Here is a 461,373-nt window from a genome sequence, read left to right on the forward strand (position 1 = left end):
TTTGTACAAGATACAAGATCCGTAAATGAGAGTTTTTCACAAACATACACTCCAGAAATTAGAACTAATTTTAGAGAAGCACCAAACGTAACATTTAGATACAGATATAGTATTTCACAAAACGATCAAGGTTCTAATACAACTAAATTTACGACTAATGCTCCTTCTGTAGAGTTTGATGCTTACATCTGGAATTCGGTATCCTTCTTAACCGATTTTTCTTATACCGAACAAAATAACGGTCAAGGACAAAAAGACGCCTTTAGAACTTGGAATGCTTCTTTAAGATACAGAAAAGATAAAGATGCGAAATGGGAATATTCTTTAATTGCCGCAAACTTGTTGGATATAGATTCAAATATAAGTAATGGAGCAAATAATATTTCAGTTTACAGTTCAGAAACCTTTGTACAACCTCGGTTTGTTACGTTTAGGTTGACTTATACTTTATAGAATAAAAAAAGCCTTCTCTGGTTACTGAGCTTGTCAAAGTAGAGAAGGCTTTTTTATTCTTAAGAACCTGGTTTATTCATTTCTTAACGTATGAATTACACCTACTACTGAATGTAAATTACCATCTAAACCCATAAAATTGCCACTAAAATTAACATCAATATATTCTCCCACATCCCCAAAATTAGTGATGTAACTTGTAACATCATTATTAGGGTCATCACCAAAAAAAGGCAACTCCTGACTTTCAGAACCAAAACCTATAGCATCATTAAAGCCTGTTACAGTATATTCACCTGTGTAAGGTGGGTTATCATTTAGCCTAAATTGAAAATAAAAGCCGAATTGCTGGTTATTAGAATACGATGAAATACTCAATCTAGGAATCATATCTCCATTAATATAGAAACTGGTACTAATATTATCTGTAAAAAGTACTGAATCACCATCATCAATAGTATATTGTATAAACTCTGTAATTGTGTTACATGCTGTAATAGTTCCAATATTAGTAATTGGCGAAGAGAATGTATAACTGATACTATCTGTGCTCTGTAAGTTGACAAAATCACTAGCTTCTACAGAGAACGTAACATTATCTGAACATCTTAACAAATTGATTTCAAAATTCCCATTTGTTACGGCATCAGTAAAAACTTGAGTTCCATAACCTATTTGAACATAACCATCTGTAACAGCATCACCACTACACGTGTTAAATGTACCAACTACCGTTTCCTGAATAACATCTGGATTGTCAGGTACAATAATCGTAATACTTGAATCCATTGTAAAAGGTCCAACCGTTTCTGTATACAAAGGTGCGTCACCACACAAGTCGTAACTGTAAACATTAAGCACTAAACTTTCATTACTTGGCACATAACCACAAACTTCGCCATTCTCATTGGTGTAGCCATATGTAGTACCAAAAGTTGTACTAGTAATAGATACAGCCATGTTTGCTAACGCCGTATTATCCTCATCTGTAGCTGTAAGACACAGTGTAATAGCTTCTGCAGGAATATCACAGTTCCAAAAACTAAAATGAGATACTGTACCAACATACATGTTACCTTCAAGTGTTGCTTGTCCTTCTTCTTTCCAATAGCCATTAGCTTCATCAAAATACCAAAGTGGAATAGTTGCAGGAGCTATGCTCATTAAACTAGCATCTACAGGAATTTTAATTTCAGAAGTTGAGCCTTCTGCTAAATTTAAATCTTCACCACCAGAACCTCTAAGTTCTACAGCCAACATTCCTAAAGTTTGTAACATACGTTCCGCTCCACCCTCGTTTTCGGCATATAGCATACCTGGCATTTGCATTGGCATATCTTCATCTGCTGGATCTAAATGGTGCATAATAACATCTACAGAACCTGAATAAGCAGTACCATCTTCTTTTATAAAGTTGCCATCAAAACTTACTGAACTACCATCTGCTGAAGTCACCGTTTCACTAGATCCGCTAATAACGGTTCCAACTACAGTTTCTTCAAGAAGCATAATAGTAACTTTGTTGGTTCCGTTTGAAGGTACTATACTTCTAGAACCATGAATATATCCAGCTTTTTCAGCTTTAACATATCCGAAACGCTGATTAACAGTAGCATCATTTATGATAAAAACACCATTACTATCAGTCATGGCCGTTTCGCCACCAATAGTTATTGTTGCTCCTTCAATAGGATTATGATTTTTATCGATAACTGTTCCTAAAAAGTTTCTAGATATTTCTGAACCAAAATATTCTGAAAATGTATCTGGAATATTTTCTTGTGGATCATTAATTGTAGAATTACCATCATCTTTTTCACAGGATGTTAAAGCACTTAATAGGATTAGTAGGGTTAAGATAAGATTTGGAAGCTTTTTTAAGTTTTTCATAATAATTGATTGTTTTGATTTTTTGTTCATCTAAGAACTTTTGCTCTTTTTAATAAAACAGTCAATACACTGAAAACCCTACCCTTAAAAATAAAAAAGCCTCATAAATCATATGAGGCTTTTAAATACTAATAATTATAGTTGCAAACTATTTTGTCTTTTCAACTTTCTCAATTACTTTTTTAACCTTTACTTCTGCATGACCATTCTCTTCATTTAAAGCATCTATTTGAGATTTCACTTCATCAAGTGTACCTTCAACTTTTCTTTCTTCAATAGTTGTAACACCATTTTTGGTAGTCGAACTTTTAATAATACCAACAGCACTTTCTGCTTCACTGTTATCATTAATCTCTACAGTAACTTCTTTAGTAATTTTAGCATCTGTCATAGCCAAACCTTCTTCAGCATCATGATTTCCTAAAATAGGAGCAATAACTAAACCTACTAAACATGTTAACTTAATTAAAATATTCATAGAAGGTCCTGAAGTATCCTTAAATGGATCACCAACAGTATCACCTGTTACGGCTGCTTGATGAGGAGGTGAAGGATTATCATCTTTATGCTTGTAATACGTTTTTCCATTAATTTCCACACCTGCTTCAAATGATTTTTTAGCATTATCCCATGCACCACCAGCATTATTTTGGAAGATTGCCCACATTACACCACTCACACAAACTCCTGCCATATATCCACCTAGTACTTCTGCACCAAGTAAAAAATTATCGTTCACGATTGCTGTTCCAATTCCCATTACTACAGGAGTTACTATAGTGATAAGACCTGGTATAATCATTTCTTTTAAAGCTGCCTTTGTTGAAATATCAACACATTTACCATATTCTGGAATACCTGTACCTTCCATAATTCCTGGTATTTCTCTAAACTGTCTTCTTACTTCTTCAACCATTTGTCCTGCTGCTTTACCAACAGATTCCATAGCTAAAGCTGAAAAGATTACAGGAATCATACCACCAATAAATAGTGCTGCTAACACAGGAGCTTTGAATATGTTTATACCATCAATACCTGTAAATGTAACATAAGCCGCAAATAAAGCTAATGCTGTTAATGCTGCAGAAGCAATTGCAAAACCTTTACCTACTGCCGCAGTTGTGTTACCAACTGAATCTAAAATATCTGTACGTTCACGAACATGTGGTTCTAATTCACTCATTTCAGCCACACCACCAGCATTATCTGCAATAGGACCAAATGCATCAATAGCCAACTGCATTGCTGTTGTTGCCATCATTGCTGAAGCCGCTAAAGCTACACCATAGAATCCTGCTAAAACATAAGCACTCCAAATTGCTACTGCAAAAAGAATTACAGATAAGAATGTCGATTTCATACCAACAGCCAAACCAGATATAATATTTGTAGCAGCACCTGTAGATGAATTCTTAACGATTTTTAAAACAGGTGTTTTACCTAAACTTGTGTAGTAAGCCGTAACCATAGAAATTAAAGCACCAACAGCCAAGCCTATGGTGGCAGCATAAAATACATGTCTAGAAGGAATTGTTTTTAATCCCTCACCGAAAAAGTTCATTTCCATAGTCATTGGTAACATCCAACGAATTAGAAACCATGAAGCTACCCAAGTGATTCCTATTGAAACCCAGTTACCAGTATCCAAAGCTCTCTGAACTACTGATTCCTTAGCATCATTACTAGAAATACGCACTAAGAACGTTCCTAAAATCGAAGCTAAAACTCCTACACCAGCTATTACTAGTGGCAAAAGAATTGGCCCCATATTATTAAATGCATCAGTAAAAGGTGCACCTGTAGACATGTCTCTTATAACATAGTTACCAAGTACCATAGCTGCTAATACTGTAGCTACATAAGACCCGAATAAATCTGCTCCCATACCTGCAACATCACCAACATTATCTCCAACATTATCAGCAATAGTTGCTGGGTTACGTGGATCATCTTCTGGTATACCAGCTTCTACCTTACCTACCAAATCAGCGCCTACATCAGCCGCTTTTGTGTAGATTCCACCTCCAACTCTGGCAAATAATGCTATACATTCAGCACCTAATGAAAAACCTGCTAAGGCTTCAAGAGCAATAGTCATTTCTTCATAAAAAGAACTTTCCCCAGTTACAAACATTTTAAGAAAAACAAAAAAGAATAAGCTAATACCCAAAACTGCTAATCCTGCTACACCAAGTCCCATAACAGTACCACCACCAAAAGACACTTTTAAAGCGTGAGGCAAACTTGTTTTAGCCGCCTCTGCGGTTCTGGCATTGGCATCAGTTGCTATTCGCATACCTATATTTCCTGCCAAACCAGAAAAAACTGCTCCAAAGACAAAAGCCACGATGATTATCCAGTGTGTGGTCGGCACCAAATACGACACTATTCCTAAAGCTACAGCTGCCATTATAACAAATATTAGAAGTAGTCGGTATTCAGCAGCCAGAAATGCTAACGCTCCTTCTTTAATAGATTTAGAAATACCTTGCATTTTCTCATCACCTGCAGGTTGTTTTTTTACCCAAGACATTTTAACGAACATAAACACTAGTCCTACAATCGCTAATACCATTGGTACATAAATTATGTTTGATTCCATAATAGATTATTTATTTGATAAGTTTTTAGTTGGGTAAATGTAGTAAAACCAATTATATTTTACGAAAAAAGCAATATCAATTGCTTGATATTGCTTTTGTGTTAATTTTTAAGCTAAAAAATTTAGATATCTAAATCGTAAATGTACGCTTCTTTTTATGATCACTTTCATCATAACGTTGCACACACTCATGGTAGATTTTTCTTGCTTCAGCAGCATCTCCCCATCCACCTGTATCAACTTTCTTTTTCTCTAAATCTTTATATACCTGAAAGAAATGTTCTATCTCCTTCAATCTATGAGGATTTAAATCACTTATATCTTTATTATTACTCCAAATTGGGTCTGAAACCGGTACACAAATAATCTTTTCATCTGGTCCTTTTTCATCTGTCATATGGAAAACACCAATAGGTCTTACTTCCATAACTACCATAGGATAAGTTGGTTGATGACCTAAAACCAAAACATCTAAAGGGTCACTATCTAAAGCTAATGTTTCTGGTATGAATCCGTAATCCCCAGGGTACATCATTGAAGAAAACAACATACGATCAAATCTGATTTTATTTAGAGTAAAATCATACTCATATTTATTACGACTTCCTTTAGGTATTTCAATTAGGACATCAAAGGTCAATTCTTGTGTTTCTGACATATTTAATTTTATTTTTATTGCTATAAATATCGAATTTATAAGCGTTTGCAAAGATAGTTTATTGTTTCTTTTATTACAATGTAATCTCCATATAAGTGTGCAAATTTGATATATTTATTTTATTACACTAAAATTGTTTTGGTTTCATTAATACCTGCTTTAAATTTTTAGTGTTCTTAAAATTTCATTGTAATCATTTTGATTTAATCTCGACAAAAGCCTTATATTGATTTTTCGTACAAAAATAAAATACTATTATGTCTAAAACATATTATGATCCTGCAGATTTAAGAAAATTTGGAAAAATCTCTGATTGGAACGAAGAGCTCGGCAGCAAATTTTTTGATTATTATAATTCTGTTTTTAAAGAAGGTGCACTTTCTGAAAGAGAAAAATCATTAATCGCTCTTGCAGTTGCACATACTATTCAATGTCCCTATTGTATTGACGCTTATACTGGAGATGGACTACAAAGAGGTATTACTAAAGAAGAAATGATGGAAGCCCTTCATGTTGCCGGAGCAATACGAGGTGGAGCATCTTTGGTTCATGGTGTGCAGATGATGAATAAAGTGAATAAATTAGATGGATAAAATTTCCTTTTGATTTATCCTAACGGAAACCATCCATATTAATCTGAATTGTAACGCAAGAGAGCAAAACATTATTAATGATTACCAAATCTTTACATAAACGCAATAGCGATTTAGCAAAAAGTAACAGACAGCTAGAAATTCTTTCTAACGGAATATTTCAAAATGGTGAACTTCCTAAGTTCAAAGATAAAATTGCTGAGACCAATCAATTTCCGTTAAAAACCAAAAAACTTGAAATCCTTCAAATTAATGTTGGATACATGTGTAATCAAGTATGCGATCATTGCCATGTCGATGCTGGTCCTGACAGAACAGAAATAATGACAAAAGAGACCATGCTACAATGTTTGGATGTTATAAAAAATACTGGAGCACATACTTTAGACTTAACAGGCGGAGCTCCTGAAATGAACCCTAATTTTAGATGGTTTGTTGAGGAAGCTGCTAAAGCAGGCATTAAGGATTTTATTGTTCGTTCTAATCTTACCATCATTAGAGCCAACAAAAAATATCTTGATTTACCTGAGTTCTTCAAAAAACATAATGTCCATGTAGTAAGCTCTATGCCACATTGGACACGCGGAAAAACTGACAAACAACGTGGTGATGGTGTTTTTGATAAATCCATTCAAGCTTTACAAGAACTCAATGCTGTTGGTTATGGCATGCCAGAAAGTTCATTAAAATTAGATTTAGTTTACAATCCATCTGGTGCATTTTTACCAAGTAACCAAGCTTCTATGGAAAAGGATTTCAAAAAAGCATTGCTAGAAGATTTTGGTATTCATTTTCAAAACTTATTTGCCATTACTAACCTTCCTATTAGTCGATTTTTAGATTATTTAATTGCTTCTGAAAATTACGAAGACTATATGTATCAGTTAGTAGAGGCTTATAACCCAGTTGCTGTTGCCAATGTGATGTGTACCAACACACTTTCCGTAAGTTGGAATGGCTATTTATACGATTGCGATTTTAATCAAATGTTAGAACTTCCTGTAAATAGTAAAATTAAGCACATTTCGGAATACAACGAAGAGATTTTAGAAGGCAGAGATATTGTGATTTCCCAGCACTGTTATGGTTGTACGGCTGGTGCAGGTAGCAGTTGCCAAGGAACAGTTGCTTAGGCTCAAAAAAGGAATATGATGACAGAAGCACTCGTAATCGTTTTTGTAAAGAATATAAAATTAGGTAAAGTAAAAACCCGATTAGCCAAAACCATTGGAGATCATGGTGCCTTTGAAGTTTATAAAGAACTAGTAAAGATTACCAAAAATGCTACAGAAACTCTAGGTTATGATAAACACATCTATTTTTCAGATACTGTTATAGATAACAAATGGAAAAATGATTTTAAAACAACTCAAAAAGGTGAAGATTTAGGCGAACGCATGCTCAATGCTTTTAAAAATGGTTTTGAAGCTGGATATAAAAAAATCGTTTTGATTGGTTCAGATTTACCAGAAATCAATGCAGATCATATTAAAATAGGCATAGAAACTTTAGATAATAATGAGGTTGTTTTCGGTCCGGCTGAAGATGGTGGGTATTATTTGGTGGGTATGTCTAGTTTGATTGAAGACATTTTCCTTAACAAGCCATGGAGCCAACCTTCACTTTTAAAGACAACGTTACAAGAGTTACACAATCTTAATATTTCAGTTGGTATTTTAGACGTTTTGAACGATATTGATACTTACGAAGACTTAATAGCTTCAGACTTTTATAAAAACAACAAAAAACTACAAGAAAAAATTCAACAACTCAATGATTAAATTTATAGAAGAGAGTACAGAATATTTAAAACATAAGGGGTTTGATAAACCCGAAGTCGGTATTATTTTAGGAACTGGCTTAGGACAACTCATCAATGAGATAGAAATAGAAGCTGAGGCGAGCTATAACCACATACCTAATTTCCCAACGGCAACCGTAGAGTTTCACAAAGGCAAGCTTATTTATGGCACCCTTAGCGGAAAAAAAGTCGTAGTAATGCAAGGCCGTTTTCATATTTATGAAGGTTACACGTTTCAGGATGTCACTTTTCCTGTGAGAATAATGGAAAAACTAGGTATTAAAACACTCTTAGTTTCTAATGCTGCTGGTGCTGTTAATCTAGATTTCAAAAAAGGCGAATTAATGCTTATTGATGATCATATTAATCTACAAGGAGGTTCACCTTTGGCGTTTAAGGGAGTTTCTGAATTAGGAGAGCGTTTTGCAGATATGAGTGCTCCTTATGATGCAGAAATTATTTCAAAATTTGAAAATATAGCTTCAGAACACAACATTACATTACACAAAGGTGTGTATGCTTCGGTTGTTGGGCCTCAACTTGAAACACGTGCCGAATACAGAATGCTAAAAATTATTGGAGCAGATGCCGTTGGAATGAGTACTGTACCAGAAATTATTGTAGCTAATCATCTCAACCTAAAAGCTGCTGCCGTTTCGGTATTAACAGACGAATGTGACCCTGACAACTTAGAACCTGTGAATATTTCGGACATCATTGCGATGGCAAACAAAGCAGAACCTGATATGATTACGTTATTTAAGGAATTAATTAAAACACTTTAATAAATAAGTTAACAGTCCTTAGTAAGCAGTTTCCAGTCTTACTTTTACTGTTTTCTGATGACTTTTTACCGCAGACTAAAATATGAGTTACCTAGAAACCACAAAAGACATATATAAAGAAGCAGCATTAACACCAGATGTTGGGCTATGTTGTACAACAAATCCTATTTGGGAGTTACCTGGTTTGAAGATTCCAAGGATTATGCAAGAGATGAACTACGGTTGTGGCTCAACGGTGCATGCCCGTGATTTAACCAACAATCCAAAAACACTTTATGTTGGTGTTGGTGGTGGCATGGAGCTACTTCAGTTTGCTTATTTCAGCAGACAAAAAGGAGGAGTTATTGGTGTGGATGTTGTAGATGAAATGTTAGAGGCTTCTCGTAAAAATTTCAAAATTGCAGAAGAGCAAAATGATTGGTTTAAATCAGAATTTGTTGATCTTAAAAAAGGTGATGCAATGCATCTTCCGGTTGAAGATAATAGCATTGATGTCGCAGCTCAAAATTGTTTGTTCAATATCTTTAAAGCTGACGATTTAAAGAAAGCCATTGCAGAAATGTATCGTGTGTTAAAACCTCATGGACGTTTAGTTATGAGTGATCCTACTTGCGAGCAGCCTATGAACGATGACTTACGAAACGACGAACGCTTAAGAGCACTTTGCTTAAGTGGCAGTTTACCAATTGCTGACTATGTAAAAACTCTAACAGATGCTGGATTTGGAACTATTGAAATTAGAGCACGTAAACCCTACCGAATTTTAGATCCGAAGCATTACCCAACAGATGAATTAATCTACATAGAATCTATTGAAGTAGCAGCCATAAAAGATCCTATGCCTGCTGACGGACCTTGTATTTTTACAGGAAAAGCAGCCATTTATTACGGAGAAGATGATTATTTTGATGATAAAGCAGGACATGTATTATTAAAAAATCAGCCTTTAGCTGTTTGCGACAAAACTGCTGGTGCACTTGCTGGTTTGGGTAGAGATGATATTTTTATTAGTGAATCTACCTTTCATTATGATGGTGGAGGTTGTTGTTAGAAACCAACTTTTATTCGACAATTAAATGTTGACATTTTGGAAAAGTATTTAGACATTATTAAAAATTCGTATTCTGGATATTGGAACTATCTAAAATTTGAACTCATAGATATTAATCATTGGGATAATTATTTCTATGGTTTAATTGCAATTTCATTACTAGTTTGGATACTGGAATTGATTTTCCCTTGGCGAAAAAACCAACCTATTTTTAGAAAAGACTTTTGGTTAGACACTTTCTATATGTTCTTCAATTTCTTTTTGCTGAACTTAATTGTTTTCATCGCGCTTTCTAATACTGTATCCGAATTTTTTAATGATATTCTGGCCACAATAGGCTTATCTGTTAAAGATTTTGAACTCTTTGATGTTGACAATCTACCGAAATGGCTGGGCTTATTTATCTTCTTTTTAGTGGCTGATTTTGTACAATGGAATACACATCGCTTGTTACACCGCGTAGATTGGCTTTGGAATTTCCACAAAGTGCATCATAGTGTAAAACAAATGGGATTTGCTGCCCACCTACGTTACCATTGGATGGAACCTGTGATGTATAAATCTTTACTTTATATTCCAATCGCTATCATTGGCGGTTTTGATGCTCAAGATGTGGCTATCGTTCATTTTTTTAATATTACAATTGGTCACTTAAACCATGCTAACTTAGGTTGGGATTATGGTATACTAAAATATATTTTTAACAATCCTAAAATGCATATTTGGCATCATGCCAAAGAACTTCCTAAACATGCTAGGTATGGTGTAAACTACGGAATTACTTTAAGCCTTTGGGATTACATCTTTAAAACCGATTATATTCCATATAGTGGTAGAGATATTGAACTAGGTTTTGAAGGTGATGAAAATTTTCCAAAGGATTTTGTGAGTCAGGAATTGTATCCTGCTTTTCATAAAAAGAACAACACCTAACGCACTAGGATTGTTAATTACAACTTTACTCGATTTCTAATGTCTTGTAACGTATCATTTATCAACAGCTTACCACCTTTAAAGACTTCCTTAAGTTCACCTTGCTGTTCTTCTTCCCAAGATACTTGATCTTTCATGATGTAGCGACCTTCAGTTTTTTCAATTTTAATTAAGCCTTTAGCAGATTTTTTGGTACCGTCATCTGTTATAGGATCTTTGTAAATTTCTCTTCCAACTCCATTAACTTCACCGTAAGTTGCTTTCATGGCAAAACCAAACGTATCTCTGGTGTTATATTGATACGTAAATGAACCAATACCCAACACCACGTTAGTAGACGCAAAACCCTTTTGTTTTAGACGTTCACAAATATCCTTGGCTCTTTCTAGAGTGATACTATCTCCGTAAATAGCTCCAATATGACTATCTAATTCTTTGTACCCTTTCTGGTTGGTTTTACCACCAAAAATTTCCCAAAGTAGTTGAATAACTCCTTTCTGTTCAGCTTCTGTTTTTCCGTTTGGATTACCACAAATGATATCAGCTGGATCTCCAGAGTCTGGTCTGATGACGACTTTTCCTTCTCGACTTAGGACTTCATTCTTTAGATTTGGAAGATACTCTGTCAAGACTTTCCATAAATCCCAAGTATCTGAAACTATCGACACAATACCGTTAGGATAAATATCTGTAATTAAACGCTTGAAGGTTTCTTCCTCACCTTCATTGGTTCCCATACACATAACAGAATGTTCTGTTGCTGCAACAGATCCACCAATTAATTCTGTATCGGAATTCGCATTGTAATAGTCTTCAAAAAAATCAATTGATGGAATTGTGTCCGTTCCCGTAAAACTCAATAAATGTCCTGCTGAAGATATGATAGCAGCTTCCAAACCTCCCATACCTCGCATTGAAAAGTCATGACCTTGCCAATCTACAAATTCTGGTATTGTTGACGTTTCTTCTGCATAGGTATCTAAAATTTTACGATACTGTTTTGCGATAGTAGCCGAGTTACATGGCAACCAAAGTGTTGTAGATAATAAAGTTTCAAAATAATTAGTTAGCCAAAAAAACTCTGGTTTTGTATTGTACATGGTAAGCATTGGTACTCGAATTGGTACAGAAACACCTTCTGGCAATGCTTTTACAACCATAGGTAAATATCCTAAGTCGTGTAGGTCCTCGATATGTTTTATACCTACTTTATTTTCGTCTAAATAATTATTGATACGTCTTTGATATTTCTGACAAACTATATCTTTTGGTTGACTGAAAAAATCTTTAGTAAACGCTTCAATCATATATTTTTTGATGAAGTATTGCAACCCAAAAAATACGACCTCTTCTATTCCTTCTATTCTACTTTTGCGAGGTGTCCAATTAGAATACACTAAAGTTGTTTGCTCTGGATATTGTCTGCGATGGTCTACTTTATAACCGTCTGTGAATAATAATGGGTTCATAATATATTAATTTGCGTAATTATTACACAAATATAAAATGAATTATACTAGAAAACAATTATTTTGTGTAAAAAATACACAAAATTAAAATTTAACTTGCTCGAGCTTTTGAAATAGAGGTATATCATACTTCTCGCAAAGAGTTTCTACATACCTATATTGATAAAAATCGTACGGACAAATTACTACAAGTTTACCTGATTTTGAGTATAACCCTAGTTCAACCAAAGAGATTGGTGATTTTGCTTCTGATAAAAAATTTAATAAAATTTTATCCGCCAGTTCTAAAGCATCTAACTCCCAATTGATATGCTGCTTCATTTCTTTATCTTTTAAAAGATTATGATCTGGTCTTGTTGGATCAAAAAAATGAATGAATTCATTTGAGTTTTTGCACAAACTTTCTCTCCAAGGATTTGACTCTTTAAAGTCAATACTTCCCGCTAAAAAGTAATATGAATTTTCTTTTTCTTTTGACGGTAAGGGACTGAAAGCTGTATAAACCATTATTTAAGAAATTAACAAATCTCGTACCTCCATTAAAGCAAACCCCAATAAGTTATCTCCTCTCCAAAGATTTGGATTCTGTGCTTTCTCATCATTTTTAGCCAATCCTATTCCCCAAATACGATCGACTGGACTTGCCTCTACTAAAACTCTATTTGAAGTTGTAAGTAGATACTCTTTTAATTTTTTATTTTGAGAAAACTTATGATAATTACCTTGCTTTACGAACTCATACTTAAACTTTTCCCAAAGTTCATTATCAAAATTGGCTACTTTTCTTCCTAACATTTTAGCTTCATGTGGATTATTTGATAGTAGAATCTCTTTTAATGTTTTTTCGTCCTCAAATAATCTCGCTTTCTCAGCCATCATATAATGTTCTGCTGTTTTATATGTTATATCAGAAACATTGAAGTCGGATTCCCACCATTGACTAAAACAACTACTTATAATTGAGCCATCTTTACTAGGTTGGTGTCCCCAGAAAAACAAAAACTTTAAATTCTCACCTGAGTTATACCTTTGAATTGTATTTTCTCTTGTGTACTTCATTTCTATAATCGTCGTTTAAAATTGATTATTCGGTTTTTATAAGATATGTTGTTTCTACCTGTTTCCTCAGGATAAAAAGTCATTACCTCATCACTCTGAAAGACTTCCTTTGTATCAATATTTATAGCTGACAATTTCCCTGTAAATGCTGCACCTGTATCTACATTCCAAACGTTTATGGCATTCATAGGTTGATTTTCTTTAAAGTTTATTGTTGGTGTATGACCTATATAAATTTCGTTGTAATGCTTTAATCTATTTGGATATAAGACGGAATCTTTATGAATACGTTTATCCATGGTTAAAGCCATTTCCCAAAGTGTACGATCATAATAAAAAGTCTCTTGATTAACTTCTTTTAAAACGCCATGCATAGAGGTAAAACCAGCATGAAGAAAGAGTCTGTTTTCTTCATCGATATGAAACATTTTCATGGTTTCGAAAAAATTGAGATGTTCTAATTTTTCGTCTTCAGTAAAGTTCTTATAGCTTTCCATGGTTTCTTTTCCGCCATGCAAATACCAAACCTGATTTACATCTCCAGTTCTTAACCATTGTTCTGCCCAAGCATCATGATTACCTTTAATAAAAATACAATCATAGGAATTAGAAAACTCAATTAAATACTGAATAACCTGAGCAGATTCGCTCCAACCATCGACATAATCTCCTAAAAAAATAAATGAATCCTTATCGGAATAGTCTAAACGCTCTAACAATTGTTGTAAGGCTTTTAAGCCTCCGTGTATGTCGCCTATAGCAAATGTTGATGTATTTAATGATGCCATATTAAACTATTCTCATTTAATTTTATTTGAAATCTTTGTGCGTCCCCAAACTCTTTGAAATCTCTTTTTTTACCTAAAACAACTTCTTCATATGCCAAAAACATTTGTTCTGCAGCAATATGATAAGGCATTCTGCCACAACCTGTACATAGTCCTGGAATACTAACAGAATTAATATCATCGTGGTTTTTGCACGCGATTAAAATTGCTTTCATAGCCAAATACGCATTGATTGATGTCGCAATATTAAAGTTCATAGGAACTCTCATAGTTGGTGCAGATATTAAATATGGAATTTCAGAATTTCCAGTTTCTAGCACCATAGATGTACCAACCAGCAATTCGCCAAGATCAGAATTTTTAATTTTCTCTTGTAGCTTCTCTTGTATATGCCAACCAAAATGTTCGGATAGCACATAATCTAAGCTACCATCCATAAAGCCAAATGAATTAGCTGGACTTACAATAGCATCAGATTTTACCTTTGTAATATCTTCATTTATTATATAAACATTGTCTATTCCTGAAAATGCCTTTTCCCAAGCTTCTCCTAAGAAATTATCTATGTAAACTAATTTTATTTCCATAATCATTTCTCTAACTTATACATAATATCTGTTCTTAACACATACTTTGTTCCTGATATTATTTCTTTTCCTTCGTGTCGCAAAGGATGATGAAACACTAATGCCATTCCTGTTTTTGGTTTTATGGTGATTATTTTTCTGAATTCTGTTTCACCACCTTCATAATCATCATTCAAATAAATTAAAAATGACAAAATACTAAATTCGGTTTCATTACGCTCATAGCTACCATCTCTATGCATTTTGAAACGTTGGCCTGCATTATATCTATAAATTCTAAACATTTCATTAAGACCAATAGCTTCACTAGAGCCTATTTTACTCGGTACAAATGGTTCTATTTTTGACCATAAGGTTTCTGCTAAGTTTTCATCAAAAAACAATAGTCTGTCATTATTACGAACTCCTTTTAGCATTACTTGAGTACCTCCCATATTTACTTTAGCCTCTTCGAAACTTTGTAACTCAGATTTTTCTATATAATCTGAACATTCTTTTAACGTTAGAAAGTCTTCAATTATAAATATTTGTGCATCTAATTGTATTTTATTCATCTTAATCAAAAATTATAAATTTAACAAGAACACCTAAAGCATCCCCTACCGCTAAACCAAATAATGCTGAGTGTATTTTTGTTTTCATTGTAATCTTAAATTTTTATTCAACACTTCATCATTAAATACAAGAGGATACTCCTCTGGAATCATTAATTGATCCAATTGCTTATTTAAAACAAATTGGTATTGCTCTTTTACAAAAGGTGTGATGTCTTCTATTTCTAAAATATCATCTTTTGCATAGTTTACAGCTTCCTTTCCTCTTATGCCAATTTGGATCGCTCGACGTTCTAGTTTGGCTCCATAGGGATTGTGATCTGGATCCCATTGTAAGCGAATCGATGAACTCTTTACCTTTTTTTGCCATTCTTCTCTAGACACATACAAATCAGATTGATAACTCGAATAAACCGCTTGCTTGAGATAGCGCTCAAAGGCTTCTCGTTTTAAGTGAATAGCTAAAACGACTTCTTGCCCAACTTTTGTTGCCCAGCCGTTACGGTACACCATCCAAAGAAAATTTGGTTTAATCCAAGTCATTCTATCCTGGCTAAAAGCCCCGCCAAAATATTGGTTTTGCACCGCAAAATCACCTATTTCTGGTCTGTATGATTGGTATACAATAATCTTCTGATTATCATATTGCGCCATGATATGATGACCTTGTTGTGGCCACTTTTCTATTTGTTTGTTATATAATTTTATTTTAAGTTTCATTTTAATTTTTCTTTATAAAGCTGATAGTTTTCATCATCAAAACACACAAAAATCACTTCTTCAATTGTTTCTCTTTTATAATTTAAGACCGACTTAATCGCAATGTCTGCTGCAACTGATTTTGGAAACCTATAAATCCCTGTACTTATGTTTGGAAAAGCTATTGTCTTTAATTCATTAGTTTCTGCAAGTTTTAAACTATTAATATAACAATCTGCCAAAAGCTGTTTTTCCTTTTCAAGACGATTGCCTCCATTGTATACAGGACCTACAGTATGAATTACTTTTTTAGCTTGTAAATTTCCAGCAGTAGTAATTACAGCTTCACCTGTTTTACATTTACCTTGACGATTTCTAATATCTCGACATTCTTCTAATATCATTGTTCCTCCAGCACGATGAATAGCTCCATCCACTCCACCACCACCTAACAAGGAAGAGTTAGCCGCATTGACTACTGCATCTACTTTTATTTTAGTGATATCTCCTTTGATAAGACTAATTTTCATTTTATCAATTCCTTTAATCTTATTTGTTCTACACCTTCATCTATTGTTTTAAAACTATCGGCAGTAAAAATCTTTGTGAAATATTGATTAAGTTCCTCAAGACCTTTACTAAAAATACCATGACTTACAGCTAAATACAAATTGCCAGCATTATGCTTTTTCAGTTCTTTAGCCAAGCCGATAAAAGTGCCACCTCCATCACATATATCATCTACAATTAAACAATCTTTGCCTTGTAGATCATCTTCATAAACTCTAAAACCTTCCAATTGTCCGTTTTTGACATTTCGCTTTTTTGAACATTCTATTACTGATATTCCTCCTAAAAATTCAGATACTTTATAAATCTTTTTTAACGCTCCTCCATCTGGTGAGATTAACAAAATATCCTTGTCCAAATTAGACACGACTTTCTGGATAAAGGAATGGTTAGTAATTACCTCACAGTTATTTAGAACGGCTGGCGTAACTTCAGAATGTGGATCATAAATTGTAATTTTATTTAAATTCAATTGGTTTAATAAATCAGCATAAACTTTTACCGATAACGGTTCTCCTTTTACCATAACTCGATCTTGCCTTGCTGCCGGAAAATAAGGTATGAATACATTTAGTTTTTCAACACCATACCGTCTTAATGCATCTACACATAAGAGTAACAATCCAAAATCATTAAAGGATTGAATTCTTGTTGTGATGGTAACTTCTGCTTGATTAGAAACGTCAGTTAAAATCTTAATATGAGGCTCACCTCCAGAAAAGGTAAAAACCTCAAATTGAATATTATTTTCTGGTTGAAAAGGCTGAAATTGAGTATCTAAATTTAAATACATTTTGTGTTATTTTTACACAAATTTAGATTAAATTTATTCAGTTACAAAATTATTTGTGTTTTTTTTACACAAACTTAATTTCGAAATGGAAACCTTCTTTTAAAAGTGCGTTGTATTTCTTTTGATTAAATTTGAAAAGTTTAGCTGGTCTACCACTTCCCTTTTGGCTTATTTTATCTGTTTCTTCTAGAATATCGAAGCTTAAGATTTTCTTTCTGAAGTTACGTCTATCAATGTCTTTTTCTAAAATGGAAGTATATAAATGTTCAAGATCTGAAAACGGAAATTCTTTGTTTAACAAATCAAACCCAATAGGTTGATAGGTTAGCTTAGCTTTTAGACGCTCTTTAGCCATCTCTAAAATTTTCTTGTGGTCGAATGCTAATTTTGGTAATTTATCTAAGGTGAACCATTGTGCTTCAACAGCATCTGTACTAGCCTCAATTTTAAAATGATGTGGTTTTACCAAAGCAAAATAGCTTACGGCTACTACTCGATTTCTAGGGTCTCGTTTAGGCTCACCAAAAGTGTACAGCTGTTCCAAATAATCAATGGTGACACCTGTTTCTTCCTTGAGCTCTCTTTTAACTGCTGCTTCCAAAGACTCCTCTTCTAAAACCAATCCTCCTGGTAAAGCCCAAGTATCTTTAAAGGGTTCTACTCCTCTTTTAATCAATAAAACGGATAAGGATTTTTTGGATTCGTAACCAAAAACCACTGCATCTACTGCAATTTTTATATTTTGTATGAGTGCCATTTTTGTGTAGTTAATACACAAAAATACTAATTCTTATAATATTCTCTCAGAACTTCTTCTACAGGTTTATTCTGCGGTGTAAACATAGGATTGTCATGTCCACCAACTTCGTCGTGCATAATAAACCATTTCCAGACAAAACCACCTGCAAACCAATCCTCGTGCCAAAAAGTATCAAATAAGGCTTTTGTGGTATTTACTTGTGCTTCAAGATTTACATCTCTCATGGTATGATCTGACACCCAAGGTTGTCTACCAGAATAATCTACACTTCTATAACCATATTCTGTAAACAAAATTGGTCGGTCTTGTTGCTTAGAAAGTTTTTCAATAATGGGTTTATGAGACTTCCAGCCTTCTAAACAATCTTCATAGCTTGGTGTTTTTTTATCGCTAAGTGGAAAATAAGCGTCAATACCTATATAATCTAGTTGGTCCCAAAACGGTGTTTTAGCAAACTCATTCCAATTGGCAGCATAGGTTAGTTTTCCTTTATAGACTGTCTTAATTTTTTCAATGAGTTGAGACCAATACTCTGGTCTAAATTTCACAAATAACTCTAATTCGGTTCCAATACAGAAAATTTCAGCATTCACCTTTTCTGCCATATCTGCATATTCTAAAATGAAGCTTGAGTAAGCATCCTCTAAAGCTTTCCAATCTTCTTCGGTTGTCATCATAATCTCACCAGTAAATTCGCCTCCCCAAACCCAAATCTGAGGTTTAATCATTACCTTAATGTCTGCTTTTCGTAATTCAGAAATGTATTGCTCTGCTCCTGCTCTGGTTTCACCAAACCATTGTCTGTCTGTGTTGTGAATAATTTCTGGGTGTTCAAGATTTTTAATAAACCCAAACGGCATAATAGCAGCATAATTCGCATTCACTTTGACTACTGGTTCTACATGTGAGCTATCCACAACTTCCCTTGCTGCCACAAAACTTACACCGTTTATTTTCTCACTTTTGGGTGAGGTCATACTACAACTACAACACAAAAGCAATATAGAAATCCTAAGAACAAATCGCATAAGTCTTATTTTATCTATAAATTTAAACAAACTTGAAAAAAGGATTAAGGTTTTAACAAAACCTTCGACTTAAAGCCTAACTAAAACCAAAATATGGAGCACGTTGTTATTATTGGTAACGGGATTTCGGGAGTTACCTTAGCACGACATATTAGAAAATTATCGGATAAAAAAATCACAATCATTTCTGCTGAAAGTGATTATTTTTTTTCGCGCACTGCGCTAATGTATGTCTACATGGGACACATGAAGTTTGAGCACACGCAACCTTACGAAAATTGGTTTTGGAAGAAAAATAATATCGACTTAAAAAAAGGTTACGTCAACAGTATTGATACTGATAATAAAACGCTTCATTTTGCAGAAGGCGACCAAATGAGTTATGACAAATTAGTGATCGCAACAGGTAGTAAACCTAACAAATTTGGTTGGCCAGGTGAAGACCTAAAAGGCGTGCAAGGCTTATACAGCAAACAAGATTTAGAAAACCTTGAAATCTATGCACCGAACAACAAAGTCTGTAAACGCGCCGTCATTGTTGGTGGCGGATTGATTGGTATTGAATTGGCAGAAATGTTTAATTCTAGAAATATTCCGGTAACATTTTTGGTACGAGAAAGTAGTTTTTGGAATAGCGTTTTACCAGAAGGCGAAAGCCAAATGATAAATAGACACATTAAAAATCATCATATCGATTTAAGACTTTCAACTAATTTGAAAGAAATCATTTCTGATGACAACGGAAAAGTAAAATCTGTTGTAATTGAAGATACTGGTGAAGAAATTCCTTGTGATTTTGTAGGCTTAACTGCAGGTGTTTCGCCTAATATTTCATTTTTAAAAGAAAGTAAAATTGAAACCAATAAAGGTGTTTTGGTAAATCATTTTTTAGAAACCAACATTAAAGATGTGTATGCAATTGGTGATTGTGCCGAACAGCGTGAAGCGATCGGTAATCGCAGACCAATTGAAGCGGTTTGGTATACAGGTCGCATGATGGGCGAAACTTTAGCGCAAACCATTTGTGGCAATAAAACGGAATACAAACCAGGACATTGGTTTAACAGCGCAAAATTTTTAGATATCGAATATCAAACTTACGGTTGGGTTCATGGCAAAAAAGACAAACCAGAATACGAAGCTCATTTTCATTGGAAACATCAAGACGACACCAAATGTATGACTATAGCTTATCACAGAGACACAAATCAATTTTTAGGCATCAATACCTTTGGTATTAGACTACGTCACGACGTTTTTGATAAATGGCTCACCGAAAAACGTGATCTAGACTATGTGATTAATCATTTGGAAGCAGCCAATTTTGATCCAGAATTCTACAAGCGATTTGAAAACGAGATAAAAGCAAGCTATAATAACATCTTACAAACTAACTAACATGAGCTTAAAATTAAATTACAGCATGTCTTTGGCTAATTCTTATGGATTAACAAAAACTCAAAAAATAGCTTCAGCAGTTGGTATACTTGGTTTGTTTATTTTGACGTTGGCTCTTTTTAATGTTGAATTTCCTAATAAAACAATTACTCTAACTATCGCTTTAAGCCTAATGTTTATTGGCGCTATTTGGTTTTCTAATAGTTTGTATTTAGATAAATCTAAAGGCATAAAAAATGATGGTGTTTGGTTTAAATCTTTATCCGCTAGAGGATTAATTGGTTGGCTAATTGGTGTTGTTTTAACCTTATTTTACATTGTACTTTATTTTTATCCTGAATATTTAGGTTTAGCTCAAAAAGGTGAAGAAAACACTGGTTTAGTTGCGCTATTTGATCCTTTAAGTCAAATTTTAAGCGGAAGAAACGCCAGCCAATGGTTTGTTTACGGTACGCTTTACACGGTCGCGATTTTAGTTTTTGGCTACAAATTCATTTTAAAATATAGACACAATCGCTATGAACAAATTAGGACTATATCGGTCATGTTTTTTCAATTGGCTTTTGCGTTTTTAATTCCAGAATTCATGTACGTAATGAACAGCGATTTACCGTACTACGATTTAAAAAATATTTGGCCTCTTAATTATTATAACTTCGAAAGTTATCGCATTAAAGCTTTTATCAGTGCTGGAAATATCGGTTTAGCCATGCTAATTTTTGGTATCGTTTCAATATTTATTATCACGCCTATTTTAACCTACAAATATGGTAAACGCTGGTACTGTTCTTGGGTTTGTGGTTGTGGCGCTTTAGCCGAAACTGCTGGAGATTCTTTTAGGCAATTAAGCGATAAATCTCAATTTGCTTGGAAAGTTGAGCGTTGGGTAATTCACTCGGTTTTAGTATTCGTTGTGTTAATGACTACAGCTGTAATACATAGTTATTTGGGCAATGATACCAGCAAATATTGGCTTACAAAATCGTCGTTTTTAATTTTTGTTGCTTCTTTTTTGACCTTGATTTTTGTTGGAATATTTCTCTTTAAGCGTAAGGAATTAGCTAAAGACGCCAAATACGGCGCTATTGGTTATTTTGTGATTATCATGTCCTTATTTGCTTTACATTATTTCAGCAAAGACAATTCGTTGTTTTTATTTAAATCAGAAAGCTTAAGAAAAAGCTACGGATTTTTAATCGGTTCTATCTTTTCTGGTGTTATTGGCACTGGCTTCTACCCTATTTTTGGCAGTCGTGTTTGGTGCAGATTTGGTTGTCCTATGGCGGCAATTTTAGGATTTCAGCAACGCTTATTTTCAAAGTTTAGAATTACAACTAATGGTGGGCAATGTATTTCTTGCGGAAATTGCTCAACCTATTGCGAAATGGGAATTGATGTTCGTGCCTATGCTCAAAAAGGCGAAAACATTGTACGATCAAGCTGTGTTGGATGTGGTATTTGCAGTGCTGTTTGCCCAAGAGGCGTTTTAAAATTAGAAAACGACAGCATGAAAGGTCGCATAAACCCTAACGAAATCCTTCTTGGAAACGATGTTGACTTAATGGATTTGGTAAATCAGAAATAAGACATTTATTTTGCGTTTTCAAACTAACTAAATGCCTAACATAAAAGTTATCATTCCTGCTTACAATGAGGAGGAATCCATTCCCTTAGTGATTAACGATATTCCTTCAATCGTTAATGAAATCATTGTAGTTAGTAATAATTCTACCGATAATACGGAAATAAATGCCAAAAAAGCGGGAGCTACGGTTTTAGTTGAAAAACAAAAAGGATATGGTTATGCTTGTTTAAAAGGTATGACTTATATTGCAGAACAAGAAACCCAACCAGACATTGTAGTTTTTTTAGATGGAGACTACAGTGATTATCCTGAAGAACTAACTAAATTGGTCGCACCAATTATTAATAAAAATATTGATTTTGTCCTTGGATCTCGCGTAAAAGAATTACGAGAGCAAGGCTCTATGACCACACCACAAATATTCGGTAATTGGCTAGCAACAAACTTAATGCGACTATTTTTTAGTTCTACTTTCACAGATTTAGGACCATTTAGAGCCATTAAATACGATAAACTTTTAGGTTTAAAAATGGAAGATAAAACCTATGGTTGGACGGTAGAAATGCAACTGAAAGTTTTAAAACAAAAATTACGTTATAAAGAAATTCCTGTTAATTATAGAAATAGAATTGGTGTCTCAAAAGTTTCAGGAACCGTAAAAGGTGCTATCTTTGCAGGCGTAAAAATTCTTACGTGGATTTTTAAATATAGTTTTAAGTGATTTACCTACAATATTTTATAATAGTTGTCTATACCATTGCCATAGTACTAATCTTTATGTACGCTTTGGCTCAATTAAATTTACTTTACAACTATCTTTCATCTAAAAAAAGAAGAGAAGAATGTGAAAAATTCAACCTTTCTAATCCAGATGAAATACCATACGTTACTATTCAACTTCCCGTTTTTAACGAGATGTATGTAATGGATCGTTTATTGGAAAACATTTCACTTTTAGATTATCCGAAAGATAAACTTGAAATACAAGTACTTGATGATTCTACGGATGAAACTGTAGAAACCACCAGAGCTCATATCGAAAAATTAGCTGCTACAGGAATAGATATAAAGCACATTACCAGAACTGACAGAACTGGTTTTAAAGCTGGTGCTTTAAAAGAAGGTCTAAAAATTGCTAAAGGTGAATTTATTGCCATTTTTGATGCAGACTTCTTACCGAATCCAAACTGGTTAAAACGTACAATCCCATATTTCAAGAATGAAAAAATTGGAGTTGTTCAAACTCGTTGGGGACATATAAACCGAAACTATTCTTTACTAACCAAAATCCAGGCTTTTGCTTTAGATGCACATTTTACTTTAGAGCAAGTAGGAAGAAACTGTAAAGGTCATTTCATTAACTTTAATGGTACAGCTGGTGTGTGGCGAAAAGACTGTATTATTGATGCAGGAAACTGGGAAGGAGACACGTTGACTGAAGATTTAGATTTAAGTTATAGAGCTCAGCTTAAAAACTGGGAATTTAAATATCTTGAAGATGTAGAAACTCCTGCTGAACTTCCTGTGGTAATCAGTGCTGCACGTTCACAACAATTCCGATGGAATAAAGGTGGTGCAGAAAACTTTAGAAAAATGCTTTGGCGCGTTTTAAAGTCTGATAATATTTCGACCAAAACAAAAGTTCACGGCTTACTTCATTTATTGAATAGCACCATGTTTTTGAATATTTTCATAGTTGCTGTTTTGAGCATTCCAATGCTATACATAAAAAATGAATATGCTCACTTACGTGATTATTTTTATGTGATGAGTTTCTTTGTAATGAGTACCATTATATTCTTTGTTTGCTACTGGTTTATGTACCGAAATATTTACGGTAGTGGCTTCAAAAAGTTCTTTGGATATATTGGTATGTTCTTTACGTTCTTTTCAATAGCCATGGGCTTTTCGCTTCACAATTCTATAGCGGTTATTGAAGGACATATTGGTAAGCGCAGTGAATTTGTGCGTACACCGAAGTTTAATATCAGTACCATAAGAGATTCTTGGAAAGGTAACAAATACTTAAAAAAGAAATTATCACCTCATGTACTTCTTGAAGGCCTATTGATGATTTATTTCGGATTCGGACTTTATAGTGCGTTCATCGTTGGAGACCAAGGTGGCGATTTTGGGTTATTTCCATTTCACCTAATGCTTTGTATTGGTTTTGGCTATGTTTTCTTTAAGTCTCTAAGCTCTAAAGTTTAGTTACTCGCGTTCCTCAAAAGGAACAATTATGCCTTTTTCTAAATAGTTTTTCAATCCGTTGAGCAATAATGCCCAACAAAATGATGAATGTTTAAAATGTGCATTACATTCTGGCCAATTAATGTGGGAAAATCTAGCTTTGTTCCATTGTTTACAGTAGCCAAATCAAAACCAAATGTTGTAGGATTCCAATCGTCATCAGACTCGGTCATTTTAAAATGAATGCTTTCATTATCTTTACAACGTTCAACTTTTGCATACCAATCATATTTATCGGTAAAATTGAAATTATACAACTCTCCTACTTTTGGATTTCCCGAACATTTTAAAGGCCACCAATTGATAAGATGATTAGGATCAGAAACAGCTTTAAAGACTTCTGACTTCTCTGCTTTTATGGTAAAACTATGGAAAATTGAATAACTCATAATTTCAAAATTGTATGCTTAAAGGTATTAATAATTTTTCCGACTATAATAGCTTTAAATAATTCTATATTTGGATTATGCTAGGGTTAACCAATCTTGTTAGATACAATAAAACATTCTTCCTTGTTATCATATCAAGTATTGCCTTGTACAGTTCTTTTGCCTTTGATTTGGCTAGAACCGACTTTACTAAATTGATTTTGCTCTACATTGCACTGTTTGTTTTTGCATATCAACTGGTTGAAAAATCAGGTTTAAACTTTAAGTTTTTAGTTGGTCTTGGCCTTCTATTTAGACTTATTTTTTTATTGGCTACACCAAACTTATCACAAGATTTTTATCGTTTTATTTGGGATGGACAAATGCTTCTGGAAGGTTTTAATCCTTATTTGTATACACCAGATCAAATTATGAATCAGGCTGGCACCAAAATTCCGTTAGCTCAAGAATTATATACCGGAATGGGTGCTTTAAGCGCTTCGCATTTCACCAATTATCCTCCATTAAATCAATTGTTTTTTGCTTTAGCTGCTTTATTTTCGAGTAAAAGTATTTTAGGTTCTGTCATTGTTATGCGACTGATTATTATTGCTGCAGATTTTGGTATACTTTACTTTGGCAAAAAATTATTAGAAGCTTTAAAACTACCCTCAGAACGTATACTTTGGTATTTTTTAAATCCGTTTATCGTTATTGAGCTCACTGGTAACCTTCACTTTGAAGGTGTGATGTTGTGCTTTCTAATTTGGGGTCTGTACCTATTACATTCTGGAAAATGGCAATGGTCAGCTGTTGTTTTTGCCTGTTCTATCTCAACAAAACTTATTCCTCTGATGTTTTTACCATTATTTTTTAGATGGTTTAATTCTGATAAAACAAAAAAGACTCCTGAGTTTGAAGGAATGACAACGCTAATTTTATTTTATGCCATCATTGGAATAATAACACTCTTGTCTTTTCTTCCGTTTTTTTCAATGGAGTTTATTGTCAACTACTCTAAAACCGTCGGACTTTGGTTTAACGATTTTGAATTTAATGCTAGTATATATTATATCGCCAGAGCAATAGGTTATTTTATTAGTGGTTATAATGAAATAGCTATTATTGGTAAAATTATACCTGTAGTAGTACTATTAATAATTCTTGGACTAACATTTTTGAGACAAAACAATACTCTACAAAAACTAATAACATCTATGCTTTTAGCTTTGGCTTGCTACTTGTTTTTAAGCACAACGGTTCACCCTTGGTATGTTGTAACTCTTGTTGGTCTTAGTTTATTTACTCACTATAGATTTCCTTTGGTTTGGTCTTTGGTTATTGTATTAAGCTACTGCGCCTATTCAGATCCTATTTATAAAGAAAATCTCTGGATCATTGCATTAGAATACAGTATTGTGTTTAGTGCTTTTGCTTGGGAGGTTATTCTAAAAAGAAAGCTGCCAGTTTCCTAGCAGCTTCTTTATTTCAATTACACCTTTTTTACTTTTGTGATGATGTAAGTTTCAAAAACTTCAATGTAACCATTTTCATCTTCTTCTTCGTACTCAGTAATTTCATAAGTAATCTCAAAACGCTTACCTACAAACTCATCTAATTTTAGATTAACTGACTGTAAGGCTGCATCAGTAATTTCCGTAAAATACATAACTTCTTCATCGCCTTCCTCTTCATCTTCTACCAAAAAGGAATACCCGTTATCCTCATCATAACCATCAAACGTTGCAACTATAGTTACTACTTGTTTACCTTGACCTTTTTTCTTTATTTCTGAATTGGCATTAACACTTAAAACAGCAGTGAAAAGTGCTAAAACCAATACTATTTGTTTTGCTTTCATGTTCAATTTATTTAAAATTAATATTGACTGAAATTCATCTATGCGCAATGCATACAAATGAATTTTAAGTATTGAAAATTCTTTTAATGGGATTTTACCACGTCAAGCCCAATGCTTTTAGATTATAATGCTCTGACTATAAATTACTGTGGATGGCTATTTGCGAAGAATTTGCTTGAATTATATCAATTTTAAGATGAACAAGTCTACAACCTCAACTAAAATTAGAATGATAATAATCCACTCTAATCGGCTACTTTCTCTGTGATCCATAATATCCTTGAAAAGCTCTAGGTTTTCCTTTATAATTTCAATTCTATCATGAATAACGTGATAACGGTCTTTTAAATCGAACGTTTGCTTTAGTTCTAAATTAAGCTTATTTAACAACTCATCTTCCCAAGTAATATCTGGTGAATCAAAGATGTATAGGTTTTCAGAAATTTTATTCTTTATATTTAAAATCTTTCCAATAAAGCGCTTTAGCTTATTACCAGAAATATCTAGTTTTCCTTTGTTTTCAAGATATTTTGTATGCTTATTGGTTTCTATGAGTAACTCTTCGGTAATTTCAGAATACTGGTTTAATGCTACGGATTGTGATGCATTAAGCATTACCAAGCGTATCATTTCACTATTAAAATCTGGCAATACCACACTTTCAAAATTCACTTGAAGGGTATGTTGTTTGATTTCAACTGTAACTTCTTCCGAAATTTTGTCTGAAAAATAAGTGTCGCAGTAAGGCTTTATTTGCTGTAAAGCTTCCTCTATTTCTTGTTTTGAATAGTTAAAAAAACTAACCATTCCGTACTGAAATAAATAAACGTATTTATCCTTAGCGCTTGAATAAAACAGCTCATCACTATCTTGAAACAACAGCTGCCACGACAACTGTTGTTTGCTTGTTTTAATACTAATAGTGTTTGCTATTTGGTAGGCAACAACTGTAAACATTATATTTTAAACATATCCTTAGGATCCTTAAAGCTTTTAAACTCTAACATATAATCATTAGGGTCATTTATAAAGAATGACAAGTGTTCTCCTGTTTTATCTTTTAAAAATGTGGTTTGCGTAACAACCTCTAACTTTTGCTTTGTAAGCTTAGTATAGATTTTACCCCAATTATCAACATCTACAATAACACCAAAGTGAAATGACGGTAAAATTTTACCTTCAAAAACATAATTTGGACTATTAAAGTTGAATTTTTCTGCCTGAATAAATGTTAACTGATGTCCAAATAAATTTATATCTACCCAATTTTCATTTGTTCTTCCCAAGAACGCACCAATGTTATTAATGTAAAAGTCTTTGGTTTCTTCTACATTAAGACACGGTAATGACATGTGAAATGAAGTTTCCATAATTTATTCTAATAAGAATTTAGTTATTAGTAAATTACAAAAAATTACGAAATATTTTACACTAAATTTTTAGTCTATATCTTCGATATCGTCGTCTGGTTGGATATCTGGATCTTGTACTGCATCTGGATCATCATCATCAAAATCTTCATAATCATCCTCGTCATAATTTTCCATAGTTACGGCAAGTTTAGTACTTACTTTAACCAAGTATTTAGTATCTTCTGTAGTTACCTCAACAGCTTCAACAGTTTCGTTTTTAGCATTTCTGAATGAAATTATTTGGTCATCATCATATCCATCAGGATATTTTTCTACCAAAAGTGCCAAAATCTCTGGTGTAAGCTTTTTAAAGTCTACGATTACGCGTTTTAGGTGTTGGTCTTTTTTGTTCATATTTACATGTCTAATAGATAGGCAAAAATAAGCGGTGCAACGATAGTAGCATCACTTTCTATGATATATTTTGGTGTATTTATGTCTAATTTTCCCCAAGTAATTTTTTCGTTTGGTACAGCTCCTGAATACGACCCGTAACTTGTAGTACTATCACTTATCTGACAGAAGTAGCTCCAAAATGGTGTATCTGTACGCTCCATATCTTGGTAAAGCATTGGCACTACACAGATTGGAAAGTCACCTGCAATTCCACCGCCTATTTGAAAAAATCCAATTCCATTTTCTGAATTTTCAGTATACCAATCTGCTAAGAACGTCATATATTCTATTCCAGATTTCATAGTACTCGCTTTTAACTCACCTTTTAGCACATAGCTTGCAAAAATATTACCCATAGTACTGTCTTCCCACCCTGGGCAAACAATTGGTAAGTTTTTTTCTGCTGCTGCATACATCCAAGAGTCTTTAAGGTCTATCTCGTAGTACTCTTCTAAAACACCAGATAGCAATAACTTGTACATATACTCATGCGGAAGGTAACGTTCTCCTTTAGCTTCAGCATCTTTCCAGATTTTTACAATATGCTCTTGTATACGTCTAAAAGCTTCCTCCTCTGGAATACAAGTGTCTGTTACTCGGTTTAACCCTTTTTCTAACAAATCCCATTCATCTTGAGGAGTTAGATCACGATAGTTTGGCACGCGCTTATAGTGACTGTGCGCCACCAAATTCATAATGTCTTCTTCTAAGTTAGCTCCTGTACAAGATACTATCTGAACCTTATCTTGGCGAATCATCTCAGCAAAAATCTTACCTAATTCTGCAGTACTCATAGCACCTGCTAAGGACACTAACATTTTAGCACCAGAATTTAACTGATCTTCATAACCTTTTGCGGCATCAACTAAAGCTGCAGCATTAAAGTGTAAATAGTACTTTTCTATAAATTGGGATATGTTTCCTTTAGTAGTCATCTTCGTCATTAAATTTAGAAAATTTATTTGCTCCATTTGATGAATCATTGAAATTACTTTCAAAATCATCATCTATGTCTTCTCCTTCAAATTTATAACTCAACATCTTATAGTACAACTTTGCGGCTAAAAAATCTGAAGACTTATCAACAGTATTAGGACATAACTCAACAATGTCGAATCCTACCACATTTTTTTCTTCAAAAACTTGCTTTAAAAACTCTAAGGTTTCGTACCAAAATAAACCTCCAGGTTCCGGAGTACCAGTGCTTGGCATTATTGAAGGATCTAAAGCGTCTAAATCGAAAGTGATAAAAACATTATCTGTCATTTGATCTATTGCTGAATCCATCCAGTTGTCATCTTGCGCCATTTCATGAGCAAAATAAGTCTTGTCTTCATCCATCACTGTTTTTTCAATGATGTCCATAGAACGTATACCAACTTGAATTAAGTTAGTAGTCTGACTTGCTTCATAAACAGCACATGCATGGTTACATTTAGAACCTTCGTAACTTTCGCGTAAATCAGCATGAGCATCGATATGAAGTACTGTTATGTCTTCAAACATTTCATTGAAAGCTCTAATTGTACCAATAGAAATAGAGTGCTCTCCACCAAAAATGGTTACGAATTTATTCTTTTTAATATACTTTTTAGTTGCTTGATGTACAGCATCTACCATAGCTTCTGGTGATGAATTTTCTGTAATCGCATCTGCTAAAAATACACCTTGCTGATATACTTCAGAATTGGTTTCAATATCATAGAGCTCCATATTTGCAGAAGCATCTAAAAAAGCATCTGGTCCCTTATCGGCACCTTTTTGCCAAGTACTTGTACCATCGTAAGGTACAGGAATCAAAACAATCTTTGATTGATCTAATTTTGCATATTGCTCTGGTATACCAGCATAAGTTTTAGTTTTCATTGTAACCTAAAATATTAAGTAAGTCTTCACTCTTTTGTTGTTCTTTAAAAATCTTTGTTGTTAGCTTTCCTTCTTCATCTCGTTGAATCAAAATATGTTTTGGAGATGGAATTAAACAGTGTTGTAAACCTCCAAAACCACCAATGGTTTCTTGGTAAGCTCCTGTATTGAAAAACCCTATATATAATGGTTTATCCTTATTGTATTTTGGCAAATAGATAGCATTAACATGTTGCTCGCTATTGTAATAATCATCACTATCACAAGTTAAACCACCTAATAAAACACGCTCATAACCATCGCTCCACCTATTAATTGGCAACATTATAAAACGTTTGTTTATGGCCCAAGTATCTGGTAAAGTTGTAATAAAAGATGAATTGATCATGTTCCATTTTTCTCTATCATTTTGTTGTTTTTGATACAACACTTTGTAGATAGCACCTCCACTTTCACCAACAGTAAAACTTCCAAATTCAGTAAAAATGTTTGGAGTTGCAACACCTTCTAGGTCACAAACTGTTTTTATTTGATTTACGATTTCATCTACCATATAAGCGTAATCAAAATCGAAAGCCAATGAATTTTTTATTGGAAAACCACCACCAATATTCAAGCTATCCAACGATGGACAAATTTTCTTAAGCGCAGTGTAAACTTTAAGACACTTTGTTAATTCATTCCAATAATAAGCATTGTCTCTGATACCAGTATTTATGAAAAAATGTAACATTTTTAGCTCCACCTGATCATTCTCCTGAATCTGATTTTTGTAAAAAGGTACAATGTTTTTGTAACCTATTCCTAATCTAGAAGTATAAAACTCAAATTTTGGTTCTTCTTCGGATGCAATTCTAATACCTACTTTAAACTTTCCATCAATGTCTTGTGACAACAAATCCAACTCCTCATAATTATCTATAATAGGAATACAGTTTTCATGACCAGAGTTTATCAGTTCTGCAATATTAGTAATGTATTGCTCACGCTTAAAGCCATTGCTTAATACAAATGTTTTATCGGTTATTTTACCTTCTGCTTTTAACTTTTTCACAATATCTAGATCAAAAGCCGAAGAAGTTTCTATATGAATATCATTACTCAAAGCTTCATCTAAAACATGCTTAAAGTGAGAACTCTTAGTACAATAGCAGTAGTTATACTTACCTTTATAATCATGCTTTTTAAAAGCATCAGCAAACCAAGATTTTGCACGTTGAATATTATTTGATATTTGAGGCAAATAGGTAAACTTTAAAGGTGCTCCGTATTGTTCTACCAATTCCATTAAATCAATATCATGAAATTGAAGTGTGTTTTCCTTTAGGTTGAATTCGTCCTGAGGAAAATAAAAGGATTGATCTATAAGATCAATATATTTTGTGTTCATTATAATTTTTTAAAAAATTCAAGTGTAAATTAATAAAATATAAACTTAGTTCAAGTAAAGTTTATGTTATATCAAATTTGAATTTGATTTTGTGTAGTAGGTACAAAACCGTAGTTATGCTGACTATCAGCAATTGAAGTAGCGGAAGTTAGCTTTAAATTTCGGTTACTTATCTTATAAGCAGTTTTTGAATATGACTTCCTAATTTTCAAAAACCCGAACGTAAAAACAGTTTTCAATGTGTTCAGCTAAATTTAGAATCCGTTGTGTTAGTAGTTCTAAATTTCGTGACAAATGTATACTATTTTTTAATACGCAAAACTTTTTTAATTTATTTTTTAAAAAAAATTAGTGTCTGATTTTCAGTGTATTAAAAATATAATTTGAAACTAAAATTCTGTAATTAATGTTATTCTGACTGTTTTTAGCTAAATTTCATCTCATTTATTTATGATATGAATTTGAATACTAAAAGAAGTTTTAAGCTTGCTGTTATTGGATTAGTACTACTATTATTTTCAATAATAATTACTGCCTTAAACCTTAATCAAGGTACACTTTCTATAATAGTTGGCATTTTAATAATTTCATCTTTTGTTATTGCAGTTACAGGACTTATAAGTTCTCTAAAAAGCTTAAAAGAGCCTAATACCTTTCAAAAGATTTTTGGCTTTATAATAAATCTATCAATAACTATTGTAATAATATTAATAATCATAGCCAATGTTATTGATATTTCTAATGCCTTATCATAAAAGTCTTGATTTAATAAATTAGTGTTAAGCACTTCTCTTTAAAATATACTTTCACTAATTTAGTAATTGATTGTGTTTATCCAAACAATCTAAATAGACCGATTCGCTAAATGAACGCACACTTACTAAACATCATTAAAGAACAAAAGGAAGCTATTAAGGTTTCTATGACTCTAAAGGAAGAGTCGCAACGTTTTACCAAATTACTTTTTAAAGCCTTCTTTGACAGTGAAACCAATACTGAAGAAGCCTTTCAAAATTTAGAAACTGTTTTTTTATCTATCAGAGACATTGCTTGTCCAGAAATAAAAGGCAAACCATGTAAACGTTGGGATGATTTTATGGAAAGTATTCCTGATTTGTATTGTAGCTTAAAGAAAGATGCTGAAGCTATTTTTAATAACGATCCTGCGTCTCGTTCTGTTGAAGAAATATATTTAGCTTATCCTGGTTTTTTTGCTATTGCAACTTACCGAATGGCTAGAGTATTTCATAAACTTGGATTACCATTAATCCCAAGGTTAATGACCGAATATGCACATCATGTTACAGGAATAGATATTCATCCTGGAGCTACAATCGGCGAGTCCTTTTTCATAGATCACGGCACAGGAGTCGTCATTGGTGAAACTACCGAAATTCATAATAATGTAAAGGTCTATCAAGGTGTTACCTTAGGCGCTTTAACTGTAAAAAAGCAAGACCAAAATATAAAACGCCATCCTACCATAGAAAATAATGTTACTATCTATGCTAACGCAACCATTCTAGGCGGAGAAACTGTTGTTGGAGAAAACAGCATTATAGGAGGCAACACTTGGCTTACGGCTTCAGTTCCAAAAAACTCAATTGTAACACACAATCATAAGGTAGAAGTATACACTAAAAGAAGTAAATCCCATGAACAAAACCTTAATAGATAGAATAGGCAATACACCTTTGGTAAAATCTATAGCTCTGAATACTAACCCAAACGTCAGCCTTTATTTTAAACTTGAAGGTAACAATCCAGGCGGAAGTGTAAAAGATAGAGCTGCTCATAACATGATAAAAAGCGCTCTGGATTCTAAAAAGATAGATAAATCTTCAAAATTAATTGAAGCAACAAGTGGAAATACTGGTATAGCTCTAGCCATGATAGCAGCTATTTACGGCTTGGATATTGAACTTGTAATGCCTGAAACAGCAACCAAAGAGCGGGTTCAAACTATGCGAGCTTATGGTGCTAAAGTAACTTTACATCCTGATGGTATTGAAGGAGCTCGCGATTATGCTATTGATAAAGTTGAAAATGAAGGTTATTTTTCATTTAATCAATTTTCAAATAACGATAACTGGAAAGCTCATTACAAAACTACTGGACCAGAAATTTGGCGTGATACCGAAGGACAAATTACTCACTTTGTCTCTGCTATGGGAACCACAGGAACCATTATGGGAACTTCAACCTTTTTAAAAGAGCAAAATAAAGCTATCAAAATTGTAGGTGTACAACCTACTGATGATTCTAAAATTCCAGGAATTAGAAAGTGGCCAAAAGCCTATTTACCTGAAATATTTGATGCTAAAAAAGTTGATAAAACTATAGAAGTAAGCACAGATGAAGCTATTGCTATGACAAAAAGACTAGCTAAGGAAGAAGGTATTTTAGCAGGTATGAGTAGCGGAGGCGCAACAGCAGCAGCCTTAAAACTTGCAAGCGAATTAGATAGTGGTGTAATAGTAAGTATAATATGTGATCGTGGTGATCGCTACCTTTCTTCTGATTTATTTGAATAACGTTTACTAACCCAAAACGCTATTTTACTGACTTAACAGTTGTTATTACTCAAAACTATTTTTAAATTGTAGACATAGCATCTAATTTCGATGTAAATAAAAATAGATTTATTATGAAAACACAACTAACATTAACTCAAAGACAAAGCTTTAAAGCACTAAGTTTTGTGTTATTTATGATGCTAACCTCATTGACTTTTAGCTCAGTGTACGGACAAACCACTAACGAAGTTGCCTCTAGTGAACGCACTATAAAAGGCGTTGTAACTGATAGCAAAACACCCCTTGAAAGTGTCAATGTAATTCAGAAAGGTACTAGAAATGGTACGGTTACTAATAAAGCTGGTGAATTTACGTTTCCAAAGAAATTAAAAACAGGAGATGTTTTAATCTTTAGTTACTTGGGCTATGTAGATCAAGAAGTAGAAATAAAGGAAGATACTACATTTATTACGCTTGAATTATCTGAAGATTTAATAGAAATGATTGGAGCTTTAGATACTGGAAAGCCATATAAATCGAAGCGTAAAAATTAATTTTATTCTTGTTGAAACGCTTACTTTACCTTTTACTTCTATGTTTCACCTATCAATCTTATGCGCAGATATCAGATTTTGCGCATATAGATTTTAAAAAGGCTGATAGTATAGCTCAAGCATATAAAGATGAAGGACTACAAAATCTAACCGAACTTTCACGTAAATTAACTTCAAACCTTGATACAGATGTAGAACGTTTTAGAGCTATTTATAAGTGGGTTTGTAATAACATTTCCAATGATTACAATCTTTACCTTAGAAATAAGCATAAACGTGAACGCTTTAAAGATGACAGCCTCAAATTAAAAAATTGGAACGATGAGTTTAGAAAAAAGCTCTTCAAAAAATTACTAAAACAGCAGAAAACCATTTGTACAGGTTATGCCTATTTAGTTTCTGAACTTTCACGATTAGCCGACATAAAATGTAACATTGTACAAGGTTATGGCAGAGTGAGCACAACAGACATTGAGAAGTTAACCTTACCAAACCATTCTTGGAATGCTGTATGGCTAAATAACAAATGGTATTTGTGCGATCCAACTTGGGCTAGTGGTATTCCAGATCCTGAAACTAATCGTTTTACATTTTATTATAATGATGGTTTTTTTCTAGCCAACCCTGAACTATTTGCTGTTAATCATTTCCCTCTTGAAAACAAATACTGGTTGATAGATGAAAGTAAAATTCCAACTTTTGAAAACTTTAAAGCTGCTCCAATAATTTATGGAAATGCTTACAAAAACTTGGAGCTTCATATATTACCGAAGCAAATGCATCAGGATATAAGAAAGTTTGAAAATATAACTTTTGAATACAAACTGAAAGACAACATTAAAACTGAGAATGTTCGTTTTTTAATAGACAACGGTTCAAGTCAATTAAAAGTAAAACCGAACTCCATCTCTATTAAAGACAAACTACTTAAAATAGAGTTTCAATTTAAATATTCTGGATTTTATGATGTTCATCTTTACATCGCTGATGAACTAATTTCTACCTACACCTTTGATGTTAAAGGTTAAAAATTTATAGCATTTTCAGAGTGTTTAGCTCTTGCTCTGTAAGATGTTTCCAGTGACCTCTAGGAATGTCTTTTTTAGTTAGGTGACCTATAGCCACACAATCTATTTTTACAATATCGTATTTAAATGTATCGAAGATTGTTCTTAAAATTGTATTTCCTGTATTTTTAATCTTAATACCAACTTGGTTTTTAGATTCACCTTCTATGTAACTGATTTCTTCAACTGTAATTAAATCTTCCCCAACTTTAAATCCCTCTTGAATTTTCTTAAGGTCTTCAAACTTCAAGTTTTTATCTAATTCAACATGAAACAAACGTGCTACACCTGTCTTAGAATTGGTGAACTTCTGAACTATTTTATCATCATTGGTAAACAATAATAAACCAAGAGAATTTCTACCTAAACGTCCTATCGGTTTTACATTGGCATTTGTTGCATTAGCTATCAAATCCATCACTGTTCTTCCTTTTCCTTCTGCCGTAGTAGTGGCAAAACCTTTAGGTTTATTCAATAGCACATAAACTTTCGGCTCAGGGTTTATACGTCTGCCATCAAACTTCACCTCATCATTTAACTTTACTTTATAACCCATTTCAGTAACCACCTTGCCGTTAACCGTAACTAAACCAATAGCTATATTCTCATCAGCTTCTCTTCGCGAACAAATACCTGAATTGGCAATATATTTGTTCAAACGGATTTCATCGGAAGTTGTAGATGCTTTTTTAGGATTTCCCTTTTTCTTGAATGGAGCATTACCTCTAGCGTAACTTTTTGTTTTGCTGTTAGCATTTCCTCTTCCTGAAAATTTCCCTTTTCCCTTGCTACCTTGATGTCTGCTCATAATTATTTTTTTTGCAAAGGTATAACATTAGTTAACATCTTCTACTTAAATCTTAATGATCCTATTTTACACCTAATTTTTTAGCGTTTAAATTCTATTTAAAACTACGGAAACATCAATTAAAATGATAGAAAATACCCCTAAAACAATTATAAACTTAAGCAAATTATGAAGTAACAAATAATAGGTTTTACTGTTGGCTCTCCATAGCAACATTAAGAATACAATTAGAAAACCGATTGACAAATAGAAAAAATAGACCATGTAACCTACCTTAAAAAAAAGGATTAACACTATAGCTGCGATAATAGTTAAGCTTGCAATAATAGACAACATAACCTTCGAAGTTTTTTCTCCTAAAACCACAGGTACCGTTCTATAATTTAATGCTAAATCGCCTTTAATATTCTCTAAATCCTTTATTAATTCGCGCATAGACACCAATAGAAATAAAAATATAGCGTGCGCAAAAACAACAAGTTCGAAATTTTGGTAGTAAATAAAAATAGCAAAAAATGGTGTTACAGCCAGTATTGCTGAAACAATATTACCTATTATGGGTTGCTTTTTTAAGCGATGCGAATAAAACCAAATTCCGAAAATATAACACGAAAAGAAGACAACAGCTTTAAAAGAGACATAACTTGCAAAAACCACTGCTAAAAAGTTGAGCACAAAATAGAAGGATAACTTGGTGTTTTGACTCACCAACCTATCTAGCATCGTTTTTCTTGGTCTATTGATTAAATCTTTTTCTGAATCGTAAAAGTTATTGATGATATAACCTGCTGCAATTGTAGCTGATGATGCCAGAACCAACATTAAAAGATTAACATCTAACAATACAGATTTTAGAGGTTTATCATGAGCAAAAATGTAAACAGATGCTAAATATTGCGCTATAACAACAACCAATATATTATATCCTCTAACAACAGAAAAAAGGCTGAAAAATTTGATAAGAATATGTTTCTGCCGTCTAGATAGCATGCCTTTTAGTTTTTAGGGACACTTCGACAAGCTCAGTGTAAAAATTAAGAATCTAGAAGTTGTAAACTACTTCCAATTTGTGAGCTTTGAGAGCTTCTTTAGCTTTATCAAAGTTTTCTGTGAAACCTAAAATATAACCTCCTCCACCAGAGCCACAAAGTTTTAAGTAGTAATCATTAGTTTCAAGCCCATTCTTCCACAATTCGTGAAATTGTGCAGGAATCATAGGTTTAAAATTATTCAAAACAATCTTAGACAATTGCTTTGTGTTTTTGAAAAGTGATTTTATATCACCTTTTAGGAAATCATCTACACAAGCATCCGTATGTTTTATAAATTGGTCTTTTAACATGCTTCGGAAACCTTCATTCTTCATATTTTCCATGAAAATGCTCACCATAGGTGCTGTTTCTCCGACGCTACCACTATCTAGTAAAAATACAGCTCCTTTTCCATCCGTTTTTTGGGAAGGAATTCCTGTAGCTTCAATATTATCTTTTGAATTTATTAAGATAGGAAGGCTTAGATAACTATTTAATGGGTCTAAACCAGAAGATTTTCCATGAAAAAAAGATTCCATAGCCGAAAAAATCTCTTTAAGTCTTAGTAGTTTTTCGCGTGTTAAATTCTCTAAAACTGTAATTTTATCCGTTGCGTATTTATCGTAAATCGCTGCAACCAAAGCTCCACTACTACCAACACCATAACCTTGTGGTATAGAAGAATCGAAGTACATACCAGACTCCACATCTTTCTCTAATTCAGAGAAGTTAAACGTTACTAAATCCTTGTCTAAATCTTTAAGGTAAGTTACAAATCGCTTTAAGCTATCATTAGATTTTATAGCTTCAGTTGATGGATTTTCATCAACCTTTAAAGCACCGTTATAAAAATTGTAAGGAATAGATAAACCTTTAGAATCTTTAATGATTCCGTATTCTCCAAAAAGAAGAATTTTAGAATAAAATAGTGGTCCTTTCATGTATTTAAAGCAATTTCTTTAACAAATATACGTATTAAATTTCTATTTGGTTCGCCCCGAAACCTATTTGATCACAAATATAATGGCCATTTTCACAATAGCTAACCAATTCATTATTAATAAACTCTAATATATTTTCTTTTTCGACCTCAGGATACAACACATGAACATTTGCTCCCGCATCTAGTGTGAAGCAAATTTTTGAATTTGTTTTTTCTCTGTAAGCCCAAATTTTATTTATAATCTGAAGTGTGTTTGGCTTCATTAAAATGAAATACGGCATACTGGTCATCATCATAGCATGCAGCGTTAATGCTTCACTTTCTACAATCTTGATAAACTCATCTAAATTACCAGAAGCTAATATAGTTTTCAGTTTCCCTAAGTTATCATGAGCTTGAGTAAAACGTTGTTTTGCAAACGGATGACCATACATGAGCTTATGACCAACAGTGCTACTCACCTGCTTTTCACCTTTATCTACTAACAAGATAGTGTCTTGATAATTTTTGAAATTTGGATGAATGTCATCGGTATATTTTACACCATACAAATCTGAACCGTCAGGAAAGCTTTCATTTTCTCCCCAAATCACTAGTTCTCCTTCAATACTACGACAAGCAGAACCCGATCCTAGACGTGCTAAAAAAGAGGCTTTTTGATTGAACACTTCATCTGAAACTTTTTCTTCGCTAAGTAAACGCTCTATACTCATTAAGCATAGAGACAAAGCACTCATACCGGAAGCAGAAGAAGCAATACCTGAACTATGCGGAAAGGTGTTAGAGGTCTCTATCTTAAAATGATAATCTCTTAAAAAGGGCATATATGCTTCAATACGGTCAAAAAACGTTTGAATTTTTGGCTTAAAAGCTTCGTTTTTATCACCTTCAAAATAAACATCAAAGCTAAATTCCTTATTCTGTTTTTTAGTAAAGGTAAGTTCCGTGATAGTCTTACAGTTAGATAATGTAAAACTTATAGAAGGATTTTCTGGAATTTGATTTTCCTTTTTTCCCCAGTATTTTACTAAGGCTATGTTGCTAGGAGACTCCCATTTTACTAAGCCACTTTCTATACCTGAATTATAGTTCTTTAGAATAAAATCTTCCACTCTCATTGTCTAAGGTTCTGTCGACAAAGATAGCAACTTTACCATGGTTTTATAGTTTCTGGCAGTTGCATTTATTTTTAGTTTTCGTTCAAAAAAATTGAGACTGAATTTTGCATTGCCATAACCTTTTTCTGAATAGAAGTAAATGCAATTTTTCAGAATACTATATTCTTCATTTTCATAAACTTTTTGTGACGCTTCTTCAACTAAACTTTTCTCTGGTATTTCGCTTAGCATCGCAAAATAGCTATTGATTTTCTTCTCTTTAGAAAAAGGGCAATCATTAAAAATCGTTTTTAATTCTTCTCTTGTTTTAACCAAAACCGAAACATCAAACCCAAAATGATTCAGAATATTATCCTTTATTAAACATTCGAGTTCAGCTTTACTCTGTATTTTGGATTGAAATATAACGTTCCCACTCTGTATATACGTTTTTACATTTTCCAAACCTGATTTTGTGAGTAGCTCTCTGAGTTCCGCCATCGGAACTTTCTTATGACCACCTACATTAATCCCTCTAATTAGAGCGACATAGTGATAAGTATTTTCTTCCATGAGTTATAAGACTGAGAATAATTAATATAGTTAAATATATAAGTATTTGATTTTGATATCATAAAAAAGTTTAGATTTGCCCACATATACAATATTGTTATGCGTTGCCCCAAAACTAACATAGCTCTTGTAATAATATCCTTCTTTGCCCTTAAATCTGTAGTTGCACAAAGCTATTCTACAAACAAAGAAGTTGATTCTGTTTATTTCTTAAATCAGCCAAAGGTAGAATCTTTGGTAAGAAACGACAGCCTTTATGAAGCTACGACCTTATTAAATGAGACCATTACTTATTCTAAGAAGAATAATTTAAATGCTCAACTTGCCGATTCTTATTTTGCCTTAGGCAAGATTTTAACCAAAATGTCTAACTATAAAAATGCTGAGACCTATTACCTAAAGGCGTTGCACATTTATGATTCTTTAGGAAGCAACAAAGGTAAAGACATTGCGTTTTCCGGATTGGTAAGCACTTATCTATTAGATAAAAACTATACGCGGTTTGATAGTATATATCCAATAGCACAAAGACAATCTAAATCTATTAATAGTGAACTCTATTTTAAAAATTTAGATAGTGAAGTTAAACGGTATTACTATGCTTATGAAAACCAAAAGCTTTATGAAACTTCGAAGTTTGCTTTAGAACAACTAGATTCAACCGATTTTAGCAAGATTACAATTTCAGGTACTTATGAAGATATAAGTAGTTTAAAAAACCGATTCAGGTTATCCTATACCTACCATAATGCCATAGCAAAGATTAAACTTCCAAACAACAAAACGTATGGTTACAAGGAACTTTTTGCTATTGACGAAAATGACTTAAAAGTGGCTTTTGACAATGAAGATCATGATGATGCTTATCGTAAATTAGGTACATTTAACTATTATAAATACCTATACTACAACCAGATAAATAAGAATTTAGATTCTGCCAATAAATACCTATTAAAATCTGACACTTACAAATACAGAGCACTTATTGATTTTGAAAATAGAAATGCCAAAAATGGTGAGTTAATTTACAAAATCATAAATACCGAACAGCAACTAAATCTTGCAAATGAACTTCAAAAACAAGACGCTAAGACTTCTAAAATACTAATATGGATTACTACATTAATAGGTATAGTCCTATTAGGAACTTTAGTTGTGTTTTTCTTCTACTTTAAAGCCCGAAAGAATGTTACTAAAATCAACCGAGAGCTTAAAGAAAGTAACAAAAAACTCATTGATATTGACAAGAACCGTTTAGAGTTCTTCTCAATACTTAGTCATGAATTACGCACACCAATCTATGGCATTACTGGTTTGGCGACACTTGTTAATCAAGAAAAAGATGAAGAAAAACGACAATCTTACCTCGACTCTTTAATTTCATCAAGTAGTTATTTATCGGTATTGATTGACAATATTCTTCAAGCTAATAAACTAAAGTTTGACAAGAAGGAACTAAGGCAAAAGCCAAATAACATCAATAACATTGTACAAAACGTAATTGGCACTGTTAAGGTCGCTGCAAAAGACAAAGGCATTGAACTAAAAACCAATATTGAAACTTTTGATGATTCCGAACAACTTCTAATAGACAAGGTGGCTTTTAGCCAAATCTTAATCAATTTGGCTTACAACGCTATTAGATATACAAAAGAAGGTCATGTTTGCATCAATGTAAAAGAGAAAAAGCGTACTTCTGATACATTAAGATTAAGATTTGAAATTAAAGATACCGGAATTGGCATTAAAGAAGAACACAGATCCGTTGTATTTAATGCTTTTGAAAACAGAACATTCTTAGAGAAAAACAGTAGTGGTTCTGGTTTAGGGCTATACATTGTAAAAACGCTACTTAAAAGTCATAACTCTGATATTGATTTTACATCCCAACCTAATGTTGGCACAACATTCTTTTTTGAAATAGACTTTGATATTGCGCCCACTGCAGAAGACAACATCAAAACGCTTTCAGCATATAAAAAAGAAATGCATGTTTTAGTTGTAGATGACAATAAAGTAAACTTACTTATCACCAAAAAGAACCTAGAAAAAATTGAAGGTTATCATGCTGAAATAGTTACAAACGGAAGAGAAGCTATTTCTATGATTAAAAACAAGGCTTACGATTTAATTCTAATGGATATTAATATGCCAGATATGGATGGTTATGAAGCTAGTAAACACATTAGAATGTTTAATCCTAAAATACCGATTCTGGCTCTTACCGCTTTAAATTCTTCTGAAATATTGATGAAAGCACAAGAAGCTGGTATAAATCAAATCATTACTAAACCTTATAATTTTGAAGATTTTAAGGCAATTGTACTAAATCATTCCAATGCCAGCGATCTTTATTTTAATTGTATAGCTTTTGAAACAATGTAAGCTCCTGTCCATGCATTTTGAAAATTAAAACCTCCTGTTATAGCATCAACATTGATGACTTCGCCTGCAAAATACAGATGAGGAACCAACTTGCTTTCGTAGGTTTTAAAATTTATGTCTTTAAGATCTACACCACCTGCAGTTACAAACTCTTCTTTGAATGTACTTTTTCCTGTAACTTCAAAAACAGCTTGGGTAAGTTGAGAAGCTAACGCTTCTAATTGATCCTTATTGATATCTGACCATCGTTCGTTATCATTTATATGAGAAGCAATAACCAACTGTTTCCAAAGTCGTTTTGGCAATTCAAATTGTGCTGAATTAAAAACCGTTTTCTTAGCCAATTCTTGCTTCAAGATTTTCAACTGCTCTAGACAGCTTTCAAAATCTAGCCGAATAAAGTTTACTTCAATTTTAAAATTATAATCCAATTCTGCTAACTCAACAGCACCGAATGCGGAAAGTTTCAAAATTGCTGGTGCACTCATTCCTACATGTGTAATTAACAAAGGTCCTTCGGAGTACAAGTTGGTATTTACAACCTTAACCTCAACATCTTTAGCTACAACACCTGGTATATCTTTAATTCTACTATCCTTAATATCAAACGTAAATAGTGATGGTACTGGTTCTATAATTTTATGCCCTAAAGTTTTTAAAACTTGCCACATTTTAGGATTACTTCCTGTTGCAATAATAACTTTGTCACTCTTTAATTTACCTTCGGAAGTTTCTATAATAAAAATACCATCATTATTAGATAATGACTTCACATTGTAGTTATATAATATGTCAACATTGTGCTTTTTTGCTTCGTACAAAAAACAATCAATTATGGTTTGAGAAGAATTTGATATCGGAAACATCCTTCCGTCATCTTCTATTTTAAGTTCAACACCTCGTTCTTCAAACCACGCAATAGTGTCACCTGTCATAAATGTATGAAAGGGTCCTAACAACTCTTTTTCTCCTCTTGGGTAATTTTTAACCAATTCTGAAGGTATAAATTCGGCATGGGTTACATTGCAACGCCCACCACCTGAGATCTTTACTTTTTGAAGTCCTGTTTTGCCTTTTTCTAAAATGGCTACAGATAAATCTGGATTTTGTTCAGCAATATTTATTGCCGCAAAAAAACCAGCTGCTCCTCCACCAATAACTATAATGTTGTATGTATTATTCAAATTTAATTTTTAAGAAGATTTTGTGAGTATTTTCTTTGAGCTAAGCGTTATCACTATTACCTTGAAATAAAAAACATAAAATTACAATGATATTCTTCAATAGACTAATATTAGTATTACTTATAGCAACTTCATGCAAATCTTTAGGGCAATTAAAAATAGAAGGCTCAATAAACAATAGCTTAGAAGAAGTCTCAGCAGCAGAAAAAGACTTGAAAGAAAATTTACTTTGGGTGATTCAAGACAGAGGAAATGACAATGACCTAATTGCTCTAGAAATGGATGGTTCTATTGCCAGATCCATAAAAATTGAAAATGCTGAAAATGAAGATTGGGAAGATTTAACTGCTGATGATGAAGGCAATATTTATATCGGTGATTTTGGCAACAATAGTGAAAAACGTGAAAAATTCACTATTTACAAAGTAAAGTATGAGGACTTAAACAAAAAAAGTGCTAATGCTGAAATTATTGAGTTCACTCTACCTAAAAAACAAGATTCTAAGGATTTTGAATCCTTTTTTCTGTTGAATAATCATTTCTATATAATTAGTAAAGAGAAAAATAAGTTTGTTGTCTTAAAAGTGAAAAATGAAGCTGGAAAACAAGAAGCTAAAGTTCATACCAAACACGATTTAAAAGGTAAAAACAATAAAATAACCTCAGCTGACATAAGCGATGATGGAAAAATTATTGTTTTACTAAATCATGATAAACTCTGGAAAATAGACAACTTTAAAGATGATGACTTTTTTGAAGGAGACCTTAAAGAATTAGAATTTGATCACAACTCTCAAAAAGAAGGTATTTGTTTTGACTCTAATAATAAAGTCATAATTACTGATGAGCGTAATGGTGATGAAGGTGGAAACATTTACACCTTCTCAATTGACTAAGCGTTTTCTATTTGGTAATTTTTAGATTGTAGATATTCCTTAAAGTCTAGCTGAGAATTTATCTTGGATTTACCTGTTGTTTGGTAAATGTTCTTCTGCTTTGCATCAATGATTCGCCCTTTGGTATTATCATGCCATTGTAAATCTATACAGGTTTCAATGGTTTTCTTAATATCACCATCTTGAATTGGAACAATAACCTCTACTCTTCGGTCTAAATTACGCTCCATACAATCAGCAGAACCAATGAACATCTCATTTTTTCCTTTATTTTCAAAAACATAAACTCTGGCATGTTCTAAATACTTCCCTACAATGCTGATAACTTCAATATTTTCACTAATACCTTTTAATCCTGGAACCAAACAACAAATACCTCTAACCAGTAGTTTTATTTTAACACCAAATTGAGATGCTTTACAAAGACGATCAATAATATCTTTATCTTCCAAACTATTCATTTTGAAGAACAAGTAGCCATTACCTCCATTTTTTGCAATGTCTATTTCGTTATCAATACGATTATTAAGTTCTTTACGTGTTGTGAATGGTGACATCCAAATTTTAGAAATAGATGGTTTATAGGAGGTATCTAAAAGAAATTTGAAGACTTCTTTTAGGTCTGTAGCAATAGCTTTATCTGAAGTTAACAATCCAAAATCTGCATACATTTTGGCACTGTTTTCATTAAAATTCCCTGTCCCTATATAGCCAATATTTTTTGTTTTGGTTTCTATTAGTAAAATTTTAGAATGCACTTTAATATCTGGCATACTATAAAGTACACGAGCTCCTGCCTTATCTAATTTTTCTCCCCATTCTATATTATTTTCTTCATCAAATCGTGCTTTGGCTTCAACAAAAACAGTTACTTTTTTTCCTTTCGCCAAGCAATTCATTAAACCAATAGCAACCGAAGAATCTTTGGAAATTCGGTATAATGTAATATAGATATGGTTTACATCCTTTCGCTCAGAAGCCTCATTAATCAAGTTTAAAATTGAGTCATATTTCTGATATGGGAAGGATAATAATTCATTTTTCTCACTAATATGATCAATAATACTATCAACCAATTCTAAACTGTGATGATCCAATTGCCCATTGTTAGATTCACTAATTCTACTTTCAATTTCAGGAAAATGAAAAAAGTCACTAAAATTATGAAAGCGTCCACCTGGCATTAAATCCGTTTTCTTAAGGCTTAAGCATTTTCGAAGAATTTTAACGTCTTCCTTTCCAATACTAGAATCGTATAAAACCCGTGTTGGTATACCATAATCCCTATGTTTTAAACTTTGTTTTATCAGTTCTATTAATTCCCCATCTTCCTCTTCATAGTACAACTCACCATCTCTAGTAATCTTAACACTAAATAAGTCTTCTCCACTTAATTCTGGTAGAACTTTTGAAATATTATCTCTAATAATTTCATCTAAAAAAGTAATATGCTTTTTCTCTCCTATTCCTGGAAATGTTATAAAACGACCACATTTTTTAGTAGGAATAGAAATTAATAAAGGTTGAGAGACATTAGCAAAAAAGAATAATTCTTTATCTTTAATAAAGGACAAATCTAAATCTGAATTTAGCTCATAAATCTTCAACGGCTTTTTTACTGAAGCTTCAAAAAACTCTGATGAAAATTCTTGCTGAATATCATTAAAATCTGATGCCTCAATAAGATTAACACCTTCAATATTTAGTTCTTTAAGTAGTTTTTCTTTATAGATAAAACCGAATCTTTCCTGAAGCTTATCAACCCTTTTCTGAATAGCCTTAATTATTTTTTTGGGCTTTTCCTTTAAACGAAGTGGTGAGTCTTTTTGAAGTCTTCTAAACTGTCGAAGTTTAGATACTCTTACACGATAGAATTCATCAAGATTAGAGGAAAATATCGCTAAAAACTTTAAGCGATCATTAAGACTGTTAGTCTTATCTTCAGCTTCTTGCAATACTCTTTCGTTAAACGAAAGCCAACTTAAATCTCTATGGTAATATTTCTTTTCAGACATTGAACAAAATTAGCAGTAAGAATTCAGAAAAAAGTTAAGCCAATATTATTTTGTAGTGTTATGACTTTATGGTTTTGTAATAGGATTCAATAACTTTTAAATCGGCTTCATTGTTGTTATTTACCTTGGCATCCTCGTAAAGATTTTTACCTTCATTTTTAATAGCTTCAATATAATCTTCAGAAAATACATCTTCTGTTTTAGCTAAGAACGACAACATTTTAAACAGTTTTATAACAATAACTGCATCATGTTTACAATAGGTTCTAAATGCAGACATTACATAGTACAGCAGCTCGTTAAAATCAACCGTATTGACATAAATCAAAGGTTTATTATCAGCATCAAAATAGAAACTCTTGTCATTTTTTCTAAGTCGGATTGAAAACAATTCAGTGAGATAATCTATAGCATTCACTGCTGTACCAGGATCATTAATACCTGGAGACATAGCCTTAATAGCAATCTCAGTAATCTGCTTAAATGCTAAAACATAATTATCTTCTACTAATTCACTTTTGTCGTAACGAAACGTTTCTCTAATTTTCTCTATCTGATCATCACTCAAATCTTTATCCGAAGAAATTAGAGGTAAATCCTTTAGAATATAATCGCCTTTAACAGGAATGACTTTGAATTTGATATTTTCGGTTGTTGCTATTTCAGCTAAAGTTTCAAGTCCTATATCTTGAAAATATCCAGAATCAGTTGATTTAACAGAGGTCCATTCGCTAGTATCAGGAAAATCTGTATTACAATCTTTTTCGGTATCAATTTCTTTATTGAGTCTTAATTTTGCTTTTCTGTAGATTCTATCCATGATATTATTTACCTGAATCTCTTGCGAAATAGAGTGTATAAAATAGATAAATGCACCAAGACATAGCGTCATAATCACAATAGCCAAAAGCACCGAAAAGCCTGGTAATTGATATTTATTACCATTAGGTTCTATGGCAACAAGGGTAAAAATACAATACAGTAAAGATGCATTGTAAATTCCTAATATTACCTGATGCTTTCTGTTGGATATTAAACCTGGCAAAACTCTGGGTGAAAAGTTACTCGAGGCTTGATTTAGAAGAACCATAACCATAGAAAAACTAAACACCATGATGGAGATGAGACCTGCTATGAAAGTGGTGAGTAAATTCCTGGCTGTATCAGTGTCATTAACTACTAAAATAGGAGCATGCTCTACCAAATACTCAGAGACTCCTTTATTTTCAAAATAAAACATTGCGAAAGCAAAGAATACACCTACCAAACTAATTAATGTTGGGTAAAAAGCAATTCTACTCTCTAACTTGTATATGTAGTTAAAATACTTGTTGAAAAAGGATGTCATTTTTGTTTAGAAGTTTAAACCAAAACCAAAGGTGAGTCTAAGTCCTTCAACGCTATGAAATAAATTAAATGTTCCTGAAACACTCTCTGCGGCTGTAACCCAAAAACCACCACCATAATCGTTGTGCCATTTATCTGAAAAATCTCCTGTAAGCCAAACTCTACCAACATCAAATCCACCAAAAACACCTATTTGTAATGGTAACGTTCCTGTCTTAAACTGGTTAAAACTATAACGTAAATCGGTACTTCCTACTAATGAATTTCTACCTGTAAAACGATCTCTTCTAAATCCTCTTAAACTATTGAGTCCACCAATATTTGCCGCTTGATAAAATTGAAAACCATTACCAAACCTTAACTGTGTTCTTAAGTCTGTTTTTAGAACTAGCTTTCTATTTCTTGAAAGTGAATTATAGAACCCTAAGTTAGAATTTAGATAGCCATAAGTATTATCTGTTTCGTTTAATTCTGTTTTAGCACCTAGATTAAGCAAAAAGTTCATACCTCTTGAAGGGTTTAACTTCTTATCATAACTCTCGTAATTATATTCTGCTTCAAGCGCACCAAAAACCCTTCTTTCATAAAACTCTTCATCTGTAGCTGGCACAAAATCCGTGATAAATCTACCTGCGGTATTATCTACTTCAATCGCCTCAAAAATGGCTCTAAAACCATAGTCACTACCAAAACTACCTCTTTTGAGGATTCCTGCTTTTGCCATGTAAATACTTGTTTTTACACGGTTGTAATCAAAATCTAAATCATCATCTAGATTAACAGTTTCGTTACCAAACCCAAAGAAGTTATTTACAAAGTTTTCTGATGTAAACCTACCTCCAATATGCAGATTCCAATCGTTCATGATATTAGCAAATTCCCCATCATACTCTAAAGAAAAACCACTTGTTGCAAAAAAGTATCCTCCTTTAAATCTGTGTTGCTGTGAGAAAGGATTTCTTTGAAAACCTTTTTTTGTTCTTACATAAGATATACCTAATGACACTCCGTCATCTGGATTGAAACCAACAGCTGGTGTTGTTACAAAATCTTTCTTAATATTCTTTTTAAAGTCGAATAAATTAAGCTTATAAACATCCGTAAATCTTACAGTTGCACCATTATTTTCTTCAATGGTATTTTTCTTGCTTTCATGATCATAAATCTTAACCCTTCTACCATTTTTAATGATATAAGTGTCATTTTCTAAACCACCAATAAGTCTTGTGAAAATAGGTTTTTTTCCTTCGCCTTTAACTTCGAAGATATCTTTGTCATCTAGACCGTAGATCCATATTTCTTTAGTAATGTCTCTATTAAACGTTTTATCTACAAGTACATCTGCTTTTTCACCACCTTTTATTCTCCAAATCTTTACGCTTGTTTCGTTATCCCTAATTCGGTTAACTTCTATATAATCATCTTTATCCGTACCAGTGAGAATAACTAATTCATTAAGGTGATTATAATAGCGCTCAGCAATGTCTGTAAGATTTTGTCGTCTACCTTTTAAATTTTTCTTAATTACTCTCAGTGTAGAATCTTGAACTGTTTCAGGAACTTTAGTAAACGCTTTATCGATGACATCATCTGTAACGTTCTCTTGTAAAAACTTGGCTTGTTCCATCCATTGTTCTCTTGTAGATTGCTGAACAAGTACTCGATCTAAACGAATTCCTGCTGCATTCATCCATTCAATATCTTTTAACTCGCTATCATAAACTTGAAGCTGATTTGATGCCCCAGAAATAAGTCTCATAACATCTAGTAAAGTACCATCGAAATTTGAAAACACTTGATCTCTATCCCTTGGAATAGGTTTGAAGACCTTATCTCCATTTTCTTGATCGAACTGTGCCCACCTCCATTGATCTTGGTGGCGATCCCAATCACCAATTAGCATATCAAACAATCGAGCTCGTACAAACGCATTTTGGTCTATTTTATATTTTTCATCATCTCTTACTTTTTCTATGATATCGTGCGTACTTTCAATGTCATCTGCATAACCAAAGTTTCTTTCGTGACTGTAGTTTTCTTCTGGTCGCTCTTCTATCATATATAGCTCACCTCCATATTCCTTGTTGAACTTCCCTAAATGTTTATGCTTTGGAATAAAAAACAATCTTGGATTTGTATGATAAACCTGCGCTGCATCTGATAAGTCTGGAACAGTTAGAAATGCATAAGGATGAGCTGCTGTGTAAAAATCTAAAATTAATTCCTCAACAGCAGTTTTTTCAAATTCATCTTGTATATAAGTATCCTTAAATAAAACCGTTTGTAAATATTGTGTCGCACTCTTTTTGAGCGCTCTCATGTTTAACTCTCTACCATCTTTGGTCTTAAGACGCAATGAGCGTGTTTGGTGTCCACCACCAGCTCTTACGACCTCAAGACCTCCGTAAAGTGTATCTAAAGTAGCAACCTTTGCTGTAATTTTTTTACTGTAAACATCGCGATAATGATTTCCCCAAATAGATTTGAAAAAATCTGACTTATCAGTTTGTTCTGCTGTGTAAACAGAGACTTCTATTTCTTGAGGAAATGTATCTGGTAAATCAGACACATCATACTCTTCTGTAGGTTTAAAAACTTCTGTGGTAAATAACTGTTTTGCTTTACCGTTTTCCTCTCCAAAATAAGTTACCCAAGCACTACCATCTTTAAATATTTTAAGCTCTGCAAAACCTTGTTTTCCATAAGAAAAAACACCATGATCACCCAGCTCTACTGCAGATTCTTTAGCACCAGAACCCGAAACAATTTGTTTAATTTTTTCATTGACATTGTACTGCAATGTATGTTCGTGACCTGAAACAAAAACCAGTTTATCTTCGTCTAAAGCCATGGTTTCTATACGATTCATTAAGTTGTTATAACTCTCATTATAACGATCTTGAATAGATACACCTCCTTGAGTTCTAATCTGCGTTGCTAACGACGCAAGAATTGGCACTGGAATTTTTTTCTGTCCTGGAAACAAGTGTTTTTCTAAAGCATATTGACCACCGTGAGTTCCGTTGGTATACATTGGATGATGCATAGCTAAGATTACCGTTTTATTTTGTGCTTTCTTAAGCTCACCCTCTAATTCCAAAAAGAATCTATCTCTTGTTTTTATTTCACACTTATCATTTATACTTGGATGATCATTCCAATTTTCAAGATACCATTGTGTATCTATAATTATCAATTTAATGTTCTCACCAACATCAAAATCTTCCAAGGGACATCCATTTTCTGGCTGAAAAGTATTATCACCTAAAGCATCTTCAATATATTTTTCTTCTCGCTTTAAACCTTTTACACCATCAGCATACCAATCGTGGTTTCCAGGGATAAACAGAACCTCACCTTCAAAATCCTTGAGTGCTCGTATTTGCCCATCCAAACCATTCTCAGCATCTTTTCTTCCTTTTTCATCTTTTGCTGGTAATCCTGCAGGATAAATATTGTCTCCTAAAAAAAGTGCATAGTCACCTTTTGTCTCTTTATCCGAAGTATAATCTTTAAAAGCCGTTAAGGCATTAGACATTCCGCCTTGTGGTGATAAGCCTGCGTCTCCAATAAGATAGAAGGTTCTTTCCACTTCCTTATCTGGAACAATATTAGTTTTGTCCTCTTCATTTTTGTACTGCGCATTGTAAGTAGCACAAGCTTGAAATAAAAATATGATTACTATTAACCTGGTTGATTTGTATAAGTTTTTCATAGGTGATTTTAAGATTGTAAAAATATTTAGATTGAAAACTAAACTTTAACTCTACTAATAAATATCTTAATGCTAATAATTAGTGTTTCTTGCTGCTTTATGGTATTGAAGCAATAAATACGAACTCTCTAATTTACGCAATTCGTACATTATTTTTGATAAAAGTATATTAGGAACTACAGGACAACATAGAGCAACCGACTTTATGTCTTGCCCAATCTGGTCGCTTTGCATACCAGTTTTCATACTTTGGTTGTTCGTCATAAGGCTTTTTCAGCATTTCAAATAGTTCATCTACTAAAGTGTAATCTGCTTCGTTAGCTTTATCTATTGCTAATTGCGCCATATAGTTTCTTAAGACATACTTAGGGTTAACAGAATTCATGTGTGATTGTCTTTCTTCGTCCGACAAGTTCTCTGATTTCAACCTATTGTTATAGTCTTGAAACCATTCATTCCACTGACTCTTTTTTTCATTAGATATATCATCTGGGAAATAGAATGCTTTTTTAACGACAGCAACACCTTCATTGGCTTTATCTTTTTTGAAATTTGACAATTCTCTGTAAAATATAGTCATATCCGTTTCGGACAGCAGTAAACACTCTTCTAAATTTTGAATGAGTTTAGCATCTTCATCATTGCTATTTTTCAAACCTAATTTTGCTCGCATCATATCAAGAAATTGTGCTTCAAATTCTTTTTGATAAGTGTTTAAAATATCTTCAAAAGGTTTTGGTTCTTCAACTAAAGGATAGAGAGCATTGGCCAATTGTAACAAATTCCATAATGCAATATTTGGCTGATTTCCATAATAGTAACGTTTATTTTGACTATCGGTAGTATTTGGTGTCCAACCAAAATCAAAATCCTCTAGCCAACCATATGGACCATAATCTATAGTCAACCCTAAAATAGACATATTATCTGTATTCATAACTCCATGAACAAACCCTACACGTTGCCAATGGATAATCATCTCTAATGTTCTATCGGTAACAGCCTTAAAAAATTTGATATAGGTTTCTTTAGAAGGTTTTCCTAGTTCTGGATAAAAATATTTTATGGTATAATCTGTAAGATTTTTAAGATTTTCAATCTCATTTCTGGCTGTGAAAAGTTCAAAATTTCCAAAACGAATAAAGCTTGGTGCCACTCTACAAACTATTGCGCCTTTTTCATACTCTGCATTTCCATTATAAAGCATGTCTCTCAAAACCTCATCACCAGATAACATAAGACTCAGCGCTCTGGTAGTTGGCACACCTAAATGATGCATCGCTTCGCTACAAAGATATTCTCGGATGGATGATCTTAAAACTGCTAAGCCATCTCCTTGGCGAGAATACGGTGTTTCACCAGACCCTTTGAGTTGCACAGCCCATCGCTTTGAGTCATGCACTACTTCAAATAAATTTATGGCTCTGCCATCACCAAGTTGTCCTGCCCAATTTCCAAACTGATGACCTGCATAAGCCATAGCATAAGGGTTAGTGTTAGGGTAAACTTTAGAACCTGAGAAAACATCTAGAAACTGACGCGTGTTTATATCTTTTTTTTGTAAACCCAAAGCTTTAACCATAGCTTCTGAAGCATGAATCAGTTTAGGTTTTGATGGAACTTTTGGTACTACAAACGAAAAAGCAGTATTAGAGACTTGCCTCCTTTTATTCTCTAAAACTGAATCAGCAGGCAGTTCTTTATTAAATGTATCCTCAATATTTATTTGCATCAATAAAAATCGCTTTTGTAATCATTTGAAATAAAACAAGACTATACTTTTGACATATACCCTTAAATTATTTATAAAAATACAACATCGCTATATGTGAAAGACAAAATAAAACGTTAAGTCTTGTAAATTTTGTAAATTCACATTGTTATAAAACCATAAAAAACCATGGCTAAATCCCTTACGGAAGAAACTAATGATTTTGTTTTTGATTACTTAAAGCAAAATCTCCCAGATACATACATTTATCACAACTATACACATACAGAACGTGTTTTTAATAGTGTAAATGAAATTATTGAAAATTCTGAATTTAGTGAGGAAGATATTCTTGTTTTAGAACTTACAGCTTTGTTACATGATGTAGGTTATGTAAAGGGACACGACAGTCATGAAGAGGATAGTGTAAAGATTGCTTCAGAATATCTGAAAGAAAAAGGAGTTGATGAGGAAATTATTAAGAAGGTTTCTGACTGTATTATGGCTACTAAATTTGATAATGAGCCAAAAAATGAATTAGAAAAAGTTATTAGAGATGCTGATGCCTCTCACTTTGGTAAAAAATATTTTGATGATGCTACCGAATTCTTGCGCAAAGAACTAGAACTACAAGACCGAAAAGTATATACTCCTGCAGAATGGAGAAATGAGAATATAAAAGTACTAACTAAACACCAGTTTTATACCGACTACGCTTTAAAAAACTGGCAAAGTAGAAAAGAAAAAAACCTTGCCAAATTAATGGGCAAGAAGAAAAAGCGTAAAAAGAAACTTGATGTAGAAAAACTTAAAGCCAAATACAAAACACAATATAAAAATCAAAGTCCTGAACGAGGTGTACAGACATTCTACAGAACGGCTTTGAGAAACCATATAAAGCTGAGTGATATAGCTGATACTAAAGCCAATATTCTTTTATCTGTAAATGCTATTATAATCTCTGTAGTATTAGCTAACTTAATCTCTAAATTAGACACAAACCCTTATCTAACTTGGCCTGTTGTCATTTTTACTTTGTTTTGTGTAGTTTCAATGATACTTTCGATCATTGCTACACGTCCAAATGTAACCAGTGGTGAGTTTACCAAAGAAGATGTTGCTAACCAAGAAGTAAACCTCAGTTTCTTCGGGAATTTCCACAAAATGAATCTTGAAGAATATGAATGGGCTATCAGCGAAATGGTAAAGGATAAAGATTATATTTATAAGGCACTAACCAAGGATTTATACTTTTTAGGAAAAGTACTAGAGCGAAAATATAGATTACTACGCATAACTTATACGGTTTTTATGGTTGGTATTATTGTCTCTCTTATAGCATTTGGAATTGCTGTAAAAAACAATCCTGGTGTAGATATTGATGATATGATTCCTGAAAATCAAAAAACTTCGATGATTATAAATGTTGATGACAATGAGGTTTTAAACGCTTAAGAAATTGATAAAGCCTTAAAGATCTATCCCTTAATCGTTTCCATTAAGTCATTATAAGTGTAGAAATTCTTATCATCTTTATCGTTATGATAAAGTATGCTTATTCTTAAAGCTTTAAGACCTGTTACACCTTGAAGATCTTCAAGTTCTAAATATTCTAAATCGGTATCTAGAACATGTTTAGACTGCAGAAATTTAATATAACCCACATATTCTTCTTCGTCCTCTTTTTGTGAATAGACAATGGTTAGCTTTCCTTTTTGTGTAGCGCGTTCTTCAGTTCCTTTTATAAATGCTTTGTCTACACGTTTTTTCACTACTTCGTATCTAGCATTGTAAGTTCCGTCCACATCAAAACGCTTTTCATCCATTCTAAATCTAATCGATAAAGGCTGATTAAATACTAGTACCATAGATGCTACATCTAATGCTATCGGATATTCATGCTGGTTTTGATAGTATTCATTTTCCATCTCGCACATCACCTGAAGCTGCCACAGCCTTAGGTTGTACAAATAAATCATGTTAAAACTATCTAGCTTCGTTATAGATTCACCGATGTACATGTTATGCTCTACACCATCTGTCTTAAAACGTTCAAAAAAGTGAGGGTACATTTCTTGTGCTTCAATTTGCTTTTCATCAAGCAATGAAGACATATTGGTATTAATGAGCTTAACGGTATCGTCATAATGCTTACGATAGAAGTAAATAACGTTAAGATCTGGATCTATCTTACTAAAATAATCTTCTATTTCTTCTTTAAGAAATTCTTGTGTTTGAGCTACAAGCTGAAAAACAGGCTTAATGTCTTCTTTTAAGAATACCGTAATGGCATGCTCACTATCTACTTTAAAACTATCTTTCAACTCATTATTGAAAGCCTCTATTTGAAATTTTATTTTCTCATAGATTGGCAAGTGTTTTTCTTTAAGACTCTTATCTAATATCTTTCCTGCAAGATTAAGCTGCATCATCAAGTCTTTCTTAGTAGCCTCATTTCTTGCATCCGAGGAACCTTTTACATCTATTTGTCCAAATAATGGATAAACATTATTAAAAGCAATTTTTCTAAAAGTTGGAGATTCATCTTTACTATATTCAGCTCTTATATAATTTCTAGCTTCTTGCACAAACTTCCAATGTACACTAGAGTGAATAGATGTACACTCTTTTTGTATTACAGCTTCGATTAAATTTTCTTCCTCAGATTTAGAACGCTCAACAGCTGACACAATAAAAGGCATTACGTCTACAAGTTTGTTAGCATTTACACTATTTAAGGCTTTTGGTCTTTCTGAGACAATTTCTAATATTCCCATTAAACCTTTATCGTTAGCTATTGGCGCAAAAATAGCACTCTGAATACCCTGTTCATACAGTACTTTAATATGTGGCAAATCACAATTGGAGCTTTCATACATTTCCTTCACATTAGATATTGTGAAGTATTTTTTCTCATGAAGTAATCTATTATAAGACCAATTACATAAGGCGTCTGTACAATAAGATGCTTCAAGTTCGTTAAGAAGATAACTTGTCATACCTGCACCATAAACTCTAACAAATGAATCATCATCCTTGTTATATATAGAAAAGCCTACATGAATATCTTTCAAACCAAGAAGTGAACGAAAGATTTCATGAAAATCTTTCATAAAGGCTTCATCCTTGCGCTTCCCTTTACCTAGTAGAGAAGATTTTATATTAGATATGGATTGATCGTCTGTGACATCTACAATATTAGAAATTACAAAACCTTTAAAATCGTAACTATTTGGTGGAAATTTTGTTTTCCACAATTCTAAATCATCAAAATTATCTATAAGCTGATCGTAATCTGCTGCTGTTATTTTTGGCGCATTCTTATTTGGCGTAATCTCTATAAAATCTGCATTATACAAGATTTTATAATAACGCATTACTCCCTTTTTATCTGGTATTTCGTAAAAAAATGGTCTTTTAAAATTAAGATCATATCCATAGCAATATCTCAAAATAATAGAACATGCAATAATGTAATTATGATCTTCAGGAAGGTTTTTAATTTCTAATTTAAAGTTATCTCCCGCATCATTTAGAATTTTCTTAAAACGCTCTGATTTATTAAATATAATGTCCTGAAGAGGTATTGACGCCGTTTTAATCTCATTGTGCGTTAAAATCGGGCTAAACGAATCTTGAAGAATACCGGAAATCTCTTTCTTATATTTCTCAATGAATGAAAAGTCGCTAAAGCCTTCCCTTAGAACAGGGTAGTCTTTTGCAATCTTCAAAACACGCTCAGCATTAGAAACTACTAAATCATTATCTGAATGAAGAAGTGCTTCGTAGCTTTTTAATAATTTATTAAAACTAACCTTTACGCTTAAAGGCGACTCTATGTGCTTATTAATATCCAATGAAAGAAAGTAGTTTTATTCCTAAGTTACAAAATTTTAATTGTAGTCGTGTATTAGTAGACGAACTTACACTAATATTTGTTACATATGAGCAAAAAAAACTATACTTTCTTTATACTAATTGCAAAACCACCGCCTTCTGCTAGTTTTACACTTAACTTAGAATCTTTAGAAATATCTATTTTTTCAATAGTAATATCAAGAGGATTGTTATCCCAGTGAGCGTTTTCACCATCTTTGTAAATAATAGCTTCGTATTTTTGATTTTCATCTAAAAAGTCGAAAGTTAAATCTAAAGTTCTCGCATTTTCATCTGTAATACCACCAACAAACCAATCACCTGTTTCACGCTCTTGTCTTGCTATGGTTACATAATCACCAACTTCTCCATTTAACACTTTGGTTTGTTGCCAATCTACACCAACAGCTTTTATAAATTGAAGTGGCTCTGGATTAGCTTCATAATGCTCTACTAAATCCGCTGCCATTTGTATTGGACTATAAATTACCACATACAATGCCAATTGCTGAGCAATAGTAGTGTTTACTTGATTATCTGGTTTATATTCATCAAACTTAATATTGAAAATACCAGGTGTAAAATCTATAGGACCAGATAACATTCTTGTAAAAGCTACAATCGGTAAATGCTCTGGCGGATTACCACCATCACTAGCCCACGCATTAAATTCTTGACCTCTTAAACCTTCACGCGAAATAATATTTGGATAAGTTCTACGTAAACCTGTTGCTTTAATTGGCTCATGAGCATTAACTGCAACTTCATAATCTGCTGCTTTTATAGCTGCATTGTTATAGTGATTTACCATATATTGTCCATGATGGTATTCACCCTTTGGAAGAATCTTACCAACGTAACCCGATTTCACAGAGTGCATACCGTATTTCTGCATTAGAGCATAAGCCGTATCTTGTTGTTTTGTGTACGTTTCGGTTGCTGCAGAAGTTTCGTGGTGCATTATAATTTCAACACCTTTTTCTTTAGCATAGCTTGTTACCTCCTCAATATCGTAATCTGGATATGGTGTTACAAAATCGAATACTCCTTCTCTATCCTCAAAACCGATCCAGTGTTCCCATCCTGTATTCCAACCTTCAACTAAAACACCTTTCATATTGTTTTTAGCTGAAAAATCAATAAACCGTTTTACATTTTCAGTATTTGCACCATGTGTTCCGTTAGATTTCCCTCCTTCAGTCCAAGTGCTCATATCTTGCGTCATACCATAATCCCAAGAAGATTTACCCAAATGCATTTCCCACCAAACACCTGTATATTTCATTGGTGTAAACCACGACACATCTCCTAACTTGTTTGGTTCATTCAAATTCACAATAAGTTTTGACTCTATTAATTCTGGTGCATTATCAGTAATTTGAATGGTTCTCCAAGGAGTATGAAAAGGCACTGTTTTTTTAACTTTGTAGTCTGTGTTTCTAGAACCAACTAGGTTACTTCTTAAATCAAAATTTTTAGTATCAACCTTCAAAGTCATTCCTGAATAATCTAATAAAGCGGCTTCATGAAAACTTAAATGCGTGCCATCTGCACCAACCATTGTCACAGGTGTGTTAACCGCATTTTCAGGTATATACGTTTGCGCTAAATCATTGTGGTTAGCGTATTGCAATGCATCTAACTCTGATAGTTTTGTTGTTTTATATAAATGTTCATAGATATCCCAATCTCCAGGAATCCAAAATGTTTTGTAATCTTCGGTTAGATTGAATTCTGTATGCTCGTCATTAATATAAACTTCACCTTTAAAATTGTCTTGCTCAGGGAACTCATATCTAAAACCAATACCATCATCATACACTTTAAACACAATGTTCATTGAGCGTGCTGCTTCATTATTTTCTTGAAGTTCTACTTTTAACTCGTTGTATTTGTTTACAACATCCAATTGTTCTCCCCAAGGCATTTGCCAAGTTTCGTTAAAAGATGAAGTTGCTGTATTTTTAATTTTGAAGTTTTCACTAAAATCTTCAACATCCTTAAAATCGAAACCTAAATACGATGTGTCTACAACTGTTTTATTGTTAAACATAACAGTATAAAATGGTTTTCCTTTTGCATTAACATTGAAGTTAACTGCTATTTCAGAATTAGGCGATTTAACCTCTAAAACCTGCTCCTTTTCTGTTGAACAAGCATAAAACGCTAAAACAAATAGAGGTAAAATATATTTAAATTTCATAGTTATTCTTTTTCGATGAGTACGATATTAAAATCTGAATTAATAGTAATTTTTCCATTTTCTACAGTTGCTGTTTCACCTGAATAAGCATCTCTCAACACAGTGCCTTCCTCAAAAATTTTGGATACATCAATATTTTTTTCTCCTTTATTTAAATCTAAACCTATAACAACCAAATCTTTGAAATCCCCTTGATAATAGCTTCGGTAAAACAAATAAGGCTCTTGAGTTATCATTTGATGAGCACCAGCACCTATGGCTGGATGACGCTCTCTAAATTTACCCAATTTTTGCCAGTGCTCTAGGACTTCTTTTGTTTTTATATCTGATTTTACAGCATCCCAATTCATAAACGAACGTAAGGTTGCATCACCTTGAGTGCCTTCAATCACTAAAGATCTTGCAGATTCATCACCATAATATACTTGCGATGTTCCTGGAGATAACAATAATTTATTAGCTGTCTCAAATGGTTTTTCCCTTTTAGGATCGAATGGACCACCATCATCATGAGAGCTTAAATAATTTAATACACCAAACCCTTTCAACTCGTTATTTAAAATACCTGAATAACGTTTGAATAAATCTTCGTAACCATTCTCTTTAGCATTCCATTTGAATTCGAAATTAATTTGCGCATTGAACATATCATCATAATAGTTCACTTTTTTATCACCATAATCAAACATTTTTCCTCCACTGATGCCGTAGTTATAAACTTCTCCTACCAAATAGAAATTATTATCATCCATTATTTTTTCTGGATTGTTCTTTTTGAATTCCGCAAAAGCATAATCACACTCTTTTTTGAATTCTTCCCACACATAGGCTTCGGTATGCTTTACCGTGTCGCATCTATAGCCATCCACACCAAATTCGGTAATGTAATCTGTAAGCCACTTCATGATATAAAAACGTGGTGCTCTTGGGTGACCCGTTCTTTCAAAGAACTCGTCTAACTCTTTTACTTCTTGCTCATAACGCCCTTCAGCTTTCCATTTTTCAACCAGTTGAGGAGGTAACTCTACATTTTCATTGCTTTCAGTTCTGATGTCTGGTAGGTTTTTTACCAAAGTACAACTTACAGTGTGTTCATAATTATCATAAGAACATTGTACATCTGTACGTACCAAATCTTCTGGCCAAACAGGATCCTTTTCTGTAACAGGACCTGTGTGATTAATCACTGCATCCAACACAATACGAATGCCTCTCGAATGCGCTTCTTTTACTAATTCATGCAAATCTTCTTTAGTACCATAATTTGGATCTATACTTGTCCAGTCCTTTGCCCAATACCCATGAAAACCATACGTTACACCTGTACCTTCATCTGTTCCTCCATGAATTTGTTCAACAATTGGAGTCATCCAAATAGCATTGATGCCTAAATCGGTGAAGTAGCCTTCTTTTACTTTTTGGGTAATGCCTTTGATATCTCCACCTTCAAAACCTCTAAGTTTTCCTGTTTCTTTGGTTCTATCAAAATTAACATCGTTGGATGTGTCTCCGTTGTTGAATCTGTCGGTTAACAGAAAATAGAGATTTGCCCCTTCCCAAACAAAAGGAGTTTCTTGTTTTGGTTTTTCTTCGAATACAGTTTTATTTTCTCTACAGCTAAGCATTGAAAAAGCTATAATGGTTACTAAAAAATATTTGTACATTATTGTTTAATTAAGATTTTATATTCCCAAGCTTCAATAGGCTGGGCATCTGTTGTAATTGTTTCAATCTCGCCAGTTAAGTAATTTTTATATTGTCCCTTCGGAATTACAACTCTGTTACCACTATCTGTGATATTTCCAACAAAAATCAATGATTCTTCTCCTTTACTTCTTTCAAACATTAAGATACTATCTGAGTATGGCATCGGTTTATATGAAGCCGCATCCTTCCCGCCGTTCAAAGCTACATTAGTGCTTTTAAGCTCTCCGAGTTTTTTCAGTAAGTCAAAATATTTACCTTTTTCTTTTGGAATAGAATCCTTTTCAAAAAACTTAAGGCGATGTTCCATATCATACTCCTGTCCACTATATATTAATGGCATTCCTGGCATCATATATTCTAATGTAGTAAATATGTCTTTTTTATCTCCCATACGCTCTTTTATGGTTCCGCTCCACGAATTTTCATCATGATTAGTAACAAAATTCATAAGAATATCATCCGCTTCATAATCCGTAGAAACTTTAGTCATATACTCATAAAAATCTTCAGGTGATTTTTCATCTTTTGCCATTCCATTCATTAAATGGTGACCATTCCAAGCATAAGCCATATCAAACAATTCGCCTTTTAGCAATTCTGGCTCCCAAGCTTCGGCTAACATAAAAATAGCTTTTTCACTTCTTAACTTAGAAATAGCCGTTTCCCAAAAATCGACAGGCACAGAACCAGCAACATCGCATCTAAAGCCGTCTACACCCTCATCTTTTACCCAATACAACATATCCTCAATCATTTCCTTGCGCATATCTTGATTGTCGTAGTTTAAATCTGCAACATCTGTCCAATCTGTACCTTCTGGATGAACAACTTCGCCATCTTCGTTTTGTGTGTAATAATCTGGATGATTTTTTAGCCACTCATGATCCCAACCTGTATGGTTTGGTACCCAATCTAAAATGACATAGATTCCGTTTTCATGAGCAGTGTTTACCAATTCTCTAAAGTCTTCTTTAGTTCCAAACTCAGGATTGATCTTTGTGAAATCGGTTACCGCATAGTAACTACCTAAGTATTTAGCTTGTTCTTCTTCTGGAAAATCAGAAGCGAATTTGCTATTTTCTCCACCTGTAGCTTTTCGTTTAGTTTCAGAAATAGGAAAGACTGGCATTAACCAAATGACTTTTACTCCCAATTCTTTTAAAGTTGGAATATCCTTGGTGAATTGATCAAAAGTACCTTCCGGAGAATATTGACGAATATTTGCTTCATAGATTACTGCTGTTTCCAAAATCTCATCTGAAATCGGTTCAATTTCAACACTGGTTTTTGACTCGTCTTCTACTATTTTAGTTTCCTTTTTTTCTTCTTTGCAACTTGCAAACAGAGCAATTGCAAAAAAGGTAAATATTAGTTTTTTCATGATTACTTTATTTTAAGTATGAATGATTCTAAAGGTTTTATATCAATACGAACTTGGGCTTTACCGTCTTCAACTTTTAAAGTTGAAGTATAATTCTTGTACAACTGGTCTTCAACTTCATAATTCCCATCTTTCAACTCTAATTTTGAGACCAAATCTTCTGGTAATTGCAATTCAAAACCATAATTGTTTTCGGTATTAAAGTTTGAAATTATGATTAGTTTTTCATCTTCACTCCAACGTGCAAAACTCAATACTTTATCATTATACCATTCTGTATGTTGTTGGTTGTAATGTTGTAAATCTTGATAGTCTCCCATTAAAGCATCACTGGTAATCGTGAAGTTTAATAAGCGCTTGTAAAAGTCTCTCAAGTTTTTTTCTTCTTCGGTAGATTGGCCACCATCAAACTGTTTGTTGTTTACCCAACGCACAACGCTTGGCACGCTTCCATAATCGAAAATTGAGGTTCTTGTTGGGTCGCCAAAACCTAAATCTTCCTCAGCTTTTTCACCAAATTCCTGACCAAAATATACCATTGTTGGCGATGTGCTTATAGTTGCTGAAATGACCATTGCTGGCTTTCCTTTTTCGGCATTACCAGCAAAATCTGGACTCGCAATACGCTGCTCATCGTGATTTTCTAAAAAGTGAAGCATGTGGTGCTCAATATCTTTTAAATCTTCTTGAATTGGAGGAATGTTATACGTACTGCCGTGACCTTGCATTATGTGTTTTAAGGTATCGTACAATTGCACCTTATCGTACAGATAATCCATTTTTCCTTTTTTGATGTAATCTCTGTACAAATGTGGTTGATAAACCTCAGCTAATAGAAATGCATCAGGATTCTGCATCTTGATGTGCGAATTCATATAACTCCAAAATTCCACAGGTACCATTTCTGCCATATCAAATCGGAAACCATCCACGCCTTTGGCTGTCCAATACAAGGCTATATCTTTGAACTTTACCCAAGAACTTGGTACTGTTTTGTCTTTCCAGAAGTTATAATGTGCTTTGTAATCTTCGTTATCGAAACCTTCTGGTAACTCATCAAAATCCTTTTTACCTTCTGGATTGATTCCGTAGTTAACCTTAACGGTTTCGTACCAATCATTCATATTTGGCTTTGATGCTCTTGAGCCATTACCTGTCCATTTTGCTGGAACTTCTTCAAACTTACCATCGGCTTCTGGATGATTTTCTCCTCCTAAAGGTTGGTAACCATTCTCCCAACTAGGCACTTCAAAAGTTTCACCTGGATTGTAATAAAAGTTATTATTAACTGCGTAAGTCAAGGTTTTATCATCTTCTGCACCAAAATCTGTTGTACCTTCAGGATTGGTTAGACTTTGATAATTACGCGCCACATGATTTGGTACAATATCAATTATGACTTTTAAACCTGCATTGTGCGAACGCTCAATTAAGGCTTCAAACTCTTGTAATCTGTTCTCTACATTTTCTGCCAAATCAGGATTTACGTTATAATAATCCTTAACTGCATAAGGCGAACCTGCACGACCTTTAACTACATCAGGATCATCATTTGAAATGCCATATTTTGTGTAATCTGTAATAACATCATGATGTGGCACACCTGTGTACCAAATATGTGTCACTCCTAAATCCTTGATTTCAGAAAGAGCTTTCTCTGTAAAGTCGTTGAATTTACCAACTCCATTTTCTTCTAAAGTTCCCCAAGGTTTGTTGTTGGTATTGGTATTTCCGAATAAACGTGTAAACACTTGATATACTACTTCTTTCTTTTTCATTACTGATTTAGTTTCTTCAGTTTTTAAAGTTTGTTTTGGTTCGTTTTTGCAACTAAAAACAAGCGATACAAGTAAAATTAAAGCAATTATATATTTTGGTCGCATTTTATTTACCAAGTTTTATTTTGATTTTTCTATCCTCTGTAACCTCAAGTTTAGAGTCACGTCTATTCAAAGTTATGGTTAGTGTTTTGTTTTTATCATTAAAATAAAATCCTCTTCTTTTACCATTAACTCTCACCCTTTTCGGATTGCTATTTATATTATGAACCAGTATAATAATTCTGGTTGTTTGTGTTTTATAATTTTCCCCAAAATCTGTTTTAAAATCAATGTGTAACCAATCCCCTTTGAACTGACTAGAAAACTCCATAATTTCATATTCTTCTTCATCAAAAGCATTTCTTGTTTTGCCATCATCAAAGTAAAATGTGCTCTTATTTTCAAGAACACTTTTATCGTGGTAATAATTCACTAAAATCCAATCAGATGTATTCTTTGATGTATTTAAAGGCTCAGTGGTAGGTATGAATGCACCTGCTCGCACATAAGTAGGGATAGACTTCTCTTTTAAAGAAACTTTACTTTTTTGACCTCCTTCAATTCTTTCTCCTGTGTAAAAGTCAAACCAAATATTGTCCTTTGGAAAGTAGACTTCTTGCTCTTTTTTACCTGCTTCTAAAACTGGTGAGACTAGAATATCTTTTCCCCATAAATAGGTTTTTGTATAATTGAATAACTCAGGATTGTTTGGTTCTTCAAATAAAAGTGGTCGCATTAAAGGCTTGCCTGTTGTATGATTCTCATACATTAAGTTATAATTGTATGACAACAATTTGTAACGTAATTCAATAGCTTCTTTGGCCAAAGCCTTGGCTTTTTCACTTCTAAAAACAGGTTCACTTGGCACATCTTCTTGTGCGTGTGGTCTAAAAATGGGATTGAAAACTCCATACTGCAACCAACGCACATACAATTCGTCATCTAAATTTGCACCTGCAAAACCACCTAAATCACTATGCATATAGGCCAATCCTTGCATTCCCATTTGAAGCGCAATTTCTGGCTGACTTTGCAATCCTCCCCAAGTTCGGTTAACATCACCAGACCATGGTACCATTCCATAGCGTTGGCTACCAGAATAACCAGCGCGCATTAAAATAAATGGTCTTGTATTTGGAAAATCGCGTTGGTAACCTTCGTGGATTAAACGTGCCCAATCGTGACCGTAAATATTATGCACTTCGGAAGCCGAACCTGTATGATGTTGTACCCAATCTGGATGCACTTCTGGCTCACCTAAATCTCCCCAAACACCAGCCACACCTTTGTTGGCTAAATCTTTATAAATGTTCCAAAACCATTGTTCCCCTTCTGGCTTATAGATATCGATAAGTCCTGTGTTTCCAAAGTAAAAATCATACCTAGCATTATTGCCTACAGAATCTTTCGCTAATACGTTTTTGGCAACTGCTTCATCCCATTTTTTTGACGTAGTCAACACAAAAGGCTCTGTAATTGTTATGGTTTTTACACCTTTATCATTGAGACGCTTTACCATGCCTTCAAAATCTGGAAATGAATCTCTAAAGACTTCCAAATTTCCCATGGTACCTTGTATATCTTTTCCGAACCAGTACAAGTCTAAAATAATAGCATCTACAGGAATTTTTTCTTCTTTGAATTTTGAAATCGTGTTTTCAACTTCTTCTTGTGAGTGATACCCAAATCGGCTTGAAAAATTACCCAAAGCCCAACGTGGTAACATGGGTTGCTTTCCTGTGAGGTTTGTATAATTATTCAGCATATCGTACCACGATTCTCCTACGATAATTTGATAAGTTTTACGTCCTGAAACGGTTTCGTAAGTTAAGGTGTTATCGCCTTTGCTATCTAAATCCAAGTATCCTATTGGTGCATTATCGAAGTGAATCATATATTGATTAGACGACAATACAATTGGCATTGTGAAATTCATTAATTCGCTATGCGTTTCGTAACCATAATGCGCTCTATTGAATAACGGCAAACGATATCCTCTGCGATTCATACCCAAAGCTCTTGCTCCACCTCCGTATAATACTTCATCTTTAGCAAGATTGAATTCTATTTTTTCGGTGGAATCGGCAACAATGTTGCCTTTTACCATATCCATTGGCTCGTGCTTACTTTTGTAGTAACCGCGTTTTTCTGAAGTGATGAATTTGTCTTTGTAGTAATATGAGATTTGGAAAGGGGATTTTGTAACCGTAACATATAATCCGCTTGTTTTTAGTAAAACATCGTTTGTACGTTCGTTAAATTCAACATGTATTTTTTCAGGATTAGAAATAACCACATGTGACTTTAAATCAATATTTTCTTCTGAAGGAACAAATGTAGTTTCTATAATTTCAGAAGAATATGGTATGATGCTGTAGTAACCATCGTTGACATTTATGTTTAACTGACCTCCATCAAATGAAGCACTTTGAAAGATTCTACCTGTGTTTTGTGCAGTAATTGAAACAGTGACTAATAAAATTGATATATATAAAATTATGTGTTTCATGTTATTTAATACCTTACCGTGTTGGATTTATGACTTCAATTAAAAAACTCATAGTTATATTAAACATATGAGATTCACACTTTCTTAAATTTTAATAGAATCATTGCTTTCTTTTTCCATTAAAAAAAGAATAGGAACGTAAACTCTTAGATTCCAAGAATTTTCTGAATGATCCGCATAATCAAAAAATTTGTTCAAAGAATCAAAATCACTATATCCTTTCATTTTTAAAATTTCATCAACTCTTGGTGCGTATTGTGGATAATGTTCATCCAAAGTTTTGTTACCGTAATCAAAATACAATTTGTGCTGTCCTGCTTGTGGTAAATTGGCTTCCATATACTTAAAAATCGCATCTGGATACGGATTATTGTCCATTGGCATTGCACCAACCCAATGCGTGGATATACAGGCTGCACCACCAAACACTTCTGGATATTCACTAATGGCATACATAGACATTAAACCTCCCATACTAGAACCCATTACAAAAGTGTGTTCTTGGTCTGTATACACTGAATACGTGCTATCTATTACAGGTTTTAATTCTTCAACAAGAAATTTTAAATAATCATCCCCATTTAAATCCAATACATTGATAAAATTCTTTTTTGCTCTTATAATCAACTCCTCTTTCCTATCTATCGGTAAATTTTCAAAAGCTTTTTCTGGAAATAAATCCTGCCAACGAATGTCAGCAATGTTGTAAATACCAACTACTATAAAATCCTCAACTCTGTCATCTTCTTTTAACTGTGTTGCCCATTCATCTACCTTCCATTCTTGCTTATTCCAAGTCGTGGTACTATCAAACAACATTTGTCCATCGTGCATATACAAAACGTTGTATTTTTTATCTTTGGAATAGTCTTCTGGCAACCAAACATCAACTGATCTTGGTTTAATGTATTCTGATGGAAAATCTTCTACTCGCAACAATTTCCCTGCTGCTAGTTTGGCATCTTCAACTGTTTTGAATTCAATTATTGACTTCTCAATAGTTTCTGATTCTGAAGTTTCTTGTTTTGTATTTTCATTTTTACAGGAAAACACTAACAAACAAATAAAACCTAATGTGAATATTCTTTTCATATCTCAGTTTAAACACCCCTAAAGTCCCCTCAAGGGGACAATAATGACTGATTATTTAATTTTAGTTGTATAGATGTAACTTCCTTTCTTGTTAAGCTTTATACTATCTTCCCAAGATAAAGTCTCTCCTGTGATGATGTTTTTTAAGGTTTTGCCTTTCAATCCCATTTCTTCGTGATACTTTAAATCAATTTCAATAGGCTCATCATTTTTATTCATAATATGAACCACTGTCTCGTCTCCATTGGTACGGTATAAAAAGTAAGTCCCTTGAAAAGGTGCAAAATGCTTTGTCTTGCCTTTGTGAATAGCTTCACTAGTTTTTCTGTAATTTAAAACGGTCTTTAAAAAGGATTGCATTTCTTTTTGGTCTGATGTCAAACCTTCACCTGTAAATGCATTTACAGTATCGCCTTGCCAACCTCCTGGGAAATCTGTACGGATTAATCCATGGTCTCCAGGCTTATCAAAATCGTCCATTAAGATTTCTGTTCCGTAATAAATTTGAGGAATTCTAGGCAACATCAACAGGTAGCTTAATGCCATTTTGGTATTTGTAGCATCACCTTTGAGCTGTGTAAAAATTCGACTCATATCATGATTATCTGGAAAAGCCATAATTTTATCAGGTGCTGTATAAGCAAAATCATTTGATAAACCTTCATATATCTTTACCAAACCATTGTTCCAACTTTCATCTTCATTTAAAGCCTCAACTAATTTTGCTTGCATTGCAAAATCCATTGACGATGTTAAATTAGAATCATAGCCATCTTTGTTGACATGTCCTTCTTGCCAATACGCAATTAGCAACGGATTTAAACTCCACTCTTCACCAACGATACTGAAGTTTGGATATTCGGTCATAATGGCGCCTGCCCAATCGCTCATGAAACCCTTGTCTGGATATGGATAAGTATCTTGTCTAATGCCGTCCAAACCTAAAACTTCTACCCACCAAATACTATTCTGAATTATGTACTTGGCCATAAATGGGTTTTTCTGATTTAAATCTGGCATACTTGGCACAAACCAACCTTGTGACATGCCTTCGTAATCTGCTTCGGAAGCATAAGGATCTTGATTTGTAGTACGTCTATGATTAGACATTAAAGTTGTCTCTCTGTTCCAATTATCTTTATTTTCCTCGTAATGCTCTTGGTAATTTATCCAATCTTTAAATGGTAAATCCTTCATCCACCAATGTTCTAATCCACAGTGGTTAGCCACTTGGTCCATAATAAGTTTCATATCTCTATTATGAAGTTGGTTGGCTAATTCCTTGTACTCATTTAAAGTTCCGAAACGAGGGTCTACTTTATAAAAATCGGTCATTGCATAACCGTGATATGAACCACTTGGCATATCGTTGATTAAAACTGGACAAGGCCAAACAGCAGTAAAGCCCATCTCATCAATATAATCTAAATGCTCTGTAATGCCCTGAATGTCGCCTCCGTGACGCTTATAACCATCTGTTCTATTAATCCCTTGTTGCAGCAAACCTTCAACCTCATCGTTATCTGGATTGGCATTTGCAAAACGATCTGGTGTAATAAGATAAATAGCATCAGAACTATTGAAACCTACATAATCTTCAGCAGATTTTTCTCTGGCTTTTAACTCGTAGGTTTGCGTTAATTCGGTGCCACCTTCCTCTTTAAAAACAATATTGAATTTACCTGGCTTTACACCTTCAGCGATTTCTAAATCTAAAAATAGATAGTTTGGACTATCGGCTTTATGAACTTCTTTAAGTGTGATTCCAGATTTTGAAATTTCGACTTTTGTATTTCCAATATTTGGATGTTTAACCAAAAGTTGAAGCGATTTGTTTTTGAAGCCTGTCCACCAAAATGGCGGTTCAATCTTATCAATGTCATTCGCTTCAACTATTGCTTTGTCTTCAGTTTCAGTCGTGGTAGAATCTGCCTTTTCTTTACAAGACCACATTAAAACGATTGAAAAAAATGTTATAACTAATGATAGTTTCTTCATAATTAATGGATTTAATGTTCTTGTAAAACTCAGGAACTTAAACTGTCACTAAGTTGTTTGGTGAAATGGTTACGTTTTCACCATTAACTATTATTTGTAAATCTTGGTCTCCATCAACTTCAAAGTGTGTTTTACCTTGATTAACGATAACTCTTAAGATTTGATGTCTAAAATTCACTTTGAATGAATAACCTTCCCATTGCTCAGGAATGCGAGGTTCAAAGGTTAGCATATTATCCTTAATACGCATACCACCAAAACCTTCTACAATACTCATCCAGGTACCAGCCATTGAGGTAATATGAAGTCCTTCGTGTACTTCGTGGTTGTAGTCGTCTAAGTCTAAACGCGATGTTCTTAAATAGAACGTGTACGCTTGTTCCATTCGGTCTAACTTCGCTGCTTGGATACTGTGTACACAAGGTGACAACGAACTTTCGTGAACCGTAAATGGTTCATAAAAATCGAAATGACGTTCTAATTCTTCAGTTGTAAAATGGTCTTCAAAGAAATAGAACCCTTGTAATGTATCTGCTTGTTTGATATATGGCGAACGTAAGATTCTATCCCAAGACCACTTTTGGTTAATTGGTCGTTGTGATTTGTCTAAATCTGCCACAGTGATTAATTCCTTATCCAAGAAACCATCTTGCTGCAAGTAAACATTGTGTTCTTCAGAATGTGGAAAGTACATATTATTTGCTACTTCTAACCACTCCGAAACCTCAGCTTTAGATAATTTAGCCTTATTCATAATACGTGTATAATCTGTATTATAATCCGCTTCAACCTTATCTATACATTCTGCAGCATACTTAATACACCACTGCGCAATGTAGTTGGTGTACCAGTTATTATTGATGTTGTTTTCGTACTCGTTTGGACCCGTTACACCAAGGATTACATACTTATTTCTGTATGTTGAGAATGTAGCACGTTGGTGCCAGAATCTTGCGATACCAATCAATACTTCAAGTCCCATTTCTGGAACATAACTAAAGTCGCCTGTATAACGGAAATAGTTGTAAATAGCAAACGCTATAGCACCATTTCTGTGGATTTCTTCAAAAGTGATTTCCCACTCGTTATGGCATTCTTCACCATTCATTGTTACCATTGGATATAAAGCTGCACCATTTTTGAAGCCTAATTTTTCGGCATTTTCAATGGCTTTTTCCAAGTGCTTATATCTGTAGGTTAATAACATTCTTGCAACGCTTTGATCTTTGGTTGCCATATAGAATGGAATACAATACGCTTCAGTATCCCAATAGGTACTACCACCATATTTTTCGCCTGTAAATCCTTTTGGACCTATGTTTAATTGTGGGTCTGTTCCTAAATAAGTTTGGTTTAAATGATAGATATTGAATCGAATACCTTGCTGTGCTTTTAAATCACCATCTATAGTGATATCTGCCATATCCCAAATTTTAGCCCAAGCTTCTTTTTGAGATTCTAACAAGTTTGAAAATCCAGCTTTGACAGCTGTGTCTAAAACTGAACTTGCTGCATTGATTAATTGGTCTTTATCGTGATTTCTATCAACTGTGTAACCACCAAATTTATGGATAGCAACGGTCTCGCCTTGCTTCGCTTCTTGTGTATACGTAAAAGCTATTTTGTTTGAAGATTTATCAACTGTTGCATTTGCATCAACTGAAGTTCCATTAAGAAAAATTCGAGATTCCATAAACGTACAGGTATGGAATTCTGTTTTCATTGTTTTGGCTTTGATGAATGCTTTTTCACCTTCTTGAACCACATCTTGAGTATCCCAAAACTGATCGTCCCAGTTGGTATCTTCATTTGTAATGCCACTATCTAAATACGGTTGAAATGTTACCTTAACATGTGCATTTAGTGGTTTTACCTCATAATTTATTGCACCAACTTCATCTTCTGTAAGACTTAAAAAACGCTTCACATTAACTTCAACTTCTACATCATTTGGGAGTGTTGCTGTAAAACTTCTAGATAGCCAACCTTCTTTCATATTAAGTTCACGCTTAAAGTTTTCAACCCTTTTACATGTATGAAGGTCTAAGGTTTCGTTATTAATCATAACGTTAATGCCTATCCAGCTTGGCGCATTTAACACCTTAGCAAAATACTCTGGATAGCCATTTTTCCACCAACCAACTCTGGTTTTGTCTGGATAATAAACACCAGCAATATAACTCCCTTGAAATGTTGGACCTGAATATCTTTCTTCAAAATTGGCACGCTGTCCCATTGCACCATTTCCTAAGCTAAAGATACTTTCTGAAGCTTTAACTTTATTTGGGTCAAATCCTTCTTCGATGATTGACCAAGCGTTAGGTACGATATAATCTAAGTTCATTTATTTCTTATTTTGAGCCAAGAACAAAGGCTTATTTTTTATTCGTTTATCAATTTTTCTATGAATTCTTCTGAGATCTCAGTAAAATCCTTGAATACATAATCGGCATGTCCCAATACGTCTTCACTTCCGATACCAATAGAAATCATATTGGCTACATTAGCCGCTTCTACACCAGCCACTGAATCTTCAAAAACGATGCAGTTTTTAGGATCTATCTCTAATAGTTTTGCTGCTATCAAAAACACTTCTGGATCTGGCTTTGCTTTTGTAACATCGTTGCCGTCTACAATAGCATCAAACTGTTCCTTAAGATGGACTCGTTCTAAAATAGTTCTGGCGTTTTTACTCGCTGAACCTAGAGATATAGGTTGATTATTTTCACTTAAGAAATTGAGTACTTTTGGTACATCTGGAAGAATTTCGGATTCATCCATTTTAGCAATATGGCTTAAGTAATCTTCATTTTTCTTAGCCATTTGCTGATTAAAATCTTTTTCTGAAAGGGTTTTATTTCCCCAAGCTAAAATCTTTTCGAGCGATTTTACTCGGCTAACTCCTTTTAGTTGTTCGTTTTCTTCTTCTGTGAAATCTATACCTAAATCGTTAGCGAGTTTTTTCCAAGCTAGGAAATGGTATTTTGCAGTGTCTACAATGACACCATCTAGATCGAATATGAATCCTTTTTTATTCATTTAATTATATTGAATTAATCTCTAGTTTATCATCTATTCTTAAGGACAGTAATGCCGCCACTATAAAACCTACTCCACTAACAACTATTGCAAATATTGCCTGGTCATTATAGGCGTACTTAACTAAAGGACCACCAATTATTCCATTAATTATTTGAGGTATTACAATAAAGAAGTTAAATATACCTATATACACACCCATCTTTTTAGGAGGTATTGAACCTGCCAACATTGCATAAGGCATAGAAAGAATACTAGCCCAAGCTACACCTATCAATATCATAGGAAGAATTAATCCATACTCAGTAGATGTGAAATAAATCATTAACAAACCTATTCCGCCTACAAATAAGCAGAAAGCATGAGTTTTTTTTCTTGTAATCTTTTTAGCGATACTTGGCAACAAGAAAGCTACTATGGCAGAAATACCATTATATATTCCAAATAAGATACCTACCCAGTTACCAGCTTCTTGATATTGCTCACTACTAGAATCGCTAGCAGGAAGCCCATAAACATGTTGAGCAATAGCCGGAACGGCAAAAACCCACATACCAAAAAGTGCAAACCAAGAAAAAAACTGAACCCAGCTCAATTGACGCATGGTTTTAGGCATTTTTCTGAAGTCTTCAAAAATATCTGTAAGCTTTGCTTTAGGCTGCTCACCCTCAATTTTTACAGACTCTCCTTCCAAATTTTCACTTTTTTCAAATTCAGCCAATTCCTCAGGCGAATACTCTTTAGTTGTAAAAATTGTTACTAAAATAGAACCTATAAGTACAACTGCACCTATAATAAATGACCACAATAAACTTTCTGGAACTGTTCCCTCTGACGAAGTCTTTTCAAAACCAAACCAATTGGTAAGCATCCAAGGTAACCAAGACCCAATTACAGCTCCAATACCTATTAGCGCTGTTTGAATACTAAAACCTTTTGTGGTTTGCTCATCTGAAAGATTATCTGCCACTAAAGCTCTAAAAGGCTCCATAGCAATGTTAAATGATGCATCCATTATCATTAGCATACCTGCACCAACCCATAAAGCTGGTAGTATTGCAATCATAAAGTCTGCTTGAGGAATAAGAATCATCCCGATAGATGCTAAAACAGCACCTAAAAGAAAAAATGGTTTTCTGCGACCAAACTTAGTCCAAGTATTATCACTATAGTGACCAATTATTGGCTGTACAATTAACCCCATAATGGGAGCTATTAGCCAAAACCATGACAACTCATGGACATCGGCACCAAAAATCTGTAAAATTCTACTTGCATTTGCATTTTGCAGAGCAAAACCCATTTGAATTCCAAGAAACCCGAAACTCATGTTCCAAATTTCCCAGAAACCGAGAATGCGCTTTTTCATAATAGTATGTTATTAATTTATACTATTCTGACAAGCTATGCTTATCAAAACTTATAAGAGAAGTGAAAATATAAGTTTTGAATTATCGGTTCAAAGATACGTATTATTTTAAATTGGCAATGTTAAATTGTTATTTAGTAGATTCTCGTTCAATTAAATCAGTAGCAATCACCACGGTTTGAAACTGCTCTTCCTCTTCATTAAAATCATTTTCAATTTTATCAATAAGAAGATGAGCTGCTTTTTCTCCCATCTGCTGTGCATGTTGGCTAACTGTAGTTAAACTAGGTGTAGAATGTTTAGAAAGCACACCATCTGTAAAGCCAATCACCTGAACATCATTAGGTACATTAAGCCCCATTTTTCTGGCAACTTTCATAGCTGATAAAGCGTAGAGTTCATTCACCGCAAAAACACCATCTATTTTTTCATTTGATTTGAATAATTGCTCTATTTCAGATTCCAACTTTTCAAGATGCACTTCATAATCCATGGTATCATCCATCTTTAAAATCAACTCGGCTTCAGGTGTTATTTTATGTTCTTGCAGCGCTTCCAAATAACCTTGAGTCCTTAATTTACCGACACTTACGTAATCTCTAGTTGTTATCAGCGCAATAGACTTGCAATTGTTTTCTATTAATTTTTCAACAGCATTTTTAGCACCATTAAAATCATCTACAATAACTTTATCACATTTTATATCCGAAACCACCCTATCAAACATTACAATTGGCATACCTTGACTCATGGTTTCATTAAAATGGTGGTAATCTTGTTGCTGTAATGTTTCTTTGGACATGGAAAGAATAAATCCATCTATACTACCATTTGCCAGCATTTCCATATTAATAACCTCTTTAGAAAACGACTCGTTAGACAAACCAATAATTACATTATAACCTCTACTATTAGCCACTAACTCCACACCTCTAATCACCTTAGAAAAAAAGTGATGCACTATTTCAGGGATGATAATGCCTATGGTATTGGTCTTTCTGTTTTTGAGACTTAACGCAATGTTGTTAGGCCTATAATTGTAGAGCTTTGCAAAAGCTTGAACTTTTTGCTTTGTATCTAAACTGATTTCCTCACTATTTCGCAACGCTTTGGATACTGTAGAGATAGAAACATCTAATTCTTTAGCTATTTGTTTTAGGGTTATTTTTCTTTTCATTTACGAAAAATTGTAGTGTATTTAAGTAACGAAGATACGGCAAAAATGATTTTCTCATATTTTCAACTTCATAATTTTAGTGCAGTATAATTGACAATATCCTATTTTTTCGCTATTTTATGCTAAATGTCAATATTTTAAGAAAAGTTTTTAACACGAAAACGTTTTCGTGACTTCTGTCATATTTTTTAACGCTCGTATCACACTAATTTTACATAGATTTAACCCGAGAAGTGAAAATATAACACAATTAAACTAAGCAATTTTAACTAAAACATTGTATGAAAACATTCTTAAATGCTTTATTATTCTGTCTAATTATGGTACCGGCAACGCTGTTTGCTCAGACGACCGTTACTGGTACAGTTACAGATAAAGCAAACGCTATGCCTTTGCCAGGCGTTAATGTCATTGTTAAAGGAACTGCCAGAGGAACCTCAACGGATTTTGATGGTAATTTTTCTTTAGAAGTCAGTGACGGTGAGACAATAGTTATTTCGTATTTGGGCTATACGACACAAGAAATTGTGTTTAACGGTCAATCTACGATAAATGTAGAACTATCTGAAGATGCAGCTCAACTAGACGAGGTTGTATTAATTGGATATGGTTCTGTTAAAAAAGAAGATGCAACAGGATCTGTTGATGTCGTATCTTCAAAAGACTTTAACAAGGGAGCTATAGTATCAACTGATCAGTTGTTAAATGGTAAAGCAGCAGGTGTAAGAATAACCACAGATGGTGGTTCGCCTGACGCAGCTCCTAATATTAGAATTAGAGGAGGTTCTTCTTTAAGTGCAAACAGTAATCCATTAATAGTAATTGATGGAGTGCCAATTGCCAACAATAATCCTGCTGGTGTAAGTAACCCACTTACATTAGTAAACCCTAATGATGTTGAAAGCTTCTCTATATTGAAAGATGCTTCTGCTACTGCTATTTATGGGTCTCGTGCTTCTAATGGTGTAATCATAATTACTACAAAAAAAGGTACTTACGGTGATGAAGTAAGATTCAATTTTTCAAGCAACATCTCTGTGAGTTCTGCAGGAGAAGGTTTGGACATGATGAATAGTGAAGAATACGTTAGGTTTATACAAGAGTATCACCCTAATTATATAGATTATTTGGGTGTTCCTGTTGGCTCAGTTAGTACTCCTGAAAATGTATCTCAAGTTGTAAATGGAAGAGCAATATATGATACAGATTGGAGAGATCATATCTATAGAACTGCAATTTCAACTAACACTAACTTTAGTGCTAGGGCTAATATTTTAGGAGGAATCCCTTTTAGAGCATCTGTTGGATATACTAATAGTGAAGGTGTTGTAAAAACTGATGACTATGAAAGATATACTGCAGCTTTTAAACTGACACCTCAATTTTTAGATGATAATTTAAAAATTGATATCAATGCTAAAGCAACCTATGCAGACAAAAATGCAGCTGATTCTGGTGGTGCAATAGGAAATGCAATAGCTTTTGATCCAACTAAACCAGTGTACGATAGTTCAAGTGTATTTGGTGGCTATTATATGAACATGAATGGTAATTTAATAGATGGAAGATGGAATCCTGTAGCACAGTTATTACAGCGTGAGCGACCTGAGCGAGTTTTTAGATTTTTAGGAAATACTCAATTCGATTACAAAATGCCATTCTTACCTGAACTTAAAGCAGTAGTAAACCTTGGTTTAGATGCTTCTAGAGCTAAGATTAAAGAACGTTTTTCAAATAATGCAATTGCTACTTATAGTGTAATTGATGAAGGAAATGATTTTGTTTTCAATCCTGGTGTAAATTACATAGAAAACCAACATATTACTAATGCTACATTTGATGCTTACCTTCAATATAATAAAAGCTTTGATGATAAGTTCATTAACAAATATGATGTACAAGCTGGATACTCTTATCAGAATTTTAAGAATGATGGAAACCAAGAAAGATATCAATACAATACTGTTACAGGTCTAAGAGAATTAGTAGTCAATGTAAACAACCCTAATAATAGATATTATAACGTTTTAAACTTACAGTCTTTCTTTGGCCGTGCTAATATTGATCTAGCTAACAAGTATTTATTAACGCTATCATTTAGAGCAGATGGTTCTTCTTTATTCCAAGAAGATGATCGTTGGGGCTATTTCCCATCAGCAGCATTAGCTTGGAAAATCAAAAAAGAAACATTTTTAAATAATATATCTTTCTTTAATGATTTAAAATTAAGGTTAGGTTGGGGTCAGACAGGACAACAAGACATTACTGGTGTTGCTGGTTATTATCCTTCAATTCCATTATTCCAAGCTGGTGATAGTAATAGTCAATATCTACCAAATTCTTCATTATACTCAGCATTACCATTTAACCCTGATTTAACATGGGAGAAAACAACAACCTATAACATAGGTTTAGATTTTGATATCTTAAAGAACAACTTAATATCTGGTTCTTTTGACGTTTATTATAGAGAAACAACAGATCTACTTGCAGATGTACCTGTTCCTCCTGGGCAAGCTTTTTCTAGTAGTTTTATTGATAACGTAGGTGAAACAGAAAGCAAAGGTTTTGAACTAAACTTAAATATTAGTCCAATCAGTACTGAAAACTTTACGTTTGATATATCATCTAACCTATCATATAATCATACTAAAGTTACAGATTTAGAAGGTCTTGCTAGTATTCCTACTGGTGGAACAGTTACAGGAACAGGAACATTTTTACAAAGACACTCAGTTGGGCAACAAGCAGGTAGTGCTTACGTATTTAAACAATTATATGATGCCGATGGGCAGCCTATTGCTGGAGCTTTTGCTGACAGAAACGGTGACAACATAATAAATGATGATGACCGTTATTATCAGCCAATAGCACCAAACTGGACTTATGGATTTGGATTAAATTTCACTTACAAAAACTGGGACTTAACAACTAGTTTTAGAGGTCAGTTTGGAGGAAATGTATTTAACCTTAATAAGCTTAATTACGGTACTTTGGAAAGTGCTATTCCTAACAACAATAATAGTCTAACAAACGTTTTGAATTTTTATGATGGAGCTTCAACAAGTTCTATATACGAGGCTTTAGGAAATACTATTTATTCTGACTATTACTTAGAAGATGCTACTTTCTTAAGATGTGATAATATTGTATTAGGCTACAGTTTTGATAACATTATAAAAGATGGTGTTGTACGCTTTTATGGAAGTGTAACTAATCCATTTATAATTACCGATTATTCTGGACAAGATCCAGAAAATTTTGGAGGAATTGATGGAAGCTTCTATCCTAGACCAACAGTTGTAACTCTAGGGTTTAACTTTGATTTTTAAAAAAAAGACTATGAAAAATTTAATAAAACTATTTGTTATTTTAGTAGTTGCTGCTACAGCATTCTACTCTTGTACAGACGATCTAAATACAGAGCCTAAAGTTGAGCTCTCATTAGAAGAATTATTATCTGAGGACCCAAATGCAATTGAAGGTATTGTATCTAGACTCTATGCTTCTTTTGCTTTATCTGGCCCTTCCGGACCTGGTAGCTCTGATGTTGATGACGATCCAGGTGAATCACCTTTTTTGAGAGGTATTATAAATTTACAAGATTTTACTGCCGATGGTATGAAAAACCGCTGGGGAGATGATGGATTGGATCAATTGACAACCACATCAAGCTGGGATGGGAATAACAAATTCTTCAGATATTTATACAACCGTATATACTATACTATACCTCAGTGTAATAACTTGATATCTGTATTAAACTCTATATCTGTAGAAGATTCAGATTTAGCAAGAAATGAAGCCCGTTTTTTACGTTCTCTAGCTTATTACTATTTGATCGACACTTTTGGAAAAGGTGTATTAGCTACTGAGAACAACCTTGGCGAAAGCCAACCTCTTCCTGAGGTTGGAAGAATAGAACTTTTCAACTATGTTGAAGGTGAGTTACTAGAAATTGAACCTCTTATGCCTGAGAGTAATGGATACGGTAGAGCAAATAAGTACGTAGTAGATATGCTTTTGGCAAAATTATATATCAATGCAGAGGTGTACACAGGCGAACAGAGATATGACGATGCTTTCACATATATAAATAAAGTAATAACTGAAGGTGGTTACCAATTAACTGATAGTTTTGTAGAAAACTTTTCTGCAGATAACTTTAACTCTACTGAAATCATCTATCCTCTTATTGCTGATGCTGATAACAGTAGAAGTTATGGAAACACCACATACATTGTTAATGGTAGCTTAAGCTCGGATACAATGCCTATTGCTCAATTTGGAGCATTAGAAGGTTGGCAGGGACATAAAGCTTCACCAGCATGGTATGGCTTATTTGGTAATAGCGCTTCTGATCTAGCAAATAGTAATGATGAAAGAGCATCATTATTTTGGACAGATGGACATACTTTTGAAATGACCGACTATAGAGAATGGACAAATGGCTATCCATCAATAAAATTTAGAAATACTAATTTTGAAGGTTCATCAACAGCTACTGCGTTTTCTAGCACAGATTTTCCTATGTACAGACTAGCTGATGCATATCTTATGTATGCGGAGCTTGCCTTAAGGGGAGCTGCTGGATCAGATATGGGTTTAGCTCTAGATTATGTAAACAACGTTAGAATTAGATCAGGAGCTAGCACAATTTCTTCGGGAAGTTTAACCTTAGATTTTATTTTAGACGAAAGAGCTAGAGAACTTAATTTAGAAGGACACAGAAGAACAGACTTAATAAGGTTTAACCGATTTACTGGTGGTAATTATATTTGGCCATGGAAAGGAAATACCCTAGAAGGAACTTCTATTCCAGATTATTATAATCTATTCCCTATACCTGAGCAAGCAAGAGGTGCAAACCCTAATTTGACTCAAAACCCAGGATATTAAAAACTATGAAAATGAAAACTATATTTAAACTAAGCTTATTAGCACTTACGCTTCTTTCATTCTCCTGTAGTGAAGATGATCAATTTCAAGTAAGTGAGGATAGTATAGGTGGTATATTAACACCATCTACTGGAGATTCATTTGTGCTTAATCCTTTTGAAGTACAAACAAATACAGCTATGACAATTAGCTGGGAGGATGCAATTTATAGTGTCCCAACACAAGCTAATTATACAGTTGAAGTTGCTCAAAGTGGCACAAATTTCGAAAATGCAATTGTTGTTGGTAATACTATTGAAAACGCATTAACTGTCAATATTTCTAATTTAAACAACTATGCAATACTTGCTGGTCTATTTCCTTTTGTTGAAGGACAATTGGATATTAGAGTTAAATCTGCTATAGGTGACGAGGCTGTTTTGCCTCAATATTCTGATGCTATCACTGTTTCTATAACACCTTTTACAACAGATTTACCTAAACTATCAGTTCCAGGTAACCACCAAGGTTGGGATCCTCCAACAGCACCTTTATTAGCCTCATCTGCTTTTGGTGAAACAGACTACGAGGGTTATGTATGGCTAGATGGAGAATATAAATTTTTAGCTCCTGACGAAACAGGTGTAGTTTTTGAATGGGGAAATACTGATTGGGGAGATGATGGAAATTTTAATGGAGTTTTAGTTGAGACTGATGAAGTAAATTGTACCGAATCAACAGCAGGATATTATCTTGTAAAAGCAAATACAGATGAGTTAACCTACTCAACAGAAATTATGAACTGGGGAATTATTGGTAATGCTACACCTACTGGTTGGGATAGCGATACAGATTTAATCTATGACCCTGCAACAAGAACTTTATCAATAACCTTAGATTTAACTGCTCAAGAAGCACCTGATAACGGAATTAAATTTAGAGCTAATGATGATTGGGGTGTAAATCTAGGTGATACAGGCGCAGATGGAACTATGGAATATAGTGGAGATAACATAGGTATTCCTGTGTCTGGAAACTACACAATAGTTTTAGACTTAAGTAACCCTAGAGAATATACTTACTCTTTAACACTTAACTAATATACCAATGAAAAATATAATAAAATTTTTACCCTTATTACTTATTACATTGGTAAGTTGTGAGGATACAGAAGAATTTGAATTTTTGCCAACTGAAGAGAGTTTTGAAATTATTTCTCCTACAGATGGGTCAAGTCTTATACTAGACGAAACAAATGGACAAAACAATGCTTTGACTATTGTTTGGAGTGATAATGTTTCTAGTAGTGAAAACTATGTAATAGATATGTCTACTGACGAGGCATTTACATCACCTATAAATATTGGCAGTACAACTGCTAACTCTTATTCATTTACTGTAGAAGATTTAAATACATATCTATTACAAGCTGGACTTTATGCCTATGAAGACTCTAATGTTTATTTCAGAGTTACAGGAGGTGAATACTCTGATTTATTTAGATTATCTGTTACATCATTTCCTGATTCTAACCCAATAATAAACAATCCTAATGATTCAAGTGACATTAGTTTATCAGTAGATACACCTGAAGATGTTGCTATGAGTATAGAATGGGAAGATCCTGATTTTTCTCCTAGTTCTACAACAATTGTAAACTATAATGTACAAGTTGCATTAGCCGATACTGAATTTGCTGAGTTTGAATCTCTAGGTGAAACACAAGAATTAATGCTAGACGTAACTCATTCTGGGTTGAACAATAAAGCTCTTAGTCTAGGTTTGATAGAAGAAACACCTGGATCACTTGAAGTAAGAATTTTTTCTTCTCTAGAAACAACTTCTGGTGTTATTGAAAGATATTCAGATCCTATAACTATAAATGTTACTCCTTATGCTTCTACTATAGAAATATCAACATGGGGAATTGTGGGTGGAGCGTACAATAATTGGGGAGCTTTTGCAGATGCACCATTTTACACAACAGAAGTTCCTAATATATTGGTTTCATATGTCAGCTTACTTGATGGTGAGATTAAATTTAGAGAAAATAATGATTGGACAAATAATTATGGTGATGTTGGAGCTGATGGCACTCTAGATAATGGAGGTGATAATATACTTGTTACTGCCGGAAATTACAAAATAACATTAGACTTTAATGAAAACACATATACAATTGAGCCATTTTCTTGGGGTATAGTTGGCTCTGGTTATAATGATTGGGGCGCTACACCTGATGCTAAATTTTATTATGATTACACAACAAACACTTTCAAAGTGAATGTTCAATTATTAGACGGAGAAATTAAGTTCAGACAAAACAACGAATGGTTAACAGATTTTGGCGATAATGGATCCGACGGCACCTTAGACGCTGGCGGTACTAATATTGCTGTTACTGCTGGTTACTATGCTGTAACTTTAGACTTCAACAATAACACTTATACTATTCAATCTACTGATGTTTGGGGTATTGTTGGTTCAGGCTACAATGATTGGGGTGGTGCAGGACCAGATTTTGCTCTTACACAAATTCAGCCCGGAGTTTACTATGGAGACATAGCAACTTTAGTTGATGGTGAGATAAAGTTTAGACCCAATAATGATTGGTCAACAGATTTTGGTGATAATGGTGCTGATGGCACTTTAGACGCTGGCGGTACTAATATTGCTGTTACTGCTGGTCTGTATAGAGTGAAAATGGATGTTAACACCGGAACATATGAACTAAACCAAATTCAATAAAAAACAAATTGAATATTAACCCAAAAAGGGCTGATTATTGTCAGCCCTTTTTTTAAATAAAGCTTTATGAGAAAGATTTATACATTATTATTACTCACTATATTTTCATTATTGGGATATGGTCAAGTAACAATATCACCTAATCCATTTGAGGTAGATGAATCCATAACAATTACATTAGACATTAATAGTAATGCTACAAACTGTAACGGATTTAATAGCCCATCAAAAGTATATATGCATTCTGGTGTAGGAGATGGTTCTAATGCCTTTGGTATTAGTGTTGTTGGAAACTGGGGACAGGATGATGGAGTTGGGGAAATGACCAACCAAGGTGGTGGTATTTATAGTATCACACTTACCCCTCAAACTTATTATGGATTATCAACTGCACAAGCTGCTAATGTTATTCAAATGGGAATGGTTTTTAGAAACGAAGATGGTAGTCAAGAATTAAAAGCAACTGGTTGTAACGATTTTATCTATGATGTCGGAACTTTTCAAGTGAGTCTATCTTCTCCAACAAACGAAACTACAATTTTAACATCTGGAAGCAACTTTAGCATAAATGCTACAAACATAGGGGGAAATGCAAGCTATACGCTTTATGCTAATGGAGCTATAATAAATACTAATGCATCTACAAGTAATTATTCTTTTACAGATGTTGCAGTTACATCTAATAAAAATTATGAGTTGGTAGCTGAATTGAATGGCACAATAATAACGCATTCATTTAGTGTTCTTGTTGATCCTGGAAACATCTTTGATGTGATGCCTGTAACTTATGAAGATGGCATTACTTACATAGATGACAATACTGCTGTATTAGTACTCTATGCTACTGGCAAAGACTTTGTTTATTTAGCAGGAAGCTTTAACAATTATCAGCCTGATACAAGCTATGCAATGAAAAAGGATCCAACCCGAAACAATAAGTTTTGGATTGAACTTACAGGACTAACTCCTGGTCAAATAGAAACCTATCAATATTGGGTAGTAGATAAAACACCTCTTGCTAACTCACCAGCACTTGTTAAGACAGCTGACCCTTATTCAACTTTAGTTTTATCACCTTATGATGATCCATATATTCCTGCTACAACTTATCCTAACTTACCAACTTATCCAGCTGGTCAAGAAAGAGAGGTAACAGTTTTACAGACTGGACAAACTCCTTATAACTGGCAGGTTACAAACTTTCAAAAACCAAAGAAAGAAGACCTTATAATCTATGAACTTTTAGTTAGAGATTTTGATGCTGATAGGAACTATCAAGATGTAATTGATAAAATTGACTACTTTAAAAGTTTAAACATTAACGCTATTGAGTTAATGCCTGTGATGGAATTTGAAGGTAACGAAAGTTGGGGATACAATACATCTTTCCATATGGCATTAGACAAATTCTATGGTACAGAAGACAAGCTAAGAGAATTAATAGACGTTTGTCATCAAAATGGTATTGCTGTAATTTTAGACTTAGCCTTAAACCATGCTTTTGGGCGTAACCCGATGGTGCGTATGTGGATGGATGATCCTGATGGTGATGGTTGGGGAGGACCAAGTTCTGAAAACCCTTATTTTAATGTAACAGCTACACATACTTATAGTGTAGGTAACGACTTCGACCACTCTAATCCAAGAACAAAAGACTACACAAAACGTGTTATTAAACATTGGGTTGAAGAATTTCATATCGATGGATTCCGTTGGGATTTAACAAAAGGTTTTACTCAAAATTGTACTTCAGGAAACGAAACCTGTACAAATGGTTACCAACAAGACCGTGTAGATGTATTAAGAGAGTATGTTGACTATTCTTGGTCTTTAGATCCTTATCACTATGCTATTTTTGAGCACTTAGGGTCTGATTCAGAAGAACAACAATGGGCTAACTATCGTATTAACGAGACTATACCTAAAGGTGTTATGATGTGGAAAGAAATGTGGAACGATTACAAAAACTTAGGTAATGGAAGTACTGGTAATATTAGTGGTATGGGCAGTAATGAACACGGATTTACTATGAAAAGAGCTTTGGGGTATCCTGAAAGTCATGATAAAGACCGTGTAATGTACGAAATGGTAACATTTGGTGCCAGCAATGGTAGCTATGATATTACCAACTTGAATACTGCTTTAACGAGAATGTCTACCATTGGTGCAACTTCAATTATGATTCCTGGCCCAAAAATGTTATGGCACTTTGCTGAATTAGGTATGGATATTTCTATTTGGACTTGTGACAACGGAGTGGTGAATAGTGATTACGATGGAAATAATGATGGCGATTGTAAATTATCTACTAAACCACAACCGCAATGGGTTAATAACTGGACAAGTGATCCAAACAGAAGCCAAGTCTTTAGTGATTGGGCTAGATTAAATAACTTAAAGATTCATGAAGATGTTTTTGAAGGAGATTACTCCATAGATTCAGGAGATTTAACTCCTCGAATATTTGTTTGGAATGATGCTTTACCTTCAACAGAACTAAAAAATGTTGTCATCCTAGCTAACTTCGATTTAACAGCTCAAAATATCGTCCCAGATTTTCCTTATACAGGAACATGGTATGATTTAATGGATGAAACAAATTCAACATCTATTAACGTAACAAACACAACAGCAACGATTAATATTCCAGCTGGTGAGTTTAGAATTTTTGGAAATGCACAACCAGATGCTTTAAGTATTGATGAAGAAACTTTGTTAGGCTTCTCAATTTATCCAAACCCTGCTAATACAAGCTTTAATATAAGCACAAATGTTTCAAATGTTGAAATCTATGATTTGTCAGGAAAACTTATAAAGTCCTACAAAGGTTCTTTTGACAGAACAGATTCTTTTGATATCTCAAATATTACTACAGGAATGTATATCGTAAAAGCTGAAAACAGTAATAAACAAATAAATACAACCAAGTTAGTCAAGCTCTAAAAAAATTAAGCGTTAATTGAGCAAAAAGAGCTTCTTAAAATAAGAAGCTCTTTTATTTTTATCTTAACTCCATGAAGATTAAATGCATTTTACTACTAATATTAATTATCACGTATTCATGTAGTGATAAGTCAGATAGTATTTCTATTAATCCTGAAAACACTATCAACTTTTATTATGGTGCAGACCTTTCTTATGTTAATGAGATGGAAGATTGTGGTGCTATTTATAAAAACTTAAACGGGGAAATTCAAGATCCTTATACTATTTTTAAAAATGAGGGGGCGAACCTAGTTAGATTAAGATTATGGCATAACCCTAACTGGACGAATTACTCAAACTTACAAGATGTAAAACAATCTATTCTACGTGCAAAAAATGAGGGCATTCAGGTTTTATTAGACTTTCATTATTCTGATACTTGGGCGGACCTTCAACAACAACAAATTCCTGCAGAATGGCTAACTTATATTGATGACGTTGAAATATTAGGAGATTTACTTTACAATTATACATACAATACGCTTTTAGAACTCTCAGACGAAAATTTGTTACCGAATATTGTTCAAATCGGAAACGAAATCAATCCAATGATTCTTCAAGATGGAGAACTTGAATGGCCTATTGATTGGGCAAGAAACTCAGCATTAATTAATAAAGGTATTAAAGCCGTTAGAGATGTTTCTGAAGTAAGAAATGAAACTTTAGAAGTTATGCTTCATATAGCTCAACCAGAAAATGGACTCTGGTGGTTTGAACAAGCTACTGCCAACGGCATAACGGATTTTGATTGGATAGGTTTATCCTACTACCCTATTTGGTCAGATTATGATTTAGATGAAGTTCAAACACCGCTTTCAACTTTAGTAGACACTTATAATAAGAAATTAATGATTGTTGAAACTGCCTATCCTTTCACTTTAGATAATGCAGATAGTGCTAATAATATTTTAGGCTCAGATGCTCTAACATCTGGTTATCCAGCTACACAACAAGGACAATTAGACTACCTTAATCAACTCAAGCAAATAGTTGAAAATTCTGGTGGACTGGGTTTAGTTTATTGGGAACCTGCTTGGGTCTCCACAAACTGTACTACACAGTGGGCACAAGGATCACATTGGGATAATGCCACACTTTTTGATCATGAAAATAAAGCTACGCTTGGTATTAAATTCTATAATGGATCTCAAGACTAATATGAATTCTATCAAATCAACTTGAACAATAACTCACCGAAGATTTATTCTTTGCTTTTACTTTTTGTTTTCTGTAGATTAAAATAGTTACCGCTATTATTCCTCCTGCGAGCGCCAAACCAGCACCAACAAAACTTGATGAAGCTGCACTAAAACCATAAGCAATTGGCAATCCTGCAAGGTAAGCACCTAATGCATTTCCCATATTAAAAGCACTCTGATTCATAGAAGATCCCAACATTTCGGAACCTTTAGCTGAATTGATAATAGCCATTTGTATTGGTGTGGAAATTGTAAAAGCTATCATACCTACAATAAAAGTAAAAATCAGTGCCATTACAGCATTAGAAGCTACTAAAGCGTTACAGATTAATACTAAAACAATAGCAAACATACTTATAGCAACGGAACGTAATGGTGAGAAAGTCTCAGTCATTTTAGCTCCAACAAAATTTCCAACAAACATACCTAAACCTGCAAGAATCATGGCGTAACTTACCATGTCTTCTGAGAGATGAGATACATTAGTTAATAGTGGAGCTATATAACTATACCATGCAAAAAATCCTCCTGTACCAATTGTGGTTAATAATATCAAAGCCCACATTTCTGGGTTTTTTAATCCTTTTGCCTCTTCTTCACTTGAAGAATCATTTTCATGTTTAAAATGTGGCATCCAGTAAAAGATACTTATCATAGCTAAAATACCAACAATTCCAACCATAATAAACGAAGCACTCCAATGGTATTGATTTCCTATATACGTTCCAATGGGTACACCTATAATATTTGCTACAGTAAGACCTGTAAACATCACTGCAATAGCTTGTGCAGATTTGCCTTCTTTAGCCAATTTTCCTGCTACAACAGCACCTATTCCAAAAAATGCGCCATGAGGTAAAGCTGATAAAAATCGCATAACCAACATCATTCCATACCCAGTAGAAAAAGCAGAAAGTGTATTGAACACCGTAAACCACAGCATTAAAAACAATAACATCTTATTTGATGACAGTTTATGGCTTATACTAGTTAAAAGTGGTGCTCCTACAACAACTCCCAAGGCATATGCAGAAATGAAATGTCCAGCTTCTGGGATGGTAATTTGTAAAGCTTCGGCGACATTTGGTAGAATACCCATTATTACAAATTCGGTTAATCCAATACCAAAGCCGCCAACAGCTAAAGCTAACAAAGCTTTTTTGTTAGAATTTTTCTCTTTCATAGCAATTATTTACAATGTGCTTTTATGTTTGCAAAGTTCTAAACAATACAGGTATTTATTTAATAGTGACTTACCTTATATCTATGCCATTTTATCTCTGTTAAAATTATATTAAAAGATAAAGAGTTAATATAGAACACAAAAAAAGGTGCTCAAAATGAACACCTTTCACTATTAATCAATCATATTTCAATTAACTTTCAAAACTTCTAGCTAATTTATTAGGGTAAATTCTGTACTTATTAAGAAACATTTTTAAAGGATTAAAGTTACTCAAGAAAGAATATGGATTAAGATCAAATCTTAAAACAACTTCGCAAGATTCATTTTTTTGGATTTTCAATCCTTCTTCAATTTCAAAGTCTAAACAGTTAACATTATATAAGTCTTCCGTAGTTCTTTCTAAAGTTTTATAACTATTATTCGATGTATCTAAGTAAAACCTAACTTGTCTATATTCACCTTCACTAAGCCCTAAACCACTATTCGATTTAATAAAAACACCTGTATGAAGCCCTTTTAAAAGTAACAACTGATTCTTAAAATCAGAAACTACATGTTCGTTACCATTAATATCAATAACCGATAATTTAATAGTATTCAAACTCATTTCAGACACACCTTTTTCTAAAACCTCTTTATTTCTTAAAACAATATCTTTAGTAGTTTTTCTACCAAAACCGTTTGTCTTTTCCTCCATATAAAATGAATAAGGTAGTGTTTGCCAAATTGTTGGATAAACTGTTATATTTTTCATAGTGCTTTGTTTTTTAATATTTTAAAAACAGATATCATACATATCTTCGGTGCAAATTTCAGCAGAAAAACAAAGTTAAAAGTAGACGCCTTTATCGCATATATATGCTATTTTAACAACATATAAGACACAATAGTTTATACCAGTTAATATAGAATACTTTTAAGGTAAAAATGTAAATAACGTTCATTTGGAAAGAAAATTATAACTGCAGAAAGCTATCATAAGTTTTATAAAACAAAAAAGCCAACTCGTTAGAGTTAGCTTTCTTTGAAAGTACAGGCGGAGAGACTCGAACTCTCACACCTCGCGGCACTAGATCCTAAGTCTAGCGTATATTGCACCAAAGAAACACAAAAACACTCATTATCAATTACTTATGTGTTTTGTCATTTTCTTTAAAGTCAATTAATATCAGTTAACATCAACATTTGTTGTACCTATGTTGTACCTAAAAAGACCAATAAATATGTATCTTTATAGAAAGACTACAACAGAAATTGTGCAAAAAACAAAATGTTGTACCTATGTTGTACCTGATTTGACTTTCGTACTCAAAAAAGGTCAATTATGTCATCAAATGCAAAAATAGTTCTTCGTAAAAAACCGAACGTTAAAGGTCAATATCCATTAGCTATTCGAATCACAAAAAACCGTCGCTCTACCTATCAGTATGTTGGTCATTATATCGATTTAGAGGAATGGGACGAAAAAAATCTTCGAGTAAAAAAAACAAATCCAAATGCTGATAACCTAAACAAGTTGCTATCACAACAACTTTCTGATGCCAATAAGGCTCTTATCGATTTACAGTCTGAGTATAAAGATGCCTCAGCAAACCAAATTAAAAAAGAAATATATGCGTCAGGGAATTCCTCAACTTTCTTTGAGCTGGCACAAGAACATCTGGACGAACTGAAAGTTGCAGAAAAGTTAAACCGTCTATCTACGGACAGCGCATTGATTAGTTATATTGTAAAATATCACAAATCTAAACAACTTTCATTTCAAGAAATTGATGAACGATTTCTTAAAAAATTGATGATATACCTCAAAGTTAAGCACCACCTTGCTGAGACTTCAATAATGAATATACTTGTCCTAATCCGCTTATTATTCAACAGAGCTATAAAGCTAAAAATAGTCAGTAGGGAACTATATCCTTTCGGTGGTGACAAAATTAAAATCAAGTTTCCTGAGACGACAAAAATAGGGTTGAATATTATTGAGGTAAGAGCTATTGAAGCTTTAGATAATCTAACCTACAATGAAATTCATACAAGAAACGTTTGGCTATTTAGCTTCAATTTTGCAGGAATGCGCGTTACAGATGTGCTTTGGACAAAATGGTCGGACATATATGATGACCGGTTACATTATAGAATGAATAAAAATTCAAAATTATTGTCCTTAAAAATTCCAGATAAGGTCCAAAGTATTTTGAATTACTATAGAAATGATAAGAGATTTGACACTGATTTTGTTTTTCCCGAATTAAAAAAGGCTAATCTCAATGACGCTAAGGATATCTATAATAAAAGAAAAACGGCGACAAAAAAATTCAATGATAACTTAAAATCAATTGGCAAAAAAGCAAAAATAGATAAGAAGATAACAATGCACATTGCTAGACATACTTTTGGCAATATTGCAGGTGATACCATTCATCCATTAATGCTGCAAAAACTTTATAGACATAGTGATTTAAAAACAACTTTGAATTATCAAGCAAATTTTATCCATAAGGAAGCTGATGATGCTCTAGACAGTGTAGTTAATTTTTAATTAATCTAAAGCAATAACAGCTACTTTTAACGTGGGATATATTTGATTTAATTAAGATAATTTTTGATTGAAACACTCCACCAACATTTTGTAGAGTTCTGGGTGCTTTCTCTTAAGTAAATCTGGACGTTCAAAAAAGTATTCAGAAGCTACTGCAAAGAATTCGGCTTGGTTAGTTCCTCCATATTTACGGATGTCGGATTGGTTACCATTTATGGCTTCCATTTCTCTATGAATCAAATTCAACCACGGGATGGTATATTGATGCTGTAATAGCCGTTCTGGAATCCCGTCCGTATGGTCATCGAGCTTATCAATAAGATGTACAAATTCGTGAATGCCCGTGTTGTTTTTATCGCTTTTGTTTTTGAAACCGTGGTAAAGGGCTTTTTTAGAAAGAATCATTTGTCTTTCAAAACGTCCGTTACCAACAATTCCACCTATATAACGGGATTTTTCCTTAGACCCAAATTGCATATCCTCATTGAAATTGTCTGGATACAGTAGGATTCCGCTTAAATTGGTGTAATGCCATTCTTTGAACCCAAATACGGGTATTACCGCACTTGCAGCGATTAGAATTTTGTCAAGTTCTTGCAATTCCAACTGTACACCATCAATATAAACTTCACTCAAAAATTGCATCATTCGCTGCTGAAATACCTCTTGCCTTTCTTTTGAAAGATTTCGATAGTAAAGTACGTTATCCAGCAACAAACTATGCCAATACTCTGGAAAAGGCTGTACCTTTTGCCGTTGTGCTTTTCTGTAAAAGTGAACAACCAAAAGAAGAATGACACCTAAGAGGATAGCGTAACCCATATCAAATTGAGTATGTTATGCTACAGACTCTGCCTTAAACCCTACTTTTTGCAAAGTAGTCTTAATAGCTTCTTCTGAAGCACCATCACTTTCTATTGTCAATATTTTGTCAGGATTGGCGGTATCTACTTCCCAACTTTCTACACCTTCCTGCTTGTTTAAAAAAGGGGTTACTTTTGATACGCACCCACCACAATTGATATTTGTTTTAAATTTTAAAGTTTTCATAGTTTCTGAATTTATGATTGTTAAAGTTTTACTTGTTTTAAGCGCAGACTATTGGCTACGACCGATACACTACTGAATGCCATTGCAGCTCCTGCTATCATTGGGTCCAACAAAAAGCCATTGATGGGATATAGCACACCTGCAGCTATCGGGATGCCAATGATGTTGTATATAAATGCCCAAAACAGATTTTGGCGAATACCCATAACGGTTTTCTTTGATAGTTTCAATGCTTTGGAAATTGACTGTAAATCTGAAGTTATCAAGGTCATTTTTGCAACGTCCATCGCGATGTCGGAACCTTTTCCCATTGCAATGCTGACATCGGCCTGTGCCAAGGCGTGTGAATCGTTGATACCATCGCCCACCATAGCCACCACTTTTCCATCGGCTTGTAATTTTTCCACAAAAGCGGCTTTATCCGAGGGCAATACCTCTCCTTGGTAGTTGGTTATCCCAACTTGTTGGGCCACCGCTGACGCAGTGTTGTTGTTATCGCCGGTAAGCATATAGACCTCAATTCCTTTTTCCTGCAATGTAGTTATGGCTTTTTTGGATGTTTCCTTTATTTTGTCCGCAATGGCGAGTATTGCCAACACTCGTTTATCATTGCTAAAGAATATGACGGTTTTTGCCTGGTCTTCAAGATTTTCAGATACTTCTATTAAAGCAGTATCGATTTGAATAGCATTTTCGACCATTAGCTTGTGGTTGCCTACAAAGTACGGTCTGCTATTTTCCAATTCTGCCTTGACACCCATTCCGGTGATACTTTCGAAAGAGGCAATTTCAGCGGGCTGAACACCTTGTTCCTTAAAATGGTTGACTACGGCTTCGGCTAGTGGATGTTCCGACTGAGCTTCAATCGCTAATAGAATTTGTTCGCATTTTTCCACTCCTTTAGTGTCCTCAGCCCAATGAATATCTGTTACCAAAGGTTTTCCTTGGGTAATAGTGCCCGTTTTATCGAGAATTACAGCATTGACCTTATGACCGAGCTCTAAACTTTCAGCATCCTTTATTAGGATATTGTTTTCTGCGCCTTTTCCTATGCCCACCATAATCGCTGTTGGTGTCGCCAATCCCAAAGCGCAAGGGCAAGCAATGACCAATACCGCTACCGAGGTTAGTAAGGCTTGGGAAAATGCGTTGTCGCCACCGACAAACATCCAAACAATAAATGTGATGATGGATATACCCAATACGATGGGAACAAATATTCCCGCTATTTTATCGACCAATTTTTGTACAGGTGCCTTACTTCCCTGAGCTTCCTGTACCATTTTGATGATTTGAGACAACAAAGTTTCACCACCCACTTTTTCGGCAGTGAATTGAAAACTCCCCTTTTGGTTGACGGTTCCTGCAAAAACTTTCTCTTCTGTAGATTTTTGCACTGGGACAGGTTCCCCTGTAATCATACTTTCATCTACATATGAACTTCCTTTTGACACTTGACCATCTACGGGAATTTTCTCGCCTGGGCGTACCAAAATGGTTTGCCCTACTTGAACTTGTGATATTGGAATTTCCTTTTCTTCACCATTCTCAATAATCTTTAGCGTTTTAGGCTGTAATCCCATTAATTTTTTAATAGCGGAAGAGGTATTCGATTTTGCTCTTTCTTCCAATAATTTTCCAAGGGAAATGAACGTAATGATGACCGTGGCAGCTTCGTAATACACGTGGGGGTCAATACCACGGCTCAACCAAAATTCAGGAAAGAGCGTATTAAAAACACTGAACAGAAAGGCGATACCTGTACTCAGGGCCACCAAGGTATCCATATTGGCCTTTCCGTACTTTGCCTGTTTAAAGGCATTGCCAAAAAAACTACGTCCAAACCAGAACAGTACCGGAATCGTAAGTACCAACGAAATCCATTTTCCCGGCTCCCATTCCATAAAGAACATCCCAAGGATAAAAATGGGCAGCGTCAAAATTGCGGACCAAATGGTACGGTTTTTTATATCTTGGTAATGTTGTTGCTGAAGTTCTTGTTGTACTTGCGAGGGGTCTTCGGTATCAATAATGATATCATAACCCACTTGACGCAAAGCGTTTTGTAATTTTTCTTCTGAAATGCTCTCATCATAATCAACCAATACGGAATTGCTAGCAAAATTTACGGTGGCCTTGTTGACACCGTCCGTATGGGAAAGAATTGACTCCACACTGCTTGCACAAGCAGCACAGGTCATACCCGTTACCGGAAAGGATTTTGTTATTCCTTGTTTACTGTTCTTTTCTTTGGTTTCGAATATGTTAATTGATTCCATAACTACTCCTTATTTTATAACACAAATTTCGGAATAGAATATGGCAATATTGTTACGTTATTCACTGAAAAAGTTGTAGAATGTTCAGCAAAACCAGCATACTATTCCATTTCAAGAAATTTTCTAAACTGATGATTTACTATTAAATTTCTAGCCATTCTTAAAAAAAGCTTTCCAAAGAAATCACCTAGTGATAGCAAGTGATTTTATTGGAAAACTTTTCTCCAAATAATTGATGCTGCCTTTATTTTCTCTTAGTCGTTTAGATTTTTTGTTTCCTCGGTAAGCGAACCTTCAAATTTGGGAATTGGGCGATTCTTTCTCTCCTCTTCTGTTTCCACTATTCCATTTTCCTTAATGTCATTGATTAACCATTGCATTTCCATTATTTCCCTACGTTGCGCCTTGATGATTTCATCGGCAATTTTCCTTACCCTGACATCTTTTATTTTAGAACGTTCGCTAGTTAAAATAGCTATAGAGTGATGGGGTATCATTCCTTCCATATAGTCAACACCGGAAACCGTGACCTGACTTCTGACCAGCCATATACCACCTACAATCAACAGAATACCCAAGGCAAATATTGAAATGTTCTTATTTCGGTCTTTGTACATTTGCAACATATACAGTAGCATAATAATGACCATCGACCCACCCATGATCAGGGTCATAAAAAAACGGGTCTCACTGTACCAGAAATGGTCAATAATCTGATACGAGTGTGTGTACATCAAAAAGAACATCGCAACCATTGAGGTGCCAATCATTGCGAAAAATTTTAAATAATTATTTGGCTTTTTTTCGTTGTTTTCCATAGTTTATATTTTTGGTTATTTTAATTAATTTAATTCATTAAAATTAAGATTTATACAAAACAAGTATTTGCTACAATAGGTAATACTTTAACTCATTTAAAACACTAATCGATTTTACCACATAAAAGTGGCATTGAACTCTCAATATCCTAAAATTCATCAAGCGATTTTCTGTTCTTATCTCTATTATTTTTAAACTGTGTAGGTGTCATTCCCGTAACTTTTTTAAACTGATTACTTAAGTAAGCAACGCTACTATAGTTTAACTTAAAAGCTATTTCGCTTAAGGTTAACTCGTCATAAACGATGAGTTCTTTAACACGCTCAATTTTTTGGTTAATGATATATTGTTCAAAAGTGATACTCTCTACTGATGAAAAAAGTGAGCTTAAATATTTATAGTCCAGGCGCAATTTTTCACTAATAAAGTCTGTCCATTTAATGTTCAAATCTTCTGATGAGTAATAAATTTTGTCTACCACCAAGGTTTTCATCTGTTCTATAAGCTGACTTCTACGGTCGTTGATTAAACTGAATCCAATATCTTGAAGTGCTTTGGAAAACTTGTTTTTATTTTCCACGCTTAAAGATTTTGTTAATTCAACTTCTCCCAATTTTATTGAGCTATATGGTATCTTCAGTTCTTGCAAAATATTAGATACCGCAGAGATACATCGCGGACATACCATATTTTTTATGTGAACTTTATAACTCATTTTTTTTAAAACAACTTTATCCCAGCTTTTGAAAGTGAATAGAAATACGCTGCAATAGCGGCTATAATAAATATGATGATTAGGGCCAATATTCCAATAATTCTATCTTTTTTAGTGATATTGTTCTTAGTTCGGCGCTTATTTCTTTCAGCTTTTCTCCTATTTCTTCTACTCTCACTCATCATCGCTCTTCTTACCATTGCATATATTTCTTTATGGAACTCTTATTTAAGGCTGACCTATTCTAAAGTCTCCCTTACTTCACCACATTTTAGCATTGCTTCTCCGTAATACGGATTACGAATTTCTTCTTCGAGACTTAACCAAAAGGCACCTTTATTGTTATCTGCCATAGGGCAAAAATCACGGTATACTTTTTGGTTAACTCCAAAAAGCTTTATACCACTTGTTATATGAGCAGAAAGATGCTTAAAATGGTCTCTCTGTACTGCTATATCTGAATTGTTTTCAATGGCATTTGCAGAGTTTTTCAGTTCTTTTTGAATCGTCATCCAATGGTTATGTGCTTCCTCATTAGTCAATAATTTCATATCTACCTTTGCTAGATTCTGACCTATTTTTTTTGCTGCAGTCTGTGCTTCTGTGGCATTGTCATTAACAAGGGCATCCTTCAGAAGAATATAGCCTTCTAAAACGCTTTTTAATTGATTTTGAAATTTGCCGGCAACTTTTATTCTTTTATTCATCTCTGAATGATTTGTGTTGTTCATTTTATCTCCCGAACCATCATTTTGCATCCCCAAGTGCCCTTCGTGTCCTGTCATTGTTTTGCCCCCTTCAGTATTCATCATAGATTTCTTTCCTTGCAATTGAGCAGCAGCGTCAACCGTAAACGTTCCGTTTGTTACGATTTCATCACCATTTTGCAATCCTTCGATAATGGTATAGGTGTCTCCACTAGCATTACCAAGTAATACCTCACGCATTTCAAAAACTGGCTCATTAGGGTTAGTCTTAACGTAAACCACAGAACGTTCTCCTGTCCACATTACTGCACTTGCTGGTACATTGATGGCTTCGTTCATCTGCATTTCAGCTCCTTCAACCTTTCCTTCTACAAACATCCCTGGTTTAAATTTGTCTTTTCTATTATTTAATACAGCACGAACAACTATGGTTCTTGTAGCTGAATTAAGAATTGGGTCTATAAATGAAATTTTAGCATCAAACTCTTGATTTGGATATGCGTTAGTGACAATTTTTATACTTTGACCTTCTTTTAGTGAAGCTATTTGGTTTTCATACGCATCGAACTCTGCCCAAACAGTATTTAAATTTGCTATTTTGTAAAGCGGTTGACCCAGTTTTACATAATCACCTTCTTCCACCATTTTATGGGTAACAGTTCCTGAAACAGTGGCATATACAGGAAAGTATTCCTGCACTTTTCCTGCCTGCTCAATAGCATTAATTTGCTTTTCTGAAAGTTTCCATAATTTGAGTTTGTTTCGGACAGCCGAATATAGTTCAGGTTGAGATTCCTTTAGGGAAGCAGCTGTTAAGAGTTCTTGCTGGGCGGACACTAATTCTGGCGAATAAATAGTGGCCAAACGCTGCCCTTTACCAACTCTTTCTCCTGTAGAGTTCACATAAAGCTTTTCAATCCTACCTGCAAAATAAGTTACTTGAACAGCATTGGACTCTTCATTTTCCCTTATTTTTCCCGATAGTTTAAGTGTACCTGCTTCAATGGCTCCTGACCCTACTACTGTTGTTTGAATATTAGCTAATGCCATTGCGTTTTCAGTCATTTTAAACTGGTCTGCCAATAATCCATCGGCACCTGTTTCCGCAGGTATTAAATCCATACCACATATAGGGCAATCACCCGGTTCGGGTTGCATTATCTGTGGGTGCATTGAGCAGGTCCACATTTGACCTGATGCAATTTCCTCTGAATGATTGTGGTCGTCTTTAACCTTGTTTGTTGCAGTATCAGCAGAACCTCCACCAAATATTAGATAGCCACCTAGTAGGCCAACAATTAATGCAACACCTATGTATATGATGTTTTTATTCATAATATTATTTATTTTTCTTTTTTATTATCTTTCTGATTGTAGGTGATGATGTATACCATAGTAAAAACCCACTCAATACTGTTATTAATCCCAATAATGAGAATGCCCTTAAAACGGTGGTGTTAAAATTATCTCGACCTTCATAATCCATTGTATGTGTCATCCATAGAAAATCGAACCAACGCCAACGGCGATGCCTAACAGTTTGGAATTTCCCATCATTTACTGACACATAGACTTTTAAAGCTTCATTATCTGCATAGGATATCACATAAGCCGGCAATAGCCTTTCTCGATACTCGTGCTGTTTGCCTACTTCTGTGATACGCTCCACATTAATAATTTCTAATTCTTTCTTCATATACTGTTTTGCTACATAAACTGCCTCGTCTTTGCTTATTTCTGATTTTAGTTCTCCATTTAAGGCATTGAAAAGCTGTTGTTCATTTATCCAGTAATAGGGTATTTTATTTATATCTCTTAGTTCTATTGTGCGTATGCCTTTTGGCACGTCTAATTGAGCAGGACTTAAAAGGTTTTGAAATGCCTTTGGCTGATACTGTAAATTCTTAAACTGGTCACCGTGTATATCATCTATATCGGTCCAACTAAAATATAAACCACTGATAGTCCACATTAGGAATTGGATGCCAATGAAAAGACCTAAGTATCTATGAGTCTTTCTAATTTTTAGTGCCGTTTTTCTACCTATCATTAGCCGCTATTTTTTATTTCTTGATGATGAATGTGTTTTAATAATTTTCCATTTTCCTTCCACCTTCTTTAAAATTGATGTTGCAACTCCTTTTTTCTTTATGGTACGGGAATTACCCTTATCGTCTGGGATTAAAACAATGGTATAGATGTAGGTTTCTGTAGTAAAGGCATATGGCGCATCTACTTGCACATCAATTTCGTAATCTGAGAATACAAAACTTTTAAAGTGCCCTAATTCTGGTCCCAAATGATGTTCTATATAGTGAGTATAGCTCCCTTCTACACCTCCAGATTCATATACCTCAGAATCTTTAGCAAACAACTCGAATGTGCCTTCAGTTGTAAGATTCTGTAATGCATCTTTGTATGATTTCATTACTTCGATAACATCTTGCTTATCTATTGTATCCTCACTATTCTGTGCATTTGTAAAATTGACTGTTGTAATGAGAACAGTCATTAGTGTAATTAATTTAAGTACTTTCATAATTATAGTTATTAAACGGGTTATTTGTCAACGTGTATTCTATTAATATTGGCAATACCAAAAACCAAAACAAAAAAGCTCAAGAAAACTTCCATAATTACCAAGAGTTTACCAGAAATAGTTAAAGGCACTATATCACCAAAGCCAACGGATGAAAAAGTGATTAGACTGAAATATGTAAATTCAAAAAATTCTAGAAGGAATGAACCATTAATTGATGTTGCTGACTTAAAATTTTCTGAATTCAATACGTACAATGCTAAATAATCTGCTGAAAATGATAGGATTATCAAAACAATTAACACTGCAAATAATGTTAGAACGTGTGTAAGCTGATGGCTTTCTCCTATTATTTTACTTAACTGTAGAAAAGTGAGCCTAACAATAAAAATCGTTTTGACAAAGGCCAACCCAACTACCAACACTGGTAGAAACAAGCTGTCGGGGTTTTCATTAACCCATAATACATAGCTTAATGACAAAACAACAACTACGCTTGTGGTGAACAATACTTTTTTAAAGAGCTGCTCATAAAAACTAGTACTTTCAGGTGTTTTTGCCATATCTTCCTTATTCACTTTTATTAATCCTTTAATCAAATAATTGAAGTACTAATGCACCACCAATTATTATTAACAGTATTACATAGATTAAATAGTTGAACCATTTTTTAATAATAGATTTTTCTGCTTTTTGATGGCATCCGTCTTTGCAACAATCTTTCATAGTTTTAAAACCTTATGTTGTACTTAAATCCACACGGTTAACACGTGATTATGAGAGTCAAACTCTATCCATCAATCAAAAAAACAGGCATTACTTCCATAATCCAGTACTTTTCTATGAGTTCTCTTTTTCACTTTTTATTTTGCCTGACATAGGAAGAGAGATACTAGTAATCTAGGGGGATTTATTCCCTCTCCCTTATGCAGGCTGCTATTAACCAAATCAACCTTTCTTTTTCAAAAATCTTGTGCCTGACACGGGAAGGAACTAACACTAACCATCAACATTTTCCTTCCCACGACAGGACTTTTGCTATTCCGAAGTCTAATAATACCTTCCTATCTACTGTTAACTAACAAACCAGTATGATAGAATGGTCCCTATAGAGTTTCTATTGAATAGTCTTTTGTACTTTACCACATTTTAGCATTCGGCTTCCATAGTATGGGTTTCTAACTTCTTCATTTGCACTCAACCAAGCACTGCCTTTATCATACATTGGGCAAAACTGCTGGTAAAGCATATTCTTTGAACCTGTGATAGCCACCATATCCGTTATATCCTTACTTAATGTTTTAAAATGCTCTCTTTGATGACCAATATCGCTTTTTGCAATATGCTCTGCGTGCTCCATAGCATCGTCAATAATATCAGTCAATTCTTTTTGCTCCTCTTCGGTATAATTTGACGTATCAAATGCTTTTAGTGAAGCCGCCAATTTAGTACCTGTCGCAGCTGCTTTCTTTGAATCATCCGCTACCAATGCGTCTTTTAGATTGAAATAATCACTTAAAATCGCTTCGGACTTTAAATCACTCTTCATATTCATCATTTTATCGTGATGATGTTTGTGACCCATTTTTTCTTTTTCCTGTGCGTTGGTAAAAGAAACTGCTAACAATAGCATCACTGCTATATTCATTTTTAAATTTTTCATCTTATCTGTTTTTTTTATTTATAAACTATCTTTTAAATTTTCCATATACTTAACAACCTGCTTAGTTTCTTCTTCTGAAAAAATGGCATCCTTGTGAATTAAGGTGTAAGAAGCTAAAGGCATCTCACCACTTTCAATTTGTTTAATGATGGACCTTAGCTTACTGGCTTTTCTACGGTTTGATAGAGCATCCCACTCGTTAAAATTTAGCTCTGATTTTCCTTCTTTTATATGTCCTTCAAGAAACCAAGCCACAGGTTGCACCTTGTTGTACCAAGGGTATTGTGTATTGTTACTATGGCAATCATAACAAGAGACCCGCAACTTGTCCTTGATATCACTTGGGACATCATTCACCAACATAAAGTCGGTTTTTGGGACACTGTCGCTTTGATTGCGGTCTACAGGAATAAACTGTATGACCACAAAGGCAACCAACAATACTATTGCTATGATTTTTACAGCCTTCATTTAATTGATTTCTTTTTGAACTTTTCCGCAGGTTAACATTTTGCTTCCGTAGTATGGATTTTTGATATCCTCACTCATACTCAACCAAGCGCTACCCCCATCGTACATTGGACAGAATTGTTGATATAGTGTGTTCTCAGTTCCTGTGATTGCCACCATATCGGTCATATCCTTACTCAATATTTTGAAATGCTCTCGCTGGTGTGCGATATCACTTTCTGATATATGCTCTGCGTGTTCTACCGCATCCTCAACAATGTCCCTTAAATCTGATTGCTGGGCACCCGTATATTTTGAAATATCAAGCTTGCCTAAGGATGTTGCAAGGATTGCTCCCAGCTCTTTGGCTTTGGCATTATCATCTCCTACCAAGGCATCTTTTAAGTTGAAGTAGTCATTTAAGACTGCTTGTGGATTGCCATCTCCACTCATTGCCATTTCCTTTTTCTCTCCATCGTGGTGACCATCACTATTGTCGTGATTCATTTTTGAATGGTCACCATTAGCATTCATTTCTGAATGATGGTCAGTAGAATTATTTTTCTCTGTTTTGGCATCTTTACAAGACGCTGCTGTTAGGGTTACAAATGCTATTGCAACTACTCCTATTACTAATTTTAATTTGCTCATTTTGTTTTTGATTTATGTTTGTATTTATTTTTAGTGTTCTATAGCTTTTCAATGACGTTTTCCAACATTGCCGAAATCTCGTCCGCAATTTTCTCTAAATCTTCATTCTCTACAGCCTGCATAGATGCCATAGGATTTACTGCAGCAACTTCAAAAACTCCTGCTTCAATTTCCTGAACTATAACATTACAGGGTAGCATCGTTCCAATCTTATCCTCAGCTTGTAACGCTTTATGGGCATAGGGTGGATTGCACGCTCCCAAAATCTTATACTTCTTAAAGTTCACGTCTAATTTATTCTTCAGGGTTTCTGATACGTCAATTTCTGTGAGTATTCCAAAACCTTCTTCTTTTAATTTTTGTGTAACTTTATCAATAATCCCTTCAAAGGTTCCATTGATTGTCTTATTAAAGTAGTAGCTCATATTTCTATTTATTTTTGAATTAATTATTACTTCATTTTTTTTGCTATCATTAGGTAGTATTAGTTTTTAAAAACAATTTCTCGCCGAAATAGATTAACACCATCAATATTGCTGCAACAACCACAACTAAAATGTCACTACTCGCTTTTATCCATAAAAAAGCTCCGAGAACGACTACATCGAGAAAAATTGCAGTTATCAATATTGCCGGTTTAGCATCTACATCTTGCCTTAAGTTTCTTAGTACGCCCCAATGAATTCCGATATCCATTATTAAGTAAAATATTGCTCCCAATGAGGCAATTCTTGTTAGGTCAAATAAAATGGTAAGTGCTAATGCTAAGACAACCGTATACACCAGCATATGCTTTTGTAACCGACCTGGCATCCCGAAATGCTTATGAGGTATCAGTTCTTTTTCGGTCAACATTGCCGTCATTCTCGAAACAGCAAAAATACTGGCAATAACCCCTGAAATTGTTGACACGATAGCGATACCGACTGTAAACCAGAGTCCATACTTTCCAAAAGCAGGTCTAGATGCTTCCGCCAAGGAATAGTCTTTAGCTTTTATTATTTCATCAATAGAAAGGTTAGATGAGACTGCAAAGGCCACCAACATATATACGACCGTACAAATAAGCAATGAAATAATGATAGCTCGACCTACATTTTTATTAGGATTGATAATTTCACCACCACTATTGGTAATTGTGGTAAAACCTTTATAAGCTAAAATTGATAATGCCAGAGCACCTAAGTAGTTGGTTAACGGATATTCAGTTAGGTTTTCTGAAGGAACAATTTCTGAAAACGAGAATCCTGCTGCCCAAAGTCCACCAATGGCAAATATGGCTATACCACCAATTTTAAGGATTGCCATTACCAAAGAAGACTTTCCTATGATATTATTACCAGAGATATTAATTAGAAAAGCAATTACCAATAGTATTACCCCTAAAATGGGCACCCATACACTATTTTCCCCTACATCAAATAACTGCAATGTGTACGAACCAAAGGTTCGGGCTACCAAACTTTCATTGATTATCATTGAAAGAGCCATTAATAAAGCTCCTGAGGCAGTCAATGCACTTTTACCATATATCTTTTTTAAATACATAGCAATTCCTCCCGCTGAAGGGTAGGCATTGGACATCTTAACATACGTGTAGGCACTGAATCCTGAAATAATGGCTCCTATCAAAAATGCATATGGGAACCATTGCCCAGATAATTCGGCTACCTGACCCAATAATGCAAATATTCCGGCACCTATCATCACACCTGTACCTAACGATACCGCACCTGTTAAACTGAGACTATTTTTTTTATACTCTGCCATTTTTAAAATCGTGCTAATAGACCGCCACCCCAGCCGTATCGATTGTTATAGTTTCCTTGTATTGAAAAATTTCTAGAGAGGATGTACGAAAGACCTACCAACCATTGTGTTTCGCTCTCATAAGAGCTATCTCCTAAATCATTGACCCATCCAAAGTCTGCTCTGTATTCGTATTCGCCTTCCAGAAAAATCCTAGGAAAAATCAATAGCTCCCTATCCAGGCGTACCCTTGGGCGTAGTTGATGGTCCATACTCACATCTACATTGAACCTGTAGGGCGTAAAGTATTTTACCCCAATAAGACCAACAGTATTTAACTCATCAAAGGAATCAGGTATTTCCGTTTCGGTGTTTACACCTACATAGAGACGTACCCAGTCATTTAGGTACCTATTGTAATTTACTTCCGCCTCAAGGTTTTTGTCATAATCGAATTCTGCTCTCAATCCAAATTCATTGCGGATGTTGCTGGATGTTAAAAAGAGTTCGTTAAAGTTTGAGCCTGCACGAACCAATCCCCAAGAATAATAATGGTCTGTTTCATCGATGAGTTTTTGAACGGGAAAATCTTCCATTCTTTTATCCCTTGGGGTATCATAACTAAACACCCTTGCCATACCACCCATCATATGATATAGGACGTGACAATGAAAGAACCAATCACCGTACTCTTCATTGTAGAACTCTATAACCACTTTCTGCATTGGCGGTACATTGACGGTATGCTTTAATGGTGAACGTTCCCCATTTTCATTGATGACCCTAAAATAATGACCGTGCAAATGCATTGGGTGGTGCATCATCGTTAAGTTGTTGAGTGTTATTCGGGTTACTTCTCCACTTTTGATTTTTATTTTATCGGTCTCTGAAAGTGGTACACCGTTCATACTCCATACGTAACGTTGCATATTTCCGGTAAGGTTCAACAGAATATCGTTTACAGGCAAATCAGCTTTGAATGTGGTATTTTTCTTTGCCTTTAAAAAGTCGTAGTTGAAGTAGGTTTTCCGTGCGCTATAATCAAAAGAGGCCGTATCCTTCTGCATCATTTGCATATCGTGACCCATATGGTCATTTGCTTTCATATCTTTTTGATTACCCATTTTACCATCGTTCATTGACATTTTATCGTGCATTCCAGTTTTCATCTGGCCATCTTTCATATCCATCTTCATTCCATACTTCTGCATTAAAACTTCAGGTGTATTCTTCTTTTTGTTACCTACCATTGCAGGGGCTCCCATTTTCATATCCATTTTTCCCATTTGTTTCATCATCTCTACTTTATCAGGTCTGTCTATTCTTTTGGCTGGATAAAGGGTGCCACTACCTAATTGTACAGAGGTATGACCAGAGCCATCTTGGGCTGTTGCGGTAATTTCTAATGTGCCTTTGGGAATTGTTACAATAACATCATATGTTTCAGCTATACCAAATAGAAACCGGCTTTTAGATACGGGCTGTACATCAATGCCGTCACTAGATACCACCATTGGGTTTCCTTCCCCAAAATCCAGCCAATAATAAGTTGAGGCCGATGCGTTAATAAAGCGAAGACGCACTTTTTCGCCTGCTTTAAATTCTGGATACTCCGCCAATTTTTTACCGTTGGACAAGAATGCGGGGTAATAAATATCGGCAATATCAGCGCCCTCCATACGGTCTCTCCAAAATTTAAGCTGGGCACCAAGAGCACCTTCTGAAATAACCCTGCTCAATGGTACCGCAGTTCCTTTTTTAACTTGATACCACTCGTTACCTCTTTTAAGGTTTCGCAGAACGTTCATTGGCTTTTCATTCGTCCAATCTGATAATACCACGACCAAATCTTTATCATATTCCAAGTTTTTCTCTTTTGGGTGAATGATGATAGACCCGTAAACACCTTTCTGCTCTTGTAGCATTGTATGGGAATGATACCAATATGTACCCGATTGGTTGATTGGGATTCTATATTGGAAAGTTGTTCCTGGTTCAATAGGCGGTGTGGTTAAATAGGGTACGCCATCGTAAAAATTGGGAAGTATCAATCCGTGCCAATGCACAGAGGTTTCTTCGTCCATTTTGTTGGTGACGTTAATAATGGCAAGGTCTCCCTCATTAAATTCTAAAACAGGACCAGGAATACCACCGTTTAAGGTCATTGCATTGGCAGTAACACCACCAAGTGTCATTTTATTTTCTTCAATGGTAAGGTTATATTCCTTTATAATTCGTCCTTCTTCTTTTCTATCTTGCCCGTTTGTTCCTACCTGAGCGAAAACTGAAGTGGTAATTAATAATAATGTGAATGTTTTTAATATCTTCATAATTAATTGCTTAAATAATTGATTATTGTGGATTGGATATAATAGTTTTTGATAGATTCAATCTGATTGATTTGAAACTTCAATTGCAACTCTTGTATATCCAGCACATCGTTAAAATCGATAGTTCCGGTTTCATAACTTTTGATTAAAATTTCTTCACCATCATTAGCTTTCTTTATATTCTTTGTTTGTGTATTGAAACTAATCCTAGATGAAACACGGTTATTTACTGCCTGTTCAAGTAAGGTTTCCAACCTATTTCTGCGCTCATCTTTCTGTGCAGTGATTTCCTGTTGCTTTAATTTATTCTGCCGGGTTCTTGATTTATATTTATTATTAAAGATGGGTATGGATAAGGATACCATTGGCATTACTATATCCTTACCATTATCACTGAAATCCATATTGGGCCTTTCGGCAACGGTTACATAGTCCAATCCAAAACCGAGGTTCGGTGCTGATTCTTTTTGATTTAAAATCTCGGATTTATCGACGGATTCATATAGCTTATCATATTTGATGAGCTCCGGATGTAATTCCAATTTACCTCTTTCCAAAATTGGGTCTTGCTCTGGTAATGAAAGGGTATCAAAGACCTCCACAGCAATAGTCTCATCTCTGTTCAACAGATTATTGAAGAGTGATTGTTCCGCCAGATAATCCTGTTCCAGTACTTCTTTGCGTTGTTCCAACTCGTTTTGCCTTATTTGCAAACGAAGCACATCTACCGCAGATGCATTACCTACTTCTACAGATGTTAAAGCCAACCGTTCATAGGTTTCCAAAAGCTCAATATTCTCATCTAAAACGCGTTGTTTTGCCCTTATTGCGTATAACTTGTAATAGGATTGGGAAACTGATAATGCCAGCCTTCGTTTAGCTATAACTAAATCTTCATATTGTGCATCGGCAAGAGAGCCTGCGTAGTTTTCTCTTGCTGTTATGGTACCAAACCAGGGTAACATTTGTTTTACCGATAATCGTACCTCTTGTGCTCCAGTTCTGGTTTCAGGTTCGCTTACAAAGTAGCCGGCACTCACTTCGGTGTTTGGAAGAAAGTTTACCTCATTCACCTTTTCAGAAGCAATGTTGTACTTGAGCTCAAAAGCCTGAATTTCTGGATTGTTCTTTTCGGCTTCTAGAATATAAGTCTCTAATTGCTGTGCTTTGGTAACACCTACAACTAACAATCCTAATATTAAAAAGATTACTTTTTTCATCTACTTATTCTTTAATTCTTTTTACTAGAAATTCTTCCTTCCAACTGTACAGTACAGGTACTACAAACAGTGTAATTAATGCTATTAACATTCCGCCAAAACTTGGTATAGCCATCGGTATCATAATATCACTACCACGACCAGTGGAAGTAAGTACTGGTAACAATGCCAGAATTGTAGTAGCCGTAGTCATCAAACAAGGACGAATACGTTTTTGCCCAGCTTCTACCACTGAGGCCCTAACGGATTCTAGTGTTTTTGGCTTGTTTCTATCAAAAGTTTGGGTCAAATAGGTAGCCATTACCACACCATCGTCAGTTGCAATACCAAACAAGGCTATAAACCCGACCCATACGGCAACACTCAGGTTAATGGTATGCATTTGGAAAAGGTCACGTAGATTCTCACCAAAGAAGCTAAAGTTCAAGAACCAGTCCTGTCCATAAAACCAAATCATCAGAAATCCTCCTGCAAAAGCCACGGCGATTCCAGTAAATACCATCAGTGATGTTGCTACAGAGCGGAATTGGAAATACAAAATCAGGAATATGATGACCAAGGCTAAAGGCACTACAACGCCCAACGTCTTTTCAGCCCGCAACTGATTCTCATAAGTACCTGTGAACAGGTAGTTAATACCTTTAGGAACGATGAGTTCGCCACTATCAATTTTTTCTTGAATTAAGGCTTGTGCATTTTCAACAACATCAACTTCGGCATAACCATCTAACTTGTCGAAAAGCACGTAGCCTACCAAAAAGGTATCTTCACTTTTGATAACCTGTGGCCCTTTTTCATACCTGATAGTAACTAATTCGCTAAGAGGAACAGGTTTTCCTTTTTCGACCGGAACATAGATATTCTTCAAATCATTTGGATTTGCCCTAAGTTCTCTTGGGTAACGCACCCGAACTCCGTATCGCTCTCTTCCTTCAACCGTTTGAGAAAGTACCATACCTCCAACAGATACCTGCAGTACTTGCTGTACCTGTTCTATAGATATTCCATAGCGGGCGAGTCTTTCCCTGTCTATATCAATCAATAAATATGGTTTACCCACGATTCTATCAGCAAATACTGCTTCATCTTTAACACCATCTGCCTGTTTAAGTATATCTTCAAGCTGTATTCCAAACGCTTCAATCTCTTTAAGGTCTTGACCTTTTACTTTGATTCCCATTGGCGCTCTCATTCCGGTTTGAAGCATTACCAGGCGAGTTTCAATGGGCTGTAGTTTTGGTGCTGATGTAACTCCTGGAAGTTTTGTAACCTTTACGATTTCCTTCCAGATATCATCTGGTGATTCAATATCTGGTCTCCAATTTCTAAAATATTCTCCATCTTCATCTGGAATCAACAATTTAGAATTAACCTGATAAAATTCCTTTTTTATTTGGCTTTGATGTTTAGAATGGTCATTAATATCATCGTTAGGGTTAATGACCAGAGAACCATCTTTGAGCATAAACAGGCCATCATCATTAACTTTAAATTTTTGTCGCTCTCTATCTTCATCTAAAATATATTCTGGCTTATAAAGAATAACATTTTCATACATAGACAGTGGTGCAGGATCCAAAGCAGATTCTGTACGTCCGGATTTACCTACTACGGTTTCAATCTCAGGAATACTAGCAACAGCCATATCCAACTGTTGTAAAACTCGCTTGTTTTCTTCTACCCCTGCGTGAGGCATTGAGGTCGGCATTAAAAGAAAGGATCCCTCGTTAAGTGATGGCATAAACTCCTTGCCGGTATTACGCATTATCATAACCCCGAAAACAACGATTGCAGTTGGTATAGAGAGAAACAAGAGTTTATTACGAAGTGCCCAGTTTAGTATCCGAACATACTGCTTTCTGAATAAGGTGAATACTCCTAATAACCCAAAGCAAATAAGCCCTACAAATATGAGATTCCAAAAGATACTTTTATCAACGCCCAGTGGTCTCCAATATTCAGCTAGAAGAAAAACAATGGCAAAGGCAGAAATAAAGATGTTGATAATATTTCCTTTTTCAGAAGAAATTTTTCCTTTTAATAGAAGTACTCCTGTTACCGCAAATGCTATAAGAATTAATCCGAGAAGATGGCCATACACAATGGCAATCAAGCCTAAAATAGCCAGTACACTATTAAGCACATAGCTAAACGTAGTTTTTAGGTTCCGCTTCTTGAAAATAAATGCGGCAAAGGGAGGAATCAGGAATAGTGCAACAATTAATGATGCCGCCAAGGCCATAGTTTTGGTAAACGCCAATGGACGGAATAACTTTCCTTCTGCCCCTATCATTGTAAATACAGGAATGAAACTGATAATAGTCGTCATCACAGCAGTTAGGATGGCTCCAGAAACTTCTGCCGTGGCTTTATACACTACTTCATTCATAGACAAGCCTTCATCATTTTCATCTATATGCCTAATTACATTTTCCGATAGAATAACTCCCACATCTACCATCGTTCCTATGGCAATTGCAATACCAGATAAGGCTACAATATTGGCATCTACACCAAACATCTTCATCGATATAAAAACCATCAAAACAGCAACTGGTAATAACCCTGAGATTAAGGCCGAAGCCCTTAGGTTAAACACCATTATGATAATTACAAAAACGGTAATGAGGATTTCTAGCGTTAGTGCTTCATTAAGTGTTCCTAATGTTTCTTGTATCAACTCAGTTCTATCATAAAAAGGAACTATAGTTACCTGAGAGGTTCGCCCATCACTTAATGTTTTGGTAGGTAACCCAGCACTTAATTCATTTATTTTTTCTTTTACATTATTGATGACTTCCATTGGGTTGGCGCCATAACGTGCTACTACTACACCTCCAACAACTTCTGCTCCTTCTTTATCCAAAAGCCCTCTTCTGGTTGCAGGTCCGTGGGTTACTCTAGCTATATCCTTAATACGGATTGAGGTATAATCTTCGGAGGTGACTACTGCATTTTCTAGATCTGCTAAGGATTCGATATAACCCAAACCCCGAATCAGATATTCCGCCTGATTTATCTCCAATGTTTGGGCACCAATATCTCTATTACTCTGTTTGACCGCTTTGACGACTTGATTCAGACCAATATTGTATTGTTTCATCAGTTCTGGGTTCACATCAACTTGATACTCCAATACATACCCTCCAATAGAAGATACCTCTGAAACACCACTCGCTGATGACAAAGCATATTTAACATAAAAATCCTGAATGCTTCTCAATTCCTGAAGGTCCCATCCACCAGTCACATTACCATCTTCGTCACGTCCTTCAAGGGTATACCAATAGATTTGACCAAGCCCCGTTGCATCAGGACCTAAAGCAGGATTTACACCATCAGGAAGTAAACCTGCAGGAAGCGAATTCAGCTTTTCGAGAATACGACTACGGCTCCAGTAGAATTCTATCTCTTCTTCGAAAATGATATAGATACTTGAAAATCCGAACATAGAATTGCTACGTATCGTTTTTACTCCTGGAATTCCAAGAAGGGAAGTTGTAAGCGGGTAGGTAATTTGATCTTCAATATCTTGAGGAGAGCGACCATCCCATTTAGTAAATACTATTTGTTGGTTTTCTCCTATATCTGGAATAGCATCTACCGCTACTGGGTCTCTTGGCAAGAAGCCGGTTTCCCATTCAAAAGGCGCATTAACAATACCCCAACCAATGAAAAGCGCTAGTAGCAAAACCGCTACTAACTTATTTTCTATTAAAAATTTGATGCTTTTATTTAGCATAAAAAAGAGTTTTAAGTAATTAAAATTTTGTTATCAAAAACAAAAACAAGCAGTTTAGTCCATACAATTTAATGTTGGACTACAGTACTAATTACTTAAAAATCAAATAAGGAAAGTCTGGTCTAAAACTTGAACATCCCTGACCAATGGGGGCGGAGAATAATCTCTAAAAGAAGTATTATCTGTTTCCTGTTCTGTAAACAGATTTATATATGAGTAAATGAATGTAGCAACTAATATCTGTTGCTCTTTATTTAACTTATCGAAGGAAAGCTTTAAATTATCTTGACCATCTACAACTAATTGCTCATTACTACAGCAATCTTTTTTAGTCAAACTACATTCTGAAGAAGCCGGTTTCTGCTTAGCTTCCATACCACAGGTTTTCACAGAACCAAACACGGAGGTATCCACTAGAGCATCCCCACAATAATGGCTTTCAATTGTGAAAGACAACGTGGATAGGAACACTAAAAGTGCCATACAAAAGGATACTATTTTATAAAATACCTTCTTCATTTGTTCTGCAAAGCTACAAAAATTTTAACATTTTAATTTTGTTTAACAAAATTTTTAGAACAAAGACGAGATTTGAATACGAAATATTTAGTGTTTCCAATTTCACAATCTTACATTTTGATTGTAATGAATTAAGTTAAATAAAAAATATTTAGATTAATTCTAAATAACATTGGTGTTTTAAAAACAGTGTGCTACATTTGCCCTCTATTTAAAATCATTCTAAATAATTTACTGCAAATGAGAACTCTAATTTTTCTATTATTTGTTTTGCAATCAGCCACAATGTTGGCTCAGACAGACCCTCAAAAAAAGGACACCATCCAACAAAAGACAGAACGCTTAAATGAAGTAATTGTGACGGCCAATACGATACTGGGCAGTAAATTTGAGGTTAAAAACAAAACGGGCTCAGCGAGCTATATCTCTGAAGAAGATTTAAAAAAGTTTTCATACACAAATATCAATAGGGTTTTACAAACCGTTCCAGGGATTAATATTTATGAAGAGGATGGTTTTGGACTACGACCAAATATAAGTTTACGAGGTACATCGCCTGAACGCAGCGCAAAAATAAACTTGATGGAAGATGGAATTTTAATTGCACCCGCACCGTATAGTGCACCGGCTGCCTATTATTTCCCTACCATTGGTCGTATGCAGGCCATAGAGGTTTTAAAGGGAAGTAGCCAAATTCAATATGGACCAAATACCACAGGTGGTGCCATTAATATGATATCTTCCCAAATTCCAAATAGGTTTTCTGGAAGAGCTTCTATTGCTTCAGGAAATTATGGCTCAAGAAACACGCAATTAGTTATTGGCGACAGTTTTAAAAATTTTGGATTTGTAACGGATTATTTTAATTATAATTCTGATGGTTTTAAAAATCTCGATGGCGGTGGCAATACAGGATTTGATAAATCTGATTATTTGGCCAAATTTAGGGTCAACTCAAATTTAGATGCAAAAACGTATCAGTCACTAACATTTAAAATCCAATATTCTGAAGAAGAAGCGAACGAAACTTACTTGGGATTGACCGATGAAGATTTTGAAGAAAACCCTTATAGAAGATACAGGGCATCGTCAAAAGATGTAATGAACGCCGAACATCAACAATACCAACTTACCCATTTTATACGATTATCATCATCATTAGACATAAGCACTACCGGTTACTTGAATAAATTCAAACGTAATTGGTACAAATTGGATGATGTAAATTTAGGCGAAAGAGTAAGCATTAGTAATATCCTTTCATCGCCACAGAATTTCCCATTAGAATACCAGACCATTTTAGGTAATGAAAACACCCAAGACGATGTTATGGGCGTAAAGGCAAACAATAGAACATACACGTCAAATGGTGTTCAATCCATTGCCAAACTAAGATGGGGTTCTGATTGGTTACAAACTTTAGAAGCCGGAATACGCTACCACGAGGATGATGAGGACAGATTTCAATGGGTGGACAGATATGCATTCTTGAACAATGAATTAATACGTACGACAGTAGGCGAAAAAGGGTCTGACGCTAACCGCATAAGTAGTGCAAAAGCTCTTGCTGCACACCTCTTATACACCCTAAAAGTTGAGAACCTAACCCTAACACCTGGTCTACGCTATGAGAATATAGCCCTAACCCGAATGGACTATGGTACTAATGACCCTTCAAGGACTGGTCAAGATTTATCCGTTCGCGAAAACAAAGTAAACGTTTGGATTCCTGGTATAGGCGCAAATTATAGATTTAACAACGATTTTTCGGTTTTTGGTGGTGTGCACAAAGGGTTTTCCCCACCAAGTAATACACCGGGGCAAAATGCCGAAGAAAGTATTAACTATGAAGTAGGTACTCGATTTAGCGTTAAAGGGCTTCAAGGGGAACTTGTTGGGTTTTACAATGACTATCAAAACCTACTGGGAAGTGATTTGGCTGCTACAGGTGGTACAGGAAGCCTTGACCAGTTTAATGCAGGTGAAGTACGTGTAAGCGGAATTGAATTTTTACTGAATTACAACCTATTATATAATACCTCAGGAAAGTTTAAATTTCCTGTTTCGGTTTCCTATACCCTCACGGACACCGAATTTCTGACCAGTTTCGATAGCAACGAAGATATTTATGGGGTGGTGACCAAAGGGGACGAAATACCATACATTGCAAAAAATCAATTGAATGCAACGTTAGGGCTACAGCATAAGAAATTTGAAGTAAACCTAAATTCACGATATACAGGTGCATTTAGAACTAGAGCAGGTTCTGGACCGATTCCTGAAAATTTCAAAGTGGATTCTAACTTTATAGTTGACCTATCTACTCGCTATTTTCTTAATGAAAATTTTACATTATCAGCAAATGTAATTAACCTATTTAATACAAAATATGCTGTATCTCGAGTGCCAGCAGGTTTACGTCCAGGACACCCTTTTGGGGTTAATTTTTCTATTACCTATGAATTTTAGCAAAAACCAATTAAATGATAAATATCATATTTCTGTGAAATCTTTAAGCTTATATTTGTGTAATCGGATTATTGATTTAAACCTCTAAATATTTCATATTAAACATATTAAAATAATTTTGTTTGATTTTATAAGTTTTAAGAGGTTAAACAATAATTGTTATCTTTATAATGTGAAATCTTTTTTTACTAAAATATTATCCTTCTTTCTAGCAGTTTTTATACTGTTTTCCACCTCTTCATTTGCGGTGAATATGCACTTTTGCTGTAACAAATTGGTAGATATGGCCATTCTTAGCAAAGCAGAAGCATGTAAAGACAAAGTTCAAAAGAAAGATGTCTCGACCAAGAAATGCACAACATTTCAAGAAAAAGATTGTTGTAGCAGTAGGTCATTTTTAAAAACAGGAGATGATATTGTCAAAAAAGCCAACAATGAACTTCAGGCTGAAGATATAGTTTTCCTTAATACTTTTTTTTACGTTTATGTAAATTTATTTGAAGGGCTTGAAAAAAATATAGTTCCTTTTAAACAATATAGGCCGCCCTTGATATCCAAGGACATACAAACTCTTTACGAGACTTACTTAATTTGATTTTCTACATAGCAGTAAAAGCCCTTTTACTGCACAATTGGTTATAGCCAGCGCTTAGTCTTTGGCTGTAAACTGTTGTACCCTATTCCCTACAGTTTTATTTGCAAATTACCCTGTAAACATTCAATTACAGGATTGGCTATTGAGCAAAAGCCCAATAACAATACCCTATTAGATATGACACAACCAAAAGAATTTTGGGTTAAAAATATGGTGTGTAGTCGTTGCTTAAAAGTAATAAAGCAAGAACTACAAGAACTAGGAATAATCGTCCTTTCCTTAGAACTAGGAAAGCTTTTAGTAGAAGCACCCGGGATAAGCGATGCGCAAATTAACCAAGACGTAACCAAAGTGCTGCACGCAAATGGCTTTGAGATTGTACAAAGTGAAGAAGATATGCTCGTTGAAAGAATAAAAATTATTCTAATTGAACAACTTAATGAACTGCCTTTAACCTTAAAGGTTAAGACTTCAGAACATTTGTCATCCACCCTTCACAAAGATTACAAAGCGCTGAGCAAACTGTTCTCATCTAAGGAAAAGACCACTATTGAAAAGTACTTTATAAGATTAAAAATTGAAAAAGTAAAGGAACTCATTCAGCTTAAACAACATTCTTTTTCTGACATAGGCTACTTATTGGATTACAGCAGTGTAAATCACTTATCCAGACAGTTTAAGGATGTAGTTGGAATGAGTATGACAGATTATAAAAATACAGAAAATTGGAAGCGTAATTATTACGATGAAATTATATAGATAAGAACGAAAGTTATGCAGATAAAGGCTAATGTCATTCGCTATTTTCATCAAACTAAAATGAATAAAAAATGAAAACAATCTTCCTAACATTATTAATTATCCCAATACTGGGAATTGGACAGACCATAGAAAACATTGACTTTGTGTCCCCTTTTCACGACGGTCTTTCAGCTGTAAAAAAAGGAAATAGCTGGGCATTTATTGACCAAAACGGCTCTATAATCATTGATTTTAGAGAAGACTTGGTAAAGACCAAAACCGACGGGGGCTACTATCCTCTGTTCAGTAATGGAAAATGTATTATAGCCCGCAAAAAAGATGATATACTCTATTATGGGTTCATTGACAAAAAAGGAAACATAAGTATCGAACCACAGTTTCTAAATGTCTTAAACTTTCAAAGTGACAAAGCCTTAGCATTAATAGTACATAAAGAGACCATAGGCTATAATGATATTTTTAAAAAAGATGTTGTTAACTACCATTATTTTGAAGTGGTCATCGATGAGAACGGAAATTCTCTAGACCACCTTACCCAATTGGCTTTACATATTTCCCCAAAATACTCTAAAAGCAAAGAACCACCTGTTATCACATCTAAATTTATTTCTGATAATCTGATAGCAGTAAAAAGCGATGAAAATAAATGGAACTTAAGAAAAATCAAGTAGTAAGATGTATTCACTTAAAGAAAAAATAAAAAAGTAATAAAACTAAAGATTATGAAAAACAATCACTGGATATGGATGATTATAGGCTGTGGTTTACCGCTTCTGTTCATCTTTTTAGCACCTTCTTTTGGTATAGGAGGAGGCTCTTCCCTTTTCATCTTCATATTATTTATGTTCGCTATTCACCTATTTATACCACACGGGTCTCACGGCCACGGAGGTCACAGACATAACAAAGAGAACCATAACGCTCACAAGCATAATCAAAAGAAGTCTGATGATGGTTCAACAAATAAAAGTAAAGAACATCAACACCATTAATATCAAACGCAATGAAACAAAAATTTCAAATAAGCGGAATCAGTTGTGGCGGATGTGTTGCTAGGGTCAAGAAGACATTGGAAGACCATCCCAATATTGAAAAAGTAGAGATTTTTTTAGCACCAAAAGGTGCCACAATTATTTCTATGAACGAAACGCTCTCGCTTCAAGACATACAAAAGCAACTTGATGAGCTTAACGGATATACAATTTCAAAAATAAATCAATAACAATTTAAAACTAACAATTATGCATTTATACGACGGACACTTTGGAGGTATGCACCTTATATGGTGGATAATATGGATTATTTTCTTGGCTTGGGTATTCTTTATCCCAACAGACATTCCATATCAAAAAACAAAGAATGACAACCCACTTGATATTTTAAAAAAGCGCTTTGCAAAAGGCGAAATATCAAAGGAAGAATTTGAAGAATCAAAAAAGATTTTAAAATCAGATAACTAATCTTAAATCATAAAAATATGTACCTATTAAACATAAAAAAACTTGGTTTTGCCTTCGGACTTACCGGAGCGTTAATTTACTTAGGCTGTATGATAGTGATGTCAACAGCAGGAAGGGAAGCAACGATAGATTTTTTCAATAGCCTTTTACACGGCTTAGACACAACAAGTATAATTAGGATGGATGTGCCCTTGTGGGAAGCTGGTTTAGGAATTGTACAAACCTTCATTCTCGGATGGCTTATTGGCGCTTGCATAGGAGCTTTTTACAACGCTCAATTAAAAGTTAAAAAATAGGAGGTGTAACCTTATGCAATTTGTCTGGTTTATATGGTCATTAATAATTCTTGCTCTTTGGGCGGGCATCTTTCTTTATAAAAAACAATCAAGAAAAGAAATGCTCAAAATGAGCTTGATTACTATGCCTTTTGGCTTGACAGAACCATTATTTGTACCAGAATACTGGATGCCACCGTCACTTTTTGATTTAGCAGAAAAAACAGGTTTTGATATTGAAAGTCTCATTTTTTCTTTTGCTATCGGTGGTATTGGCGTGGTGCTTTACAATCTAATTTTCAAGCAAAGCCTTGTTAAAGTAAACCAAACAGAAAGAAATCAAAGAAGACATCGCTTGCATAAATATATCTTATTTATACCTGCTGTAGTCTTCCTTTTCCTAGCACTATTTACAACGCTCAATCACATTTATTGTGGCATTATAGCCTTATTTATTGGGGGTTTATCCACGCTATACTGTCGTCCAGATTTAAAAAGAAAGATTTGGGTTGGGGGCATCTTGTTTACCATTCTATACTTCATTTATTTCGGAAGTATACTTCCGTTCTATCCTCAATATGTGGAGCTGTATTGGAATCTCGACAACCTAACCCATATTCTTATTCTGGGAATTCCCATTGAAGAATTATTGTTCGCCTTCACCTTTGGGATGTATTGGTCTGGTCTATACGAACATTTGTATTGGCATAAACTAATAAGCTTAAATAAAACTAAAAATCAATAAAAATTTAAAAATGAAATCAAGACATTTTAAACAACAGAAAAAGGAACCTGTAGTAGTAACAGCAGTAAATCCAAATATAAGAATTTACAAGCTATTATTAAGTATTCTATTTTTGATTCTGGCCTCAATTGTATTGCTCTCGTGTTCCAACGAAAAGAAGGAAAAGGCCGAAACAGCAACGCTAACAGTCACAAAAACAAATCCCGTTCAAACTAATCCTGTTACTACGTTTCAAATACCTTATGAAGTTGTACCCAACGATAAAGTCTGTATGGTTAATGACAGATTTATGGGGGTAAAGCAAATACCAATAGATGTAGATGGCACAACTTACTATGGGTGCTGTCAAGGCTGTGTTGAAAAACTTCAGAAAAACATAGATAATGTCCGGTTTGGAAGTAATCCAATCGATGATACAAAAGTAGACAAGGCAACCGCTGTAATCGTTCAGGATAAAAATAAGGGGAGTGTCTTTTATTTCGCAACAAAACAAGATGCCCAAAACTTTATAAATAAAAACAAAGCTTAGGATATTTCTATTAATAAAACATAAAAATATGAAGATAGTATTGGCTATAGACGGTTCAGATTTCAGCAAAATAGCCGTTAAGGAACTTAACAGAATAACCTTGCCAGCAAGTACCGAGATTTGCATTATAAATGTTTATGAATTTCCCACAGCTATAGGTCCAGAACTGATGGCTACCGGCGGTAGCTTGAACAATTATTTTGAAGAATTTATAAGTGGTGCTAAAAAATTGGGTGACAAAATTGTTTCGGATGCTAGTGATACTCTTAAGAGTATGAACAAAACACTTACTATAACTACTAATGTTGTTAGTGGAGCACCCAAAAATGTGATTCTTGAAAAGGCTGAAGAATGGGATGCCGATTTAATAGTAGTCGGCTCTCAAGGTCAGGGTGCGCTTTCACGCCTGTTATTAGGTTCAGTTTCCCAATACTTGGCAACTCACGCTAAATGTTCGGTTATGATAGCAAGGGATAAAAGTGAAAGGTAAAACTCTTTGGTTATAGCTAGAGAATCTAGAATGAATATGGAAAATAAACACGTTCATAATAAAATGCCAAAATCCGTTTGTAGCGTTGCAGATGATATATGTCTTCCGGACACCGATTATCCACGCGTGGTTATTGTTGGTGGTGGCTTTGCAGGTTTGGCCTTGGTAGAAAAGTTAAAGAACAAAAAGGTACAAGTAGTTTTGTTTGACAAAAACAACTTTCATCAGTTTCAGCCATTGCTCTACCAAGTGGCAACGAGTGCCTTAGAGCCAGACAGCATCGTCTTTCCATTTAGAAAGCAATTTAAAGGCTATAATAATGTAATATTCCGCTTGGCCGAAGTTGAGGAAATTCAACCCTCATCAAATATACTTATAACTTCCAAAGGAAAGGTTCAATATGATTATCTGGTACTTGCTACGGGCACGACTACCAATTTCTTTGGTATGGATTCCGTAGCCCAGAACAGTTTAGGAATGAAGGATATTCGAGATTCATTGAACATTCGCCATATGATGTTGCAAAACTTAGAACAGGCTGCTATTACCTGTGATGACAAGGAACGTGATGCGCTGACCAATTTTGTAATTGTTGGAGGTGGTCCTGCAGGAGTAGAAATGGCTGGTGCTTTGGCAGAGTTTTGCAAGTACATTCTTCCTAAAGATTACCCAGAATACCCTTCTTCTATAATGAATATTTATTTGGTGGAAGCAGCTGGAGAATTACTTGGTACAATGTCAGACAAAGCGTCCTCGAAAACATTAAAATATCTAAAGAGTCTCAATGTAAAAGTACTTTTTAATGAAGTGGTTACTAATTATGATGGCACAATAGTTTCTACAAAAAGTGGTAAGACCATTTTAGCCAAAAACTTAATCTGGACCGCAGGTGTCAAAGGTCAGTTTCCAAATGGTATCGACAAAAAATATGTTGTTAAAGGCAACCGCTTAAAAACAGACTCATTTTTAATGGTAGAAGGTTATAAGAATATTTTTGCCATAGGTGATATAGCTGCTGTAATTACCAAAAATACACCAAAAGGACATCCACAGGTCGCACAAACGGCTATCCAACAAGGGAAATATTTAGGTACTTCAATCCTAAATATCATAAAAGACAAACCTATTAAGCCTTTCGAATATCACGATAAAGGTTCATTGGCCACAGTAGGCAAGCGAAAAGCAGTAGCCGATTTAGGCAAATTCAAATTTGGAGGTTATTTCGCTTGGTTATTATGGTCTATCGTACACTTAATGTCCATAAGTGGCTTTAGAAATAGATTGATGGTTGGTTTTAATTGGGCGGTTAGCTATTTCACCTATGAAAAGAGCAACCGCCTGATTATTAGAAATTTCAACAAACCATCAGAATCAAAATCCACGACCAGTGTGCTAACTGCAGTTAAAAACTCAACTGTCAATGATTAAAGGAACTGTACATAATAGCGTCTGGAATATAACTAATAAAGTATTTAGTAACACAGGTATTGTACTATTAATAGCAGTAATAATAGCTATGCTTTGGGCAAATTCACCTTGGCAGAGCATCTATCAAAACATTCTAAACACCACTATTTCATTTAGTATTGGCGATTTGCAATTGACCGAGCCATTACTACTTTGGATTAACGACGGATTAATGGCTTTGTTCTTTCTTCAAGTAGGCTTAGAATTAAAAAGAGAAATATTAGGCGGTAAACTATCAACACCTCAAAATGCTATATTGCCCATTGGTGCCGCTATAGGAGGAATGGTGTTTCCAGCTCTTATATATTTTATCTTAAATCCTAGTGGCGAAGCATCACAGGGTTGGGGAATACCTATGGCTACCGATATTGCTTTCTCTTTGGGCGTACTAGCACTTTTCGGAAAACGCTTACCCATTGCATTACGTGTATTCCTAGTAACACTTGCCGTGGTGGACGATTTGGGAGGCGTGTTGGTAATTGCACTTTTTTACACTTCTGGCATCTCTACAATGGATTTGTTTCACGCTTTTCTTTTCTTTGGATTATTAATTATTGGAAATTATGCAGGTGTTAGAAAAACTTGGTTCTACGCCATCATAGGTATTGGCGGTGTTTGGCTAGCTTTCTTCTTCTCAGGAGTACACCCTACCATTGCTGGAATACTAACAGCCCTAGCCATACCAGGTCGTGTAAAAATAAACGAGGCTACATTTTCGCAACGCCTTGCTGCATTACACAAAAAGTTCAAACAAGAAAAGCCCGTAAAAGGGTCGCTGATTTCTCATTCTCAATTAGAAATACTCGAAGAAATTAAAGTTACAAGTTCTGAAGCCGAAACACCACTTCAAAAGCTCGAAAATGCCTTAAATCCATTTGTGAATTTTATCGTATTGCCCTTATTCGCTTTTGCTAATGCAGGTATCCATCTTCACGGCAAAGTTTTAGAAGTACTTACTCACCCTGTAAGTTTAGGAATAGGTTTTGGTCTCATATTCGGAAAGTTCATTGGTGTGGTCTTATTTTCAAGAATTTTGGTCATTCTAAAATTAGCGAAACTTCCTAAGAACATCACTTGGTATCATATATACGGAATTGCCTTTTTAGCAGGTATTGGGTTTACAATGTCACTTTTTATAAACGAATTGGCTTTTGCCAATGAGAAATTTATATATACCGCTAAAGTCAGCATTTTATTTTCTTCACTAATTGCGGGCATTATCGGTTCCATCATATTAATAAAAAATAAAACACCTAAAATAATATAAAAATGAAAAATATAGCAGTAATAGGATATGGAGTTATCGGAAAGAGAGTGGCAGATGCCATCAACCTACAAGATGATATGAAACTCATAGGAGTATGTGATATAATAAGTGATTGGCGCATTCAAAATGCAGTAAGGAAAGAGTATGACATCTACGCCGCAACTCAAGAAGCCGCTAATAAAATGAAATCTGAAGGTATTATCGTAAAAGGAAATATGCAGGAACTTTTAAATAAATCAGACCTTGTTGTGGATTGCACACCTAAAAAGGTTGCGGCCCAAAATGTGGCAATCTATAAGGAACAGCGCATCAAATTTATATTGCACGGTGGTGAAAAACACGAAACTACAGGGCATTCATTTAGTGCCGAAAATAATTATGAATCAGCTCTTTATCGGGATGCGACTAGAGTAGTCTCTTGTAATACAACTTCCATACTGAGAACGTTAACCGCATTAAAAAGAGCTGACTTGTTGGATTATGCAAGGGGAACACTTTTAAGAAGAGCTACTGACCCTTGGGAAAGCCATTTAGGTGGCATTATGAATACAATGGTGCCTGAAAAGGATATTCCAAGCCATCAAGGGCCAGATGCTAAAAGCGTCGACCCAGAATTAAATGTAATTACCTCTGCGGTAAAAGTACCCCAAACCTTAAGTCATATGCACTATTGGAACGTGAAATTAAAAAAACAGACAACTAAGGAAGAAGTGCTAAAAGCGTTTAAGACTTCCACCCGAATCAAACTAATTCGTTATGACCAGGGTTTGGTTTCAAACAACACCATTAAAGAAATGTTTTTAGATATGGGGCGACCTTGGGGCGATATGTACGAAGTAGCCCTTTGGGAAGATATGCTCAAAGTACAGGGCGATGAGCTGTTTTATGCCTACATCGTCGATAACCAGGCTATTGTAATCCCAGAAACCATAGATGCCATTAGAGCATTAACAGGCATAGAAAAAAATGCTTCAAAATCCATTCTAAAAACAAACAAAAGCTTATCAATCAACTAAGAAAAAATAGCAATGGATAATACCAATAAAATAAGAAAACGCTATGATAGGATTGCCGGCTATTTTGACCTTTTGGAAAAACCTATGGGTACAAGCGGATTTGATAAATGGCGCAAAGAACTTGTTAATCAGGCTAAGGGAAAAACTCTTGAAGTTGGCGTGGGTACAGGTAAAAACCTACGGTATTATAGCACTGAAATGGATTTAACTGCTATTGATTTTAGTAAAAAAATGCTTGATAAAGCGAAAGCAAAATATAAGGATGACCTACCAAGAACAAGTTTCTTGGAAATGGATGTGGAAAATATGGACTTCAAAGATGAATCCTTTGATACAATCCTAACAAGCTGTGTGTTTTGCTCGGTACCAAACCCTGTAAAAGGTTTAGAAGAAATTAAAAGAGTCCTCAAACCTAACGGACAGCTGATTATGCTTGAACACGTCCGGAGCGGCAACAAGATGTTGGGCACTCTTATGGATTGGTTCAATTTTATTCCCCTCTATATAATCGGTGATAATATTAACCGAAGAACAGATGAAAATCTTAAAAAAGCAGGATTCGAAAACATCAAAGAAACTAGGCTATGGAGTGACATTGTAAAATTTTTCATCGTGAAGAAATAAATTCTATGAAACCTTAAAATCATAACAAATGGATACTTATGAAAATATTAAAGAATACCTAGGCGATAAAGCTTCTTTTTATCTAGAACACGTTTGTGAAAAAATCACAAAAGATGAAATATATACCCCTAATGGTAACAGCACAGAAGAAATATTTAGCAATAGCAACCGCCACCCGCAAGCACTAAGAAGTCTTGCTCAATTATACAATCACGGAAACTTGGCAAATACAGGTTATCTAAGCATTTTGCCTATAGACCAAGGTATAGAGCATAGTGCTGCTTTTTCATTCTATAAAAACCCTGATTATTTTGACCCTGAAAACATTATAAAACTGGCCATAGAGGCAGGTTGCAATGGTGTGGCATCAACCTTTGGTGTATTGGGTCTATATTCTAGAAAATACGCCCACAAAATACCCTTCATAGTAAAGGTTAACCATAATGAACTGCTAACCTACCCTAATAAATATGACCAAACTTTATTTGGCAAGGTAAAGGACGCTTGGAATATGGGTGCAATTGGTATAGGTGCAACCATCTATTTTGGTTCTAAAGAAAGCAATAGGCAGATTAAAGAAATATCAGAAGCTTTTGAAGAAGCCCATAACTTGGGAATGGCAACCATCTTGTGGTGCTACACCCGAAACGAAGCATTCAAAACAGAAAAGGAAGATTATCACACAGCTGCCGATGTAACCGGTCAGGCTAACCATATAGGTGTTACTATACAAGCCGATATCATCAAACAAAAATTACCTACAAATAATTATGGATTTAAAAATATTGATTTCGGTAAATATAATGATGAAATGTATGAAACGCTCACCACTAAACACCCCATTGATTTATGTAGGCTACAAGTGGCAAATTGTTATATGGGCAGAATAGGATTAATTAGTTCCGGAGGTGGCTCTAAAGGAGAGTCTGATTTGGTCGAGGCAATTACCACAGCCGTAATCAATAAAAGAGCTGGTGGTTCTGGGCTGATAATGGGTAGGAAAGCATTTCAAAAACCTTTTGGTGAGGGTGTAAATATTTTACAATCGGTTCAACAGGTATATCTGGAGGATAAAATTGACATCGCATAACAAAAAAGAATGTTTGACACAGAGATAAAATCGCTTAAATCGCTTAACGATTATTTAGTAAAGCTAGTAGAAAACCGACTATGGCTCAAAGTCATTATCGCCCTGTTACTTGGTGTTGGTTTTGGGTTGCTCTTAAGCCCACAAAATGGCTGGGTATCCAAAGAAACTGCTGATGTGGTAGGTAATTGGCTTGCACTTCCAGGAGTGCTATTTCTTAAACTAGTACAGATGATAATGATTCCATTAATTGTAGCATCCATCATAACAGGTATCGCAAGCAATGATAAAGATAGCCTCAAAAAACTTGGTGGTGGCGTGCTGCTTTATTTTCTCGGTACCACTATAGTCTCAGTAAGTATAGGCACGATTATATCTCAACTCTTTAAACCAGGACGCTTTTTACATCAACAATCGCTATCAGAGCACAACGATATATCCGTGGTGAATTCAGAGGGTTCTGAACTGTCTTTCGGACTTGAAAACATACCCGATGCCATATCAAATTTGCTTCCTGAAAATCCATTGGCATCAATGGTAAGCGGTGAGATGTTAAGTATCGTGATTTTCACAATCATTATTGGTGTAGCTGTGCTATCGCTTGAGGATTCTTTACTGCGCCCAGTAAAGCTTCTTTTAAGCGCCATACAGGAAGTCTGTATGACGGTAGTAAAATGGTCAATGCTTCTAGTACCTATTGCCGTATTTGGGCTTATGGCGCAGCTTACCTCTAGTGTTGGCTTAAGTTCATTATCGGGTTTAACTTACTATGCGGGAGTGGTCCTGCTTGGTCTGTTACTACTTGTGATTTTCTACGTTTGTTTAGTAGCCTTTCTTGGAAAGTCTAACCCGCTTCAATTCCTTAAAAAGATTAGAGATGTCCAACTATTGGCCTTTTCTACCACTAGTTCTGCAGCCGTAATGCCGTTGTCGCTTCAAACAGCAGAGGAAGAATTAAATGTAGATAAGACCGTCAGTAATTTTATTATTCCTATTGGTGCAACCGTTAATATGGATGGCACAGCACTCTATCAAACCATAACAACCCTTTTTATAGCTCAAGCCTATGGCTTAGAAATGAGTTTGCTTAACATCATTGTTGTCATTGTAACCATTGTAGCAGCGTCCATTGGCACCCCAGCCATACCAGGTGGTGGTGTGGTGATTCTCGCTTCTGTTTTAGGAAGTGTTGGTATACCTGCTGAGGGTATCATCATTATCATCGGTGTGGAACGTCTCTTAGGAATGTTTAGAACAGCAGTAAATGTTACGGGCGACCTTACGGCTTGTATGGTATTCAACACCTTGTATGGAAAAAGACTGTCATTAGCCAATATCAAAACAGATAATAAACCAAATTTAGAATGATAAATTAATGAATACTGATAAAATTAAACATATTGGCGTATTTACTTCTGGTGGCGACAGTCCCGGGATGAATGCTGCGTTGTACGCCATCGCAAAATCTGCTGAAATAAATAATATCAAATTAAGTGGGTTTCGAAAAGGATATGAAGGACTAATAGACGGTGATTTAGTTACATTAAAATCACACGAATTACAAAAAATAACACACAGAGGCGGCACTATTCTAAAAACAGCACGAAGTGAACGTTTTATGACTCTAGAAGGTCGAAAAAAAGCATTACGGACACTACAGGCCAACCATATTGACGCGCTAATAGCTATTGGTGGTGACGGTACTTTTAAAGGTTTACTTGTTTTTTCAAAAATATGCGACATCCCGTTTATAGGTATTCCTGGCACTATAGACAATGATATTTCAGGAACAGATTATACCCTTGGTTTTGATTCAGCAGTAAATACTGCCATTGAAAACATTGATAAAATACGTGATACAGCCGAATCCCACGACCGCGTCTTCATTGTAGAAGTTATGGGAAGGGATTCAGGATATATAGGTATCCATTCTGGCTTGGTTGTCGGTGCCAATGGAATTCTAATTCCTGAAAGCACACAAGACTTGACATTTTTATTAGAAAAAGTAAAAAACTATGATAGTGAGGATGCATTCTTAATAATAGTATCCGAAGGTGATGAAGTAGGTACAGACGTAGTGGCATCTAAAATTAAAGAAGTCAACCCAAAGGCCGATTTGCGAATTACAAGGTTAGGACACGTGCAACGTGGCGGCAACCCGTCTGCTTTTGACAGAATGTTGGGAATCAGGCTTGGTGCTGCTTCTGTAGATGTGCTTTTAAGAGGCTCTAAAAACGTAATGGTTGGGCTCTACAACAATATGATTTGCACAACCTCATTTCAAAGTGTCGTAAAACAGCACCATATAGATGAAGAACTGCAGGACCTTTTAGAACTTTTTGGTTCATAAAATCTTAAATTATGAGAACAACAATATTTAGTACACATAAATTCGATAAGCCTTCACTTATCAAGGCAAACGACGGAAAGCACGAGTTATATTTTTTGGAATATAGGCTTACGAAAGAAACAGCAAGATTAGCGAGAGGCTCTAAAGCCATTGCACTATTCTCTAACGATGATGCCTCTGCTGATGTCTTAGATGAGCTGTATCAACAAGGAATTGAGTATATCGCATTACGTTCAGCAGGATTCAATCACGTTGACCTTAAAAAAGCTGACAAACTAGGACTAAAAATAGCTCGTGTACCAGCCTACTCACCATATGCTATTGCAGAACATACTCTAGCACTCATCTTAGCACTTAACCGAAAAATAATCAGAGCACACAACAGAGTTCGGGAACAAAATTTTTCACTGAACGGACTTACAGGGTTTGACCTAAACGGTAAAACAGTAGGTGTTATAGGGACAGGAAAAATAGGTGCAGTTCTCGTAAAAATACTTCACGGTTTGGGCTGTAAGATATTGGCCCAAGATGTCGCTGAGGATAAAAACCTGATAGACTCTTATGACGTCATTTACACCAACTGTACTACTATCTGTAAACAAGCAGATATAATCAGCCTGCACGTCCCATTGACCCCATCAACGCAACACCTAATTGACACGGAACACATAGGCTTAATGAAAAAAGGTGTTATGCTCATTAACACGAGTCGAGGTGGTTTAGTTGACACCAAGGCCGTTATAGAAGGATTAAAATCTGGCAAAATTGGGTATTTCGGGATGGATGTGTATGAAGAGGAAGAAGGACTATTTTTTGAAGACCACTCTGATACAATTTTGCAAGATGAAGTCATTGCAAGATTGATGACTTTCAACAATGTTCTTATCACAAGTCATCAAGCATTTTTAACCGAAACCGCATTAAAAAATATCGCAGACACGACCATATACAATTTAGACTGTTTTGAAGACAAAGTACCTTCTGGAAATGAAATTATACTGAACTAAAATTATACGAACCTATAAATCATCCAAAATGAGAAACATATTAGTACCAACCGATTTTTCAAAGAACTGCAACAAAGCTGAACTACTAGGTATAGAAATGGCAAAGCTATACAATTCCGAAATTCACTTTTTACATCTTATGCAAACCCCTGTGGATTGGGTAAAGCTGGACAAAGAAAAGGAAAAGCGATATCCTGAAACATTAAAGCAAATAGGTAAGACCAAAGCGGCATTACGGGAATTAGAAAAAATAGCAGAACGCAACGGACTAAAATGCCGAACGTTTTTACAATTTGATGCAGGTCAAGGTGATATTTTAGACCATTCAGGTCATTATCAACACGACTTTATCATTACTGGAAGTAGTGGAACCAAAGGTGTCATTAGGGAAATAACAGGAAGTAATGTTGAGCAAATTGTACGAAAAGCTAATGCACCCGTAATTGTTGTAAAAGATGAAGAAGTCAACTTTCCATTCAAGAATATTGCATTTGTTTCAAATTTCGATGAGGACATTACCGATGCTTTTAAGCAGGTAATATCCATTGCGAATAAATGTGATGCTCGCATCCACTTATTACGTATTAATACCGAGACAGATTTCAATAATATTAATCTTGGTTTAGACCCCATTGAAAAAACATTGCAAAATTTTCCAGAGTTGAAGAACTACTCAATGGCTGTATATAATGAACCTTCTGTGGAAACAGGCATTAATACGTTCATAAAACAACATCCCATAGATTTAATAGCGATGGTGACACACGGCAAAACAGGATTTTTAAGTCTATTTTCTAAGAGTATCGCCGAAGGTGTTACTAACCATTCCACCTTACCTGTAATGACTATACATATATAGATAATGAACGATTCCATAAACATAATAAAACATTCTGGAGAGATAGAGCCCTTCAAAAGTGAAAAACTCATCAACTCATTACGGCGCGCGCACGCAAGTGAAGTACTTATCCAAGAGATAGTTGAACATATTGAAGCTACTATATACGAGGGTATATCAACCAAGAAAATCTACCAAATGGCCTTTAGGATGCTTAAACGAAAATCGCGAGTAAGTGCTTCAAAATACAAACTCAAAAAAGCTATTATGGAATTAGGACCTTCTGGTTTCCCTTTTGAAAAATTAATAGGTAAGATAATGGAACAGGAAGGGTTTGAAACGAAAGTTGGAGTTATAGTGCAAGGCAATTGTGTTAAGCACGAAGTAGATGTCATTGCGCAAAAAGACAATAAGCATTATATGATTGAATGCAAATACCATAGTGACCAAGGACGCTTTTGCAATGTAAAGATTCCATTATACATCAATTCGAGATTTTTAGATGTAGAAAAGCAATGGGAACGTCAAAAAGGTCACCAAACAAAAATTCATCAAGGTGGCGTTTACACGAATACCCGCTTTACTACAGATGCTATACAATATGGTAAATGTACTGGATTAATAATGACTAGTTGGGATTACCCTAAGGGAAATGGTCTTAAAGATAGAATTGACCAATCTGGTCTACATCCACTCACAGCGTTAACAACAATTACAAAACGGGAGAAAACATTGCTACTCGAAACTGGAACCGTGCTCTGTAAGGAAGTACACAATAATCCAGATTTATTAAATCAAGTAGGAATTGAAAAATCCAGGCACAAAAAGATTTTACAAGACTCTGAAGAACTATGTAGAACAAAATGAAATTAAAGAATAAATAAACAATATTATAATGCATATACACTTTTTAGGAGCAGCTGGTACCGTAACAGGTTCAAAATATCTGGTAGATACTGGTGTTAGAAAAATACTGATAGACTGCGGCCTTTTTCAGGGATTGAAAGAACTACGCGCAAAAAACTGGGAGTACCCGCCAGTTAATGTTGTTGATATTGATGCGGTTTTACTCACTCACGGCCATATGGACCACACAGGCTATTTGCCAAGATTGGTAAAGCAAGGCTTTAAAGGCCCCATCTATGGTACTAATCCCACTTTGGATATTGCAAAAATTATATTGAACGATAGTGCCAAAATACAAGAACAAGAAGCCGAACGCGCTAACAAAGAAGGCTATTCTAAACACAACCCGGCTAAACCATTGTACGATTTAAAGGATGTAGAAAAAACCGTTCCTTACTTCAAAGGGGTGCCGCCATCGCAATGGCTACCCATTCTCAAAAATGTGAAGGTTCGATTTCAATACAACGGACACATTCTTGGTGCAACCTACATTGAATTGGATATAAACGGAAAACGTTTTGTGTTTTCGGGAGACATAGGAAGAACTAACGACTTACTATTGTATCCACCTTTAAAGCCAAAAAAGGCAGATGTATTATTAATAGAGTCAACCTACGGAGGTAGGTTTCATCCAGACGAAGTGGAAGCAATTCCACAGATAGAAAAATTGGTCAACGATACCATCAATAGAGGTGGCAGTTTATTTATACCTAGCTTTTCGGTAGAACGAGCCCAATTGATGATGCTGATTTTTTGGAGATTACTCAAGAAAGACAAAATCCCTAAAGTGCAAATGATAATGGACAGCCCTATGGGTGCTAATGTACTAGAATTATTCCACCGCACAAGAGATTGGCACAAATTAGAAGAATATGAATGTGAAGAAATGTGTTCACACTTCACTGTCGTTAGTAGCTATCGCGAAACAATGGAACTAAGAACGGACAACAATCCAAAAATCGTAATTGCAGGTAGTGGAATGCTCACGGGTGGCAGAATGCTCAACTATCTCGAAACCCAAGCCCAAAACCCAAATAACACCTTGCTTTTTGTTGGATATCAAGCTGAAGGAACCCGTGGTAGAAAACTGTTGGAAGGTGACAAGGAACTCAAAGTTTATGGAAAATGGGTGCCATTTCATATGCAAGTTGCAGAAATTGAGGGACTGTCTGCACACGCAGACCATAAAGAACTTTTGGATTGGATGGACGAGATAGAAAACAAACCAGAACAAATTTTTATTGTTCACGGTGAGAAAGAAAGTGCAGAAGCCCTACAAAAAGGAATCAAAGACACTTACGCTTGGGATGCTGAGATTCCACAACTATATACCATTAAAGAAATAAAATAAGCTATGGAACAACCATCAAATATTTTAAAATACAAACATCTTGGTATCTATACCCAAAATGAGAACGTGGTCTATATGCGTGAAGATTGCCACGTATGTATTTCAGAAGGGTTCGAAGCCTTGACCAGAATTAGGGTATCAACTACAACCACGACAATAGTTGCAAGTCTTAATGTTATAAATTCAGATATTCTAAGTCACAATGAAATAGGTTTATCTGATGCTGCTGCAAAAAAACTGAAAGCTTCCGAAAATCAAACGCTTTATGTTTCTCATTTAGAGCCTATTGAATCGCTAAGCTACGTTAGGGCTAAAATCTATAATCAAAAATTGGATTATAAAGCCTACAACGACATCATAACAGACATCGTAGAAGGCGACTATTCCAATATCCACCTTTCTGCATTTATAACAGCTTGTGCAGGTGACAGAATGGACATAAATGAAATATCAGACCTTACCCAAGCGATGATAGCTTCAGGAAAACAATTAAATTGGAACAAGGATATTGTAGTCGATAAGCATTGTATTGGTGGATTGCCTGGAAACCGAACCACACCCTTGGTAGTGGCTATTGTAGCCGCATATGGACTTACAATGCCAAAAACGTCTTCCCGAGCCATTACTTCACCAGCCGGTACAGCCGACACAATGGAAGTCCTAACCAACGTAAAACTTTCTGCAGACGAGATTGAGGGCGTGGTGAATCAGGAAGGTGGTTGTTTTGTTTGGGGTGGTACCGCTCAATTAAGTCCAGCGGATGACCTTCTTATAAAGGTAGAAAAAGCACTAGATATCGATAGTGAAGGACAGCTCATTGCTTCCGTACTTTCAAAAAAAGCTGCTGCAGGTTCAACTCACGTTGTTATTGATATCCCAGTAGGAAAAACAGCCAAGGTAAGAAGTATGGAAATGGCTCAAAAATTAAAAGACCATATGGAGGCCGTAGGAACTGCCGTTGGATTGAATGTAAAAGTTGTAGTTACGGATGGCACGCAGCCTGTTGGTAGAGGTATCGGTCCAACTCTAGAAGCCATAGATATACTAAGAGTTTTGCAAAATGAGCCAGACGCACCCAAAGACTTAACAGAGAGAGCATTGCTTTTAGCCGCTGAACTATTAGAACTTTCTGGAAAAGTAGGAAAAGGAATGGGATTGGAAACCGCACATAAAATTCTCAAATCTGGAAAAGCATATGAAAAATTCCTTGCCATTTGTAACGCCCAAGGACGTTTTACACAACCCGTTTTAGCGCCTTATAAAATAGAAATCAAAGCAGAAACTACAGGTATTTTGAAGAATATTGACAACCGGAAAATAGCGAAGCTTGCAAAACTATCAGGCGCACCTCAATCCAAGTCTGCTGGAATTCTATTAAATGTTCATTTAAATGAAAAAATTGAAAAAAACCAATTACTGTACACCCTGTATGCTGAATCACAGGGCGAACTAAACTATGCATTAGATTATAGAAGTAACCATAACGATATAATAACCATTAAATAAGACACTATATATGAAAACAATATTATTTAGTCTTCCTGGAAATGAAGACCTCACAGAATTGATGGCCACAAAAATGGGTGCCGAAGTGGGCGAGGCCACTCTACGAAAATTCCCTGATGGAGAATCCTATACACGTATACTTTCTGATGTTAAAGATAAATGTGTGGTGCTGATATGCACCTTGCACAACCCTGATGAAAAATTGTTACCCTTGTATTTTTTAAGCCACACGGCCAAATCAATGGGAGCAATGTGCACCTGTTTGGTAGCACCGTATTTGGCTTATATGCGGCAAGATAAAATTTTCAATCAAGGCGAGGGTGTTACTTCTACGTTCTTCGGAAAGTTGATTTCCGGTTTTGCAGATAGCCTTACCACAGTTGACCCTCACTTGCACAGGATTAGTTCTTTGAGCGAAGTCTACCACATCCCAAACAAAGTTATCCACGCAGCCGATGCTATTTCAGATTGGATTAAAGAAAATATCGAGAATCCGGTACTTATAGGTCCAGATTCAGAAAGCGAACAATGGGTTTCCGAAGTTGCTAAAAATGCAGGCGCACCTTTTACGGTATTACAGAAAATACGTCACGGCGACCGTGACGTGGAAGTTTCAGTTCCAGATGTAGATAAATATAAAGATGCCACACCAATCTTAGTTGATGATATTATTTCCACCGCACGTACAATGATTGAAACCGTAGAACATTTGAAAAAAGCTGGTATGAAACCACCAATTTGCATAGGCATACACGCTGTTTTTTCAGGCAATGCCTATCAAGACTTATTGGATTCAGGCACAGAAAAAATAGTGACCTGCAATACCATTCCACATCCTTCAAATGCAATTGACCTGAGTGATGTAATGGCAAAAGAAGTAAAGAAATTAATGCATCACATATGATAAAACAAAGCTTCATACTGTTTCTTATCCTATTTAACCTCTATGTGTATGGACAAACCGAAATGCTCATTGGGCAGATTTCAGACAGGACTGTAGCTCGTGAAAATTTTGACGAAGATGGTGTATTCCTTAATAAGCAAACATTTAAGGCAGGTAAAATTATAGAGGATGATGGGTATTATCAAATTGAAGTCATAACAGAGTTATTTGATAAAGAGAAAAAGTCAACAGAAAAATACACTACCACCTATCGCTGTAAGCCCGACGAGGCCAATATTTTGGTAATGGCATTCCCGTTTGCAAAACCAAACTCTAAAGAAACCGAAATCAATAGCTCAACTACAAACTTTACTGAGCTATATGATTTAGATAATTTAAAGGATATTGAACTTGAAATGAGTTTTGATTCTGGCTTACTGAACTTTTTTGGCTCAAAAAGCTTCATAAAGATTTACGACCGAAAATTAAACGACCACAAGAACAGTATTAGCTCGAAGATAAATATAAAAGCCTATGCTTTGGGAATTCGCATTAAGCAATTGAACTATATCGTCAAGGAAAAATTAAACGCTAATGGCTTGTTGACCTTTCAGAAATTTATAGAAGAAGACGATAGCTATTTTACAATGACTTATAAAAAAACTCAATGAAGAATTACGATACACTTTCAGAAGCAATAAACGATTTACAGGCGAATGGTTATACATATGATTTTAACCTTAAACCTGAATGTCTGGAGTGTGCTTCACTAAAAATTGAAATACAGCCAGAAGATTTTGACGTTGATGAAACCCATCGCTTTGAAGGGATGAGCAGTACCGACGATAATAGTGTACTGTACGCCATTTCATCTAAAGATGGCATTAAGGGCATCTTGGTGGATGCCTATGGTGTCTATGCCGAAAACATATCTGATGCAATGAGAAAAAAATTACGATAACACTTAAACAATACAATAATGGAAAACCACGAACATCACAATCACAAAGAAATGGACCATTCTAAAATGGATCATTCAAAGATGAAGCACAAAAAAGAAGACCACTCTAAAATGAACCACGGAAGCGGTGGTCATTCTGGTCACAATCCTGGTCACGGACAAATGGGTCACGACCATCACAAAATGATGATTGCCGATTTTCGAAAACGGTTTTGGTTAACTTTAATACTTACCATTCCAATTCTATTCTTATCCCCTATGATTCAGGAATTTTTTGGATATGAATTTCTCTTACCTGGAAACCCATATATCCTATTTGCACTTTCAACCGTAGTGTATTTTTATGGTGGCTGGCCATTTTTAAAGGGGTTTTGGTCAGAAATAAAGAAGGGTTCACCAGGGATGATGACCCTAATTTCTATGGCTATTAGCGTTGCCTATTTTTACAGTACTGCAACTGTTTTCGGTTTACGTGGTGAAGATTTTTTCTGGGAACTTTCAACACTAATCGCAATTATGCTTTTAGGCCATTGGATAGAAATGAAAAGTGTATTAGGAGCATCAAAAGCTTTACAACTTTTAGTAAGTATGATGCCCGCTGAAGCCCATAGAGTAAAGGGCGATACCATAGAAGATATTCCTTTAGAAGATTTGCTAAAAGACGATGTGATTTTAGTAAAGCCTGGTGAAAAAGTTCCTGCAGATGGCATCATAGTAGATGGTTCCAGTTATTTGAATGAGTCGATGCTTACTGGCGAATCCAAACCAGTAAAAAAAGAAGTGAATGATAAAGTAATTGGGGGTTCAGTAAATGGTAATAGCACCTTAAAGGTCAAGGTAGAACATACAGGTAAAGACAGCTATCTCAACAAAGTAATTACTATGGTTGAAGAGGCTCAGAAAACAAAATCTAAAATGCAAAACCTTTCTGATAGGGCTGCAAAATGGCTAACCTATATTGCTTTGGTCATTGGTTTTGGAACACTAGCCGTTTGGCTCATATTGGGTTTTCCTTTTGTATATGCCTTAGAAAGGATGGTTACTGTTATGGTTATTGCTTGCCCACACGCATTAGGACTTGCCATTCCATTAGTAGTTGCTATATCTACAGCAGTATCTGCGCAAAATGGATTATTGATTAGGAATCGAACAGCTTTTGAAGAATCCCGAAAAATATCAGCCCTGTTATTTGATAAGACTGGAACACTTACAAAAGGTGATTTTGGTGTCACAAGAATTGAATCGGTTAATCAAGAATATTCAACAGAAGAAATCTTAAGGCTTTCAAGTGCCTTGGAACAGAGCTCGGAACATCCTATTGCAGTAGGTATTATCAAAAAAGTCAAAGAAGACAACATCACCATTCCAAAGCCAGAAAATTTCAATGCCATTACTGGTAAAGGTGTAGAGGCCAATGTGGAGGGCAAACAGGTAAAAGTGGTGAGTCCAGGATATTTAAGAGATGAAAAAATAGACATTCCAAAAGATGCCTATAGTGATGCTGCGGAGACTGTTGTTTTTGTTTTGATTGATGGTGAATTAGCAGGTTATATTGCGCTTGCCGATGAAATAAGGCCAGAATCTGCAGATGCCATTAAAGTATTCAAAAAGAATAATATTAAAGTCTTAATGGCCACTGGTGATAATGAAAAAACAGCTAAAGCCGTTAGTGAAAAGCTTGGCTTAGATGGATACTATGCCGAAGTATTACCACATCAAAAAGTGGAAATTGTAGAAGAACTTCAAGCAAAGGATGAATTTGTCGCAATGACTGGAGATGGTGTAAATGATGCACCCGCTTTGGCAAGGGCTGATGTCGGTATAGCGGTCGGCTCTGGTACTGATGTAGCGGCCGAAACTGCAGACATTATTTTGGTAAACAGTAACCCAAAAGATATCGCTAATCTAATTCTCTTTGGAAAAGCTACCTATAATAAAATGATTCAGAATCTGATTTGGGCAACGGGATATAACGTAGTAGCCATTCCATTAGCTGCCGGAGTATTGTATTCTTCAGGGTTCGTTTTGGGACCAGCTGTAGGAGCGGTTTTTATGAGTCTTAGTACAATCATTGTTGCTATAAATGCTCAATTGTTAAAACGAAAAATCGGTAAAAAATAATGGAGAAGAAAGAGAAACTCAATAGGATTTTTTTAGTCCTCTTGAGTTTATTCGTGGTAATGTTAGGGTATGGTATTTTATTACCTACCCTACCATACTACACGGAGAGATTGGCTCTCAAAGCCAATCTAGATACTGACTTGATTAATTTTCATATTGGCCTCTTAACAAGTATATATCCATTATTTCAGCTCATATTTGTAGTTGTTTGGGGAAAACTTTCAGACAGATATGGGCGTAAGCCTATTATCATAATTGGTCTTATAGGTTTTGTTATAATGCAATTATTTACTGGTTTGGCCACTTCGCTTACAATGCTCTATATAGCACGTATTTTTGGTGGTATTTTTACTTCTTCTGTAATTCCAGTAAGCAACGCCTATTTGAGTGATATTACCTCGAAAAAACGCAGAACCAAGATAATGGCTTGGTCTGGTGTAGCGGTAAGTTCTGGTGTTATCTTTGGGCCTGTTTTGGGTGGATTCCTCTCGCAAACCAACCTTCACTTAGATTACGAAATTGGGCAGTTACACTTAGATCGTTTTTCAGTCCCGTTTCTATTTGCAGCCGTATTAGGGTTTATTGTTTTTATTATAGTATTAAAACGACTTAAAAACACAACTAGGGTTAGCAAGTTTACTACTCAAAAACTGACATTTGGTTTTACTCTTAGCAAATATTTTATGGTGCTGTTACTACTCTCTTTTATAATGCAGTTTGTAGTGACACTATTTGAAACGGTATTTTCTATTTATGGTAAAGATGAATTAGCCTTTAACAGTAGTCAAGTAGGTATAGGGTTTATGTTGTGCGGCCTGGTAATGGCAGTATTACAACCCATTTTCGCCAGTTATGGCGAAATATTTTTGTCAACAAAAAAACAGATTGCAGTAGGCCTATTAATATCAGGAACAGCCTTAATAATTTTCCCATTTTTTAATAATGAATTGGTAGTATATGGCCTCATTGTCATTTTTGCAGCTGGTGGAGCTATGATTACCCCTAACCTACTATCTGCTGTTTCTTTGATATCAAAGGAGAATACCGGTAGGAATATATCTATACAAAGTTCAACAAATAGCATTGGCCAAATATTAGGTCCAGTATTGGGAACTTGGCTAGTCGCTGGCGGCTTTTTTTATCCGTTTATTATTGCTGGAAGCATTGTTCTGGGTGCTATTGGGATTCTAGTCTTTCTTAAGCCCCCAAATAAAAACGTAGAAGATCTTAACCATACTTTAATGATGGAGAATTAAACCACAAACCTTAAAGCCCCAAATATTTTGCATAAATTAATTAATAAAATTTTAAATGACTATAAGGAAGAAATCCAAATAATCGAAGAGTCCAACCTTAATGACTTCAGTAATATTGAGAAAGGAATTTCCATTTCTAGGATGTATCTTCAAAAATTACGAATATGTGTAAGGGAAAATGACTTCAAGAACCCTCAAGAAGAAATAACATTTTTTAAAAAGCAGAAACCTTATGTATATAGTCGTCTTAAATTTTATGCAAAACTTCATAGTTTTATGACTCACAGGCCTGCTGGGACTATTAAATCTCAACAAGAGTTTATAGACTCTGAAATAAAAAAACTTCAAGAAAGTAACAGACGCAATCTAGACTTTATAAAATACTACAGAGAGGAATCTACAGTTTTAGACGAGTTCTATTTTCTTCGAGGGAACGATAAAATCAACTTAGTGTCAGATACTTCCCATTTCTATACTGACGCAGAGTTTTCTACAAGCCACGACAATGCTGTAGCTAAAATTGTTGCGTACGATCTACTAATAAATCATTATGTGCAAGAGTTAAGTAATTTAAGGGATATTTGCTTAGACAGAACTAATAATCTTAATACACTATCCAATGGTGAGCGTCTTGGATGGACTGCTTCTAAAACGGATTTGATAGAATTAATCTATGCGTTACAAGCATCTGGTGCTATAAAGAGTGGAACAGCTGGAATTAAAGAAATGGCATCAGCTTGTGAAGAGATTTTCGACCTTAACCTTGGAAACGTGTATAGAACCTTTCTTGAAATAAGAGAACGAAAGATTGACCAAACCAAGTTTATCGATAGATTAAAAACAACATTATTAAGACGTATGGAAGAAACTGACGGATAGTTATTGTGGATTCCATAAATGTTAAATTTTCACCCAAGTTGGGTATAACTTGGGAAAAAATTAATTTAATTTTTATTAACATTATTTAGCACCGATGATTTTAATAACAAACACTAATTTAAGCCAAATTAAGTCATTGATAATGAGATAATAAAATCACCCAACTTGGGTGTTCCTTGGGGTTAAAATCGAACAAAACAGTCCATTTTTGTAGAACGAAAGTCAAATCAGGTCAGAGGTTATCAAATTAGTTGACAGCGATGAGATAGCCTCTTTCCATTAAAACCGTTCTATTATGCCGACGTCTATTATAACCACTGAAGATCTTCGAGAATTTAAAATGGAATTGCTCGATGACATTAAAAAATTGCTAACAAAACAAGCTACCGGGAAACTCAAAAGGTACCTCAAATCTTCCGAGGTTATGGATTTACTACAGGTAAGTCCTGGCACATTACAAAACCTTCGTATCAATGGTACTTTACCTTACACTAAAGTTGGTGGTATTATCTACTACGATGCCGAGGAAATACAAAATATAATGACTGCTAATCGTGTACAGCACGGTTCAAATTCTAAATAATGAACTACATAAAGCTACTTAATGCGGCTTTTGAAAAGTTCTATTTTGATGACCGCCTAAACCCTACCCATATCAGTCTGTATATGGCATTGTTCCAAGAATGGAACAGTTGCCGCTTTATGGATGAATTCTTCGTGAACCGTAGGGAACTAATGCGCTGTGCAAAAATCGGTTCAAAATCTACTTACCATAGATGCATTGTGGATTTAGATACTTGGCAATATCTTTCTTATTATCCTTCCAATAATCCCTATAAAGGCAGTAAAATTAGGATGTCCATTATTGGTACAAGTAGCGAACCAGTTATGGGACAGTACAATCCCGAATTAGAACTGCTTGCAGAACAGTACTATCCCAGAGGTGTACCATTAGAGGGACACCACCATCCCAAAAATGGACAAGTTGTGTATCAACACCGTCCCACCAATGGACAAGCATTGGTATCTGAAACAAACAATATCAAACAAGAAAACTATATAAAACAGCCAAAAGACTGTCAGGCCGTTATTAATTTTTTTGAAGAAAAGAATTTTGATGTAGCGGAAGCTAAAAAGTTTTACCAGCACTACGCCGAACGAGATTGGCATACTGGCGATGACGAAGTAATTCGTGATTGGCGAGCAGTAGCCATCAATTGGATGGATAGGACTGAGTTGTTTGAAACTCAAAACAAAAATCAAGCGTCCCAAATCAAGGACAACTTGCGAACTACTAAAGCCAAAGATTATGGACAACCCCTCTAAAATTACCGAAGGTGGTGTGGAATATTCGCTGGGAAAGTTCGATGGAAAAAGCGTAATCTACGACTTCCCAAAAATCTTGATTTATCTGAATGCCAAGGGCAAGCTATTGTTTGGCAAAAAATTCAGAATCTATGACGAGGATAAAGACATACTACTAAAACTCTGTTCCTACTTCATCAAGGACAAGAGCAATTGTGAAGCATACGGCATCGACATCGACAAAGGGATTTTACTTTCTGGTCCTGTTGGGTGCGGTAAGACCAGTTTGATGAAATTGCTACGACATATTGTCCCAATGCAACGGCCTTATGAAATGATTCCCTGTAGAAACGTGACATTTAGCTTTAACCATTTGGGCTTTAAAACGGTTGAAGAATATGGCAACACCAAATTCTATTGCTTTGATGATTTGGGTGTTGAACCAGTTGGCAGGTTTTATGGCAAAGATTTGAATGTAATGGGTGAAGTGCTACTCTCGCGTTATGAACTGTACTTAGATACCAAACACAAAATTAAAACACACGCTACTACAAACTTAAATGCTGAAGAGTTGGAAGAGCGTTATGGCAATCGCGTTCGTAGCCGAATGCGGGAATTGTTCAATTTAATTGCTTTTGACACAAAGGCTGGGGATAAGCGGAAGTGAATTTATATCAAAAACAGGACCTAATCCTCAATTAGACTACTTTAAAAATAACTAAAAACTGTTTTTGTGGGTATTCGATTTTACTATATTAGGGGTTATATTATTTCTATTACATTTATGGCTAACCTATTTAATCAAACTTCATCAATAATTGACAATCAAGAGCTCTTTTTTAAACTGTATAACGCTAAAGACGAAGAGGATTTGTTAAACATAATTGACCTTAACCCTACCATATTTGATGATTCAAACTGGAAACCATTGGGTGGGAATTTCAGTAATTATGGTGTAGTAAAAAATCAACAATCGAGTCCCATAGCAGCTTTAATAGAAAAAGTCACCAATGCCATTGATGCTCTACTAACCAAAGAGTGCATTCTTTCAGGAATTGACCCAAAATCAGATACTGCGCCGAAATCGATGGATGAAGCCATTCAAAAATTTTATCCAGAAAATAATTGGGATTTATCTTCATTTCGGAAAGAGCAAGCCGAGAATATTCAAATTATCGCCAACGGAAAAGGGCCAAGAAACCAAAAAAAACCAATATCCAACATCAGTCGTAGTTTATGATAATGGCGAAGGGCAGCACCCCGAAAAGTTTGAGGACACCTTTCTCTCGCTACTTCGTGGTAATAAGAACGACATTCATTTCGTACAGGGTAAATACAATATGGGTGGAAGTGGCGCCATTGTTTTCTGCGGAAAGAAAAGATATCAACTCATTGCTTCTAAGCGGTACACAAATGATGGTAATTTTGGTTTTACCTTGGTGCGTGAGCATCCTAAAAAAGAATCGGACCAAGCAAAAGAAACCTGGTATGAGTACTTGCTTATTGAAGAGAAAATCCCTTCGTTTACAGCTTCAAAACTAGACCTTGGTCTTAACAATCGTCAATTTGAAACAGGAACCATTTTAAAACTGTATTCGTATCAGTTTCCCAAAGGCTATTCTGGTTTTGCCCAAGATTTGAACCAAAGTATCAATGAGTTTTTATTTCAACCCGCCTTACCAATTTTAACGGTCGATACCGCTGAACGTTATCCAAATAATAAGGTTTTAGAAAATGATTTGTTCGGTTTAAAGAGACGTTTGGCAGCTGAAGAATCCGAATATTTAGACGAAAGCTTTTCCGAGAATTTCTCTGATGATGTCTTTGGAAAAATGAAAGTATCCTGCTACGTTTTCAAAACCAAGGTAAAGGATTATGACCTCAAGAAAACCAAAAAAATCATACAAGATAGATACTTTAAAAATTCAATGGCGGTGATGTTCTCACTCAATGGACAAACCCACGGGCATTACACCTCTGAATTTATCACGCGTTCTTTAAAGCTAAATCTGTTAAAAAGCCATTTATTGATTCACGTGGATTGTACCGAAATGAAATATAACTTTAGGAAAGAACTATTTATGGCTTCTAGAGATAGGCTCAAGGATGGTGATGAAACTCAATTTCTAAGAAGTTACCTGGCCAAAAAACTAAGTGCAAAAGATGGAAGGTTGGCAGAAATAGAAAAGCGCAGAAAACAAGCTGTAGATATTGATACGTCTTCAAATACTAGCGAATTACTCAAAACCTTCACGAAAAATCTACCCATTGATTCTGAGTTGGCAAAATTGCTGAACCAAACATTCAAGCTGGATATTAAAAAAGAAAAGAAAACTGAGGGACGAAAGAATCGTACTTCAAATGAAAAAGAGCCAACACCTTTTGAGCCCAAAAGATTTCCTTCATTTTTTAGAATCGACACTAACAATAATGACAAAAAGGAAGTTGCTACAATACCGCTCAATGGCGAAAAATCGATTCGTTTTTCCACAGATGTAGCCAATGATTATTTTGATAGAATAGAAGAGCCCGGGGATTTAAAGATTAGCGTACTTAATATAAAACCTAATAACTCTGATGGCGGAACTAAGCCTGGTGAGCCAAAAGAAATAGATGAAGTTTTCAACGTTGTAAAAAGTAGTCCGAACAAAGGAAAAATACGAATTTCTCTAAACCCAAAAAATGAATTGAAAGTTGGTGATGGCATTCAAATAAAAGCAAGTCTGTCATCACCAAATGGCGACATAGAGGAATTGTTCTGGGTGAAAATAGCCGATAATAACAAGCCAAAAAGCGAGATACCGAAAAAGGAAAGCGATAATGATTTGTTGGGACTGCCAAAACTTGTTTTTATGTATAAGAAGACAGATGATGATTCTGATACGGACGTAACTTGGGAAGCGGTTGAAGAAGCTACAAGCCTCGATGTAGATTATTCCACCGTTATGATTCCAGATGCTGAAGGTGATTTACTCAACCGTATATTTATCAATATGGACAGCACTGTACTGAAAAACTTCAAATCAAAAGAAAAGAACATCAACCAAGAACAATTAGAACTTGCTAACCGAAAATATTACACCTCGGTATATTTTCACACCTTGTTTCTCTACACTATCAGTAAAAACAGAGGGTATGAGATAAGGCAAAAAGTAGAGGGTAAAAATGAATTGGAACACGTTGATTTAGGCCAATACCTAAAGGATTTATTTGACCATTACTACTCAACCTTTATATTAAACTTTGGCGGTATGGAAGCTATGATGCAGGGAATTGGCGACTAAAACCAAGTGATTTCCTACCCTATAACCATAGCTCAAAAATAAAGTCATTATATCCCATCCCAAAAGTTGTTAATGGCTTAAATAATCCTATTTTTGTAAGGACAAAATTTGTCTCTAAAATAAAATTCAACAACGATGGAAACATTGGGTGAATATCTCAGAACACTAAGGGAATTGCAAAACTTGCCTATAAGAAAAGTTGCTGCGGCACTAGATATAGACCAGTCTACACTTGGCAAATACGAGAGAAATGAGAGGCTTCCCAAAAGAGAACTTCTGTCAGACTTCGCATCATTCTACAATGTTGCCGTTTCTGATTTGGAAAAAAAATACTTAACCGATAAGGTAGTATTCACCCTTTTAGAGGAAGAAAATCCAGAGAGTATTTTAGTTGAATGTAAAGACAAATTGAATTATTTAAAAAATAAAAACGGCGAATCGAAAATAAATGAATAAACTAACGTTTACAGGACACGAAACATTTCACTGTCGCCATTTTTGGTTGAAGAAAGGCTACGATTATCTTTCTATGGGACAGTCTTTCAAAAATCCAGATGCGGTAACAGCTTTAGGTGTGGGAAAGAATATGGTGATGTCTATTAATTTCTGGCTAAAGGCTTTCAATATAAATGACCAAAACGACCAAACTACTGTATTCGCCAATAAAATCTTTGATAGCAATACAGGTTACGACCCTTTTTTAGAATACGAAGGTACGCTGTGGTTGTTGCACTACAAATTGTTAGACACCAACCTAGCATCTATTTACCCTTTAGTTTTTAAAGAATTCCGAAAAGTTAGGGTTAATTCACAATTTACAATCCAGCAACTGCTAAGGTATTTGATAAGGACAGCTAATAACAATGAAACTTCGATAGCTGAAAACTCGCTGAAAAATGACATCAAGGTATTTATAAAAACATATTACCTAGCCGATAAGAACATCAAGGATATGGAAGACGATTTGTCGTCCATCTTCATCGACCTCAATCTTATTACTAAAATTACCGATACCGAGGAAGGTTCAGTTTTTCAATTAAAGGTAAGTGAAAGACCAGAGATACCTATAGAAATATTTTATTTCCTAATCTTAGATAAATTCCCGGAGCTTACGTCTATAAGTTTTGATGATATACAAAATAAGATAGGTGATGCATTTGCTTGCTCTACCGAAGGTACGGAACTCAAAATCCAGGAAATATCGGAAACTTTTAAAGATGTTGTTTATAAGAAGGATGCCGGAAGAAAAGAATTACAAATTAAAAATATCCCTAACAAATGGGATACATTAGAACGCTACTATAATGCATAAGTTTACAACATCCACAAATATTGAGCGCGATGCCGTAAACGACATCAATTACGTAGTTACACCCAACGCAAAAAATGTTTTTGAAAGAATAGTTTCTGGTTTTCAACAGGGACATCATTCATTTAATATAATTGGCTCTTATGGCACAGGAAAGTCCAGTTTCCTATGGGCTTTTGAAAAAAACCTTAATGATAGAAAACCTTATTTTGCTAATCTTAATGGCCAGTTTAAAGGATTTCAAAAATTTTCATTCTTAAAAATTATTGGGGAAGCCGCACCGTTAACAACAGTACTAAAGAAATCCTTTAAAGTTAAGGAAGATACAGCCAATACTAGTCTTATTGATACGATAGGCAGGCGTGCTGCATCGCTTAAAGATAAGGGTGAAATACTGGTCATCTTAATCGATGAGTTTGGTAAATTTCTTGAATATGCAGCCAAACACAATCCGGATAGCGAATTATACTTTATACAACAGTTAGCTGAGCTAGTAAATGATTCCAACAGGAATATTATTTTAATTACAACGCTACATCAAAATTTTGGTTCTTACGCCATTGACCTATCTCAAAACCAAAAGAATGAATGGGATAAGGTAAAAGGGAGGTTAATTGACATTTCGTTTGATGAACCCATTGAGCAACTACTTTATTTAGCGTCAGAAAGAATAGAGGATTTGAAAATTAAAAAACCAAAGGATATTGGTTTTGATGATTTATTCAATAAAATAAACGAAAGCAAGCTCGTCAGCAATTCGGAAACTCTGAATTACGATTTAGCCAATAAACTTTATCCTTTTGATATTCTATCGGCAAATATCTTGGCTCAAGCTTTGCAAAAGTATGGTCAGAATGAAAGGTCCTTATTCTCTTTTTTAGCTAATAGTAAAGTTTTCTTTGACAAAATAGATAAAGACAACCATACATTTTTTAATGTAGCCGATGTGTTTGATTATTTAACGATTCATTTAACCAGTGAATTAGAAGATAGATATTCAAACCCACACAAGCCTCAATGGAATACCATTGTAAAAGCATTGGATAAGGCAGAAGCGATTAATAATAAAGGATATGAGCATTTAGCAAAAATCATAAAGACCATCGGTCTGGTAAACTTATTCGCAAAATCTTTTGGTAGGCTAGATAAAACTTTCTTAGAAAATTATGCAAAGTATGCCTTAAACATTCCTGATTCCGAAACATATATTGAAAAACTCATAAGTCAAAAAATAATTAAATTCTATAATTATCGCAATAAGTTTTTCTTCATTGACGGAACGGACGTTGACATAGAGCAAGAATTGATTGATGCAGGTTCACATATAGACACCGCTATAAATATTGCTTCAAAAACCAAACACTATTTTAAAGAAAAATACCATTTTGCTAAGGAAGCATATTTTGAAATTGGTACGCCAAGGTTCTTTAAGGTAAATATATCTGATTACATTGAGAATACTACGCCTCAAGGGGAAATTGACGGCTACATACATATAATTCTCAATAAGGATGTAAAACTTAAGGATTTAAAAACTAACGATGCCCGACAACCTGCACAACTATATGTACTTCTCAAAGATTTTGAATTTGTAAAGTCCTGCATCTATGAAATCGAAAAGATAGATTTTGTATTGCAAAAGTATGCCGAGGACAATGTTGTAAAAAAAATTCTAACAGAAGAGAAGGCCCACGAAGTACAAAAACTACAAAAACTTCTAGAACACGGCATCTATGACAATGTTAATGCGGATTGGTTCTACCATGGTAAAAAGCTTAAGATTGATTCTAAGGTTTCCTTAAACCGAAATCTCTCTCTGATAGTAAAAGATGAATATTCTGAGACGCCTCGTTTTTTAAATGAGATGGTCAACAAAGAGTATTTAAGCACACCTATCTTAACTGCTCGTAAAAATTTGCTCAAAGATTTACTGCAGTATGCTGAGGAAGAAAACTTAAATTATGAAGATAGCAAGTTCCCACCTCAAAAATCGATTTATTTAGGATTGTTAAAAGCAACAGGAATACATCGGGAACAAAACAATGCATATTCCCTCAATGAACCTACAGATTCTACTTTTAGTCCGCTCTGGAATTATTGCAGCAATTTCTTGGAGGATTCAAAACATATTAAAAAGAACTTATCTGAATTATACGAATCGTTAACCAAACCACCATTTAAACTTAAAAAAGGGTTCATCGATTTTTGGGTTCCCATATTCCTTATTGTAAAAAATCAAGACTATGCTTTATTTCATAAAGGTTCTGGGTATGTGCCTTACCTAACTAGCGAAGTGCTTGACCTCGTGCATAAGAAGCCTTCAGATTATCAATTAAAATCATACAAAATTGAAGGTGTAAGACTGAATCTTTTCAATAAATACAAAGAGATTACAGGTGTAGATACATCTAGTAAAAAACCAGAAAGTTCGCTGATTTCTATTTTCAGTAGTTTCATAGCTTTTTACAATGCCCTACCGGAATACGTAAAAAAAACTAATCGATTAAGTCCACCAGCTAAAGGCTTAAGGGATGCTATAGCATCTGCTAAGGATCCAGAAAATGCGCTACTAGCAGAAATACCTAAAGGATTAGGATATAAAAATATTAACCTCGAAGAAAATGATAGTGAAATCCTGAATGATTTCATTGAGCGCCTAAATAGTGCTATCAGTGAAATAAGGGTTGCCTATGAAGGTTTGCTCAATAGGTATGAAGAAAATATATGTGACGCTCTGAACCTGAAAAGTAAAGATTTTATAGCTTACAAGAGTAAAATTCAAGCGCGTTACAGGTCGTTGAAACCACATTTGTTGATTCAAAATGAAAAAGTCTTTCTTAACCGCATAATGTCCAAATTAGACGAACGTGATTCTTGGCTAAAATCCATTGCTGATGTGATTCTTGGAAAGTCTATTGAGAAAATGAATGATGAGGATGAGGCACTTTTGATGGATAATACAAGAAAGATATTCTCAAATTTAGACAATTTATTGGAGTTACACTCTTTAGCAAATGAAAACGTAAATAATGAAATAGTACAGTTTCAACTAACAGATGTCTCAGGTAAAACCATAAAACAAAATATTGTTCTAAACTCTTCTGAAGAAAAGAAAGTTTCAGAATTACAAAAGGATTTGGCCAAAGTATTATCCAAAAATGACAAATTGAGTGCAGCTGCTGTAATTAGATATTTAAAAACTTTGCACGATGAAAGTTAAACACGTACTGGGAATTTCTGGAGGAAAAGATAGTGCTGCATTAGCACTTTATCTCAAAAACCTATACCCCGATTTGGATGTAGAGTATTATTCTTGTGATACAGGTAAAGAGTTAAAAGAAACTTATGAGCTTATAGAAGCACTAAACAGTAGGTTGGGAAAAGACATTAAAACAATTTTCGCAGTCGAACCAGAAAAAGAGACCCCTTACAAAACCACTTTTGACCATTTTTTGGCCGAGTATGGTGGTTATCTGCCCTCATCAACAGCAAGGTGGTGTACCAAGAAGCTGAAGCTAGAACCCTTTGAGAAATACATTGGTGATGAGCCTACAATATCTTATGTAGGAATACGTGGGGACGAAAATAGAGAGGGCTATATATCCAAAAAAACCAATGTACAGTCTATTTTTCCGTTTAGAAAAAACATTTGGAGTGAAGACGTTATAAAAGAAGTTCTAGCCAATAATAATATTCCCAAAATTACAAGTCTTTACGAAAGTCATAGCCCTAGTCATTTAAAAGAAGATATTCTCAATAAGGTCAAACTGCCTATTTCGCCAAGTTTTAGGCAAGGGCAAAAATTAGATTTTCTCTTAAACAGTGATATTAAATTATTCAATCGTGTGGTATTTCAATATTTAAAAGAAAATACTGATTACCCTGTTGCTTTTTTAGATGATTTCCCTTTGGTAGAAAACGATGAAAATTTAGTATTGGATGATATTTTTAAGATACTTGATGAGAGTGGTGTTGGAATACCCGCTTACTATCTAAAAAAGAAATACCAAGTAGAAATTGATGGTAAAATGGAAACCGGAACGTACTCACGTAGTAGGTCGGGTTGTTTTTTTTGTTTCTATCAGCAAAAAATTGAGTGGGTTTGGTTACTGGAAAACCATCCATCTTTATTTCAAAAAGCTATGGTATATGAAAAAGACGGGTACAATTGGATGGACAGCGAAACTTTAGAAGAATTATCTAAACCAGAGCGTGTTAAAGCCATAAAGAAAGAACATTTCACAAGAATGAAAAGACAGCTGAATAAAAGAACCACTAACAGTTGGAAAGATGAAATTATAGAAGCGGAAGGCCTAGGTTGCGCCAGCTGTTTCATTTAAAATATTAATATATGAGTGATAAAATCGATTTATCAATAGATGCCGGAAGGCTTTTGTTCGGGTTAAGTAGAATTGGCTACACAACGTCTGCCGCTATTTGCGATATTATAGATAACTCGGTAAGAGCAAATGCAAATAATATAAATCTCTTAATCAAGAAAGAACGTGAAGACTTTTCTGATAATAAGAGAAACAATGTCAAGGAATACATTATCATAGACGATGGTGATGGTATGGATGAAAATGCCATCAAAGAAGCACTCAAACTTGGCTCAACAGATGACCATTATGATGATAAATCGCTATCCAAATTTGGTTTGGGCTTAAAATCGGCCTCATTTTCACAAGGGGATGTACTAAAGGTTATTTCTTCAGATGGTACAGGATTCAACAAATACGAAGTCTCTCTTCCAAAAGTGATGGAAGCCAAAGAATATTTTGCAGAAAAAACTGAAATTGAAGAGAATGAATCTGAGCTCATTGAAACCTACCTAAAAGAAGGCAAAGGTACCATCATTATAATTTCTGCTATCCGACTCAACAACCATCCAAGTGTTAGAAATACCATTAAGGAACTTAAAACAAAAGTTGGTGTAATCTATTTCTATTTCCTATCAGAAAATGGTGTACACATAACCATTGGTGATAAGGAAATAAACGCCATTGACCCATTGTTTGTCTCAGAAGCCGACGAAAATGGAAACTTGAACGAAAATGAATGGGACGGGACAGAAGTACGATGGATAGAGAAACCAAAAGAGCTTACACTTGATGATGAACTACAAATTAATGTTACCATTGAGATAACCCAGCTTCCCTACCCACCTATCTATAGAATTAAGAATATTGGCGAATCAAGAGATAAGGAAGTACGTGAGAGATATTTAATTGAGGCGGGCAACTATGGCTTTTATGTTTATAGAAACAAGAGGCTTATATCTTGGGCTTCTAACCTTCAAGGTATTATCCCTTATGACCAAGATTTTTATGCTTTTAGGGGACGAATACTTATTAATGACGAGGCAGACGATTTCTTTAATATTGATGTGAAAAAATCATCGTTAACCCTCTCTGAAGAAGCATTTAGAAATATCAGTGATTTTACCAAGGAAGCTAAAAGTAAAAGCAAGGCAGCTTGGAAAAATGCGGGTAAGATAAGCCGCGACATTATAAATAAAGCACCTAATGAAATTGCTAACAAACTCTTAGAAGAATTTGAACAGATTGAAATTTTGCCAGGTGATGACCTACCTGACGAGGAAGTAGCTTTAGAACGATTAAAAGCTATTACTGATGATATGACCTCAAAAATCAAGTGGATAATCAAGATGATGAAAGAGGATAAAGGTGAAGAAGTGGACGATGTGGATGATGACTACACCGATGATGAAAAAGAAGAGGCAGTAAAAGGTGAAAAGAACCCTAACCTTACAAAAATATTCAGGGTATCATCCGTTGAAGACAACCTACTTTGGGAACCTTATTATGATACCGATTTGGGCAATTGTGTTAGGATTAATAAAATTCACCGCTTTGCAAGGTTAATCTATGAAGACAATGCCGAAAATAGAGATTTACAGATTCTTTTCGATTTAATGATGCTTCAATTTGCCGATTCCGAGCTGTATGCCTATAAGAATATTGAAAAATATGAGTACGACGACCTTAAAGTCATTTTAAGAGAGTCAAGAAGGATTGTATCTGAATTTTTGGCGAATATGTGCAGGAAACTAGAGAACGATTTGCCACCAAATTACAGTGACGAAAAGTATGCTTGAGACTAGTATCCTAGGCGCCTTTAATGGCGCCGACCAAGCTTATATTTACATCTGGCTTTCTAAAAAACATAAATTTGTTTATGTAGGGATGACCAATAGTTATACCGGCACAATTGGAAGGGCAGGTGCCCATTTTAACAGAAAGGGAACCTTACGAAAACGGTTTATTGAAACCCGAGGTTATGAAGTCAATGATGTTGACGATATTTTACTCTTATCCTTTCCTCTGCCAAAACCAAGGGAATTTACCTCAGTAGAAAAATCATATAGAGAGGCTGTAGAATATCTTGTACAAAAAGAACTGATATTGTTACGCGGTAAGCTCAATCCCACTTTTGATGTTATTTCGTGGGTAAGACTTAGTCCAAGAACAGGAAATTCAAAAATCAAGAAATTAGCAGCTTCTATTGTGAATTCCTTTGAGACTAATTATTCCCGTTTTTAATTGTATATATCAATGTGTCCAACTGAGCTTGAGTTGTAGTAGCACCAAAACTAATGCGAATGCTTCTATCGGCTATTTCTTTACTCAGTCCCATACTTTTTAGCACGTGCGATTCTTCTATTATTCTAGAGTTACAAGCAGAACCCATTGACACCGAAATTAAGTTCTTGTTCTTAAGGATAAATGACTCGGCATCCTGATGTAAGAGTTGAACATTAAGAATATAAGGGCTTTTAGTTGCCGAAACCGCATTAACTTTACCTAATTCTAACTGATGTAATTCTTGCTGAAAACGAGTATTCAACTTTTGAATTCTTTCATAATTAGTCTTCATCTCAGACATCGCTAGCTCACTTGACTTTCCTAACCCTACAATTCCTGGAACATTTTGAGTCCCTAGATTTACGGATTCGATAAGTTGCTTAACCATTATGCCCGATTTAGTCTTAGCTGTTGATTTGATTAATAAACCACCAATACCTTTTGGCCCATAAATTTTATGAGCGTTGAAACATAATATATCTATATGTTCCTCTTGGAAGTTTAGCGGAAGTTTCCCGTAGGACTGTGTTGCATCTGTAAAAAATAGAATATTCTTCTTTTTACATAAAGTCCCAATATCTCTAATATCTGTAACAACACCGGTTTCATTATTCACGTGCATTAAAACTACAAGTACCGTGTTCTTACCAATGCTTTGTTCCAATGCCTGCATATCGATTTTTCCATTCTCATCGACATCAAGATAGGTTACCTGAGCACCAATTTTTTCTAAATCCTTACACGTATCCAGAACTGCTTTATGCTCTGCTTTAGAAGTGACTATATGGTTTCCCGTACCCAGACTATTATAAAATACTTGACTTATAGCCAATTTGATGGACTCAGTTGAACCACTTGTAAAAAAGACCTCGTCCTCTTTACAATTTACAAGTTTGGATATCTGACTTTTTGCATTTACAACTGCTTTGGAAGCTAGTTCACCTTGCATATGAGTGCTACTGGATGCATTCCCAAAATAACTGAGAAAGTATGGTGCCATCGCCTCATAAACTTGTTCATTCACTGGTGTGGATGATGCAAAATCAAAATAAATAGGTCCTTTTATCACTTCTTTATAAAAATCAAATGCAAAGTTAAAAATATTAAACCAATCTCTATTTTAAGCCGGGAATAATAAATGATAACGATAAATAGTATAATTACATAAAGCCAAATAGTTTCTAAGTAATTGTTTAATTTGATTGCTTTCGATGAAATTTTGAGGATAAATGAAAGTAGAATAAGGCTACTTACCTAGTTTTAAAATCCGAAATGCACCTTGAATTACCAAGATGAATACGATTGTTCCGATAATCAAATCAGGTCTATTGGAATTTAACCAATTGACTAAAACTCCTGCGGTTATAACTCCCAAGTTGATAATTACATCGTTAGATGTGAAAATCATACTTGCCTTCATATGTGCCTCATCTTTGCTTTTTGATTTTTGTAAAATGTAAAGACAAATTCCATTTGCCGCAAGTGCGAAAATCGAAACGATAATCATAGTGGAAAAATCAGGAAGTTTTTCTGTACCAAAAAACCGTCTTAAGACTTCTGCAAATCCAACTATTGCAAGTGCTATTTGAAAATATCCTGCAAGTTTCGCAATTCGTTTCTTTTTTATCAAAGTTCCACCAACCGCAAACAAGCTAATTCCATAAACGAAACTGTCCGCAAGCATATCCAGACTGTCCGCAACTAATCCCATTGATTTTGAAATCAGTCCCGTCGTCATTTCTATTAAAAAGAAAAGAAAGTTAATGGCAAGGACTGACCAAAGCAGCTTTTTTTGGTTTGTGCTTTCATCAAAATCAGTTTGGTCGGTATGTTGTGTCGAAATCTTCTTTCCACCTAAATTCAATTCAATAATAGACTTTTCAATTTGGTCATTTTTCCCATTATGAAAAACAGCTAGCATTCTATTGGGGATGTCGAAATCTAAATATTTAATCTCTGAAATACCATCCAGTTTCATTCGGATTAGATTCTCTTCCGATGGACAATCCATTTTTTGAATCTCAAATAGGGTCTTTTGCATATCTATCCTCAGTTGCTATTATTAGTGGAAAAAATAATACAAATGTAATTAACTACTAGTGCAACCCGATTGCAAAGATTATCTGTTACAGTTGTCGCACAAGCCTTTTACAACCATATTGGCTTGTTGTAATTTGAAATTAGCAGGTAGTTCAATATTGGGAATAGGGACATCAAAAAGACAAAAGGTTCTATCGCAATTTGTACAATAAAAGTGATAATGCAGGTCTTTTGGGTCGCAGTTACAGCCTTCCGCACAAACTGCATATTTGGTCATTCCAGAGCCATCTTCAATGCTGTGGATAACTTTGTTTTCCTCAAATGTTTTTAGTGTTCTGAAAATAGAACTTCTATCCGTATAGGGCAGCGCATTTTCAATATCCTTTAATGATTGAGCTTTTTCTAGGCTTAAAAGATGGCGCAGAACAACCGTTCGTACTGCGGTGTTTTTTACTTTTTTTATTTTTAGGATTTCTTCTTCCGTTTGCATTTTCCTAATATATCATTTTTTAGAGTATTGTCTTTTCAGCAACAACTTTTGTTTTCTTGAATCGGCGGACAAGGCACAGTTCCGTAAGAACAATAAACACAACAATCTCCTTCATTTGGTTTTAGAACCGTTTTGCAACTCTCACATTCATAAAAGAATTGACAGGATTCCGTTGGCATTTCTTCTACTTTTTTATGTCCGCAGTTTGGGCAAGTTATTTCAGATGTCAATATAGTTTCCATTATTTTTCTTTTTTGTCGGTCACGTTATAACCTGTAGAATTAATTGCTTTCTCAATTTCCGCTTCATTGGTCTTGGTTTTATCAAATTCAATGATTGCATTTCCACTTTCGTATGATGCTTTTGAGCTCACGATTCCGCTGAGTTTATTTACTTCGTGGTTTACGTGTTCCTCACAACCCGAACAGGTCATTCCACTAATTTTAAATTCAGTTGTTTTAATATCCGATTTATCTACTACGATAATGTGTTTTGCCGTGTCTGGGTAAAAAATTCCTGAATAGTATGGAAATGCCAACATTACTATTGCAAATACAGTTATAATTCCTAAAAAAGTTTTGGACTGTGTGAATTTTGGTTTTTCGTCTGTCTCACATTCACAATCGATTTCCTTTTTAGGCTTTAGCATTTGATACCAGGCAAAACAAAGAACTAAAATTGTAAGCCCGATTAGGTAAGGTCTAAAAGGTTCTATCCAAGAGAATGTTGAAGCAATCCCACTTGTTCCTGCGATAAGAGCCAAAACAGGCGTAATACAGCATAAGGAAGCTGTAATTGCAGTTAGCAAGCCTGCTCCAATTAATTTATTTTCACTTTTCATATTGCTTCTAAAACTTTGTTCTTATCAAGTATTGCGAAAAACGGATTGAGTAGTTTTTCATATTCAGCGGTCAATGAGTAATAAATCGTTTGGGCTTCTCTATCGGTTTCTAATAGATTTCGGTCTTTCATTTTTCTCAAATGCTGGGAAATGGCCGAAATATTCATTCCAAGAATATCACTTAAATCACAAACGCAAAACCTATCTTCTTCAAAGAGTAGGTATAGTATTTTAAGTCTTACGCTATTCCCAACTAATGAAAGTCCATTCGCCAAATAGTCGAACGATTCGTTTAATTCCGAAACCGTGTCTTTGCAACGATTAATTTGTTCTAAATCGGCTTGTTGTCTTATGCAAGAATTATTGTCCATAAAGCAAAGTTACATTATTTTATTATTTAAGCAAACACTTAAATATATAATATTTAATATAGCAATTATTTGATTAATAGAACTGCTAGAAACAAATGGCAGTAGTCTAGTTTCTAAATGACTTATATAACAAAACTACTTCTGCAATAAATTGTAGTACAATAGCTTTTAAACTTTTTGTCAACTCTAAAAATATATCTTTCATAATAGTATTAGTTTTTAATAGATAATAAAATGGCTAAGGCAATTAATTTGATATTCTTAGAAGCAGAAATATAACTGCTTTCATCCCTATTACTCAAAAAACCCAGTTCCAAAAGAACCGAAGTACAATAGTCAATAGTTTCACGTAGTACCTGAAAATTTGCAAACTTCACTCCTCTACTTTTATATCCTATGGCTTTGCAAAGTGCTTTTTCAATTTGATAACCTGTATAAATAGATTCTTTGGAATTATTTGTTCCCTTTTGTGAAGCATAAACTTCTATCCCTCTTGCATCTGGATTATCTGAATGATTGCAATGCAGCGACACAAACAAATCTGCTTTTAGAGCTTTGGCCAGCTCCGTTCTATCCGATAACGAAATGAGGGTATCACTGTACCTGGTCAGATAAATATCCAAAGGCTTTTCCAATTCATTATTTAGCCTCAAAATGGCGGTTGCAATATCCATTACAACATCCTTTTCTTTGATGCCATTTACACCTATGGCGCCAGCATCTTTTCCACCGTGACCAACGTCAATTACAATTCGTTTTTGAGAACTCTTTTCTTGTCCAAAAACGATACACATTTTTAAAAGCAAAAAGGCAAAACTGACGTTTTTGAGTACTTTTTTCATTTTCAATTTTCAGATTATCAACAAATTTCTTTCAAAAACCCATAGAATTTGATGCCAAATAATGGCAAATAAATTCAATTGGTTTTAAATAATATTTTATTCACAAATATTTTATTTTCAGTTATTTATAAACAAATATATGTAAATTTCTAACAACAAAAACAACGCGAAAATCTAAACAATTTTATTATGAAAAAATCACACTTTTTAGCATCAGTTCTTTCGCTCTTATCCACTTCGCTTTTTGCTCAAATTGGTGGAATTGAAGATTCGGTCAACGATGTAGGTGATACCATCAGAGCCATCTTCCCGATTTTACTTGGTGTCATTTTCCTAGTAGGTTTCCTATTTAACGCAGGGCATTTCTTTGGGGAAAAGGCAGACCTCAAAAAAGGGATAACAAGGGTACTTGTGTTTGTATTGATTGCTGGTGCAGTTGTCGGCATCTTCACTTACCTAATCGGAATCGTAGTATAGATGAAACGCTTCGAAGTCTATAAAAACATCAGGAAACGGGCGGTCATTTTTGGACTGCCTATTTCCCTATTTGCCTTAATGATGGTTTCAATACTCGCGTCTTTGTTAATCATTATTTTTTCGTTCAGCTTCTTAGTGATTATTGGTGTTATGGTTTTTAACGCTGCTTTATATGTTGCTTTGACAAGAATAGCCCATAACCCACAACTTTTTCAGATGGCTAAAGCCTTCCCAAGAATCATAAGTAACAAAAGAAACTCAGGCTTAGACTATGAACAAGATTAACCTTTCGGCATATCAACCTATTACGGATATTCAAGACAATATCATATTTGCCAACAATGGTAATGTGGTCTTATGCTACGAAGGGAATCTACCTGAAATTTATTCCCTGTCTGAAAAAGACTTTGAAGACATTCACAGTGCCTGGTTTCAGGCTTTGAAATCCTTACCTGTCGGCACAGTAGTCCATAAACAGGATATCTACCTAAAGCAAACTTATTCTTCAGAAAAACTTCCCAATACAACGTTTTTAGAAAAAGCAACACACGACCATTTCAAAGGACGTGATTATATGGAACATCGTTGTTTTTTGTTCTTTACACTCACTAAGAACAAGGCTCTAAATAATTCAAAATATGTCAACCCTTTCCGCAAAGTTTCCAAAGGAATTGTCCAACAGTTAGATGACAACGTCAAGAGTTTCATTGGGTCTGTTAGTGATTCTGTTTCCTTCATAAACAATAGCCGAAAAATGACTTTTGTTCCGCTTAAAGCGGGCGACATTCAACGACTCACAAATGGTTATTTCAATGGTTTTAATGACGGGTTTGACACCGATATCATATTAGATAAAAAAAGCGTCAATATTGGCGAAAACCATTTTGATGCCCTAGCCATTAATAGCGAACTGTGCTTTGGCGAAAGTGTGCAGAGTAGCAAAACCAATGAGAGATTCACTTCTGACGATTTTGTATTTCATCAGGGGTTTATTGATGGCTTAGGGCTTACGCTTAATGAAAATCATATCGTCAATCAAATCCTATATTTGGATGACAAACAGAAGTGGCGCAAGCTGCTAGATAAGAAAATTGAGGAACTAAACAAAAGTTCCAACTTCGGTTCACAGAACAAAGTAGTTCTAGGCAAAATTCAACACATTCTGGACCAAATCAATGCCGATGACAATGCTCGTATTATTCGTGGTCATTTAAACATCATCTATTGGGCTCGGGAAGACCGAGAGCTAGACAGAATTGGTTCTAAAATAAAAACTGAGTTTAAGGAATTGGATATCATTCCATATTATCCTAGAGGTGAAGAACGCAAAAATTATATACTAAACAGTTACTGCTGTTTTTCTTCTAATTTCTCTAATAACGATTTATATGTTACCGATTTAAAACACGCTTTATGCCTATTCATCAACAACACCAATTACAAGACTGATGAAACCGGAATCATCTTTAATGATAGGGAACACAATGTTCCTGTTCTAAAAGATGTTTGGGACGAGCGTAAGAAGCGTATTAAGGCAAGAAACTTTGCCATTTTTGCCCCTACTGGTGAAGGCAAATCTTTTTTGGCAAATAACATTCTACGCCAATATTTTGAAAGTGGTGTCCGCCTAGTCATAATTGACCTCGGTGGATCCTACACCAAATTTGCCAAACTATATCCTGAGAAATATACAGTGCTTCGCTACGAAAGTGGAAAAAACTTAGGCATCAATCCTTTTTATATAAGTGATGCAAATGACCTGACACCAGAACGTTTGGAAGACTTGTCTGTTTTCTTGTTTGAACTATTTGCTTCAGACTTAAAAGTTACCAAAGCACAATCGGTTTCCGTTAAAAAGATATTACGCCATTATTATAACAACACTTCAGAAAATCATTCTTTAGATGGTTTCTACAACTTTATAGAAAGGAATCAGAAAGGCCTTCTGAATACCTTAAAAATCCATCCCGACTACTTCAATATTACAAGCTTCTTGCACGTAATGTCAGAATATGTCGGCGATGGTCTATATAGCTTTCTTTTCGAAGTTAGCGAAGATCAGACCTATAAAATTGAAGACAAACGATTAATAGTTTTTGAACTGGATGAAGTGAAGGACAATAAAGAAATCTTGTCCGTAATGTTGAAGCTGATAAAGTCTGCCATTCAAAGAACCATTTGGAAAAATAGAGCTGAAAAAGGCATCATCCTTTTCGATGAGTTTGCCAAACAATTGAAGTTTGATAACGTGCTGGAAAGTGTAGAATTCTACTATCAAGCCATTCGTAAACAGAATGGTGCCATCGGGATTATTCTACAATCCATCAATCAGCTACCCAACAATTCAACATCAGCTAGTATTCTAGAGAACACACAAGTCATTTATAGCTTGAATAATGAAAAAGGTTATGACGAATTGGTGAAACGGCTCAACCTTTCGAGTCACGATTTAAACCAATTAAAGTCTATTAAAAATAATCTTTCCGGACCACGAAAGTATACCGAAATGTTCATCAAAATAGGAAAGGAAAGCAACATTTTTAGGCTTGAAGTTCCTAAAGAAGTGTATGCAGCTTACCTAACCGATGGACAGGAAAATGAGGCCATAATGGCCATTTATGAAAAGACCAATGATATGGAATTGGCAATTAAAGAATTCACATCTAAAACATAATATTATGAACACAAAAATCAAAACAATCCTATTCGGGCTATTCTTAACGGTTAGCCTTTTATTGCCTAGCAGTGCTTCCGCTCAAGGAATGCCAGTTTATGACAACACCAACTTTGTCAGCCTAGTAAAACAGCTTATAGAATCAGGTAAGCAGACGGCTGAAATGATTAAGTCTGTAAAATTCCTGAAAGATGCTAAAGAGGCTATTGAGAAAGTATCCAGCGTCGTCCAACAGTTAAGAGCAGTCGAGGAAATTGCACAGAACAACCAACGCCTTATCAATGTAATGCAAAACGATTTACAGGATATTCTGAACTCGCCTTACATCAAACCAGAAGAAGTCACTCGGGTTGCGGAATCATTTGATGCCATCGTACAAAATTCATTGGATACAGTGGATTTTATTGATGAAGTTTTATCCAGCGATAATCTAAAAATGTCTGATGCCGAACGCGCCGAAGTCTTGAAACAGAAAGAACGAGAATCCAAAGAAATGGTGTCCAACATTACTACCAAAACGAAACGCTATAAGGACATTATTTCATTCAGAAAAATGCAGGATAAAGTGAATAACCGTGATACTACTTATTAGAAAAAGCAATGTCAATTGGACTAGAATATATCGATACCGTTTTTCAAACGATACAAAATAGTAGCTTCTCGCAATATACCATTGCCGGGATGAAGACACTTGCCGTCCTGTTTTTTCTGGTCAATATTCTCAAAAAGTATAACGAAGGTGTTGCCGATAAGGATGGTTATACTTGGGGATTAAGCCCGGGGGAACTAGCAAAGAACTTCGCCGTGGTTCTTCTAGTTATATTTTCAACCCAAGTGCTTGGGTTCTTTGATGGTATTCTAGTTTCGATAGAGTCTCAATATCGTGGAACTGCACCTGCTTTATTGCCTTTACAGATGCAAGACATCCCCATAGAAGAAGATATAAATCTTATGGATGCAGCAAAAAATGCTATGACACTGTTGTATGAGGCTTTAGTCACACCCCTATATGGATTCAAAATATTTGCATTTATCATCAGTCTTATTCTATGGATATTGGACTTGTTCATCTATCCCTTATTCCTAGCAGAGCGCTACTTTCTATTGGGTATAATGCAAGCGTTTTTTCCACTCGTCATTAGTTTGGCGGTTTTTGAGAAATTCCGCTCGCTTGCCTATACATTTTTCAAATTGTACGCAGCCGTTTATATGTTGGTGCCTGCGTTCTTTTTAGTCAACGTTTTTGTAAATGCACTCTATACTGAAATCAATACGAACTTCTGGACAAATCTATTTGGGACAGATGTTGGCCAAGGCTTTTTTGCACCTGTGGTACAACTCGGGTCGGTAATTTTTATTGTTTTTCTAAAATTCAAACTATACAGACGTGCCACAACTTTTACCCTCAGATTATTTACTGCCTAAGGCAGATAAAAAAATAAAAATATGAAAACACCATACAAGAACATATACAAGGTCTTAAAATTGAATAGGTTTATCATCTTGGCAGTTGTCATTTTTGCGATGCTATCGAGCACCTTTTCCTTATGGATGGCGTTTAAAACTAAAAAGGACGCACTCAATAGTGCTTTTGCCATCAATACAGACGGAAGTATCATTCCTCTCAAGCTTGTTACCCAAAAAGAAAATTTCAGGGTAGAGGCTTTAGCCCATTTAGACCTGTTCCACAACTATTTCTATAATATCGATGCCAGTAATTACGAGCGTAATCTGGAAAAGGCACTTTGGTTAGGCAATAGCTCTGTGGACAATCTCTATCGACAGAAAAAAGCGGATGGTGTCTATAACCGATTGCTGCAATACTCGCTTGTTCAAAAAGTGTTGAGTATTGATTCCCAAGTCGAAGAACAAAATGGTACATACCGCTTTAGAACGGTAACCATATTCAAAATCAATAGAGGTTCTATAATAGATACCTACGAATTGGTTTCTAGTGGAAACTTAATTCCAGTTGATAGAAACTTTCCAAACAACCCTCACGGCTTGTTGATTACCAACTATTTTGAGAACACCTTAAAAAAACTGAGCGATGAAAATTAAGCCGATAATTGCCACTTAAAAAACCAAGATTATGAAAGTAGAAAAAAACAAAATTGTCTTTGCAGCTGTATTGGCCGTGATTTTCTTATTTCTTATTTCCTATTCTGTAATGATTATGGGTGATGATGAAAATGAAACTGAAAATCTTGAACAGACCTTGGTTCCGGACTTGGAAGAAAATCAAAAAGAATATGATTCCAAGCTCGATGCCATTAACGATTTAAAAGAAGTCCGCGAAACCAATGCACCAAGCATCTACGATGAAAAATTGATTGATTCCTTGGGCTTTTATGACCCAGATTTACCAGAACGCGAAAAAAAACGTATTGTGGATAGTATTTATGAAGCAGGTAAGATTCAATATTCAGAAAAGAAGTATCGAAACTTAGGGCGAAAGAAAGTTGCTCAAAAGAACGTACAACAAATCGATTCAGCCGAAATAATAAGAGAACAAAAAATTCAAGCTAAAGTATTAGGGCTTGAACATCAGTTATTTTTTGCCGCTTCGCCTAAACCCAATGATGCTTTGATTATAGGCAATACCGATGAAACCATCTATGTAGTTGTGGATGGCGAACAGCTCGTACAGGCAAACAGTAGATTACGAATGCGCCTAACAAAAGCAGCTACTATCAATGGTAAATTGATACCAAAGAATACCCCTGTCTTTGGGTTTATCAGTTTTCAACCTAATCGTGCCTTGATTGAGATTGAAAATATAAATCACCATCCCACAAGACTCAAAGCATTTGATTTGCAAGACGGAAGTGAAGGCATTTATGTCGAGAATAACTTTAGGGCTGAAGCAACGAGAGAGGTACTCGATGATGTCATCGGTGATATCAATATCCCAAGTGTTCCGCAAGTGGGCGGAATTACCCAAGTGTTCCGACGCTCTAATCGAAGAGTTAAAGTAACCGTGCTTAATAATTACAGATTAATACTAAAGGCCGACAATCGGCAATAATTAAAAGATACTATTATGAAAACTTACCTTATCGCCATAATGGTTTTTTGTATAAACCATATGATAGCTCAACAGCCACTTGACACCATTTACGCTAACGACACCAAAAATGTAGCCTTGTTTTTTCCAGAACCTATCAGACAAGGCATAACTGGTTCAGATAATTTTGTTTTTACTTACAATCGTGAGAAAGAACAATATTTTGGACTACTTCAGGCAAAGCCTGGTAAGGAAAGTAATCTATTGGTAATCAATAGAAATGGTTCAATTTTTTCGTATATTGTAAGGTATAAAAAACAGCTGTCAAAGCTCAATTATTTCATTCCGCTATCTAACAGTATCGGGAATGAAAAGCCTACTGTAACAGATTCGACTAAGGTTGTAACTTCTGAAAAACGTATAGATAACAGCACTTATTATTATCAAAAATTCTGCTCATATCTTCTTAACAGAAACCAGCGTATTGGTCGAATCAAGAAGCGAAATGAAGGCATTACATTAAGTGTTGAGAATATTGTTTTTGATAAAGAAGAGCTCTACTTCGTTATCCAGGTTGAAAACAATTCTACGTTGGATTACGATTTAAATTTTCTAAATCTTTTTGTCGAGACTCGACAGAAAGGTAAAAAGAAATCTTTGCAACGTTTGTATCAAAAACCTATTTACAAGTACCAATTGCCATCAAAAGTTGTAGAAGGTAAAAAGGTGCGATTGGTTTATGTAATATCAAAATTTTCATTATCCAGTGAACGTAGGGTAATTTTAGAATTGAACGAGAAAGACGGCGAACGAAATATTGAACTGAAAGTATCACATAGATTTATCAATAACCCAAATTAATAGTATTATGAAAAATTTAGTCATTTGCTCACTTGTGCTTCTCTTTATATCCTGTACTGGAAGTAGTAATATGTCACCTTCTGAAACTGCTAAAGTTGTCGCCGAAAGCTTTTATCACGGTGATAAAGTAACGCTTAAAAAACACACTACTGCAGAAGGCTTTACCAATCTTTCCAGTATTCAAGAACTATTTGTTCAGGATAAAAATTCAGAATCTAACTTTAAGATTGTTGATGAAGCTATGGAAGGTGAAGTTGCTTGGATAAAATATTCCACAGTCTATGACCCTAAGCCTGGCGTTTTTAAATTGGTTAAAAAAGATGGGCAATGGAAAGTAACACACAATGGACCGAGGGATAAAGGGCCTTTTTAAAAGTTTAATTTCTTAAAATTTACCGAACTAACTTTCAGTGTACAAAAGATACTGAATAGCCACATTTATGCCTTAATTGTAAAGAAATCAATCGGACTAAAAAGTAAAAAATATTAAGTATAGATAGAAAAGTCAGCAATTAATCTATTTTACAACTATACTTACACCACCTATTACACCACCTATTACACTACCTTTTTGACGATTAATTGAATATAAACTCTGGACGAAAACAATCTAGTGTTCTGATTTTAAGAAATCGTATAGAATTACTATATCACTAATCTTCTCTATCTACAAATTTGATGTGGTCTTTAGATGTTAGTACGTTTGGAAACATTGGGATTAAATCTTGATTTTTAGACAGTCTCATTTCAATATCATCCCTATTCCACCAAAAAGTCCAAATTCCTTTAGACTGCAACGATTCAAGTTTTTCGGTTAATGGTGCAGATATTTGTGTATTAACCGCTAAGAAAAACCCTTGTGAATCGTGAGTCTCTACGGTATCTCTAATATCCATAACTTTTCCTTTTCCAATTGTAGATTTTCCCGATTTGCATTGACCTACAACTTTAATCAACTTTTTTGGCGGTGTGATATCTGACATATATTCATTTATTACATTCCACTCAATAATTAAATCTCTACCCTTATCCCCTTGATTAACAGGTGCAGGTCTTCTTACACTTTTCACGCTTGGCTCACGCTCCAATAGTGCTTTAACTAATAATTCGAATTGCTCCGGACAGACCTTTTCTTTCCATTTAAACTGTGATATTGGAAATAATAGTTCTGATTCTCTATTATGACGCTGTCTAATAAGCTCTTTTTCTTTTTTATATTCTTCAAATCCACATATTCTACCTAATGCAATAATATAATCTTCCATTACAGTAACAACCATATTTTCCATAGGAATAACCGGGTATCCTTTTAGTTTTCCATCTTTATTGATAATATTGAAATATTCGTCCAGCTCAAATCTTGTGTCATCGTGAACAAAGTTTTTTATGTTATCGCTTAGCACAAATGTACCATTCTGTCCTTTCAACTGTTCAGTTTTATCTGCACACAAGTCTAATGTTGCACTGAGAAATTTTGCGAGACTACTTGATTTTATCATCGTCACTTCAACTTCTATGTCATAGAAATACACCCATTCAGGTCGTTCTCGGTCTCCATAATTGTTACGGCTGGATATACTATGTAAATCTGAGAATAAAGCTTCTACGTCTTCAAGGGAATACTTGTAATTTGAATTATCAATATTTTCAGCTTTTAAACATTTATCACAAGGACAACCTGAAAAATACCATAAGCTTTCTCGCCAAAATGCAACCATTTCTATAATTTCCGTGATAACTTCAATAAGTTGTTTAGCAGTCGATATTCCGTGTAAAATTGGGACTTGAACTGGCACCAAATACCTTCCCCAAATCTCATCAGGCACAACAGGGTGCGCAATGTCAAATTGCTCGCAAGAAATCCCTGTTTTATAAAACCTTAAAAAGGATGTAAACATTAGACTTAAAATAACGTGCGCATCGGATCTGTCACCTGTGTAAAAGACATCGTACGTTCTTTGAAGGAAGTAAAATGATAAATTCTGGTTTTCATCTAATTGAAGAAAAAGTGTTATTCCAGAGGATTGGTCAGTAAATATCTTGAAATAATTATCTTCAGCGATTTCAATTGTTAAGCGATATTTTTCACATAATTCTTCAACAATTTCTTTTAGTTTATGTATTTCTTCAGTGTCTTCTATTTTCATTTATAGCATTGATGTATATGTATTAGTTAAAAATATTTTACTGTACATAAATATAACATTATCCTATCAGAGTAATAATTGTGATTTAAGACAACGATTTTTAGCTACTTAAATATCGATTTCACATCGCTATATATTTTCTCAAAATTAGCTTCTAAATCTGATTTGGAAAACTGCTTCGATACGTTTGGTAGTTCTCGTTGAATTTGAGCTAATTTAAATTGAATTTTCTTGTCCTTACCATCGGCATAGGTAATAAACTCACCCTGTTTCAATCTGAAGAATACATCCGCCCTTATTTTTGGGATTTCCTTTTCGCCTGTCGTTACGCGCGTGTCAAAATCGAGATTATACCCACGACTAATACTTTTCGTTGGATTTTTAATAATTTCAAAAAAGCGTTCATAATATTTTGCAGTATCTGGGTCGTTGACCTTACCGAAAAACTGATAGGACAAATTGCTTAAAATTGCTTTGCTTGCCTTGTCTCCATACATCATATCATTTTGAATTTTGTCTTGCATCACATAGATGGTAGCAATGTCATAGCTTCTTAACGTTGCAGGAATACGGTGCATATTTAGCAACCTTATGGTTGGTGCTTCTTCCATCAATAAAAATGAAGGTCGCGAATTGCGTATGCTCATTTGTTTGGTAATAGTGTGAATTATGGTCGCAATTACAGGTGAATAAGACGTCTCATATTTAGGGTTATTGACTACCGAAATGATGGCAGGGTTTTTCTCATTATTAATATCCAATGGCACTTCATCAGCGGATAATGTCATAAAAATGCGTTGTGTGCTAATTCGTTTCAGCGCATTGGCCAGGGTGCTTTTGACACCAGCAGTCTGTCTATCCGAATCTTTTCCACTAATAAAGGCATCAGCCATTGCTCGCGATGTCGTGTTGGTTTCCAAAAACTGAATAAGGCTATCCGTATCCAATAACTGATAAATAGCTATTAAATGTGGTAGTGTGCAGTATTTGGGGTAATCCGTCTTAAGTTTCCAAATTAAACCACCTATCAAACCTTCAGCGGCATCGTTAAAAAATTTTGTTGTACCAGTTGTTCCAGATTCTCGCTGTTCCAAAAGATTTTCAATCAACACCCTCGACACCTCATTTACGCTTTCCTCGTTCTCTAAATAATGAGGTGCAATAGGATTTACCCTATGGATAATTTTATCGAAGGAAAAGACCTTAAACGGAATATCACTATCCTTAAACAATGGATATGCCATTTCGGTCAGCTCAAAGTCTTTGTAGTCGTGAATAATTCCGCAAAAACCCTCTTTCTGGAAATGTTTTAGAAATCCATAAACCACACTTTCAGTTTTTCCGCTTCCGGCGGATCCGATGACGGATGCGCCACGTTTAATATTATCTAGTTTGAAGTTTCCTTTATTCGTAGAAAAACTGACTTGGTGTTTTGTATTTCCATTATGTGTGTCTTCAGTTTTATGCAGAAAAACATACAATCCTATGTTAATTAGCATTAGAGGACACAACAAATACAATACTATCGAAACCAATCCATTTGCTTCAGAAAGATAGAATACGAGAAATGAAAGCAGTACGATATTCAAAATAAACGCATACTTGTTTACTCGAAATAGCACATATAAAACAGTACTGGCCAAACCAATAATTGAAAGTATTGTTATAAGATTGTCTATTTGCATATCCACTATATTCCTATTGAACTTGATTTTATGGCCACTTCAGCGCCACGTCTTAACCGTTTGAAAACTCGAAGCGCAATTTGTGCTTGACTAACTGGAATACTAGGAACAATTGGCAGACCCGTTTTCGTCATCATTTTGAAAGCCAATGCTTTTTCGTTGGCGGGTAATTTCATCAAGGCAGCAAAGTAGAGCTGGGGATTTTTCACAAAATCCTTTCGTGCTTTGTAGGTCTCGGCAAAGTTGCGTTTATAGCCAAATGTTTTGTCAAATGTTTTTTCTGCTTTTTCGAAGAATTTATCCCTGTCAAAACCACGCTTTACATTCTTACCGTGCATTTCAACTTCTGAAGCTTTGTGCTTACTGCCTGGGGAAAGGCTAACCGAGTTAGAAGCGTCTTTTCTGCTCACGATAATATGGATATGACTTTGGTTTCCGTCTTTTTGCATTCCCTGGACTATCCGTTTTCCATTTTGCTGATGTGGTACCTGGCGTTCCAATCTGGCAATTTCCTTCTTTATTTTTTTGATATTCCCTTCAGCTCGTCCTTCCTGAATATTTCGAATTTCCGTTTTGAGTTGCAATATTTTTGTAGCAAAAGGTTGGTTTTCTCTTATCTGTTTGTCCGTTCCCTTAAAGATGCGCTGGTGTTCAATTTTGGCGAAGTATTTTATATCATCAATGGTGATAGCTCGTCCATTAATTTCCCGATAGAAGCTAGCAACATAATCTTTCATAAGCTCACGAGTGTAGGTTTTTAAATCTTGGCTGTTGTTCTGAAGTTTTCGCAATTCATATTTTGAAGGACTGACAGTAATCGAATAAAACTTGGGTTCTTTCTTTTTCAACTTTGCGGTGTTTCCATCAATTTCTTTTACGACTTCTTCAGCGGAAATCTCATCGCCATATTGATTGAAAAAATGTTCTATATCCTGTTGTTCCAAACCTTCATTTTCCTTCTCTAAATACCCGACAAAATCGGCCGAACTTTGTGAATAATTGTTACCCAGTTTTTGAGGGGTTATTGTAATATACATAGCTTACAAAATTAGAGTTGATTACTTGGATTTTGTTTTTCACGAAAGCGCACTTCCTTCTTTTCTTCAGCATATTTCTTTTCGACAATCAGCGGTTTTTTTGTTGGTTCTTCCGTTTCAAACAGCGATTGAATCATAGCCACCGTAGGTTTGGTTTGTGTCTTTTCTACGTCTCGCATTATGGCAATGACCGCATTGATTCTTTTGAGTAATTTAGCTTCAATAGTACGACCAGTTGGTCCTAATTTTTCCTTTGGGGAAATTTCATTGTAGAAGAAAAAATCGAGCATCGTGGACATTGCCTCGGTGTGCGATTTGAAGTAAGTACGTGAGAAAGTTTGGAATCGTTTTGCGGTTTCCTTTTTAAATCTAATTCCAGTAAATGAGTCCATATTTCGCCGATTTGTCGCAAAATCTTCCCTAAAAATGGGCGTTCTCAGCCCGTTTGTCGCAAATCGTTGATTGTCAAGAAATTGTAATAAATTTAATTAGCTGATTATCAGTTAATTAAAAACGAAAAGGAATCCGAAACATCGCGAAGCGTGTTACCCTCTTGCTATTCCCTTTCGTCCCGCGAGCGGGACAAAAATCCATACAATCCGGCTAAAAAGCCGATTGCCATTTTTCAGGAAAATGATTTTCCAGTATGTTTAATTTCGATGTGTAAGGGTATCGGCGAAAGTCAAAAATTGGATAACCTTACTTTAATTTGTATGCTGAATTTCAGCAAGGTAAAGATACATTTTTTTTATTGAACCTGATTTGAATTGTATAAAAAAACACCTCTAAAAATGCAGAGGTGTTGGGTTTTAAAATCGACTCAATTATATATTGAATACAAATTTATAGGTATATAGATTACGCATTGCTTCTTGCTCAATCATAGTTTCAAAACATCCATAATTTTCCTTTACGTATTTGCGAATACTATCCCCAAATTGTCGTTCCACATCTTTTTTAGAAATTTCTAAAAGTCGGTTCTGAGCCTCTTCGCTCAAGTCTGTAAAATTGAGATGTACCATAGCTCTTTTTTATAAAATACCGTTATCAGAAAAACTATAGTAATTGCCATCTGGTGCAATTATTAAATGGTCAAGAATGGTAATATCAAACAATCTTGATGCATTTTTAATCTTGTTTGTAAGCGTTTTATCCGCTTCACTCGGCATTAATTTGCCACTAGGATGATTGTGTGTTAAAATAATGGCTACAGATAAAGATTTTAAAATGACCGCAAACAAAATCCGTAGGTCTATTAAGGTACCTGTAATTCCACCTTGCGACAATTGATATACGCCTTTTACCTTATTACTGTTATTCAACAAAACAACCTTAAAAGTTTCCTGTATGCCAATAGTATCTTTATCCCAATCTTCAAAAAGCAGTTCAGCGGCATCTTGTGAATTACCTATTTTCTGCCAATTAGAAGATTTTAAACCTCCTTTGTAACTAATCTTTATTTCGTTAACTTGTGCTTTCATTGTTTTAAGTATTAATTTTTAATAATGAAAAGAGGGCGCATCTTTAGACGGTTACGCCCTCTTTAATTCTAGGTTTACTTATCGCCTTTACTACCAAGTAAAAGGATTTCATCGGCTATGACTTCCGTAACATAGCGTTGTTCATTATCATCAGTTGTGTAACTTCGGGTTTTTAGTTTTCCCGATATTCCAACTTCTTTTCCTTTAGAAACATATTTTTCTACTATTTCAGCAGTTTTGCCCCAGGCAACGATTGTATGCCAATTGGTATCAGTTTGCTTCTCGCCTTTGCTGTCTTTGTAATACTCATTTGTGGCTAGTGAAAAACGGGCTACTTTCTTACCGCTTTCAAGGTTTGTAATGGTTGGTTCCTGTCCAACGTTTCCAATTAACTGTACGTGATTTTTAATAGTACTCATAATAAAAAATTTAAGTGATTTATATTTCCCCTATTGATTTAAAACAGATTAAATTTTAAGGGGTGTTTGTTCTTTTCTTTCGTGCACCGCACAATGGATAGAGTGGGTTTTGTCAAGACTTTTAGGGAATAAATCAGGTGTGTTTGCGACGTAGCAAAATCCTTGGATTTTCAAGGAAGTAGATACCTTATTTTTCACTAAAACTTGTGTAGTCTTGACAAGTTCCATAAGGGCATTAGCAATTCTTTTAAACGCAGTTGCGTTTGAGCGTACCGGCAGTTAAGCGAAATAAGTAGCTGTGGTTAAGTTAGAATTGGTTATGCCGTGCCTGTTTTTCGACGACCCGAAAAACAACACAGGCTTTATCCATTATAAACCCCTTAAAATGTGTAAGGCATCCGTTCGGTTTTTAAGAATTTTCGAGGAAGCACCCAAGAAGGGCTTACCGTAAATTCTGTTAAGAAAACCGAAATGATGGCTTTCCGATGAGAAGCGGACTCTATTCACAATTTTGGCTCAGGAATGTAGTGTTCCTTCCCAGAACATCGGGAAGGGTTAACGAAATGGATAGCTGAAATTGGGGATTGTGTCCAAGATATTTGTAGCGAAGCTCTTTTTCCGGAATGAAGAGCAACGGAATGTAGGGGAATGTGCTGAGTGGGTAACAACACTAAATCCTGCATTTCCAGTTGCATTCATTGGTATGGATTTCTAATCTTAATTTTTATCTTCTTTTTTTGGTATCAGTTCTTCTATATCTGATAGTTCGTTTACGATTCCCTGTTCCCTTAATGAGTTTTCAATATTAATTTGAACCACATTGGCGTTGGCTTTCCAAACAACCTCGGTAATAAAAGCGATGGAAAGCTGCACTTTTAAATCGGTAGCAAAATCAATATTCGAATTTTTCCATTTGTCTCTGTGTTTAGAATTAGCATCTTGTGTTAAATCGATTAAAGAGCCGTAGATTTTTCTATCTTCATCTAATATCCCAAGTTGGTGTTCTTTTTGTTCATCAACATCAAGGTCATTATGTTTTAGAATAGGCAAATCAGCTTTTGGTAAAACGAACAGTACATTTTTGAGTCCAGTAGATGGAATCCTAATAATATTATTTTCAATTTTATTAAAGTTATCTATCCCGTAGATATTTAGATTCATTGCCACCATAACATCTCTATCCGCATCAAAACCCAATTTTTCTACCCCCTTTATTAAATCCTCTTTACGTAGAAGATAGCGTTTTTTCTTAGTAGATAAAAATGCGTTGGGAATGTAATAATTAATGTTTTGATACACTATCTGCTGCGATAGAATAGTGTCTGCATTAAGATGTGGAATGTCTCCAGTGGTAAATGCAGATTTTTGAAATAAGTTCATTATACCATTTACACCGAAGGAAATAGTAGGTTGCCCATCAAAATTCTCAGCAGAATTTTGGATACAATCAAATCTTGCCAGTGCTTTGACAATAGCATCTTTAGAATTTACAAGAAAACCCCATTCTTTATCATAGTCAATATCTGCATTTAATCTGGCTTCTTCAATAGCTTTTTCAATGGATGTTTCGAGAACATCAATAAATTCTGATGATTTCGCCTTTAGCTTTTTCATCTCTTTCTTCTTCATATTAAATTGTATTTAAGAGATTTTTATCTTTCATTACTTTTTTCAAACAGAACCTGAAATAATTTATGGATTCTTGCCAGCGTAATAACTCTAACACTTCGGCTTGAGGTAATGTAGGTTGTCTTGTGAAGTTATCGTAGGTATTGTGTTCTGGCAGTTTAAACTGTCTTAAAAAAAGCAATGTCAAATACTGACAGATGTAGAATGTAACACGCCTTCTGTTCCCTAAATTATCCAATCCTGGGAAAGGGTATGATAAATCAATAGGATAATAACCTCTCCCAAACTCGTCTTTAAAGCTACTGAACCACGTAAAAATCTCGGTCATATTATTAGGCAGCAGAACATATTTTGGTGGCTGGTGTTGTGTATATGTAAACAGCGTTTTAAGGGCTTCATAGTTTTTCTGATATATCAATAAGCCTCCTAATGCCAAGTGAAACTCAAAAAAACGTTTTCTTTCGTTGTCTCTTTTATCTATTAACGACTGGTTATCATATTTTTTAGTCTCAAAATTGTAATCTGTGCCATAGACTCGTTGCAATCCAAAATTAAAATATTGATGTGCCGTACCCCAATAGTTACCTACAAATTTGGGATTGTTTGATATGAGTACAACATTGCGCCAAAGTTCTTTATAGGTGTCATTTGAGATGGGTGTTTCAAAAATACCTTGTCCCATTAACCATACGCCACTTACAACAAAATATTCGAGACTTTGCAAGTCTTCATTTCTACCCTTGGCAACTTCTCTTATAATTTCCCTAATACCATAATGAAACTCGTGATTAAACTCAACTTTAAAGTTTTCAAATCCATCTGGTTTTTCTTCCTCTCTTGGTCTAATGAAGTTAGCACGGTAATTATTGAATTCTTCCGTGTAGAAATTAACTAATGTTTCTTCTAAACCTTTATCTTGTGTCCTAATGGCAAATATTGCAAGTTCATTGATAATCTTAAAATGGTATTTATCATCTTGATCTTTTTTTAGCTTTCGGTATTCGGAAATTATATAGGTAAGCAAACGTGTGGACTTGCCATTGTACAGCGAAACCTTATCTAACCAAATAATAAAAATAACAACCAATAATACTGTTAAGAATAGCGTTAGAAGTTTTGCTGAGTTTTGCATCATCCAACTATCCTTCCAAAAAAAAGGTTCACGGTCTAATATTAAGAATATAAAAGAGCCGATTGTAAAGAACAAAACCCATTCAAATACTGTTATTCTTCTTGACCTTCCGGGAAATATCCCAAAAAGTTTTGTCTGCGGAAATTCATTTTCAAAAGCATTAGCCAGATAGTTTGATGAAAACTTGTGGCCTATATTGGATATTTTATCCACGATAATAGGATATGCTATACCCAAAATTGCGATGTCGATAGCGACACAGATTTCTATAATATACTTTAATTCCATTCACATTAATTTACAATAGTTCTACCACCTTGTACCAATAATAAAATATAGATTTATCGGGTTGGCGTTTTAATCTGTTCAAAAAGGCCCAATCCAGATTTTTAATAACCAATTCCTTTGTATCCTGATTCTCATAATATTCTATTTCAACATCCTCTTTTTGTAGAATAATAGCATTCAAATAGGCTACTTTGGCCGAAGCTGCCAATGCTTCTTCAATCCTAAAATGTCCTGTCATTAAAAATGCGCTACCAAAGCTTCGTATGCCAGAGCTTAAATCTGCAAATTTCTTTTTCTTTTCAGCGGTTGGGTTACGTTCTCGTCTTGCCATAATAGCACAGGTATTTATGGAATCCCATAGCACATCCTTTTCATTGAGTTTCCTTTTACTAAAATCCTTGTCCGTACTTCGATAGGATAGTTCTGCTTTCGCGAAAGCTGAAAAACTTTTCTTTACCATTGCTACATCAGTAATATTTTCAAAAAGTTTTCCCAAGTCGAACAATTGCTTGCAGATTTCCATTGCAAATAACTGGTCGCCTTTGTAGAATGGTATGCCTATGGTATCTGGTGCAAAAGCTGTTAGCTTATCGCCACAAATAGCGTTTACCGAAGGCGTAGTAATTGTTGTAGCAGTTCCATCAATGGAAAGCCAAGGTGTTTCAATGGGCGATTCTATAAGTTCTGGATAGTGCGGACTGTCAAAAAGGATATCCAATAGAATGGTTCCAGGAACGTTTGGATTATATACCGACTCGAACTCAAAGGTGTAATGTGCCTTTGGAACACCTTCCTTATAGCTTCTATGCTCATTAAGCACGTGCTTTTTGAAATGTGAATTGGCTACAACTGCATCCAAAATTTCTTCTAATTTATCACGCTCAACGCTCGAAATAATATCGATATCAATAGAAAATCGGTTCCCTTCTTTTAGCAAAAGCACAAGTGATGTTCCCCCTTTGAAAACAAAATCGAGTCCTGAAACTTTTAAATGTTCGAGTAATGATAGTGCGTGAACCATTTTTTCCAGAATGGTTACATCGATTCCCTTATGTTCCTTTTTTGCACGGAAGCCATTCAGCCATTCCTTTTCAAAACTTTTGTTGTTAATCATAATGAATATCTTCTAAAAAATTTGGAATGTTGTTGCCTATAAACTGCTTTATTTCCTGTTCTTTTTTGCGTCGCTTGGCATAGCTGAACAACTTTGTAAAATTGATGCTATATCTATCAATTATTTTCTCGTAGATGTTTACCATTTCAGAACCTTGGTAAAAATGTAGCAGATTTTCATCTGCAAACAGGTCCACCATAATCTTTTCAAGAGTTGCAATGGGCACTACCGTTTTTTTATTTTTTATTTTTTGAATGGGTGCCCTTGTCACCAAACGTTTAATGATAACTGGCACGTTACTTTCTGAAATATAGAATTGAATTTCCTTTTCATCTGGATTTAGGAAAAAATCCATTCTTAGATTATCATTTAGGTAGTAATAGAGTGAGTCTACAAATTCTTTTTCTACTTCAACAACAATCATTTGATTTGACGTCTGGTGCTGAGAAAACTCATTGAGCCATTGGGTTTCCCAAATGGCATATTTTATGTCTTCAAAACGCTCATTGGTTTTACGGGCTATCTTGAACACACTATCTGATAGAAGAGGTTTATATTTAGGTTTATAGGAAATAACATAAAGTCCACGACCAATGGTTTTGATGATATCTTTTTTCTTTAGGTCATAGATTCGCCAACTAAAGGTGCTTTCCTTTAGGTCCGGTTCAAAATCCAGATAGAAGTTATATAGCGCATCCCTATCAAAAGAACTACGGTCTTTGAAAGCTTGTATCAGTTTATTTTCAATAATCTTTGGCATAGTTAAAAATCAAAACTTTGCCAAAAATACAAAAAAGTGGCGAATATTTGAAAACAAATTTTTGCCACTATATAGATTAAGTGGTAATAATTGGAAATTAAACCTATCTAAATTCAGACAAACTTAGAATATGATAATAGCAAATACATATATTACTGTTTTGGGTTCAATATGGAAAGGAATTGCAACGATTTCAATTTTATCTCTTCAATCACAACACTATTCTTTTCAGTCTCAAGTAATGCCCAATATTTGGATTCGTTCCAAACAAATTCTCTTGTTAGACCAGAACCGCGTTGATTTATAAATCCCCAGAACCAAAGGTCGTCCCAAACTTCCATTTCTTCAGAAGAATAATTATGCTGTAGCAGTTTATTAATTTTATGGAAATTCCATTTAATTGTTGGGTCAATACGATGGAAAATTGCTTCAATTACAGCATCGACAGGTAAGAAGATTTTTTCTTCTTTGTCAATGATTTTCGGCGCATCGTCCCATATTGAATTTTGAAATCCATACTTACCATTATGTAAATGATAAATGGTTTTGGTAAATAAGGCAGATGTTTTGTTGCCCCATCCTTTTTGTCTCAACATACCATAGTAAATAGATTCATAATTATAGGCACCATTTTCTTTATCTGTTAGAAAATCGATGAATGTCTTAAAACTATGAAGCTGTAATTTATTCGAATATACTTTCTGAAAAAAAGGTGCAAGTAAGTCAATTTTAGGTTGGCTTTGTGTATTCGCTACGTGATGAAGAATTGAATACAATTTATCTTCGAGTGAATCGAACGGCGCTAAAAACCGGTTATAAGAATTTGACTGAACCCTTTTATTATAATATCTGTTCTCATTCAAGAAATGCAATAAAGAAGATAATTTGGAATTCATTGTTGTATTCAAAATCAACTATTTTTCAAGGGTTACCGTTCCCTTAGCATTAACCCAATAATGTTGTATACCTATCTTATTGAGCTCTGGAATAATACTGGCTATTGCTTTTCTTATTTGTTCGTCTTCGGGATGCGCAATGGCAATTTTTGCATTTGGGAACGCAACTTTGGTTTCCAAGCATTTAATAATTGCTTTACCAAAATGAGTTTTAATCTGTCCAGAGTTGAAATAATCTCGTCGCTTTGTTGGCGAATCCTTATGTGCTTTTGCACCTTTTACCTCAATTAATAATTTTTTGTCATTCTTAACAGCTACAATATCATATCCTCTCGTTTGGCCCAAGCAATAACTCTCTATCTCATAGCCTTGTTGAACCAAATGAGGCATCAGTAATTCAATGGTTTTATTTTCCGTTAGTTTTTCCATTTAAGCTAAAATTTCTCACAATATAACTGAATTAAAAAACAAATAGACTTTGTGAAAAATAAGACGGGTTTCAAGCGAACTTAATTCACGATTTTGGCACGGGAATATAGCCCTTCGATTACACTCAAGATAAATGTTCCTTCCCAGAGCCATCGGGAAGGGTTAACGGAATGAGAAGCTGAAATTGGGAATTGTGTTCAAGATTTGTGTGGTGAAGCTCATTTCACGAAATGAAGTGGTCGTCTACTTTTTTCAGCAGGCGAGCGTGGAATGTAGGGGAATGTGCTGAGTGGGTTTTAAACAGTTTACAAGAATGGATATTCAAATTATAGATTAAAAATTAAATACTAAGGATAGGGTTTTTCCCGTTATGTTTGTTTTATATATGATAACCAAATCTTAATGAATTATGAGAATTACGAAATTCTATTTTATGCTTTTAACCATTGTCGCTACCACGGTCTTTGTAGGCTGTAGTGACGATGATGATAGTGACACGATGGCTCAGGTGAGTGTCGACGGAACTGTATTGTTTGATGATGGTGACGATTTTAATGGTGATGTGGACGGTGACTTCACAGGTAACGGTGGAAGCGCCACAAGGACGTTCCTCTGGATGAACAATTTGACCACAGCGGACTATAATTCGGATATAACCGCCTCAGCCGAAGGCACTTTTAATATGCTGGTTTTGGATGCTGACGGAAATACTGTATTGAACAGGTCTCTTGATGGTGCTTCAGAACCGGATTCCTTTTCTGGGGTGACTGATGCAGGTGCGTCTGGCATATGGTCGGTTACAATCAGCCTCAGCTCTTTTAATGGTGACGGAAGCTTCTCGTTGAGCGAGGGCAACTAACAAAATTGGAATGTCCAGCAGCCTCTATAGAATTTTGTAGGGGCTTTTCTAAGAATGAAGCGGCAATATGCTGAGTGGTTTACGTACACTAAATGTTTTTGTTTAATTGCTGTCCCGTAAATAATTATATCATTTTTAATCCCATTTCATCTTCTGCAATCGAACAGCATTGAGAATAGCAAGGAAAGCAACGCCCACATCAGCAAAAACAGCTTCCCACATTGTCGCTAATCCACCTGCCCCGAGAATGAGTACAATAACCTTTACACCAAAGGCAAGTCCAATATTTTGCCAGACAATTCGTCGCGTTGAACGACCAATTTTAATCGCTCGTGCAATCTTGCTCGGTTGGTCTGTCTGGATGATAACATCGGCTGTTTCGATGGCGACATCGCTTCCTAAACCACCCATCGCAATACCTACACCACTTGCTGCCAAAACGGGTGCATCGTTAATACCATCGCCAATAAATGCTACTTTGGTTTCGGGTTGTTTTTTGAGCTCTTCAACTTCATTGAGTTTATCTTCAGGCAACAATCCACCTTTCGCCCAATCAATATTTAACTCTTTTGCAACTTGCTGTGTAATAGAGTCCTTGTCGCCTGATAGCATTATAATTTTTGAAATTCCGGAATCTCGAATTTGTTTAATGGCCTGGTGCGCATCATCCTTTAGTTCATCTGCAATGGTTACATAACCTGCAAAATTTCCATCAATGGATACCATTACGATGGATTCTACAATACCATCTGTTTCCGAGGGGACTTCTATGCCATTTGAGGTCATCAAAGCTTTATTACCTACCAATACCGTTTTACCATTGACCGTTCCTTTTAAACCTTTTCCTGCAACTTCTGAAACATCGGTCGCCTCGTAATCCGAACCGTCTGCTTTGTATTCGAGAATCGCTTTTGCAATAGGATGGGTAGATTGCTCTTCCATTGCCATCAGGTATTTCATAAATTCGGCTTCCTCAAATGTGATGGAATTGATTTCTTTGATTTTAAAAACCCCTTTGGTAACGGTTCCTGTTTTGTCCATTACGACCGTGTTTACTTGGGTCATTGCATCTAAAAAGGATGCACCTTTAAAAAGAATACCATTGCGCGATGCCGCACCCAAACCGCCAAAATAGCCGAGAGGAATAGAGATGACCAACGCACAAGGACACGAAATCACGAGGAATATCAATGCTCGATAGAGCCAATCCCTAAACACATAATCATCTACAAAAAAGTAAGGTAGAAACGTCAGTCCGATGGCAAGGAATACAACGATAGGCGTATAAATCCTTGCAAATTTTCTAATGAACAGTTCGGTCTTTGATTTTTTGGCGGTTGCATTCTGCACCATATCCAGAATTCGTGCAATGGAACTATCCTTGAATTCCTTGGTCGTCTCGATTTCGATTACGCCATCAAGATTAATGCTTCCGGCAAAAACAGTATTGCCTTTAGCAATCGTATCAGGTTTGCTTTCGCCTGTCAAGGCAGCAGTATTAAAAGAACCCTTTTCAGAAAGCAGAATACCATCAAGCGGAACTTTTTCGCCTACACGTACCTGTATCTTTTCGCCAATTTCAACAGTCTCGGGATTTACTGAAACAAAGTCGCCATCACGATAAACCAAAGCTTCATTGGGTCTTACATCGAGTAAGGCTTTTATATTTCCTTTCGCACGGTTAACGGCCGCATTTTGGAAGAGTTCGCCCACAGCATAAAACAGCATTACGGCAACACCTTCGGGATATTCGCCAATGGCAAATGCACCTAAAGTGGCTATGGACATTAAGAAGAATTCCGTAAAAAAATCACCATTTTTAATACTTTTCCAGCCTTCTCTTATCACCGGAAAACCTACAGGGATATAGGCTACCGTGTACCATACTACGCGAATCCATCCTTTGAAGAAAGGAAACGCATCAAAGTAATCAATAGCGATTCCGGCTATCAACATCACAAAGCTGAAAATAGCCGGTAGATAGGTTCTAAAATTTGAAATTTCTTCAGGGCTGCTATGGTTATGGCCATCGTCGTGACTGTGCTCGCCTTGTTGTTTTTTTGGTTCTAAGTCACGTAAGTTTATTTTTTTCTTTTTCATATGTTCTAATCAAGTTTGATATCATTTTAAAAACTACTTCGATAATTTCAATATTCTTAATGCACCGCGCATTACAAAAGTGAAAACGATGCCGCCAATCACTAAATCGGGCCATTTACTATTCAGAAAATAAACCAGCACCCCAGCTACTATAACACCACCATTAACAATAATATCATTGGATGTAAAAATGGCACTTGCCTGCATATGAGCCTCTTGACTCTTTGCCTTGTTGATGAGCCAGAGCGATATCAAATTACCTGCCAATGCGAAAATTGAAACGATAATCATCCATTGAAACAAGGGTGTTTCGGTATTGCTAAAAAACCTTCTCAAGACCTCTGCAAACCCAAGTGTTGCCAATGCCATCTGAAAGTATCCGCTGTATTTCGCAACCTTCTTTTTTCTTGAAATGGCACCGCCTACCGCAAATAGGCTTAATGCATATACGATGGAATCTGCCAGCATATCTAATGAGTCTGCCACAAGTCCCATAGAAGAGGAAATCCAACCTGTGGTCATTTCGATAACGAAAAAACCAAAGTTGATGCCCAAGACCCACCAAAGGATTCTTTTTTGTTTGGATTGGTCTTCCATTACGGGTGGTTCGGCTTCTGTGGTTCCCTCTAAAGAATCCCCAAGGTTTAAACCGGCTATTGATGTTTGTATATCTTCAATGCCATCCACATGATATACTTCCAATTTCCTGTTGGGAATATCAAAATCCAAATATTTCACTTGAGCATAAGATTCCAACTTCATCCGGATCATCTGCTCTTCCGAAGGGCAATCCATTTTGGTTATCTTAAATGTTGTTTTCTCCATTATCTCTTTTTTTATTTTTAATATTCGTTATAATAGTTGTCCTTTATCCGGATACAATTGTTACAAAATCCTTTTAGCAGCAGGTTTACTTCTTCTGCCTGAAACCACTCCGGCAAAGGCACTTTTGCTCTTCATCTTTCTCCCATTTACCAATGTATGTTTCCCAGTAGCTCTTTTGAATTTTTAGGAACCCCCGCAGGCTATCCGGTTTCATCAAAGACATAGACATTTCATTTCTTTGCCTGTATGCTGAATTATTCAGTGTCTGGACACCCTTCTGGAGGAATAATGTTTTTTGCACTCTTTTAGGAGCAGCGTCTTTTCGCTGAAACTTTTCAGTGTCATAGAAAACCTCCGCGGCTTCTTTTCCACTCATGCAGATCGTTTCCTTTAACATCAAACGGGTTCTAAAAATATCGGACCAAAGCTTTTGACGCTTTTTCTGAATAAATTCATAGCCGTCACGAAGTAGCGTCAAACTACTATCGATGTTTTTGTCTTTCGGAATAGTTCTCATGCTCTTTACATTTTTAAAATATTTATTTTATTTTTTAGACCATAAACTTAAACTTAATACAAACTGATTTAAGTCTTATGAAATGATTAAAAACTGCCTAATCCGATTTTACAATTAAATTAAGGCCGTTAAATATGCAACGCTCTGTCTTCGGTGGCTGCCAGACAGGCCTCTTTAAAGGTTTCTGAAAAAGTTGGGTGCCCGTGGGACATCCTTGCAACATCTTCGGCAGATGCCCTGAATTCCATCGCTACCACCGCTTCGGTATAGCTGTCTGCAATGCGTGGCCCTATCATATGCACTCCCAATATCTCATCAGTTTCTTTATCTGCGATTACTTTTATGAAGCCGTCGGTGTCCATACTTATTTTCGCCCTTGCGTTGGCCTTAAAAGGAAAAGAGCCTGTTTTAATACTTCTTCCTGCTTCTTTCAATTCTTCTTCGGTTAAGCCTACCCCGGCCACTTCGGGCTGGGTATAAACAATATTAGGAATAAGCGAATAATTGATATGTGGCTTTTGATCTGCTATCCTTTCGGCTACAAAAACGCCCTCTTCACTGGCTTTATGGGCAAGCATTGCCCCTCGGATTACATCCCCAATGGCATATACACCCTTGACATTGGTTTCAAGGTTCTCATTTACCGTTACCTGTCCTTTCTCATTGGTTTCCACGCCAATGTTTTCAAGGCCTAAATTGGCGGTGTACGGTTTCCGGCCAATGGCCATAAGGCAATAGTCGCCTTCTAAATTCATTTCTTTTTTATCGGACAGGTTTTCCGCTTTCAATTCAACTTTGTTGTCCGTTGCTGTTGCATTGGTCACTTTATGTTCCAAATAAAACTCAATTCCCTGTTTTCTTAGGGAACGATGCAATTGATGTCCCAGTGCGCCATCCATAGTGGCGATGAGGCTATCAAAATATTCCACAATAGACACCTTAGAGCCCAGGCGGGCGAAAACAGAACCTATCTCAACCCCGATAACGCCTCCACCAACGACCAATAAATGGTCGGGAATTTCCTGTAGCGCAAGGGCCTCGGTAGAAGAGATTATCCTTTTTTTATCGATTTTAATATTGGGCAAGGAAGCGGGTTTGGACCCTGTGGCAATGATAATTTTATCGGTTTCTATAGTTTCCGTTTTAGCTTCGGCCTTAATCTCAATCGTGTTTTTGTCCTTGATGGTGCCGTGGCCTTCATAGACGGTAACTTTGTTCTTTTTCATCAGATACCCAACGCCATTGATGATTTCCTGTACCACATCCTGAACCCTTTGGTTCATTTTTTTGATATCGACATTGGCTTCTTTTACATCAATCCCAAAATTTTCGAATTGATGTTTGAGTTTGTAATAATGCTCAGAGGCTTCAAGCCAGGCTTTTGACGGGATACAGCCCACGTTAAGGCAGGTGCCGCCAAGCGTGCTGTACCTTTCAATAATGGCTACTTTTAATCCTAATTGGGCGCAACGTATAGCGCTTACATACCCGCCAGGGCCAGAGCCTATAATTGTTACATCATATTTTTCCATATTCGTAAATTTTTTAATTAAATAAGGTGGGGGAAACCTTAAGCTGACCAGGGGCGCAAGGGTTCAGTTTTAAGGTACTCCCACCTATTATTTTTTACTACAATTTTTACATACCCCTTTTAATACCAGGTTCAAATCGTTTATTTCATAATCGTCCGGCAAGTTTTGTTTCGATATTCTATCCGGCAAGCAAATAGTTTTTCCGCAAACGGTACAATGAAAATGCATATGTAAATCTGTACCGTATTTACCTTTGGCCTTTTTATCGGAAATTGCAAATTTTGCCACTCCTGTCCCATCATTAATCTGATGAATTAGCCCTTTATCTTCAAAAGTTTTTAGGTTTCGATAAAAGGTAGTTCTGTTTGCCGTTTTGTTTTTTTCGCTTTTAGCGATAAAGACTTTTTGCATTTCGTTTAAACTTACTGCATAGGTCTTCCTATTGAGGTATTTGTGAATTTTCAACCTCATTTCAGTGGGACGTATCCCTTTTGACGATAATTTTTTTTCCGTTTTTGTCATTTTATATTCTTTCGAAAAACAGTCTAAGTCCGGATCTAATCTTTTTTATAAGCCAAAAGCCTTAACGCATTAAAAACCACCAGAAGCGTCGAACCTTCATGGATTACTACAGCCACTCCAATATTTGCCAAGCCGAATATGGTTGAAGGTATAAGCAGGGCCACAATACCAAGGCTAACCCAAAGGTTTTGCCTGATAATCGCCTTTGCCTTCCTGCTTAAGCCTATGGCAAAGGGCAGGGTTTCCAACTTATCGGCCATTAGCGCAATATCCGCCGTTTCCAAGGCTACATCACTTCCCGCAGCACCCATAGCTATGCCTACAGTGCTGTTTGCCATGGCAGGGGCATCATTAACGCCATCGCCCACCATTGCCACCTTGGATTCCTTTTCTTTTAATTCTTTTATAGCATCCACTTTTTCTTCCGGCAATAGGCTCCCCCAGGCATCGGTCAATCCTATTTCTTCTGCTACAGCGTCTGCTACCTTCTGGTTATCTCCGGTAAGCATGATCATTCGTTTAATGCCGATTTCTTTTAATTTTTTGAGGGTTCCCTTGGCGGCTTCACGAGGGGTATCCATTAATGCAATGATGCCTATATATTCTTCATTTTTTCGTATAAGCATTGTTGTATTTCCACCACCTTCAAGACCACGCACTTTCGTAGCTATTTTTTCGGAAGGTGTACTCTCATCAAGCCCTTCGTACAGGTCGAGGTTACCTATATAGATTTTATCATTGCCAAACGATGCTTTAATCCCTTTACCCAGAACTGCCTCCAAATTAGAGGCATTTGGGATTTCCTCGCCTTCCAGACGCTCTTTTCCATCACGAACTACAGCTTTGGCCAGGGGGTGATCACTCAAACTTTCCACAGCTACTGCTATTTTGAGAAGTTCGTTTTCAGATATATTTCCAAGTGGCACCACTTGGGTAAGTTTTGGCTTTCCTTCCGTTAGAGTTCCGGTTTTATCAAAGGCGAGGGCGGTAATAACCCCCAGGTCCTCCAGAGGGCGCCCTCCTTTAATTAATACCCCGCCACGGGCAGCTCTGGCCACTCCACTCAATACAGCACTTGGGGTCGAGATTGCCAACGCACAGGGACTTGCAGCTACCAGTACCGCCATTGCCCGGTAAAAGCTCGCGCTAAAGGGTTCGTCAATAACTAAAAAAGCGAACAAAAGAATCCCGACCAAAATAAGGACGGACGGCACAAAATATTTTTCAAATTTATCGGTGAGCAACTGGGTAGGTGATTTTTGGGTCTGGGCCTCGTTAACCAGTTTCACCAATCGGGAAAGCGTTGAATCTTTGGCTGCTTTGATCACTTTAATTTCCAAAGTATTGTTCCCATTGATCGTTCCGGCAAAAACGCGGTTTTCATCCTTGATATCATCTTGCGCCGAATAATCCTTGTCAACATCTTCTACGGGAACTTTATCTACCGGTACACTTTCCCCGGTAATCGGAGCTTGGTTGACACTGCTTTTTCCGTTGACCACAACGCCATCGGCAGATATTTTACTGTTCGGCTTGACCACGATAATATCGCCTATACCCAATTTTTCGATACCCACCTCTTCGGTTTTGCCATCTTTTTTGAGCAAAGCTGTTTTTGGTGCGAGATCGGCAAGGGCCGCTATGGACTTTCGGGCCTTGTTCATTGCATAGTGTTCCAGGGCGTGGCCAAGGCTGAACAGGAACAGCAAGAGTGCACCTTCGGCCCATTCTCCCAGAACAGCGGCACCTATGGCGGCCACCAACATTAAAAAATCGATTTCAAAACCACCTTTGGCAACGGTCTGTATGGCCTCTTTTGCCGTAAAGTAACCCCCAAAAAAGTAAGCACCTATGTATAAAGTAAGACTGACCCAATCTGGGATGGATGCAACATAGGAAAGTCCGAAACCTATCCCGAGAAGGGCGCCGCAGATAATAGAAAAAATAAGCTCCGTATTTTTACCGAAAATCCCACCGTGGGCGTGCCCTTCTCCTTCCTCGTGGGTCTCGCCCTCTTTGTGCTCGTGCCCCTCTGTGGAAGTTTGTTCTTTAGTATCTTCCTTCTTTGAACGCTCCTGTTTTTTGGATGCTTTGGTGTAATCATTTTCGTTTGAAGAACTCCGCTGAATCTGAAGGTATTCTTTTTCAATTTGTTTACTTATTTCATCAAAATTCGTTTGCTTTTTATCAAATTCAAGTCGTACCATTCCAGAGCCTGAAACGGAAACTTCCAAAACTCCATTGATTGCCAAAAGGCTTTTCTCGATGGAACGAGCGTGCCTTGTATGTCTAATCCCCTCAACCTCTAAAAGAAGATGACCATATTTTTCTGTAATTTCTGCCCCGGCATTTTCCGCCAAAGATTGAATTCGGTCAATAGAGATAATGTCCGGATCATAATGAAAGCACAGTTGCGGCACCGTATCTTCCTGATCATCTACTATATGTACTTTTTCAAGACCCTCTTTGGCCTCTAATTCAGCAATGAGCCTTTGCACACAAGTGTCTTTTTCATTTGGCACCTGAGGTAGCAATACCGGAATTTTTAGTTGTAGCTTTTTCATATCCCTATTGGTTTAATATCCATCTTTTAGCTTCTTCCTTTTCGGTAAAGTCGAAATATTTAACTTCCGAGCTTGTAAAAAAATCAGTGGCTTTAGCAGCCCATTCCTGCCATTCTTTTTCACCCACAAAGGCCATCTTTCCATAATCTGAAATATGGGCGGTATCAACTTTTAAATCTTCCCATAAGCCTTTGAGATCGTAGCCCTTAAAGTTAACTAGTTCAAAAAAGAAATTCACCTTATTTCCATTTTTGACAATATTATGTATCAAAGGATGGATTTTCTCTATATCCTCTTTAGTAATCTTACCGCTTATTGAAGCGGATATCAAATTGCTTTTTTCGACATTTTTGATTCGTATCATTGTTTTAAGTTTTTATGAGCAGATTGGTCTATGTTATATTTTAGCTTCTTTGCTTTTTGGCATTTTACACATGCCCCCTTCAAAACTAAATTTACTTCGGTTATTTCGTATTTGTCAGGTAAATTTTCCTGTGGAACTTTATTGGGCAAACAGAAGGTTTTGCTGCAATTCATACAGTGAAGGTGTAAGTGTAGATCCAGCGAATTCTTATCAGAATATGCATATTTTGCGGTAGCCGTACCGTCATCAATTTGATGTATAATCCCTTTCTTTTGAAATAATTTTATACTCCGATAAATTGTTGTTCTATCTCGTGTATGTTTACTTTTTTTAACGAAAGCCGTTTCTATTTCCCTTAATGTTACAGCATAAAACTTTCTTTTGAGATATTTATAAATAAATAATCTCATTTTGGTAGGTCTAATCCCGTTGTTTCTAAGTGTTTCTTCGGCTTTGGTCATCTCATAAAATTAAACGCCACTACATTTCTCACATATTCCCTTTACTACCAGATTGATATCCTCTGCCACATAGCCTTCGGGCAGGTTTATCTGAGGGATTTTGTGCTCTGTAAGGCACACGGTTTCCCCGCAACTATTGCAATGAAAATGTAAGTGAAGGTCGTTTCCCACCTCACATTCACAATTGTCTTCGCACAGGGCATATTTAATGATGCCGGTGCCATCCTCAATTTGATGCACGATTCCTTTTTCTTCAAATGTCTTCATAGTACGGAAAAGCGTACTCCTTTCCGAGCTTTCGAAATCCTTTCCAAGGTCGCCTAAGCTAACGGCCACATTCAGTTGTGCCAGCCGTCTATAGGTCATCAAGCGCATTGCCGTAGGGCGGATGCCTTTGCTTTCCAACTTTTTTACTATTTTTTCCATTTGCTATAAAAGTATTTAGGGGTCGTAACGCTTTATGGATTCCCCGGTTTTTATCTGGAAGGCATCTTCAATATCGGAAAGATAAATTATTCCGTCACCGGGTTCAGTTGTTTTTGCATTCTCAAGGATAATATCTATTGCTGATTGTGCTTCTTCGTTTTGACATACCAGTTCTAACTTTACAACCGGACTGTCTGTTACACGGAAATCTAAAGAAGGTGATGCGCCTTTTGCTTTAAAAGCCCCGGTACCTTCCCCCTGGGAAAGCGTCATACTTTTGAATCCACTTTCACTAAGGGATTCTATCACTTTTTGAACTCGTTTCGGTTTTATAAATGCTTTTATTTCTTTCATTGCTGTAATATTAATTTTAGTATTAAGGATGAACCCTCTGGAATTTTAATTAAGACAAACATTTAACAGAGAGTCCATCCATCTAATTTTTTTAATTTAATGACCATGGGAAGTCTGGCTTTTCTGCATTTCAGAAACCAGATAATAGGCATTATTATAGGCAACCAACGTACCTTCAGGCAGAGGCTCCAGCAGTTTAATTTCAACCCAACCATCTTCATTTATTCCCGTTCTAACCTGCACTGGTTTCAATTCCCATTCGGTTTCACCATCTTCCTGGTGTTTTTGGGCCGTAAAGATGTAGGGATTTCCTTCTTCTTCAATTATTGCTTCTTCCGGTAAGGCAGGAACAGCTTCTTCACCGGTCCTGATTTTTCCGTTTATATACATCCCCGGAATTAGAAAATCTTCTTTATTATCGATTTCTGCATGCACATGTACCGCTTTGGGGTTTTGTTCAAATTGTTTCCCCACTGAATAAATTTCCCCGGTTAAATTACTGCCTGGAACCGATTCCAGTGTAAACGCAATCTTTTGGCCTTCTTTCACCTTATAAATATCTTTTTCAAAAACCATTAGATCGGCATGCACATGTTCATTATCAACTACCATAAACATACTGGTTTGTGGTTCTACATATTGGCCAATTTGCACCTTTACTTTTTCTATATAACCTCCAATTGGGCTTACTACCGGAATATATTCATATAATTCACCGTCTCTAACCTGGGAAGCATTTAGGTTTAACTGCCGTAACTGTGATTCATACCCCCGCACTTCACCTTGTACAGACTGGTAATCTGATTGGGTTTGTTGAAAAGATTTTCCAGATCCTACCTCTGCTTCATATAAACGTTTCTGTCTTTCAAATTCCTTTTCCAAAAATTGCATCCTACTATATGCATTAATATAATCAGACTGCATTCTGGTTAAATTTGGGTGAGAAAGATAAGCCAACACCTGACCTTTATTTACCTTATCCCCCTCAATAACCTTTATAGAAGTTATATTACCGCCTAAAATTGCCGTAACGGTAGCTTCATATTGTGGCGGCACTTCTAACTGGCCATTGGCTTCCACAATACCGGACAAAGCTTTTTTAGGCAAGGTATCTACTTTAATCCCCAGACTATTGAATTTCATTTCTGAAAGATGTACCGAACGCATCCCTCCTTCTTCTTCATCTCCTTCCTCACCGTGATTTTCACCTTCTTCGGTATTAGTAGTTGCAGTTTCACTGGAAGCATCTTCCCCTGCCGCAGGATTTTCTTTACATCCAAAGAATATGCTGAGCGTTAAGGCAAGCATTAGAATATTTATTGATCTTGTATTCATATCGATTTTCTTATTTTAATTTTTAATTTGAATTCTTAAGGTAATATTCCAGTTGGTAACGGCTGTCGAGATAATCGTTAAAAGCACTCCAGGCATTTACCTCGATTCTAATGGCATCTCTTATATTTTGAAGGAAAGTTATATAATCTATAGCTCCCTCTTTAAATGCTAATACTGACCCTTCCTGTTGTTCCTGTGCTAAAGGAAGTGCTTCATCCCTATAATAATTCCATGAGTTTCTCCATTTGATATAGTCTTCACGCATATTTTTATAGGCGGTTTCCAGTTCGATTTTATCCTGATAAAAGTTTTGCTCTGCAATCTGTCTATTTACTTGTGCTTCCTGTGTACGGCCTAATTCCGGCCCAAAAAACAGCGGAATTTGAATTCCTATTTGATATTGGAAGAAACCCGATTGCCCGGCTATTTCCTGCCTACCGTACTGACCCTGAAATTTGGGCAAAAATTCAGATTTTCGTTCTCTGGTAACCGCTTTGGCAACATCTATCCTTTGTTCCGAAACCTGTAGCAACGGATGATTTTCAAGCGACTCTACCAGAAAGTTTAAAGGTTCGTCTAAAGTTTCAACAGGCAAATCTGGTACATCATAGATTGTGTCACTAACGAACCATAGGTTTAAACGCTGTATTGATTTCAGGTAATCTCGGTACGATTGTTCCAGCTGTATTTTAACCTCGTTCGCCTGGTTGGAGGTAGCAAGATATTCCAATTTGGAGGTGGCCTCTGTTTCATACCTGATTCTTGCAGCCCTTTCAATATCTTCAAAAATTGAATCCATTTTTCTATAAACCTGGAATGTCCTTTTAGTTGTATAAACCGAGGCCCAGGCCCTGCTTACTTCACGTTCAATTTCAATAGTAGATAACTCTAAGGCACTTTCAGCAAGGGCAACCCTTTCTTTCTGCAATTTTAACCGGGGGGCAATTCCAAAAATATCAATGCCTTGCTGTTGGACGCCAATTTGAGTATAGACCCCATCAGAGCCATTTCCTACTTCTTCTTTTCCTGTAAAGATTTGGGTATTTCCAAAATCATAGGCGGTTTTACGCAATACTTCCTCACTTTCAATTTCAAGTTGAGCAGCTTTTAATTGCGGAAAGTTTTGGATTGCCATTTCTTTAGCCTCTTGCAAACTAATAGTTTGTAAAGAATCCTGTTGTGAATATTCAGATGACATTGCATCAGATTGTGCATTTACAGAAAAGGTTCCGCCTAAAACAAAGCCAATTATCAAAATCGTAGCTAAAGATCGTGAATTGGAAGAACCAAGCTTGTTCTGTTCCTTTTTCTCCCGTCTCTTCTCTACAAATGTATAAAGGACAGGAAGAACCACCAGCGTAAGCAAGGTAGCCGTAAGCATACCACCTATAACAACTGTAGCAAGTGGTTGTTGAACTTCTGCACCGGCAGATGTGGAAAATGCCATTGGTAAAAAACCGAAAATATCTGTTGTTGCTGTTAACATAATAGGTCGTATTCGTTCTTTGGTTCCTGTAAAAATTCTATCTCTTATACTGGTTACTCCTTCTTCTTTTAAAGAATTGAATCTATTTATTAGTACCAGTCCGTTTAAAACTGCAACACCAAACAGAACAATGAAGCCTACACCTGCGGAAATGCTAAATGGCATACCTCTTAACCAAAGGGCAAAAACACCTCCGATAGCAGCCAATGGTATCGCCATATAGATCATGATAGATTGGGAAAAAGATTTTAAGGCAAAATATAGAAGCACGAAAATCAGGAATAAGGCTATCGGTACCACAATCACTAATCGGTCTTTGGCACTCTGAAGGTTTTCGAACTCCCCTCCATAAGTAATATAATAACCTGGTGGCAATTCTAATTCCTCATCTAATTTTTGCTGAATGTCGTTCACCACAGACTCTACATCTCTTCCCCGGGCGTTTACACCCACATAGGTTCTTCTGTAGGTATCATCTCTTGAAATTTGCATAGGCCCCGGAACATACTCAATATCTGCTATTTCTTTTATAGGCACCTGAGTTCCGTCTGGAAGATCGATATACATACCACGCAAATCATCAATATTCTTTCTATGATCTTCATCAAATCTTACTACCAGATCAAATCGTTTTTCTCCTTCAAAAATGACTCCGGCTGTTCCTCCTGCAAAAGCTGTACTTATGTAATCATTGGCTTTTTGGATATCCAGTCCATATTGCGCAATTTTATCACGGTTAAATTTAACGGTCATTTGTGGGAGGCCTGATGTTCGCTCCGCGTTTACGTCTCCTGCACCAGGCACGGTTTGGATAATACTGGCCATTTCCTGTACCTTTTCCGACAACACCCCCAGGTCCTCTCCATATAGTTTAACCGCAATATCTTCTCTAACCCCCTCTAATAATTCGTTGAACCTTAATTCTACAGGTTGCGTAAACACAAGGTTTACCCCAGTAAGTTCTTTATTGAGTTTTTCCTTGATTTGCGCTATAAGTCCTTCTTTAGTTTCAGCGGTTGTCCAATTATCCTTATCTTTTTCAAGAATCAGGTACATATCTGCTATATCCATCGGCATTGGATCTGTTGGGATGTCCGCTACTCCAATTCTTGCTGTTGCTGTTTTAATTTCAGGAAAATTTTCTAGAAGGATATTTTCTATTTTTTTGGAAACTTCAATAGACTCTGTTAATGAACTTCCTGGTCTGATTAAAGCCTGCATTGCAATATCCCCTTCATCCAGTTGAGGCACAAATTCTCCTCCCATTCTGGAAAAAAGGAAACCGGCTAATACAAGTAGAACAGCAGCAGCACCTACAACAATGAGCTTCAGTTTTAATGCCCCTTTCAGTAAAGGCATATATACCCTTTGTATTCCACCAATTATCTTATCACTTATCCTTTCCAGCCAGCGTTCAAACCTTCCAAACCAGTTCTTTTTATTCTGAATGGGTTTCATAAATAGGGCAGACATCATAGGGACATAGGTAAGGCATAAGAAAATAGCACCTATCATGGCAAAACCGAAAGTGTACGCCATCGGCTTAAACATTTTACCTTCTACCCCCGTAAGAAAAAGTATAGGCGTGAATACAATAAGAATTATAATCTGTCCAAAAAATGCGGAACCCATCATCGTGGTTCCGGCATCATAGGCTACTTTATCCATTACGCCTTGATTGAATTTTAGCTTTCCAGACCTAATCCGTTTTTGGATCTCATACACCGTTCCTTCTATAATAATCACGGCACCATCTATAATAATCCCAAAGTCTATAGCTCCCAAGCTCATTAAGTTTGCCCATACATTAAATTGCTTCATTAATATAAAGGCAAAAAGCAAGGACAACGGTATGGTCGTGGCCGTTATGATGCCACCTCTTAAACTACCCAACAATAAAACAAGGGCAAATATCACGATTAGGGCGCCTTCCAGTAAATTGGTTTTAACGGTATCGGTCGTTCTGGCAATTAGCTCACTACGATCAATGATAGGGGCGATAGTGAGACCTTCTGGCAGGGATTTTTCAATTTCTGCCATACGATTCTTAACATTTTGAATAACCGCATTAGGGTTTGAACCTTTTAGCATCATTATTATTCCTCCCACGGCTTCCTTACCGTCTTGCGTAAAAGCACCATAACGTACCTGATTCCCAAAATGGACGCGTGTTGCAACATCTCCAATAGTTACGGGAATGTTGCCCTCGTTAATAATCGAAATATCTTTAATGTCTTCCAAAGAGCGAATAAGACCTTCACCTCTTATGAAATTTGACATTTTATTTTTTTCTATGTAAGCACCGCCTGTATTCACATTGTTCCGAGCGAGAGCCTCATACACTTGTGAAATACTAATACCCAAACTATTCAACTTATCTGGGTTGACAGTGACCTCGTACTGTTTAATACTGCCTCCATAAGAGTTGACCTCTACCACGCCTTCCAGTAATGTGAGTTGTCGTTTGATAACCCAATCTTGCACGGTGCGCAGTTCCATAGGCGAATACTTGTTTTCAAAACCCTCCTCTGGCTTTATAGTGTATTCATAGATTTGACCTAAACCAGTAGAGATGGGACCCATAGATGGACTTCCAAATTTTTCAGGGATAGATTCGCCCAGTTCGTTTAGTTTTTCCTGTACCAGCTGTCGAGGAAGATAGGTTCCCATATCGTCTTCAAAAACGATAGTAACTACGGAAAGGCCAAAGCGTGAGATAGATCTTATTTCTGTAACGCCTGGTAAATTACCCATAGATAGTTCTACGGGATAGGTTACGAACTGTTCAATATCTTCCGTTCCCAGATTGGGCGATTGGGTAATTACTTGAACCTGATTATTGGTAATATCTGGTACCGAACCAAGGTTTACGGTTGCCATTGACCAAATACCAACTCCTATAAGAGTCAAGGTTAATAGGCCAATAATGAATTTGTTATTGATTGAAAAATCAATGATTTTGTTAATCATAGATAAGGATGTTAATTCAGTTGAAATTCTTGTTTTGTACTTTGAATAAAATGCAATGCACAATATTGACGAATCCAATAGATGGACACGTCAAAACAGGATATAGTTATCCTATCAAAACTGAATTATGCCCGAGGGGGCTGAAAAAGGGAATGGGGAATATCTTTGCCAAGGTCATCAAAATGGACAAAGAATTCTTGAGGAATAGCAGGCTGTAGCGGTTGAAATGCAACAAGCCCAAAATTTATCGTGTGAACGTGACAACAATGGCATTGGCAAAAAGGCGAGCATAACTCACAGTTTTGGTCGTGGTCGCCATCAATATCTATTACCGTAACAACTTGGGTGTCATCGGCACTATTTGCCGCATCGCTACAAGGCACTACATTGAGTGCCAAGAAATAAAACGATAATATGATTGCTACAACTTTCACAATGCAAAGATAAAAATATTTTGGTGCAACTGTGTTGCAAAATGGTAAGGCAGAAAAAATCCAGTTTGAGGTACTGGACAAACCTATATTAACTTTATGCCATAGCATAGACTTCATCAAATAGCTTTTTATCCAACCGTTCCTGTTGGCCAAAGCTCTTCTTCAATGTATTGTGTAAAACTGCATTAAAGGCATTGTAGCCCAACCACAAATTCGGTTCTTCATTGAGCAACAAAGCCTCATAATTCAAAATCTCAATGACCTCACGGGATTTTTTTGAGGGGTCACTGTTCTTATCGCTACATTCATACCGAAACAGTTTTGTTCTGTCCAGCACTGCTTTTACGAATTCTCGTGTATCGATGATTTTAAATTCCTTCATCTTATCAAATTTCTTAGTGATGGTATAGAACTCATTGTCTAAAAATTTGTCGAACAGGTTGTTCAGCCTAGGCATTATGAGGTTCGTATTATTCTTACTATGCTTAATGGAAAAATCGATTTCAGCCTGAGAAACGTGTAAGCCATTGGAACAGATTTTGCGATAAAACCCAAAATGACCAGAGGTCTTTTCACTACCGTCATACGAGTTCTTAAACCGAAGCATTGGCAGAATCAAATCCTGATGGTTCTTGACCGTAAACTGGCTTTTATCGTCTATGATGAAGTCGGTAATAAATGACCTGTCATTTTTGTTGATGGTGCGTTTGTGATAATTCAACTGCGCATCGATAAGCATTTCTTCAGCTTTTTTGAAGAACAATTGGTTCGGAATGTGTCCGTAGCTGTTGGATACCACATTGACAATCTTACCATTTGATATAATGGCATTTTCCAATCCACGACGGGATTCCATTTGGGTAAGACTTTTCAAGGATTTCATTTCTGATGATACGAAGATTTCATCCTGTTGTAAATTTTGTAAATACATAACTATTAAATTTTAATTAGACATTTTGTGATAATACCGCGAAGTACTTTGGGTATTTTTCTCTGTAGTAAGCCAAATGGCTTTCGGCACTTTCAATCGTGTAATTTTCTTTACTTGATTGATAATGTTCTTCGGCTTCTTTCACCGAAATCTTTGATTCACTAAATACTTGTTCCATAATACTAAAGGTTTTGATTAAACAATATTTGAGCATTGCCCAAACGGAAGCTAAAATCTCAGCTCAAAAGGAAACGGAATAAATAAGCGATGGATGGTGAGTAGGCTTTATGCCGTAGTCTTTTGATAGGTGTATTTTACGAGTTTACCTTTGCACCGATATTGATTGATTATTTTTCCCTGCACCGACCGTATTTTGAATTAAAAGAAAAAGGGCCGACACGAATGCCGACCCTTCTTCAAACAACAAAAGCTAATCGTTGAGTTCCTGAATTTTCTTTTCGAGAACTGCAATCCGCTCTTTCAAACGTGCTTCACGCTTGTTTCTCTTTTCCTCATATTCTTTCTCGATACTAGAAATCTTGGATTTGTAATATCCTTGCATCGCATTGTAGAATGAAATATTCGTTAAATTATTGACGTGGTTACTTTCGCCAAAATGAACCTGTTTGGTCAAGATATAGCGTATCAGCCTATAAAAAATTTCTTTTTTGAAATTCTTTCTGAAATGTTCTACCATTTCGACCCGTGTCATTTTTGATGTATAATTCAGAAGTCCTGAAAAGTATTTCTGCTGACCAGTATAATCTACATTATTCTCAAAAAGTGATATTGAAAATGCGACCATCTCATCAGTCGAAAGCGCATTCTTTTTATCGACATATTTGGTCTCTCTTATCATTTCGACAATTTCTTCAAATTGCTTATTGTTTTCTATCTGCTTCTTCCGGATTTCCCTTTCGTTGATTTTGATGATTTGTTCCTTGGGCGTACAATCTACCATCTTTCTACTGGTCAATGGTTCAGAATATTCAGTAGAATCATTCTCTGATTTCTCAACCACTTTTACGAAAATCTCTTTATGCTGGTAGGTCTCGGGATGGAATACGGCGCCATTCACGAAGCCATTGTCCTTGGCTGAATTAAACTTTTTTAGGTCTTCCTTGTAACTCTGTATTGCTTCTTCTAGCTCTGCTTTCAGTTCAGCTTCAGAATAATCATAATGCTGATATTCAGCCTTAATGGCATCCATTGTTGGCTTGATTGGGCTTTCAATGATTTCAACATCATCCAGCAAATAGACATTCAACCCATTATTTTCAAACTGGGAAATAATAAGCTGATTCTTTTCTTCATTTGCCCAATACTGTCGTATTTCTGGAATTAACAGTATGTTTTCTTTCTTGGATTTTTCAATCAGGTTCAGGAACGACTTGGTTTTTTTCGTCTCAAAACAAGCCGATTTGGTACAAACCATTTTACCTTCGCCGAAAAGATTTCCTTGATTGGCTGCATTGAATGGACATTCTACACAGGAACCAGCTTTTGAGACTAACTTTTTATCCGCAACATCAAAAGGTGCTTTTTCCAAATCGTAGGTCTGGTCGTTAATCATTCTGTTGATTTGATGTGCCTTAAAATTATCACCCATCGTTTCCAGCATCATCTGTTGTTCTTCTGGTGTAAAGAGAGCCACACCAACACCCAATGAAATCGTCATTTCGCCATTGCGCACAAAATGTTTGAAGCCGTCAATCAGTCCAGCCAACTTCAATCGTTGTCTAATAAAGTTATCCGTTCTTCCTAAGCGCTTCGCAATTTCTAAAGGTGAATACTTATCGCTCAGATAAGAAATCGCCTCGGCTTCTTCGGTGGGTTCAACATCCTGTCGTTGTAAGTTCTCGATAATTTGTACTTCAAGGACGTCATTGTTCTCATAAGTCCTTACGATACAGGGAATTGTTTTCTTTCCGGCTAATTTACTAGCACGATACCTACGTTCACCCATTACAATAGTAAAATTCTTTCCAGATTTTCTAACGGTTATCGGTTGTAAGACACCGAACTCTTTGATACTATCAGAAAGTTGTTGTAACTGTTTCTCATCAAAGGTTTTTCTTGGTTGTTTAGGGTCAGGCTTGATTTTACCAATGGGTAAGTTCTCAATTTGAAGTGCTGTAGTTGGTTTTCCGTTCACTTCGACTTTGGCAGCAACTCTTGTTCGACTGCGCTTTCTCTTGGTACTCGCTTTTGTTGTCATAATACTCAAATTTTAGATTAAACAATATTTGAGCAGAAACACAAACGGAAGCTAAAATCTTGGCTCAAAAGGAAACGGAATAAATGAGTAAAGGAAGAAGCGTCGGCTTTATGCCGTAGTCTTTTGATGGAAGTATTTTACGAGTTTAACTTGCGGTTATATTGTATGATAAAAAAACTTCTATCCAACGCGCTTAATTGCAATACTTTTTCTCTGATGAAAATAGAAGCTTGAGAGCAAGAACTTGTACTATATTTATACTTTTCTGTGGCAAAAATTAAGCGACTTGGAAACTATAATTCCTTAAGTAAAATGATAAAAATCGCTAGACTTTTTTTAACAAAGGACTATTTCATAGCAATCAATATCGAAAAATCACAAATGATACTATTTGAAATTTACACCCTAAAAAAGACAAAATGTTGTACCTATGTTGTACCTGTATAATTTTTAGTGCCAATTTTTAAATAAGAAAAGCCGAAGATTTCTCTTCGGCTTTTGTGCGGGTGAAGGGACTCGAACCCCCACACCTTGCGGCATCAGATCCTAAGTCTGACGTGTCTACCAATTCCACCACACCCGCATAAAGTGCAATTTAACACTTTTTATTTGGTTTAATCCTAAGTCTAGCGTGTCTACCAATTCCACCACGCCTGCAATTTTGGACTGCAAATATAAACAATAGTTTGAATATACAAATAGGTTTTGAATAAGAAAATATTCGATTTTGTTTTTCTTATTTTTGTTTAAAACCAAAAAACAATATGCAAAACATACAATCCTACGTTGAAGAGCACAAGCAACGCTTTATCGACGAACTAATAGAATTACTAAAAATCCCTTCTATAAGTGCAGATTCGGCTTATAAAAAAGATGTTTTAAACACTGCTGATGCTATTAAAGTTAGTTTAGAAAAAGCGGGATGCGATAAGGTTGAAATCTGCCAAACCGATGGTTACCCTATCGTTTATGGAGAAAAGATAATTGATAACAATCTACCAACTGTTTTAGTTTACGGTCATTATGATGTACAACCACCAGATCCTTTAGATTTATGGCACTCACCTCCTTTTGATCCTGTGATTCAAAAAACAGAACTCCATCCTGATGGTGCTATTTTTGCAAGAGGTGCATGTGATGACAAAGGCCAAATGTATATGCACGTTAAGGCTTTAGAATACATGACTTCCAATAATGAGCTACCTTGTAATGTAAAGTTTATGATAGAAGGTGAAGAAGAAGTTGGTAGTGCTAACCTTGGAAAATTCGTTGCTGCTAATCGTGAAAAATTAGCAAATGATGTTATTTTAATTTCCGATACTGGCATGATTGCTAAAGATGTGCCTTCCATTACAACCGGACTTCGTGGTCTTAGCTATGTTGAAGTTGAAGTTACAGGACCAAATAGAGATTTACATTCTGGACTTTATGGTGGAGCTGTGGCAAATCCAATAAATGTGTTGACTAAAATGATTGCTTCATTACATGATGAAAACAACCATATCACAATTCCAGGTTTTTATGACAAAGTTGAAAATCTTTCAGACGAAGAACGTGCTGAAATGGCTAAAGCTCCTTTTTCATTAGACAATTATAAAAAAGCCTTAGATATTGATGCCGTTTACGGTGAAGAAGGCTACACTACTAACGAACGTAATTCCATTAGACCAACTCTAGATGTTAATGGTATTTGGGGAGGTTACACTGGTGAAGGAGCCAAAACCGTTATTGCGAGTAAAGCCTATGCTAAAATCTCGATGCGTTTAGTGCCAAACCAAGATTGGGAAGAGATTACACAACTATTTAAAACGCATTTTGAAAGAATCGCTCCAGAAGCAGTAAAAGTGAAAGTGAAACCTCATCATGGTGGCCAAGGTTATGTAACTCCTATTGATAGTGTCGGTTACCAAGCAGCTTCTAAAGCATATGAGCAGACTTTTGAAAAGACGCCAATACCGCAACGCAGTGGTGGAAGTATTCCTATCGTTTCGCTTTTTGAGCAAGAGTTACAAAGCAAAACCATCCTTATGGGCTTTGGCTTAGATAGTGATGCTATACATTCACCAAACGAACATTTTGGTGTTTGGAATTACTTAAAAGGTATTGAAACTATTCCTTGGTTTTATAAGTATTTTACAGAATTGAAAGGATAAGTTTTAATTACCAATGTTTTACGGAGCCTGTCGAAATATTAATTATTAGATACTGAAACAAGTTCAGTATGACAATTCAAATTGGTAAGAATTGTTATTCTTTTACAAATTTATAAATAGAAGATTTTGCTTCAGATGTGAGCTTTAAAAAGTAAATACCTGAAGCATTATTTTTTATATCAATTTGAATTGTAGAATTTCCAGAATGGGATTTAAAAATTGTTTTCCCATTGATATCAAAAATTGAAATTTCTAATTCAGAATGACTATTATTCTCAATGTTTAAAATAGAACGTATAGGATTAGGATGAATTTGTATATCTTCATCTGAAAACTCTTCGAAAGACAATAAAGAAAATGCTACACAAGGACTAAGCTCTGTACAAGATCCGTTTGTAACTTCAACAGCATAATTGCCACTAGATGTTGGCACAAAGGTTTGATTTGTTTCACCTGATATCGGTGTGTTAGTATCACAATTATACCACTGGTAAGATGCTGATGTATCATTAGACATTAGCGAGTTCTCTGTTACTGAAATCGTATTATCTATGGTCACCAATTGCGCCTTAGTCGTCATATACACCAAAACCAATTTGGTCAACTCGGCCATATACTGAAAATCAATATCTACTACCCTATCATTAGACGTATGGTAATTTGGTGTTTCATCATTAGTTTCCCAAGATTCACCAACCAAAACGGCTGAGTAATTCTGATTCCAAAAACGAGAATGGTCGCTTGCTGTGGTCCCTGGATTTACAACGATCGGATTTAAATCAAACGTGTATGTATTTAAAATGTTCAATAAATCATCTTTAATAGCTATGGAATTGGCAATATTTCTAACGTCAATATCAAAATCATTATCTCCTGCTGTTCCTGGAGCATCACCATCGTAACCAATCATATCCATGTTAAGAACTCCAAGAATATTATCTCTTGTATTTCCATTAGTTTCATCTGCTGCTTGCTGAGCATAATAATTTGCACCTAGCAACCCTATTTCTTCTTCATCCCAAAGGGCATAAACAATGGTTTTGTCTAAACATTGAGACGATAAAATTCTGGCAATTTCAATTACAGCCGATACACCTGTGGCATTATCATCTGCACAATATGTAGTTACTGAATCGTAATGCGCACAAACCAAATAAATATCATCCGGATTGGTTTGTCCTAATTGTGTGGCAATAATATTTTTTCCTTGTGTATTAAAATCTTGAAATTCTACGGATAAATTTGGTAACTCTTCAAGCTGTTCCTTAATAAATTCTGCCGCCAAATCATTATTACTCTGCACTCGAGAAACGATAGTCTGTGTACTTCCATTGATGGTTGCTGACTGCTCACCAGACAAAATAGAAACATTGGTTTGAAGATTTGCAGTACTAACCTCGTTCATTAAATCTTCAATAGTTTGCGACTGTATTTTACAAACCATTGCAGCACAAAAGAGTAAAAACAAAAATACTTTTTTCATTTAAAATATCACCTCTAAAAAACACTGCAAAGATAGTGATTTGTAAAATTTTGATTATCAATAATTTTGGAATTCAATTTTTTATTCTACATTTGTAGAGTTAATTCTAATTTTGTAGAACAATGGAACTTTCCAAAACCGAAGAACAGTTAATGCAACACCTCTGGAAACTTGAAAAAGCATTTATGAAAGATTTATTAGATGCTTATCCAGAACCTAAACCAGCAACTACAACAATTGCAACCTTACTAAAACGCATGATAGGAAAAGGCTTTGTGAATTATAAAACATTTGGAAAGTCTAGAGAATACTATCCTTTGGTAAAGAAGGAAGATTATTTTTCTAAACATGTGAATGGCATTATTAAAACATTTTTTAATGATAGTGCATCTCAATTTGCGTCGTTCTTCACTAGAAAAACGGACTTAACTAAATCAGAATTAGAAGCTCTGAAAGCCATCATAGATAAAGAAATTGAAAAGAAATAAGCTATGGAAACCTATATCTTTAAATTCTCTGCATGTTTAGTGGTTTTTTGGCTCCTTTACGCGCTGCTTTTAGAACGCCAAACCATGCATCATTTCAAACGGTTTTATCTGCTTGGAGCATTTGCATTATCATTAGCCATTCCTGCACTTACCATTACAGAGTATGTTGAACCTGTGGCTATGGATTATGATGTTTCAGACATGTATATACCTTTTGAAGCAGAATTTGTAGAGCTACCTGCAGAAAAGATTCCAGAATTCACCTTAGAAACTATCTTATGGGCTGTTTATACTTTAGGTGTTATATTGCTTTCTATTCGCTTTTTAGTGAATTTAATTCGTCTTTATAAGCGAATTTCAGATCATCCAAAACACAAAAAACAGAGTTTAATATATGTGTTATTATCCGAATATCGCATTCCACATTCCTTCTTTAAATACATTTTTGTAAACCAAAAACGCTTTGAAGAAGATCAAATTCCCAATGAAGTCATCCTTCATGAAGAAGCCCATGCTAAGCAATTGCACAGTGTAGATATTCTTTTGGTTGAGTTTCTTCAAATTATCTTTTGGTTTAATCCTTTGGTGTATGTTTTAAAACATCATATTAAGCTTAATCATGAGTTTTTAGCCGACGACGCTGTACTGCAACAAGGTGCAAACACTAAGGTTTATCAAAATATATTATTACAATTTTCATCAAGCACTGGTAGTCATCAACTCTCTAGTGCCATCAATTATTCATCATTCAAAAAACGATTTACAGTTATGAAAACACAAACCTCAAAAACCCGAATCTGGTTAAGCACTTTACTGCTTCTGCCAATTACAGCTTTGCTATTTTACAGCTTTGCTGAACGTGAGTATGTTGAAAAAGACCAAGATCTTTTAGATTCAATTAAACAAGAATTAGAGAAAGCCGATAAACTGAACATGGTTTATATTGATAGTGCTTCGGAAGCTTTAATGCAGGAGTATCGTGACTTTATTGTAAAGTACAAAGCAACCAATGTTATTATAGGAGACACATATAATCGTGCTGTTATCATTTATGAAGATATAATGAATGATACTCAGCGTGCTTCGGTAGAGAAATACCCAAATCGCATGGTTCCTGAAATGAACTTGTCTAAAGTGAAAGCAAGAAAACCGAGTAGTTCGCAATTTGAAGCTTTTAAGAACGCTGAAGAATATGCTATATGGATAGATGGTAAACATGTGCCCAATTCAGCTTTAAATAATTATAGCGTTGACGACTTTGTTCATTTTACTGGATCTATAGTTCATAAAAATGCACGTAGTAAAAAGTTTCCGCAACCTAACCAATATCAATTATACACTAAAAAAGGATTTAAGGAAACTTATCAAGATTCTCAGGTAAACAAATACAAACAAATCACTAAGAATTATTCTAATGCTATTTCTAAATATTTAAAAGGATCTCGTTCTGACAATTCCGAATTAAAAATTTTGAAAGCTAAAGCAGATAAAATCTATAATTCATTTACAAAAGAAGAATTAAAGAAACACAATATTTTACCTGCGCCTCCTGTTCCTGCTGAAGATAGTGAATGGCAAAAAGTTGAAGATATTTTAAGTCAACAAGAAGCAACAAAAAAACAAGTAGCAGAATACAATGCTTGGGCTAAAAAGATTAATATGGCTATGAAAAAGGCTGAATCTACAAATAACAAAAGCCCATATCCTATAATCAAGAAAAAGGAATATGATAAATACGACAACTTATACAGGAATATAATGTCTGAAAAACAGCGAAACAATGCTGAGCCTTGGCCTAATTCCCCACCTCCACCACCTCCACCACCTGCTCCAAAAGTTAAAAAAGGTGATGGTGAAATCCCTCCTCCACCTCCGCCACCAAAACCTAATAAAACAAAAGGTGGACCAATGGAAGTGAATGGTAATACTTATTACTATTACCAAGAAAATGGAAAAACCACCTATTACGATAGTTATGGTAATAAAGTAGACATTGATAAAGTTCCACCTCCACCTCCTACTACTCCATCAGCCCCTAAAAAACTTGCTGATTTTGAAACAACAAAAGAGGGCACTTCAGGTTATACAGTCGTAAACGGTGAAAAGATTTATTATAGCTCTAAAAATGGAGAAACAACATATTATGATCGCTTTGGAAATAAAGTTGAAATGGATAATCTTCCTCCTCCACCTCCTAAATCTGAATCTGCATACAACTTTGTAAAAAGCTTAAAAAATGATGATATCACTTATTACTTTAATGACAAAGAAGTGTCTTATGATGATATTTTAAAAATCACTAAAGCTAACCCAAAAATTAGTGTTAGTACCAACATTAAAAACAACAAAGGCACTGCTAAGTTTTGGATTGAAAAAGAGACTTATAAAGACCAACTACCAATTGTAAACGGAAAAACACCAAAGTCTCCAAAGCTAGAAATGACTATTGCAGAATTTAAAAAATTAGAGTTGACTCTAAAATCTGGTAAAATATCAGAATTCAAAGTAAAGATACCAGGTATTAAAACCGATTACACGAAAGGGAACACTTTATCAAAAACAACAATAGCCAATCTTAAAAGTATTAAAGTTGATGACGTCGTTGTAATATTTGATATTAAGGATGACAAAGACAATAAGCTATCTCCTTTACAAATAACAATAACTGAATAGGGAAATAACAAAGCCTGTCTAAGAAATTGCTGTTTTGTCAATCTGAACTCGTTTCAGATTCTAAAACAGACAGAAAATCTATTTTAAAAGATTCTGAAATAAATTCAGAATGACAGATTTTCTATTTCTCAGACAGGCTTTATTGCTTTAAGGCAGAAATGACAATCCATTTCTTGTTTTCCAAAGAAAATACTTTTCAAATAGTACTTTATTAAAATCATATAAAACATTAGGAATCATTATCGCGAATGTTCGAGGCTTAAACAAGTGATTACTCACAATAATCACTTCTTTTTTTCCTGCATCCATGACACATAAACCAGGTATTTTTCCCCAAGGCTTTTCTTTAAGTTTTTTACCTTTTTGAACTCTTAAAATATTCTCAGCAACCACTTTACCAGTTTCATCTGATGGATATCCTGTTTTTGGTCCAGAGAAAGGTACTTTACCTGGTTTAAAAGGTAGTTTTACATCTACCGCAATACCTGCAGCCCAAATATTTTTATGTGTTACATGTTGGTAAGTATCATCAACTGGTATATATCCTGAAGCATTCGCCTGTAGACCTTCTGACTTCACAACAAAATCTACACCTACAAAAGGAGGCATTAACATTGTAAAACTACTTTCAATGACCTCACCTGTCGTTAACTTCACACTATTAGCGGTTACTTCTTCTACACCTACTTCTGTTCTGTACTTAATATTAAACATTTTCATGAAAGACTTAAGCATAGTTTCGCCTAATGGCATACCATCTATTCCGAAGTGGCCTAAATAGACTTCAGGAGTAATCCAGTATAAATCTACTTTTTTACGAATTTTTTGTTCTCTCAACCATTTTTCTACATTAAATAAAAATTCATAAGCTGCTCCCATACAACCTGCATTCTGTGTAGCTCCTATTACAATTGGTCCAGGGTTTTCCTTAAACGCTTTCAACGCTTTTCTAGTTTTCATAGCACCATCTGGCGTTCCAATATAGTACGCATAATCTTTCACGCCTTTAGCTACATCATATTTTACTTTTGGTCCTGTGGCTATGACCAAATCATCATATTCGTAATCACCTTTAGTAGTTTCAATCTTATTTTCCTCTGGTAGAACTTTCAAAGCTTCAGCATGCACAAATTCAACACCTTTCTTTTTGAGGATATTATTTTTTCTGAAAGAAATATCTTTGATATCACGTCTTCCAAAAGGCACCCAAATTAATGATGGTATAAATAAAAATAAAGGAGATTTATCTATAAGAATAACTCTTTGATTTTTAGGATCTTTTCTTTTCAACTCCAATGCAGCTGTCATACCTGCAAAGTTTCCGCCAATTACTACTGTTGTTCTCATGACCTAATAAATTTTGGTTACATTCAAAGTTACCCCTAACAGTCAATTTTTGATATGACAAAAATCATATTGGTCTCAAACACCACATTTATAGGCTAGTTATGTAACATTTGTTACTATTTTACGTTCTAATAGTCAATCAATCAAAAAACGAATAGTTATGTTAAAACAATTCTTTATCCTATGTTCTGGAGCTGATACCGATATTTTAGACGGTTGCTCTAACGGAGAACAAAACAAATACGCAGGCATTGGTGCCACAGTTTTCTTTACAGCTCTTATGGCAACTATTGCTGCTAGCTATGCACTTTACACCGTTTTTGACAACCTATACACATCAATATTTTTCGGGTTCGTTTGGGGCTTATTGATTTTTAATTTGGATCGCTATATTGTTTCCACCATAAAAAAACGAAACAATTTTATAGACGAACTTTTACAAGCCACTCCACGAATTTTATTAGCAGTAATTATTGCTGTCGTTATCTCGAAACCTTTAGAATTAAAAATTTTTGAAAAGGAAATTAATCAGGTGTTATTAGAACAAAAAAATAATCTAACCTTAGCTAATCAAAATCAAATTGCGCAACAGTATAAACCTAAAATTTCAGAATTAGAAAGTGAAATTTTAGGTTTAAAATCTCAAGTGGATTTAAAAGAACAAGAAGTAAATGCCTTATATGACACTTATATCACTGAAGCCGAAGGTACTTCGGGAAGTATGAAACTTGGCAAAGGTCCTGTCTACAAAGAAAAACGTGAAAAACATGATGCTGCTTTAGCCGAATTACAACAACTAAAAACAGATAACAACGCTAAAATTGAAGCTATTGAGAATGAAATTATAGCTTTACAATCCGACTACAATGCCAACGTTACAGAATCTCAACCAATCATTGATAATTTTGATGGTTTAATGGCTCGTGTTACCGCTCTAGGGACTTTACCATGGTTACCTTCGTTTTTTATTTTTCTTTTGTTTTTAGCTATTGAAACGTCGCCAATCATTGCAAAATTATTATCACCAAAAGGTGAATACGATTTTAAATTGGAAGATCAGGAAACTGTTATAAAATCGTGGGTAGATCAACAAGTTGCCGAACGTAAATTGTTAGTGCAAACTGATAATGACATAAATAATAAAGTCTACACCGAAATAGCTGACGAGGAAGACGTAATGAACTACAAACGTAAAAAAGCGAGAGAGCTGATGCAGCACCAAGCCGATGCGTTTTTGAAGAAGCAAAAAGGTATTCTTTAAAATATGTTATTAACTTTAGAAAAATTCTAAAGCTAATTATCATGAAGCCTTTCTTCTATTTTCTATGTTTTATTCTTTTAATCAACTGTGAAAATCAACAAAAGTCAGAAAACACTTTTAAAACTGACAAAGCTGCGATTTTAGAGGTAATGCATAATCAAGAAGTAGCATGGAACAATTATGACTTAGAAGGTTTTATGGATGGCTATTGGAAAAACGATTCTTTGAAATTTTACGGTAGTCGTGGCTTGACCTACGGATGGAAAAACACCTTAGCCAACTACAAAAAAGGCTATCCTACAAAAGCTGAGAGTGGCTCTTTAAATTTTGTAATTAATGACGTTTCTAAAATTGAAGGAGATAATTATTGGGTAATGGGAGAATACCATCTTAAAAGAGAGGTTGGTAATGCTGATGGTGTCTTTATCATCATCTTTAAAAAGATAAACGGAGTCTGGAAAATTGTAGCTGATATGTCTTGTTAATATTGCAAAAAAGAAAGTGTACAATAATATCTATCTGTCACCATAGACATTTAAAGTACACTTAAATATGTATAAAGGAAAATTTTATGCGGCTACTATAGGACCTGTAGGAAGCATTCTCTCTTCTACTTCTTGTACAGGTTCTTCAGATTTAAAATGCTGGTAAAGTTCTTTACAGCCTAATCCAATTATTGAAAGCTTCTTTGACTTAATAATAGATTCATTATGTAATCTTGCTAATGCCATTACACCTTCTCTGTCTATACTTTCTACACGCTCTATATCTAAAAGTACATTGTCTAGCTTTTCGAAAATATTAGCAAAGTGCGCATTAAAGGTTTTTAAATTCAACTTGTTTAAGTTACCTTTAATTTGGTACCGATTGTTGTAGCTTGTAATTTCTAAATCCATAATAAATATCGTTAATTCATTAATACTAATTTGGGCTATTAATCAGTATAAATTGGTGTTCTTAGTAACAGGGACAAGCTCAATATCTGACTTATTTCTAGAGCATTAACACAAAAATCGATAAATGGCAAAATGACTAGATTATTAGGCTTTTAGGGTCGATTTTTTCGACAAACAACACCCTATTTACAAAAGGTTTTGTAAGAAAATTTACGGATTAGAAATAAGAATTTTACTTTTACAATATGAAGTATAAATACAAAATAATACTCATGGTAATTTTGGCAGGAATAACCCTTTATGGATTAATATCTGGACAATATTTATTCATGGTATTTATGATTCCGCTAAGCTTTGATTTCTTTAATAAAAAAGATAAGGATTAGATCTTCTTAACGTATTGAGTTATGATTACAATTTGCTGACCATCTACTTTTCCTTCTATGTACTCAGCATTTTCATGATCTAATCTAATATTTCTTACGGCTGTTCCTTGTTTTGCTACCATACTAGAGCCTTTTACTTTAAGATCTTTGATTAAAACCACGGAATCTCCATGTTCTAGAACAACACCATTAACATCTCTATGAACAATTTTGTTTTCATCTGAAACACCATCACCTGCTGCTTTAGCTAATTCTAAGACATCATCTTCAATGTACATCATACCTAAAAGATCTTGGGTCCAATCGGCTTCAATTCTATTGAGCATTCTCCACGCCATTATTTTAACAGCATTGTGCTCACTCCACATACTATCATTTAAACATCTCCAATGATTAGAATCTATTTTATCTGAATCGTCCATTTGTTCAACACAAGTTGAACAGGCATAGATTGCCAAATCATTTGTTTCTGGAACATTATAAACGGCTAAATTTTCTTCGTTGCCACATAACTCACACTTGGAGTTACTTCGCTGTTGTAATTCTTTTTCTGATAACATATTGAAAAATTATGGCGCAAAAATAATATTAATTAAGTGTTTCCCTCAACTTTTTTGGTAAACCTTTGACGACCATCTCATAGGAATGATCTATTAACTCTTTTATAAGTTTTTGAGATAATTCGCCTGTAAGAACATAAACACTATTCCATTGTTGTTTGTGCATGTGATAACCTGGTTTTATACTTTCATACGCTGCACGCAATTCTTGCGCATAGTCAGGATCACACTTTAAATTTATAAAAGCCTCACCTTCCTCCCAACGTTTTAAAGATGCTAGAGCAAACATTTTATTACAAACTTTAAAAACCAACGTATCATTATCAAAAGGAAAATGCTCTGTTACTTGTTTTTTAGACATGCAATAATTTCTGTAGTCTTCTATATTCATTTTAAAAGTTTCTTATCACTTTCTTCAATTTTTAAAGCAGAATAATCTAATGTCCAACCTATAGTTTCAACAAGATTTTCAATGAGGTGAATAGCTTCTAAGGCTTCTTGTTTTGCTATATTGTACAAGCCACTTTCAGGAATCTTATCCATAATATGTTCTTTAGCCTTAGTATGCAAATCGGTTAAATCAGAAGCTTCAAACCTATTAAACATACCATCTCTCTTATCATAGTAATTAATATTGCTTTCTATGGATAAGACTTCTGGTTGAGGAAAATGAGATAAGGTTACGGTTTTAGTTTTTGAATTTGAATGTAACTGAATTTTACTTAAATCGAAACCCACATGAGCCTTAGCATTAATTACCACCAATGCTTTTTTTCTGCTTGAAATTAACTTCAGAAATTTCTCCTTAACGTCTTCATAATGGTAAATCTCAGCAAAATCACCTTCAACGGTTATAAACTTACAAACGCGTTTAATTTTATCTAAAAGAATAATGGATTGCTCATTAGTCTTCTTTTTTATTTTCCATTGTCTAAAAACGGTAACCAAACCTAAGGTTACCAATATGCTGATAATAATTATAAAAAATGTTTCCATAATTAGTTATTTCCTATCTGGCCGAGATGTGTACTTTTAAAATTGTCTTTATACTTTAATCCGTAGCCAAAAATTCTATCTAATGATGCATGTGAGAATAATACAACACCCACAAGCTGCAAAAGTTCTATTTCAAAATATATGCCAACGAAATAAGTTGCTATTGCCAAACCTTTATGATGAAAAATATTATAGGTTAAAGCTCCTATTTTTGTACTTACTAAATAACCTAACATCCCAATGTCAGGAAGAAGTATTAATGCCAAAAACCACCACCAAGCATAGCTTAACTGATTAAATAGGAAAATACCCAAAATAAACATTCCTAGTTCCTCGAGCTTTAATGTTGTTTTCATGTTATTCTATAATTTTATACAATATAGGCTTACTAGGCGAAGCATCGTTTTCAAAAGATGCAATCTGAAGATTCAGCATATACTTTCCATCTTTCACCTTATTTGGTACATAAATGAACTCGGTAATCGTAGCATCTAAACGTAATTTTCCTTTGGTATTCCAAAAGGCATTATGAGACAAAAGCTCTCCACCATCTTTCTCTTTATCTACACTCGGCAAATCTATTAATAAGTGCTTTACACCTTTAGCTTTCAAATAATTGGCTGCATCCTCTAAAAGATAAGTCGGATTAGTATTAGAGTATTGCTTAGATTTTTTCTCACTCATATTAGGCAATGTTCTAATAACTATAGCCTCACGCTTTTTATTCCCAAGTGCAAATTTTAATTGCTTTTTTGAAATGACATAATCTTCATCCAATTTCTCAGGTGCTACTGTGACTACCTCAGCTAGGAAGAAAAACTGTTTTAAGTACTTATTTATAGAATATACTTTTTCCGTAATATGACCTACAGTTTCCGTATGTGTGCCATGTGCATGAGGGTTGAAGGTAATAGTATTAAAATTGACTACAGCACCATCAGCTACACTAATTGGCTCGCCATCCATAACTTGAGGTTCAATTTTTGGTGGCTCTATATACCAAGCATTAACATTAGTTTCATCACCTCTTAAAGGCACTGAAATATCTAACGGCTTTGTTAAATCTATTTTTAATTTTCTTGAATTGTATTGTATGGTTGCTATCAATGTAAGTTTATTTTAAAAAGTTCTGATGCTATACCATCACTTAAAAACTGACCTTTTTTAGTGACACGTATATGCTCATCATCAATATACAATAAATGTTGATTTATAAAAGTTTTAGACTGCTCTTTTAGGTATTCTTTGTAGCTCAAACCAAAATCGCTTTCCACCTTATCTAGAGACACTCCCCAAATGGTTCTTAAACCTGTCATAACGTACTCATTGTAACGATCTGTCAATGACAATGTTTCTTTTTCTATTGGTAATTGGTCTTGTTGAATAGACTTAATATATTTTGAATTATTACTGACATTCCAACCACGTTGTTTACCGTTAAAAGAATGCGCTGAAGGTCCTATACCTATATATGATTTTCCTTGCCAATAGGCGGAATTATTTTTACTAAAGAAACCTTCTTTACCAAAGTTAGACAGCTCATAATGAACAAAACCTGAAGCTTCTAATTTGTCTTTTAAAATATGAAACTGCTCATGGGCTTGCTCATCATCAACATCGTCAATAACACCTTTTTTAATGAACGATGCTAAAGCTGTTTTTGGTTCAACCGTTAGTGCATAACTAGAAACATGAGGTACACCATAACCCAGAGCTAATTCTATATTTTCAATCCATTGCTGATTTGATGCTCCTGGAATACCATAAATTAAATCTAACGTAATGTTATCAAAATACTTTATTGCTTCTTCAATACAAGCTTTTGCTTCTTCGGCATTATGAGCGCGATTCATAAGCTTTAAATCGGCTTCAAAAAAAGATTGCACACCAATAGACAACCGATTTATAGGACTTTGGGATAACTCAACTATTCGGTCTTTTGACAAATCATCTGGATTGGCTTCTAGCGTAATTTCAGGATGTTCAATAACCTCATAATTTTTATAAACTGAGTCTATCAATAGCTGTAACTCTTCATTCGTCAATAATGACGGAGTGCCACCACCAAAATAAATAGTTTGAACTTTGGTGTTATTGAATTCGGCTTTGCGCAATTCAATTTCCTTAACCAAAGCTTTAACCAAATCATCTTTCTTTTTTAAAGATGTAGAAAAATGAAAATCGCAATAATGACAAGCTTGCTTGCAAAATGGAATATGGATGTAGATGCCTGCCATTTAGTTTTTACGTTTTGAACCTTTAACGTACTTACGTGTATCTTCTCTGATTACTCTTAATTCTGGATTTATAGCTTTAATGGCTTCTATATTGTCATCAGTTATAATTTCGTGATCTACCAACAGATGAGTTAATGATTTCATCTTTCCAACCTCTTCTGGTATGGATGGAAAAGAGTTATTGTGCATCCATAAATTATAGCAACTATCTAAACCGAGAACTTCCTTTGGGAATATCTTAAACCTATTAAACTCTAAGGAGATAAATTGTACTTTTTTTAGTCTTGAAATCCCATCAGGTAGACTCTCTAAATCATTAGAAGCTAAGCTTAAGTCTTGTAAGTTTTGTAATTCACCTATCGATTCTGGCAATTCTCTTAGTCTATTGGACGCTACATTAAGAGTAACCAATTTTTTTAAGTTTCCTATGTTTTTAGGTAAGGTTTCCAATTTAGAAGCATTAGCGTTGATAATTACCAATTCAGTATTTTCAGATATTTCTTCTCTTAACCTTTTTAAACCGGTTCCTGAAACGTCTAAGAGCTGAAGACATTTTAAATTTTTAATTGATTCTGGTAATTCCTTTAGAGTTCTATTATTACTTAAACTTAATAATTTCAACTTAGTCAATTTCCCTAAATCTTCATCTATAAGCTTAATATTATTACTCGCTAATGACAACACCTCTAAATTTGATAATAGTTCTATATTTTCTGGAAGCTTGGTAAGCTTAGACCATATAAATTTCAAAACTTTTAGATTAGGTAATTTACTTAAATCTTCTATTAATTTCTCTTTGTCAGTAAAGTCATTACCTGAAATATCAAGAAGAACTAAGTTTTTAAACTGAAATATCTCTTTTGGTAATTCTTTTAGACCTTCATTATTTAATTTTAAATGAAAAACTTCATCCTTATTCTTCAACAAAGAATCTATTTTTTCTTCTAAAGGCAATTTGTTAATTGGGTTTAAAAAATCTTCTCTAGCAAACAATTCCATTAATTCAGACCTATGATAAGTGGCTTCTAGTTTTAAATCAACACCTTCACATTCGTCTGTATTAATTTTTTCATTTAAAACTTTATTTTCTTCAATAGGATGTATAGTGTTTTTATGATTGTCTTTACACCCAATCATAACTAAAAAAATAAACACATAAAATAGATTCCGCATGATAAAATAGATTCCGCATTAAGTACGGAATGAAAATAACTATTAAACTATTTTTTTACCCTATCCTCATTTTGTTTCACAAAAGCAGCCCAGCCTGTATAACTTTTACCAACTTCTACTCGACCTTGGTTATAAAAATGACAAACCGCTGCCGCTAAACCATCTGTAGAATCGAGATTTTTTGGCAATTCTTTTAATTTCAATGTACTTTGTAACATCTTAGCGACTTGCTCCTTACTAGCATTACCATTGCCTGTAATGGCCATTTTTATTTTTTTTGGGGAATATTCGGTTATAGGAACTTCACGAGATAAACCTGCTGCCATTGCAACTCCCTGAGCTCTTCCTAACTTAAGCATACTTTGAACGTTCTTTCCAAAGAATGGTGCCTCAATGGCAATTTCATCAGGGTGATAGGTATCAATAAGTTCTATTGTACGCTCAAAAATGAGTTTCAGTTTTAGGTAGTGATCGTCGTATTTTTTGAGATGCAACTCATTTAATTGCATAAACTGCATCTGTTTGCCCACGACTTTTATTAACCCAAAACCCATAATTGTTGTTCCAGGATCAATACCTAATATAATTTTTTCTTTACTCATTCTATCAATCACAAAATTGGCAACCACTAAGTGACACAGCAATACCAAACGTTAGGTTAATCACACTACCATTAAAAGCTCCAAGTCCGCTTATCTCAGGATTGTAATCATCCAAGGAAGTTAAACCATAGATATAAGCCAAATCAGTATAAATTGCCACTTTATCATTAATGGCATAATGCAACTCTAAACCACCCAAAAGATTCATATAGGTTTGTTTGTTATCTCCTAAATTACCCAATGGTTTTACAAAACTAATTCCAGGACCAGCATGTAAAACAGTACTCATTCTAGTCGGCAAGAAATTTATATACGCAGTAGGATCAAAAACAAACTGAGCATTAATACGCGAATAGTTTACTTTAAATTCAGGAGAATCACTTTCATTTTTAAATCGGTTAAAACCATAATCTAACTTTACTCCATAAAGACTCTTAAACATGTGCTGAATACCTAAATTCACAGTAGGAAAATTTACAGTTTGCGCTGCTGCATTTTCTACAAAACCACTTGAAGAAGGGCTATTGAGACCAACAGCAAAAAGTGCTTTCCATTTACTTGTAGCTTTAAATTGGGCATTACCAAGGTTAACCATAACCACAACCATTAAAAGAAAAAGGTATTGTTTTAAATTTTGCTGCATCTCTGAGTTTTTGGTTTTATTTGTACTATGCGTTACGCTATGTCTTACAAAACTAAACAATTCTTCTTTGTACTTATTAAGTTAAGTATAGTTGTTGGCGCATTTTATTTTATTTATTACAAATTAATTAAAAATGAAAATCTTCATTTCAATGATTTTATAACATTTTTAAAAGAAAACGACTCTTTTTCAGTCAAAAACATCATTTTTTTACTCATTTTAACCAGTTTTAATTGGTTTTTTGAAATTTTGAAATGGCAATACTTAGTGATTCCTATTAAGAAAATCTCTTTTAAATCGGCATTAGAACAATCTCTTGGTGGCTTAACTGCGTCATTTATTACCCCAAACCGATTAGGCGATTATGGAGCAAAAGCAATGTATTATACCAAACCTTTTAGAAAACGTATAGTACTGATGAATCTTCTTGGCAACATGGCTCAAATGGCTACCACATCTGTTTTTGGAATTGTTGGACTTATTTATTTTGTGAAAATTTATAAAATTGAAGTTGGTTATGACATAGCGTTGAAACTCGGTATTATTCTTTTGATATTGGTTATTTTAACCATATTCATAATGAAGCATAAACGCTTTAATATAAAAGGTTATTCGCTATACAAAATCACGAAGTTTATTAAAAACACACCTTCAAAGATTCATCTTTTAAACCTTAGTTTTTCTGTACTTCGATATCTCATTTTCTCTTTTCAGTTTTGCTATTTGCTTACCTTATTTGGAGCCAGCATGAGCTACATTGAAGCAATGATTATAATTACAAGCATGTATTTACTAGCATCAGTTGTCCCTTCAATCTCAATTTTTGATGTTGTTATAAAAGGAAGTGTTGCTGTATTTTTATTCAGTTATGCCGAAGTCAATGAGCTTATTGTATTATCTGTATCAACCATAATGTGGCTCCTAAATTTTGTTCTACCAAGTCTATTTGGTAGCTATTTTGTGCTTAATTTTAAACTACCTCAACCAGAAACTTCATGATTACAATAATCGCTATAACAATTATAATTAGCTACCTAATATTGATAGGAACGTTAACTTATGGTTTTGATAAAGTTGAAGATTTCAAACTAAAAGACTTACCCTCAAAAACAAAGTTTTCGATAGTTATACCTTTTAGAAATGAAGCCGAAAATTTATCACAATTATTACATTCTATTTTAGAATTGAATTATCCGAGATCTTTATTTGAAGTGATTTTAGTAGATGATGATTCTGAAGATAATTCGGTTGAGGTCATAAAAAATTTCATTAAAAAGAAAACTTTCCCCAACAATCATGTTAATATAAAAGTTATTCAGAATAAGAGAACATCGAACTCACCAAAAAAAGACGCTATAACGGCTGCTATAAAAACCGCACAATATGAGTGGATTCTTACTACAGATACCGATTGTGTTTTGCCCAAATATTGGTTAGATAGTTTTGATGAATTTATTCAAACCAATAACCCTAATTGTATTGTTGCACCAGTAACATATTTAAATAGAAATTCATACTTCAACCGATTTCAAACTTTAGACTTTCTGAGCTTACAAGGGGCAACTATAGGCGGTTTTGGTATCAACAAACCTTTTATGGGTAACGGAGCCAACTTGGCCTATAAGAAATCTGTTTTTAATACTGTTGAAGGTTTTAAGGGTAACACTAATATTTCAAGTGGTGATGATATTTTCATTTTGGAAAAAATGGTAACATATGATGCTAAAAAAGTAAACTATCTTAAATGTGAAAATGCCATAGTAAAAACACTTCCTGTTAAGACGATTGCTGATTTAATTCATCAACGTTTAAGATGGGCTTCAAAAACCAGTAAATACAATAACACTTTTGCTAAAGCAGTTGGGCTAATTGTATTGTTGAGCAACTACACTTGCTTAATCTTTATTCCTGCTGACTTTATGGACTATATGGCTTTAAAAACTGCTATGGCTTTATTTGTTATAAAATTCAGTATTGATTTTCTGTTGCTTTTTAAAACTATACGATTTTTTAAACAAGAACACCTTTTGTTTTCATACCTATTTTCTAGTATAGTTTATCCTTTTTTTAATGTAGCTATAGCCATATTATCATTCTTTAAATCATACCGTTGGAAAGGTAGAATATCGAAGAAATAATGTAAAATCAGCTATTTTTCATAGTTTTACTTAAAAAGCCCTGTAAAATGAAAAAAACTTTAGTATTCATTCTTCTTTGCTTAGTCTTTCAAGCAAATTATAGTCAAGAACAGTATTCAATAGAAAACGAAGAGCTCACTTTAACCACAGAAATAGAAGGAACTTTAGATTTACTTTGGACTGTAGACAATAAAACTTATCGCTATTTTGTTAGAACCGAAGATGGTACTATAACAGAATTAAAAAACACAGAGGCTTCTAAAGGTAATTACCTAGCTGAATACAAAACCACACTGAGCAATCTTACCGATGGAAAATCTACAGAAAATTTAAGGTTTACATTATACGGTTTGAAACGTTATATCAGTGACTATAATAGCTCTCAAAACCAGTCGTATGTTTCAACTGTTGCTGATCCTAAATTAGGTTTTAGATTAGGCATTTTTGGTGGTTTTACCAATCATCCTTTTATTAAAAATCCTGATAATACTATCGTTCCCTTGATAGCTGGAGAGCTCGAAATTTTTGAAGGTAGTGCATTACCTAGACATTCTGGTTTTCTGCAAGCTAGACATACTTTTGATGCTGATGATTTTAATTACAGCACCAATGAACTTGCTCTTGGTTATCGCTACCGCATAATCAATAAGTCTGCGTTTTCTATTTTTGGACAAGTTAAATTGGCTACGCTTAATTTTTCAAGTTTAACTTACACGAACGAAAACGACAGAGAAGTTAATAATAAAAACACTTCTTTTGAAGCTCCATTAATTTTTGGGATTGGCTCAGATATTAAAGTTGGAAACAACAGTTATATCTCTATTATTTACGGGGAATTATTTGCTGTATTTTTGAATAATCAAGGTGATTTCTCATCAGACATAATGCTTGGTTACAAGTTCAATTTATAGCCAACTAGTTTATCTTAACAATTACGGGTAATTCAAAAGCTGTAGTAACTTGTTGCCCACGTTTTATCGCTGGATAAATTTCAGGAACACTTTTTAAACTTTGTCTAAGCAAACTATCTATTTCAGGAATTTGCTCCACTGTTTCAGGATTTCTTTCTATAGATTCTAACTGTAAACCCCCTTTATTATTTATAATAATTTTCAGCCTAATAGTATCATTTACATCTTCTGAAACTATAATATTCTGTCCTTCTAAAAAAGAATTAACACTGTTTGTTATAGTATTTTGAAAGCATTGCTTGCTTTGTTCTTTTCCTGTTACAGAATCACAACTTGAAAAGGTTGGATAAGTATCTACTTCGTTCCAATTAAATGTTCGAAGTTCTTCCTCAAGCAAATCTTCAGGATAGACTTTTTTCTTTTCAAAATAGTCACAGGAAATGACCAATAGAAAAACAAAAAGGAAAACGATTCGATTCATTTATTGTGTTATGATACCGAAAAGTACAATATTTTATTTAAAACATGAGCGACCTTTTACTCTTCTGTTTTTAGGAATTTTTCTTCTTTGAGATCTTTGAGCCTCACTTTAGCAAAATCCGCATAAGGGGTACCAACGTCTTTATATTTTTTTATATAGTTTTCGTACAGATTTATTTTAGTATCAAGGTCTGCATAATACTCTTCTTTTGTTCTAATAAGAAAGAATTCAGTTGCTAAATTTGATGGATTTTCTTTCAGTGCTTTCTGAAACGCTTCGATAGCCAATTTATATTTTTTTTGACTATTATAAACTCTGGCTAACATAGCATACTCATTATCCAGAGGCTGGTCTTGTAACGAGAGTGATTTCTCCATGTATTCTGCAGCTTTATCAAAATCACTTAACTTTTCATAATAAGAACCTATAACAAAAAGTGTATTGGCATCATTAGGGTTAAATCTTAAAACCTGCTTTCTATGATAAATAGCGTTTTCATACTCATAATTTTCAGCATAACTAATACTCAATTTTTCATGAATGAATTCTGACTCCTCCCCTAAGTCTATTAGTTTTTTAAACCAGACTACAGAATGCGTATAATATTCTTGATAATAGTAAGCTTGCGCTTTGAGACTTATTAATTCTATATTTTCAGAATAACTATCTAAACCAATATCTATTATTTGATGAGCCAACTCAAATTTGCGCTTAAAAATATAGTGTTTAGCTATTTTAAATATGGCTTTTTGATGTGTTGGATCTAAATTAAATGTTGTTTTAAATTTTTCTAGAGCAACGGGATTTTTCTCCTTTTCTAAAACTATGCCTAATTCATAATGATAATTTGGGTTGAGACTATCCTTTAAAATCAATGCATTAAATAAATCTTTAGCTTCATTGTATTTTTTTACTTTAGAAAGTAGTTTAGCTAACTCATACTGTATAAGCTTACTCTCTGGATTTGCTTCAGTACTTTTTTTATAAAATTTTAAAGCTTCACCATAATTACCTAAAGCCATATAAGCTTTTGCTATTTTATCATAAATCTGGTCTTTATTTTCTAAATTTTTATAAGCCTCAATAGCTTTGGTATAATTTCCACTAGAATATAAATCGTCTGCCTGATCTATATGACTATTTTGGGCATGAAAACTTAAAAAACAAAATAATACTGAAAAAACACAGGTACTAAACTTCATAGACTATACTAATTCTCGTTAGGGTTTTCATTCTTCTGCATTTCTTTCTTTAAAGAGTTTATCTGTTCATTTAACTGTATAACTACTGGATTTTTTTCGCTAGAATTTTGCAAAACCCTATCTCTTTGTGTAATTAACTCTTTCAATCGCTCTTCTAAAGAAATTGAACTTTTATCAGCCACCTGAAAAACAATAGGTAACGAATAAGGCACTGTGACCACCTTACCCTTTTGTTTTCCTGGAACAAATTGAGGCAAAGTATTTACAACTCTTATAGCTTCTTCTTCTAAAATTTTACTTGGTCCTCTAGCTTTAACATCTTTAACATAACCTATTGTATCAATTTTAAACTGTACAAAGATTCTTTTCTTACCAGGTGCCATACCTTCTGTAACATTAAGGTTGAAATTAGTATTAACATGCTTGTTTACAAAACTTGTCATACACTCTTTTCTTTCAGCACTACTTAATAGATCTTTACATTTTTTTGTTGTTGGAACTTCTTCAATGACTGAAAAAGGAACTTCTATATTTTTATCGACTTCCTCAATTTCAACGACCTCAACTTTAGACAATAAAATCTTTATTTCTTCCACTGAAAAAAACCGCACTAATGCATTGTAATTATTTTTTGTTATTTCTTCAGATTCATTGTCATCACTAATTATCAGTTTTCGGTACAAACTTCCCTTTAAAACATCTTTAGTTTTTTCGTAGGCATCTGTGTGCTCTGCTTCAGTTAGATTATCTATATCTTTTGAAATCACACGTAATGTTCTGTTATAATCTGCATTATCTCTGTATTTTTTTGCTTCATCACTTTTTAAGTAAGCTAAATATTCATCATAAGATTGATTGAACGAAATCATTTCATTAAACATTTTTTTTTGTCTTTCAGTGGTATTACCATGATTTTCAGACATCCTTTTGAAATGCTCACCCATTTGTCTTCTAAAAGCAACATATTTTAGATATTCGTCTTTAGTTGGAATGTACTTCTCTTGCGTGTAATCATATTTGCTTGAGATTTCCTTATCAAATATTGACAGTTTATCATCACTTAAAAGCTTTGATATTTGCTCATAATAATATGCTATTAATTCTTCATCCGTCAATTCTTGTTCTTCCACATCACTAGTTAACACAATCTTTTGCTGTGCACTCACTTCTATTGAAGAATAAATTAACATCCCAAATACCAATGGAATTAAAAAGGCATACTTAAAGAGATTCACCTGTTTTGATTTTGATTTCTGTAACATCGCTATTCGTTTTTTGATTAATGATTTTTTAAAAAATGTATTAGTAAACGACACATTATTGACATCGAATATTTGATTAAGCAAACTTTGGTAATAATTAGCTTTACCATGTTGTTTTACAGCTTTAGCATCTGCAATGTATTCATGCAATTCCTTTACTCTACTTTGATAGATATAAATTAATGGATTGAACCAAAATACAATTCGCATAAGTTCAAAAACCATTAAATCCAAAGTATGTAGTTGTTTTATATGCACTAACTCGTGCTCATAAATAGTTTGCCTTTCATTTTCTGGGATTTTTTCACCAAGAAAGACAGTATTAAAAAATGAAAAAGCAGCAGAGCTTTTTATTAGCCTAACGATAAGCACATTGCCATTCCATCGTTTTGGGTTTTTATGTTTTAACCAATATAATTTTGAGATTTTAAAAACAAACAACAAAGTTGCTAAGCCTACACCAATCCAAAATACGTATGACCAAATTGGTGTTTGTGGCTGTTCTAAAGCTATTCCTGTATACTCGGCGATTTTAACGTCGTTAACTGATGGAGTTTTTGTACCGATGAAGACTTCTGGTAAATGAATCACAACATCTTCACTGGTTATTTTCTTTAATTCAGGAAACTTTAGAAACGGTAAAGTAAAAGACAATAACGCTGTAATTAACAAATAAATCCTGTTGCAGTTAAAAAAAGTTTCTCGTTTTAAAAACAAATCATAAACCAATAAAAACAGAGCTTGAAATGCTATTATTTGTAAAATTGTGTAAAGCATAACTATTTGTTTTTATTGATTTCCTCTAGTAGGTTTTCAATGTCTTTAACATCAACATCATTTTTCTGAACGAAGAAAGAGACCATACTCTTAAAAGAACCTTGAAAATAATTATCAACCAACTTATTAATAGATTGATTACTGTAGGATTCCTTTGCAACTACAGGAAAATAAACATGTCCTTTACCTTTCTTCTCATAATCTACAAACCCTTTACTTTCTAAAATCCTAACAATTGTAGACACAGTATTATAAGCGGGTTTCGGCTCAGGAAGCATATTAATTATCGCTTTAACATTGGCTCTTTTTAATTCCCATAAAGCTTGCATTATCTCTTCCTCTGCCTTGGTTAACTGTTTCATGTTTCAAAAAAATTAAAATTACGAACACTGTAAATATAACTAAAAAATTAGTTTAAACTAATTTTTTAGTTGAAAATGTAACTTTAAATCTAGTATGACGTCTTATAGGTGAATTAAATTTTACGAATGGATATTTTTTTAGTTATACTCTCCTTAGCCTTTATGATATTAGGTATTGTTGGTAGTTTTTTACCAATTTTACCAGGACCTCTGACGAGTTGGGTTGGATTATTGATTTTACATTTTGCAGATGGTATAGAACTTAGTCAAACATTTTTAATTGGTACACTTCTATTCGCTATTTTTATTTACATACTAGATTACATAATTCCAGCAATTGGCACTAAACGATTTGGAGGTAGTAGAGCAGGAATGATTGGAACTACCCTCGGACTTATTGTAGGATTATTAACACCAATACCTTTTGGGATTATTGTTGGGCCTTTTTTTGGTGCTTTGATTGGAGAGATGATCCACCGAAATGATATGAATAAGGCATTAAAAGCAGCCTTTGGTTCGTTTTTAGGATTTATAGCTTCAACATTTTTAAAATTTATTGTAGCTGTAATTTACTTTGGCTTTTTTGTTGTAAAATTATCAAACTATAATGGTCATTGGTATTAACAAAAACCTATAAAATACAAAACCTAGTTATCTCCATAACTAGGTTTCGTTTTCTTGCTATTAACTCAACAATTACTTAAAAAAGGGATTAATTAATTCTTGTTGACTGTGGTAAATATATATTTCTGAATTAAGAATCTGTTGCGGTAAAACCGCAAAATTGATGTGGAAAAACCGTAATTCTTAGCAATAGCAAAGGTTTCAAGCTCATTTTTACCACTACAAAAATGTAAGATTTAACATAATATTTTATAAATACCCCTTTTCTCTAGCTTCTTGAAGTAAAGTTTCGTCCTTTCCGTCCGAAACAGAAAACAATAATTTAAGCTGTTTTTTTCTTTTTTCTAACGCGCTTGTAGACAACGGAATATACTCATTAAGACTTTTAGTTTTTATCCCTTGAGATAATAAATGGAGTATTTTTCTATTGATGTCATCGACGTAGATTTCACTTGTAAATGTCTTCTTTACATAATTATTCACCGTACTACTATAATATGGAGGTGATTTCAGTATATGCTGAAAAGCATCTGCTAATTCCATAGACGTCAAATCGCTTTTAATCAAAAAGCCATCTGGATCTATTTCTTTAATAATGTTATGAATTCTGAAAGACTCATTAAACATCGTTAAAATAATAATCTTTGCGTTTGGCATTGTTTTTTTGGCCAATAAAGCCAAATCCTCACCAGAAGTATACCTTCCGTCTTCAGATGCAGGCAAGCTTATATCAAAAAAACATACATCATAGTGCGTATTTTTTGAAGCTCTGTTTATCATTATTGCAGCTGTGTCGCAGTTATTTGCCGTATCTATAAGTAGGGTTTGGTCGTCTTCTTTTGTTGCCATTAAAACATTTTGGTAGCCTTCTATGATTATTGGGTGGTCGTCTACCATTAAAATGTTAATATGTTTCATGTTGATTGGTTTGTGTAGGGAATCTTAACATTAACAATTGTACCATTTCCTGATTGAGAATTAAAGGTGATATTTCCGTTAATATCCTCTGCTCGAGAGGTCATATTTTTGAGACCTATACCTTTTTTATTTTTTGAGGCATCAAATCCTTCTCCGTCATCAATGATATCCAAGCAAATTACATCATTTTCTAATGATATACTAATTTTAATAGATTTAGCATTGGCATGTTTATAGATATTTTGCATGGATTCTTGTATAATCCTATAAATGTTGATTTTAGTTTTATTTGGTACAACATCCCAATTTATATCGTCGCAATAATTGAATTCTTGTTCTAAACTATAAGCTTGGGCTTGATTTTCTACAAGTTCTGTAACAATATCCATAAACCCAGAACCCGAAACAAAATCTGTATTAAGCTCATGTGATATTTTACGAATATCGTCTTCAATAGTTTTTAATTGGCTTATATAGTTAGCTCTTGTCATCATAGCTTCTTTACCGTCCTTAAAATTGATACTATCTAAACTAAGTCTAGTACCAAAAAGACGACCTAGTACACCATCATGCAGTTCTTTAGAAACTCTTATCTTTTCTTTTGCTCTTGCCTCATCTACTTTATCTTGCTGACCTAGCATAAGATTATAAATATCTTCATTGGCTTTTTGCTGAACCTGTATTAGTTTAAGCTTTCTATTTTTAGCTCTTTGAGATATAACAATATAAACGAGAATAGCCGTTAAAAGCAATCCTATGGATAAAATCAGCAGATAAAGATTCTCTTTAGATATTTGCTCGTTCTCAGCTTCAAGCTGATCGGTTTCAAATTCTATTCTCGCAAATTTATTTCTAACATTGCGTTCTTTTTTGAGAAGACTATCACTAAGTTTTATATGCTCTTCTAAATACGTATTACTTTCTTCACCTGATGTCAAATCGGCTAGAAGAAGCATAGACTCTAGATACAAATCATTAATAGGTATTTCCTTTGATATTTTATAACTTGTCTTTGCATATTTTAATGAAGAATCAATTTTATTATTTTCCTTATAAAATTTTGCAAGGTCTATGCTTGAGGCTAACTTAATATAAGGGTCCTGAATACTATCTGATATATTTAAAGCTTTCTTAAAATCTTTTTCTAAACTTTCAAAATCATAATTACCTTGAAGAAACTTTGTAAATGCATTGTTATCAACAATTAAAGAATATAAGACTATATCGTTCTTTTTTAACCTTGGCTCATTTAGTAATTCGTCATATATTTTTAGGGCTGTAGAATAATCTCCTTTTCCTCTATAAGGTAAGGCTAAATTATTCATAGACCCTAAATAGCGACTATAATCATCTTTTAATTCCTTTGATATTTTTAATGCTTCTTTATGATATTCAATTGATTTGTCAAAATTCTCTAATTGATTTGACACACTACCTAAAAGATTTAATACCAAATATTTATCAAGAGTATTTTCATTTTCATAAATTCTATTGAAGATCCTCAACGCTTCTACTGCATTTTGTTCACTCCCTAAATAATCTTTTTCATTATCTTGAATAACAGCAATACTATAAAGGATCTCAGCTTTTTCTTTTATAATTTTTAAATCATCAAAATACTGTAATGCTTTTAAAAAATGAGGATAAGCACTTATATTGTCATCTTCTATTTGATAATAATACCATCCTAAGTTTTTATTCGTAAACGCAATCGCAGATGAATCTTCTAATTTGTTCGCCAGTTCTAGATTAACTAAACTAACATTTTTAAAAGTTTCAAAATCACCATTAATCAAATACGAATAAGCAAGATCCCTACTAGTTGCAAGAGAGATAGAGTCATCTTTAATTTTTATTGCTAAATCGTTAGCTCTCTTGGCATAATCGAGTCTTCTATCAGAAGATAAAGATTTGTTAGAAAACAAATCTCTATAATAGCTTACAGAATCATATAATCCTTTAATAGATTGCCCATTCAGATTAGCGAAAAGAAAAACAAAAAAAACAAACAATAAATTCTTCAAGAAGAGTGTATTTAAAAGATCTATCAAATTTAGAATAAATTTTATTAAAAAATCAAGGCTCATATCTATAGATATGAGCCTTGATTTTTATTTTTATTTTTTTAATTCTAACCTTGTCCTGGTAGTTTAATTTCTTTCTTTCCCTCATGGGCTAACAAATCTATTTTTGTAGGTTGCTTTATTTCATTTTCATCTGAAACTACAAGCGTATCTTCAGATTGAACTCCAGAAACAGTAAGTAATAAAACAGCGATTAAGCTTAAAGTAATTTTTAGGGTTTTCATAAGTATTAATTTAGGATTTAATATATAGTTACATGTTCAGCACAACACAAAGTGTTGAATTTGAGGGAAGGGAATGGATAATTAACTATTTAGGTAAAACCTAAAACGTACTAAAATAAAAACAAGGGAATCTTCTAGACGAAAGTCTAGTAATTTTTAGAAAAATGGATTAGAAAATTCCTTAATAAGAGAATTTGAGGGGCTTAAAAAGGACTACAAACATATAACATATTTTACTGCAAGCAAAGAAAATATCGATTAAATAACTATATTTGTCGTCAAAACGCAAAAACACTGTTAATATCTTGTTTATAAAATTCATGTATTCAAGCAAAAATTCTTATTTTTATATATAGTTAATTTTATGATTAAAAGAAGATATTTAGAGTTAATTGTACCACTATCTACATTCATTGTACTAACTACAGTAGTATACATTTTGTACCTCTCATCTGTTAAGGAACATTACTCTGTAATTGAGCAACAATTAACAGATACAGGAAGACTATTATCTAAAGAATTCAAAAACATTATAAAGTCTGATATTGACAGACTTAAAAACCTTAGAGATAGACTTGAAAAATCAAATGGAGATTATTTTTCTAGATGGGAAAATGACGCTTATTTAATCATAGACCAAAATTCATCATTTAAGTTTATTGAGTGGATTGACAGCTCAATGATTATTAAAAAAATCGTCCCTAAAAAAGGTAATGAAGCCGCTTTAAATCTAGATATTTCAAAATTAGACTACCGACGCGACGATTGGATTACTAATACCAAGCTAAATAAAATAAATATGACCTCTTGGCTAAAGCTCACACAAAGTGGTCGCTCATTTTTAGTGGATGTTCCTGTTTACTACAATCATAATTTTCAGGGAACCATTACAGCAGGAATGAACTTTGAAGACAGTTTTAATCACCTTGTAGATTATCTTGAAGATCAATATTCAGTTGAATTATATGATAACAAAGGAAGCTTATTTTTCAAAACTAATACTGACATAAAATTAAAAAGCTCCAGGAATATTGAATATAAAAACAAATTGACTTTAACCGATGTCGGTAACCGTGAGTGGATTATAAAAGTTTTTCCATCAAATAAATTGATTTTAGCTAAAAGTAGAAGGGTTAATAACATTGCACTGATTATCGGCATTATTCTTTCATTATTCACTTCTTTATTAACCTACTTTTACCTAAGAGCTAAAAAAAGCACAAGGTTAGCTAGACTTACCAACTTAGCTTTAAAAAAAGCGAACGAAACTTTAAATTCTGAAAGAGTACGAGCCGAAAAAGCATCTCAAGCCAAAACCGATTTCTTATCCAATATGAGTCATGAGATTAGAACTCCACTTCATGCCATAGTAGGATTTATTGAACTTTAAAAAAACTAGCAAGCTCAACAAGACTAACTTAGAATACCTTCATTTAATGGAGATGTCATCCAATAACCTACTCACTATTGTTAACGACATTCTTGATTTTGAAAAGATTGAATCTGGAAAAATTGAATTATCTAAAGACATCTTTAATCCTTCATTAAAAATAAAAGAGCTAATTAATGTTAACCAACATATTTTTTCACAAAAAGGTCTTTTTCTTAATTCTAATTTTAAAAACACAAAAAACTTAAATGTTGTAGGTGACGAGAGTAAATTTCTCCAAGTCACAAATAACATTTTAAAAAACGCATTGAAATTTACAGATTCGGGTGGAGTAACCGTAACCTACTCTGAGTCGTTAGAAGAAAACAATAGTCTCAAAGTTACTATAAGCATTAAAGATACCGGTATTGGTATCCCAAAAGACAAACTAGATTCAATCTTTGAACGTTTTACTCAAATCGAAAACAGTATAAAAAAACAATATGAAGGTAGCGGATTAGGGCTTGCCATAAGTAAAATTTTTATCAATTTAATGGATGGTGATATTTCTGTGGATAGCAAACTTAACTCTGGTTCAGAATTTCAATTCCATGTAGTTTTTCCTCTTGCACAAAATCAAACATCCATAAAACCTAGTGATAATGATAATATAATAGACTACTCAAAACTAAATACCCTCATTGTTGATGACAATAAAGTAAACATTATTGTTCTAAAGAAATTCTTGAGTGATTTAGGCATCTTAGCAGATGTTGCCCATAATGGCAAAGTAGCTTTAGATATGTCAAGGAAAAATGACTATCACCTTATTTTTATGGATATTCACATGCCTGAAATGGATGGCTGGGAAGCTACAAGAGAAATAAGAAAAAATAATAAAGATGTTATAATTTTTGGTATCTCAGCCAATGTAACAACAGACGCCATTAATCAATCTGTTAGTACAGGAATGGACAATTACCTTACCAAACCATTTAAGAAAAGCCACTTACAACAGCTTTTATACTATCACTTTAAAAGATAAAACAATACCCTAAAGCTATCCTACAAATCAAGAATAGTAAAACTCCAAGATCCTTTTATAAATTGTCCATTATCACCTTTTATTATACCAACTTGAAAACCTTTTTTTGTTCTAAACAAATAACCTATTGAAGTAAAATAATGATCTTGATCTCCATCATCAACCAGTTCTTGAGTCAATTGAATAATATAATCATCATGAAGAACTAAACCACATGGAAGTTCAACCTTATACATATTTTCCGAATAAACACCCATAGTACTAATCGATATACCAGGCGTGGCGTTATAAATAGTCCCATCAGACTTTACATTTCCTACAGCTATAACATTTGGCATTGTAATTTTTTTTAATTAATAACATTTTAAAAGTACAACAACAAACAATAGAATAATATACGTAAAGTTACGTATCTTTTAGATTTTCAAAACTTTACAAACATCACAAAACAAAAAGCATCCCTATTTTCTATAAAGAAAAAAGGAAAGCCTTTCATTGGTAAATCCCTAAATACTTAGGTTTCTACTACGTCTCATCCTCTTTTAAGGATGAGCACAACACAACATCTTTTAATCGCAAAAAAAAGCCTCAATTTCTTGAAGCTTTAGCAATTTTTGCGGTCTGGACGGGACTCGAACTTATCAAAAAAGACATTTAAGCTCAATACAATAAAGTAGTAATGATTAAAATTGTATTGCTGACCAATACATAAAATAAGCCATTGATTTTTAGATATTAAGTTTGGTTTGATTATGAGCATCAAGATACTCCTCCCAGCTTATGGGATCCCCATGAATCCCCACATTATAATTTTTCTCAACCCATTTAATAAATTCTACCGCTATATTACTATCAATACCTTTAGACTTCATATTTCTCCCTTCACTACAAATATCCCAAAACTCATTTGGAATCAAAGGAGAAGAATTTCCGAAATAATAAAAATGTTCAGAGTATAGAACATACCTTCCACTTAAATCATTTTCTTTGTGTTCATCACCATCTACTACAGAGTGTGCCGAGGGTTCTTGAATCCATTTTTTGGCTTCAGGGTTTTTGTGATAAAAATTATCACCAAACATTTGCACCAGACTTCCATTCATTTTAGGTTTTTTGTATTGAAAACGTTCGTCCTCCCAATATTCTTGAAAAGTCAATTTACCTTGAACCTTCATAGCAAAAATAAGATGATGTAAATTTCTTAGTTTTTTACTTCCAGTTCCTATAACCCAATCCCCAAGAGCTAAATCATTATTCTTTCTTATTGATGGCTTACAAACAGCCAATGTACAATATTGTCCAAAGGGATTTGGTGCAAGTCCATAATCGTGGTCTAATTTATATGAGTAGTAGTTCATAAATCTATTTGTTACATCTAACTTTAGCCATCTTATAAATAGGCTTTCTTGGTTGACCTTGTGGATTCTCGACAGGAAAGTCTTTTCCATCCATGATTGCTCCAAGCTTATTTAAAGAGTTCCAACCGAGTAAGGCCCCTCCATATTTTTTAAATGCTTGGGGCAATTGAACATCTTTATTCCCATGCGTATATATACCAACAATCTTTTTCCCTTGCTGATGAGCCATTCTAATTTCATCATTTACCCATTTCCTAGAAAAAGTTCTTTTACCTATCATGCAAATAAAAGTTCCTGCCCAAGAAACTTGTCTTCTCAAAAACCTTTGAATCACCCTATCAGAAGGTCTTTTTTTCTCTGTATGTTTAGTACTATCAACAGAATAATTTCTAATACTATAGCCTTTATCAATTAAACGCCTTTTAAGGTCTTGAACCTTATCATCGTCTTTGCCATGATGACTTATGAAAACATTATACTTTTTATTCATTTAAAGACACTTTAACCTTATCATTTAATCCCCATTGCGGAGGATACCAATAATCTATTTCGGATGCCTTGGGAGAGAAAATTTGCTTTATCCTTGTTCTACCTGAAATTCCAGAAATATCTGGATGAGCAACCCTAGCGTATTTATCAACTTCACAAAATAAGTTTTGACAATCAATTAATTGCAAACTCCTTCCCCACAGGGTTTTAAAATTAATATTAAATTTTTGAAATTCAAACTCCTGTCTATCAGTAATATATTTTATTATATCCGTCTCACTAAATCCCCCTGTATCTACAAAACATTTCTTAATACCATCTTTTGCACCAGGTCCTGGGTAAACATAATCCATCTCACTAAAATCTGTAAGTTCACTATAATTAATGTCAATTGCATATTGATAAGCTAGAAAGTTTCCTATTGTTGGGTATTGTTTTAATAATAAAAATAATTCTTCTAAGCTCTTACAATCAGCAACCCTTTCATCTAGGTTGTCTTTTAACATGAACTCAATTAATCTAAGATGATTTTGATGTTTTTTATTATACCCAAAGGTGCTCTTACCAGAAGTCATTATATATGCCCCAGAGTATATTGAAACATTTTGACTTTTGAGATAATTCAATAAATCATCATATACTTTAAAGTCAAAATCATCAAATGATATTTGCCCAAGTCTACTCTCAAGATATTGCCAAGTTTCAATTTTATTGAAAGTTTTGAAAAGCAATATCCGAAATAACAAATTAGAAGGGGTATGTGAACCATTGTATATAACATTTTTAATCAAGTATTGACTAACTCTGTCAGAGGCCCTATATACGTTAGTAAATTTATACTTAGCTATTATATCATCATTTGTCCATTCATCTTCATTATTAATACGATTAAAAAAAACTTCTTGCCTTTTACCAGCAAATTCCCAATAAGTTTTATAAACTTCTGATTCTTTTGGTTTCGTTTTTTTCACGGATAACTCAATCATAAATTTTTTAGTTTTTACCTAAATATATCAACCTTCTATTTTTTTTACTTACCAAAACTCTTCCTCCATTATTTTCAATGAGTTCATTGAACACTTTATAGGAGTTAAGAATTGCTGTTTCCCATTGTTTTGCAGTACATTCTTTAACCTCAAGGGTTTTTACAAGTCTTTGTACTAATCCCAATAAAGTTGTATCTATATTTTTACTGTACTTCAATAATTGATGATTTTTAGATTCGCTATATATAAGTAAAGATACAATCTCTTCTATTATTTGAGCTCTAGCCCCATCTTCATTTTCATCAATCTCTGGATTACTTTTTCTCTTTCTTTTAAGTAGTTTTCTTACTACTGGTGACCAACCTAGATTTGCCAAATACCCATAATGAAAAATATCATGGAAACGATACCCATCGTCTTCGTAGTTATTGTCAGATAAAGGGTCACCTATTAGTTCTTTTGTCTTATAATCAACAATTTTGACTAAATTTTTACCTTCACTTTCAAAGGGAATAAAAGCAACTTGAAATTCTTCAGGTAAAGATTCCTCTTCAGGATAATCTTTATCAAAATCCTTATAGATAGCACAACTATCTTCTACAAATCTATCTTCAATCTTTTTGATGTTCTCTTGTGCAATATCCTCTAGACTTATCCCATTCTGAGAAGCAATGGCTGAAATATACCAAAGTACATCACCTAATTCTTCTTTTAACTTATTTTTGAAATTACTATATGATTTACCATCCCGTAGTCTCTTTTTAAGTTCACTAACAACCGAACCAGCTTCTCCTATAATACCTAAGTAGGGTATAACTATATTAGAGGTTTCGTCAGCATTATATTTTTGAATTGTTTTTTTTGCTTCTTTTTGGTATTCTGAAAAGTCCATAATTAATAGTATTGACATAAATTTACATTTAATTGTAACAAGCACATAATTAATTATTTAAATTATTAAAGAAATTTTTATTTTAATTCATATAAGTGCTATTTTTCTAAAATAAAAGGTTCTTTCATAATAGGTAGCAATTGAATCTAGATGGTATATAGATATTGTTTAAGCTATAAATAAACGTGAAAATTACTTTATCTTGGTAAAAAATAACTCAGTGAATTAAATTGGTAATGAATATTTAGATATATTGATTGTGGATTAAAAAATTAAATTCTATTTTATAAATGTATAGCAGGTTTATAATAACTACAGAAACTTTCAAAAGTATACATTTTAATAAGTACGACCAGGTCAAAGGAAATCAAATCACCACTAAATTTAAAAATCAGACAAAAGAAAGAATGAATATTAAATTTAAACATGGTAATATTATTGATGGTAGTGCTACACAAGAGGATTGGTTCCCTCAAATAAATTGTGATATATTTTTATCACACTCTCATCTTGATATCGATAGAGCAAAAAAATTAGCTGGTTGGTTCAAAAACAAATTTAACCTAGATGTTTTTATTGACCATAACGTCTGGGGCTACATTAATGAACTACTAAAGTTAATTGACGATGACTTCTGTTATGACAAAAACAAAAAAACATATTCGTATGAAAAAAGAAATGTAACTACTAGTCATGTTCATATGATGTTGATAAACGCATTGTCTGAAATAATGGACAAAACTGAATGTTTGCTATTTTTTGAAACTCCCAACTCCATTAACCTTAAGAAATTAACACATACAGGAACAACAAGTTCTCCTTGGATTTACAACGAGATTTTCTTATCTAAAATCCTAAGAAAAAAGCAAAGAAGAAAAAATAGCAATATTGAAAAAGCAGCAAGAGAAATAAAGTTATCTAACAATCTAAATGAAAGTTTTAAAATTGATTATGATACAGATATTTCTCATCTAGTTAAACTTACATTTGATGATATAAAATCTTGGCTAGATTTTTTTACTGACAGAACAGACATTCATCCATTAGATATACTGTATAGCATAAAACAAATCAAATAATATGTCAGAAGAAGAAAAAAAGTCTCAACATAGAGAATTTACCCAAAGGGTAATAACAAGAATGAACACAAACTCTTTTCAAATTAAAGGAATGATGATAACGATTATTGCTGCATTCTTAGCAGTGTATGCAGCTAATCCCAAAAGTATTTTTATAATTCTTCCAGTTCCTTTAGTAATACTTTTTTGGTTTTTAGATTCTTATTATTTACAAATGGAAAGAAAATTCAGAGGTATTTATAAGGACATTTGTGATTTAAATAAAGAAAATGAGGAGAAGTTAACACTAAAAATTTTTGAAATGAACCCCAAACTGTATAAAGGAGGTGATTATTGCTTTTGGAAAGTTTTATTATGGTCTTCAATTACTGTTTTATATTTAATAACAACTATTAGTCTAATTATAATGTATTTAATTCTTGAGTATTGTTAATCTTATAGTCATATTATTAATCCTTATTAAAAATTTCGACATTTTTAACTAAACCAAAAAATTCAAAAGAACCTGCCTTTTAATATTAATTCCTAAAATAATTGTTTTAATCAGGTCTTTCCTAGACCGCAAATGAATATATTTATCTTAGATATTTAGGTTTTTTTTAGATGTAATAAAAAAAGACACCTTTTAGATGCCTTTTCTCTTAAATTAATGCAAAATGTTATTTATAAGACCATTTAAACCCTCCTGCGTGATTCCTTTCACCTCTACATACTTTAGCTATAGAACATTTGTTTACATTCGTTTGTTTACATGCCTCAGCAATTGATTCAAATGAATTAACAAATTCACCAAACTGTGTAAATTGATATACTTGCTTTTTCCTTTTATCCTTGTTAGGTTCAAAATATTCAGTGCAGTTATAACTCCAAAAATATCCTCTATGAAATTGATTTACGCTAAGACAAGTCTTACTCAAAGCTTTTCTAGTAGAATCAATTGCATTTGCTGCTTCATCTAAACTGGGATATTTGGATTTTAATTTTAAACTATCTGCTTCATATTGATACACGTCTTTATTTATACCACCACCTCTATTTTCATTGTAAACACCACCATTCTCCTTATAATTATAAATATATTGCACTTCTTTTTCTGCAAGTTCATTATTAGATGAAGCTGTATCAACAGTTTCCCAGTCAAATGAATTCAATCCATAAGTGGATATAGCTTTATGAAATGGACTTTCGGAATTGTTGAACGCTTTTTGTAAATGATCTTGCTTTCTCTCTTCTAAGCTCTTTGTGGTAGCACCAATATAGGTTTTACCATTAATTTTATTTGTTACTTTATATATTAATTTTGTCATTTTCTCTTTTTTAAAAGGCAGGTGGGTAACCTATTTTAATAAAATTTTTCCAATTATAACTTTATATAGTTTCATAAACAGCCTACCTGCCCGCCCTACATTAGTTATTATTTAGTTATTACCACATATTTCCATGAACCTTTGATTTTTTTTCGAGCGTAATCTGAAGATGTCATTATTTTACCTATTTCTTGAACATTTAGTTTACCATAAGACCTTCTGTTATTACTTATATATAATGATATATCTGTTGCACTCATATAACGTATATTCTTCTCATCATCACTAGGTTTCTCAAATAAATCCCCTATCCAATCTTCTAACTGATTAGATTGTTTGTACATCATATTATTGCGTTCTATTCGTGTTATATCATCACCTACAAAGTGATATTGAAAATCTGTATTATTCAATATATACATAACTTGACTATACACCTTATCCATATCAATATTACACTCATAATCAATATCTTGCGCTTCAAACACTAAGAATCGCCTGTTACCTGTTACATCTGAAAGAATTTCATAATGATTTGAACTACCTACAAAAGAAGCTCTTCTAATGTAATCTTCTGAAAAGTGTGCATAAGCTCTTCGTTCTGTTATAACAGATTTGGTTACCATCTCTTTAAAAGCATCCATTTGCTTATTATTCAATGATGCCAACTCGTCTAAATTAACAATGAGTTTTTCAGACATCAATAATGTAGTATCCTTATTTGATGGATTAATTAAACCGCTAAAGAAATAACCATTTAGTTTTTTTGGAACTAACTTTTTAAGCCAAGTTGTTTTACCAATACCCTGCTTTCCAGTAAATATAAAAATCGTTTGATTTGTGATATTTGGATATAGAGCACATGCAACCATAGCAACAATCCATTTTTTAAATGCCCAAAAATACTCTTGGTCATTAGATGTTTTCACAGTTTTGCACAACTCTGATAGATAATCAACGTTGTCCCATTCTGGTAGACTATTGAAATACTCTTCGAATGGATTTCTTTTAGGCACATAATCAGATTCTAAAAGACTTTTTAGATCTGACACGCTACATTTTATATCATTATTATTGAGCTCTCTTTTTATAGAATTTAACTTATAACTACTCAACAATTTATATTCATCTTGTTTCTTTTCTTTATAATATACTCTACTTAAAATTTCATTATAGTAGAAATCATATTTATCATTCAAATGCTTTTCTAGCATATTTTTTATTATTAAATTACTCCTTCTTTCATGATTACTAACCAGTTAAACTGAAGGTTATAAGTTTAAAAATGGCTAGCGATTTTAACCACTATTTTTAAAAACAATAGACCATAAACTAAACATTCTAATTTCTGAATGTTTAAATCAAATTATGTTGAATTGAATGTTAGTTCCTTTTAAAGAAAATTAAAGGCTTTACTGTGAATTAAAATCTATGCAAAGATACAAAACAAGGGTCCTAAAGTCAACGATATCAATCTGAAATGGGTCCCCTCAGGCAGTTTACTATAGCTATTTTGTCAATTATTCTTGTAAGAAACAGATACTTTAATATAGACACTATGCCTTAAATAATAACATAGTGTCTTTTTCTAGAAAATCATTTTCAGTGGTTTTTAGTTTAAAGAGTTAAAAACAGTCTCAAAAGCTTGGTTATCCAAAATACAGCATAAACCTCTTGAATATTTATTCTTGTTCTAGAATATCAAAATGATAATAGTAATAGGGCATACCTTTAATTATATATACAGTTTTCAAATCATTAGTAATTTTCACTTCTTCAACCCAGACCACCTCATTGCTCTTTAATGTGCCTATATTGTAATTTACAACCACCTTGAAAGGACAAAACAATATCTTTAGTAAGTTGTTCCAGGTCACAATGTAAAGTTCTTTTGGGTTGCAGTATTTCAAAAATTCAGCCAACTGCTTATCATTCATAGTATTTCTTTTTAGCTATATTATTAGTTATCTAGAAACCAGTTATAAGTTTGGTTTTTAAGTGAATTTACCAGCGAATAGACTAAGTCGTGTGCATTAACACTCCGAGATAAAAAACTATCAATATAACTACTCTTATTACTTCCAGTAAGCAAATTGTATAAATGCCATAATGAAACAGTACCATCTATATTTCTAGAAAAACTTTCATCTTCATAATATCCTTTAGTTACAGCTCCAATTTGCCCATCTGTTAAAAGCAAATTTGGAATACTATCTTTTTCTTTTCTAGTTAGATAATTATACATTCTACATTTCCCAAGAAACTTAGCAAACTCCTTTTCTGTTAAGAAATATTCTGTCATACCTTTTAAAATATCAAGTTGTCTTTCAATATTAAAATTCTCTAGAAGCTCAAGTACTTTCACTTTAAGCTCATCTATTGATGAAGCCCTAAGTTCTTCAACAAATCCGTCCGAACTAACACATAAATTTGTACAAGCTAAGTTTTTGAACCCTATAAAAACCTTAAACTTTTCGTAACCTTTTTTACTATATAAGTTCTCTTGGTTATAAGCCCTAACACCTCCTAAAGACAGATTTAACTCATTTCCGTTAACATTATCTTTTATTGATGGAATATCAATCTTAAACATCATACGCTCATAGTAAAGAGTCTTTTCTTCATCTAATAAATCTTTAACAGGCTTGCCTATAGCAGTAGGTACTCTTCCCTTTATAATATGACTTGCTCTTATATTAGGTTCTTGTATTTCAAGTTTAGGAAATGACGTATTAGCTGCTAAATTAGTGGCTTCAATAAACTGATGGTGTGCTATTGTGCATTCCATATCTTTTGAAAAAACAGGAATAATACAATCATTCTTCAGGTGGATTAATTCAACTGATCTAGTGTTTGATTCAATAAATGGATTTTTATCGGCTCTTGCAAGCATGCTACTTTGAGCAATCCTCCCCTGCATATTATTAATTTGTAAGTCCATTGGTTATATCTTTAGTTGGTTTAACAATTGATTCTTTAGAAGCTATTTGATTTTTTAAAGCTTCTAATTCTTCTTTTCTTTTAATTATTTTTGGATGAATCTGTTTTTGTAGGTTATTGTACTTTTTATAGAGATGTTTTAACCCATCTATACTCATACAACTTTGCACTTCTTTTACAACGTCATCATAGGAAACCCCTAGACTACACCACTCAACTAATTTTCTACCAGTAGAAGCATTAATTATAAACTCTGGTTTATCCATAAATAGACCTGTTCTGTCCTTACTTGCCTTGGCTAAATGTTTATCATTAATCAATTCAAGATTTAATGTGAGCTCATATTCAAAGCCTTCTCTCGTAATTTCTTTTGTTCCATGTTTAACAACCTTTGTACGTCCATTTTGAGTGGTATCTAGCGAATAATCTACTTTCCTTCTAGTAGTCGTAATAACATGACAGATTGAATTCAATATGGTATCAATAAAGGCTTGGTGTCGAGGACTAACTTTGCTCCAATCTTGGAATCTACCTCCTAATTGCTCATGTATTTGCAGACAACCTCCTTTACCTTGCCATTCATGAGTTATACTATCGATAATTATAACATCAATACCCTCTATTATTTGGCAAATATTAATTGCATCTATATAGCGTTCAGGGCTAAAAGGGTCATCCAATTTTAAAACATTAAATGACCCTAAATGTGAGTATAAACTTGCACTACCATTCTCAGTATCAATTATTGCAATTCTAGACCAATCATTTGTAATCCCATAGGCTAATAATAGAGCGGAATATGTTTTTCCATACCCTGAAGGTCCACTTAAACCAATTCTTAGTTTGACTTGACTTCTTGAAGCTTTTTCTAGTTTCATAATTTTATGTATTTGTATTTATAATTTTTTTAATTAGACATTATCACAAATAAAAAAGAGCCCCATTTCTGAGACTCTTAAATTCATTGCTAAATAAATGTTAGATAACCAATTCTTGTTCTACCATATTTTCTTTTACTGTCACATCATCTTCACTTAGATACTCATATCTATGAGACAATGTTATAAGTTCACCTGTATCTGGTATAGCATATTCATAAGGATCTACCATTACTTTTTCAATTTTCCCAGGCATAGTCGTGCCAATAAGTTCCTTACAGGTTTCCTCATCAAAAGTACAGGAAACCCTTGCCTTCCTGATTGTTAAATAAACCCTGTCTGTTTCCTTACTTTTTACTGCTTCAATTCCGCCCTGTACCACAAGACTGTGAAATTCTGTCCCATCTTCTCTTTGATAGGTTTTGTAATCCATGATTTTAACCATAGTATATAAATTTTAAGATTATGCAAACCCACCGCGGGTATGCGTCAAAACCAAAAAAGAGTGGGGGTTGATTGTTAGATTATATCACACGTTCGTATATTATGTGAAAGAAAAAATGAGGGGGGGGGGGTACTTTTAATAATTTTGTTTTTGGATTTTAAAAAAAGTGATTTGATTTTTGTTTCAAAAAAAATTTTAATCCCAGAACACTCTTTGATCATGGAATTTAAGGTTGTTCTTTTGGCATGATGGACATTTATATGTTCCATTGGTTAAGACTTTATCAAAACTTCTTGCTATAATTGAATCACCTACACTTCCAGTTAATGTTTTATTATTATAAGGAATAATATCTGGTGATTTACAATTTGGACAAAACAAATCTTTACTCTTTAAATTCCCCTCAACCATATTGTTACAGTATTTACAGTGACAGGGAAAGTATTCTGTTTTTTTGAAGTTCAATTTACCACTGCCTATTAGAATATTTTTTTCTAAGCCGCAGATACATTTAGCTTTAACTTGTGAACCCATTCCCAAATATTAAAAAGGTAAATCAATATCCCTGATGTCTTGTTTGTTCTTTATTTCAAACAGCCAGTTCCTAAAATCATTATAATTGTGGTTGTAAAAATCCAAAATTTCTTCTTCAGTGTTCAATATTTCTTTAACCCCAAAAAGTTTTTCCACTAAACCAGGATTACTAACACTATATACAATTAATGTATAGTGGCACTTTCCATGCTTTCTCACTACACATTCAGTAATAAATGGAGGTTCAAGAAAGTAATCTAATGATCCTTTATAGGTAATTCCAGAAGCTTTTATAATTTTTGGTTCATTGAAATCCAATATTTCTAAATAAATATTATAGATTTTACCTTTTATTTGGTTACCCACATACAATACTTTACACGGTATAATGTAAACTTCTTCTTCATAAAATTTGCTATATCTTTTTTTAGGTGGAATCACTCTAAAGTCCATATTTTCTTTCATTCTTATATTTATTTCTATTATCAAAAGAGAGATATTTTCAAATATACTTATAGGTTATTATATATCATAACCTTATGGGTTTATTTATTGGGCATCTTGTCATATATTATGACAGCTATAGAGGAAAAACATCTAAAGTATCTTGGTAAAAGGATTTCCCAAGTAAGAAGGGCAAAAAAAATGAGCCAATTAGATGTTTGCGCTTTAATTGATATGGAAAAATCTAATTTATCTGCAATAGAAAATGGAAGGCAAAATGTAACTGCTTTAACATTGTTAAAAATCAGCAATGCAATTGGTGTTGAAGTTAAAGAATTTTATAAATTCTAAGGTATTTTTATATTACTTATGTATTTATCCAAATACATACTTGATTCAAAACTTCTAATTTCCTCAATACGGTTATTATCACCATCATAAACTAATTCCACATAGAAATTATAAAGCGAATATAGATTTATTCTAATATCTGAAGTTATATAGTTCTCTAGGAAAGTTGCTTCATCTACAATTTTGAAAAGCTTTTTATTATAATCTAATTTATTAAAATCAGCTAGTTTCATTCAAAAAATAGTTTATATATAATATATCCTATTCCGAGGATTACGCAGTAGAACAAGCCCAACACGAATGTATCTGCATAGTTATCCAGATAACTGTTAAAACGTTTATCTCTCTTTTGAAAAAACTGTGATATGTAGTTTAAAAATCTCATTCAATTTTAAAATCACCACCCTTATCATTATCACATGTAATCTTCACCAAGCTTCATGTCTTTATAGTAAAGTAGACCTTCTTTAAAATCTTTAGGAACTACTGCTATTATAGATCTTTCTTTGGTTTTCTGACCTTAATCATGTTAGCACCTCTGTAGAAGACATCTTGCTTTTTGGGGATTGTCATTTCATATTCTTCCCCATCAGTTTTTATAGTGAAATCTTCTACATCAAGTCTATTGTCTTTTTTATTCTTGGGTGTGAAAAGAGCTTTGACCCCAACATATTTATGATTGTTCTTTGCTGTAACACTACTTCCTATTTTCCAGAAAGTTTTTCTATTAATGACCTCTTCAACTTCTATAGTGTATTTCCCTAGGTCAATAGGTTTTGTAGTTAAAAACAATATTGAAAATAGAATTAATGGGATAGCTAAGAATTTCATAAAACGTTTTAAAATTTAAAAAAGTAACTTCTAAAAAAATAGAACCACTTATCAAATATTTTTTTTAGAACTTACAAAAGTTATATCTTCCTAAAATTAAATAGAAATATACTACTCGTCCACTAAAATCCTCCACATTTCAAAAAACACCTTTTATGAAAAAAAAAATATTCTTTATTTTACTATTATCAACCACAATTATTAATGCACAAGAACCTTTTATAATTAATTGGGAAGCAACAACTGATAACTCTCAGTTTGAAATAAATGTATTTAATATTTATCCAGATTTTAACTTCACTATTGATTTTGGTGATGGTACAGTTTTAAATAACCAGACTCAATCAGTACAACACTCGTATTCTCAAACAGGTGTATACAGCATTAGCATTTCTGGTATTTTCCCTGTATTAGATTTAGGGTATTTTACAAGAACAAATGTGGTAAGTGTAGAACAATGGGGGGACATTGTTTGGAATTCTGCGGTTGGTATGTTTTCCGGTTGCACAAACTTAGTCATCAATGCTACTGATACTCCTGATTTAAGTCAAGTAACGGATGCTTCATCAATGTTCCTAGAATGTACTAACTTCAACCAATCCATTAATAATTGGGACGTATCTAACATAAATATTATGGCTCAAATGTTTAAAGGTTGTACTAGTTTCAATCAACCTTTAGATAATTGGGACGTATCCAATGTCACCCATATGGGAGGAATGTTTGCCAACACTTCCTATTTTAATCAGTCATTAAACGATTGGGATGTTTCAAATGTTACAAGTATTGAAGAAATGTTTCACAATGCAGTTTCCTTCAATGGATCTGTTGATAATTGGAATACTTCAAATTTGATTGAAGTGGTGGAAGCATTTAAGGGCGCAACTTCCTTTAACCAGCCAATAAACAGTTGGGATGTGTCTAATGTTACAGATATGAGAGAAATGTTTCATCATGCTTCTAATTTCAATCAACCTTTAGATAACTGGGATGTTTCTAATGTCGTTAACATGGCTACTATGTTTGGCAGTGCTTCCAGTTTTGATCAATCCTTAAATAATTGGGATGTTTCTAACGTAACTTCATTATGGTCTATGTTCTTTTCAGCTTCAAGCTTTAATCAACCTTTGGATAATTGGGATACATCAAATGTAGAAACTATGTATGAAATGTTTGAGAATGCAACAAGTTTTGACCAAGATTTATCCGATTGGGATTTTTCAAATGTCAGTATTGGTTATGGTTTTGGGGATTTTTTATCTAATTCTAATTTAAGCATTTATAATTACGATAAATTATTATTATCATTAGCATCATCAGCTGCAAATAACGTTAGTATTGGGGTAGGTGGTCTTGAGTATTGCAATTTCAATGCCCATAATTACTTGAATTTCAATAAAGGCTGGACTTTCGGAGGAGATATTGGTTCATCCAATTGTAACAACGTTGTAGGTTCAGTTTACTACGATCAAAATAATGACGGATGCAATGATTCGGACATTTATGCTACAAATTTAATGGTCAAGGCGGAAGATACAAATATGTTCTATGTTTCAGGTATTGTAACAAACGGTAACTATGAAATACCTGTTCATACAGGAAATCAAACTGTATTTATATCAAATTTACCTAGTTATTTTACTTCAACACCTCAAAGTGAAACTGTTGATTTTTTAACAACATCAACAGAACAGGTAGATTTTTGTTTAACAGCAAGTCAAATAGTTGAAGATTTAAATGTTACCATCTTACCAATTGATGCTGCAAGACCTGGTTTTGAATCCAATTATAAATTAGTGATAAAAAATGTAGGTACAGAAATTATTAATGGTGTTTTAACTACTTTTACTTTTGATGACTCTAAACAATCATTTATATCAGCTATTCCAGCCGAGACAAATACATCATCTAATAGTTTGGACTTCAGTATAGGGACAATAGATCCATTTCAAAGCATTGAAGTTTATATTACTATGCAAAATTTCGCACCACCGACTTTAAATGCTGATGACTTATTAAATTTTTCTGCATTAGTTATTCCAAATTCTAACGATTTCACACCCAATGACAATATTTTTGATTTAGAACAAATTGTTGTTAATGCCTATGATCCCAACGACAAACGAGTTTTACAGGGTGAAACTATAACTTTTGATGAAAAAGATGATTATCTAGATTATATCATCAGATTTCAAAATACAGGAAATGCAAATGCTACTTTTGTAAGAATTGAAGATGAATTGGATCCAGAATTAAATTGGGGTACTTTAAAAATAGTTAGTGCTAGTCACAACTATCAAGTAAAAATAACAAATGGCAACGAGGTAGAGTTTCTTTTTAATGACATAAATCTACCATATGAAGCAGCAGATGAGATAAACAGTAATGGATATATTGCTTACAAAATCAAACCAAAAGCTTCTATCCAAGTTGGAGAGATAATGAGCGGAGATGCAAGTATTTATTTTGATTACAATTTACCTATTATAACAAATTTGGTGTCTACAGAGGTCGTGGAAAGTTTAAGCACAGAAGAATATTCATTAGAAAATACAGTAAAACTATATCCTAACCCAACTTATGATTTTTTTAAAATAGACCAATCCCCAAACATAATAATTGAATCAGTCAGATTATATAATTTTTCGGGAAAGTTACTTAGGGAGTTTACAAAATCTGAAGAGTATTCAATTAGTAATCTGAGCTCAGGTTTATATTTTGTAAAAATAAAAACGGATAAGTCTGAGAAAATCAAAAAGCTTATAAAGATATAATTTTTCGTTACTACTTTTGGTTAAGAATCATATAATTGAAAACGATAAAAAAGGGAAGCATATTACTTCCCTTTCAATTTATCCATTTCCAAACTAATCCTTTTCTCTACAATTTCACCATAGCTATCCTGAGTAGTCTGAATCTTAGAATGACCCAACAGTTTACTCACTACCTCAATCGGTACATTATTATATAGCAATACAGTACTAGCAAATGTTTTCCTAGCAATATGATGCGTAAGGTTAAACTCAATACCAACTATATCCGCAATCTCCTTTAAATATGCATTGAAATTAGGATTGGATATACTTGGAAAAACATATGCGGAATTATCAGTATTATATTTCTTACTGATTTCTTGAGCTTTGGGTAATAATGGAACTTTATAGCTTCTATTTGTTTTGAACCTATTCACGGTTAGCCACAGCTCACCATCAAAATCAATTGCTATATCTTTCTTCTTTAGGTTTTTCATTTCTGTAAATCCTAAACCAGTATAACAGCAGAAAATAAACATCTCCTTGATTTGCTGTATTCTTTTGATTTTGAATTCAGTTTTTTCCAGTTTTTTCAATTGCTCTGGTGAAAGAAAAAGCACTTTCTTTTTTACTCTTTTTGCTCTATATAAAATAAAAGGATCCTTATCTAAATAGTCTTCAGAAACAGCAAACTTTATAACCTTTCTAAACCTTTGTATAGCCTTGTTTAAGGTGCTCTGTTGAAACTTTTTCTCAGTTTTAAGGTAATACTCATAATGCTCTAAAAAACTGCTTTTAAGTGTCTTTAATTTAATATCATTGGACTTGTACTTATACTTTATAAACGACTTTAAATGTCTACCTGATTCAATATATTTTGAATAGGTGACCTCTTTGATATCTATATCTACAAGCTTCTTAATTCTATCACTATGTAAATTATAAACCTCTATAACACCAAATTCCTTTTTAGGTGTTTCACCCTTGTATTGTTTGTATATATCATCTACATCAAATTCAGAACCCTTAACCTGTAAAAACAAAAAAGCCTGACTAAGTTTTGTTTTAATCAGGCTCAATTGTGTGTTTATAAGTTCTGCATCAGGTTCTGGTGGTTCAACGCATTGTTGTTTACTGTTCCAGTTCTTAGGATTAAGAAATTGACCAGTTGAAAATTGTTTTCTTTTCTTTAAATATGTCATTCTACATAAGATGGTTGTATTTATTATACTTTTAGATTTTTTTCTTTTAAGATAAAATAGAATATTTAGTTTTGATTTATTCATGATAAAATTTTTGAGATTATTTGATTATAGAAAAATTGTATACATAAACCTTTTGGTATATGTCATTTTTTGGATAGTAATTTGGTTTGATCAAAGTGATTTTACTTTTATAGTTTTATTGCTATCTACTATTTTATCCTTGATCTATTTTTTCATTGGAATTGTATACAAACACAGTAAGAAAAAGATATTACTTGCTATTACACCTTTTTTATTGAGCCTATTTGCTATTATTATATTTTGGTCTGGTATATGGGTTTATGTAATGCTATTTATGGGGTATTTACCATTTGAACCCAATTAGAAAAGCTTTAAAATAAGGGTGTACCTAGAGAAAAAAAGAGTTACCTAAAACGGTACCTTTTAGAAGATTATTAAAAGTCTAAAACAAAAAAGCATCCCTATTTTCTATAAAGAAAAAAGGAAAGCCTTTCATTGGTAAATCCCTAAATACTTAGGTTTCTACTACGTCTCATCCTCTTTTAAGGATGAGCACAACACAACATCTTTTAATCGCAAAAAAAAGCCTCAATTTCTTGAAGCTTTAGCAATTTTTGCGGTCTGGACGGGACTCGAACCCGCGACCTTCGCCGTGACAGGGCGACATTCTAACCAACTGAACTACCAGACCGTTGCGTAATTGCGAGGGCAAATATACACTGCATTTTTAATTCCACAAACAAAAATCAAAAAAAATAGCTAAATATCTAAACAAATTTTTGTCGCTCTAGCATGTAAGTCGTCAATATACTATTAAAACCAGCCTTGATATCTGCCTCAACATACTTAATTTTGTATTGCCCACATTTTAACTTCAAGTTTTTAAAATACTCATTTACAGATTTTTCATAGTTATCTTTTATATTATCTGGATATAAATTAATGAAATCACCTGTTTCAATATCTATAAAACGCTTAGGCCTATTGTCAAAATTAAAGGTTAGCTCTTTTTCTTTATCAAAAACATGAAATAATACCACTTCATGTTTATTATGCTTTAAATGTCTTAACGCTTCAAATAATTTTTCATCATCTTCTGCAGTTTGAAACATATCGGTAAAAACAAAAATTAATGAACGTCTATGAATTTTTTCAGCAATCTGATGCAAATATTTATAAGTTTCTGTGGTCTTAGTTTCTGGTTTAGAAACTACTGCTTCATTTAATTTACTCAACAACATTTGATGATGTCTCTCACTTCCTTTTTCTGGTGCATAAAAATCATAATTATCACTATAAATACTTAAACCTACAGCATCACGTTGCTTTTTTAGAATATGCATTAGAGAGGCTGAAGCTAATGCTGAAAACGCTACTTTGTTAAGATTATCTATTGTTGTACCCGCAGATTTAGGATAGTGCATTGAGGTACTATTGTCTACAATGAGATGACATCTTAGATTTGTTTCTTCATCATAACGTTTGGTATACAAACGATCTGTTTTTGCAAACAACTTCCAATCTATATGTTTGGTACTTTCACCTTGATTATAAATTTTATGCTCAGCAAATTCTGCCGAAAAACCGTGAAAAGGACTTTTATGCATCCCAGCAATAAAACCTTCAACAACTTGTTTTGCTAAAAGCTCTAGGTTTTTAAATCCACCTGTTTTATTAAGTTCTAATTGTAAGTCCATAAGCCTATCCTGACCTTCCAAAAAGGAAGAAACTACTACTGGTTTGTATAAATTTTAGTTTTTGAAACGACTATTGGCTGGTGCGTTAGCGATTGCAACGGCATCCTTTATTGTTTTTAAAAAAACAATAAAGATATAGTGGAAAGCGCGACAGGCTGAAAGCGTGTAACGCAAAAAAAACTAATAGAATCTAAACTAAAAAAGGTTTGCCGTATAGACAAACCTTTTATTATTTCTTTTAGAAGATTTTTTTTACAATAATGCATCAATTGCATCTGCGTAAGCGTTTTTTGGTGCTACACCTACTTGACGACCTACTACTTCTCCATTTTGAAAAACCAATACTGTTGGGATGTTTCTAACTCCATATTTTGCAGCAAATTCTTGATTTGCATCTACATCTACCTTACCAACTACTGCTTTACCTTCGTACTCTGTACTGATCTCGTCAATGATTGGTCCTACCATACGGCAAGGTCCACACCATGCAGCCCAAAAATCTACCATTACAGGCTTATCACTCTTTAATACAGTTTCTTCAAAATTTGCATCTGTTATTTCTAATGCCATAATATTTATCTTAAATTAGTTTTACTTCTTTTTAATACACAAAATTAGTCAAAAAATTTACCAAACCTTACACTGGTTATATTTGATTTGACTATAACTTTATTGTTTTGATTTATATTAGTTTAGCTTATAGCGCACATCATAACTAGTTAAACCATGTAATAGCTCCTGAGAAATTTTTACTTTTTGAACTCTACTAGGCATAGTTACTTTTATTTTTTCCTTAGTGTCGTAAACTATAAAGTTTAAGTTATTTGTGCCTGGATGAATCCTTAATAATTCCTGAAGCTCTATAACTTTCTGCTCATCAAAATCATTGATATCTAATTGTATAGAAAGTTTCTTTGCATAGGTTTCCATAACGTCGTGCAACAATTGGAAGTTATTAAACTGAATTCTTGGTTCCCCTTTTTTACCTGTATCTCTATTCACCCAACCTTCTCTTACAAATGCTCTAACATAAACAAAGGAATTGACCACAAAAAAGTGTCTAAATTTTAAATAGTCTTCACCAAAAATTCTGAATTCAAAACTATCTGAATAATCTTCTATGGTAAATAAAGCCCAACCTTTTCCTTGTTTGCTTACACGATGCTGTACATCGGTTACTACACCTCCAAAAGTAATTTCTCTGTTTACAACAGCATTTAAATCTTTAAAAGCTGAAATAGTGCCATTACAAAAGGTTTTCATCTCTATTTTGAAATCATCAAGCGGATGACCAGAAATATAAATTCCAACCACTTCTTTTTCACGTGATAATTTCTCCATTGTTCCCCAATCTTCACAAGGTGGCACTTGAGGCTCGGCAATTTGCACATCGCTAGCTTCACCAAACAAACTCACCTGAGCTGAATTTTCATTTTCTTGATGCTTAGCTCCATATTTCACTGCTTTTTCTAAAAAGGTAATACCATCACCATCATCTGCAAAATATTGTGCGCGATGGGTGCCTTCAAAACAATCAAAACCTCCAGCATTTGCTAAACCTTCAAATGCTTTTTTATTGGCCGCTCTTAAATCTATTCGCTTAGCTAAATCGAAAATAGATTTGTAATTACCACCTTCTCTTCTACCTTCTACAATGGTTTTCACTGCACCATGGCCAACACCTTTTATTGCTCCCATTCCAAAACGAACAGCATTGTCTTGGTTTACAGAAAACTTGTAATAACTTTCGTTGACACTAGGTCCTAAAACAGGAAGTCGCATACGCTTACACTCTTCCATAAAAAAGGTTACGGACTTAATATCGTTCATGTTATTAGAAAGCACAGCAGCCATATATTCTGCAGGATAATGTGCTTTTAAATAAGCCGTTTGATAAGCAATCCATGCATAACAAGTGGAATGCGATTTATTGAAGGCGTAACTCGCAAAAGCTTCCCAATCTTTCCAGATTTTTTCAAGTTTTGCCTTATCCATACCTTTTGCAGCAGCTTGCTCAATGAATTTAGGCTTCATTTTATCTAGAACCGCTTTCTGTTTTTTACCCATAGCTTTTCTCAAGACATCGGCTTCACCTTTAGTGAAATCTGCCAATTTCTGAGATAATAACATTACTTGCTCTTGGTAAACCGTAATGCCATAAGTTTCTGCTAAATATTCTTCAGTTTCAGGTAAATCGTAAACTATTTCTTCATCTCCATGTTTACGACTAATGAAACTTGGAATATATTCCATAGGACCTGGACGATATAATGCGTTCATGGCAATTAAATCATCAAAAACCGTTGGCTTAAGATGTTTCATATGCTTTTGCATTCCAGGAGATTCATATTGAAAAATCCCTACTGTTTCTCCACGTTGGAAAAGTGCATAGGTTTCTTCATCATCTAATGGGAAGTTTTCAGGGTCGAGTTCAATACCATGCTTTGCTTTTACAATTTTTACCGTATCCTTGATTAACGTTAATGTTTTTAATCCAAGGAAATCCATTTTTAGAAGACCAGCACTTTCTACAACCGAGTTATCAAACTGAGTAACATATAAATCTGAATCCTTAGCCACGGAAACTGGCACATAGTTAGTAATATCACCTGGTGTAATGATTACTCCACAAGCATGAATTCCCGTATTACGAACCGAACCTTCTAAAACCCTAGCCTGATTAACCGTTTCAGCCTGTAGATCTTGCCCATCTGATATATTGAGAAGTTGATTAACTTTCTCTAATTCTTCCGCTCTAAACTTACTACCTAATTCTTTTTCACTAAGCCCGAAAATTTTTCCAAGCTTAGACATGTTTGGAATTAACTTGGCAATATGATCGGCTTCATTTAAAGGTAAATCCAATACCCTAGCTGTATCTCTAATTGAAGATTTGGCCGCCATGGTACCATAAGTAATAATCTGTGCTACTTGATTGGCACCATATTTATCGATTACGTATTGCATAACTCTACCACGACCTTCATCATCAAAATCGATATCGATATCAGGCATACTCACACGATCTGGATTTAAGAAACGCTCAAAAAGTAAATCGTACTTTATTGGGTCTATATTGGTAATCCATAAACAGTATGCTACTACCGAACCTGCTGCCGAGCCACGACCAGGACCAACAGACACATCCATTTTTCGTGCTTCACGGATAAAGTCTTCTACAATTAAGAAGTAACCCGGATAACCTGTGTTTTCAATGACACTAAGCTCAAAGTCTAATCGCTCTTTTATTTCTGGTGTAATTTCACCATAGCGCTTTTCTGCACCTTTATAGGTAAGGTGTTTTAAAAATGCATTTTCACCTCGTTTACCACCATCTTTTTCATCATCTGGATGTTTGAATTCATCTGGAATATCAAATTTTGGAAGTAATACATCCCTAGCTAATTCAAAAGGCTCAATTTTATCTACAACATCTTGAATATTGACTATTGCTTCAGGAATGTCTCTGAAGAGCGCTTTCATTTCTTCAGTAGACTTGAAGTAATATTCCTTATTTGGCAAACCATAACGGTAGCCTCTACCTCTACCTATTGGTGTGGCTTGTTTTTCACCATCTTTTACACAAAGTAAAATATCGTGTGCGTTGGCATTTTCTTGCTCAACATAATAGGTGTTGTTTGTAGCAATTAATTTTACATCGTGTTTATGCGCAAACTGAATTAAAACTTCATTTACCCTGTTTTCATCTTCTTGGTTATGGCGCATCAATTCGATATACAAATCGTCACCAAACGTATCTTTCCACCAGATTAAGGCTTCTTCAGCTTGATTTTCACCAACGTTTAAGACCTTACTCGGAACTTCACCATAAAGGTTACCAGTTAAACAAATAAGGTCTTCTTTATATTGTTCTATTAATTTTTTATCTATTCTAGGAACATAATAAAACCCATCAGTAAAAGCAGCAGAAGACAGTTTAGCTAAATTATGATAGCCTTTTTTATTCTTTGCCAAAAGCACAATCTGATAACCATTGTCTTTTCGGGTTTTGTCTAAATGATCTTCACAAACAAAGAATTCACATCCAACAATTGGTTTTATAATTTTCCCTTTTTTCTCTTCTCCCTTTTCTTCAGCTTCATCATGCTGAGCTTTTACAGTTCTATTATGAGCTGAAACTGCACTTACAAAATGAAAGGCTCCCATCATATTACCATGATCCGTAAGAGCAACTGCAGGCATATCTTCTTTGGCGGCAGCAGCAACTAAATCCTTAATACTGATAGTAGATTGAAGAATAGAAAACTGCGAATGGTTATGTAAATGCACAAAATCCGCATCTGCAAGTTTAGCCGCTGCTTCTTTATTTGTTTTGGTCGGAACCGAAGAGGTTTGTTCTTTTTGAAGTCTTTCGTTAATCTTTGCACTTTCTCGCTTTAGATTAACATGCTTTAGACCTATAAGTTGAATTTCAGTTGGATTTTCTTTTGAAAATTCCTGAAAGTAGTCTGGCTGAACATCAAGTTGTTCCTTGGTATATTCTTGTCGTCTTACTAATTCTAAAAAACAACGTGTTGTGGCCTCCACATCGGCTGTTGCATTATGGGCTTCTGCAAAAGGCCCATTGAATAAAAACTCGTGTAATTCCGTTAATGTCGGTAATTTGAATTTTCCACCTCTACCACCAGGTATTTTACACAATTCTGCCGTATGCTCAGTACACGTATCTAAAACTGGTAATTCTTGAAGTTGATTTGCAATGTCTTCTCTTACAAATTCAGCTCCCATAATATTTAAATCGAAACCTACATTTTGCCCAACCACAAACTTTGTTTTGGAAAGTGCAACATTGAACTTTTCTAAAACTTCTATAAGCGGCACACCCTGTTCTTGAGCTAGTTCGGTAGAAATCCCATGAATTTTTTCTGCATCATAAGGAATATTGAAGCCATCAGGCTGAATGAGATAATCTTGATGATCTATACAATTACCCATCTCATCATGCAACTGCCAAGCAATTTGAATAGCTCTTGGCCAGTTATCGGTATCCGTAATTGGTGCATCCCAACGTTTTGGTAAACCTGTAGTTTCTGTATCGAAGATTAAGTACATAAAAGCCCTTTTTAATTTCTTTTTCGAAGATTATCACCCTGAACTCTTTTCAGGGTCTATTTATGTGTTGAAATGCTAAATTAAGACTTCGACAAGCTCAGTCTGACAGTTCTCAACAACAAAATAAAATAGCATATAAAATTACACAGAATTTGTACTTTTCTGAAATGAAGTTATAAACACATATCAACAAAAAAAGCATTACTTAAAATTAAGTAACGCTTTTTAATATGTAAATATTTTTTAGTGATTTACGCTTGAAGATAATCTGGCACTCCATCGCCATCTGTATCAAGAGCATCATCAGGATTTCCATCTCCGTTTGGATCTGCATTTTCATCTATAGTAAGTATTCCATCACCATCATCATCATTATCTAAATAATTTGGAACACCATCTCCATCAGTATCGCCTTCTCCAATTTCATAGATGGTTAAAATCCCATCACCATCGTCATCGTTATCTAAATAATCTACATCACCATCACCATCTGTATCAATAGGATTTCCATTTTCATCAACAGCTTCATCTAATGTTGGCACACCATCTCCATCATCATCATCATCCAAGTAATTTGGGACACCATCTCCATCAATATCATCATTAGTTAAATCTCCATCTCCATTAAAATCCTCAAACACATCAGGAATACCATCACTATCGGAATCATTACAATCTAATGTATCTATTTCTGCTTGAATACTACCATCATCATCTCCACAAATTTCAATTTGAGCTTGTAGATAAAAATGATATTGAGCGCACTTTTCAATGTAATTTCCAATTGTAGCAGTTACATATTGTGATTCTGCCTCTGCTCTGTTAGACGTCGCCATTTCGCATGTTATCTGACAATCTCCTAAGCTATCTATTTCTTCTTGTATTGATCCATCCAAATCTCCACAATAATTTTGCTGTAATATCAAAGCTTCCCTGTAGGCATTACACGCTATAGCAAAAACTTCATCATCAATAAACTCTAAAGACTGACTATAAGTTGCTTGATACGCTACCAAGGCAGTTTCAGCGTCCAATTCTGTATCAGCACACACGATTGGGTTCGTAGGTATAGAACCAAAAGCTAATGGCACTTTATAAAAAATACCATTATTGAATCCTATTGAATTCATACCAGAAGCATCAAAACCTAAAAATCTAAATGTACCTGTAAAAGTTGCATTTGCATAATCTATCTCATCTATTGTTATTTCACCAAGTTCTGGATAAATGGAAACATCCTCGTCCGGATCATTAGAGGTAGAATATCTAGTTCCAAAAGCATCAATATATTCAGCATAAGTTGCTTCAACATCTCCAACAACAAAATCTGCCTCTATAACTGATGGCACTACTAAGTTTACAGTTTCATAATTATTAGTTCCAGTAATAGTTAAATAACCATCAGCTCCAATACTTGCAGAAAAGCTATTTGCTCTCCAAAGCTCATATTCGCGGTCTCCTTGAAAAGCTGGTGTATTAAATTGTACTTCGTCGCCACAACTAAATAGTGTTAAAAAAACTAGGGATAAGAGTAGTAATTTTTTCATCTTATAACAGGGAAAATTTATCAATGTTTCAAATATAACGAAACAAGAGTCCCAAAAGTATAATAATTTTTAATACTTACACTATCTTTATAAGTGTTTCGGTTAAAAAGGAATTCTTTTAGTTAAAGTGAAATAAAGCACTGTAAATTAAAAAAATGTATTATCTTTGCGCCCTCATTAATAACAGAGGTCGTGTACCTCACTAATTAATTATTATGCCTGTAAAAATCAGATTACAAAGACACGGTAAAAAAGGAAAACCTTATTACTGGATCGTAGCAGCGGATTCTCGCGCTAAAAGAGATGGTAAATACCTAGAAAAATTAGGTGCTTACAACCCAAACACTAACCCTGCAACTATAGATTTAGATATCGATGGTGCTGTAAAGTGGTTACAAAATGGTGCTCAACCAACTGACACTGCAAAAGCAATTTTATCTTATAAAGGTGCTATGCTAAAAAATCACTTAGCTGGTGGTGTTAGAAAAGGCGCTTTAACTGAAGAGCAAGCTGAAGAAAAATTCAACGCTTGGTTAGAGGAAAAAGCAGCTAAAATTCAAGCAAAAGCAGATGGTTTGTCTAAAGCAGACGCAGATGCTAAAGCAAAAGCATTAGAAGCTGAAAAAGCAGTAAATGAAGCTCGTATAGCTGCAGCTGCTCCAGTTGTTGAAGAAGAAGTAGCTGAAGAAGTTGCAACTGAGGAAACAACAGCATCTAACGAAGAAGAGTAAAAAATTTAATTTTATACTTTTAAACCCTGACATTTACAGTCAGGGTTTTTTTATATCAAATTTTATGAAGAAAGAAGAATGCTTTTATTTGGGTAGAATTGTAAAAAAGTACAGCTTTAAAGGAGAACTTTTGGCAAAACTAGACACTGATGAACCAGAACTATATGAGAATTTAGATGCTATATTCTTAGATTTAAGAGGAAACCTAGTGCCTTTTTTTATAGAACATTCTCAATTACACAAATCAGATTTGTTGCGTCTAAAATTTGAAGATGTAGATGATGAAGCTGATGCTGATGCGCTCATAAAAACCGAACTTTATCTTCCATTAGAGTTTTTACCAAAGCTTGAAGGCAATAAATTTTACTTTCACGAAGTCATAGGTTTTACCATAAAAGATAAAACCTTTGGCAAGGTTGGTATAATTAATGCTGTAAACGATTCTACTGCTCAAGCCCTTTTTGAGGTTGATAGAGATGGTACAGAAATTTTAATACCAATGAACGATGAATTTATTGTAAAAGTTGACCGAGCAAACAAAACCATTGAGGTTGATACTCCTGCTGGGTTGATTGATTTATACTTAGAAAACTAGCTATAGTTCTGAACTTGTTTTCGAATCTTTGTAAAACTATTCTTTCTAGATGCTGAAATAAATTCAGTATAACAACAAAAATGAGTAAGCCCTTTAAATTCAAACAGTTTACAGTAAAACAAGATCGTTGCGCCATGAAAATTGGCACAGATGGAGTTTTATTAGGTGCGTGGACTTCTGTAAAACATAATCCCTTTAGTGTTTTAGATATAGGTGCTGGTACAGGTATCTTGAGTCTTATGATAGCTCAAAAAAGTCATGCTGAACAAATTGAAGCCATTGAAATAGATGATGATGCCTATGAGCAATGTGCTGAGAATTTCGAAAACTCCCCTTGGAACGACCGTTTGTTTTGCTACCACGCTTCACTTTTAGAATTTGTTGAAGAGGTTGAAGACGCTTTCGATTTAATTATTTGTAATCCACCCTTCTATTCTGAAGATTATAAAACCGAAAAAAAATCAAGGGATTTAGCGCGTTTTAATGACGCTATGCCGTTTAAGCACATAATATATGCCGTTGCACATTTACTTGCTGAAGATGGGATTTTTTCAATCATTATTCCTAAAAAAGAAGAAAGCGAGTTTATTGAATTAGCTTCTACTATTGGACTTCACGCCCAACGTATGCTTCATGTTAAAGGAAATCCTGATGCTGACGTAAAACGCAGCTTAATTGAGTTTAGTTATATGGAAAATGAGGTTGAAATCTCAGAATTAATTATTGAAACTGACCGTCATAACTATACTGAAGATTACATTAATCTCACCAAAGATTTTTATTTGAAAATGTAAACTAGTCTTTGCACCCTGAAAACGTTTTCGTTACTTTTGTTGTCCATAAAAAACTGAAAACAACAATCAATAATGAAACCAGATTTATTCGAAGCTCCTGATTATTATAACTTAGACGAATTACTTTCAGAAGAACACAAATTGGTGCGTGATGCAGCCAGAGAATGGGTAAAACGAGACGTTTCCCCAATTATTGAAGAAGCAGCTCAAAAAGCAGAATTTCCAAAATCTATTATTGGTGGTTTGGCTGAAATTGGCGCTTTCGGGCCATATATTCCTGAAGAGTATGGAGGAGCAGGTTTAGACCAAATTTCTTATGGTCTTATCATGCAAGAAATAGAACGTGGAGATTCTGGAGTACGTAGTACAGCATCTGTACAATCGTCTTTAGTAATGTATCCTATCTGGAAATATGGTAATGAAGAGCAACGTCAAAAATACTTACCTAAATTAGCCTCTGGTGAATGGATGGGTTGTTTTGGTCTTACTGAACCAGATCACGGAAGTAATCCTGGTGGAATGGTTACAAATTTTAAAGATATGGGAGACCACTATCTTTTAAATGGTGCTAAAATGTGGATTTCAAATGCACCTTTTGCACAAGTTGCAGTTGTGTGGGCAAAGAATGAAGAAGGTCGTATTCATGGACTGATAGTAGAACGCGGCATGGAAGGTTTCTCTACACCAGAAACGCACAACAAATGGTCGCTTAGAGCTTCTGCTACTGGAGAATTAATTTTTGACAACGTTAAAGTTCCGAAAGAAAATCTATTACCTAACAAATCTGGATTAGGAGCTCCACTTGGGTGTTTAGACTCTGCTCGTTACGGTATTGCTTGGGGAGCCATTGGTGCTGCAATGGACTGCTACGATACTGCTTTAAGATACAGTAAAGAGCGTATTCAGTTTGGTAAGCCAATTGGACAGTTTCAATTACAACAGAAGAAATTAGCCGAAATGATTACAGAAATCACCAAAGCACAATTATTAACTTGGAGACTTGGTGTTTTACGTAATAACGGTAAAGCAACCTCTGCACAAATTTCTATGGCTAAACGTAATAATGTGGACATGGCAATAAATATTGCTCGTGAAGCTAGACAAATGCTTGGAGGTATGGGAATCACTGGTGAATATAGCATTATGCGCCATTCTATGAACTTAGAAAGTGTAATTACTTATGAAGGTACACATGACATTCATTTGTTAATTACAGGGCTAGATATTACAGGTCTAAATGCTTTTAAATAAAAAATTAAACCTTTATACACGAAAAGCCTCATTTAAAATGAGGCTTTTTTATTTCCATAAACCACCAAACCTAAACCGTTATATTTTCGTATATTTTATACTATGAAAAATCTAATACTACTTATTACTAGCTACATCGCTATTCTATTTTCTTGTTCCAGAAATGATGATTATCAATACAGTTATAATAATCCTAATAATAATGACCCAATTACTGAGACTAATGATAGTATATCCATTTTAAGTTTAGGTGATAGCTACACTATTGGAGAAAGTGTTTGTAGCACATGTAGATTTCCTGAACAATTAAAAGATACTTTGATAAATTCTCTTGATTCTGATACTTTTGATTTAAACGTTATAGCACAAACAGGTTGGACAACTACTAACCTTATTGATGCTATAAACACAGAGAACCTCAAACATAATTATGATTTAGTAACACTACTTATTGGTGTAAATAATCAATATCAACATAAGGATTTTTCACTATATGAATCCGAATTTCCACAACTAGTTCAAATGGCAATTAATGCTGTAAATGGAGATAAAGACAAACTTATTGTTGTGTCAATTCCTGATTATGCCTATACCCCTTTTGGACAACAGAGCTCATCTTATGAGACGATATCTACTGAGATAGACCAGTACAATACTTATGCTGAAAACTATTGTAATACTGAAGGTATAACTTATGTTTATATTACAGACATTACAAGACTTGGTTTAGAACAACCAGAACTGGTAGCATCGGATGGCTTACATCCTTCAGAATTAGCTTATTCAAAATTTGTAGAGCGCATAATACCTTATGCTTTCGAAAAACTTGACTAATACTTTAGAAAACAGAAAAATTAACTCTCAGGTGCCAACTCCACTTCTAAACCTTCTAACTCTGGTGTAATTGGAATTTGACAACCTAGTCTAGAGTTTTCCTTTACATAAAATGCTTCAGAAAGCATAGCCTCTTCATCATCTTGCATTTCAGGTAACTCGGTATCACTAAGCACATAGCATTGACACGATGCACACATAGCCATACCACCACAAACACCTATTGTACCTTCTGGAGCTAGCTCGTAAGATCTTACAACTTCCATAAGATTCATTGCCATATCGGTTGGTGCTTGAATTTCGTGCTTCTCACCGTCACGATCTATAATTGTAATATTAATATCCTGATCCATGTTTAAATGCAGTGCAATAATTAAGAGTTAATCAATAGCTTTAACAACCGCTTTTGGCGCTTCTTTACGGGTTCCATCAAAACCATCTACTCCACTTACAGTTGTATATTTTAAAACATAACGTTTCCCTGGATTAATGATTTGATAAGCCGCCTGACACATTAGAGTCGCTTCGTGGAAACCACATAATATTAGTTTTAATTTTCCTGGATAAGTATTAACATCACCTATGGCAAAAATACCTGGAATATTAGTTTGGTAGTCTAATGCATTATTCACTTTAATCGCATTTTTCTCAATCTCAAGTCCCCAATTTGCAATTGGTCCTAACTTAGGAGATAATCCAAAAAGCGGAATAAAATGATCACACTCTTTCTGAAAAACTTTAGTTTCTTGCTTTACAGTAACGCTTTCAATTTTACCATCACCTTCTAAGCCGACAACTTCAGCAGGAGTTATTAAATTGATTTTTCCAGCAGATTTTAGCTCCTGTACTTTTTCAACAGAATCTAAGTGACCTCTAAATTCATTTCTTCTATGAATTAATGTCACTTCAGAAGCCACATCGCTTAGAAATATGCTCCAGTCTAAAGCTGAGTCTCCTCCACCTGCTACAACCACACGTTTATCACGATACATTTCAGGGTTCTTAATCATGTATTCAACTCCCTTATCTTCGTAGTCTGCGATATTATCAATAATTGGTTTACGAGGCTCAAAACTTCCCAAACCACCCGCAATAGCTACTACAGGAGCTTTATGTTTTGTCCCTTTGTTTGTGGTAACAATAAACGAACCGTCTTCTTGTTTTTCAATAGTTTCAGCACGTTCACCCAAGGTAAAACCTGGCTCAAACTGTTTACCTTGTTCTAGCAGCTTTTCAGTAAGATCACCAGCTAAGATTTCTGGGTAAGCAGGAATATCATAAATAGGTTTTTTAGGATATATCTCGGAACATTGTCCGCCTGGTTGAGGAAGTGCATCGATAAGATGACATTTTAATTTTAAAAGGCCGGCTTCAAAAACAGTAAAGAGTCCTGTTGGTCCAGCACCAATTATAAGTATATCTGTTGTAATCATTTATATAGACTTTGAGACAAATCTACTAATGCTTTGGTATAGAGAATGTGACAAATGTCACATTTCTTATTCAACATTAATAACCTGTTCTATTTGAGGAGCGTATTTTTTAATCGTCATTTCAACACCAGACTTTAAAGTCATCTGGTTTACTGAGCAAGAGGTACATGCTCCTGTAAGTTGCACCTTAACTAATTTACCATCATCAATAGATAATAAGTTAATATCACCACCATCGCTCTGTAAAAAAGGACGAATTTCATCCAATGCTTTTTCTACATTATTTTTAAGTTCTTCTGAGCTCATCTATTTTTTATTTACAGCAGAACAACCTGCCATTGTTGTAATTTTTATTGCTTCTGTTGCAGGTAGGTTTTCATTTCTATCAACAACTTCCTGAACCACATTTTTGGTTATTTCTTCAAAAGCTTCTTCAATTGGTGTAGCTGTTTGCATTGCCGCTGGTCTACCTATATCACCAGCTTCTCTTATACTTTGAACTAGTGGAATTTCACCTAAGAAAGGCACATTTAAATCTTCAGCTAAATGCTTAGCCCCTTCTTTACCGAAAATATAATATTTGTTCTCAGGCAATTCAGCAGGAGTAAAATAAGCCATATTTTCTATAATACCTAAAACTGGCACATTGATACTATCTTGTTGAAACATCGCTACACCTTTCTTAGCATCTGCTAAAGCAACATTCTGTGGAGTACTAACTACTACAGAACCTGTTATTGGTAAAGCTTGCATAATGCTTAAATGAATATCACCTGTTCCTGGAGGTAAATCGAGTAGAAGAAAATCTAACTCTTCCCAAGCAGCATCAAAAATCATTTGATTTAATGCTTTTGAAGCCATAGGACCTCTCCATATTACCGCTTGATCTGGTTTTGTAAAAAATCCAATGGATAAGATTTTTACTCCGTAACTTTCAATAGGTTTCATTTTAGATTTACCGTCGATATTTACAGATAATGGTCTTTCATTAGCCACATCGAACATAATAGGAATTGAAGGCCCATAAATATCAGCATCTAAAACACCTATTTTAAAACCCATCTTGGCTAAGGTCACTGCTAAATTTGCTGTTACAGTAGACTTACCAACACCACCTTTACCAGAGGCTACCGCAATTATATTTTGGATACCAGGAATTGGAGCTCCCTTTATCTCGTTTGTTTTAGGCTTGGCTGGTGCCTCAACCTTCACATTGACTTTTATCTTAGCTTTTTCATAAACTTCTTTATGAATCGTTTGCAAGATTTCAACTTCAGTTTTCTTCTTAGCCTGAAGACTTGGGTTTTTTATGGTTATATCTACAATAACTTCATCTCCAAAAGTTACTACATTAGTTACAGCACCACTGTCTACCATATTTTCTCCTTCACCTGGAGCAGTTATAGTTTTTAAGGCCTCGAGTATATCTTTCTTGTTAAGCTTCACGTTTTTATCTAGATTTAATCTAAATGCAAAGATATACATTAATCAAAGAAGAATAAAGCAAGTCGTTAGAAGTTATTTATGCTTTGATTGATGGAATAAATAGCTTGTAATTCTTGCCTTGAATTTTAAAAAAAGTAAAGAAATAAATCATCAAGATTCTGAAACAATTCTTCACCTAGCTCAGTGCGACAGTTAAGAATGACAATTTATAGTTCCTTTGAAGGATCCCAAAACAAAGCTTCAAAATTTTGAATTTGATTGTCCATAACTTTTACATCTTCATTTTCTAATAATTGTTGCATAAGGTTAGTACCTCCAAAATGATGTTTGCCAGTTAACAGTCCTTTTCTATTTACCACACGATGCGCAGGCACATCTTTTCCTGTAGAACCGTTCATAGCATAACCAACAATTCTAGCACTTTTGGCTGCTCCTAAATATTTGGCAATAGCACCATAACTCGTCACCCTACCATAAGGTATGAGCTTAGCAACTTCATATACTTTTTCAAAAAAACCAAGTGTTTCTGGTTTCATTAAAGCTCCTTTAAAATATTAATTAGAGTGACCAAAGCAACAATTCCGGTTATGATACCGATACTGTAATTCATACTTTTTTGCGAAGTGATTTTCTTGTCTTTTATCTTATCGAAAAAGAAAATATAAAAGTATAGCATTACAAAAGTTCCCATTGATGCACCAGTAACATAGGTTACTATACTTGTTTTTTCAAAATTCATCCAACCAAAAGACGATAAGGTTATTGTCATGTATGCTTGGTAAGGAATAGGAAAAACATTAAGTGCTGATAACAACATGCCGTGAAGCAACCTACCGTGCTTACTCCTTACTTCCTTATCAATTTTTTTCTCTCCCTGTTTAGATGCTAAGACTAAAAAATAAATGGTTATTAGGACGAAAATTACAAATGCTACACGCTGTAATATTTCAACAATATCTGGTCTATTTGATAAATACCTAGCAAAAATCGCAGCAATATATGTTTGAATAAATACAATTATTGAAACGCCTGTAGAGAACATTATACCTCTACCAGCACCTTCTTTTAGGCTTATTCTCGCAGCTGTCATATTTAGCAAACCTGGCGGAATGACACCGATTAGTGCTACGAATAGCCCTAAAAAGAAAACGACCGTAATACTCAAAGCTTAGTTGATTTTGAATCTAATATACGTAATTGCTTTGTCTTTTTCTAAATATTGGTTTTCGTAGAAGGTTTGAATTTCGGTAACCTCCTCTGGACTGCCTTCCAATTTGTAGACATTGTGATTAGCATATAAAACCTCATGACCTAAACCATGAAGCAAACCTAAAGTATAACCATGCATAAACTCGCTATCGGTTTTTAAGTGCATCAAACCGTCTGGTTTTAGTACTTTTTTATAACGCTCTAAAAACTGCGTGTTTGTCATTCTATGTTTGGTACGCTTATATTTTATTTGAGGATCTGGGAAAGTAATCCAAATTTCATCAACTTCATTTTCATCAAACACATATTCTATAAGTTCTATTTGTGTTCTTACAAAAGCGGCATTGGCAATATTTTCTTCAACGGCCGTTTTAGCTCCTCTCCAAAAGCGTGCTCCTTTGATATCAATACCTATAAAGTTTTTTTCGGGATAACGTTTTGCCAAACCAACCGTATATTCACCTTTTCCACAACCTAATTCTAGAACTAAAGGGTTTTCATTTTTAAAAACCTCTTGTCTCCATTTGCCTTTTAAACTATAGTTTCCACTAATCAATTCGTCTCGTTTTGGCTGAAACACATTGTCAAAAGTTTCGTTTTCTTTAAAACGCTTTAGTTTGTTTTTGCTTCCCACTGTTGTATTCTGTTTGAATGGTATTATTAATAATTCGGTAAAATTAAGGAAACATTTTAGGTTTATCTTTGTTTTCTTATTTAACTCTTGAATAAAAATACACTGGAACGAGTTCAGCAGAAAAAAAGGATATTGGTAGCGCCTTTGAATTGGGGTTTGGGACATTCTACAAGATGCATTCCAATTATAAACGCACTAATCGCTCATGGTTTTGAGCCAATAATTGCTAGTGATGGTTTAGCACTTGAATTACTAAAGAAAGAATTCCCAGATTTAAAGGCTATTGAATTACCTTCTTACAACATTACCTATTCAAAAAAGGCAAATAGTTTTAAGTTAAAACTTATAAAAGATTCACCTCATCTTTTGAAAACCATAAAAAAGGAGAAAAGTGCTATTGAATCTATTATAGAAGATGAAAACATTTCTGGGATTATTTCAGATAATCGATTTGGTGTAAGACACAAGTCCGTTCCTTCTGTATTCATTACACATCAATTACGCGTTTTAAGTGGTAGCACAACATGGTTGAGCAGTAAACTGCATCAAAAAATAATTTCAAAATTCGATGAATGTTGGGTTCCAGATCATATTGGCACCAATAATTTAAGTGGAGATTTGGGACATATTGAAGGTTCTACTTCTTTTATAAAATATCTTGGACCTTTAACACGATTCAAAAAGTTGGATTTAGAGCCTAAATACGATGTTTTTGCATTGTTATCTGGCCCAGAACCACAACGTACGTTTTTAGAAATTAAGTTATTAAAGGAGCTTGAAAATTATAGAGGTAAGGTCCTTTTTGTAAAAGGGCAGATAGAAGCTGAGCAGAAAATAGAAGTTAAAAATCATATTACTATCTACAATTTTATGACCAGTAAGGAACTTGAAATTGCATTAAATGAAAGTAAGATGATTTTAAGCCGCTCTGGTTACACAACAATTATGGATTTAGCAAAACTAGAAAAGAAAGCTTTTTTCATCCCTACACCCGGACAATTTGAGCAAGAATATTTAGCTAAAAAACTGCATAAGGAAAACGTTATTCCTTGTTGTAAGCAAGATGATTTCAAAATTGAAATACTAGAAACTTCGAAAGATTTTTCAGGATTTAAAAATGAAGAATATCAAGTAAATTACAGTAAGTTATTCTGCCTTTTCCAAAGTAAAGGAGAACTCACTACCAACGCCTAGTTCGCTTTCTACATAGATTTTTTCTTCATGAGCTTCAATAATGTGTTTCACTATTGAAAGTCCAAGACCAGAGCCGCCTTCTTTGCGAGAACCGCTTTTATCAACACGGTAAAAACGCTCAAATAAACGTGGTAAATTTTCTTTTGCTATACCTTCACCGTTATCCGTAACTCTGATAATGGCTTTATTCTTTATAAGATTCTCTATACTTACTTCAGTTGTACCTTTTTCTCTACCGTATTTTATGGAATTCACCACAAGATTTATTAAAACCTGCTGTATGCGTTCTTTATCACCAAAGACCATAATAGGCTGGTTATAATCCATATCAAATGTCAAAGTGATTTTTTTCTTGGATGCTTTCATTTCAAACAAATCAAAAACACCACTCACAACTTCAACGATATCAAAACTTTCTTTTTTCAGGCTGAGATCACCAACTTCGAGTTTGGTAATCATATCTAAATCTCTAATGATATATATAAGACGTTCTACACCTTTACTGGCTCTGGATAAGTATTTTTTTCTAAGCTTTTCATCTTCCATAGCACCATCTAAAAGTGTAAGGATATAACCTTGTACCGTAAACAGAGGTGTTTTAAGCTCATGAGATACATTACCCATAAATTCCTTTCTATACTCCTCTCTAACTTTTAGGGTTTCTATTTCTAGCTTTTTATCTTTTGCATACTTATCAATCTCCTTAGTTAAGGTACCCATATCTGTTGTAATAGGCTGCCTCCTTAAGCTAGTAGATTCTAACAACGTTAAATCATCGTATATTTTTTTTACACGCCTATAAATAAACCTTTCTACCCTATATTGAATAATCAGAAAGGATAACGGATAACAAATTAAAGCGTAAAATATAATGTGCCAGCTTAAATCGTGATATTGATATAAAAAAACACCCACAAGGAGTGTTGAAAACATCGTAATGTAAAACGATGTTCTTATGGCAAACTTATAAGTCTTTTTTAGATTTCTATTACGCATTAGTCTACAAACTTGTAACCAACGCCTTTTACGGTTTTAAAGGATTTATCACCTATCTTTTCTCTAAGTTTTCGGATATGCACATCGATTGTTCTTCCTCCGACAACAACTTCATTTCCCCAGACTTTATCTAAGATTTCTTCGCGCTTAAACACTTTACCAGGCTTGGTTGCCAACAAAGATAATAATTCAAACTCTTTTCTAGGCAAAGTAATCTCTTCACCATTATTAGTAATCTTATATTCCTCCTTATAAATAATTAAATCACCTATTTTCACAACAGCATCTGTTGCGCTTTCGGTATCCTTAAGTCTTCTAAGCAATGCTTTTACTTTACTTACTAAAACTTTTGGCTTAATAGGTTTTGCAATATAATCGTCTGCACCAGCATCAAAACCAGCGACTTGAGAATAGTCTTCACCTCTTGCCGTTAAGAAAGTAATGATAGTGTCACTTAATTCGGACTGCTCTCTTATGCGTTCACAAGCTTCAATACCATCCATTTCTGGCATCATAACATCTAAAATAATAAGATGTGGTTTATGCTTTTTGGCTTTTTCAACAGCTTCTATGCCATTTTCACCAGTTATAACTTGATAACCTTCCGCAGATAAGTTATAGCCAACGATTTCTAAAATATCTGGCTCATCGTCAACCAGCAGAATTTTGATATCCTTTTTTTTCACTGTTAAGGTAATTTTAAGGTTGCGTAAAGATAAAATTTAAATAGTTCATTGGTATAGTGATTGCAATTGATAACAATTCGCTAACATTAATTTCTAAGATACTGTAAATTACTATAGTCTACAAACAAAGATGTTAACTAATTGTAAAGAAGAAACTTATTAACATTTTCATTTCTCCATAGTCAGTATTTGTTAGTATATTTACAGTCTAATTTTTTAAAAATCGATTATGAAAAAAATTTACTTTTTATTTTTTACTTTAATTAGCTTAGTCTCTTTTGGTCAAAACCTTGCTGCTAATGGTGGTTTTGAGTCTTGGACAGCTGGTGTACCTGATTTATGGACAACTATTGATTTCAGCACAGCGGATCTAACCGAAAACACTAATGCTACTTTTATTTCTGAAGGTACAAGTTCAGCTAGCGTAAATGTGCTAACACAAACTCAAGGTGATACAGACATGAGACAAACCGTATCACTAACAGGAGGTGTAACTTATACTATGAGTTTAGATGTTTATGCAACAAATAATGAAGCTAGAGCTAGAATTTTTAATGGTAATGGCTTTAGTCCTGCTGTTTATTCTGATGAAACCCTATTAAATCAATGGCAAACTCTATCTTTCGAGTACACACCTGCTAGTGATGAAGATTTTGAATTTGGTATCCGTTTTTATGATCTTTCTTCTAATTGGGTTAGTGCATCATTGTTCTACATTGATAATTTACAAATAGTTGCAGCAGTAGAGCCGAGTATTGCAGTAACTTCACCAGCAGATGGTAGCACGATACCTTCAAGTGATGTAGATATAGAAATTAGTGTTCAAAACTTTAATGTTGCTAGTGGTGGCTCTGGTGATGGATATATTGTTTATTCTGTTGATGGTGGTGCTTCTATAGATAAGTTTGATAGCGCACCTATAAGTCTATCTAGCCTTGTAGATGGTTCTCACACTGTAGAATTAGAATTAGTTGATAACGGTGGAGCATCCTTAACCAATCCTGCGACAGCATCTGTAAGCTTTGATGTTACAACGATTACGCAAGTTGCTAACATTACTGCTCTTAGAGCAGGTACTCTTGGTGAATTTTATGAATTGACTGGTGAAGCTATAATTTCTTATATTGTAACTGAAGGCACAAGAAATCAAAAGTATATCCAAGATGTAGATGCAGGAATCTTAATTGATGATACTGCTGGTACATTGAGTACTTCTTTTAATATCGGTGATGGTATCACAGGATTACAAGGTCAACTAACTGAGTATGCTGGAACACTTCAATTTGTACCTAGCGTAAATGTTGCAAGTGCTTCTTCTACTGGTAACAGTTTAACTCCAATATCTATTAGTGCAGCTGAACTAATTACAAATGGAGAGACGTATGAAAGTAGATTAATTACTCTAAATAACGTAACTTTTCAAGATTCTGGTGTTTTTGCAGATAACACAAACTACAATGTTGCTGACGGAACAGACGTAACTATTTGTAGAGTTGCTTTTGGTGATGAAGATCTGATAGGCGAAACAATACCTACAAATCCTGTAAACATAACTGGTTTAGGTGGTCAGTTTAATGCTGATTATCAGATTTTCCCAAGATATGCTAGTGATATTATAGATCCTCTTAGTCTTGATAATGTTAACTCTAACGCTTTTAGTCTTTATCCAAACCCAACTAATACTGGTTCTGTAAATATTACTTCTAACAATACTGGTGATATGTTGGTAGAAGTTTATGATATATTAGGTAAGCGTGTTAAAAACCAAACTTTAACAAACAACACTTTAAATCTATCTAGCTTAAAGTCTGGTATTTACATTGTAAAAATCACTCAGAATAATGCTTCTGTAACTAAGAAATTAGTAATTAAATAAGCATAATTCTTAACTTATAAAAAGCGTTGCTTGAAATTTTCGAGCAACGCTTTTTTATTTTCTATACTTTTGCAGCATGATTAGCAATACTGAAATTTTTAATATAAAAACATCCCAAGAGTTTGAAGAATTAGCTCTTAAAACATTCATATTTCAGTTTGAAAACAATTCGGTCTATCGCTCATTTTGCGACTTGCTTTACAAGAATCCATCAGACATAACTTCAATTAAAGACATACCTTTCTTACCGATTCAATTTTTTAAATCTCACGAGGTTTTAAGTTCTAAAAGTGGAATTGAAAAAACATTTGCCAGTTCTGGAACAACAGGAAGTATAACGAGCAAACACTTTGTTAACGATATTAATTTATATGAAGAAAGTTTCAGAAAAGGGTTTCATCATTTTTACGGTAATATTGAAGACTATGTGGTTTTAGCATTATTACCTTCTTATTTAGAGCGTGATGGTTCTTCATTGATTTACATGGTGGACGATCTCATTAAAAAATCTAAACATCCTGAAAGTGGTTTTTATTTAAATAATCTTGGTGAATTAGCAACAACATTAAACCGTTTAGAAAACAAAAAACAAAAAACTTTACTTATAGGTGTATCCTTTGCTTTACTAGATTTAGTTGAAGAATTTCAGTTAAATCTAAACCACACTATAGTTATGGAAACAGGAGGTATGAAAGGCAGACGAAAAGAAATTATAAGACAAGAACTACACGAAATCTTGAAATCTGGTTTTAGCATTGACAGCATTCATAGCGAGTATGGCATGACGGAATTATTAAGTCAAGCTTATTCTAAAGGCAATGGTGTTTTTGAATGTCCGCCATGGATGAAAATATTAACCAGAGATACTGAAGATGCACTCTCTATACAACAGCCCAATCAAACTGGAGGTATCAATATTATAGACCTCGCCAATCTCAATTCTTGCGCTTTTATTGCCACTCAAGACTTAGGTAAAGTCTATAAAAATGAGGCTTTTGAAATCATCGGTCGTTTTGACAACTCTGACATTAGAGGATGTAATTTAATGGCTTTGTAAGGTTATCAACTTTATTACGACTAAATAATCGCTAAGGAAAAGAAAGATTTTTCATTAGTTGATTGATTGGTTAGAAGTGCCCGAAATTTCTTTCGGGCACTACTTTTTATACCACCTTAAGAATAAAATCTGTTTTCTTTCCTCTACTTAAAATAATGTATCGGTCGTTTATTAAGTCTTCTGAAGTTAATTTATAATCTTCTTTTACTTTTTCTTTATTAACGGAAATAGCGTTTTCTTTTAAAGCACGTCTGGCTTCACCATTAGAACTCAAGAAATTTGTTTTAGCCGCTAAAGCTCCAATCATATCAATACCTTCATCGAACTCTGCTTTAGAAATTTCAGCTTGTTTTACACCTTCAAAAACATCTAGAAACAAATTCTCGTTTAATTGTTTAATGTCGTTTTTAAAATCTTTACTAAACAAAATTTGAGATGCTTTTACAGCATTTTCGTATTCACCTCTATTATGAACAAATGTTGTTACTTCTTCTGCCAAACGCTTTTGCAATGTTCTACGTCCAGGGTTTTCATTATGCTCAGCAATCAAATTTTCAATAGTTTCTTTATCTAAGAATGTGAAAATTTTGATATACTTTTCAGCATCTTCGTCAGTACTATTTAACCAAAATTGGTAGAATTTGTAAACACTTGTCTTCTCAGCATCTAACCAAACATTTCCACCTTCACTTTTACCAAATTTAGAACCATCTGCTTTTGTAATTAACGGACAAGTCATAGCGTAAGCTTTTGCGGTATCATCACCAACATTCATACGTCTTACAAGCTCAGTTCCAGTTGTAATATTTCCCCATTGATCGCTACCTCCCATTTGTAGTTTGCAACCCATATTTTTGTGCAAATGATAGAAATCGTAACCTTGAATTAACTGGTAAGTAAACTCAGTAAAACTCATCCCTACACTACCTTCATCACCACTCAAACGCTTTTTTACAGAATCTTTAGCCATCATGTAGTTCACCGTAATTCGCTTACCAACATCACGAGCAAAATCTATAAAACTAAAATTCTTCATCCAGTCATAGTTATTCACTAAAACAGGTGCGTTTTCTTTAGTAGAATTAAAATCTAAAAAGCGAGACAGCACATTTTTAATACCTGCAACATTATGATTTAACGTAGTTTCATCCAACAAATTACGCTCGTCACTTTTACCTGAAGGATCCCCAATCATACCTGTTGCTCCACCTACTAAAGCTATAGGTTTGTGACCTGCTTTTTCTAAATGAACCAATAAAATAATCGGTACCAAACTACCTATATGCAACGAATCTGAAGTCGGATCGAAACCAATATAAGCGGTTGTCATTTCCTTATCTAATTGCTCTTCTGTACCTGGCATGATATTGTGTACCATTCCTCTCCAACGTAATTCTTCAACAAATTTATTAGCCATTTTTATGTCGTTTCAATTTAATTTCCAGCAAAGATATGTTTCCACATTAAAAGACAAAAGACAATTTTAAAAAAGCGTAAATTCGCAGTATGATTTTAGTTACAGGAGGAACAGGATTGGTTGGCTCTCATTTACTTTTTAAACTCGTAAATGAAGGTAATACTGTACGAGCAATTTATAGAAGAAAAGAAACTTTGAATCGCACAAAGCATGTCTTTTCATACTATTCTGATAATGCTGAAAGCCTATTTGAGTCGATTGAATGGATTGAGGCCGATTTAAATAACATTCCTCAACTTCAAGATGCTTTTGATGGTATTTCTAAAGTTTACCACTGTGCTGCTTTTGTATCCTTTGAACCTGATAGGTATAAAACCTTAAGAAGAATAAATATTAATGGTACTGCCAATATAGTAAACTTAGCTATTAGCAATAATGTTGAAAAACTCTGCTATGTTAGCTCTATTGCTGCAGTTGGTCATCACAATAATTCTGATAAATTAATTGACGAAAAGACGGCTTGGAACCCAGAAGATGACAATAGTGTTTATGCTATTACAAAATATGGTGCCGAATTAGAAGTATGGCGTGGTACACAAGAAGGTCTTGACGCTGTAATTGTAAATCCTGGAATTATTTTAGGTGCTGGTTTTTGGAATACTGGTGGAAGCGGAAGTTTATTCAAGAAAGTATATAATGGCATAGCCTATTACACTCACGGAACTACTGGATATGTTGATGTATTTGATGTCGTTGATATTATGCACCAATTGATGGAAAGTGATATAAAGAATGAGAAGTTCATTCTGATTTCAGAAAATCTAAGTTTTAAAGAGTTTCTTTCTAAAACAGCAAAAGCCCTGAATGTAAAACCTCCTACAAAAGAAGCTAAACCATGGTTGCTTAATATGGCATGGAGGTTAGATTGGTTAAGTTTTAAACTTTTTGGAAAACGAAGACAATTAGCTAAACAAACTGCTAAATCTGCTATAAGCGTAACTAAATACGACAATACTAAAGTAAAGAAAGCCTTAAACTATAATTTTAAAGGCATAGATAAAACTATCTCTCAGGTCTCTCAATTGTTTTCTGAAGACTTTTCTTAAGAATCAAAGTATCTTCTTTAATGGGCTTTAATACTTTACTTTTAATCTTGCTGTTTACTTCTGTGATAGAGTCTCTACGCTCCTTTGCCTCTTCATTTTCCCTATCACGAATCTCTTCATACTTTTTCTTATCTGCTTCCAATTTGGTTTTAACCTTCTCTACAATAGATTTGTAAACATCGGTATCATAAGAATAGTAATTATTGCTATTAGCAAATTGTGTACTATCAATATTATGCCTTGTAAGAATATAAGTTTCTGGAACAACACCTTCCTTCTCTAAAAGCTTCCGATTAACACCTTTAGCTGCATTGATAATATACATATCGTACAAAATATCGGACATTTTATCCTTTGAAATTAAGTCTTTTGGTTTTTCTGGTTTTTGCAAACCATCACAACCCAAGATTAGCAAAGAAATTGTTATGACAAATATTTTTCTGAGCATATTACCTATTAAAAGTTAATCTTTGACCAGCCTTAACACCTAAAACTTTGAAGTTTTCATATACCAACTTCCCATTGACAAAAGTGTGGGTTATCCTGCTTTTAAAAGTATTTCCTTCAAAAGGAGACCATCCACATTTGTATAAAATGTTACTTTTATTTACTGTCCATGGACTATTGATATCTGCAATAACCAAATCTGCATAATAGCCTTCCTTAATATAACCTCGCTTTTCTACATCAAAGAGTATTGCTGGATTATGACACGCTTTTTCGACAATTTTCTCAATAGGAATTTTACCTTGATGATGCGCTTCTAAAAGCGCTACTAAAGCATGTTGAACCAAAGGTCCACCAGAAGGAGCACTTGTATAAGGATTATTTTTTTCCTCTAATGTATGTGGCGCATGATCTGTTGCTATAACATCTATTCTATTATCCAATAAAGCTTTCCATAATTGTTCTCTATCCTTGGCCGTTTTTACAGCTGGATTCCACTTAATATGACTTCCTTTTTTGGCATAATCCTCATCAGAAAACCAAAGATGGTGAATACAAACCTCTGCAGTAATCTTTTTATCTTTTAACGGTACCTTATTAGAAAATAGACTTGTTTCCTTTCCTGTAGATAAATGGAAAACGTGTAATCTTGCTCCTGTTTTCTTAGCCAATTCTATAGCCTTTGAAGATGATATATAACACGCTTCTTCATTGCGTATTATAGGATGCATTTCCATAGGAATATCATCACCATATTGCGCCTTATATTTTGCTAAATTCTCTCTTATTGTAGCTTCATCTTCGCAATGCACAGAGATTACCATATCAGTACTAGAAAATATTTTTTCTAATACTTCTGGGTTGTCCACCAACATATTTCCTGTCGACGAGCCCAAAAACAACTTTAAACCAGCTACAGATTTCTTATCTACTTTTAAGATTTCATCCAAGTTATCATTGGTACCACCAAACATAAAAGAGTAGTTTGCATATGCAGTATCAGCAGCAATAGCAAACTTTTCTTCTAACTTTTCAATAGTTGTCGTTTGTGGATTGGTATTTGGCATTTCTATAAAAGACGTTATACCACCAGCAATAGCTGCTTTAGATTCTGTCTCTATAGTTGCTTTATGTGTTAAGCCAGGTTCTCTAAAATGTACTTGGTCATCAATCATGCCTGGTAAAACATAGTTACCTTCAACATCAATAACTTTTACATCTGCAGACTTTACACTAATAGATGTATCTATTTCTTTTATAATATCGTCTTCAATAAGAATATCACCTTCAACAATCTTTCCTTCGTTGACGATTTTAGCATTTTTTATGAGGGTATTTTGCTTCATAATCTTATGATTTCGCAAACAAACTTTTTAATTTTAAACTAATTACACCAAAAATAGCTTCATATATGATACTTCCGCTCATTTTTGATTTTCCTTTGGTTCTATCCTTAAAGATAACAGGTATTTCCACAATTTTAAAACCTTTTTTGTAAGCTTTAAATTTCATTTCTATCTGAAACGCATAACCTACAAATTTTATTCTATCAAGGTTAATTTTCTCTAAAACAGCTCTTTTATAACAAATAAAACCGGCTGTAGAATCTTTCACTTTCATTCCTGTAATGGACCTAACATATCTTGAAGCTCCGTAGGATAGTAAAATTCTAGACAACGGCCAATTCACTACCGTAATGCCTTTAACATATCTAGAACCTACTGCAACATCTGCGTTTTCGGTTGCACAAGCACTGTACAAGCGTTCTAAATCATCTGGATTATGTGAAAAATCAGCATCCATTTCAAAAATGTAATTATAAGATCTTTCTAAAGACCATTTAAAACCTGAAATATAGGCCGAACCTAATCCACTTTTTTCTTTACGCTTTAGCAAGAATAACCGATCCTTATAGTCACTTTGTAATTCTAGAACCTTATCACCAGTTTTATCTGGCGAATTATCATCTACCACCAAAACATCAAAGTCTTTTGATTGTGAAAATACCGCCTTTAGGATTGATTCTATATTTTCAATCTCATTATAAGTTGGTATAATTACAATAGCATCCGACATCAGCTAGCTGTTAAAAACTATAAGTTAGTAGGGTAAACAATTAAGCAAAAGTAAAGTTTTTGGCATATTGTGATAAGCTTTTTTCTATTAATTTAGCACAATGCGAAATTTCATTACATATGAATGGTTTACCATTGCCACAATAATAGGATTGTTTGCAATTGTAGCCGCTAAGTTTATAAATACTTTAAGATTTAACGACTTCTTATACGTTGTAGGAAATTCTAAATACCTTAAAATATATTCTAAAGATCAGAAGTTTGTTGACCTGTTTGACAGTCTGCTATTTATAAACCTAACCTTATCACTGAGTATTTTTGTATGCTTCGCCTATTCAACGTTTGTTACTCCTTTTGAATTTGAATTAGCATCATTCTTAAAAATAATCATTGCCGTTGCTGCAGTAGTCATTATAAAAACACTTGTAGAACGATTAATAGGAAGTCTTTTTGAAATTGACAACCTCATCGATGACTATTTATTTGAGAAAACAACATTTGTAAATTACTCTGGTTTAGTGTTTTTAGCCTCAAATTTATTTTTACTGTACACTGACATCTCATCAAAAATTATCATAATCTCAACTTTGGTTATTGTTTTTATAATAAACCTCATTGGATTTTTAACTTCATTTAAAAACTATCAAAAATTAATAAATCCCAATTTTTTCTATTTTTTGTTGTATCTTTGCGCTCTCGAAATTGGGCCTTATGTACTTTTATATAAGGTAATTAGGGAGTATAACACTTAAACAACAAAAGGTTTACATATGAAAGTGAAAACAATTTTAGTATCACAACCAGAGCCTAAAATAGAGAACTCTCCGTACTTTGATTTGCAAGAAAAGCAAAAAGTAAAAGTAGACTTTAGACCCTTCATTCATGTTGAAGGAGTTTCTGCTAAGGACATTAGACAACAAAAAGTTGACCTTAGTAAATTTTCAGCAATCATTCTTACAAGTAGAAATTCTGTAGATCACTTCTTTAGAGTTGCGGACGAAATGCGCTTTAAAGTTCCTGATTCTATGAAATATTTCTGCCAGTCTGAAGCTGTTGCTTACTACCTACAAAAATATGTTGTTTACAGAAAACGCAAAATTTATGTTGGTAAACGTACTTTTGAGGAATTGTCTCCTTTAATCAAAAAGTATAAGGATGAAACCTTCTTATTACCAACAACAGACAAGGTAAAACCTGTTATTCCTGAAACATTGGATAACTTAGGTGTAAACTGGAAACAAGCTACTTTTTACAAAACTGTAATCAGTGACTTATCGGATTTGGCTGATGTGTATTACGACATCTTAGTATTCTTTAGCCCTTCTGGAATTGAATCATTATTTCACAATTTCCCAGATTTTAAGCAAAACAATACAAGAATCGCTGTATTTGGAAACACAACTGTTAAGGCTGTAAAAGAAAAAGGACTACGTGTAGATATTGCTGCACCAACACCTGAAACACCTTCTATGACCATGGCACTACAGAAATATATTGATTCTGTAAACAAAGGTAAATAGGAAGAAAACTTATAGAATAAAAAAGCGAGTCTAAATTTAGACTCGCTTTTTTTATTCATTTCATACAAGATAAAACACCTAATACTGTAATTTTTCAAATTATATAATTCATGATTGTTTTACAAAAACATAATTTCCATCAGGTATAGAAATACGTGCATTGGGATCATCTCCATCACTGGTGTAATCATAGATGCAGGTTTCTAATTTTTCTATGCCATCATTATTTATATATCGTAAAATAACCTTTCCTGAAGTATATTGGTCGTTAGGATCTTCTATACTTAAAGTGATTTTTATCTCGGATGAAGTACTGTTGTCATCGCAATATGTTGGTAAATTATAGGTAAAAACACCACCACTTAGATTATGCTGAAAACCTGAAATAGTACTACTATCAAAATCTGCTAAAGTATTTACCTCTTCTATACCGTTTTCTATATATTGATATTCACCGACTAATAAATCTATGTAATAATTATTAGTTGTTTGATATTGTTCTTCTTTTTTAAGTTTAAAAACAACCTCCGTTGAACCATTAGTGTATTTCCAAGTACCGGTAAACTTTTCTAATTCGTTATTAACATCTTTCTTATAATAGTCAGATGTGAATTCATAATCCTGCTCGCTACCTAATGGTACAATTATCGTTTGCGCTTTGCAAGATATTATTCCTGTACAAAACAAGATTAATAATAAAATTTGTTTCATATATTATGGTTTTAACTAAACCCAATCCTATAATACTATTGCTTTACCAGCACATATTCTCCATAAGGAACTCTTATACTTTCTGGTGCACCCTCGTATGGTAATACTGCTGAACCTGAATCATATAACCGTACTTTTAATTTCTCTACACCATCCTCGGTATATTGCCTAACAGCTATTTCGCTTGAAAGATATTTACGTTCTGGATCTAAAAAACTTAACACAAATCGAGGTTCTCCATCATCACACTCTGGGCATCTTGGGAACCAATTTTTTTGAATCAACGCATTACCTTTAACTGTATGCTTAGCATCATTAGTATTGTTAAATTCAGGTAAATAATTTGCAAGCTCTACCCCATCCTCAACATACCTGTAATCTCCAATTAAGTTGTCCCTGTAGTCTCTACCATTATAATACATTGTTATTTTTCTTAAGGAAATGGTAAGAGATGCGTTACCGTTCTCATATTTCCAAGTGCCTTCAAATGGGTTCAATAGGTTGTCTACATCTTTTTGGTATGAACCTTCGGTAATCTCCTAATGGAATTATAGGGCTCTGAGCTTTACAGGATAAAAAGCTGAATATTATTAGTATTAAAAGTATATATTTCATAATTATTGTTTCACAAAAACATAATTTCCATCAGGTATAGAAATACGTGCATTGGGATCATCGCCATCATTAGTATAATCATAAATACACGTTTCTAATTTTTCTATGCCATCATCATTTATATGTCGCAAAATAACCTTTCCTGAAGTATATTGGTCATTAGGATCTTCTATACTTAAAGTGATTTTTATCTCGGATGAAGTACTGTTGTCATCGCAATATGTAGGTAAATTATATGTAAAAACACCACCGCTTAGATTATGCTGAAAACCTGAAATAGTACTACTATCAAAATCTGCTAAAGTATTTACCTCTTCTATACCGTTTTCGATATATTGATATTCACCAACTAATAGATCTTGATAGTTAGAATTAGGTGATGTTTGATAATGTTCTTCTTTTTTAAGTTTAAAAGTAATTTCTGTATTATTATTTTGAAACTTCCATGTGCCTATAAATTTCTCAAATTCGTTATTTAAGTCTTTTTCATAACAGTTAGTATCTTCAGGCGGACATGTTTCACTACTTTGTAAAGGTTTTATTACGGATTGAGCCTTACAATAAGACACTGTTAATATCAAAACAATATTTAGTAAATATCTCATTATTGTTTGGTTAACGTATATACACCCAAAGGCAACCTATATGTAGTATGCTCTTGTGGCTCGCCGTTATTTATAGTAATGTTTCCTACGTCCTTAAATCTTATGTATATTTTCTCTACACCATCTTCTTCATAATGACGCATATAAAATTCAGGACTAGATCCTTCTATATCACGTTCAGGATCACCCCATCCTCCTGTAATTACAATATCATTTGGATTACATAGATCACCACATAATGGATCACCATATTTACTAATATAGTCCCCAATAATATTATATTCATAAGGATTGCTATGGTTTGCACTTAAATTCATTAAAGTATTTACAACGGTTGAGCCAAATTGAATGTACTTGTATTCGCCCACTAGGGCATCTGTATAAAAGTTATCTCCTAAATCCTGTATGTGAATATTGGTTTTTTTTACAAACTGTATTTCTAAGCTTGTTGTACCATTGGTATATACCCAAGTACCTTCAAATCGATTAAAATCATTATTAGTATCTTTAAAATAATAACCATCTTCACCATAATTTTCTGAACTATAAATTGGCTCTTCAATAATTTGCGCTTTGCAAGATATTATTCCTGAACAAAACAAGATTAATAATAAAATTTGTTTCATATATTATGGTTTCAACTAAACCCAATCCTATAATACTATTGCTTTACCAGCACATATTCTCCATAAGGAACTCTTATACTCTCTGGTGCACCCTCGTATGGTAATACTGCTGAACCTGCATCATATAACCATACTTTTAATTTCTCTACACCATCCTCGGTATATTGCCTAACAGCTATTTCACTTGAAAGATATTTGCGTTCTGGATCTAAAAAACTTAACACAAATCGAGGTTCTCCATCATCACACTCTGGGCATCTTGGGAACCAATTTTTTTGAATCAACGCATTACCTTTAACTGTATGCTTAGCATCATTAGTATTGTTAAATTCAGGTAAATAATTTGCAAGCTCTACCCCATCCTCAACATACCTGTAATCTCCAATTAAGTCGTCTCTGTAGTCTCTACCATTATAATACATTGTTATTTTTCTTAAGGAAATGGTAAGAGATGTGTTACCGTTCTCATATTTCCAAGTGCCTTCAAATGGGTTCAATAGGTTGTCTACATCTTTTTGGTATGAGCCTTCGGTAATCTCCGTTCCGTAATCTCCTAATGGAATTATAGGGCTCTGTGCTTTACAGGATAAAAAGCTGAATATTATTAGTGTTAAAAGTATATATTTCATAATTATTGTTATTTTAATTACATGGATTTGGTTCAATTATATCAGAATCGTTTAATGTTAGCTTTGTCCAATTAGTTAAATCTTCACTAGCTTTATATAGAGATATACCTATACCACCACCATTGTTAAAGTTGTTCATAAACTTTAAAAAAGCATGTTGGTAATCACTATCTGAACCGGTAGGATGTCCAGAAGCAAAGTCTTTAAAATCTCTGTAAGCATTTTTAAGAGGACGACCAAACTCTTTGACCTCATCTGTACCATCCTCATTAGCATCAAGATAATCATTATAAATTGATCCCAATTGAGACAAGAGTAAGGGATTGTCTATCTTAATAGCATATACCCCTTTAGTAGATACTAATACGTGCACAAACAACGAAGGGTCTGTAATATTGCCAGTATCATAAGTGTCATAAAACTTCCAAAGGTTTAAAATGTCCTCGGGTGAAAAGAAGGGGTGTCCGTCACCATCATTTGGGTGTAAGTGCAGCCCACCATAATTATTTATTATAAACTTATAACGTATGCTTCTACTAGAAGGATTGCTAACAGGATTTGCATAACCTTGTAGATTGGCATTATGTAAAAGGTTATATCCTTGCTCTAAATTATTGTTAGGATCTATAGTATTACTAATTTCATTTTTTAAATTAATAATGGCTTGTCTTGGTGAAATTGATGGCGGTGTAATGGGGTAATTTGGTATTTCAATAAGCTTGTTGAGCTCCTCACAGTTTTTCTGATCTACCGAGGTAATCAATTGCCCTTCATTTTCATCTTCATCATCAACGGTAATACAATTTCCTTCAGTATCTATAATACCTACATAGGTCTGTCCGTTTATAATTCTCTCGCAAGGCTCGTTTGGCTCAGGGTTAGTATTTACTGCTGAGTTACCACCACCTCCACCACCGCCAGATGGTCCTGGGTCTATGCTTGCATCTTCTTCTTCCGTACAAGTAGTGGTACAAGACTCATAAGTATATGCCCATTGGTCTATACTTACACCTGTGTTACAAGCTTGACCTGGCGCATGATTGCCACTTGCAGAGCAATTAACTGATATAGTTTCACAAGTTCTTCTGCAACCGCTCTTAGATAAGATTGTAGATACGGTACCAGAGTCTAAATCCGTAATTATTGCCTTAGACTCTTCGCCCACATAAGAACCACTGTAAATATCCAAGAATTCCTGCTGGTTAATGTCGTATTGTACAAGATATTCATCATAGCTCTCTGTATCAACATTATAGTGCAAAACAATATTCTCTATATAATATTGTGGGTTTGTCCTTAAAAGTTTAAAGGTATAAGTATGCGTTTGCGCATAGGTCATGTATAGAATTTCATCAGTGCGTATGGTTACACTATCTATATCTAAACTTTTCTGAAGTACTTCACCTTTTGTATTAAGCTTAATCCTAAGCTTGTTTATTTTATCATCAACCTTTGTAAAATGAGGTATCACTTCAAACGGTAGTCTTCGACTAATAACATCTTGAATGTCTGTGGAAGATTCAGTACTTTCTGAACCGTCATCTTTCTGGCAACCTAAATACAAAGTCAACAAAACTAGACCAAGTACAACAAGTAAAATTTTATGTTTCATATAAATGATTAGTTTAATTGTTACTAATCATTCTTAGGAGGATAATCCAAATATAGTCACAACATTTTAAAATAACACATCTTAAATGTTAAACTTAAAAAGTCATCTTTTTGTAGCTAATTTTATAAAATAGATTTCATGATTCAAAAAATTACATGCATTCAAATTTCTAGATAAAAAAAGCGAGTCTAAACCTAGACTCGCTTTTTTGTTTTAATATATTTATATTAAACCTTAAAAATTGTAACGCTGAGGCCCTCCTCTTCTTACTTCTTCAGAAGCATAAGATTCAAACTTTTTAAAGTTTTCTCTAAATGCGTTAGACAGCTTAAATGCCATTTTATAGTAAGCTTCATCATCATTCCAAGTTGTTCTAGGACTCAACACTTCTGTTGGTACACCTGGACATGTTCTCGGTTGTGCTACACCAAATACTGAATGAATATGGTAATGATCGTAATCGTATAAGCCAAGATCACCATTAAGTGCTGCATTAATCATAGCACGTGTGTATTTTAACTTCATACGTGTTCCTACTCCATAAGGACCACCTGTCCAACCTGTGTTAACAAGCCAAACATTTACACCTGCTTCTAACATTTTTTTACTTAGCATTTCTGCATATTCCGTAGGATGTAATGGCATAAATGGTGCGCCAAAACACGCAGAGAAAGACGGCTGTGGTTCTACAACACCAGCCTCAGTTCCGGCAACCTTAGCTGTATAACCAGAAATAAAATGGTATGCTGCTTGCGCAGGAGTTAATTTAGAAATAGGAGGCAAAACACCAAAAGCATCTGCTGTTAAGAAGAATATGTTCTTTGGATTTTTACCAATAGACGGTTGTTTAATATTTTCAATATGATAAATTGGGTAACTCACACGTGTATTTTGTGTGATTGAAGTATCAGCAAAATCAACTTCGCCTTTATCATTCATTATTACATTTTCGAGAATAGCCCCTTTTTTAATCGCACCAAAAATTTCTGGTTCTTGCTCTTCCGATAGATTTATGACTTTAGCATAACAACCACCTTCAAAGTTAAAAACGGTGTTTTCTTTAGTCCAACCATGCTCGTCATCACCTATTAAACTTCTATTAGCATCAGTTGATAAGGTAGTTTTTCCTGTTCCTGAAAGTCCAAAGAAAATAGCTGTATCACCATCTTTACCCACATTAGCACTACAGTGCATTGGTAAAGTTTCTTTGAATACTGGTAAAATAAAGTTAAGTGCAGAGAAAATTCCCTTTTTTATCTCACCTGTATAACCCGTTCCGCCTATTAAAGCAATTTTACGTGTAAAATCTAAAATGGCAAAATTGTGTTGACGTGTACCATCTACCTCAGGATCTGCCATAAAACCTGGTGCATTTACCACTGTCCATTCAGGTGAAAAATCCTTTAATTCTTCTTCTGTAGGACGTAAAAACATATTATAGGCAAACATGTTGCTCCATGGATATTCGTTTATAACTCGAATATTCAATTTATAGTTTTCATCAGCACAAGCATAACTATCTCTTACAAATATTTCTTTTCCAGAAAGGTAGTCTACAACTTTATCATATAGTTTTTGAAATTTATCACTATCAAAAGGAATGTTTATGTTTCCCCACCAAACTTTATCTTTAGTTATATCGTCCTTTACAATAAACCTGTCCATAGGAGAGCGACCTGTAAACTCGCCTGTATTAACAGCTAAAGCTCCAGATGAGGCTTCTTTACCTAATCCTTTAGAAATTGTTTCGGCATGTAATTGGTCTGATGATAATTGATAATTGACTTTGGCATTTTGGATGCCATATTGGTTTAACGAAATCGTTTTCGTTGATTGAGTATGGTTTACCATAATTTTTGTGTTGTTTTTAGACTATAAAAGTAAAACTTTATTTTAAAACCGACGTTAAGTACTACATTAATCGACCTTATTTCTCATAATCCCGATTAACATCACCACCCAAGCTAAAATTAAAAGCAATCCTCCTATAGGAGTAATCATAGCAATTGTCTTAAAATCAAAACTTGAGAGTTCGTTAGTTGCCAGTCCGTAGATGGATCCAGAAAAGAAAATGACACCTAAAATTGTAAGCCAAAAAACTATCTTTTTAGATTTTGAATTAAGAAAGTTAGTAGCGCCCAAAATCAAAAGAAAAAAAGCATGATATATTTGGTAGCGTACTCCTGTTTCAAAAGTTTTTATAGCCTCTGCATCTACTAATTTCTGTAAGCCATGAGCCGCAAAAGCTCCAAGAATAATGCCTAATATACCAAAAATAGACCCTGTAATCAATAACTTCTTGTTCATAAGTAAAAATAGTTTTTGGGTTTAATTTCCCTTTTGTATTTATTACATTCGTGCATTGCAAAAATAATTATAATGCGAAAAATTTTAGTCATTGGTGCTGGAAAATCCACATCATACCTCATAAAATATCTATTAGAAAAATCGAATACAGAAAAACTTCATATTACGATTGGAGATCTCAATGTAGAACAAGCTAAAAAACTTATTGGCGACCACCCTAAAACCGATGTTATACACTTAGATGTTTTCGATTCTGAAAGCAGATCTAAGGCCATAAAAAATGCTGATATTGTAGTTTCCATGCTTCCTGCTCGTTTTCATATTGAGGCAGCAAAAGATTGTATTACATACAAAAAGCATATGGTTACTGCTTCCTACGTGAGTAACGAAATGCAAGAACTCGATACTGAAGCTAAAGCGAACAATTTGGTATTTATGAATGAAATCGGAGTAGATCCAGGTATCGATCATATGAGTGCCATGAAAGTTATTGATAACATAAGAGATGAAGGCGGAAAAATGATATTGTTTGAATCATTTACTGGTGGACTTGTTGCACCTGAAAGTGACAATAACCTCTGGAATTATAAATTCACATGGAATCCTAGAAATGTAGTGGTTGCTGGACAAGGTGGCGCTGCCAAATTTCTTCAAGAAGATCAATTTAAATATATTCCTTATCACAGATTATTTAGACGAACTGAATTCTTAGATGTTGATGGTTATGGGAGATTTGAAGCTTATGCCAATAGAGATTCATTAAAATATCAGGATGTATACGGTTTAGAACATGTAAAAACGCTTTACAGAGGTACCATGAGACGCGTTGGGTTTAGCAGAGCCTGGAATGTTTTTGTTCAACTTGGGATGACGGACGATAGTTACACAATAGACGATAGCGCTAATATGAGTTATCGTGATTTTGTTAATGCCTTTTTACCATACAGCCCAACAGATTCTGTTGAGCTTAAATTTAGACATGCCTTAAAAATTGACCAAGATGATATTGTTTGGGATAAATTTTTAGAATTAGACCTTTTTAATCCTAAAAAAATGGTTGAATTAGAAAAGGCAACTCCGGCTCAAATCCTTCAAAAAATATTAATGGATAGCTGGACGCTTAGTGAAGAGGATAAAGATATGATTGTGATGTATCACAAGTTTGGATACGAACTAGACGGAAATAAATATCAAATCGATTCTACCATGGTTACCCTTGGTGAAGATCAAACCTATACAGCGATGTCTAAAACTGTTGGTTTACCAGTAGCGATAGCAACCTTAGCCATTTTAAACGGAACTATAAAAACTCCTGGTGTACAAATACCTATTTCAAAAGAGGTTTACGAACCTATTTTGGAAGAATTGAAAAATCACGGAGTAATGTTTAAAGAAACTGAAGTTCCTTATTTGGGCTATAACCCATTGAACCTATAGATTTTTACATTACACATATTCTAAGCCTATAATTTTAAAGTAAATTACTATTTTTAACTTTCATTTTTTAAACCAAAGCTTCATATGAAAGTTAATGATAAAGGTATTTACATAGACGGTATCGATAAAAAGATTCTTAGAGCATTGATGGAAGATGCCAGAACTCCAGTACTTGAAATAGCAAGAAATGTTGGTATTTCTGGTGCTGCCATACATCAAAGGCTTAAGAAACTTGAAAAATCTGGTTTACTTGCTGGTTCTAAGTTTATCATTAATCCAAAAGTATTAGGTTACACCACAATGGCTTTTGTTGGTATCTATCTAGATAAAGCGGTTAGCAATCCTGAAGCTGTAAAACAGTTACAGAAAATTCCTGAGGTTATAGAATGTCATTATACCACTGGTCATTGGAGTATTTTTATTAAAATTCTTTCAAAAGACAACGAACATTTAATGCATGTTTTAAATTCTGAAATTCAAAGTATAAAGGGTGTTTCAAGAACTGAAACATTTATTTCTTTGCAACAGCAAATCAATAGACAAATTAAAATATAAATAAAGCCCTTCAGAAATTTGAAGGGCTTTATTTTGATTCAATTCCTACTTCTATGTTGTTGGATTTGGAATTACAGCATGTACTTCATCAATAGCTTTTAGAATATCTTCTGACAACTCAACGTTAATACTATCTATATTCTCTTCAAGTTGCGCAATATTAGTGGCGCCAATAATATTACTAGTTACAAATGGTCTTTGATTTACAAAAGCAAGAGACATTTGTGCTAGCGTCATTCCATTGTCTTCTGCTATTTGCAAATATCGCTTTGTTGCTTCTGCACATTGTGCGCTGCTGTATCTTGCAAATCTTGGAAACAAATTTAAACGTGAGTTTTCATCGTCTAAACCTTTAACATACTTTCCTGATAACACACCAAAAGCCATTGGAGAATAGGCTAAAAGACCTATCTTCTCTCTGTGAGAAATTTCAGCTAAATCACCTTCAAATGTTCTATTCAATAAAGAGTATGCATTTTGAATGGTAATCATTTTCGGTAAATCACCATGTTTAGATTCTTCAAGGTAACGCATGGTTCCCCAAGCTTTTTCATTTGATAATCCTATGTGTTTTACTTTTCCAGATTTAATGATGTCATCTAAAGTATTTAAGACCTCATTAAAATTATCTTCCCATGCATCATTTGGATTATGTTTGTAATCTCTAATCCCAAAAGTATTGGTTGGGCGTTCTGGCCAGTGTAATTGGTACAAGTCAATATAATCCGTCTGTAAGCGCTTAAGACTATTATCAACCGCTTCATTGAGCGCTTCTTTACTAAAACCTGTTGTTCTAATATGTGCTGTATAATCACCTGGGCCAGTAATCTTGGAAGCCAAAACAACTTTGTCTCTATTACCTGTTTTAGCAAACCAATTTCCTATAATTCTTTCGGTTTCTGCATAAGTTCTCGCCTCTGCTGGTACAGGATAAAGTTCAGCGGTATCAAAAAAATTAATGCCTTTATCTAAAGCCAAATCCATTTGAGCAAAACCCTCTTCTTGCGTGTTTTGATTGCCCCAAGTCATTGTACCGAGGCAAATTTTACTCACTTTTATATCTGTGTTTGGTAGTGTTGTGTATTTCATGTCTAGTCAAGTTTTGTCATCCTGAACTCGTTTCAGGATCTCATTAAGTATTTGTATCTACACTTCGACTGCGCTCAGTGAGACAAAACACTTTCAAAAAGCAAAAGTAAAAAGACCTTTGATTTAATTTTAAAATCAAAGGTCTAAATCTATGTTAAGCTTTTTTAAAGAATTAGATTTCTGCCTGAGGCGTAATGACAACCGTATGTTATTTTATAACCTAATTATTTAATCGAAAACTAATTTTATGGGCTTTATGTTTCGAAACGGCTCCTTTTCATGAGCATATTGAAGTACATCAAATGCAATAGCAGACTTATTCTTTTCTATTTCTGAATTAACAACACCTTCCAAATAATCTATTGCAAGAGCACTACAAGCATAATAATCCAAGAGTATAAAATCACTATTTTCAAATGCAGCTTTAATAATTAAAGCTTTTCTCTTCTCAAAGTCTAATTGATTATACTTATCTGTTAAATTAATCATCAATTCTTCAGCAATACGTCTTGCTACTTTTAATTTGATTTTCTTTTTTCCAACTAAGTATCCTTTAACACTTAAAGGTGATAAAAATTCAATTATTTCGTTTGGGTGATAATTCTTAGCCCAAGTCAAATCCTTTATTTGCTTCTGAAATCTTTCAATTAAATATAATGTCAAATCGAAATCCAATGGTTTTCCCAAATAATCAAAGTTAGGAACATAAATCCTAATTAAACTACCTTTTTCTAATTGAAATTCTGGAACTTTAATTCCATTAATTATAAATTCCGGACTTCTAAAAACCACATTTATTTTTATTAAATATCATTCAATAACTTAGAAATCTCGTCTAATTTTGGTGTTAGTATCACCTCTATTCTACGGTTTTTTGCTCTACCTTCCGATGTATCGTTTGATGCAATCGGAGCGTATTCACCACGACCTGCTGCTGTTAAGTTCTCAGGATTAATAGAGTTATTTTCTCTTAGAATGTTCACAATAGCCGTTGCACGCTTAGTTGATAAATCCCAGTTTCCACTTAATTGTGCATTTCCTTTATATGGCACATTATCCGTGTGTCCTTCTATTAAAATTGCAATATCTGGGTTTTCAGCAAGCACACTTCCCAATTGTTTTACAGCTTGTTTTCCTTGAGCACCAACATACCAGCTACCAGATTCAAAAAGCAATTTGTTTTCCATAGACACATAAACTTTTCCATTACGCTGTTCTACCGTAAGCCCTTTACCTTCAAAATTGGTTAAAGCTTTAGAGATAGCATCCTTAAGTGCTCTCATATTAGCATCTTTGGCTGCGATAACATTTTCTAATTCGGCAACACGTTGCGAACGACTCTCTAATTCTTTCTTTAACTTTTCTAAACGTTCGTTTTCTGCCGCCAAGGCTTGTTCTTTAGCTTCAAGTTGCGCTAAAAGCTCTCTGTTTTTCTTTGAGTTTTTAGCGATTTCAGCTGAACTGTTTTTTTCTAAGGCTTCATACGATGCTTTTAAATTATCTAAATTTGATTTTGTCGCAGTGTATTCGCTCTGAAGTCTATCGCGCTCAGCTACAGCTTCATCATAAGCCGCTTGGAGTTTATCCAAATCATTGTTAAGCTTAGTATTATCTGCAGATAATGTTTCAACTTCATCTGTTAAGCTTCGGTTTTCCTTTTTAAGATTAGCATATTTATCCTCGAGATCTGTGTATATTTTTTTGGACACACATGAAGAAAAAAGTGCCATGGACACTGCTAAGACTGAAAGTTTTTTAATCATTTTATTTTTAGGTTAAGTTATATTAAATGTCTAATTCTAATAAAATAGGGCAATGATCACTATGAACCGCCTCTGTTAGTATAACGCTACGTTTAATTTTTTCTTGTAAAGGTTCACTCACCATAGCATAATCTAACCTCCAACCTTTATTATTTGCTCTGGCATTGGCTCGGTAACTCCACCAAGAAAATTCTTGTTTTTCAGGATGAAGATATCGGTAACTATCTATAAATCCACTGTCTATAAATTCTCCGAGCCACTCTCTTTCTTCTGGTAAAAATCCTGACACTCCTTTCATTTTAGGATTGTGGATATCAATTTCTTCATGACAGATATTATAATCTCCACAAACCACAAGGTTGTGCTTTTCTTTTTGAAGTTCATTAAGGTATTCCTGAATCAAATTCATATATTCAAACTTATGTGATAACCTGGCATCATTAGTTCCGGATGGTAAATACATACTCATAACCGAAACCTCATCAAAGTCTACTCTGATATTTCTACCTTCAAAATCCATAGATTCTATACCTGTCCCAAACTCCACGTAATTCGGTTTGCTTTTACACAAAATGGCCACTCCACTGTAACCTTTTTTCTGCGCGCTAAACCAATAATTATATTCGTAACCTGCCTCTGTAAACAAGTCTAAATCGAGTTGATCTTCCATAGCTTTAATTTCCTGAAGGCAAACCACATCTGCATTTGTGGCTTTCATCCAATCTATAAAACCTTTATTTATTGCCGCTCTTATCCCATTAACGTTGTAAGATGCTATCTTCATATCGCTTTCTAATTGCTAATTTTTATAAAATTTTTCGGTATTCTGCTAAAATAAATAATAGAGTACTTTTACACTATTATTTTACGTCTATTTTAACGATAAAATATTTACTGTTTTAAGAAGTTATATCTTTAGATGAAAACCGCTATTTCCTTATTATTTTTTATCATTTCTTTTGGTGCTTTTGCTCAAAAGAGCGATTCTAATTTTAAGGTAAAGCGCATCGCTGTAAAAGACTCTATGATTATTGATTCTGTTAGTATAAATCCCTCACGATTTGCACTAAAAACAAAGCAGAATAAAGTTATAGATACTTCGCTTTACAATATTGATTTTGCAAAGTCAATCTTAAAATTTAGGCAGCCTGTAGAATTTGACACTATACAAGTTGAATACTTACGTTATCCTGAGTTTTTAACAAAGGTATACAAGCAACTGGATGATGATGTTATTGTAGAACGTTCTTCAAACAGTCTAAAAAAACTATACAGATTAGAAAATAGTAACAAGCAGAATTTGTTCACGCCTTTTGATGGCCTTACCACTTCTGGAAGTATCTCTCGAGGAGTGACTATTGGTAACAATCAAAATTCGGTTTTAAACAGTGAATTAGATCTTCAGATTTCAGGGAAGTTAAGTGATAAAGTGTCGCTTCGTGCTTCTATTCAAGATGCAAATATTCCGTTGCAAGAAAGTGGCTATTCGCAACGTTTAGACGAGTTTGACCAAGTTTTTATTGAACTTTTTAGTGATGATTGGAATATTAGAGCTGGTGATATTGATTTAGTAAACACCAACAGCTATTTTGCTAACTTTTCTAAACGTGTACAAGGGCTTTTGGTAAGTGCCAACATTAGCGATAAGACTTCTGTTTTTGCTTCTGGCGCCTTGGTTAGAGGACAATTCACCACTACGCAATTTACGGCTCAAGAAGGTAACCAAGGGCCATACAAACTTAGAGGTGAAAACAACGAACTCTATGTACTTGTAGTTTCAGGAAGTGAAACCGTTTATGTAAATGGAGTGCCTCTAGAACGCGGCGAAAATAACGATTACATTATTGATTATAATGCTGGTGAAATTATTTTTAACTCCACATTTCCGATTACTTCCGAAATGCGAATCACCGTAGATTATCAGTTTAGTGAACGTAATTATTCCAGATTTACTGTTTTTGGAGGTGGAAGTTACAATAGCGAAAAGCTTAACCTAAATGTATCTGTATATTCTGAAAGTGATGCTAAAAATCAACCGCTTCAACAAAATTTATCTACTGAGCAAACTCAAATTTTAGCTGATGCTGGCGACAATACAGATTTAATGGTTGCTCCTTCCGCTTCGCTTGAAAGCTATTCTGAAAATAGAATCTTATACCGAAAAGAGCTTGTTGGCGGTGAGGAAATCTTTGTGTTTTCCAATAATCCTGAAGACGAATTATACAGTGTAAGGTTTACTTTGGTTGGCGCTAATCAAGGCAACTACATTCTTAGCAACGATAATGCAGTAAGCAATATTTATGAATATATAGCTCCGATTGGTGGAGTACCTCAAGGGAATTACGAACCTATTTCTAGACTTATCGCTCCTGAGCGTTTACAGATTGCTGTTTTAAATGGTAATTACAAACCTTCAGAACGAACTGATGTCTTTTTTGAATTGGCAGGAAGTAAAAATGATTTAAACTTATTTTCAAGTTTAGATGATGATGACAATGATGGTTTTGCTGGAAAATTCAAATTGAAACAAAATCTTATAAAAACTGACAGTCTATGGAATTTAGATGCCATCATAGACACAGATTTTATACAGGAAAATTTCAGGACAATTCAGCGTTTGTACAGACCAGAATTTAACCGAGATTGGAACTTAGATGATTCCGAAAATAATTCGAGTTATTTAAATTATGGTAACCAATTATTATTTACTTCAGGTTTACAGTTATCACATTCCAAAAAAGGAATCGCTCAATACAATTTTGAGCATTTAAGTTATGCTGATAATTTTAATGGTAATCGCCATAATATCAACGCGAATTTACGTTTAGGGAATTTTAGATTTTTCACAAATTCTAGTTTTTTAAATAATGAAAGCACTATTAACCGTTCTACATTTTTAAGATCCTATAACAGATTAGTTTACGGCAAAAAAAATAAATGGGTTGGCACTAAATTTTCTACTGAAGACAACGAACAAGTTGTTATGGCTACGGATTCCCTAACACCGTTGAGTCAAAAATTCAGAGCATACGAAGCCTTTGTTGGTATTGGAGATAGCACCAAAGTTTATGCAGAAGTTGGGTATATTAAACGTTTTAATGATAGTCTTAGAAACAATAGTATAACTAGAGTAAACAGCTCTAACACCTATTATTTAAAGTCTATATTGATTCAGAATAAAAGCACCAACCTTCAACTTTTTGTTAATTACCGAGATTTAAAATCCGAGGACGAAACCATTGAAAGTGAGCAGAGTCTTAATAGCCGTTTAAGTTTCAACCAAAAGTTATTTAAAAATATCGTTATTTGGAATACCAATTTTGAAACCAATTCGGGTACATTGCCACAACAAGATTTTACTTATGTTGAAGTTGAAGCCGGACAAGGAGCTTACACATGGATAGATTATAACAACAATGGTATTCAAGAATTGGACGAGTTTGAAATCGCACAATTTCAAGACCAAGGCAATTATATTCGTGTGTTGCTTCCTAACCAAGTTTTTATTCGCACACACCAAAATAGGTTAAGCCAAACGCTGACCTTCAATTTTCAACAATTGAGTAATTCTGAAAATAAATGGAATAAATTCTTCTCTCATTTTTACAACCAAACCTCATTTTTAATCGATAGAAAAGTACGGAGAGAAGGCAATAATTTTAACCTGAATCCTTTTAAAGACGATGAAGAAAATCAACTCGGACTCAACAATAGTATCAGAAATGTGTTGTTTTTCAATAGAGGAAAGCAACATTATACAACCTCTTATACCTTTTTGAGTAACACAAGCCGAAACTTATTATCTATTGGGTTTCAAGAAAATCAGCTGAATAGTCACCAACTAAATTTCAATCATAAATTTGCTACAAGTTGGCTAATAAATCTTCTTGGAAGTTTAGGCACGGATGAAAGTATCAGCGAAAATTATACGAGTAGAAATTACAAAATTGACGAAACACAATTTCAGCCTAAACTATCTTATATCTTTAATGAAAATGCCCAATTCAATGTGTTTTATCAATTTACTTCAAAAGAAAACACCAACGGAAACTCAGAAACTCTAAACCAAAATAATTACGGTCTTTCATTTACCTACAACAATGCACAAAAAATTGGTTTGACAGGTGAATTCAATTTCTTCCAAAATGAATTTGATGGCGACTCTAACACACCTGTAGCTTACCAAATGCTTGAAGGTCTTCAACCAGGAAAAAACTTTACTTGGAGTTTATTGGCACAAAAAAAGCTTACCAAATTTCTAGATTTAAACCTTAATTATTTCGGAAGAAAAACCGAAACTTCAAGAACTATTCACACAGGAACGATTCAATTGAAAGCTTATTTTTAAGATTATTCTTTCATATTAAAAAATAAATTGTAGTTTTAAGCATCCTATTATTTGCCCTTATAATTAATAACGTTAAAATGAAAAATTAAATCATAAACGTTATACTTAAATGAAAAACAGATTTCTTCTAGCAATTCTTGTATTGGGATTACTCTTTATTAATCAATCTTGTCAAAAAGATGAACGTTCATATAATGAAGTTATTACCTCGGTAAAACAGCCACCCAAACTAACCGCTAAACTATATTTTGGGGACTCCATTATAAAATCCAATCAAAAACTTAATAAACACGTTAGAAAATTCGTTTCCCAAAGTAAAGATAATAGTTCAACCGCTTCTTCATCGTATGGATTTTCTATTGACACTACTATAATTCAGGTGATAGCGACCAACAGCTACACTAGTTATACTTTTATAGTGGATAGGGGAACAGAAAACGATGCCCTACTTGAAAATTACGTAATCACCTATTTTAATAATGGAGAAAGCAGGCAATACCTTATAAGCTACCCTATTATAATTGGAACTATCTCTACTTTCGATATTGAAAATGCTACTATTGAAATGCTCACTGGAGAGGGATTATTTGTACCAAAAACGGAGAACTGTACTTCCATTGTTGCCTATCAAGGTGAGGTATGTGAAAACTCACCTTGTAAATCAGGTGAGCACACTTTAGACGATGGAGCTGAATGTGATTATTGGGGTACAATTGATATGGCTACACAAAGCTGTACACCTGGCGGCTTCGTAGAGATATCCAACTGCGCTTCGGGTGGTGGTGATGGGAGTACTCCTGGGACAGGAAATACTGGTGGTGGCTCGTCTGGGGATAACAATGATACAGACCCAGTAGAAGAGGACGAGGTAGTCGTACCCTTAGAATACACGGCTGTGGAGGAAATAGAGAACTGTATTAATGGGCTTACTTTAGTAGGAGTGACTGACAGCACTACTATAGATCCCGATATTCTTGATCAAATAAGCCTACTCAAGGGAGAATGGGTTGCACTAAACAATTATTTACAAGAGAATAATTGTAGTGAGGAAGCGCAGCAAAATGTCATTAATGAACTTTTATCTCAATATGAGGCTATATGCTTAGCTAACGGCAACAGCTCAGAGACCTGTGCTTGTGTTATTAGTGGAAATACAGTTGAAATTTGCGAATGTATTCTCAGAGGTGGTGAAGAATCAAAATGTATAAATATAAGTGAATCAATTGATAAGGATATTAGTATATTAGGAACATGTGTTGAAGATATATTGAATGATTTGGTATTGAATGATTTTAGTTCTAGTAACCCTTTTAATAACACCTCTTTAATCGAAGAAGTTTTTGATGAAATAACAGGCAATAACTCCTCAATTTCTGTTACTTATAAAATTGAGAATATTTCTGGAAATGGCTCGACCTCTGCTCCAGTATTAAATACGACAACTGGTAAATATGAAATGACGATTAAAATAGATACAGATATAGTCAACAATGGTACTAAAATTGCTATTACTAAAACAATCCTACATGAAACAATACACGCATATTTGAGATATTTACAAAAAACCAATCCTTCTGATTTCTCAGATCCTAATGGTGACTTCAGTGATTTAGTTACAGCTTGGCAATCCTATCGTAATTTAGGTTATGCTCATCATGTATATATGGCAACACTTATATCTCAGATAGGGCAACAACTTTCTGTATATGCAATAGACTCTCTTGGTTATCCTTCTAATAATAATTCATACATGAATAGTGATATGTATGGATATTATGAAGCTATTGCATGGAGTGGTATTGCCGTTATAACCAATCCTAGCAATCCCCAACAACAAATTAATAATCCATTATTCACAGCCAATTATTCTAATTTAGTCGAACAGCAGTTAATTATAAGTATATTTACAGCTGAAAACACGGGGCAATCACATAACGGAATCCTACCCTTAGTAGGTGATAACTGTAATTAAATATCTTATGAAAAATTCAAAGATTTTTTTAATGTTTTTATTGTTTTCCAATATAATTCTTAGCCAAGAATATGAATTACTTAACAGTATTTCATGTAAAACAACCTATTTATTTAAAGATTTCGAATCTTTAGATAAAAAAGTTTTATCAATCAGTTTTTTTAAAGAAAATTGGTCTTTCGTACCTACAGATAAGTCGCCAAATATTGATCTTTTCTTAAAGAATTTTGATTTGAGCTCATTATCTAGTTCTCAACCATCAGCTATTGATTTTAAAGCCTTAAATAAAAACTATATCAAAGTAGCAAATGTAGATGTACATTTTAAACAGCACAGTAGTTATTCTGTATTTTCCAAACCTGTTTTTAATTTGGATAAAAATTGGGCTCTATTATATAGGCACAACGTTTTTAGTAATGATGTTGGTAATACAGGTGATATATATATTTATAGAAAAGTAAACGATAAATGGACTTTATATCATACCATTAATTTTTGGATCTCCTGACATAATTTAAATACCAGATATCTATTATCTAGTATTTTGTTTATTGCCTCAAAAAAACATTAATAATTAGACTCTATTTTCTTTTATCAAAGCTTACTGCTAATTCTATTTGTGTAAAATCATTAAAAACTGTATACTCCCAGCGAAACCTTAATACGTTTTAATGAAAGATTTTATAATTATTGGAGCAGCTCAAGCAGGATTATCTATGGCATATCATTTAAAGAAAAATCAAAAAGATTTTTTAATAATTGATAAAGAGGATGAAATTGGTGCCTCTTGGCTTAACCGATGGAACTCGTTAAAACTCTTTACACCAACAGAGTTTAACCATCTTGAAGGCATGCCTTTTCCCACACCTAAAGGGCATTATCCAGACAAATATGAAGTCGCCAATTATTTTAAAACTTATGTAGAGAAATTTGACTTTCCGGTGCAATTAAACACACTTGCAGAACGCATTGAAAAAGAAGACTACCATTTTGTTATAAAAACAAATAAAGGCGATTTAAACTGTAAAGAAGTTATTGTAGCTACGGGACCGTTTCATATTCCGTATACTCCAAAATTTCATAATAATATTTCGGAAGATATTTTTCAAATACACAGTAACTATTACAAAAACCCAAAGCAACTAAAAGATGGTGCTACTTTGGTTGTTGGTGGAGGTGATAGCGGATTTCAAATTTTAGATGAAATTTCAGAACAAACCAATAAAAAAACTTATTTCTCAGGAAACACAGATATCAAAACCCTACCACAAGAACTCTTAGGGAAAACGCTTTGGTGGTGGTTTACTGTAACAGGATTTTTAAGCTTTAGTAAGGACTCTTGGGTCGGAAAAAAGATTAGTAAATCAAAACAACCTATTATAGGTACAGATGTAAAATCTATTATTAAACGAGACAATGTTATCCCAGTAGGATATACTATAAATGCCGAAAATAATACTATAAAAACAACCATAAAAGAATTAGACGATGTTAAAAATATAGTTTGGGCAACAGGCTATAAACCTAATTTTGAATGGATAGAAAACATTGAATTAACAAAAAATGGCTACCCTAAACATCATCGTGGTATTAGCAGCACAAAAGGACTCTATTTTATAGGCTTACCATGGTTACACACACGTGGTTCTGCAACTTTAGGAGGTGTTAAAAAAGATACCAAATATTTAGCAGATAAGATATTACAGAGCTAACCTCTTAATTATATTAATTCTATATTAGTAATAGTCTGTAACTTAAGTCACCTACCAATGGTTAAAGTTTTGTAAATTAGCTTCGGTATGAGTAAAGTTGTGGCACTAACATATTCGTTTTTGATACTTATTCAAAGTTTCAACATTAACTTAGAAGATCTTTCTAAGTTTAGTACGCTTATGGATCATGCCCAATTTCATAAAGAAATGTATGGTGATTCCTTTTTTCAGTTTTTATCTGAACATTATGGTGAAGTTAAACATTATCATGATAGCGATAATCAAGATCATGAAAATCTGCCATTTAAAGACAATCATCACATGTGTACACACATTAATTTGTCTTTTATAAGTCCAAATATTTCATTTAAAATAGGTAGTGAAGAATTCATAGAAATTCCTTTTAATTTCGTTTACAAAGAATCTTTTACTTCATTTGAAAAATCATCTGTTTTTCAACCACCAAAACACGCATAATTCATTTTAAAATTCATCCTGTTTTCAATTATAGACAGGTACTTTTCAATTTTATCATTATGAATTATGTTAGAAAAAATCATAAAATCAAGCTTAAATAATAAGCTTATTATTTTCCTTTTTACAGCATTTATTATTGGTTTCGGAATTTTCTCTTTGACCCAAATTCCTATTGGCGCTGTACCAGATATTACCAATAACCAAGTCCAAGTGATTACCACATCACGCAACTTATCAACCCAAGATGTTGAGCAATTTATCACCTATCCTGTCGAGCTAGAAATGGCAAATTTACCAGGCGTAGAAGAGATAAGATCAGTTTCAAAATTTGGTCTTTCTGTGGTAACCATTGTTTTTGAAGACAATATGGGCACTTATCTACCAAGACAATTAATTGCTGAAAAAATTAAGTCAGCTTCTGAGAAAATACCTGACGGATTTGGCTCGCCAGAAATGGGACCAATTACCACTGGTTTGGGTGAAATATATCAATATATTTTAGATGTAAAACCAGAGTATAAAGACCAGTACTCAACTACCGATTTACGCACCATACAAGACTGGATTGTTAAGCGTCAACTATCAGGTATTCCTGGTGTTGTTGAAGTCAATACTTGGGGCGGATATTTAAAGCAATACGAAGTTGCCATTAACCCAAATAAGCTAAATGCTATGAATATTTCGGTGTCCGAAATTTACGACGCATTAGAAAAAAACAATAGTGTTGCTGGTGGTGGATATATCGAAAAAACCAACGAAGCCTATTTTATTCGTGGTGAAGGTTTGGTTAAAAACCTTGAAGATATAGAGCAAATCGTAGTGAAAAATGAAGGCGCGCCAATTTATATTAAAGACGTTGCTAAGGTAGGTTTTGGAAGCGCTACACGTTTTGGTGCCATTACTGGTAACGGTGAAGGCGAAAAAGTACTTGGGCAAATTATGATGCTTAAAGATGGTAACTCTAAAGCCATTATCGACGCCGTAAAAGAACGCGTAAAAGACATACAAAAAAGCCTACCAGAAGGTGTTTACATCAACGGATTTTTAGAACGTAGCGAACTGATTGGCAAAACGACCTTTACCGTGTCTGAAAACCTAATTTTAGGATCTTTAATCGTCATTTTTGTTGTGGTTTTATTACTTGGTAATTTACGCTCAGGTTTGGTCGTTGCGTCTGTTATTCCGTTGAGTCTGTTATTCGCCATTTCACTAATGAACATTTTTGGTGTAGATGCCAATTTAATGAGTCTTGGTGCAATAGATTTTGGGATTATTATTGATGGTGCTGTAATTATTGTCGAGTTTATTGCTTTTAGAATTATTACCGAAAGTGAAAAACTAAAATTACTCACAAAAGAAGCAAAACAGTCAGAAATTGATCAAATTACGTTAAAAAGCGCATCAAAAATGATGAATTCTGCCATTTTTGGCCAATTAATCATCTTAATTGTATTCATTCCAATTTTATCATTAAGCGGTGTAGAAGGCAAAATGTTTAAGCCTATGGCATTGACGTTTAGTTTTGCATTAATTGGTGCTATGTTACTGTGTTTGACTTACGTTCCTGTAGTATCATCTTTATTTTTGAAACCGAAAAAGCCAAGCGAAAGAAATATTTCCGTTAGGTTAATGAAAGCGCTTAACTCTTGGTACAAACCATCAATACATTGGGCCTTACAACACAAAAAAATTGTGGTGAGTTTAGCCGGAATTTTACTAGCTATCAGCATCTTTTTATTTAGTAAAATGGGTGGTGAATTTGTACCAACTTTAGATGAAGGCGACTTCGTAATTCAACCTGTTTTAAAAACAGGAACATCACTTGGAAAAACCATTGAAATCACGACCAAAATCGAGAATATTCTTTTAGAAAATTTCCCAGAAGTTGACCAAGTTGTTAGTCGTATTGGTGCTGCCGAAGTCCCAACAGATCCAATGTCTATGGAAGAAAGTGATGTGATTATAAAACTAAAACCAAAAGACGAATGGGTAAGCGCAGAAAGTAAAGACGAATTAGCCGATAAATTTAAAGAAGCATTAAGCATCATTCCTGGTATGGAAGTGGAATTTACCCAACCTATTGAAATGCGTTTTAACGAGCTAATTACTGGTGTTAGAGCCGATGTTGCTATTAAAATTTTTGGTGAAGATTTATCCATTTTAGCCAATAAAGCAGACGAAGTCAAAGAACTCATTAAAGATGTTGAAGGTGCTTCAGATATCATCATTGAAAAAGTTGAAGGTTTACCACAAATGAGTGTGTCCTTCAACCGAAGTAAAATTGCACGTTACGGACTGAATATTTCAGATATTAATCAAATAATTTCAATGGGATTTGCTGGCGGAACTGTTGGTCAAGTGTTTGAAGGCGAAAAGCGCTTTGATTTAGTAATGCGTTTAGATCAAAACAATAGAAAAAATCTAGCCAGTCTTCAAAATTTATATGTCGATACACCAAGTGGAACAAAAATTCCGCTTAGTGAACTAGCTGAGATCACTTACACCACTGGACCTGCAAAAATTTCAAGGGATGATACCAAACGTCGTATCGTCGTTGGTATTAACGTGCGTAACCGCGATTTACAATCGGTAGTAGATGACGTAAGAGCTATTCTAGACCAACAACTAAAATTACCTGTTGGCTACAACGTAACTTATGGTGGACAATTTGAAAACTTACAAAGTGCCAAAGCACGTTTAATGATTGCGGTTCCAATTGCTTTAGCCTTAATTTTCTTACTGCTGTATTTTGCATTTGGCTCAGCAAAAGAAGCCTTATTAGTATACTCTGCTATTCCATTATCTGCTGTTGGTGGCGTATTGCTTTTATGGTTACGCGATTTACCGTTTAGCATCTCTGCAGGTGTTGGTTTTATTGCGCTTTTTGGAATTGCCGTACTTAATGGTATCGTACTTATAGAACATTTTAAAGAACTAAAAGAACACGGTATGGATGATATAGAAGAACGCATAAAACGTGGTACCTCAGAGCGTTTGCGACCTGTTTTACTAACCGCAGCAGCAGCAGCTTTAGGATTTTTACCTATGGCGGTTTCCACCAATGCTGGTGCCGAAGTTCAGCGTCCTTTAGCAACCGTAGTCGTTGGCGGTTTAGTCACTGCAACCGTATTAACCCTAATTGTGTTACCTGTTTTATACGCGTGGTTTGAAACTAAAAAAGAAATTAAAATGAATAAAACTGCAATCGTTACCATTCTCGGTTTCTTTTTTATGATGAATGCTAACGCTCAAAATCCATTAACCATTGAAGAAACCTTAGCGTTAGCTATAGAAAATAACGCTAGTTTAAAAGCTTCAAATCTTAAGGTAGACGAAAGCAATGCTTTAATAGGAAGCGCTTTTAGTTTTGATAAAACGTCAATTTATTACAGTTATGATGAAAATAATTTAGCTATAAACAATCAACCGCTAAAAGTGTTTGGTATTGCTCAAGATTTTAAGTTTCCGACGGTATATTTTGCGGAAAAGAAAACCAATAAAGCGAAAGCTAGTCTAGAAGAAACACATTACAATCTCAAGTTTGAGCAATTACAGCAAGCGGTTTACGCCAACTATTATCAATTGAGTTATGCTAAAAACAAGGCGAAAACCTATAAATATTTAGATAGTCTGTATCAAGATTTTGCAAATAAATCTGAACGTCGTTTTGAAGTTGGCGAAACCAATTATTTAGAAATGATTACCGCCAAATCCAAACAAAAACAGTTAGAAACCTTGTACAAACAGGCACTTAAAGAAGTTGCGTTTTCTAAAGAACAACTCAAAAGTGTTGTACAAGTTGATAGTTTAGAGATTGTTGACCAACCGCTTGAACAATTACAAATTGAAACGATTTCAACACAAAATAATGTTGGTTTTCAATACTTTGAACAAGCTAAAAACTATCAAAACGCCATCTATCAACAAGAAAAACAAAACTTGTTACCAGATATTAGTGTAGAGTATTTTCAAGGTACAAACGACCAATTAAACACCAATATAAAAGGGTATCAATTAGGGTTGAAAATTCCGTTGTTGTTTTCTGGCAATGCTTCAAAAATAAAAGCTTCAAAAATTGCTAAAGACATTATTACAGAGCAACAACAAGATTACAAAACCAAGTTAAACACTAAGTACAATGCACTTTTTGCGACTTTAGCGCAATACGAAGAAGCTGTAAATTACTATAATAATGAAGGTGAAGACCTTAAAAATCAAATTATAAAAACAGCAACTCGTACGTTTAAAGAAGGTGAAATTGACTTTTTTCAATACATACAAAGCCTTGAAACCGCTAGCGAAATTGAATTATCGTACCTAGAAAATTTAAACGCTTACAATCAAACCGTAATACAAATTAACCACCTTACTCTAAATATCAATTAAAATGAAAAACATATATATACTTCTTTTTTCGCTTTTATTTTTAGCCTGCGGAAACAAAGAAAACAACACAGAAATGGTTGAAAACACACCAACCAAAAGCAATGTAATAACAGTAACTAAAGCTCAATTTGAAAGTGAGCAAATGGTTTTAGATACTTTGAAAACACTTGATTTTTCAACAGGAATTGCCGTTACCGGAATGATAGACGTACCACCAAAAAACAAATCGAGTATCACGACATTTATTGGTGGATATATTACAAACACACCGCTTTTAGTTGGTGATGAAGTTAAAAAAGGACAACTTTTAGTAAGCTTAAAAAATCCTGAGTATGTTGAAATTCAGCAAAACTATCTAGAAATCGCAGAGCAACTTAATTACTTAAAAGCTGAATTTAACAGACAAAAAACGTTGTTTGATGAAGAAATAACTTCAGAAAAAAACTTCCTAAAAGCGCAAAGTACTTACAAAAGTAGTTTAGCTACTTACAACGGACTAAAGAAAAAACTACAAATGATGAATATTAGTCCAGCTGCTGTAGAACAAGGAAATATCACCTCAACCATTAGTCTTTACGCACCAATTAACGGAAACGTCACTAAAGTAAATATAAGTAATGGTGCTTATGTTGCGCCAAACGATGTGATATTAGAAATTGTAGATATTGATCATATTCATTTGGAATTATCTGTATTTGAAAAAGACATCATGCACATCAAAAAAGGTCAAAAAATACAGTTTAAAATTCCTGAAGCTTCAGAAAAAACTTTTGAAGCAGACGTACATTTAGTAGGTACTACCATCGATGAAACTACAAGACGTGTTAAAGTTCACGGACATGTAGATAAAGACTTAGCTAATTTTATTGTTGGTATGTTTGTAGAAGCTAACATTATTACAGACAGTAAAAAAGGTGTTGGCTTGCCAAACGAAGCTATTGTAAGTGAAGACAAAAATAATTATGTGCTTGTTTTAGATGAAACAACTACTGATGGCTATCAATTTAAAAAGCTAAAAGTTAATACAGGACAACAAGACGAAAATGCTACAGAAATTTTAAATCCTGAAGTTTTACAAAACAAACAAATATTAGTTAAAGGTATCGGAATGCTACTGGAAGAAGGTGGCGAAAACTAATAGATAAGATGATTAAACATAAAACGCCCAAAACTATTCGTTTTGGGCGTTTTTTTATTTATAAATTGCTGCTTTTACAGGAATTTTACATCTTCATTAACCATTCTTTTACGTCAACTTCTTTTTTAATGATGTCGCGTAATTCTTCAATTTTAACACGCTTTTGTTCCATAGTATCTCTATGACGTATCGTTACAGTGTTATCTTCTAGACTTTCACCATCTACTGTGATACAAAATGGTGTACCTGCAGCATCTTGACGACGGTAACGTCTACCAACTGCATCTTTTTCATCATAAGTAACGTTAAAATCCCATTTTAAGTCATCTACAATATCTTTTGCCATTTTAGTTAGACCTTCATCTTTTCTAACTAATGGTAAAATTGCTGCTTTTGTTGGCGCTAAAACTGCTGGTAATTTTAAAACAGTTCTTTCGCTTCCGTCTTCTAAAGTTTCATCTTGTAAACTATTAGAGAATACTGCTAAAAACATACGATCTAAACCAATTGAGGTTTCTAAAACATAAGGTGTATAGCTCGTATTTTCTTCGTGATCGAAATACTGAAGTTTTTTACCAGAATACTCTTCGTGTTGTTTTAAATCGAAATCTGTACGAGAGTGAATTCCTTCTAATTCTTTAAATCCGAATGGGAATTTAAACTCGATATCTGTAGCTGCATCTGCGTAATGCGCTAATTTTTCGTGATCGTGGAAACGGTAATTATCTTCGCCTAAACCTAGCGATTTATGCCATTTAAGACGTGTTTCTTTCCAGTAGTCAAACCATTCTTTTTGTGTTCCTGGTTTGATAAAGTATTGCATTTCCATTTGTTCAAACTCGCGCATTCTAAAGATAAATTGTCTTGCAACAATTTCGTTTCTAAAAGCTTTTCCTGTTTGAGCAATTCCGAAAGGAATTTTTAGACGTCCTGTTTTTTGTACATTAAGGAAGTTTACAAAAATACCTTGTGCTGTTTCTGGACGTAAGTATAAATCCATTGCGCTTTCTGCACTTGCACCTAATTTGGTACCAAACATTAAGTTAAACTGCTTAACGTCTGTCCAGTTTTTACTTCCGCTTAATGGACAAGCAATTTCTAATTCTTCGATTAAGGCTTTTACGTCTGATAGATCTTCATTTTCTAAAGATTTACCTAGACGTTTTAGGATGGTATCAATTTTTTCTTGATAGCCTAAAACACGACCGTTTGTGCTTAAAAATTCTTCTTTATTAAAAGCTTCGCCAAAACGTTTTTCGGCTTTTTTAACTTCTTTATCAATTTTAGCTTCGATTTTTGCGCAATAATCTTCAACTAAAACATCTGCACGATAGCGCTTTTTTGAGTCTTTGTTATCAATTAATGGATCGTTAAAGGCATCTACGTGTCCAGACGCTTTCCAAGTGGTTGGATGCATAAAAATTGCAGCATCTAATCCTACAATATTATCGTGCATTTGCACCATTGCGCGCCACCAATAGTCGCGTATGTTTTTCTTTAATTCTACACCGTTTTGTGCGTAGTCGTAAACTGCGCTTAGTCCATCGTAAATTTCGCTACTTTGGAATACGTAACCATACTCTTTTGCGTGAGAGATTACTTTTTTAAATTGATCGTCGTTGTTTGCCATGCCACAAAAATAAAAAACCGCTCAAATTAATAGAGCGGTTTTATTTAAAAAAATATGCTTTGTTTTATTTTAATTCTATACTGGTAGCTCCTAATCTTAAATCATCATGAAAGATGCTTATAAAATAGTGTCCTTTTTTGAACGGTTCATCATCGTCATCTGCAACTACATCGGTACAAACCTGTAAATCTTTATTTTCGTAATTCACAATTTCTTTTTTGCTATACAATAAAGAAGAATCTCCAAAAAACATCTCACCTTGATCTGACACTACATTTCCTTCAGGACCTACAATTTGAACATATAAATCTTTCTTACCTTTTGGAGTCAATGGGTTTTCCGATAAATTTATACACACATTCATTGCATTAGTACGACGTGCTTTTTCAGTGGTTCTTTTTTTGCCCGACTTGAGTCTGTATGCCTTAACAGCAACACTATTAGCTTTTAAAATAGAAGCAGCATCAATGGTTTTGTTTAACGATGCATTAGTCTCTTCGAGTTTACTAATAGTTTTAGAGTTTTTCTTAATGGTATTTAGCGCTAATGACTTTTCTTGCTCTAGCTTAAGATTTGCTGTATTTAAAGAATCTATGGTACCTAAAAGAACTTTACTTTTATCTTTTAACACCAAGAAATGATCTTTGAATTTTGAAATTATTGATAAATCACTTTTTAGAAGTTTAAGTGAATCAAGTGCATTTTTAGCCTCTAATCTGGCATCATTTAATTGCGCAGTCATTAATCCGTGATCCTCACTTAATTCATCATAACTTTCTAGCATTTCTGATAATTCTGTTTCTATCAGAACTTTTTCTTGCTTTAAAAAATCCTCATAAGATTTTATAGATTTATAATTCGAAAAACTATAAAGCCCAAGACCTGTTAAGACGACTAATAAGGAACCGATAATTATCCTATAGTTAAATATGTGGGGACTAACTATCATAATTAATTTCTTAATTTGATGCGAAATTAGATGTATTGACAGTATTCCTTAATTTTAATCGATTAAATGATAATAAATTTGTTAAAATTGTTTTTTCCTACAGTATGCGAAGCTTGTAGTGAAATATTGAATGATAATGAAGCTGTAATCTGCACTGGCTGCAGACATCAGTTGCCTACAACAAATTTTCATTTTGATAATTCTGACGACGTAAAGAAAATCCTTTATGGACGTGTTAAACTACAACACGCAACGGCATTACTACACTTCTCTAAAAAAGGTATAGTTCAGCAATTACTTCATAATCTAAAGTACAGAGGCCATGAGCAAATTAGTCCATTTCTTGGTGAATGGTTAGGGGCTGAATTAAAAACTCTTGATGCTTATAAACACATTGATGTTGTTGTACCTGTTCCGCTGTATAAAAGCAGATTGCGAAAACGTGGTTATAATCAAGTTGCTAAATTTGGTAAAGCACTATCAGAAGCTCTTGATGCCGCATACAATGATTCTGTTTTGATAAAAACAAAATCTACCAAAACACAAGTTTTTAAAGGGAGATTATCGAGATGGAATAATGACGATGCCATATTTGATATTTCAGAAAAAGAATCACTCAAAGGAAAACATATTCTTCTGGTTGATGATATTATTACCACTGGTGCAACCGTAGAAGCTTGCGCTTCCGTTTTGTTAAAAATTGATAATATTTCGTTAAGTCTCGCAACCATGGCAATTGCAGATTGATTTTTTCGTTTCTAAATTTTAATATCGTTTCTTTGTGCAAAATAATATAAAGTCAATGCGTTTATCTTTAGTACGATTACTTAGCCTAGTAACTATAGCAATAACTATTGCTAGTTGTGCTAATCGTGGTACTCCTACTGGCGGAGAAAAAGATACTGATCCACCTGTTATTGTCAGAGCTGTACCAGAAAATTTCTCAACTAATTTTAAAGGCAACGAAATACGAATTTATTTTGACGAATATGTAAAGATAAAGGATGCTCAAAAGCAACTTATTATCTCGCCTCCTATGGATACGGCTCCCATAATTACTCCAATGAGTACGGCTAGCAAGTACATTACCATAAAAATAGAAGATACACTTATAGACAACACAACATATGCCTTTAATTTTGGTGAAAGTATAGTTGACAATAATGAGGAAAATCCATATCCTTACTATCGCTATGTATTTTCTACAGGCAACACTATAGATTCGTTATCAGTGCAAGGTTATGTAGTTGATGCTTTGCAGGAACAAGCAGATCCTTTTGTTTCTGTAATGTTATACGAAGTAGATTCTACCTACAAAGATTCTATAGTTTATAAAGAAAAACCAAGATATATTACTAATACACTAGATAGTTTAACTACGTTTAGCATTGAGAATATCAAAGCTGGGAAATACAAACTTGTAGCTTTAAAAGACAAAAACAGCAATTATAAATTTGACCAAAAGGATGACAAGATTGGTTTTAAAGAAGACTATATCGATGTACCAAATGATTCATTATATAAACTGACTCTTTTTAAAGAAGAAGTAAACTATAAAGCTGTAAAACCAAAGCAAGCAGGAGAAACTAAGATTATCTTTCCTTACGAGGGTGATTACGAATCTATACGGATTAAAGTTTTAGGCCAAAAACCTGAAGGTTATGCCACTCGTATTGTAAAAGATGATAAAACCGACACTTTATACTATTGGTACAAACCAAAATTTGAATTAGATTCCACACTATTCTTAGTCACTAATAAAACACAAGTAGATACTTTTAATCATCGTTTTAGAGCTCTTGAAGCAGATTCCTTAGAAATTAAATCAATTACTTCTGGGAATGTAAACTATGACCAAGATTTTACACTATCAGCGACTACTCCACTTTCTAGTATCGACACAACAAAGATTAGTATTATAGACAAAGATTCATTAAATGTACCTTATAAAGTACTGTATGATTCCATATCTAACAGATATAAGTTTCCTGTAGAAAAACAAGAAGGGCAACAATATAAAGTTACCATGCTACCTGAGACTTTTAAGGACTTCTACGACGGAGTAAACAAAGACACTTTAAATTTTAGTTTTAAGACTAAAATGAAATCAGAATATGGCAATATTAGAGTTAATCTTAGAAATGCTACCTTTCCATTAATCGTTCAGTTAACTAATGATAAAGGTGAAGTATTCTACGAAAAATATACTGCCGAGTCTCCTGTTGTAGATTTCACCAACTTACCTCCAAAACTTTATAAGTTACGTGTTATACATGACACCAATGGGAATGGTAAATACGACACAGGAAATTATTTATTGGGAATACAGCCAGAACGTGTGAGTTATTCACCTCCGATAGAAGAAGTACGCTCTAATTTTGATTTTATTATAGAGTTTGAGTTATTAAAAGAATAAGTCAAAATTATCTTTGTCCTTCAAAAAACCAAGCTTTTCTCTATACTTACTGATATGACTTTTTTCTAAAGTAAGAACCTCAACAGTTTCTTTACGCTCTGGTATTGTATCTAGTCTATTACCAAGAACATCAAAAGCTGATGAATGTCCTGAATATTCATAATCATTTCCATCTAAACCAACTCTGTTTACACCAATACAAAACGCCATATTTTCGATGGCTCTAGCTTTTAACAAAGCATCCCAAGCAGCAACACGAATCATTGGCCAATTAGCTACATAGATAAGCACATCATAGTCTTCAGCATTTCTAGCCCAAACAGGAAAACGCAAATCATAACAAACTAAAGGACAAATTTTCCAACCTTTGTAATTGAAAATTACTTTTTCATTTCCTGCTGTATAAACTTTATGTTCGCCAGCTAAGGTAAAAGTATGCCGCTTGTCATAATGTAATATTTCACCTGAAGGCTCCACACAGACCAATCGATTATAAAAATTGTTATTTTCCTCAATGACCAAGCTACCAATAAATGCCGCTTGTTTTTCTTTAGCCATAGATTTTAGCCAATGAATACTTTCACCACTCATAGATTCAGCCACATGAGAAGCGTTCATAGTAAAACCAGAAGTAAACATTTCTGGCAAAACAAAAAGGTCAGCCGTTACTGAACTGACCATTTGCTCTATATGTTTTCTATTAGCTTGTGGGTTTTCCCAAACCAAGTCTGTTTGTATCAATGCAACCGTTAAGATATCACTCATAGACTAGCCCTTTTTCACTTTCTTTTTTGCCTTTTCTACTTTTTCTTTTAGCTTTTCAATTTTTTCAAGCCACTTTTCTTCATCTTTTGGTGACAACTTACCCTTACCTTTTAACTTCTCGTATTTTGATTGAGACTTCTTTAAATCGGACTGAGATTTGTCTAAAGCTTTTTGAAGTTTCGCTTGTTTCTTCAATTTCTTTTCAGCTTTTTTTCTTGCTTGTTCGGCCTTCTTTAATGCTTTTTCTGCTTTTTTATTAGCTCTTTCTAGCTTTTCTGCTTCTCTTACCTTCGCCTCCTCTTTTAATTTTTCAGATGCTTCTTTTAAAATAGCCGTCTTCTCTTCTGGTTTTAAAGTTCCGGTAACTTCTTTTCCATCAACAAAAACCTTTTCCTTTTTAACTTCATAGGTTTTACCATCTTTTTCTATTTTTTGTGCGAATGATGTAAGTGAAAATCCTAGCAATAGGATTATAATGTGAAATTTCATAATTGTAGTTTTGTATTCATTTAGTCAGACACAGGAATGTACAAAAAGTAACTTAAATTTTGCATAAAATTTCGGAAGCTTTGACTAAAGTTTCATCAGTTTTAGCAAAACAAAAGCGTAACACCTTATCGTCTTTTCCTTGCTCATTAAATACCGACATCGGAATTGAAGCGATTTTGAATTCTTTGGTTAAACGCTTAGCAAAATCCACATCATGTTCGTCCGTAATTTCAGAATAATCTAGCACCTGAAAATAAGTACCTTTTGAAGGTGTAAATTTAAATCGAGATTCTGAGATTAGACTAAGAAACAAATCGCGTTTTTGTTGAAAAAAATCATTCAAACCTAAATATGTCTCAGCATCTTTCATGTAATCAGCAATACCTTTTTGCATGGGATGGTTTACAGAAAACACATTGAACTGATGCACTTTTCTAAACTCGTTCATTAAATCTTCTGGAGCGCAGCAGTAGCCTATCTTCCAGCCTGTATTATGAAATGTTTTACCAAATGAAGCTGTAATAAAACTTCGGGATTTTAAATCTGAAAACATACATATACTATTGTGCGATTCACCATCAAAAATGATATGTTCATAAACTTCATCACTCAATACAATAATATTAGTGTCTTTAGTTAATTTTTGAAGTTGTAACATATCGGCTTTAGACCAAACCGTTCCACTTGGATTGTGTGGAGTGTTGATGATGATCATCTTGGTTTTTAATGATATTTTTGAAGCGACTTCGTCCCAATTTACACTATAATTAGGAGCTGAAAGTTGTATCGAAATAGTTTTCCCTCCATTGACTTCAATAGCTGGTTGGTAACAATCATAAGCTGGCTTAAAAATGATGACTTCATCATTTTGCTTTACAAATGCTGAAATAATAGTATAAATCGCTTGTGTTGCGCCCGCAGTAACCGTAATTTCCGTGTCTGGATGATAGGTTGACTTATAAAGTAGATTGTATTTATTGGTTATAGCTAATCGTAAATCTAAATTTCCAGCCATAGGAGCATACTGATTGTAGCCATTTTTCATAGCTTCAAACACTAAACTATTTAACTTTTCTGAACTAGGATAATTTGGAAACCCTTGTGACAAATTAATAGCATTGTTTTCTTTAGCCAAGGCGCTCATTACCGTAAAAATGGTAGTGCCTACATTGGGTAGTTTGGATTGGTGTTGCATAGATTGAAATATACTAAATCTTAAAGTATTTCGTTTTGCTTTTATGAAAAAAACGATACTATTATTTTTATTTTCTTTTCTAATCGTTGGTTTTTCTAAAAGAGAAAAAAATACAAAAACTATTCATGTATATGTTGCTCTATGCGATAATGAAAACCAAGGTATTGTTCCTGTTCCAAGTAAGTTAGGAAATGGTCAAGACCCAAAAAACAATTTGTATTGGGGAGCGCTTTACGGAGTTAAAACTTATTTTAAAAACTCTAAAGATTGGACCTATGTTAAATCTATAAAAAGCGATAATCAAAAAATATTAGAACGGTTGTTATTCAAACATAAATCATCCAATACTTACTTATTAGCAGATGCTTATGATGGAAAACACATTAAGCAAACCACAATAGATTATATTGAAGCAACTGCTGGCAGAAACAGCTTTTCAATAACCTATAACTCAAGCAAACTTAATTTTGGTGGAGGCTCAGAACTATTGGCTTATGTTGGTCATGATGGACTGATGGATTTTAATGTTGAAGGTAATTTTTCACCTATCAACAAAGCTAAACGTGACGCTATAGTATTAGCATGTGCTAGCAAATCTTATTATAAAACCTATTTTAAAAAAACTAAAGTGAATCCTTTGGTGTGGACGACAGGGTTGATGGCACCAGAGGCTTATACACTTAAAGCTTCTATTGATGGATGGATTTTAAAGGAATCAGATGCTCAAATAGCTGAACGAGCTGCGCAAGCTTATCATAAATATCAAAAGTGTGGAATTAAAGGAGCCAGGAGATTATTGGTTACTGGTTTTTAACTTTTCGATACAATTTGCTCGTGCCTAAGAAATCACTCGAAGTGACGAATAAAAAATCCCAAACATTTCTGTTTGGGATTTAGTTTTATATGAGATGCTGAAACAAGTTCAGCATGACAAAATGATATTAATATCTGTAATGCTCAGGTTTAAAAGGGCCTTCAACTTCTACACCGATATATTTAGCTTGATCTGGTTTAAGCTCTGTAAGCTCTACACCAATTTTTTCTAAGTGTAATGCAGCTACTTTTTCATCTAAATGTTTAGGAAGCATATATACTTCGTTTTCATACTTATCAGAATGATTCCAAAGTTCTATTTGGGCTAACGTTTGGTTTGTAAAAGAGTTACTCATTACAAAACTTGGGTGACCAGTAGCACAACCTAAGTTTACTAAACGTCCTTCTGCTAAAACTATAATGTCATTACTATCAATAGTATATTTGTCTACTTGTGGTTTTATAGTATTCTTAGTATTACCGTAGTTTTCATTTAACCAAGCCATTTGTATTTCGTTATCAAAATGACCAATGTTACATACTATGGTTTTATCTTTCATTGCTTTAAAGTGCTCTGCACGTACAATGTCTTTGTTTCCAGTTGTAGTAATTACGATATCTGCATTACCAACAACAGTTTCTAATTTTTTAACTTCAAAACCGTCCATTGCAGCTTGTAACGCACAAATTGGGTCTATTTCAGTTACTGTTACGATACTTCCTGCACCTTTAAAAGAAGCAGCGGTACCTTTACCAACATCTCCGTAACCACAAACTACAACACGCTTTCCAGCTAACATCACGTCTGTTGCACGACGTATAGCATCTACAGCACTTTCGCGACAACCGTATTTATTATCAAATTTAGATTTTGTTACCGAGTCGTTTACGTTAATGGCAGGCATTGGTAACGTTCCGTTTTTAACACGCTCGTATAAACGGTGTACACCAGTTGTAGTTTCTTCAGATAAACCTTTAATACCAGACGCTAATTCTGGGTATTTATCTAAAACCATATTAGTTAAATCTCCACCATCATCTAAAATCATGTTTAATGGCTTACGATCTTCTCCAAAAAATAAAGTTTGCTCGATACACCAGTCAAACTCTTCTTCAGTCATATCTTTCCAAGCATAAACAGCAGTTCCAGCTTCAGCAATTGCAGCAGCAGCTTGATCTTGCGTAGAGAAAATATTACAGCTACTCCAAGTTACTTCTGCACCTAAAGCTTGTAATGTTTCAATTAAGACTGCAGTTTGAATAGTCATGTGTAAACAACCAGCAATACGTGCACCTTTTAAAGGTTGTTCGTTTTTATATTCTTCACGTAAGCTCATTAAACCTGGCATTTCTGCTTCGGCTAATTCAATTTCTTTTCTTCCCCAAGCCGCAAGCGACATGTCTTTTACCTTATTTGGTACGTAAGCAACTGTTTTTGTACTCATTTCTTTTCTTTCTTTTTTAAATTGTTTGCCTTTGGGTTTAGCCTTGAATTGGTTAAATTCGTCCACAAACAAATGCTAAATCTGCCTTAGGCGATGCAAAGATAATCAATAGCTTTTAGAATATTAAATGCCACTCTATAAATCCATTAGTGTAAATTCACAAACTACTGTTAAAATCTGGAAGATTGAAGAATCTTATGATGAGCTATTTGAACCTTTAGATTTAAAACCTCAAAGCTTGGATCGTGTTTTAGGCATGAAAAGTGAATTGCACCAACGTGGTTTTTTAAGTGTCAGGCATTTGCTTCGTGAGTTTGGTTATACAGACCAAGATTTGTTTTATGACGATAATGGAAAACCACATCTTAAAGATGGTAACCATATTTCTATAACACACAGTTTTACGTTCTCTGGTGTTATTGTTAGTGATAAGGAAGTCGGTATAGATATTGAAATGCAGCGCGATAAAATTGCAGTTATCGCGCATAAATTTGTGGACTATGAGTTTAATTATCTAGCTAAATCTGCTGACGACTACATTAATAAACTCACTGTAATTTGGGGAATTAAGGAATCTTTGTATAAGCTTTTTGCAACTCCAGGTATGTTATTTAAAGAACATTTTTTAGTGATTCCTTTTATGCTGAATGATGGTAATACGGTTGCTTGGATAGACTACAACAATAAAAAACACAGATACAATACTGCTTTTCTAGAATTTGAAGGTTTTACTTGTGCATACGTTACAGAATAATGAACATTTATAACCATATATTACAAGCTAAAGCTGATGGACATAAATTATTAGCTGTACTTATTGATCCTGATAAATTTGAACTTAAAAATGCTCTTCAATTTATAAAAAAGGTCAACACATCTATTATTACACATATTTTTGTAGGAGGAAGTACAGTAAACAAAAATAAAACACAGGAATTGGTTGAAGTAGTAAAAATGCTCACAGAATTGCCTGTAGTTTTATTTCCTGGCGATATAACTCAGATTTCTAAGGATGCTGATGCCATCTTATTTTTATCACTTTTATCAGGAAGAAATGCCGACTACTTAATTGAAAAGCAAGTGCAAGCAGTACCTTTGTTAGAAAACACCAATTTAGAAGTGATTTCTACAGGTTATATCTTAATTGAATCTGGAAAAGAAACCGCAGTACAACGCATTACAAAAACATTACCAATAGACAGAACAGATACTGAAAAAATAAAACATACAGCTAAAGCTGGCGAGTTGCTCGGTAATAAATTAATCTATTTAGAAGCTGGAAGTGGAGCGCAATATGAAATCCCTTTAGAAGTAATTTCTTCAGTAAAAAACACTATAAATATCCCATTAATTGTAGGTGGAGGTATCAGAAACAAAACTCAAATAGAAAATGCTTTTTTAGCAGGTGCAGACCTTGTGGTCATTGGAACCGCCTTTGAAGAAGATGACCATTTTTTCGAACATTTAATATCCTAAATTATGCAAATATCAGTAGACTTAACCTTATCACCATTACAAGACGATTACGAAGCACATATCATAGATTTTATTAAAACATTACGCGCTTCAAAATTTACAATTTTGGAAAATCCATTAAGTACACAAGTCTATGGTGAGTTTGACGAAGTGATGCCATTTCTTAACGACGCTATTAAAGCTTCTTTTGAAAATGCAGATATCAGTTTACTTACTATGAAAATAGTAAAAACAAACCGAAGCGATTATGAACCACATTTTTGATTTCTTTTTTTCGCAATATTCAGAATATGCAACAATTGATATTATTTTAGAAATCGTTGCGGTAATATTCGGATTTCTATCCGTTTGGTATTCCAAACAAAATAAAATTCTTGTATTTCCAACAGGAATGATTAGTACATTAATTTTTGTTTATCTGTTGCTCAAATGGGAACTTCTAGGTGACATGATGATAAACGCCTATTATTTTGCTATGAGCGTTTATGGTTGGTATGTTTGGACTCGTAAAGTTGATGAAACCCACGTTACTCCTATTTCTAAAACTACTTCAAAAGAAAAAAAATTATCTGCTGGGATATTTTTAGCTACAATTGCTTTTGTATTTTTAGTGTACAAAACCTTTGATAAATGGAACGGTTGGGTAGCTTATGTAGACACTATTACTACTGCTATTTTCTTTGTTGGTATGTGGCTTATGGCACGTCGAAAATTAGAAAACTGGACCTTTTGGATTATAGGTGATATTATCTCTTTACCTTTATATTTCTATAAAGGATTTACATTTACTAGCTTCCAGTACTTAGGATTTACTGTGATAGCAATATTTGGTTACATAGCATGGAAGAAAAGCTTAAACAACAACCTGCAAACTGCATAAAAGTCGTTTTATTTGGCCCTGAATCCACAGGAAAAACTACACTTTCTAGACAATTAGCAAGACATTACAACTCGGTTTGGGTACCAGAATACGCTAGAGAATATCTTCAAAACAAGTGGAACAATGAACGCAAAACCTGCGAACCAAAAGATCTTCTTCCTATAGCAATCGGACAAATAAAATTAGAAAATGAGTTAGCCAAAAAAACAGATTCTGTTTTAATTTGCGATACAGACATCCTTGAAACTAAAGTCTATAGCGAAGCATATTATTCAGGAACCTGTGACCCGATTTTAGAAGCACATGCTCTAAAAAACACCTACGATCTCTATTTTTTAACCTATATTGACACGCCTTGGGAACCAGACGATTTGCGTGACAAACCCAATGAAAGAGAACGTATGTTCAAAGCCTTTGAAGATGCTCTAATAAAATATAAAAGACCTTATGTTTTATTAAAAGGAAGTAAGAAAGAACGGCTAGAATTGGCAGTTAAACATATTGATAAATTATTAGAAAAAAATACATGAGTTTTACAGAAAAAGACAAAAAACAAATTGAAAAAAAAGGTTTAACCATTAAAGATGTTAAGTCTCAAATTAACACCTTTAAAACAGGTATTCCTTTTACTAATATTTCTGAAGCCGCAACCATTGGTAATGGCATTACAAAACTCAACGAAACACTAATCAATCAATCTATATCCTATTTTGAGGATAAAAAAGAAGATATATCGTTATTAAAATTTGTTCCCGCTTCTGGCGCTGCCACTAGAATGTTCAAATTTCTTTTTCAATTTATTGAAGAATACGATCCTAAAGAGGAATCGATAAACTCATACATAAACAAACATAAGCTAAAAGACATGTCTTTGTTTTTAGTCGGTTTAGAAAAATTTCCTTTTTACAAGCAAGTCATTGCGCAATTATCTTCAAAATATATAAAGTATAACGAGCTTACAACTAGTGAAAAAGCTTGGCACTTTATCAATACCATGTTAGATCCAGAGCAATTGAATTTTGGTGACCAGCCAAAAGGATTATTACCTTTTCACGAATATAAGAACGATGTGATTTCAACAGCCTTTGAAGAACATTTATTTGAAAGTGCATTATATGGATCTAAAAACAATACCGCGAAATTACACTTTACAATTTCCGAACAGCATAAAGATACATTTGAAGAGGAATTTAAGCGCATAGAAGAAAAAGTTGAAAGCAAAACTGGTGTACAGTTTGAAATCTCGTTTTCTTATCAGCAAGAGTCTACAGATACAATTGCGGTAACTCCAAAAGATAAACCTTTTAGAAACGAAGATGGCAGCATACTATTCAGACCTTCTGGTCATGGTGCTTTGATTAAAAACCTCAACCAATTAGATGCTGATATCATTTTCGTTAAAAATATTGATAACGTTGTTGTCTACAAGTACAAAGACGAAGTAGCAAAATATAAAAAAGTCCTAGCTGGTATTCTTTTAGAGCTTCAAGAAAAAACATTCAAGCATCTTAGACAATTAGAGAATGATGATATATCTGAAGACGAACTAATAGAAATTGCTGAATTTTTAACCAGAGAACTAAGTGTTAAGATTTCTCACGAATTCGAAAAGTACTCTAATAAATATAAAATTGAATACCTACAAGAAAAATTAAACCGCCCTATAAGAGTTTGTGGTATGGTAAAAAATGAAGGTGAACCTGGAGGTGGTCCATTTTGGGTAAAAGATCAAAACTGGAATGAGTCATTACAAATTGTTGAGTCTGCTCAAATCAATTTAAAAGACAAATCACAGAAAAATATTCTAAAAAATTCGACTCACTTTAATCCTGTAGATTTAGTCTTAGGTGTTAAGAATTATAAAGGAGATAAATTTAATTTAGAAGATTATGTAGATCCTAAAGCAGCTTTTATTACTAATAAAACAAAAGCAGGAAAAGAGCTAAAAGCACTTGAACTACCTGGTCTTTGGAACGGAAGTATGGCGTATTGGAACACTGTTTTTGTTGAAGTACCAATCATTACTTTCAACCCTGTAAAAACCGTTAACGACTTACTAAAAGGGCCACATCAAATTAAAGACTAGTGGATATTGAGGCTTTAAAATCAGAATTGAGTTATAAGTATGTAAGAAGCTCTGGCAGTGGTGGCCAAAATGTAAATAAAGTAGCTTCAAAAGCAGAACTCTATTTTGATCTTAATAACTCTCAAGCTCTTGATGATGCAAAAAAACAAAAGTTAAAAGAAGCCTTATCCAACAGACTCAATAAAGAAGATATTCTCATACTAGCCTGTGACGAAAGTAGAAGTCAATTTAGGAATAAAGCGCTTGTAACACAACGCTTTTTAGAGTTGATTGAAGATGGTTTAAAGGAGGAAAAAGAACGAATTCCTACTAAAATACCAAAAGCTGTTAAGAAAAAAAGATTAGTCAACAAGCGTAAAAATGCTGAGAAAAAGGCAAATAGAAAACCGCCTGATATTGATTAAAAAAGTTTCCTCTTATACATACTGCTAGTCATTAATTGTTCTTATCTTTGCAGCGTTCTCAAAAAAGGGGTGCCAATAAGTGGCTGAGATCATACCCATTGAACCTAGAACAGATAATGCTGTTTAGGGACGAGCGACAAAATATCCGATGGATATTTTAGCGAGTGCAATTAGGTTATCAATTGGTTTTACTTCTGAATCTATGACTATACCTAAGTTATGCGCGCAAGATTCATAAGAAAATCAATAATTTCAAAATTGTATTAGCACGCTGATAATTAATTATTAACCAAGAATAATTACCTCTTTTTATTCGATTATAAAATTATAGTCGTAATGAAAAACTTATTCAACAATCTCTCTAAAACAAAACGACAGAGATTAACTTTTTTCATCATTTTATTTGGAATTTGTTCTACTTATGGACAAGAAAAACAACAAGACTCTACAAAAACCGAAAAGCTAGACGAAGTTTTAGTAAAAGCAGTTCGAGTAGATGCTAAATCTCCCATCACGCATTCCAATGTCACTAAAAAAGACATTGAAAAGCGTAATCTAGGACAAGATATTCCTATTTTACTTAATTATTTACCTTCTGTTGTTACCACTACAGATGCTGGTGCAGGTGTAGGGTATACAGGTATTAGAGTTCGTGGTATAAGTTCTCAATCTACAAACGTTACCATTAACGGTATTCCGTATAATGATGCTGAGTCCTTAGGAACTTTCTGGGTCAACCTTGGTGATTTTGCTTCTTCTGTAGAAAGTTTACAGTTACAAAGAGGAGTCGGGACTTCTACCAATGGTTCTGGGGCTTTTGGCGCCAGTATAAATGTACTTACCGATGCCGCTTCAAAAGAAGCTTCTGGTGAAATTTCAAATTCATTTGGTAGCTACAACACTAGGAAACATACCTTGAAGTATAGTACAGGATTAATGAATGATCACTTTGAAATTGCTGGTCGTCTTTCCAACATTGTTTCCGATGGTTATATAGACAGAGCATCGTCTGACTTAAAATCCTATTTTTTACAAGGCTCTTATGTTAATGATAACACTTTAATCAAAGCTGTGATTTTTGGAGGCAATGAGGTGACTTATCAATCTTGGAATGGCTTTGATCCTGCAGAAATTGAATCACTTGGCGCAAACCCAAATATTGACGAAAACAGACAATTCAATACGGCTGGCGCCTATTTTGATGAAAATAATGAACTTCAATTTTACGATAACGAAGTTGATGATTACAGCCAAGATCATTATCAATTACACTGGAACCAACGCTATAACAATAATTGGTCTACAACGGTTAGTTTAAATTACACCTACGGACGTGGCTTTTTTGAACAATACAGAGAAGACGAAGATTTTTCAGATTATGGTTTAAATGATATTACTATTGGTGATGGAACCGTAAATACTACAGACTTAATCCGTAGACGTTGGTTAGACAATGACTATTATGTAATCAATGCCAATGCTAACTATAAAAATGACAATTTAAATCTCCTTTTTGGTGGATCATTAAGTCATTATGATGGTGACCATTTTGGTGAAATCATTTGGGCACGATATGCAAGTCAGACCGAAATTAGAGATCGTTATTATGATGGTAATAGTTTAAAAAACGATATATCTAGTTTTGCAAAAGCAAATTACAGACTTAGTGAAAAATTCAGTCTATACGGTGATTTACAGTTACGCAACGTCACTTATAAAACATTTGGTAATACATCTGATTTGGTAGATTTTGAAGTGGATAAGAATTTCACATTTTTTAATCCAAAAGCAGGTGTCACTTACGATTTAAACAACTCAAACAGCTTCTATTTTTCTTATGCTAGAGCTAATAGAGAACCTAACAGAACAGAGTTTGAAGAGAATAATGATATTAAACCAGAACAGCTTAATGACTTTGAATTAGGCTGGAGACATAAAAAAGGAAACTTCTCATTTAATGCCAATGCTTATTACATGCTATATAATGAGCAGTTAGTACTTTCTGGTAGACTTGATGATGTTGGTAACCCAATACGAATCAATAGCGGAAAAAGTTATAGATTAGGTTTAGAGTTAGAAGCTATCATACCTGTGACTCCAATGTTAACATTGCAACCTAATATGACCTTAAGCTCTAATAAAAACAAGGAAACAGTAATTTCATATGATGGTGAACTACAAAATTTGGGAAAAACAGATATTTCATTCTCACCAGAATTAATCGCTGCCAATGCTATAGTGTTTCAACCTGTAAAAGATTTACAAATGGCTTTATTAAGCAAATATGTTGGAGACCAATATATGGGTAACACTGAAGCTGAAAGATCCAAGTTAGATAGTTATTTTATAAATGATTTTAATATTAGTTATACTTTGTCATTCCAAAGCGACGGTGAGTCTCAACCCGTTTTTGATTCTATTGTATTCACAGGTTTAGTGAATAATATTTTCAATGAAAAATATATCTCAAATGGCTATTACTACACTTATGATGATACGTGGTCAGACCCAAATGCTGTAACCACAATTGAAGGTGCTGGTTTTTACCCACAAGCTACAACTAACTTTTTATTAGGAGCTACATTAAAATTTTAGTTACCAGTAACTAAAAATGTATTGTTCCCTATATCCTCAACCCTGTATGGCTTAAGTGTACAGGGTTGTGTTATTTCTTCTGCATACTCGTAACCAGTAGATAAACTATACCTGTTTTCGTCTACACAGCCACAAGTTACTACCTCACCATCAAGAGAGCCCAGAGTTGAGCAAGAAACAGGCTCATGGTTAGGATCTGATGCATCCCAAGCGTATAACGTACTAGAATTTAAACGATGTAACCAAATGCCTCCATTTCCATAACCAGCAACATAAACACTACTTCCTGTAAAATTTAACTGATTAAATTGTGGCAAATTGGTATTAACCGTTAAATCCACATTAGTATTAAATAAGAAGTTACAGTTGTTAGTATTATCACTTTTACTACAGCTAATAACTACAGTAAGACAGAGTATTAGGGCTAATCTTTTCATTAAAAATTTTTAGTTCGCAAGTTACAATTATTTCAACTATACAGTAAATATTTGTATATTTGTGTTCTAATCTCGTTAGCACGGGATTTTTTATTTAATCCCGAATTTATTTCGGGATCTTTTTTGAAATAGCGCTAGAGATTACAACTATTAAACGTATGAATTATGAGTAAAGTATCTTACTACACTGCTGAAGGATTAAAAAAATTAAGAGAAGAACTAAACCATCTTAAAGATGTTGAACGTCCTAAAGCTTCACAAGCTATTGCAGAGGCGAGAGATAAAGGTGATTTAAGTGAAAATGCAGAATATGATGCTGCTAAAGAAGCTCAAGGCATGCTAGAGATGAAAATTTCTAAAATGGAAGAAACTTTAGCAAATGCTCGTGTTATTGATGAGTCTCAGTTAGACACTTCAAAAGTATTGGCATTATCTAAAGTGAAAATAAAAAACCAGACGAACGGTATGGAAATGACCTACACTTTGGTGGCTGAAAGTGAAGCAGATTTAGCAAATGGTAAAATCTCTGTAAACTCACCTATAGGCAAAGGTTTGTTAGGTAAATCCGTTGGTGATATTGCGGAAATTAAAGTACCTAATGGCACCATTAAGTTTGATATTTTAGAAATATCAAGATAACTTCAGTAGAAAAAAGAAAAACGAATAGAGATTCCTGTTTTATACTGATGTCATTTCAGTTGAAACAGGAATCTTTTTTTATCTTTATAATATAATTAATAATACCAATGGCTACAATCTTCACTAAAATCATAAATGGCGAAATTCCTTCATATAAAATTGCAGAAACAGAAGACTTTTTTGCCTTTTTAGATATTAACCCTAACTCCAAAGGTCATACACTTTGTATTCCCAAAAAGGAAGTGGATAAAATTTTTGATCTTGATGAAGACACTTACATGGGATTAATGAATTTTTCAAGACGAGTAGCACTTGCCGTTGAAAAGTCAATTCCATGTGAACGCGTTGGTATGTCTGTAATTGGTTTAGAAGTACCTCATGTTCACGTACATTTAATTCCACTTCATACTATGGAAAATGCGCGTTTTACATATAAAGAAAAATTAGAAAAAGACGAGTTTGAGGCTATAGCTCAAAAAATTTCGAGCAACTTTATATAATCCGTTTTTCTACTTAGAAAACACACCTGAAACGTATAAAACAATACCTGTTACCAAAAGAATATCAAAGATGATAAAAGCCCAGGCAAAGGGTTTTAATTTTATAGATTTTGATTGTGGCTGTATGCCTCTTTTGTGATAACTAACAACATTTTCAATATCGTCTGTCCACATCACAGGAAAAATCTTGGTATTACAATTATAGCATGTTATTTCACTAAAGATTTCTGGTGATACAAACTTGTAGAAAACATTTTCTTTTTGCTTTTGCTTAAAGACAATTTCCATACTATCGTTAGAGTAACATTCAGGACAATTGTTACTCAAACGTGCTTCTTTTAAAGTAAAATCATTGGTCGATAGCATGTTACAAATTTAAGACAAAACTTTTAAAGTAATTTGAATTGTTGTGCCTTTACCAATTTCGGACTCTAAAACTTTAATTTTTCCGTTATGGTAATCTTCAATTATCCGTTTAGCTAACGAGAGTCCAAGTCCCCAACCACGCTTCTTTGTAGTAAATCCGGGTTCAAATATTTTGGTAAATTGATTTTTGTGTATGCCTTTTCCCGTATCTGTAATTTTTATAAAAACCTGTTTTTCGACTTGAAAAAGTTCTACTTTTAAATCTCCTTTTCCTTTCATAGCATCGATAGCATTTTTAACTAAGTTTTCAATGGTCCAGCTGTAAAGCTGTTCGTTCAAATCAACAAAAATTTGATGCTCAGGAATAATTATTTCAAAATTTATAAGTTTTGAAGATCTTGATTTTAAATAATCATACGAATCTATTGTAGCTTCTACAATATCCATTTTTTCAAGAGTTGGTGCAGAACCTATTTTGCTAAAACGTTCGGTTATGGTTTTTAACCTATCGATATCCTTTTCAATTTCTTGAATATAATCTGGATTTACCTGCTCTGTTTTTAAGATTTCTGTCCAACCCACAAGCGAAGACAAAGGTGTTCCTATTTGATGTGCTGTTTCTTTAGCCATACCTGTCCAAAGTTTATTTTGGTCAGCCGTTTTAGCACTACGGTAAAAGAAATACACTACAGCTGCAAACAGAATAATTATTAAAAGTAATGCTAATGGGTAGTATTTTAGCTTATTGAGTAAAGGTGAATTGCCATAATAAAGCATTGAGAGTACCTTATTTTTATATTTGATTTCAATAGGCCTATTTTCTTTTTTAAATTTCTCTATTAATCCAACTAAATACAATGAATCTTTGGCCTTTTCTTCATCTATATTATTATAGTCAATGCTTCCATCGTCATTAACTTTTATCATAGGAGTAGTGGTATTACTTGTAATAATTTCAAGTGGTAACTCTCCAAAGTCATCATTTAGGTTTTTTGTAATGCTTATCTCTTTCTGAGCAAAAGACCAATTTCTCATTTTGCTACGCTCTTCAGCTTTAAAGTTTTGAAAGAAGATATAGGTATTCCAAAGAATAAGGGAAATAATGATAAATGAAGAAATAATAATAATCCAACGGACTACATTTCTATTAAAACTCAAGGTCATCGGTAAGTGCAATTACATTTTTTAAATATAATGTAAATATGTTGATATTATTGTTCTTAACTGACTGCAAAATACTTTTAATACCAATTGAATATTATTATTTTTGTTAAATATCCGTTGACTAAATGATTTCATTACATCCTAAAGACCTTACTACAGGTAAGTTGCACAGCTATTTATTAAGCGCTGTTGCACCAAGACCAATAGCATTTGCAAGCACTATAGATACAGAAGGTAATCCCAATTTATCACCTTTTAGTTTCTTTAATGTTTTTAGTGCTAATCCGCCAATTCTCATATTTTCTCCAGCAAGACGTGTTAGGAATAATACCACAAAGCATACCCTTAATAATGTAGAAGCTACAAAGGAAGTCGTTATTAATGTAGTGAATTATGACCTTGTTCAGCAAGCCTCATTATCTAGTACTGAGTACGGTGAAGGTGTTAATGAATTTGACAAAGCTGGTTTAACTATGCTAGAGTCAGATGAAGTGAAGCCTTTTAGAGTTTTGGAATCGCCTATTCAATTAGAATGTAAAGTCAATGATATTATAAAACTAGGCAACGAAGGTGGTGCTGGTAATTTGGTGATTTGTGAAGTTGTAAAACTACACCTGTCTAAAGACATCATGAATGATGATGAAACGGTAAATCAAGAAGCTTTAGATTTAGTGGCTAGAGCTGGTGGTAGTTACTACAGTAGAGCTAAAAAAGGCTTTTTCGAAATTCCTAAACCTATACAAACTTTAGGAATTGGTGTAGATAACATGCCCGAAGATGTTAAAAACAGTATGATTTTAACAGGAAATAATTTAGGTATGCTTGGTAATGTAGAAAAATTACCAAATCAAGAAGATGTAGATAAATTTATTAATGAAATAAGCGAGCGTTATCCTAATATTAAAAATGCTTCGCATAGAGAAAAGCATAAATTAGCAAAAAATTATTTAAGCTTTGGAGACGTAGAAAGTGCTTGGAAGTTATTACTTTCGTAGCCTCAAAAAATTAGATTATTTAAAATAAAATAGATTAAGCGAAAATGGAAGTACAAGGACGAATTAAGGTGATTGGTGAGACTCAAACCTTTGGAAACAATGGTTTTAGAAAAAGAGAAGTGGTTGTAACTACAGAAGAACAATATCCGCAGCACATTATGGTTGAGTTTGTTCAAGATAAAACAGATTTACTTAACAGCTACCAAGTTGGTCAACCAGTAAAAATAAATATTAACCTTAGAGGTAGAGAATGGGTAAACCCACAAGGAGAAACAAAATATTTTAACTCTATCCAAGGTTGGAGAATAGAAGCATTACAAGCTGAAGCAGGTAACGGAGATATGCCTCCTGTACCACCAACAGAAGCTTTTGAACCTGTAAATGATGTTAATGAGGACGATCATGATGATTTACCTTTTTAATTAAGATATCACAACATTAAAAAAGGCCTGTTTTTTTAAACAGGTCTTTTTTTGCTTTATAACAAAAAAGTCCCGATAGTTAAATCAGGACTTAATATTGTGGTTTTAGGTTTGACCTCTAGTAATAAACTTAAAAAAAAAGCAATGATGAACAAAAAAATTTATCACACAAAGGTCTAGTCAAATATCTACAAAAATCTCATACAAACAAAACACATTAGTTTATTTAACTGTAAAAAATGTTATAATTGTTGGTAATTATGATTATTCTTAATGAAAATACAGATTTCCCTGATGTTTCTCAGGCCACTTTTGAAGGCTTATTAGCCATTGGTGGCAACTTGTCTACCAAACGGCTGCTAAGCGCATATAAGAAAGGTATTTTCCCATGGTTCTCGGATGACGAACCTATTCTTTGGTGGTCACCAGATCCAAGATTTGTTTTGTTTCCAGAAGAGCTTCATGTATCAAAAACCATGAAACAACTCTTGAAAAAGAACCATTTTGAAGTCACAATAAATAAGGATTTTAAAAGTGTTATAGAACGTTGCTCTAAAACCAAACGTGTAGGGCAAGATGATACATGGATAACACAAGATATGATTGATGCTTACTTAAGACTACACCAACTAGGCTATGCAAAATCTATCGAAGTTTGGCAAAACGACCAATTGGTTGGCGGACTTTATGGTATAGACCTAGGCAACAATGTGTTTTGTGGAGAAAGTATGTTTACTAAAGTAAGTAATGCTAGTAAAGTTGGTTTTATAACTTTTGTTCAAAACTCTAATTATAGATTGATAGACTGCCAGTTGCATACCAACCATTTAGAAAGCCTGGGAGCTAGAAATATTTCTAGGACGGAATTTGTTGAATATCTTTAAACCTCATCATACCTGAAGCACGAAACTTCATGGTCATTTACCATACCTGTAGCTTGCATATGCGCATAGATTACAGTAGTACCCACAAACTTAAAACCTCGTTTTTTCAAATCTTTACTTATAGCGTCGCTTAAAGGAGTATTACCTGGAGCTTCTTTATAATCAGTAATGCTATTTTTTATAGGTTTTCCATCTACAAAACCCCAAATATATTTTGAAAAAGATCCAAATTCGTCTTGAATTTCCATAAAGGCTTTCGCATTAGTTACAGTAGCATTTACTTTTAATTTATTTCTGATAATACCTTCATCTTGTAACAAAGCTTCTATTTTATCCTCCTTGTAATTAGCTATTTTTTTATAGTCAAATTTATCAAAAGCTTTTCTGAAATTTTCACGCTTCCTAAGTACGGTAATCCAACTTAAACCTGCTTGAAAAGTTTCAAGAATTAAAAATTCAAATAAGGTATCATCATCATATACCGGAACTCCCCATTCTTCATCATGATACGCTTCATAAAGCGGATCTCCAACGCACCAACCACATCTATGTTTTTCCATACTGTAAGGATTTTAATTTTGCACTACTAATGTAACAACTGTTTCACAATAAAACGTATTAGAATCCTATTTTTGCTATATGGAAACATTAGAATTAAACATGATAAATAATATCATTTCAGATAGCTTGAAAAACAGCATGTCTTACACAGCATACCGCAACCTTGTTAACGATTTAGTTGAACAAAAATCAACCACAGGAAACGAAAAAACTGAAGCTTTAGCGGAATATACTTTACTAAATGACCGACGCATGAAACGCTGGGATAAAACCATTAAAGTTTCTGAAGTAGCGAAAAGCAAGATTAAAAACTTCAATAAAAAAGTAACTTGGTTGGTTATTTCTGAAAGTTGGTGTGGAGATGCAGCACATATAACGCCTGTTATTAATAAAGTTGCAGAACTTAATGATAATATCGATTATAAAATTGTACTCCGAGATGACAATGACGCGCTAATGAATCAGTTTTTGACCAATGGTGGAAAGTCAATTCCTAAATTGATAATGATTGATAATACAACCAATGAGGTTATTAACACTTTTGGTCCAAGACCAACCGTAGCTACTAAAATGGTTACAGACTATAAAGCCGAGCACGGCAAATTAACTCCAGAGTTTAAAGAAGATCTGCAACGTTGGTACAATAAAGATAAGGGGCAATCAACGATTGAAGATTTAATTAAGCTTTTGGATTAATTCTTTCCTTTAAATAAAAACGTAATTGTTCCTATTTGGCTATTATTTGTAGAAGCATCAAATTGAACAGATTCTGCATATTCTATGGCATAATCAATAAGACATTGATTTTTGGAACTAGAAGACCCGTTAATACTGGTATCGTAAACATTGCCTGAACCATTAACCTTAATGTTTACAACAATTCTTCCACCAAATTCACATAGATAACGTGGCGTTTTGTAATATTCTAATGCTCTACCTTTTAAAGAATAGGTTAGCGTACTTTGGGATTTAGCATGTTCGTCTGCTATTTTCTTATTTTCTTTACGTTTATTTAATTCTTCCTGTAACTTTTTATAAGACTCTGTTTCTTCAGATTTGAGTGCATAAGCATTGCTATTAATGTAAGACTTATTTATGCTTGTTTCCTCTTGGAGAATCTCTTCTTCATTAAGCTTTTCTTCTTCAAGGGCTGTGGTAGTACGTTCAAAATCGTTTGAGCTAACGGTTTTAAAATTACGCATCATTTCCTTGTACTCTTGATCTTGATTAAAAGCTTTATCTGAAGTTTCACCTAATAATTCATCAAGTTTTTCAAGTTCTTCCTCCTTAATTTCTTGTTCTTCTGGTTCCGCAGATTCTAACTCGTAATAACTTTCTGCTATGAGTTTGCTTTTTTGTTTTAATTGAAAACTAAACAGAGCTAATACCACAATTCCTGTAAGTAGAAATGTGATAATTGCGGCTTTATGTTGGTCAATAAAATTCAATTCAATTCGTTTAGAGTCTATTACTATATACGTCTATAATAAGGAAATAGATTAAAAGACCCTCTTAAACCGTTGTTAAATCACAGTTTTTCGGGAAGATTCTTTATAAATTCTTCTGGTGTTAGGGCATTTTCAACTGTAAAATCACCTATTCTGGTTCGTCTCAATTCTGATAAATGTGCACCAGAATTTAACGCTTTTCCAAAATCGTGAGCTAAAGAACGAATGTAAGTTCCTTTACTACAAACCACTCTAAATTGAAGTTCAAGATTACTTATTTGGGTAATTTCAAACTCAGTGATTTCAACTTGTCTAGACTTTATCTCAACCTCCTCTCCTGCTCTAGCAAATTCGTAAAGGCGTTTACCATCTTTTTTTATGGCTGAAAACACTGGTGGAAATTGTTCTATCTTACCTATAAATTGCTTTGTAGTATCGTGAATAAGCGTCTCGGTAATATGACCTGTAGGATAGGTATTATCGATTTCAGTTTCTAAATCATACGATGGTGTGGTACTACCTAAAACAAATGTTCCTGTGTATTCTTTTTCCTGACCTTGAAACGTATTGATTTGTTTGGTCATTTTACCAGTACAAATTACTAAAAGACCTGTTGCTAAAGGATCTAAAGTACCTGCATGACCCACTTTTATTTTTTTAATGTTGAAAGCTTGACGGATTTCCCAACGTAGTTTATTAACTGCCTGAAAAGATGTCCAATGCAATGGTTTGTCTATAAGCAAAACTTGGCCTTCTTTATAATCTTCGAGTGTTTTCATTTATAGAAATGACCAAATTACAGCAGTAATTCCTACCAAAATACAATAGATAGCAAAGTAAGATAATTTGCTTTGTTTTACGAGTTTTATCATCCAAGTACAAGCAAACAAACCAGATACAAAAGCGGCAATAAAACCAATACCCAAGGTTGAAAAATTAGCACTATCATAGGTTAGCTCACCTCCTAAAATATCTTTAGCAATTTTACCGAAGATTAGTGGAACAACCATTAAAAATGAGAACCTAGCAGCTTTCGATTTATCATTACCCAATAACACTGAAGTTGAGATTGTAGCACCAGATCTCGAAATACCTGGTAACATAGCAATCGCTTGAGCAATACCAATAACAAAAGCATTTTTATATGATACTTTTTTATTGGTGTCCTTAGCTTTATCAGCTAAAAATAGTAGAATGGCAGTGATGATAAGCATAAAACCGACCAACACAATATTACCTCCAAATAGCTGTTCTAGTTGTTCTTCAAAAAATACACCCACAATTGCTGCAGGTATCATAGAAACAATAATCTTAACTACAAATTGAAGATTTTCGTTCCATTGGAATTTTAGAACATCTTTTATGATTTCGAGAATATCTTTTCTAAAAATTACAATAGTACTTAATGCAGTTGCAAAGTGTAGCACAACGGTAAATAAAAGACTTTCTTTTGGAAGGGAATTATCACCAAGAATTGCTTTTCCCAATTCTAAATGACCACTTGATGACACAGGTAAAAACTCAGTTAGGCCTTGTATAATTCCTAAAACAATTGCATCTATAGTTTCCATGAGATAAAATAACTTATAGTTATTGAAAGTGAACAAAAGTAACTAAAATGAATGTTATATTTTAAAGCTCGAATCTCTAATAATTAAGTTGGTTTTAATCTCTATAGTTTTGTTTACCTGAATTTCGTTAGGATTATTAATTTCCTCTATCAAATATTTTACTGCTGTTGACCCTATTTTCTGTCCTGGCTGGTCTACTGTAGTTAGTTTAGGCTCTATTATTAATGAGTTTAGAGAGTTACTAAAACCCACTACTGCAATATCTTCAGGGATTTTTATATTTATTTTTTTTAAGGTTTTTATAACACCAATTGCTGCCGTATCTGTTATTGCAAAAATTGCATCTGGCTTTTCTTTTAAAGTCAATAATACATTTGTCATTCTTTTACCTTGACGCATAGATATGTCATCTACACTTAAAATAATCTTATCGTCAATTTCAATGCTATTTTCTTTTAGAGCTCGTAAATATCCTTCATATCTCTTCTCTGAATTATAAGAATATTCAGATTCTTTAATTATAGCTATTCTTTTCTTGCCTGTATTTATTAAATGTTCAACCACATTATATGCGGCTTCTTCTTCATTAATAACCACTTGAGTGCAAGGAATTTTATTAGAAGCTTTATCAAAAAGAATTAAAGGTATTGTGTTTAGTACTTTAAGTATATCGTCTACGTCTCTTGTCATCTTTGAAATAGACATTAGTACACCATCTACCCCAAATTGCAGCATTGTGTTAAGCATTTCTGTTTGCTTGTTTACATCATTATTAGACTCAGATACAATAACCCTATACCCTTGCAGTGAGGCCTCCTCAATAATACCTCTTATAAGTGTAGTAGTAAAGTAATGTGTTATGTTGGGCACAATAACGCCTATAATATTACTCTTATGAGATCTGAAGCCTTTAGCAAAAATATTGGGAATATAATTAAGAGACGTAGCTAAATCATTGACCTTTTTTTTTGTCTCCTCACTTATATCTGGATGGTTATTTAGTGCTCTAGAAACCGTAGAAATAGACAGGTTTAATTTTTTTGCTATCTCCTTTAAAGTTATAATTCTTTTTTTCAAAATTAAAAATTTATGCAATCGTTTCCGCAAACGTTTGAGTGAATATTCTATATTTTTTTCATCTTAATATTAAAGATTTAACAATATTTTTACCGAAATAAAAACAAAAATATATAATCAATGAAAAAATCACTACTCACTTATGCGCTTTTTTTCTGTGCATTTGCCGTTTTTTCGCAAACAGAAATCAAAGGTAAAATTACAGATGCATCCAATATGCCAATTATTGGTGCTAACGTTATCATTAAAGGCAGTACATCGGGAGCTGTAACTGATTTTGATGGAAATTTTAGTTTCAACACTAGTTTAACCGGAGAACAAACACTTATTGTTTCGTACATCGGTTTTGAAACTTTTGAAGAAAAAATTAATTGTAATGATGAAATCGTTACTATTAATGTGGTTCTTAAAGAAGGTGGCAACACTTTAGACACAGTGGTACTAACAGCATCATCTACCTTTAGATCACAAAAAGACACGCCTATGTCTATTAGCTCCCTTAAGCAGAAGGATATAACTAAGCTCTCTGCTAACAGTCAAGCTGATGTATTAAGAAGCATACCTGGTATCACAGCCGAAGGTGGTGGTGGAGAAACTGCTACAAACCTTTTTGTAAGAGGATTACCTTCTGGCGGTCAGTATGTATTTAACCCTTTACAGTACGATGGCATGCCATTAATGAGCACGTTTGGTCTTAATTCTTCTGCTCACGATGTATATGCAAGACCAGATATTGGGTTTAAAGGTGTAGAATTTGTAAGAGGTGGCGCTGCTGTTTTATATGGCGCTGGTTCTGTTGCAGGTATAATTAACTACACAAGTAAAACTGGTGACACTAATGATGAAAATGTCCTAAACTTAGAATATGGTACCGACGGTAGATTGAAAACAGAGTTTTATTCAGGAGGACAACTCGGTAGTGAAGACTCAAACACTTATTACGCAATTACTGGTTTTTTAAGAAAAGATGAAGGTCCTATTGATACTGGCTTAGACACTCGTGGGTTTCAATTAAGAGCAAATATTAAACAAAAATTTGAAAATGGTTCACTTACAATTCACGGTCAATTTATAAATGATAGAGCACAATTCTTTATGCCTTTACCATTACAAGGTGGCTCTAGAGATAGACTTGCTGGGAACGATGGTGATGATGTAGAATCATTATTATCTGGTGAGCTTGCTAATACTTCATTTTTAACACCAGGTGGCGTTTACGAAAGTCCTATTGGTGATGGAGTTTATACTAAAGGTGGTTACTTATTGGCTGACTTTAATTACAATTTAGATGACAATTTAAAATTCAAATCAAAGGTAAAATATGCTAACTATAAGCACAATTTTGCACTTTATGTTGGTGGAAACGGAAATTATGGAAACCCAATTGCATTATCAGACTATGTAGAAGCGGTTGCTCCAGAAAACACTAATTACATAGCTAATTACCAAGGTGGTTCTGGTGCTCAAATAAATGGTAATGATATGGTAATTGAAAACTTACATATCGACAGATTAAGACCAATGACAGATTATTCTGGTGAGGCAAATCTTATTTTAAACTCAGACAATGGTATACATACCTATACTGTAGGTACATTTTTAGCACGTACTGAAGCTGAAGATGTTAACTACCAATACAGAGTACTTTCGGAATTCAATAACAACCCTCGTTTAGTAAACTTAAGTTATACTGATGCAGGAGGTGCTAATGTAATTTATTCTCAAGGCGGTTTATACAATAGAATTGGTATGACAGCCAATAACTTTTTAGAGCAAAGCAGAACAGCATTTTATATTACAGATGAAATGGTATTTGATAAATGGCGCTTTGATGTAGGTCTAAGAATCGAATCAACTAAAGGGACATTTAGAAAAGGTAATTTGGTAGAGAGCCAAGTGTATACAGATACCGAATTAACTAGTGACTTGCAAAATGTAAGATTTACAGATGGTACTTATACAACTGGTGAAATTGAAGCAACGGACTGGGCTTTATCCTTAGCAGGTCTATATGAATTAACAGAATCCACAAACTTATATGCCAACTTTTCTAGAGGCTTCTTTTTTCCTCAGCAACGTGGTTTTGCACCAACACCAGGAATTAGAAATACTAATTATGATGCAGAAACTATTATACAAGGTGAGTTAGGTGCTAAGTTTGGTACGTCTAAATTCTCTGGTTCTGTTGCGGCATACTATGTAGGTCTAAGTGATCGTATTCGTATAGATCAAGCAATAGTAAACGGCGAGTTAGTAGATCAAGGTCGTAGCGAACAATCTACAAAAACTTTAGGTTTAGAAGCTACAGCAAACTACAGATTTACAAATGCACTCTCTGCATCTGCAACGCTAACTTATCAAAATCATGAAATTACTACCAACCAAACAGAAGATTTAGTAAATGGTGGCATTACAACGATTAACGAAGGAAATGAAATCGGAAGACAACCAAACTTTTTAGGATCCTTTGGATTAAATTATGATAACCAAAAACTTGATGCACTGTTTTCTCTTAACCATACAGGAGCAAAGTTTACTGACGATACTAACAATGTAGAATTAGATGCTATAACTATAGCAAGATTAGGTGCTGGCTATACTTTTGAAACAAAAGGGAATAATAGCTTAAGAGTTGGTTTCTCTGTATTTAACTTATTTGATAGCATTGGGCTTACCGAAGGAAATCCTAGAGCAGGTATTGCAGGGCAATCTGCCGATGGAGATTTCTTTTATGGGCGCCCTATTTTACCACGAAGATTTTTCTTAACCACTACATTTAATTTTTAAGATTGATTGATTGATTCTGAAAGCATTGACCTCTCATTAGTGTCAATGCTTTCTTTATATACAATTTTCACTTCTACCATAATTATGACACAAAAAGATTTAAAAGAACAAGCAAAAAAAGTGCTTAATGCAAACTTTAATGAAGATAAAGGATTTACCATTCCTTGCGAAGGTTTATATCCTTTTCAATGGAACTGGGATTCTGGTTTTATAGCTATAGGCTACGCGCACTATGATGTAAATAAAGCAAAACGAGAAATAGAAGCGCTATTAAGTGCACAATGGGAAAATGGATTTCTACCTCACATTGTTTTTCATAACGATAGCGACACCTATTTCCCTGGAGCAGACTTTCATCAATCCAGTTTACATCCACTAGCTTCAAAAACCCATAAGACAACTGGTATGACGCAACCTCCTGTTTTAGGGTTTGTATTAAAGGAGATCTACGACATCGTTGAGGATAAAGCAGATATGATAAGCTTTATAAAACACAATATTGACAAAGTTTTTCATAACCATGCGCATTTTTATACTCACAGAGACCCAAACAAAGAAGGCTTAGTTTATATTTATCATAACTGGGAATCGGGTACCGACAACTCACCTATTTGGGATGATATTTGGGATACTTTTACCCCTCCTAATTACACATTTGAAAGAATGGATACCACTCATGTAGATGCTGCACAGAGACCAACAAACAGAGAATATGATTACTACCTAAACCTTATAGAGATTGCCAAAGAATATAATTACGATGATGCTAAGATTACTGAGTTATCACCTTTTCTAGTCCAAGATCCTTTATTTAACGCAATACTTATTAAATCTAATGCAGCTTTAATAGAATTATATGAAATTATAGGAGATTCTAAAGAAAAAATCGACATTTTAAAAGCATGGCAAGAAAAAGCAATAACTAGATTTAATGAGAAACTTTATAATGAAAAATTAGGTGGTTATGTACATTACGATTTAAGAAACGAAAAACAAATTGAATTTTTATCATCATCTTCATTCACACCACTTTTTGCTCAAATACCAGATAATGCTAGAGCTGAAAGATTAATGAAAAACTTAACCAACAAATTTAAAGGAAACGATAAATTCCTTTGCTCTTCTTTTGATCCTGATAGCGATAGATTTAATCCTAAAAAATATTGGAGAGGACCAATCTGGATCAACTTAAATTGGCTTCTCTACAAAGGCTTAAACAACTACAAATACAAAAATTTAGCAGAGACCGTAAAAGAAGATTCTATTACGCTTATAAAACGCTATGGTTTTTATGAGTATTTTGATGCAAGAAAATCTATTACAGAAAATGCTGGTTATGGTGGCAACAATTTTTCTTGGAGTGCAGCTTTGTTGCTAGATTTATTAAAAGATTAAGAACGCTAAATAAATTGCCTTAATGAATTGGTTAGATTATACAATTATAATTGTTTATCTCATAGGGTTTATAGCTATGGGTTATTTCTTTAAAGAAAATAAAGATTCTAAAGATTATTTTCTTGGAGGAAAGAGTTTAGGTTGGTTCCCACTTAGCTTATCAACTATGGCGACCCAATTATCTGCTATAAGCTTTATATCAGCACCTGCCTTTGTAGGCTTAAAAGCAGACGGTGGTTTAAAATGGTTAACTTTTGAGTTTGGTGTTCCTTTAGCAATGATTGGCATAATGTTTTTCATAATTCCACCTTTATACAAATCTGGTATTGTTAGTATTTATGAGTATTTAGAGTGTCGATTTTCTAAATCTACTCGAAAATTAATTAGTGTTGTTTTTCAAATCAGTAGAGCTTTAGGGACCGGAGTTATGGTATTTACTATGGCATTAATTATTCAAGCTGTAGTAGGCATAAGTTTTCATTGGACGTTAATTATTATAAGCATTGTAACATTAATATATTCGTATCAAGGTGGTATGAAAGCTGTAGTTTGGGGAGATGCTATACAAATGATCATTCTCTTTTCTGGATTAATTATTTGTCTTATCGTTGGCTATTCCTTAATGAGTGAAACCGGAACTTTTAAAGGGTTTAATACCGAAAGACTTCAAGTAATAGATTTGTCTAATCTAGGAATTTTTCAAGGTGAAGAATATGGCTTCTGGCCAATGCTTTTAGGTGGTTTGTTTTTATATCTGTCTTATTACGGTACAGATCAAACCCAAGCACAACGTTTATTATCGGCTAAAGATGAAAGTACTATTAGAAAGCTATTAATGGCTAACGGACTATTGCGATTTCCAGTAGTATTGGTGTATTGTATTATGGGATTAATTATTGGTTATTTGGTAAGTAATATCCCAGAATTTTATCAAAGCATACAAGAAACCACACGTGTACATTATCCTGCAGAATACGGAGCTTCAGGGATTAAACCAGATTTAATGATGCCTGTATTTATTACTAAATATTTACCAAATGGATTAATAGGTATTTTAATGGTTGGTATCTTATCTGCTGCAATGTCATCATTAAGTTCTACAATTAATTCTTTAAGTGCAGTAACAATAGAAGATTTTTTTAACAGTGGTAAAACCAAACTTTCCGAAAAAAGGTACATGTTTTTATCAAAAGGACTTGTTGTATTTTGGGGTGTAGTTTGCATACTTGCAGCTTACCTTTTTGGTAATAGCCAAAGTACAGTTATCGAGTTAATCAATGCTATTACCTCTTTATTTTATGGACCAATATTAGCAGCATTCGTGATTGCCATTTTTCTAAGAAAAGTAAATCATATTGGAATGAATGCAGCCATAATAACATCGGTTGCGGTTAACCTAATTTTTAAATATTTACCAGAATTGGTTTACTTTTTTAGTCAAGGTCATTTTTATTCAGGAGAAACTTCTATCCATTTAGTATTAGAAAATTTAGGCTTTAGCAATGTCCCAGATATTTTTTGGATTTGGTACAATTTAACAGGATTTATTATAGCCATATTTATAGCAATTCTAGTGAGTAAGTTAACACATAAAGTACCTGCAAAACAAGTTGGCATGTCCTATATAGTTAGTTTAAAAGGTTTATTTAAAAAAGAGAGTATAATCCTTGTTTCCTTTTTCATTTTTATTCTAATCGCAAGTACACTTTTACCTAATATTTTAAGCTAGGAAATGAAAATTATATTAGCACCAGATAAATATAAAGGCTCATTGACAGGTATAGAGTTTTGTAATATCGTAGCACCAATTTTTAAACAAACCATCAATGCAGAGGTTCTTAACGTACCTTTAGCAGATGGTGGTGATAGTACTATAGAAGTTGTTAATTATTACCTTAACGGAGACACAATAGAAGTCGAAGTTAATAATCCAGTATTTAATAAGGTAAAGGCAAACTATTTATATGCTCAAGCTTCTAAAACTGCATTTATAGAAATGGCTGAAGCATCTGGGTTAAAACTTTTAAAATCACACGAACAAAATTGTAGACATACCTCAACATTCGGCACAGGACAATTAATTTTAGATGCGATTAATAAAGGTGCAAAGCACATTATACTAGGAATTGGAGGAAGTGCTACGAACGACTGTGGCATTGGTATGGCTACGGCTTTGGGCTATCGTTTTTTAGATGAAACCAATACAGAAGTTAAACCAATAGGCAACGAGTTAATTAAGATTAAAACCATCGACGATTCTAATGTAGATCCGCGATTAAAATCGGTAGCAATTCAAATAGCTTGTGATGTTACAAACCCACTTTATGGACTTAATGGTGCTGCTTATGTTTACGCAAAACAAAAGGGTGCTTCAAATAGTGATATTGAATTCTTAAACCAAGGACTTCAAAGTTTTTCAAAAATTTTAGAAGACCATTTCAATGTAAATATTCAAGAAATTGCAGGAGCAGGAGCAGCTGGGGGAATGGGAGCAGGTTGTATTACTTTTTTAAACGGAACACTATCACCTGGAATAGAATTAGTAAAGCAAATAGCTAATTTTAACACAAAAATAGACAACGCAGATTGGATTATTACTGGCGAAGGCAAACTAGATAGCCAAACACTTTCAGGAAAAGCAATAGATGGTATTTTAAAATCTGTAAAACCAAAAGGGATTAAAGTGGCAACATTTTGTGGTAGCGTAGATTTAAGCCCTAAAGAGCTTCTTAATATGGGAATCGATTACAGTGCATCAGTTATCGATAGAGCAAGAAATCTTGAAGATGCCTTAACAAACACAAAGCAATATTTATCCGAAATTGCCAAAGATTTTGCAACTAAAACGAAAAGGTAACTTATTATTTTTTATTCGGATTTAAAAGAATAGCATAAACTTCAATACCAAAACCAATAAGCACAAGTGTTGGTGCCAATCGAATACGTCTCCAACTAAAAACATCAGGATTCCAAACATTAGGATCGTCACTACCACCACCAGACATTAAAATAAAACCAAGTATAATAATCGCTAAACCTATCAGCATAAATTTGTAGTTCTTTTTCCCGAAGATAAAATCAGACTTTGTAGCTTCTTTACGTTTTTGTTCGCCCATACTAGTTTAGTTTGTTATTGCAAAGTAACAGTTTTATTTAAAAGTTCTGCGTTAAGAGAATCTAAATTTAATAATACAACTGATCCGTTTTCAAATTCAAGAAACGTTGCGTCGCGATAAAGGTACTAATCCAAGTGATGACGATTCCTAAAAGGAATATCCCAACAAAGAGCACCACGATTAACACCATGTTTCTGAGCAATTCTAATTCTGGGAATGTTATATCCAAATAATACAATACTATTCCCATACCAATTAAAGCAACAATAGCACCAATAATTCCTAATTGAACACTTTTCCAAACAAATGGTCTGCGGATAAAACTCTTTGTTGCACCAACCATTTGCATGGTTTTAATGATAAATCGTTTAGAATATACGGCTAAACGTATAGAACTGTTAATCAGCAATACTGCAATCAACGTAAATACAGCACTTATAATAAGAACCCAAACTGTGATTTTTTTCACGTTATCATTCATCAATTCTACCAAATCGTTATCGTATCGTATTTCTTCAATAAAGCTTTTGTTAGAAAGACTCTCGGTAATTTCAGTAAGTTTTTCAGTCGTTACGTAATCGGCCTTTAAGTACACATCAATGGAATTCTTCAACGGATTATAGCCTACAAAATCCATAAAATCCTCACCTGTTTCAGCTTTCATAAGTTCGGCGGCTGCTTCCTTAGAAACATATTCAGCTTCTTTGGTATACTCAGCCATAGCCAAGCTTTTCTTTAACTGATTGACTTCAACATCCTTGGCCGTATCATTCAGGTAAATCGTCATTACCACTTGCTCTCTAAAATGATCAGCTACTTTTTTAGAATTGATAACCAACAAGCCCAAACATCCCAAAAGAAACAAGACCAATGCAATACTGATAACTACAGATACATATGAAGATATTAATTTTCGCTTTTGGTACTTATCAAAAGATGATGCCATGGATTAATTCGGATTTAAGATGTAAAAATAATAAAGAAATTTCTTTAGTTGAACATTACAACGTTTAGTTTTTAATTCTGTTGTAATACCACTAAATTTGTGCCTTTATTACAAGGAACTAAAACTGATGAAATACAATTTCAACGACATAGAAAAAAAGTGGCAAGATCACTGGGCAAAAAACCAAACATTTAAAGCCGAAAACAACTCGGACAAACCAAAGTACTACGTACTAGATATGTTTCCTTACCCAAGTGGAGCTGGTTTGCATGTTGGGCATCCGTTAGGTTACATTGCCAGCGATATTTATGCACGTTACAAGCGTCATAAAGGGTTTAACGTATTGCATCCTCAAGGCTATGACTCTTTTGGTTTGCCTGCAGAACAGTATGCGATACAAACGGGTCAGCACCCACGCATTACCACTGAAGAAAATATAACAACCTACCGTCGTCAGTTAGACCAAATCGGATTTTCATTCGATTGGTCTCGCGAAGTCCGTACCTCAGATCCTAAATATTACAAGTGGACACAGTGGATTTTCATTCAACTGTTCAACTCTTGGTATAATAATGAGTCTAATAAAGCAGATGATATTGCTGATCTTATCAAGATTTTTGAAACTGAAGGTAATACCAATGTAAATGCTGCTTGCGATGAAGACACACCAAACTTCTCTGCTGCAGAATGGCAAGACTTTTCAGAAGTTGAAAAACAAGATATCCTTTTAAAATACAGATTGACTTATTTGGCAGAAACCGAAGTGAATTGGTGTCCTGCTTTAGGAACCGTTTTAGCCAATGATGAAATTGTAAATGGTGTTTCTGAGCGTGGAGGTCATCCTGTAATAAGAAAGAAAATGACACAATGGAGTATGCGTATTACTGCTTATGCGGAACGTTTACTTCAAGGGTTAGAAACTATAGATTGGACAGATTCACTAAAAGAAAGCCAACGTAACTGGATTGGAAAATCGGTTGGTGCGTCAGTGACTTTCAATGTGAATAATCATGATGAAACTATCGAAGTATTCACCACACGTCCTGATACCATTTTTGGAGTTAGTTTTATGACTTTAGCACCGGAGCACGATTTGGTATCAAAAATTACAACCCCAGAACAAAAAGAAGCTGTTAACGCGTATGTTGAAGCTACAGCAAAACGTAGTGAGCGCGACCGTATGGCAGATGTAAAAACCATTTCTGGTGTGTTTACAGGAGCTTATGCTGAGCACCCATTTACTAAAGAACCAATTCCAATTTGGATTGGAGACTATGTATTGGCAAGCTATGGTACTGGTGCTGTAATGGCTGTACCTTGTGGAGACCAACGCGACTATGATTTTGCCAAGCATTTTGATATTGCTATTCCAAATATTTTTGAAGGTGTAGATATTGCTGAAGAAGCGTACGCATCAAAAGACAACGTAAAAATTGCCAATAGTGATTTCCTTAATGGCATGAACTATAAAAAAGCCACCAAGCGCGCCATTTTTGAATTGGAACAAATTGGGCAAGGTGAAGGCAAAACCAACTATAGATTGCGCGATGCTGTATTTAGTCGTCAGCGTTATTGGGGCGAACCATTCCCTGTATATTACAAAGATGGCATGCCACAAATGATTGATGCCAAGCATTTGCCATTAACCCTTCCTGAAGTTGAAAAATATCTACCAACCGAAACTGGAGAACCACCATTAGGAAATGCTACAACATGGGCTTGGGATACCGCAACTAATGCCGTTGTAGATAATGATAAGATTGATAGCAAAACGGTTTTTCCACTAGAGTTAAACACTATGCCAGGTTGGGCAGGAAGTTCGCAATACTTTAACCGCTATATGGATCCGCATAATGATGAAGCTATTTTTTCTCAAGAAGCGGTGAATTATTGGCAACAAGTAGACTTGTATATTGGTGGAAGTGAACATGCTACTGGTCACCTACTCTACTCACGTTTTTGGCAAAAATTTATGTTCGATAAAGGTTTAGTACCTGTTGATGAATTTGCAAAAAAACTGATTAACCAAGGAATGATACTTGGGACTAGTGCAATTGCCTACAGATTACACTATTCTGGTACAAACCACAATGGTACTTTACAATTAGAGGTAGGGTCTAACGTTTATGTATCATTAAGCATTATAGAAAGTTTAAGAGAAGGGTCTAGCTACAAAAGGGTTCATAAAAATGATAATAATCCACTTTTAAAAGAACTTATTAAGTATCTTAAAAGAGATCTATCAATAGATTCAGATGTTGAGATCTCAGAAGTACAAATTGCACCAATAAGAATTGATGTTAATATTGTTAATTCATCTGATGAAGTTGATTTAGATAGATTAAGAGCTTGGCAACCACAATTTAAAGATGCTGAATTCATATTAGAAGACGGTAAATATATAGTAGGAAGAGAGGTTGAAAAAATGTCAAAACGTTGGTTCAACGTTGTTAATCCAGATAACATTTGTAAAGAATACGGAGCAGACAGTTTACGTCTTTACGAAATGTTCCTTGGTCCATTAGAGCAATACAAACCTTGGAACACAGCTGGTATTACTGGTGTTCACGGGTTTTTAAAGAAGCTGTGGAGATTATTCCACCAAGGAGAAAATGGAACATTTTACGTCACGAGTGAGAGTTCTCCCCCTTCGGGGAAGTTAGATGGGGCTTCTCTTAAAACCCTCCATAAAACCATTAAAAAGGTGGAGGAAGACATCGAGAATTTCTCGTTCAATACGTCTGTATCGACATTTATGATTGCGGTTAACGAGCTTACAGCACAAAAGTGTACAAGCAAAGAAATCTTAGAACCGTTATTAGTTTTAATTTCACCTTATGCTCCACATATCGCTGAAGAATTATGGGAACAACTAGGACATACAGCATCTATTTCTACAGCTTCATTCCCTAAATTTGAAGAAAAGCATTTGGTAGAAAGTTCTAAAGATTACCCTATTTCTTTTAATGGCAAAATGCGTTTTACGCTAGAATTACCATTAGATATGAGTAAAGACGAGATTGAAAAAACAGTTTTAGCTCACGATAAAACACAAGAACAATTACAAGGTCGTACTCCTAAAAAGGTCATTGTGGTACCTGGTAAGATTGTAAATATAGTAGGATAGAAAATTACTTCTAATGAAATTAAGGCTAAATAGAAAAAACACCATTGGTTTAATTTTCTTTTTAGCCTTTATTATTAGTATATCCCTCATCTTTCAATTTGAAAAGCGTTTCTCAGCAGAAGACTGGAAAGCTAATCCAACTTCAAGACACAAAATGATTGATGATCTTATTGAATCTCATGTGTTATTAGGAAAATCAAAATTCGAAGTTCTAGAAATTTTAGGAGAGCCAAATTCAATACTACAAAACAAGAGAGACATTATCCTCTACAACATTGGAAGAGCACCAAGTTTTAATGAACAGCAAGAAGATCAGTTATTAGTTGAGTTTTTTGAAGATACCGTTATTTTGGTGTCTTTGGCAATAGAGTAAGTGTTTTATTAATTTTTAAAAACTGACTTATTACAATTTGAGCTTAAATCTTAGATGCTATAGAACATATTACATCTCGATACATTATGCTCGTACCTCTCAAAACATACGATGTGACGTGCTAAATGTTTTCGGTTTACGTCAGTTCGAGTGAAATCGCCATAAGCGATTTTGTATCGAGAACTTATTTAAACTTCTTTTTAGCTAGATTTTGTAGTTTTTCAAACTCATTACTAATTAAAGCTTCTTTTTTAGCTCTCGACCATTTTTTAATTTGCTTTTCTGTTTGAATAGCAAGATTGATATCCGTAAATTCAGAATAAAAAACCAGCTCAATAGGCCTTCTAGAATATGTGTAACTCTCTACATATCTAACTAGACGATGTTCCACTATTCTTTGTTCTAGATTAGAAGTAATACCAATATAATAGCTGTTATCAGAGCACTTAAGAATGTAGACATACGATAATTTCATTTTTAAATATAAGATTTCTTAGCATACTAGGTCTTAATACTGTTTAGCATCTCGATACATTTTGTTCATGCTTCACAAAACACTCGATGTGACGTACTGGATATTTTCGGTTCACGTCAGTTCGAGTGAAATCGCCATAAGCGATTTTGTATCGAGAACCAAAATGCTATTTATAACTATTCACTTCATCGAAGCAATAAGACATTAGTCTAATAACGTATTTTTCTAAAAATGAGCATTTTATTGAGTTTTTTTCAAAAAAAGCTTTCCATAATAATAATTCCGAAAAAATGACTTCAGCTTCATATCGAAATTTGCATAGCTTAATTTTTTAATAGTACTTCACATAGCTGTTAATCTCAAAATCTACTTGATATGAAAATCGGAGTTCCAAAAGAAATTAAAAACAACGAAAACCGCGTTGGTATGACACCAGCCGGAGTTTACGAACTTATAAAAAACGGTCATACCGTTTATGTGCAAAAAGAAGCCGGCTTTGGAAGCGGCTTTTTTGATTTAGATTACATTGATGTTGGTGCTATTGTCTTAGATACAATTGAAGAAGTTTATGCGTCTTCAGAGATGATTGTAAAAGTAAAAGAGCCTATTGCTGAAGAGTACCCACTAATTAAACCGCATCATGTCGTATTTACTTATTTTCACTTTGCTTCTAGCGAAACCTTAACCAAGGCTATGCTAAAAAGCAAGGCGGTATGTATTGCTTACGAAACCGTTGAGGACAAAGATGGCTCATTACCATTATTAACTCCGATGTCTGAAGTTGCAGGACGTATGGCTATTCAGCAAGGTGCTAAATACCTTGAAAAACCAATTAAAGGTCGTGGTGTTTTATTAGGCGGAGTTCCTGGTGTACCTCCTGGACGTGTTTTGGTTTTAGGAGCAGGTGTTGTTGGTATTCAAGCCGCTAAAATGGCAGCTGGTCTTGGTGCGCATGTAACCATCATGGATATAAACATGAAACAATTACGTTATGTCAATGATGTTATGCCTAACCATGTTGTTACTGAATTTTCAAGTGAATATAATATTAGAAAACGCATAAAAGATCACGATTTAATTGTTGGTGGTGTACTTCTCAAAGGTGCCAAAGCTCCTAATTTAATTACCAGAGACATGTTAAAGGAAATGCGACCTGGAACCGTTATTGTTGACGTTGCAGTAGACCAAGGAGGCTGTGTAGAAACTACAAAACCAACAACGCATGAAGATCCAACATATATCATTGATGATGTTGTACATTATTGTGTAGCTAATATGCCTGGAGCAGTACCTTATACGTCTACATTAGCATTAACCAATGTTACTTTACCTTACGTCATCCGATTGGCTAATGAAGGTTGGGAAAAAGCATGTAAAAAAGATTCTACTCTTGAAAAAGGTCTTAATGTCGTTAAAGGAAAAATTGTTTATGAAGAAATTGCTGAAGCTTTCAACTGGTCTGTTGATGCTATGTAATAACCAGACTGACAAAATTTCTTAACTCAAATTTGGCTTACTCTTTGCTATTCATTTAGTAAATTTACAATAGTTAAAATTAGAAATTATGTTAGGATATTATATATTGATTGGTGCGATAGCACTGGTAAGTTGGTTAGTAAGTAATCAATTAAAACGAAAGTTTGCTAAATATTCCAAAGTGCAATTGCGCAACGGTATGAGTGGTCGTGAGATTGCTGAAAAAATGTTAGCAGATAATGGTATTTATGATGTTGAAGTGATTTCAACACCTGGTCAACTTACAGATCATTACAACCCAAAAAACAAAACAGTAAATTTAAGTGAAGCTGTTTACAATCAGCGTAACGCTGCAGCTGCAGCTGTTGCTGCTCATGAATGTGGCCATGCTGTACAACATGCACAAGCTTATAGCGCTTTAGGCATGCGATCAGCGTTGGTACCTATAGTAAGCGTGACTTCAGGTATGTCTCAATGGCTAGTGATTGGTGGACTAATTCTTGGAGCTGCTGCAGGAGTTGGATTGGGTTACTGGATTGCCGTTGCAGGTTTAGTCTTTATGGCATTTGCAACACTATTTAGCTTTATAACACTTCCTGTAGAATATGACGCTAGTAACAGAGCTTTAGCTTGGCTTAAAGCAAAAAACATTGTAACACCAGAAGAATACAAAGGTTCTGAAGATGCTTTAAAATGGGCAGCAAGAACTTATCTGGTAGCAGCAATTGGTGCTTTAGCTTCTTTATTATACTGGGCACTTCAAGTGTTTGGCGGAAGAGATTAAAAAGAACATATTTTAAACAAAAAATCAAAAGCTCTGAGAAATCAGGGCTTTTTTTATTAGTCTAGTAAATAAATACTTACATTGCAATAAACAAAACCAATCATTTATGGAAAATCAAATGCCAAATCAATTACCAGAACGTGTTATGGTAAGTAGCCTATCTGAAGTAGATCGTGCTGCCTTTTATAGAAAAACCTATGCACATGTTGCTGGTGGAGTCTTAGTCTTTATTCTTTTCGAATATTTATTATTACAAAGTGATACTGTTGTAGAGTTTATGTTCTCTATGACCGAAGGCTACAAATGGCTATTATTATTAGGAGGTTTTATGTTAGCTACAAATTATGCTGAAGGCATGGCTCTAAAAACCACAGATAGAAATATGCAATATTTAGCCTATGGTATTTACATATTTTTTGAAGCTTTAATTTTCGTTCCTATGATTGCAATAGCTGCATTTTATATGGATTCTGGACCAGAAATATTGAACCAAGCAGCCATAGTGACTTTAGCTTTATTTACAGGACTCTCTGCTGCTGTATTACTAACTAAAAAAGACTTTTCATTCTTAAAAACTGGATTAACCATTGGTTTCTTTATAGCAATAGGGCTTATTATTGCTGGAACATTATTCGGTTTTAATCTTGGTTTATGGTTTTCTGTAGCAATGTGTTTATTGGCAGGAGGAAGTATATTATATCAAACCTCTAACCTAGTTAATAAGTACTCTGAAGACCAATATGTGCCAGCTGCTTTAGGTCTATTTGCTGCACTTATGTTACTATTCTGGTATATTCTAAGAATCTTTATGTCTAGAGATTAACACTTTTAAAACTTACAAATAAAAAAAGCCCAACTGAAATTTCAGTTGGGCTTTTCTAATAGATATTATTTGATTTTGTTACCATCTTTGTCATAAAAATGATATTCAAGATATGTGTAAGCATCTCTAGGTAAAACTTTTACCCATTTTTTGTGTTCAAAAAACCATTTTGAACGGATTGATGGAACACCTTTAGTTAAAAAGGCTGCTATAAAAGGATGTGCATTTAAGGTTACCTTTTTATAGTCTCTTTTAAAAATCCTTTCGAGGTCTTGTTTGATGCGCTCTACTACTTTAATTGGAGCTTCAATTTCTTCACCTACCAAATTAGGATTTTCTTCTTTTGTTTTAATATTGCGTTCTGGCCTAACGCGCTGTCTGGTTATTTGCACTAAACCAAACTTACTCGGCGGCAATATCTTATGCTTTGCTTTATCATCTTTCATTTCGTCACGAAGATGATTGTAAAGTTTTCTTCTGTTTTCTGCTTTGCCCATATCAATAAAATCGACTACAATAATGCCTCCCATATCACGTAAACGTAATTGGCGAGCAATTTCTGTAGCAGAAATTAAATTTACTTCTAAAGCAGTGTCTTCTTGGTTTTTCTCTTTATTAGAGCGGTTACCACTGTTAACATCTATAACATGGAGTGCTTCGGTGTGTTCTATAACAAGGTAAGCTCCTTTTGCCATAGAAACGGTTCGTCCGAATGACGTTTTAATTTGGCGTTCGATACCAAATTTTTCAAAAATAGGGACTCCATTTTTATAGTACTTAACTATAGACTCTTTTTTCGGTGCAATTTGTTGCACGTAATCTTTTACTTGGATGTACAATTCTTCGTCATCTACAACAATGGCAGAAAATGAATCATTAAAAATATCTCTTAGAATAGAAGAGGCTTTGTTCATTTCACCCAAAACTTTTGTAGGATGGTGCGCTTTGTACAACTTTTTACACATTGCTGTCCATCTATCCAGCAAATTTTGTAAATCAGAATCTAGCTCAGCAACTTTTTTCCCTTCGGCCACAGTACGAATAATAACTCCAAATCCTTTTGGTGTTATACTCTTTACAAGTCTTTTTAAACGGTCTTTTTCTTCCTGCGATTCAATTTTCTGAGAAATAGAAATTCTGTTAGAAAAAGGCACCAAGACAATGTACCTACCTGCAATAGACAATTCTGAACTAATGCGAGGCCCTTTAGTGGAAATAGGTTCTTTTACTACTTGTACTAGTATTGACTGGTTGGATTTGATAGCATTAGCTATACTGCCGTGCTTATCTAGATCCTTTTCCATAGGAAAGTTCTTGAGCGTATAATCTCTTAATTTTCCTGTGCTTACACGCTTAATGAATTTTAAAAGTGAAGGTAATTGTGGTCCAAGATCATGATAGTGTAAAAAACCATCTTTTTCGTATCCTACATTAACAAATGCAGCATTAAGACCAGAAACAACTTTGCGAATTTTAGCGATAAAAATATCACCTACCTCAAAATTGTTATCTTCTTCATCTTTATGTAATTCAATAAGTTTTCCATCTTTTAATAAGGCAAAATCAACAATATCTGAACTCGATCTTACGATTAATTCTTTGTTCATAATGTTAATTTATATCTAGCTCTTCATTGAGTTAGATGGATATTACTAAATTATTTTGACACAGGTTTCCCGAGAGTAATCGGGATTTCCAGCAAACTTAGAAACACTCTATTAAATGTTTTCTAAATTTCTATATCAAAGAACGTTTAAAACTGAAAAAAGTAGTCCTTAAACTACTTTTTTTCAGCTTATTTCTTTTTGTGACGATTAGCGCGTCTACGTTTTTTACGCTTATGCGTCGCTACCTTGTGTCTTTTTCTTTTTTTACCACTTGGCATAATAAATAATGCTTTTAATTAATATTTTGTTTTAATGTTTTAGTTCACTTCAACATTAGTTTTTACACCTTCTAAAAATACTTTAGCTGGTTTAAAAGCTGGGATGTTGTGAGCTGGAATCTTGATGGTAGTATTTTTTGAGATGTTACGACCAGTTTTTTCAGCTCTAGTTTTAATAATAAAGCTTCCAAAACCTCTTAAATAAACATTGTCTCCACCTTCTAAAGAAGATTTTACTTCTTCCATGAAAGTTTCTACTGTTGCTTGAACATCTCCTTTTTCAATACCTAACTTGTCAGATATTTTTGCTACCAAATCGGCTTTTGTCATTGTTACTAGTTTTAGGGGTTACTATAAAATTCTTAAGGGTTGCAAATATAGGTAATTTAATTTCAATATTTCAACCCTAATTAATTAAAATTTAACATGATAAACTTTTAATTTTGTCGCACCATTAAAAAGCTACATGAATTTTAACAAGATTTTAACCTTCTGGTATTCAAATAATAAGCGTGATTTACCGTGGAGAGAAACGCAGAATCCATATCATATTTGGCTATCAGAAATAATTTTACAACAAACGCAAGTAAAGCAAGGATTACCTTATTATGAAGCATTTGTTAAACAATATCCAACCGTTTTTGACCTAGCAAATGCTACAGAAGAAGCCGTCTTAAAACTATGGCAAGGCTTGGGTTATTATTCTAGAGCCAGAAACCTTCATACTGCTTCTAAACATATTGCTTTTAATTTGAAAGGTGAATTTCCAGACAACTATAAGGATCTTTTGAAATTAAAAGGTGTAGGTGATTATACCGCTAGTGCTATTGCTTCAATTGCTTATAATGAACCTGCTGCTGTTGTAGATGGCAATGTGTACCGTGTACTTTCTCGATATTTTGGTATTGAAACTCCTATAAACTCTACTAATGGTATTAAGGAATTTAAAAAACTAGCCGTTTCATTAATTAACAAGGACGAACCCGCTATCTACAACCAAGCTATTATGGAGTTTGGCGCATTACAGTGTAAACCTAAGAATCCTGATTGTGATACATGTCCTTTGAGTGATAGCTGTATTGCACTTCAAAAAAACATGGTGGACCAGCTTCCTGTGAAATTGAAAAAAACTAAAGTTACCACTAAATATTTCAATTTTTTGGTGTGTTTGGATAATGATAAAAATGTCTTATTCGAAAAACGAACGAATAAAGGTATTTGGCAAAATCTTTATCAATTTCCTCTTATAGAATCTAAAAAAAGTTTAGCTGCTGAAGAATTTCATCTTTTAGACTTAAAATCTGTTCAGTTAAAAAGTAGTGTTGTGGATTACTCACTATATAATGATATGGATAAGGTTCATAAATTGTCTCATCAACATCTGCACACTAAATTTTGGATTCTTGAAATGGCAAACCTACCTGATAATGCTATTCCTATAAAAGACATAACGAAATACCCAACACCTGTTCTCATTAGTGAATTCATTGAAGCGTTCAAGTTTTGAGTCTTAAAGAAATCATATTTTTTTTATTACTTTTAATGGAGTACTTTCAAAAACACTAATTTTACAAAAAATATAACTATGTCGGGAACATTGAATAAAGTGATGCTAATTGGGCATTTGGGTGATGAAGTAAAAATGCATTATTTTGATGATAAGAATTGTGTTGGTCGTTTTCCATTGGCAACAAATGAAACCTATACAAACAAACAAACCAACGAACGTGTATCTAACACAGAGTGGCACAATATTGTTGTAAGAAATAAAGCTGCTGAAATTTGTGAAAAATACTTAACCAAAGGCGATAAAGTCTATATTGAAGGTAGAATAAAAACGAGAAAATGGACAGACGACAAAGGTATGGAGCGTTATTCTACAGAAATACAATGTACAGACTTTACTTTTTTGAGTAACAAAAACGAACAGCAAAATAATCCGCAGTCTAACCCTTCGCAAAGTATGGCTCAACCTCAACAGCCTTCTGCTGCTATTAATATGCCAGACAACGAAGATGACGATTTGCCATTCTAATTAATTTAACCTGATTTATCTTGGATCCAGAACCCACGGTTTTAATTTCAAATTTATTAGTCACTAATACCTCGTTTATAACGAGCATTGTATTACTTATTATTCTGCTTATTTGTTCGGCCCTAATTTCTGGAGCTGAAGTGGCCTTGTTTTCTTTAACCAAATCTAATATTGATGAAGGTCTAGAAAACAAATCTGTAAACATGCAGATTATCGCTAATCTACTGGAGCGTCCCAAAAAACTGTTAGCAACTATACTAGTCGCTAATAATTTTATAAATATTGCTATTGTATTGTTGTTTGCATTTATCGGTGAAACACTATTTAAAAATGTGACACATACTATAATTCGGTTTTTATTAGAGGTTGTTTCTGCCACCTTTCTGATTTTATTATTTGGTGAAATTGTTCCTAAAATTTATGCGAGTAGAAATAGCGTAAAGTTCTCTTCATTTATGGCAAGACCTCTAAGGGTCTTAGATGTCATTTTTTCACCTATTAGTTTACCGATGCGATTTGTAACTATAAAAATTCAGAATACCTTTGGGAAACAACGCTCCAATCTTAGTGTAGACCAGCTATCCCAAGCGCTAGAGCTTACAAACGATCAAGACACTACTCAAGAAGAACAGAAACTGTTACAAGGTATTGTTTCTTTCGGTAACACGGACACCAAGCAAGTCATGCGACCACGAATGGATCTGTTCGCTTTAAATATTGCTACTCCATTTGAAACCATCATTAAAGAAATTGTAGAAAATGGTTATTCAAGGATTCCTGTTTTTGAAGAAAATATAGATAACGTAAAAGGCGTACTTTACGTTAAAGATTTATTACCTCATCTTAATAAGAAAACTTTCGATTGGACATCGATTCTTAGAGAACCTTTCTTTGTTCCTGAAAATAAAAAGCTTGATGATTTAATGGTAGAATTCCAAACCAAAAAAGTGCATTTAGCTGTTGTTGTAGACGAATATGGTGGCACCTCAGGCCTCGTATCTTTAGAAGATATTATTGAAGAAATCGTAGGTGATATTAGTGATGAATATGACGATGAAGATCTTATCTTTACAAAATTAGACGATAACAATTATAGCTTTGAAGGTAAGACCGCTTTAAAAGATCTATATAAGATATTGAGCATTGAAGGTGAAAATGATTTTGAAACCGTTAAAGGCGAAGCCGAAACTTTAGCCGGTTTTGTTTTAGAGATTTCAGGAGGTTTCCCAAGAGTCGGGAGTAAAATAAATTTCAAAAATTACGTTTTTACTATTGAAGCTTTGGAGAAAAAACGGATTAAGCAGATAAAACTAACTATACTTAATAACTAAGTAATGAAACGAATTGTAATACCAATATTAAGTCTTTTTTTAATGGGTTGTGGTGACGACCCTCTACCTAGGCCAAAAGGATATCTAAGGCTAGAATATCCAAAGGCTAGTTATAAAAAGACCAATATTCCTTTACCATTTTCGTTTGAAAAGAATACATTATCAGATCCGATTAAAGCCGTTAAATCAACAAGCAATGCCAAAGGTGTGGATGTTAAATATCCTAACCTAAAAGCTACCATTTATCTTACATATAAAGAAGTTAACGAGAATAATCTAGACAGCTTATTACGTGATGCGCAAAACCTCACCCAAAAACATACAATGAAAGCCGATGAAATATCGAGCAGTGTTTTTGAAAACGAAAAGAAAAAGGTTTACGGCATGCTTTACGAAGTTGGTGGTGATGCCGCATCGCAATCTCAGTTTTACGTTACAGATAGTTTAAAACACTTTTTAAGTGGCTCTTTATACTTTTACGCCAAGCCTAATTATGACTCTATTTTTCCTGCTTCTGAATACCTTAAGAAGGATATTAAGCATATTATGGAAAGCTTAGAATGGAAGAAATTTAATTTCTATAAATAAAAAAAAGCCTATCAAAATTGATAGGCTTTTTTATTAGTATTTGTGAAAGTTTATTCTTGATAAACCCATTCACCTCCCATTTTTATAACAGCAAAATCTTCAGTACCATTACTACCATTATATATATCTATAGTAACAATATATTTTTGCTCTTCCTCAGCAGAAGGATCTAATTCATCTAATACAATATTAATAGCATCAAGAACCATAGGATTTGTCCATTCTGCTGGATTCCCAGATCTTCTGTCCATGTTACCATAATTATCCATACTAGTTGTAGCTTCAGGATAAATAGAGCTTAATGCAGCAACTATAGCTGCATAATCATCAGGACCCATAGTATATCTAATAGTATTGTCTGGTACCCAAACACCATCCTCAAATCCAAATTGTAAAGTCGTAGAAATTACACTCTCATGACCTGACCATACACCATTCATATATGTATAAGAATTACCTCTTATTTGAGCTCCGCTTGAACTTGAATAATAATCATAAATTACTAATAATTCATCTTCTTCTTGAGCATAAGGGAATGTTAACTCTAAGAATGTTGGTAAATAATTGTCTGGTGGTATTGAGCTACCAAAATTATCATATTGTCCTGGTTGACCTGATCCTTCACCCATTGAGTCAAAATCCATAGAGCTTAAGTAATAAACACCTTCAACTGCTTCCCAAGCACCACCTGAATACATAAAGTACTCACCTTTAGAGTTAGTTTCACCTGTAGCACCTAATGTCTTAATTTTCAAACTTTCAATTCTCCATCTAGCAGCATCAGAATCTGATGATTCGTATCTGAAAGCAACATTGATAACTTCCCCATCATAAGCAGAAAAATCATAATCTTCTGAAGACGCCATATCACCAGTTGCAGGATTTGCTAGGATAATTTCATCCCAAGTAGCAGTTAAAACATCACCTGAATAATCTGTAGACACATATATCTTTAATAAAGATGCATCACCAGCATAATCTAACTCTTGAGTAATTTGAAATTTAAGATCGCTTTCCCCTGTCAAGTCAATTGTTGGAGACACCAACCACTCTGTATTTGCAACTTGACCACCAAAGTAACTATTACCCTGAACGTAACCTGATTGAGAAGTCCAAACATCATCACCACCAAATTCTTCAGCGACAGTCCAACCCTCAAAACTTCCTGCAAAGTTATAAGATACCAAATCTGCTAACCCAACTTCTGGTTCTTCAGTATATTGATCATATTTAGCCAAAACTATTTGTCCCTCTACTGGACTTGCAACTTGTGCATCAAGAATTGCTGGTATTTCATCAGTCGCATCTACATCTGGATAGAACCCAAAAGCATCACTTCCTGCTGTTGCATAATCAGAATTTGTAAACTCATATATGTCAGCGTTTGTATAATCACTCACACCTTCTGCAGAACCTATGTATAGTTCATAACCTACTAATACCTGAGATCCTTCACCCCAAAATGGATACATCTCCTCTAATAATTGAGGTATAGAATCCTTAGCTTGTTGTTCAGAATCAAAACTTCCAAAACCTAAGCTTAAGGCATCGTAATCATCACTAGTTAATGTATAACTATCAGTACCAATAATTGGATCAGCACTAGTATCTAAGCCATCATAGATGTCTTCCATTGGATTACAACCTACGAAGATTGTTCCAAAAATTGCTAAGCAATAAATTATTCTTTTCATTTTAATTGTTTTTTTTTAAAAGTTAACTCTAAGACCTACACTGTAAGTTCTTCCTGGACCGAAATAAACCTGCGCTGTTGAAGCAGTACCATCTATATCGTTAGCATCTGAAACATATTCAGTATTAAAAACGTTGTTTATTTTACCTGTTAAAGTAGCTTCAAATGATCCCATTTGGAATGTATGTCTCATACCTAAATCGAATAAGCCAAAATCAGGAAGTTGCCAAACATCATTTGTATTACTACTACTTCTGTTAGTCACATCATAAGAAGCGTAATTGTCTCCTGCAAAGTTATAATCAAAATAAATATTAGACTTTGGTGCTAATTGATAATCAGCTCCTAAAGCAAACGTGGTTTGCGCAGCATCACCTACTTTAATTCCATCAGCATAAACCTCAATAGGATCACCAACTTGCTCTCCTGCTTGATCTCTTACAATTGCAGAAACATTACTTTTCCATTTCCAGTCACCTAATGAAGCCATACCAGTAACAGTTAACTCATCAGTTGCTTTATATCTAAAATCTAATTCTATACCTTGGTGTAATGCATCTATACCTAAAACGTTGTAAAAGAAGATATCATCACCTGTTCCTATTGATCCTGAGTAAGACTTATCTAACCAGTTAGTATAGTAAATATTAACATTAGCACTTAATTTCTCACCACGGAAACCATATCCTAATTCCGCACTAAATACCTTTTCATTAACTGCATCTTCGTTAGCATCAATACCATCTTCATCTAAAAATACAGAATCTAAAAATGGAGGTCTAGAGAAATAACCTACATTAAGAAATACATTGTTATTTGAATCTAAATTATAGTTTCCACCACCTTTGAAACCATATCCTACAAAGTTAACAGCATCTGATGATCTGCTACCTGTTATAGTATTATTCATATATTCTTTTTGCTTGTAACTACTGTTAGAAACATCGGCCGCTACAAAGATATTGAAAGCATCTGTAACTTGATATTCTGCTTGACCGAACAGTCCATATCTTACAACAATACCATCGTAGTCTTTATTGTATTTATCTCCAACCTTTAACGGTTTTCCAAAAGCAAATGTGTCTGTTTCATTATCTAAGAAGAACTGACCTCCTAATAAATCATCCACTTGGTACCAGTGAGAACCAATGTAATAACGACCATCAAAACCACCAGAAATAGTTAATGCATCATTAACTCTATTTTTATAAGAAGATAAGATTCCATACCACTCATGAGAGTTTCTAGAAGATGAAATAATATCTGTAGAACCATTTACACCATTTGCTCTATTCTCTTCAACGATTCTATCAAAATCAATTGGCTGTAAACCTGCTGAACCAATTCTATATTCGCTAGAACCAATCTTAGTACCTTCATCTCTTCTACCACCACCTGAACCAAAAGATGCATATAATGCAGTAGAAAGAGCTGATTTGTCATTTATATTCCATAAATGATTTATAGACATTTGTGGCTTATGGTAAAAGTTAAATGATTGGTGGTAAACTTCCCCGTTTTTATATCCCCAATCCTTATTAGCTCTTCTTGGACCAGAATCAGTAGCCTGAAGTTCTGCGATTGTTGAGCGATTGTAACGCTGACCATGTTCTTGCTGTGCTCCAAATGCAGTGAACGATAATCTATGAGCATCATTTATTTGCTGAGACAAGCTAATAAAATAATTATATCCTGAGAATTCTGTTCCGTCTACATAGCCATCACCTCCAATTTTTGAAGCACTAACCGTAGCTGCAAATCCTTTGTCAGAAAGACCTGTGGAATAAGTCATTCCATACTTTAAATAACCATTATTACCTATGCTAGACATTATACTTCCTCCTTTTACAGCATCAGTAGTTTTTGTAATAATATTTATAGTACCACCAACAGAAGATACCGCTACTTTAGAAGCCCCAAGACCTCTCTGAACTTGCATTTGAGATGTTACATCACCTAACCCAGCCCAGTTACTCCAATATACAGCACCATTTTCCATGTCATTAACAGGTACACCGTTAATCATTACAGCAACATTTTCTGAATCAAAACCTCTTAAGTTGATTCTACCATCACCATAACCACCACCTGCTCTAGTAGCATAAACACCTGGTGTTGATTTTAAAATTTCAGGAAATTCTTGAGTACTTAATTTTAAAGAAATCTCTTCTGCTCTAATCGTAGAAACCGCTACAGGAGTCTTTCTATCAACAGCAACAGAAGCAACAATCATAATTTCATCAAGACCAACTTCACTAGACATTAATGTAATACTTCCTAAATCGGTATTACCATCAAAAGTAAATGTTTGAGATATGTAACCTACATACGAAATCACAACCTCACCAGAACCTGAATCTGTAGTAATTGTGAAATTACCATCAAAATCAGTAGTAGCGCCAGTTGTAGTACCTTTAATTATTACATTGGCACCAGGTAAAGGTGAATTAAAATCACCATCTATCACTTTACCTGTGATAGTGGTTTGTGCATACATAACTGTTGAGAACAATGTCAAAACAGCAATACATAAAAATTGATTAAATTTTTTCATTATAAAATTTAAGTTAATTGGTTTTTCATCAGCGCAAAATTACGCATTAACCTAGCTGTAACATTAACTTAATGTTAACAATTAGTCGACGCGAAGTTAATTATAGAATCGCCAATATTATGCACGCACAATTAAAATTTATTAAAACTTTTTAACAAATTTTAACAATTCTTCTTATAAAAGTCGACTAAATTTTGAGTAGAAGCATCATGATGTGAAGAAATAGCATCATTTTGAAGTTCTTTAAGTATAGATTTTGCTAATTGCTTACCTAATTCCACACCAAATTGATCGTAACTGTATATGTTCCAGATAATACCCTGTACAAATATTTTGTGCTCGTACATAGCAATAAGTTTACCTAAACTTTCTGGAGATAACTTTTTAATCAATAAAGAAGTTGTTGGTTTGTTACCATCGAATATTTTGAAAGGTAGGAGTACGTCTATTTCTTCTTGAGAAAGATTCTGAGAATTTAACTCTTGTAAAACTTCAGTTTCTGTTTTACCATTCATGAGAGCTTCTGTCTGTGCAAAGTAGTTAGACATTAACTTATCATGATGATCTTTATTTCCATATAAAGATTCTATAAAGCCTATAAAATCCGCTGGAATTAACTTGGTTCCTTGATGGATTAATTGAAAGAAAGCGTGTTGAGAGTTTGTTCCTGGTTCGCCCCAAATAATAGTTCCAGTTTGATAGTCTACCTTATTCCCTGACCTATCTACACTCTTACCATTGCTTTCCATAATACCTTGCTGAAGGTAAGTAGCAAACTGATTTAAATATTGTGTATACGGAATAACTGCTTCGCTTTCTACTTTAAAAAAGTTATTGTACCAAACTGTTAACAATGCAGAAGTTACAGGGATATTGGCATTAAAGTCTGCAGTTTTAAAATGCTCATCCATTTTATAAGCACCTTCTAATAAACTTTCAAAATTCTGATAACCTAAGGCAAGACTTATGGATAAGCCTACAGCACTCCAAAGTGAAAAACGTCCACCAACCCAGTCTTTCATAGGGAAGATATTCTCTTCAGCAATTCCGAATGCTTTTACGCTATCAACATTTGTGGAAACAGCCACAAAATGATTAGAAACCGCTTCTTCTGGTTGAGATTCTAAAAACCATGCTCTTATTGAATTGGCATTAGAAAGTGTTTCTTGAGTTGTAAATGTCTTTGAAACAATTACAAACAATGTAGTTTCAGGATTTAAATTCTTTATAATTTCTTTGTGATGATCACCATCTACATTACTTACAAAATGCGTATTGAGATGATTTTTGTAAAACTGTAGTGAATCTACAACCATTGCTGGTCCAAGATCTGAACCTCCAATACCAATATTTACAATATCTGTAATGTTTTTACCAGTATACCCTTTGTGTATTCCATTAACTACAGCATTAGTAAAGTCTTCAATTTTTTTCTTTACAGCATGTACTTCAGGAATAACATCTTCGCCACCTACCAAAACTTTAGCCTTTTTTGGAGCTCTTAACGCTGTATGCAAAACTGCTCTTCCTTCTGTGGCGTTTATAATTTCACCTTCGAAATATTTTGAAATCGCATCTTTTAAATCTACTTCGTTAGCTAGCTCTACAAGAAGGTTTAAAGTTTCTTTGGTAATTCTATTTTTTGAAAAATCTGCATAAAAATCATCCCATTTTATTGTTAACTCATCAGCTCTTTTTTCATTTGAGCTAAATAAATCTCTCAAATGCTCGGTCTTTATATCTTCAAAATGTGCTTGAAGTTTACTCCATGCGTTTGTAGTAGTTGGGTTGGTTGATTTTAATGCCATTTTTGATTTATGATATTGGGTTTTCTGAAATTGAGTTTTCTTTTTCTTTTGGTTCTGCTTCTAAGAAAAAGATGTTGTCCAATCGTTGTTTTATCGGTGCTATATAGTCTAAATATTTAATTTTTAAACTATCTGAAATAGGCTCTGCCTCTGGCAATTTCTGTTTAAAAGGATCTACCTGTTTTCCATTTTTCCAAAAGCGATAACACACATGCGGACCACCAGTATTACCTGTCATTCCAACCCAACCTATTATATCACCTTGTTTTACAAACTGACCTTTTTTCACGTTTTGGGCTTTCATATGGAGGTATTGGGTAGAGTAAGTTGCATTATGTCTAATTTTTACATATTTACCATTACCTCCTCTTCTTGTAGACTCTGTCACAGTTCCATTTGCTGTAGCCATGATTGGTGTTCCTACAGGAGCTGCGAAATCAGTTCCTTTATGCGGACGAATTTTATAGCCATAATAAGCTATACGGCGTTTTAGGTTGTAACGCGATGAAATTCTACTAAACTGTACTGGTGCTTTCAAAAACGCTCGTCTTAAGTTCTTAGCATCTTCATTAAAGTAGTCTCTAATTCCTTTAATAGAATCTGTTTCAAACTGAAACGCATATAAAGAGTCTCCATTATGCTCAAAATAAGCAGCTTTCACATTATGAACACCTGCATAAATAGTATCATCTATGTATTTGTCTGTATAAATAACTTTGAAACGATCACCTTTTTGAAGCCTTCTAAAATCTATGGTCCAGGCATAGATATCATCTGCCATTTTATAGGCTAATCTTTGACTTAGACCTTTTTCTTCTAAAGTTTGTGATATGTTATTTTCAATAACTCCAGTTGCTGTTTTTTCAATATAAGTTATTGGTTTTCTGCTTGTATACGCATGAATAGAATCTTTAAGATTGATAACTACGTATTGCTCTTGATTAGGTTGATAGATAAATGTTTCAGGGCTTGGTAAACTATCGTTTACAGATTCCTTAGAGTATAAAAGTGTAAAAGGTTTTCCTGGTATAACCTTAGTAACATCAAAAGAGTCCTTAGTCCTTTCTGCAATTTGAAAAATTTGAGGGTACCCTATATTATGACGACCCATAATTTCACCAAAAGTATCTCCTTTTCTAATGGTGTCTCGTTTAACCTCATAATCCTTAAGATTAAAACCAAATTCTAATATTTTCTCCTCTTCAACGATTTCGGCAAGTTCCTTTTCTTCTACTTTTTCAGCAGAATTATCATCTTTACATGCCCAAATGCTCACAGCAATAAAAACTATTGCCACATATTTTTTTAAATGCATTAATTATAAGTTATTTCCCCAGTTGTCTAATTCTTCTTTACTCCATAATTCTGGAAAGAATATACGCTTCTGATATTTTGGATGCATATACTTTTTCCAATCACTACCTCCTGTTGCCTCTCCATCACCAAGACCACTTTCTATATAATGAACAGCTGTATTATAATGAGCCATTACCCACGTTACATTGACTGTATAATCGTAATGACGCATCGCTTTCACCAAATCTTCATCTTTTTGATCTTCTGGCGGCAACTCTTTAAAACGTGTCCAAAGATTTTTGGTATTATAAGTTTCCATAAATCTTAAAAACTCGTCTTTGTATCGTTTTTCAAAATTAACTAAAAGTGTTGATTTTTTCCCAGTTTTATGATCTTTTCCTGCCGCTTGCCAATACAAGTGCTCAAAGGCATGAGTATAAGGAGTGTTTCGGTCTATATTTGCTCTAAATCTGTAATCAATTAGATTAATAAGTTCTGTAGAAGCAAATTCTATAAGTCTGTATTGTGCACTTTGGAATCCACTTGCAGGTGTTAAAGTGTATCTAAACTTCATATATTGCTCCACTTCCATACCTTCTCTCATAATGTTGAAAGAGGTTGTGAGCATATCAAAATAGCGACTGATACGCATTATTTTACTTTCGAAAAAAGTAGCATCTAAATTTTCTCTTTCTGCTACTTGATGAATTTCCCAAAGTATCATCTTAAAAATAAGCTCATTGATTTGATGATAGGCTATAAAAACCATTTCATCAGGAAGTGTAGTGCGCTGGTTCTGAAGACTTAAAAGCGCATCAGTTTGTATATAATCCCAATATGTAATCGGCTTGCTATAAAGCAAGCCGTATAAGTGGTCATCAGTATCTTGATCTATTGCAGTGTACTTTTTTTGAAGCTCTTTTACAATATCATCAAATTTATGTAAATCGTGCATATATTATATTAATCAAATTCTATGTTGAAAGAATGTTTTAAGCCTTTAAAAGCTACTAAATCTGCTCTTAAAGAACCTACAGCTAAATCCGCTTTAATCTTCAAAGGTATTTTATTTTTATCAGCACTTACCCATAAAGTTAAACTTTCTTCTTCCTTAAAAACCCTACCTGCCATTACGTATGGTCTAAATTTTAGAGTTTTTACTTTACCAAATTCTGTCTTTATTGTTTCCCTACCTAAATACTTTAGTTTAAAACCAAAGTTTTCCTCATCGAAAAACATGTTAGTTTGAATTTCATCACCATGCTTCAGGTTATCTATATCAATACTATTCCTAAGGTAATAGTACATGGATACCATGTCTTGAACATCTTTCTCAGTAGCGAAAGTTTCAACCTGTTTCTTTTTCTTATTATTAACTGTAGCTTTTCGCGCTTTATGGTCGAAATCTATTTCTATATCTTTAGTATGACCTCCTTCATCTATCTTTCTGATAAACTTATAAGGCACACCAGTTTCTTTATCGAAGTAACTTTCGTACCTATCTTTTACTTTGAAAAACCACTTTATAGCACCTGTGGTCCAACCTTTACCAACAACATGATAAACTTGCTTACCATCTAAAGTTGTATCCTTTAAAGTTAAGGTCGCATTTCCGGCTTTTAAAAAGCCACTATAGCTCATTTCGAACTTAAACCATTCCCCTTCTTGGAAAGCAGATTCTTTTTGTGAACTTGGAGCGTGAAACCCTACAAATAATAATATAATTGTAAATAAATGTTTCATAATTTCTAGTTTGTAAATTTAATCAATTGCACACATTTGCTGTGTTACCAATATCACAAATACAATTACTGTTCCAAATGTATTAAAAGCTTGAATTACAATCCAAAAACCTTAGATTAATTTATAATTATTTCTGTTAATGCTCACATTTTTAAACTTTAACGATGTTATAGTAGAGCTAATCAAAACATATAAATTATATGTGAGAATAGAGTTGGTTTTTTGTCAGCGCGTTTAACAGTTAAGGAGTTAAACGCGCTATTTTTTTATAATGTTCCTCTTTTTTCTTGCTCTCTTTCAATAGACTCAAACAACGCTTTAAAGTTACCTGCACCAAAACCACGAGCTCCCATTCGCTGAATAATTTCGAAGAACAACGTTGGTCTATCTTCAACTGGCTTCGTAAAAATCTGAAGCAAATACCCTTCTTCATCCGCATCTATCATAATACCCAGACTTTTTAGGGTCTCTATATCTTCACGAAGTTCATGACTAAATTCTTCTAAACGTCCAGGAACAGCTCTATAATATTCTTCTGGTGGAATGGATAAAAACTCAACACCTCTACTTCGTAAGTCCGAAACGGTTTTTATAATATCATCAGTTGCCACAGCTATGTGTTGCACACCTGCTCCTTCATAAAAATCTAAATACTCTTCAATCTGTGAACGTTTTTTTCCTTCTGCAGGTTCATTAATCGGAAATTTGATACGACCATTTCCGTTACTCATTACTTTACTCATTAAAGCTGAGTATTCGGTATGTATTTGCTTATCATCAAAGGATAAGAAATTCACAAATCCCATAACATCTTCATACCATTTTACCCAAGTATTCATTTCACCCCAACCAACATTACCAACCATGTGGTCTATATATTTTAGACCTACTGGTTCTGGATTATAATCTGATTCCCATTTTTCAAACTTAGGCATAAATACTCCGTTGTAGTTTTTACGCTCTACAAACATATGAACCGTCTCACCATAGGTATAAATTCCAGCTCTGACCACTTCTCCGTATTCATCTTCTTCAACCATAGGTTCCATAAAAGATTTTGCACCACGCTTGGTCGTTTCTTCGTAAGCACTTCTGGCATCTTCTACCCAAAGTGCCACAACTTTAACTCCGTCTCCGTGTTTAACAATATGATTGTTTATAGGATGTTTAGAGTTTAAAGGTGTGGTAAGCACTAATCTTATTTTATCTTGCTTTAGCACATAACTTACTGTTTCCTTTGAACCAGTTTCTAATCCTTTATAAGCATAGGATTGGAAACCAAATGCCGTTTTGTAGAAATGTGCAGCTTGTTTTGCATTACCCACATAAAATTCTACATAATCGGTTCCTAAAAGAGGAAGAAAATCTTGAGCTCCGTCAAATATTTTTTCCAAACCGTAGTTTACACTTTCTATTTCTTTTGCCATAATATTTTAGTTTTTATTCTTGAATTGAATCTAGGTTAATAGAGTCTATTTCTTCTTCTATAATATAATCATCGTCTCCCCAAGTATCTGTAGAGTCGGTTGTTTCTTCATAATACTCATAATCAGGATAGGTTGATTGCCTCTCCATTTCTGAAGCCATAGAACCAAAAAGGGTTAAAAATGATAATACAGCTGCACCATAAAGAAAATAATACCCAATCATAATCAAGGATACTATACCACTAATTGGGATAGCTATGATATTTAAAATTCTTCCTGTATTAACATTCTTATAGCTCTGCTCTAAATACAATTCTTCATTTTCTCTATACAGCGCTATACTTTTATTAGCTTTTACAAGTCCTATAATACTTAATACTAAAGCAGCTACAGCTAACAAGCCACAACAAAACCCTATCAATACTATTGATAGTGATATTATCCCTAAGGTCATTGCCCCAGAATCTGCTGGTAATTTTTTTTGGTTCATTAAATATTTCTATAATTATTCTAACCAAGATTTGAAGTAATCTTCGTCTGCTATTTCTAAAGCTTCTTCTGTAACTTTAAGAGGCTTAAATGTATCTACCATTACAGCCAACTCATCTGTTTTTACTTTTCCGATACTGCGTTCCATGGCTCCTGGATGCGGTCCATGAGGAATACCTGCAGGATGTAACGAGATATGTCCTGCAGCAATATCATTTCTACTCATAAAATCACCATCTACATAATACAACACCTCATCACTATCTATATTACTATGATTATAAGGCGCTGGCACTGCTAATGGATGATAATCATACAAACGTGGCACAAAACTACAGACTACAAAAGCATCGGTCTCAAAAGTTTGGTGCACTGGAGGTGGTTGATGCACACGACCAGTTATGGGTTCGAAATCGTGAATTGAAAAGGCGTATGGATAGTTATAACCATCATACCCTACAACATCAAAAGGATGCGAGGCATAAACCATATCGAAAATTTCGTCTTGTTTTTTTATTTTGATGAGAAACTCACCAGATTCATTATAAGTTTCCAATTCTTGAGGCTGTCTTAAATCACGTTCACAAAACGGCGAATGCTCTAATAATTGTCCGAACCAATTACGATAACGTTTTGGTGTGTATATTGGACGATAAGATTCTACAATAAACAATCTGTTGTCTTCAGTATCAAAATCTAACTTGTAGATTATACCTCTTGGCACCAAAAGATAATCACCATATTTAAAATCTAAATTCCCTAAATGCGTTCTTAATTTTCCTGAGCCTTTATGGATGAAGATTAGCTCATCGGCATCTGTGTTTTTATAAAAATAATCTTTCGTGGATTGTTTTGGTGCTGCCAAGATGATATTACAATCACTATTAGTCAATACAATTTTACGACTGTCTAAATAATCATTTTCTGGTTTTACTTTAAATCCGTGAAAACGGTAAGATTGCATATTATTTGCCTTTGCAACCTTTGGCGCTACACTGTACTGCTTCCTTATTTCTTTTACTTGTGTTGGTCGTTGTTCATGATAACTATTGGTAGACATACCATCGAAACCAATAGTACCAAACAATTGCTCATAGTAAAAGTCACCATTAGACTTTTTAAACTGTGTATGACGTTTTGGTGGAATCTCCCCTAATTTATGATAAAATGGCATTGCAAAATTGTTTAATTGTTGAATTGTTTATTCGTTTACTTGAAGCAAAAGACTAAACGTTTTAAAGGTACAAAAATTGAAATTTAATATGGTAGATGAGATTCTTAATTTATCTCAGCTAACAGCACAATTATTCTGGATTCCTTTTGATAAGGAAGTGTAAATGAAGTTTTAAGTTTGGCCAGAATGGTTTCATAGTGTTACAAATATCGAAAAATTTTGTAATATGAAAATTATTTATCTGTTAGTTCTGAAAAATGATGAGATGTTCAAATATTTTAGTTGTTCTTATTATTATCTACTCCTATTCATGCAAGCCAATTTATAAAGGAGTAAATGGTATAAATAAAGAAATAGAATTTACTAGTTTAAATGATTATAAAGATTTCATTAATAAAACAACCTCACTTGATTTAGAAAAAATATTAGTTGTAAAAGAGCAAGACTACAACGATTTAATATTCGATGTTATGAAAAGAAGAGTTGTTTACTATTATGGTATTTTTGATAATGATAGACTTGTAGCTAACGGTTCAGATTTAAAGGATAAAAATAGCTGCTTTGGATCAATCTCTAGTGTAATTAATAAAAGTATTGGTAGCTCCTCATCTGGCGTTTATCAAAGTAGTCCTCTTTCAGATTTTTCTTATTATAACTTAGATGGGGATAAAGTTGAATTAGACTTTAGTAAAGATTTGATCGTTTACACATATTCTTATAAATTAGGAAAGTTGTCAAAAAATTTAGATAAACTTATACTTGACTTAAAAAGGAATAATCTATCTTATAATTTTATAATCATCAGTTTAGATAATATAGCATCAAAAAAGCACTGATTAATTATTTTGAGATTGTAATTAAAGAATTAAAACTCTTAAAAGATTTTTCTTAAATTTAAAAAAGTAATCTTTTATTTATGAAAAATTTAAGTCTACTCATCATTATTTTCATTTCTACTCTTCACTTAAATAGTCAAGAACACACCAATAAGAAATATGCTTTTTCTACAGTAAAGTTAAGCAGTTACATGACTTTCTCTTCAGATGTATACGAACAGAATTATAAAATCGAAGTTGACACTAATCCCTTGCTAATTTATGATTTAAAATATCCTAGCCTTGAATTTAATTCCGAAGCTTTAAACACCAAGTTGTTTTCAAACATTAGCATTGTAGAAAACACCTATTATGATTACACACAAAATTTAAGAGGCTGTAAACCTTTGGATAATGGTATAACAAATACTGTTAACAGTAAAGAGGTTTTGTTGTCTAGTATATTTGATAATTTTCTAAATAATTACCTTTTTGAAGGTAAGGGCATTTTCTTTATGAATTAGAGAAACAAGTTCAGTATGACACTTCATTTCATATCAAAACCAAAATCCTAGATTAAAGAACCAATAACTATTACCGGTCTCTGGAGAATAGGTGTACTTTCCTTCTATTGGCCCTAAAAACGTTTCCAAAGAATAGCCCAAAGCATAACCTGTATAATCTGGTGAAGAGAACCAATTGCCTGTTTCAAAAAGTTCGTCTTCTACATTAGCAATATTAGCAGCAAGAATAATGTGGTGTTTTTTGAAAAGTTCATAATCTAAAGTAAGATTGGTTTTTACAAAACTATTCGCTATAACATCTACATAGTCATAACCGTAAAACGAATAGATATTATTGATGAAATTTTTGCCATAACCTCCTAATGCAAAATTAAGTGAAGTTGTAGATTTATCACCAACAGTAAAACCTCCTCTAGATTCTAACCTTACAGCCATTTTATCACTTACACTAAACGCATAACCAATATCTGCTTTAGCTATAGAGAATTCTTCAAAATCTTGATTAAAACCTGAAGCATTCAGATACAAATGGAAATCACCATTAAAATAGAATCCTCTTTTAGCAAAATTAGAATCGCTATAGCTGTCAAACTTTAAATTTCCAAAAAGACTAAAGTAATCCGTGTTTTCAAAAACAATATCATCATTTTGATCTTCTGACAACAGTGTCTCTGAAGTTATCTTTAAACGCTTGTGTTCTACACCTGCCCTAAGTGCAAAATCTTTCCTGAAAATTGTCTGTAAGTACAATTGATTTGTAAAATCCTGATACTCTATACTGATCTTATTAAGCCCAGCCAAAAGGGTGTCTGATATAGCCACGAAAGGATTAATATTACGTTCAAATTTATTATAACGCGATTTTAACCCTATACTGATGTAAAACCCTTTATCTATAAAGTAATCGAAATTATAACGTGAATTGTCACCTAAAACTACATCTAAGGATGCAACATCGTTATTAAATAATAATCTTTTTTTAGTAAGATTAGCTATCAAGGCGCTTTTATACAAACCATCATAATGCAAACCAAATCTTAAAAAAGTAGAAGCTTTACTCTCTGTAATTGTACCAGTAAGACTATACTCTTCACTATTATCAATTGGAACTAATCGGTATCTAAAAGTGTCAAAATTATTAGTAGCTATTAGGTTGTTAATGTTCTCTTTAAAATCATCTTGACAAAGTTTCTCACCACCTTTAAGCCTTAGTTTACCTAAAATATAAGATCTAGTATAACGATCATTACCTGTTACATTTATATTATTTATTATTAAACTATCAGGTTGTTTTAATTGTGATCTTGTATAATTTTTATCAATTTGTTTGTCTTTTATTTTCAATAATTGAGAGATATTTACTCTTGCCGCCGCTTCACCACTTGCAATAATATCATGACCTTCACTGAATGAAATAACCGAAAAATTTTCAATATCTGGCTTGATATAAATATCGGTTAAAGGCGCTTTGTTTTTCATAGCGTTTATGGTCCTGAAATTATTAATTTGCAGCAAAATATCTGGTGCGGAATTTAAAGATTCTCTGTCCTTTAAACCATCTTGAACATCTACTCCAATAATAACATCCATCCCTTTAGCTCTAAGCTCTTCAACAGGAAAGTTATTTGTAACTCCACCATCGATTAAAATTCTATCACCTATAACTACTGGTTGAAACAAAGATGGCAACGCACCACTTGCCGCAACAGCTTCTGGTAATCTACCTTTGTCCATAACTACAGACTCTCCTGTTTCTATATCTGTTGCAATACAAAAGAAAGGTATAGGTAGTTCGTCAAAATCTCTAACATCATTAACCGGAAGCATTAATTGATATAGTAAGTTATAGACATTTTGACCTCTAGACAAACCTGAAGGTAAATTAATTTTAAACCCATCAAAAGGCAGACTTACCGCATATTTTTCAACATTCTCTCTTTCATAAAATGGTTTAGAAGATCTTGGAAACTTATCGTTTATAAGCTCATCAAAATCCTGTTGTTCAAACATTTCTTCTAATTGCTTACCTGTATATCCTGTAGCATATAACGACCCAATAATGGCACCCATACTAGTACCGGCAACATAATCTATTTTTACACCTAAACTATCAATAACTTTTAAAGCCCCTATATGTGCAAAACCTTTAGCTCCGCCACCACTGAGAACCAAACCAACTTTAGGTTCATTTTTGTCTTGAGCCAGCAATGTGAATGATTGCAAACCAAAAAACATTACTGCAACTAGCAATAAAAATCTTTTAGCTATTCTTTTATGATATATTTGGGATTGTTTCACCTACTCTTTATGATAATAGTTATAAATTTTATTTGCTCTAGACACTCCTACAACAGCTTCCAGTTCATCTAACTTAGCATTAGCAATTCGCTTTACAGTTTTAAACTGTTTCATTAAATCTACAATGGTTTGTTCACCTACACCAGAAATATTCTCCAATTCTGTTTTTAAAGCTCCTTTACTGCGTCTATTTCTATGGTGTTCTATCCCAAAACGATGGGCTTCGTTGCGTAACTGTTGTATAATTTTTAGAGTCTCACTTTTTTTATCTAAATATAAGGGAATTGGATCATTTGGATAGAATAATTCTTCTAAACGTTTTGCAATTCCGATAATAGCTATTTTTCCTCTTAACCCTAAAATATCCAAACTCTTTAATGCGGACGACAATTGTCCTTTACCACCATCAATAATTATAAGTTGTGGCAATGGCTGATCTTCTTCTAACAAACGTTTATAACGTCTAAAAACCACCTCTTCCATAGATGCGAAATCATCTGGACCTTCAACCGTTTTTATATTAAAATGGCGATAATCTTTTTTACTTGGTTTTCCATTTTTAAAAACTACACAAGCTGCAACAGGGTTCGTCCCTTGAATATTGGAATTATCAAAACATTCGATATGTCTTGGTTCTTCAGACAAACGCAAATCCGCTTTCATTTGTGCCATAATTCTATTGGTATGACGATCTGGATCCACAATTTTTATCTGCTTCAACTTATCCATTCGGTAATACTTAGCATTACGCTCAGACAAATCTAAGATGCTTTTTTTATCACCTAATTTCGGAACCGTAACTTTAATATTTTCACCAAGGTCGACTTTAAAAGGCACATAAATTTCTCTTGAATTTGAGTTGAATCGTTGTCTTATTTCTGTAATCGCCAATTCTAAAAGTTCTTGGTCAGATTCTTGAAGTTTCTTTTTTAACTCTAAAGTGTGAGATCTTATAATAGAACCATAACTCAACTGTAAAAAGTTGATGTAAGCATACGTTTCGTCACTAACGATTGAAAACACATCTACATTACTAATCTTAGGATTTACAATGGTAGATTTAGCCTGATAATTTTCTAAAACCTCTAGTTTTTCTTTTATTTTCTGTGCATCTTCAAATTGCATCGCCTCCGCATACTGCCTCATTTGAGTCCTAAACTGCTGCAGTGAATCCTTAAAATTTCCCTTTAAAATCTCACGAATGGCAATAATATTTGCATGGTATTCTTCCTCCGATTCATAACCTTCACAAGGTCCTTTGCAATTGCCCAAATGATATTCTAAACACACCTTGTATTTTCCTGCTTCAATTTTAGCTTCGGATAAATCATAATTACAAGTACGCAATTGATATACCCCTTTTATTAAACCCAAGAGTGTTTTCACGGTTTTCATACTGGTATATGGACCAAAATATTCAGACCCATCTTTTATGACTCTTCGGGTTGGAAAAATCCTAGGAAAACGTTCTTTTTTTACACAAATCCAAGGATACGATTTATCATCCTTAAGCATCACATTATACTTAGGCTGATATTTTTTTATAAGGTTATTTTCTAATAGTAAAGCGTCATTTTCGGTCTCAACAACAATATGTTTAATCGATGCTATATTTTTTACTAAAACTCGAGTCTTTCCATAATCATGTTGTTTAGTAAAATAACTACTTACACGCTTTTTAATATCTTTGGCTTTACCAACGTAAATAAGCTTATTGTTAATATCAAAATATTGGTAAACTCCAGGCTGATGTGGCAGCGTTTTTATTTGTATATCTAGGGTTGTTTCTGGCATTATATCAAAGGTAATAATAAGATTTCAATACCTGTATTTTGAATGAACTTTATCACTATCTTGCGCCACTTTTTTAAAAATAAAATTATGACTAAAAAGGTTCTGGGACGTGTTGACAAAGTCGACTTTCCTGATTTAAATCTTAATACAATAGACGTTAAAATTGATACTGGAGCTTACACCTCAGCCATACACTGTTCAAAAATCAGAGAAGAAGGCCAAAAGCTTTACTGTATCTTTGAAAGTAAAGGGCATCCAAATTTTAAAAGTGACGAAGTTGTTTTTGATGAGTATTCCTATACTGATGTTAAAAGTAGTAACGGTCACAGAGAAAATCGATACAAAATCAAAACATCTGTGATATTCTTTGGTAAAAAATATAAGATTAACTTAACTTTAAGCACTAGGGAAGACATGAAGTTCCCTGTATTAATCGGCCGTCAGTTTTTGAGACATAAATTTTTAGTAGACGTTGATTTAGAAAATCAATCATTTAATCAATAAACCAATGAACATAGTCATTTTATCGCGTAATCCTCACTTGTATTCTACAGCTCGTTTGATTGAAGAAGCTGAAAACAGAGGTCATGAGGTTGAAATTATCGACCCTTTGAAGTGCGATATCATCATAGAACAAGAAAAACCAACAATTTTTTATAAAGACCGGTATTTAGATTATGTGGATGCCATAATTCCTAGAATTGGAGCGTCCGTAACATTCTTTGGTTGTGCTGTTGTGAGACAGTTTGAAATGATGAATGTTTTTACAACCGCTTCCTCTGATGCTATATTACGTTCAAGAGATAAATTAAGAAGTTTCCAACGTTTATCTAAAGCTGGAATTGGGATGCCAAAAACTGTTTTCACCAATTATTCTAGAGATGTTGAGGAAGTATTACAACATGTTGGAGGACCACCAGTAATTATAAAACTACTCGAAGGCACACAAGGTTTGGGTGTTGTTTTAGCCGAAACCAAAAATGCTGCCGAATCGGTTTTGGAAGCCTTTAATGGTTTGCAGGCAAGAGCATTGGTACAAGAGTTTATTAAAGAAGCCAAAGGTGCTGATTTAAGAGCTTTAATAGTGGATGGACAAGTGGTTGGTGCCATGAAGCGTCAAGGTAAAGAAGGTGAGTTTAGATCTAACCTTCATCGTGGAGGAAGTGCGAACTTAATAAAGCTTAGCGACGAAGAATTAAAGCTAGCTACTAAGGCTGCTCGTGCATTAAAATTACCTGTTTGTGGTGTAGATATGCTACAATCGGCAAGAGGTCCTTTAATTATGGAGGTTAACTCTACACCAGGTTTAGAAGGCATAGAAGGAGCAACAAAAAAGAATATTGCCAAAGCTATTATTACATATATAGAACGTAATAGAAAATAGATGAGCGATAAGGATATATTACATATTCTAGGTAAAAAAGTAGCGCTTGGACAAAGTGCGAAAGTAAGCTTTAATGTTGCTAAACTGCACACCCAAAATACTATTGACGTTCCAGTAATTATTGAACGGTCTAAAAAACCAGGACCAACAGTTTTAATTACAGCTGGTATTCATGGTGATGAAGTTAATGGTGTAGAAATTGTACGCCAAATCATTGCCAAAGGCATTAATAAACCTAAAAAAGGTACGATAATATGTATTCCTGTCATCAATGTATTTGGCTTTATACACATGGATAGGGAGTTTCCTGATGGTCGTGATCTCAACCGTGTTTTTCCAGGTAGCAAAATAGGATCTCTTGCTAGTAGAGTAGCTCATAAATTAATTACTGAAATCGTTCCTCATGCAGATTTGATTTTGGATTTTCACACAGGTGGTGCAGGACGTTTTAATTCACCACAAATACGTATTGTAAAAGGCGACCCCGAGCTCGATGAGTTGGCTCAAATCTTTGGAGCTCCATTTATTTATTATTCAAAAAATATTAAAAAATCGTTCCGAAGTGCTTCCTCAAAAATGGATATTCCTATTTTACTTTTTGAAGGTGGGAAATCTTTTAATATAGATAATAATATTACCAATACTGGAGTTAATGGTATAAAACGAATTCTTCACCACTTAGGTATTTTGAATAGTAAATTTACCGTCTCTAAGCCAAAGAAAAACTGTATTAAAATTCAGGGAAGCAAATGGATTCGTGCTAGTCATTCTGGAATGTTTAAGGCTGTGATAAGCATCAATTCTGAAGTAAAAAAAGGAGACGTTTTAGGTCATATCACCGACCCTTACGGTAGCTTTAATCATTTTGTAAAAGCGCCTAATAATGGTTATATTTTTAATGTTAATGAATCACCTATTATCTATCAAGGTGATGCTATTTTTCATATTTCAACCAAATTAAAACCTTGAAAAAACCAGACCTACGCCAAAAATATAAAGCTTTAAGACAAGAGCTTTCAAATGATCAAATTGAAGATTTTAGTTTAGCCATTGCAAACCAATTGCTGAAACTAGACATTTGGAACTATTCCTTTTATCATTTGTTTCTAACTATTGAAGAACAAAAGGAGATAAACACAGAATATATCTTAAATATTTTAGCTGGAAAGGATAAAAACATTGTGATTTCTAAGAGTAATTTTAGAGATTACTCTATGACTCATTATTTGCTTACAGATGGTACAAAGCTTATAAAAAGCGACTACAATATTCCTGAACCTCAGGATGGTATAGAAATAAAATCTTCTCAACTAGAAGTTGTCTTTATTCCACTTTTAGCATTTGATGAAGAAGGGCATCGTATTGGTTATGGTAAAGGTTTTTACGATCGGTTTTTAGCAAATTGCAAACCTGAAACTATTAAAATTGGGGTATCATTTTTTGAAGTAGAAGAGGAAATTTTTGAAACTTCAGACAATGATATTAAACTAGATTATTGTGTGACTCCAAATCAGGTAATTCAGTTTTAGTCTCTTCCTCTTTAAAAGCCTTTCTGTTAAACACAATCAATATCCCAATACCAGTACTAATAGCAACATCAGCAACATTAAAAACGGGATCAAAAAAGGAGAATGTTTTTCCACCAACAAAAGGTAACCATTCTGGTAATTGCCCGCTCCAAATAGGAAAATGTAACATATCTACTACATCTCCATAAAACACACCTGCATAACCACCTTCTTCTGGTAAAAATGTAGCCACTTCCATATGACTATCACTAAACAAAATACCGTAAAACACCGAATCTAAAATATTACCTAAAGCACCAGCAAAAATAATAGCGATAGCAAAAATTAAAGTTTTAGATCTTTTCTTTTTTACAACATCTACTAACCAAAACCCAATTCCTGTTACAGCAAAGATTCTAAAAAGCGTAAGGATAAGTTTTGCTGATTTATCTGAAATGAAAGTAAAAAAATCGCTCAGTTTAGTTCCCCAAGCCATACCATCATTCTCTACAAAAGCAATTTTAAACCATGAAAATACAGTGACATCTTCACCGATTACAAAATGTGTTTTTACATAAATTTTACTGATTTGGTCTATCAGCAAAATAATAATTATGATTATTGAAGCTTTTTTTAGGGACATTTAATTATTTTGGACAAAAGTAAATAAATCACCACATAATTAATCAGCCCAGAGCGTATTACTGTAATAACCTGCCTCTCGTTCTAAAAAGTTATCATAATAAGAATTTGCGGTTTCTGTCTCAAATACATAAACTGGTCTAAGTAGTAAGTAATGATATTCTATATAGAGATGATTATTAAACCAATTAATTGTAGAATTTTTTGAAGACCATTTGGACAAAGATTTATTAAGATAAGTATTGAAAATACTAAAATCATTACTCTGATATAAATGTATTATCTCGTGAGACATAAGAGATAAATCATTTTTTTCTGGAGAGTATAGAACAACATTGCCAGGTAAAGCTATACCGCGTGAATGAGTCTCTGTGAACCTATTGGTATTACTCGAAAATATAAACTCACCAGTTTTTAGTGTCTTATTTAATTCAAATTTAGTTTGCAACGCAATACCTATGGTATAAGTAAAAGCAACTGGCATCAACCTATATTTTATTGAAAACTCATCTTTTGTCATAATCTCTATTCTGTTAAAACCAATATTAAGATGCCACCTATCATAAAAATTAGTGTTGAGTGCCGCATTTTCTTTTATGGACGTCCCTGCCGCATTAACAAGCTTTGCTGCCCAAAAGTACTCCCATTGCTCCTGTCTTTGAGCCTCTCGTAATATACGTTTACTCTCAAAGGTGAGATAACCTCCTAATGCCCCTTGCCACAGGGACTTTTTTATAACCTTACCCAATGGTTCTTCTTTAGGCTTATTTATTATTGCACCAACCGTACTGAATATTGCTCCAAAACCAATGTTATATAAAGCTGCTTCGGTGTCGTTGGCTTGAGCTTTTGCAGATAAGCAAACAGCAAAACACAATACAATTATAACTGTTATCCTCATAATGAATTTATTATTTTCGAATAAAGACTTTGTTTTTTAAAAATTTTCATTTCAATAATTTCAATTTCTTTATCGAGATGTTTTTCTATGCGCCCATTTGGCAAAATAACACAAGAAATTCCATCATCAGCTACTTTTAAAATTGACTTATTGTTTTCTATAGCTCTTACTCTCACAATGTTTAAATATTGTTTCTTGCCAAAATATGAGCCATTCATAAAACGCTCACTAGTCAATAAAAATAGTACATCGGTTTGGTTGCTTTTATCCGCTACAAAAAAAGAAAATATTGATTCATAACAAACTAATGGAAATATTTTATGAGAACGTATTATATCTTTTTCGTCATCCTTTTTATTCTTTACATAATAACTAGGATAAAAAGACGTAAAAAGAGATGGGGAAAACTCTTTTATTGGAACATATTTCTTTTTAGTTCTAAAAAAAGAATTACTTTTTGACACAACTGCAATACCATTGAACCTAATATCTTTAGTGTTAAATAATTCCGTCCCTATAATAAACTTAGAATTTGGATTTTTATTGAAAAACAAATTAATATAATTTGCATAGATACCATTTTTAAATTCATTTGGATGCAACGCTTTAAAAAATAACTCAGGTGTTACAATGAAATCAGCCTCCGGAACCTCTTTAAGATCTAAGTAAAGTGATTTAGCTTTGTTATAATTTGTACCTGATTTTAATGGATTATAAGCCAAAACATTTACATAATTATCCTTAGAATTCTCGTACGAATCATCATAATAGTAAATAATCGATATAATAGGCAAAATAAAACCTAAAGAAAATAATGTTAGAATTTTTCTTTTTTTATCATAAATAGTCCTATAAAGAAGCCATCCCATAAATAGTAACCATATACCTCCTCCTAAAGTACCTACAACGGCATACCACTTTATTAGATAATATTGGTTTCCTAAAACATGTCCGAAATTTAGCCAAGGAAACGCCAAATCCCAATTCGCATATAAAACATCTACCAATGTATAAGTAAAAATAAATAAAATAACGCCCCTTTTGCCTCTGATTATATAATATGATAAAAATACTGGTGTATATAAAATGGAATTGGCTAAAAACACTAACAGACATTTATAACCATCAACTGTATATAACCAAAACAGGCTAGATAGGTTGAAGAAGAACAGAAGAACAAAACTCATTATACACTTAACCCATATATTTTTATCAGATTGGGTGTCTAAATAGTAAAATATCAATGCAATATTTAATATAAAAACTAGACCATAAAAATTCCATGATATAAAATTCAAAAAACTAAATACCAGCAATATAAGTATTGATTTCATTAAGGTAATTTTTAGTGTTTCAAAAAAAAGATCGTTTCAAATATGAAACGATCTTTTGAAAATAAATTAAAAACTTTTTAATCATTATTTTTGTCAATCTTCATATCAGCTCTCATTGAAGTATAAGCACCTATATAGACATCATTTTCTCCTTCATCTCCTGTTTCTATAACATAGCCTGTGCGACCGATATAAAATGACAGGTTAGCATTATCTGGAAATTCTGCTAAATCTTCTTCTGTTATAGTATATGTACCAACATCATCAATTGTTAAACCTTTTATCAACCTCTCATTATATTCATTAACCATTTCTTCGGTAAACTGACTAGTAGGCTTATATTCAACAGCCAAAATAATTCCATTGACATTATTAGGGTCAGCATTCCAAGTGATATAAGAACCTGGTTGTATCTTACCTTCTTTTAGGTTGTAAAGGTTTGCTGAAATTATTTCTGGTATATAAAAAGAAACAACATCATCAGAGTTTGAGCTATTTCTTGCTTGTAGTAATTTGTTACTAACCTTTACATCTACCTCCTTGCCATAATATTGGCTTAAATTGTCAACATTGCTGTTCCAAGTAATAAATTCGTCACCACTGAAAATATTTTCACCTACATATTGATCTTCATCAATTTGAAATTCTATGGAACCCAACTCTACTTTAGACCTTGCGCTGATTACATCGATGGTGTTTGTATTATTAATAGCACCAAGGCTTTGTAACATAATTCTATTATCAGTTTCGGCGTTTGCAAACTCTAAATAGTCTTCAAAAGTTTTTACGTTGCTGATTTCAGAAGAAGTATCTATTTCGTGGCTTTCTTCACTACACGAAAAGCCAATTAGAATAATAAACAATATATATATTTTATTTTTCATTTTTTTCATTTTATTTTAATTAACAACTTTCTCTTCTCAAATAAATCCAATTAGATATACCTATACTTGTGGCATATCCTTGTGTTATCTCTGAAAACCATAAACCCCTAGCATAAGAAGGTGAGTTACTAGAGCCCCAATAGGGACCGCATTGTTCCCAATATTCTACACTGATTCTAAACTCTGTATTTTCTGGTATTGGTATAGTCATAGTAGTGCCTCCAGAAGTATCAGGATTCCAAACATATTCTTTATTGTAGTTAGCACAGCTTGCAGAAATCGTTATCACACAATAATATTGATTTGGATTGCTGAACAAACTAGAAGCACTGGAAGCTCCAGTCCACAAACTAGGACTCGCAGGCACAGCCCAATTGTTTATACGCCCTGGAGGCATACCTGACATTTGGAAGAGAACTATTTCAGTATCTCTTTCTTTTACAGTGCAACCTCCTGAAGTATCTTTCTTAGTACCTTTACCACCACCACTGGTAGACATAAATAGCATAGCCATTAATGGCAATATTGAGAAGGAAAGAATTCTTTTTATTCTTATATTCATTATTACATAAAGTTTTAATGCTGAAATTTTAAAAAATTTCAACAATAGTTAATAAAATAAAAACAAGGAATTATATAACAAGGTAACAAGGAATAACAAGTAAAAAAACCAGTACTGGTTATTGGATCAATCCAAAATGTCAATGAATTTCATTGTATTCCCTTGTTAAAAATACAGTGACGTATCTTGACGATGTAAACTTACTCACAAAAAATTGTAATTTTTAAAAATTACAATATACTTTTTCAACATTATGAATGTTAATATTTTATTTACGCTTACAGCCCTTACCATATCTAAGAAGTGCGGAAAAACCGTAATTTTGCAATATTTTATTGGTTATTTTTAAAATTTTTAAAATTTGAAAACCAAAAAAAACTGAAAAAGCACACTATTCCAGCATTTAAGGTTTTTGAAATTAAAAAAATATCTACATTTAGAACAAATTTTTATTATTTGAAAAAGTTGATGGAACTATTATTCTTTCTCTGCGATAATATTTCCATTGATGGATTTTAATTGCCAATGCGTTTGTTGACCTTCAAATTCATCAACCACAACAGTTCCATTATTTGAAGTAGCTATCACTTTTGCATTTGAGGTATAAACGTTTATATTACCATTAATGGTATTAACAACGGCATTTTTTGCCATACCGTTAATCTCGCAAAATCCTTGTTGTAGTTCAATGAATAGTGTTTTAAAATGACCAGCAGCAGCAACAGAGCCAATATCACTTTTTATAGTTAAACTTAAATGTTCAGGTATTTTTAATTGTAATGTAGTTGCTATGACTTTATGGGCATTTCTTTTATCATCTGCAATATCAGTAAAGGATTGATGCTCTAATTTTAAGCTTAAGACTCCATTTTTAATCTTATCTACAACCTGAAATTCATTTTGATATTCGCCATCTAAAGTAGAAACGATTTTAATATCATCAACCTCTGCAGTTGTTACAGAAATCGTAAAAATTTGATTGCCATCAATTTGAATATAGCTAATTGAGTCTGCATCTATTGTTTTAACAATGTTATTTTGGCATTACTAAATAACACAGAAAACAAGATTAGTACAAAACTAAAAGACCTCACAGGTTGGTTGCTGAGGTAACTCGAAGCAGAAAACCTGTGAGGTCTGTATATGACTTTATTTTTCTGCATATTTTGATTCCTGCTTTTCACTTACGCTAAAGCTTGTGCCTCCGCTAAAGCTTTGGCGACACGCGGACAGCGAACAAAGCTACAGGAATTTGTTACTTCTGCATATTTTTAGCTTCGATACTAAGCGTTGCGTGCGGAACAAGTTTTAATCGTTCTTTGTTGATTAATTTTCCTGTTACACGACAAACACCATAGGTTTTGTTTTCAATTCTGATTAAAGCGTTTTTTAAATCGCGAATAAACTTTTCTTGACGAATTGCTAAAGCAGAGTTTGCTTCTTTACTCATAGTCTCACTACCTTCTTCAAAAGCCTTGAAAGTTGGAGACGTATCGTCTGTACCATTATTATGGTCGTTCATATAAGCACTTTTTATCAATTCTAAATCGTGCTCAGCTTTATCAATCTTATCTTGAATTAGAACTCTGAATTCTTCTAAATCCTTATCTGAATATCTATTTTTTGTGTCTGTTGCCATAATTTTAATGTTTTTGAATAAACAATTTGGTATTTACATCATCAAAAGCAATTTCTATACCATTGTCTAGGTTTTCAATAATTTCTAAGTCTTCAGTCAATGTCTCAGATTTAATGTAGGTCTCATTTGAAGAAATAGCCGCTTCGATTTGGGCATCTTTTTGAAGTTTTACATCAATTCTGTCTGTAACTTCAAAACCTGAATCCTTACGTAAATTTTGTATGCGGTTTACGAGCTCACGTGCAATACCTTCTTTACGCAATTCATCACTAATTGTAACATCTAAAGCCACGGTTAGGGCACCTTCATTTGCAACTAGCCATCCTTCAATATCTTGAGACATAATCTCAACATCATCAAGTCCCAAATTAATGTTTTTTCCATTAACTTCAACATCTAAATTACCATTTTGTTCAATTTTTTTAATATCATCAGCAGAAAAAGCATTTATCGCGTTCGCAATCAATTTCATATCCTTTCCAAATCGAGGTCCTAACACCTTAAAATTCGGTTTTATTTGCTTTACTAAAATGTCTGAAGCATCTTCTAAAAGCTCAATATTTTTGATATTAACTTCGTGCTTTATTAAATCTTCAACAGCTTTTATTTCTTCCTTTTGTTGCTGATTATCAATAGGAATCATAATTTTTTCAAGTGGCTGACGCACTTTAATTTTCTCTTTAGCTCTCAACGATAAAACTAATGAAGATATTGTCTGTGCATTCTCCATTTTTCGTTCAAGCACTTTATCAATAGCACTCTCATCTGCTTTAGGGAATTCCGCTAAATGCACACTCTCAAAACCTTCTTTTTGTGTTACAGCGTTTAGATCTAAATATAAACGATCCATAAAGAATGGCGCAATTGGTGCACCAAGCTTAGCGATGGTTTCCATACACGTATACAGTGTTTGGTATGCCGAAATTTTATCGGTTTGGTAATCGCCTTTCCAGAAACGCCTTCTACTTAAACGTACATACCAGTTACTTAGATAATCTTGTGTAAAGTCCGAAATTGCTCTCGCTGCCTTTGTTGGCTCATATTCGGCATAATACTCATCTACCTTTTTGATTAAGGTGTTTAATTCTGAAAGAATCCAACGGTCTAATTCTGGTCTTTCATTTAGAGGAATATCAGCTTCTTCGTATTTAAAGCCATCTAAATTGGTATACAGACTGAAGAATGAATACGTGTTATATAACGTTCCGAAGAACTTACGTTTCACTTCCTCTACACCATCAATATCAAACTTTAAGTTGTCCCAAGGGTTGGCATTACTTATCATATACCAACGTGTAGCATCTGCTCCGTGATTTGCCAAAGTTTCAAACGGGTCTACAGCATTGCCTAAACGCTTAGACATTTTTTGTCCATTCTTATCTAAAACCAATCCGTTAGACACTACATTTTTGTATGCCACAGAATCGAATACCATTGTTCCGATAGCGTGCAATGTATAGAACCAACCACGTGTTTGGTCTACACCTTCTGCGATAAAATCTGCTGGAAAAGCCTCTTTCTTATCTATGAAATCCTTGTTTTCAAACGGATAATGCCATTGTGCATAAGGCATAGAACCAGAATCGAACCAAACGTCTATCAAATCACTTTCGCGCTTCATAGGTTTTCCTGAAGGTGATACCAATACGATTTTATCAACTACGTTTTTGTGCAGATCTATTGTTTCGTAATTAGCTTCAGACATATTACCGACTTCGAAGTCTGCAAAAATATCGGCTTCGAGAACCTCAGCCTCCACAGCTTTCTTCATCTCAGCCTTTAATTCTTCAACAGAACCTATGCACAATTGTTCTTTACCATCTTCAGTTCTCCAAATTGGCAATGGAATTCCCCAAAATCGTGAACGTGATAAGTTCCAATCGTTCGCATTCGCCAACCAATTACCAAAACGTCCTTCGCCTGTTGATTTAGGTTTCCAGTTGATTGTAGTATTCAGCTCGTGCATTCTACCTTTTACGTCAGTGACTTTGATAAACCAAGAATCTAATGGATAGTATAGAATTGGTTTATCTGTTCTCCAACAGTTTGGGTAGCTGTGCTTATATTTTTCAACCTTAAAGGCTTTATTTTCAATTTTTAATTTAATGGCAAGTTCTACATCTACAGATTTCTCTGGCGCTTCACCATCATTGTAATATTCATTCTTTACGTACTTACAAGCAAACTCACCCATTTCGGGTCTAAAACGACCTTGTAAGTCTACCAATGGCACTAAATTACCATTGTCGTCTTTTACCAACATTGGTGGTATTTCTGGTGTGGCTTGTTTTGCTACCAAGGCATCATCTGCACCAAAGGTTGGTGCTGTGTGTACGATACCTGTACCATCTTCAGTAGTAACAAAATCTCCAGAAATGACTCTAAAGGCATTTTCAGGATTATCGTTTGGCAACACATAATCTAGCAGTTGTTCGTACTTAATACCAACTAAATCTTTTCCTTTGAATTCTTTAACGACATAGAAAGGAATCTTTTTATCTCCTTCATTGAATTCAATAAGTTCTGGCTTGGTTTCTACTTGCTTGTATTTTCCATCGAACTGTTTACCAACAAGACTTTTTGCTAATACCACATTCATTGGTTTGAAAGTATATTGGTTATAGGTTTCAACCAGAACATAATCAATCTTTGGTCCGACCGTTAATGCTGTGTTACTTGGTAACGTCCAAGGTGTGGTCGTCCAAGCTAAAAAGTAAATATCACCTTCATCTTGAAGGAAATCTGGTAACGTTTCTGCTATGGCTTTAAACTGAGCTACAATCGTTGTGTCTGTAACATCTTGGTATGTTCCTGGTTGGTTAAGCTCGTGCGAGCTTAAACCTGTACCTGCTTTTGGTGAGTATGGCTGAATAGTATAACCCTTGTACAACAAATTCTTGTCATAGATCTGCTTTAGCAACCACCAAACGCTCTCCATGTATTTGGATTTATAGGTAATGTACGGATCATCCATATCTACCCAATAGCCCATTTTTTTGGTAAGGTCGTTCCAGATGTCAGTGTAACGCATTACGGCTTTTTTACAAGCTTCGTTATATTCTTCAACCGTGATTTTTGTACCAATATCTTCTTTGGTAATGCCTAATTCTTTTTCAACACCAAGCTCTACTGGCAGACCGTGTGTATCCCAACCTGCTTTACGCTTTACTTGGAAACCTTTCATGGTTTTGTAACGAGGAAAGATGTCTTTTATGGCACGTGCCAAGACGTGGTGTACACCAGGTAAACCGTTTGCAGAAGGTGGTCCTTCAAAAAACACAAAAGGTTCTTTGCCTTCACGTGTAGTTACACTTTTTTCAAAGATATTTTCAGCCTCCCAATAGTTGCTTATCTCTTCTGCAACTTTTGGTAAGTTAAGTCCTTTATATTCAGGAAACTTTGTACTCATTATTCATGGTTTCTTTTCGAGGTGCGAAATTACAGAATTTTTGGTGAAATTCTATATCGCAACTGCTGTAAAAACAAAAGGCCGTTCCCATAGTTTTGGAAACGACCTTGTACTTAACTAAACTAACTAGATTATTCTACTATAATCTTCTTACTTACAGAACCGTTACCTTCTGTAACTACTTGCACTATATATACTCCTGTACTTAAGTTTGATAAACTAAACTCATTGTAAGAGCTATTAAACTCGTATGAAATTGAATTGACAGTTTTGCCTAGCATATCAACAACATTAACTCCTTTTATCTTTTCGTAATTAGGATTCAGAATCACAAGTCTTTGTCTTGCATTTGCATAATAAAAGTTGATAGATTCTATGTCTTGATCTATTTGAGACAAGGTGCTTGAATCATCTTGAAAAACAATCTCAAAACGATTTGCAAACTCACCGGTTTCTGTAGCAAACTCAAAAGGTTGCTCACTCCTTAGATCATAATATTCATTTGTTAAGTTATCTTTTATAAAAATGTCTTGACTATCATCTACGTTTTCTATCTCTGTGAGTTTGATTGTGTAGTTGTAATTTCCAGATGATTTTAAAATCAACGGTACAACCTTATCATTTGTTATTTCACCAAAGGCTTGCATAGTCATTGGCTCACCATTTAAGGTTGAAAATAGATCATCCGTGTAACCATTAGTGTTTTTTGCATCGTATCCATAATCAAAATCGTCTGAAGTTGTATTACTGAATCCTAATAACAACTCTCTTTTGGCTGCTGGACCATTTACAGAATTGAACTCTAAACGGATTTTTCTCATGATATTATCTTCTGTTTCCTCAGAATCCAATGATTTTGCATAGCCAGAATTAGCTCCTCTAAAAAATACAGAACCGTTATTATATGATCCATCAGCATCACTTTCTTTAATAAATACTCTTTGGCTATTTTGGAAGATAATGTTACCATCTGAAATAATTTCTACCATAAAGCCTTGCCCTACTGGTATATATTTTGAAGGTGTTTTTGTACCATCTTGGCTACCATTATTTGCTCCTTCGATACCAACAAATTGATATGCTCTTACCGAACCAAGTTTATTAACTTGAGCGTAACCACCATTGGCATCATTCAGTGCATGAGAACTTCCACTCCACTGTTGCCATAAGTAAACAGTTCCTTCAATTATACCTACATTATCATCAATAAACTCATGTAAATCTAATGCTGAAGGATATGGGTTTCCTAAAAGGTATTGCGTTTGTGATACTGCTGGCACAGAACCACTTCCGCCAACATCACTAACATTGACAAGTATAGTTCCGTTATTAGGTTTTCCTTCAAAAAGATATTGTTGTTCTGATCCAGAAACTCCTGTACCTTTTTGAGAATACCCTATTCCTGCACTAATTGGATCGTTTTCATCTATAGACTGCCAGTCATAGTAGGTAACTCCGTTCATGTAGTTATATAACCAGTATCTACTTATTTTTCCTGCTTGATTGTATGAATTGGTAAATTCAAAACTAGAGCCATCGTTCTTTTTCAACATGTTTAAACTGAACGTTGAATTATTAGAGTTGTTTACAGATGAATTGTTATCCGTAAGACTTGTAGCACCTACAGAACCTACAGGTGAAGCCCAATAGTTATACCAGTAAAAACTTGAAGAACCTTCTTGTCTGCGCTTTAATTTACCCGTTGCCGAGGTAACCAAATCACTTTTACTTCCTTGAACTAACTGTGAGTCTCCTTTTAAGTCTATGGTACCATCTAATTTTATGTACCAAGAATTATTTATTACGTTACCATCTTCAACATTCAAGGTACCGTTGGAATCAATTAATAATCCTGTACTAGAATATGACTCTGATAAAGAAACTTCATTATCTATTTCGACGATATTCCAATATTTATTGTTGTTAATATCATTGATATCCCATACATCACCATGTTCCCAAGTACTCTCTGAAGTCCAATTACCATCTTGGATAGATCTATATGGTAAAGGTGCTGTTTGAAAACGTAGATTTTTTACATTATAAATCGTAGCACCTGCGGTTTCGTCTATTGATGATGTTACTTTATTATCAAGAATATCATTTTTAAATGAATCCATCTTGTAATATCTAATCAAGTTATTTCCAATATTATTCTCAGAAATCTCTTTAGGTATTATTTTTCCTTGGTTGAAATTTTCATTCTCATCTAATTCCTGATATACAATCCTTTGTATTTCCTCTTCAGATAAATTGGTATTGAATACTCTTACCTCATCTATTTCTCCTTTGAAATAAAGTTCAGAGCCTGAATCAAATGGCTTTCTTCCTATTCTAAATTTTGGGTCAGATGAAAAAGGAATACTTCCTGATGCTGTATCTCCCGAGGCTACTTCTTCTCCATTAATATATATTTTCGATGTTTCTTCAGAAGCTGTACCATTATAAACCACAGCTATGTGTGCCCATTTATTATATTCTAAGTTTGTAGAACTTGGAGCTTGTATAAATGTACTATTGCTATCATAAAATCTAACTCTCCCGCCTGAACTAATTCTTACCCATGAATTTTCCTGTCCCATAATTGCTCCAGTTGAGTCAAAATCAGCATCTATTTTAACCCAAGCCATCATTGTTACCTTAGATAACCCTTCGATAACATTTGAAGGTTCTTCTATATAATCATTCCTCCCATCAAAAAGTATACTGTAAGAGCCATTAACTAAATCTCTAGGCGATCCAAAAACAGAATTATCTGTATCAAATTCGTCTACTATACCATCACCATCTGTGTCTGCAGATCCAGTAATCACTCCATCGTTATTAGTATCTAGATGTGCGTAAATTGTGTTACCAATATCACTTCCATTAGCAATATCATTTGTTGAATCATTACTAAATAAATCCAAGTAATCTGGTATACCATCACCATCTGTGTCAACAGGAAGTGTATAACTTAATGTTCCATGGCCATCATAATCATCTAATAAAGGTAAAATTCCATCACCATCTTGATTATTACCTGCTGTACCACTTAATCCGTCTTCATAGTCTTGACCATCACCAACACCATTTCCGGTAATATCTATGTCACCATACCCATCATACTCAACACTATCAAAAATACCGTCGTTGTCACTATCTAAATCTAAATAATCTGGCACACCATCTCCATCTGTATCAATAGGCACAACACTTTCGTAGGCGTCATGTACTCCATTTCCATTGGCATCGACCCAAGGGTTTGTAGAATCACCATATACGGTTCCGTCTAAATTATCATCAATCAAACCTAATTCAACCACATTCGGAATACCATCATTATCGTTGTCTAAATCATAAATATCTGCTACGCCATCATTATCTGTATCTGTACAATTGTATTCCGTCAATATAGAAAAAGGAAGTAATGTTTTAGAAATAGTTGAGCTAGAATATGACACACTTAAAGATTCATAACCACCATTCTCATAAAACAGTATAGTGATTGAATGATAACCCGGAGTTAAATCAATAGTTCCAAACCTTTCTTGTGATGAATGTTCTCCATCATTGTCAACTACTTCTTCTCCATTAATAAACAATTTTGAACCATCATCAGAAGTAGTGTAAAACGTATACGTCTCTGTTGTATTTATTTTAATAAATCCAGTATATCTAATGGCAAAAGTATTATCGTCTCCAGGTGTTATCATCTGCCAAAGTGCGTCGACGTCGAATTCAGATATACTACCTGTTGCTGTGGCACCTGAAGTTGGAATATTGTCTACACTTGGCATAACATTCATATCGTAAAACTCATATGATAGACTTTGGGTAACTTGATTACACCCAGCACCTTCATCTACATTTAATATGCCATCATTATCAATATCTAAATCTGTAGAATCTCCAACGCCATCACCATCCGTATCGGAATCTAAATATAGGGTAGCGCTGTTTTCAATTTGAATACATGAATTATCAACATGTGTTACTACTAAAGTATAAGCACTACCATCCAATCCAGTAACATCCGAAATATTTAAACTAGCAGATGTAACACCAGTATAAACACCACCATTTACTAGGTTTGTGCCATTTAATTGCCATTGGTAACTCAAACCTGCACTTACATCTGTATAGTTACTTGAATAATCTGGTTCACCATCTGTGGTAAATGTCGTTGTACTTTTTGCTATTGCACTTGTTATAGTAAAACTTGTACCTGCACCAATTGCAACTAATTGATCCCCTAAACCTGTAGCATTTACAGTAACTTCTACTGCTGTAGTGACGTTGGCATTTGTACCTGTATAAGATGTTGAAGCACCAGCAACTAGACCATTAGCATCAACTCCTGTACCATCTACCTGTCCGTCTGAATTACTATCTAAATGACCAGCTTCTATTACATCATTACAGCCGTCACCATCACTATCTATATTTAAAAAGTCAAATATACCATCCCCAGAAGTATCAATAGGTGAAGTAGCTTCTGCTGTATCGTCTACTCCGTTATTATTATTATCATTATATGAAGCATCGTTATTATCAATCATTCCATCATTGTTAGTATCTAAACTTCCATTACCAGCTTCATCGATATCGTAAATACCATCGTTGTCCGAATCTAAATCTAAGTAGTTTGGAATTCCATCATTATCTATATCCATACAGTTGATTTCCGACAACATAGTAAAAGGAATTAATGTTTTAGAAATAGTTGAAGTTGAGTATGAAGCTGTTAAGCCTTCATCTCCTGTTCTTTCATAAAATAATATTTCTATTGGGTATACACCTGGAGATAACGCAATATTTCCTGATATCTCTTGCATAGAATGATTTCCATCATTATCAACAACCAGATTACCATTTATAAATAACTTTGAACCATCATCAGAACTGGTATAAAAAGTATATGTTTCTTCTGTATTAATAGTAATAAAACCACTATATCTGATTGCAAAATTTTCATGATCACCAGGTGTAATTGTAGACCAAAGTGCATCTACATCTATCTCAGATACACTTCCTGTTGATGTAGCTCCCGTTGTTGGAATATTATCTACACTTGGCGAAACATTAATATCATAAAACTCATAAGACAGACTTTGCGTAATCTCATTACATGCAGCTCCTTCATCTACATCTAGGATTCCATCATTATCACTATCCAAGTCTGTGCTATCAGGAATTCCCTCACCAATATTGATAAGATAATCCTCTACTTCACCAGTATTGTAGTTATAATCACAGGCCGAAAAATCGGTTTCAGTTGTATCTCTAACTCCAATACGTATTTTCGATAAGGCTTCGTCAGCTGTACCTGGTATTGGAATACTAACAGGAACAGTTACTGTTTTTATTCCACTGACATTATTGTTATCTTGAAATGTAAATAAAAATTGTTCCCCTGTATCATCAAAATCATCATCAGAATTCTCATTAAAATTCAACCAAATAGCTACTGTATTTTGATTGGTATTCCAGCCGTTTAACCTTACAGTTATATTTCCTGTTAAAGTTTCTCCTACAGGAACATTACCAGCAGTAACACCAGAATAATACGTAAATCCACCTGTAGTTCCTGAGCTGCTGTTATCTATTCCAGCTATTGAAACATTTGAAATGTAAAGGGTGTTATAGTTATTGATGTTTATTGGGTCACAAAATACAGGTACTGGATCAGTAGGTGAGCCAACTCCTGAACCACCAACAAAATTCACATCATAATCTTCTACTTCGCCAGCCTGCCAATCATAATCACATGAGGTAAATGATGTACTAGTACCAGTCCTCATACCAATACGCATTCTTGATAACCCGTTTTGAACAGTTGAGGGTATCGGAATACTTATAGGAACGGTTACATTTTTCTTACCACCACTGTTATTATTATCTTGGAAAGTAAATAAAAAACGTTCGCCACTATCCTCAAAATCATCATCATCGTCTTTGTTAAAATTTAACCAAACCACAACTGTGTTAGCATTTGTATTCCAACCATCTATTCTAACCCTTACACTTCCCGTAAGAGTTTGACCAGCAGTTATATCTGTAGGCGCAACACCAGACTGATAGGTATAAGACCCTGTGGGTCCTCCACTACCTTGATTAATACTTCCTAAAGAAACTTTAGATATATAATTGGTATTAAAGCTATTAATATTAGCTGGTGTACAATATTGAGCATTTAAGTCTAAAAAAGACAAAGCACAAAATAAAAGCAAGAAACGAACTAAAAGCGTTTTTGAAGTTTTCATAGGTTAAGATAATAGCGTCAAGGACAAAACTTTGAGGGGCAGAACCGTCCTTTAAATCAACAAAAATTAAAACTGTTTTTTAATAACGAAGCAATTATATGAATAAATAATCTAATAATCTAATAAAAACATCATTTTTTATCGATAAAGTGATAATTTAATCCGACAAAGAGTGATAATTGTAAGAAAATAAATCGTAAAATAATCTTAAAATCATATAATAAAACTTGTTAAATCTTCTATTCTTGATATTAATTGAATCTTTATATTCGACTTTAACAAACTGATTTTATTATACTTAGAAACAAATATAGTAGAGAAGCCTAGCTTTTCTGCCTCTAATATCCTTTGTTCAACACGTTGCACTGGTCTTATTTCACCAGATAAACCAACTTCAGCAGCAAAACAATAGTCTCTTGGTAAATCAACATCTTCATTTGAAGATAAAATAGCCGCAACTACCGCTAAATCAATAGCTGGATCATCGACAGTTATTCCACCTGTTATATTTAAAAAGACATCTTTAGCACCTAAACGAAATCCTGCTCTTTTCTCTAAAACGGCCAATAACATATTTAATCGCTTTGCATTAAAACCAGTCGCAGAACGCTGAGGAGTGCCGTAAACCGCTGTACTTACTAAAGCCTGTACTTCAATCATTAGTGGACGCATACCTTCAATAGTAGCTGCAATAGCATTTCCTGAGAGTTCACCATCCTTTTCTGATATTAAAATTTCAGAAGGATTAGAGACTTCTCTTAATCCGGATCCTTGCATTTCATAGATACCTAACTCATTAGTAGATCCAAAACGATTTTTATTTGCTCTTAGAATTCTGAAAACATGGTTCCGATCTCCTTCAAACTGAAGTACCGTATCTACCATATGTTCTAGAATTTTTGGACCAGCTATGTGACCATCTTTAGTAATGTGACCAATTAGAAGAACAGGTGTAGAAGTTTCTTTTGCAAACTTTATAAGCTCAGTTGTACACTCTTTAATTTGTGATATACTTCCTGCAGAAGATTCAATATAATCGCTATGTAAAGTTTGAATAGAATCTATTATAACGATATCTGGCTCTACACTTTCAATTTGCTTGAAGATATTTTGGGTTTTGGTCTCTGTAAGAATATAGCAGTTTTCACCATTTGGATTGATACGTTGAGCACGCATCTTTATTTGCTTTTGGCTTTCTTCACCTGAAACATATAGTGTTTTATAAGGTAACTTTAAAGCTATTTGAAGTAACAAGGTACTCTTCCCTATACCTGGTTCACCACCTAATAGAGTTAGTGATCCATTAACCATACCACCCCCTAACACACGATTGAGCTCTTCGTCTTGCATATTAAGACGCGCTTCTTGAGATGTGTCAATTTCATTAATTTTTAAAGGCTTTGAAACACGCTTTGAAGTTGAACTTTGTGTTTTCCAACTACTTTTTTCTGGCTTTTGAATAACCTCTTCTGCAATGGTATTCCATTCTTTACAAGATGTACACTGTCCTTGCCATTTAGCATATTGAGCACCACAGTTTTGACAAAAAAAAGTTGTTTTTACCTTAGCCATAATTTAGATATCTATAGAAACCTTTAAGTTTTTTATATGGCTAAATTAAGATAATTTTAGCTGACGTCCTTAAGCCAACTTACCAGAAGTACAACTCTTAAGGCAACTTTTCTAAACGAGATATCATTAGACATCAAATAGTGCTTTACTTTCTTGAAAATTGCCTCAAAAAAGTAATCTGTTGACAGTTTTCTTTTAATTCTCGCCATTCTCAACCTCTCCTAATTCTTCTTGAATATCTTCAGTTTCTACCTCTGCTACCGTAACTAACTCCTTAAGTTTAGCAGAAATATATTCCTTATTTATATTAGTGGCATCTTCTAAAATTAAAGCTGACTCGTAAAGCTTTTTTGCTTTTTTAGTTTTACCCAACTTTTCAAAAGATTTAGCTTGATAATACGTGCCTAATAAAGTTTCTGGAAAAAGTTTATTTGCTAATTTCCCTAGCTTTTCTAAAGACTCATAATCTTCACGTTGTTCTGCAACTTGCGCCACTTTCTCCAACTCTTTCTCACTTATGTCTTTTGTAATTCCGAAGAGTTCTTCAATTCTATCGTACCTATCAACCAAGTAATTATCTAAAGTCCCTTCGTACGGTAATACTTTTTCCTCTAACTCTTTTTCTCTAAGCGGATTGTATAATTCGAAAATTTTATCAAATGACTTTGCAATAGCTCCATTAACCAACGTATAATGGTTCTCACTCTCAAAATCATCAAAATAATACATCACGTTAGGATTTTCTATACTTTCAATTTTATTGTGAGTATTAAGAATATTTTTCCTCAAAAAAGGTATATCCTTATCTGATGTTGCCATATAATAAAAAATCTCTTTTTTAGTAGATTCTAAATATTGGGAGATATAACTATTTATAGAACCCAAAAAATCTGGACTTATACATACGTATGCCTGAAAATCTGGCACTTCTTTAAGCAAATAAGAATTAATAAAATTTCCCATAACATCATGCCCAACAGCAACTCTAAATTTACTAGTGTTATAATTTCTATCCATATAAGGAATCAGCTCATTTAAAACAAACTGATGAAATCTATAACCTGAATCTGTTGGCAAACCTGTTGTTTCGTCGTAGTAAGAATCGTAGGTACGTTCTTCTCCCTGAATTATACCAACGACAATTGAACCTGGCATATCATCAAAATAAGTTTGAAAATCGACTTGACCTGCTACTGGTTCAAATAAGTAATCAGCATCAAAAACTACTATTAAAGGATACTTTAAATCAGACTCTGGATCGTAATTCTTTGGAAGTTTTATCTTTAACTTTCTAGTTGCACTTAACCTTTCTGAAGAAAACTCTTTGTAAATCGTTTGGGAAAAAGATGTACAGTAAACGAGACAAGCAACAACTATAATAATAGTTTTTCTCATAACTAGTAGGTTTGGTTTGGGATTCCAAACATACTAAAATATCGTTAAATTATATATTTTTTTCGACGAAATGCATTTAGTCGTTCATTCCTTCTTGCAAATCGTAAACTTTTTCAAGCATTAATTCTTTGTCTATGTATTGTGAAGGCTGTAAAAGTAGACCTGCTTTATATCTTAACAAAGCCTTTTTTGAATTTCCAATTTTTTCATAGTACATACCTGAATAGTATGCGCTTAACATTGAATCGGGAAATTCTTTATTGATTAATTTTGATAAATTTTCCAATGCATCTAAATCATCTTTCTTTAAACAGGCTGTTGAAATAGCTCTTATATCATTTTCTATCAACTCTTTCTCAAAACCATAAAAACGCTCAATCTTCTCATATTTAGTAATTAAGTAATCGTAAGGTGAGCCTTCATAAGTAAGAATTTCTTCATCATATTCTTTACGATCTATAGGTTTATAAAGTTCAAAAATTTCATTTAAAGATTTAGGAATACCTCTCCCAACTAAAGAATAATGATTACCATCTTGAAACTCCTCAAACTTATAATGTAAGTTTTTGTTTTCAACACCTTTAAAAAGAGAGTCTGCTTCAACTATAGAGGATCTTAAATCCTTTACATCAGCATCTGCAGTTGCCATATAGTAAAACGTTTCTTCTTTTAAAATTGATAATCTTTGTTGCAACCTACTTACCATTTCGGGAGCAAAATCTGGACTAAGCGCTACATATGCTCTAAATAAAGGATTATCTTTAAAGAGGTAATAATTTATAAAATTTGCGCTAAGATCGTGCCCAAATATCACACGGAAACTTGAAGCTTGATAGTTGTCTTCAACATACGGTATTAACTCTGCAGCAATAAATTCATAAAAATTTGCGCCTGTATCTTTAGGAAAATAATTATCATCACTGTAATAAAAATCTTCATTCCTAGTATCATTTTGATTGACACCAACAACTATACAATCAGGAATATCACCCCAATAAGCTTGGTAATCTATGTTTCCACCTACTGGCTCAAATAAATAGTCACCATCTAAAACCACAATTAAAGGATACTTTCGTTCACTTTCTGGATTGTAGTTTCTTGGAAGTTGAATTTTAAGCTCACGATCACCGCCAAGCTTATTAGAATTTATTGTTTTATAAATTGTCTGAGCTTCAAGCCCCAAAGCAACAAAACAAAAGATAAAAAGCGTGTATAAATTCTTCATATTGATGGTCAACTGATTAATTAAAGCAAGTTAAAAAATATTTCTATAACGTCGCTTTCTTTCTGTTATAGATAGGAAGAAAAATTAATGATAGACCACCAATAATAATTATTGTTAGTGTTTGGGACGACCACATTATCCAACCATAAGCTCTACTAGGTTCTTCTGCAATACCAAATATTGCAAAGGCAATAACAACTGCTTCGGGAAAAGAACCTATACCTCCATTAGTTGCTGCGATACTGAAACTTGCTAAAATGAACCCGATTAAAACAGCTTGTATAGAAATATTCTGAAGTTCTGGCAGTGCAAAAGTAGTTACATAGAACATTAAAACATACATAATCCAAATGAACAGTGTATGAAAAATAAAAGCCCATTTTCTTTTCATTTTAAAAATACTCATGGCACCCTCAACCAAACCTGACACAAAGTCTTTAATCTTTATTGCTATTGCAGATTCACTCTTTTTTATAAATAATAATAGACCAAAACCCAAAGCTAAGAGTATAATACCTCCGATAATCAGAGTCGGTATATTGAATTTGTCTATAAAAAAATTATATATGAATTCGAACTCTAAAAAGAAGGCTAAAGCAACTATAAGCATTAGCATTATGGCATCAGCTACACGTTCGGCCACAATAGTACCAAAACCTTTTTGAAAAGGTATATTTTCATAATTACTTAAAATTGTAGCTCTAGCGATCTCACCTGCTCTGGGAATAGTGAAATTGATAAGGTATGCCGAATACACAGCCATAATACTATTAGGCAACTTGGGTTTATAACCTAAAGGCTCTGCCATGTATAGCCACCTATAAGCTCTTGAAAGATGACTAAGTATACCAAACACAATTCCGATACCTATCCATTTATAATCAGCTAATTTAAAATACTGAATTAATGTAGATAACGTAATTTTTGATAAAGAATACCAGACCAAAGCAATACCTAAAATTAAAGGCAATGCTATTTTTAGGATTGATTTCGCCCGACTCAATATTTTATTTTAGAAGGTTGTTTGATTCGTCTGGAAAAACTAAAGAAGGCTTAAAAGTTTTAGCTTCTTCAATATCCATAAAAGCATAAGTGATAAGAATTAAAACATCACCCACTGCTACTTTTCTAGCTGCCGCACCATTTAAGGTTATTTCACCACTGTTTCGTGGACCAGGTATACAATAGGTTTCTAAACGTTCACCATTGTTATTATTTACAATCTGAACTTTTTCACCCTGAATGATATTTGCAGCGTCCATAAGATCTTCATCAATAGTAATACTGCCTATATAGTTAAGGTCTGCTCCTGTACACTTTACACGATGAATCTTTGATTTTACTACTTGAATTTGCATGAGGCAAAGATAATTAATTTAAAGCGATATTATCTATAAGTCTTATATCGCCTGCATATACCGCAATAAATGCTCTATATGTTTTGTTTTTTGATTTTCTTTTTACTGGTTTTAAGGTTGTTACATCTGCAATTGTAAAATATTCCAACTCTAAAAGTGGTTCTTTTTGAAATTGCTTTTCAACCCATTCCGCAACTTTTTTAGCACTTTTTGTGCCAAACTTTGCTTTGGCAGTTTTTAGGATTTTAAAGATAAGAGGAGCAACATTTCTATGTGCTTTAGTCAGTCTTTTATTTCTAGAACTCATGGCTAATCCGTCAGAGGCTCTACTGATGTTACAGCCAACGATATTTACAGGTAACTTGTGTAACTCAACAAGTTTTCTAATAATTTGTAACTGCTGAAAATCTTTCTCTCCAAAATAAGCTTTCTGAGGCTCTACAATTTCAAACAGTCGTTTAACCACTGTACCAACACCGTCAAAGTGACCGTCTCTATAAGCACCCTCCATTTCATTCTCAAGGCCATCAAACTTGAAAGACTGTGACTCTACATGATCTCCGTAAATATCTTCTACAGTTGGCGCATAAACCACAATCCTATCTTCACTTACAGTTTTAAGTAAATCGACATCGGTTTTGAGAGTTCTCGGATATTTTACCAAGTCTTCTTGATTATCAAACTGGGTTGGATTAACAAAAATGCTCACCACAACGATATCATTTTCGTCTAATCCTCTATTTACCAAAGACAAATGCCCTTGGTGCAGAGCACCCATGGTTGGGACAAATCCTACAGACTTATTTACGCCTTTTAGAGTGTTTAAATGACGTGATAATTCTGTTTTATTTTGAAATTGTTTCAATGTAATAACAAAAAATTAACGCGTGCAAACATAATATTTTACTGGCAAACTGCACAAATTTTTGTAATTTTGCATGTTTTTACTATTAATTTTCAAAAAGCAGCAGATTTTATGAAAGATAAACGAATATTGTATGTGTCCTCGGAAGTTGTTCCATATTTACCAGAAACAGAGATCTCTTCAATGTCATTTGAAGCTCCAAGAATGGTGAACAAACAAGGAGGGCAGATTCGAATATTTATGCCTCGCTTTGGAAATATTAATGAAAGAAGACATCAGCTACACGAAGTAATTAGACTTTCTGGTATTAACCTTGTGATTAATGACTTAGACATGCCTTTGATTATTAAGGTAGCTTCTATTCCTAAAGAACGCATTCAGGTTTATTTCATTGATAATGAAGAATATTTCAAAAGAAAAGCAACCTTAACCGATGAAAACGGGGCACTTTTCCCAGACAATGATGAGCGCGCTATATTCTTTGCTAAAGGTGTTATTGAAACCGTGAAAAAACTCAACTGGGCACCCGACATTATTCATGTCAATGGCTGGCTAGCTTCTTTATTACCTTTATACTTAAAAGAATACTACAAAACCGAACCTTTGTTCACTGAAAGTAAAATTGTTACCTCTGTATACAATCAAAGTTTCGATGGCACGTTAGATAAAGACATGCTTAAAAAAATAAGTTTTGATGGTTTAGATGAAGAGATGACAAAACCCTTAGAAAAGCCAGATTATGTGAATTTAATGAAAGTTGCTATAGATAATTCAGATGCTATCATAAGAGGTTCAGAACATTTACCAGACGAACTAGACACTTATTTAAATGATTTAAATAAACCAGTATTAGACTACTTTTCTATTGAAGAATTTGCTGATCCTTATACTGATTTTTATAATAATGCTGTACTTAACAGTTAATACTATTTATGAGAAATAAAAAAATTGCCCTACAGTTTATCGCTCTTGGCTTACTTATATCAAGTTTTATAGCTTGTGACAAAGACTTTTCAAATATAGAATCGGATATCATTAATAGTGACAATGCTACAAACTTTGATATTCTATCACTAAAAGAAAATTACCCTGAATTTTCTGAAGTTATTGCGTATACAGATGTGGTTGGACCAGTACAAACCAATAATGGCTCTGGAATTAATACGTTAGGAATATATGATGACGTTTATGGCAGAACCACAGCTAGCTTTGTCACTCAGTTAACTACCAGTTCATTTGATCCAGATTTTGGAGGTGATGATTTTCAGCAAATAGATTCTGTAGTTCTTAGATTACCTTATTACAGCCTTGTTACAGATGTAGATGATGATGGTAACGTAACTTATGAGATTGATTCAGTTATAGGCAGAGACAATATCAGATTGAGAATCTTTGAAAATGAATATTTTATTAGAGATTTTGACCCTGCAGCAGATTTTGATGAAAGTCAAGCTTACTATTCTGATATGACTGCTAGTGGTAGCGAGTCCGTTTCACCACTAGAAGGTGAAGAATTAAGCTTCGTTAAGTTTAACCGTACTACAGACCAATTTGAAATAATAAGCAATGAAGTTGAAATAAGTGAGGATGGTCATGTTCTTAAAGAAGAAAATGAAGATGGCGAGCTAGAAATTTCTGAAAGGCTTTCACCTGGAATAAGAGTTTTATTGGATCGTACATACTGGCAAAATAAAATAATAAATCGAGAAGGAGATGCCGTTCTTAGCAGCCAAAATAACTTTTCAGATTATTTTAGAGGACTTTATTTTAAGGCCGAACCAGTAAATGATGATGGCAGTTTCTTAATTCTAAATACAGCAAGCCAAAATGCAAATATAACTATCTATTATAAAAGGTTAACTGCTTCAACAACTGACGATGTTGAAGCTACAGAGCAAGGAACTTTTGTTTTAAGATTTGGTCCTAATCGAATAAATTTTATTGAGAATGATTTTTCTAACATTCCCCTTACAGATGGCAATTCAAATGAAGGTGATAGCCGATTGTACCTGAAAGGTGGCCCTGGATCTGTTGCTAAAATCAAACTTTTTGATGGTGAAAATGTTGATGATATTCCTGAAATGAACAACTTTGAAACATTTAAAAATCTTTTTGTAGAAACTGATGAAGGTGGTAAGTTTGTAAAGTCCAAAAGGCTAGTTAACGAAGCTAACTTAGTTTTTTACGTTGATGATGAAACTCTTAACAGTAATTCAGAAGACCCAAACAACGAGCCAAACCGCATTTTTGTGTACGACGTAGATAATAAAACACCTTTGTTCGATTATTCATTGGATGTTACAAATTCCACACTACCTTCATTTTCAAAATATAACCATCTTGGTCCATTACAAAGAGATGAAACAACAGAAAGAGGTATTAAATACAAAGTAAAAATCACTGATCATATTAATAATTTATTGATTAATGACTCAACAAATGTTGAGCTTGGTTTAGCTGTTTCATTAAATGTTAATTTAGAAGGCAACTTTTTACAACCAAAAGAAAAAAATACTGATAATGATCAATTATCTATACCTATAAGTTCTATCTTAAGTCCAAGAGGTACTATTTTGTATGGTAGTAATACCGAATCGCAAAACGAAGATAAAAAAGTGTATTTAGAAATATATTATACAGAACCAAACGAATATTAAATAATCAAAAATTATGTGTGGTATTGTCGGTTATATAGGACATCGTGAGGCTTATCCTATAATAATAAAAGGACTACAAAGATTAGAATATCGCGGATATGATAGTGCTGGTATAGCCTTATTTGACGGTAACAATATAAAACTATCTAAAACTAAAGGAAAGGTTTCTGACCTTAAAGAAAAGTTAGAGAAAGAAATTCCAACCGACGGTACATTAGGTATTGGACACACAAGATGGGCGACACATGGTGTTCCTAACGATGTAAACTCACACCCTCATTATTCTAATTCTGGAGATTTAGTAATTATTCACAATGGAATTATTGAAAACTATGATGCTCTTAAAAAGGAATTAATAAAGCGTGGTTACAAGTTCAAATCAGACACAGATACTGAGGTATTAGTCAACCTTATTGAAGACGTAAAGAAAAATGAAGATATTAAACTTGGTAAAGCAGTTCAGGTTGCATTAAACCAAGTTGTAGGTGCCTACGCTATTGCGGTTTTTGATAAAAACAAACCAAACGAAATTGTAGTTGCAAGGCTGGGCAGTCCTCTGGCTATTGGAATTGGAGAAGATGAATTTTTCATTGCAAGTGATGCATCACCTTTTATTGAATATACCAAAAATGCCATTTATTTAGAAGATGAAGAAATGGCTATTATCCGAAGAGGAAAAGAGGTAAAAGTTAGAAAAATAAAAAGTGATAGCCTTGTAGACCCATATATGCAAGAACTACAGCTTAACTTAGAACAAATTGAAAAGGGTGGCTATGACCACTTTATGCTCAAAGAAATTTACGAGCAACCTAGTGCTATTTTAGATACCTTTAGAGGTCGCTTGTTAAGTAATGAAGCCATTATAAAAATGGCTGGTGTTGAAGACAACATGAAAAAGTTTCTCGCTGCAGAACGTATTATAGTTGTAGCTTGTGGAACGTCTTGGCACGCAGGACTGGTTGCAGAATACATATTTGAAGATTTAGCTCGCATACCCGTAGAAGTAGAATACGCCTCAGAATTCAGATATAGAAACCCAGTTATTACAGAAAAAGACATCGTAATTGCAATTTCTCAATCTGGAGAAACAGCAGATACTTTAGCAGCTATAAAATTGGCTAAATCTAAAGGAGCATTTGTTTTTGGCGTTTGTAATGTAGTAGGTTCATCTATTGCTAGAGAAACAGATGCTGGTGCGTATACTCATGCTGGACCAGAAATCGGTGTAGCTTCAACAAAGGCTTTTACAACTCAAATAACAGTTTTAACTTTAATGGCTTTGCGTTTAGCAAGAGCTAAAGGCACCATTACAAGTTCAGAATTTAGACATCATTTAATAGAACTTGAAACTATACCTGGTAAAGTAGAAGAAGCATTAAAATCTGATGCTTATGTACAAACGATTTCCGACATCTATAAAAATGCGACAAATTTTTTGTATTTAGGTCGTGGATTTAATTTCCCTGTAGCTTTAGAAGGTGCATTAAAATTAAAAGAGATTTCCTATATACATGCTGAAGGCTATCCTGCAGCTGAAATGAAACACGGTCCTATTGCATTGATAGACGAACAAATGCCTGTTGTAGTAATTGCTACCAAAAAAGGACATTATGAAAAAGTTGTAAGTAATATTCAGGAGATAAAATCACGCAAAGGTAAAATCATAGGAATTGTTACCAAAGGTGATACAAGTGTAAAAGAATTAGCAGACCATGTCATCGAAGTTCCTGAAACATTAGAATGTCTTTCTCCATTATTAACAACGATACCTTTACAGCTACTATCTTATCATATTGCTGTGATGTTGGGTAAAAATGTGGATCAACCTAGAAATCTAGCTAAGTCTGTGACTGTTGAGTAACATTTCCTGTTATTAAAATTATATTTTAAAGCCTTAAAATTGAACTATTCACAATTTTAAGGCTTAATTTTTTAAAAAAAGTGCTATGCATGCATAATTTTTTGAGAAATTCTTATTGAAATTTCATATATTTAATTAAATTGCTCACTAATAAATTAACTAATACTCTAACATGAAAACAATCTTAACGTTTTTTACAATGCTTTTTTGCGTGGTATCTTTTGCTCAAACCACAATTAAAGGTAAAATTTCTGATAATACTGGGCTACCCTTACCTGGTGCAAATATTGTAGTAGTTGGTACATCATCTGGTACTATTTCAGATTTTGATGGAAACTATACTTTGACCGTGGATCAAGATCCACCGTTTTCAATTCGTATAAGTTATACAGGCTTTGAAGCTCAAACAATTGAAATAACAAGCAATAATCAAACTGTAGATGTTACTCTTGCAGAAGGTAACGAACTTGATGAAGTTGTTATCTCTGCTTCAAGAACTCCTGAACGTATTTTTGAATCACCTGTTACTGTTGAGCGTTTTGGTCTAAAAGAAATTAAAAACACGGCTTCAGTAGATTTCTACGATGGTTTAGAAAATCTTAAAGGTGTAGACATTAACACAAACAGTTTAACTTTTAAGTCTATTAATACAAGAGGTTTCGCGACTTTTGCCAATACACGATTTATGCAATTAGTAGACGGCATGGATAACTCTGCTCCTGCTCTTAACTTCCCATTAGGAAACTTATTGGGTATGACAGAAACTGATGTGCATAGCGTAGAGCTTTTACCAGGTGCTTCTTCTGCACTATATGGGGCAAATGCCTTCAATGGAATTTTATTTATGAGAAGTAAAAGCCCTTTTGATCATACAGGAATAAGCGGTTATGTGAAAAGAGGTATCACCTCTCAAGAAGCTGCTGGAGACAATGATTATACCGATTTAGGTATAAGAATGGCTTATAAATTCAGTGACAAATTTGCTGCAAAAGTTAATTTTGGTTATTTAAAAGGAACGGATTGGGCTGCTGTTAGTGAAGAAGACAAACTAAACAGAGGACTTACAAGAGCCGATACAGATTATGATGGTATCAATGTATATGGTGATGAAGTTAGCACTAATATAAGATCTGCTTCTGGTTTGGGAATTATTCCTGATGTAGAAGTAAGTCGTACAGGATACAACGAAAGAGACTTAACAAACTATAATGCTGAAAGTATTAAAGCAGATTGGGGATTATATTTCCGTCCGTGGGCTAATGATTTTGAAATTCAATATGTAGGTAAAGTTGGTTCTGGTAATACCATTTACCAAGGTGCTAACCGTTATAACCTTAAAAATTTCTTCTTACAACAACATAAAATAGAAATTAGAAACGATAACTTCTTTGTTAGGGGTTATGTTACCGAAGATAAAGCTGGTGATTCTTACGACATGGTATTCACTGGTATAAATATTAACAGAGCTTGGAAGAGTGATGCTGACTGGTTTGGAGATTATATTTCAACATTTGCTGGTTTAACACTTTCGCAACCTACGTTATCTGATGAACAAAAGCATGCACAATCTAGAGCTGTTGCTGATACAGGAAGATTAATTCCAGGAACACCTGAATTCCAGAGAACATTTGAACAGGTTACAAATGATCCTGATTTAGGTTCTGGTTCTAGATTTCAGGATAATTCTAAAATCTATCACGCTGATGCTAATTATAACTTTGGTGATATGATTGAATTTGCTGAAGTACAAGTTGGTGGTTCTTACAGAAGATATAAGTTAAACTCTTTTGGTACTATTTATACTGATACTGACGGACCAATCAACTACTCAGAAGTTGGTGTTTACACACAATTACAAAGATCATTGGAATTATCTGAGAATGTAGACTTAAAATTAACTGGATCTCTTCGTTATGACAAATCAGAACTTTTTGACGGTTTCTTCTCACCAAGATTATCTGCTGGTTTTACAATAAATGAAGATCATAACATTAGAGCCTCTTTCCAAACAGGATTCAGAAACCCAACCACTCAAGATCTTTATATTGGTTTAGATGTTGGTAGAGCAATATTAATTGGTGGTGCTTTTGACAACCCAGAAAGAGATATTAGAAATTATGATTTAAGTGCCGTTGGATCTGCAATTACAGGTCAGAATAATATAAACTTTGATGGTACTGGTGCTTATAATAACTCATTCTTTGCCTCTTCCGTTCAAGATTTTGGAGCCACAGGGAATCCTGCAGCATTAGAAATAGCAAATTCTAATTATGCAAAACCAGAACAAGTAAGCTCTATTGAATTAGGCTATCGTGGTAAAATAAATGACTTCATTATTGATGCTTCAGCATACTATAATACCTACCAAGATTTCTTAGCTAACGAAACAGTTATTGCACCTTTTTATGGTGATGTACAATTAACACAAACAACGACAGGTGGTACACCTTTAGCAGTGGCAGCAATAGCTAATGGAGATTATCAAGTATACCAGACTTACACAAATTCAGATGAAACCGTAAACTCTTATGGTGCTGCTGTTCAAGTCTCTACTAAAGTATTTAACGGTTTCGATTTAAGTGCCAACTACACTTATGCTAAATTAGACTTTGACGTAAAAGCGAATCCTGATTTTAGAACAAACTTCAACACACCAGAGCACAAAGTAAAGGCGTCTTTTGGTAAAACTGAATTATTCAAAAACTTTGGCTTTAATGTGGCTTGGAGATGGAGTGACAATTATTTCTGGGAAGCTTCTTTCGGTGATGGTGATGTACCAGCATATCATGTGTTGGATGCTCAAATTAGTTATCAAGTTCCAAGTATTAAATCAACTTTCAAAGCAGGAGCAACTAACTTGCTACAAGACGAGTACTTTACAGCATTTGGTACTGGTTTAATAGGTTCTCAATACTACTTATCTTGGACAATCAACAATTTATAATAACGGAAAAGAAAAATATAAAATGAAGACAATAAAATATATAGCTTTATCATTACTAACCTTAGGAATGATGAGTTGCGAGAATGAGCTCGTAGACGATTTAAGAGATAGAAATAGTGAAGACCCAATAATTAATGAAGAATTTACACAAGGTATTGCAGATTTTTCAAACTATATAGCCATTGGGAATTCGCTTACAGCTGGGTATACTGACAATGCCTTATATAGAATTTCTCAAGAGAATTCTACACCAGCAATATTGGCACAACAATTCGCAACTCTAGCCAACGGTGGTGACTTTAACCAACCTCTTACAAATGACAATATTGGTGGATTGTTATATGGAGGCACACCTATTGCTTCTCCAAGATTATATGTATATGTAGACCCTGATTCTAACGAAGACAGCTGTCCTTATCCAAACCCAGATAGAACAGGACCATCAATTTTAGGTGTATCCCCTGAAGATCCAAACTCAAATCCTATAGCTCCAACTACAGACATTATTATGAATAACCCAACTGGGCCTTTTAATAACTTAGGAGTCCCTGGAGCAAAAAGTTTTCATCTATTAGCTCCTGGGTATGGTGATCCATCTGGCGTTCTAGCAGGTACAGCGAATCCTTACTTTGTGAGAATGGCTTCAAATCCTTCTACTACGGTACTAGCTGATGCAGTTGCTCAAAATCCAACTTTTTTCTCATTATGGATTGGAAATAATGATGTTTTAGGATACGCACTTTCTGGTGGTGAAAGTAACACAGCATCATCAGATTATAATCCTATTACAGACACAGCTACTTTTACAACTGCTTATAATACTATAGTAAATACTTTAGTTGGAACTGGTGCAGATGGAATCATTGGAAACATTCCCAATATTACATCAATACCTCATTTTACGACAGTCCCTTACGCTCCTCTAGATCCTTGTAATCCTGATTTTGCGCCTCAAATACCTTTATTAAATTCAATTTTTGGGGCTTTAAATCCAATTTTCTCAGCAGTTGACCCAAGTAGAGCTATAGTATTCTCTGAAACAGAAGCTAGTCCTGTTATTATAAGAGATGAAAGCTTAGCTGATATTTCATCTATAATAACTGCTCAATTAAATGCCAGTCCAACATTCCCTGCATTTATTGCTCAATTTGGGTTACCTGCCTCAGCAGCACCGTTAGCAGCAAACTTATTAGGTGCAACTTATGGACAGTCCAGACAAGCTACAGAAGAAGATTTACTTGTATTACCAAGTTCAAATGTAATTGGAACTATTAACACTTCAAATGTTACTGCGTTAGTGGGACAAGGATTACCACAAGCATTGGCTGCCCAATTTTCAGTAGAAGGAATTAGTCTTCCTCTGGCAGATAAATGGGTTTTAATTCCATCTGAACAAAATGAAATTAGTACTGCTATAGATAGCTTCAATACAATAATAGAATCTGCTGCTTCAGCAAACGGTTTTGCATTTTTAGATGCCAATACTTTATTGGATCAATTATCAACAACAGGAATAACATCTAGTGGATACATACTAACATCAGATTTAGTCACTGGAGGTGCATTTTCTCTTGATGGCGTACACCCAAATTCTAGAGGTTACGCACTAATTGCAAATGAAATGTTAAAAGCTATTGATCTAGCTTATGGATCAAATTTCAAAAACTCAGGGAACTTAGTCGATATTTCAAATTACAGCACTACATACTCCCCTACATTACAATAAAAACTAATTCTATATATTTTAAAAAGTGTGTTCTTTTAGGGCACACTTTTTTTATGGAAAAAAGCTCGCAAAAATCACTTTTATTTTTAAATAAAAATATATCTTTGCAGCGCGAAAAACGAGCTGGTTTTTCATATTTAAATTATTGCAAAACAAAAACATATAAGTAATGTCAAAAGTTACAGGTAAAGTTGCACAGATTGTAGGTCCAGTTATCGACGTAGAATTCGGTACTGACGCAGAACTTCCAAAAATTTATGATTCTTTAGAAATTAAAAGACCTGATGGTTCTACTTTAGTACTTGAGGTACAGTCTCACATTGGTGAAGATACCGTACGTACTATCGCAATGGATTCTTCAGATGGTTTAAGTAGAGGTACTGAGGTTACTGCAACTGGTGCGCCAATCCAAATGCCAATTGGTGATGATGTTTATGGACGTCTTTTTAATGTAATTGGTGATGCTATTGATGGATTAGGTGATTTACCTAAAGCTGGTGAAGCAGGTTTACCGATTCACAGATCAGCTCCAAAATTCGAAGAATTATCAACTTCAACTGAAGTTTTATTTACTGGTATTAAAGTAATCGATTTGATTGAGCCTTATGCTAAAGGTGGTAAAATTGGTTTATTTGGTGGTGCTGGTGTTGGTAAAACTGTATTAATTCAGGAGTTGATTAACAATATTGCAAAAGGTCACGGTGGTTTATCAGTATTTGCTGGTGTTGGTGAAAGAACTCGTGAAGGAAATGACCTTTTAAGAGAAATGCTTGAGTCTGGAATTATTAAGTATGGTTCAGATTTTATGCATTCTATGGAAGAAGGCGGATGGGATCTTCAAAAAGTTGACAAAACTGCAATGAAAGATTCTAAAGCAACTTTCGTATTCGGACAGATGAATGAGCCACCAGGAGCACGTGCTCGTGTTGCATTATCTGGTTTAACTATTGCAGAATATTTCCGTGATGGTGCTGGTGATGGACAAGGAAAAGATGTACTTTTCTTCGTAGATAACATCTTCCGTTTTACACAAGCTGGTTCTGAGGTGTCTGCTCTTTTAGGTCGTATGCCTTCTGCGGTAGGTTACCAACCTACACTAGCAACAGAAATGGGTGCGATGCAAGAGCGTATTACATCAACTAAAAAAGGTTCTATTACATCTGTACAAGCGGTATATGTACCTGCGGATGATTTAACGGATCCTGCTCCTGCTACAACGTTTGCCCATTTAGATGCAACAACAGTATTATCTCGTAAGATTGCTGAGTTAGGTATCTATCCTGCGGTAGACCCATTAGATTCTACATCTCGTATCTTAACTCCTGAAATTTTAGGAGCGGATCACTATAACTGTGCGCAACGTGTAAAAGAGTTATTACAACGTTACAAAGAGTTACAAGATATTATTGCTATCCTTGGTATGGAAGAATTATCTGAAGAAGATAAATTAGCTGTAGGACGTGCACGTCGTGTACAACGTTTCTTATCACAACCATTCCACGTAGCTGAGCAGTTTACAGGTATTCCAGGTGTTTTAGTAGATATTAAAGAAACTATCAAAGGTTTTAACATGATTATGGATGGTGAATTAGATCACTTACCTGAAGCAGCATTCAACCTTAAAGGTTCTATCGAAGAAGCTATTGAAGCTGGAGAAAAAATGTTAGCTGAGGCGTAAACTAGTAATGAGACATGAGATGTTAGTAGTGAAAACTTCTAATTTTACTCAATGCTCAATACTCAACACTAAAAAATATGTATTTAGAAATTGTATCACCAGAAGCAACATTATTTAGTGGAGAAGTAACTTCAGTTACTGTTCCTGGTGTTAATGGCGAATTTGAAATCTTAGAAAATCACGCACCTATTGTTTCAATTTTGAAAGAAGGTGATGTAAAAGTAGCAGGTAGCGTTCAATTAAAAGAGGAAGTTGCTTCTAAATTTACTAAGTCAGATAAAGGAGTGTGGTTAGCTATCAATTCTGGTACTATAGAAATGAAAGATAACAAGCTAATTATCTTAGCAGATTAATTTATCTTATAAATATTATGAAAAACGCGAAGTAAATTACTTCGCGTTTTTTTATGGCATATTTTTAACTGCTTCAAGCTCTACTTTCAACTCTTGAAACATTGTCATAATAGAACTTAGTTTTAGTTCCTTTTCATCATATTCTTGAGTATTGATACAACATGTAAATTTCCATAACTCTAGAATACTTTCTCTTTTAACTAAATAAGGTTGATATGCTTTGTTATCTGAACTTAAAAGTAGATTCTGAGTATCATTCTCTGGAATGTAAATACGCTTATAAACCAAGCCATCATCTTTAGTTAACACAATGTAAGTTCTACCATTATTAATGTCACTAATATTATCAATAAACTTAGCGACAACAAAAGCTCCATCCTTAACTGGTAACATGGAATCCCCTTTTATAGGGAAAGCTCTATGTGTTCCTGTTGGTAGAAATGGTAGTTTTATTTTCTGAAGCTGCTCTATGTATTCAGGGTCATCGTAGCCTGATAAATAACCTGCAGTAGCTTTAGCTGGAATGATTTCAATTAAATCTTCATTTTCCTCATTAACTGTTATGGGGAAAAGTACACGCTTATTCCCAACTTCTATAAAGGAAGTATCCTTGGCTCTACGGAGATCTTTTCTAACTAAAATATCAATTGGTATATCAAAGTAATTTGATAGATCTATCAATCGCTCTATTGGTGGTTCGCTTCTACCTTCTTCATAAGATCCTACGACGGAACGCGTCCATTTTAGCTCATCCGCAAACCGTTCTTGAGATAATTTTCTTAAGGTTCTTAAATGTTTTATGTTGACTTGAATCGGTTTCAAAATATTTGCAGCAATATTATTTACTACAAAATTAAGTATTAATAACTACAAAAAAATAGTTAAATTTCTTCTGATTAAACTTCAGGATTAATTTGAAGCTCTTCTCCACTTTTTATTATTGTTGGAAAAATCATTGGTGCTAATGACTTCACAGGCTCATAAAGCACACTATTTTCAATATCATCTTCTTCCATAAAAGGAACCGTCTTGTTTAGTTTATTAAAAACAATAAGTAAAACACTGAGTATTAAACCAATTTTTAGAGCACCAAAAACACCACCCAAAAGTTTGTTTAAAAGACCCAAAGCAGCAAAATCTGCGAGTTTTGTTAGAGCTTTACCAGCCAAGCTTATAGCTAAAACAATAATTACAAAGGTGATAGCAAAGGCAACAATATTTATGGTTTTTTCGTTCCAATCTACTTTAGATTCTAGCAAATCAGCAGCAAAATAGCTAAAGTGTATTGCTCCATAAACACCCAATACAAGGGCAACTAACGAGGCAACTTCAACAAAAAGGCCTTTAAAGAGACCTCTTACAAATCCAAAAAGCAGAAGAGCTGCCAAAACAATATCAATGATACTCATAATACTAGCGGTTTTAGCAAATATAAATTAACTTTGCTAATTCTATAACGCGTAAGTTGTAAGATAAATTATGGCAAGAGACGAACAGTTAAAAGAACGATGGGGTTTGGTGGTGCAAAAGCTCTCTAACCAATTTGCAGATGGAGATACGTTAGATCTAGATTCTATTATATATCTTATTGGAGTTCAAGAGTTAGGGCAAATTCACAGAACATATAAAAAAGACCACAAATTAGACCTTATGCATATTGCAATTTGTAAACTTTTGGAACCATATGGGTTTTATGAATTTGATTTTGTAGATGAAGATGGTTGGCCACATTATAAAGTAAAAGAACAATTACCATTTCTAAAAGCAGGTGAACAAAGTGTGTTGATGAAAGAAGCTATCGTTAACTATTTTGTTGAAATGGAGTATATCGATTGATATTTTTTAAATTTGCAGTCCTAAATTTGAATTACTGAGCTAAATTCAGCAAAAATGATAGACAAGTTAAAAGAGTTGATAGCAGAAGCAGAAGCATTTTCTGCACAGTCTAAAGAAGAGATAGAGGCATTCCGAATTAAATATTTAGGGTCTAAAGGACTTTTAAAACAATATTTCGCTGAATTTAAAAATGTAGCTAACGAGCAAAAGAAAGAGTTTGGTCAAACCATAAATCAGCTTAAAAAAACCGCTGAGGATAAAGTTAATGTATTAAAAGAAGCTTTAGAAAGCCTGGAAGAAGATAAGGGCATTTACGGTGACTTATCTCGTCCTGGCGAACCAATTGCTATTGGTGCTCGTCATCCAATATCTATCGTAAAAAATCAAATTATTGATATTTTTTCTCGTATAGGTTTCAACGTTAGTGAAGGTCCAGAAATTGAAGACGATTGGCACAACTTTACGGCACTAAATTTACCAGAGTATCATCCAGCACGCGATATGCAGGATACGTTTTTCATTCAAACTGATCCTGATATCTTATTAAGAACACATACAAGTTCTGTGCAGGTACGTTATATGGAAAATAATAAACCACCAATTAGAACTATTTCTCCTGGTAGAGTATATAGAAATGAAGCTATTTCTGCACGATCACATTGTTTTTTCCACCAAGTAGAAGGTTTGTATATTGATAAGGATGTAAGTTTTGCAGACTTAAAACAAACGCTTCAATATTTTACAACAGAGATGTTCGGAAAGTCTAAAATTCGTTTACGTCCATCTTACTTCCCATTTACAGAACCAAGTGCCGAAGTAGACGTATATTGGGGACTAGAAACCGAAACCGATTATAAAATTACCAAAGGAACAGGTTGGTTAGAGATTATGGGTTGTGGTATGGTAGACCCAAATGTATTAGAAAACTGTGGCATAGATTCTAAAGAATATTCAGGATTTGCCTTCGGTATGGGAATCGATAGAATTGCGATGCTACTGAACCAAATCAGTGACATTAGATTATTAAGTGAAAATGATGTTCGATTCTTAGAACAATTCAAATCTGCTCTATAAAAAGACACACAAATCATAACTTATTATAGCCGATAGTACTAAAAATACTATCGGCTTTTTTATTTAACAATAATTTAACTTCGTTTAGTTCGGTTTGTTCCGAACCAATCATATTTTTGCATCATAAAATTAAATTACAATGGAAAACCTAGAAAAAAGAAAACTCGCATTAGTTGAAAAACTAGGTATCTTTTTAGAAAAAAAAGAGCAAATAGCACCTGTGGCTGCTAGAATTTTTTCGTTCATCATTTTAACTGGTAAGCAAGGAACTACGTTTGAAGATTTAGTAACCAACCTTTGTGCGAGTAAAAGCACAATTTCTACACACTTAAATCATCTTCAAGATCTAAAAAAACTAGAATATTTTACAAAACCAGGCGACCGAAAAAAATACTTTATAGTTAATGTAGACACCATGCTACAAAGTATTGATAATATGCTGAAAGAGTGGAAAAGCGAAAAACAACTTCACGAAGAAATAAAATCATACAAAATAGATGTAAACACCATTTTAGATCAAGAGCATCAATTTGAATTTGGTTATCACGACAGCTCAATTGAGTTTTTAAATGGTGCAATTTTATCAATAACTATATTAAAAGAATCCCTAATTAATAATGATAATTAATCAATTTTTTCAAAACATGAAACAATATAAAATACATATCATAACAGCGTTAAGTATTGTAGCATTAGTTAGCACAAGCTGTAAGCAAGAACAACCACAGCAACAATCGCAACAGCAACAAGCAATGCCATTGGCAGTAACCACTGTGCCTCAAAAAGAGGTGACAACATATAACACTTACCCAACAACAATAGAAGGCACTATTAATAGTGAAGTAAGAGCAAAAGTGTCTGGTTACATCAATAAAGTTTTAGTAGACGAAGGACAAAAAGTAAGCAAAGGACAAACACTTTTTAAATTAGAAACAGAATCTTTAAGTCAAGATGCAGAAGCAGCAAAAGCCAGTGTTAATGTAGCACAAGTAGAGGTTGATAAATTAAAACCTTTAGTAGAAAAAAACATTATTAGCGAAGTACAGTTAGAAACAGCAAAAGCAAATTTAGCACAAGCAAAAAGTGCTTACAATAGTGTTGTTGCTAATATTGGTTACGCAACCGTAAAAAGCCCAGTAGATGGTTACGTAGGCGCAATTCCTTACAGAGAAGGATCTTTAGTAAGTGCAACTAGCGTAAATCCTTTAACTACTGTTGCCAGTATAGAAAGAGTCTTTGCTTATTTTTCTATGAATGAAACAGAATATTTAGACTTCTTACAAGATACAGAAGGCAAAACACTTCAAGAAAAAATTAGCAATTTCCCAAAGGTTGAATTACTACTAGCAAACGGTCAAGTTTATGACCAAAAAGGAACTATTGAAACGGTTACAGGTCAAATAGACGCTAATACTGGTACAGTAAGTTTTAGAGCCGTTTTTGATAACCCAAATAGATTGTTAACTAACGGAAATAGTGGTACAATAAAAATACCTAAAACCTATGAAAATGCTGTTGTTGTTCCTCAATCAGCTTCGTTTGAGCAACAAGGACAAACGTATGTATATACCGTTGGTGATGACAATACAGCAAAATCATCTTTAATTTCAATTAAGGATAAAAACGATTTGCTTCTTATTGTAGAATCTGGTGTAAAGAAAGGTGATTTAGTAGTTGTAAAAGGTATAGGTAAAATTAAAAACGGAACACCTTTACAACCTCAAAAAGTAGCGTTTGACAGTATTGTTAAACCCTTAAAACCTTTATTTCAATAATATTTAGAAAAAAATTATGTTAAAGACATTTATAGAAAGACCGGTATTATCTACCGTAATTTCCATCATCATAGTTATTTTGGGTGTTTTAGGGTATTCTGCTTTACCTGTAGAACAATACCCAGACATTGCACCACCAACCATTCAGGTTAATGCCACTTATCCTGGTGCAAGTGCAGAAACCATTTTAGAAAGTGTAATCATTCCTATTGAAGAACAAATTAATGGTGTTGAGGGAATGACTTATATGACCTCTTCAGCAGATAATAACGGTACTGCAAATATTACAGTGTATTTCGATCAAGAAATGAATCCTGATATTGCAGCCGTTAACGTTCAAAACCGTGTGTCTCGAGCCAACCCATTACTACCAAGTGAAGTTGTACAAACAGGAGTTACCACACAAAAGCAACAAACCTCGGCCTTGATGTTCCTATCTGTTTATTCAGATAACGAAGATTACGACGGCGTTTTTGTTCAGAATTATTTAAAAATTAATGTTATTCCGGCTATACAACGTGTAAATGGTGTTGGAAATGTTCAGGTGTTTTCTAATCAAGATTATGCGATGCGTATATGGTTAAAACCCGAAAAACTTGCCGCCTACAATTTAATCCCTTCCGAAGTTATTGCCGCACTACAAGAGCAAAGTTTAGAGGCTTCTGCAGGTAGTTTAGGACAAAATGACGGACAAGCATTTGCATATAATATAAAGTATAGCGGACGTTTTAAAACCGAAAAACAGTACCAAGATATTGTTATTAAAGCCTTAGATAATGGCGAATACCTGCGTTTAAAAGATGTAGCTAAAATTGAATTAGATGCGCAAGGCTACGAGTCGTATGGGTTTACCGAAGGCTATCCGAGTGTGAATATGGGAGTTTTTCAGACGGCAGGCTCCAATGCACAAGAGATTATTACAAATATAAAATCGGAGTTAGATCGTTTATCCAAAGACTTTCCCGACGGTATAAAATATGAAATTAATTACGACACCAATGAGTTTTTAACCGCTTCTATGAACAAGGTTAGAAATACCTTAATTGAAGCCTTTTTATTGGTGTTTTTGGTGGTATTTATTTTCCTTCAAGATTTTCGTTCTACCTTAATTCCCGCAATAGCAGTACCTGTGGCCATTATTGGTACGTTCTTTTTCTTAAACGTCTTTGGTTATTCCATTAACCTGTTAACGCTATTTGCTTTAGTATTGGCAATTGGTATTGTAGTTGATGATGCCATTGTGGTGGTAGAAGCTGTACACGCCAAAATTGATGAAGGTGCAACCAATGCTAAAACAGCTACTTTAGATGCTATGCACGAAATATCTGGAGCTATTATTTCCATTACCTTGGTTATGGCAGCGGTATTTGTTCCAGTTACCTTTATTCAAGGTCCAACGGGAGTGTTTTATGAACAGTTTGGTGTTACCTTAATTGTAGCTATTTTAATTTCGGCCGTAAATGCCTTAACTTTAAGTCCGGCGTTATGTGCATTATTTTTAAAAGGACACGACCATCACGAAGACAAAAGCAAAAGTTTTCTTCAAAAATTTTACGACCGTTTTAATACTGGATTCAATGCTGCTACGCAACGCTACGGTAAATCCCTTAGTTTTTTATACAAAAACAAATGGGTAACAGGGCTTATACTTGTGCTTTCAGGAGTTGGTATTTGGTGGGCAGCGTCTACAACACCAACAGGATTTGTACCAGATGAAGATCGTGGTATTATCTTTATGAATGTAGAATTACCGGCTGGAGCTACTATGGATAGAACTAATGTAGTTACCGAAGAATTGTACCAAAAAGCCAAACAGATACCTGGCGTTAGAGGAGTTACGGTTATTAATGGACGAAGCTTAATAAGTGGAGCTGGTTCTAACTACGGTTTAGGATTTGTAAAATTAGATAAATGGGATGAACGTGAAACCGAAGAGTTGTCTTCTAGTGCCATTATTGGAAAACTATTTGGTATTGCAGCGACTATTCCAGATGCTAATATTATTTTCTTTGCGCCGCCAAGTATTCCTGGTTTTGGACTTTCAGGTGGTTTTGAGGTGAATTTAATGGATAAATCTGGTGGAAGTTTTGAAGATCTAGATGCTGCCACACAACAGTTTATTGGTAACTTGATGAAACATCCAGAAATTCAGTATGGACAATCTTCATTCAATACAAGATATCCTCAATACGAGTTAGAAATTGATGTGCCATTAGCTAAAAGATATAACGTGTCTATAAGTAGTATATTCTCTACTTTACAAGGTTATATAGGTGGAATTTACGCAGCTGATTTTGCTAGATTTGGTAAGCAATATAGAGTTTATGTACAAGCCTTGCCAGAAGACAGAACAGATGCAAGTTCTTTAAATGAATTGTATATAAAAACAGGAAGTGGTGAGATGGCACCAATTACACAGTTCGTAGATTTAAAACGTGTATATGGTCCGCAATCTGTAACGCGTTTCAACTTATATAATTCGTCAAAAATTAGTGGAGCATCTAACCCTGGTTTTAGTACCGGTGACGCACTTGCAGTTGTTAACGAAGAAATTAAAAACTTACCAAACAACTACGATGTGGCTTACTCTGGTTTATCTAGAGAAGAGGTAAATGCAGGTAATCAAACGGTTATTATTTTCATATTGGTAATTGTATTCGTTTTCTTCTTACTCGCTGCACAATATGAAAGTTACTTATTGCCATTAGCTGTAATATTTTCTTTACCGCTAGGTGTGTTTGGAGCCTTTTTCTCAACCAAAATGTTAGGCTTACAGAATAACATTTATTTCCAAATAGCCTTAATCATGCTGGTTGGTTTATTAGCTAAAAATGCCATCTTAATTGTAGAGTTTGCACTACAACGTAGACGTAGCGGAGAAGATTTAGTAGACGCAGCTATACATGGTGCAAAAGCCAGATTACGACCAATTTTAATGACATCTTTTGCCTTTATCTTAGGATTAATGCCACTTGTATTAGCAAACGGTGTTGGTGCTGCTGGTAACAAATCTATTGGTACTGGTGCTGCTGGAGGAATGTTAATAGGAACCATTTTAGGAATTTTTGTAATCCCTATTCTATTCATCTTATTCCAATGGTTGCAAGAGAAAGTTTCAGGTCAACCAAAAACAAAAACTATCGAGAACTAAAATTATGATATCACATTCAACATATAAAAAATTAAGTAAACCCTTATTACTTATTGTAGTTGCGATAACAATGCAAAGTTGCTTTGTAGCTAAAGATTATACGCGACCAGAATTAGAAGAAACAGACCATTTATTTAGAACAGATAATTTGCCAGCAGACAGTTTGTCTATGGCAGATATATCTTGGGCTGATATGTTTTCTGACAGTTATTTGCAGCAGTATATTAATGAGGGTCTTCAAAATAACTTAGATATTAGAACTGCAATTCAGCAAATTCTAGTTACCGAAGCTTACTTAAAACAAGGTAAAGCAGGATATTTACCAACGGTTAGCGCTACTGCACAGATGACACGTCAAGAATTGTCTGGAAACAGTCAATTTGGGTCTTTCTTTTCGTCATTAGATCAATATGAACTTTCAGGAAGTTTATCTTGGGAAGCTGATATTTGGGGAAAAATTAGAAGTAATAAACGTGCTAGCGAAGCTACCTATTTACAAAGTGTCGCTGCACATAAAGCGGTAAAAACACAGTTAGTATCTAGCATTGCAACTACATATTACCAATTGTTGGCCTTAGATGCACAATTAGAAGTTACAGAGCAAACAGTTGCCGCTAGAGACAGTAGTGTCATTACAATTAAAGCATTAAAGGACGCTGGACAAGTAAACCAAGTTGCGGTTGACCAAAATATTGCGCAATACAATAACGCAAAAGCACTATTAGTAGATATAAAAGCTACAATTTTTAAAACTGAAAATGCTTTAAATCTTTTATTAGGAAGATCATCTCAGCCTATTCAACGAGGTTCTTTAGAAAACCAAAACTTTGATGCCGATATAAAAGTTGGTGTACCTGCTACTTTATTAAGTAACAGACCAGATGTTATTGCTTCAGAATATGGTTTAATCAACGCTTTTGAGTTAACCAATGTAGCACGAAGTAATTTTTATCCGTCACTAACATTAACGGCTAATTCTGGTTTTCAAAGTCTTGAGTTAGATCAATTACTTAATGCTAATTCATTATTTGCAACTTTAGTTGGCGGATTAACTCAGCCTATTTTTAATCAAAGACGCATTAAAACGCAGCACGAAGTTGCCAAAGCACAGCAGGAACAAGCTTTATTAGCCTTTAAAAACACGCTTTTAACAGCAGGAAACGAAGTGTCTAATGCGCTTTATGATTATGAGGCAGAAACAGAGAAATTTGAATACCGCCAAAATGAAGTTGAAGCATTAAGAAATGCCGAAAGCAATTCAGAAGAATTATTGAAAAACGGATATGCCAATTACTTAGATCTATTAACAGCTAGACAAAGCGCGCTAAGTGCAGAGCTTAATTTAATTGATAACAAACTACAACAAATGTTAAGCGTTATCAACCTTTATGAAGCTTTAGGTGGCGGCTGGAAATAAAATTTAAAAGAATAATGGGAAAGAAAAATAATAAGTACAGCATCAACCTTAAAGAATTAGTCTTAAAGGATGAATCTGTAGCCGAAAAAAACTTAGAGTTTGAATTCGAGAATCACGATAATATCTTCAACATCATAGACATCTTAAAGGCTAAAAACCTATTTGATAATGACAATGAATCTGTTGAATTTGCTGTTGGTTTAAAGTTGTTTAGTGAAGTGATGTTAAAAAACAGAAAGCACGAACTTTTCGAAGATTTCTTTCCCCATTTTTCGGATTTCATGAAAAAGCTTAAAGCTATGTAGAATAATCGTTTTGTTAGTTATTCACTTTCAAAACAAAGAAAATCGACACAAAATTATGAGACCTATCTTAGTTGCCACTAATTTTTCAGAACGATCTAATAATGCTGTACTATATGCAGCTTCACTTGCTCAGGTATTCAATTCAAAATTGATATTATTTAATGCCTTTAGGCTACCTGTGCATGCTGCAAACTCTAGGTTAACTGTAAAATCTATGGATGGCTTAATTAAGAAGAATAGTGACAAATTAAAGGACCAAGCACTAAACCTATCTAAAGAATTTAATATTGATGTTGAGTACGAGTGTAAGTATGTTGATTTAGAGCAAGAGATAGAACACCTAATGGAGGTGAACAACTCACGGTTGTTGGTTATGGGCATGTCTCCAAAATCTATGGAACAAAACTTATTAGGAAACCCTACTACAACCTTGATTAGTATGAGAAAGTTTCCTGTGCTCGCTGTACCATTAAGAGCTCAATTTTCTGGCATTAAAAATGTACTTTTTGCATGCGATTTAATGGAGGCTATACCTCTAAAGTCATTAGCAAGATTAAGGCAAATAGCCTTGCTATTAAAATCTAATGTCACCATATTTCATGTGGAAAACAAGATAAACGAACTGTTGTCTAAGGGTGAAGCTCTACAAAATATTGATAACGAATTAGAACCCATTACACACATATACAAAAATGTAAAGTCTAATGCCGTAATCGAAGAAATTGAAAAAGAAATCAAAGCCTCAAATGCTGATTTATTAGTAATGATTCCTAAAAAATATGGATTTTGGGAATCCATAGTTCATAAAAGTAAAACCAGAGTTATGGCTTCGGGTATGAATATTCCATTATTATCTATAGCAGTAGAATAGTATATAATTACACAAGTAATGATAGATAAATACGAATTGATAAAAACTGCCATTGACAGTTTTACAAAGTTTGGGAGTAAACGTTACACCTTAGACGAACTAGCGACATCAGTTGGTATTTCTAAAAAAACAATTTACAAGTACTTTAGGAGTAAAGAGCATTTGGTTGTAGAAAGTGTAGCTTTTCTATTGGATGAGTTTCGAGATGATGTCAATGAGATATTAAAATCGCATAATGATGATCCTATAACTTGTATAATTTTAATCTATAAGAAAGGTTTTGAAAACTTAAAACATTTTAAGCCTTCATTTATTTTCGGTTTAAAAAAGTACTACCCAAAGGCCAATGAAATATTTGATGATTTCAGAAATGAAATTGTTAACCAAACGGTTTATGGTTTATTAGAAAAGGCTAGTAAAAATGGTACTATTAGACCTGAAGTCAACTTAAGTCTGTTCTGTAGCCTATACTTTAAACGCTTTGAAGAAGTAGCCCTAAGAAACAATAATCTGATGGAAATTTACACTAATAAAGAATTACTAAATCATTTTGTGGTGTATAGCTTAAAAGGCATTTCAGTTTCTGATTACAAGAATGCATATTTTGAATAGTTTGCTATTTTTGCAACATGAAAAAAGACATCACTATTCCTGAAGTAAAGGACGTTTATATAGCTGTAGTACAAGAACAACATATAGAGTATAAAACTCTAGATTGGAATGCATATATCATAAACAATTCAGATAAAGATTTAGACACTGTTCTTATTGTTTCGCAAGGCTATAACGATACAAAAATGACACCTCCTATGCGTCATACACTTGCAAAATTGCCAGCGCGTAGTTATGCCAAGATTGAGTATCTACAAGAAAAGGTTTTAGAGCTTAACAACTCATTTAAAATCACTTTTTTTGAAGATAATCAGATGTTTGACAAAACGTATTTATTCAGAAAAAACACCATCAATGAAAAGGCACTTCAAACTGTTCCTTTAATGCAGTTGAAGGGTGTTTTGGTTAAATAAAATTCCTGCTTTCGCAAGAATCTCTTAATTATTGCTACTCAAAACTGTGACACTGAGCACAGTCTAAGTGCAGTACAAAATCTATTTTTATGTAAGATCCTGAATCAAGTTCAGGATGTCAGAATGAATATTAACTTAACTAGTATTTAGAAGCCTTTTTAGTTTTTGATAGTTTTATAAATGCTATAACAAAACCACTTAAAATGGCAAATGTTAGTAGAATGATAGCCAAGATATCCCAAAATTCATATTCAGGTTCATCAAGGAAGGAATAAGCTAAAAAGATTAAAATAGATTGATTAAACAAGAAAATTAAAGGTCGCCTAAACTCCAGTTTTTTTAAATTTTTGTCGCTAATTACAAAAGTATCCGATAAGCTATCATGAATGGCTCTTTCGTTATCACTAATTCCTGAGAATATGCTAAAAAACCTACTTAATGATCTAATAACCAATTGATTTTTTGATGGTTTATTTCCATCTTTATCAACCACTATAGTCCTTGTTTGATATTTTCCTGGTGTACGACCTGTAACAGATTCAAAAAGGAAATAATATAAAAACCTCGACACATAGTAAATAAAGATTGCCGAAAGTAAGTTCTGGTAAGTCAGCCACGCTAAAGAAAAACCTACTGATGATGAAATTATAAAATCTATAATAAGATTTTCTCCTCTTTCATCTTCATTTGCAAGATTAAGGTTTGGATATTTAGTATTGGTAATCTTCATCCAATTTTAAATCAATCCAATTTCTCAGTTAGTTTCTGAAACACCTTTTTAGGATTCTTGTTCTCGTATAAAATATCATAAACCGCATTTATAATAGGCAAACGCGTTTTCTTTTTATTCTTTTTATTGAGCTCATAGGCGCTTTTGGTAGCATAATAGCCTTCGGCAACCATGTTCATTTCCATTTGAGCAGATTTTACCGTGTAGCCTTTACCAATCATATTACCGAACATTCTATTTCTTGAAAATACAGAATAACCTGTGACCAATAAATCACCTAAATATGCCGAGTTATTGATGTTTCGCTTCATTTTGTGCATTTTTTTAATGAAACGCTTCATCTCTCTAATAGCGTTACTCATTAACACACTTTGAAAGTTATCACCATAACCCAATCCATGAGCAATTCCTGCAGCAATAGCATAAATATTCTTCAGCATTACAGCATATTCGGTACCAATAATATCGTCACTGATTTTTGTTTTTATATAATCGCTAGATAAGTTATTGGCAATAGCTTGTGCTTTTATAGGATCTGCGCAAGAAATGGTTAAGTAAGATAGTCTTTCCAAAGCAACTTCCTCTGCATGGCAAGGTCCAGCTATAACGGCAATGTTTTCAAAGGGAATATTATAAACATCATGAAAATGTTCACCTACCAAATTACCAGACTCTGGCATTATACCTTTTACGGCAGATACTATAGTCTTTTCACTAATATCTACGGTTAACTTTTCTAATTCAGAATGTATAAAAGCTGAGGGAATAACAAAAATGAGTACATCTGCCCACTCTGCTATTTCATTAATATCGTTACTAAGCTTTAGTTGTTCTGTATGGAATTCCACAGAACTTAAGTAGCTAGGATTGTGTAGCTCTTTTAAAATATGTTCTTTGATGTAAACACTTCGCATGTACCAGCCAATTTGGTCTTGATTTTCGCAAAGCATTTTTACAATGGCTGTAGCCCAGCTTCCTGCACCAAAAACTGCATATTTTTTATTGTTGCTCATAAAAATAGTTTCGTTTTAGTCCTTCAAAAATAAGGAAACTTTTATGGAATGGCTATGCCTAAAAGCAAGAATTAAAATCTTGGCACACGTTTTGAAACTCTTAAAGTAATAACCTTAAAACCGTTAGATTATGAAGACAATAAAACTACTTTTAGGATTTGCCCTTAGCGCAACATTATTTACGTCTTGTTATACAGAAGACATCATTGTAAACAATAATCCAGGAATATCGTTAGATAACTTATTACACTCTTACGATTTATGGTATGTAGATATCAATTCTACCCAAGGTTATGGAGAAACACCGTTTTTACAAATTGCTTTTACCTTAACTTTTGATAATGGTCGTTTATATGCCAATAATAATTTAGTTGGTATTGGTAGCCAAGGTAATGGTTATGGTGTTCAAATAGGAAACTATGACGCTTATGACATGATATTGGACGTTAACCATGTTATTGATGGGTTTGAAACTTTCGATATTTATCAAATAGATAATAACACTATTGAGTTGTACAATCCGTATAATGACACCTCTTACTTTTTAGATGGTTACCAACGTTCTACATTTGATTATGACTATGTTTTTTACGACAATATTCATTATTTCTTACAAGAATATGATGCATGGGAAAAAACATACACAAGTAACTACGGAGCTATAAATGAGTTTGATAATGAAAATTATTTACAGTTTTTATCTGGTGGTAACGACTCAACGTTTAGAAGCTCACAAGGTGAAAATGTATATAATGTAAATAACATCTATTGGGATTACACAGGTGTCTATGGAGTTGGAGATATTTCTGGAAATATGTATCTAAAAACATTAACATTAGATTATGATTTCTTCGACAATGAATTCTTTGAGCTTAGCGTTATTAATGATAGTACAATAGAATTGTACCACCCAAATTCTGGTACAGTGTATGAATTTGCAGGTAGAGGTTACATTGCTTACTACAGAAGTTCTGACACGGAAGGCAATATACAGAAGAGAGAAAACGAATCTAAAAAACGTAAACAGAAAACAAAAAAGGTAGAAAACCCAAGAGATAATACTCGAAACACCTAATAAAAAAACATATGAAACTAAATTTGGTTGGTTATTTAGTTTCAAAACGCTCAGATAAAGCACTTGCTTTACTGAGCGTTTTTCTATTTACAAATCTTTTAAAACCACCTCTAATTCCTCATAGTCATAAGGTTTAGCCTTAATTATTTTATTAGTATCTAGTAAAAAATAAGTTGGAGTTGCAGAAATACCATATGTAGTTACTATGGGATTATCCCATTTTTCTAAGCCAATAGTATGTATAAAATCTGGGTAATCTTTAATGGCTGAAGACCATTTACCTTTAGAGTCTTCTAAACCAAAAGCCACAACTTTTATTTGCGCATTATTGGCCAAAATCGCTTTTACTTTTGGTAGCTCGTTCAAACAATGTCCACAACCACTACTCCAGAAAATAAGCAGGTAATAATCCGAACCTTTTAAATCATGGAGACTTGTATTATTGCCATCAGCAGAAATTTCAAAATTAGGTGCTTTGGTACCTATTGAGGTGTTTTTGAAAGATGTTATAGTTTCCGCTAAAGCTTTATTATTGGTTTTGTTGGCTAAATCTAACAAGTAATTATCCGTAATGTAATTCGCCATGTCATTATTCTCTAGGGTTAAAAAATTCTGCCAAAGCATTTCTAACAAACTTGTTTTTATTTCTAAATCGTTGTCGCTTATAGCTTTTGCAACATCATCAACCAAGCTTTTATAATCTTCATTACTTGGGTTTTCTATCATATTAAAAACATAGCCACTCACCCTATCGGTTAAAAATGTAGAACTCTGTAAAAGTTCACTACTAAAATCCACATTCTTAAAAAAGTGACTTTTTAAGTTTTTGGAATAAGTGCTTATATCTTCATAGTCGCTAGGAATATAGGGTTTATTAGCTTTAATGAAATTCAAAACCATCTTACCTACCGCAGATTCTTCATAAGCCGATTGTGTTTCTTTTAAGGTTTTAAAAATAGCCTTAAAAGCTGCTTTGTCCGTACCTTGCTTTGTGTAATAATTGCTAATAGTTTGGTTGACCATATCCATACTTTTTAAGTACGAATTCCATAATTTATTCTCTAAGGACTCTTTAAATTCAATGCCTTCGTCTTGACTAAAACTAAAATCGACCGTTTCATTACCATCATAAATAAAATCGAAATTATTTTCTTCGGGCGGAATGGCATAAACAATCTTATAAATACCTGGTTTTGCTGTAGAATCTAGAGTTATTTCAAAAGAACCAGAATCATTCATCTTTCCTCTTTCAATATAATTTGCACCATCTGGTGTTGCTCTGTATAAAAAGGCATACGTGTAATCTTCAGCTGGAGAAAACGTTCCTTTTATATTTTGGGAAAAAGCAACAAATGGCAAAACGACTATTAGGAATATAAACTTTTTCATTTTTTTGAATTGAATTTACGTGAGAGCTAACCTCAAAAATTAAGCCACAAGTGCTTATTTTTTTCTTGATCTTAAACTTTCTATAACTACTGTAGCTATGATTAAAGATCCTCCAACAAATGTATGTAATGTTGGTATCTCATTCAAGAAAAAATAGGCAATAATAATCCCAAAAACAGGCTGGGCACTTCCAATAATACTTGCTGTACTCGCTTTAAAATATTTTAAGCTATTTACAAACATGGTATGTCCAATCGCTGTGGTTATTAAAGCTAATAAAACGACGTAAGGGTATTGTGTTTTTATATTACTGGTATCCATAAAAAATAATACTGGTGCTAATACCACTGTAAGTATTATAACTTGATAAAACATTAGCATTGTACTATTATATTTGGCTGTGTGTCCTTTTAAAATTAGAATTCGTATAGCATAACATAATGCTGAAAGCACTCCAAACAAAACACCTTGTAGCTGACTACTCTTTAAATCGAATTCTGGGGCCAAAATATAAATACCTGTTAGCACCATAATGCCTAAAAGAATACTTACTGGATCAAATTTTGTTTTTGAAAATAAGGGTTCTAAAAAGGCGATGATTACAGGAAATGTGAAGAGTGACAACATTCCAATGGCAACGTTGGAAAGCTTTAAGGCATAAAAATAAAACACCCAATGACCTCCCATTAGTAGAGATGCTATGAAAAATGTCCAACGATCTCTTCTGTTTTTTATCTTTAAATCAATGCCTTTGTACAAACAGAATACGAGCAGAAAAACAGCTGCTAAAAATGAGCGCCACCAGATAATGACTTCGGTTGGCATGGCAATATATTTTCCAAGCGCACCAGAAGTACTCACAAAAAACATAGCTAATGTGAGTAGAAATAAATGGTTTAAGTGATTTTTTTCACTCATTTAATATCAGATAACGCAGTAAGTGCTTGTTTTGTTGATTTTATATTGTCGAAAGTCAACAGTAAACGTAAACCGTTACGGGTTTCTTTTTCTTTCATTTTACACTTCCCAGAATTCAACTGAATAAATTGTAAAACTTTAGAAAACGAATCACTTTGATAGAACCCACTTTGCTGATCTTGAATAAAATAACCGATAAGCCTTCCTTGCTTCATGATGAGTTTTTCAATTCCCATTTTAGTTGCAATCCATTTTAATCGTACACTATCAAATAAATCTTGAACTTGAGTAGGCAACTCACCAAATCGGTCTACAATTTCAGATTCAAACTTCTGAAGCTCTTCTTCTGTTTTTAATTCGTTTAATTTGGTATAGAGATTTAAACGTTCGGAAATATTATTGATATAATCATCAGGGAATAACAATTCAAAATCCGTATCAATAGTAATATCCTTTACATACTGTTTTGGCTTACCATCATCTTTATATAAATCTGCAAATTCAGACTCTTTAAGCTCTTCTATAGCTTCGTTTAATATTTTTTGGTAGGTATCAAAACCTATATCGTTTATAAATCCGCTTTGTTCACCTCCCAACAAATCTCCTGCTCCGCGGATTTCTAAATCTTTCATAGCGATATTAAAACCACTTCCCAGTTCTGTGAATTGCTCTAAAGCAGAGATACGTTTTCTAGCATCTGGTGTCATCACAGAATAATCTGGAGTAATGAAATAGCAAAATGCTTTTTTGTTGCTTCGTCCGACACGTCCTCGCATTTGGTGCAAATCACTCAACCCGAAATTATTGGCGTTATTTATAAAGATTGTGTTGGCATTTGGTACATCCAATCCACTTTCTACAATTGTGGTACTTACTAAAACATCGAACTCACCATTCATAAAACCAAGCATGAGTTCTTCCAACTTTTTGCCATCAAGTTGCCCATGACCAATACCAATTTTTGCATCTGGCACCAATCGCTGAATCATGCCGGCAACTTCTTTAATATTTTCTATTCTATTATGAATGAAGAATACTTGTCCACCACGTTGAATTTCGTAACTCACCGCATCTCTAATGGTTTCTTCATTAAAACGAATGACATGACTCTCTATAGGATAGCGATTTGGTGGTGGCGTTGTAATAACCGATAAATCTCTGGCTGCCATTAAGCTAAATTGCAACGTACGCGGAATAGGTGTTGCTGTTAACGTAAGTACATCAACGTTTTCTTTAATGGTTTTTAGCTTTTCCTTTACGGCTACACCAAATTTTTGTTCTTCATCTACTATGAGTAAACCTAAATCTTTAAACTTTACTGTTTTGTTGGCCAATTGATGTGTCCCAATTATAATATCTACACCACCTTTTTCTAGGCTTTCTAAAGTCTCACGTTTTTCTTTGGCTGTTCTAAAACGATTAACATAATCTACCGTGACCGGAAAATCTTTTAAACGCTCTTTAAATGTTCTGTAATGTTGATAAGCCAATATGGTTGTTGGTACTAAAACAGCAACTTGCTTTCCATTATCAACAGCTTTAAAAGCCGCTCTTATAGCGACTTCAGTTTTACCAAAACCAACATCACCACAAACTAGTCGATCCATAGGACGTTCGCTCTCCATATCAGCTTTAATATCTGCTGTAGAAGAAACTTGGTCTGGCGTATCTTCATATATAAATGATGCTTCCAACTCCAACTGCATATGACTATCTGGTGCGTACTGAAAACCTTTTTTTAACTTACGTTTTGCATAAAGTTTAATAAGGTTAAAAGCTATTTCCTTAACTCTAGATTTAGTCTTCTGTTTTAGTGCTTTCCAAGCTTTACTACCTAGTTTATAAACTTTTGGTGGTTTACCATCTTTACCGTTAAACTTGGTAATTTTGTGTAATGAGTGAATACTAAGATATAGAATATCGCGCTCACCGTAAACCAGTTTTATAGCCTCTTGCTTTTTGCCTTCAACATCAATTTTTTGTAAACCTCCAAACCTACCAATACCATGGTCTATATGTGTTACATAATCACCTATTTCAAGGTTGTTGAGTTCCTTTAAAGTAATGGCTTGCTTTTTAGCGTAGCCATTTTTAAGTTGGAATTTATGATAGCGGTCAAAAATCTGGTGATCGGTATAAACCGCAATTTGTTGTTCTTTATCAATAAAACCTTGATACAATGAAATCACTACAGTTTTGTAATGTACTTCACCTTCGTGATCATCAAAAATATCATGAAAACGTTTGGCTTGTTGCTCACTTACACAGGCAATGTAATTGGTAATGCCGTTATCATGATTCTCGTTTAAATCTTCAATTAATATATTGAATTGTTTATTGAATGCTGGTTGTGGAGTTGTGTGATACTCAATAAGCTCAGTACCCATTACAGCAGACGTACCAAACTCAACCAAGTTGTAATCTAAAAACTGGCGTTTTAGTAGTTCTGAATTACAAAACAACTCTTCTGGTGTAGCATGTTTTATTTCGCTTGATAAGTTTTTGAAAGCATCTTCGGCCTTAGTATAAAACTCATCAATTCTTGAAAACACAAACGGTATATTCTTAGCAAAAACTACCGTTTTATTTGAAATGTATTTTAAAAAACTTTCACGCTGTTCGGCAATAGTCTTGTTCGCGACATTAGGAATAATGCTAACCTTCTTAATTTTATCTGTAGATAATTGCGTCTCTACATCAAAGGTTCTTATACTATCAACCTCATCACCAAAAAATTCAATTCTGTAAGGTTCGTCATGAGAGAAAGAAAACACATCGATAATACCACCTCTTACGGAAAACTCACCTGGTTCTGTGACGAAGTCTACACGTTTGAATTTATATTCAAACAATACTTCGTTTACAAAATCGGTACTCAGTTCATTTCCAACGGAAATTTTTAAAGTGTTCTTTTCGAGTTCCTTTTTGGTAACCACTTTTTCAAACAATGCATCAGGATACGTAACAATGATACATGGCTTTTTTCGGGAATTGATACGGTTAAGTACCTCAGCTCTTAAAAGTACATTAGCATTATTGGTCTCTTCGATCTGGTAAGGTCTCCTGTAACTTCCTGGATAAAACAACACATCTTTATCATTAATGAGTTGTTCTAAATCGTTGAGATAGTAAGCTGCTTCCTCCTTGTCATCAAAAATGAGTAGAAAAGGTTTTTCGGCTGTTTTAAAAGCTTCAGAAACGACAATTGAAAGTGAAGAACCTACAAGTCCTTTGAGGTGTACTTTACCTTGATCTAAGGCAATAGTATTCTTCAGATTTTGCAGTTGCAAAGTCTGTAGATAAGTTTGGGAAATAAAGTCTTTACTCAAGTTCCTTATTTTGAAAGTGCAAATATAAAATTTTTGAAAGGTTCTCTATTGAAAATACTATTAATAGATTTATATTTGTTCACTTATAAAAACAATAATTTATGTCATTTTCAAATTTATTCGACAGCGGTTTCAAGAAGCGTAACGAAGATCATTTTGCTGCTATAGTTAGAGTAGCGATGAGTGATGGAATCATTAATGATGAAGAAAAAGCGTTCTTAGACAGATTAGCTACACGCTTAGATATTTCGGAACACGATTATGCAGAAATATTAAAGGATTATAAAAACCATCCTGTTAATGCACCACATTCTTACGACAATCGTTTAGAACGTTTATACGACTTATCTCGTATGGTTTGGGCAGATGATATTGAAGGCCCTAATCAACATTGGTTATTAGAAAAACTTTGTGTTGGTTTAGGATTTCATGCTCAAAATGTAAAATATATTGCCGATAAAGCTTTGGCTTTGGCTTACGATAAAGTAGATTTAGATACTTTTATTGATGAAATGAAAAACATGAATAAATAAGCTACTTCATCTTATTACAATACAAAAAAGCAACTTTAAATTTAAATTAAAGTTGCTTTTTTTATGCGCTTATGTTTATTTGAATTCGAAATTTATTCCGATTCAGCAGCTCTCATAAATTCTTCGGCCTTCTCTACCATATTTTTACTACCACAAATAAATGGTACACGTTCATGTAATTCTGTTGGCTGAATATCCATAATTCTTGTAAAACCATCACTCGCCTTTCCATTAGCTTGTTCTGCTAAAAAAGCCATAGGATTACATTCGTAAAGTAACCTCAGTTTTCCTTTTTCATTTTTAGAACTTTTAGGATACATATAGATACCACCTTTTATCATATTTCTATGAAAGTCTGAAACAAGCGATCCTATATATCTTGAAGTATATGGTCTGTCTCCTTCTTCCATTTGGCAATACTTAATATAGTTTTTTATACCTTTTGGAAAATGTATGTAGTTACCTTCGTTAACTGAGTAAATAGTTCCATCTTCTGGAAACTGCATATCAGGATGTGATAAATAAAAGGATCCAATAGCTGGGTTTAAGGTAAAGCCATTAACACCATGACCTGTAGTATATACCAACATAGTTGATGTTCCGTAAACAATATAACCTGCTGCAACTTGTTGACTACCTTTTTGAAGAAAATCATCAATAGTAACAGGTGTTCCTACTGGAGTTATACGTCTATAAATAGAAAAAATAGTTCCTACAGAAACATTTACATCAATGTTTGAAGAACCATCTAAAGGATCTATTAAAACCACATACTTATTTTGGTGGTTTTCATCTTGGCTATTGATGGAAATAAAATCATCCTCTTCCTCACTTGCAATACCACAAACTATATTCCTTTTGGTCATCGTTTGAATAAACTTGGTATTAGCATACACATCTAATTTCTGTTGATCTTCACCTTGAATATTAGTATCACCTGCAGCACCTATAATATCTACTAATCCTGCTTTGTTTACTTCATGGTTTACAACTTTGGCGGCTAATCTAATAGAATTGATAAGTCTTGAGAGTTCGCCAGATGTATATTTAAAAGAGGCTTGATTTTCTATGATAAATTCACCTAACGTTTGCTTGCTCTTGGACATGTAATTGGGTTTTAATATTGATTAATAGCGTAACAAATATCGTACAAATATAGTAACTATAACGTTTTCGTAAAGTAAATAAATTATTATGTCAACTGAGTTTAGATTATATTTGGTATTCTTTTGTAAAAAACAATCATGAACCAACCAAGATTAGCCACTAAACAAGACATGCCAAGAGTTTTAGAACTCATTAATGAATTAGCTATCTATGAAAAAGAACCTGATGCAGTTGAAGTCACTGTTGCCGATTTAGAAAAAGATGGTTTTGGAGACGATAAAAAATTTACCTGTTTTGTTATAGAAGATAATAATACTGTTGAAGGTTTAGCGCTCGTTTATACTAGGTATTCTACCTGGAAAGGCAATGTTCTTCATCTTGAAGATTTAATTGTAAATGAAAAACATAGAGGCAAAGGATTTGGTAAAAAACTGTTAGATACCGTAGTTAAACATGGAAAAAATCTTGGTGTAAAACGTGTAAGTTGGGAGGTTTTAGATTGGAATGAACCTGCCATTACGTTTTACGAAAAAAATGGGGCTAACGTTATGCGAGATTGGGATGTGGTTCACCTTGATAAAACGGGAATTGAAAACTATTTAAAAGCACTATAAATGCGAATCTATAAGTTTGGTGGAGCCTCTGTAAAAGATGCAGAAGGTGTAAAAAATGTTGCTTCGGTTTTAAAAGCCACTGGCTATGACAATACTTTGGTTGTTATTTCTGCGATGGGCAAAACCACCAATGCCATGGAAATCGTCATCAAAAATTATTTTGAAAATAAAGCCGAACTGCAAAGTTCCATTCATGATATTATTAAATATCATAATGAAATTCTACTAGATTTATTTTCAAATGAACAGCATCAAGTTTTTGCTGCCGTAAAAGCACTTTTTGACGAACTTAACTTATTTTTTAAAAGTAATAAGTCACCAGATTATAACTATGTTTATGACCAAACCATTGGTTTTGGAGAATTGATTTCTACAACTATTGTTAGCCATTATTTAAATGAAATCGGTATTAAAAATTCATGGGTAGATGTCAGAGAATTTATAAAAACCGATAATTATTATAGACGTTCTAACGTTAATTGGGAACAAACACAGGAAAATATTTTAGCGGGCTTTGACACTTCAAAACTCAACATTACTCAAGGGTTTTTAGGAAGTGATGCCAATAATTTTACGACCACTTTGGGTAGAGAAGGTAGTGATTACACAGCCGCTATTTTTGCCTATTGTCTCAACGCCAACAGTGTTACTATTTGGAAAGATGTACCAGGAGTACTTAATGCCGACCCAAGATATTTTGAAAATGCTCAACTCTTACATCAAATCTCTTACAGAGAAGCTATTGAGCTGGCTTTTTATGGCGCTTCTGTTATTCACCCAAAAACGCTTCAACCTTTACAACGCAAAGAAATTCCGTTGTATGTAAAATCGTTTTTAAACCCAAAGGCAGATGGCACTTGTGTGAGTAAAGGCAAGACTATTGAGCCTCAAATACCATGCTTTATAGTTAAGAAAAATCAGATTTTAATTTCATTATCGTCGTTAGACTTTTCTTATATCGTTGAAGAAAATATAAGTGAAATTTTTGGGCTGTTACATTTATACAAAATGAAGGTTGATGTCATTCAGAATTCTGCCATCAGTTTTTCTGTTTGTATAGAAAATATTTATAATAATCTAGAGAAATTACTTCAGCATCTCAAAGCAAAATTTAACGTCACATGTTACGAAAACGTGAGTCTTTATACTGTTAGGCATTATAATGAGGAGGCAATTGATGAGCTAGAGAAAGATAAAACCGTATTATTAAAGCAATTAACACAAGAAACTGTTCAAATTGTAACTAAGTAAACATTTACTACATTTGTTTTATGGGGAAAACATCTAATACTGGATTAGTTACTGCAAAAGAAGTTTCAAAAGCGATTAACGCTGATAAGTATGGTTTCTTAGGTACGTTTTTGGGTTGGATTTTAATGAAGGTATTAAAAATATCAACATTAAACCGAATATATAACCGTAATAAACATCTAAGTAATCTAGAATTTCTAGATGGTATTTTAGATGAATTTCAGATTAAATTTGAAATTCCAGAAAAAGATATCAATCGTCTTCCTAAGGAAGGTCCTTTTATTACAGTGTCTAATCATCCTTTGGGAGGAATAGATGGTATTTTACTCTTAAAGCTAATGCTAGAACAGCGTGATGATTTTAAGATCATCGCCAATTTCTTACTGCATAGAATAGAACCTCTGAAACCTTATATTATGCCTGTAAATCCTTTTGAAGACCGAAAGGACGTAAAAAGCAGTGTCATGGGTTTTAAAAATGCTATTATGCATTTAAAAGAAGGGCATCCGCTCGGTGTTTTTCCTGCTGGTGAAGTTTCAACTTATAGAGACGGTAAGCTAGTTGTAGATAAAGAGTGGGAAGAAGCTGCTATGAAGTTGATTCAAAAAGCAGATGTTCCTGTGGTTCCTATTTATTTCCATGCTAAAAACAGTCGTCTTTTTTACAGACTATCTAAAATAAGTGATACGCTCAGAACCGCTAAATTACCTTCAGAACTTCTTACGCAAAAGCGTCGTGTAATTAGAGTTAGAATTGGTAGACCTATTTCTGTAAAAGATCAAAAAGAATTTGAAAGCCTTCCTGCTTTTTCAGAATTTTTGAGACGAAAAACATATATGTTGGCAAATTCTTTTGAGGATAAGCCTAAAATTTTCGAGAATATAAAATCTACTGTAAAGTCACCTAGACTACCAAAACGTATTGTGACTCCAATCGATTCTAAGCTAATGATCAAAGAGGTCGAAAATCTTAGGGAAAATGATTGTAGATTACTTATTAGCAAAAATTATGAGGTCTTCTTGGCTTCGGCAAAAGACATACCAAATATACTCAGAGAGCTTGGTAGGCTTAGAGAAATTACCTTTAGAGAAGTTGGAGAAGGCACTAATGAAGCTATTGATTTAGATAGTTTTGACACTTATTATCACCATATGTTTTTATGGGATAATGAAAAAAACATTATTGCAGGTGCCTACCGAATGGGCTTAGGTTCTCAAATTTTTGAGCGCTATGGTATAGATGGTTTTTATCTTCAGGATTTATTCCGTTTTGAACCAGAATTATACCGTATGATGAGTAATTCCATAGAAATGGGAAGAGCTTTCATCATTAAAGAATATCAGCAAAAACCAATGCCTTTATTTTTACTTTGGAAAGGTATTGTGCACACAACGCTTCGTTATCCTGAACACAAATATTTAATTGGTGGAGTAAGCATAAGCAACCAGTTCTCTAACTTTTCTAAAAGTTTGATGATTGAGTTTATGAAATCGCACTATTACGATCCTTATGTCGCTCAGTATGTTCACCCTAAAAAGGAGTTTAAGGTAAAACTTAAAGATGCTGATAAAGAGTTTGTATTCGATGAAACCGAAGCCGACCTTAACAAGTTTGACAAAATTATTGACGAGGTAGAGCCAGGAGCATTACGACTACCTGTGCTACTAAAAAAGTACATTAAGCAAAATGCTAAACTTGTAGCTTTTAATGTAGATCCTTTGTTTAATAATGCAGTGGATGGATTGATGTATATAAAGATTGCAGATCTTCCTGAAAGCACTGTCCGACCTGTAATGGAAGAGTTTCAGGCGGAGCTTGAACGTAAATTTATGGAAGGCAATGAGAGCTAAATTTTGGATCCTATTTTTAATACTTCCATCACTTAGTTTTTCCCAAACACTAACCGGAACGGTCGTTGATAAAGCCACGCAAGAACCCATAGAAACCGTTTCCGTTTATTTTGACAATACAACCATCGGTACCACCACCAACGAAAAAGGTGAATTTTCTATTACCTATACGGATGCCGTACAGTCTACACTCGTAATTTCTTATCTGGGTTATGAAAAAGTTTTAATCTCAGACTTTAGATCAAAAAATGACATAACAGTTGAACTTATTGAAGCTAAAAATGAGCTTGATGAAGTCTACCTTGAGTATGATGATGGCTTAACTCGAAAACAAAAACTAAAACTTTTTAGAAAAGAATTTCTAGGAACTTCCAAGTTTGCCAAATCATGCGAAATCCAAAATGAAGACGATATTATTTTAAGATACGACAAACGCAACAAAGCCCTTTACGCTAGCGCTAAAGCACCAATTGAGATTATAAATAAAGCGTTACAGTATAATGTGTCGTTTGACCTTATAGATTTTGAGGTATCGTTTAGATATGTAAATCCTAAAAGCAATAGTTTTACTGTAAACTCTGTGTCTTATTTTGGTACGTCTTTCTACAAAAACATTGAAGATTTTAAGGAAAATAAAGCTGAAAAAAATAGAGAGAAAGCTTACCAAGGCTCGGTTCAGCATTTTTTAAGGTCCCTTTACAACAAATCTTTAGAAGAAAATGGTTATTGGATTTTTCACGGAAAATTCAGAGTAAATGAATGGGAGTATTTTAAAATTGAAACTATAGAAGAGACTACATTAAAAAAGGTAAGTCTAGAAGATAAAGTTTCTATTCTATACGATAAGGATATTCAATCTGAGATACAAATAAAGGTAGACCACTTTGTTTTAGACCGTTTTGGAAACTACTCACCTATTGTTGGAGTCTACTTTAGTGGAGCTCTAGGAAGTCAACGTTTAGGAGACTCCTTACCTTCGGATTATGGGATTAAAGAAGAATAGATATCACACTTTTTTTACAACATTAGTTACGATTCCCCAAATAACAAAATCATTGTCTTCGGTGATTTTTATAATTGGGTAATCAGGATTTTCGGGTTGTAACCATACTTCTCCCTTTTCTACTCTTAGACGTTTTACCGTAAATTCACCATCCAAAAAGCAAACTGCTATTCTGTTATTTTCTGGCTCAAGACTTCGATCTATCACCAACAAATCATTATCATCTAAACCTGCACCAATCATAGATTGTCCGCTTACTCTAGCATAAAATGTAGCTTCTTTATTCTTTACTAATTCATCATCTAAAGACAATCGTTGTTCCTTAAAATCATCTGCAGGAGATGGAAATCCAGCCGAAATTCCTGTGTCAAAGAAATTTACACCAGCATCTTCAATGGGTTCTGGAATAAAAAATGTTAAGTTTTGAGATTGCAGTGTTTTCATAGTTATTAATCCGTTTTTTTATATAAAAAACTTGAATGTTTTCATTCCTGCCTTTCGGCTACGCCTAAGATAAACTGTGGCAGGAATTTCTTTTATTATTTTATTTTTCTGTTTCTGGATTCCTGCCTTCGCAGGAATGACCGTAACCTTTATTTTATTGCTAAATAATGGCTTCGACTGCGCTCAGCCTGACAATTCTATTTTATCTTAATAATATCATTGATATTAGTTGTATATCTTGGAGATAAGCGCTCTTGCCGCATTTTCCAAGTGCGTTCTAAATCCTGATTCCCTATCTTAATTTTGTCTCCTTTAAACTTTTTATTAATCTTATCTATGGCAGACATTAAAGGTTTATGCTTTGGGTCTTCGCTTTCAAACATATCTAGCTGATAATTGTCTGTTGGCACCAAACCTGTAACAATCACTCCTGCCCTTTTATACTTAATACCTTTTTTATAAATAGCATCTACCGCTCTGGTAGCTTCTTTGCTAATGATTAAAGAAGAATCTGTAGGATACGGAAAATTTATAATTGTACTTGCTCTATGCTGCTCCTCTTCTTTTTTATGTCTGTTACTACTTAAAGATACAATAACCATATGGCAACTAGAACCTTGTCTCCGTAACTTTTCGGCACAACTTGTTGCAAAGGTAGAAACCCTTTCTTTTATATAGTTGATATCATCGTAAGTATAATCGAAGCTTCTTGTTGTGGCAATGGCTCTCTTACGAGTTGGCTCGTCTAATTCTATCTTTGGAATACCTTCTAAATCTTTTTTGAGTTTCCATTCGGTAATAGAAAATGTTTGTCTTACCCACTCATCATCCAATTGTGTAAAATCGTATGCCGTTTTACAGCCTTTGGCATTTAACCGTTTTTGAAGTCCTCTGCCAATACCCCAAACATTTTCGAGTTTCATCCATTTTAAAGCTTTGATTCTAGAACTTTCTGAATCTATAACATAGACTCCTTTGGTTTGTTCGGGAAACTTTCGTGCTATTTTATTGGCGACCTTACTTAGTGCTTTTGTTGGTGCAATACCTACACAAGTTGGTATACCTGTCCATTTTAAAATTCGCTTTCGGATGAGGTTACCATAATCTTCAAAATTATAATCCTTAAAACCCTTGAATTGTAAAAAGGCTTCGTCAATACTATACACCTCAACATCTGGAGTAAACTGTTCTAAAATCTTCATTACACGGCTACTCATATCACCATACAATGGATAATTAGATGAAAACACCTTAATGTTATTCGCTTTACAAAAACCTTCCCACTTAAAAATTGGTGCCCCAAAAGGTAAATCCAAAGCTTTTGCCTCATCACTCATAGAAATAACACAACCGTCATTATTACTAAGTATAGCAACAGGTTTACCGTTTAAACTAGGATTAAAAACCCGTTCGCAGGAGGTATAAAAGTTATTACAATCTACAAGTGCATACATAGATGTAAAGATATAAAAAAGACCTGTTGGGTTTTGAAAACCTAACAGGTCTAAGTATTATTTAACACTTTTATTTTAGTCCTCTACATACTCTAAAATATCGCTTGGCTGACATTCTAATGCTTTACAGATAGCTTCTAAAGTTGAAAATCGGATGGCTTTAGCTTTTCCAGTTTTTAGGATGGAAAGATTAGCTGTGGTAATACCAATGATTTCAGCAAGTTCGTTGCTTTTCATACCACGTTTAGCCAGCATGATATCTAGGTTAACTACTATTGGCATAATTAAATCGTTAATTCGTTTTCTTCCTGTATTTGACTCCCTTTATACAGTAAAGTACTTAAGATAAGTAGTACACAACCTAATAAAAATAACGTAAACTCAAAATCCAAGCGTGGGTTCATAGATATAGCTACATAATTTATATTATTTTTTATTGGCTTAATACTAGCATATTGGAAGTTCTTACCTAAATAAAAGTTAGCGAGCGACTTTAATAAGGTGTGGCCTATCAATAATAAACCAACAATATTTACATTCTTATAAAGTCTTTGAGAAAATTTAAAATTTTCAATTAACAGTTTAAATATTTTCTTTAAAAAAAAGAACACAATTATTAATAGCAAAAAACCTAGATATGATCTAAAAATTATAACTATTTTATTACTTAAAGTTTTTGGGTCTACCGTAATATATCCATCACTAACAAATGATGTCGAAGTAAGATTATAATAATCTATTGTACTATTATTATGTATACTTACTATAGATTTATGATTTATTGAATCTTTTGAATTTATAGCCTTTAAGTATTCAGATTTTCCTACAGAATATTTATAACCTGATTTATTATAAACCTCCTTTTCTAATTTATAAAGTTCGTTGTTATATAATGGCTCTTTAGGACTAATCGAGAATTTTACAGGTAATTGGTAGCCTATATTATGATGGTTACCTGAAGAAAATCTACCAAACTTTCCGTCATCAGTAAAAATATCAGATGCAAATGAAACAATCAGCCATAGAATTAGAAAATAAAATGAAATATTAAAAAACCAATATAATGGATGTATGAGAACAGATTTAAAATTCATAATTAAACAGTTAATTCATTTTCTTCTTTTGCTGCTTTAGCAATTTTAAAAACTTCGCTTAGTACCATAAAAAATAGACCCAAGCATGTAATCATAATTTGAGGTGAAATACCAACATAAACCTTAAACTGACTTGTGAGAATCAATTGTGCCAAAAAATGAAGTACAGCTCCAGAAATCCCAATAATGGTTAACAGAAGTCCTATTCTATTAAAGTTGTCAATAACATCAATATGAAATGGTTTTACTCTTTGAAAATATCGTAATGTTTTTCTAAATAAATAAAAACAATAAATTCCTAAAAACGATAAGCCAACACCCAAGAGTATAAAAATTTGAGCCGAAAACATTGATGCATCTAAAGGAGCATCATCTACTTCAAAAATAAAGTCTATAACTTCTGTATCTAAAAATATAAAAACACTAAAAAAGAGCAATAAACCAATTAAAGGTATGCAGGTCACAATCCATACAAAATCAACCAAACTTTTTAAAATATTTAATTTTCTCATCTTCATTAATTATTGTTAAACGATAACAAATATATAAAAATTATCGAAAAACAATAATTTTAATAAAAATTCATCACTATATAACAAATTTATTTACGTTGAATATTGGCTATATTTGATCTATGCAAAACACATTTTCCACCATAGCACGTTACACCTACTCTTCTGAAGCCGAAATCATAAAAGGTCGTCTTGAGGCTGAAGGCATTAAAGTGTTTTTAAAAGATAACATTACCATAGATACCGATCCTTTAGTCAGTAATGCCATTGGTGGTATAAAATTGAACGTATTGGCAGAAGATGAGGCTAAGGCAAAAGACATCCTTAAATCAATTTCGTCTTATGCTTTGGATGACAATGGCAATACTATTATTTGCTCTAATTGTGGCAGCGGCAATGTGAGCTTATATTCTACAATTAATAGCTTTAAGTCCTTTTTTCATTTTATCATTGGTATTCTTTTTGGCACACTACCCTTTAGTGCGCGCTACGAATATAAATGTGAGGATTGTAACACTGTTGTTGATGTTAAAGATTAATAATGTCATCATAAGCGCTCTTCAATTTAGATATAACAATCTCAAGTTCGTCTTCATTCAAATGTCCAAATCCAAATCTTATGGCACAGGTATTCTTATCTTGATACAGAATTGTTTTTGGTAAAAAAACATCTTGCCTTTCGGCTTGCTCTGCCAACTTTACCAATGAAATTGTTTTATTAAAATTTAACCAAATTGCCAAACCACCAGATGGCTTTTCAAATTCAATAGCCTCTTTAAAATATTGCTTTAATAATTTACATAGCGTATTCCGACGCTTTTTATACGTCATAATATTCTTTTTAAGCAACCTATAAATTTCACCTTCATGGATAAGCTCAGAAAGCATTTGTTCTTGTATTAAATCGCCTTGTTCATCTAGTAATGTCAAATAATTATTAGCTTCTGAAATTAAATTTTCAGGCGCTACAACAAATCCTGTTTGAAAACTTGGGAATAACGATTGCCCCATCTTTCCTAAATAAATTACCATACCATTGGTGTCGGCAGTTGCCATGGGCAACATTGCAGAACCTTCATACTGAAAATCATAATCATAATCGTCTTCAATAATGGCAAAGCCATAGTCTTTTGCCAATTCTAAAAGCTTTAGGCGTCTTTCAGCACTCAACGTTTTTGTGGTTGGGTAATGTCTATGCGCACTAACATAAACACAACGAATGCTTTTTTTTATAAAATGTGTTTTGATGTACTCAATATCCAATCCATCTTCATCTACAGGAATAGTACGTATTCTGGCACCAGCTTCCTGAAAAATAGTATTGGATGCATAGTGACTTAACTGACCTACCAACACTACATCATCTTGTTTAATTAAAAGTTGAGAGACAATAAAAAGACTCATTTCTGTACTTCGTGTACTGATAAGATTGTTTGGTGTGATATGAAATCCGCGTGTGGCATTTAGGTAATTACAGAGTTGTGTTTTAAAAATAGAAGGTGTTACTGTAGATGTTCTATTCCATTTTTGAATAAGCGGTTTACGCTTCATAGCTGCACTATACCATCTTGAAAATTGATGCGTCGGATGCAAACGCAAATCGGGTTTACCATCATTAATGATGTATGTGGCTTGAGTTTCTTCTGCTGTTGAAGCAAGATGAAATGATTTTATAAAAGGAAAGCCCGCAGTTTTAGGATAGTTATACGCCTGATTTAGCTGTTGCGATGTTGCCTTAATTTTTGCTGTACCTTGTTCTGGCACTAATACAAAAGTACCTTTATTAGGCACAATTTCTACCCAACCTTGAGAAGCCAATTCGTCATAAATAGCTACGGCAGTATTACGATGAACACCTAGCAAATCACTCAGTGTTCGTGTCCCAGGCAATTTACTTCCTTTAGTTAAAAAGCCACGCTGAATACCATTAACCAATTGTTGCGCTACTTGGACATATACAGGTTGCACAATAGTTTTATCTATTGAAACAAGTTGCTTTAGAGTATTGTTAACCGGACTATTCATTGTTTTAAAAGTGGACTATTTTAATCGTCCGGAAAGTTACGACTTTTGCAGTGTTAAAATTAACCCTGTAATGATAAATAAACTCACGCTTTTCTCATTTACTTTTTTTACTATACTCTGTGTGAATGCTCAAGAAGTTCAAAAACAAGAGCTCGATTCGGTAACCTTAACCTCAACACGAATTGATTTACCATTCAAAAAAAACTCGAGAACTATCACTATTATTACTAGCTCTGACATTAAAAACAGTGCTGCAATAAACCTTCCAGATTTATTACAACAAGTCGCTGGCATAGATATTAGACGTCGTGGTACTGGTGGAAGTCAAGCCGATTTACATATTAGAGGTGGTGGTTTTGATCAAACTTTATTACTTATTGATGGTATAAAAATGGATGATGCACAAACGGGCCATCATACTCTAAATGCAGCTTTACCTCTTGAAGTCATCGAACGTATCGAAATCATTAAAGGTCCTGCGGCAAGAGTGTTTGGACAAAACGCCTTTAATGGAGCAATAAATATCATAACTAAAAAGCAGTTAGATGATTCCGTTTCTGTTAATGCCGAAACGGGTTCTTTTGGCCAACTTAATGCTAACGTTACAGCTGGTGTAGATTTAGAAAATTCATCGCACATTATTCATGTGGGTAAAATGACTTCTGAAGGCTATAGAACCAATACCGATTATGAAAATTCTAATTATGTTTTAAAGAGTATTTTCAATAAAAAGTCGCAAGCCATAGAAATGATTACCACGTTTATGGATCGAAAATTTGGTGCCGAAAATTTCTACACAAATAATCCAACTTTTCATGAGTACGAAGAAACGCAGAACAGTTTAATCGCTTTTTCAACAACCTTCAGAAAAAATAATTTTAAGATTAAACCGCGTGTGTATTGGAAACGTAACCAAGATATCTTTCTGCTAAGACGGGATGATCCTGCTTTTTACAGAAACGTTCATATTTCTGATAAGATTGGTACTGAAATCAATACGTCTTATACTTCAAAATTTGGTGTTACTGGTTTTGGTATCGACATGTCTAAAATTTATTTACGAAGTAATAATTTAGGCAACCGCAATCGCTTTATGAGCAACGTCTTTTTAGAACATCGTTTCAGTTTGCTAAATGAGAAATTAGATATTACACCAGGTGTGGCCTTAACCTACTTTTCAGATTTTAAATTTCATGCCTTTCCTGGTGTAGATATTGGCTACGATTTAACGGATAATTTCAAAATTTATGGTAATGTTGGTTACACTTACAGAGTACCTACTTATACAGATTTGTTTTATAACGATCCTGTTACCAACGGTAATGAAAATCTAGAACCAGAAGAAGCTTTTGCTCAAGAGCTTGGTCTTAAATATAATTCATCAAGACTATCGGCAAGTGTAGCGGTTTTTAATAGAGATGCCAAAAACTTAATTGATTTTATAAGAGCTGATGTTTCTGAAGATGCATTTACAGCAACTAATATTACGGAAGTTAATACAAAAGGCTTTGAGTTTGATGCTAACTATAATTTCAACATCTATAACTACAGACAAAACGTATCTTTTGGGTATTCCTATTTAGATGATAATATTTTAGATCAGAACGAAGCATTATCGCGTTATTCACTAAACACATTAAAACACCAATACATTACACGTTTAAGCACACAGTTGTTTAAAAATGTAAGTCAGAATATAATTTACAAATATGCCGAGCGCACCACAGGACAAACCTATAATGTTTGGGATGCTTCAATTGCTGTAAGATTTAAACAAGCTGAATTTACAGTAACAGCAAACAATATTTTTAATACCGACTATATTGAATCTGGTTTTATACCAATGCCTCCAAGTAATGTGTTGTTTGGTTTACGATATACGTTTAAGTAAATAGAAAAACTACATATCTAACTATAAATCCTGTCCTAACTGACAGGATTTTTTTGTTTCTATTGTAACAAAATCTGCCCTCAAGCTACTAATATTATTGAAAGTAGTATTTTATTTTAAACTTTTAGAGCTCAAAAAGAGGGGTATAAATCGCTAAGACTAACCATCTAAAATTGTTGTTGATATTTCCGAACATTGGATAATTTACAATCCAAAAAAGTTCTCAAAATTTCCAAGACTTATAAGTTTTTATGATGGCCAAGCTTTATCGAAAACTTTCAAAAATAAGATAGAATAATCTTACAATGATTCTTATATTTATTAATTCATTTAAATCTTACATTCCTATGGCTGAATGGTTTTCAAATTTAGATTTTTTACCAAAAGTATATTGGATAGTTGCTATTACAGGCTCTATAATTTTTGCAATCGTAATGGTTATGGCATTTGTAGGTGGTGACGCAGATGATATTGGAGATATTGATGCAGATCTCGATTCTGATGTTGGCGCTGGCTTTCAATTTATTTCTTTCAAGAATCTAGTTGGCTTTTTTACCATATTTGGGTGGAGTGGTATTGCTTGTATAGACGCTGGCTTGTCTACACCTGTTACTATAGTTATTTCCATAATCTCAGGACTACTAATGATGGTTGTAATGGCATCTCTATTCTATTTTATCAGTAAACTTTCAGATAGTGGGACACTCAACTACAAAAACGCAATTGATGCTGTTGGTGAAGTTTACTTAACTATAGGTGCAGATCGTTCTAAAATTGGAAAAGTGAGCGTTAATGTTCAGGGAACTATCCGAGAGCTAGATGCACTAACTGACTCACTAACCGAATTAAAATCAGGTACTGTTATTAAGGTTATTGACGTAACTTCTAATGGTATTCTAATTGTAGACCAAACTCGAAAGGCTATTGAAGCCACGGTGATTCCTAAAAAAGAATTAGGAGAAGGGAAAGGCTACTTAATTGACAATGAATAAAATTTATATTTCAAAACTCACAACAATCTATTAACCATTAAAACCACATTAAATGAACTTACTCTCTATTCAAGAAAATTTTAATATGGAAAGTATAGGTGGTCCTATGCTATTTATATTTATCGCACTCTTTATTGTTCTCACTCTAATTATTCTTATAAAACGCTATAAACGCTGTCCTTCTGACCGTATTTTAGTCGTTTATGGTAAGGTTGGTGGTGGTCAATCTGCCAAATGTATCCATGGTGGTGCTGCCTTTATTTTACCTGTGATTCAAGACTATGAATATCTGGATTTAACACCAATTTCTATTGAGGTGAATCTAGTTAATGCATTATCTAAACAAAATATTCGTGTAAATGTTCCATCACGCTTTACTATTGGTGTTTCAACAGAACCTGGTGTAATGCAAAATGCTGCAGAGCGTTTATTAGGTTTAGGTTTACCAGATATTCAAGAGTTAGCTAAAGAAATTATTTTTGGTCAGTTACGTTTAGTTGTGGCTTCTATGGATATTGAAGAAATCAATAACGACCGAGATAAATTTCTGACAAATATTTCTCAAAGTGTTGAGACCGAATTAAAGAAAGTAGGTCTTAAATTAATCAACGTAAATATTACTGATATTGTTGATGAATCTGGATATATTGAAGCTTTAGGTAAAGAAGCTGCAGCACATGCTATTAACGCTGCTCGTAAGTCGGTGGCTGAGAAAACTAGAGATGGTTCTATTGGTGAAGCAAATGCAAAACAAGATGAACGTTCTCAAGTAGCTGCGGCTAATGCCAAAGCAGTTGAGGGAGAAAACACTGCTAAAATATCGGTTGCCAATTCTGACTCCTTACGTCGTCAACGCGAAGCTGAAGCTGAGCGTGTGGCTATAGCTTCAGAAAAAGTACAAGCAGCAAAAGCCTTAGAAGAGTCTTATGCAGCAGAGCAACAAGCTGAAAATGCTAGAGCTGAACGTGAACGTTCGTCCCAAATGGCAGATGTTATTGTACCAACAGAAATTGCTAAACGTAAAGCTGAAATTGATGCCGAAGCAGAAGCTGAGCGTATAAGAAGACGTGCAAAAGGTGAAGCAGATGCTATTCTATTTAAAGCACAAGCGGAAGCAAAAGGCCTTTACGAAGTATTGACCAAACAAGCAGCTGGTTTAGATGAAATCGTAAAAGCAGCTGGCAATAATTCTAAAGATGCTGTCTTATTATTAATTGCCGATAAATTGCCTGAATTAGTAAAAACACAAGCAGAAGCCATTAAAAATATAAAAATAGATAAAGTAACTGTTTGGGAAAATGGTGGAAATAAAGATGGTAAGTCTTCAACATCTAACTTTATTTCTGGAATGTACAAAGCTGTGCCACCATTACAAGAAATGTTTAATATGGCTGGTATGGATTTACCTGAGTACCTCAAAGGTAAAGACAAGAAAGAAATTGAAGCTGACGATGCTGAAATTGAGAAGTCTAAAGAATAATTTATTTTTCAATTGAACAAAATAACTTACAAAAGACCAGCACCCAAGTTAAAGCGCCTTTATGGTGCTGGTCTTCTTTTCTTTGGTATCCTTTCTGCCCTGTCAGGAAACATTTTAGGTATTATATTTATATTCAGTAGTCTATTCTTTTTTAAATATGACGGAATTGAGATAGATTTTGAAACCAAAAAATATAGAAACATTTATGGGATTCTAAATTTTAAATTCGGAAAATGGGAAGACTTACCAGATATTGAATATGTTTCTGTATTTAAAACAACTCAAACTTCAAGAGTTTGGGTATCTACAGCTAGTACTGTTGTTACTAACACATCCATAAAAGTTAATTTATTTTACAACACCAATAGAAAATTAGAAATCTATGAAAGTGAAAAAAGCGACGATGCCTTTAAAATTGCAAAGGAAGTTGCTTTACATTTAGATATTGATATTCTTGATGCTACAAAAAAAGAATCAGAATGGCTTTAAAAAAGTACAGTCATCATAGTCTTTACCAAAAGCTTCATTAGTTAAATTTATCATACAATGAAATTCCGTTTGGTAACGTTTTCTTAACTTTGACACTTTAAAGTTTTAACCCTTGCAACTAGACCTTCAAGACATACCTCGTGTAAAAACTATCACGAAAGAAGATTTTATCAAAAATTATTTCAAACCACAAAAACCTGTGGTTATTGAGTGTTTTATTGAAGATTGGCCTGCCTATTCTAAATGGAGTTTAGAATATATGAAAGAGGTCGCTGGTGACAAAACGGTTCCGCTTTACGATGATAGACCTGTAGATTACAAAGAAGGGTTTAATGAAGCTCATGCCAAAATGAAAATGAGCGACTACATAGATTTGCTGAAACGCGAACCTACTAAATTCAGGATTTTTCTTTGGAATATTCTAAAGGAAGTCCCTCAACTTCAAAAAGATTTTAGCTATCCAGATTTCGGATTACGCCTAATGAAAGGTTTACCAATGCTATTTTTTGGTGGTAGAGATTCGTACACTTTTATGCATTATGATATTGATTTGGCTAACATCTTTCATTTTCATTTTGAAGGCAAGAAGCAAGTCATTCTTTTCGATCAAAAGCAGAACAAATATTTATACAAAGTACCACATTCTTTAATAACACGAGAAGATATTGACTTTGCCAATCCTGATTTTGAAAAATGGCCAGCATTAAAGCACGCCAAAGGTTGGGTTTGCGATCTTAACCATGGAGAAGTACTATACATGCCAGAAGGTTACTGGCATTATATGCGCTATATAACTCCTGGATTTTCTATGAGTTTAAGAGCCATAGCGCGTAATCCTAAAAACTTAGGCAAAGCTTTGTATAACATCTTCTTAATGCGAAATTACGACAACCTTATGCGTCGTATAAAAGGGCAAAAATGGATTGACTGGAAAAACGAAAAAGCCATTACCAAAACTAGGCCTTATGCCTAAATTTGTATATTTGTCCTAGTTAAAAAACAAGAAAAATACATGAAAAAACTTATAGTTATCGTAGCATTATTGGCTGCTGGTTTTGTAAATGCTCAGGCATTTAATGGAAAAGGAGATCAAAAGTTTCAGGTTGGTGCTAACTTTCAAGATGAGGCTACAGGTCTTAACCTTACTTACGATTACGGATTAGGAGAAAATATCTCTGTAGGTTTATCTTCTTCCTACGCTTTAGGTGTTGATGATGTAATAGCAGATCTAACCGATTTTGGAGATCGTTTTGATCTTAAAGCACGTTTCAATGCCAACTTAGGAAACGTAATTAATATTGATGAAAATTTTGATGTGTATCCTGGTTTAAGCCTTAGCTTAAAGAACTTTGGAGGTCATGTAGGTACACGTTATTTCTTCTCTAGTGGGTTTGGATTATATGCTGAAGCAGCATTTCCACTGGCAAAATATGATGATAATGTAGATTTATTTTATAATCAATTCACTTTTAATATTGGTGCGAGTTTTAACTTGTAACATTTGTCATTCTGAACTGTCACACTGAGCTTGTCGAAGTGTTGTTTCAGAATCTGAAACACTACAAAATGAGATGCTGAAATCAAAGATTCAGCGTAACAAAATAAAAAAGCCTTTTCTTATATCGGAAAAGGCTTTTTTATAAATATTCATTAAGCTTTTCGTACACCAAATGACTTTCCCAACCTCTGTATAATAGGTAATCAGCTACCTTTTTTTTCTTTTTATAAATATTCTTTTCTTTGACTTGATCGATGCGTTTTTGAATCAATTCGTCCAAGGTTTTGTAATAATCATCCAAGTCAATTTCCTTTAGTGCCACATCGATACTGTATTTAGAAATATCCCTAAATTTTAGTTCTCGTACTAATCGATTTTTACCCCATTTTTTTATTCGGAATTTTCCATTAACAAAAGCTTTAGCAAAGCGTTCTTCGTTGAGATAATTCTCTTGAATAAGATGCACCATAATAGCATCAATAGCTTGTGGAATCATCTTCATGGTTTTTAGCTTATCCCTAACCTCTTTATGACAACGTTCTTGGTAGGCACAATAGTTTTCTAGCTTTTTTTTAACCTCATCAACGGTGTATGTTTTATTGTTTTCCACTAGGTCAAAAATACAAATTGCTAAGGCATTAGCATAAGCCTTATTACAGCTAATTTTCATAGCAATTGTAGTTAATCGTCGGAATCTGAATTTCGTAGGGTTTTTCTCAATAAAGCATAACAATTTCTTAATAAATCCATATCTTTCAACCCACTGAGATACAGTTGCTTTAACGTATCTTTGTATTTGATTAATCCTTTCTATCCCTATGAAAAAGAATTACTACGTAACTCTAATATTCCTATGTCTTAGCCTGACTTTTGGGTTTGGGCAAACAACCATAGCTATTCAAGATTTTGAAACAGTCCCAGCTACACCCACTCTTAATTATTCTTTTAATACTGGCTCATTTGATTCAGTAAGTGGAAACTCAGGTACTGGTGATAGTCCACAAAATTCACCTATGTATTCTAGCTCTAACACCTCTTGGCGAGTCAGAAATACTACTATAGATGCTGATTTTGGACCAATTGACATCACTTCATACCAGTCAGTACAGGTAGAGTTCAATCTTGCAGGATTCTCAATCGGTTCAACAGGAAACGGTCTCGATGCTGGGGATTACGTAGATGTATATATAAGTTTAGACAACGGAGCCTCTTGGTCCTATGAAATGGAAATTACAGGAAATTCTAATGCAAGATGGGCTTTTAATTCTGGTTCTAATAGAACTATAACATACGACGGTGATGACAACCCAAATAGTTTCAGCTCAACAAATGCAGACCCTATTGATAATATTATAATTAACATTCCAGATAGTGATGCATCCTTAGCATCTAACTTCTTAATTGGCTTTGTCATTTATAATAATAATTCAAGTGAAACATGGAATATAGATGATATTCAGATTTCAGGAATATCTTCATCACCTTGTGTTTCACCAACAACTCAGCCTACAGGTTTAACATTAAGCAATATTACAGGCTCATCAATAGATGGCTCGTTTACAGCTGCTTCTGCCGATGAATATCTAGTAGTAGCTAGCACATCACCAACTCTTGGAGCAAACCCTGTAGATACCACAACATATACTAATGGTGATTCTTTAGGCTCTGGTGTAGTAGTTCAAAGCTCTAGTGCAACAACTTTTACTGCAACAGGGTTAACACAAAACACGCCATATTACTTTTATATATTTTCTTTGAATGGTTCTGGATGTTCAGGTGGCCCTTTGTATTACACAACAAACCCATTAGCTAATAATGCTACAACTATTTCTGGACCATGTGCTTCCACTGGTTTTGAGAGTGGGGAACCAACTGGATGGTCTAATAATGGATCCTATTATAATGGAGGAACTTCAAATACTGGCACACAAAAGGCAGGTATGAACAGTAATAATGATTGGATAAGTACTGATCAATTGTCTAATCCTAGTGACATTAGCTTTTGGGCTAGAACCTCAGGCACTACTTCGGACTATACTATAACGATACAATATTCTATAGATGAAATAACTTGGTTTGATAGTAACCTGTTTTTTGCTAATGGAGGTAATTCTGGTGATATAACAACAACTTATCAGCAGTTTAATATTAACCTAAATCTAACTGGAAATTACTATCTGAGATGGTATATGAGTGATAGAGCTGGTGGCTCGTTTTATCTTGATGATGTTGAAGTTTATTGTGGCACATCTACTCCTGAGCCAGAAATTCAACTTGTAGACAATACTACTACAAATCAAAACTGTGGATACACTATTGATTTTGGAAGTATTGCTAATGATGGTAGCTCTGCAGATTTAACTTTTGATATTACAAACATTGGATCCCTAGACTTAAATGTGAGTTCCTTAAACATAACTGGCGATTATTCTATTGTTTCTCCTACTACTAGTTTTGTGGTTGCCGCTAGTGCTTCTCAAACAGTTACGGTTCGTTTTACACCAACAACAACTGGTACGTTAACAGGTACTTTGACAATTAATAATAATGATCTAGATGAAAGTGCTTGTACCGTAAGTCTAACAGGTGAAGGCTTTACACCAACACCTGAAATTGATATAGAACGAAACACAGGTGGTTCAATTCCTAACGGTGCTGCCGCTAATGCAGGCTATAATACAGTTTTTGCAGCTACTGTTATCGGAAATTCATCTGCACCTAAAACATTTCATGTAAGTAGTGAGGGTTCAGCAAATATAGATTTAACTAGTATTACATCTTCAAACCCTAGTGAATTTTCTGTATCTCTAAATCCAAGTCCTGCCACTGTAAATCCTGGAACAGAAGTTGATTTTGAAATTACGTTTACACCTACAGGAGTTGGATTACGTACAGCTACAATAACTATTGTAAGTAATGACACTGATGAAAACCCTTATACTTTTAATGTACAAGGTAATGGTGAATGTACTGCTGGTACATTAACATTATCTCCAGATAATGGCCCTGTAAATACTATAGTCAACGTTACTACAAGTTCTTCTAATTTTGGTGGCTCTACAACAGCTACTGTAAATGGTATTACTGCAACGGTGAATATAATTTCAAGTACTGAATTAGAGGTGACTATTCCTACAGGTGCTGAAACAGGAAGCTTAGACATTACAGATAACTTGGGTTGTGTTAGTTCTGAATTATTCACGGTAATCGATGAACAAATATCTAGCTGTGAGGGTAGTTTTGGTACCGCTCCAACAGATTTATTTATCAGTGAAGTTACAGATCATGGTTCTGGTTCTCATTCTTATGTTGAGATATACAATGGTACTGGATCTACAGTAGATTTAACAGATTATGAAATCAGGCTACACAATAATGGAGCATCAATAGCTACACATACAATTGCACTTACAGGTTCTGTAGTAGATAATGATGTCTTTGTACTTGCCTTTGGTAGTACAGATGCAACCAATCCTTATGCAACTCATGGCTACGATCAATCTAGTGGTGTAAGCGGCATTAACGAAGATGACAATATACGCTTGTATTATGCTCCTACAAACACTTGGGTAGACTTATGGGGAGATACCTCTGGTTCTGTTTTTACAGTTTCTTCAAATAATTACACTTATAGAAGAAAAAACTCTGGTATTACGGCACCAAGCACGATTTGGGATGCTAACGATTGGGATAGTTTTTCACCTGTAGATTACAGTGATGTTGGAACTTACGATTTTTCAACAGGTGTGCCTCCAACTGTAATAGGCATATCTAGTTCTACAACAGCATGTAATGAAGTTACAATTTCAGTAAGTGCTTCCGAAGGATTTTCAGGTAGTAATCCTTTGGCATATTATTGGTATGCTTATGATCCAGCAAATGCAGGTTTAGGCTGGCAAGCCATATCAAATGGTAGTATTTACACAACAAGTACAGCTTCACCTGATTTAATTATTTCTGATACAGGTAGTGTTTTAGATTTTCAATTCTATTGCCAAGTTAGAGAAAATGACGCTAGTTGTTATGACGCTTCAAACGCTATAAAAGTGATTTTAAGTGGAGCTACTTGGGACGGTACAAATTGGATTTGGAATGACGGAACAGCTACTGATACCATGCCAAACATTACAACTAACGTTATCATAAACGGTAATTTTGATACTTCTGCTGGAGGCGTACAAACAAGTTTTAGCGCTTGTAGCTTAGTTGTAAATAATGGTTTTGATTTAGATATTACAAATGGCAGGTATATAGAAATTTCTAACGATATCACAGCTAATGGTAATATAACTGTTTTTCCTCAAGGCTCAGTAGTTCAAATTGATGATTTAGCTACAGTAACTGGCAGTGGCACAATGACTGTGCAAAAAGAAACTACGCTATTAAATACGCAATATGATTATACCTATTGGAGTTCACCTGTTGTTGGTGAAACTATAGAAAACCTATTTGGATTGGTTCCTAACTATGGTAAACATTATTTTGAAGCGGCTAATTTTGTTGATGTGTTAGACGAAATCGATAATACAAATATTTTTAATTCAGGGCAAGATGATCTAGATGATGATGGTAATGATTGGCAACCTGCTTCTGGAACGATGCAAGCTGGTGTTGGCTATGCAGCCATGCCAAGTGTTGGTGGTCCTGCATTTCCAGTTGCACAACAATTTGCTTTTGTAGGTCCTTTTAATAATGGTGTTGTATCTCAACCTTTGGTAAACAATAGTGGCGGCGTCTACAATGATTGGAATTTTATAGGCAACCCATATCCAAGTGCTATTAGTACAGCAACATTCTTTAGCGTAAATTCTGGTGTTACTGATGCTATTTACCTTTGGAATCAAGCAACACCACCTAATGCTACTGCATCTGGTAGTGATGGGCAAAATTTTTCAGCTTCAGATTATGCCGTTATTTCAGCTAGTGGTGTCAATACCGCAGGAGGAGATACTTCATTAATACCTAATGATTATGTACCATCTGGACAAGGATTCTTTATTGAAGCACAAACTACTGGTCCTATTGTATTTAATAATTCAATGCGTGTTACCGGCAACAATAACCAGTTTTTTAGAAGTTATGAAACAAACAAAGAAGTACTTTGGCTAAACTTAACTTCTGACAATGGTGTAGCCAATCAGCTTGCCGTAGCTCATTTAGAAGGTGCAACAGATCTTAATGATGGTACTTTTTATGATGTAAAACGTAATATGTCATCTCCTGTACATGCAGCACTTTATTCTACAATTGCTGGAGAAGATACCGAGTTTGTAATACAAGGAAAAAATTACAGCAGTTTAGATCTTGATGAAGTTATTACTTTAGGATTTAAAACAACCATAGAATCACCAACAACATACACTATTTCTATAGCGCAATTTGTAGGAGCATTTTATACTGATAATGACATTTATTTGAAGGATAATTTATTGAATATTACTCACAATATTAAAAATTCAGATTACAACTTTACTTCAACAACAGGCGTGTTCAACAACCGTTTTGAGGTTGTGTTTGTAATAGAAGCGCTTTCGATAAATGACAATGTTATTTCAGCTAATGATATAACTATTTCTGAATTACAAAATGACGAAGTAAGGTTTTCAACAAGCAAAAAAGTTACCATTACTAATGTTGAAATTCTAGATGTTTTGGGAAGACAGATCTATAATCTTAAAGGTAATAGTTCAACTGAAACTTATAACTTATCTCAACTAAGTAACGCTGCTTATATTGCTAAAATAAGCCTTTCTAACGGCCAAGTGATTAGTAAAAAAGCGATTAAGCAACGCTAATTACTTTTACATAATAGTATTGAAAAAGCCTTATTTACATAAGGCTTTTTTTATGCTAAACTTGTATAGAGTCTGAATCGAATTCAGAATGACAATTAATTTATAATATTACTTTACAAGGTATATTTTAAAGCTACAATTAAATTTCTTCCAGCAGCAGAAATACCAGATGAATACTGTCTGTAACGTTGGTCTGTTATATTTTCTAAACTTGCTGTTAGACTTACTTTATCATTCCATTGATATTGCGTTCTTAGATTTAATGTATGCCATGACGGACTGTAAGGATTACCATTTTTATCTAAAGCATAGATATAATCTTTTGACGCTTCTGATGGTGCCAATTGATAAAATGATAATTCATTATTATATACAATGAATGCGTCGAATAATAAGTTATTCTTTTCCCATTTTAAATGTGTACGACCAAAATTTGGTGCAACATGCCTAATAGGTTCCTCTACTCCATTATTATCTTCCGTTCCACCAATGACATTATACTGTGACCTAAGTTTTAGGTGTTCTGTAAAATTCACTTCTAATCCTGCTTCAAAACCATAAATCCATGCTTTTGAGGCATTCTGAATTGCTTGAATATTGCTAAGTTCACCATCATACATGATTTCAGTTTCTCCATTAAGTTCAAAATCTCTTCGTATTAACGCATTATCTAAAAATGTATAATAGGTCGCTAAATCGATAATAACTTTTTTATCGAAATTCAACTTCAAGCCTAATTCACCACCATAAGCGTATTCTGCTTTTAAATCTTTGTTTGGAACTACTACAGAGCCAGGTTCGCTATCAAAAACCTTCCCTATATCATCAATATTTGGGGCTCTAAACGCTGTTGACGCATTGAGTTTCCACTGCATTATATCACTTGGTGACCATGTAATACCTGCCGTACCTGTGAGGGCTCCTGTATTGATTTTTGCATCATCAAAAGGTAAGTTGAGATAAGCGTTGTTCTCAGTAAAATCTGCCCTTGCAATAACCTGATTGTATCGTAAACCCGATTGAAATACAAACTTAGAGTTAGGTTTATGTTTTAAACTAACATAAGCCGCTATAGATTGCCATGTAGCACCATCAGGATAACGTGTTACGGTTGCTGAATTTTCACTAGTTAAAATATTTTCATCATGACCTTCTGAACTTACTGTATTGTGTAAATATTCCAAACCGTAAAAAAGACTTGTTTTGGTGTTTAAATCTTTTTCTAAATCGACATTAAAAGAAATTGCATCCACAGCTTCTGCTCTCACCGCTCTAATATCAGATTGAAAATCTCTATCCTCTCGACTCTCTTTAAAGTTTTGATATGCCAAAGTGGTTTGCAATTTGTCATATAAATTAGAACCACTACTGAGTTTGGTTAATTGCATATTACCCATAAACCATTCTTGTGGGCCGTAATTCCATTCTGCCGAACGTAAATTATCACCTCTATAACGAATTAATCTATCGTACCTAGAATAATCCGATGTGGTTGAATAATATAGTCCTAAATCAAAATTGAGATTATCAGAAGGTTCATATCTCACCTTCTGCATGAAATTTATTTGATTATATCCGGTCGGTTTTTGTACTAAAGGATTAGAATTTTCGACAATAACATCTTCACCATTTTCTCTAATGACATATTCTGGTCTTATATATTCTGTAGGACCATGACTTCCCATTCTTAAATCATCAAAATCCGTAAAACTGACACTGGTAAGAAATGCCCATTTTCTGTAGCCTAAATTAATATCAAAATGTCCTGTTTTTTCATTATTCGCCGTTGCATATCTTACCAATGCATTGCCTTTAAGATATAACTCATCCTTGTAAGACAATTGTGGCTTTTTGGTATAAAAACTCATTACTCCACCTATAGCGTCACTACCATAAACCACTGATCCCGCTCCTAAAGTAACCTCTGTACGACTTACCGAAAATGGATCTATAGAAATTACATTTTGAAGATTTCCACCTCTAAAAATAGCATTATTCATTCTTACACCATCGACTGAAATAAGTAAGCGATTTGTTGAAAACCCTCTTATCATAGGACTTCCTCCACCTAACTGACTTTTTTGAATAAAGACATTACCTGTGTTTTCTAATAAATCTGCACTGGTTTGCGGATTGGCAGCAGCTATTTCTTCTGCATTGAAACTAACAATGGTTTGCGGAATATCGCATTTACTTTGTTGGAATTTTGAAGCTGAAATAACGATTTGGTTTAGCAATTCTACTTTTGGAGTTAAGTAGATGATGTTATTAACTTCTGAAAGGTCGAATTTTCTAAACTGTTTCTTTTGGTAGAGTATATTTTGAAAATATATGATTTCTCGTGGGTTGAACTCATCAAGTTGAGCTTGCCCATCAATATCGGAAACAACATACTTGGTTTTCTTTAAATTATAAATAGCAACACCTGGAATAGGCTCGTTACTACCTTGCTCTAAAACTGTAACGGTTTGAGCAAAGTTCAATTTAAAAAAAAGCAATACTACTGCACTAAAAATGATTTTATAATTCATTTTTATATCCATATATCTCAAAATATTAATAACGGTTTCTCAATGAAACACCTCATTAAGTACTTGCAACGACTTCGGTTTTTTAAAACCCCCTAAATGTAGTTCGAAATAATACAATAGCATATTTAAAAACTCTTGACGCTGCTTTCCATTGATTTTTATGGTATTTAACGCATCAAAATTTATGCCCAAGAGCCGTTTTAGCAATGTTAAATTTTCGCCTGAAATAGAGTAAATTCCACTATTTGCATTTTCAAAAACACCAGTCTCTAAATTAAAAAAAGGGAAATCCAATTCTGAATTTTCAGGTTGAAAACCAAGATATCTTGTTAATTTTAAAAGAAATAATAGGTGAAAGTTAGAAAATTGATCTTCACTATCTAAATATTGAAGTGCTGTTTCTATATAATTGAATAAGTCTTCATTTTTTTCTTCCTCTTTCAATACATTAGAAAGGATTTCAGATAAAAACAAAACAATTGAACTCTTATATATGTTAGAATGAAGCGATTTATAAACATAGTTTAACTTTACTTCTCTAATGCTATGCAAAGATTGATTAGGCTTATAACTCTCCTCTATTTGTAATTGTGATAAAGGTTGAAAATAAACTGTCTTTGTCTGACCCTTTTTGGATTTTAGAACTCCTCTTAAAATATAGCTGACTATACCTCTTTGCTCCGTGTAACACTTTACAATAAGATCGTAATCTCTATATTTTATTTTGGAAAGAACAATGCTGTTATTTTTACTGAGCATGTTTTATCTAACTATAAGTACTTTAAGAACTTTGGTTTCAAAAGAATCTAAATCTGAAATTAAAATAAGGTACACTCCCGTTCTAACGATAGAGTTTCCTAAATTCTTACCATTCCAAACAGCTGTACCACCATCTATGGCAAAATTATAATTAGCGCTGGATGACCTAAGATTGATATTAGTTTGTGCTTCAGCAACCAAATTACCTTCAATATCGGTAATTTTTATGTTTACATTTTCAGTTAATCCGCTAATCTTTACTCCTTTTGTAATATCATTAAGGTCGTTATATCCCAAGACATCATATTCTGGTCTCACAGGATTAGGATATGCAAAGGCATTATCTAATGTGTCTTCTGGTCTAGATCCTCCTGAACTAAATGAAAGAAGTCCTCTGGTTGTTGCTATATAAACAATACCATTATCAGTATCTAATGATATATCATTAATCGTATTTGATGGTAAAGGTGAGTTATCTGTTGTAAATTGGTAAATAGTCTCTTGTCCATCTGGAGAAAAGTAAAACACACCTCCATCAGCTGTACCGACCCATTTATTGTTAGAGCCATCAACCTCAATATCTGTAATCGCTTGTCCTTCCAACAATTCTTTTGCTATACCATCTTCTAAAATTATTATTTGACTGAGGCTTGGATTGAGGTCATCGTAAAAACCTGATGTATTGTACAACACCCTTAAGCCTGTCGTCATTCCAATCCACAATTGATTTCTATTGTCTAGTGCTAAAGCCTGAAACCTAGAAAAAGGAGGCACATTTTGTGCTTCAGAATTGATATTTCTCAAAGGACTTGAAGATATGCCTTCATTATAAGCTAGCAAACCATTAGAATATGAACCAATCCATTTTGTTCCTTCATTACCAATAGCTAAATCAAAAAAACCTGTTTCATCTTGCATAGGGTTATCAATTATATCAGAAAAACTATAACCTTGCCAGTTTCCGGTAATAGGATCATAACGCTTTAAAGCTTCATCAACTCTACTATTTAAAACCCATAGTCTTCCTTCGGTGTCAAATTCGCTTGCGGAGATTCTGACATCAACATAGTTTGGGTCTTCTGGAAGTGATAAGGACTCAAGATCACTATTGGTCTCATTTAATTGAATTGTAGGTTCAAAATTTTCTATAACCAGCATGCCATCAAAATAAGAACTTATAAAAACCTGATTAGGATCAAAAATATTTGGGGTTATGGTATTTAATTCCCTTGTTCCTAAAACATTGTCAAATGGTATATTTTCCCACAGATCATCACGCAAATAACTAATACCTTTTGAATTTAAGGGATAAGGATTTAATGCTTCATTATAAGCTCCATAGGTAACCCAAACTGTGTTTGTTGTAGCATCAATCTTGAAGATATTATTTTCAGAAGGTCCACTTGGTTTTATACTTGTATATAAACTACCATCTGATAGACTAGTCCTTAATACCCCAAAATCTGAAGTCCCAACGAAAACAATATCATTTATTGCAATTGCAGAAGTAAAACTTGTATCATAATCTTCATTAGGTATCAAACTATTTACAAGTTGTATATTTTCGTTGTAAAAATCTACTTTATTTGCTGATGAAAAAATTAATCCTGTGCTAGAAACTTGACTGTCTAAAGGCAACACATCCAAAGCAAACAATTGGGTGAAATTTGTATTAGTAATCTCAAAAAGATCTCTATTTGATCTTACGGCATATATGAAATTATTAAAAGTATTTACCGTTCGGAAATTCCCTGACAAATAAGTCTGCCATTGTTGGAAATCAATAAGATTAGGGTTACTTAATTCTGCTTTCTTTAGTCCATTATTATCATAACAAGCAACAAATATTTCATTATTCAATATTGCTACTTGATTAACTTGAATCTGTGCACCTCCGTTTCCTAAAAAATAAGTGTCACCAAACTCTAAATTTTCTAAATTATAAATGGAAACACCATAATCAGTTGAAATATACAGTAAACCTTCGTGCTCATAAAAATCATTAATTCCTTTATTAGCAGGTGTAATATTTTGCTTTTCTAATATATCTACTACTGATAATACAGACTGATCTGTTTCAGAATAGATTTCTATTAAGCCTGTTTCGTACCCAATAATTAAATCTTGATATGTTTCACTGTAATAAATAGTTGTTATTTGACCACCCGATAATCCTTCTATAGTTGTGATGGTTTTAACCTCTTGCGAAAAGATATCATACTCAAAAACAGCATTTTCAGCAGCAGCAAAAATTTTCTCTTCACCTCTTGTGATATCAACTATATTATTATACGAAAAATGACCTTGCCAAAGTGCAGAATAGTCTTGACAATATCCAACTGATAAAAACGCAAAAACAAATATGATAGTTTGTACAACCGATTTGTTCATCAAAATAAAATTCTTTTGTCAAATATATTAATAGTAACGGTAATACAGTCTTTATAATATATAATGTAACAAAAAAAGCTTCTGAGAAAATCCCAGAAGCTTTCGGTTGTTTATAGTATTAGCTTTCTTAAACTACACCTTGTGCTAACATAGCATCGGCAACTTTTACAAAGCCAGCTATATTTGCTCCTTTAATGTAATCTATAGAACCGTCTTCATTCTTACCGTATTCCACACAGGAATCGTGAATGTTTTTCATAATCTCTTTTAATCTATCATCTACTTCACTTCTTGTCCAACTAAGACGTAAAGAGTTCTGACTCATTTCTAAACCAGAAGTTGCTACACCACCAGCATTAGATGCCTTACCTGGTGCAAACAATATCTTAGCATTTTGGAACTCATGTATCGCCTCTGGTGTTGAAGGCATATTAGCACCTTCTGAAACGCACATACAACCATTTTCTATTAGTTGCTTAGCTTCATCCCCATCGAGTTCATTTTGAGTTGCGCATGGTAAAGCAATATCACATTTTACAGACCAAGGTCTTCCTCCTTCTACATATTTAGCGTTAGGATATTTTTCTACATACTCACTAATTCTACCTCTCTTAACGTTTTTCAAGTTCATTACAAACTTTAGCTTTTCTGTATCGATACCTTCTTCATCTAAGATATATCCACCAGAATCTGATAAGGTTAAAACTGTTGCTCCTAACTCTAGTGCTTTTTCAGCAGCGTATTGTGCCACATTACCAGAACCTGATATTACAACTTTTTTACCTTTAAAAGAATCATTCTTGGTTTTCAACATGTTTTCAGCGAAGTACACATTACCATATCCAGTAGCTTCAGGTCTGATTAGTGATCCACCCCAAGATTGTCCTTTACCAGTTAAAACACCTGTAAATTCGTTTCTGAGTTTTTTATACATTCCAAACATAAAACCTATCTCTCTACTACCAACACCTATATCACCTGCAGGTACATCTGTATTTGGGCCAATATGTCTGAATAATTCACTCATAAAAGCATGACAGAAACGCATTATTTCGTTATCTGATTTTCCTTTTGGATCAAAATCAGAACCTCCTTTACCACCACCCATTGGTAATGTTGTCAATGAGTTTTTGAAAACCTGTTCAAAAGCTAAGAATTTAAGGATACTTGCATTTACGGTTGGGTGAAATCTAAGACCTCCTTTGTATGGCCCAATTGCAGAATTCATTTGAATTCTATAACCTCTATTCACCTGGATTTCACCTGAATCATCAACCCAACAAACTCTAAAAGAAATTAATCGTTCTGGCTCAACCATTCGTAATAAAATGTTTTTACCATGATAAATATCTTGATCCACAATGTATGGAATTACAGTTTCTGCAACCTCTCTTACAGCTTGTAAGAATTCTGGTTCGTGACCATTACGTTGCTCAACAAGCTCTAAAAAAGCTTCTATTTTATCTTTCATATATGTTATTGTTAACAAATTGTGATTTATGCGGTGCAAAGATACATTATCTGTAAAAATATCCACTTATTTTTTTTATATTCTCAAAAAATATTTTAGTTAATTTACATATCTTGATTCTTGAAAAAATAACAAAAAATGCATTTTATCCGTTTTATTTTGTATTTCGTCGAGTTTTTATATATTTGCTCGGTAAGATTTCAATTTTTAGAATTCAATGGTAATAAACATTAAGAAATTAATTGCCCCAATTGTATTGTGTTTATCAATGCAAATGAGTTTCTCTCAGCTTGGAATTTCTCATGAAATTGGGGTCATTGCAGGACCTGTAGCATACCAATCAGATTTTGGTGTTCGCTCTGACTTAGAAACCAACGCCGGAAATTCTGGCTTCGGAATTGGAATTGTACATTACATAAACTTCGCTTATAGAGCTGATTGTAATTGTTATACTACAAAAAAATACTTCAACGATCATTTTAAACTAAGAAGTGAAGTTTCTTGGAATAAGACAAAACTTGAACATCTCGGAGAATGGGCTGACGGTAATTCTGAAGAAGCTAATAAACTAAGAAGTCATACTGGCGAAGCTCAAAATTGGGATGTTGGTATGCAATTAGAATATTTCCCAACTAGCCTTAGAGCTTTTTCTTCAGGTCTTTATTCATTTGCCCCCTTTTTAAGTTTGGGTGCTCATTATGTTTCATACAGCCCTAAAGTATACACATCTTATGTAAGTTCTGATCCCATGAATCCTAATGATGTTGGAAACATTGAAGATCCTAACAACTTTTATTCCGCATGGGAACCTGGTTCTGTTAGTGATCAAAGTGATACAACGTGGTCTATTGTGGGTAGCGTAGGTACTCGATACAAGCTTTCTATACTGTCTGATTTGATGATTGATTTGAGATTTCAGTATTTCTTTTCTGATTGGACTGATGGACTCAACCACCAATTACCTTCAAACAAAGCTAACGATTGGTTAGTGTGGCTAAACTTTGGATATATCTACTATTTAGATTAAAATGATACAACATAAAAAAAGACCAAGTATTAAACTTGGTCTTTTTTATTTAAGTTGGTTTGTGATTAACCTATGGCTTGTCTTAAATCTTCAATTAAATCTTCTTCGTCTTCTATTCCAACGCTCAACCTAATTAACGAATCTACCACACCCGTTTTTTCTCGTTCTTCTTTAGGAATGCTCGCATGAGTCATACTTGCTGGATGACCAGCCAAAGATTCTACACCACCAAGTGATTCTGCCAATGTGAAAACTTTAAGATTTTCAACAATTTTGATTGCTTCTTCGTAGTTATTTCCTTTGGTGGTAAAAGATACCATACCTCCAAAATCCTTCATTTGAGATTTAGCTATCTCATGATTTGAATGGCTTTTCAATCCTGGCCAATATACATTTTCAATTTTTGGATGCTTAGCTAAATACTCAGCTACTGCCTTTCCGTTTTCACAATGACGCTGCATACGAACGTGCAATGTTTTTATACCTCTTAAAACCAAAAATGAATCTTGTGGTCCACAAATAGCTCCACTAGCATTTTGAATAAAATATAATCGGTCTGCCAACTCTTTATCCTTAACTACTAAAGCTCCCATAACGACATCGCTATGGCCACCAAGATATTTAGTTGCAGAATGCATAACAATATCCGCTCCTAAATCTAAAGGCTGCTGTAAATATGGTGTAGCAAAAGTGTTATCTACTACCAAAAGCAAATTGTGCTTTTTTGCAATTTTAGAAACAGAAACAATATCAATAATATTCATCATAGGATTGGTTGGTGTTTCTATCCAAATAAGCTTTGTATCTGGTGTTATATATTCTTCAATTTTATCGGTATTATTCATGCTAATAAAATGAAATTTAATACCAAATTCCTCATATATTTTAGTAAATAAACGATATGTTCCACCATACAAATCACTAGTAGAAACAACCTCATCACCTGGTTTTAATAATTTTAAAACTGCATCTATTGCTGCCAAACCAGACCCAAAGGCTAAACCAAAATTTCCGTTTTCTAAACTTGCAAATGCATTCTCTAAGGCATTTCGGGTTGGATTATGCGTTCTGGAATATTCATAACCTTTATGTCCACCAGGAGTTGATTGCGCGTAAGTTGATGTCTGGTATATTGGTGGCATTACAGAACCATATGCAGGATCGTGCTGTTGCCCTCCGTGTATTGTTTTTGTATTGAATTTCATAACGAGTATTCTTATTTAAAGTCCCTATAAACACATCGTATTTGAGACACAATTTTCTTTATTAAAGTGCAACAAATTTACAGGATAATTCGTTCTATTTAAATCTAAACAATACCTTTATTGAATGTTTAACAAAACCTTTCAATACGTGAAACGCATATTCTATATACTACTTTTTTTGTCTGTTTTTTACTCTTGTGATGAAGAGATTAAACCTATCAACTTTGAAACCTCTTCTATTGACAAAACTTTTGAAGCTGATATTACTGTAATGTTTGATAAAGCTACAGGCAATAATGATATTGGAGAAAACATCAATTCGAACATAGAAAAATCGATTATTAGTACATTGAGTACTTCAGAAGGTAATAGTGATCTAAAAAGTACCTTAGAAGGATTTAATAATGAATATCTAACATTTAAAAAAGAGTTTCCTGATGCTACGGAACCGGTTTGGGTGCTCAATATTGAAACTGAAAAGAGCTATCAATCTCAAGATGTCATAACCATAGCAATTAGCACTTATGAATTTAAAGGAGGTGCACATGGAAATGACAAAATAAGATTCTTGAATTTAGATGCTAAAACAGGAAGTATTTTGAGCAGAAATGATATTCTTAAAAATATTAATGAGTTTGAAACATTAGCAAAAGAATACTTTATGAAATCAATGGAAACCCAGGATAAAGATCTCAAAATGGAAGATTTCTTCTTTGGAAAACCATTTCAATTACCAGAAAATATAGGCTATAGTGAAGACGGCATAGTACTACTTTATAACGTATACGAGGTTGCCTCATACGATCAAGGCTACACAGAGTTTGTTATTCCTTTTGAGGATGCTGAGCCTTATTTAAAACTCCACTAGGCTATTTTCTTTGTTAACTTTTTAATTATTGGTTCAACAGATAAGCCTTGGCCAACAATAGAAACCACAACAACGATATAGGTTATTACTAGGAAAAGTTCTCTATGCATTTCTGAAGTTAAACTCAACGCTAGGGCAATAGAGATTCCTCCTCTTAATCCACCCCAAGTCATAATCAAAGTTGTTTTAGGTACAAAATCAAGCTTCTTAGAGAAGAATTTCACAGGTAACCAAAGTGAAATATATCTACAAAGTAATATTACTGGTATTGCTATAAGTCCGGCATAAATATACTTTCCTTCAAGCGTTAGCAGAAGCATTTCCATACCAATCATAACAAAAAGAATAGTATTCAACAGTACATCTACAAGTTCCCAAAACTTATCTACATAAGTTTCAGTAGTTTCAGACATTGCTGAATTTCTAACGGTATCATTACCAACCATAAGCCCAGCAGTTACCATAGCTAAAGGTGCTGACAAATGAAATTGATGTGCCAACATTGTACCACCCATTACAGCTGCTAAAGTTAGAATCACTTCAATTTCGTAATTATCTATAGATTTCATCAACTTATAAGTCACCCAACCTAATAGCAACCCTAAAACAATTCCACCTATAACTTCTTGTCCAAATAAAGTAAGAATGTCAGATACTTCTATAGCAGCATCTGGTTTTGCAGCAATAGCGAATATGGTTAAAAACACTACCACACCTACTCCATCATTAAACAGAGATTCCCCAACAATCTTCGTTTCCAACTTTTTTGGAGCTCCTGCTTTTTTCAAAATTCCCAAAACCGCAATTGGGTCTGTCGGAGAAATGAGTGCTCCAAACAATAAACAATAGATAAAATCTACATTGAGTCCAACAACTTGAATAATATAATAAGACGCTATACCAACTAAAAAAGTAGACACTAAAACACCTAAGGTAGCAAACGCTAAAATTGGGCCTCGTTGTACTTTAAGTTGATCAAAATTAGTATGCAAAGCTCCGGCAAAAAGCAAGAAGCTTAGCATTATATCTAGCAAAACGGTTTCAAAATCTATTTTGGAAATAAAATCGCGCTCTTGTGTTAATAACGTATCATCAAATTGAGCGATACCAACCAAAACCACTGTAAATAAAATAGTAATCACCATTAAACCAATAGTGATGGGTAATTTTAAAAAACGAACATTGAGATAACCAAAAATTGCTGATAATACTATTAAAATTGTGGCTATTGAGTAATATTCCATGTGTTTACAGGGATTTTCTGAGTGCTAAAATATAACCTAAATGAGTGCCTTCATGAAAAATATTGAATTGTGTTGCCTCTTCAACCGAGCTTAGCGTAGAATTCGTCGAAGTTGTATAAACGCTATAATCTTTGAACTTTTTATTAGCATAATCTTCTTTAGTTTTTTCAATAGTAGAAAACAACAAACCTCTGATAACATTTACCTCTTCTCTCGAAACATCACCTTCTGTCTTAGTCCCTTTTCTATAAGCATTTACCATGCCATCAGAGACCATCATAGGTAAACCAGATAATTTATAAACCAATAATTGCTGTGTTACAATAACGTGAGCTATGTTCCAGATAATATTGTTTTTAAAGCCATCAGGCACTTTATTTAATTCTTCTAAAGAGTGGTTGTTCAATATGTTTTCTAGAAGCTGTCTACCTTTTAGCGTTACCTCGAATGCAATATCCATATCCTTAATTTTTTCTAAAAGTAATTAATTTTCCTTTTAAATACGGTTACTTTGTAGTTTCAAAATTATATAGATTCCTGACATGAAAAAAATTTATCATCTAAGTACTTGTGACACTTGTAAGCGCATTATTAATGAATTGAATTTGCCTAGTGATTTTGAATTTCAGGATATAAAGGCTGATGCTATCACTAAAACTCAAATTGAAGATATGAGACAACTTACTGATAGTTATGAAAGCCTTTTCAGTAAACGTGCCAGACTCTACAAAGAACTAAATCTTAAAGAAAAGTCATTATCTGAAGAAGATTACAAATCTTATATTTTAGAACACTACACGTTTTTGAAACGTCCTGTTATCATAGTTGACGACTCAATATTTATAGGAAACTCTAAAAAAACCGTAGAGGCTGCCAAACAAAAAATACACAATTAAAACCTAAAAAAGTTTTTTATTACTTCATAGGCTTTGCACGTACACCATGCTTTCTTGTATCGTCTTTTGTTAGCGTTTTATAATTTTCTGACTTAGGAAACTTATGTGCTAAATCCAGAAAAACTTCTGGTAAGCTAGTAAGTTTTCTTGCTTTAAGATCTATCCAACCACCTTGCATTTCACAATAGGCTAAATTTTCGCCTTTATGGTTATAAAAATTATGTTCAAACATAAATAGCATTCCATCTTCACTCAATCCAGATACTTCTATTGTTACGGTAATTGGTGTTCCTATAAAGGATTCCTTAAAATAAAACATGTGTTCATAAAATACTACCGGACCAATATTATGCTTCATAATATCTGGCATTGAGAACCCTTGCTCAGCAAAAAAAGACATCCTTGCATGGCTCATAAAATTGGTGTAGGCTGAGTTTGCTAAATGCCCATTAGCATCAACATCGCTCCAACGTATTTCAAACTGTTTTTTGTACATCGTATCTGTTTTGGTTAAGAACGCAAAGTTAAAAAAGTAAATTATGCACGCATAATAGTTCTTAAAAGATTAACACAACGGTAGAACCATTCAATTTTGTAACTTTGCGCAACTTTAAAATCATCATTTGCAATGATTCAATCCATGACTGGTTATGGGAAAACCGTTTTACAACTCCCAACAAAAAAAATCTCTATAGAGTTAAAATCACTTAACAGTAAAAGTTTAGATGTTAATGCACGTATGCCTTCAATGTATCGTGCTAAAGAATTAGACATAAGAAAACTTATTGCTCAACATCTCGTTAGAGGTAAAGTAGATTTTTCTCTATTTGTAGAAATTACTGGTGAAGATACGAGCTCTAAAATCAACAAAACTGTTGTAAAAGAATACATCAAACAACTAAAAGATGTTGTGGATGGTGATGACACCGAACTATTGAAAATGGCCATACGTTTACCAGATGCGGTAACTACAGAGCGTGATGATATTGATGAAGAAGAATGGACACTTATAGAGAATGGGATTAATGATGCTATTTCTAAAATAGTTGCGTACAGAAAAGATGAAGGTGAAATTCTTAAACAAGATTTTACAGATAGAATTTCTACTCTAAAATCGCTTTTAGATAGCGTTATTGAAATGGATCCACAACGTATTGAAGGTGTAAGAGCACGACTTGAAAAAGGTATTTCCGACATTAAAGAAAAAGTTGATGAAAACCGTTTTGAACAAGAGCTGGTTTACTACATCGAAAAGTTTGACATCACCGAAGAAAAAGTGCGTTTAGATAATCACTTAGATTATTTTATAAAAGCGCTCAATTCTGAAGATTCCAACGGAAAAAAGCTTGGTTTTATATCACAAGAAATCGGTAGAGAAATCAACACTATAGGCTCTAAATCTAATTTTGCTCCGATGCAAAAACTTGTTGTGCAGATGAAAGATGAGCTCGAGAAAATTAAAGAACAATTGTTAAACGCCCTGTAAATATCAATACTAATGTCTGAACAAAAACAGCAAGGTAAACTTATTGTATTCTCTGCTCCGTCAGGTTCTGGTAAAACGACAATTGTACGTCATTTACTTAAGCAACCAGAACTTAATTTAGAATTTTCTATTTCGGCAACCTCTAGAGAAGCTAGAGGTAATGAGGTACATGGCAAAGATTATTACTATTTATCCTTGAAAGAGTTTAAGGATAAAATTAAAAAAGATGAATTTTTGGAATGGGAAGAAGTTTACAGAGATAATTTTTATGGTACATTAAAATCTGAAGTCGAACGTATTTGGGCAAAAGGTAAACACGTTATTTTTGATATTGATGTTTCTGGTGGACTAAGAATAAAACGAAAATTCCCTGAACAAACGCTTGCTATTTTTGTAAAACCACCAGATTTAAATGAGTTAGTGAGACGACTTAAAGAACGTGGCGAAGAAAGTCATGAAAAGATCAGTATGCGTGTTGCTAAAGCTCCAGCCGAACTAGCTACTGCTCCTCAATTTGATGAAATTGTGGTAAACTCTAATTTAGAAGAAGCTTTAGAAAATGCGTATCAATTAGTTTCGGATTTTATCAAAAAATAAGTATCAATCTGTCTCCTAGACAAAACATTATGAAAATAGGTTTATACTTCGGCACGTTCAACCCAATACATATTGGGCACTTAACAATTGCTAATCACTTGGCTGAACATAGTGATCTAGATCAGGTGTGGTTTGTTGTAACTCCACAAAGTCCTTTCAAGAAAAAAAGTAGCATGTTAGATAACTATCAAAGATTGGAAATGGTTTATCTAGCCACAAAAGATTACGATAAACTGAGACCTAGCGATATTGAGTTTGGTTTGAAACAGCCTAACTATACCATAGATACATTAACCTATCTTTTTGAGAAATTCCCGGATTATGAATTTGCATTGATTATGGGAGAGGATAACCTCAAAAGTTTTCACAAATGGAAAAATTACGAGCAAATACTTCAGAATCACAACATTTACGTTTACCCTAGAATTTCCGAAGGAAACATTAACACAGAGTTCAATAATAATTCAAAAATTTTTAACATATCTGCGCCAATAATGGAGCTATCTTCGACGTTTATAAGACAGGAAATTAAGGCTGGTAAAAATGTAAGACCAATGTTGCCTGAGAATGTATGGCAATACATTGATGAAATGAATTTTTACAGATAATCACCTTTTTAAGCCTTCTTAAATTACTAGATTGGAACTGATATTATGACCTACACTATTATAGTTTTATCAATTATCTGTACTTTAATTATCGTAAAATTAAAGGATATTACATTAAGAAATAAGCTTAATGACAAAGACGAAAAACGCCTTTTAATAGCTGGAAGCTTGTTAATTCTTTTCTTTGTTACAAAAGTAACTTTACCTTATCCTGAATCACTTTACTGGTTTTTATTTCTGAGTGTTATAGGAATTGGATCTATTTTATGTATTGATATTCTAAAAATAGAATTCAAGCGTTTTAGAAAACTGAAGACAAAAGATATGATTCTAAATATAGCATTCTATTGTCTTTTTATCGTGGCAACTCACTTATTTGTCTAAAAGTGATAAAAAGCATTCTCAAGATGCTCAATCTGAAACTTACTATTTTCTTTTACAATAGCTACAATATCAAACCTAGCTTCAACATCTAGATCATTTTCAGTAATATATTCATCTACTGCTTTAACCAAGTTTTTAATCTGTTTTGGCTTTACAAAGTCTTGAGGATTTCCAAAATCTATCGAACTTCTGGTTTTAACCTCAATTATAGCAAGAATATCATCTTTTTGGGCAATAATATCAACTTCGGCTTTATCAAAACGGTAATTACGCTCAAGGATTTCATAGCTGTTTTTCAATAGAAAATCTACAGCTAGTTGCTCGCCTTTTTTACCAAGTTCGTTGTGCTGTGCCAAGGTAGTGTTTAGTGTTTTGTTTTTAGTTAAAGCTTACTAAGCTTTTTTCTTTTGAAACTTTTAGTTTAATAGTTCTCCCCAAAACTAAAGCTCTGTTATCATCTTCATGTCCAGCTGGCATATTAAATGCTACAGGAAAATCATAATCAGCTAAAGCATCCAAGATTAATTGCTCTATAGAAGTTCCCCAAAGGGTTGTGTTTTTTCTCAGCTTAGACATATCACCAACAATAACACCTTTACAGTTATCAAAATAACCAGCGCGTTTTAGACTCTGCAGCATTCTATCAATATGATATTTGTACTCACCTATTTCTTCAATAAATAATATTTTTCCAGATGTATCTAAACTCGTATCAGAACCCAACATGGTGTGTAGCATTGTTAAATTTCCACCAACTAACTCTCCTTCAGCTTCACCTTCTCTATTGTATTTAGACCCTTGAAGCACATAATCAGTCGGATTTCCAAAAAGTGCTGCCTTAAATGTATCTATAGAAGTTTGAACTTCAGATAAATCCTGAGTTAAACTCACACACATTAAGGCATGCAAAGATTCAAAACCTTCGTTATGAAGTTGATTATGCAAAGCCGTTATATCGCTATAACCTACAACCCATTTTGGATTTTTTCTAAATTTAGTATAATCTAGTTTATCAAGAATTCTAACCGTCCCATAACCACCTCTTGCGCACCAGATGGCACTAATTTTTGGGTCGTCCATAGCACTTTGCAAATCTTCACAACGTTGTTCATCAGTTCCTGCAAAATGATCGGCTTTACTAAACACATGTTTACCAACTACAGCATGTAAACCCCAACTTTTAAGCAAGTCTACAGCCTGATTAACTTCGCGTTCTCTGTTTTTTAAAATTCCCGATGGAGCTACAATAGCAACGGTATCACCAGATTTTAGATAGGGAGGGCGAACTAATTTTGAGGTCATTTCTGTGGATTTATGAGTTTCACTTTGAGCATAGCTCGTAAGATTCTTACTAAAAAGAACAACTAAGCATACTAAAAGTATTGGCTTAAAATTCATATAAAAAGTGCTTTTTGTAAATGTACATTTTTTTTCTAAATCCCTTATATATTGTGTATTTTTGAAGCCTTAAATAAATCTTGAAACATGTCGAAAAGATATACCATAACAGCAGCTTTACCTTACACTAACGGTCCAATACACATTGGCCATTTAGCAGGTGTTTACGTTCCTGCTGATATTTATGCCAGATATATGAGATTAACAGGTAATGACGTTGCTTTTATTTGCGGAAGTGATGAGCATGGCGTACCTATTACCATAAAAGCGAAAAAAGAAGGTGTAACACCACAAGATATTGTGGATAAATACCACGCTATCATTAAAACATCGTTTGAGGATTTTGGTATATCATTTGACAATTATTCTCGTACCTCAGCGAAAATTCACCACGACACAGCTTCAGAATTCTTTAAAACGCTGTATGATAAAAATGAGTTTGTTGAAGAGGTTTCAGAGCAATTATATGATGAAAAGGCCAATCAGTTTTTAGCTGATCGTTTTGTGATTGGTACTTGCCCAAAATGTGGTTACGAAGAAGCTTATGGCGACCAGTGTGAGAATTGTGGAACTAGTCATAACGCTACTGATTTAATTAATCCGAAGTCTG

422 protein-coding genes and 2 tRNA genes (2 of these 424 running past the window's edge) are annotated in these 461,373 nt (G+C 34.0%); 187 read left to right on the forward strand and 237 right to left on the reverse strand.

The window, feature by feature from the left end; all coding sequences use genetic code 11:
- Positions 1-453 carry the 3' end of a TonB-dependent receptor gene (locus tag QGM60_RS03780; protein ID WP_281138922.1) on the forward strand. The gene continues 2,313 nt to the left of window position 1, outside the view, so only the last 453 of its 2,766 coding nucleotides appear in the window; its start codon lies off the left edge, out of view; it ends in the stop codon at positions 451-453.
- 72 nt (positions 454-525) lie between these two features.
- Here QGM60_RS03780 and QGM60_RS03785 read toward each other — a convergent pair whose 3' ends face one another.
- The 3 genes from QGM60_RS03785 to QGM60_RS03795 form a co-directional block, all read right to left on the reverse strand.
- Complete coding sequence (locus tag QGM60_RS03785; protein ID WP_281138923.1) at positions 526-2,343, reverse strand: hypothetical protein; 1,818 nt, start codon at positions 2,341-2,343, stop codon at positions 526-528.
- Positions 2,344-2,491: 148 nt separating this feature from the next.
- On the reverse strand, positions 2,492-4,945 hold the full coding sequence (locus tag QGM60_RS03790) for a sodium-translocating pyrophosphatase (RefSeq protein ID WP_281138924.1): 2,454 nt from the start codon (positions 4,943-4,945) through the stop codon (positions 2,492-2,494).
- A gap of 130 nt (positions 4,946-5,075) precedes the next feature.
- Entirely contained in the window at positions 5,076-5,603 is a 528-nt protein-coding gene (locus QGM60_RS03795; protein WP_281138925.1) for an inorganic diphosphatase, read from the reverse strand.
- A 257-nt stretch (positions 5,604-5,860) separates the two neighbouring features.
- Here QGM60_RS03795 and QGM60_RS03800 point away from each other — a divergent pair, with 257 nt between their 5' ends.
- From QGM60_RS03800 to QGM60_RS03825, 6 genes are all read left to right on the forward strand, one after another.
- Positions 5,861-6,196, forward strand: a complete 336-nt coding sequence (locus tag QGM60_RS03800) for an arsenosugar biosynthesis-associated peroxidase-like protein (RefSeq protein WP_281138926.1) — start codon at positions 5,861-5,863, stop codon at positions 6,194-6,196.
- Between the two features lie 77 nt (positions 6,197-6,273).
- A complete protein-coding gene (gene arsS / locus QGM60_RS03805; protein WP_281138927.1) occupies positions 6,274-7,329 on the forward strand; it encodes an arsenosugar biosynthesis radical SAM (seleno)protein ArsS in 1,056 nt (351 codons plus the stop codon).
- An 18-nt stretch (positions 7,330-7,347) separates the two neighbouring features.
- Positions 7,348-7,977: a TIGR04282 family arsenosugar biosynthesis glycosyltransferase gene (locus tag QGM60_RS03810; RefSeq protein ID WP_281138928.1), complete on the forward strand. Its 630-nt coding sequence runs from the start codon at positions 7,348-7,350 to the stop codon at positions 7,975-7,977.
- Positions 7,970-8,782, forward strand: coding sequence for a purine-nucleoside phosphorylase (locus tag QGM60_RS03815; protein ID WP_281138929.1), 813 nt, complete (start codon positions 7,970-7,972; stop codon positions 8,780-8,782). Before QGM60_RS03810 ends, QGM60_RS03815 begins: the two co-directional genes overlap by 8 nt.
- Before the next feature lie 82 nt (positions 8,783-8,864).
- Positions 8,865-9,833: an arsenosugar biosynthesis arsenite methyltransferase ArsM gene (gene arsM / locus QGM60_RS03820; RefSeq protein WP_281138930.1), complete on the forward strand. Its 969-nt coding sequence runs from the start codon at positions 8,865-8,867 to the stop codon at positions 9,831-9,833.
- Positions 9,834-9,869: 36 nt separating this feature from the next.
- The gene (locus tag QGM60_RS03825; protein ID WP_281138931.1) at positions 9,870-10,766 is read left to right on the forward strand and encodes a sterol desaturase family protein; all 897 of its coding nucleotides are present in this window, start codon (positions 9,870-9,872) and stop codon (positions 10,764-10,766) included.
- 17 nt (positions 10,767-10,783) lie between these two features.
- Here the strand turns inward: QGM60_RS03825 and QGM60_RS03830 are convergent, their stop codons facing one another.
- From QGM60_RS03830 to QGM60_RS03880, 11 genes are all read right to left on the reverse strand, one after another.
- A complete protein-coding gene (locus tag QGM60_RS03830) occupies positions 10,784-12,235 on the reverse strand; it encodes a nicotinate phosphoribosyltransferase (RefSeq protein WP_281138932.1) in 1,452 nt (483 codons plus the stop codon).
- 84 nt (positions 12,236-12,319) lie between these two features.
- Positions 12,320-12,742 carry a nucleoside 2-deoxyribosyltransferase domain-containing protein gene (locus QGM60_RS03835; RefSeq protein WP_281138933.1) on the reverse strand — a complete coding sequence of 141 codons (423 nt, stop codon included), beginning with the start codon at positions 12,740-12,742 and terminating at the stop codon, positions 12,320-12,322.
- A 3-nt stretch (positions 12,743-12,745) separates the two neighbouring features.
- Positions 12,746-13,294, reverse strand: coding sequence for an NADAR family protein (locus QGM60_RS03840; RefSeq protein ID WP_281138934.1), 549 nt, complete (start codon positions 13,292-13,294; stop codon positions 12,746-12,748).
- 2 nt (positions 13,295-13,296) lie between these two features.
- Positions 13,297-14,082, reverse strand: a complete 786-nt coding sequence (locus QGM60_RS03845) for a metallophosphoesterase family protein (RefSeq protein WP_281138935.1) — start codon at positions 14,080-14,082, stop codon at positions 13,297-13,299.
- The gene (locus QGM60_RS03850) at positions 14,070-14,669 is read right to left on the reverse strand and encodes a macro domain-containing protein (RefSeq protein WP_281138936.1); all 600 of its coding nucleotides are present in this window, start codon (positions 14,667-14,669) and stop codon (positions 14,070-14,072) included. The genes QGM60_RS03845 and QGM60_RS03850 overlap by 13 nt, the downstream gene beginning before the upstream one ends.
- 2 nt (positions 14,670-14,671) lie before the next feature.
- Positions 14,672-15,223 (reverse strand): 2OG-Fe(II) oxygenase, encoded by a 552-nt coding sequence (locus QGM60_RS03855; protein WP_281138937.1) that lies wholly within the window; start codon positions 15,221-15,223, stop codon positions 14,672-14,674.
- A gap of 84 nt (positions 15,224-15,307) precedes the next feature.
- Positions 15,308-15,943, reverse strand: a complete 636-nt coding sequence (locus tag QGM60_RS03860; protein ID WP_281138938.1) for a DUF4291 domain-containing protein — start codon at positions 15,941-15,943, stop codon at positions 15,308-15,310.
- The gene (locus tag QGM60_RS03865; protein WP_281138939.1) at positions 15,940-16,452 is read right to left on the reverse strand and encodes an O-acetyl-ADP-ribose deacetylase; all 513 of its coding nucleotides are present in this window, start codon (positions 16,450-16,452) and stop codon (positions 15,940-15,942) included. Before QGM60_RS03865 ends, QGM60_RS03860 begins: the two co-directional genes overlap by 4 nt.
- On the reverse strand, positions 16,449-17,285 hold the full coding sequence (prs, locus tag QGM60_RS03870; protein WP_281138940.1) for a ribose-phosphate diphosphokinase: 837 nt from the start codon (positions 17,283-17,285) through the stop codon (positions 16,449-16,451). Before prs ends, QGM60_RS03865 begins: the two co-directional genes overlap by 4 nt.
- A gap of 64 nt (positions 17,286-17,349) precedes the next feature.
- Positions 17,350-18,042: an NUDIX domain-containing protein gene (locus tag QGM60_RS03875; RefSeq protein WP_281138941.1), complete on the reverse strand. Its 693-nt coding sequence runs from the start codon at positions 18,040-18,042 to the stop codon at positions 17,350-17,352.
- 26 nt (positions 18,043-18,068) lie between these two features.
- A complete protein-coding gene (locus tag QGM60_RS03880; RefSeq protein ID WP_281138942.1) occupies positions 18,069-19,022 on the reverse strand; it encodes a glycoside hydrolase in 954 nt (317 codons plus the stop codon).
- A gap of 144 nt (positions 19,023-19,166) precedes the next feature.
- On the opposite strand from QGM60_RS03880, the gene QGM60_RS03885 reads away from it, so the two are divergent.
- The 4 genes from QGM60_RS03885 to QGM60_RS03900 are packed head-to-tail and all read left to right on the forward strand — an operon-like array spanning position 19,167 to position 24,267.
- Positions 19,167-20,471, forward strand: a complete 1,305-nt coding sequence (locus QGM60_RS03885; protein WP_281138943.1) for an FAD/NAD(P)-binding oxidoreductase — start codon at positions 19,167-19,169, stop codon at positions 20,469-20,471.
- Position 20,472: 1 nt separating this feature from the next.
- Positions 20,473-22,056, forward strand: a complete 1,584-nt coding sequence (locus QGM60_RS03890; protein WP_281138944.1) for a 4Fe-4S dicluster domain-containing protein — start codon at positions 20,473-20,475, stop codon at positions 22,054-22,056.
- 31 nt (positions 22,057-22,087) lie between these two features.
- Positions 22,088-22,777, forward strand: coding sequence for a glycosyltransferase family 2 protein (locus QGM60_RS03895; RefSeq protein WP_281138945.1), 690 nt, complete (start codon positions 22,088-22,090; stop codon positions 22,775-22,777).
- Positions 22,777-24,267, forward strand: coding sequence for a cellulose synthase family protein (locus QGM60_RS03900; protein ID WP_281139333.1), 1,491 nt, complete (start codon positions 22,777-22,779; stop codon positions 24,265-24,267). Before QGM60_RS03895 ends, QGM60_RS03900 begins: the two co-directional genes overlap by 1 nt.
- Positions 24,268-24,317: 50 nt before the next feature.
- On the opposite strand, the gene QGM60_RS03905 is transcribed toward QGM60_RS03900, so the two are convergent.
- A complete protein-coding gene (locus QGM60_RS03905) occupies positions 24,318-24,695 on the reverse strand; it encodes an SRPBCC domain-containing protein (RefSeq protein ID WP_281138946.1) in 378 nt (125 codons plus the stop codon).
- 77 nt (positions 24,696-24,772) lie between these two features.
- Between QGM60_RS03905 and QGM60_RS03910 the strand changes: the two genes are divergently transcribed.
- Entirely contained in the window at positions 24,773-26,149 is a 1,377-nt protein-coding gene (locus QGM60_RS03910; RefSeq protein ID WP_281138947.1) for a mannosyltransferase, read from the forward strand.
- A gap of 17 nt (positions 26,150-26,166) precedes the next feature.
- Here QGM60_RS03910 and QGM60_RS03915 read toward each other — a convergent pair whose 3' ends face one another.
- The 7 genes from QGM60_RS03915 to QGM60_RS03945 form a co-directional block, all read right to left on the reverse strand.
- A complete protein-coding gene (locus tag QGM60_RS03915; RefSeq protein ID WP_281138948.1) occupies positions 26,167-26,535 on the reverse strand; it encodes a hypothetical protein in 369 nt (122 codons plus the stop codon).
- Between the two features lie 180 nt (positions 26,536-26,715).
- Positions 26,716-27,492, reverse strand: coding sequence for an RMD1 family protein (locus tag QGM60_RS03920; RefSeq protein WP_281138949.1), 777 nt, complete (start codon positions 27,490-27,492; stop codon positions 26,716-26,718).
- Positions 27,492-27,905, reverse strand: a complete 414-nt coding sequence (locus QGM60_RS03925) for a VOC family protein (protein ID WP_281138950.1) — start codon at positions 27,903-27,905, stop codon at positions 27,492-27,494. The genes QGM60_RS03920 and QGM60_RS03925 overlap by 1 nt, the downstream gene beginning before the upstream one ends.
- Positions 27,906-27,974: 69 nt before the next feature.
- The gene (locus QGM60_RS03930; RefSeq protein ID WP_281138951.1) at positions 27,975-28,301 is read right to left on the reverse strand and encodes a hypothetical protein; all 327 of its coding nucleotides are present in this window, start codon (positions 28,299-28,301) and stop codon (positions 27,975-27,977) included.
- A gap of 2 nt (positions 28,302-28,303) precedes the next feature.
- Positions 28,304-29,278, reverse strand: coding sequence for a deoxyhypusine synthase family protein (locus QGM60_RS03935; protein WP_281138952.1), 975 nt, complete (start codon positions 29,276-29,278; stop codon positions 28,304-28,306).
- Positions 29,268-30,209 carry an agmatinase gene (gene speB / locus QGM60_RS03940; protein ID WP_281138953.1) on the reverse strand — a complete coding sequence of 314 codons (942 nt, stop codon included), beginning with the start codon at positions 30,207-30,209 and terminating at the stop codon, positions 29,268-29,270. The genes QGM60_RS03935 and speB overlap by 11 nt, the downstream gene beginning before the upstream one ends.
- Entirely contained in the window at positions 30,199-31,599 is a 1,401-nt protein-coding gene (locus QGM60_RS03945; RefSeq protein ID WP_281138954.1) for an arginine decarboxylase, read from the reverse strand. Before QGM60_RS03945 ends, speB begins: the two co-directional genes overlap by 11 nt.
- 455 nt (positions 31,600-32,054) lie before the next feature.
- On the opposite strand from QGM60_RS03945, the gene QGM60_RS03950 reads away from it, so the two are divergent.
- The 5 genes from QGM60_RS03950 (at position 32,055) to QGM60_RS03970 (ending at position 35,697) form a co-directional block, all read left to right on the forward strand.
- A complete protein-coding gene (locus QGM60_RS03950; protein WP_281138955.1) occupies positions 32,055-32,354 on the forward strand; it encodes a hypothetical protein in 300 nt (99 codons plus the stop codon).
- A gap of 110 nt (positions 32,355-32,464) precedes the next feature.
- Complete coding sequence (gene epsC / locus QGM60_RS03955; protein ID WP_281138956.1) at positions 32,465-33,277, forward strand: serine O-acetyltransferase EpsC; 813 nt, start codon at positions 32,465-32,467, stop codon at positions 33,275-33,277.
- The gene (cysM, locus tag QGM60_RS03960) at positions 33,255-34,133 is read left to right on the forward strand and encodes a cysteine synthase CysM (protein WP_281138957.1); all 879 of its coding nucleotides are present in this window, start codon (positions 33,255-33,257) and stop codon (positions 34,131-34,133) included. The genes epsC and cysM overlap by 23 nt, the downstream gene beginning before the upstream one ends.
- Positions 34,134-34,246: 113 nt before the next feature.
- Positions 34,247-34,669, forward strand: a complete 423-nt coding sequence (locus QGM60_RS03965) for a carboxypeptidase-like regulatory domain-containing protein (protein WP_281138958.1) — start codon at positions 34,247-34,249, stop codon at positions 34,667-34,669.
- Positions 34,670-34,680: 11 nt separating this feature from the next.
- The gene (locus QGM60_RS03970; RefSeq protein ID WP_281138959.1) at positions 34,681-35,697 is read left to right on the forward strand and encodes a transglutaminase domain-containing protein; all 1,017 of its coding nucleotides are present in this window, start codon (positions 34,681-34,683) and stop codon (positions 35,695-35,697) included.
- 4 nt (positions 35,698-35,701) lie between these two features.
- On the opposite strand, the gene QGM60_RS03975 is transcribed toward QGM60_RS03970, so the two are convergent.
- From QGM60_RS03975 to QGM60_RS03995, 5 genes are all read right to left on the reverse strand, one after another.
- Positions 35,702-36,544 (reverse strand): pseudouridine synthase, encoded by an 843-nt coding sequence (locus QGM60_RS03975; RefSeq protein WP_281138960.1) that lies wholly within the window; start codon positions 36,542-36,544, stop codon positions 35,702-35,704.
- 87 nt (positions 36,545-36,631) lie between these two features.
- Positions 36,632-37,534: a geranylgeranylglycerol-phosphate geranylgeranyltransferase gene (locus QGM60_RS03980; protein WP_281138961.1), complete on the reverse strand. Its 903-nt coding sequence runs from the start codon at positions 37,532-37,534 to the stop codon at positions 36,632-36,634.
- A 52-nt stretch (positions 37,535-37,586) separates the two neighbouring features.
- Positions 37,587-38,516: a mevalonate kinase gene (locus tag QGM60_RS03985; RefSeq protein WP_281138962.1), complete on the reverse strand. Its 930-nt coding sequence runs from the start codon at positions 38,514-38,516 to the stop codon at positions 37,587-37,589.
- A gap of 34 nt (positions 38,517-38,550) precedes the next feature.
- Positions 38,551-39,636, reverse strand: a complete 1,086-nt coding sequence (locus QGM60_RS03990) for a diphosphomevalonate decarboxylase (protein WP_281138963.1) — start codon at positions 39,634-39,636, stop codon at positions 38,551-38,553.
- A 3-nt stretch (positions 39,637-39,639) separates the two neighbouring features.
- Entirely contained in the window at positions 39,640-40,188 is a 549-nt protein-coding gene (locus QGM60_RS03995; RefSeq protein ID WP_281138964.1) for a DUF1697 domain-containing protein, read from the reverse strand.
- 99 nt (positions 40,189-40,287) lie between these two features.
- Here QGM60_RS03995 and QGM60_RS04000 point away from each other — a divergent pair, with 99 nt between their 5' ends.
- Positions 40,288-42,573, forward strand: coding sequence for a response regulator (locus QGM60_RS04000; protein ID WP_281138965.1), 2,286 nt, complete (start codon positions 40,288-40,290; stop codon positions 42,571-42,573).
- Here QGM60_RS04000 and QGM60_RS04005 read toward each other — a convergent pair.
- The gene (locus QGM60_RS04005) at positions 42,540-43,757 is read right to left on the reverse strand and encodes an NAD(P)/FAD-dependent oxidoreductase (protein WP_281138966.1); all 1,218 of its coding nucleotides are present in this window, start codon (positions 43,755-43,757) and stop codon (positions 42,540-42,542) included. The genes QGM60_RS04000 and QGM60_RS04005 overlap by 34 nt on opposite strands.
- Positions 43,758-43,843: 86 nt before the next feature.
- Between QGM60_RS04005 and QGM60_RS04010 the strand changes: the two genes are divergently transcribed.
- Complete coding sequence (locus tag QGM60_RS04010; protein ID WP_281138967.1) at positions 43,844-44,653, forward strand: SdiA-regulated domain-containing protein; 810 nt, start codon at positions 43,844-43,846, stop codon at positions 44,651-44,653.
- On the opposite strand, the gene ppk1 is transcribed toward QGM60_RS04010, so the two are convergent.
- From ppk1 to QGM60_RS04030, 4 genes are all read right to left on the reverse strand, one after another.
- Complete coding sequence (ppk1, locus tag QGM60_RS04015) at positions 44,650-46,668, reverse strand: polyphosphate kinase 1 (protein ID WP_281138968.1); 2,019 nt, start codon at positions 46,666-46,668, stop codon at positions 44,650-44,652. The two genes, QGM60_RS04010 and ppk1, sit on opposite strands and share 4 nt — an antisense overlap.
- 58 nt (positions 46,669-46,726) lie before the next feature.
- Positions 46,727-48,016 carry a DUF2254 domain-containing protein gene (locus QGM60_RS04020; RefSeq protein ID WP_281138969.1) on the reverse strand — a complete coding sequence of 430 codons (1,290 nt, stop codon included), beginning with the start codon at positions 48,014-48,016 and terminating at the stop codon, positions 46,727-46,729.
- A gap of 6 nt (positions 48,017-48,022) precedes the next feature.
- A complete protein-coding gene (locus tag QGM60_RS04025) occupies positions 48,023-51,730 on the reverse strand; it encodes a metallophosphoesterase (RefSeq protein ID WP_281138970.1) in 3,708 nt (1,235 codons plus the stop codon).
- Positions 51,731-51,899: 169 nt separating this feature from the next.
- Positions 51,900-53,462, reverse strand: a complete 1,563-nt coding sequence (locus QGM60_RS04030; RefSeq protein ID WP_281138971.1) for a protein adenylyltransferase SelO — start codon at positions 53,460-53,462, stop codon at positions 51,900-51,902.
- Positions 53,463-53,630: 168 nt separating this feature from the next.
- Between QGM60_RS04030 and QGM60_RS04035 the strand changes: the two genes are divergently transcribed.
- Complete coding sequence (locus tag QGM60_RS04035; RefSeq protein WP_281138972.1) at positions 53,631-54,896, forward strand: Pycsar system effector family protein; 1,266 nt, start codon at positions 53,631-53,633, stop codon at positions 54,894-54,896.
- Positions 54,897-54,919: 23 nt separating this feature from the next.
- Here QGM60_RS04035 and QGM60_RS04040 read toward each other — a convergent pair whose 3' ends face one another.
- From QGM60_RS04040 to QGM60_RS04095, 12 genes are all read right to left on the reverse strand, one after another.
- Complete coding sequence (locus QGM60_RS04040; protein WP_281138973.1) at positions 54,920-57,298, reverse strand: GAF domain-containing protein; 2,379 nt, start codon at positions 57,296-57,298, stop codon at positions 54,920-54,922.
- Positions 57,299-57,399: 101 nt separating this feature from the next.
- A complete protein-coding gene (locus QGM60_RS04045; RefSeq protein ID WP_281138974.1) occupies positions 57,400-59,520 on the reverse strand; it encodes a glycoside hydrolase family 97 protein in 2,121 nt (706 codons plus the stop codon).
- A gap of 2 nt (positions 59,521-59,522) precedes the next feature.
- A complete protein-coding gene (locus tag QGM60_RS04050) occupies positions 59,523-61,184 on the reverse strand; it encodes an alpha-amylase family glycosyl hydrolase (protein ID WP_281138975.1) in 1,662 nt (553 codons plus the stop codon).
- The gene (locus QGM60_RS04055; RefSeq protein WP_281138976.1) at positions 61,184-62,608 is read right to left on the reverse strand and encodes an alpha-amylase family glycosyl hydrolase; all 1,425 of its coding nucleotides are present in this window, start codon (positions 62,606-62,608) and stop codon (positions 61,184-61,186) included. Before QGM60_RS04055 ends, QGM60_RS04050 begins: the two co-directional genes overlap by 1 nt.
- 2 nt (positions 62,609-62,610) lie before the next feature.
- A complete protein-coding gene (locus tag QGM60_RS04060; protein WP_281138977.1) occupies positions 62,611-64,491 on the reverse strand; it encodes an alpha-amylase family glycosyl hydrolase in 1,881 nt (626 codons plus the stop codon).
- A 1-nt stretch (position 64,492) separates the two neighbouring features.
- The gene (locus tag QGM60_RS04065) at positions 64,493-66,937 is read right to left on the reverse strand and encodes a TIM-barrel domain-containing protein (RefSeq protein WP_281138978.1); all 2,445 of its coding nucleotides are present in this window, start codon (positions 66,935-66,937) and stop codon (positions 64,493-64,495) included.
- A gap of 84 nt (positions 66,938-67,021) precedes the next feature.
- Positions 67,022-68,029 (reverse strand): alpha/beta hydrolase-fold protein, encoded by a 1,008-nt coding sequence (locus QGM60_RS04070; protein WP_281138979.1) that lies wholly within the window; start codon positions 68,027-68,029, stop codon positions 67,022-67,024.
- Positions 68,030-68,080: 51 nt separating this feature from the next.
- Positions 68,081-70,027, reverse strand: a complete 1,947-nt coding sequence (locus QGM60_RS04075) for a glycoside hydrolase family 13 protein (RefSeq protein ID WP_281138980.1) — start codon at positions 70,025-70,027, stop codon at positions 68,081-68,083.
- A 37-nt stretch (positions 70,028-70,064) separates the two neighbouring features.
- On the reverse strand, positions 70,065-72,371 hold the full coding sequence (locus QGM60_RS04080) for a glycoside hydrolase family 65 protein (RefSeq protein ID WP_281138981.1): 2,307 nt from the start codon (positions 72,369-72,371) through the stop codon (positions 70,065-70,067).
- A 38-nt stretch (positions 72,372-72,409) separates the two neighbouring features.
- Positions 72,410-73,066, reverse strand: a complete 657-nt coding sequence (pgmB, locus tag QGM60_RS04085) for a beta-phosphoglucomutase (protein WP_281138982.1) — start codon at positions 73,064-73,066, stop codon at positions 72,410-72,412.
- A 4-nt stretch (positions 73,067-73,070) separates the two neighbouring features.
- Entirely contained in the window at positions 73,071-74,435 is a 1,365-nt protein-coding gene (locus QGM60_RS04090) for an MFS transporter (RefSeq protein WP_281138983.1), read from the reverse strand.
- A 130-nt stretch (positions 74,436-74,565) separates the two neighbouring features.
- Complete coding sequence (locus QGM60_RS04095) at positions 74,566-75,612, reverse strand: LacI family DNA-binding transcriptional regulator (RefSeq protein WP_281138984.1); 1,047 nt, start codon at positions 75,610-75,612, stop codon at positions 74,566-74,568.
- A gap of 281 nt (positions 75,613-75,893) precedes the next feature.
- Here QGM60_RS04095 and QGM60_RS04100 point away from each other — a divergent pair, with 281 nt between their 5' ends.
- From QGM60_RS04100 to QGM60_RS04125, 6 genes are all read left to right on the forward strand, one after another.
- Complete coding sequence (locus QGM60_RS04100; protein WP_281138985.1) at positions 75,894-78,944, forward strand: TonB-dependent receptor; 3,051 nt, start codon at positions 75,894-75,896, stop codon at positions 78,942-78,944.
- Between the two features lie 10 nt (positions 78,945-78,954).
- A complete protein-coding gene (locus QGM60_RS04105) occupies positions 78,955-80,511 on the forward strand; it encodes a RagB/SusD family nutrient uptake outer membrane protein (RefSeq protein ID WP_281138986.1) in 1,557 nt (518 codons plus the stop codon).
- An 11-nt stretch (positions 80,512-80,522) separates the two neighbouring features.
- Complete coding sequence (locus QGM60_RS04110; RefSeq protein WP_281138987.1) at positions 80,523-81,590, forward strand: SusE domain-containing protein; 1,068 nt, start codon at positions 80,523-80,525, stop codon at positions 81,588-81,590.
- Positions 81,591-81,597: 7 nt separating this feature from the next.
- Positions 81,598-83,238, forward strand: coding sequence for a SusE domain-containing protein (locus QGM60_RS04115; RefSeq protein ID WP_281138988.1), 1,641 nt, complete (start codon positions 81,598-81,600; stop codon positions 83,236-83,238).
- A 66-nt stretch (positions 83,239-83,304) separates the two neighbouring features.
- On the forward strand, positions 83,305-86,181 hold the full coding sequence (locus tag QGM60_RS04120; RefSeq protein WP_281138989.1) for an alpha-amylase family glycosyl hydrolase: 2,877 nt from the start codon (positions 83,305-83,307) through the stop codon (positions 86,179-86,181).
- Positions 86,182-86,252: 71 nt separating this feature from the next.
- Positions 86,253-87,380, forward strand: coding sequence for a glycosyl hydrolase 53 family protein (locus QGM60_RS04125; RefSeq protein WP_281138990.1), 1,128 nt, complete (start codon positions 86,253-86,255; stop codon positions 87,378-87,380).
- Between the two features lie 16 nt (positions 87,381-87,396).
- Here QGM60_RS04125 and QGM60_RS04130 read toward each other — a convergent pair whose 3' ends face one another.
- Both QGM60_RS04130 and QGM60_RS04135 read right to left on the reverse strand, forming a co-directional pair.
- A complete protein-coding gene (locus QGM60_RS04130) occupies positions 87,397-88,605 on the reverse strand; it encodes an MFS transporter (protein WP_281138991.1) in 1,209 nt (402 codons plus the stop codon).
- A gap of 193 nt (positions 88,606-88,798) precedes the next feature.
- Complete coding sequence (locus QGM60_RS04135; RefSeq protein WP_281138992.1) at positions 88,799-89,362, reverse strand: hypothetical protein; 564 nt, start codon at positions 89,360-89,362, stop codon at positions 88,799-88,801.
- Between the two features lie 570 nt (positions 89,363-89,932).
- On the opposite strand from QGM60_RS04135, the gene QGM60_RS04140 reads away from it, so the two are divergent.
- Positions 89,933-91,147 (forward strand): site-specific integrase, encoded by a 1,215-nt coding sequence (locus QGM60_RS04140; protein WP_087524345.1) that lies wholly within the window; start codon positions 89,933-89,935, stop codon positions 91,145-91,147.
- A 51-nt stretch (positions 91,148-91,198) separates the two neighbouring features.
- Here the strand turns inward: QGM60_RS04140 and QGM60_RS04145 are convergent, their stop codons facing one another.
- From QGM60_RS04145 to QGM60_RS04235, 19 genes are all read right to left on the reverse strand, one after another.
- Positions 91,199-91,969, reverse strand: coding sequence for a M90 family metallopeptidase (locus tag QGM60_RS04145; protein ID WP_087524344.1), 771 nt, complete (start codon positions 91,967-91,969; stop codon positions 91,199-91,201).
- Positions 91,970-91,984: 15 nt separating this feature from the next.
- Positions 91,985-92,197, reverse strand: a complete 213-nt coding sequence (locus tag QGM60_RS04150) for a heavy-metal-associated domain-containing protein (protein ID WP_087524343.1) — start codon at positions 92,195-92,197, stop codon at positions 91,985-91,987.
- A 20-nt stretch (positions 92,198-92,217) separates the two neighbouring features.
- The gene (locus QGM60_RS04155) at positions 92,218-94,476 is read right to left on the reverse strand and encodes a heavy metal translocating P-type ATPase (RefSeq protein WP_281138993.1); all 2,259 of its coding nucleotides are present in this window, start codon (positions 94,474-94,476) and stop codon (positions 92,218-92,220) included.
- Positions 94,477-94,730: 254 nt separating this feature from the next.
- On the reverse strand, positions 94,731-95,294 hold the full coding sequence (locus tag QGM60_RS04160) for a DUF305 domain-containing protein (protein ID WP_281138994.1): 564 nt from the start codon (positions 95,292-95,294) through the stop codon (positions 94,731-94,733).
- Positions 95,295-95,443: 149 nt separating this feature from the next.
- Positions 95,444-96,010 carry a helix-turn-helix domain-containing protein gene (locus tag QGM60_RS04165; protein WP_281138995.1) on the reverse strand — a complete coding sequence of 189 codons (567 nt, stop codon included), beginning with the start codon at positions 96,008-96,010 and terminating at the stop codon, positions 95,444-95,446.
- 239 nt (positions 96,011-96,249) lie between these two features.
- Positions 96,250-98,052, reverse strand: coding sequence for an efflux RND transporter periplasmic adaptor subunit (locus tag QGM60_RS04170; protein WP_281138996.1), 1,803 nt, complete (start codon positions 98,050-98,052; stop codon positions 96,250-96,252).
- A gap of 4 nt (positions 98,053-98,056) precedes the next feature.
- Entirely contained in the window at positions 98,057-98,767 is a 711-nt protein-coding gene (locus tag QGM60_RS04175) for a PepSY domain-containing protein (RefSeq protein ID WP_281138997.1), read from the reverse strand.
- A gap of 6 nt (positions 98,768-98,773) precedes the next feature.
- A complete protein-coding gene (locus QGM60_RS04180; RefSeq protein ID WP_009778917.1) occupies positions 98,774-99,256 on the reverse strand; it encodes a nuclear transport factor 2 family protein in 483 nt (160 codons plus the stop codon).
- Between the two features lie 20 nt (positions 99,257-99,276).
- On the reverse strand, positions 99,277-99,834 hold the full coding sequence (locus QGM60_RS04185; RefSeq protein ID WP_232454931.1) for a potassium channel family protein: 558 nt from the start codon (positions 99,832-99,834) through the stop codon (positions 99,277-99,279).
- A 13-nt stretch (positions 99,835-99,847) separates the two neighbouring features.
- A complete protein-coding gene (locus QGM60_RS04190) occupies positions 99,848-99,982 on the reverse strand; it encodes a hypothetical protein (protein ID WP_281138998.1) in 135 nt (44 codons plus the stop codon).
- 391 nt (positions 99,983-100,373) lie between these two features.
- Positions 100,374-100,919, reverse strand: a complete 546-nt coding sequence (locus QGM60_RS04195; protein WP_087524316.1) for a DUF3347 domain-containing protein — start codon at positions 100,917-100,919, stop codon at positions 100,374-100,376.
- A gap of 18 nt (positions 100,920-100,937) precedes the next feature.
- The gene (locus QGM60_RS04200) at positions 100,938-101,390 is read right to left on the reverse strand and encodes a heme-binding domain-containing protein (protein ID WP_009778913.1); all 453 of its coding nucleotides are present in this window, start codon (positions 101,388-101,390) and stop codon (positions 100,938-100,940) included.
- Positions 101,391-102,020: a DUF3347 domain-containing protein gene (locus QGM60_RS04205; protein ID WP_087524315.1), complete on the reverse strand. Its 630-nt coding sequence runs from the start codon at positions 102,018-102,020 to the stop codon at positions 101,391-101,393.
- 38 nt (positions 102,021-102,058) lie between these two features.
- Entirely contained in the window at positions 102,059-102,445 is a 387-nt protein-coding gene (locus tag QGM60_RS04210) for a DUF302 domain-containing protein (RefSeq protein WP_087524314.1), read from the reverse strand.
- Positions 102,446-102,494: 49 nt separating this feature from the next.
- Complete coding sequence (locus tag QGM60_RS04215; protein ID WP_009778910.1) at positions 102,495-103,790, reverse strand: APC family permease; 1,296 nt, start codon at positions 103,788-103,790, stop codon at positions 102,495-102,497.
- A gap of 2 nt (positions 103,791-103,792) precedes the next feature.
- A complete protein-coding gene (locus QGM60_RS04220; RefSeq protein ID WP_087524313.1) occupies positions 103,793-106,099 on the reverse strand; it encodes a multicopper oxidase domain-containing protein in 2,307 nt (768 codons plus the stop codon).
- 2 nt (positions 106,100-106,101) lie between these two features.
- The gene (locus QGM60_RS04225) at positions 106,102-107,319 is read right to left on the reverse strand and encodes a TolC family protein (RefSeq protein ID WP_087524312.1); all 1,218 of its coding nucleotides are present in this window, start codon (positions 107,317-107,319) and stop codon (positions 106,102-106,104) included.
- 4 nt (positions 107,320-107,323) lie between these two features.
- Positions 107,324-111,061 carry an efflux RND transporter permease subunit gene (locus tag QGM60_RS04230; RefSeq protein WP_087524311.1) on the reverse strand — a complete coding sequence of 1,246 codons (3,738 nt, stop codon included), beginning with the start codon at positions 111,059-111,061 and terminating at the stop codon, positions 107,324-107,326.
- A 102-nt stretch (positions 111,062-111,163) separates the two neighbouring features.
- Complete coding sequence (locus tag QGM60_RS04235) at positions 111,164-111,436, reverse strand: hypothetical protein (RefSeq protein WP_281138999.1); 273 nt, start codon at positions 111,434-111,436, stop codon at positions 111,164-111,166.
- Between the two features lie 384 nt (positions 111,437-111,820).
- On the opposite strand from QGM60_RS04235, the gene QGM60_RS04240 reads away from it, so the two are divergent.
- The 40 genes from QGM60_RS04240 to QGM60_RS04435 all read left to right on the forward strand — a co-directional run bounded on the left by QGM60_RS04240 (position 111,821) and on the right by QGM60_RS04435 (position 150,885).
- Positions 111,821-114,049 (forward strand): TonB-dependent receptor, encoded by a 2,229-nt coding sequence (locus QGM60_RS04240; RefSeq protein WP_281139000.1) that lies wholly within the window; start codon positions 111,821-111,823, stop codon positions 114,047-114,049.
- A gap of 283 nt (positions 114,050-114,332) precedes the next feature.
- On the forward strand, positions 114,333-114,644 hold the full coding sequence (locus QGM60_RS04245) for a hypothetical protein (protein WP_281139001.1): 312 nt from the start codon (positions 114,333-114,335) through the stop codon (positions 114,642-114,644).
- 177 nt (positions 114,645-114,821) lie between these two features.
- The gene (locus tag QGM60_RS04250) at positions 114,822-115,403 is read left to right on the forward strand and encodes an AraC family transcriptional regulator (protein WP_281139002.1); all 582 of its coding nucleotides are present in this window, start codon (positions 114,822-114,824) and stop codon (positions 115,401-115,403) included.
- A gap of 71 nt (positions 115,404-115,474) precedes the next feature.
- Positions 115,475-116,077 (forward strand): WG repeat-containing protein, encoded by a 603-nt coding sequence (locus tag QGM60_RS04255; RefSeq protein WP_129759410.1) that lies wholly within the window; start codon positions 115,475-115,477, stop codon positions 116,075-116,077.
- A 51-nt stretch (positions 116,078-116,128) separates the two neighbouring features.
- On the forward strand, positions 116,129-116,398 hold the full coding sequence (locus QGM60_RS04260) for a hypothetical protein (protein WP_281139003.1): 270 nt from the start codon (positions 116,129-116,131) through the stop codon (positions 116,396-116,398).
- 11 nt (positions 116,399-116,409) lie between these two features.
- Positions 116,410-116,628, forward strand: a complete 219-nt coding sequence (locus QGM60_RS04265) for a heavy-metal-associated domain-containing protein (protein WP_281139004.1) — start codon at positions 116,410-116,412, stop codon at positions 116,626-116,628.
- A 19-nt stretch (positions 116,629-116,647) separates the two neighbouring features.
- Positions 116,648-116,866: an SHOCT domain-containing protein gene (locus QGM60_RS04270; RefSeq protein ID WP_281139005.1), complete on the forward strand. Its 219-nt coding sequence runs from the start codon at positions 116,648-116,650 to the stop codon at positions 116,864-116,866.
- A gap of 17 nt (positions 116,867-116,883) precedes the next feature.
- Positions 116,884-117,162, forward strand: coding sequence for a DUF5676 family membrane protein (locus QGM60_RS04275; RefSeq protein ID WP_281139006.1), 279 nt, complete (start codon positions 116,884-116,886; stop codon positions 117,160-117,162).
- Positions 117,163-117,271: 109 nt separating this feature from the next.
- Entirely contained in the window at positions 117,272-117,886 is a 615-nt protein-coding gene (locus QGM60_RS04280; protein WP_281139007.1) for a lycopene cyclase domain-containing protein, read from the forward strand.
- A 10-nt stretch (positions 117,887-117,896) separates the two neighbouring features.
- On the forward strand, positions 117,897-118,415 hold the full coding sequence (locus QGM60_RS04285) for a hypothetical protein (protein ID WP_272852121.1): 519 nt from the start codon (positions 117,897-117,899) through the stop codon (positions 118,413-118,415).
- 28 nt (positions 118,416-118,443) lie between these two features.
- Positions 118,444-118,905 carry a universal stress protein gene (locus QGM60_RS04290; protein WP_272852120.1) on the forward strand — a complete coding sequence of 154 codons (462 nt, stop codon included), beginning with the start codon at positions 118,444-118,446 and terminating at the stop codon, positions 118,903-118,905.
- A 36-nt stretch (positions 118,906-118,941) separates the two neighbouring features.
- Entirely contained in the window at positions 118,942-120,333 is a 1,392-nt protein-coding gene (locus QGM60_RS04295) for an NAD(P)/FAD-dependent oxidoreductase (protein WP_281139008.1), read from the forward strand.
- Positions 120,326-121,639, forward strand: a complete 1,314-nt coding sequence (nhaA, locus tag QGM60_RS04300) for a Na+/H+ antiporter NhaA (protein ID WP_272852118.1) — start codon at positions 120,326-120,328, stop codon at positions 121,637-121,639. Before QGM60_RS04295 ends, nhaA begins: the two co-directional genes overlap by 8 nt.
- Positions 121,640-121,641: 2 nt before the next feature.
- On the forward strand, positions 121,642-122,655 hold the full coding sequence (locus QGM60_RS04305; protein ID WP_272852117.1) for a type II glyceraldehyde-3-phosphate dehydrogenase: 1,014 nt from the start codon (positions 121,642-121,644) through the stop codon (positions 122,653-122,655).
- 12 nt (positions 122,656-122,667) lie between these two features.
- Positions 122,668-123,279, forward strand: coding sequence for a class I SAM-dependent methyltransferase (locus tag QGM60_RS04310; protein ID WP_272852116.1), 612 nt, complete (start codon positions 122,668-122,670; stop codon positions 123,277-123,279).
- A gap of 28 nt (positions 123,280-123,307) precedes the next feature.
- Positions 123,308-124,369: a class I fructose-bisphosphate aldolase gene (locus tag QGM60_RS04315; protein WP_281139009.1), complete on the forward strand. Its 1,062-nt coding sequence runs from the start codon at positions 123,308-123,310 to the stop codon at positions 124,367-124,369.
- A gap of 9 nt (positions 124,370-124,378) precedes the next feature.
- Positions 124,379-125,734, forward strand: coding sequence for a dicarboxylate/amino acid:cation symporter (locus tag QGM60_RS04320; RefSeq protein WP_272852114.1), 1,356 nt, complete (start codon positions 124,379-124,381; stop codon positions 125,732-125,734).
- Positions 125,735-125,741: 7 nt separating this feature from the next.
- Complete coding sequence (locus tag QGM60_RS04325; RefSeq protein WP_272852113.1) at positions 125,742-126,716, forward strand: ATP-dependent 6-phosphofructokinase; 975 nt, start codon at positions 125,742-125,744, stop codon at positions 126,714-126,716.
- An 11-nt stretch (positions 126,717-126,727) separates the two neighbouring features.
- On the forward strand, positions 126,728-127,723 hold the full coding sequence (locus QGM60_RS04330; RefSeq protein ID WP_272852112.1) for a 2-hydroxyacid dehydrogenase: 996 nt from the start codon (positions 126,728-126,730) through the stop codon (positions 127,721-127,723).
- Between the two features lie 28 nt (positions 127,724-127,751).
- Positions 127,752-128,582 (forward strand): universal stress protein, encoded by an 831-nt coding sequence (locus QGM60_RS04335; protein WP_272852111.1) that lies wholly within the window; start codon positions 127,752-127,754, stop codon positions 128,580-128,582.
- Between the two features lie 3 nt (positions 128,583-128,585).
- The gene (locus QGM60_RS04340) at positions 128,586-129,428 is read left to right on the forward strand and encodes an ATP cone domain-containing protein (RefSeq protein ID WP_281139010.1); all 843 of its coding nucleotides are present in this window, start codon (positions 128,586-128,588) and stop codon (positions 129,426-129,428) included.
- A 13-nt stretch (positions 129,429-129,441) separates the two neighbouring features.
- Entirely contained in the window at positions 129,442-130,818 is a 1,377-nt protein-coding gene (locus QGM60_RS04345; RefSeq protein ID WP_272852498.1) for an MBL fold metallo-hydrolase, read from the forward strand.
- A gap of 3 nt (positions 130,819-130,821) precedes the next feature.
- Positions 130,822-132,324, forward strand: a complete 1,503-nt coding sequence (locus QGM60_RS04350; RefSeq protein WP_272852109.1) for a thymidine phosphorylase family protein — start codon at positions 130,822-130,824, stop codon at positions 132,322-132,324.
- A 10-nt stretch (positions 132,325-132,334) separates the two neighbouring features.
- The gene (locus tag QGM60_RS04355) at positions 132,335-133,228 is read left to right on the forward strand and encodes a ribose-phosphate pyrophosphokinase (RefSeq protein WP_281139011.1); all 894 of its coding nucleotides are present in this window, start codon (positions 132,335-132,337) and stop codon (positions 133,226-133,228) included.
- Positions 133,225-133,878: a hypothetical protein gene (locus tag QGM60_RS04360; RefSeq protein WP_281139012.1), complete on the forward strand. Its 654-nt coding sequence runs from the start codon at positions 133,225-133,227 to the stop codon at positions 133,876-133,878. Before QGM60_RS04355 ends, QGM60_RS04360 begins: the two co-directional genes overlap by 4 nt.
- Complete coding sequence (locus QGM60_RS04365; RefSeq protein WP_281139013.1) at positions 133,875-134,168, forward strand: phosphoribosylpyrophosphate synthetase; 294 nt, start codon at positions 133,875-133,877, stop codon at positions 134,166-134,168. The genes QGM60_RS04360 and QGM60_RS04365 overlap by 4 nt, the downstream gene beginning before the upstream one ends.
- Positions 134,169-134,186: 18 nt before the next feature.
- Complete coding sequence (locus tag QGM60_RS04370) at positions 134,187-136,289, forward strand: copper-translocating P-type ATPase (protein ID WP_281139014.1); 2,103 nt, start codon at positions 134,187-134,189, stop codon at positions 136,287-136,289.
- Positions 136,289-137,545, forward strand: a complete 1,257-nt coding sequence (locus tag QGM60_RS04375; RefSeq protein WP_281139015.1) for an MFS transporter — start codon at positions 136,289-136,291, stop codon at positions 137,543-137,545. The genes QGM60_RS04370 and QGM60_RS04375 overlap by 1 nt, the downstream gene beginning before the upstream one ends.
- 27 nt (positions 137,546-137,572) lie before the next feature.
- The gene (locus QGM60_RS04380) at positions 137,573-138,424 is read left to right on the forward strand and encodes an RteC domain-containing protein (RefSeq protein WP_281139016.1); all 852 of its coding nucleotides are present in this window, start codon (positions 137,573-137,575) and stop codon (positions 138,422-138,424) included.
- 295 nt (positions 138,425-138,719) lie between these two features.
- Entirely contained in the window at positions 138,720-139,007 is a 288-nt protein-coding gene (locus tag QGM60_RS04385; protein ID WP_281139017.1) for a helix-turn-helix domain-containing protein, read from the forward strand.
- Positions 139,007-139,750 carry a hypothetical protein gene (locus QGM60_RS04390; protein ID WP_281139018.1) on the forward strand — a complete coding sequence of 248 codons (744 nt, stop codon included), beginning with the start codon at positions 139,007-139,009 and terminating at the stop codon, positions 139,748-139,750. The genes QGM60_RS04385 and QGM60_RS04390 overlap by 1 nt, the downstream gene beginning before the upstream one ends.
- Positions 139,734-140,396 carry an ATPase gene (locus QGM60_RS04395; protein WP_281139019.1) on the forward strand — a complete coding sequence of 221 codons (663 nt, stop codon included), beginning with the start codon at positions 139,734-139,736 and terminating at the stop codon, positions 140,394-140,396. The genes QGM60_RS04390 and QGM60_RS04395 overlap by 17 nt, the downstream gene beginning before the upstream one ends.
- Positions 140,397-140,513: 117 nt before the next feature.
- Positions 140,514-140,969 carry a hypothetical protein gene (locus QGM60_RS04400; RefSeq protein ID WP_281139020.1) on the forward strand — a complete coding sequence of 152 codons (456 nt, stop codon included), beginning with the start codon at positions 140,514-140,516 and terminating at the stop codon, positions 140,967-140,969.
- A 100-nt stretch (positions 140,970-141,069) separates the two neighbouring features.
- The gene (locus QGM60_RS04405; RefSeq protein ID WP_281139021.1) at positions 141,070-143,013 is read left to right on the forward strand and encodes a hypothetical protein; all 1,944 of its coding nucleotides are present in this window, start codon (positions 141,070-141,072) and stop codon (positions 143,011-143,013) included.
- A 135-nt stretch (positions 143,014-143,148) separates the two neighbouring features.
- On the forward strand, positions 143,149-143,469 hold the full coding sequence (locus QGM60_RS04410) for a helix-turn-helix transcriptional regulator (RefSeq protein ID WP_281139022.1): 321 nt from the start codon (positions 143,149-143,151) through the stop codon (positions 143,467-143,469).
- Positions 143,462-144,325 (forward strand): DUF4007 family protein, encoded by an 864-nt coding sequence (locus tag QGM60_RS04415; protein ID WP_281139023.1) that lies wholly within the window; start codon positions 143,462-143,464, stop codon positions 144,323-144,325. The genes QGM60_RS04410 and QGM60_RS04415 overlap by 8 nt, the downstream gene beginning before the upstream one ends.
- Positions 144,318-147,542, forward strand: coding sequence for a hypothetical protein (locus QGM60_RS04420; protein WP_281139024.1), 3,225 nt, complete (start codon positions 144,318-144,320; stop codon positions 147,540-147,542). Before QGM60_RS04415 ends, QGM60_RS04420 begins: the two co-directional genes overlap by 8 nt.
- Positions 147,532-148,662: a phosphoadenosine phosphosulfate reductase family protein gene (locus tag QGM60_RS04425; protein ID WP_281139025.1), complete on the forward strand. Its 1,131-nt coding sequence runs from the start codon at positions 147,532-147,534 to the stop codon at positions 148,660-148,662. Before QGM60_RS04420 ends, QGM60_RS04425 begins: the two co-directional genes overlap by 11 nt.
- Positions 148,663-148,673: 11 nt before the next feature.
- Positions 148,674-150,440 carry an ATP-binding protein gene (locus QGM60_RS04430; RefSeq protein ID WP_281139026.1) on the forward strand — a complete coding sequence of 589 codons (1,767 nt, stop codon included), beginning with the start codon at positions 148,674-148,676 and terminating at the stop codon, positions 150,438-150,440.
- Entirely contained in the window at positions 150,433-150,885 is a 453-nt protein-coding gene (locus QGM60_RS04435; protein WP_281139027.1) for a hypothetical protein, read from the forward strand. The genes QGM60_RS04430 and QGM60_RS04435 overlap by 8 nt, the downstream gene beginning before the upstream one ends.
- Here the strand turns inward: QGM60_RS04435 and QGM60_RS04440 are convergent.
- The 7 genes from QGM60_RS04440 to QGM60_RS04470 form a co-directional block, all read right to left on the reverse strand.
- Positions 150,866-151,996 (reverse strand): cysteine desulfurase family protein, encoded by a 1,131-nt coding sequence (locus QGM60_RS04440; RefSeq protein WP_281139028.1) that lies wholly within the window; start codon positions 151,994-151,996, stop codon positions 150,866-150,868. The genes QGM60_RS04435 and QGM60_RS04440 overlap by 20 nt on opposite strands.
- A 177-nt stretch (positions 151,997-152,173) precedes the next feature.
- Entirely contained in the window at positions 152,174-152,968 is a 795-nt protein-coding gene (locus QGM60_RS04445; RefSeq protein WP_281139029.1) for a cation transporter, read from the reverse strand.
- 78 nt (positions 152,969-153,046) lie between these two features.
- The gene (locus QGM60_RS04450) at positions 153,047-153,457 is read right to left on the reverse strand and encodes a transcriptional repressor (protein WP_281139030.1); all 411 of its coding nucleotides are present in this window, start codon (positions 153,455-153,457) and stop codon (positions 153,047-153,049) included.
- 35 nt (positions 153,458-153,492) lie between these two features.
- Entirely contained in the window at positions 153,493-153,699 is a 207-nt protein-coding gene (locus QGM60_RS04455) for a GDCCVxC domain-containing (seleno)protein (protein WP_073240407.1), read from the reverse strand.
- Positions 153,699-154,298 (reverse strand): mercuric transport protein MerTP, encoded by a 600-nt coding sequence (merTP, locus tag QGM60_RS04460; protein ID WP_281139031.1) that lies wholly within the window; start codon positions 154,296-154,298, stop codon positions 153,699-153,701. The genes QGM60_RS04455 and merTP overlap by 1 nt, the downstream gene beginning before the upstream one ends.
- Positions 154,295-154,669 carry a metalloregulator ArsR/SmtB family transcription factor gene (locus tag QGM60_RS04465; protein WP_281139032.1) on the reverse strand — a complete coding sequence of 125 codons (375 nt, stop codon included), beginning with the start codon at positions 154,667-154,669 and terminating at the stop codon, positions 154,295-154,297. The genes merTP and QGM60_RS04465 overlap by 4 nt, the downstream gene beginning before the upstream one ends.
- Before the next feature lie 212 nt (positions 154,670-154,881).
- Entirely contained in the window at positions 154,882-155,511 is a 630-nt protein-coding gene (locus QGM60_RS04470) for an N-acetylmuramoyl-L-alanine amidase (protein WP_281139033.1), read from the reverse strand.
- Between the two features lie 189 nt (positions 155,512-155,700).
- Here QGM60_RS04470 and QGM60_RS04475 point away from each other — a divergent pair, with 189 nt between their 5' ends.
- From QGM60_RS04475 to QGM60_RS04515, 9 genes are read left to right on the forward strand one after another with little or no spacing between them, the layout of a single operon-like run.
- Positions 155,701-155,988 (forward strand): hypothetical protein, encoded by a 288-nt coding sequence (locus QGM60_RS04475; protein WP_281139034.1) that lies wholly within the window; start codon positions 155,701-155,703, stop codon positions 155,986-155,988.
- Positions 155,989-156,273, forward strand: coding sequence for a hypothetical protein (locus QGM60_RS04480; RefSeq protein WP_281139035.1), 285 nt, complete (start codon positions 155,989-155,991; stop codon positions 156,271-156,273).
- Complete coding sequence (locus QGM60_RS04485; RefSeq protein ID WP_281139036.1) at positions 156,260-158,662, forward strand: TraG family conjugative transposon ATPase; 2,403 nt, start codon at positions 156,260-156,262, stop codon at positions 158,660-158,662. Before QGM60_RS04480 ends, QGM60_RS04485 begins: the two co-directional genes overlap by 14 nt.
- Before the next feature lie 4 nt (positions 158,663-158,666).
- Positions 158,667-159,254 (forward strand): conjugal transfer protein, encoded by a 588-nt coding sequence (locus QGM60_RS04490; protein WP_281139037.1) that lies wholly within the window; start codon positions 158,667-158,669, stop codon positions 159,252-159,254.
- Positions 159,255-159,262: 8 nt separating this feature from the next.
- On the forward strand, positions 159,263-160,087 hold the full coding sequence (locus QGM60_RS04495) for a hypothetical protein (protein WP_281139038.1): 825 nt from the start codon (positions 159,263-159,265) through the stop codon (positions 160,085-160,087).
- A gap of 21 nt (positions 160,088-160,108) precedes the next feature.
- The gene (locus QGM60_RS04500) at positions 160,109-160,723 is read left to right on the forward strand and encodes a conjugal transfer protein TraK (protein ID WP_281139039.1); all 615 of its coding nucleotides are present in this window, start codon (positions 160,109-160,111) and stop codon (positions 160,721-160,723) included.
- Positions 160,724-160,754: 31 nt separating this feature from the next.
- Positions 160,755-161,690, forward strand: a complete 936-nt coding sequence (traM, locus tag QGM60_RS04505) for a conjugative transposon protein TraM (protein ID WP_281139040.1) — start codon at positions 160,755-160,757, stop codon at positions 161,688-161,690.
- 39 nt (positions 161,691-161,729) lie between these two features.
- Positions 161,730-162,530: a DUF4138 domain-containing protein gene (locus tag QGM60_RS04510; protein WP_281139334.1), complete on the forward strand. Its 801-nt coding sequence runs from the start codon at positions 161,730-161,732 to the stop codon at positions 162,528-162,530.
- A 7-nt stretch (positions 162,531-162,537) separates the two neighbouring features.
- The gene (locus QGM60_RS04515; RefSeq protein WP_281139041.1) at positions 162,538-162,903 is read left to right on the forward strand and encodes a hypothetical protein; all 366 of its coding nucleotides are present in this window, start codon (positions 162,538-162,540) and stop codon (positions 162,901-162,903) included.
- 280 nt (positions 162,904-163,183) lie between these two features.
- Here the strand turns inward: QGM60_RS04515 and QGM60_RS04520 are convergent, their stop codons facing one another.
- From QGM60_RS04520 to QGM60_RS04580, 13 genes are all read right to left on the reverse strand, one after another.
- Positions 163,184-164,677: a restriction endonuclease gene (locus tag QGM60_RS04520; protein WP_281139042.1), complete on the reverse strand. Its 1,494-nt coding sequence runs from the start codon at positions 164,675-164,677 to the stop codon at positions 163,184-163,186.
- A gap of 104 nt (positions 164,678-164,781) precedes the next feature.
- On the reverse strand, positions 164,782-166,362 hold the full coding sequence (locus tag QGM60_RS04525; protein ID WP_281139043.1) for a type IV secretion system DNA-binding domain-containing protein: 1,581 nt from the start codon (positions 166,360-166,362) through the stop codon (positions 164,782-164,784).
- Between the two features lie 5 nt (positions 166,363-166,367).
- Positions 166,368-167,399, reverse strand: a complete 1,032-nt coding sequence (gene mobB, locus QGM60_RS04530) for a MobB family relaxase (RefSeq protein WP_281139044.1) — start codon at positions 167,397-167,399, stop codon at positions 166,368-166,370.
- Between the two features lie 11 nt (positions 167,400-167,410).
- The gene (locus QGM60_RS04535; RefSeq protein ID WP_246906060.1) at positions 167,411-167,791 is read right to left on the reverse strand and encodes a BfmA/BtgA family mobilization protein; all 381 of its coding nucleotides are present in this window, start codon (positions 167,789-167,791) and stop codon (positions 167,411-167,413) included.
- 432 nt (positions 167,792-168,223) lie between these two features.
- A complete protein-coding gene (locus tag QGM60_RS04540; protein WP_281139045.1) occupies positions 168,224-168,421 on the reverse strand; it encodes a hypothetical protein in 198 nt (65 codons plus the stop codon).
- 9 nt (positions 168,422-168,430) lie between these two features.
- Positions 168,431-168,880 carry a JAB domain-containing protein gene (locus QGM60_RS04545; RefSeq protein WP_281139046.1) on the reverse strand — a complete coding sequence of 150 codons (450 nt, stop codon included), beginning with the start codon at positions 168,878-168,880 and terminating at the stop codon, positions 168,431-168,433.
- Positions 168,881-168,954: 74 nt separating this feature from the next.
- On the reverse strand, positions 168,955-169,299 hold the full coding sequence (gene ssb, locus QGM60_RS04550; RefSeq protein WP_281139047.1) for a single-stranded DNA-binding protein: 345 nt from the start codon (positions 169,297-169,299) through the stop codon (positions 168,955-168,957).
- Between the two features lie 717 nt (positions 169,300-170,016).
- Positions 170,017-170,928, reverse strand: a complete 912-nt coding sequence (locus QGM60_RS04555) for a hypothetical protein (protein WP_281139048.1) — start codon at positions 170,926-170,928, stop codon at positions 170,017-170,019.
- 1 nt (position 170,929) lies between these two features.
- On the reverse strand, positions 170,930-172,348 hold the full coding sequence (locus QGM60_RS04560; RefSeq protein WP_281139049.1) for a hypothetical protein: 1,419 nt from the start codon (positions 172,346-172,348) through the stop codon (positions 170,930-170,932).
- A 10-nt stretch (positions 172,349-172,358) separates the two neighbouring features.
- The gene (locus QGM60_RS04565) at positions 172,359-173,462 is read right to left on the reverse strand and encodes a nucleotidyl transferase AbiEii/AbiGii toxin family protein (RefSeq protein WP_281139050.1); all 1,104 of its coding nucleotides are present in this window, start codon (positions 173,460-173,462) and stop codon (positions 172,359-172,361) included.
- Positions 173,455-174,222 (reverse strand): DUF6577 family protein, encoded by a 768-nt coding sequence (locus QGM60_RS04570; protein WP_281139051.1) that lies wholly within the window; start codon positions 174,220-174,222, stop codon positions 173,455-173,457. Before QGM60_RS04570 ends, QGM60_RS04565 begins: the two co-directional genes overlap by 8 nt.
- Positions 174,223-174,374: 152 nt before the next feature.
- Complete coding sequence (locus QGM60_RS04575; RefSeq protein ID WP_281139052.1) at positions 174,375-175,118, reverse strand: hypothetical protein; 744 nt, start codon at positions 175,116-175,118, stop codon at positions 174,375-174,377.
- 18 nt (positions 175,119-175,136) lie between these two features.
- The gene (locus tag QGM60_RS04580) at positions 175,137-175,547 is read right to left on the reverse strand and encodes a DUF3883 domain-containing protein (RefSeq protein WP_114492872.1); all 411 of its coding nucleotides are present in this window, start codon (positions 175,545-175,547) and stop codon (positions 175,137-175,139) included.
- Between the two features lie 409 nt (positions 175,548-175,956).
- Between QGM60_RS04580 and QGM60_RS04585 the strand changes: the two genes are divergently transcribed.
- Positions 175,957-176,406: a hypothetical protein gene (locus tag QGM60_RS04585; RefSeq protein WP_009778869.1), complete on the forward strand. Its 450-nt coding sequence runs from the start codon at positions 175,957-175,959 to the stop codon at positions 176,404-176,406.
- Positions 176,407-176,541: 135 nt separating this feature from the next.
- Here QGM60_RS04585 and QGM60_RS04590 read toward each other — a convergent pair whose 3' ends face one another.
- The 17 genes from QGM60_RS04590 to QGM60_RS04670 all read right to left on the reverse strand — a co-directional run bounded on the left by QGM60_RS04590 (position 176,542) and on the right by QGM60_RS04670 (position 196,028).
- Positions 176,542-178,506, reverse strand: coding sequence for a heavy metal translocating P-type ATPase (locus QGM60_RS04590; protein ID WP_281139053.1), 1,965 nt, complete (start codon positions 178,504-178,506; stop codon positions 176,542-176,544).
- 33 nt (positions 178,507-178,539) lie between these two features.
- Positions 178,540-179,331, reverse strand: coding sequence for a cation diffusion facilitator family transporter (locus QGM60_RS04595; protein ID WP_177229164.1), 792 nt, complete (start codon positions 179,329-179,331; stop codon positions 178,540-178,542).
- 85 nt (positions 179,332-179,416) lie between these two features.
- The gene (locus tag QGM60_RS04600; protein WP_027885443.1) at positions 179,417-179,848 is read right to left on the reverse strand and encodes a hypothetical protein; all 432 of its coding nucleotides are present in this window, start codon (positions 179,846-179,848) and stop codon (positions 179,417-179,419) included.
- Between the two features lie 128 nt (positions 179,849-179,976).
- Positions 179,977-181,380 (reverse strand): dihydrolipoyl dehydrogenase, encoded by a 1,404-nt coding sequence (gene lpdA / locus QGM60_RS04605; protein WP_111126196.1) that lies wholly within the window; start codon positions 181,378-181,380, stop codon positions 179,977-179,979.
- An 87-nt stretch (positions 181,381-181,467) separates the two neighbouring features.
- Positions 181,468-181,902 carry a transcriptional repressor gene (locus tag QGM60_RS04610; RefSeq protein ID WP_008613740.1) on the reverse strand — a complete coding sequence of 145 codons (435 nt, stop codon included), beginning with the start codon at positions 181,900-181,902 and terminating at the stop codon, positions 181,468-181,470.
- A 35-nt stretch (positions 181,903-181,937) separates the two neighbouring features.
- Positions 181,938-184,466, reverse strand: coding sequence for a heavy metal translocating P-type ATPase (locus QGM60_RS04615; RefSeq protein ID WP_093026604.1), 2,529 nt, complete (start codon positions 184,464-184,466; stop codon positions 181,938-181,940).
- Between the two features lie 4 nt (positions 184,467-184,470).
- Entirely contained in the window at positions 184,471-184,830 is a 360-nt protein-coding gene (locus QGM60_RS04620) for an STAS/SEC14 domain-containing protein (protein WP_027885449.1), read from the reverse strand.
- Positions 184,827-185,291 carry a transcriptional repressor gene (locus QGM60_RS04625; protein WP_051191359.1) on the reverse strand — a complete coding sequence of 155 codons (465 nt, stop codon included), beginning with the start codon at positions 185,289-185,291 and terminating at the stop codon, positions 184,827-184,829. The genes QGM60_RS04620 and QGM60_RS04625 overlap by 4 nt, the downstream gene beginning before the upstream one ends.
- A 9-nt stretch (positions 185,292-185,300) precedes the next feature.
- Positions 185,301-185,717, reverse strand: coding sequence for a transcriptional repressor (locus QGM60_RS04630; protein ID WP_027885450.1), 417 nt, complete (start codon positions 185,715-185,717; stop codon positions 185,301-185,303).
- Between the two features lie 15 nt (positions 185,718-185,732).
- Positions 185,733-186,071 (reverse strand): P-II family nitrogen regulator, encoded by a 339-nt coding sequence (locus QGM60_RS04635; protein WP_008613762.1) that lies wholly within the window; start codon positions 186,069-186,071, stop codon positions 185,733-185,735.
- Between the two features lie 96 nt (positions 186,072-186,167).
- Entirely contained in the window at positions 186,168-187,406 is a 1,239-nt protein-coding gene (locus tag QGM60_RS04640) for an efflux RND transporter periplasmic adaptor subunit (protein WP_281139054.1), read from the reverse strand.
- A gap of 22 nt (positions 187,407-187,428) precedes the next feature.
- On the reverse strand, positions 187,429-191,862 hold the full coding sequence (locus QGM60_RS04645; protein ID WP_281139055.1) for a CusA/CzcA family heavy metal efflux RND transporter: 4,434 nt from the start codon (positions 191,860-191,862) through the stop codon (positions 187,429-187,431).
- A 125-nt stretch (positions 191,863-191,987) separates the two neighbouring features.
- Positions 191,988-192,449 (reverse strand): DUF6660 family protein, encoded by a 462-nt coding sequence (locus tag QGM60_RS04650; protein ID WP_281139056.1) that lies wholly within the window; start codon positions 192,447-192,449, stop codon positions 191,988-191,990.
- Positions 192,391-193,227, reverse strand: coding sequence for a DUF932 domain-containing protein (locus QGM60_RS04655; RefSeq protein ID WP_281139057.1), 837 nt, complete (start codon positions 193,225-193,227; stop codon positions 192,391-192,393). Before QGM60_RS04655 ends, QGM60_RS04650 begins: the two co-directional genes overlap by 59 nt.
- A 16-nt stretch (positions 193,228-193,243) precedes the next feature.
- Positions 193,244-193,405, reverse strand: a complete 162-nt coding sequence (locus QGM60_RS04660) for a hypothetical protein (RefSeq protein WP_281139058.1) — start codon at positions 193,403-193,405, stop codon at positions 193,244-193,246.
- Between the two features lie 252 nt (positions 193,406-193,657).
- Positions 193,658-195,445 (reverse strand): ParB/RepB/Spo0J family partition protein, encoded by a 1,788-nt coding sequence (locus QGM60_RS04665; protein WP_281139059.1) that lies wholly within the window; start codon positions 195,443-195,445, stop codon positions 193,658-193,660.
- Between the two features lie 501 nt (positions 195,446-195,946).
- Positions 195,947-196,028: transfer RNA gene (locus tag QGM60_RS04670), tRNA-Leu, on the reverse strand.
- Between the two features lie 181 nt (positions 196,029-196,209).
- On the opposite strand from QGM60_RS04670, the gene QGM60_RS04675 reads away from it, so the two are divergent.
- Positions 196,210-197,598 (forward strand): dipeptidase, encoded by a 1,389-nt coding sequence (locus QGM60_RS04675; protein ID WP_281139060.1) that lies wholly within the window; start codon positions 196,210-196,212, stop codon positions 197,596-197,598.
- A gap of 94 nt (positions 197,599-197,692) precedes the next feature.
- Here the strand turns inward: QGM60_RS04675 and QGM60_RS04680 are convergent, their stop codons facing one another.
- Complete coding sequence (locus QGM60_RS04680) at positions 197,693-199,081, reverse strand: M28 family peptidase (RefSeq protein ID WP_281139061.1); 1,389 nt, start codon at positions 199,079-199,081, stop codon at positions 197,693-197,695.
- 122 nt (positions 199,082-199,203) lie between these two features.
- Between QGM60_RS04680 and QGM60_RS04685 the strand changes: the two genes are divergently transcribed.
- Together QGM60_RS04685 and QGM60_RS04690 are read left to right on the forward strand one after the other, a co-directional pair.
- The gene (locus tag QGM60_RS04685; RefSeq protein WP_281139062.1) at positions 199,204-199,569 is read left to right on the forward strand and encodes a BlaI/MecI/CopY family transcriptional regulator; all 366 of its coding nucleotides are present in this window, start codon (positions 199,204-199,206) and stop codon (positions 199,567-199,569) included.
- Between the two features lie 3 nt (positions 199,570-199,572).
- On the forward strand, positions 199,573-202,242 hold the full coding sequence (locus QGM60_RS04690) for a M56 family metallopeptidase (protein ID WP_281139063.1): 2,670 nt from the start codon (positions 199,573-199,575) through the stop codon (positions 202,240-202,242).
- A 147-nt stretch (positions 202,243-202,389) separates the two neighbouring features.
- Here the strand turns inward: QGM60_RS04690 and QGM60_RS04695 are convergent, their stop codons facing one another.
- The gene (locus QGM60_RS04695; protein ID WP_281139064.1) at positions 202,390-203,589 is read right to left on the reverse strand and encodes an FAD-dependent oxidoreductase; all 1,200 of its coding nucleotides are present in this window, start codon (positions 203,587-203,589) and stop codon (positions 202,390-202,392) included.
- Between the two features lie 160 nt (positions 203,590-203,749).
- Between QGM60_RS04695 and QGM60_RS04700 the strand changes: the two genes are divergently transcribed.
- Complete coding sequence (locus QGM60_RS04700; RefSeq protein ID WP_281139065.1) at positions 203,750-204,850, forward strand: DUF4407 domain-containing protein; 1,101 nt, start codon at positions 203,750-203,752, stop codon at positions 204,848-204,850.
- Positions 204,851-204,891: 41 nt separating this feature from the next.
- A complete protein-coding gene (locus QGM60_RS04705; protein WP_281139066.1) occupies positions 204,892-205,335 on the forward strand; it encodes a nuclear transport factor 2 family protein in 444 nt (147 codons plus the stop codon).
- Positions 205,336-205,419: 84 nt separating this feature from the next.
- Here QGM60_RS04705 and QGM60_RS04710 read toward each other — a convergent pair whose 3' ends face one another.
- The 10 genes from QGM60_RS04710 to QGM60_RS04755 form a co-directional block, all read right to left on the reverse strand.
- Complete coding sequence (locus QGM60_RS04710) at positions 205,420-205,746, reverse strand: hypothetical protein (RefSeq protein WP_281139067.1); 327 nt, start codon at positions 205,744-205,746, stop codon at positions 205,420-205,422.
- Positions 205,747-206,128: 382 nt separating this feature from the next.
- The gene (locus QGM60_RS04715) at positions 206,129-206,692 is read right to left on the reverse strand and encodes an alkylphosphonate utilization protein (RefSeq protein WP_281139068.1); all 564 of its coding nucleotides are present in this window, start codon (positions 206,690-206,692) and stop codon (positions 206,129-206,131) included.
- Positions 206,693-206,720: 28 nt separating this feature from the next.
- Positions 206,721-207,083 carry an MmcQ/YjbR family DNA-binding protein gene (locus QGM60_RS04720; protein ID WP_281139069.1) on the reverse strand — a complete coding sequence of 121 codons (363 nt, stop codon included), beginning with the start codon at positions 207,081-207,083 and terminating at the stop codon, positions 206,721-206,723.
- Positions 207,080-207,688: a DUF4230 domain-containing protein gene (locus tag QGM60_RS04725; protein ID WP_281139070.1), complete on the reverse strand. Its 609-nt coding sequence runs from the start codon at positions 207,686-207,688 to the stop codon at positions 207,080-207,082. The genes QGM60_RS04720 and QGM60_RS04725 overlap by 4 nt, the downstream gene beginning before the upstream one ends.
- A 2-nt stretch (positions 207,689-207,690) precedes the next feature.
- Positions 207,691-208,044 (reverse strand): DUF4260 domain-containing protein, encoded by a 354-nt coding sequence (locus tag QGM60_RS04730; RefSeq protein WP_281139071.1) that lies wholly within the window; start codon positions 208,042-208,044, stop codon positions 207,691-207,693.
- Position 208,045: 1 nt separating this feature from the next.
- Positions 208,046-208,795, reverse strand: a complete 750-nt coding sequence (locus tag QGM60_RS04735; protein WP_281139072.1) for a cyclase family protein — start codon at positions 208,793-208,795, stop codon at positions 208,046-208,048.
- A complete protein-coding gene (hemW, locus tag QGM60_RS04740) occupies positions 208,792-209,925 on the reverse strand; it encodes a radical SAM family heme chaperone HemW (RefSeq protein WP_281139073.1) in 1,134 nt (377 codons plus the stop codon). Before hemW ends, QGM60_RS04735 begins: the two co-directional genes overlap by 4 nt.
- A complete protein-coding gene (locus QGM60_RS04745) occupies positions 209,926-211,062 on the reverse strand; it encodes a leucine-rich repeat domain-containing protein (RefSeq protein ID WP_281139074.1) in 1,137 nt (378 codons plus the stop codon).
- Between the two features lie 83 nt (positions 211,063-211,145).
- On the reverse strand, positions 211,146-211,700 hold the full coding sequence (gene ruvC, locus QGM60_RS04750) for a crossover junction endodeoxyribonuclease RuvC (protein ID WP_281139075.1): 555 nt from the start codon (positions 211,698-211,700) through the stop codon (positions 211,146-211,148).
- A gap of 4 nt (positions 211,701-211,704) precedes the next feature.
- Complete coding sequence (locus QGM60_RS04755; RefSeq protein ID WP_281139076.1) at positions 211,705-212,343, reverse strand: cell envelope biogenesis protein OmpA; 639 nt, start codon at positions 212,341-212,343, stop codon at positions 211,705-211,707.
- Positions 212,344-212,382: 39 nt separating this feature from the next.
- Between QGM60_RS04755 and QGM60_RS04760 the strand changes: the two genes are divergently transcribed.
- The 3 genes from QGM60_RS04760 to QGM60_RS04770 are packed head-to-tail and all read left to right on the forward strand — an operon-like array spanning position 212,383 to position 215,392.
- The gene (locus tag QGM60_RS04760; RefSeq protein ID WP_281139077.1) at positions 212,383-213,342 is read left to right on the forward strand and encodes a lysylphosphatidylglycerol synthase domain-containing protein; all 960 of its coding nucleotides are present in this window, start codon (positions 212,383-212,385) and stop codon (positions 213,340-213,342) included.
- On the forward strand, positions 213,339-214,481 hold the full coding sequence (locus QGM60_RS04765; protein WP_281139078.1) for a glycosyltransferase: 1,143 nt from the start codon (positions 213,339-213,341) through the stop codon (positions 214,479-214,481). The genes QGM60_RS04760 and QGM60_RS04765 overlap by 4 nt, the downstream gene beginning before the upstream one ends.
- A 47-nt stretch (positions 214,482-214,528) precedes the next feature.
- The gene (locus tag QGM60_RS04770; RefSeq protein ID WP_281139079.1) at positions 214,529-215,392 is read left to right on the forward strand and encodes a hypothetical protein; all 864 of its coding nucleotides are present in this window, start codon (positions 214,529-214,531) and stop codon (positions 215,390-215,392) included.
- Positions 215,393-215,396: 4 nt separating this feature from the next.
- On the opposite strand, the gene QGM60_RS04775 is transcribed toward QGM60_RS04770, so the two are convergent.
- From QGM60_RS04775 to QGM60_RS04790, 4 genes are read right to left on the reverse strand one after another with little or no spacing between them, the layout of a single operon-like run.
- Positions 215,397-215,873 carry a hypothetical protein gene (locus QGM60_RS04775; protein ID WP_281139080.1) on the reverse strand — a complete coding sequence of 159 codons (477 nt, stop codon included), beginning with the start codon at positions 215,871-215,873 and terminating at the stop codon, positions 215,397-215,399.
- Positions 215,874-215,929: 56 nt separating this feature from the next.
- The gene (locus tag QGM60_RS04780; protein WP_281139081.1) at positions 215,930-217,075 is read right to left on the reverse strand and encodes a tetratricopeptide repeat protein; all 1,146 of its coding nucleotides are present in this window, start codon (positions 217,073-217,075) and stop codon (positions 215,930-215,932) included.
- 8 nt (positions 217,076-217,083) lie between these two features.
- Positions 217,084-219,114 (reverse strand): M56 family metallopeptidase, encoded by a 2,031-nt coding sequence (locus tag QGM60_RS04785; protein ID WP_281139082.1) that lies wholly within the window; start codon positions 219,112-219,114, stop codon positions 217,084-217,086.
- Positions 219,115-219,116: 2 nt separating this feature from the next.
- On the reverse strand, positions 219,117-219,476 hold the full coding sequence (locus QGM60_RS04790) for a BlaI/MecI/CopY family transcriptional regulator (RefSeq protein ID WP_281139083.1): 360 nt from the start codon (positions 219,474-219,476) through the stop codon (positions 219,117-219,119).
- Between the two features lie 126 nt (positions 219,477-219,602).
- On the opposite strand from QGM60_RS04790, the gene QGM60_RS04795 reads away from it, so the two are divergent.
- Positions 219,603-220,100 carry a DUF456 domain-containing protein gene (locus QGM60_RS04795; RefSeq protein WP_281139084.1) on the forward strand — a complete coding sequence of 166 codons (498 nt, stop codon included), beginning with the start codon at positions 219,603-219,605 and terminating at the stop codon, positions 220,098-220,100.
- 249 nt (positions 220,101-220,349) lie between these two features.
- On the opposite strand, the gene QGM60_RS04800 is transcribed toward QGM60_RS04795, so the two are convergent.
- The 3 genes from QGM60_RS04800 to QGM60_RS04810 form a co-directional block, all read right to left on the reverse strand.
- A complete protein-coding gene (locus tag QGM60_RS04800; protein ID WP_281139085.1) occupies positions 220,350-221,018 on the reverse strand; it encodes a response regulator in 669 nt (222 codons plus the stop codon).
- Positions 221,015-223,042, reverse strand: a complete 2,028-nt coding sequence (locus tag QGM60_RS04805; RefSeq protein ID WP_281139086.1) for a tetratricopeptide repeat-containing sensor histidine kinase — start codon at positions 223,040-223,042, stop codon at positions 221,015-221,017. The genes QGM60_RS04800 and QGM60_RS04805 overlap by 4 nt, the downstream gene beginning before the upstream one ends.
- Positions 223,043-223,149: 107 nt before the next feature.
- The gene (locus tag QGM60_RS04810; protein ID WP_281139087.1) at positions 223,150-223,326 is read right to left on the reverse strand and encodes a hypothetical protein; all 177 of its coding nucleotides are present in this window, start codon (positions 223,324-223,326) and stop codon (positions 223,150-223,152) included.
- 364 nt (positions 223,327-223,690) lie between these two features.
- Here QGM60_RS04810 and QGM60_RS04815 point away from each other — a divergent pair, with 364 nt between their 5' ends.
- Entirely contained in the window at positions 223,691-224,716 is a 1,026-nt protein-coding gene (locus tag QGM60_RS04815) for a histidine kinase dimerization/phospho-acceptor domain-containing protein (RefSeq protein ID WP_281139088.1), read from the forward strand.
- Positions 224,717-224,762: 46 nt separating this feature from the next.
- Complete coding sequence (locus QGM60_RS04820) at positions 224,763-225,740, forward strand: ATP-binding protein (protein WP_281139089.1); 978 nt, start codon at positions 224,763-224,765, stop codon at positions 225,738-225,740.
- A 20-nt stretch (positions 225,741-225,760) separates the two neighbouring features.
- Here the strand turns inward: QGM60_RS04820 and QGM60_RS04825 are convergent, their stop codons facing one another.
- From QGM60_RS04825 to QGM60_RS04845, 5 genes are all read right to left on the reverse strand, one after another.
- On the reverse strand, positions 225,761-226,078 hold the full coding sequence (locus QGM60_RS04825) for a hypothetical protein (RefSeq protein WP_281139090.1): 318 nt from the start codon (positions 226,076-226,078) through the stop codon (positions 225,761-225,763).
- A gap of 390 nt (positions 226,079-226,468) precedes the next feature.
- On the reverse strand, positions 226,469-227,098 hold the full coding sequence (locus QGM60_RS04830) for a hypothetical protein (protein WP_281139091.1): 630 nt from the start codon (positions 227,096-227,098) through the stop codon (positions 226,469-226,471).
- A 4-nt stretch (positions 227,099-227,102) separates the two neighbouring features.
- Positions 227,103-227,588 (reverse strand): TIR domain-containing protein, encoded by a 486-nt coding sequence (locus QGM60_RS04835; protein ID WP_281139092.1) that lies wholly within the window; start codon positions 227,586-227,588, stop codon positions 227,103-227,105.
- Complete coding sequence (locus QGM60_RS04840; RefSeq protein WP_281139093.1) at positions 227,581-228,573, reverse strand: nucleotide kinase domain-containing protein; 993 nt, start codon at positions 228,571-228,573, stop codon at positions 227,581-227,583. The genes QGM60_RS04835 and QGM60_RS04840 overlap by 8 nt, the downstream gene beginning before the upstream one ends.
- Positions 228,574-228,580: 7 nt before the next feature.
- Positions 228,581-229,483, reverse strand: coding sequence for a nucleoside triphosphate pyrophosphohydrolase family protein (locus QGM60_RS04845; protein ID WP_281139094.1), 903 nt, complete (start codon positions 229,481-229,483; stop codon positions 228,581-228,583).
- A 389-nt stretch (positions 229,484-229,872) separates the two neighbouring features.
- On the opposite strand from QGM60_RS04845, the gene QGM60_RS04850 reads away from it, so the two are divergent.
- A complete protein-coding gene (locus tag QGM60_RS04850; protein ID WP_281139095.1) occupies positions 229,873-230,544 on the forward strand; it encodes a hypothetical protein in 672 nt (223 codons plus the stop codon).
- Between the two features lies 1 nt (position 230,545).
- Entirely contained in the window at positions 230,546-230,977 is a 432-nt protein-coding gene (locus QGM60_RS04855) for a hypothetical protein (RefSeq protein WP_281139096.1), read from the forward strand.
- A 226-nt stretch (positions 230,978-231,203) separates the two neighbouring features.
- On the opposite strand, the gene QGM60_RS04860 is transcribed toward QGM60_RS04855, so the two are convergent.
- The 8 genes from QGM60_RS04860 to QGM60_RS04895 all read right to left on the reverse strand — a co-directional run bounded on the left by QGM60_RS04860 (position 231,204) and on the right by QGM60_RS04895 (position 237,113).
- Positions 231,204-231,851 (reverse strand): NUMOD1 domain-containing DNA-binding protein, encoded by a 648-nt coding sequence (locus QGM60_RS04860; protein ID WP_281139097.1) that lies wholly within the window; start codon positions 231,849-231,851, stop codon positions 231,204-231,206.
- Positions 231,852-231,958: 107 nt separating this feature from the next.
- Entirely contained in the window at positions 231,959-233,065 is a 1,107-nt protein-coding gene (locus QGM60_RS04865) for a VapE domain-containing protein (protein ID WP_281139098.1), read from the reverse strand.
- Positions 233,066-233,533: 468 nt separating this feature from the next.
- Entirely contained in the window at positions 233,534-233,788 is a 255-nt protein-coding gene (locus tag QGM60_RS04870; RefSeq protein ID WP_281139099.1) for a hypothetical protein, read from the reverse strand.
- Between the two features lie 23 nt (positions 233,789-233,811).
- Positions 233,812-234,792: a DUF3871 family protein gene (locus QGM60_RS04875; protein WP_281139100.1), complete on the reverse strand. Its 981-nt coding sequence runs from the start codon at positions 234,790-234,792 to the stop codon at positions 233,812-233,814.
- Entirely contained in the window at positions 234,776-235,669 is an 894-nt protein-coding gene (locus QGM60_RS04880; RefSeq protein ID WP_281139101.1) for an AAA family ATPase, read from the reverse strand. The genes QGM60_RS04875 and QGM60_RS04880 overlap by 17 nt, the downstream gene beginning before the upstream one ends.
- Before the next feature lie 100 nt (positions 235,670-235,769).
- Entirely contained in the window at positions 235,770-236,114 is a 345-nt protein-coding gene (locus QGM60_RS04885; protein ID WP_281139102.1) for a hypothetical protein, read from the reverse strand.
- 195 nt (positions 236,115-236,309) lie between these two features.
- Positions 236,310-236,648 carry a hypothetical protein gene (locus QGM60_RS04890; RefSeq protein ID WP_281139103.1) on the reverse strand — a complete coding sequence of 113 codons (339 nt, stop codon included), beginning with the start codon at positions 236,646-236,648 and terminating at the stop codon, positions 236,310-236,312.
- Positions 236,649-236,657: 9 nt separating this feature from the next.
- On the reverse strand, positions 236,658-237,113 hold the full coding sequence (locus QGM60_RS04895) for a hypothetical protein (protein WP_281139104.1): 456 nt from the start codon (positions 237,111-237,113) through the stop codon (positions 236,658-236,660).
- Positions 237,114-237,221: 108 nt separating this feature from the next.
- Between QGM60_RS04895 and QGM60_RS04900 the strand changes: the two genes are divergently transcribed.
- A complete protein-coding gene (locus tag QGM60_RS04900; RefSeq protein ID WP_281139105.1) occupies positions 237,222-237,443 on the forward strand; it encodes a helix-turn-helix transcriptional regulator in 222 nt (73 codons plus the stop codon).
- Here the strand turns inward: QGM60_RS04900 and QGM60_RS04905 are convergent.
- Together QGM60_RS04905 and QGM60_RS04910 are read right to left on the reverse strand one after the other, a co-directional pair.
- Positions 237,440-237,676, reverse strand: coding sequence for a hypothetical protein (locus tag QGM60_RS04905; protein WP_281139106.1), 237 nt, complete (start codon positions 237,674-237,676; stop codon positions 237,440-237,442). The two genes, QGM60_RS04900 and QGM60_RS04905, sit on opposite strands and share 4 nt — an antisense overlap.
- 259 nt (positions 237,677-237,935) lie before the next feature.
- Positions 237,936-238,274 (reverse strand): hypothetical protein, encoded by a 339-nt coding sequence (locus tag QGM60_RS04910; protein ID WP_281139107.1) that lies wholly within the window; start codon positions 238,272-238,274, stop codon positions 237,936-237,938.
- 155 nt (positions 238,275-238,429) lie between these two features.
- On the opposite strand from QGM60_RS04910, the gene QGM60_RS04915 reads away from it, so the two are divergent.
- Complete coding sequence (locus tag QGM60_RS04915) at positions 238,430-241,048, forward strand: BspA family leucine-rich repeat surface protein (protein ID WP_281139108.1); 2,619 nt, start codon at positions 238,430-238,432, stop codon at positions 241,046-241,048.
- Between the two features lie 62 nt (positions 241,049-241,110).
- Here the strand turns inward: QGM60_RS04915 and QGM60_RS04920 are convergent, their stop codons facing one another.
- From QGM60_RS04920 to QGM60_RS04945, 6 genes are all read right to left on the reverse strand, one after another.
- Positions 241,111-242,313 carry a site-specific integrase gene (locus tag QGM60_RS04920; RefSeq protein WP_281139109.1) on the reverse strand — a complete coding sequence of 401 codons (1,203 nt, stop codon included), beginning with the start codon at positions 242,311-242,313 and terminating at the stop codon, positions 241,111-241,113.
- Between the two features lie 557 nt (positions 242,314-242,870).
- A tRNA-Asp gene (locus QGM60_RS04925) sits at positions 242,871-242,944 on the reverse strand.
- 76 nt (positions 242,945-243,020) lie between these two features.
- Positions 243,021-243,950 carry a DUF58 domain-containing protein gene (locus QGM60_RS04930; RefSeq protein ID WP_281139110.1) on the reverse strand — a complete coding sequence of 310 codons (930 nt, stop codon included), beginning with the start codon at positions 243,948-243,950 and terminating at the stop codon, positions 243,021-243,023.
- Positions 243,951-244,202: 252 nt separating this feature from the next.
- Positions 244,203-244,520 (reverse strand): thioredoxin, encoded by a 318-nt coding sequence (gene trxA / locus QGM60_RS04935; RefSeq protein ID WP_281139111.1) that lies wholly within the window; start codon positions 244,518-244,520, stop codon positions 244,203-244,205.
- A gap of 117 nt (positions 244,521-244,637) precedes the next feature.
- The gene (dnaE, locus tag QGM60_RS04940) at positions 244,638-249,023 is read right to left on the reverse strand and encodes a DNA polymerase III subunit alpha (protein ID WP_281139112.1); all 4,386 of its coding nucleotides are present in this window, start codon (positions 249,021-249,023) and stop codon (positions 244,638-244,640) included.
- A 251-nt stretch (positions 249,024-249,274) separates the two neighbouring features.
- Positions 249,275-250,570 carry a DUF6252 family protein gene (locus QGM60_RS04945; protein ID WP_281139113.1) on the reverse strand — a complete coding sequence of 432 codons (1,296 nt, stop codon included), beginning with the start codon at positions 250,568-250,570 and terminating at the stop codon, positions 249,275-249,277.
- Between the two features lie 215 nt (positions 250,571-250,785).
- Between QGM60_RS04945 and QGM60_RS04950 the strand changes: the two genes are divergently transcribed.
- The 5 genes from QGM60_RS04950 to QGM60_RS04970 all read left to right on the forward strand — a co-directional run bounded on the left by QGM60_RS04950 (position 250,786) and on the right by QGM60_RS04970 (position 254,775).
- The gene (locus QGM60_RS04950; protein ID WP_281139114.1) at positions 250,786-251,301 is read left to right on the forward strand and encodes a 30S ribosomal protein S16; all 516 of its coding nucleotides are present in this window, start codon (positions 250,786-250,788) and stop codon (positions 251,299-251,301) included.
- 64 nt (positions 251,302-251,365) lie between these two features.
- Entirely contained in the window at positions 251,366-251,896 is a 531-nt protein-coding gene (rimM, locus tag QGM60_RS04955; RefSeq protein ID WP_281139115.1) for a ribosome maturation factor RimM, read from the forward strand.
- Positions 251,897-251,976: 80 nt separating this feature from the next.
- The gene (locus QGM60_RS04960; RefSeq protein WP_281139116.1) at positions 251,977-252,690 is read left to right on the forward strand and encodes a methyltransferase; all 714 of its coding nucleotides are present in this window, start codon (positions 251,977-251,979) and stop codon (positions 252,688-252,690) included.
- Between the two features lie 72 nt (positions 252,691-252,762).
- Positions 252,763-253,941 carry an acyl-CoA dehydrogenase family protein gene (locus QGM60_RS04965; protein WP_281139117.1) on the forward strand — a complete coding sequence of 393 codons (1,179 nt, stop codon included), beginning with the start codon at positions 252,763-252,765 and terminating at the stop codon, positions 253,939-253,941.
- A gap of 102 nt (positions 253,942-254,043) precedes the next feature.
- Positions 254,044-254,775, forward strand: coding sequence for an SGNH/GDSL hydrolase family protein (locus QGM60_RS04970; protein ID WP_281139118.1), 732 nt, complete (start codon positions 254,044-254,046; stop codon positions 254,773-254,775).
- 20 nt (positions 254,776-254,795) lie between these two features.
- Here QGM60_RS04970 and QGM60_RS04975 read toward each other — a convergent pair whose 3' ends face one another.
- From QGM60_RS04975 to trmB, 7 genes are all read right to left on the reverse strand, one after another.
- Positions 254,796-255,128, reverse strand: a complete 333-nt coding sequence (locus tag QGM60_RS04975; RefSeq protein WP_281139119.1) for a 2Fe-2S iron-sulfur cluster-binding protein — start codon at positions 255,126-255,128, stop codon at positions 254,796-254,798.
- Positions 255,129-255,155: 27 nt separating this feature from the next.
- Positions 255,156-256,208: an NAD(P)/FAD-dependent oxidoreductase gene (locus QGM60_RS04980; protein WP_281139120.1), complete on the reverse strand. Its 1,053-nt coding sequence runs from the start codon at positions 256,206-256,208 to the stop codon at positions 255,156-255,158.
- A 66-nt stretch (positions 256,209-256,274) separates the two neighbouring features.
- Positions 256,275-256,514, reverse strand: a complete 240-nt coding sequence (locus QGM60_RS04985; RefSeq protein ID WP_281139121.1) for a NifU family protein — start codon at positions 256,512-256,514, stop codon at positions 256,275-256,277.
- Positions 256,515-257,654: an Mrp/NBP35 family ATP-binding protein gene (locus QGM60_RS04990; RefSeq protein ID WP_281139122.1), complete on the reverse strand. Its 1,140-nt coding sequence runs from the start codon at positions 257,652-257,654 to the stop codon at positions 256,515-256,517.
- Positions 257,655-257,860: 206 nt separating this feature from the next.
- A complete protein-coding gene (locus QGM60_RS04995) occupies positions 257,861-258,190 on the reverse strand; it encodes an MGMT family protein (protein ID WP_281139123.1) in 330 nt (109 codons plus the stop codon).
- The gene (locus QGM60_RS05000; protein ID WP_281139124.1) at positions 258,190-258,819 is read right to left on the reverse strand and encodes a LysE family transporter; all 630 of its coding nucleotides are present in this window, start codon (positions 258,817-258,819) and stop codon (positions 258,190-258,192) included. The genes QGM60_RS04995 and QGM60_RS05000 overlap by 1 nt, the downstream gene beginning before the upstream one ends.
- A 3-nt stretch (positions 258,820-258,822) precedes the next feature.
- Complete coding sequence (trmB, locus tag QGM60_RS05005; RefSeq protein WP_281139125.1) at positions 258,823-259,497, reverse strand: tRNA (guanosine(46)-N7)-methyltransferase TrmB; 675 nt, start codon at positions 259,495-259,497, stop codon at positions 258,823-258,825.
- Between the two features lie 87 nt (positions 259,498-259,584).
- Between trmB and QGM60_RS05010 the strand changes: the two genes are divergently transcribed.
- Positions 259,585-260,691, forward strand: coding sequence for a glycosyltransferase (locus QGM60_RS05010; RefSeq protein ID WP_281139126.1), 1,107 nt, complete (start codon positions 259,585-259,587; stop codon positions 260,689-260,691).
- Here the strand turns inward: QGM60_RS05010 and QGM60_RS05015 are convergent.
- Positions 260,644-261,687, reverse strand: a complete 1,044-nt coding sequence (locus tag QGM60_RS05015; protein WP_281139127.1) for an ATP-binding protein — start codon at positions 261,685-261,687, stop codon at positions 260,644-260,646. The two genes, QGM60_RS05010 and QGM60_RS05015, sit on opposite strands and share 48 nt — an antisense overlap.
- On the reverse strand, positions 261,687-262,373 hold the full coding sequence (locus QGM60_RS05020; RefSeq protein WP_281139128.1) for a response regulator transcription factor: 687 nt from the start codon (positions 262,371-262,373) through the stop codon (positions 261,687-261,689). Before QGM60_RS05020 ends, QGM60_RS05015 begins: the two co-directional genes overlap by 1 nt.
- Positions 262,374-262,602: 229 nt before the next feature.
- Between QGM60_RS05020 and QGM60_RS05025 the strand changes: the two genes are divergently transcribed.
- Both QGM60_RS05025 and QGM60_RS05030 read left to right on the forward strand, forming a co-directional pair.
- A complete protein-coding gene (locus tag QGM60_RS05025) occupies positions 262,603-264,249 on the forward strand; it encodes a T9SS type A sorting domain-containing protein (RefSeq protein ID WP_281139129.1) in 1,647 nt (548 codons plus the stop codon).
- Between the two features lie 76 nt (positions 264,250-264,325).
- A complete protein-coding gene (locus QGM60_RS05030; protein WP_281139130.1) occupies positions 264,326-265,306 on the forward strand; it encodes an acyl transferase in 981 nt (326 codons plus the stop codon).
- 106 nt (positions 265,307-265,412) lie between these two features.
- Here the strand turns inward: QGM60_RS05030 and tyrS are convergent, their stop codons facing one another.
- Positions 265,413-266,723, reverse strand: a complete 1,311-nt coding sequence (gene tyrS, locus QGM60_RS05035; protein ID WP_281139131.1) for a tyrosine--tRNA ligase — start codon at positions 266,721-266,723, stop codon at positions 265,413-265,415.
- An 89-nt stretch (positions 266,724-266,812) separates the two neighbouring features.
- Here tyrS and QGM60_RS05040 point away from each other — a divergent pair, with 89 nt between their 5' ends.
- Complete coding sequence (locus QGM60_RS05040; protein WP_281139132.1) at positions 266,813-267,829, forward strand: NAD-dependent epimerase/dehydratase family protein; 1,017 nt, start codon at positions 266,813-266,815, stop codon at positions 267,827-267,829.
- On the opposite strand, the gene QGM60_RS05045 is transcribed toward QGM60_RS05040, so the two are convergent.
- The 3 genes from QGM60_RS05045 to QGM60_RS05055 are packed head-to-tail and all read right to left on the reverse strand — an operon-like array spanning position 267,786 to position 270,352.
- Entirely contained in the window at positions 267,786-268,277 is a 492-nt protein-coding gene (locus tag QGM60_RS05045) for a DUF4296 domain-containing protein (protein WP_281139133.1), read from the reverse strand. The genes QGM60_RS05040 and QGM60_RS05045 overlap by 44 nt on opposite strands.
- 1 nt (position 268,278) lies before the next feature.
- On the reverse strand, positions 268,279-269,622 hold the full coding sequence (locus tag QGM60_RS05050; protein ID WP_281139134.1) for a dihydroorotase: 1,344 nt from the start codon (positions 269,620-269,622) through the stop codon (positions 268,279-268,281).
- Positions 269,623-269,626: 4 nt separating this feature from the next.
- Positions 269,627-270,352, reverse strand: coding sequence for a polyprenol monophosphomannose synthase (locus QGM60_RS05055; RefSeq protein WP_281139135.1), 726 nt, complete (start codon positions 270,350-270,352; stop codon positions 269,627-269,629).
- 100 nt (positions 270,353-270,452) lie between these two features.
- On the opposite strand from QGM60_RS05055, the gene QGM60_RS05060 reads away from it, so the two are divergent.
- Complete coding sequence (locus tag QGM60_RS05060; RefSeq protein WP_281139136.1) at positions 270,453-271,103, forward strand: DUF4271 domain-containing protein; 651 nt, start codon at positions 270,453-270,455, stop codon at positions 271,101-271,103.
- 18 nt (positions 271,104-271,121) lie between these two features.
- Positions 271,122-271,871, forward strand: coding sequence for a uroporphyrinogen-III synthase (locus QGM60_RS05065; protein ID WP_281139137.1), 750 nt, complete (start codon positions 271,122-271,124; stop codon positions 271,869-271,871).
- A gap of 108 nt (positions 271,872-271,979) precedes the next feature.
- Here QGM60_RS05065 and QGM60_RS05070 read toward each other — a convergent pair whose 3' ends face one another.
- The 8 genes from QGM60_RS05070 to QGM60_RS05105 form a co-directional block, all read right to left on the reverse strand.
- Positions 271,980-272,582: a DUF6705 family protein gene (locus QGM60_RS05070; protein ID WP_281139138.1), complete on the reverse strand. Its 603-nt coding sequence runs from the start codon at positions 272,580-272,582 to the stop codon at positions 271,980-271,982.
- Between the two features lie 35 nt (positions 272,583-272,617).
- On the reverse strand, positions 272,618-273,118 hold the full coding sequence (locus tag QGM60_RS05075; protein ID WP_348634888.1) for a DUF6705 family protein: 501 nt from the start codon (positions 273,116-273,118) through the stop codon (positions 272,618-272,620).
- 81 nt (positions 273,119-273,199) lie between these two features.
- The gene (locus QGM60_RS05080) at positions 273,200-273,802 is read right to left on the reverse strand and encodes a DUF6705 family protein (protein WP_281139140.1); all 603 of its coding nucleotides are present in this window, start codon (positions 273,800-273,802) and stop codon (positions 273,200-273,202) included.
- A complete protein-coding gene (locus QGM60_RS05085) occupies positions 273,802-274,428 on the reverse strand; it encodes a DUF6705 family protein (protein ID WP_281139141.1) in 627 nt (208 codons plus the stop codon). The genes QGM60_RS05080 and QGM60_RS05085 overlap by 1 nt, the downstream gene beginning before the upstream one ends.
- Before the next feature lie 35 nt (positions 274,429-274,463).
- Complete coding sequence (locus tag QGM60_RS05090; protein ID WP_281139142.1) at positions 274,464-275,057, reverse strand: DUF6705 family protein; 594 nt, start codon at positions 275,055-275,057, stop codon at positions 274,464-274,466.
- 13 nt (positions 275,058-275,070) lie between these two features.
- Complete coding sequence (locus tag QGM60_RS05095; protein ID WP_281139143.1) at positions 275,071-276,669, reverse strand: hypothetical protein; 1,599 nt, start codon at positions 276,667-276,669, stop codon at positions 275,071-275,073.
- A 234-nt stretch (positions 276,670-276,903) separates the two neighbouring features.
- On the reverse strand, positions 276,904-278,520 hold the full coding sequence (gene pckA, locus QGM60_RS05100) for a phosphoenolpyruvate carboxykinase (ATP) (protein ID WP_281139144.1): 1,617 nt from the start codon (positions 278,518-278,520) through the stop codon (positions 276,904-276,906).
- A gap of 66 nt (positions 278,521-278,586) precedes the next feature.
- Positions 278,587-278,976 carry a DUF423 domain-containing protein gene (locus QGM60_RS05105; RefSeq protein ID WP_281139145.1) on the reverse strand — a complete coding sequence of 130 codons (390 nt, stop codon included), beginning with the start codon at positions 278,974-278,976 and terminating at the stop codon, positions 278,587-278,589.
- 72 nt (positions 278,977-279,048) lie between these two features.
- On the opposite strand from QGM60_RS05105, the gene QGM60_RS05110 reads away from it, so the two are divergent.
- Together QGM60_RS05110 and QGM60_RS05115 are read left to right on the forward strand one after the other, a co-directional pair.
- Positions 279,049-280,413, forward strand: a complete 1,365-nt coding sequence (locus QGM60_RS05110; protein ID WP_281139146.1) for a saccharopine dehydrogenase C-terminal domain-containing protein — start codon at positions 279,049-279,051, stop codon at positions 280,411-280,413.
- A gap of 84 nt (positions 280,414-280,497) precedes the next feature.
- Entirely contained in the window at positions 280,498-280,968 is a 471-nt protein-coding gene (locus QGM60_RS05115; RefSeq protein ID WP_281139147.1) for an Lrp/AsnC ligand binding domain-containing protein, read from the forward strand.
- Positions 280,969-281,019: 51 nt separating this feature from the next.
- Here QGM60_RS05115 and QGM60_RS05120 read toward each other — a convergent pair whose 3' ends face one another.
- From QGM60_RS05120 to QGM60_RS05135, 4 genes are all read right to left on the reverse strand, one after another.
- Positions 281,020-282,057, reverse strand: coding sequence for an aldo/keto reductase (locus QGM60_RS05120; protein ID WP_281139148.1), 1,038 nt, complete (start codon positions 282,055-282,057; stop codon positions 281,020-281,022).
- 228 nt (positions 282,058-282,285) lie between these two features.
- Positions 282,286-282,849 carry a hypothetical protein gene (locus QGM60_RS05125; RefSeq protein WP_281139149.1) on the reverse strand — a complete coding sequence of 188 codons (564 nt, stop codon included), beginning with the start codon at positions 282,847-282,849 and terminating at the stop codon, positions 282,286-282,288.
- An 11-nt stretch (positions 282,850-282,860) separates the two neighbouring features.
- Complete coding sequence (locus tag QGM60_RS05130) at positions 282,861-283,820, reverse strand: OmpA family protein (protein WP_281139150.1); 960 nt, start codon at positions 283,818-283,820, stop codon at positions 282,861-282,863.
- A gap of 22 nt (positions 283,821-283,842) precedes the next feature.
- Positions 283,843-284,604: an exodeoxyribonuclease III gene (locus QGM60_RS05135; protein ID WP_281139151.1), complete on the reverse strand. Its 762-nt coding sequence runs from the start codon at positions 284,602-284,604 to the stop codon at positions 283,843-283,845.
- 135 nt (positions 284,605-284,739) lie between these two features.
- On the opposite strand from QGM60_RS05135, the gene QGM60_RS05140 reads away from it, so the two are divergent.
- The 7 genes from QGM60_RS05140 to QGM60_RS05170 all read left to right on the forward strand — a co-directional run bounded on the left by QGM60_RS05140 (position 284,740) and on the right by QGM60_RS05170 (position 297,853).
- Positions 284,740-288,168 carry a hypothetical protein gene (locus QGM60_RS05140; protein WP_281139152.1) on the forward strand — a complete coding sequence of 1,143 codons (3,429 nt, stop codon included), beginning with the start codon at positions 284,740-284,742 and terminating at the stop codon, positions 288,166-288,168.
- A gap of 109 nt (positions 288,169-288,277) precedes the next feature.
- Positions 288,278-290,140, forward strand: a complete 1,863-nt coding sequence (locus tag QGM60_RS05145) for a hypothetical protein (RefSeq protein ID WP_281139153.1) — start codon at positions 288,278-288,280, stop codon at positions 290,138-290,140.
- Positions 290,141-290,147: 7 nt separating this feature from the next.
- The gene (locus QGM60_RS05150; RefSeq protein WP_281139154.1) at positions 290,148-290,648 is read left to right on the forward strand and encodes a hypothetical protein; all 501 of its coding nucleotides are present in this window, start codon (positions 290,148-290,150) and stop codon (positions 290,646-290,648) included.
- Between the two features lie 163 nt (positions 290,649-290,811).
- Complete coding sequence (locus tag QGM60_RS05155; protein ID WP_281139155.1) at positions 290,812-291,852, forward strand: NAD(P)/FAD-dependent oxidoreductase; 1,041 nt, start codon at positions 290,812-290,814, stop codon at positions 291,850-291,852.
- 87 nt (positions 291,853-291,939) lie between these two features.
- The gene (locus tag QGM60_RS05160; RefSeq protein ID WP_281139156.1) at positions 291,940-292,329 is read left to right on the forward strand and encodes a hypothetical protein; all 390 of its coding nucleotides are present in this window, start codon (positions 291,940-291,942) and stop codon (positions 292,327-292,329) included.
- Between the two features lie 66 nt (positions 292,330-292,395).
- The gene (locus tag QGM60_RS05165) at positions 292,396-296,715 is read left to right on the forward strand and encodes a CusA/CzcA family heavy metal efflux RND transporter (protein WP_281139157.1); all 4,320 of its coding nucleotides are present in this window, start codon (positions 292,396-292,398) and stop codon (positions 296,713-296,715) included.
- Position 296,716: 1 nt separating this feature from the next.
- Complete coding sequence (locus tag QGM60_RS05170) at positions 296,717-297,853, forward strand: efflux RND transporter periplasmic adaptor subunit (RefSeq protein WP_281139158.1); 1,137 nt, start codon at positions 296,717-296,719, stop codon at positions 297,851-297,853.
- An 85-nt stretch (positions 297,854-297,938) separates the two neighbouring features.
- Here the strand turns inward: QGM60_RS05170 and QGM60_RS05175 are convergent, their stop codons facing one another.
- Both QGM60_RS05175 and QGM60_RS05180 read right to left on the reverse strand, forming a co-directional pair.
- Positions 297,939-299,483 carry a glycine--tRNA ligase gene (locus tag QGM60_RS05175; protein WP_281139159.1) on the reverse strand — a complete coding sequence of 515 codons (1,545 nt, stop codon included), beginning with the start codon at positions 299,481-299,483 and terminating at the stop codon, positions 297,939-297,941.
- Positions 299,484-299,547: 64 nt separating this feature from the next.
- Positions 299,548-300,432, reverse strand: a complete 885-nt coding sequence (locus QGM60_RS05180) for a hypothetical protein (protein WP_281139160.1) — start codon at positions 300,430-300,432, stop codon at positions 299,548-299,550.
- 66 nt (positions 300,433-300,498) lie between these two features.
- Between QGM60_RS05180 and QGM60_RS05185 the strand changes: the two genes are divergently transcribed.
- Entirely contained in the window at positions 300,499-301,179 is a 681-nt protein-coding gene (locus QGM60_RS05185; RefSeq protein ID WP_281139161.1) for a phosphoribosyltransferase family protein, read from the forward strand.
- A 55-nt stretch (positions 301,180-301,234) separates the two neighbouring features.
- Complete coding sequence (locus QGM60_RS05190; protein ID WP_281139162.1) at positions 301,235-302,848, forward strand: Ig-like domain-containing protein; 1,614 nt, start codon at positions 301,235-301,237, stop codon at positions 302,846-302,848.
- On the opposite strand, the gene QGM60_RS05195 is transcribed toward QGM60_RS05190, so the two are convergent.
- The 3 genes from QGM60_RS05195 to QGM60_RS05205 are packed head-to-tail and all read right to left on the reverse strand — an operon-like array spanning position 302,837 to position 305,297.
- Positions 302,837-303,613: an amidohydrolase gene (locus tag QGM60_RS05195; RefSeq protein WP_281139163.1), complete on the reverse strand. Its 777-nt coding sequence runs from the start codon at positions 303,611-303,613 to the stop codon at positions 302,837-302,839. The genes QGM60_RS05190 and QGM60_RS05195 overlap by 12 nt on opposite strands.
- Positions 303,614-303,616: 3 nt before the next feature.
- A complete protein-coding gene (locus QGM60_RS05200; protein ID WP_281139164.1) occupies positions 303,617-304,102 on the reverse strand; it encodes a hypothetical protein in 486 nt (161 codons plus the stop codon).
- A 52-nt stretch (positions 304,103-304,154) separates the two neighbouring features.
- A complete protein-coding gene (locus QGM60_RS05205) occupies positions 304,155-305,297 on the reverse strand; it encodes a methionine aminotransferase (protein WP_281139165.1) in 1,143 nt (380 codons plus the stop codon).
- Between the two features lie 43 nt (positions 305,298-305,340).
- Between QGM60_RS05205 and QGM60_RS05210 the strand changes: the two genes are divergently transcribed.
- Positions 305,341-306,111, forward strand: a complete 771-nt coding sequence (locus QGM60_RS05210) for a hypothetical protein (RefSeq protein WP_281139166.1) — start codon at positions 305,341-305,343, stop codon at positions 306,109-306,111.
- A 127-nt stretch (positions 306,112-306,238) separates the two neighbouring features.
- Here QGM60_RS05210 and ahcY read toward each other — a convergent pair whose 3' ends face one another.
- Entirely contained in the window at positions 306,239-307,555 is a 1,317-nt protein-coding gene (gene ahcY / locus QGM60_RS05215; RefSeq protein ID WP_281139167.1) for an adenosylhomocysteinase, read from the reverse strand.
- 127 nt (positions 307,556-307,682) lie between these two features.
- Here ahcY and QGM60_RS05220 point away from each other — a divergent pair, with 127 nt between their 5' ends.
- The 8 genes from QGM60_RS05220 (at position 307,683) to QGM60_RS05255 (ending at position 314,996) form a co-directional block, all read left to right on the forward strand.
- Positions 307,683-308,309: a 4'-phosphopantetheinyl transferase family protein gene (locus QGM60_RS05220; RefSeq protein ID WP_281139168.1), complete on the forward strand. Its 627-nt coding sequence runs from the start codon at positions 307,683-307,685 to the stop codon at positions 308,307-308,309.
- Positions 308,309-309,031 carry a geranylgeranylglyceryl/heptaprenylglyceryl phosphate synthase gene (locus QGM60_RS05225; RefSeq protein ID WP_348634884.1) on the forward strand — a complete coding sequence of 241 codons (723 nt, stop codon included), beginning with the start codon at positions 308,309-308,311 and terminating at the stop codon, positions 309,029-309,031. The genes QGM60_RS05220 and QGM60_RS05225 overlap by 1 nt, the downstream gene beginning before the upstream one ends.
- Before the next feature lie 3 nt (positions 309,032-309,034).
- On the forward strand, positions 309,035-309,295 hold the full coding sequence (locus tag QGM60_RS05230; RefSeq protein WP_281139169.1) for a thiamine-binding protein: 261 nt from the start codon (positions 309,035-309,037) through the stop codon (positions 309,293-309,295).
- Complete coding sequence (gene pnuC / locus QGM60_RS05235; protein ID WP_281139170.1) at positions 309,279-309,911, forward strand: nicotinamide riboside transporter PnuC; 633 nt, start codon at positions 309,279-309,281, stop codon at positions 309,909-309,911. Before QGM60_RS05230 ends, pnuC begins: the two co-directional genes overlap by 17 nt.
- Positions 309,872-310,441, forward strand: a complete 570-nt coding sequence (locus tag QGM60_RS05240; RefSeq protein WP_281139171.1) for an ATP-binding protein — start codon at positions 309,872-309,874, stop codon at positions 310,439-310,441. The genes pnuC and QGM60_RS05240 overlap by 40 nt, the downstream gene beginning before the upstream one ends.
- Entirely contained in the window at positions 310,438-311,997 is a 1,560-nt protein-coding gene (locus QGM60_RS05245) for a DUF4301 family protein (RefSeq protein ID WP_281139172.1), read from the forward strand. The genes QGM60_RS05240 and QGM60_RS05245 overlap by 4 nt, the downstream gene beginning before the upstream one ends.
- Positions 311,997-312,401: an alternative ribosome rescue aminoacyl-tRNA hydrolase ArfB gene (gene arfB, locus QGM60_RS05250; RefSeq protein WP_281139173.1), complete on the forward strand. Its 405-nt coding sequence runs from the start codon at positions 311,997-311,999 to the stop codon at positions 312,399-312,401. The genes QGM60_RS05245 and arfB overlap by 1 nt, the downstream gene beginning before the upstream one ends.
- A gap of 336 nt (positions 312,402-312,737) precedes the next feature.
- A complete protein-coding gene (locus QGM60_RS05255; protein WP_281139174.1) occupies positions 312,738-314,996 on the forward strand; it encodes a TonB-dependent receptor in 2,259 nt (752 codons plus the stop codon).
- Here QGM60_RS05255 and QGM60_RS05260 read toward each other — a convergent pair.
- Complete coding sequence (locus QGM60_RS05260) at positions 314,993-315,433, reverse strand: hypothetical protein (protein ID WP_281139175.1); 441 nt, start codon at positions 315,431-315,433, stop codon at positions 314,993-314,995. The two genes, QGM60_RS05255 and QGM60_RS05260, sit on opposite strands and share 4 nt — an antisense overlap.
- Positions 315,434-315,598: 165 nt before the next feature.
- Here QGM60_RS05260 and greA point away from each other — a divergent pair, with 165 nt between their 5' ends.
- Positions 315,599-316,072 (forward strand): transcription elongation factor GreA, encoded by a 474-nt coding sequence (gene greA, locus QGM60_RS05265; RefSeq protein WP_281139176.1) that lies wholly within the window; start codon positions 315,599-315,601, stop codon positions 316,070-316,072.
- A 107-nt stretch (positions 316,073-316,179) separates the two neighbouring features.
- Positions 316,180-316,572 (forward strand): HIT family protein, encoded by a 393-nt coding sequence (locus tag QGM60_RS05270; protein WP_281139177.1) that lies wholly within the window; start codon positions 316,180-316,182, stop codon positions 316,570-316,572.
- Positions 316,573-316,581: 9 nt separating this feature from the next.
- On the opposite strand, the gene QGM60_RS05275 is transcribed toward QGM60_RS05270, so the two are convergent.
- Together QGM60_RS05275 and QGM60_RS05280 are read right to left on the reverse strand one after the other, a co-directional pair.
- Positions 316,582-316,938, reverse strand: coding sequence for a hypothetical protein (locus QGM60_RS05275; protein WP_281139178.1), 357 nt, complete (start codon positions 316,936-316,938; stop codon positions 316,582-316,584).
- A gap of 9 nt (positions 316,939-316,947) precedes the next feature.
- Positions 316,948-318,102 (reverse strand): HAMP domain-containing sensor histidine kinase, encoded by a 1,155-nt coding sequence (locus QGM60_RS05280; RefSeq protein ID WP_281139179.1) that lies wholly within the window; start codon positions 318,100-318,102, stop codon positions 316,948-316,950.
- Positions 318,103-318,227: 125 nt separating this feature from the next.
- On the opposite strand from QGM60_RS05280, the gene QGM60_RS05285 reads away from it, so the two are divergent.
- The 3 genes from QGM60_RS05285 (at position 318,228) to aat (ending at position 320,403) form a co-directional block, all read left to right on the forward strand.
- Positions 318,228-319,097 (forward strand): flavin reductase family protein, encoded by an 870-nt coding sequence (locus QGM60_RS05285; protein ID WP_281139180.1) that lies wholly within the window; start codon positions 318,228-318,230, stop codon positions 319,095-319,097.
- Positions 319,098-319,141: 44 nt separating this feature from the next.
- Positions 319,142-319,519 (forward strand): DUF3127 domain-containing protein, encoded by a 378-nt coding sequence (locus QGM60_RS05290; RefSeq protein ID WP_281139181.1) that lies wholly within the window; start codon positions 319,142-319,144, stop codon positions 319,517-319,519.
- A 260-nt stretch (positions 319,520-319,779) separates the two neighbouring features.
- Positions 319,780-320,403, forward strand: a complete 624-nt coding sequence (aat, locus tag QGM60_RS05295; protein WP_281139182.1) for a leucyl/phenylalanyl-tRNA--protein transferase — start codon at positions 319,780-319,782, stop codon at positions 320,401-320,403.
- Here aat and QGM60_RS05300 read toward each other — a convergent pair.
- Positions 320,400-320,963 carry a DNA-3-methyladenine glycosylase I gene (locus tag QGM60_RS05300; RefSeq protein WP_281139183.1) on the reverse strand — a complete coding sequence of 188 codons (564 nt, stop codon included), beginning with the start codon at positions 320,961-320,963 and terminating at the stop codon, positions 320,400-320,402. The two genes, aat and QGM60_RS05300, sit on opposite strands and share 4 nt — an antisense overlap.
- A 79-nt stretch (positions 320,964-321,042) precedes the next feature.
- Here QGM60_RS05300 and QGM60_RS05305 point away from each other — a divergent pair, with 79 nt between their 5' ends.
- A complete protein-coding gene (locus tag QGM60_RS05305) occupies positions 321,043-321,660 on the forward strand; it encodes a thioredoxin family protein (RefSeq protein WP_281139184.1) in 618 nt (205 codons plus the stop codon).
- Here the strand turns inward: QGM60_RS05305 and QGM60_RS05310 are convergent.
- The 4 genes from QGM60_RS05310 to QGM60_RS05325 form a co-directional block, all read right to left on the reverse strand.
- Complete coding sequence (locus tag QGM60_RS05310; protein WP_281139185.1) at positions 321,657-322,412, reverse strand: hypothetical protein; 756 nt, start codon at positions 322,410-322,412, stop codon at positions 321,657-321,659. The two genes, QGM60_RS05305 and QGM60_RS05310, sit on opposite strands and share 4 nt — an antisense overlap.
- An 80-nt stretch (positions 322,413-322,492) precedes the next feature.
- A complete protein-coding gene (gene truB, locus QGM60_RS05315; protein WP_281139186.1) occupies positions 322,493-323,191 on the reverse strand; it encodes a tRNA pseudouridine(55) synthase TruB in 699 nt (232 codons plus the stop codon).
- Positions 323,192-323,983: an undecaprenyl-diphosphatase UppP gene (gene uppP, locus QGM60_RS05320; RefSeq protein WP_281139187.1), complete on the reverse strand. Its 792-nt coding sequence runs from the start codon at positions 323,981-323,983 to the stop codon at positions 323,192-323,194.
- A 54-nt stretch (positions 323,984-324,037) separates the two neighbouring features.
- Positions 324,038-325,060, reverse strand: a complete 1,023-nt coding sequence (locus QGM60_RS05325) for a LacI family DNA-binding transcriptional regulator (protein WP_281139188.1) — start codon at positions 325,058-325,060, stop codon at positions 324,038-324,040.
- Positions 325,061-325,180: 120 nt separating this feature from the next.
- Between QGM60_RS05325 and QGM60_RS05330 the strand changes: the two genes are divergently transcribed.
- The 4 genes from QGM60_RS05330 to QGM60_RS05345 all read left to right on the forward strand — a co-directional run bounded on the left by QGM60_RS05330 (position 325,181) and on the right by QGM60_RS05345 (position 332,099).
- Positions 325,181-327,847: a TonB-dependent receptor gene (locus QGM60_RS05330; protein WP_281139189.1), complete on the forward strand. Its 2,667-nt coding sequence runs from the start codon at positions 325,181-325,183 to the stop codon at positions 327,845-327,847.
- 84 nt (positions 327,848-327,931) lie between these two features.
- Positions 327,932-329,242: a trehalase family glycosidase gene (locus QGM60_RS05335; protein ID WP_281139190.1), complete on the forward strand. Its 1,311-nt coding sequence runs from the start codon at positions 327,932-327,934 to the stop codon at positions 329,240-329,242.
- Positions 329,243-329,264: 22 nt separating this feature from the next.
- Positions 329,265-330,971: a sodium/solute symporter gene (locus QGM60_RS05340; RefSeq protein WP_281139191.1), complete on the forward strand. Its 1,707-nt coding sequence runs from the start codon at positions 329,265-329,267 to the stop codon at positions 330,969-330,971.
- A gap of 3 nt (positions 330,972-330,974) precedes the next feature.
- Positions 330,975-332,099 (forward strand): glycerate kinase, encoded by a 1,125-nt coding sequence (locus tag QGM60_RS05345; RefSeq protein WP_281139192.1) that lies wholly within the window; start codon positions 330,975-330,977, stop codon positions 332,097-332,099.
- A gap of 4 nt (positions 332,100-332,103) precedes the next feature.
- Here QGM60_RS05345 and QGM60_RS05350 read toward each other — a convergent pair whose 3' ends face one another.
- Both QGM60_RS05350 and QGM60_RS05355 read right to left on the reverse strand, forming a co-directional pair.
- Positions 332,104-332,358 carry a DUF3098 domain-containing protein gene (locus tag QGM60_RS05350; RefSeq protein ID WP_281139193.1) on the reverse strand — a complete coding sequence of 85 codons (255 nt, stop codon included), beginning with the start codon at positions 332,356-332,358 and terminating at the stop codon, positions 332,104-332,106.
- Between the two features lie 67 nt (positions 332,359-332,425).
- Positions 332,426-333,304: a permease-like cell division protein FtsX gene (locus QGM60_RS05355; protein WP_281139194.1), complete on the reverse strand. Its 879-nt coding sequence runs from the start codon at positions 333,302-333,304 to the stop codon at positions 332,426-332,428.
- A gap of 127 nt (positions 333,305-333,431) precedes the next feature.
- On the opposite strand from QGM60_RS05355, the gene QGM60_RS05360 reads away from it, so the two are divergent.
- Both QGM60_RS05360 and QGM60_RS05365 read left to right on the forward strand, forming a co-directional pair.
- Positions 333,432-336,431, forward strand: coding sequence for a class I tRNA ligase family protein (locus QGM60_RS05360; RefSeq protein WP_281139195.1), 3,000 nt, complete (start codon positions 333,432-333,434; stop codon positions 336,429-336,431).
- A gap of 13 nt (positions 336,432-336,444) precedes the next feature.
- Positions 336,445-336,804: a hypothetical protein gene (locus QGM60_RS05365; protein WP_281139196.1), complete on the forward strand. Its 360-nt coding sequence runs from the start codon at positions 336,445-336,447 to the stop codon at positions 336,802-336,804.
- Positions 336,805-336,988: 184 nt separating this feature from the next.
- Here the strand turns inward: QGM60_RS05365 and QGM60_RS05370 are convergent, their stop codons facing one another.
- Complete coding sequence (locus QGM60_RS05370) at positions 336,989-337,279, reverse strand: GIY-YIG nuclease family protein (RefSeq protein ID WP_281139197.1); 291 nt, start codon at positions 337,277-337,279, stop codon at positions 336,989-336,991.
- A gap of 375 nt (positions 337,280-337,654) precedes the next feature.
- Here QGM60_RS05370 and ald point away from each other — a divergent pair, with 375 nt between their 5' ends.
- From ald to QGM60_RS05385, 3 genes are all read left to right on the forward strand, one after another.
- A complete protein-coding gene (gene ald, locus QGM60_RS05375) occupies positions 337,655-338,755 on the forward strand; it encodes an alanine dehydrogenase (protein WP_281139198.1) in 1,101 nt (366 codons plus the stop codon).
- 88 nt (positions 338,756-338,843) lie between these two features.
- Positions 338,844-339,539: a zinc metallopeptidase gene (locus QGM60_RS05380; RefSeq protein ID WP_281139199.1), complete on the forward strand. Its 696-nt coding sequence runs from the start codon at positions 338,844-338,846 to the stop codon at positions 339,537-339,539.
- 106 nt (positions 339,540-339,645) lie between these two features.
- On the forward strand, positions 339,646-340,362 hold the full coding sequence (locus QGM60_RS05385; protein ID WP_281139200.1) for a Bax inhibitor-1 family protein: 717 nt from the start codon (positions 339,646-339,648) through the stop codon (positions 340,360-340,362).
- A gap of 65 nt (positions 340,363-340,427) precedes the next feature.
- Here the strand turns inward: QGM60_RS05385 and QGM60_RS05390 are convergent, their stop codons facing one another.
- On the reverse strand, positions 340,428-341,969 hold the full coding sequence (locus tag QGM60_RS05390) for a ribonuclease E/G (protein WP_281139201.1): 1,542 nt from the start codon (positions 341,967-341,969) through the stop codon (positions 340,428-340,430).
- Between the two features lie 317 nt (positions 341,970-342,286).
- Positions 342,287-342,577, reverse strand: a complete 291-nt coding sequence (locus QGM60_RS05395; RefSeq protein ID WP_155088089.1) for an HU family DNA-binding protein — start codon at positions 342,575-342,577, stop codon at positions 342,287-342,289.
- Between the two features lie 136 nt (positions 342,578-342,713).
- Between QGM60_RS05395 and mutY the strand changes: the two genes are divergently transcribed.
- The 4 genes from mutY to gldD all read left to right on the forward strand — a co-directional run bounded on the left by mutY (position 342,714) and on the right by gldD (position 346,201).
- Positions 342,714-343,754, forward strand: a complete 1,041-nt coding sequence (mutY, locus tag QGM60_RS05400; protein ID WP_281139202.1) for an A/G-specific adenine glycosylase — start codon at positions 342,714-342,716, stop codon at positions 343,752-343,754.
- A gap of 78 nt (positions 343,755-343,832) precedes the next feature.
- A complete protein-coding gene (gene ssb / locus QGM60_RS05405) occupies positions 343,833-344,282 on the forward strand; it encodes a single-stranded DNA-binding protein (protein WP_281139203.1) in 450 nt (149 codons plus the stop codon).
- Between the two features lie 20 nt (positions 344,283-344,302).
- Positions 344,303-345,613: a gliding motility-associated protein GldE gene (locus QGM60_RS05410; RefSeq protein ID WP_281139204.1), complete on the forward strand. Its 1,311-nt coding sequence runs from the start codon at positions 344,303-344,305 to the stop codon at positions 345,611-345,613.
- 3 nt (positions 345,614-345,616) lie between these two features.
- On the forward strand, positions 345,617-346,201 hold the full coding sequence (gene gldD / locus QGM60_RS05415; protein ID WP_281139205.1) for a gliding motility lipoprotein GldD: 585 nt from the start codon (positions 345,617-345,619) through the stop codon (positions 346,199-346,201).
- 50 nt (positions 346,202-346,251) lie between these two features.
- Here gldD and QGM60_RS05420 read toward each other — a convergent pair whose 3' ends face one another.
- The 9 genes from QGM60_RS05420 to QGM60_RS05460 form a co-directional block, all read right to left on the reverse strand.
- Entirely contained in the window at positions 346,252-347,895 is a 1,644-nt protein-coding gene (locus QGM60_RS05420) for a choice-of-anchor J domain-containing protein (protein ID WP_281139206.1), read from the reverse strand.
- 15 nt (positions 347,896-347,910) lie between these two features.
- Entirely contained in the window at positions 347,911-350,448 is a 2,538-nt protein-coding gene (locus tag QGM60_RS05425) for a carboxypeptidase-like regulatory domain-containing protein (RefSeq protein ID WP_281139207.1), read from the reverse strand.
- Positions 350,449-350,609: 161 nt separating this feature from the next.
- Positions 350,610-352,256, reverse strand: coding sequence for a glucose-6-phosphate isomerase (gene pgi, locus QGM60_RS05430; protein ID WP_281139208.1), 1,647 nt, complete (start codon positions 352,254-352,256; stop codon positions 350,610-350,612).
- 7 nt (positions 352,257-352,263) lie between these two features.
- Positions 352,264-353,571: a peptidoglycan DD-metalloendopeptidase family protein gene (locus QGM60_RS05435; protein WP_281139209.1), complete on the reverse strand. Its 1,308-nt coding sequence runs from the start codon at positions 353,569-353,571 to the stop codon at positions 352,264-352,266.
- Between the two features lie 3 nt (positions 353,572-353,574).
- Positions 353,575-354,507 carry a tryptophan 2,3-dioxygenase family protein gene (locus tag QGM60_RS05440; protein ID WP_281139210.1) on the reverse strand — a complete coding sequence of 311 codons (933 nt, stop codon included), beginning with the start codon at positions 354,505-354,507 and terminating at the stop codon, positions 353,575-353,577.
- A gap of 8 nt (positions 354,508-354,515) precedes the next feature.
- On the reverse strand, positions 354,516-355,295 hold the full coding sequence (locus tag QGM60_RS05445; RefSeq protein WP_281139211.1) for a DUF3108 domain-containing protein: 780 nt from the start codon (positions 355,293-355,295) through the stop codon (positions 354,516-354,518).
- Between the two features lie 266 nt (positions 355,296-355,561).
- A complete protein-coding gene (hppD, locus tag QGM60_RS05450; protein ID WP_281139212.1) occupies positions 355,562-356,722 on the reverse strand; it encodes a 4-hydroxyphenylpyruvate dioxygenase in 1,161 nt (386 codons plus the stop codon).
- 13 nt (positions 356,723-356,735) lie between these two features.
- The gene (locus QGM60_RS05455) at positions 356,736-357,212 is read right to left on the reverse strand and encodes a CCC motif membrane protein (RefSeq protein WP_281139213.1); all 477 of its coding nucleotides are present in this window, start codon (positions 357,210-357,212) and stop codon (positions 356,736-356,738) included.
- Between the two features lie 15 nt (positions 357,213-357,227).
- Positions 357,228-358,385: a homogentisate 1,2-dioxygenase gene (locus QGM60_RS05460; RefSeq protein WP_281139214.1), complete on the reverse strand. Its 1,158-nt coding sequence runs from the start codon at positions 358,383-358,385 to the stop codon at positions 357,228-357,230.
- 257 nt (positions 358,386-358,642) lie between these two features.
- Between QGM60_RS05460 and QGM60_RS05465 the strand changes: the two genes are divergently transcribed.
- Both QGM60_RS05465 and QGM60_RS05470 read left to right on the forward strand, forming a co-directional pair.
- Positions 358,643-359,221, forward strand: a complete 579-nt coding sequence (locus tag QGM60_RS05465) for a hypothetical protein (RefSeq protein ID WP_281139215.1) — start codon at positions 358,643-358,645, stop codon at positions 359,219-359,221.
- A gap of 80 nt (positions 359,222-359,301) precedes the next feature.
- The gene (locus QGM60_RS05470; RefSeq protein WP_281139216.1) at positions 359,302-359,724 is read left to right on the forward strand and encodes a hypothetical protein; all 423 of its coding nucleotides are present in this window, start codon (positions 359,302-359,304) and stop codon (positions 359,722-359,724) included.
- A 33-nt stretch (positions 359,725-359,757) separates the two neighbouring features.
- Here QGM60_RS05470 and QGM60_RS05475 read toward each other — a convergent pair whose 3' ends face one another.
- Both QGM60_RS05475 and uvrC read right to left on the reverse strand, forming a co-directional pair.
- Positions 359,758-361,974, reverse strand: a complete 2,217-nt coding sequence (locus tag QGM60_RS05475) for a patatin-like phospholipase family protein (protein WP_348634885.1) — start codon at positions 361,972-361,974, stop codon at positions 359,758-359,760.
- Between the two features lie 48 nt (positions 361,975-362,022).
- Entirely contained in the window at positions 362,023-363,816 is a 1,794-nt protein-coding gene (gene uvrC / locus QGM60_RS05480; protein ID WP_281139217.1) for an excinuclease ABC subunit UvrC, read from the reverse strand.
- A gap of 87 nt (positions 363,817-363,903) precedes the next feature.
- On the opposite strand from uvrC, the gene QGM60_RS05485 reads away from it, so the two are divergent.
- Genes QGM60_RS05485 through QGM60_RS05500 form a run of 4 tightly spaced genes read left to right on the forward strand, consistent with a single transcriptional unit; the run spans position 363,904 to position 366,729 of the window.
- The gene (locus tag QGM60_RS05485; protein WP_281139218.1) at positions 363,904-364,320 is read left to right on the forward strand and encodes a RimK/LysX family protein; all 417 of its coding nucleotides are present in this window, start codon (positions 363,904-363,906) and stop codon (positions 364,318-364,320) included.
- Between the two features lie 4 nt (positions 364,321-364,324).
- Entirely contained in the window at positions 364,325-365,200 is an 876-nt protein-coding gene (rimK, locus tag QGM60_RS05490; RefSeq protein WP_281139219.1) for a 30S ribosomal protein S6--L-glutamate ligase, read from the forward strand.
- Entirely contained in the window at positions 365,201-366,169 is a 969-nt protein-coding gene (locus tag QGM60_RS05495; protein ID WP_281139220.1) for a succinylglutamate desuccinylase/aspartoacylase family protein, read from the forward strand.
- Positions 366,166-366,729, forward strand: a complete 564-nt coding sequence (locus tag QGM60_RS05500) for a 5-formyltetrahydrofolate cyclo-ligase (protein WP_281139221.1) — start codon at positions 366,166-366,168, stop codon at positions 366,727-366,729. The genes QGM60_RS05495 and QGM60_RS05500 overlap by 4 nt, the downstream gene beginning before the upstream one ends.
- On the opposite strand, the gene QGM60_RS05505 is transcribed toward QGM60_RS05500, so the two are convergent.
- From QGM60_RS05505 to panC, 15 genes are all read right to left on the reverse strand, one after another.
- Positions 366,683-367,351 (reverse strand): lipoprotein signal peptidase, encoded by a 669-nt coding sequence (locus QGM60_RS05505; protein ID WP_281139222.1) that lies wholly within the window; start codon positions 367,349-367,351, stop codon positions 366,683-366,685. The two genes, QGM60_RS05500 and QGM60_RS05505, sit on opposite strands and share 47 nt — an antisense overlap.
- 39 nt (positions 367,352-367,390) lie before the next feature.
- A complete protein-coding gene (locus tag QGM60_RS05510) occupies positions 367,391-368,251 on the reverse strand; it encodes a hypothetical protein (RefSeq protein ID WP_281139223.1) in 861 nt (286 codons plus the stop codon).
- Entirely contained in the window at positions 368,248-369,585 is a 1,338-nt protein-coding gene (locus QGM60_RS05515) for a nitrilase-related carbon-nitrogen hydrolase (RefSeq protein WP_281139224.1), read from the reverse strand. Before QGM60_RS05515 ends, QGM60_RS05510 begins: the two co-directional genes overlap by 4 nt.
- 77 nt (positions 369,586-369,662) lie before the next feature.
- Positions 369,663-370,469 (reverse strand): hypothetical protein, encoded by an 807-nt coding sequence (locus tag QGM60_RS05520; protein WP_281139225.1) that lies wholly within the window; start codon positions 370,467-370,469, stop codon positions 369,663-369,665.
- A 19-nt stretch (positions 370,470-370,488) separates the two neighbouring features.
- Positions 370,489-371,031: a hypothetical protein gene (locus QGM60_RS05525; protein WP_281139226.1), complete on the reverse strand. Its 543-nt coding sequence runs from the start codon at positions 371,029-371,031 to the stop codon at positions 370,489-370,491.
- Positions 371,032-371,508: 477 nt separating this feature from the next.
- A complete protein-coding gene (locus tag QGM60_RS05530) occupies positions 371,509-371,685 on the reverse strand; it encodes a hypothetical protein (RefSeq protein ID WP_281139227.1) in 177 nt (58 codons plus the stop codon).
- A 601-nt stretch (positions 371,686-372,286) separates the two neighbouring features.
- Positions 372,287-372,670, reverse strand: a complete 384-nt coding sequence (locus QGM60_RS05535; protein WP_281139228.1) for a TraR/DksA C4-type zinc finger protein — start codon at positions 372,668-372,670, stop codon at positions 372,287-372,289.
- Between the two features lie 4 nt (positions 372,671-372,674).
- On the reverse strand, positions 372,675-376,079 hold the full coding sequence (gene ileS, locus QGM60_RS05540) for an isoleucine--tRNA ligase (protein WP_281139229.1): 3,405 nt from the start codon (positions 376,077-376,079) through the stop codon (positions 372,675-372,677).
- A 131-nt stretch (positions 376,080-376,210) separates the two neighbouring features.
- Entirely contained in the window at positions 376,211-382,324 is a 6,114-nt protein-coding gene (locus QGM60_RS05545) for a PA14 domain-containing protein (protein WP_281139230.1), read from the reverse strand.
- A 213-nt stretch (positions 382,325-382,537) separates the two neighbouring features.
- Entirely contained in the window at positions 382,538-383,896 is a 1,359-nt protein-coding gene (gene radA / locus QGM60_RS05550; protein WP_281139231.1) for a DNA repair protein RadA, read from the reverse strand.
- Between the two features lie 195 nt (positions 383,897-384,091).
- The gene (locus tag QGM60_RS05555) at positions 384,092-385,291 is read right to left on the reverse strand and encodes an alpha/beta hydrolase-fold protein (RefSeq protein ID WP_281139232.1); all 1,200 of its coding nucleotides are present in this window, start codon (positions 385,289-385,291) and stop codon (positions 384,092-384,094) included.
- A gap of 76 nt (positions 385,292-385,367) precedes the next feature.
- Positions 385,368-386,516: an alpha/beta hydrolase-fold protein gene (locus QGM60_RS05560; RefSeq protein ID WP_281139233.1), complete on the reverse strand. Its 1,149-nt coding sequence runs from the start codon at positions 386,514-386,516 to the stop codon at positions 385,368-385,370.
- A 43-nt stretch (positions 386,517-386,559) separates the two neighbouring features.
- Positions 386,560-387,477, reverse strand: coding sequence for a lysylphosphatidylglycerol synthase transmembrane domain-containing protein (locus tag QGM60_RS05565; protein WP_348634889.1), 918 nt, complete (start codon positions 387,475-387,477; stop codon positions 386,560-386,562).
- 46 nt (positions 387,478-387,523) lie between these two features.
- Positions 387,524-387,874, reverse strand: a complete 351-nt coding sequence (gene panD / locus QGM60_RS05570) for an aspartate 1-decarboxylase (RefSeq protein WP_281139235.1) — start codon at positions 387,872-387,874, stop codon at positions 387,524-387,526.
- Between the two features lie 13 nt (positions 387,875-387,887).
- On the reverse strand, positions 387,888-388,739 hold the full coding sequence (gene panC / locus QGM60_RS05575; RefSeq protein ID WP_281139236.1) for a pantoate--beta-alanine ligase: 852 nt from the start codon (positions 388,737-388,739) through the stop codon (positions 387,888-387,890).
- 111 nt (positions 388,740-388,850) lie between these two features.
- Between panC and QGM60_RS05580 the strand changes: the two genes are divergently transcribed.
- From QGM60_RS05580 to QGM60_RS05610, 7 genes are all read left to right on the forward strand, one after another.
- Positions 388,851-389,663 carry a glycogen/starch synthase gene (locus QGM60_RS05580; RefSeq protein WP_281139237.1) on the forward strand — a complete coding sequence of 271 codons (813 nt, stop codon included), beginning with the start codon at positions 388,851-388,853 and terminating at the stop codon, positions 389,661-389,663.
- 8 nt (positions 389,664-389,671) lie between these two features.
- On the forward strand, positions 389,672-391,396 hold the full coding sequence (locus QGM60_RS05585; RefSeq protein ID WP_281139238.1) for a DUF4270 domain-containing protein: 1,725 nt from the start codon (positions 389,672-389,674) through the stop codon (positions 391,394-391,396).
- Between the two features lie 13 nt (positions 391,397-391,409).
- Positions 391,410-393,257, forward strand: a complete 1,848-nt coding sequence (gene glmS, locus QGM60_RS05590) for a glutamine--fructose-6-phosphate transaminase (isomerizing) (RefSeq protein ID WP_281139239.1) — start codon at positions 391,410-391,412, stop codon at positions 393,255-393,257.
- A gap of 172 nt (positions 393,258-393,429) precedes the next feature.
- A complete protein-coding gene (locus tag QGM60_RS05595) occupies positions 393,430-396,201 on the forward strand; it encodes a TonB-dependent receptor (protein WP_281139240.1) in 2,772 nt (923 codons plus the stop codon).
- A 22-nt stretch (positions 396,202-396,223) separates the two neighbouring features.
- Positions 396,224-397,927, forward strand: coding sequence for a G-D-S-L family lipolytic protein (locus QGM60_RS05600; protein WP_281139241.1), 1,704 nt, complete (start codon positions 396,224-396,226; stop codon positions 397,925-397,927).
- A 169-nt stretch (positions 397,928-398,096) separates the two neighbouring features.
- Positions 398,097-399,605: a F0F1 ATP synthase subunit beta gene (atpD, locus tag QGM60_RS05605; RefSeq protein WP_281139242.1), complete on the forward strand. Its 1,509-nt coding sequence runs from the start codon at positions 398,097-398,099 to the stop codon at positions 399,603-399,605.
- Between the two features lie 77 nt (positions 399,606-399,682).
- Positions 399,683-399,958, forward strand: coding sequence for a hypothetical protein (locus QGM60_RS05610; RefSeq protein ID WP_281139243.1), 276 nt, complete (start codon positions 399,683-399,685; stop codon positions 399,956-399,958).
- Between the two features lie 51 nt (positions 399,959-400,009).
- On the opposite strand, the gene QGM60_RS05615 is transcribed toward QGM60_RS05610, so the two are convergent.
- Together QGM60_RS05615 and QGM60_RS05620 are read right to left on the reverse strand one after the other, a co-directional pair.
- Positions 400,010-400,780 carry a LexA family transcriptional regulator gene (locus tag QGM60_RS05615; RefSeq protein WP_281139244.1) on the reverse strand — a complete coding sequence of 257 codons (771 nt, stop codon included), beginning with the start codon at positions 400,778-400,780 and terminating at the stop codon, positions 400,010-400,012.
- Between the two features lie 74 nt (positions 400,781-400,854).
- A complete protein-coding gene (locus tag QGM60_RS05620) occupies positions 400,855-401,367 on the reverse strand; it encodes a CvpA family protein (protein WP_281139245.1) in 513 nt (170 codons plus the stop codon).
- 70 nt (positions 401,368-401,437) lie between these two features.
- On the opposite strand from QGM60_RS05620, the gene QGM60_RS05625 reads away from it, so the two are divergent.
- The 10 genes from QGM60_RS05625 (at position 401,438) to QGM60_RS05670 (ending at position 411,412) form a co-directional block, all read left to right on the forward strand.
- Positions 401,438-401,794, forward strand: a complete 357-nt coding sequence (locus tag QGM60_RS05625) for a hypothetical protein (protein ID WP_281139246.1) — start codon at positions 401,438-401,440, stop codon at positions 401,792-401,794.
- A 54-nt stretch (positions 401,795-401,848) separates the two neighbouring features.
- Positions 401,849-402,868 (forward strand): phenylalanine--tRNA ligase subunit alpha, encoded by a 1,020-nt coding sequence (gene pheS, locus QGM60_RS05630; RefSeq protein WP_281139247.1) that lies wholly within the window; start codon positions 401,849-401,851, stop codon positions 402,866-402,868.
- Between the two features lie 139 nt (positions 402,869-403,007).
- Positions 403,008-403,496, forward strand: a complete 489-nt coding sequence (locus QGM60_RS05635) for a transcriptional regulator (RefSeq protein ID WP_281139248.1) — start codon at positions 403,008-403,010, stop codon at positions 403,494-403,496.
- 16 nt (positions 403,497-403,512) lie between these two features.
- Positions 403,513-404,643: an efflux RND transporter periplasmic adaptor subunit gene (locus QGM60_RS05640; RefSeq protein ID WP_281139249.1), complete on the forward strand. Its 1,131-nt coding sequence runs from the start codon at positions 403,513-403,515 to the stop codon at positions 404,641-404,643.
- Between the two features lie 16 nt (positions 404,644-404,659).
- Entirely contained in the window at positions 404,660-407,794 is a 3,135-nt protein-coding gene (locus QGM60_RS05645; RefSeq protein WP_281139251.1) for an efflux RND transporter permease subunit, read from the forward strand.
- 4 nt (positions 407,795-407,798) lie between these two features.
- Entirely contained in the window at positions 407,799-409,211 is a 1,413-nt protein-coding gene (locus QGM60_RS05650) for a TolC family protein (protein ID WP_281139252.1), read from the forward strand.
- 14 nt (positions 409,212-409,225) lie between these two features.
- Entirely contained in the window at positions 409,226-409,516 is a 291-nt protein-coding gene (locus QGM60_RS05655; protein WP_281139253.1) for a DUF3861 domain-containing protein, read from the forward strand.
- A gap of 55 nt (positions 409,517-409,571) precedes the next feature.
- Positions 409,572-410,387 (forward strand): universal stress protein, encoded by an 816-nt coding sequence (locus tag QGM60_RS05660; RefSeq protein WP_281139254.1) that lies wholly within the window; start codon positions 409,572-409,574, stop codon positions 410,385-410,387.
- Positions 410,388-410,405: 18 nt separating this feature from the next.
- A complete protein-coding gene (locus QGM60_RS05665; protein WP_281139255.1) occupies positions 410,406-410,999 on the forward strand; it encodes a TetR/AcrR family transcriptional regulator in 594 nt (197 codons plus the stop codon).
- Between the two features lie 17 nt (positions 411,000-411,016).
- Positions 411,017-411,412: a hypothetical protein gene (locus QGM60_RS05670; RefSeq protein WP_281139256.1), complete on the forward strand. Its 396-nt coding sequence runs from the start codon at positions 411,017-411,019 to the stop codon at positions 411,410-411,412.
- A gap of 139 nt (positions 411,413-411,551) precedes the next feature.
- On the opposite strand, the gene QGM60_RS05675 is transcribed toward QGM60_RS05670, so the two are convergent.
- Both QGM60_RS05675 and QGM60_RS05680 read right to left on the reverse strand, forming a co-directional pair.
- Positions 411,552-412,142 carry an RDD family protein gene (locus QGM60_RS05675; RefSeq protein ID WP_281139257.1) on the reverse strand — a complete coding sequence of 197 codons (591 nt, stop codon included), beginning with the start codon at positions 412,140-412,142 and terminating at the stop codon, positions 411,552-411,554.
- Between the two features lie 11 nt (positions 412,143-412,153).
- On the reverse strand, positions 412,154-413,155 hold the full coding sequence (locus tag QGM60_RS05680; RefSeq protein WP_281139258.1) for an NAD(P)H-dependent glycerol-3-phosphate dehydrogenase: 1,002 nt from the start codon (positions 413,153-413,155) through the stop codon (positions 412,154-412,156).
- 130 nt (positions 413,156-413,285) lie between these two features.
- Between QGM60_RS05680 and QGM60_RS05685 the strand changes: the two genes are divergently transcribed.
- On the forward strand, positions 413,286-414,230 hold the full coding sequence (locus QGM60_RS05685; protein WP_281139259.1) for a nicotinic acid mononucleotide adenyltransferase: 945 nt from the start codon (positions 413,286-413,288) through the stop codon (positions 414,228-414,230).
- Between the two features lie 87 nt (positions 414,231-414,317).
- Here the strand turns inward: QGM60_RS05685 and QGM60_RS05690 are convergent, their stop codons facing one another.
- The 3 genes from QGM60_RS05690 to mfd are packed head-to-tail and all read right to left on the reverse strand — an operon-like array spanning position 414,318 to position 419,866.
- The gene (locus QGM60_RS05690) at positions 414,318-415,619 is read right to left on the reverse strand and encodes a TlpA disulfide reductase family protein (protein ID WP_281139260.1); all 1,302 of its coding nucleotides are present in this window, start codon (positions 415,617-415,619) and stop codon (positions 414,318-414,320) included.
- A 54-nt stretch (positions 415,620-415,673) separates the two neighbouring features.
- The gene (locus QGM60_RS05695; RefSeq protein WP_281139261.1) at positions 415,674-416,537 is read right to left on the reverse strand and encodes a DMT family transporter; all 864 of its coding nucleotides are present in this window, start codon (positions 416,535-416,537) and stop codon (positions 415,674-415,676) included.
- The gene (gene mfd, locus QGM60_RS05700; protein ID WP_281139262.1) at positions 416,534-419,866 is read right to left on the reverse strand and encodes a transcription-repair coupling factor; all 3,333 of its coding nucleotides are present in this window, start codon (positions 419,864-419,866) and stop codon (positions 416,534-416,536) included. Before mfd ends, QGM60_RS05695 begins: the two co-directional genes overlap by 4 nt.
- Positions 419,867-419,967: 101 nt before the next feature.
- Here mfd and QGM60_RS05705 point away from each other — a divergent pair, with 101 nt between their 5' ends.
- Positions 419,968-420,399: a TerB family tellurite resistance protein gene (locus tag QGM60_RS05705; RefSeq protein WP_281139263.1), complete on the forward strand. Its 432-nt coding sequence runs from the start codon at positions 419,968-419,970 to the stop codon at positions 420,397-420,399.
- Positions 420,400-420,491: 92 nt separating this feature from the next.
- Here the strand turns inward: QGM60_RS05705 and fbp are convergent, their stop codons facing one another.
- Positions 420,492-421,505, reverse strand: a complete 1,014-nt coding sequence (fbp, locus tag QGM60_RS05710; protein ID WP_281139264.1) for a class 1 fructose-bisphosphatase — start codon at positions 421,503-421,505, stop codon at positions 420,492-420,494.
- Between the two features lie 138 nt (positions 421,506-421,643).
- Here fbp and QGM60_RS05715 point away from each other — a divergent pair, with 138 nt between their 5' ends.
- The 4 genes from QGM60_RS05715 to QGM60_RS05730 are packed head-to-tail and all read left to right on the forward strand — an operon-like array spanning position 421,644 to position 426,224.
- Positions 421,644-422,120 (forward strand): GNAT family N-acetyltransferase, encoded by a 477-nt coding sequence (locus tag QGM60_RS05715; protein ID WP_281139265.1) that lies wholly within the window; start codon positions 421,644-421,646, stop codon positions 422,118-422,120.
- On the forward strand, positions 422,121-423,371 hold the full coding sequence (locus QGM60_RS05720; protein WP_281139266.1) for an aspartate kinase: 1,251 nt from the start codon (positions 422,121-422,123) through the stop codon (positions 423,369-423,371).
- A 20-nt stretch (positions 423,372-423,391) separates the two neighbouring features.
- Positions 423,392-425,221, forward strand: coding sequence for a lysophospholipid acyltransferase family protein (locus tag QGM60_RS05725; RefSeq protein WP_281139267.1), 1,830 nt, complete (start codon positions 423,392-423,394; stop codon positions 425,219-425,221).
- Positions 425,211-426,224, forward strand: coding sequence for a carboxypeptidase-like regulatory domain-containing protein (locus tag QGM60_RS05730; RefSeq protein ID WP_281139268.1), 1,014 nt, complete (start codon positions 425,211-425,213; stop codon positions 426,222-426,224). The genes QGM60_RS05725 and QGM60_RS05730 overlap by 11 nt, the downstream gene beginning before the upstream one ends.
- A gap of 3 nt (positions 426,225-426,227) precedes the next feature.
- On the opposite strand, the gene umuD is transcribed toward QGM60_RS05730, so the two are convergent.
- The 5 genes from umuD to QGM60_RS05755 form a co-directional block, all read right to left on the reverse strand.
- Positions 426,228-426,668, reverse strand: coding sequence for a translesion error-prone DNA polymerase V autoproteolytic subunit (umuD, locus tag QGM60_RS05735; protein WP_281139269.1), 441 nt, complete (start codon positions 426,666-426,668; stop codon positions 426,228-426,230).
- 197 nt (positions 426,669-426,865) lie between these two features.
- On the reverse strand, positions 426,866-428,122 hold the full coding sequence (locus QGM60_RS05740; RefSeq protein WP_281139270.1) for a Y-family DNA polymerase: 1,257 nt from the start codon (positions 428,120-428,122) through the stop codon (positions 426,866-426,868).
- A 75-nt stretch (positions 428,123-428,197) separates the two neighbouring features.
- Entirely contained in the window at positions 428,198-428,404 is a 207-nt protein-coding gene (locus tag QGM60_RS05745) for a helix-turn-helix transcriptional regulator (RefSeq protein WP_281139271.1), read from the reverse strand.
- Positions 428,405-428,406: 2 nt separating this feature from the next.
- Complete coding sequence (locus QGM60_RS05750; protein ID WP_281139272.1) at positions 428,407-429,216, reverse strand: DUF2975 domain-containing protein; 810 nt, start codon at positions 429,214-429,216, stop codon at positions 428,407-428,409.
- Between the two features lie 2 nt (positions 429,217-429,218).
- A complete protein-coding gene (locus QGM60_RS05755; protein ID WP_281139273.1) occupies positions 429,219-429,734 on the reverse strand; it encodes a DUF2975 domain-containing protein in 516 nt (171 codons plus the stop codon).
- 116 nt (positions 429,735-429,850) lie between these two features.
- Between QGM60_RS05755 and QGM60_RS05760 the strand changes: the two genes are divergently transcribed.
- Positions 429,851-430,267, forward strand: coding sequence for a DUF2007 domain-containing protein (locus QGM60_RS05760; protein ID WP_281139274.1), 417 nt, complete (start codon positions 429,851-429,853; stop codon positions 430,265-430,267).
- Here the strand turns inward: QGM60_RS05760 and QGM60_RS05765 are convergent.
- Entirely contained in the window at positions 430,257-431,753 is a 1,497-nt protein-coding gene (locus QGM60_RS05765; RefSeq protein ID WP_281139275.1) for a PLP-dependent aminotransferase family protein, read from the reverse strand. The two genes, QGM60_RS05760 and QGM60_RS05765, sit on opposite strands and share 11 nt — an antisense overlap.
- A 70-nt stretch (positions 431,754-431,823) precedes the next feature.
- Here QGM60_RS05765 and QGM60_RS05770 point away from each other — a divergent pair, with 70 nt between their 5' ends.
- The 6 genes from QGM60_RS05770 (at position 431,824) to QGM60_RS05795 (ending at position 438,103) form a co-directional block, all read left to right on the forward strand.
- The gene (locus QGM60_RS05770; protein ID WP_281139276.1) at positions 431,824-433,644 is read left to right on the forward strand and encodes a TonB-dependent receptor; all 1,821 of its coding nucleotides are present in this window, start codon (positions 431,824-431,826) and stop codon (positions 433,642-433,644) included.
- A gap of 305 nt (positions 433,645-433,949) precedes the next feature.
- Entirely contained in the window at positions 433,950-434,636 is a 687-nt protein-coding gene (locus tag QGM60_RS05775; protein WP_348634886.1) for a hypothetical protein, read from the forward strand.
- Positions 434,637-434,688: 52 nt separating this feature from the next.
- Positions 434,689-436,116: a flotillin family protein gene (locus tag QGM60_RS05780; protein WP_281139277.1), complete on the forward strand. Its 1,428-nt coding sequence runs from the start codon at positions 434,689-434,691 to the stop codon at positions 436,114-436,116.
- 12 nt (positions 436,117-436,128) lie between these two features.
- The gene (locus tag QGM60_RS05785) at positions 436,129-436,605 is read left to right on the forward strand and encodes a hypothetical protein (protein WP_281139278.1); all 477 of its coding nucleotides are present in this window, start codon (positions 436,129-436,131) and stop codon (positions 436,603-436,605) included.
- A 112-nt stretch (positions 436,606-436,717) separates the two neighbouring features.
- On the forward strand, positions 436,718-437,578 hold the full coding sequence (locus QGM60_RS05790; RefSeq protein ID WP_281139279.1) for a cupin-like domain-containing protein: 861 nt from the start codon (positions 436,718-436,720) through the stop codon (positions 437,576-437,578).
- 39 nt (positions 437,579-437,617) lie between these two features.
- A complete protein-coding gene (locus QGM60_RS05795) occupies positions 437,618-438,103 on the forward strand; it encodes a DUF6646 family protein (RefSeq protein ID WP_281139280.1) in 486 nt (161 codons plus the stop codon).
- 139 nt (positions 438,104-438,242) lie between these two features.
- On the opposite strand, the gene QGM60_RS05800 is transcribed toward QGM60_RS05795, so the two are convergent.
- Positions 438,243-438,773, reverse strand: coding sequence for a regulatory protein RecX (locus QGM60_RS05800; RefSeq protein WP_281139281.1), 531 nt, complete (start codon positions 438,771-438,773; stop codon positions 438,243-438,245).
- A 148-nt stretch (positions 438,774-438,921) separates the two neighbouring features.
- Between QGM60_RS05800 and QGM60_RS05805 the strand changes: the two genes are divergently transcribed.
- The gene (locus tag QGM60_RS05805; protein ID WP_281139282.1) at positions 438,922-443,898 is read left to right on the forward strand and encodes a choice-of-anchor D domain-containing protein; all 4,977 of its coding nucleotides are present in this window, start codon (positions 438,922-438,924) and stop codon (positions 443,896-443,898) included.
- Between the two features lie 113 nt (positions 443,899-444,011).
- Here QGM60_RS05805 and QGM60_RS05810 read toward each other — a convergent pair whose 3' ends face one another.
- The 4 genes from QGM60_RS05810 to gdhA all read right to left on the reverse strand — a co-directional run bounded on the left by QGM60_RS05810 (position 444,012) and on the right by gdhA (position 451,050).
- Complete coding sequence (locus QGM60_RS05810) at positions 444,012-446,429, reverse strand: TonB-dependent receptor (protein ID WP_281139283.1); 2,418 nt, start codon at positions 446,427-446,429, stop codon at positions 444,012-444,014.
- A 39-nt stretch (positions 446,430-446,468) separates the two neighbouring features.
- Entirely contained in the window at positions 446,469-447,188 is a 720-nt protein-coding gene (recO, locus tag QGM60_RS05815; protein WP_281139284.1) for a DNA repair protein RecO, read from the reverse strand.
- 3 nt (positions 447,189-447,191) lie between these two features.
- A complete protein-coding gene (locus tag QGM60_RS05820) occupies positions 447,192-449,579 on the reverse strand; it encodes an ABC transporter substrate-binding protein (RefSeq protein WP_281139285.1) in 2,388 nt (795 codons plus the stop codon).
- 127 nt (positions 449,580-449,706) lie between these two features.
- Positions 449,707-451,050, reverse strand: coding sequence for an NADP-specific glutamate dehydrogenase (gene gdhA, locus QGM60_RS05825; RefSeq protein WP_281139286.1), 1,344 nt, complete (start codon positions 451,048-451,050; stop codon positions 449,707-449,709).
- Between the two features lie 268 nt (positions 451,051-451,318).
- On the opposite strand from gdhA, the gene QGM60_RS05830 reads away from it, so the two are divergent.
- Positions 451,319-452,077, forward strand: a complete 759-nt coding sequence (locus tag QGM60_RS05830) for a glutamate dehydrogenase (RefSeq protein ID WP_281139338.1) — start codon at positions 451,319-451,321, stop codon at positions 452,075-452,077.
- Between the two features lie 65 nt (positions 452,078-452,142).
- Here the strand turns inward: QGM60_RS05830 and QGM60_RS05835 are convergent, their stop codons facing one another.
- Complete coding sequence (locus QGM60_RS05835; RefSeq protein WP_281139287.1) at positions 452,143-453,282, reverse strand: cystathionine gamma-synthase; 1,140 nt, start codon at positions 453,280-453,282, stop codon at positions 452,143-452,145.
- A gap of 148 nt (positions 453,283-453,430) precedes the next feature.
- Here QGM60_RS05835 and QGM60_RS05840 point away from each other — a divergent pair, with 148 nt between their 5' ends.
- The gene (locus tag QGM60_RS05840) at positions 453,431-454,150 is read left to right on the forward strand and encodes a DUF3298 and DUF4163 domain-containing protein (protein WP_281139288.1); all 720 of its coding nucleotides are present in this window, start codon (positions 453,431-453,433) and stop codon (positions 454,148-454,150) included.
- Here QGM60_RS05840 and QGM60_RS05845 read toward each other — a convergent pair.
- Both QGM60_RS05845 and QGM60_RS05850 read right to left on the reverse strand, forming a co-directional pair.
- Positions 454,147-455,394 carry a sodium:proton antiporter gene (locus QGM60_RS05845; RefSeq protein ID WP_281139289.1) on the reverse strand — a complete coding sequence of 416 codons (1,248 nt, stop codon included), beginning with the start codon at positions 455,392-455,394 and terminating at the stop codon, positions 454,147-454,149. The genes QGM60_RS05840 and QGM60_RS05845 overlap by 4 nt on opposite strands.
- A 4-nt stretch (positions 455,395-455,398) precedes the next feature.
- A complete protein-coding gene (locus tag QGM60_RS05850) occupies positions 455,399-455,854 on the reverse strand; it encodes a DinB family protein (RefSeq protein ID WP_281139290.1) in 456 nt (151 codons plus the stop codon).
- A gap of 82 nt (positions 455,855-455,936) precedes the next feature.
- Here QGM60_RS05850 and QGM60_RS05855 point away from each other — a divergent pair, with 82 nt between their 5' ends.
- Positions 455,937-456,290, forward strand: coding sequence for an ArsC/Spx/MgsR family protein (locus tag QGM60_RS05855; protein WP_281139291.1), 354 nt, complete (start codon positions 455,937-455,939; stop codon positions 456,288-456,290).
- Between the two features lie 19 nt (positions 456,291-456,309).
- Here the strand turns inward: QGM60_RS05855 and QGM60_RS05860 are convergent, their stop codons facing one another.
- Positions 456,310-456,786 carry an acyl-CoA thioesterase gene (locus QGM60_RS05860; protein WP_281139292.1) on the reverse strand — a complete coding sequence of 159 codons (477 nt, stop codon included), beginning with the start codon at positions 456,784-456,786 and terminating at the stop codon, positions 456,310-456,312.
- 132 nt (positions 456,787-456,918) lie between these two features.
- On the opposite strand from QGM60_RS05860, the gene QGM60_RS05865 reads away from it, so the two are divergent.
- From QGM60_RS05865 to QGM60_RS05880, 4 genes are read left to right on the forward strand one after another with little or no spacing between them, the layout of a single operon-like run.
- Positions 456,919-457,776, forward strand: a complete 858-nt coding sequence (locus tag QGM60_RS05865) for a YicC/YloC family endoribonuclease (protein WP_281139293.1) — start codon at positions 456,919-456,921, stop codon at positions 457,774-457,776.
- 12 nt (positions 457,777-457,788) lie between these two features.
- Positions 457,789-458,373 (forward strand): guanylate kinase, encoded by a 585-nt coding sequence (gene gmk / locus QGM60_RS05870; RefSeq protein ID WP_281139294.1) that lies wholly within the window; start codon positions 457,789-457,791, stop codon positions 458,371-458,373.
- Positions 458,374-458,402: 29 nt separating this feature from the next.
- A complete protein-coding gene (gene nadD / locus QGM60_RS05875; protein ID WP_281139295.1) occupies positions 458,403-458,981 on the forward strand; it encodes a nicotinate (nicotinamide) nucleotide adenylyltransferase in 579 nt (192 codons plus the stop codon).
- Positions 458,982-459,026: 45 nt separating this feature from the next.
- Complete coding sequence (locus QGM60_RS05880) at positions 459,027-459,365, forward strand: hypothetical protein (RefSeq protein ID WP_281139296.1); 339 nt, start codon at positions 459,027-459,029, stop codon at positions 459,363-459,365.
- Here the strand turns inward: QGM60_RS05880 and QGM60_RS05885 are convergent.
- The gene (locus QGM60_RS05885) at positions 459,362-459,721 is read right to left on the reverse strand and encodes a YraN family protein (protein ID WP_281139297.1); all 360 of its coding nucleotides are present in this window, start codon (positions 459,719-459,721) and stop codon (positions 459,362-459,364) included. The genes QGM60_RS05880 and QGM60_RS05885 overlap by 4 nt on opposite strands.
- A gap of 22 nt (positions 459,722-459,743) precedes the next feature.
- Entirely contained in the window at positions 459,744-460,667 is a 924-nt protein-coding gene (locus QGM60_RS05890; RefSeq protein WP_281139339.1) for an LD-carboxypeptidase, read from the reverse strand.
- Between the two features lie 183 nt (positions 460,668-460,850).
- Between QGM60_RS05890 and metG the strand changes: the two genes are divergently transcribed.
- Positions 460,851-461,373, forward strand: the 5' end (the start) of a protein-coding gene (gene metG, locus QGM60_RS05895) for a methionine--tRNA ligase (RefSeq protein WP_281139298.1). Its footprint extends 1,544 nt past the window's final position; 523 of the gene's 2,067 nt are visible here — the first part of the coding sequence; the start codon lies at positions 460,851-460,853; its stop codon lies off the right edge, out of view.

The sequence above is a fragment of the Winogradskyella sp. SYSU M77433 genome (genome assembly GCF_029911945.1).
GTDB lineage: Bacteria > Bacteroidota > Bacteroidia > Flavobacteriales > Flavobacteriaceae > Winogradskyella.

Coding starts and splice junctions, on each gene's coding strand:
- QGM60_RS03785 (WP_281138923.1), bottom strand. CDS start 2,343: ATGAAAAACTTAAAAAAGCTTCCAAATCTTATCTTAACCCTACTAATC.
- QGM60_RS03790 (WP_281138924.1), bottom strand. CDS start 4,945: ATGGAATCAAACATAATTTATGTACCAATGGTATTAGCGATTGTAGGA.
- QGM60_RS03795 (WP_281138925.1), bottom strand. CDS start 5,603: ATGTCAGAAACACAAGAATTGACCTTTGATGTCCTAATTGAAATACCT.
- QGM60_RS03800 (WP_281138926.1), top strand. CDS start 5,861: ATGTCTAAAACATATTATGATCCTGCAGATTTAAGAAAATTTGGAAAA.
- arsS (WP_281138927.1), top strand. CDS start 6,274: ATGATTACCAAATCTTTACATAAACGCAATAGCGATTTAGCAAAAAGT.
- QGM60_RS03810 (WP_281138928.1), top strand. CDS start 7,348: ATGACAGAAGCACTCGTAATCGTTTTTGTAAAGAATATAAAATTAGGT.
- QGM60_RS03815 (WP_281138929.1), top strand. CDS start 7,970: ATGATTAAATTTATAGAAGAGAGTACAGAATATTTAAAACATAAGGGG.
- arsM (WP_281138930.1), top strand. CDS start 8,865: ATGAGTTACCTAGAAACCACAAAAGACATATATAAAGAAGCAGCATTA.
- QGM60_RS03830 (WP_281138932.1), bottom strand. CDS start 12,235: ATGAACCCATTATTATTCACAGACGGTTATAAAGTAGACCATCGCAGA.
- QGM60_RS03835 (WP_281138933.1), bottom strand. CDS start 12,742: ATGGTTTATACAGCTTTCAGTCCCTTACCGTCAAAAGAAAAAGAAAAT.
- QGM60_RS03840 (WP_281138934.1), bottom strand. CDS start 13,294: ATGAAGTACACAAGAGAAAATACAATTCAAAGGTATAACTCAGGTGAG.
- QGM60_RS03845 (WP_281138935.1), bottom strand. CDS start 14,082: ATGGCATCATTAAATACATCAACATTTGCTATAGGCGACATACACGGA.
- QGM60_RS03850 (WP_281138936.1), bottom strand. CDS start 14,669: ATGGAAATAAAATTAGTTTACATAGATAATTTCTTAGGAGAAGCTTGG.
- QGM60_RS03855 (WP_281138937.1), bottom strand. CDS start 15,223: ATGAATAAAATACAATTAGATGCACAAATATTTATAATTGAAGACTTT.
- QGM60_RS03860 (WP_281138938.1), bottom strand. CDS start 15,943: ATGAAACTTAAAATAAAATTATATAACAAACAAATAGAAAAGTGGCCA.
- QGM60_RS03865 (WP_281138939.1), bottom strand. CDS start 16,452: ATGAAAATTAGTCTTATCAAAGGAGATATCACTAAAATAAAAGTAGAT.
- prs (WP_281138940.1), bottom strand. CDS start 17,285: ATGTATTTAAATTTAGATACTCAATTTCAGCCTTTTCAACCAGAAAAT.
- QGM60_RS03875 (WP_281138941.1), bottom strand. CDS start 18,042: ATGGCACTCATACAAAATATAAAAATTGCAGTAGATGCAGTGGTTTTT.
- QGM60_RS03880 (WP_281138942.1), bottom strand. CDS start 19,022: ATGACCTCACCCAAAAGTGAGAAAATAAACGGTGTAAGTTTTGTGGCA.
- QGM60_RS03885 (WP_281138943.1), top strand. CDS start 19,167: ATGGAGCACGTTGTTATTATTGGTAACGGGATTTCGGGAGTTACCTTA.
- QGM60_RS03890 (WP_281138944.1), top strand. CDS start 20,473: ATGAGCTTAAAATTAAATTACAGCATGTCTTTGGCTAATTCTTATGGA.
- QGM60_RS03895 (WP_281138945.1), top strand. CDS start 22,088: ATGCCTAACATAAAAGTTATCATTCCTGCTTACAATGAGGAGGAATCC.
- QGM60_RS03905 (WP_281138946.1), bottom strand. CDS start 24,695: ATGAGTTATTCAATTTTCCATAGTTTTACCATAAAAGCAGAGAAGTCA.
- QGM60_RS03910 (WP_281138947.1), top strand. CDS start 24,773: ATGCTAGGGTTAACCAATCTTGTTAGATACAATAAAACATTCTTCCTT.
- QGM60_RS03915 (WP_281138948.1), bottom strand. CDS start 26,535: ATGAAAGCAAAACAAATAGTATTGGTTTTAGCACTTTTCACTGCTGTT.
- QGM60_RS03920 (WP_281138949.1), bottom strand. CDS start 27,492: ATGTTTACAGTTGTTGCCTACCAAATAGCAAACACTATTAGTATTAAA.
- QGM60_RS03925 (WP_281138950.1), bottom strand. CDS start 27,905: ATGGAAACTTCATTTCACATGTCATTACCGTGTCTTAATGTAGAAGAA.
- QGM60_RS03930 (WP_281138951.1), bottom strand. CDS start 28,301: ATGAACAAAAAAGACCAACACCTAAAACGCGTAATCGTAGACTTTAAA.
- QGM60_RS03935 (WP_281138952.1), bottom strand. CDS start 29,278: ATGACTACTAAAGGAAACATATCCCAATTTATAGAAAAGTACTATTTA.
- speB (WP_281138953.1), bottom strand. CDS start 30,209: ATGAAAACTAAAACTTATGCTGGTATACCAGAGCAATATGCAAAATTA.
- QGM60_RS03945 (WP_281138954.1), bottom strand. CDS start 31,599: ATGAACACAAAATATATTGATCTTATAGATCAATCCTTTTATTTTCCT.
- QGM60_RS03950 (WP_281138955.1), top strand. CDS start 32,055: ATGAATTTGAATACTAAAAGAAGTTTTAAGCTTGCTGTTATTGGATTA.
- epsC (WP_281138956.1), top strand. CDS start 32,465: ATGAACGCACACTTACTAAACATCATTAAAGAACAAAAGGAAGCTATT.
- cysM (WP_281138957.1), top strand. CDS start 33,255: ATGAACAAAACCTTAATAGATAGAATAGGCAATACACCTTTGGTAAAA.
- QGM60_RS03965 (WP_281138958.1), top strand. CDS start 34,247: ATGAAAACACAACTAACATTAACTCAAAGACAAAGCTTTAAAGCACTA.
- QGM60_RS03975 (WP_281138960.1), bottom strand. CDS start 36,544: ATGAGCAGACATCAAGGTAGCAAGGGAAAAGGGAAATTTTCAGGAAGA.
- QGM60_RS03980 (WP_281138961.1), bottom strand. CDS start 37,534: ATGCTATCTAGACGGCAGAAACATATTCTTATCAAATTTTTCAGCCTT.
- QGM60_RS03985 (WP_281138962.1), bottom strand. CDS start 38,516: ATGAAAGGACCACTATTTTATTCTAAAATTCTTCTTTTTGGAGAATAC.
- QGM60_RS03990 (WP_281138963.1), bottom strand. CDS start 39,636: ATGAGAGTGGAAGATTTTATTCTAAAGAACTATAATTCAGGTATAGAA.
- QGM60_RS03995 (WP_281138964.1), bottom strand. CDS start 40,188: ATGGAAGAAAATACTTATCACTATGTCGCTCTAATTAGAGGGATTAAT.
- QGM60_RS04000 (WP_281138965.1), top strand. CDS start 40,288: ATGCGTTGCCCCAAAACTAACATAGCTCTTGTAATAATATCCTTCTTT.
- QGM60_RS04010 (WP_281138967.1), top strand. CDS start 43,844: ATGATATTCTTCAATAGACTAATATTAGTATTACTTATAGCAACTTCA.
- ppk1 (WP_281138968.1), bottom strand. CDS start 46,668: ATGTCTGAAAAGAAATATTACCATAGAGATTTAAGTTGGCTTTCGTTT.
- QGM60_RS04020 (WP_281138969.1), bottom strand. CDS start 48,016: ATGACATCCTTTTTCAACAAGTATTTTAACTACATATACAAGTTAGAG.
- QGM60_RS04025 (WP_281138970.1), bottom strand. CDS start 51,730: ATGAAAAACTTATACAAATCAACCAGGTTAATAGTAATCATATTTTTA.
- QGM60_RS04030 (WP_281138971.1), bottom strand. CDS start 53,462: ATGCAAATAAATATTGAGGATACATTTAATAAAGAACTGCCTGCTGAT.
- QGM60_RS04035 (WP_281138972.1), top strand. CDS start 53,631: ATGGCTAAATCCCTTACGGAAGAAACTAATGATTTTGTTTTTGATTAC.
- QGM60_RS04045 (WP_281138974.1), bottom strand. CDS start 59,520: ATGAAATTTAAATATATTTTACCTCTATTTGTTTTAGCGTTTTATGCT.
- QGM60_RS04050 (WP_281138975.1), bottom strand. CDS start 61,184: ATGTACAAATATTTTTTAGTAACCATTATAGCTTTTTCAATGCTTAGC.
- QGM60_RS04055 (WP_281138976.1), bottom strand. CDS start 62,608: ATGAAAAAACTAATATTTACCTTTTTTGCAATTGCTCTGTTTGCAAGT.
- QGM60_RS04060 (WP_281138977.1), bottom strand. CDS start 64,491: ATGCGACCAAAATATATAATTGCTTTAATTTTACTTGTATCGCTTGTT.
- QGM60_RS04065 (WP_281138978.1), bottom strand. CDS start 66,937: ATGAAACACATAATTTTATATATATCAATTTTATTAGTCACTGTTTCA.
- QGM60_RS04070 (WP_281138979.1), bottom strand. CDS start 68,029: ATGAAAAGAATATTCACATTAGGTTTTATTTGTTTGTTAGTGTTTTCC.
- QGM60_RS04075 (WP_281138980.1), bottom strand. CDS start 70,027: ATGAAGAAACTATCATTAGTTATAACATTTTTTTCAATCGTTTTAATG.
- QGM60_RS04080 (WP_281138981.1), bottom strand. CDS start 72,371: ATGAACTTAGATTATATCGTACCTAACGCTTGGTCAATCATCGAAGAA.
- pgmB (WP_281138982.1), bottom strand. CDS start 73,066: ATGAATAAAAAAGGATTCATATTCGATCTAGATGGTGTCATTGTAGAC.
- QGM60_RS04090 (WP_281138983.1), bottom strand. CDS start 74,435: ATGAAAAAGCGCATTCTCGGTTTCTGGGAAATTTGGAACATGAGTTTC.
- QGM60_RS04095 (WP_281138984.1), bottom strand. CDS start 75,612: ATGAAAAGAAAAATAACCCTAAAACAAATAGCTAAAGAATTAGATGTT.
- QGM60_RS04100 (WP_281138985.1), top strand. CDS start 75,894: ATGAAAACATTCTTAAATGCTTTATTATTCTGTCTAATTATGGTACCG.
- QGM60_RS04105 (WP_281138986.1), top strand. CDS start 78,955: ATGAAAAATTTAATAAAACTATTTGTTATTTTAGTAGTTGCTGCTACA.
- QGM60_RS04110 (WP_281138987.1), top strand. CDS start 80,523: ATGAAAACTATATTTAAACTAAGCTTATTAGCACTTACGCTTCTTTCA.
- QGM60_RS04115 (WP_281138988.1), top strand. CDS start 81,598: ATGAAAAATATAATAAAATTTTTACCCTTATTACTTATTACATTGGTA.
- QGM60_RS04120 (WP_281138989.1), top strand. CDS start 83,305: ATGAGAAAGATTTATACATTATTATTACTCACTATATTTTCATTATTG.
- QGM60_RS04125 (WP_281138990.1), top strand. CDS start 86,253: ATGAAGATTAAATGCATTTTACTACTAATATTAATTATCACGTATTCA.
- QGM60_RS04130 (WP_281138991.1), bottom strand. CDS start 88,605: ATGAAAGAGAAAAATTCTAACAAAAAAGCTTTGTTAGCTTTAGCTGTT.
- QGM60_RS04135 (WP_281138992.1), bottom strand. CDS start 89,362: ATGAAAAATATAACAGTTTATCCAACAATTTGGCAAACACTACCTTAT.
- QGM60_RS04140 (WP_087524345.1), top strand. CDS start 89,933: ATGTCATCAAATGCAAAAATAGTTCTTCGTAAAAAACCGAACGTTAAA.
- QGM60_RS04145 (WP_087524344.1), bottom strand. CDS start 91,969: ATGGGTTACGCTATCCTCTTAGGTGTCATTCTTCTTTTGGTTGTTCAC.
- QGM60_RS04150 (WP_087524343.1), bottom strand. CDS start 92,197: ATGAAAACTTTAAAATTTAAAACAAATATCAATTGTGGTGGGTGCGTA.
- QGM60_RS04155 (WP_281138993.1), bottom strand. CDS start 94,476: ATGGAATCAATTAACATATTCGAAACCAAAGAAAAGAACAGTAAACAA.
- QGM60_RS04160 (WP_281138994.1), bottom strand. CDS start 95,294: ATGGAAAACAACGAAAAAAAGCCAAATAATTATTTAAAATTTTTCGCA.
- QGM60_RS04165 (WP_281138995.1), bottom strand. CDS start 96,010: ATGAGTTATAAAGTTCACATAAAAAATATGGTATGTCCGCGATGTATC.
- QGM60_RS04170 (WP_281138996.1), bottom strand. CDS start 98,052: ATGAATAAAAACATCATATACATAGGTGTTGCATTAATTGTTGGCCTA.
- QGM60_RS04175 (WP_281138997.1), bottom strand. CDS start 98,767: ATGATAGGTAGAAAAACGGCACTAAAAATTAGAAAGACTCATAGATAC.
- QGM60_RS04180 (WP_009778917.1), bottom strand. CDS start 99,256: ATGAAAGTACTTAAATTAATTACACTAATGACTGTTCTCATTACAACA.
- QGM60_RS04190 (WP_281138998.1), bottom strand. CDS start 99,982: ATGAAAGATTGTTGCAAAGACGGATGCCATCAAAAAGCAGAAAAATCT.
- QGM60_RS04195 (WP_087524316.1), bottom strand. CDS start 100,919: ATGAAAAATTTAAAAATGAATATAGCAGTGATGCTATTGTTAGCAGTT.
- QGM60_RS04200 (WP_009778913.1), bottom strand. CDS start 101,390: ATGAAGGCTGTAAAAATCATAGCAATAGTATTGTTGGTTGCCTTTGTG.
- QGM60_RS04205 (WP_087524315.1), bottom strand. CDS start 102,020: ATGAGCAAATTAAAATTAGTAATAGGAGTAGTTGCAATAGCATTTGTA.
- QGM60_RS04210 (WP_087524314.1), bottom strand. CDS start 102,445: ATGAGCTACTACTTTAATAAGACAATCAATGGAACCTTTGAAGGGATT.
- QGM60_RS04215 (WP_009778910.1), bottom strand. CDS start 103,790: ATGGCAGAGTATAAAAAAAATAGTCTCAGTTTAACAGGTGCGGTATCG.
- QGM60_RS04220 (WP_087524313.1), bottom strand. CDS start 106,099: ATGAAGATATTAAAAACATTCACATTATTATTAATTACCACTTCAGTT.
- QGM60_RS04225 (WP_087524312.1), bottom strand. CDS start 107,319: ATGAAAAAAGTAATCTTTTTAATATTAGGATTGTTAGTTGTAGGTGTT.
- QGM60_RS04230 (WP_087524311.1), bottom strand. CDS start 111,061: ATGCTAAATAAAAGCATCAAATTTTTAATAGAAAATAAGTTAGTAGCG.
- QGM60_RS04235 (WP_281138999.1), bottom strand. CDS start 111,436: ATGGAAGCTAAGCAGAAACCGGCTTCTTCAGAATGTAGTTTGACTAAA.
- QGM60_RS04240 (WP_281139000.1), top strand. CDS start 111,821: ATGAGAACTCTAATTTTTCTATTATTTGTTTTGCAATCAGCCACAATG.
- QGM60_RS04245 (WP_281139001.1), top strand. CDS start 114,333: ATGGCCATTCTTAGCAAAGCAGAAGCATGTAAAGACAAAGTTCAAAAG.
- QGM60_RS04250 (WP_281139002.1), top strand. CDS start 114,822: ATGACACAACCAAAAGAATTTTGGGTTAAAAATATGGTGTGTAGTCGT.
- QGM60_RS04255 (WP_129759410.1), top strand. CDS start 115,475: ATGAAAACAATCTTCCTAACATTATTAATTATCCCAATACTGGGAATT.
- QGM60_RS04260 (WP_281139003.1), top strand. CDS start 116,129: ATGAAAAACAATCACTGGATATGGATGATTATAGGCTGTGGTTTACCG.
- QGM60_RS04265 (WP_281139004.1), top strand. CDS start 116,410: ATGAAACAAAAATTTCAAATAAGCGGAATCAGTTGTGGCGGATGTGTT.
- QGM60_RS04270 (WP_281139005.1), top strand. CDS start 116,648: ATGCATTTATACGACGGACACTTTGGAGGTATGCACCTTATATGGTGG.
- QGM60_RS04275 (WP_281139006.1), top strand. CDS start 116,884: ATGTACCTATTAAACATAAAAAAACTTGGTTTTGCCTTCGGACTTACC.
- QGM60_RS04280 (WP_281139007.1), top strand. CDS start 117,272: ATGAGCTTGATTACTATGCCTTTTGGCTTGACAGAACCATTATTTGTA.
- QGM60_RS04285 (WP_272852121.1), top strand. CDS start 117,897: ATGAAATCAAGACATTTTAAACAACAGAAAAAGGAACCTGTAGTAGTA.
- QGM60_RS04290 (WP_272852120.1), top strand. CDS start 118,444: ATGAAGATAGTATTGGCTATAGACGGTTCAGATTTCAGCAAAATAGCC.
- QGM60_RS04295 (WP_281139008.1), top strand. CDS start 118,942: ATGGAAAATAAACACGTTCATAATAAAATGCCAAAATCCGTTTGTAGC.
- nhaA (WP_272852118.1), top strand. CDS start 120,326: ATGATTAAAGGAACTGTACATAATAGCGTCTGGAATATAACTAATAAA.
- QGM60_RS04305 (WP_272852117.1), top strand. CDS start 121,642: ATGAAAAATATAGCAGTAATAGGATATGGAGTTATCGGAAAGAGAGTG.
- QGM60_RS04310 (WP_272852116.1), top strand. CDS start 122,668: ATGGATAATACCAATAAAATAAGAAAACGCTATGATAGGATTGCCGGC.
- QGM60_RS04315 (WP_281139009.1), top strand. CDS start 123,308: ATGGATACTTATGAAAATATTAAAGAATACCTAGGCGATAAAGCTTCT.
- QGM60_RS04320 (WP_272852114.1), top strand. CDS start 124,379: ATGTTTGACACAGAGATAAAATCGCTTAAATCGCTTAACGATTATTTA.
- QGM60_RS04325 (WP_272852113.1), top strand. CDS start 125,742: ATGAATACTGATAAAATTAAACATATTGGCGTATTTACTTCTGGTGGC.
- QGM60_RS04330 (WP_272852112.1), top strand. CDS start 126,728: ATGAGAACAACAATATTTAGTACACATAAATTCGATAAGCCTTCACTT.
- QGM60_RS04335 (WP_272852111.1), top strand. CDS start 127,752: ATGAGAAACATATTAGTACCAACCGATTTTTCAAAGAACTGCAACAAA.
- QGM60_RS04340 (WP_281139010.1), top strand. CDS start 128,586: ATGAACGATTCCATAAACATAATAAAACATTCTGGAGAGATAGAGCCC.
- QGM60_RS04350 (WP_272852109.1), top strand. CDS start 130,822: ATGGAACAACCATCAAATATTTTAAAATACAAACATCTTGGTATCTAT.
- QGM60_RS04355 (WP_281139011.1), top strand. CDS start 132,335: ATGAAAACAATATTATTTAGTCTTCCTGGAAATGAAGACCTCACAGAA.
- QGM60_RS04360 (WP_281139012.1), top strand. CDS start 133,225: ATGATAAAACAAAGCTTCATACTGTTTCTTATCCTATTTAACCTCTAT.
- QGM60_RS04365 (WP_281139013.1), top strand. CDS start 133,875: ATGAAGAATTACGATACACTTTCAGAAGCAATAAACGATTTACAGGCG.
- QGM60_RS04370 (WP_281139014.1), top strand. CDS start 134,187: ATGGAAAACCACGAACATCACAATCACAAAGAAATGGACCATTCTAAA.
- QGM60_RS04375 (WP_281139015.1), top strand. CDS start 136,289: ATGGAGAAGAAAGAGAAACTCAATAGGATTTTTTTAGTCCTCTTGAGT.
- QGM60_RS04385 (WP_281139017.1), top strand. CDS start 138,720: ATGCCGACGTCTATTATAACCACTGAAGATCTTCGAGAATTTAAAATG.
- QGM60_RS04390 (WP_281139018.1), top strand. CDS start 139,007: ATGAACTACATAAAGCTACTTAATGCGGCTTTTGAAAAGTTCTATTTT.
- QGM60_RS04395 (WP_281139019.1), top strand. CDS start 139,734: ATGGACAACCCCTCTAAAATTACCGAAGGTGGTGTGGAATATTCGCTG.
- QGM60_RS04400 (WP_281139020.1), top strand. CDS start 140,514: ATGGCTAACCTATTTAATCAAACTTCATCAATAATTGACAATCAAGAG.
- QGM60_RS04405 (WP_281139021.1), top strand. CDS start 141,070: ATGGGTGGAAGTGGCGCCATTGTTTTCTGCGGAAAGAAAAGATATCAA.
- QGM60_RS04410 (WP_281139022.1), top strand. CDS start 143,149: ATGGAAACATTGGGTGAATATCTCAGAACACTAAGGGAATTGCAAAAC.
- QGM60_RS04415 (WP_281139023.1), top strand. CDS start 143,462: ATGAATAAACTAACGTTTACAGGACACGAAACATTTCACTGTCGCCAT.
- QGM60_RS04420 (WP_281139024.1), top strand. CDS start 144,318: ATGCATAAGTTTACAACATCCACAAATATTGAGCGCGATGCCGTAAAC.
- QGM60_RS04425 (WP_281139025.1), top strand. CDS start 147,532: ATGAAAGTTAAACACGTACTGGGAATTTCTGGAGGAAAAGATAGTGCT.
- QGM60_RS04430 (WP_281139026.1), top strand. CDS start 148,674: ATGAGTGATAAAATCGATTTATCAATAGATGCCGGAAGGCTTTTGTTC.
- QGM60_RS04435 (WP_281139027.1), top strand. CDS start 150,433: ATGCTTGAGACTAGTATCCTAGGCGCCTTTAATGGCGCCGACCAAGCT.
- QGM60_RS04445 (WP_281139029.1), bottom strand. CDS start 152,968: ATGCAAAAGACCCTATTTGAGATTCAAAAAATGGATTGTCCATCGGAA.
- QGM60_RS04450 (WP_281139030.1), bottom strand. CDS start 153,457: ATGCAAACGGAAGAAGAAATCCTAAAAATAAAAAAAGTAAAAAACACC.
- QGM60_RS04455 (WP_073240407.1), bottom strand. CDS start 153,699: ATGGAAACTATATTGACATCTGAAATAACTTGCCCAAACTGCGGACAT.
- merTP (WP_281139031.1), bottom strand. CDS start 154,298: ATGAAAAGTGAAAATAAATTAATTGGAGCAGGCTTGCTAACTGCAATT.
- QGM60_RS04465 (WP_281139032.1), bottom strand. CDS start 154,669: ATGGACAATAATTCTTGCATAAGACAACAAGCCGATTTAGAACAAATT.
- QGM60_RS04470 (WP_281139033.1), bottom strand. CDS start 155,511: ATGAAAAAAGTACTCAAAAACGTCAGTTTTGCCTTTTTGCTTTTAAAA.
- QGM60_RS04475 (WP_281139034.1), top strand. CDS start 155,701: ATGAAAAAATCACACTTTTTAGCATCAGTTCTTTCGCTCTTATCCACT.
- QGM60_RS04480 (WP_281139035.1), top strand. CDS start 155,989: ATGAAACGCTTCGAAGTCTATAAAAACATCAGGAAACGGGCGGTCATT.
- QGM60_RS04485 (WP_281139036.1), top strand. CDS start 156,260: ATGAACAAGATTAACCTTTCGGCATATCAACCTATTACGGATATTCAA.
- QGM60_RS04490 (WP_281139037.1), top strand. CDS start 158,667: ATGAACACAAAAATCAAAACAATCCTATTCGGGCTATTCTTAACGGTT.
- QGM60_RS04495 (WP_281139038.1), top strand. CDS start 159,263: ATGTCAATTGGACTAGAATATATCGATACCGTTTTTCAAACGATACAA.
- QGM60_RS04500 (WP_281139039.1), top strand. CDS start 160,109: ATGAAAACACCATACAAGAACATATACAAGGTCTTAAAATTGAATAGG.
- traM (WP_281139040.1), top strand. CDS start 160,755: ATGAAAGTAGAAAAAAACAAAATTGTCTTTGCAGCTGTATTGGCCGTG.
- QGM60_RS04510 (WP_281139334.1), top strand. CDS start 161,730: ATGGTTTTTTGTATAAACCATATGATAGCTCAACAGCCACTTGACACC.
- QGM60_RS04515 (WP_281139041.1), top strand. CDS start 162,538: ATGAAAAATTTAGTCATTTGCTCACTTGTGCTTCTCTTTATATCCTGT.
- QGM60_RS04520 (WP_281139042.1), bottom strand. CDS start 164,677: ATGAAAATAGAAGACACTGAAGAAATACATAAACTAAAAGAAATTGTT.
- QGM60_RS04525 (WP_281139043.1), bottom strand. CDS start 166,362: ATGCAAATAGACAATCTTATAACAATACTTTCAATTATTGGTTTGGCC.
- mobB (WP_281139044.1), bottom strand. CDS start 167,399: ATGTATATTACAATAACCCCTCAAAAACTGGGTAACAATTATTCACAA.
- QGM60_RS04535 (WP_246906060.1), bottom strand. CDS start 167,791: ATGGACTCATTTACTGGAATTAGATTTAAAAAGGAAACCGCAAAACGA.
- QGM60_RS04540 (WP_281139045.1), bottom strand. CDS start 168,421: ATGGTACATCTCAATTTTACAGACTTGAGCGAAGAGGCTCAGAACCGA.
- QGM60_RS04545 (WP_281139046.1), bottom strand. CDS start 168,880: ATGAAAGCACAAGTTAACGAAATAAAGATTAGTTACAAAGGAGGTTTA.
- ssb (WP_281139047.1), bottom strand. CDS start 169,299: ATGAGTACTATTAAAAATCACGTACAGTTAATTGGAAACGTTGGACAG.
- QGM60_RS04555 (WP_281139048.1), bottom strand. CDS start 170,928: ATGAAGAAGAAAGAGATGAAAAAGCTAAAGGCGAAATCATCAGAATTT.
- QGM60_RS04560 (WP_281139049.1), bottom strand. CDS start 172,348: ATGGAATTAAAGTATATTATAGAAATCTGTGTCGCTATCGACATCGCA.
- QGM60_RS04565 (WP_281139050.1), bottom strand. CDS start 173,462: ATGATTAACAACAAAAGTTTTGAAAAGGAATGGCTGAATGGCTTCCGT.
- QGM60_RS04570 (WP_281139051.1), bottom strand. CDS start 174,222: ATGCCAAAGATTATTGAAAATAAACTGATACAAGCTTTCAAAGACCGT.
- QGM60_RS04575 (WP_281139052.1), bottom strand. CDS start 175,118: ATGAATTCCAAATTATCTTCTTTATTGCATTTCTTGAATGAGAACAGA.
- QGM60_RS04580 (WP_114492872.1), bottom strand. CDS start 175,547: ATGGAAAAACTAACGGAAAATAAAACCATTGAATTACTGATGCCTCAT.
- QGM60_RS04585 (WP_009778869.1), top strand. CDS start 175,957: ATGAGAATTACGAAATTCTATTTTATGCTTTTAACCATTGTCGCTACC.
- QGM60_RS04590 (WP_281139053.1), bottom strand. CDS start 178,506: ATGAAAAAGAAAAAAATAAACTTACGTGACTTAGAACCAAAAAAACAA.
- QGM60_RS04595 (WP_177229164.1), bottom strand. CDS start 179,331: ATGGAGAAAACAACATTTAAGATAACCAAAATGGATTGCCCTTCGGAA.
- QGM60_RS04600 (WP_027885443.1), bottom strand. CDS start 179,848: ATGAGAACTATTCCGAAAGACAAAAACATCGATAGTAGTTTGACGCTA.
- lpdA (WP_111126196.1), bottom strand. CDS start 181,380: ATGGAAAAATATGATGTAACAATTATAGGCTCTGGCCCTGGCGGGTAT.
- QGM60_RS04610 (WP_008613740.1), bottom strand. CDS start 181,902: ATGACAAAAACGGAAAAAAAATTATCGTCAAAAGGGATACGTCCCACT.
- QGM60_RS04615 (WP_093026604.1), bottom strand. CDS start 184,466: ATGAAAAAGCTACAACTAAAAATTCCGGTATTGCTACCTCAGGTGCCA.
- QGM60_RS04620 (WP_027885449.1), bottom strand. CDS start 184,830: ATGATACGAATCAAAAATGTCGAAAAAAGCAATTTGATATCCGCTTCA.
- QGM60_RS04625 (WP_051191359.1), bottom strand. CDS start 185,291: ATGACCAAAGCCGAAGAAACACTTAGAAACAACGGGATTAGACCTACC.
- QGM60_RS04630 (WP_027885450.1), bottom strand. CDS start 185,717: ATGGAAAAAATAGTAAAAAAGTTGGAAAGCAAAGGCATCCGCCCTACG.
- QGM60_RS04635 (WP_008613762.1), bottom strand. CDS start 186,071: ATGAAAGAAATAAAAGCATTTATAAAACCGAAACGAGTTCAAAAAGTG.
- QGM60_RS04640 (WP_281139054.1), bottom strand. CDS start 187,406: ATGAATACAAGATCAATAAATATTCTAATGCTTGCCTTAACGCTCAGC.
- QGM60_RS04645 (WP_281139055.1), bottom strand. CDS start 191,862: ATGATTAACAAAATCATTGATTTTTCAATCAATAACAAATTCATTATT.
- QGM60_RS04655 (WP_281139057.1), bottom strand. CDS start 193,227: ATGTATTTACAAAATTTACAACAGGATGAAATCTTCGTATCATCAGAA.
- QGM60_RS04660 (WP_281139058.1), bottom strand. CDS start 193,405: ATGGAACAAGTATTTAGTGAATCAAAGATTTCGGTGAAAGAAGCCGAA.
- QGM60_RS04665 (WP_281139059.1), bottom strand. CDS start 195,445: ATGACAACAAAAGCGAGTACCAAGAGAAAGCGCAGTCGAACAAGAGTT.
- QGM60_RS04675 (WP_281139060.1), top strand. CDS start 196,210: ATGCAAAACATACAATCCTACGTTGAAGAGCACAAGCAACGCTTTATC.
- QGM60_RS04680 (WP_281139061.1), bottom strand. CDS start 199,081: ATGAAAAAAGTATTTTTGTTTTTACTCTTTTGTGCTGCAATGGTTTGT.
- QGM60_RS04685 (WP_281139062.1), top strand. CDS start 199,204: ATGGAACTTTCCAAAACCGAAGAACAGTTAATGCAACACCTCTGGAAA.
- QGM60_RS04690 (WP_281139063.1), top strand. CDS start 199,573: ATGGAAACCTATATCTTTAAATTCTCTGCATGTTTAGTGGTTTTTTGG.
- QGM60_RS04695 (WP_281139064.1), bottom strand. CDS start 203,589: ATGAGAACAACAGTAGTAATTGGCGGAAACTTTGCAGGTATGACAGCT.
- QGM60_RS04700 (WP_281139065.1), top strand. CDS start 203,750: ATGTTAAAACAATTCTTTATCCTATGTTCTGGAGCTGATACCGATATT.
- QGM60_RS04705 (WP_281139066.1), top strand. CDS start 204,892: ATGAAGCCTTTCTTCTATTTTCTATGTTTTATTCTTTTAATCAACTGT.
- QGM60_RS04710 (WP_281139067.1), bottom strand. CDS start 205,746: ATGGATTTAGAAATTACAAGCTACAACAATCGGTACCAAATTAAAGGT.
- QGM60_RS04715 (WP_281139068.1), bottom strand. CDS start 206,692: ATGTTATCAGAAAAAGAATTACAACAGCGAAGTAACTCCAAGTGTGAG.
- QGM60_RS04720 (WP_281139069.1), bottom strand. CDS start 207,083: ATGAATATAGAAGACTACAGAAATTATTGCATGTCTAAAAAACAAGTA.
- QGM60_RS04725 (WP_281139070.1), bottom strand. CDS start 207,688: ATGGAAACATTTTTTATAATTATTATCAGCATATTGGTAACCTTAGGT.
- QGM60_RS04730 (WP_281139071.1), bottom strand. CDS start 208,044: ATGAAAACAACATTAAAGCTCGAGGAACTAGGAATGTTTATTTTGGGT.
- hemW (WP_281139073.1), bottom strand. CDS start 209,925: ATGGCAGGCATCTACATCCATATTCCATTTTGCAAGCAAGCTTGTCAT.
- QGM60_RS04745 (WP_281139074.1), bottom strand. CDS start 211,062: ATGATTGGGTGTAAAGACAATCATAAAAACACTATACATCCTATTGAA.
- ruvC (WP_281139075.1), bottom strand. CDS start 211,700: ATGAGTAAAGAAAAAATTATATTAGGTATTGATCCTGGAACAACAATT.
- QGM60_RS04755 (WP_281139076.1), bottom strand. CDS start 212,343: ATGCAGCAAAATTTAAAACAATACCTTTTTCTTTTAATGGTTGTGGTT.
- QGM60_RS04760 (WP_281139077.1), top strand. CDS start 212,383: ATGTCTTACAAAACTAAACAATTCTTCTTTGTACTTATTAAGTTAAGT.
- QGM60_RS04765 (WP_281139078.1), top strand. CDS start 213,339: ATGATTACAATAATCGCTATAACAATTATAATTAGCTACCTAATATTG.
- QGM60_RS04770 (WP_281139079.1), top strand. CDS start 214,529: ATGAAAAAAACTTTAGTATTCATTCTTCTTTGCTTAGTCTTTCAAGCA.
- QGM60_RS04775 (WP_281139080.1), bottom strand. CDS start 215,873: ATGAATCGAATCGTTTTCCTTTTTGTTTTTCTATTGGTCATTTCCTGT.
- QGM60_RS04780 (WP_281139081.1), bottom strand. CDS start 217,075: ATGAAGTTTAGTACCTGTGTTTTTTCAGTATTATTTTGTTTTTTAAGT.
- QGM60_RS04785 (WP_281139082.1), bottom strand. CDS start 219,114: ATGCTTTACACAATTTTACAAATAATAGCATTTCAAGCTCTGTTTTTA.
- QGM60_RS04790 (WP_281139083.1), bottom strand. CDS start 219,476: ATGAAACAGTTAACCAAGGCAGAGGAAGAGATAATGCAAGCTTTATGG.
- QGM60_RS04795 (WP_281139084.1), top strand. CDS start 219,603: ATGGATATTTTTTTAGTTATACTCTCCTTAGCCTTTATGATATTAGGT.
- QGM60_RS04800 (WP_281139085.1), bottom strand. CDS start 221,018: ATGAAACATATTAACATTTTAATGGTAGACGACCACCCAATAATCATA.
- QGM60_RS04810 (WP_281139087.1), bottom strand. CDS start 223,326: ATGAAAACCCTAAAAATTACTTTAAGCTTAATCGCTGTTTTATTACTT.
- QGM60_RS04815 (WP_281139088.1), top strand. CDS start 223,691: ATGATTAAAAGAAGATATTTAGAGTTAATTGTACCACTATCTACATTC.
- QGM60_RS04820 (WP_281139089.1), top strand. CDS start 224,763: ATGGAGATGTCATCCAATAACCTACTCACTATTGTTAACGACATTCTT.
- QGM60_RS04825 (WP_281139090.1), bottom strand. CDS start 226,078: ATGCCAAATGTTATAGCTGTAGGAAATGTAAAGTCTGATGGGACTATT.
- QGM60_RS04830 (WP_281139091.1), bottom strand. CDS start 227,098: ATGAACTACTACTCATATAAATTAGACCACGATTATGGACTTGCACCA.
- QGM60_RS04835 (WP_281139092.1), bottom strand. CDS start 227,588: ATGAATAAAAAGTATAATGTTTTCATAAGTCATCATGGCAAAGACGAT.
- QGM60_RS04840 (WP_281139093.1), bottom strand. CDS start 228,573: ATGATTGAGTTATCCGTGAAAAAAACGAAACCAAAAGAATCAGAAGTT.
- QGM60_RS04845 (WP_281139094.1), bottom strand. CDS start 229,483: ATGTCAATACTATTAATTATGGACTTTTCAGAATACCAAAAAGAAGCA.
- QGM60_RS04850 (WP_281139095.1), top strand. CDS start 229,873: ATGAATATTAAATTTAAACATGGTAATATTATTGATGGTAGTGCTACA.
- QGM60_RS04855 (WP_281139096.1), top strand. CDS start 230,546: ATGTCAGAAGAAGAAAAAAAGTCTCAACATAGAGAATTTACCCAAAGG.
- QGM60_RS04860 (WP_281139097.1), bottom strand. CDS start 231,851: ATGACAAAATTAATATATAAAGTAACAAATAAAATTAATGGTAAAACC.
- QGM60_RS04865 (WP_281139098.1), bottom strand. CDS start 233,065: ATGCTAGAAAAGCATTTGAATGATAAATATGATTTCTACTATAATGAA.
- QGM60_RS04870 (WP_281139099.1), bottom strand. CDS start 233,788: ATGAATGATAAGCAGTTGGCTGAATTTTTGAAATACTGCAACCCAAAA.
- QGM60_RS04875 (WP_281139100.1), bottom strand. CDS start 234,792: ATGGACTTACAAATTAATAATATGCAGGGGAGGATTGCTCAAAGTAGC.
- QGM60_RS04880 (WP_281139101.1), bottom strand. CDS start 235,669: ATGAAACTAGAAAAAGCTTCAAGAAGTCAAGTCAAACTAAGAATTGGT.
- QGM60_RS04885 (WP_281139102.1), bottom strand. CDS start 236,114: ATGGTTAAAATCATGGATTACAAAACCTATCAAAGAGAAGATGGGACA.
- QGM60_RS04890 (WP_281139103.1), bottom strand. CDS start 236,648: ATGGGTTCACAAGTTAAAGCTAAATGTATCTGCGGCTTAGAAAAAAAT.
- QGM60_RS04895 (WP_281139104.1), bottom strand. CDS start 237,113: ATGAAAGAAAATATGGACTTTAGAGTGATTCCACCTAAAAAAAGATAT.
- QGM60_RS04900 (WP_281139105.1), top strand. CDS start 237,222: ATGACAGCTATAGAGGAAAAACATCTAAAGTATCTTGGTAAAAGGATT.
- QGM60_RS04905 (WP_281139106.1), bottom strand. CDS start 237,676: ATGAAACTAGCTGATTTTAATAAATTAGATTATAATAAAAAGCTTTTC.
- QGM60_RS04910 (WP_281139107.1), bottom strand. CDS start 238,274: ATGAAATTCTTAGCTATCCCATTAATTCTATTTTCAATATTGTTTTTA.
- QGM60_RS04915 (WP_281139108.1), top strand. CDS start 238,430: ATGAAAAAAAAAATATTCTTTATTTTACTATTATCAACCACAATTATT.
- QGM60_RS04920 (WP_281139109.1), bottom strand. CDS start 242,313: ATGAATAAATCAAAACTAAATATTCTATTTTATCTTAAAAGAAAAAAA.
- QGM60_RS04930 (WP_281139110.1), bottom strand. CDS start 243,950: ATGGACTTACAATTAGAACTTAATAAAACAGGTGGATTTAAAAACCTA.
- trxA (WP_281139111.1), bottom strand. CDS start 244,520: ATGGCATTAGAAATAACAGATGCAAATTTTGAAGAAACTGTATTAAAG.
- dnaE (WP_281139112.1), bottom strand. CDS start 249,023: ATGTACTTAATCTTCGATACAGAAACTACAGGTTTACCAAAACGTTGG.
- QGM60_RS04945 (WP_281139113.1), bottom strand. CDS start 250,570: ATGAAAAAATTACTACTCTTATCCCTAGTTTTTTTAACACTATTTAGT.
- QGM60_RS04950 (WP_281139114.1), top strand. CDS start 250,786: ATGCCTGTAAAAATCAGATTACAAAGACACGGTAAAAAAGGAAAACCT.
- rimM (WP_281139115.1), top strand. CDS start 251,366: ATGAAGAAAGAAGAATGCTTTTATTTGGGTAGAATTGTAAAAAAGTAC.
- QGM60_RS04960 (WP_281139116.1), top strand. CDS start 251,977: ATGAGTAAGCCCTTTAAATTCAAACAGTTTACAGTAAAACAAGATCGT.
- QGM60_RS04965 (WP_281139117.1), top strand. CDS start 252,763: ATGAAACCAGATTTATTCGAAGCTCCTGATTATTATAACTTAGACGAA.
- QGM60_RS04970 (WP_281139118.1), top strand. CDS start 254,044: ATGAAAAATCTAATACTACTTATTACTAGCTACATCGCTATTCTATTT.
- QGM60_RS04975 (WP_281139119.1), bottom strand. CDS start 255,128: ATGGATCAGGATATTAATATTACAATTATAGATCGTGACGGTGAGAAG.
- QGM60_RS04980 (WP_281139120.1), bottom strand. CDS start 256,208: ATGATTACAACAGATATACTTATAATTGGTGCTGGACCAACAGGACTC.
- QGM60_RS04985 (WP_281139121.1), bottom strand. CDS start 256,514: ATGAGCTCAGAAGAACTTAAAAATAATGTAGAAAAAGCATTGGATGAA.
- QGM60_RS04995 (WP_281139123.1), bottom strand. CDS start 258,190: ATGAAACCAGAAACACTTGGTTTTTTTGAAAAAGTATATGAAGTTGCT.
- QGM60_RS05015 (WP_281139127.1), bottom strand. CDS start 261,687: ATGCGTAATAGAAATCTAAAAAAGACTTATAAGTTTGCCATAAGAACA.
- QGM60_RS05025 (WP_281139129.1), top strand. CDS start 262,603: ATGAAAAAAATTTACTTTTTATTTTTTACTTTAATTAGCTTAGTCTCT.
- QGM60_RS05030 (WP_281139130.1), top strand. CDS start 264,326: ATGATTAGCAATACTGAAATTTTTAATATAAAAACATCCCAAGAGTTT.
- tyrS (WP_281139131.1), bottom strand. CDS start 266,723: ATGGCTAATAAATTTGTTGAAGAATTACGTTGGAGAGGAATGGTACAC.
- QGM60_RS05040 (WP_281139132.1), top strand. CDS start 266,813: ATGATTTTAGTTACAGGAGGAACAGGATTGGTTGGCTCTCATTTACTT.
- QGM60_RS05045 (WP_281139133.1), bottom strand. CDS start 268,277: ATGCTCAGAAAAATATTTGTCATAACAATTTCTTTGCTAATCTTGGGT.
- QGM60_RS05050 (WP_281139134.1), bottom strand. CDS start 269,622: ATGAAGCAAAATACCCTCATAAAAAATGCTAAAATCGTCAACGAAGGA.
- QGM60_RS05055 (WP_281139135.1), bottom strand. CDS start 270,352: ATGTCGGATGCTATTGTAATTATACCAACTTATAATGAGATTGAAAAT.
- QGM60_RS05060 (WP_281139136.1), top strand. CDS start 270,453: ATGCGAAATTTCATTACATATGAATGGTTTACCATTGCCACAATAATA.
- QGM60_RS05065 (WP_281139137.1), top strand. CDS start 271,122: ATGAAAGTGAAAACAATTTTAGTATCACAACCAGAGCCTAAAATAGAG.
- QGM60_RS05070 (WP_281139138.1), bottom strand. CDS start 272,582: ATGAAACAAATTTTATTATTAATCTTGTTTTGTACAGGAATAATATCT.
- QGM60_RS05080 (WP_281139140.1), bottom strand. CDS start 273,802: ATGAGATATTTACTAAATATTGTTTTGATATTAACAGTGTCTTATTGT.
- QGM60_RS05085 (WP_281139141.1), bottom strand. CDS start 274,428: ATGAAACAAATTTTATTATTAATCTTGTTTTGTTCAGGAATAATATCT.
- QGM60_RS05090 (WP_281139142.1), bottom strand. CDS start 275,057: ATGAAATATATACTTTTAACACTAATAATATTCAGCTTTTTATCCTGT.
- QGM60_RS05095 (WP_281139143.1), bottom strand. CDS start 276,669: ATGAAACATAAAATTTTACTTGTTGTACTTGGTCTAGTTTTGTTGACT.
- pckA (WP_281139144.1), bottom strand. CDS start 278,520: ATGGTAAACCATACTCAATCAACGAAAACGATTTCGTTAAACCAATAT.
- QGM60_RS05105 (WP_281139145.1), bottom strand. CDS start 278,976: ATGAACAAGAAGTTATTGATTACAGGGTCTATTTTTGGTATATTAGGC.
- QGM60_RS05110 (WP_281139146.1), top strand. CDS start 279,049: ATGCGAAAAATTTTAGTCATTGGTGCTGGAAAATCCACATCATACCTC.
- QGM60_RS05115 (WP_281139147.1), top strand. CDS start 280,498: ATGAAAGTTAATGATAAAGGTATTTACATAGACGGTATCGATAAAAAG.
- QGM60_RS05120 (WP_281139148.1), bottom strand. CDS start 282,057: ATGAAATACACAACACTACCAAACACAGATATAAAAGTGAGTAAAATT.
- QGM60_RS05130 (WP_281139150.1), bottom strand. CDS start 283,820: ATGATTAAAAAACTTTCAGTCTTAGCAGTGTCCATGGCACTTTTTTCT.
- QGM60_RS05135 (WP_281139151.1), bottom strand. CDS start 284,604: ATGAAGATAGCATCTTACAACGTTAATGGGATAAGAGCGGCAATAAAT.
- QGM60_RS05140 (WP_281139152.1), top strand. CDS start 284,740: ATGAAAACCGCTATTTCCTTATTATTTTTTATCATTTCTTTTGGTGCT.
- QGM60_RS05145 (WP_281139153.1), top strand. CDS start 288,278: ATGAAAAACAGATTTCTTCTAGCAATTCTTGTATTGGGATTACTCTTT.
- QGM60_RS05150 (WP_281139154.1), top strand. CDS start 290,148: ATGAAAAATTCAAAGATTTTTTTAATGTTTTTATTGTTTTCCAATATA.
- QGM60_RS05155 (WP_281139155.1), top strand. CDS start 290,812: ATGAAAGATTTTATAATTATTGGAGCAGCTCAAGCAGGATTATCTATG.
- QGM60_RS05160 (WP_281139156.1), top strand. CDS start 291,940: ATGAGTAAAGTTGTGGCACTAACATATTCGTTTTTGATACTTATTCAA.
- QGM60_RS05165 (WP_281139157.1), top strand. CDS start 292,396: ATGTTAGAAAAAATCATAAAATCAAGCTTAAATAATAAGCTTATTATT.
- QGM60_RS05170 (WP_281139158.1), top strand. CDS start 296,717: ATGAAAAACATATATATACTTCTTTTTTCGCTTTTATTTTTAGCCTGC.
- QGM60_RS05175 (WP_281139159.1), bottom strand. CDS start 299,483: ATGGCAAACAACGACGATCAATTTAAAAAAGTAATCTCTCACGCAAAA.
- QGM60_RS05180 (WP_281139160.1), bottom strand. CDS start 300,432: ATGATAGTTAGTCCCCACATATTTAACTATAGGATAATTATCGGTTCC.
- QGM60_RS05185 (WP_281139161.1), top strand. CDS start 300,499: ATGATAATAAATTTGTTAAAATTGTTTTTTCCTACAGTATGCGAAGCT.
- QGM60_RS05190 (WP_281139162.1), top strand. CDS start 301,235: ATGCGTTTATCTTTAGTACGATTACTTAGCCTAGTAACTATAGCAATA.
- QGM60_RS05195 (WP_281139163.1), bottom strand. CDS start 303,613: ATGAGTGATATCTTAACGGTTGCATTGATACAAACAGACTTGGTTTGG.
- QGM60_RS05200 (WP_281139164.1), bottom strand. CDS start 304,102: ATGAAATTTCACATTATAATCCTATTGCTAGGATTTTCACTTACATCA.
- QGM60_RS05205 (WP_281139165.1), bottom strand. CDS start 305,297: ATGCAACACCAATCCAAACTACCCAATGTAGGCACTACCATTTTTACG.
- QGM60_RS05210 (WP_281139166.1), top strand. CDS start 305,341: ATGAAAAAAACGATACTATTATTTTTATTTTCTTTTCTAATCGTTGGT.
- ahcY (WP_281139167.1), bottom strand. CDS start 307,555: ATGAGTACAAAAACAGTTGCTTACGTACCAAATAAGGTAAAAGACATG.
- QGM60_RS05220 (WP_281139168.1), top strand. CDS start 307,683: ATGCCACTCTATAAATCCATTAGTGTAAATTCACAAACTACTGTTAAA.
- QGM60_RS05225 (WP_348634884.1), top strand. CDS start 308,309: ATGAACATTTATAACCATATATTACAAGCTAAAGCTGATGGACATAAA.
- QGM60_RS05230 (WP_281139169.1), top strand. CDS start 309,035: ATGCAAATATCAGTAGACTTAACCTTATCACCATTACAAGACGATTAC.
- pnuC (WP_281139170.1), top strand. CDS start 309,279: ATGAACCACATTTTTGATTTCTTTTTTTCGCAATATTCAGAATATGCA.
- QGM60_RS05240 (WP_281139171.1), top strand. CDS start 309,872: ATGGAAGAAAAGCTTAAACAACAACCTGCAAACTGCATAAAAGTCGTT.
- QGM60_RS05245 (WP_281139172.1), top strand. CDS start 310,438: ATGAGTTTTACAGAAAAAGACAAAAAACAAATTGAAAAAAAAGGTTTA.
- QGM60_RS05255 (WP_281139174.1), top strand. CDS start 312,738: ATGAAAAACTTATTCAACAATCTCTCTAAAACAAAACGACAGAGATTA.
- QGM60_RS05260 (WP_281139175.1), bottom strand. CDS start 315,433: ATGAAAAGATTAGCCCTAATACTCTGTCTTACTGTAGTTATTAGCTGT.
- greA (WP_281139176.1), top strand. CDS start 315,599: ATGAGTAAAGTATCTTACTACACTGCTGAAGGATTAAAAAAATTAAGA.
- QGM60_RS05270 (WP_281139177.1), top strand. CDS start 316,180: ATGGCTACAATCTTCACTAAAATCATAAATGGCGAAATTCCTTCATAT.
- QGM60_RS05275 (WP_281139178.1), bottom strand. CDS start 316,938: ATGCTATCGACCAATGATTTTACTTTAAAAGAAGCACGTTTGAGTAAC.
- QGM60_RS05280 (WP_281139179.1), bottom strand. CDS start 318,102: ATGACCTTGAGTTTTAATAGAAATGTAGTCCGTTGGATTATTATTATT.
- QGM60_RS05285 (WP_281139180.1), top strand. CDS start 318,228: ATGATTTCATTACATCCTAAAGACCTTACTACAGGTAAGTTGCACAGC.
- QGM60_RS05290 (WP_281139181.1), top strand. CDS start 319,142: ATGGAAGTACAAGGACGAATTAAGGTGATTGGTGAGACTCAAACCTTT.
- aat (WP_281139182.1), top strand. CDS start 319,780: ATGATTATTCTTAATGAAAATACAGATTTCCCTGATGTTTCTCAGGCC.
- QGM60_RS05300 (WP_281139183.1), bottom strand. CDS start 320,963: ATGGAAAAACATAGATGTGGTTGGTGCGTTGGAGATCCGCTTTATGAA.
- QGM60_RS05305 (WP_281139184.1), top strand. CDS start 321,043: ATGGAAACATTAGAATTAAACATGATAAATAATATCATTTCAGATAGC.
- truB (WP_281139186.1), bottom strand. CDS start 323,191: ATGAAAACACTCGAAGATTATAAAGAAGGCCAAGTTTTGCTTATAGAC.
- uppP (WP_281139187.1), bottom strand. CDS start 323,983: ATGGAAACTATAGATGCAATTGTTTTAGGAATTATACAAGGCCTAACT.
- QGM60_RS05330 (WP_281139189.1), top strand. CDS start 325,181: ATGAAAAAATCACTACTCACTTATGCGCTTTTTTTCTGTGCATTTGCC.
- QGM60_RS05335 (WP_281139190.1), top strand. CDS start 327,932: ATGACACAAAAAGATTTAAAAGAACAAGCAAAAAAAGTGCTTAATGCA.
- QGM60_RS05340 (WP_281139191.1), top strand. CDS start 329,265: ATGAATTGGTTAGATTATACAATTATAATTGTTTATCTCATAGGGTTT.
- QGM60_RS05345 (WP_281139192.1), top strand. CDS start 330,975: ATGAAAATTATATTAGCACCAGATAAATATAAAGGCTCATTGACAGGT.
- QGM60_RS05350 (WP_281139193.1), bottom strand. CDS start 332,358: ATGGGCGAACAAAAACGTAAAGAAGCTACAAAGTCTGATTTTATCTTC.
- QGM60_RS05355 (WP_281139194.1), bottom strand. CDS start 333,304: ATGGCATCATCTTTTGATAAGTACCAAAAGCGAAAATTAATATCTTCA.
- QGM60_RS05360 (WP_281139195.1), top strand. CDS start 333,432: ATGAAATACAATTTCAACGACATAGAAAAAAAGTGGCAAGATCACTGG.
- QGM60_RS05365 (WP_281139196.1), top strand. CDS start 336,445: ATGAAATTAAGGCTAAATAGAAAAAACACCATTGGTTTAATTTTCTTT.
- QGM60_RS05370 (WP_281139197.1), bottom strand. CDS start 337,279: ATGAAATTATCGTATGTCTACATTCTTAAGTGCTCTGATAACAGCTAT.
- ald (WP_281139198.1), top strand. CDS start 337,655: ATGAAAATCGGAGTTCCAAAAGAAATTAAAAACAACGAAAACCGCGTT.
- QGM60_RS05380 (WP_281139199.1), top strand. CDS start 338,844: ATGTTAGGATATTATATATTGATTGGTGCGATAGCACTGGTAAGTTGG.
- QGM60_RS05385 (WP_281139200.1), top strand. CDS start 339,646: ATGGAAAATCAAATGCCAAATCAATTACCAGAACGTGTTATGGTAAGT.
- QGM60_RS05390 (WP_281139201.1), bottom strand. CDS start 341,969: ATGAACAAAGAATTAATCGTAAGATCGAGTTCAGATATTGTTGATTTT.
- QGM60_RS05395 (WP_155088089.1), bottom strand. CDS start 342,577: ATGACAAAAGCCGATTTGGTAGCAAAAATATCTGACAAGTTAGGTATT.
- mutY (WP_281139202.1), top strand. CDS start 342,714: ATGAATTTTAACAAGATTTTAACCTTCTGGTATTCAAATAATAAGCGT.
- ssb (WP_281139203.1), top strand. CDS start 343,833: ATGTCGGGAACATTGAATAAAGTGATGCTAATTGGGCATTTGGGTGAT.
- gldD (WP_281139205.1), top strand. CDS start 345,617: ATGAAACGAATTGTAATACCAATATTAAGTCTTTTTTTAATGGGTTGT.
- QGM60_RS05420 (WP_281139206.1), bottom strand. CDS start 347,895: ATGAAAAGAATAATTTATTGCTTAGCAATTTTTGGAACAATCTTCGTA.
- QGM60_RS05425 (WP_281139207.1), bottom strand. CDS start 350,448: ATGAAAAAATTTAATCAATTTTTATGTATTGCTGTTTTGACATTGTTC.
- pgi (WP_281139208.1), bottom strand. CDS start 352,256: ATGGCATTAAAATCAACCAACCCAACTACTACAAACGCATGGAGTAAA.
- QGM60_RS05435 (WP_281139209.1), bottom strand. CDS start 353,571: ATGCATTTAAAAAAATATGTGGCAATAGTTTTTATTGCTGTGAGCATT.
- QGM60_RS05440 (WP_281139210.1), bottom strand. CDS start 354,507: ATGCACGATTTACATAAATTTGATGATATTGTAAAAGAGCTTCAAAAA.
- QGM60_RS05445 (WP_281139211.1), bottom strand. CDS start 355,295: ATGAAACATTTATTTACAATTATATTATTATTTGTAGGGTTTCACGCT.
- hppD (WP_281139212.1), bottom strand. CDS start 356,722: ATGGCAAAAGAAATAGAAAGTGTAAACTACGGTTTGGAAAAAATATTT.
- QGM60_RS05455 (WP_281139213.1), bottom strand. CDS start 357,212: ATGAACCAAAAAAAATTACCAGCAGATTCTGGGGCAATGACCTTAGGG.
- QGM60_RS05460 (WP_281139214.1), bottom strand. CDS start 358,385: ATGCCATTTTATCATAAATTAGGGGAGATTCCACCAAAACGTCATACA.
- QGM60_RS05465 (WP_281139215.1), top strand. CDS start 358,643: ATGATGAGATGTTCAAATATTTTAGTTGTTCTTATTATTATCTACTCC.
- QGM60_RS05470 (WP_281139216.1), top strand. CDS start 359,302: ATGAAAAATTTAAGTCTACTCATCATTATTTTCATTTCTACTCTTCAC.
- uvrC (WP_281139217.1), bottom strand. CDS start 363,816: ATGCCAGAAACAACCCTAGATATACAAATAAAAACGCTGCCACATCAG.
- QGM60_RS05485 (WP_281139218.1), top strand. CDS start 363,904: ATGACTAAAAAGGTTCTGGGACGTGTTGACAAAGTCGACTTTCCTGAT.
- rimK (WP_281139219.1), top strand. CDS start 364,325: ATGAACATAGTCATTTTATCGCGTAATCCTCACTTGTATTCTACAGCT.
- QGM60_RS05495 (WP_281139220.1), top strand. CDS start 365,201: ATGAGCGATAAGGATATATTACATATTCTAGGTAAAAAAGTAGCGCTT.
- QGM60_RS05505 (WP_281139222.1), bottom strand. CDS start 367,351: ATGTCCCTAAAAAAAGCTTCAATAATCATAATTATTATTTTGCTGATA.
- QGM60_RS05510 (WP_281139223.1), bottom strand. CDS start 368,251: ATGAGGATAACAGTTATAATTGTATTGTGTTTTGCTGTTTGCTTATCT.
- QGM60_RS05515 (WP_281139224.1), bottom strand. CDS start 369,585: ATGAAATCAATACTTATATTGCTGGTATTTAGTTTTTTGAATTTTATA.
- QGM60_RS05520 (WP_281139225.1), bottom strand. CDS start 370,469: ATGAAAAATAAAATATATATATTGTTTATTATTCTAATTGGCTTTTCG.
- QGM60_RS05525 (WP_281139226.1), bottom strand. CDS start 371,031: ATGAATATAAGAATAAAAAGAATTCTTTCCTTCTCAATATTGCCATTA.
- QGM60_RS05530 (WP_281139227.1), bottom strand. CDS start 371,685: ATGGCAAAAAATGCCGTTGTTAATACCATTAATGGTAATATAAACGTT.
- QGM60_RS05535 (WP_281139228.1), bottom strand. CDS start 372,670: ATGGCAACAGACACAAAAAATAGATATTCAGATAAGGATTTAGAAGAA.
- ileS (WP_281139229.1), bottom strand. CDS start 376,079: ATGAGTACAAAGTTTCCTGAATATAAAGGACTTAACTTACCAAAAGTT.
- QGM60_RS05545 (WP_281139230.1), bottom strand. CDS start 382,324: ATGAAAACTTCAAAAACGCTTTTAGTTCGTTTCTTGCTTTTATTTTGT.
- radA (WP_281139231.1), bottom strand. CDS start 383,896: ATGGCTAAGGTAAAAACAACTTTTTTTTGTCAAAACTGTGGTGCTCAA.
- QGM60_RS05555 (WP_281139232.1), bottom strand. CDS start 385,291: ATGAGAAAAACTATTATTATAGTTGTTGCTTGTCTCGTTTACTGTACA.
- QGM60_RS05560 (WP_281139233.1), bottom strand. CDS start 386,516: ATGAAGAATTTATACACGCTTTTTATCTTTTGTTTTGTTGCTTTGGGG.
- panD (WP_281139235.1), bottom strand. CDS start 387,874: ATGCAAATTCAAGTAGTAAAATCAAAGATTCATCGTGTAAAGTGTACA.
- QGM60_RS05580 (WP_281139237.1), top strand. CDS start 388,851: ATGAAAGATAAACGAATATTGTATGTGTCCTCGGAAGTTGTTCCATAT.
- QGM60_RS05585 (WP_281139238.1), top strand. CDS start 389,672: ATGAGAAATAAAAAAATTGCCCTACAGTTTATCGCTCTTGGCTTACTT.
- glmS (WP_281139239.1), top strand. CDS start 391,410: ATGTGTGGTATTGTCGGTTATATAGGACATCGTGAGGCTTATCCTATA.
- QGM60_RS05595 (WP_281139240.1), top strand. CDS start 393,430: ATGAAAACAATCTTAACGTTTTTTACAATGCTTTTTTGCGTGGTATCT.
- QGM60_RS05600 (WP_281139241.1), top strand. CDS start 396,224: ATGAAGACAATAAAATATATAGCTTTATCATTACTAACCTTAGGAATG.
- atpD (WP_281139242.1), top strand. CDS start 398,097: ATGTCAAAAGTTACAGGTAAAGTTGCACAGATTGTAGGTCCAGTTATC.
- QGM60_RS05610 (WP_281139243.1), top strand. CDS start 399,683: ATGTATTTAGAAATTGTATCACCAGAAGCAACATTATTTAGTGGAGAA.
- QGM60_RS05620 (WP_281139245.1), bottom strand. CDS start 401,367: ATGAGTATCATTGATATTGTTTTGGCAGCTCTTCTGCTTTTTGGATTT.
- QGM60_RS05625 (WP_281139246.1), top strand. CDS start 401,438: ATGGCAAGAGACGAACAGTTAAAAGAACGATGGGGTTTGGTGGTGCAA.
- pheS (WP_281139247.1), top strand. CDS start 401,849: ATGATAGACAAGTTAAAAGAGTTGATAGCAGAAGCAGAAGCATTTTCT.
- QGM60_RS05635 (WP_281139248.1), top strand. CDS start 403,008: ATGGAAAACCTAGAAAAAAGAAAACTCGCATTAGTTGAAAAACTAGGT.
- QGM60_RS05640 (WP_281139249.1), top strand. CDS start 403,513: ATGAAACAATATAAAATACATATCATAACAGCGTTAAGTATTGTAGCA.
- QGM60_RS05645 (WP_281139251.1), top strand. CDS start 404,660: ATGTTAAAGACATTTATAGAAAGACCGGTATTATCTACCGTAATTTCC.
- QGM60_RS05650 (WP_281139252.1), top strand. CDS start 407,799: ATGATATCACATTCAACATATAAAAAATTAAGTAAACCCTTATTACTT.
- QGM60_RS05655 (WP_281139253.1), top strand. CDS start 409,226: ATGGGAAAGAAAAATAATAAGTACAGCATCAACCTTAAAGAATTAGTC.
- QGM60_RS05660 (WP_281139254.1), top strand. CDS start 409,572: ATGAGACCTATCTTAGTTGCCACTAATTTTTCAGAACGATCTAATAAT.
- QGM60_RS05665 (WP_281139255.1), top strand. CDS start 410,406: ATGATAGATAAATACGAATTGATAAAAACTGCCATTGACAGTTTTACA.
- QGM60_RS05670 (WP_281139256.1), top strand. CDS start 411,017: ATGAAAAAAGACATCACTATTCCTGAAGTAAAGGACGTTTATATAGCT.
- QGM60_RS05675 (WP_281139257.1), bottom strand. CDS start 412,142: ATGAAGATTACCAATACTAAATATCCAAACCTTAATCTTGCAAATGAA.
- QGM60_RS05680 (WP_281139258.1), bottom strand. CDS start 413,155: ATGAGCAACAATAAAAAATATGCAGTTTTTGGTGCAGGAAGCTGGGCT.
- QGM60_RS05685 (WP_281139259.1), top strand. CDS start 413,286: ATGAAGACAATAAAACTACTTTTAGGATTTGCCCTTAGCGCAACATTA.
- QGM60_RS05690 (WP_281139260.1), bottom strand. CDS start 415,619: ATGAAAAAGTTTATATTCCTAATAGTCGTTTTGCCATTTGTTGCTTTT.
- QGM60_RS05695 (WP_281139261.1), bottom strand. CDS start 416,537: ATGAGTGAAAAAAATCACTTAAACCATTTATTTCTACTCACATTAGCT.
- QGM60_RS05705 (WP_281139263.1), top strand. CDS start 419,968: ATGTCATTTTCAAATTTATTCGACAGCGGTTTCAAGAAGCGTAACGAA.
- fbp (WP_281139264.1), bottom strand. CDS start 421,505: ATGTCCAAGAGCAAGCAAACGTTAGGTGAATTTATCATAGAAAATCAA.
- QGM60_RS05715 (WP_281139265.1), top strand. CDS start 421,644: ATGAACCAACCAAGATTAGCCACTAAACAAGACATGCCAAGAGTTTTA.
- QGM60_RS05720 (WP_281139266.1), top strand. CDS start 422,121: ATGCGAATCTATAAGTTTGGTGGAGCCTCTGTAAAAGATGCAGAAGGT.
- QGM60_RS05725 (WP_281139267.1), top strand. CDS start 423,392: ATGGGGAAAACATCTAATACTGGATTAGTTACTGCAAAAGAAGTTTCA.
- QGM60_RS05730 (WP_281139268.1), top strand. CDS start 425,211: ATGAGAGCTAAATTTTGGATCCTATTTTTAATACTTCCATCACTTAGT.
- umuD (WP_281139269.1), bottom strand. CDS start 426,668: ATGAAAACACTGCAATCTCAAAACTTAACATTTTTTATTCCAGAACCC.
- QGM60_RS05740 (WP_281139270.1), bottom strand. CDS start 428,122: ATGTATGCACTTGTAGATTGTAATAACTTTTATACCTCCTGCGAACGG.
- QGM60_RS05745 (WP_281139271.1), bottom strand. CDS start 428,404: ATGCCAATAGTAGTTAACCTAGATATCATGCTGGCTAAACGTGGTATG.
- QGM60_RS05750 (WP_281139272.1), bottom strand. CDS start 429,216: ATGAATTTTAAATCTGTTCTCATACATCCATTATATTGGTTTTTTAAT.
- QGM60_RS05755 (WP_281139273.1), bottom strand. CDS start 429,734: ATGAAGATGAGAAAATTAAATATTTTAAAAAGTTTGGTTGATTTTGTA.
- QGM60_RS05760 (WP_281139274.1), top strand. CDS start 429,851: ATGCAAAACACATTTTCCACCATAGCACGTTACACCTACTCTTCTGAA.
- QGM60_RS05765 (WP_281139275.1), bottom strand. CDS start 431,753: ATGAATAGTCCGGTTAACAATACTCTAAAGCAACTTGTTTCAATAGAT.
- QGM60_RS05770 (WP_281139276.1), top strand. CDS start 431,824: ATGATAAATAAACTCACGCTTTTCTCATTTACTTTTTTTACTATACTC.
- QGM60_RS05775 (WP_348634886.1), top strand. CDS start 433,950: ATGATTCTTATATTTATTAATTCATTTAAATCTTACATTCCTATGGCT.
- QGM60_RS05780 (WP_281139277.1), top strand. CDS start 434,689: ATGAACTTACTCTCTATTCAAGAAAATTTTAATATGGAAAGTATAGGT.
- QGM60_RS05795 (WP_281139280.1), top strand. CDS start 437,618: ATGAAAAAACTTATAGTTATCGTAGCATTATTGGCTGCTGGTTTTGTA.
- QGM60_RS05800 (WP_281139281.1), bottom strand. CDS start 438,773: ATGAAAATTAGCTGTAATAAGGCTTATGCTAATGCCTTAGCAATTTGT.
- QGM60_RS05805 (WP_281139282.1), top strand. CDS start 438,922: ATGAAAAAGAATTACTACGTAACTCTAATATTCCTATGTCTTAGCCTG.
- QGM60_RS05810 (WP_281139283.1), bottom strand. CDS start 446,429: ATGAATTATAAAATCATTTTTAGTGCAGTAGTATTGCTTTTTTTTAAA.
- recO (WP_281139284.1), bottom strand. CDS start 447,188: ATGCTCAGTAAAAATAACAGCATTGTTCTTTCCAAAATAAAATATAGA.
- QGM60_RS05820 (WP_281139285.1), bottom strand. CDS start 449,579: ATGAACAAATCGGTTGTACAAACTATCATATTTGTTTTTGCGTTTTTA.
- gdhA (WP_281139286.1), bottom strand. CDS start 451,050: ATGAAAGATAAAATAGAAGCTTTTTTAGAGCTTGTTGAGCAACGTAAT.
- QGM60_RS05830 (WP_281139338.1), top strand. CDS start 451,319: ATGCAAATGAGTTTCTCTCAGCTTGGAATTTCTCATGAAATTGGGGTC.
- QGM60_RS05835 (WP_281139287.1), bottom strand. CDS start 453,282: ATGAAATTCAATACAAAAACAATACACGGAGGGCAACAGCACGATCCT.
- QGM60_RS05845 (WP_281139289.1), bottom strand. CDS start 455,394: ATGGAATATTACTCAATAGCCACAATTTTAATAGTATTATCAGCAATT.
- QGM60_RS05850 (WP_281139290.1), bottom strand. CDS start 455,854: ATGGATATTGCATTCGAGGTAACGCTAAAAGGTAGACAGCTTCTAGAA.
- QGM60_RS05855 (WP_281139291.1), top strand. CDS start 455,937: ATGAAAAAAATTTATCATCTAAGTACTTGTGACACTTGTAAGCGCATT.
- QGM60_RS05860 (WP_281139292.1), bottom strand. CDS start 456,786: ATGTACAAAAAACAGTTTGAAATACGTTGGAGCGATGTTGATGCTAAT.
- QGM60_RS05865 (WP_281139293.1), top strand. CDS start 456,919: ATGATTCAATCCATGACTGGTTATGGGAAAACCGTTTTACAACTCCCA.
- gmk (WP_281139294.1), top strand. CDS start 457,789: ATGTCTGAACAAAAACAGCAAGGTAAACTTATTGTATTCTCTGCTCCG.
- nadD (WP_281139295.1), top strand. CDS start 458,403: ATGAAAATAGGTTTATACTTCGGCACGTTCAACCCAATACATATTGGG.
- QGM60_RS05880 (WP_281139296.1), top strand. CDS start 459,027: ATGACCTACACTATTATAGTTTTATCAATTATCTGTACTTTAATTATC.
- QGM60_RS05890 (WP_281139339.1), bottom strand. CDS start 460,667: ATGACCTCAAAATTAGTTCGCCCTCCCTATCTAAAATCTGGTGATACC.